The organism is Photobacterium sp. DA100 (genome assembly GCF_029223585.1).
Lineage (GTDB): Bacteria > Pseudomonadota > Gammaproteobacteria > Enterobacterales > Vibrionaceae > Photobacterium.
Window position 1 is genome coordinate 1,381,327 of sequence record NZ_CP119424.1, and the last position, 461,373, is coordinate 1,842,699.

At 48.3% G+C, this 461,373-nt stretch carries 373 protein-coding genes, 5 tRNA genes, 6 pseudogenes and 1 riboswitch (2 of these 385 cut by a window edge); of the genes and pseudogenes, 157 read left to right on the top strand and 227 right to left on the bottom strand.

What is annotated here, in order from left to right; translation table 11 throughout:
• The 5 genes from PTW35_RS24015 to PTW35_RS24035 form a co-directional block, all read right to left on the bottom strand.
• Positions 1 to 350, bottom strand: partial view of a citryl-CoA lyase gene (locus PTW35_RS24015; protein ID WP_281027779.1) — the 5' portion only. The gene continues 496 nt to the left of window position 1, outside the view; 350 of the gene's 846 nt are visible here — the first part of the coding sequence; its start codon is at positions 348 to 350; its stop codon lies beyond the left edge, outside the window.
• The gene (locus PTW35_RS24020; protein WP_281027780.1) at positions 347 to 1,549 is read right to left on the bottom strand and encodes a CaiB/BaiF CoA-transferase family protein; all 1,203 of its coding nucleotides are present in this window, start codon (positions 1,547 to 1,549) and stop codon (positions 347 to 349) included. The genes PTW35_RS24015 and PTW35_RS24020 overlap by 4 nt, the downstream gene beginning before the upstream one ends.
• 46 nt (positions 1,550 to 1,595) lie before the next feature.
• The gene (locus PTW35_RS24025; protein WP_281027781.1) at positions 1,596 to 3,143 is read right to left on the bottom strand and encodes a tripartite tricarboxylate transporter permease; all 1,548 of its coding nucleotides are present in this window, start codon (positions 3,141 to 3,143) and stop codon (positions 1,596 to 1,598) included.
• Positions 3,144 to 3,157: 14 nt separating this feature from the next.
• Positions 3,158 to 3,634, bottom strand: a complete 477-nt coding sequence (locus PTW35_RS24030; RefSeq protein ID WP_281027782.1) for a tripartite tricarboxylate transporter TctB family protein — start codon at positions 3,632 to 3,634, stop codon at positions 3,158 to 3,160.
• A 110-nt stretch (positions 3,635 to 3,744) separates the two neighbouring features.
• On the bottom strand, positions 3,745 to 4,728 hold the full coding sequence (locus tag PTW35_RS24035) for a tripartite tricarboxylate transporter substrate-binding protein (protein WP_281027783.1): 984 nt from the start codon (positions 4,726 to 4,728) through the stop codon (positions 3,745 to 3,747).
• A 201-nt stretch (positions 4,729 to 4,929) separates the two neighbouring features.
• On the opposite strand from PTW35_RS24035, the gene PTW35_RS24040 reads away from it, so the two are divergent.
• Positions 4,930 to 6,615 (top strand): sensor histidine kinase, encoded by a 1,686-nt coding sequence (locus PTW35_RS24040; RefSeq protein WP_281029135.1) that lies wholly within the window; start codon positions 4,930 to 4,932, stop codon positions 6,613 to 6,615.
• The gene (locus PTW35_RS24045; RefSeq protein WP_281027784.1) at positions 6,612 to 7,319 is read left to right on the top strand and encodes a response regulator; all 708 of its coding nucleotides are present in this window, start codon (positions 6,612 to 6,614) and stop codon (positions 7,317 to 7,319) included. The genes PTW35_RS24040 and PTW35_RS24045 overlap by 4 nt, the downstream gene beginning before the upstream one ends.
• A gap of 85 nt (positions 7,320 to 7,404) precedes the next feature.
• Here the strand turns inward: PTW35_RS24045 and PTW35_RS24050 are convergent, their stop codons facing one another.
• Together PTW35_RS24050 and PTW35_RS24055 are read right to left on the bottom strand one after the other, a co-directional pair.
• Positions 7,405 to 9,294, bottom strand: a complete 1,890-nt coding sequence (locus PTW35_RS24050) for a TRAP transporter fused permease subunit (RefSeq protein ID WP_281027785.1) — start codon at positions 9,292 to 9,294, stop codon at positions 7,405 to 7,407.
• A gap of 169 nt (positions 9,295 to 9,463) precedes the next feature.
• Positions 9,464 to 10,390 carry a TAXI family TRAP transporter solute-binding subunit gene (locus PTW35_RS24055; RefSeq protein ID WP_044620802.1) on the bottom strand — a complete coding sequence of 309 codons (927 nt, stop codon included), beginning with the start codon at positions 10,388 to 10,390 and terminating at the stop codon, positions 9,464 to 9,466.
• A gap of 328 nt (positions 10,391 to 10,718) precedes the next feature.
• Between PTW35_RS24055 and PTW35_RS24060 the strand changes: the two genes are divergently transcribed.
• Both PTW35_RS24060 and PTW35_RS24065 read left to right on the top strand, forming a co-directional pair.
• Positions 10,719 to 11,048, top strand: coding sequence for an SMR family transporter (locus PTW35_RS24060; protein ID WP_044620801.1), 330 nt, complete (start codon positions 10,719 to 10,721; stop codon positions 11,046 to 11,048).
• 83 nt (positions 11,049 to 11,131) lie between these two features.
• Positions 11,132 to 11,356, top strand: a complete 225-nt coding sequence (locus PTW35_RS24065) for a hypothetical protein (protein ID WP_044620800.1) — start codon at positions 11,132 to 11,134, stop codon at positions 11,354 to 11,356.
• 26 nt (positions 11,357 to 11,382) lie between these two features.
• Here the strand turns inward: PTW35_RS24065 and PTW35_RS24070 are convergent, their stop codons facing one another.
• Complete coding sequence (locus tag PTW35_RS24070) at positions 11,383 to 11,748, bottom strand: hypothetical protein (protein ID WP_281027786.1); 366 nt, start codon at positions 11,746 to 11,748, stop codon at positions 11,383 to 11,385.
• A gap of 570 nt (positions 11,749 to 12,318) precedes the next feature.
• Between PTW35_RS24070 and PTW35_RS24075 the strand changes: the two genes are divergently transcribed.
• On the top strand, positions 12,319 to 13,107 hold the full coding sequence (locus PTW35_RS24075) for a hypothetical protein (protein ID WP_044620798.1): 789 nt from the start codon (positions 12,319 to 12,321) through the stop codon (positions 13,105 to 13,107).
• Positions 13,108 to 13,181: 74 nt separating this feature from the next.
• Here the strand turns inward: PTW35_RS24075 and PTW35_RS24080 are convergent, their stop codons facing one another.
• On the bottom strand, positions 13,182 to 13,604 hold the full coding sequence (locus PTW35_RS24080; RefSeq protein ID WP_281027787.1) for a hypothetical protein: 423 nt from the start codon (positions 13,602 to 13,604) through the stop codon (positions 13,182 to 13,184).
• 200 nt (positions 13,605 to 13,804) lie between these two features.
• On the opposite strand from PTW35_RS24080, the gene PTW35_RS24085 reads away from it, so the two are divergent.
• The 7 genes from PTW35_RS24085 (at position 13,805) to ppsA (ending at position 22,943) form a co-directional block, all read left to right on the top strand.
• Complete coding sequence (locus tag PTW35_RS24085; protein ID WP_281027788.1) at positions 13,805 to 14,347, top strand: RNA polymerase sigma factor; 543 nt, start codon at positions 13,805 to 13,807, stop codon at positions 14,345 to 14,347.
• Complete coding sequence (locus PTW35_RS24090; RefSeq protein WP_281027789.1) at positions 14,347 to 15,084, top strand: hypothetical protein; 738 nt, start codon at positions 14,347 to 14,349, stop codon at positions 15,082 to 15,084. The genes PTW35_RS24085 and PTW35_RS24090 overlap by 1 nt, the downstream gene beginning before the upstream one ends.
• A gap of 177 nt (positions 15,085 to 15,261) precedes the next feature.
• Positions 15,262 to 17,007: an acetate--CoA ligase gene (gene acsA / locus PTW35_RS24095; RefSeq protein ID WP_281029136.1), complete on the top strand. Its 1,746-nt coding sequence runs from the start codon at positions 15,262 to 15,264 to the stop codon at positions 17,005 to 17,007.
• Entirely contained in the window at positions 17,004 to 19,034 is a 2,031-nt protein-coding gene (gene pdhA, locus PTW35_RS24100; RefSeq protein WP_281027790.1) for a pyruvate dehydrogenase (acetyl-transferring) E1 component subunit alpha, read from the top strand. Before acsA ends, pdhA begins: the two co-directional genes overlap by 4 nt.
• On the top strand, positions 19,024 to 20,280 hold the full coding sequence (locus PTW35_RS24105) for a dihydrolipoamide acetyltransferase family protein (protein ID WP_281027791.1): 1,257 nt from the start codon (positions 19,024 to 19,026) through the stop codon (positions 20,278 to 20,280). Before pdhA ends, PTW35_RS24105 begins: the two co-directional genes overlap by 11 nt.
• A complete protein-coding gene (locus tag PTW35_RS24110) occupies positions 20,277 to 20,522 on the top strand; it encodes an acyl carrier protein (protein WP_281027792.1) in 246 nt (81 codons plus the stop codon). Before PTW35_RS24105 ends, PTW35_RS24110 begins: the two co-directional genes overlap by 4 nt.
• Before the next feature lie 12 nt (positions 20,523 to 20,534).
• Positions 20,535 to 22,943, top strand: a complete 2,409-nt coding sequence (gene ppsA, locus PTW35_RS24115; RefSeq protein WP_281027793.1) for a phosphoenolpyruvate synthase — start codon at positions 20,535 to 20,537, stop codon at positions 22,941 to 22,943.
• On the opposite strand, the gene PTW35_RS24120 is transcribed toward ppsA, so the two are convergent.
• From PTW35_RS24120 to PTW35_RS24135, 4 genes are all read right to left on the bottom strand, one after another.
• Positions 22,940 to 23,773: an FAD-binding oxidoreductase gene (locus tag PTW35_RS24120; protein WP_281027794.1), complete on the bottom strand. Its 834-nt coding sequence runs from the start codon at positions 23,771 to 23,773 to the stop codon at positions 22,940 to 22,942. The two genes, ppsA and PTW35_RS24120, sit on opposite strands and share 4 nt — an antisense overlap.
• The gene (locus tag PTW35_RS24125) at positions 23,766 to 24,797 is read right to left on the bottom strand and encodes a 4Fe-4S dicluster domain-containing protein (RefSeq protein WP_281027795.1); all 1,032 of its coding nucleotides are present in this window, start codon (positions 24,795 to 24,797) and stop codon (positions 23,766 to 23,768) included. Before PTW35_RS24125 ends, PTW35_RS24120 begins: the two co-directional genes overlap by 8 nt.
• Positions 24,790 to 26,886, bottom strand: a complete 2,097-nt coding sequence (fdhF, locus tag PTW35_RS24130) for a formate dehydrogenase subunit alpha (protein ID WP_281027796.1) — start codon at positions 26,884 to 26,886, stop codon at positions 24,790 to 24,792. Before fdhF ends, PTW35_RS24125 begins: the two co-directional genes overlap by 8 nt.
• A gap of 109 nt (positions 26,887 to 26,995) precedes the next feature.
• Positions 26,996 to 27,811 (bottom strand): formate/nitrite transporter family protein, encoded by an 816-nt coding sequence (locus PTW35_RS24135; protein WP_281027797.1) that lies wholly within the window; start codon positions 27,809 to 27,811, stop codon positions 26,996 to 26,998.
• Positions 27,812 to 27,907: 96 nt separating this feature from the next.
• Here PTW35_RS24135 and PTW35_RS24140 point away from each other — a divergent pair, with 96 nt between their 5' ends.
• From PTW35_RS24140 to PTW35_RS24155, 4 genes are all read left to right on the top strand, one after another.
• Positions 27,908 to 30,616 (top strand): cation-transporting P-type ATPase, encoded by a 2,709-nt coding sequence (locus PTW35_RS24140; protein WP_281027798.1) that lies wholly within the window; start codon positions 27,908 to 27,910, stop codon positions 30,614 to 30,616.
• A 183-nt stretch (positions 30,617 to 30,799) separates the two neighbouring features.
• Entirely contained in the window at positions 30,800 to 31,198 is a 399-nt protein-coding gene (locus PTW35_RS24145; protein WP_281027799.1) for a hypothetical protein, read from the top strand.
• 48 nt (positions 31,199 to 31,246) lie between these two features.
• The gene (locus PTW35_RS24150; RefSeq protein WP_281027800.1) at positions 31,247 to 31,738 is read left to right on the top strand and encodes a copper chaperone PCu(A)C; all 492 of its coding nucleotides are present in this window, start codon (positions 31,247 to 31,249) and stop codon (positions 31,736 to 31,738) included.
• 311 nt (positions 31,739 to 32,049) lie between these two features.
• Entirely contained in the window at positions 32,050 to 33,039 is a 990-nt protein-coding gene (locus tag PTW35_RS24155) for a calcium/sodium antiporter (RefSeq protein WP_281027801.1), read from the top strand.
• A gap of 164 nt (positions 33,040 to 33,203) precedes the next feature.
• Here the strand turns inward: PTW35_RS24155 and PTW35_RS24160 are convergent, their stop codons facing one another.
• From PTW35_RS24160 to PTW35_RS24170, 3 genes are all read right to left on the bottom strand, one after another.
• Positions 33,204 to 34,970 carry a sodium:solute symporter family protein gene (locus tag PTW35_RS24160; RefSeq protein ID WP_281027802.1) on the bottom strand — a complete coding sequence of 589 codons (1,767 nt, stop codon included), beginning with the start codon at positions 34,968 to 34,970 and terminating at the stop codon, positions 33,204 to 33,206.
• 116 nt (positions 34,971 to 35,086) lie between these two features.
• The gene (locus PTW35_RS24165) at positions 35,087 to 37,315 is read right to left on the bottom strand and encodes an exopolygalacturonate lyase (protein WP_281027803.1); all 2,229 of its coding nucleotides are present in this window, start codon (positions 37,313 to 37,315) and stop codon (positions 35,087 to 35,089) included.
• A 13-nt stretch (positions 37,316 to 37,328) separates the two neighbouring features.
• Positions 37,329 to 38,024: an oligogalacturonate-specific porin KdgM family protein gene (locus PTW35_RS24170; protein WP_281027804.1), complete on the bottom strand. Its 696-nt coding sequence runs from the start codon at positions 38,022 to 38,024 to the stop codon at positions 37,329 to 37,331.
• Between the two features lie 373 nt (positions 38,025 to 38,397).
• On the opposite strand from PTW35_RS24170, the gene PTW35_RS24175 reads away from it, so the two are divergent.
• The 7 genes from PTW35_RS24175 (at position 38,398) to PTW35_RS24205 (ending at position 47,976) form a co-directional block, all read left to right on the top strand.
• A complete protein-coding gene (locus PTW35_RS24175; protein WP_281027805.1) occupies positions 38,398 to 39,300 on the top strand; it encodes a LysR family transcriptional regulator in 903 nt (300 codons plus the stop codon).
• Between the two features lie 140 nt (positions 39,301 to 39,440).
• Positions 39,441 to 40,619 carry an efflux RND transporter periplasmic adaptor subunit gene (locus tag PTW35_RS24180; protein ID WP_281027806.1) on the top strand — a complete coding sequence of 393 codons (1,179 nt, stop codon included), beginning with the start codon at positions 39,441 to 39,443 and terminating at the stop codon, positions 40,617 to 40,619.
• A 9-nt stretch (positions 40,620 to 40,628) separates the two neighbouring features.
• Positions 40,629 to 43,718, top strand: coding sequence for an efflux RND transporter permease subunit (locus PTW35_RS24185; RefSeq protein WP_281027807.1), 3,090 nt, complete (start codon positions 40,629 to 40,631; stop codon positions 43,716 to 43,718).
• Positions 43,705 to 45,159, top strand: coding sequence for an efflux transporter outer membrane subunit (locus tag PTW35_RS24190; RefSeq protein ID WP_281027808.1), 1,455 nt, complete (start codon positions 43,705 to 43,707; stop codon positions 45,157 to 45,159). Before PTW35_RS24185 ends, PTW35_RS24190 begins: the two co-directional genes overlap by 14 nt.
• 206 nt (positions 45,160 to 45,365) lie before the next feature.
• Positions 45,366 to 46,115, top strand: a complete 750-nt coding sequence (locus PTW35_RS24195; protein ID WP_281027809.1) for an MBL fold metallo-hydrolase — start codon at positions 45,366 to 45,368, stop codon at positions 46,113 to 46,115.
• A gap of 73 nt (positions 46,116 to 46,188) precedes the next feature.
• Positions 46,189 to 46,743, top strand: a complete 555-nt coding sequence (locus tag PTW35_RS24200; protein WP_281027810.1) for a sigma-70 family RNA polymerase sigma factor — start codon at positions 46,189 to 46,191, stop codon at positions 46,741 to 46,743.
• 645 nt (positions 46,744 to 47,388) lie between these two features.
• Positions 47,389 to 47,976, top strand: coding sequence for a hypothetical protein (locus PTW35_RS24205; RefSeq protein ID WP_281027811.1), 588 nt, complete (start codon positions 47,389 to 47,391; stop codon positions 47,974 to 47,976).
• Positions 47,977 to 48,055: 79 nt separating this feature from the next.
• Here PTW35_RS24205 and PTW35_RS24210 read toward each other — a convergent pair whose 3' ends face one another.
• Positions 48,056 to 48,646, bottom strand: coding sequence for an AAA family ATPase (locus tag PTW35_RS24210; RefSeq protein ID WP_044621845.1), 591 nt, complete (start codon positions 48,644 to 48,646; stop codon positions 48,056 to 48,058).
• 320 nt (positions 48,647 to 48,966) lie between these two features.
• Here PTW35_RS24210 and PTW35_RS24215 point away from each other — a divergent pair, with 320 nt between their 5' ends.
• The 4 genes from PTW35_RS24215 to PTW35_RS24230 all read left to right on the top strand — a co-directional run bounded on the left by PTW35_RS24215 (position 48,967) and on the right by PTW35_RS24230 (position 52,129).
• On the top strand, positions 48,967 to 49,974 hold the full coding sequence (locus PTW35_RS24215; protein ID WP_281027812.1) for a permease: 1,008 nt from the start codon (positions 48,967 to 48,969) through the stop codon (positions 49,972 to 49,974).
• Positions 49,975 to 50,006: 32 nt separating this feature from the next.
• A complete protein-coding gene (locus tag PTW35_RS24220; protein ID WP_082008453.1) occupies positions 50,007 to 50,243 on the top strand; it encodes a thioredoxin family protein in 237 nt (78 codons plus the stop codon).
• Positions 50,244 to 50,426: 183 nt separating this feature from the next.
• Positions 50,427 to 50,828, top strand: coding sequence for a cupin domain-containing protein (locus tag PTW35_RS24225; RefSeq protein ID WP_281027813.1), 402 nt, complete (start codon positions 50,427 to 50,429; stop codon positions 50,826 to 50,828).
• Between the two features lie 78 nt (positions 50,829 to 50,906).
• Positions 50,907 to 51,006, top strand: a riboswitch (purine riboswitch).
• 112 nt (positions 51,007 to 51,118) lie between these two features.
• The gene (locus PTW35_RS24230; protein WP_281027814.1) at positions 51,119 to 52,129 is read left to right on the top strand and encodes an adenosine deaminase; all 1,011 of its coding nucleotides are present in this window, start codon (positions 51,119 to 51,121) and stop codon (positions 52,127 to 52,129) included.
• 116 nt (positions 52,130 to 52,245) lie between these two features.
• Here the strand turns inward: PTW35_RS24230 and PTW35_RS24235 are convergent, their stop codons facing one another.
• The 3 genes from PTW35_RS24235 to norV are packed head-to-tail and all read right to left on the bottom strand — an operon-like array spanning position 52,246 to position 55,184.
• Complete coding sequence (locus PTW35_RS24235; protein WP_044621843.1) at positions 52,246 to 52,590, bottom strand: DUF1971 domain-containing protein; 345 nt, start codon at positions 52,588 to 52,590, stop codon at positions 52,246 to 52,248.
• 17 nt (positions 52,591 to 52,607) lie between these two features.
• On the bottom strand, positions 52,608 to 53,765 hold the full coding sequence (gene norW / locus PTW35_RS24240) for an NADH:flavorubredoxin reductase NorW (RefSeq protein ID WP_281029137.1): 1,158 nt from the start codon (positions 53,763 to 53,765) through the stop codon (positions 52,608 to 52,610).
• 3 nt (positions 53,766 to 53,768) lie between these two features.
• The gene (norV, locus tag PTW35_RS24245; protein ID WP_281027815.1) at positions 53,769 to 55,184 is read right to left on the bottom strand and encodes an anaerobic nitric oxide reductase flavorubredoxin; all 1,416 of its coding nucleotides are present in this window, start codon (positions 55,182 to 55,184) and stop codon (positions 53,769 to 53,771) included.
• Between the two features lie 212 nt (positions 55,185 to 55,396).
• On the opposite strand from norV, the gene norR reads away from it, so the two are divergent.
• A complete protein-coding gene (gene norR / locus PTW35_RS24250; RefSeq protein WP_281027816.1) occupies positions 55,397 to 56,977 on the top strand; it encodes a nitric oxide reductase transcriptional regulator NorR in 1,581 nt (526 codons plus the stop codon).
• A 5-nt stretch (positions 56,978 to 56,982) separates the two neighbouring features.
• Here norR and PTW35_RS24255 read toward each other — a convergent pair whose 3' ends face one another.
• The 8 genes and pseudogenes from PTW35_RS24255 to PTW35_RS24290 all read right to left on the bottom strand — a co-directional run bounded on the left by PTW35_RS24255 (position 56,983) and on the right by PTW35_RS24290 (position 64,094).
• Positions 56,983 to 58,869, bottom strand: a complete 1,887-nt coding sequence (locus PTW35_RS24255; RefSeq protein WP_281027817.1) for a methyl-accepting chemotaxis protein — start codon at positions 58,867 to 58,869, stop codon at positions 56,983 to 56,985.
• A 198-nt stretch (positions 58,870 to 59,067) separates the two neighbouring features.
• Positions 59,068 to 59,313 (bottom strand): annotated as a pseudogene (locus tag PTW35_RS24260) (transposase DNA-binding-containing protein); the annotation flags it as partial.
• A 145-nt stretch (positions 59,314 to 59,458) separates the two neighbouring features.
• A complete protein-coding gene (locus PTW35_RS24265; RefSeq protein ID WP_281027818.1) occupies positions 59,459 to 60,802 on the bottom strand; it encodes a sigma-54 dependent transcriptional regulator in 1,344 nt (447 codons plus the stop codon).
• Positions 60,803 to 61,098: 296 nt separating this feature from the next.
• Positions 61,099 to 61,608, bottom strand: coding sequence for a hypothetical protein (locus PTW35_RS24270; protein WP_281027819.1), 510 nt, complete (start codon positions 61,606 to 61,608; stop codon positions 61,099 to 61,101).
• 8 nt (positions 61,609 to 61,616) lie between these two features.
• The gene (locus PTW35_RS24275; RefSeq protein ID WP_281027820.1) at positions 61,617 to 62,291 is read right to left on the bottom strand and encodes a C39 family peptidase; all 675 of its coding nucleotides are present in this window, start codon (positions 62,289 to 62,291) and stop codon (positions 61,617 to 61,619) included.
• A gap of 81 nt (positions 62,292 to 62,372) precedes the next feature.
• Complete coding sequence (locus tag PTW35_RS24280; RefSeq protein WP_281027821.1) at positions 62,373 to 62,948, bottom strand: hypothetical protein; 576 nt, start codon at positions 62,946 to 62,948, stop codon at positions 62,373 to 62,375.
• 174 nt (positions 62,949 to 63,122) lie between these two features.
• A complete protein-coding gene (locus tag PTW35_RS24285; RefSeq protein WP_281027823.1) occupies positions 63,123 to 63,458 on the bottom strand; it encodes a carbon storage regulator in 336 nt (111 codons plus the stop codon).
• A 45-nt stretch (positions 63,459 to 63,503) separates the two neighbouring features.
• Positions 63,504 to 64,094, bottom strand: a complete 591-nt coding sequence (locus PTW35_RS24290) for a hypothetical protein (protein WP_281027824.1) — start codon at positions 64,092 to 64,094, stop codon at positions 63,504 to 63,506.
• A gap of 429 nt (positions 64,095 to 64,523) precedes the next feature.
• Between PTW35_RS24290 and PTW35_RS24295 the strand changes: the two genes are divergently transcribed.
• The 3 genes from PTW35_RS24295 to PTW35_RS24305 all read left to right on the top strand — a co-directional run bounded on the left by PTW35_RS24295 (position 64,524) and on the right by PTW35_RS24305 (position 66,500).
• Complete coding sequence (locus PTW35_RS24295) at positions 64,524 to 65,558, top strand: transporter (RefSeq protein WP_281027825.1); 1,035 nt, start codon at positions 64,524 to 64,526, stop codon at positions 65,556 to 65,558.
• Between the two features lie 124 nt (positions 65,559 to 65,682).
• Positions 65,683 to 66,081: a DUF2750 domain-containing protein gene (locus PTW35_RS24300; protein ID WP_281027826.1), complete on the top strand. Its 399-nt coding sequence runs from the start codon at positions 65,683 to 65,685 to the stop codon at positions 66,079 to 66,081.
• A gap of 59 nt (positions 66,082 to 66,140) precedes the next feature.
• Positions 66,141 to 66,500: a HopJ type III effector protein gene (locus tag PTW35_RS24305; RefSeq protein WP_281027827.1), complete on the top strand. Its 360-nt coding sequence runs from the start codon at positions 66,141 to 66,143 to the stop codon at positions 66,498 to 66,500.
• A gap of 17 nt (positions 66,501 to 66,517) precedes the next feature.
• Here PTW35_RS24305 and PTW35_RS24310 read toward each other — a convergent pair whose 3' ends face one another.
• Complete coding sequence (locus PTW35_RS24310; RefSeq protein ID WP_281027828.1) at positions 66,518 to 66,847, bottom strand: hypothetical protein; 330 nt, start codon at positions 66,845 to 66,847, stop codon at positions 66,518 to 66,520.
• Between the two features lie 306 nt (positions 66,848 to 67,153).
• On the opposite strand from PTW35_RS24310, the gene PTW35_RS24315 reads away from it, so the two are divergent.
• The 3 genes from PTW35_RS24315 (at position 67,154) to PTW35_RS24325 (ending at position 69,481) form a co-directional block, all read left to right on the top strand.
• Positions 67,154 to 67,942, top strand: a complete 789-nt coding sequence (locus tag PTW35_RS24315; RefSeq protein ID WP_281027829.1) for a phosphoribosylglycinamide formyltransferase — start codon at positions 67,154 to 67,156, stop codon at positions 67,940 to 67,942.
• Between the two features lie 258 nt (positions 67,943 to 68,200).
• Positions 68,201 to 68,986, top strand: a complete 786-nt coding sequence (locus PTW35_RS24320; protein ID WP_281027830.1) for a RelA/SpoT domain-containing protein — start codon at positions 68,201 to 68,203, stop codon at positions 68,984 to 68,986.
• Between the two features lie 213 nt (positions 68,987 to 69,199).
• The gene (locus PTW35_RS24325; RefSeq protein WP_281027831.1) at positions 69,200 to 69,481 is read left to right on the top strand and encodes a Rho-binding antiterminator; all 282 of its coding nucleotides are present in this window, start codon (positions 69,200 to 69,202) and stop codon (positions 69,479 to 69,481) included.
• 50 nt (positions 69,482 to 69,531) lie between these two features.
• Here PTW35_RS24325 and PTW35_RS24330 read toward each other — a convergent pair whose 3' ends face one another.
• The 3 genes from PTW35_RS24330 to mrcB form a co-directional block, all read right to left on the bottom strand.
• Entirely contained in the window at positions 69,532 to 70,818 is a 1,287-nt protein-coding gene (locus PTW35_RS24330) for an L-serine ammonia-lyase, iron-sulfur-dependent, subunit alpha (protein ID WP_281027832.1), read from the bottom strand.
• A 359-nt stretch (positions 70,819 to 71,177) separates the two neighbouring features.
• Complete coding sequence (locus tag PTW35_RS24335; RefSeq protein ID WP_281027833.1) at positions 71,178 to 71,756, bottom strand: NUDIX hydrolase; 579 nt, start codon at positions 71,754 to 71,756, stop codon at positions 71,178 to 71,180.
• 146 nt (positions 71,757 to 71,902) lie between these two features.
• Positions 71,903 to 74,254, bottom strand: coding sequence for a penicillin-binding protein 1B (gene mrcB / locus PTW35_RS24340; protein WP_281027834.1), 2,352 nt, complete (start codon positions 74,252 to 74,254; stop codon positions 71,903 to 71,905).
• Positions 74,255 to 74,438: 184 nt separating this feature from the next.
• Here mrcB and PTW35_RS24345 point away from each other — a divergent pair, with 184 nt between their 5' ends.
• Positions 74,439 to 74,891 carry an exoribonuclease R gene (locus tag PTW35_RS24345; RefSeq protein ID WP_281027835.1) on the top strand — a complete coding sequence of 151 codons (453 nt, stop codon included), beginning with the start codon at positions 74,439 to 74,441 and terminating at the stop codon, positions 74,889 to 74,891.
• 76 nt (positions 74,892 to 74,967) lie between these two features.
• Here PTW35_RS24345 and PTW35_RS24350 read toward each other — a convergent pair whose 3' ends face one another.
• Together PTW35_RS24350 and PTW35_RS24355 are read right to left on the bottom strand one after the other, a co-directional pair.
• On the bottom strand, positions 74,968 to 76,674 hold the full coding sequence (locus PTW35_RS24350; protein ID WP_281027836.1) for a phospho-sugar mutase: 1,707 nt from the start codon (positions 76,672 to 76,674) through the stop codon (positions 74,968 to 74,970).
• Positions 76,675 to 76,885: 211 nt separating this feature from the next.
• Positions 76,886 to 78,784 carry a DEAD/DEAH box helicase gene (locus tag PTW35_RS24355; RefSeq protein ID WP_281027837.1) on the bottom strand — a complete coding sequence of 633 codons (1,899 nt, stop codon included), beginning with the start codon at positions 78,782 to 78,784 and terminating at the stop codon, positions 76,886 to 76,888.
• Positions 78,785 to 79,248: 464 nt separating this feature from the next.
• Between PTW35_RS24355 and PTW35_RS24360 the strand changes: the two genes are divergently transcribed.
• The 3 genes from PTW35_RS24360 to PTW35_RS24370 all read left to right on the top strand — a co-directional run bounded on the left by PTW35_RS24360 (position 79,249) and on the right by PTW35_RS24370 (position 83,391).
• Positions 79,249 to 81,249, top strand: coding sequence for an exoribonuclease II (locus PTW35_RS24360; protein ID WP_281027838.1), 2,001 nt, complete (start codon positions 79,249 to 79,251; stop codon positions 81,247 to 81,249).
• A 120-nt stretch (positions 81,250 to 81,369) separates the two neighbouring features.
• A complete protein-coding gene (locus tag PTW35_RS24365) occupies positions 81,370 to 81,924 on the top strand; it encodes a DUF1415 domain-containing protein (protein WP_281027839.1) in 555 nt (184 codons plus the stop codon).
• Positions 81,925 to 82,164: 240 nt separating this feature from the next.
• Complete coding sequence (locus tag PTW35_RS24370; RefSeq protein ID WP_281027840.1) at positions 82,165 to 83,391, top strand: GGDEF domain-containing protein; 1,227 nt, start codon at positions 82,165 to 82,167, stop codon at positions 83,389 to 83,391.
• Between the two features lie 556 nt (positions 83,392 to 83,947).
• On the opposite strand, the gene PTW35_RS24375 is transcribed toward PTW35_RS24370, so the two are convergent.
• The 4 genes from PTW35_RS24375 to malE (PTW35_RS24390) form a co-directional block, all read right to left on the bottom strand.
• Positions 83,948 to 84,151, bottom strand: coding sequence for a hypothetical protein (locus PTW35_RS24375; RefSeq protein WP_044620757.1), 204 nt, complete (start codon positions 84,149 to 84,151; stop codon positions 83,948 to 83,950).
• A 239-nt stretch (positions 84,152 to 84,390) separates the two neighbouring features.
• The gene (gene malG / locus PTW35_RS24380) at positions 84,391 to 85,281 is read right to left on the bottom strand and encodes a maltose ABC transporter permease MalG (RefSeq protein ID WP_107297074.1); all 891 of its coding nucleotides are present in this window, start codon (positions 85,279 to 85,281) and stop codon (positions 84,391 to 84,393) included.
• An 11-nt stretch (positions 85,282 to 85,292) separates the two neighbouring features.
• Positions 85,293 to 86,876: a maltose ABC transporter permease MalF gene (gene malF, locus PTW35_RS24385; protein ID WP_281027841.1), complete on the bottom strand. Its 1,584-nt coding sequence runs from the start codon at positions 86,874 to 86,876 to the stop codon at positions 85,293 to 85,295.
• A gap of 66 nt (positions 86,877 to 86,942) precedes the next feature.
• Positions 86,943 to 88,124, bottom strand: a complete 1,182-nt coding sequence (gene malE, locus PTW35_RS24390; protein WP_281027842.1) for a maltose/maltodextrin ABC transporter substrate-binding protein MalE — start codon at positions 88,122 to 88,124, stop codon at positions 86,943 to 86,945.
• A gap of 606 nt (positions 88,125 to 88,730) precedes the next feature.
• Here malE (PTW35_RS24390) and malK point away from each other — a divergent pair.
• The 3 genes from malK (at position 88,731) to PTW35_RS24405 (ending at position 91,164) form a co-directional block, all read left to right on the top strand.
• Entirely contained in the window at positions 88,731 to 89,840 is a 1,110-nt protein-coding gene (gene malK / locus PTW35_RS24395) for a maltose/maltodextrin ABC transporter ATP-binding protein MalK (protein WP_281027843.1), read from the top strand.
• A gap of 116 nt (positions 89,841 to 89,956) precedes the next feature.
• On the top strand, positions 89,957 to 90,817 hold the full coding sequence (locus tag PTW35_RS24400) for an alpha/beta hydrolase-fold protein (RefSeq protein WP_281027844.1): 861 nt from the start codon (positions 89,957 to 89,959) through the stop codon (positions 90,815 to 90,817).
• A gap of 164 nt (positions 90,818 to 90,981) precedes the next feature.
• The gene (locus PTW35_RS24405; RefSeq protein ID WP_044620753.1) at positions 90,982 to 91,164 is read left to right on the top strand and encodes a hypothetical protein; all 183 of its coding nucleotides are present in this window, start codon (positions 90,982 to 90,984) and stop codon (positions 91,162 to 91,164) included.
• 103 nt (positions 91,165 to 91,267) lie between these two features.
• Here the strand turns inward: PTW35_RS24405 and PTW35_RS24410 are convergent, their stop codons facing one another.
• The 6 genes from PTW35_RS24410 to PTW35_RS24435 all read right to left on the bottom strand — a co-directional run bounded on the left by PTW35_RS24410 (position 91,268) and on the right by PTW35_RS24435 (position 101,387).
• On the bottom strand, positions 91,268 to 94,102 hold the full coding sequence (locus PTW35_RS24410; RefSeq protein WP_281027845.1) for an amylo-alpha-1,6-glucosidase: 2,835 nt from the start codon (positions 94,100 to 94,102) through the stop codon (positions 91,268 to 91,270).
• A gap of 110 nt (positions 94,103 to 94,212) precedes the next feature.
• Positions 94,213 to 95,394: a maltose/maltodextrin ABC transporter substrate-binding protein MalE gene (gene malE / locus PTW35_RS24415; RefSeq protein ID WP_044620751.1), complete on the bottom strand. Its 1,182-nt coding sequence runs from the start codon at positions 95,392 to 95,394 to the stop codon at positions 94,213 to 94,215.
• A gap of 227 nt (positions 95,395 to 95,621) precedes the next feature.
• Positions 95,622 to 96,809 carry a potassium/proton antiporter gene (locus tag PTW35_RS24420; RefSeq protein WP_281027846.1) on the bottom strand — a complete coding sequence of 396 codons (1,188 nt, stop codon included), beginning with the start codon at positions 96,807 to 96,809 and terminating at the stop codon, positions 95,622 to 95,624.
• 242 nt (positions 96,810 to 97,051) lie between these two features.
• Entirely contained in the window at positions 97,052 to 98,872 is a 1,821-nt protein-coding gene (locus PTW35_RS24425; protein WP_281027847.1) for an alpha-amylase family protein, read from the bottom strand.
• Positions 98,873 to 99,039: 167 nt separating this feature from the next.
• The gene (locus tag PTW35_RS24430) at positions 99,040 to 99,942 is read right to left on the bottom strand and encodes a MalM family protein (RefSeq protein WP_281027848.1); all 903 of its coding nucleotides are present in this window, start codon (positions 99,940 to 99,942) and stop codon (positions 99,040 to 99,042) included.
• Positions 99,943 to 100,064: 122 nt separating this feature from the next.
• Complete coding sequence (locus PTW35_RS24435; RefSeq protein ID WP_044620746.1) at positions 100,065 to 101,387, bottom strand: carbohydrate porin; 1,323 nt, start codon at positions 101,385 to 101,387, stop codon at positions 100,065 to 100,067.
• Positions 101,388 to 101,756: 369 nt separating this feature from the next.
• On the opposite strand from PTW35_RS24435, the gene glgX reads away from it, so the two are divergent.
• Entirely contained in the window at positions 101,757 to 103,706 is a 1,950-nt protein-coding gene (gene glgX, locus PTW35_RS24440; RefSeq protein ID WP_281027849.1) for a glycogen debranching protein GlgX, read from the top strand.
• A gap of 59 nt (positions 103,707 to 103,765) precedes the next feature.
• Here the strand turns inward: glgX and PTW35_RS24445 are convergent, their stop codons facing one another.
• Together PTW35_RS24445 and PTW35_RS24450 are read right to left on the bottom strand one after the other, a co-directional pair.
• The gene (locus PTW35_RS24445; protein WP_281027850.1) at positions 103,766 to 104,848 is read right to left on the bottom strand and encodes a tyrosine-protein phosphatase; all 1,083 of its coding nucleotides are present in this window, start codon (positions 104,846 to 104,848) and stop codon (positions 103,766 to 103,768) included.
• 125 nt (positions 104,849 to 104,973) lie between these two features.
• Entirely contained in the window at positions 104,974 to 106,617 is a 1,644-nt protein-coding gene (locus tag PTW35_RS24450; protein WP_281029138.1) for an alpha-glucosidase, read from the bottom strand.
• 260 nt (positions 106,618 to 106,877) lie between these two features.
• Here PTW35_RS24450 and PTW35_RS24455 point away from each other — a divergent pair, with 260 nt between their 5' ends.
• Both PTW35_RS24455 and PTW35_RS24460 read left to right on the top strand, forming a co-directional pair.
• Positions 106,878 to 107,777, top strand: a complete 900-nt coding sequence (locus tag PTW35_RS24455; RefSeq protein ID WP_281027851.1) for a LysR family transcriptional regulator — start codon at positions 106,878 to 106,880, stop codon at positions 107,775 to 107,777.
• A 170-nt stretch (positions 107,778 to 107,947) separates the two neighbouring features.
• Positions 107,948 to 109,204: a maltoporin gene (locus PTW35_RS24460; protein ID WP_281027852.1), complete on the top strand. Its 1,257-nt coding sequence runs from the start codon at positions 107,948 to 107,950 to the stop codon at positions 109,202 to 109,204.
• 111 nt (positions 109,205 to 109,315) lie between these two features.
• On the opposite strand, the gene PTW35_RS24465 is transcribed toward PTW35_RS24460, so the two are convergent.
• From PTW35_RS24465 to PTW35_RS24495, 7 genes and pseudogenes are all read right to left on the bottom strand, one after another.
• Entirely contained in the window at positions 109,316 to 110,461 is a 1,146-nt protein-coding gene (locus PTW35_RS24465) for a carbohydrate porin (protein WP_281027854.1), read from the bottom strand.
• 269 nt (positions 110,462 to 110,730) lie between these two features.
• Positions 110,731 to 111,744: a LacI family DNA-binding transcriptional regulator gene (locus tag PTW35_RS24470; RefSeq protein ID WP_281027855.1), complete on the bottom strand. Its 1,014-nt coding sequence runs from the start codon at positions 111,742 to 111,744 to the stop codon at positions 110,731 to 110,733.
• Positions 111,745 to 111,851: 107 nt separating this feature from the next.
• Entirely contained in the window at positions 111,852 to 112,382 is a 531-nt protein-coding gene (locus PTW35_RS24475; protein WP_281027856.1) for an MltR family transcriptional regulator, read from the bottom strand.
• A gap of 127 nt (positions 112,383 to 112,509) precedes the next feature.
• Positions 112,510 to 113,538: pseudogene (locus PTW35_RS24480) on the bottom strand (PTS mannitol transporter subunit IICBA); the annotation flags it as partial.
• A gap of 125 nt (positions 113,539 to 113,663) precedes the next feature.
• A complete protein-coding gene (locus tag PTW35_RS24485) occupies positions 113,664 to 114,020 on the bottom strand; it encodes a hypothetical protein (protein ID WP_281027857.1) in 357 nt (118 codons plus the stop codon).
• 61 nt (positions 114,021 to 114,081) lie between these two features.
• Entirely contained in the window at positions 114,082 to 115,227 is a 1,146-nt protein-coding gene (locus tag PTW35_RS24490) for a mannitol-1-phosphate 5-dehydrogenase (protein WP_281027858.1), read from the bottom strand.
• A gap of 95 nt (positions 115,228 to 115,322) precedes the next feature.
• Positions 115,323 to 117,266 (bottom strand): PTS mannitol transporter subunit IICBA, encoded by a 1,944-nt coding sequence (locus PTW35_RS24495; protein ID WP_281027859.1) that lies wholly within the window; start codon positions 117,264 to 117,266, stop codon positions 115,323 to 115,325.
• A gap of 602 nt (positions 117,267 to 117,868) precedes the next feature.
• Here PTW35_RS24495 and PTW35_RS24500 point away from each other — a divergent pair.
• Entirely contained in the window at positions 117,869 to 118,558 is a 690-nt protein-coding gene (locus PTW35_RS24500; RefSeq protein ID WP_281027860.1) for a GntR family transcriptional regulator, read from the top strand.
• Between the two features lie 124 nt (positions 118,559 to 118,682).
• Here PTW35_RS24500 and PTW35_RS24505 read toward each other — a convergent pair whose 3' ends face one another.
• The 5 genes from PTW35_RS24505 to PTW35_RS24525 form a co-directional block, all read right to left on the bottom strand.
• Positions 118,683 to 120,140 (bottom strand): sucrose-6-phosphate hydrolase, encoded by a 1,458-nt coding sequence (locus tag PTW35_RS24505; protein ID WP_281029139.1) that lies wholly within the window; start codon positions 120,138 to 120,140, stop codon positions 118,683 to 118,685.
• Positions 120,140 to 121,627, bottom strand: a complete 1,488-nt coding sequence (locus tag PTW35_RS24510; RefSeq protein ID WP_281027861.1) for a PTS transporter subunit EIIC — start codon at positions 121,625 to 121,627, stop codon at positions 120,140 to 120,142. Before PTW35_RS24510 ends, PTW35_RS24505 begins: the two co-directional genes overlap by 1 nt.
• A gap of 189 nt (positions 121,628 to 121,816) precedes the next feature.
• On the bottom strand, positions 121,817 to 123,787 hold the full coding sequence (locus PTW35_RS24515; protein ID WP_281027862.1) for an MtrB/PioB family decaheme-associated outer membrane protein: 1,971 nt from the start codon (positions 123,785 to 123,787) through the stop codon (positions 121,817 to 121,819).
• 10 nt (positions 123,788 to 123,797) lie between these two features.
• Entirely contained in the window at positions 123,798 to 124,754 is a 957-nt protein-coding gene (locus PTW35_RS24520) for a DmsE family decaheme c-type cytochrome (protein ID WP_281027863.1), read from the bottom strand.
• Positions 124,755 to 124,809: 55 nt separating this feature from the next.
• Positions 124,810 to 127,002 (bottom strand): OmcA/MtrC family decaheme c-type cytochrome, encoded by a 2,193-nt coding sequence (locus PTW35_RS24525; protein ID WP_281027864.1) that lies wholly within the window; start codon positions 127,000 to 127,002, stop codon positions 124,810 to 124,812.
• A gap of 735 nt (positions 127,003 to 127,737) precedes the next feature.
• Between PTW35_RS24525 and PTW35_RS24530 the strand changes: the two genes are divergently transcribed.
• Both PTW35_RS24530 and PTW35_RS24535 read left to right on the top strand, forming a co-directional pair.
• Entirely contained in the window at positions 127,738 to 128,355 is a 618-nt protein-coding gene (locus tag PTW35_RS24530; RefSeq protein WP_281027865.1) for a c-type cytochrome, read from the top strand.
• Between the two features lie 14 nt (positions 128,356 to 128,369).
• Positions 128,370 to 128,939, top strand: a complete 570-nt coding sequence (locus tag PTW35_RS24535) for a NapC/NirT family cytochrome c (protein WP_281027866.1) — start codon at positions 128,370 to 128,372, stop codon at positions 128,937 to 128,939.
• Positions 128,940 to 128,979: 40 nt separating this feature from the next.
• Here the strand turns inward: PTW35_RS24535 and hppD are convergent, their stop codons facing one another.
• Entirely contained in the window at positions 128,980 to 130,059 is a 1,080-nt protein-coding gene (hppD, locus tag PTW35_RS24540) for a 4-hydroxyphenylpyruvate dioxygenase (RefSeq protein ID WP_281027867.1), read from the bottom strand.
• Between the two features lie 265 nt (positions 130,060 to 130,324).
• Here hppD and PTW35_RS24545 point away from each other — a divergent pair, with 265 nt between their 5' ends.
• Positions 130,325 to 131,296 carry a CHAD domain-containing protein gene (locus tag PTW35_RS24545; protein WP_281027868.1) on the top strand — a complete coding sequence of 324 codons (972 nt, stop codon included), beginning with the start codon at positions 130,325 to 130,327 and terminating at the stop codon, positions 131,294 to 131,296.
• A 74-nt stretch (positions 131,297 to 131,370) separates the two neighbouring features.
• Here PTW35_RS24545 and PTW35_RS24550 read toward each other — a convergent pair whose 3' ends face one another.
• On the bottom strand, positions 131,371 to 131,853 hold the full coding sequence (locus PTW35_RS24550) for a glutathione peroxidase (RefSeq protein ID WP_281027869.1): 483 nt from the start codon (positions 131,851 to 131,853) through the stop codon (positions 131,371 to 131,373).
• A 125-nt stretch (positions 131,854 to 131,978) separates the two neighbouring features.
• Between PTW35_RS24550 and PTW35_RS24555 the strand changes: the two genes are divergently transcribed.
• Entirely contained in the window at positions 131,979 to 132,527 is a 549-nt protein-coding gene (locus PTW35_RS24555; protein WP_281027870.1) for a hypothetical protein, read from the top strand.
• 292 nt (positions 132,528 to 132,819) lie between these two features.
• On the opposite strand, the gene PTW35_RS24560 is transcribed toward PTW35_RS24555, so the two are convergent.
• The 3 genes from PTW35_RS24560 to PTW35_RS24570 form a co-directional block, all read right to left on the bottom strand.
• Positions 132,820 to 133,839, bottom strand: a complete 1,020-nt coding sequence (locus PTW35_RS24560; RefSeq protein ID WP_281027871.1) for an adenosine deaminase — start codon at positions 133,837 to 133,839, stop codon at positions 132,820 to 132,822.
• A 182-nt stretch (positions 133,840 to 134,021) separates the two neighbouring features.
• Positions 134,022 to 134,300 (bottom strand): hypothetical protein, encoded by a 279-nt coding sequence (locus tag PTW35_RS24565; protein WP_281027872.1) that lies wholly within the window; start codon positions 134,298 to 134,300, stop codon positions 134,022 to 134,024.
• 231 nt (positions 134,301 to 134,531) lie between these two features.
• Positions 134,532 to 135,305, bottom strand: coding sequence for a hypothetical protein (locus tag PTW35_RS24570; RefSeq protein WP_281027873.1), 774 nt, complete (start codon positions 135,303 to 135,305; stop codon positions 134,532 to 134,534).
• Positions 135,306 to 135,543: 238 nt separating this feature from the next.
• On the opposite strand from PTW35_RS24570, the gene PTW35_RS24575 reads away from it, so the two are divergent.
• The 10 genes from PTW35_RS24575 (at position 135,544) to PTW35_RS24620 (ending at position 145,743) form a co-directional block, all read left to right on the top strand.
• Positions 135,544 to 136,446, top strand: coding sequence for a LysR substrate-binding domain-containing protein (locus tag PTW35_RS24575; RefSeq protein WP_281027874.1), 903 nt, complete (start codon positions 135,544 to 135,546; stop codon positions 136,444 to 136,446).
• A gap of 295 nt (positions 136,447 to 136,741) precedes the next feature.
• Positions 136,742 to 137,404 carry a cysteine hydrolase gene (locus PTW35_RS24580; protein WP_281027875.1) on the top strand — a complete coding sequence of 221 codons (663 nt, stop codon included), beginning with the start codon at positions 136,742 to 136,744 and terminating at the stop codon, positions 137,402 to 137,404.
• A gap of 9 nt (positions 137,405 to 137,413) precedes the next feature.
• The gene (locus PTW35_RS24585) at positions 137,414 to 138,262 is read left to right on the top strand and encodes a DUF2877 domain-containing protein (protein ID WP_281027876.1); all 849 of its coding nucleotides are present in this window, start codon (positions 137,414 to 137,416) and stop codon (positions 138,260 to 138,262) included.
• Positions 138,263 to 138,287: 25 nt separating this feature from the next.
• Positions 138,288 to 139,841, top strand: coding sequence for an acyl-CoA synthetase FdrA (gene fdrA, locus PTW35_RS24590; RefSeq protein WP_281027877.1), 1,554 nt, complete (start codon positions 138,288 to 138,290; stop codon positions 139,839 to 139,841).
• Between the two features lie 13 nt (positions 139,842 to 139,854).
• Entirely contained in the window at positions 139,855 to 141,267 is a 1,413-nt protein-coding gene (locus PTW35_RS24595) for a DUF1116 domain-containing protein (protein WP_281027878.1), read from the top strand.
• Positions 141,268 to 141,276: 9 nt separating this feature from the next.
• A complete protein-coding gene (gene arcC, locus PTW35_RS24600; RefSeq protein ID WP_281027879.1) occupies positions 141,277 to 142,233 on the top strand; it encodes a carbamate kinase in 957 nt (318 codons plus the stop codon).
• A 49-nt stretch (positions 142,234 to 142,282) separates the two neighbouring features.
• Positions 142,283 to 142,681 (top strand): glutamyl-tRNA amidotransferase, encoded by a 399-nt coding sequence (locus PTW35_RS24605; RefSeq protein WP_281027880.1) that lies wholly within the window; start codon positions 142,283 to 142,285, stop codon positions 142,679 to 142,681.
• Between the two features lie 76 nt (positions 142,682 to 142,757).
• Complete coding sequence (locus PTW35_RS24610) at positions 142,758 to 144,014, top strand: cytosine permease (RefSeq protein ID WP_281027881.1); 1,257 nt, start codon at positions 142,758 to 142,760, stop codon at positions 144,012 to 144,014.
• A 657-nt stretch (positions 144,015 to 144,671) separates the two neighbouring features.
• Positions 144,672 to 145,106, top strand: coding sequence for a hypothetical protein (locus PTW35_RS24615; RefSeq protein WP_281027882.1), 435 nt, complete (start codon positions 144,672 to 144,674; stop codon positions 145,104 to 145,106).
• A 172-nt stretch (positions 145,107 to 145,278) separates the two neighbouring features.
• Positions 145,279 to 145,743 (top strand): hypothetical protein, encoded by a 465-nt coding sequence (locus PTW35_RS24620; RefSeq protein WP_281027883.1) that lies wholly within the window; start codon positions 145,279 to 145,281, stop codon positions 145,741 to 145,743.
• Positions 145,744 to 145,856: 113 nt separating this feature from the next.
• Here PTW35_RS24620 and mog read toward each other — a convergent pair whose 3' ends face one another.
• Positions 145,857 to 146,390: a molybdopterin adenylyltransferase gene (mog, locus tag PTW35_RS24625; RefSeq protein WP_107297108.1), complete on the bottom strand. Its 534-nt coding sequence runs from the start codon at positions 146,388 to 146,390 to the stop codon at positions 145,857 to 145,859.
• Between the two features lie 130 nt (positions 146,391 to 146,520).
• A complete protein-coding gene (locus tag PTW35_RS24630) occupies positions 146,521 to 147,927 on the bottom strand; it encodes an NAD-dependent succinate-semialdehyde dehydrogenase (protein WP_281029140.1) in 1,407 nt (468 codons plus the stop codon).
• Between the two features lie 292 nt (positions 147,928 to 148,219).
• On the opposite strand from PTW35_RS24630, the gene PTW35_RS24635 reads away from it, so the two are divergent.
• The 4 genes from PTW35_RS24635 (at position 148,220) to PTW35_RS24650 (ending at position 154,294) form a co-directional block, all read left to right on the top strand.
• Positions 148,220 to 149,143, top strand: coding sequence for a M14 family metallocarboxypeptidase (locus PTW35_RS24635; protein ID WP_281027884.1), 924 nt, complete (start codon positions 148,220 to 148,222; stop codon positions 149,141 to 149,143).
• Between the two features lie 141 nt (positions 149,144 to 149,284).
• Complete coding sequence (locus PTW35_RS24640) at positions 149,285 to 150,814, top strand: hypothetical protein (protein WP_281027885.1); 1,530 nt, start codon at positions 149,285 to 149,287, stop codon at positions 150,812 to 150,814.
• Between the two features lie 98 nt (positions 150,815 to 150,912).
• On the top strand, positions 150,913 to 152,202 hold the full coding sequence (locus PTW35_RS24645; protein ID WP_281027886.1) for an alpha/beta fold hydrolase: 1,290 nt from the start codon (positions 150,913 to 150,915) through the stop codon (positions 152,200 to 152,202).
• Positions 152,203 to 152,425: 223 nt separating this feature from the next.
• Entirely contained in the window at positions 152,426 to 154,294 is a 1,869-nt protein-coding gene (locus PTW35_RS24650) for a RimK/LysX family protein (RefSeq protein WP_281027887.1), read from the top strand.
• Between the two features lie 89 nt (positions 154,295 to 154,383).
• On the opposite strand, the gene PTW35_RS24655 is transcribed toward PTW35_RS24650, so the two are convergent.
• Positions 154,384 to 155,655 carry a CHRD domain-containing protein gene (locus PTW35_RS24655; protein WP_281027888.1) on the bottom strand — a complete coding sequence of 424 codons (1,272 nt, stop codon included), beginning with the start codon at positions 155,653 to 155,655 and terminating at the stop codon, positions 154,384 to 154,386.
• Positions 155,656 to 156,109: 454 nt separating this feature from the next.
• Complete coding sequence (locus PTW35_RS24660) at positions 156,110 to 156,697, bottom strand: sugar O-acetyltransferase (RefSeq protein ID WP_281027889.1); 588 nt, start codon at positions 156,695 to 156,697, stop codon at positions 156,110 to 156,112.
• Between the two features lie 748 nt (positions 156,698 to 157,445).
• Between PTW35_RS24660 and PTW35_RS24665 the strand changes: the two genes are divergently transcribed.
• Together PTW35_RS24665 and PTW35_RS24670 are read left to right on the top strand one after the other, a co-directional pair.
• Positions 157,446 to 158,705, top strand: a complete 1,260-nt coding sequence (locus PTW35_RS24665) for an amino acid permease (RefSeq protein WP_231580636.1) — start codon at positions 157,446 to 157,448, stop codon at positions 158,703 to 158,705.
• A gap of 490 nt (positions 158,706 to 159,195) precedes the next feature.
• Positions 159,196 to 160,629 (top strand): annotated as a pseudogene (locus PTW35_RS24670) (chitinase); the annotation flags it as partial.
• A gap of 77 nt (positions 160,630 to 160,706) precedes the next feature.
• Here the strand turns inward: PTW35_RS24670 and PTW35_RS24675 are convergent.
• The gene (locus tag PTW35_RS24675) at positions 160,707 to 161,084 is read right to left on the bottom strand and encodes a RidA family protein (protein ID WP_044620717.1); all 378 of its coding nucleotides are present in this window, start codon (positions 161,082 to 161,084) and stop codon (positions 160,707 to 160,709) included.
• A 182-nt stretch (positions 161,085 to 161,266) separates the two neighbouring features.
• Positions 161,267 to 162,163, bottom strand: coding sequence for a LysR substrate-binding domain-containing protein (locus tag PTW35_RS24680; RefSeq protein ID WP_281027890.1), 897 nt, complete (start codon positions 162,161 to 162,163; stop codon positions 161,267 to 161,269).
• Between the two features lie 180 nt (positions 162,164 to 162,343).
• Between PTW35_RS24680 and PTW35_RS24685 the strand changes: the two genes are divergently transcribed.
• Positions 162,344 to 163,258 (top strand): DMT family transporter, encoded by a 915-nt coding sequence (locus PTW35_RS24685; RefSeq protein WP_044621834.1) that lies wholly within the window; start codon positions 162,344 to 162,346, stop codon positions 163,256 to 163,258.
• A gap of 46 nt (positions 163,259 to 163,304) precedes the next feature.
• Here the strand turns inward: PTW35_RS24685 and PTW35_RS24690 are convergent, their stop codons facing one another.
• Complete coding sequence (locus PTW35_RS24690; protein ID WP_082060440.1) at positions 163,305 to 164,324, bottom strand: bile acid:sodium symporter family protein; 1,020 nt, start codon at positions 164,322 to 164,324, stop codon at positions 163,305 to 163,307.
• Between the two features lie 198 nt (positions 164,325 to 164,522).
• Here PTW35_RS24690 and PTW35_RS24695 point away from each other — a divergent pair, with 198 nt between their 5' ends.
• Positions 164,523 to 165,329, top strand: coding sequence for a helix-turn-helix transcriptional regulator (locus PTW35_RS24695; protein WP_281027891.1), 807 nt, complete (start codon positions 164,523 to 164,525; stop codon positions 165,327 to 165,329).
• A gap of 90 nt (positions 165,330 to 165,419) precedes the next feature.
• A complete protein-coding gene (locus PTW35_RS24700) occupies positions 165,420 to 165,917 on the top strand; it encodes an SRPBCC domain-containing protein (protein ID WP_281027892.1) in 498 nt (165 codons plus the stop codon).
• 67 nt (positions 165,918 to 165,984) lie between these two features.
• Here PTW35_RS24700 and PTW35_RS24705 read toward each other — a convergent pair whose 3' ends face one another.
• Complete coding sequence (locus PTW35_RS24705; protein ID WP_281027893.1) at positions 165,985 to 166,884, bottom strand: LysR family transcriptional regulator; 900 nt, start codon at positions 166,882 to 166,884, stop codon at positions 165,985 to 165,987.
• Positions 166,885 to 167,012: 128 nt separating this feature from the next.
• On the opposite strand from PTW35_RS24705, the gene PTW35_RS24710 reads away from it, so the two are divergent.
• Positions 167,013 to 167,321, top strand: coding sequence for a monooxygenase (locus PTW35_RS24710; protein ID WP_044620711.1), 309 nt, complete (start codon positions 167,013 to 167,015; stop codon positions 167,319 to 167,321).
• Positions 167,322 to 167,328: 7 nt separating this feature from the next.
• Positions 167,329 to 167,700 (top strand): hypothetical protein, encoded by a 372-nt coding sequence (locus PTW35_RS24715; protein ID WP_281027894.1) that lies wholly within the window; start codon positions 167,329 to 167,331, stop codon positions 167,698 to 167,700.
• Positions 167,701 to 167,852: 152 nt separating this feature from the next.
• Here the strand turns inward: PTW35_RS24715 and yghU are convergent, their stop codons facing one another.
• Positions 167,853 to 168,719, bottom strand: a complete 867-nt coding sequence (gene yghU, locus PTW35_RS24720) for a glutathione-dependent disulfide-bond oxidoreductase (RefSeq protein WP_281027895.1) — start codon at positions 168,717 to 168,719, stop codon at positions 167,853 to 167,855.
• A 288-nt stretch (positions 168,720 to 169,007) separates the two neighbouring features.
• On the opposite strand from yghU, the gene PTW35_RS24725 reads away from it, so the two are divergent.
• Positions 169,008 to 170,009: a substrate-binding domain-containing protein gene (locus PTW35_RS24725; protein WP_044620708.1), complete on the top strand. Its 1,002-nt coding sequence runs from the start codon at positions 169,008 to 169,010 to the stop codon at positions 170,007 to 170,009.
• 52 nt (positions 170,010 to 170,061) lie between these two features.
• On the opposite strand, the gene PTW35_RS24730 is transcribed toward PTW35_RS24725, so the two are convergent.
• The 4 genes from PTW35_RS24730 to PTW35_RS24745 form a co-directional block, all read right to left on the bottom strand.
• Positions 170,062 to 171,639, bottom strand: coding sequence for a glycoside hydrolase (locus PTW35_RS24730; protein ID WP_281027896.1), 1,578 nt, complete (start codon positions 171,637 to 171,639; stop codon positions 170,062 to 170,064).
• Between the two features lie 45 nt (positions 171,640 to 171,684).
• On the bottom strand, positions 171,685 to 172,647 hold the full coding sequence (locus PTW35_RS24735) for a hypothetical protein (protein ID WP_281027897.1): 963 nt from the start codon (positions 172,645 to 172,647) through the stop codon (positions 171,685 to 171,687).
• A 22-nt stretch (positions 172,648 to 172,669) separates the two neighbouring features.
• On the bottom strand, positions 172,670 to 174,022 hold the full coding sequence (gene melB, locus PTW35_RS24740; protein WP_044620705.1) for a melibiose:sodium transporter MelB: 1,353 nt from the start codon (positions 174,020 to 174,022) through the stop codon (positions 172,670 to 172,672).
• Between the two features lie 69 nt (positions 174,023 to 174,091).
• Positions 174,092 to 177,148 (bottom strand): beta-galactosidase, encoded by a 3,057-nt coding sequence (locus PTW35_RS24745; protein ID WP_044620704.1) that lies wholly within the window; start codon positions 177,146 to 177,148, stop codon positions 174,092 to 174,094.
• A gap of 755 nt (positions 177,149 to 177,903) precedes the next feature.
• On the opposite strand from PTW35_RS24745, the gene PTW35_RS24750 reads away from it, so the two are divergent.
• From PTW35_RS24750 to PTW35_RS24765, 4 genes are all read left to right on the top strand, one after another.
• Positions 177,904 to 179,370 (top strand): DUF1800 family protein, encoded by a 1,467-nt coding sequence (locus PTW35_RS24750; protein WP_281027898.1) that lies wholly within the window; start codon positions 177,904 to 177,906, stop codon positions 179,368 to 179,370.
• Positions 179,371 to 179,373: 3 nt separating this feature from the next.
• On the top strand, positions 179,374 to 181,131 hold the full coding sequence (locus PTW35_RS24755; protein WP_281027899.1) for a DUF1501 domain-containing protein: 1,758 nt from the start codon (positions 179,374 to 179,376) through the stop codon (positions 181,129 to 181,131).
• Positions 181,132 to 181,380: 249 nt separating this feature from the next.
• The gene (locus tag PTW35_RS24760; RefSeq protein WP_281027900.1) at positions 181,381 to 182,997 is read left to right on the top strand and encodes an NAD(P)/FAD-dependent oxidoreductase; all 1,617 of its coding nucleotides are present in this window, start codon (positions 181,381 to 181,383) and stop codon (positions 182,995 to 182,997) included.
• Positions 182,970 to 184,229 carry an FAD-dependent oxidoreductase gene (locus PTW35_RS24765; RefSeq protein ID WP_281027901.1) on the top strand — a complete coding sequence of 420 codons (1,260 nt, stop codon included), beginning with the start codon at positions 182,970 to 182,972 and terminating at the stop codon, positions 184,227 to 184,229. The genes PTW35_RS24760 and PTW35_RS24765 overlap by 28 nt, the downstream gene beginning before the upstream one ends.
• Positions 184,230 to 184,317: 88 nt before the next feature.
• Here the strand turns inward: PTW35_RS24765 and PTW35_RS24770 are convergent, their stop codons facing one another.
• The 7 genes from PTW35_RS24770 to PTW35_RS24800 all read right to left on the bottom strand — a co-directional run bounded on the left by PTW35_RS24770 (position 184,318) and on the right by PTW35_RS24800 (position 190,764).
• Positions 184,318 to 184,953: a 2-dehydro-3-deoxy-6-phosphogalactonate aldolase gene (locus PTW35_RS24770; protein ID WP_281027902.1), complete on the bottom strand. Its 636-nt coding sequence runs from the start codon at positions 184,951 to 184,953 to the stop codon at positions 184,318 to 184,320.
• Positions 184,943 to 185,866 (bottom strand): 2-dehydro-3-deoxygalactonokinase, encoded by a 924-nt coding sequence (locus PTW35_RS24775; RefSeq protein WP_044620699.1) that lies wholly within the window; start codon positions 185,864 to 185,866, stop codon positions 184,943 to 184,945. Before PTW35_RS24775 ends, PTW35_RS24770 begins: the two co-directional genes overlap by 11 nt.
• A 60-nt stretch (positions 185,867 to 185,926) precedes the next feature.
• Positions 185,927 to 187,072 (bottom strand): mandelate racemase/muconate lactonizing enzyme family protein, encoded by a 1,146-nt coding sequence (locus PTW35_RS24780; protein WP_044620698.1) that lies wholly within the window; start codon positions 187,070 to 187,072, stop codon positions 185,927 to 185,929.
• A gap of 12 nt (positions 187,073 to 187,084) precedes the next feature.
• Complete coding sequence (locus tag PTW35_RS24785; protein ID WP_044620697.1) at positions 187,085 to 188,353, bottom strand: TRAP transporter large permease; 1,269 nt, start codon at positions 188,351 to 188,353, stop codon at positions 187,085 to 187,087.
• 11 nt (positions 188,354 to 188,364) lie between these two features.
• A complete protein-coding gene (locus tag PTW35_RS24790; RefSeq protein ID WP_281027903.1) occupies positions 188,365 to 188,862 on the bottom strand; it encodes a TRAP transporter small permease in 498 nt (165 codons plus the stop codon).
• Between the two features lie 67 nt (positions 188,863 to 188,929).
• The gene (locus PTW35_RS24795; protein WP_281027904.1) at positions 188,930 to 189,985 is read right to left on the bottom strand and encodes a TRAP transporter substrate-binding protein; all 1,056 of its coding nucleotides are present in this window, start codon (positions 189,983 to 189,985) and stop codon (positions 188,930 to 188,932) included.
• Positions 189,986 to 190,038: 53 nt separating this feature from the next.
• Entirely contained in the window at positions 190,039 to 190,764 is a 726-nt protein-coding gene (locus tag PTW35_RS24800) for an IclR family transcriptional regulator (RefSeq protein WP_044620694.1), read from the bottom strand.
• A gap of 403 nt (positions 190,765 to 191,167) precedes the next feature.
• On the opposite strand from PTW35_RS24800, the gene alaE reads away from it, so the two are divergent.
• The 3 genes from alaE (at position 191,168) to PTW35_RS24815 (ending at position 195,227) form a co-directional block, all read left to right on the top strand.
• Entirely contained in the window at positions 191,168 to 191,623 is a 456-nt protein-coding gene (gene alaE / locus PTW35_RS24805) for an L-alanine exporter AlaE (RefSeq protein ID WP_052829573.1), read from the top strand.
• A gap of 320 nt (positions 191,624 to 191,943) precedes the next feature.
• Positions 191,944 to 192,819, top strand: coding sequence for a 5'-methylthioadenosine/S-adenosylhomocysteine nucleosidase (locus PTW35_RS24810; RefSeq protein ID WP_281027905.1), 876 nt, complete (start codon positions 191,944 to 191,946; stop codon positions 192,817 to 192,819).
• Between the two features lie 194 nt (positions 192,820 to 193,013).
• Positions 193,014 to 195,227 (top strand): hypothetical protein, encoded by a 2,214-nt coding sequence (locus tag PTW35_RS24815; protein ID WP_281027906.1) that lies wholly within the window; start codon positions 193,014 to 193,016, stop codon positions 195,225 to 195,227.
• Positions 195,228 to 195,363: 136 nt separating this feature from the next.
• Here PTW35_RS24815 and PTW35_RS24820 read toward each other — a convergent pair whose 3' ends face one another.
• On the bottom strand, positions 195,364 to 195,573 hold the full coding sequence (locus tag PTW35_RS24820) for a hypothetical protein (protein WP_281027907.1): 210 nt from the start codon (positions 195,571 to 195,573) through the stop codon (positions 195,364 to 195,366).
• A gap of 114 nt (positions 195,574 to 195,687) precedes the next feature.
• A complete protein-coding gene (locus tag PTW35_RS24825) occupies positions 195,688 to 195,876 on the bottom strand; it encodes a hypothetical protein (protein ID WP_281027908.1) in 189 nt (62 codons plus the stop codon).
• Positions 195,877 to 196,165: 289 nt separating this feature from the next.
• Between PTW35_RS24825 and PTW35_RS24830 the strand changes: the two genes are divergently transcribed.
• Positions 196,166 to 196,666: a type II secretion system protein gene (locus PTW35_RS24830; protein WP_039459825.1), complete on the top strand. Its 501-nt coding sequence runs from the start codon at positions 196,166 to 196,168 to the stop codon at positions 196,664 to 196,666.
• Positions 196,667 to 196,723: 57 nt separating this feature from the next.
• Here PTW35_RS24830 and manA (PTW35_RS24835) read toward each other — a convergent pair whose 3' ends face one another.
• The 3 genes from manA (PTW35_RS24835) to mngA all read right to left on the bottom strand — a co-directional run bounded on the left by manA (PTW35_RS24835) (position 196,724) and on the right by mngA (position 202,745).
• Entirely contained in the window at positions 196,724 to 197,911 is a 1,188-nt protein-coding gene (gene manA / locus PTW35_RS24835) for a mannose-6-phosphate isomerase, class I (RefSeq protein WP_281027909.1), read from the bottom strand.
• Positions 197,912 to 198,039: 128 nt separating this feature from the next.
• The gene (gene mngB / locus PTW35_RS24840; RefSeq protein ID WP_281027910.1) at positions 198,040 to 200,682 is read right to left on the bottom strand and encodes a mannosylglycerate hydrolase; all 2,643 of its coding nucleotides are present in this window, start codon (positions 200,680 to 200,682) and stop codon (positions 198,040 to 198,042) included.
• A gap of 125 nt (positions 200,683 to 200,807) precedes the next feature.
• Entirely contained in the window at positions 200,808 to 202,745 is a 1,938-nt protein-coding gene (mngA, locus tag PTW35_RS24845; RefSeq protein WP_281027911.1) for a PTS 2-O-a-mannosyl-D-glycerate transporter subunit IIABC, read from the bottom strand.
• A 290-nt stretch (positions 202,746 to 203,035) separates the two neighbouring features.
• On the opposite strand from mngA, the gene PTW35_RS24850 reads away from it, so the two are divergent.
• The 4 genes from PTW35_RS24850 to PTW35_RS24865 all read left to right on the top strand — a co-directional run bounded on the left by PTW35_RS24850 (position 203,036) and on the right by PTW35_RS24865 (position 207,335).
• Complete coding sequence (locus PTW35_RS24850; protein ID WP_281027912.1) at positions 203,036 to 203,758, top strand: GntR family transcriptional regulator; 723 nt, start codon at positions 203,036 to 203,038, stop codon at positions 203,756 to 203,758.
• Positions 203,759 to 203,777: 19 nt separating this feature from the next.
• The gene (locus PTW35_RS24855; protein WP_281027913.1) at positions 203,778 to 204,323 is read left to right on the top strand and encodes a sugar O-acetyltransferase; all 546 of its coding nucleotides are present in this window, start codon (positions 203,778 to 203,780) and stop codon (positions 204,321 to 204,323) included.
• 111 nt (positions 204,324 to 204,434) lie between these two features.
• Positions 204,435 to 205,748: a DASH family cryptochrome gene (locus tag PTW35_RS24860; RefSeq protein ID WP_281027914.1), complete on the top strand. Its 1,314-nt coding sequence runs from the start codon at positions 204,435 to 204,437 to the stop codon at positions 205,746 to 205,748.
• A 30-nt stretch (positions 205,749 to 205,778) separates the two neighbouring features.
• Positions 205,779 to 207,335, top strand: coding sequence for a cryptochrome/photolyase family protein (locus PTW35_RS24865; protein ID WP_281029141.1), 1,557 nt, complete (start codon positions 205,779 to 205,781; stop codon positions 207,333 to 207,335).
• 966 nt (positions 207,336 to 208,301) lie between these two features.
• Here the strand turns inward: PTW35_RS24865 and PTW35_RS24870 are convergent.
• The 3 genes from PTW35_RS24870 to PTW35_RS24880 form a co-directional block, all read right to left on the bottom strand.
• Positions 208,302 to 209,597 carry an MFS transporter gene (locus PTW35_RS24870; RefSeq protein ID WP_044620672.1) on the bottom strand — a complete coding sequence of 432 codons (1,296 nt, stop codon included), beginning with the start codon at positions 209,595 to 209,597 and terminating at the stop codon, positions 208,302 to 208,304.
• A gap of 39 nt (positions 209,598 to 209,636) precedes the next feature.
• Positions 209,637 to 210,374 carry a glycerophosphoryl diester phosphodiesterase gene (locus PTW35_RS24875; RefSeq protein WP_281027915.1) on the bottom strand — a complete coding sequence of 246 codons (738 nt, stop codon included), beginning with the start codon at positions 210,372 to 210,374 and terminating at the stop codon, positions 209,637 to 209,639.
• Positions 210,375 to 210,912: 538 nt separating this feature from the next.
• Positions 210,913 to 211,974 (bottom strand): helix-turn-helix domain-containing protein, encoded by a 1,062-nt coding sequence (locus PTW35_RS24880; protein WP_348637740.1) that lies wholly within the window; start codon positions 211,972 to 211,974, stop codon positions 210,913 to 210,915.
• Positions 211,975 to 212,066: 92 nt separating this feature from the next.
• Between PTW35_RS24880 and PTW35_RS24885 the strand changes: the two genes are divergently transcribed.
• The 3 genes from PTW35_RS24885 to PTW35_RS24895 all read left to right on the top strand — a co-directional run bounded on the left by PTW35_RS24885 (position 212,067) and on the right by PTW35_RS24895 (position 214,907).
• Positions 212,067 to 212,675: a LysE family translocator gene (locus tag PTW35_RS24885; protein WP_281027916.1), complete on the top strand. Its 609-nt coding sequence runs from the start codon at positions 212,067 to 212,069 to the stop codon at positions 212,673 to 212,675.
• A gap of 175 nt (positions 212,676 to 212,850) precedes the next feature.
• Entirely contained in the window at positions 212,851 to 213,699 is an 849-nt protein-coding gene (locus tag PTW35_RS24890) for a hypothetical protein (protein WP_281027917.1), read from the top strand.
• Between the two features lie 221 nt (positions 213,700 to 213,920).
• A complete protein-coding gene (locus PTW35_RS24895) occupies positions 213,921 to 214,907 on the top strand; it encodes a sensor domain-containing diguanylate cyclase (protein ID WP_281027918.1) in 987 nt (328 codons plus the stop codon).
• An 83-nt stretch (positions 214,908 to 214,990) separates the two neighbouring features.
• Here PTW35_RS24895 and PTW35_RS24900 read toward each other — a convergent pair whose 3' ends face one another.
• The 3 genes from PTW35_RS24900 to PTW35_RS24910 form a co-directional block, all read right to left on the bottom strand.
• Entirely contained in the window at positions 214,991 to 215,317 is a 327-nt protein-coding gene (locus PTW35_RS24900) for a hypothetical protein (RefSeq protein ID WP_281027920.1), read from the bottom strand.
• Positions 215,318 to 215,515: 198 nt separating this feature from the next.
• Positions 215,516 to 216,133 (bottom strand): homoserine/homoserine lactone efflux protein, encoded by a 618-nt coding sequence (gene rhtB / locus PTW35_RS24905; RefSeq protein WP_281027921.1) that lies wholly within the window; start codon positions 216,131 to 216,133, stop codon positions 215,516 to 215,518.
• 719 nt (positions 216,134 to 216,852) lie between these two features.
• Positions 216,853 to 216,943: transfer RNA gene (locus PTW35_RS24910), tRNA-Ser, on the bottom strand.
• A 359-nt stretch (positions 216,944 to 217,302) separates the two neighbouring features.
• On the opposite strand from PTW35_RS24910, the gene PTW35_RS24915 reads away from it, so the two are divergent.
• Positions 217,303 to 220,914, top strand: a complete 3,612-nt coding sequence (locus tag PTW35_RS24915; protein ID WP_281027922.1) for an ImpA family metalloprotease — start codon at positions 217,303 to 217,305, stop codon at positions 220,912 to 220,914.
• A gap of 57 nt (positions 220,915 to 220,971) precedes the next feature.
• Here the strand turns inward: PTW35_RS24915 and PTW35_RS24920 are convergent, their stop codons facing one another.
• Entirely contained in the window at positions 220,972 to 221,886 is a 915-nt protein-coding gene (locus PTW35_RS24920) for a DUF808 domain-containing protein (RefSeq protein ID WP_039465003.1), read from the bottom strand.
• Between the two features lie 288 nt (positions 221,887 to 222,174).
• Here PTW35_RS24920 and PTW35_RS24925 point away from each other — a divergent pair, with 288 nt between their 5' ends.
• From PTW35_RS24925 to PTW35_RS24945, 5 genes are read left to right on the top strand one after another with little or no spacing between them, the layout of a single operon-like run.
• On the top strand, positions 222,175 to 223,338 hold the full coding sequence (locus PTW35_RS24925; RefSeq protein ID WP_281027923.1) for a cytochrome c oxidase subunit II: 1,164 nt from the start codon (positions 222,175 to 222,177) through the stop codon (positions 223,336 to 223,338).
• Entirely contained in the window at positions 223,338 to 225,137 is a 1,800-nt protein-coding gene (ctaD, locus tag PTW35_RS24930) for a cytochrome c oxidase subunit I (protein WP_281027924.1), read from the top strand. The genes PTW35_RS24925 and ctaD overlap by 1 nt, the downstream gene beginning before the upstream one ends.
• Entirely contained in the window at positions 225,134 to 225,724 is a 591-nt protein-coding gene (locus tag PTW35_RS24935) for a cytochrome c oxidase subunit 3 (protein ID WP_281027925.1), read from the top strand. The genes ctaD and PTW35_RS24935 overlap by 4 nt, the downstream gene beginning before the upstream one ends.
• A gap of 15 nt (positions 225,725 to 225,739) precedes the next feature.
• Positions 225,740 to 226,441 carry a heme-copper oxidase subunit III family protein gene (locus PTW35_RS24940; protein ID WP_281027926.1) on the top strand — a complete coding sequence of 234 codons (702 nt, stop codon included), beginning with the start codon at positions 225,740 to 225,742 and terminating at the stop codon, positions 226,439 to 226,441.
• Positions 226,442 to 226,453: 12 nt separating this feature from the next.
• Positions 226,454 to 226,780 (top strand): cytochrome C oxidase subunit IV family protein, encoded by a 327-nt coding sequence (locus PTW35_RS24945; RefSeq protein ID WP_281027927.1) that lies wholly within the window; start codon positions 226,454 to 226,456, stop codon positions 226,778 to 226,780.
• On the opposite strand, the gene PTW35_RS24950 is transcribed toward PTW35_RS24945, so the two are convergent.
• Positions 226,777 to 227,955, bottom strand: a complete 1,179-nt coding sequence (locus PTW35_RS24950; protein ID WP_281027928.1) for a patatin-like phospholipase family protein — start codon at positions 227,953 to 227,955, stop codon at positions 226,777 to 226,779. The genes PTW35_RS24945 and PTW35_RS24950 overlap by 4 nt on opposite strands.
• Positions 227,956 to 228,360: 405 nt before the next feature.
• Here PTW35_RS24950 and PTW35_RS24955 point away from each other — a divergent pair, with 405 nt between their 5' ends.
• Positions 228,361 to 229,107, top strand: coding sequence for a copper homeostasis protein CutC (locus tag PTW35_RS24955; RefSeq protein ID WP_281027929.1), 747 nt, complete (start codon positions 228,361 to 228,363; stop codon positions 229,105 to 229,107).
• Between the two features lie 117 nt (positions 229,108 to 229,224).
• Here the strand turns inward: PTW35_RS24955 and PTW35_RS24960 are convergent, their stop codons facing one another.
• The 4 genes and pseudogenes from PTW35_RS24960 to PTW35_RS24975 all read right to left on the bottom strand — a co-directional run.
• Positions 229,225 to 231,195 carry a family 20 glycosylhydrolase gene (locus tag PTW35_RS24960; RefSeq protein ID WP_281027930.1) on the bottom strand — a complete coding sequence of 657 codons (1,971 nt, stop codon included), beginning with the start codon at positions 231,193 to 231,195 and terminating at the stop codon, positions 229,225 to 229,227.
• Between the two features lie 88 nt (positions 231,196 to 231,283).
• The gene (locus tag PTW35_RS24965) at positions 231,284 to 233,941 is read right to left on the bottom strand and encodes a glycoside hydrolase family 38 C-terminal domain-containing protein (protein ID WP_281027931.1); all 2,658 of its coding nucleotides are present in this window, start codon (positions 233,939 to 233,941) and stop codon (positions 231,284 to 231,286) included.
• Positions 233,942 to 233,963: 22 nt separating this feature from the next.
• Positions 233,964 to 234,401, bottom strand: a complete 438-nt coding sequence (locus tag PTW35_RS24970; protein ID WP_281029143.1) for a PTS sugar transporter subunit IIA — start codon at positions 234,399 to 234,401, stop codon at positions 233,964 to 233,966.
• An 87-nt stretch (positions 234,402 to 234,488) separates the two neighbouring features.
• Positions 234,489 to 235,928 (bottom strand): annotated as a pseudogene (locus PTW35_RS24975) (fructose-specific PTS transporter subunit EIIC); the annotation flags it as partial.
• A 279-nt stretch (positions 235,929 to 236,207) separates the two neighbouring features.
• Here PTW35_RS24975 and PTW35_RS24980 point away from each other — a divergent pair.
• On the top strand, positions 236,208 to 237,113 hold the full coding sequence (locus PTW35_RS24980) for an AraC family transcriptional regulator (RefSeq protein ID WP_281027932.1): 906 nt from the start codon (positions 236,208 to 236,210) through the stop codon (positions 237,111 to 237,113).
• A 99-nt stretch (positions 237,114 to 237,212) separates the two neighbouring features.
• Here the strand turns inward: PTW35_RS24980 and PTW35_RS24985 are convergent, their stop codons facing one another.
• The 3 genes from PTW35_RS24985 to PTW35_RS24995 all read right to left on the bottom strand — a co-directional run bounded on the left by PTW35_RS24985 (position 237,213) and on the right by PTW35_RS24995 (position 240,481).
• On the bottom strand, positions 237,213 to 238,106 hold the full coding sequence (locus PTW35_RS24985) for an ROK family protein (RefSeq protein ID WP_281027933.1): 894 nt from the start codon (positions 238,104 to 238,106) through the stop codon (positions 237,213 to 237,215).
• A gap of 301 nt (positions 238,107 to 238,407) precedes the next feature.
• Positions 238,408 to 239,199 carry a MurR/RpiR family transcriptional regulator gene (locus PTW35_RS24990; protein ID WP_281027934.1) on the bottom strand — a complete coding sequence of 264 codons (792 nt, stop codon included), beginning with the start codon at positions 239,197 to 239,199 and terminating at the stop codon, positions 238,408 to 238,410.
• A gap of 217 nt (positions 239,200 to 239,416) precedes the next feature.
• Positions 239,417 to 240,481, bottom strand: a complete 1,065-nt coding sequence (locus PTW35_RS24995) for a porin (protein ID WP_281027935.1) — start codon at positions 240,479 to 240,481, stop codon at positions 239,417 to 239,419.
• Positions 240,482 to 240,861: 380 nt separating this feature from the next.
• Here PTW35_RS24995 and PTW35_RS25000 point away from each other — a divergent pair, with 380 nt between their 5' ends.
• The gene (locus PTW35_RS25000; RefSeq protein WP_281027936.1) at positions 240,862 to 243,318 is read left to right on the top strand and encodes a glycoside hydrolase family 2 protein; all 2,457 of its coding nucleotides are present in this window, start codon (positions 240,862 to 240,864) and stop codon (positions 243,316 to 243,318) included.
• 115 nt (positions 243,319 to 243,433) lie between these two features.
• On the opposite strand, the gene PTW35_RS25005 is transcribed toward PTW35_RS25000, so the two are convergent.
• From PTW35_RS25005 to arcC (PTW35_RS25020), 4 genes are all read right to left on the bottom strand, one after another.
• Entirely contained in the window at positions 243,434 to 243,991 is a 558-nt protein-coding gene (locus tag PTW35_RS25005; protein ID WP_281027937.1) for an NAD/FAD-utilizing enzyme, read from the bottom strand.
• 152 nt (positions 243,992 to 244,143) lie between these two features.
• Positions 244,144 to 245,190, bottom strand: a complete 1,047-nt coding sequence (ptcA, locus tag PTW35_RS25010; RefSeq protein WP_281027938.1) for a putrescine carbamoyltransferase — start codon at positions 245,188 to 245,190, stop codon at positions 244,144 to 244,146.
• Between the two features lie 285 nt (positions 245,191 to 245,475).
• Positions 245,476 to 246,090 (bottom strand): TetR/AcrR family transcriptional regulator, encoded by a 615-nt coding sequence (locus tag PTW35_RS25015; protein ID WP_281027939.1) that lies wholly within the window; start codon positions 246,088 to 246,090, stop codon positions 245,476 to 245,478.
• An 8-nt stretch (positions 246,091 to 246,098) separates the two neighbouring features.
• Positions 246,099 to 247,013, bottom strand: coding sequence for a carbamate kinase (gene arcC, locus PTW35_RS25020; protein WP_281027941.1), 915 nt, complete (start codon positions 247,011 to 247,013; stop codon positions 246,099 to 246,101).
• 276 nt (positions 247,014 to 247,289) lie between these two features.
• On the opposite strand from arcC (PTW35_RS25020), the gene PTW35_RS25025 reads away from it, so the two are divergent.
• The 3 genes from PTW35_RS25025 to PTW35_RS25035 all read left to right on the top strand — a co-directional run bounded on the left by PTW35_RS25025 (position 247,290) and on the right by PTW35_RS25035 (position 250,191).
• Positions 247,290 to 248,714, top strand: coding sequence for an APC family permease (locus tag PTW35_RS25025; protein ID WP_281027942.1), 1,425 nt, complete (start codon positions 247,290 to 247,292; stop codon positions 248,712 to 248,714).
• 16 nt (positions 248,715 to 248,730) lie between these two features.
• On the top strand, positions 248,731 to 249,822 hold the full coding sequence (gene aguA / locus PTW35_RS25030; protein WP_281027943.1) for an agmatine deiminase: 1,092 nt from the start codon (positions 248,731 to 248,733) through the stop codon (positions 249,820 to 249,822).
• A 186-nt stretch (positions 249,823 to 250,008) separates the two neighbouring features.
• Positions 250,009 to 250,191 (top strand): hypothetical protein, encoded by a 183-nt coding sequence (locus PTW35_RS25035; protein ID WP_039464950.1) that lies wholly within the window; start codon positions 250,009 to 250,011, stop codon positions 250,189 to 250,191.
• Positions 250,192 to 250,478: 287 nt separating this feature from the next.
• Here the strand turns inward: PTW35_RS25035 and PTW35_RS25040 are convergent, their stop codons facing one another.
• Entirely contained in the window at positions 250,479 to 251,735 is a 1,257-nt protein-coding gene (locus PTW35_RS25040; RefSeq protein WP_281027944.1) for a D-amino acid dehydrogenase, read from the bottom strand.
• 158 nt (positions 251,736 to 251,893) lie between these two features.
• Between PTW35_RS25040 and PTW35_RS25045 the strand changes: the two genes are divergently transcribed.
• A complete protein-coding gene (locus PTW35_RS25045) occupies positions 251,894 to 252,790 on the top strand; it encodes a LysR family transcriptional regulator (protein WP_044620652.1) in 897 nt (298 codons plus the stop codon).
• Between the two features lie 141 nt (positions 252,791 to 252,931).
• Here the strand turns inward: PTW35_RS25045 and PTW35_RS25050 are convergent, their stop codons facing one another.
• Positions 252,932 to 254,461: a hypothetical protein gene (locus PTW35_RS25050; protein WP_044620651.1), complete on the bottom strand. Its 1,530-nt coding sequence runs from the start codon at positions 254,459 to 254,461 to the stop codon at positions 252,932 to 252,934.
• Positions 254,462 to 254,885: 424 nt separating this feature from the next.
• Positions 254,886 to 255,818 (bottom strand): LysR substrate-binding domain-containing protein, encoded by a 933-nt coding sequence (locus tag PTW35_RS25055; RefSeq protein ID WP_281027945.1) that lies wholly within the window; start codon positions 255,816 to 255,818, stop codon positions 254,886 to 254,888.
• Positions 255,819 to 256,013: 195 nt separating this feature from the next.
• On the opposite strand from PTW35_RS25055, the gene nagE reads away from it, so the two are divergent.
• Positions 256,014 to 257,468 carry an N-acetylglucosamine-specific PTS transporter subunit IIBC gene (gene nagE, locus PTW35_RS25060; protein WP_281027946.1) on the top strand — a complete coding sequence of 485 codons (1,455 nt, stop codon included), beginning with the start codon at positions 256,014 to 256,016 and terminating at the stop codon, positions 257,466 to 257,468.
• Between the two features lie 231 nt (positions 257,469 to 257,699).
• On the opposite strand, the gene PTW35_RS25065 is transcribed toward nagE, so the two are convergent.
• From PTW35_RS25065 to PTW35_RS25120, 12 genes are all read right to left on the bottom strand, one after another.
• Positions 257,700 to 259,778, bottom strand: a complete 2,079-nt coding sequence (locus PTW35_RS25065; protein WP_281027947.1) for a DUF4962 domain-containing protein — start codon at positions 259,776 to 259,778, stop codon at positions 257,700 to 257,702.
• Between the two features lie 245 nt (positions 259,779 to 260,023).
• A complete protein-coding gene (locus PTW35_RS25070) occupies positions 260,024 to 260,557 on the bottom strand; it encodes a hypothetical protein (protein WP_348637741.1) in 534 nt (177 codons plus the stop codon).
• A complete protein-coding gene (locus PTW35_RS25075) occupies positions 260,554 to 261,057 on the bottom strand; it encodes a putative 4-hydroxy-4-methyl-2-oxoglutarate aldolase (RefSeq protein ID WP_281029145.1) in 504 nt (167 codons plus the stop codon). Before PTW35_RS25075 ends, PTW35_RS25070 begins: the two co-directional genes overlap by 4 nt.
• Entirely contained in the window at positions 261,057 to 262,340 is a 1,284-nt protein-coding gene (locus PTW35_RS25080; RefSeq protein ID WP_281027948.1) for an allantoate amidohydrolase, read from the bottom strand. The genes PTW35_RS25075 and PTW35_RS25080 overlap by 1 nt, the downstream gene beginning before the upstream one ends.
• An 8-nt stretch (positions 262,341 to 262,348) precedes the next feature.
• Positions 262,349 to 263,590, bottom strand: coding sequence for an alanine--glyoxylate aminotransferase family protein (locus tag PTW35_RS25085; RefSeq protein ID WP_281027950.1), 1,242 nt, complete (start codon positions 263,588 to 263,590; stop codon positions 262,349 to 262,351).
• Positions 263,590 to 265,161 carry a gamma-glutamyltransferase gene (locus tag PTW35_RS25090; RefSeq protein WP_281027951.1) on the bottom strand — a complete coding sequence of 524 codons (1,572 nt, stop codon included), beginning with the start codon at positions 265,159 to 265,161 and terminating at the stop codon, positions 263,590 to 263,592. Before PTW35_RS25090 ends, PTW35_RS25085 begins: the two co-directional genes overlap by 1 nt.
• Complete coding sequence (locus PTW35_RS25095; RefSeq protein WP_281027952.1) at positions 265,143 to 266,387, bottom strand: amidase; 1,245 nt, start codon at positions 266,385 to 266,387, stop codon at positions 265,143 to 265,145. The genes PTW35_RS25090 and PTW35_RS25095 overlap by 19 nt, the downstream gene beginning before the upstream one ends.
• A gap of 8 nt (positions 266,388 to 266,395) precedes the next feature.
• Positions 266,396 to 267,124 (bottom strand): amino acid ABC transporter ATP-binding protein, encoded by a 729-nt coding sequence (locus PTW35_RS25100; RefSeq protein ID WP_281027953.1) that lies wholly within the window; start codon positions 267,122 to 267,124, stop codon positions 266,396 to 266,398.
• Positions 267,111 to 267,761 carry an amino acid ABC transporter permease gene (locus PTW35_RS25105; RefSeq protein WP_281027954.1) on the bottom strand — a complete coding sequence of 217 codons (651 nt, stop codon included), beginning with the start codon at positions 267,759 to 267,761 and terminating at the stop codon, positions 267,111 to 267,113. The genes PTW35_RS25100 and PTW35_RS25105 overlap by 14 nt, the downstream gene beginning before the upstream one ends.
• Positions 267,761 to 268,441, bottom strand: coding sequence for an amino acid ABC transporter permease (locus PTW35_RS25110; RefSeq protein ID WP_281027955.1), 681 nt, complete (start codon positions 268,439 to 268,441; stop codon positions 267,761 to 267,763). Before PTW35_RS25110 ends, PTW35_RS25105 begins: the two co-directional genes overlap by 1 nt.
• Positions 268,442 to 268,450: 9 nt before the next feature.
• A complete protein-coding gene (locus PTW35_RS25115) occupies positions 268,451 to 269,236 on the bottom strand; it encodes a transporter substrate-binding domain-containing protein (protein WP_281027956.1) in 786 nt (261 codons plus the stop codon).
• A gap of 93 nt (positions 269,237 to 269,329) precedes the next feature.
• The gene (locus PTW35_RS25120) at positions 269,330 to 270,787 is read right to left on the bottom strand and encodes an NCS1 family nucleobase:cation symporter-1 (RefSeq protein ID WP_281027957.1); all 1,458 of its coding nucleotides are present in this window, start codon (positions 270,785 to 270,787) and stop codon (positions 269,330 to 269,332) included.
• A 275-nt stretch (positions 270,788 to 271,062) separates the two neighbouring features.
• Between PTW35_RS25120 and PTW35_RS25125 the strand changes: the two genes are divergently transcribed.
• The 3 genes from PTW35_RS25125 to puuE are packed head-to-tail and all read left to right on the top strand — an operon-like array spanning position 271,063 to position 273,466.
• Positions 271,063 to 271,722 carry a GntR family transcriptional regulator gene (locus PTW35_RS25125; protein WP_281027958.1) on the top strand — a complete coding sequence of 220 codons (660 nt, stop codon included), beginning with the start codon at positions 271,063 to 271,065 and terminating at the stop codon, positions 271,720 to 271,722.
• A gap of 31 nt (positions 271,723 to 271,753) precedes the next feature.
• Complete coding sequence (locus tag PTW35_RS25130; RefSeq protein ID WP_281027959.1) at positions 271,754 to 272,509, top strand: aspartate/glutamate racemase family protein; 756 nt, start codon at positions 271,754 to 271,756, stop codon at positions 272,507 to 272,509.
• A 57-nt stretch (positions 272,510 to 272,566) separates the two neighbouring features.
• Positions 272,567 to 273,466 carry an allantoinase PuuE gene (gene puuE, locus PTW35_RS25135; RefSeq protein WP_281029146.1) on the top strand — a complete coding sequence of 300 codons (900 nt, stop codon included), beginning with the start codon at positions 272,567 to 272,569 and terminating at the stop codon, positions 273,464 to 273,466.
• A 13-nt stretch (positions 273,467 to 273,479) separates the two neighbouring features.
• Here puuE and PTW35_RS25140 read toward each other — a convergent pair whose 3' ends face one another.
• The 4 genes from PTW35_RS25140 to PTW35_RS25155 all read right to left on the bottom strand — a co-directional run bounded on the left by PTW35_RS25140 (position 273,480) and on the right by PTW35_RS25155 (position 277,709).
• The gene (locus PTW35_RS25140; protein ID WP_281027960.1) at positions 273,480 to 274,727 is read right to left on the bottom strand and encodes an alpha/beta hydrolase; all 1,248 of its coding nucleotides are present in this window, start codon (positions 274,725 to 274,727) and stop codon (positions 273,480 to 273,482) included.
• 145 nt (positions 274,728 to 274,872) lie between these two features.
• Positions 274,873 to 275,922, bottom strand: coding sequence for a phosphotransferase (locus tag PTW35_RS25145; protein WP_281027961.1), 1,050 nt, complete (start codon positions 275,920 to 275,922; stop codon positions 274,873 to 274,875).
• Between the two features lie 424 nt (positions 275,923 to 276,346).
• Entirely contained in the window at positions 276,347 to 276,889 is a 543-nt protein-coding gene (gene sigZ, locus PTW35_RS25150) for an RNA polymerase sigma factor SigZ (protein ID WP_281029148.1), read from the bottom strand.
• 121 nt (positions 276,890 to 277,010) lie between these two features.
• Positions 277,011 to 277,709, bottom strand: a complete 699-nt coding sequence (locus PTW35_RS25155; RefSeq protein WP_281027962.1) for a glutathione S-transferase family protein — start codon at positions 277,707 to 277,709, stop codon at positions 277,011 to 277,013.
• A 444-nt stretch (positions 277,710 to 278,153) separates the two neighbouring features.
• Between PTW35_RS25155 and PTW35_RS25160 the strand changes: the two genes are divergently transcribed.
• Positions 278,154 to 278,894 (top strand): helix-turn-helix transcriptional regulator, encoded by a 741-nt coding sequence (locus PTW35_RS25160; protein WP_281027963.1) that lies wholly within the window; start codon positions 278,154 to 278,156, stop codon positions 278,892 to 278,894.
• Between the two features lie 157 nt (positions 278,895 to 279,051).
• Here the strand turns inward: PTW35_RS25160 and PTW35_RS25165 are convergent.
• From PTW35_RS25165 to ugpC, 10 genes and pseudogenes are all read right to left on the bottom strand, one after another.
• Positions 279,052 to 279,399 (bottom strand): annotated as a pseudogene (locus PTW35_RS25165) (DUF3332 family protein); the annotation flags it as partial.
• A 291-nt stretch (positions 279,400 to 279,690) separates the two neighbouring features.
• Entirely contained in the window at positions 279,691 to 281,025 is a 1,335-nt protein-coding gene (locus PTW35_RS25170) for a hypothetical protein (protein ID WP_281027964.1), read from the bottom strand.
• 298 nt (positions 281,026 to 281,323) lie between these two features.
• Entirely contained in the window at positions 281,324 to 283,483 is a 2,160-nt protein-coding gene (locus PTW35_RS25175) for a glycoside hydrolase family 3 N-terminal domain-containing protein (RefSeq protein ID WP_281027965.1), read from the bottom strand.
• A complete protein-coding gene (locus tag PTW35_RS25180) occupies positions 283,483 to 284,016 on the bottom strand; it encodes a hypothetical protein (RefSeq protein WP_281027966.1) in 534 nt (177 codons plus the stop codon). The genes PTW35_RS25175 and PTW35_RS25180 overlap by 1 nt, the downstream gene beginning before the upstream one ends.
• Positions 284,016 to 284,837, bottom strand: a complete 822-nt coding sequence (locus PTW35_RS25185; RefSeq protein ID WP_222549399.1) for a carbohydrate ABC transporter permease — start codon at positions 284,835 to 284,837, stop codon at positions 284,016 to 284,018. Before PTW35_RS25185 ends, PTW35_RS25180 begins: the two co-directional genes overlap by 1 nt.
• On the bottom strand, positions 284,834 to 285,715 hold the full coding sequence (locus tag PTW35_RS25190; RefSeq protein WP_281027967.1) for a sugar ABC transporter permease: 882 nt from the start codon (positions 285,713 to 285,715) through the stop codon (positions 284,834 to 284,836). The genes PTW35_RS25185 and PTW35_RS25190 overlap by 4 nt, the downstream gene beginning before the upstream one ends.
• Positions 285,716 to 285,766: 51 nt before the next feature.
• A complete protein-coding gene (locus PTW35_RS25195; protein ID WP_281027968.1) occupies positions 285,767 to 287,008 on the bottom strand; it encodes an extracellular solute-binding protein in 1,242 nt (413 codons plus the stop codon).
• 12 nt (positions 287,009 to 287,020) lie between these two features.
• Positions 287,021 to 288,004, bottom strand: coding sequence for a LacI family DNA-binding transcriptional regulator (locus tag PTW35_RS25200; RefSeq protein WP_281027969.1), 984 nt, complete (start codon positions 288,002 to 288,004; stop codon positions 287,021 to 287,023).
• A 172-nt stretch (positions 288,005 to 288,176) separates the two neighbouring features.
• Positions 288,177 to 291,563: a cellobiose phosphorylase gene (locus tag PTW35_RS25205; RefSeq protein ID WP_281027970.1), complete on the bottom strand. Its 3,387-nt coding sequence runs from the start codon at positions 291,561 to 291,563 to the stop codon at positions 288,177 to 288,179.
• Between the two features lie 34 nt (positions 291,564 to 291,597).
• Entirely contained in the window at positions 291,598 to 292,716 is a 1,119-nt protein-coding gene (ugpC, locus tag PTW35_RS25210; RefSeq protein ID WP_281027971.1) for a sn-glycerol-3-phosphate ABC transporter ATP-binding protein UgpC, read from the bottom strand.
• 505 nt (positions 292,717 to 293,221) lie between these two features.
• Between ugpC and PTW35_RS25215 the strand changes: the two genes are divergently transcribed.
• A complete protein-coding gene (locus tag PTW35_RS25215; protein ID WP_281027972.1) occupies positions 293,222 to 294,196 on the top strand; it encodes a hypothetical protein in 975 nt (324 codons plus the stop codon).
• A gap of 170 nt (positions 294,197 to 294,366) precedes the next feature.
• Positions 294,367 to 296,091, top strand: a complete 1,725-nt coding sequence (locus PTW35_RS25220; protein WP_281027973.1) for a transporter — start codon at positions 294,367 to 294,369, stop codon at positions 296,089 to 296,091.
• 172 nt (positions 296,092 to 296,263) lie between these two features.
• Here PTW35_RS25220 and PTW35_RS25225 read toward each other — a convergent pair whose 3' ends face one another.
• A complete protein-coding gene (locus PTW35_RS25225) occupies positions 296,264 to 296,755 on the bottom strand; it encodes a MazG-related protein (RefSeq protein WP_281027974.1) in 492 nt (163 codons plus the stop codon).
• 253 nt (positions 296,756 to 297,008) lie between these two features.
• On the opposite strand from PTW35_RS25225, the gene PTW35_RS25230 reads away from it, so the two are divergent.
• Entirely contained in the window at positions 297,009 to 297,419 is a 411-nt protein-coding gene (locus tag PTW35_RS25230) for a VF530 family DNA-binding protein (RefSeq protein ID WP_197078573.1), read from the top strand.
• A gap of 113 nt (positions 297,420 to 297,532) precedes the next feature.
• Here the strand turns inward: PTW35_RS25230 and PTW35_RS25235 are convergent, their stop codons facing one another.
• From PTW35_RS25235 to PTW35_RS25250, 4 genes are all read right to left on the bottom strand, one after another.
• The gene (locus PTW35_RS25235; RefSeq protein WP_281027975.1) at positions 297,533 to 298,264 is read right to left on the bottom strand and encodes a glutathione peroxidase; all 732 of its coding nucleotides are present in this window, start codon (positions 298,262 to 298,264) and stop codon (positions 297,533 to 297,535) included.
• Between the two features lie 372 nt (positions 298,265 to 298,636).
• A tRNA-Ser gene (locus PTW35_RS25240) sits at positions 298,637 to 298,727 on the bottom strand.
• A 107-nt stretch (positions 298,728 to 298,834) separates the two neighbouring features.
• Positions 298,835 to 300,028, bottom strand: a complete 1,194-nt coding sequence (manA, locus tag PTW35_RS25245; RefSeq protein ID WP_281027976.1) for a mannose-6-phosphate isomerase, class I — start codon at positions 300,026 to 300,028, stop codon at positions 298,835 to 298,837.
• A gap of 275 nt (positions 300,029 to 300,303) precedes the next feature.
• Positions 300,304 to 302,205 carry a fructose-specific PTS transporter subunit EIIC gene (locus PTW35_RS25250; protein ID WP_281027977.1) on the bottom strand — a complete coding sequence of 634 codons (1,902 nt, stop codon included), beginning with the start codon at positions 302,203 to 302,205 and terminating at the stop codon, positions 300,304 to 300,306.
• Positions 302,206 to 302,616: 411 nt separating this feature from the next.
• On the opposite strand from PTW35_RS25250, the gene PTW35_RS25255 reads away from it, so the two are divergent.
• Positions 302,617 to 303,462, top strand: coding sequence for an AraC family transcriptional regulator (locus PTW35_RS25255; RefSeq protein ID WP_039457415.1), 846 nt, complete (start codon positions 302,617 to 302,619; stop codon positions 303,460 to 303,462).
• A gap of 25 nt (positions 303,463 to 303,487) precedes the next feature.
• Here the strand turns inward: PTW35_RS25255 and PTW35_RS25260 are convergent, their stop codons facing one another.
• Together PTW35_RS25260 and PTW35_RS25265 are read right to left on the bottom strand one after the other, a co-directional pair.
• Positions 303,488 to 304,282, bottom strand: a complete 795-nt coding sequence (locus PTW35_RS25260) for a PTS sugar transporter subunit IIA (protein ID WP_281027978.1) — start codon at positions 304,280 to 304,282, stop codon at positions 303,488 to 303,490.
• A 26-nt stretch (positions 304,283 to 304,308) separates the two neighbouring features.
• Positions 304,309 to 304,611: a fructose PTS transporter subunit IIB gene (locus PTW35_RS25265; RefSeq protein WP_281027979.1), complete on the bottom strand. Its 303-nt coding sequence runs from the start codon at positions 304,609 to 304,611 to the stop codon at positions 304,309 to 304,311.
• Positions 304,612 to 304,857: 246 nt separating this feature from the next.
• Here PTW35_RS25265 and PTW35_RS25270 point away from each other — a divergent pair, with 246 nt between their 5' ends.
• On the top strand, positions 304,858 to 305,580 hold the full coding sequence (locus PTW35_RS25270) for a YebC/PmpR family DNA-binding transcriptional regulator (protein WP_281027980.1): 723 nt from the start codon (positions 304,858 to 304,860) through the stop codon (positions 305,578 to 305,580).
• A 71-nt stretch (positions 305,581 to 305,651) separates the two neighbouring features.
• Here PTW35_RS25270 and PTW35_RS25275 read toward each other — a convergent pair whose 3' ends face one another.
• Both PTW35_RS25275 and PTW35_RS25280 read right to left on the bottom strand, forming a co-directional pair.
• Positions 305,652 to 306,422 carry an ABC transporter permease gene (locus PTW35_RS25275; protein WP_281027981.1) on the bottom strand — a complete coding sequence of 257 codons (771 nt, stop codon included), beginning with the start codon at positions 306,420 to 306,422 and terminating at the stop codon, positions 305,652 to 305,654.
• Positions 306,415 to 307,056, bottom strand: a complete 642-nt coding sequence (locus PTW35_RS25280; RefSeq protein ID WP_281027982.1) for an ATP-binding cassette domain-containing protein — start codon at positions 307,054 to 307,056, stop codon at positions 306,415 to 306,417. The genes PTW35_RS25275 and PTW35_RS25280 overlap by 8 nt, the downstream gene beginning before the upstream one ends.
• A gap of 274 nt (positions 307,057 to 307,330) precedes the next feature.
• Here PTW35_RS25280 and PTW35_RS25285 point away from each other — a divergent pair, with 274 nt between their 5' ends.
• Positions 307,331 to 311,296: an AsmA family protein gene (locus PTW35_RS25285; protein ID WP_281027983.1), complete on the top strand. Its 3,966-nt coding sequence runs from the start codon at positions 307,331 to 307,333 to the stop codon at positions 311,294 to 311,296.
• Between the two features lie 107 nt (positions 311,297 to 311,403).
• On the opposite strand, the gene PTW35_RS25290 is transcribed toward PTW35_RS25285, so the two are convergent.
• From PTW35_RS25290 to PTW35_RS25300, 3 genes are read right to left on the bottom strand one after another with little or no spacing between them, the layout of a single operon-like run.
• Entirely contained in the window at positions 311,404 to 314,067 is a 2,664-nt protein-coding gene (locus PTW35_RS25290; protein ID WP_281027984.1) for a M14 family zinc carboxypeptidase, read from the bottom strand.
• A complete protein-coding gene (locus PTW35_RS25295; RefSeq protein WP_281027985.1) occupies positions 314,064 to 315,512 on the bottom strand; it encodes a hypothetical protein in 1,449 nt (482 codons plus the stop codon). The genes PTW35_RS25290 and PTW35_RS25295 overlap by 4 nt, the downstream gene beginning before the upstream one ends.
• Positions 315,509 to 316,501: an ATP-grasp domain-containing protein gene (locus PTW35_RS25300; protein ID WP_281027986.1), complete on the bottom strand. Its 993-nt coding sequence runs from the start codon at positions 316,499 to 316,501 to the stop codon at positions 315,509 to 315,511. The genes PTW35_RS25295 and PTW35_RS25300 overlap by 4 nt, the downstream gene beginning before the upstream one ends.
• Positions 316,502 to 316,680: 179 nt before the next feature.
• On the opposite strand from PTW35_RS25300, the gene PTW35_RS25305 reads away from it, so the two are divergent.
• Positions 316,681 to 317,784 (top strand): M20 family metallopeptidase, encoded by a 1,104-nt coding sequence (locus tag PTW35_RS25305; protein WP_281027987.1) that lies wholly within the window; start codon positions 316,681 to 316,683, stop codon positions 317,782 to 317,784.
• Positions 317,785 to 318,327: 543 nt separating this feature from the next.
• A complete protein-coding gene (locus tag PTW35_RS25310) occupies positions 318,328 to 319,548 on the top strand; it encodes a response regulator (protein WP_281027988.1) in 1,221 nt (406 codons plus the stop codon).
• A 19-nt stretch (positions 319,549 to 319,567) separates the two neighbouring features.
• Here PTW35_RS25310 and PTW35_RS25315 read toward each other — a convergent pair whose 3' ends face one another.
• Both PTW35_RS25315 and PTW35_RS25320 read right to left on the bottom strand, forming a co-directional pair.
• Positions 319,568 to 320,431: an SMP-30/gluconolactonase/LRE family protein gene (locus PTW35_RS25315; RefSeq protein WP_281027989.1), complete on the bottom strand. Its 864-nt coding sequence runs from the start codon at positions 320,429 to 320,431 to the stop codon at positions 319,568 to 319,570.
• A 125-nt stretch (positions 320,432 to 320,556) separates the two neighbouring features.
• On the bottom strand, positions 320,557 to 320,967 hold the full coding sequence (locus tag PTW35_RS25320; protein ID WP_281027990.1) for a GNAT family N-acetyltransferase: 411 nt from the start codon (positions 320,965 to 320,967) through the stop codon (positions 320,557 to 320,559).
• A gap of 366 nt (positions 320,968 to 321,333) precedes the next feature.
• On the opposite strand from PTW35_RS25320, the gene PTW35_RS25325 reads away from it, so the two are divergent.
• The gene (locus tag PTW35_RS25325; RefSeq protein ID WP_281027991.1) at positions 321,334 to 323,181 is read left to right on the top strand and encodes an ABC transporter ATP-binding protein; all 1,848 of its coding nucleotides are present in this window, start codon (positions 321,334 to 321,336) and stop codon (positions 323,179 to 323,181) included.
• A gap of 237 nt (positions 323,182 to 323,418) precedes the next feature.
• Positions 323,419 to 325,629, top strand: coding sequence for a catalase/peroxidase HPI (katG, locus tag PTW35_RS25330; RefSeq protein WP_281027992.1), 2,211 nt, complete (start codon positions 323,419 to 323,421; stop codon positions 325,627 to 325,629).
• Between the two features lie 205 nt (positions 325,630 to 325,834).
• Here katG and PTW35_RS25335 read toward each other — a convergent pair whose 3' ends face one another.
• Positions 325,835 to 326,470, bottom strand: coding sequence for a LysE family transporter (locus PTW35_RS25335; RefSeq protein WP_281027993.1), 636 nt, complete (start codon positions 326,468 to 326,470; stop codon positions 325,835 to 325,837).
• Positions 326,471 to 326,518: 48 nt separating this feature from the next.
• On the bottom strand, positions 326,519 to 327,358 hold the full coding sequence (locus PTW35_RS25340) for an AraC family transcriptional regulator (protein ID WP_281027994.1): 840 nt from the start codon (positions 327,356 to 327,358) through the stop codon (positions 326,519 to 326,521).
• A 320-nt stretch (positions 327,359 to 327,678) separates the two neighbouring features.
• Between PTW35_RS25340 and PTW35_RS25345 the strand changes: the two genes are divergently transcribed.
• Entirely contained in the window at positions 327,679 to 328,179 is a 501-nt protein-coding gene (locus tag PTW35_RS25345) for a cytochrome P460 family protein (RefSeq protein WP_044621585.1), read from the top strand.
• Between the two features lie 107 nt (positions 328,180 to 328,286).
• Here the strand turns inward: PTW35_RS25345 and PTW35_RS25350 are convergent, their stop codons facing one another.
• The 5 genes from PTW35_RS25350 to PTW35_RS25370 form a co-directional block, all read right to left on the bottom strand.
• Complete coding sequence (locus PTW35_RS25350; protein ID WP_044621586.1) at positions 328,287 to 328,910, bottom strand: cytochrome b/b6 domain-containing protein; 624 nt, start codon at positions 328,908 to 328,910, stop codon at positions 328,287 to 328,289.
• 3 nt (positions 328,911 to 328,913) lie between these two features.
• Positions 328,914 to 330,494 (bottom strand): tetrathionate reductase family octaheme c-type cytochrome, encoded by a 1,581-nt coding sequence (locus PTW35_RS25355; RefSeq protein WP_044621587.1) that lies wholly within the window; start codon positions 330,492 to 330,494, stop codon positions 328,914 to 328,916.
• Between the two features lie 169 nt (positions 330,495 to 330,663).
• Entirely contained in the window at positions 330,664 to 331,227 is a 564-nt protein-coding gene (locus PTW35_RS25360) for a hypothetical protein (protein ID WP_044621588.1), read from the bottom strand.
• Positions 331,228 to 331,284: 57 nt separating this feature from the next.
• On the bottom strand, positions 331,285 to 332,709 hold the full coding sequence (locus tag PTW35_RS25365; protein ID WP_082060515.1) for a hypothetical protein: 1,425 nt from the start codon (positions 332,707 to 332,709) through the stop codon (positions 331,285 to 331,287).
• 203 nt (positions 332,710 to 332,912) lie between these two features.
• Complete coding sequence (locus PTW35_RS25370; RefSeq protein ID WP_281027995.1) at positions 332,913 to 333,809, bottom strand: LysR family transcriptional regulator; 897 nt, start codon at positions 333,807 to 333,809, stop codon at positions 332,913 to 332,915.
• 128 nt (positions 333,810 to 333,937) lie between these two features.
• On the opposite strand from PTW35_RS25370, the gene PTW35_RS25375 reads away from it, so the two are divergent.
• From PTW35_RS25375 to PTW35_RS25410, 8 genes are all read left to right on the top strand, one after another.
• Entirely contained in the window at positions 333,938 to 334,837 is a 900-nt protein-coding gene (locus PTW35_RS25375; protein WP_281027996.1) for an SDR family oxidoreductase, read from the top strand.
• A 166-nt stretch (positions 334,838 to 335,003) separates the two neighbouring features.
• Entirely contained in the window at positions 335,004 to 337,892 is a 2,889-nt protein-coding gene (locus PTW35_RS25380; protein ID WP_281027997.1) for an AMP-binding protein, read from the top strand.
• Between the two features lie 994 nt (positions 337,893 to 338,886).
• Positions 338,887 to 339,858, top strand: coding sequence for a LysR substrate-binding domain-containing protein (locus PTW35_RS25385; protein WP_044621592.1), 972 nt, complete (start codon positions 338,887 to 338,889; stop codon positions 339,856 to 339,858).
• Between the two features lie 349 nt (positions 339,859 to 340,207).
• Positions 340,208 to 341,473: a dicarboxylate/amino acid:cation symporter gene (locus PTW35_RS25390; RefSeq protein ID WP_281027998.1), complete on the top strand. Its 1,266-nt coding sequence runs from the start codon at positions 340,208 to 340,210 to the stop codon at positions 341,471 to 341,473.
• Positions 341,474 to 342,113: 640 nt separating this feature from the next.
• Complete coding sequence (locus PTW35_RS25395) at positions 342,114 to 342,326, top strand: cold-shock protein (RefSeq protein ID WP_082060516.1); 213 nt, start codon at positions 342,114 to 342,116, stop codon at positions 342,324 to 342,326.
• A 378-nt stretch (positions 342,327 to 342,704) separates the two neighbouring features.
• On the top strand, positions 342,705 to 342,842 hold the full coding sequence (locus PTW35_RS25400; RefSeq protein WP_162845586.1) for a hypothetical protein: 138 nt from the start codon (positions 342,705 to 342,707) through the stop codon (positions 342,840 to 342,842).
• A gap of 14 nt (positions 342,843 to 342,856) precedes the next feature.
• A complete protein-coding gene (locus PTW35_RS25405; protein ID WP_044621594.1) occupies positions 342,857 to 343,060 on the top strand; it encodes a hypothetical protein in 204 nt (67 codons plus the stop codon).
• 344 nt (positions 343,061 to 343,404) lie between these two features.
• Positions 343,405 to 343,806 carry an H-NS family nucleoid-associated regulatory protein gene (locus PTW35_RS25410; protein WP_281027999.1) on the top strand — a complete coding sequence of 134 codons (402 nt, stop codon included), beginning with the start codon at positions 343,405 to 343,407 and terminating at the stop codon, positions 343,804 to 343,806.
• A 226-nt stretch (positions 343,807 to 344,032) separates the two neighbouring features.
• On the opposite strand, the gene PTW35_RS25415 is transcribed toward PTW35_RS25410, so the two are convergent.
• Positions 344,033 to 344,278, bottom strand: coding sequence for a hypothetical protein (locus tag PTW35_RS25415; RefSeq protein WP_281028000.1), 246 nt, complete (start codon positions 344,276 to 344,278; stop codon positions 344,033 to 344,035).
• A 412-nt stretch (positions 344,279 to 344,690) separates the two neighbouring features.
• Here PTW35_RS25415 and allB point away from each other — a divergent pair, with 412 nt between their 5' ends.
• Positions 344,691 to 346,184 (top strand): allantoinase AllB, encoded by a 1,494-nt coding sequence (gene allB / locus PTW35_RS25425; RefSeq protein ID WP_348637748.1) that lies wholly within the window; start codon positions 344,691 to 344,693, stop codon positions 346,182 to 346,184.
• Positions 346,185 to 346,461: 277 nt separating this feature from the next.
• Here the strand turns inward: allB and PTW35_RS25430 are convergent, their stop codons facing one another.
• The 9 genes and pseudogenes from PTW35_RS25430 to fdrA (PTW35_RS25470) form a co-directional block, all read right to left on the bottom strand.
• Complete coding sequence (locus PTW35_RS25430) at positions 346,462 to 347,172, bottom strand: hypothetical protein (protein WP_281028001.1); 711 nt, start codon at positions 347,170 to 347,172, stop codon at positions 346,462 to 346,464.
• Positions 347,173 to 347,205: 33 nt separating this feature from the next.
• Positions 347,206 to 348,705 carry a putative allantoin permease gene (locus PTW35_RS25435; RefSeq protein ID WP_281028002.1) on the bottom strand — a complete coding sequence of 500 codons (1,500 nt, stop codon included), beginning with the start codon at positions 348,703 to 348,705 and terminating at the stop codon, positions 347,206 to 347,208.
• A gap of 213 nt (positions 348,706 to 348,918) precedes the next feature.
• Positions 348,919 to 349,809: pseudogene (locus PTW35_RS25440) on the bottom strand (cation:dicarboxylase symporter family transporter); the annotation flags it as partial.
• A 100-nt stretch (positions 349,810 to 349,909) separates the two neighbouring features.
• Complete coding sequence (locus tag PTW35_RS25445) at positions 349,910 to 351,163, bottom strand: MFS transporter (RefSeq protein WP_281028003.1); 1,254 nt, start codon at positions 351,161 to 351,163, stop codon at positions 349,910 to 349,912.
• 15 nt (positions 351,164 to 351,178) lie between these two features.
• Positions 351,179 to 352,405 (bottom strand): allantoate deiminase, encoded by a 1,227-nt coding sequence (gene allC / locus PTW35_RS25450; protein ID WP_044621599.1) that lies wholly within the window; start codon positions 352,403 to 352,405, stop codon positions 351,179 to 351,181.
• Positions 352,406 to 352,503: 98 nt separating this feature from the next.
• Positions 352,504 to 353,553: an ureidoglycolate dehydrogenase gene (gene allD, locus PTW35_RS25455; protein WP_044621600.1), complete on the bottom strand. Its 1,050-nt coding sequence runs from the start codon at positions 353,551 to 353,553 to the stop codon at positions 352,504 to 352,506.
• A 162-nt stretch (positions 353,554 to 353,715) separates the two neighbouring features.
• Positions 353,716 to 354,534: a DUF2877 domain-containing protein gene (locus tag PTW35_RS25460; protein WP_281028004.1), complete on the bottom strand. Its 819-nt coding sequence runs from the start codon at positions 354,532 to 354,534 to the stop codon at positions 353,716 to 353,718.
• Between the two features lie 50 nt (positions 354,535 to 354,584).
• A complete protein-coding gene (locus tag PTW35_RS25465) occupies positions 354,585 to 355,850 on the bottom strand; it encodes a DUF1116 domain-containing protein (protein WP_044621602.1) in 1,266 nt (421 codons plus the stop codon).
• Positions 355,851 to 355,862: 12 nt separating this feature from the next.
• The gene (gene fdrA / locus PTW35_RS25470; protein ID WP_281028005.1) at positions 355,863 to 357,524 is read right to left on the bottom strand and encodes an acyl-CoA synthetase FdrA; all 1,662 of its coding nucleotides are present in this window, start codon (positions 357,522 to 357,524) and stop codon (positions 355,863 to 355,865) included.
• Between the two features lie 363 nt (positions 357,525 to 357,887).
• On the opposite strand from fdrA (PTW35_RS25470), the gene allS reads away from it, so the two are divergent.
• Positions 357,888 to 358,814 carry an HTH-type transcriptional activator AllS gene (allS, locus tag PTW35_RS25475; protein ID WP_044621604.1) on the top strand — a complete coding sequence of 309 codons (927 nt, stop codon included), beginning with the start codon at positions 357,888 to 357,890 and terminating at the stop codon, positions 358,812 to 358,814.
• On the opposite strand, the gene PTW35_RS25480 is transcribed toward allS, so the two are convergent.
• Positions 358,803 to 359,744 carry a carbamate kinase gene (locus PTW35_RS25480; RefSeq protein ID WP_044621605.1) on the bottom strand — a complete coding sequence of 314 codons (942 nt, stop codon included), beginning with the start codon at positions 359,742 to 359,744 and terminating at the stop codon, positions 358,803 to 358,805. The genes allS and PTW35_RS25480 overlap by 12 nt on opposite strands.
• A 309-nt stretch (positions 359,745 to 360,053) precedes the next feature.
• Between PTW35_RS25480 and allE the strand changes: the two genes are divergently transcribed.
• Together allE and PTW35_RS25490 are read left to right on the top strand one after the other, a co-directional pair.
• Positions 360,054 to 360,842 (top strand): (S)-ureidoglycine aminohydrolase, encoded by a 789-nt coding sequence (gene allE / locus PTW35_RS25485; RefSeq protein ID WP_281028006.1) that lies wholly within the window; start codon positions 360,054 to 360,056, stop codon positions 360,840 to 360,842.
• 251 nt (positions 360,843 to 361,093) lie between these two features.
• Complete coding sequence (locus tag PTW35_RS25490; protein ID WP_281028007.1) at positions 361,094 to 362,323, top strand: alanine--glyoxylate aminotransferase family protein; 1,230 nt, start codon at positions 361,094 to 361,096, stop codon at positions 362,321 to 362,323.
• Between the two features lie 61 nt (positions 362,324 to 362,384).
• On the opposite strand, the gene PTW35_RS25495 is transcribed toward PTW35_RS25490, so the two are convergent.
• Both PTW35_RS25495 and PTW35_RS25500 read right to left on the bottom strand, forming a co-directional pair.
• Positions 362,385 to 362,879, bottom strand: a complete 495-nt coding sequence (locus tag PTW35_RS25495; RefSeq protein ID WP_281028008.1) for a peptidylprolyl isomerase — start codon at positions 362,877 to 362,879, stop codon at positions 362,385 to 362,387.
• 69 nt (positions 362,880 to 362,948) lie between these two features.
• Entirely contained in the window at positions 362,949 to 363,440 is a 492-nt protein-coding gene (locus PTW35_RS25500; RefSeq protein ID WP_044621609.1) for a MarR family transcriptional regulator, read from the bottom strand.
• Positions 363,441 to 363,531: 91 nt separating this feature from the next.
• Here PTW35_RS25500 and PTW35_RS25505 point away from each other — a divergent pair, with 91 nt between their 5' ends.
• Positions 363,532 to 364,737, top strand: a complete 1,206-nt coding sequence (locus PTW35_RS25505; RefSeq protein WP_281028009.1) for a multidrug effflux MFS transporter — start codon at positions 363,532 to 363,534, stop codon at positions 364,735 to 364,737.
• A gap of 88 nt (positions 364,738 to 364,825) precedes the next feature.
• Here PTW35_RS25505 and PTW35_RS25510 read toward each other — a convergent pair whose 3' ends face one another.
• The 6 genes from PTW35_RS25510 to PTW35_RS25535 form a co-directional block, all read right to left on the bottom strand.
• On the bottom strand, positions 364,826 to 365,971 hold the full coding sequence (locus PTW35_RS25510) for a glycerate kinase (RefSeq protein ID WP_281028010.1): 1,146 nt from the start codon (positions 365,969 to 365,971) through the stop codon (positions 364,826 to 364,828).
• A gap of 68 nt (positions 365,972 to 366,039) precedes the next feature.
• Positions 366,040 to 366,927, bottom strand: a complete 888-nt coding sequence (locus PTW35_RS25515) for a 2-hydroxy-3-oxopropionate reductase (RefSeq protein ID WP_044621612.1) — start codon at positions 366,925 to 366,927, stop codon at positions 366,040 to 366,042.
• A 17-nt stretch (positions 366,928 to 366,944) separates the two neighbouring features.
• Positions 366,945 to 367,727, bottom strand: coding sequence for a hydroxypyruvate isomerase (gene hyi, locus PTW35_RS25520; protein WP_281028011.1), 783 nt, complete (start codon positions 367,725 to 367,727; stop codon positions 366,945 to 366,947).
• 77 nt (positions 367,728 to 367,804) lie between these two features.
• Positions 367,805 to 369,544: a glyoxylate carboligase gene (gene gcl / locus PTW35_RS25525; RefSeq protein ID WP_044621614.1), complete on the bottom strand. Its 1,740-nt coding sequence runs from the start codon at positions 369,542 to 369,544 to the stop codon at positions 367,805 to 367,807.
• 70 nt (positions 369,545 to 369,614) lie between these two features.
• A complete protein-coding gene (locus PTW35_RS25530; protein ID WP_281028012.1) occupies positions 369,615 to 370,100 on the bottom strand; it encodes an ureidoglycolate lyase in 486 nt (161 codons plus the stop codon).
• Positions 370,101 to 370,431: 331 nt separating this feature from the next.
• The gene (locus PTW35_RS25535; protein WP_281028013.1) at positions 370,432 to 371,874 is read right to left on the bottom strand and encodes a sucrose-specific PTS transporter subunit IIBC; all 1,443 of its coding nucleotides are present in this window, start codon (positions 371,872 to 371,874) and stop codon (positions 370,432 to 370,434) included.
• 418 nt (positions 371,875 to 372,292) lie between these two features.
• Between PTW35_RS25535 and PTW35_RS25540 the strand changes: the two genes are divergently transcribed.
• Both PTW35_RS25540 and PTW35_RS25545 read left to right on the top strand, forming a co-directional pair.
• Positions 372,293 to 373,282: a LacI family DNA-binding transcriptional regulator gene (locus tag PTW35_RS25540; protein WP_281028014.1), complete on the top strand. Its 990-nt coding sequence runs from the start codon at positions 372,293 to 372,295 to the stop codon at positions 373,280 to 373,282.
• Between the two features lie 170 nt (positions 373,283 to 373,452).
• Positions 373,453 to 375,099 carry a glycoside hydrolase family 32 protein gene (locus PTW35_RS25545; protein WP_281028015.1) on the top strand — a complete coding sequence of 549 codons (1,647 nt, stop codon included), beginning with the start codon at positions 373,453 to 373,455 and terminating at the stop codon, positions 375,097 to 375,099.
• Between the two features lie 44 nt (positions 375,100 to 375,143).
• Here the strand turns inward: PTW35_RS25545 and PTW35_RS25550 are convergent, their stop codons facing one another.
• Positions 375,144 to 375,968: an enoyl-CoA hydratase/isomerase family protein gene (locus PTW35_RS25550; RefSeq protein WP_281028016.1), complete on the bottom strand. Its 825-nt coding sequence runs from the start codon at positions 375,966 to 375,968 to the stop codon at positions 375,144 to 375,146.
• A gap of 138 nt (positions 375,969 to 376,106) precedes the next feature.
• On the opposite strand from PTW35_RS25550, the gene PTW35_RS25555 reads away from it, so the two are divergent.
• Positions 376,107 to 377,057 (top strand): LysR family transcriptional regulator, encoded by a 951-nt coding sequence (locus PTW35_RS25555; RefSeq protein WP_281028017.1) that lies wholly within the window; start codon positions 376,107 to 376,109, stop codon positions 377,055 to 377,057.
• A gap of 148 nt (positions 377,058 to 377,205) precedes the next feature.
• Here PTW35_RS25555 and PTW35_RS25560 read toward each other — a convergent pair whose 3' ends face one another.
• Entirely contained in the window at positions 377,206 to 379,248 is a 2,043-nt protein-coding gene (locus tag PTW35_RS25560) for a family 10 glycosylhydrolase (RefSeq protein ID WP_281028018.1), read from the bottom strand.
• 556 nt (positions 379,249 to 379,804) lie between these two features.
• Here PTW35_RS25560 and PTW35_RS25565 point away from each other — a divergent pair.
• The 3 genes from PTW35_RS25565 to PTW35_RS25575 are packed head-to-tail and all read left to right on the top strand — an operon-like array spanning position 379,805 to position 382,202.
• Complete coding sequence (locus PTW35_RS25565; RefSeq protein WP_281028019.1) at positions 379,805 to 380,242, top strand: ATP-dependent zinc protease; 438 nt, start codon at positions 379,805 to 379,807, stop codon at positions 380,240 to 380,242.
• Between the two features lie 6 nt (positions 380,243 to 380,248).
• The gene (rimK, locus tag PTW35_RS25570) at positions 380,249 to 381,154 is read left to right on the top strand and encodes a 30S ribosomal protein S6--L-glutamate ligase (RefSeq protein ID WP_281028020.1); all 906 of its coding nucleotides are present in this window, start codon (positions 380,249 to 380,251) and stop codon (positions 381,152 to 381,154) included.
• Positions 381,141 to 382,202: a succinylglutamate desuccinylase/aspartoacylase family protein gene (locus PTW35_RS25575; RefSeq protein ID WP_281028021.1), complete on the top strand. Its 1,062-nt coding sequence runs from the start codon at positions 381,141 to 381,143 to the stop codon at positions 382,200 to 382,202. The genes rimK and PTW35_RS25575 overlap by 14 nt, the downstream gene beginning before the upstream one ends.
• Positions 382,203 to 382,376: 174 nt before the next feature.
• Here PTW35_RS25575 and PTW35_RS25580 read toward each other — a convergent pair whose 3' ends face one another.
• The 14 genes from PTW35_RS25580 to PTW35_RS25645 all read right to left on the bottom strand — a co-directional run bounded on the left by PTW35_RS25580 (position 382,377) and on the right by PTW35_RS25645 (position 399,194).
• Positions 382,377 to 383,303 carry an aminoimidazole riboside kinase gene (locus PTW35_RS25580; RefSeq protein ID WP_281028022.1) on the bottom strand — a complete coding sequence of 309 codons (927 nt, stop codon included), beginning with the start codon at positions 383,301 to 383,303 and terminating at the stop codon, positions 382,377 to 382,379.
• 134 nt (positions 383,304 to 383,437) lie between these two features.
• Entirely contained in the window at positions 383,438 to 384,133 is a 696-nt protein-coding gene (locus tag PTW35_RS25585) for a TetR/AcrR family transcriptional regulator (RefSeq protein WP_281028023.1), read from the bottom strand.
• Between the two features lie 86 nt (positions 384,134 to 384,219).
• A complete protein-coding gene (locus PTW35_RS25590) occupies positions 384,220 to 386,814 on the bottom strand; it encodes an MMPL family transporter (protein WP_281028024.1) in 2,595 nt (864 codons plus the stop codon).
• Between the two features lie 3 nt (positions 386,815 to 386,817).
• Entirely contained in the window at positions 386,818 to 387,639 is an 822-nt protein-coding gene (locus tag PTW35_RS25595; protein WP_281028025.1) for an outer membrane lipoprotein-sorting protein, read from the bottom strand.
• Between the two features lie 9 nt (positions 387,640 to 387,648).
• Positions 387,649 to 388,860 (bottom strand): hypothetical protein, encoded by a 1,212-nt coding sequence (locus PTW35_RS25600; RefSeq protein WP_281028026.1) that lies wholly within the window; start codon positions 388,858 to 388,860, stop codon positions 387,649 to 387,651.
• Positions 388,848 to 389,612: an SDR family oxidoreductase gene (locus PTW35_RS25605; RefSeq protein ID WP_281028027.1), complete on the bottom strand. Its 765-nt coding sequence runs from the start codon at positions 389,610 to 389,612 to the stop codon at positions 388,848 to 388,850. The genes PTW35_RS25600 and PTW35_RS25605 overlap by 13 nt, the downstream gene beginning before the upstream one ends.
• Positions 389,613 to 389,625: 13 nt before the next feature.
• The gene (locus PTW35_RS25610; RefSeq protein ID WP_281028028.1) at positions 389,626 to 390,384 is read right to left on the bottom strand and encodes an SDR family oxidoreductase; all 759 of its coding nucleotides are present in this window, start codon (positions 390,382 to 390,384) and stop codon (positions 389,626 to 389,628) included.
• Positions 390,384 to 393,254 (bottom strand): aminotransferase class III-fold pyridoxal phosphate-dependent enzyme, encoded by a 2,871-nt coding sequence (locus PTW35_RS25615; protein ID WP_281028029.1) that lies wholly within the window; start codon positions 393,252 to 393,254, stop codon positions 390,384 to 390,386. Before PTW35_RS25615 ends, PTW35_RS25610 begins: the two co-directional genes overlap by 1 nt.
• Positions 393,251 to 394,126 carry a hypothetical protein gene (locus tag PTW35_RS25620; RefSeq protein WP_281028030.1) on the bottom strand — a complete coding sequence of 292 codons (876 nt, stop codon included), beginning with the start codon at positions 394,124 to 394,126 and terminating at the stop codon, positions 393,251 to 393,253. The genes PTW35_RS25615 and PTW35_RS25620 overlap by 4 nt, the downstream gene beginning before the upstream one ends.
• Entirely contained in the window at positions 394,119 to 395,405 is a 1,287-nt protein-coding gene (locus tag PTW35_RS25625; RefSeq protein ID WP_281028031.1) for a beta-ketoacyl-[acyl-carrier-protein] synthase family protein, read from the bottom strand. The genes PTW35_RS25620 and PTW35_RS25625 overlap by 8 nt, the downstream gene beginning before the upstream one ends.
• Positions 395,398 to 396,597 carry a beta-ketoacyl synthase N-terminal-like domain-containing protein gene (locus PTW35_RS25630; RefSeq protein WP_281028032.1) on the bottom strand — a complete coding sequence of 400 codons (1,200 nt, stop codon included), beginning with the start codon at positions 396,595 to 396,597 and terminating at the stop codon, positions 395,398 to 395,400. The genes PTW35_RS25625 and PTW35_RS25630 overlap by 8 nt, the downstream gene beginning before the upstream one ends.
• 1 nt (position 396,598) lies before the next feature.
• A complete protein-coding gene (locus PTW35_RS25635; protein ID WP_281028033.1) occupies positions 396,599 to 397,849 on the bottom strand; it encodes a beta-ketoacyl-[acyl-carrier-protein] synthase family protein in 1,251 nt (416 codons plus the stop codon).
• A 19-nt stretch (positions 397,850 to 397,868) separates the two neighbouring features.
• The gene (locus tag PTW35_RS25640) at positions 397,869 to 398,327 is read right to left on the bottom strand and encodes an acyl carrier protein (protein WP_281028034.1); all 459 of its coding nucleotides are present in this window, start codon (positions 398,325 to 398,327) and stop codon (positions 397,869 to 397,871) included.
• A gap of 282 nt (positions 398,328 to 398,609) precedes the next feature.
• The gene (locus PTW35_RS25645; protein WP_044621631.1) at positions 398,610 to 399,194 is read right to left on the bottom strand and encodes a hypothetical protein; all 585 of its coding nucleotides are present in this window, start codon (positions 399,192 to 399,194) and stop codon (positions 398,610 to 398,612) included.
• 200 nt (positions 399,195 to 399,394) lie between these two features.
• Here PTW35_RS25645 and PTW35_RS25650 point away from each other — a divergent pair, with 200 nt between their 5' ends.
• Both PTW35_RS25650 and PTW35_RS25655 read left to right on the top strand, forming a co-directional pair.
• The gene (locus PTW35_RS25650) at positions 399,395 to 399,952 is read left to right on the top strand and encodes a hypothetical protein (protein ID WP_044621632.1); all 558 of its coding nucleotides are present in this window, start codon (positions 399,395 to 399,397) and stop codon (positions 399,950 to 399,952) included.
• 99 nt (positions 399,953 to 400,051) lie between these two features.
• Positions 400,052 to 400,501 carry a DUF3429 domain-containing protein gene (locus tag PTW35_RS25655; RefSeq protein ID WP_039467911.1) on the top strand — a complete coding sequence of 150 codons (450 nt, stop codon included), beginning with the start codon at positions 400,052 to 400,054 and terminating at the stop codon, positions 400,499 to 400,501.
• A gap of 49 nt (positions 400,502 to 400,550) precedes the next feature.
• Here PTW35_RS25655 and PTW35_RS25660 read toward each other — a convergent pair whose 3' ends face one another.
• From PTW35_RS25660 to PTW35_RS25670, 3 genes are all read right to left on the bottom strand, one after another.
• The gene (locus tag PTW35_RS25660; RefSeq protein WP_281028035.1) at positions 400,551 to 401,846 is read right to left on the bottom strand and encodes an ATP-binding protein; all 1,296 of its coding nucleotides are present in this window, start codon (positions 401,844 to 401,846) and stop codon (positions 400,551 to 400,553) included.
• Between the two features lie 9 nt (positions 401,847 to 401,855).
• Positions 401,856 to 402,578, bottom strand: a complete 723-nt coding sequence (locus tag PTW35_RS25665; RefSeq protein WP_281028036.1) for a response regulator — start codon at positions 402,576 to 402,578, stop codon at positions 401,856 to 401,858.
• Between the two features lie 153 nt (positions 402,579 to 402,731).
• Entirely contained in the window at positions 402,732 to 403,274 is a 543-nt protein-coding gene (locus PTW35_RS25670; RefSeq protein ID WP_281028037.1) for a cytochrome b/b6 domain-containing protein, read from the bottom strand.
• Positions 403,275 to 403,629: 355 nt separating this feature from the next.
• Between PTW35_RS25670 and aroQ the strand changes: the two genes are divergently transcribed.
• The gene (gene aroQ, locus PTW35_RS25675) at positions 403,630 to 404,079 is read left to right on the top strand and encodes a type II 3-dehydroquinate dehydratase (RefSeq protein ID WP_281028038.1); all 450 of its coding nucleotides are present in this window, start codon (positions 403,630 to 403,632) and stop codon (positions 404,077 to 404,079) included.
• A gap of 120 nt (positions 404,080 to 404,199) precedes the next feature.
• Here the strand turns inward: aroQ and PTW35_RS25680 are convergent, their stop codons facing one another.
• The 10 genes from PTW35_RS25680 to PTW35_RS25725 all read right to left on the bottom strand — a co-directional run bounded on the left by PTW35_RS25680 (position 404,200) and on the right by PTW35_RS25725 (position 415,708).
• Positions 404,200 to 406,050: a TIM barrel protein gene (locus tag PTW35_RS25680; RefSeq protein WP_348637742.1), complete on the bottom strand. Its 1,851-nt coding sequence runs from the start codon at positions 406,048 to 406,050 to the stop codon at positions 404,200 to 404,202.
• A 43-nt stretch (positions 406,051 to 406,093) separates the two neighbouring features.
• Positions 406,094 to 407,149: a Gfo/Idh/MocA family oxidoreductase gene (locus PTW35_RS25685; protein WP_281028039.1), complete on the bottom strand. Its 1,056-nt coding sequence runs from the start codon at positions 407,147 to 407,149 to the stop codon at positions 406,094 to 406,096.
• Positions 407,150 to 407,219: 70 nt separating this feature from the next.
• Complete coding sequence (locus PTW35_RS25690; RefSeq protein ID WP_281028040.1) at positions 407,220 to 408,161, bottom strand: AEC family transporter; 942 nt, start codon at positions 408,159 to 408,161, stop codon at positions 407,220 to 407,222.
• Positions 408,162 to 408,197: 36 nt separating this feature from the next.
• A complete protein-coding gene (locus PTW35_RS25695; protein WP_281028041.1) occupies positions 408,198 to 409,463 on the bottom strand; it encodes a TRAP transporter large permease in 1,266 nt (421 codons plus the stop codon).
• Positions 409,464 to 409,488: 25 nt separating this feature from the next.
• Positions 409,489 to 409,974 (bottom strand): TRAP transporter small permease, encoded by a 486-nt coding sequence (locus PTW35_RS25700; RefSeq protein WP_281028042.1) that lies wholly within the window; start codon positions 409,972 to 409,974, stop codon positions 409,489 to 409,491.
• 64 nt (positions 409,975 to 410,038) lie between these two features.
• Entirely contained in the window at positions 410,039 to 411,049 is a 1,011-nt protein-coding gene (locus PTW35_RS25705) for a DctP family TRAP transporter solute-binding subunit (RefSeq protein WP_281028043.1), read from the bottom strand.
• 391 nt (positions 411,050 to 411,440) lie between these two features.
• Positions 411,441 to 412,448 carry an aldo/keto reductase gene (locus tag PTW35_RS25710; protein ID WP_281028044.1) on the bottom strand — a complete coding sequence of 336 codons (1,008 nt, stop codon included), beginning with the start codon at positions 412,446 to 412,448 and terminating at the stop codon, positions 411,441 to 411,443.
• A complete protein-coding gene (locus tag PTW35_RS25715; RefSeq protein ID WP_281029150.1) occupies positions 412,436 to 413,413 on the bottom strand; it encodes a Gfo/Idh/MocA family oxidoreductase in 978 nt (325 codons plus the stop codon). The genes PTW35_RS25710 and PTW35_RS25715 overlap by 13 nt, the downstream gene beginning before the upstream one ends.
• A gap of 49 nt (positions 413,414 to 413,462) precedes the next feature.
• Positions 413,463 to 414,344, bottom strand: a complete 882-nt coding sequence (locus tag PTW35_RS25720; protein ID WP_281028045.1) for an NAD(P)-dependent oxidoreductase — start codon at positions 414,342 to 414,344, stop codon at positions 413,463 to 413,465.
• A gap of 140 nt (positions 414,345 to 414,484) precedes the next feature.
• Entirely contained in the window at positions 414,485 to 415,708 is a 1,224-nt protein-coding gene (locus PTW35_RS25725) for a LysR family transcriptional regulator (RefSeq protein ID WP_281028046.1), read from the bottom strand.
• A gap of 160 nt (positions 415,709 to 415,868) precedes the next feature.
• On the opposite strand from PTW35_RS25725, the gene PTW35_RS25730 reads away from it, so the two are divergent.
• The 6 genes from PTW35_RS25730 to PTW35_RS25755 are packed head-to-tail and all read left to right on the top strand — an operon-like array spanning position 415,869 to position 420,748.
• Entirely contained in the window at positions 415,869 to 416,888 is a 1,020-nt protein-coding gene (locus PTW35_RS25730) for an amidohydrolase family protein (protein ID WP_281028047.1), read from the top strand.
• Between the two features lie 12 nt (positions 416,889 to 416,900).
• The gene (locus PTW35_RS25735) at positions 416,901 to 417,578 is read left to right on the top strand and encodes a 4-carboxy-4-hydroxy-2-oxoadipate aldolase/oxaloacetate decarboxylase (protein ID WP_281028048.1); all 678 of its coding nucleotides are present in this window, start codon (positions 416,901 to 416,903) and stop codon (positions 417,576 to 417,578) included.
• Positions 417,571 to 418,638 carry a 4-oxalomesaconate tautomerase gene (locus PTW35_RS25740; RefSeq protein ID WP_281028049.1) on the top strand — a complete coding sequence of 356 codons (1,068 nt, stop codon included), beginning with the start codon at positions 417,571 to 417,573 and terminating at the stop codon, positions 418,636 to 418,638. The genes PTW35_RS25735 and PTW35_RS25740 overlap by 8 nt, the downstream gene beginning before the upstream one ends.
• A 22-nt stretch (positions 418,639 to 418,660) precedes the next feature.
• On the top strand, positions 418,661 to 419,536 hold the full coding sequence (locus PTW35_RS25745) for an amidohydrolase family protein (protein WP_281028050.1): 876 nt from the start codon (positions 418,661 to 418,663) through the stop codon (positions 419,534 to 419,536).
• Between the two features lie 9 nt (positions 419,537 to 419,545).
• The gene (locus tag PTW35_RS25750) at positions 419,546 to 419,899 is read left to right on the top strand and encodes a protocatechuate 4,5-dioxygenase subunit alpha (RefSeq protein WP_281028051.1); all 354 of its coding nucleotides are present in this window, start codon (positions 419,546 to 419,548) and stop codon (positions 419,897 to 419,899) included.
• A 3-nt stretch (positions 419,900 to 419,902) separates the two neighbouring features.
• The gene (locus tag PTW35_RS25755) at positions 419,903 to 420,748 is read left to right on the top strand and encodes a class III extradiol dioxygenase family protein (protein ID WP_281028052.1); all 846 of its coding nucleotides are present in this window, start codon (positions 419,903 to 419,905) and stop codon (positions 420,746 to 420,748) included.
• A gap of 81 nt (positions 420,749 to 420,829) precedes the next feature.
• Here PTW35_RS25755 and PTW35_RS25760 read toward each other — a convergent pair whose 3' ends face one another.
• From PTW35_RS25760 to PTW35_RS25770, 3 genes are read right to left on the bottom strand one after another with little or no spacing between them, the layout of a single operon-like run.
• On the bottom strand, positions 420,830 to 422,455 hold the full coding sequence (locus PTW35_RS25760) for a M48 family metallopeptidase (RefSeq protein WP_281028053.1): 1,626 nt from the start codon (positions 422,453 to 422,455) through the stop codon (positions 420,830 to 420,832).
• The gene (locus PTW35_RS25765; protein WP_281028054.1) at positions 422,455 to 422,829 is read right to left on the bottom strand and encodes a hypothetical protein; all 375 of its coding nucleotides are present in this window, start codon (positions 422,827 to 422,829) and stop codon (positions 422,455 to 422,457) included. The genes PTW35_RS25760 and PTW35_RS25765 overlap by 1 nt, the downstream gene beginning before the upstream one ends.
• Positions 422,830 to 422,839: 10 nt before the next feature.
• Complete coding sequence (locus PTW35_RS25770) at positions 422,840 to 424,273, bottom strand: CHASE2 domain-containing protein (RefSeq protein ID WP_281028055.1); 1,434 nt, start codon at positions 424,271 to 424,273, stop codon at positions 422,840 to 422,842.
• A 371-nt stretch (positions 424,274 to 424,644) separates the two neighbouring features.
• Here PTW35_RS25770 and PTW35_RS25775 point away from each other — a divergent pair, with 371 nt between their 5' ends.
• Positions 424,645 to 424,911, top strand: coding sequence for a hypothetical protein (locus tag PTW35_RS25775; protein ID WP_281028056.1), 267 nt, complete (start codon positions 424,645 to 424,647; stop codon positions 424,909 to 424,911).
• Between the two features lie 339 nt (positions 424,912 to 425,250).
• Here PTW35_RS25775 and PTW35_RS25780 read toward each other — a convergent pair.
• Positions 425,251 to 425,327, bottom strand: a tRNA-Asp gene (locus tag PTW35_RS25780).
• Between the two features lie 128 nt (positions 425,328 to 425,455).
• Positions 425,456 to 425,546: transfer RNA gene (locus PTW35_RS25785), tRNA-Ser, on the bottom strand.
• A 1,067-nt stretch (positions 425,547 to 426,613) separates the two neighbouring features.
• Here PTW35_RS25785 and PTW35_RS25790 point away from each other — a divergent pair.
• Positions 426,614 to 426,796 (top strand): hypothetical protein, encoded by a 183-nt coding sequence (locus PTW35_RS25790; RefSeq protein WP_281028057.1) that lies wholly within the window; start codon positions 426,614 to 426,616, stop codon positions 426,794 to 426,796.
• Positions 426,797 to 426,843: 47 nt separating this feature from the next.
• Here the strand turns inward: PTW35_RS25790 and PTW35_RS25795 are convergent, their stop codons facing one another.
• Positions 426,844 to 427,680 carry an enoyl-CoA hydratase/isomerase family protein gene (locus PTW35_RS25795; protein WP_281029151.1) on the bottom strand — a complete coding sequence of 279 codons (837 nt, stop codon included), beginning with the start codon at positions 427,678 to 427,680 and terminating at the stop codon, positions 426,844 to 426,846.
• Positions 427,681 to 428,082: 402 nt separating this feature from the next.
• Between PTW35_RS25795 and PTW35_RS25800 the strand changes: the two genes are divergently transcribed.
• Complete coding sequence (locus tag PTW35_RS25800) at positions 428,083 to 428,274, top strand: hypothetical protein (RefSeq protein ID WP_039459369.1); 192 nt, start codon at positions 428,083 to 428,085, stop codon at positions 428,272 to 428,274.
• Between the two features lie 95 nt (positions 428,275 to 428,369).
• Here PTW35_RS25800 and PTW35_RS25805 read toward each other — a convergent pair whose 3' ends face one another.
• A complete protein-coding gene (locus PTW35_RS25805; protein ID WP_281028058.1) occupies positions 428,370 to 429,311 on the bottom strand; it encodes a LysR family transcriptional regulator in 942 nt (313 codons plus the stop codon).
• Between the two features lie 128 nt (positions 429,312 to 429,439).
• Here PTW35_RS25805 and PTW35_RS25810 point away from each other — a divergent pair, with 128 nt between their 5' ends.
• On the top strand, positions 429,440 to 430,228 hold the full coding sequence (locus tag PTW35_RS25810) for a hypothetical protein (RefSeq protein ID WP_281028059.1): 789 nt from the start codon (positions 429,440 to 429,442) through the stop codon (positions 430,226 to 430,228).
• Between the two features lie 19 nt (positions 430,229 to 430,247).
• Positions 430,248 to 431,723: a DUF1214 domain-containing protein gene (locus PTW35_RS25815; protein WP_281028060.1), complete on the top strand. Its 1,476-nt coding sequence runs from the start codon at positions 430,248 to 430,250 to the stop codon at positions 431,721 to 431,723.
• A 92-nt stretch (positions 431,724 to 431,815) separates the two neighbouring features.
• On the opposite strand, the gene gluP is transcribed toward PTW35_RS25815, so the two are convergent.
• From gluP to PTW35_RS25840, 5 genes are all read right to left on the bottom strand, one after another.
• A complete protein-coding gene (gluP, locus tag PTW35_RS25820; RefSeq protein WP_281028061.1) occupies positions 431,816 to 433,015 on the bottom strand; it encodes a glucose/galactose MFS transporter in 1,200 nt (399 codons plus the stop codon).
• 21 nt (positions 433,016 to 433,036) lie between these two features.
• Positions 433,037 to 433,933, bottom strand: a complete 897-nt coding sequence (locus PTW35_RS25825) for an ROK family protein (RefSeq protein WP_281029152.1) — start codon at positions 433,931 to 433,933, stop codon at positions 433,037 to 433,039.
• Between the two features lie 170 nt (positions 433,934 to 434,103).
• Entirely contained in the window at positions 434,104 to 435,612 is a 1,509-nt protein-coding gene (locus tag PTW35_RS25830) for an MFS transporter (protein ID WP_281028062.1), read from the bottom strand.
• A gap of 53 nt (positions 435,613 to 435,665) precedes the next feature.
• Positions 435,666 to 436,754, bottom strand: a complete 1,089-nt coding sequence (locus PTW35_RS25835; RefSeq protein ID WP_281028063.1) for a glycoside hydrolase family 88 protein — start codon at positions 436,752 to 436,754, stop codon at positions 435,666 to 435,668.
• 14 nt (positions 436,755 to 436,768) lie between these two features.
• Positions 436,769 to 439,228 (bottom strand): hypothetical protein, encoded by a 2,460-nt coding sequence (locus PTW35_RS25840; RefSeq protein ID WP_281028064.1) that lies wholly within the window; start codon positions 439,226 to 439,228, stop codon positions 436,769 to 436,771.
• Between the two features lie 299 nt (positions 439,229 to 439,527).
• Here PTW35_RS25840 and PTW35_RS25845 point away from each other — a divergent pair, with 299 nt between their 5' ends.
• Positions 439,528 to 440,565, top strand: coding sequence for a LacI family DNA-binding transcriptional regulator (locus tag PTW35_RS25845; RefSeq protein ID WP_281028065.1), 1,038 nt, complete (start codon positions 439,528 to 439,530; stop codon positions 440,563 to 440,565).
• A gap of 781 nt (positions 440,566 to 441,346) precedes the next feature.
• Positions 441,347 to 442,228 carry a hypothetical protein gene (locus PTW35_RS25850; RefSeq protein ID WP_281028066.1) on the top strand — a complete coding sequence of 294 codons (882 nt, stop codon included), beginning with the start codon at positions 441,347 to 441,349 and terminating at the stop codon, positions 442,226 to 442,228.
• Positions 442,229 to 442,614: 386 nt separating this feature from the next.
• Here the strand turns inward: PTW35_RS25850 and PTW35_RS25855 are convergent, their stop codons facing one another.
• From PTW35_RS25855 to PTW35_RS25865, 3 genes are all read right to left on the bottom strand, one after another.
• On the bottom strand, positions 442,615 to 443,619 hold the full coding sequence (locus tag PTW35_RS25855) for a DNA-binding protein (RefSeq protein ID WP_281028067.1): 1,005 nt from the start codon (positions 443,617 to 443,619) through the stop codon (positions 442,615 to 442,617).
• A 52-nt stretch (positions 443,620 to 443,671) separates the two neighbouring features.
• Positions 443,672 to 445,177: a hypothetical protein gene (locus tag PTW35_RS25860; RefSeq protein ID WP_281028068.1), complete on the bottom strand. Its 1,506-nt coding sequence runs from the start codon at positions 445,175 to 445,177 to the stop codon at positions 443,672 to 443,674.
• A gap of 241 nt (positions 445,178 to 445,418) precedes the next feature.
• Entirely contained in the window at positions 445,419 to 446,516 is a 1,098-nt protein-coding gene (locus PTW35_RS25865) for a site-specific integrase (protein ID WP_281028069.1), read from the bottom strand.
• Positions 446,517 to 447,331: 815 nt separating this feature from the next.
• Between PTW35_RS25865 and PTW35_RS25870 the strand changes: the two genes are divergently transcribed.
• The 4 genes from PTW35_RS25870 (at position 447,332) to PTW35_RS25885 (ending at position 450,364) form a co-directional block, all read left to right on the top strand.
• The gene (locus tag PTW35_RS25870) at positions 447,332 to 447,805 is read left to right on the top strand and encodes a hypothetical protein (RefSeq protein ID WP_281028070.1); all 474 of its coding nucleotides are present in this window, start codon (positions 447,332 to 447,334) and stop codon (positions 447,803 to 447,805) included.
• Between the two features lie 399 nt (positions 447,806 to 448,204).
• A complete protein-coding gene (locus PTW35_RS25875) occupies positions 448,205 to 449,314 on the top strand; it encodes a hypothetical protein (RefSeq protein WP_281028071.1) in 1,110 nt (369 codons plus the stop codon).
• Complete coding sequence (locus tag PTW35_RS25880) at positions 449,292 to 449,690, top strand: hypothetical protein (RefSeq protein ID WP_281028072.1); 399 nt, start codon at positions 449,292 to 449,294, stop codon at positions 449,688 to 449,690. Before PTW35_RS25875 ends, PTW35_RS25880 begins: the two co-directional genes overlap by 23 nt.
• A gap of 5 nt (positions 449,691 to 449,695) precedes the next feature.
• On the top strand, positions 449,696 to 450,364 hold the full coding sequence (locus tag PTW35_RS25885) for a hypothetical protein (RefSeq protein WP_281028073.1): 669 nt from the start codon (positions 449,696 to 449,698) through the stop codon (positions 450,362 to 450,364).
• A 178-nt stretch (positions 450,365 to 450,542) separates the two neighbouring features.
• On the opposite strand, the gene PTW35_RS25890 is transcribed toward PTW35_RS25885, so the two are convergent.
• Together PTW35_RS25890 and PTW35_RS25895 are read right to left on the bottom strand one after the other, a co-directional pair.
• Complete coding sequence (locus PTW35_RS25890) at positions 450,543 to 451,817, bottom strand: site-specific integrase (protein WP_281028074.1); 1,275 nt, start codon at positions 451,815 to 451,817, stop codon at positions 450,543 to 450,545.
• A gap of 88 nt (positions 451,818 to 451,905) precedes the next feature.
• Positions 451,906 to 451,996 (bottom strand) — tRNA-Ser (locus PTW35_RS25895).
• 446 nt (positions 451,997 to 452,442) lie between these two features.
• Between PTW35_RS25895 and PTW35_RS25900 the strand changes: the two genes are divergently transcribed.
• From PTW35_RS25900 to PTW35_RS25910, 3 genes are all read left to right on the top strand, one after another.
• Positions 452,443 to 453,504 (top strand): PTS fructose transporter subunit EIIC, encoded by a 1,062-nt coding sequence (locus tag PTW35_RS25900; protein ID WP_281028075.1) that lies wholly within the window; start codon positions 452,443 to 452,445, stop codon positions 453,502 to 453,504.
• 22 nt (positions 453,505 to 453,526) lie between these two features.
• The gene (locus PTW35_RS25905) at positions 453,527 to 453,841 is read left to right on the top strand and encodes a PTS fructose-like transporter subunit IIB (RefSeq protein ID WP_044620522.1); all 315 of its coding nucleotides are present in this window, start codon (positions 453,527 to 453,529) and stop codon (positions 453,839 to 453,841) included.
• Positions 453,842 to 454,080: 239 nt separating this feature from the next.
• Positions 454,081 to 454,923: an AraC family transcriptional regulator gene (locus PTW35_RS25910; RefSeq protein WP_281028076.1), complete on the top strand. Its 843-nt coding sequence runs from the start codon at positions 454,081 to 454,083 to the stop codon at positions 454,921 to 454,923.
• Positions 454,924 to 455,036: 113 nt separating this feature from the next.
• Here PTW35_RS25910 and pdxY read toward each other — a convergent pair whose 3' ends face one another.
• From pdxY to PTW35_RS25935, 5 genes are all read right to left on the bottom strand, one after another.
• Positions 455,037 to 455,894, bottom strand: a complete 858-nt coding sequence (gene pdxY, locus PTW35_RS25915; protein ID WP_281028077.1) for a pyridoxal kinase PdxY — start codon at positions 455,892 to 455,894, stop codon at positions 455,037 to 455,039.
• A gap of 48 nt (positions 455,895 to 455,942) precedes the next feature.
• Entirely contained in the window at positions 455,943 to 457,217 is a 1,275-nt protein-coding gene (gene tyrS, locus PTW35_RS25920) for a tyrosine--tRNA ligase (protein WP_281028078.1), read from the bottom strand.
• Positions 457,218 to 457,245: 28 nt separating this feature from the next.
• Positions 457,246 to 458,466 carry an aromatic amino acid transport family protein gene (locus PTW35_RS25925; protein ID WP_281028079.1) on the bottom strand — a complete coding sequence of 407 codons (1,221 nt, stop codon included), beginning with the start codon at positions 458,464 to 458,466 and terminating at the stop codon, positions 457,246 to 457,248.
• 100 nt (positions 458,467 to 458,566) lie between these two features.
• On the bottom strand, positions 458,567 to 460,480 hold the full coding sequence (locus PTW35_RS25930; protein ID WP_281028080.1) for a pyridoxal-dependent decarboxylase: 1,914 nt from the start codon (positions 460,478 to 460,480) through the stop codon (positions 458,567 to 458,569).
• 60 nt (positions 460,481 to 460,540) lie between these two features.
• Positions 460,541 to 461,373: the 3' portion of an amino acid permease gene (locus tag PTW35_RS25935; protein WP_281028081.1), read on the bottom strand. The gene runs 601 nt beyond the window's last position; the window shows 833 of its 1,434 coding nt (coding positions 602–1,434); the start codon falls outside the window, past its right edge; its stop codon occupies positions 460,541 to 460,543.

Here is a 461,373-nt window from a genome sequence, read left to right on the forward strand (position 1 = left end):
TCCCCCGCCCCCCCATGCACATCACCCAATACATTTACCGCTGAAGCCATGGCGTTATTTAGGCCAACGCCACAAGTTGCCGCCATTCTGGCAATCGCAATACTCGGGGCTTGAGGGCCGTGATCAACAGCAGACATCAGCGCAGCATCGAGCAGTTTTGCCTGTGAAGGCGATGGCAGATCGCCTCTTACCATCAGCCAGATCATCTGGGCAAAGCTGATATTGCCGATAAGCTCCTCTATCGGGTAGCCATAATAGCGAATCTCGCCCGGCGACATATCGATGATAGACGTCTTCCACCAATCGCTAACATCACGCCCAATCCCTTGCTCAGGTCTTTCGATACTCATATGGCCCCCTGCTCCTGTAATCGCTCAATTTCTTCCTTGCTTAAGCCCAATGCAGTCAACCACTGTTCAGTGTGCTCACCCAGCAGAGGGGGCGGCAATGTGACAGCAGGGCGCTCGCCATCGAGTTTGAAGCCGGTTCTGACATAACGGACATCTTGATTCACCCCTGGCGAGTCAACAAAACATCCGGTGAAGTCCCGCTCATGCACCTGAGGCAGGGCCAGCGCCTGCGGTACACTCAACACCCTGCCAGCTGGCACACCGATACGGTTCAACGCGGTTTCCCATTCTGTTGCTGGTTTAACAGCAAAAGCCGCTTCGATATGACCGGTGAGTAATTCCCGATTTTCCAGCCTCGCCTGCCGCTCGGCAAAACGGGGATCGGTGATCAAATCATCCCGCCCGATAAGCTGGCACAAGGCTTCGAACTGCTCCTGTTTGTTGGCTGCAATATTCAACAAGCCCCCACCGGTTTTAAAGGTGCCCGAAGGACTCGCAGTGACATTGTTATTACCTAGGGGCTGCGGCGCTTTGTCGGCCACCAAGTAGTTGGAAACCGCCCATCCCATAGTGGTCAACGTCGATTCCAGCATGGATACATCAATAAATGAACCTTCGCCCGAGGCCTCCCTGCCTGCCAGCGCGGCGCAGATTGCAAACGCTGCGGTCATGCCTCCTATGGTATCGGCTATCGGATAGCCAACCCGATAAGGGGCATTTTCTGGCGCGCCGGTAATACTCATCACCCCGGACATCCCCTGGATAATCTGATCGTATGCTGGCAAATGGCGCATCGGGCCATCAGCGCCATACCCTGAAATCGCGCAGTAGATGATATTAGGATTCACTGCCTTTAACTCTTCATAGCCCAGACCTAGCCTGTCCATCACGCCGGGGCGGAAATTTTCAATCACCACATCCGCCGTTTTCACCAGTCGCTTGAACAGGGATTTACCCTCATCCGTTTTCAAATTCAATGTAACCGACTGTTTACCTACATTCTGGGCGAGAAACGAAATCCCCATACCGGCCTTGTTGAGTGTTGGAGAAGCCCCTAACTGGCGAGCTAAATCGCCACTATTCGGCACTTCGACCTTGATGACTTCAGCACCTAAATGGGCCAGCTGATGACCACAGAATGGCCCCGCCAGTACATTGGTGAGATCCAGTACTCGGTATTGATTGAGTGGTGTCAGCATCCTTCGATTCCATCTTTGTCATTGTTATTTATCTTAAAACCGTTAATCATTGCTGTTCAGGTGCGGTGGCATCCCCCGCCATCTGAACTTGTTTGGCTTTACGTTTATCCAACAAATTGCTGACCATTGGCATCATCAAAGCCAGTACGGCACACATCATAATGGACAAGGTCAGTGGGCGCTCCCACAGGAAGGCGTAGCTACCGTCAGACAGGGTCAGTGAGCGGCTCAGGTTCTTTTCAAGGATTTCTCCCAAGATGAAACCCAGCAGCATGGGAGCCATCGGGAAATTGAGCAACTTCAGAAAAGTGGCAATGATCGTGATGATCACCATCATGTGGATATCGAAGGTGTTGAAGCTCACCAAGTAAACACCAGTGATAGAGAAGAACAAGATCAATGGGATCAAGATTGGCCGCGGGATCACCAGCAGGCGCGAAATATACGGGATCAACGGTAGGTTCAGGATAAGCAGTACCAAGTTACCGAAATACATCGAGATAATCACCGACCAGAACACATCCGGGTTATCGACAAACAGACGCGGCCCCGGCTGAATACCATAGGCAATCAATGCACCCAGCATGATTGCCGTGGTACCCGAGCCCGGAATACCCAACGTCAACAGAGGCACGAATGAGCCCGTCGAGGCCGCATTATTGGCGGATTCCGGCGCGGCCAAGCCACGCAGTGCACCTTTACCAAACTTGGCTTTTTCTTCTTTGCTGGCAAGGTTTCGTTCCATCCCATAGCTCAGGAAAGATGCTATGGTTGCCCCTGCGCCCGGCAGTACCCCGACCAAGAAACCGAACACCGATGAACGGCCAACCGTCGGTGCGACATGCTTTACTTCCTCCTTGTTCAGCTTCATGCTGCCCAAAGAGTCCATGTCCATCTGCGGCTCTTTCTCTTTATGCTCGCCGCGCAATACCGTCATGATCACTTCAGTCAGGGCAAAAGTCGCCATCGCCAGCAGCAAGAAGCTAATGCCATCTATCAAGTTAACGTTATCGAAGGTAAAACGCGGGATCCCCGACATCACATCGTTACCTACGGTGGCAATCATCAGGCCGAAGACTGTCATCATCAGCGCTTTGAGTACCTGCCCTTTACCGGAAAAAGCGGCTACGGCAGTCAGGCCCAAGATCATCAAGGCAAAATAATCAGATGATTGGAAACTCAGCGACACCTTGGCCAGCGCAGGCGCGGCAAACAACAGGATAATCGCCCCTATCGTGCCGCCGGTAAATGAAGAGTAAGCCGCCAGCGCCAGCGCTTTGCCTGCCTGTTTGCGCTGCGCCATCGGGTAGCCATCAAAAGCGGTAACCACGGTACTGGCACAGCCCGGCGCATTGATCAAAATCGAAGAGGTCGAGCCGCCAAAGATAGCCCCGTAATACACACCGGCCATCAGGATAATGCCTGATGAAGGATCAAGGCCGTAAGTAATAGGGATCATCAAGGCAATGGCAGAAATCGGCCCTAGCCCCGGAAGCATGCCAATAAAGGTACCGGCAAAACAACCAACCACCACCATCAGCAAATTAAATGGCATAAATGCCGTTGTCAGTCCTGACATCATTCCATCAAACATGGTGTTTCTCCCTTTTAGATCAATGCCCAAATTCGGCCAGGCGCTAAGTAAATATCCAGCAACTGGGTCAGGACGTACCAAAACCCACTAGCAAACGGTACCGATGCCAGTAGCAGGGTTTTCGGGCGACGCTCACCCAGAAGCCAATAACCACTGGCCAAGAAGAACACGGTAGAAAGCAGAAAACCTACCCATTCCAGAGCGATGGCAAATAACACCATCAAAACCAACAGCTTGCTGATAATTTTGAAATCCAGCCCAACTAGGGACAGCATGTCTGAGGCTTTCACTTGCGTTTTTCGATGTGCTGCGACCAACTGCAGCAGCGATAATGCAATCCCCAGCATGGCCAACATGGTCGGCATCGACTTGGCGTGGAAGGGTTCGTATTCGTCACCGGGAAACAGAGGTATTTGAGTGGTGTAATAGCCGTAGGCAACGGAAAAGCATAAGAAGATCAGCCCGCCGATGTGATCTTTGGTAAGCGTCATGGGTCTATCCCCTGATTGATAGTATTTGGAATCTTTCGCTTAAAGAATGGGCAGAGCAGGCACCTCACCTGCCCTGCGTTTGGCATTGTTAGAGTGGCTTGTACAGAAATCTAATTCAAAAAGCCAAGCTCTTTCATTAGGTTACCCATCTCTTTTTCCTGCTCTTGCAAAAAGGCTTCGAACTCTTTGCGCGGCTTGTAGATTTCCGTCCAGCCGTAACGGTCTCGGACTGTCGTCCACTCGTCGGTCTGGTACATTTTCTCCAGCACGCTGGCAAACTCATCAGCCTGCTCATCGCTGATCCCCGGCGCTGCGAAGAAGCCACGCCAGTTAACAAAGCTGGCGTCATAGCCCAGCTCCTTTAATGTCGGGACATCCGGAGCAGCTTTCGAGCGAATTTCACCAGTCATCGCCAAGATGCGGACTTCTCCTGCTTCAGCGAGGCTCAGCGCCTCGCTCAAACCCGTTGATAGCACCTGGGTTTCCCCCGATAGCAGGCCAGCCATGGCTTTACCACCTGCATCATAGGCAAGGTATTTCACCCGGCGTGGTTCACCGCCCGCCGCTTTGAAAGCCAAAGCGGCTACAAGGTGATCCATCCCACCGCGCGAAGAGCCGCCTGCGACAGAGACCGAGCGCGGGTTTTTCTTATAGGCTTCTGCAAGTTCATTGAAAGACTGATAAGGTGAGTCTTTGGCCACGACAAAGGCCGCATAGTCACCAATAGTGGCTGCAACAGGGGTCAGGTCACGGAATGACTGAGGGAAAACTTTCGAAAGGGAGCGGATAACAATAGGGGTAGAATTCACCATCAAGGTATCTTGTGACTGTTCCGCCGTTTTGATCAGATAAGCAATCGCTTTACCGCCACCACCACCAGACATGTTTTCATAAGACACTTTGTCGACCAATTCGGATTTCGAGAGTGCTTCACCGGTACCACGTGCGGTGCTATCCCAGCCACCACCGGCACCACCGGGTACCAAGAAGTGGATTTCGTCGACTTTCGCCTGCACCGAGCCAATGCTCATTGCAGAAGCCATCAACGTCGCCAGTAGGGTTACACGGTTGCGGGTAATAAATTGAGTCAGCATAGCTCTTTCCTCGTTGAGTGTTGTTTTTATCCTTCAACACAAAGATAAGGCAACTACTGAGCAAACCAAAGATTGTAAAATTAATGTGAATAACGTCTTTATTTATCATTTTGTTCATATTGTTCACAGCATACCGGCACAAAAACAGGTAAAGTCGTTACATCATTAACGGTGAAAGGAATCACCCGCTTCATGTTACATATGCTGTCGTTACGCCACCTCCGGTTAAAGTGGCGTATGATATTGATTTTAGGGGTCATTGCCGTATTACAAACCGGCATGTTAGGCCATTTTGCTATCCGCTATCTCGATAATGTGTTGGATGAGCAGATCGGCCAGCAAGCCATGCGGGTGGCATTGGCGATTGCGGCATCGCCGGATGTGATCCGTGCCGTTGAAGCCGGAGACTCTGACTTTTTGCAACCTTTAAGTTACAAACTCGCCCACTCGGCCGAAGCACGGTTTGTCGTTTTTGGCGATAAAGACGGCATTCGCCTGGCCCACCCTTTTCCCCATATGATTGGCAATTCTATGGCCGATGACGATGGCGATACCAATGCGCCCGCCCTTGTGCATGGTAAACCCTATGTATCCAAAGCTCTGGGGAGTATCGGCTGGTCAATGCGGGGCAAAGCGCCGGTGTTCAATGCGGCAGGCACCAAGGTTATCGGTATTGTCTCTGTGGGTTATATGCTCGATACCGTCGACCGACTGGTGAGCAACCACCGCCTCAGCATGTTGTTCGCTATCGGCGGCGCTTTCCTTTTCAGTGTGTTTACCGCCGTCTGGTTTGCCTCCCATTTCAAAAAAGCCATTTTCAACTTGGAGCCCGAGCAAATCGGCCGCATGTTCCAAGAAAGGAATGCGACCCTTGAAACCGTGCGGGAAGGAATTGTAGCCATCAACCATGAAGGAAAAATCACCACCTTCAACCATGCGGCAATCCAAACACTGGAGCTACCAGAGAGCGACAGCTATATCGGCAAGCCCATTCAAGCAGTATTGCCTGACAGCGGCATGCTCGATGTACTGGAACAGGGCACCCCCCAATATGACCAGGAAATTTGGTTACACAACCACCTGCTAATCGCCAACCGGATCCCGCTGATCCAAGGCGATCAGATCACTGGTGTGGTCTCTAGTTTCAGGTTAAAAAACGAGGTTGATCTGGTCAGCCGTAAACTCACCCGCATCAAACAGTATGCCGAGAGCTTGCGCAGCCAATCCCATGAGTACAACAACAAGCTCCACACGATTGCCGGGCTGATCCAAATCGATGCCAAAGACGAGGCGCTGGCGGTTATCGGCCAAGAGTCATCAAGCCACCAAGCGTTCATCCAGCAACTGATGGAAGTCACCTCCGATAGCATTCTCGCAGGGTGCCTACTGGGTAAATACAACCGAGCCAAGGAGCTGGGGGTTGAGTTGGTTATCGAACAAGGAAGCCAAATGTCTGCGCTGCCTGATGCCCTACCCCGTGAACAGCTGGTCAGTATTTTGGGTAACCTGATCGACAATGCCTTGGAAGCCACCCTTTCCCATCAAGGTAAAGGCGGCACGGTAACATTGATACTGTCAGACTTCGGCAAAGAGCTCATTTTCGAGGTGGAAGACCAGGGGCCCGGGATCACCCGGGAAGATCAGGACAAAATCTTTACCCGCGGCTACACGACCAAAGCTGCGCAAGGGCACGGTATCGGGTTAGATTTAGTAAAAAGCCTGACGGATCACCTAGGGGGACTCATTACCGTGGAGTCGATTACCTCTGAAGCAGCACCCAGCGGCAGTCGATTTACCTTATATCTCCCCAAACAGATAACCCCCAATAACCAGAGCAACGCAACCAAGAACAATGATTCAACGAAGCACACGGAGGTGCAATCATGACCACCACTATTCGCATTGTCATCGCTGAAGATGACCCTCAGATTGCAGAAATCCAACGGCGCTTCATTGAACGTATCGATGGCTTCGAGGTGATAGGCATTGCCCATGGCATTGACGAAGCCCGCGACCTAATTGAAGTCCTCAAACCGGAGTTGGTACTGCTTGACAACCAATTCCCGACAGGTACCGGCCTGGCGTTGCTCAGGGAGTTACGGGCTGGGGGCTGCAACACCGACGTCATCCTGGTGACCGCTGCCACCGAAGTCGATACCCTGCGCCAGGCGATGCACAGTGGCATTTTCGACTACATCCTAAAACCTTTAGTCTTTGAGAGACTGCAGGCTTCTCTGTTAAAGTTTCGTGGTCACCTTGAGCGGTTTTCCGATATTGACTCACTGCTCCAAAGTGACGTTGATGGCTTATTGCAAGCCTCACCGGACAATAACCACTCACCGGCCAATGTTGCTAACAAAGTAGCAGGACGTCTACCCAAAGGGATTGATGGGTTAACCCTCGATAAAATCCGTGCCGTATTCTATGGCCCGGCAGTCCTGCTCAATGCGGAAGAAGTCGGACAGCAGATTGGGGCCAGCAGGACAACCGCCAGGCGCTATCTCGAATATTTGGTCAGCACGGACGAACTGAGTGCCGAAGTGTCTTACGGTAGTGTCGGCCGGCCTGAGCGCAGATACCAACTCTGCTGAAGGCTTGTGAAATGTTTAAAAAACAAGGGGAGCGGCTTGGCTCCCCTGTTTGATTGGTCGTGGTTTCTATTCTAAACCAAAGGCATCAAGCGGCTGTTGCGCTGCTTTCACTCCCGCGATAAGCATTCAACGATGTAATCACCACCACAACGGCAACAGCCGCAAGCTTGATAGTTAGGCCACTGAAAATTAGGGCAAATGGCACCGCTAAAAGCACTGCACGTGCAGCCATAGACAACGGCTTAATGAGTCGTCCTTCGATCGCGCCGGCAAAGGCAACAATCAAAGCGATGGTAGCGACAATCGCAAACATGAAGCCAATAAGGTTTTCCCCATCGTAGATAAGCGGCGAGAAAGCCATCATCAGCGGGATCAAGAAGAAACCTTGAGCCAGCTTGAACGCCTGGATCGCAGACTGCATCGGTGACGCCCCGGCAACCCCGGCGCCGGCGAAGGCCGCCAAGGCAATTGGCGGAGTTACATTCGAGGTTTGCGACAACCAGAACACGATCATGTGCGCAGCTAGAATGCTCAAGCCCAGCTCAGTCAAAGCCGGCACGGCCATGATTGACAGTACAATGTATGCGGCCGTTACCGGTAAGCCCATCCCAAGAATAACCGCAGCCACGGCAATTAGTGCCATCACCGACCACAGGTAACCGCCGGATAGCGCCATCAGGAACTGGGTAAATTGCAAACCAATACCCGTCTGACCGACGACCCCGACCACGATACCCGCTGTGGCACAGGCGACCGATATCGGCAATGCCAGCAGCGCCCCTTCTTTCATTCCTTTAAAGAACAGGCGGATACTGATACGGCTGTGCTTGCGACACATTGCAGCGACCAAAATAGCACTACAGCCCGCAATACCGACCAGCACCGGTGAGTAGCTCATCAGCAACAACGTGGTGATCAGTATTAGAGGAACAATAAAGTGCCAGCCCTGCTTCATCACCACTTGAAGCTGGGCCACTTTATCCATCCCTTTCAGGCCGAGCTTACAGGCCATCAGATGAACATAGAGCAAGGTACAGCCGAAATACAAGATAGCCGGCGCAATCGACACCAACAGAATTTCGCTATAGGCAATACCGGTGAACTGTGCCATCACGAAGGCTCCGGCCCCCATTACCGGCGGCATGATTTGCCCGCCTGTAGAGGCTGCAGCTTCAATACCCGCAGCCTGCTCTGGCTTATAGCCGAGCTTTTTCATCATTGGGATAGTCAAGGCACCGGTTGTCACCGTGTTGGCAATGGCCGAACCTGAGATAGAGCCCAGTGCCGCTGATGCCACGACACTCGCCTTGGCAGGACCTCCACGGTATTTACCCGCGACGGCAAATGCCGCATCAATAAAGAACTGACCGGCTCCGGTCACTTGCAGGAAGGCACCAAACAGCACAAAAATGAAAACGACCCCTGCTGCAATTGCGAGCGGCGCACCGAAGACGCCATTGGTAGAATAAATGTGAAAGCGGATGATTTCATCCAGCGCAAAACCTTTGCTCGCCACGCTGGCTGGCAAAATGTCGCCGAACATGGCATAGGCCATAAAAATCGCGGCAATAACCACCATGACCATGCCAACGGTCCGGCGAGTCGCTTCAAGCAATGTGACAATTAAAATCGAGCCGGCAAGCACATCGTCTGCTCCCAGGCCGTCAAGCAAAAAGCCAATATCGTCATAATCAAACCGGACAATATGCTGCGCAGCCCACAAGGTAGCAAGGGCCATGGCTAAGTCGATAAGCCTTGCAGGCAGGTAAAATCGGTTGTCCTCTTTTACCAGCGGCCTGACAAGAAAGACAAGCGCGAGGATCCAACATAAGTGGACGGGGCGAAATACAGGTGCGGAGAGGTTGGCAGTTATCCCCTGCCAAATTTGAAACACTGATAATGCAATGGCAGCAACGGTGGCCAGTTGCATTAACCGCTCAGTGACCCTGTGATTTAACGCCGAAGAATTAGTCATTGCGAACTCCTTGTATGCGGCAATGTATCTATACCCAATGTACGTCAAGCTGAAGCCTCAACGTGCAGCGCTGAATCTCAACTATAAAGTTACCTGGGTATATCGCCCCCGAATCGCTTCGGGGGGATTGGTTCACCTGCCGTTCCCGTCAGGCATCACTTCGGTGGTCCTATTTTTTCTCATCCATGAACTGCTGAGAGCCAGGGTGAAGAGGAATACCCGCCAGTTTGTTCATGTTTTCAACGGTGGTGAACTTAGTCACACCAATAGACTGACGGATTGTGTCGATGTTATCGAACGCGACCTTGGTCATCTCGTAAGCGAGATCTTTATCCAAGTCACCTTTTACCACCAAGACATTCCACACTGCTGGCGCTTGAAAAGCGGGAACATTGCGGTAGCTGTCAGCATCGACATCCAGTCCACTGTAAGACGCATTAGCTTGATTGATTTTCGCAATTTCCTCATCGCTGAAAGACAAGATGCGGATATCGCGAGTCAGGGCTAGCTCGGTGATCGCCCCCACCCCAAGGCTACCTACGATCACACCAGCATCAATCTGGCCATTTGCCAACGCTTCAGTCGTCGCCGTGTAGTTCAGGGCCTGGCCGCGCATGTCACCTTCTTCAATGCCCAGCGTTTTGAGGATGTTCAGGGCACTGACTCGGGTGCCCGAGCCCGGGGCCCCCAAGGCAACACGCTTACCTTTCAGATCCGCAACAGATTTGATGTCCGAATTGGCTGGCACCATAAACTGGACCACATTTGGGTACAGGGCAAACAACACAGAGACATCCATCTTACGTGGGAATGGTTCTGTTCCTTGGTAGGCCTGCTGAACTACGTTTCCCATTGCAATACCAGCAAGCTGCTGCTTGGTCGATACTTTGATCACGTTCTCTACCGATGCGGCCGTCACTTCTGCTCGCATATTGAAATCATCAATATTCTCACTCCAGATCTTCGCTAACAAACCACCCAAGGGATAATAAGTACCACTTTGGCTACCGGTGCCGATGGTGTAATTATTCGCTGCAACAGGCAGAGAAACAGCTAAAGCCAAAGAGATAATCCCTTTTTTGATCATTGAACGCATTGAGTACTCCTTCTCGTTGAATGCCGGATACCAAGTGTCAAACTAGACACATACGCATCAGGTTTTATTGTCATACCGATGTTGCATCAAATGAATCCGCATTTAAATGTTAAAATTGTGAAAGTTGTGAAAATGAGATATTGGTGGTAATAAGCATATCAATAACCTTATTAGCTCTTGCCCCGCATAAAATCGCCCACACCTCCCCTATTGTTACTCAAAATAAAAAGTCATTTGCTTAAATGGCGAATTATCATTCATTGAGAAATGGTTATACTGCTCGCCATCTTGATACCGAACATCAACCAACAAATTAAGAGAGGACTAAATGGGCTGGGTATTTTTACTACTGGGGGTAATGGCAGAGGCAACATCACATGTCGCCCTTCGCGCCACAAACGGATTCTCGAACTGGTTGCCCAGCACTATAGTGATTCTTGGACATCTCATTGCCTTCATCTTCCTTGGGCAAGCGATGAAGTCGTTACCTGTAGGCATCGTCCATGCTATCTGGGCTGGGCTTGCTATTGTTGCGGTAACGGCAATGTCTGGACTTATCTACAAACAACACCTTGATGCCAAAGTTTGGCTAGGGATGGTCATTGTCGCGATTGGCATTGCCATCATCAACCTGGGCGGTGCCGCACACAGCCACTAACGTCCACTATCCTGCCACGTCTTAATGCCTTAGACGGGATAACCCCCTTGTTCATTCGAAATAGCCATAATTTAGGAGTAAGCATGACTCAAGAGCGCGCGATAAACCTGTATTACTATTTGCTTCAGGAAAACACACCACAAAAAGAGCTCAACGCAATCATGAGGTTATTGAAGGAGGACTACGGCATTGATCTAAGCCGCATCGATAGGAAGCGCCGTCGTCCTCAAAACCGATTTGATATCAACAACTATGGCGCGGGCGGGTCGCGAACCATGAACCAAACCCGCCAAATTCAGTCGGTGTGAGGCGAGCAACCATCATTAAAAAGCAATCAAGTAAGCTGTTGCAACTTACGCTTGAGCATTTTATTACCCAGTGATCGCCGTAACAGGATAAGAGGGAGTATCGACATCATTATCCAGCTCACCGGTGGCTCATCAATTTCCACGACCTGCTGTGTCTGTGGTGTCTGAGATAATGCGAGTAACGGCGAGGGTAGATTATTGGTTTGGCATGCCCCCGAATAGTCACCATGACCCATATGTGCATCTACAGCGTTGATATTGACATACAAGGTTATTTCCCCAGAGCCGGTTTGGTGGCAAATCATGCTCATAGTCTGGGCTTGTACTGTCGGCGGTGCCAATAATGCCGAGAGAAGAACAACCAAAGATGACGCCATTGCCATTTTTTTCATAAACTACTCACCAAATCCCATGTGGTATTTTTTTAACCAAGATAGTTCAAGTGTAGTATATTTTTATGAAACCCTAATGATAATTTAATCAACGAAGACATCGCACATAAAATCATTATTAAACAATGTATTAAAACCTAATCAGCTATACTTATTTCAGCACCTAGACAAAAATTTAGCGTCACTAAGTATGACAATTTCCACCCAAGACTAAGCAGATAACCCTCTCGAGCAAAATAACCCGCAATTCTTGCGTTGCTCCTGTGCAATTTACATTTCCTTACATTCAGTGCGATAACACTCCAGAGATTGACCTTAGCCCCGACCGAAAGGAAGCAAAATAACACCCGTCGTTTAAAACAGCGTTTTTAAAATCAAGCACATAAGAACAAGCAATATACCGCTCACAACAAAGCATGAAAACGCAAGCAAATTTACATTTTGAAATATAAAAAACACCGTTCAATTCGTACAGGAATGATTCAGTTTCAAGTTGTTACATTAGCGGCATAACAAAACGCCATCGCAACAGTGATGCCGCCTTAAAACATTTAAACAGCAGGAATCACCATGAACACTTTCGCTAAAACGTCTATTGTTTCCATCATCGGCCTGACTCTTCTAACTGGTTGTGTCAATCCTGACAACCAAGATGATCCAAATGCCCTGACCAAACAAGGTGCCGCTGGCGGTGCTCTACTTGGCCTCACACTCGGTGCACTTACCGGTGATGCAGACCTTGCAGTGAAAGGCGCAATTGCTGGCGGTGTTTCTGGCGGTGTGGCAGGTGCTTCTGCTGATATTCAAAACAACCGTGATAACCAGCGCCATGACAGCCGAAATGATGCCCTGGCCCAGATTGGTAACGGTGGACAGGCTGCCACCAGTGCCCAACCTCAAAACTGGGACAAGCTAGATAACTTCACAGGCAACTGGAACGTAAGCATCTGGAGTGGCGCCACAGAACAAGCTGTCAATGCCACGGCAAAAGCGACAGGTTCACTGGCTAAAACCACTGAAGCAAGCGTTAACATCAACAATGTCGCTATCGATGGTCAGTCACAAGCACTCGCTTTTACGGCTAACTTTGCCTACACGCCACAAGCGGGTTATAGCCTGACAGTTACAGATAACGCAAGCAATGTTCCTGTTACCTTTGCTGGTGAGTACCAACAAGGCATGAACCGCTACAACTTCTACCCGACGAATGCACAGGCAAGCATCTACAAAAACTTCGATTCGTCGACCGTACGAGTTGAACTTGGCTTCGCCGGACAGAATGTGTGGATGGTTGACACTTACGCCCTAGTCAACGGTCAAGAGCAGAAGATCCAAACTTACCGTTTCACTAAAAGCTAAATTCCAACAATAGCAACCTTGTTTCCTGTAGCGCTGTGTCTTCATGGGCATCACTAGAAGACACAGCGCATTTTTTATAGTGAGCACCCCAGGTAGCCCACTGTCACATGGGTTCCCCTTTCCACGGAAGGGAAATCTTCCGGGAATGGCACACTGTCATCATTGGCCCCATCAATATTGGTGTCGAACTCTAAGTCTCCCTGCAGATCAAAACCGACATACCTCAGCATCATCTTTCCCACGAAAACATAGTCGACATGAACATCAAGCTCTTGACCTGAAAAGAAATACCCTGTCGGTGCCGCTTCAAAGGACACATCAAATTTCTCGCGTCCATCGCGTACCTCATACCTCGCACTCATACTGGTATCGTAAGCACCACTTTTGCCACACTCCAGCCTTGTTCTTCCTTCATCTTTGGCTAACCCGACACTGGAGAACAGAACAATACTCATCATACCCGCTGCCGCTAATACATCTTGAATTGCTCTTTTCATATCTTCACCTAATCAAGTCGATTCAATCAGACATGCCACTCCTTTTCCAAATACTACGACCAACCTCCTTGTTTCACAGGTAAGAGACAGAAGTCGAAAACTTGTTCCATGTCGAGATTAAGAAAAATGATCCCTCTCGTTCAGCCTATGCTTATCGAAAAAATATGGAACAAGAACCAAACTTGAAGCCTCTTACTAGCATGAGTAGATACTCTCAACCACAGCATGACTATGACCAGCTCGTCGATTTGTACTATGCCAAGCTCTACCGGTTTGCCTACAGCCTGACGAACTCACAAGCCGATGCCAGTGACCTTACCCAGCAGGCCTTTTGTATCTGGCTGGAAAAAGGCCACCAATTGCGCGAGCCGGGCAAAGAAAAAACATGGCTGTTTACCACGCTGTACCGAGAGTTCCTGCGCAATAAGCGTAAGATCAGCGTACTAGCGAGTGATGAAGATATTACCGAAGGGGCTACCGAAGAGTTGGACATCCAAGAGCCATTGTGTATTGCCCCCTCGAAAGCCATCGCAGCCATATCGAACTTGAATGAGTTTTATCGCACGCCATTAATCTTATTTTATATGCGTGAGCACTCGTATCAGGAGATTGCAGACATCATAGGCGTACCCATCGGTACAGTTAAATCTCGAATTTCAAGGGGAAAAGTAATGCTGTGCAAGATCATTGAATCAGATTTAACTGACTTCGACGAAAGCTTGGAGCAAGTAGGAGCTAAATAATGGACAGCAACAGCATCAAGTCGATATTAAGACTCTACCGTCCCGGGATTGATGATGAAACACAGGTCATCAAAGAAGCGCTACTCCGGGTCGAAAATGATCCCGAACTGAAAGTTTGGTACCAGACGTACTTACAGAATGAGGAGGCTCTTCACCAGAGCTTCAACGACATCGCTATCCCGCCAGGCTTGAAAACACAGCTTACCAAGCAGTACGCAAAACATAATGCCCCAGCCAAGCGCAACATGGGGCTGGTGCCAGCCGCCATTGCTGCCTCACTGATGCTGCTTGTCCTGTCGTGGCTGATGATTGGCCCTGAAGCCAAACCCCGTTTCACCCACTTCCAGCACGACATGCTCGCTTTTGTCACCCAACCTTATGAAATGGATATTGTGGAGGATAATCTAGCGTCGATAGACCAAGGGTTTGCCAATGTTAACTGGCCTACTGGTTATGTGCTGCCCGCATCCCTCAATACCCTGCATATCTTGGGCGGAGTCATGCAGCAATGGCAAGATGAGAAAGTCTCCATCGTCTGTCTAGAAAACAATGCCGGCAAGTACATTTGGCTATTTGTCACTACGCTCAGCACGTTCAGTATAGATAAGACTATCCCGATAGAAGCCGAGGTACTACAAAGGGCGCCGCTCCTTACCCATACAGCATGGCAAGATCAGCACTTCACCTACTATATGATTGCCGAAGGTGATATTGATTTTATCAAGAGCTATTTATAACCATCTCTGGACCAAACCTTACTCCATCAGGGTGGCTGAACGCTCCCTAGCAGGTGCCATTTGTCCCTTTCTCTCAACACTGCAATGGCAATTGGCCGTGAATTAACCACAATTTGTTCGAGGCTAGCTTCTGCTGAAGCGCTGTATTCATCCTAACTCATTGTCCCGGGCATCATGATGATAAAGCCAATTTTCAACAAGGTTTTGGCTGAAAACGCCAACCTCGTCAATTACGCACAAGCGAAGACCCAACCGCCTCCGCGCTGTACACAGCCCAAGGGGCTTTCATCCGGAGGGATCAATATCGGCTATGAAGCGGTCGATCGGCATCTCGGAACCCCTTTCGAAGACAAAGTTGCCCTTCGTTGGATCAGCAAGAAGGATCAAATTGTCGAACTGAGTTACCATCAGCTCAGCAAACAATCCAGTGCCTTTGGCTCACTGTTAAACCAACTTGGCCTCGCTTCAGGCAGTCGCATCTTCAGCCTTATAGGGCGACGGCCAGAACTTTATATTGCCGCATTGGGCACATTAAAAGCCGGTTGTGTTTTCACCCCTTTGTTTTCCGCATTTGGCCCCGAGCCCATCCGCTCCCGAATAGAAATCGGCGAAGCAAACGTGGTGGTTACTACCGTTAGCCTCTACCGCAAAAAGCTTAAAAGCTGGTGGCGCGAACTGCCGCACCTGAAGGCAATACTGCTGGTTGACGGCAACCCGGACAACGAGGAAGGTTGCTTTGACTTCCATTTACTGATGGGCAGCGCCGATCCCCAGTATCCAACCGCACGAACCCTGCAGGAAGACACGGCGCTGCTGCACTTTACCAGCGGCACCACCGGAAAACCCAAAGGGGTCCTTCATGTCCACCAGGCCGTTGAGCACCACCTACTATCCGCCTTTTATGCGCTTGATCTCAAGCCGACAGATACCTATTGGTGCACGGCCGATCCGGGTTGGGTAACCGGAACCACCTACGGCATTATTGCTCCGCTATGCATCGGGGTCACCATGATCGTCGATGAGGCAGAGTTTGATGCCGAGCGTTGGTACAAAATACTGCAGGACCAACATGTAACTGTTTGGTACACGGCCCCAACCGCCATCCGCATGCTGATGAAAGCCGGCGATACCCTACCGCGCCAATTCGACTTGACGGCATTACGCTTCATGGCCAGTGTCGGGGAACCCCTCAACCCAGAAGCCGTTGAGTGGAGCAATCGGGTTCTGAAAATGCCGTTTCACGATAACTGGTGGCAGACCGAAACAGGCGGCATCATGATTGCCAACTATCCAAGTGAGCCCATTAAGCCAGGCTCGATGGGTCAACCCCTGCCAGGAATAGAGGCCGCCATTATCATTGATGATGAACAGGGCCATCTGGTTGAAGCCTCTACCCCGATGACCATTGGCGAGTTGGCAGTAAGAGCTGGCTGGCCCTCCATGTTCAGGGGCTATCTCAACCAAGCCGAAAAATATGCGCAATGCTTCAGCGGCGAGTGGTATTTAAGCGGTGATCTCGCGATGATGGATGAAGACGGCTACTTCTGGTTCGTCGGCCGCAAAGACGATCTGATCAAATCATCCGGCCATCTAATCGGCCCCTTTGAAGTAGAGAGTGTCTTGATGGAACACCCAGCCGTTGCCGAGGTGGGGGTGATAGGTATACCGGATCCCGTTGCCGGCCAACTGGTTAAGGCCTTCGTCGCCCTCAAGCCCGGAATCAGTGCTGACGATGATCTGCGGCAGGCATTGCTTGGACTTGCCCGCAAAAGGCTCGGGGCCGCGGTCGCGCCCAAAGAAATCGCTTTTCGAACTAACCTCCCCAAAACCCGCAGCGGTAAGATCATGCGCCGGCTGCTCAAAGCGAGAGAATTAGGGCTCCCCGAGGGAGATACCTCAACGCTGGAGAGTGACGAACAATGACCAACAGACTTCATGTCAACCGCCAACACCTACTCGAGCAACTACGCCAGATGTTGCGGATCAGGCGCTTTGAGGAAAAATGTGCCGAATTATACGCTGCAGAAAAAATCCGTGGCTTTCTTCACCTTTACATCGGCGAAGAAGCCATCGCTGTCGGCGTGATGTCCGCACTCAGCCCCGATGACCAGATCGTTGCAACTTACCGCGAGCATGGCCATGCCCTAGCCAGAGGAATGGGTATGGGCAGCATACTGGCCGAAATGTATGGTCGTGCCAATGGCTGCAGCCGAGGCCGGGGTGGATCGATGCACTTGTTTGATAAACAAAGGCATTTTTATGGCGGTAATGCCATTGTCGGGGGTGGACTGCCACTGGCAACGGGGCTGGCGATGGCCAATAAGAAAATGCAGCGTAACGCGGTAGCCGTCTGCTTCTTCGGTGAGGGAGCCGTTGCCGAAGGCGAGTTTCATGAAAGCCTGAACTTAGCCGCGCTATGGCAGCTGCCGGTACTTTTCATCTGCGAGAACAACCGCTATGCCATGGGAACCGCCCTTAGCCTGTCTGAATCGGAAACCAATATTGCCCGCAAGGCAAAAAGCTACGGCATCAGTGCTGTTCAGGTCGATGGCATGAATGTGGTGGATACCGAAGCGGCGACTATCAAGGCGTTGGATTATATCCGCCAAGGCAACGGTCCCTACTTCCTTGAATGTCAGACCTACCGTTTCCGTGGCCACTCCAGCTTTGATGCCCAGCTCTACCGAGACAAGGCCGAAATTGCGCTGTGGGAAGAAAAAGGCCCGGTCAAACGCTTGATCGAGTGGCTGCAGAAAAACAGCCACTTTCAAGATCACGAGCTGGTGGCAATGGAAGCGGAAATTGCCCAGGAAATTGAAATGGCCATCAACGTTGCCGAAGCCGGTGCACAAGAGCTAGTCGAGAACCTCGGTCAGTTTGTCTACAGCGATGCCAGCCATTCCCTTCCTCCGATAATCAGTACCCAACAGGATTCCGAAATCACCTACCGAGAAGCACTGCGCTATGCTCTTAGCGATGCCCTTAACAGCGACCCTCGAATCTTCCTGATGGGAGAAGATGTCGGACATTACGGCGGTTGCTACGCCGTCAGCAAAGGGTTAATCGGTGAGTTCGGCCCCGATCGGATCATCGATACGCCCTTGTGCGAGTCTGGCTTTGTCGGTGTCGGTATCGGTGCGGCCCTTGGCGGAATGAGGCCAATCGTCGAAGTGATGACCGTCAATTTCAGCTTACTGGCCATGGATCAAATCATCAACAGTGCGGCGACCCTGTTGCATATGTCCGGTGGGCAATTCAATGTCCCGCTGGTTATCCGCATGGCCTGCGGGGCAGGCAAACAGCTCGCCGCCCAGCACTCGCACAGCTGGGAGAATTTCTACGCCCATGTACCGGGGTTAAAAGTGCTCAGCCCTGCCACCCATAATGATGCCCGGCATATGCTGGGGTTTGCCCTGACAGATCCCGATCCGGTCCTCATCTTCGAGCACGTCATGCTGCTGAACGACAGCGGTCCGGTCAGCGAGGAGCCCGACGGCCCCATGAATAAAGCCCTGATCAGGCGCGAAGGAACTGACATCAGCCTGATCACCTATGGCGGAAGCCTGGCCAAAGTCAATCAGGCGGCAGAGGCACTCAGCCAAGAAGGGATCAGTGCCGAGGTCATTGACCTGCGTTCGTTGCGGCCTTTGGACAGCCAAACCATAGTTGCCAGTGTCAGCAAGACACACCGCGCGGTCATTATTGACGAAGGCTGGTATACCGGCAGCCTTGCCGGTGAGATCAGCGCCATCATCATGGAACAAGCTTTCTGGCATCTGGATGCCCCTGTTGGCCGGGTCTGTAGCCAAGAAGTCCCAATCCCTTACCCCCAGCACCTCGAGCAGGCTGCCATACCCCAGCCCCAACAGATTATTGCCGCGGCCAAGGAAGCATTGGCTATGCCGCCGACTTGGGACAGCAATACGGGAAGCCGCAACCATGGAAAGTAACCAAACGTCGCCCAATCTCATCGACATTACCATGCCAGCCCTGGGTGCCGATATGCGCGACGGCACCTTAATCGAGTGGCAGGTCAAACGCGGGGATAAGGTTGCCAAGGGAGATATCATTGCCGTTATCGAGACAAGCAAAGGAGCCATAGATATGGAAGCCTACCACGACGGTACCATTACCGAACTGTTGGTAGAGCCAATCATCAAACTGCCGGTTGGCAGTGTCATGGCAAGGATGACAGCAACGGGCACCGAGCCCCAAGTCGCAACCTCCCCCGCCCTTGGAACAACCGACAGTACTACCGCCACGGGAAAACAGACTCCGGCTGATACCCGCCAGGCCGACTCGCCCCCCACGGTCAGGGTTGAACGCCATCCCTATTTGGCTCGTCATCCAAGCGCCTTGGTCCAGCCGAGCCCGTCGCGGCAACTTGTCTCGCCTGCCGCACGGCTGCTGGCCAGCCAGCAGGGCATCATGCTGTCAGGTCTAACCGGCAGTGGTCCTAACGGGGCGATTCTGCTTCGCGATGTTCCTGCTAAGCCAGAGCAGCACGCCAGGCATGACATAAAAGACAAATCGTCTTCAATGCGCCAGGCTATCAGTGACGCAATGTCAATGTCCAAGCAGCAAATTCCCCACTACTATCTCGCACTGGATATCGATCTCAGCATCGCTAAGGCATGGCTCAAGCAGCTAAACCAACATCGTGAGCCAGAACAACGCCTGCTTATCACTGCCGTCATCATTGCCGCTATCGCACATCAGTTACCACGCTACCCCGCACTGAACGGCTCCTGCCATGATGGGCAGTTCGTGCCGTCTAAGGCCATCCACATTGGCAACACAATCTCCCTGCGCGATGAAGGACTGGTAGTGCCTGCAATTCTAGATGCGGATCAACGCAACCTGGAACAGGTCATGGCATCACTAAGGGAGATAACCGAGAGGGCGCGACGCGGCCGCTTGCGGAGTTCAGAGTTGACCAGCGCCACTATCACGGTCACTAGCATTGGAGAACGGGGAGCGGACAGCCTCATCGGCGTTATCTACCCGCCGCAAGTGGCGATCATTGGTCTTGGCCGCTTGCGTAAGGCGCCTATCGTCAGCAATGACAAACTCTGTGTTGGCGACGTGATGACCGTGACCCTGTCGGCCGACCATCGCGTCAGCGATGGGCTAACGGGCTCTCGGTTTCTCACGGCGCTCGCCAAACAGCTGCAACACCCAGAGGATTTATTATGACGACTGAAAACTTTGCCGCCTGTATCGCCACTGCACTCCGAAGAATTGCCCCGGAGATCGACCTCCAGGACATCGCACAAGATGAGGATTTGCGCGAGGAATGCGAGCTAGACTCAATGGATTTCCTTAACTTGCTCGCAGACCTCAAAAAACAAACGGGCATCAGTATTCCTGAAAGCGATTACCCTCAGGTGAGAAGCTACAATCAACTGATAAGTTACCTCCAAGACCATCACCAATAGCCGGGAACTAACATGAAGAAGACAGCGCCTGCTCCGTTGATATATTGGTACGCCCACTTAAGCATCCAGGATATTGCTCTAGTAGGCGGAAAAAATGCCAGCCTTGGCGAAATGTACAACCAACTCCAGCAGGCTGGCATTCGAGTACCCAATGGTTTTGCAACCAGTGCCCAGTTATTTAAAGATTTCCTCACACAAAATCAACTTGATGCCCCTATAGATGGCTTGCTGGCATCGTTGAACAGCGGGGCCGCAAGCCTCAAAGACGTTGGCCAACAAATTCGTGGCCTCATCAGCCAGGGAGTGTTTACCGACCAACAAGAGCAGTGCATCATTGATGCCTATCTCCAGCTTGAAAAACAAACCAGCACCCCTTCCCCTGCCGTCGCTGTTCGCAGCTCAGCGACAGCCGAAGACTTACCCGAGGCGAGCTTTGCGGGCCAGCAGGAGAGTTATCTCAATATTCAAGGTGAACGACAGGTCATTGCCGCGTGTAAACAATGCTTCGCCTCGCTGTATACCGATCGGGCCATAGTCTACCGCCAGGAGCAAGGATTCCCCCACCAGCAAGTCGCCCTCTCTGTCGGTATCCAGCAAATGATTGAGTCCGAATGTGCCGGTGTCATGTTTAGCCTCGATACCGAGAACGGCTTTCCTGATGTCGTCATGATCAACGGCAGTTGGGGGCTGGGGGAAACGATTGTCAAGGGCAGCGTCACCCCTGACAAGTTTGTGGTGTACAAGCCCCTGCTTGAGCAACCCGGCAAATCCCCCATCATTGAAAAAAAGCTAGGCCTCAAAAATGAAAAGATGATTTTTGCCAGTGGCAGCCACTGCGACACCCCGACGGTTACCATCCCCACAAGTGAAGCAGAACGCCATGCCCTGGTGATCAATGATGAAGAAACCCTGCAACTCAGTCGTTGGGCCGCCATTATCGAGCGCCATTACGGTTGTGCAATGGACATGGAATGGGCCAAAGACAGTGTGACGAAACAACTGTTCATTGTGCAGGCTAGACCGGAAACGGTTGAGGCCCAAAAAAGCCGGACGGTTCTGGTCAACTACAAACTAGAAAAAAACAACGCCCCAGTGCTACTTGAAGGCGCCAGTGTCGGTGCCGCCGTTGCATGCGGTCAAACCTATACCGTGCTCTCGCCACACGATATCGACCAATTTCCCGAAGGGGCGATTCTGGTTACCGAGCGTACCGACCCGGACTGGGTGCCTATCATGAAAAAGGCAGCAGGCATCATCACCGACTCGGGCGGCCCAACCAGCCACGCTGCGATCGTCAGTCGCGAGCTGAAAGTGCCCGCGATTGTCGGTACCGAGATGGCAACCCATCGCCTTAGCAATGGCCAAACAGTCACCCTCAGCTGTGCCGGCGGCGCGGTGGGTCAGGTCTATGACGGTACCGTGGGCTTCACCACCCAGCACATTGATATGGCCTCCATCCCCTCACCGAAAACCCAGGTAATGATCAACGCCGCCATGCCGGATGGCATTTTCCATTGGTGGCAGCTTCCCACATCCGGTATCGGCTTGACCCGCATTGAGTTTATTATTTCAAGCCAGATAGGCGTTCACCCGATGGCTTTGCTCCATCCGGAAAAAATCACTGACAGCACGGTAAAAAGTGCCATTGAGCAACGCTGTCGCCATTTTACCAACCCGCCTGATTTCTTTACCGATACCTTGGCGCTGGGGATAAGTAAAATTGCCGCCAGCCAATATCCCAAGCCCGTTATCGTCAGGATGTCCGATTTTAAGTCCAACGAGTACCGCGGCCTTCTTGGCGGGGAGGATTTCGAGCTGCACGAAGAGAATCCTATGCTTGGCCTGAGGGGGGCATCCCGTTACTACCATCCACGATACCGTGAGGCATTCCAGCTCGAGTGCCAAGCCATTGCCAAAGCGCGCAATGAGAAAGGGTTCGACAATATCATTGTCATGATCCCGTTTTGCCGCACGGTTAATGAAGCAGACAAAGTATTAAATGTCATGGCGCAAGCTGGCCTTGAACGGGGCCAGGACGGGCTACAGGTCTATGTCATGTGCGAAATTCCTTCCAATGTCATCCTTGCTGAGCGATTTGCCGAGCGGTTTGATGGTTTTTCCATTGGCAGCAACGACCTAACCCAGTTGGTACTGGGGATCGACCGTGATTCGGCGGAGCTCAAGCCCATGTTTGACGCCCGAGACGATGCAGTTAAGCGCTTGATAGAACATGTGATCACAGTCGCCCACAGCAAAGGCTGCAAAGTCGGGATCTGCGGCCAGGCCCCCTCGGATCACCCTGAGTTTGCCCAATTCCTGGTCGCCTGCGGCATTGATTCCATTTCCCTCAACCCTGACTCATTTGCCAAGGGGTGCGATGTGATTGCCAAGGCCGAGCAGTCAAGAGACCAGGAGACCTAACAGGCGATATCATACTGCAGCAGTTCGGCCCACGAGAACGTCGGGCCATGGCTGCACACATACTTCTCATTAAGGTAGCAATGGCCGCAGAGCCCAACAGCGCAATGCATTCGGCGTTCTATCGATAGAAATATCGATTTAGGATCAATGCCATACGCGACAAGATATTCCGCCGCAGCGGTTTGCATTGCTTCTGGCCCGGCCAGCAGTACCGTATCAGGTTGCTCACCGAAGGTATGCAATACCTTCGGCAGGATCCCTGTTGCGGTGCCCGGGTAAAATTCCCCGTCACTCAGGCCAGCCATATCTTCAACCACATTGAAGATAGGGATCAAATGCTGCCAGCGCGCTCTCTCTGGATTGAGCATCAGTGCCGCCTGATTTCTCGCGGCATATACCACTTCCAGCTGGATAAACTGCTGGCTGTCGATCAACTGATTAATCACGCTCGCCAAGGGTGCGATACCGCAGCCGCCACCGACGATGAGAATACGCTGATTAAGCAGCCTCTCCATCGGCCAGCCTCGACCGAACGGCCCTCTGGCACCGATGATATCGCCCACACCGCACTGGAACAATGCATCGGTCACACTCCCCATCCTACGGACTAGAGCCCGAAAGTCCCCCTGCGCGTTAGGCAATGTGGTAAAGGTGAACGGCGCCTCTCCAACACCTGGCAAGCACAGCATAAAAAATTGGCCACTTTCCGCTTTCAGCCACGGCGACAAATGCTGTTCTGTCTCTTGGATAGCGAACTGGTAGTGGCGGGTATTTTCACCATCATCATAGCAATCCACTATTTTGATCGGCACCGGGGTCAAGTTAAGCATCGTCTGCAATCCTCTTCATCACTGAATGAACCCCTATCACACCGGGGCACGTCGCCTCGCAGCGGCCACAGCCAACACAACCGTAGCGGCCAAACTCAGGGACAAAGTCATCGCTAAATTTATGGTACCAAAAGCGCTTTACCCTCTGGCCAGCCTCGGAGGCCGGGTTATGGAAGCTCGCCTCACGCTGGAAGCTCTCGTACAGGCAAGAGTCCCAGAAACGAACCTGAGTTACCGATGTTTGCTGGGAGGAAGCACTCTCTATCGGGCGGGTAGCAAAACACGAACAGGTCGGACACAGCGTGGTACACCCCGAGCAACCCAGACATTGAATACCCAGCTGCTGCCAAAACTCGTCGGATATGGCATGTTGATTGAGTTTGTCGATCCCCTCTAGGATATACGGATAGCGGGGAAAAGACTGTTCGCAATGGCTAATATTCTCCCAGCGCTGGTGCAGATCCTCTGGCGATGCCTCCTCTAGAGCCAAACCGTGCAACGCTTGTTCCCCAGCCGCCGACAAAACCACCAGCATCCAGCGCTGGCCGTCCAGTGGGTGCAGGACGAGATCCGCTGTATCATCCCGGACACTTGGCCCTGCGTTAACGAGCTGGCAAAAGCCTTGCTCGCAGGGGGTGACGCAATCCACACCGACCAAGAGCCCTTGCTTGCGCCGTGCTTGGTAGTAGGGATCTTCCTCAAAAAAGATATCTTGATAATGGATGGCCATCAAATCGCAACTTTTCACGCCGAATAACACAAAAGGCATTGGCGTCGGCAACACTTCTTCAAAAGTCTCCCCATCGAACACATATAAAGGTTCCTGCTCGGCAAAAAAGAACGATTTGGGCGATTGAAGGGGCTTTTGTTCAACCAAATCTGGCCAGTTACCGCCGCCGACTTGCTGCCAATGAAAATCTGCCCGGGCACCATCAGATTGTGGAACCACTTGGTATATCTCATGCGATTGCGCCAAATGCCTTCGTAACTCATCCAGCGAGTCCAATAGGTAAGTTTTATGCATAACCCCCACCTTTTAGTTTCCAAACCGGACTAGGTTCATGATTTGCCGGCAAAGCCGCCACCGACACCGCACAGGCCTTCAACTCAGGCATTTTAGTTACTGGGTCCTGGGCGGTATTGGTCAGCTGATTCGAAGGAGCCTCTTTAAAGTGATAAGGCATACTCACCACGCCGGGCGGCACATCCTCAGTCACCATCGCCCGCGTTTCGACATATCCCCGCCGAGAGCGCACCCCTACCGCAGCGAAAGGTTTGATAGCCAGCCGACCGGCATCGCGAGGGTTGATAAACAAAATCCCTGGAGGGGTCTCCCGCTCAAGAAGCGGTGATTTCCTACTCATCGAGCCACACCCGTAATGAAAATGGAGCCGGTTTGTGGTCAGCAGCAAGGGATAGTCTTCATCTATCGGCTCATCGATTGGCACGTAATGGGCTGGTATTAGCCTTGCCTTGCCGATTGGAAACTGCTGCTGGTGAAGAATTGTCGTCCCTTGCGGGGCATCATCATTACATGGCCATTGCAAGCCATAGTCATGCTCCAACTTGGGGTAATTCATGCCCTGATAAGAAGGGGTCAATGAAGCCATCTCATCAAAAACGGCCTCGGTCTCTGGCCAATCGAGCTGATCACTACCCATCGCCTTCGCCAGGGCTTGCAACCACTGCCAGTCACCCTTTGCTTCGCCGACAGGAGGGATAACCGGGTGGATACACTGCACCCTCCGCTCACAGTTGGTAAAGGTGCCATTTTTTTCGGCAAAAGAAGCAGCCGGCAAAACAAAATCAGCCAACTTGGCGGTCTCGGTCATGGTCAGCTCAGCGACAACCAGCAAATCCAACGCTTGATAGGCTTCGCGGACATGGTTTTGGTCAGGATCGGTCACGACGGGATCTTCGCCGAATAGAATCAATGACTTGAACTTGCCAGCCAATGCTGCTTTGGTCATCCCCATGGACGTCAGCCCCGGGGTTGAAGCAACCTCCCCGCCCCAAGCCGCTGCAAATTTCGCTTGGACGTTGGGATCATCAGCCAGTTGGTAGCCCGGATAGACATTGGGCAAACAGCCCATATCACAAGCACCCTGAACATTATTCTGTCCCCGCAGCGGGTTGATCCCTGTCCCCGGTTTACCGATATGGCCACAGACCGCAGCCAAATCGGCTAGCGCGATGACATTGGTGGTCCCCGCCATGAACTGGGTGATCCCCATCCCGTACATGATCATCGAGCGCTCTGATTGGCTGTAGTATTCCGCAGCCTGCCGGATCAGCTGCGGGTCAAGACCAGTGAGCGCTTCAACCGACTCTGGCGTGACTTTCTCGACATGTTTTGCAAGGGCTTCGAATCCTTCACAGCGCTGTTCAACAAACGCTTGATCATGCCAGCGGTTAGCAATAATGACGTGAAGCATCGCATTGATAAGCGCCGTGTTGGTGCCAGGCTGAAGCTGCAAGTGAATATCGGCAAGCTTTGCCAGCCTCGTCACCCGCGGGTCTACCACAATCAGCGTTGCTCCCGCCTGTTTGGCCTGGATAATTTGCCCGCCCAACACACTGTGGTTCTCCGTTGGATCCGCGCCGATAACCATAAGGACATCGGCCTTGAACACATCCTCGGTGCTATTGGTCATGGCACCAGAGCCAAGCACTTGCTTGAGGCCCGCCACGGTCGGGCTGTGGCAAATCCGGGCGCAGTGATCCACGTTGTTGGTTTTCAGTACGGCGCGGGCAAATTTTTGCGCAGCATAGTTATCTTCGTTGGTTGCCCGCGCACTACTGATCACCCCGACGGCTTGCGGACCATATTGCTCAATGGTATCGAGTAAGGAGGCGCTGATTGAACACAACACTTCATCCCAGCTGATGGGGATAAATTTGTCACGCTCTCTTTTAAGGGGCTGGGTAATGCGATTTTCAGGAGAAACCGCATAAACGGTGCTCCACCCCTTATCGCAAAGTTTCCCCCTGCTAATGGGATGATCCAATTGAGGGGCAACACCACACACCTCGCCTTTCGCATCGCTGGATAAATACATGCCGCAGCCTACACCGCAGAAAGGGCAGACTGTTTTCACAACTTTGGAATGCATACTGATTCCCTGATTGTTGAAGCCAGCTAAATTATAGCACCCGCCCTGATATTCATTTTCCATCACCAAGGGCAAATACACTAGCGGATATGGAAGTAAAATTTTGAATCTATGGATCTTTCCTTAAATAAATAATGTGGTATACCAAACCGACCATCACACTGCCCCCGACAAGGTTGCCCAAAATAACAGGGATCAGATTACCGACAAAACCCAGTAGCGTGACAGAGTCAGCAACATCCACCGTGCCCGAGAGCTTGAGCAGCATGGCAAGCGGAATGAAATACATATTGGCGATACTATGCTCGAAACCGGCAGCAACAAACGCAGAGATTGGAAACACGATCGCCACCGCCTTATCAATCACACTGCGGCCAGCCAACGCCATCCAGACAGCCATGCACACCAGCACGTTGCACAATAAGCCGCGGAAAAAAGCGCTCCAAAACGGCAGCTCACATTTCGCCGCCGCAATCTTGGCGTACATGGCCGCAATGGCACCATCGTTCATGGTCGTATGGCCAGAAAGGAACACCAGAACGGCCAACCCTACGGCACCGACCAAATTAGCCGCGCACACAACCGCCCAGTTTATCAATAACTCCGATGTGGTGATCTTGTTGTCAGCCCAAGCCATCGCCAAAAGGTTATTGCCAGTAAACAGCTCGGCACCCGCCACGATGACCAGCAACAGCCCCAGGGAAAAGGTCACGCCGCCGAGTACTTGCTGCATGGCAAACCCCAGTTCAGCATCAGATTTCACCAAGGTGAAATATAAACCGCCTAGGCCAATAAAAGCGCCAGCCAATATGCCCAGCATCACCATGGAAAGCAGTGGCAATCTTGCCTTTACGACTCCGATGCTGTCAACCTTCTCGGCTATCTGCTTGGGAGAGAACGCATCAAATCCAAAAATATCTGCCATTCGCTTGTTTCCCTTTCCCATAATTCATACACACAACCTAGACCAGTTTGCCTAATAATCAATAAACGACGATTTTAGGCCGCTGGATATGTTGCCATGTACGAGCCCCCGACCCCTTGGCACCATTGCTCTGTACAGCAAACCTTCAAGGCTGTGGACAGTCGGCCGGAGGGCCTGAGCGCCGAAGAAGCCAAACAGCGTCTGCACCAGCAGGGCCCCAATAAGTTACCAGACCCACAAAAGCGTTCATTTATCACCCGCTTTATTAGCCAGTTCAACAACCTACTCATCTATGTCTTGCTCGTTGTCATGGTGATAACCGGGCTTCTTGGCCATTGGCTCGATACCGGCGTCATTGCCGGGGTCGTGCTGATCAATGCCATTATTGGCTTCATACAGGAAGGTCGGGCAGAGGAGGCGCTGAAGGCCATCCGCAGCATGCTATCACCCAATGCCGAGGTCATCCGAGGCGGTCGTCAACAAACCATTGCCGTCGAAAACCTGGTTATTGGCGATGTTGTACTACTTCAGCCCGGCGATCGGATCCCGGCCGATTTAAGGCTATGCCGCGCTAAAGGGTTGCAGGTATCCGAGGCCATTTTGACCGGCGAGTCTGTTGCCGTTGATAAGCAAAGTGATCCGGTCGTATGCCAAACCGAACTAGCCTGTCGCAGCTCCATGGCCTACTCCGGCACACTGGTCACCCATGGCCTGGGCACCGGTATCGTTGTGGCAACGGGCATTAATACTGAATTAGGGCAAATCAGTGAACTGGTCTCGAAAGTGGCACCGACAGATACCCCTTTGCTTAAGCAGGTAGCTAGCTTCGGCCGCTGGCTAACAGCACTGATCCTGATCTTGGCAACGGCCACTTTTTCATTTGGAGTCTTGATCCGTGACTACCCTAGCACCAACATGTTTCTTGCTGCGGTCAGTCTGGCCGTCGCGGCGATCCCCGAAGGACTGCCAGCCATCATGACCATCACACTGGCGATCGGGGTCGAGAGAATGGCCCGGCGCCAAGCCGTGATCCGCCGACTTCCAGCCGTTGAAACCCTGGGCTCGGTCACGGTGATCTGCACCGACAAAACCGGTACGCTCACCCGCAATGAAATGACCGTCCGCACCATAGTCACCGCTGACAACCAATACACTCTGAGCGGCACCGGTTATAACCCACATGGCTTTCTGATGCTCAGCGGACAGGAAATTCTCCCCGCCCCGGACTCGCCCATCACCCAAGCAATCCGTGCCGCGGTGCTATGTAATGACTCAACCCTGAGTCACAAAGGGCAGGAATGGCAGATCCATGGAGATCCTATGGAAGGAGCACTGCTTGTGGCAGGCGCTAAACTCGGTCTTGATGCTGAAAATGAAAACCGCAATTATCCCCGCACCGACTTGATCCCCTTTGAATCAGAGCATCGGTTTATGGCGACGCTGCACCACAGCCATGAAGGACAGGCCTTTATTTTCCTCAAAGGGGCACCGGAGCAAATCATAGAAATGTGCCACCAGCAAATGACCGATGCAGGACCGACCCACATTCAACCTGACTACTGGTTAGGCATGATCGAACAACAAGCCCATGACGGCCAACGACTGTTGGCCATCGCTTACAGCCCAACGCGTTATGATCAGGTTGAACTGCATTTTGATGATATCGGCAAACAATTTAGCATGCTGGGTCTATTTGGCCTTATCGACCCCCCGCGAGAAGAAGCCATCGAAGCCGTTCAGGCGTGCAAGGAGGCTGGCATTCGAGTAAAAATGATCACCGGCGATCACGCCCTGACGGCGCGGGCTATCGCATTGCAACTGGGCATTATCAACACCGACGAAGCCCTGACAGGCCAACAGATGGACAAACTCAGTGAAGAAGCACTGTTTGAGCTTGCTGATCGCATTGACATTTATGCCCGAGTTAACCCAGAGCACAAAATGCGCCTCATCAATACGTTGCAGCAGCATAACCACATCGTGGCCATGACAGGCGATGGCGTTAATGACGCCCCAGCCCTGAAGCGCTCCGATATTGGTACGGCAATGGGACAAAACGGTACCGAAGCGGCGAAAGAAGCGTCCGAGATGGTATTGGCCGATGACAACTTCGCCACCATCACGGCAGCTGTCGAAGAGGGACGCGCGGTGTATGACAACTTGCAAAAAGCCATTCTGTTTATATTGCCAACCAATGGCGGAGAAGCCCTGATCATACTTACTGCCGTCTTGCTGGGCTTCCAGCAGTTACCCCTCACCCCAGTCCAGATCCTTTGGGTGAATATGATAACGGCCGTTACACTGGCGCTATCACTTGCTTTTGAGCCCAAAGAAAAAGGGATCATGCAGCGTCCTCCCCGTCCGACGAACCATCCCCTGTTAAACAACCACCTGATTTGGCGGATAGGTTTTGTGTCGGTGATCATAATGGGCGGTACACTTGGGCTATTCCAGTGGGAACTGGGGCATAACCCCAGCATTGAACGCGCACGCACCATCGCGGTGAACACCCTCGTCATGTTCGAGATTTTCTACCTGTTTAATTCGCGCTATATCCTTGAGCCCATTTTCAGCCGCCAGGCCATTGTGGGCAATTACTATGTCTTGCTGGCCATCGCGCTTTTATGCCTTTTCCAGCTTACTTTTACCTACCTGCCAGTCATGCAGGTACTTTTCGGCACTAGTGCTATTGAGGTTATGGCATGGCCAAGGATCATCATCATCGCCTCAAGTGTCTTCGTACTTGTGGAAGCCGAAAAAGCCATCATGAGGCGGCTTCGAGGAAAGTCGACATCAAATACATAACGTACCTCCGACCGACACAAAGTTGCTAGCTTGATCTCAAAAGCACTACAAAACATTAACAAGTAAAGTTACATCCTCGCAGTTGCTTGTTACTATCCGATCATTGTCTAGCCAGTGCACATATTCATGCCGTTCACTTTCCCGCCATGTAAACCATTCATAAACAGCAGAAAGTTGATATGCTTGCTGGCAGTTACTGCACTCCTGACCTCGTCCCTGCTCTCTTCCGTAGCCGTTCTCAATCCTCGTTTGTTTGTTAAGGAAAAAGGCTGGTTAACCGGCGAAAAAGTCCTTGTTTGTACTTCTGCCGGCTTACGCTGGGTGTCTGTACAGTCTCTTGAGCAAAGCGATCATCACCACGATGATGAGCATCCACGTTTCAATACCCACTGTCCGGTCTTCAAGCTGTATGATAACAATCCCCAGCAGCTAGAAGGGGACTACAAGCTTGTCCGTCAACTCCAATTTATCGGCTACCTTGGCGATTATCTATCGCTGTATACCCCTACCTCTCAACGGCTATTCCTCCTGGCTCCCAAGCATTCTCCACCATTACCATTTGTCTCACTTTTTCATTTCTAACAATCAGCTATCTACATTTTCGTGGCATCACGCCACCCGGAGAACGTAATGAAAACAATAAAAAGCATTCTATTAGGAAGCCTCTTCGCACTTACTAGCACGGTTAATGCGCATGACTACAAGGTCGGCGAGCTACACATTGAGCACCCTTGGTCAAAACAAGTTCCACCAACTTCGCAAGTCGCCGCGGCGTTTTTCAATGTGGTCAGCCACAGTGACAAGGGCGATGAACTGCTCAGCGCGACGTCTCCCATCGCAGGCAAAACCGAGCTGCATGCCCATCTCCACGAAAACGGTATGATGAAAATGCGCGAGGTTGAGAAAATTGATATTCCCGCCCATGGTTCACAGGCTCTGAAGCCAGGTGGCTACCACATTATGTTTTTTAAGCTCAACGAAGTGCCTAAGCTTGGCGAGAAGTTTCCTTTGACCCTCACCTTCAAACACGCCGGGACGATTGACCTTGAGGTCACGGTTGAGGAAGCGACTTATGTACCTGAAGGCATGAAAGAAGAAAAAATGGACCACAGCCAGCATTAACTAGGCAGACGGGTGCAGGCTAAGCGTACGGCCTGCCCCCGCTGCAGCTGTTACTAAATCTTACATTTCTCTCCCCATACATCCCTAGCTTGAGCCCATCCGCCGCGTATAATACGCCCCAGTTTGAGGGAGTAGCTATTTTGCCCGCGGGGCAAAAGGTTATGTCAACATATTTGGCCACATGCCATGGCATATCCAGCTACCGATATATTTTTGGTAGCCCAGCGAGACTCGGACAATCACGCACCAACTGCGAGGGCCAGGTGTGGGATTGTTCGTGTTTTGATTAGCCCTCGCCCATAGAATACTCAATGAACGCTTTTCTCGTCGCTCTTGTTGCCTTGGCTCTTGGATTTGTCTTGTTGTCCCTCAGTGCCGATAGACTTATCGCCTCCTCCGCAACGCTTGCCAAGCTCAGTAATGTCTCAATAGTCTTTATCGGCATGACGGTGGTTGCCTTTGGGACCTCAGCCCCGGAACTGTTAGTCTCGGCTACCGCGGCCATCAATGGTGCTGGCGAGCTTTCAATTGGAAACGGGCTAGGCTCGAACATCATCAATATTGGCCTGGTGCTATCAATCTGCATTCTATTCAAGCCACTAACTGTCCATCCGCGCTTTATCCGCCGTGAGTTCCCTATTCTGACCATTGCGATGACGATGTCGGGTTTACTGATGGTAAACGGACAGTTAACAATACGCGACGGCCTTATTCTGATTGTTGGGCTCGTGGCTTATTGCTTCTATCTGGCCCAGTCCGTAAAGCACGGCCATTCAGAGCCCGAAGAGTTGGATTTTCTCAATATTTCGAAACCACGTGCGGCTGCTGAAACCCTCATCATGCTCGTGGTCTTGCTCGCGTCGTCCAAGCTGATGGTGTGGGGGGCGGTTGAGCTGGCCGTCATTGCTGGAATTAGCGAGCTAACAATTGGCCTGACAGTTATTGCCTTTGGCACCAGCCTGCCTGAACTGGCCGCAGCCCTGGCGGGCGTGAGAAGAGGCATGCATGACATCGCCTTTGCCACTGTCATCGGCTCCAACATCTTCAACCTGTTGGGCGTCATAGCCTTCCCTGCTCTTTTGGGTAATGGCTTGCAACTGCCGGAGCAAATACTAAGCCGTGACTTGCCAGCCATGGCACTGCTCACCGCCGTTGTCGGAATGATGTTTTTGGCGGCGCTGGCCCGCCAGCGTTATGCTGGCGCCACGGCATACAGTTACGAGGTCAGCAGGGCCGGCGGTGGCGTGCTCCTGATAATCTTCGGCAGCTACATGTGGTCTCTCGCCAGCTCGTTGGCCTAATTACCCCCACAGGGTTACCCCTGTTACCCCGCGCAAATACGTTGATAAAACAAAGCCGCCTAAAAAGGCGGCTTTTCTCTTGCGGATACCGGTAAACAGCAACAATATACCGGTAAGTTGATTGAGCTATTCGCTCTGTTGATAGCACGCTATCAGCAATAACATCACTGCGGGCTAGGTGCCGTCACTTTTTCTTCCTCTAACCGGGCGCTTTTCTTCAAACCAAAACCAACAGCAAACACCGCGGCCGCACAGGCCAAGAACAACATCCGCCCCCAAAGCGGGTTAGGGATAAGAACCATCAACGTTAAGCCGGAAGCCATATATATTACTAGCTTGCCAAGTTTTGCCCGTTGCATACGGTCTACAATGTCTTGCCCTTCTTCAGCGACACACGGGGTGTCCACATCGTTGAAGAACTCGAGCGTTGTTACTTTATGGATATCCTGCTCTTCTTTATAAAACAGGGTCGATAGGCAGAAGAAACCGGCCGTAAAGAACAGGTGCGCAGCAATAGTGATCATGGTCCGAAGCTCACCGGCCTCGCGACGGGTGATCTCTTCAATGCCAAACCAACTTGCCACATAATCCGGGGTGAAGATCTTAACAACCGACCAAGAGACCAGCATCCCGAAGACAACCGTTGCCCAAGGCGCCCACTTAGGGGTTTTACGGATAATGATGCCGAGGAATAACGGTACCAGAATTGGAGACTGCAGCAATGTCGCCACCTGCATCATTAGATCGAACAGGCTTAGGTGTTTCAGCGAGTTGAAGAACTGGGCCATCATGATGACCAAGATACCATTGACCAGGCAGGCAACCTGACCCGCCCTTAGCAGTTCTCGGTCTGACGCCTGCCCCTTACGGACAACATTCGAGTAAAAGCTGCGGACAAAAATACCTGAGTTTCTATTTAGGGCGGAGTCCATTGAGGACATGGTCGCCGCAAACAAACCCGCCATCAATAAACCGACGGTACCGAGTGGCATGGTTTCGCGAGCAAATACCAGATATACCGCATCACTTGCCTTTGCCCCCAGTTCCGAGTACTGCGTTGCCGCATCCGGATAAAGGATCGCCGATGCCCAAGGCGGGATAAACCAGATAATCGCACCAAAGATCATCATCGCCAACGCCATCACTGCGGCCTTGCTAGCATTCTTAGAATCTTTGGCATTCAAAAAGCGATATGACTCCTGCATGTTGTTAATACTTTGCAGCTGCTTCACGATGAAGAAAATGAAAGTACATACCAACAGCAGCGGGTAATTCATGTCCGGCCCCATGACGAAACCGCCAGGGAAGTTCTCAATAATCTCGCCAGGGCCACCGACCACATAAAGCGCGACGGCGGCACAAGCGATAGAGATCACGGCAACAACCAAGGTTTGGATAAAGTCGGAGGCAACTACCCCCCAGGCGCCACTGAGCAGGGAAATAGCCAGTACAGCAAGCCCCGTTACCCAAATTGTCGTGACAATATCCGCATTAAAAACTGCCGAAGCAAAAACGCCGAGGCCATTTAGCCAGACCCCTGCGTTGATCACACTGAGGGGAATAATCACCCAGGTAAAGAATTGCTCGTTGGTGTTGCCGAAACGGCGCCGGACCCCTTCCGTTGGCGTATCAACACGCATCTGGCGGAAGCGTCGGGCAAAATAGTAATAGGCAAATACATAAGCAACCATATTACCGATAAAAACAGCCAATACCGCAAAGCCGTCATTAAAGGCTTTACCTGCCGCCCCGGTAAAAGTCCAAGCCGAGAACTGGGTCATGAAGGCAGTGGCCCCCACCATCCACCACAGCATCTTGCCGCCCCCGCGGAAGTAGTCACTGGTACTGTTGCTTGCCATCTTTTTAAATAACAGGCTGATAGCAATCATTAATGCAAAATAGCCCGCGATGACGATGTAATCGTATTCCATAATTAAACCTCTAAATCCAATTTAGACAAGGTACTCATAAAAGGGAAAGCCTAACGCGTTGTTTCCTGTACGGGATAAAAATAAAAAAGCTCCGAAGAGCTTTTTTATTCAATCAATTACTGCAAAAGCTCTTTCAACTTCAGCGCTTCCTGCTTACCAGGGATCGCCTGCTGCAAGTCAATCACAGACGCCTGTTTTAGCGGTGTAACAAACTGCTTCTCTTTTTCTTTGCCCTCTTCAGACAATGTCTTGTTACCAAGAATTAAGAAGTTGCCAGAAGCATGGGCGCTATTTATGACATCATCATATTTACTTGTAACATGAAAGCGGAAAGAGGCGTTGTTGGTAAAGGTGCCTTGTTCAACATCACCTGAATATGGGCTCTGACGGAACAAGTAGTTAAAGCGCTTATTGTCGATGGCAACATTGTCGCTCAGCACCAAAGCTCCTGGGTTGAAGTTATCAGTAAACCCATCCATATTGTTGTTGAACGATAGGCTGTTTTTCACCACGTGAGGAACAGGGATGCCTTCACCACCCAGCTTGAAACCATTACCGATAGTGCCGCCTTTATTATCAACCTCTAACGTACGGCCGTTATTAAAAGCGATTGAGTCAATGATGGTCACCGCGCCGTTTGCACCGTCTTCAACCTTGTTGAAGAGATCCCAGCCATCATCAATATTGTGATGGGAAATACAGCGGATGAAAGTGTTTCCATCCCCGACCCGCATCTTCGCGGCAAAGCCGTCGGCATTGATTTGAGAAGGATCCATATTGTTATAGCTTTCGCTATCTATCACCGTATTATGGCTAGCCCATAGTGCTCGGCCGATATTTTCCGGAGAGGTAATCTGGAAGCCGGTATCAGGTGCACTGTGGGTCACCATTTTCTCGAACGTATTGTGACTTCCGTGAACAATGAACTGAGCGTGCGCCACCTCGATATTCTGATAATGCCAATAGTTGGCATCATGATGGAACTCAGAGACAAAGCGTACTTTCTCACCCATCGCGCGAAGCGTTTTCGGCTGCTCCGCAGTACCACTGGCCGTAACCGGTACGGTGATACCTTGATAGTCACCATCTTTGAGCAAGATAGTGCCGCCAGCCGGTAACACAGCCATCGCCGTTGCCAAATCGTAAGGGTGGTCAGCAGAACCACCCCCTTCAGAACTGCCATTAGGGGCAGCATATAGCTCCATGGCGTTTGCGGCTGGGGTAAACTCCACGTTATACGAAAGCGACTGAGGCTCTTGCTCTGGTCCTTCTACCGCCGTAAATACCACGTCCACGGCATTTTCCGTCTCATCAAGATCTATGAGGTGGTGGAAAAGCTCACCGGCGGCAACCAACTGCTTAGTAACAACCTTGCCGTTGTGCTTAAGTTCAAAGGCTCCGGTATAGTTCGCCCGAGCCTGCACAGGGTATGCCTTAACGAGGGAGCGCGGTGAAGAGGCCTCCTGCACGATAAGGTTTACTTGCTTGGCTTCATACAGCGGGGCATCCTGCGTATCGGCTTCTGAAACATCCAAGTTCACATTGCTAACTCGCATTTTCGCATTGCGAGAGGCAAAAAAACCAACATATTGCGAGTCAGGGTTCTGCACTTCTACAATGTTCGCATTCGCACCTTTCACTTCCTGGGTAATGACTTCATCACCATATTGGTAGCTGACCGTGAACCCTTCATCAGTTCGAGTCAATGTCATGCGATAGCTTTCTGACTCGCCATAAGTGACGCCATCAACATAATCGACACGACTCAATCGGTTTCCGGCCGTTCCCCACGGCTGATACACACCTTCCCGGTAAGAGGCGTTAACATTGGTCATACCGTCATTGGTACGGGTATGAGACCGAAGCAGGTTCATGACCATATTGGACGAAGAGGGAAACTCCTCATGGCCTTCCGGCTGAGGAACCAGACGCTCGGCACCTAAGATATCTCGTACCATCAGACCGGCACCTTCCTGACGGTTTGGTGTCGCGCCCGTTTCAGGTCCAAGCTGCTCCAGCACAACGTCAGCACTTAGTGTAAAATTCAAGTCCGTTGGCAGCTCGGTATAGTAAAACGTCAAACCCTCATGTGAGTTTGCCAACTTACCGCCGCGGCTTTCGATGGTAAACTCCGGCTGGACTTGACCTGGCTGAACCTTCTTGCCATCGGCAGTTACCTGGTTAACCCCGACTTTTTCAGGCAGGATCGTCGAACCAAAATTCATATCTGTCGACTGGCCGAAGGTAATTGCTTTCCAAGTCAGCTCATCAACATTAATATCAGCCGCATAGATAGAAGGAGCAAATAAAGTACCGAATAATAAAGATAATGTTGTCTTTTTCATTTTAAGCACCTAATTAAAAATTGTACTTCATACCAAAGCGGTAACGAATTGCGTAATCATCTTTATAGCCATCACCGTCTTTATCAAATGTTAAAGCACCGACTTCTACAAATGGAATCCATCCGCTTGATAGCAATGAATATTCTCCGAAGAAATTAATTAGGTGATCGCGGTCTTTATCTTTCCAGCCACCTTTTCCTGACTCTAAGTCTTTATATTCAAGATCTACACCGACTTTACCCCAAGACAGTTTATAATCTGTTACGAGGTTAAGCTGATGGTAGCCAGAATCATCCCCAGAGACCGGGCGGTCCCAACCGTAACGATAGCGCAGTGACGCCCCCCAATCATCGGTGATTTTAGTGATCCCGCGGATATCGAATTTATGAACAGTCTTCGTGCTCGATACGTCAGCAGCATAAGCAGGTTGAAGAGTAAAATTGTTATTAATTTTATAGGCATAACTTACACCAACTTCATGGCCGCCACTTTTCATTTTACGGACGAATTCATCGTCGTCATGACGCCACTTTGCTTCGACAGATACACCAATACCATTGTCAAACCGGTGAGAGACACTGATGCGATCTCTATGTTTATCACCGTCTCGGTCTGGCATATATTCATGTCTAAGGTTAATCGTTGTCGCAAAAGCCGACGTAGAAGATAAAACAGCAATTAGGGATAGAGATAACAGTTTCAGTTTCATTTTTTGAAATACCGTTTTGTTTTATGATGAATTCCATTTCAATATACAAAAATAAAAACAAAATAAAACAAGAAGCGATCTGAAATGTGATCTGTGAAACGGTGTTTCAATTATTATTTTTAAAACTATGACACTTGATGCAAATAAACATACAGGCTTAGATCACGCTTTTGTGAGGGCAGTTTAATGCCATGGAAGTATTTATCCGCCATTACTCAACAAGGACAACAATTATTATTTATTGAATAAATTTAATAAAGTAGGACATCATTGAATGTATCAGCTTGATATTTTTTATGATGCATATCATTTCCGTGCATGGAACTGGCATTTACACTGTAAAGACAATGATTAATGTTGATAAGCGACTTTTATGCGCCTGGATGATCTAAAACTGTTTACCACCGTTGTTGAGCTGGGCAGCTTCTCTGCGGCAGCCAATGCGCTCGACCTCCCCCGCGCCAATGTCAGCCGCCGAATTGGCGAATTAGAAAAGCACCTCAATGCACAGCTATTCTTCAGAACCACACGCAAACTTCGTCTGACACAACACGGTGAAGTGCTCTACCATGAGCTATTGCAAGTGGTTCAGGGAATCGAGAAAGCGCAAGAGGCGATGTATCAGCTAGATAGCAAACCAGCAGGAAAGGTGAAAATCGGGGCGCTGCCAGACAGTGATGAGCTACTTCAGCCTATCCTCAATCAGTTTCAGCTACAGTATCCCGATATCGAGCTAGATGTTCGCTTCAGCACCAATGGCTACCGGGATCTGTATGAACAAGGACTTGATTTAAGTTTCCATGTCGGCCCACTCCAAGATTCAAGTCTGGTTGCGAGACACATCACTTCTATCAATCGTTTCCTTCTCGCTAGCCCCGACTATATTACACAATACGGAGCACCAGAGAGCATCAATGATCTCGCTCAGCACCGCTGTATTTGCTACCGCTGGTCTGACGGTAGAATTGAAGACACTTGGCGTTTTACAGACTCAACCCTCAAAGTCAAACCTATACTCAGCAGCAATAGTACCGGCTATATCCGCCGCTCGATGATTGCCGGACAAGGGATCAGTTTCCTTCCCCTGCTGTTAGCAATCAATGCAATGGAGTCAGGCGAACTCATTAGAATCCTCCCTGACTGCCAATCCCAGTCAGAGGATGTATGGCTGATCTACCCAGACAGAATGGGCGTAAGCCAAGCAACACGAGCACTTATCAACCACCTGCTGGAGCATTTGCCTAAAATTTTTGATTGTCGCAAAACTCAAGACTAAATAGCGGTAGGTTTGGTGATTATCAACCCAAGTCTTCGTTTTATTGTCACGAAAATCGTGACAGTGTTTCGCATTGCAGCCTAATTATCCTTTCCGATTCAAAGCTTAAAATAACACTGTTTTTTTGAGTGGAATGAATTATGAAAACAATAAGCTCCTATGCTATGGCTCCAATTGCCATACTTGTGCTTAGTGGCTGCAGTGATACGACACCTGCAGTCGCTGAAAAATCTCCCCGTCCGGTGCAGGTCATCGAACTGGGTAGCCAGCATCAATTCAATACCCGCCAGTTCTCAGGCGTATTGGAAGCTATAGATACTGCCAACCTCGCTTTCAAAGTTCCGGGAACCATCACTGAGGTAATGGTTAAAACAGGGGAAAGAGTCAAACAGGGACAAGTCATCGCAAGGCTTGATCCTCACGACTACCAGGTTGCTGTTTTAGAGCTAGAGGCCCGTCTGGAAGAAGCAAAAGCCGCAAAAGCACTCGCCGCCATTGAACTCAGAAGAGTAAAGCAAGCCGCCCGCGATAATGCTATTGCCGAGGTCAATCTTGATCGCGCACAATCTGGCTACAACCGCAGCCAAGCCATGGTCAAAGTGGTAGAGCAAAACCTACAAAAAGCCCAAGATGCCCTCGCCTACACCGAGCTCACCGCTCCTTTTGATGGCGTAGTTGGCAAACGCTTCAGCGAACAATTCGAACAAGCCGCCCCCGGCTTTCCCGTCTTTACGCTTCATCAGCCAAACCACCTACAGGCTGTTATCGATGTACCGGAGAGCCTAATTAGCCGATTCAAGGACCAACCAACCGGAGCCGTCTCGTGGTACGGCAGCCATGAAGCAATCAAAGCCTCACTCAAAGAGGTTAACACGCTACCGGATCCGATCAAGCAAACCTACCAGATCACCTACCAGCTGGATCAAAGTGCACTGACAATGAAAGATGCAGCGCTTCCCGGCAAGGCTATTCAGTTAACGGTGGCGTTCGAACAAGGTGCAGGGCAGTATTGCATTCCCTACTCGGCCATTAGACAAAGCGGCGAGTTACATTCGGTTTTCACTATCGACAATGGTACAACGCGGCCTAAATCCGTCACTATCGAATCACTCCAGGCCAATCAAGCTTGTGTCAGCGGCAACCTTGCTCCCGGCGATAAAATTATCACCGCCGGCGTCCATTACCTCGAGCCGGGCCAAGCAGTCGGTAAAATTCTCACCACCGCGTTGGTTCAACCGCAGCGCGTGAGCAAAGAGGTCTTTGTTGCTTCAGCACCAACCTCAACCGCACCAGGCAAATCAACCGCCAAAACCCTATAGGTGACAACGATGAATCTTGCAGAATTTGCAATTCGACAGCGCACCTTTATCGTTTTCTTCAGTGTGTTGTGCGTCATTGCTGGTATTACTTCTTACTTCAAGCTGGGTAAGCTTGAGGATCCCACATTTACGGTCAAAAGCGCCGTTGTTGTCACCCTCTACCCAGGCGCTTCCGCGCAGGAGGTCGAGGCGCAAGTCACAGACAAGATCGAGACCCGATTACAAGAGATGGAATCGTTGTGGAAACTTCGCTCTCTGTCTCGTCCCGGCAGCTCGATGATCTTTGTCGATCTCCAGGAGTCCACCAGCTCAAAGGAACTGCCTCAGCAATGGGACCTGCTCCGCCGCAAGATCAACGACGTTAAGCTCGAGCTGCCGGCAACGGCTCAAATCAGCATTGTGCAGGATGAGTTTTCGGAAGTGTACGGCATGTTGTTTGCGATAACCGGCGAAGGCATTGAGCCCAGCGAGCTGCGTCTCTATGCCAAGGAGCTACAGCGCCGCCTAAAAGCAGTTGAAGGCATCAAGAAAATTGAGCTGCATGGGGTACGCAACCAAGTCGTTAATATCGACTTACCCGATGAACGTTTGGCTGATTATGGCCTTTCTTCGGCGCAAGTCATCAATCAGTTGGCCAGCCAGAACATGATCTATGATGCGGGTCAGTTCAAAGCTGGGATCGAACGTATTCGGGTTGATCAAGGCAGTGAATTTACCAGCCTGGATGATATTAGGAACCTGATGATCAAAGGCGGTGTGGGGGACTTGGGAACCGGCTTGATCCGCCTTGGTGATATCGCCACTGTCTCTATGGGCTACCAGACGCCAGCTCTGTCTGAAAGCCGCTTCAACGGCATTGATGCAATCACGCTGGCAGTCAGCCCGAACTCTGGCATCAATGTGGTCTCTCTGGGTGATCAGCTCAATCAGGTTATCGCCGAGTATCAGCAGACCCTGCCGCTGGGTATCGACATTAATACCGTCGCTTTCCAGCCGGAAGAAGTACAAAAGTCGATCAACAACTTCGTGTCCAACTTGATCGAGAGTGTCTTGATTGTCGTCGTGATCCTGTGGTTATTCATGGGCCTGAAAAGCGCCCTGATAGTCGGTAGCAGCCTAATGCTGACTATCTTGCTGACCCTGGTTTACATGAAGATAGAGGCCATTGATCTACAGCGCGTATCTTTGGGCACCTTTATTCTTGCGCTAGGTATGCTGGTTGATAACGCCATTGTTGTCACCGATATGATCATTTCCAAGATCAACAAAGGTATTGACCGACTAAAAGCGGCCAAAGAAACCATCCAGGAAACAGCCGTTCCGCTCCTAGCAGCCACCATTATTGCTGTCATGGGGGCGAGTCCGGTGATGTTTTCCACAACCGACGCGGCTGAATTTGCCGGTTCGGTATTCTGGGTCATGTGCGCGTCACTGCTTCTATCGTGGCTGATTGCCATGACGATTACCCCGTTAATGTGTTGGGCCTGGTTCAAGCCGAAGCAGACACCAGCCTCCCAAGGCAAAGAGCCGCAGGCAAACAAGCCGTCGCTGTACCGCAAAGCCGTCCACTACACGGTCCGCCACCCACTCAAAGGCCTCAGTGTATTGATCCCGCTTCTTGGTATTACCGCCTTTGTCGTGCCTCATATTTCGGTCAACTTCATACCAACCTCAGACCGCGCTATGGTATTTCTCGATTACTGGCTACCGAATGGTGCACAGATAGAGCAAACATCGGCCGATATGGTTCGTATTGAGGACTGGCTGCGTGAGCAACCAGAAGTCAAAGATTTCACTACTTTTGTTGGCGCAAGTGCACCAAGGTTCTCCGTTACCGTTGAACCAGAGCCATATGACCCAAGCTATGGTCAGATCCTGATCAATACCCATGACTACAGCGGCATCGAGGCGCTGGAACGTCGAGGTGACCAATGGCTAGAAGAGCAGTTTCCTCATGCCGAGCCTAGGTTCCGGGCACTGAAACTCGCGACCAAAGACAAATTCAGTATTGAGGCCAGGTTTATCGGTCCCGATCCCGAGGTACTGCACGCACTGTCAAAACAGGCCCAAGACATAATGCGAGCCCATCCGAATACCAAGTATGTCCGTGACGACTGGCGTCAGAAAAGCAAAGTCATCGTCCCGCAGCTTAACCAGGAGCAAGCGCGTCGTGCAGGCATCAACCGTACTGATATCGCCCTTGCTATTCAGCGGGCAACTAACGGCGTAACTCTGGCACGCCTTCACCAAGGTGATGAGTTAATCCCCATCAACATCCGCAGTGCCGATGCCGATATTAATTCGCTGGAGACTCTACCTGTACGATCGCTGATGGGATTGCACTCTGTTCCATTGGGTCAAGTTGTCGATAAATTCGAACTCAAGGATGAAGAAAGCATGATATGGCGGCGAAACCGCGTACCCGCTATCACCGTTCAGGCCGCGGTTGACGGTATGACAGCCTCAGATGTCCGTAAGCAACTCGCCGCGGATATTGAAGCTATCGAATTGCCTGACGGCTACCGATTTGAGTGGGGGGGCGAATATTACGACGAAGACAGGGCTATCACAGATACCTTCAACCAACTGCCTAAAGCACTGCTTATCATGGTGATCATCCTTGTAGCCCTGTTCAACGGCTTCAAGCAGCCTGTCATCATTCTAACAACCGTGCCTCTTGCCGCCACCGGAGCGAGCTGGTTCCTGTTGATTGCCGATAAACCATTCGGCTTCATGGCCTTGATCGGCGCCATCGCCCTATCGGGGATGATCATCAAAAACGGGATTGTACTGATGGACCAGATCGAACTGGAAAGAAAAAATGGAAAAGGTCTGGAGGATGCCATCGAGGAAGCCACTTTAAACCGCACCATGGCGATTTCAATGGGTGCGCTAACCACTGCTCTGGGGATGATCCCGTTGCTGTCAGACCGCTTGTTTGACCAGATGGCGGCCACCATCATCGGCGGCTTGGCGGCAGCGACCGTACTTTCTCTGTTTGTGATGCCGGCTCTATACCGTTTGTTTTACCGGGCTGACTTAAAGCACACAACCGACAACGCAGGGCATGATGAGGAGCTGACTCATGAAAAAGCTTAATTTAACTGTATTGACAGCCGCACTGATCCTGACCGGTTGTGCCTCGGCACCAAACTACGAACAACCGCGCAGTACGCTCGCTGACACCTACTTAAATCGAGCGGTTTCGGGGGTAAATAGCGGGCAAAGCCTCACAGGACAGCAGACCAACGCCCATTGGTGGTCCCAATTTAATGACCCAACATTGAATGAACTCATTCGTGATGCCCAAAACCAAAATATCCCACTGAAAGTGGCTTCGGAGCGGATCAGATCCGCCCAAGCCTTCAACCAGATCGTCGAGTCATTCAAAGTGCCGACCGTCGGCCTTGGTGCAGGCTATACCTCGTATGGCATCAGTGAAAACGACCCACTGCTCGGTGCAGCTGTATCTTCCAATAACCCATTGGGTACGGCCATCATAGACAGTGATCAAAGCGCCTTTCATGCCGGTATGACCATCGCCTGGGAGCTGGACTTATTCGGCCGAATCGACAGCCAAGCAAAAGCGGCCTCCATTCGTGCCGAGCAGGCAGAGATCATGCGCCAGGGACTGACAACTCTGATCACCAGCGATGTACTCCACAACTACCTCCAGTTTCGTGGGGCCCAGGAGCGTAAGGCAATCGCCCTTGAATTGGTCAAGGATCAACAACAAACGCTGGCATTAGTCGAAAAAATTCACCACAGTGGCTATGGCTCCCAGCTCGATGTCGCCCGGGCCAAAGCAATGCTGGCAGCAACCAGGGCGGTGATCCCACAGTTGGAAACCGCGGAAAATGCCCACCAGCAACGTTTGGCTATTTTACTCGGTGAATCTCCTCGTCATATGCAGGAAAGGCTTGCCGTCAACTCGCCATTACCTTCCTTCAATGGATTAATCCCGACAGGCCTGCCTTCAGATCTATTGCACAGAAGGCCAGATCTCCGAATCGCAGAACGGGAAATGGCCGCACAAAATGCCGAGTTAGCTGCGGCTGTTGCCAATCAATACCCGAAGTTTTACCTGACCGGGACACCGGGTGTGCTTGCGGGGGATTTTGATGATCTGTTCGACAGCGACTCAGCAACGTGGCTCGCCAGTGTCGGGGTCAGCTGGAACCTGTTCGACGGCGGCCGTACCGATGCCATGATCAAGCTTCAAGAGTCACGCTTTGAAGCCAGCGCACTCACATACCAGCATGCGGTCAACAGCGCTATCGGGGAGGTGGAGACCTTGCTCAATGGCTACGGTAACAGCCAGCAGTATCAGTCTTTGTTGCTTGAGGCCGAAGCAGAAACTGAGGAAGCCGTAGGCAAAGCGCTATCACTCTACCAGGCAGGCCTTATCGACTACCTGTCGGTACTGGATGCCCAGCGCCAGCAACATGCAATGCGCGACCGCGTAGTGGCAGCCCGGCTGCAGACTGCCAATATGGTCGTCGGGTTAAACAAAGCCCTAGGAGGTGATTGGGAAATTTAAATCCTTGCCCAACGTGACTCTCGCTGACCACTCATATATTTCACGTTGGGCCTTTTTCTTCTTCAACGATTTCACCGCGCTCGTTCCTTCATGCTTCTCATCTCAGCTTCCATGCGATTCCCTGCTTGATTGGTCTGATGAGTTGTTAAATAATGTTTTTATTGAGGAAAGATAGAACTGCCTTTCATCCATATAGGGATATCCAGATGAAACTGCACCAGATAGATGGCTACATCCAATCGATATATCTCGTTGAATACCGTTATGGCTTGCTGTTGTTAGATGGCTGCTGCCGAGCTGATATTCCAATTTTACTCGACTTCATTCGCGAACACCTCAAACGCCCAGTCAGGGATCTCAAGCTGGTTGTTGTCACCCACATGCATCCCGATCACGCCGGTGCGGCGCATCGTCTTCGCAAATTGACAGGATGCAGCATTGCCGCCGCCAATGTCCCCGGCCAGTGGTACCAGGGCATCGATGGCATACTGATGCATTGGACCGACTTGCTGCTGGCAGGTTGGGTCGCCAAGCGAATGAAAAAGCCCCGCTGTAATTTGTGGTATAACGCCAAACTAAAGCCAGATTACCTGCTTGACGACCAAGAACTGGTGCCAGGCTTCCCCGAGTGGCGGGCACTATCAACTCAAGGCCATACCGACCGGGACTTATCGCTATACCACCAAAACTCCGGCAAGGTTTATGTCGCCGATCTAATGGTAAAAGTGAAAGGACGCTATATTCCTCCCTTCCCGGTTTTCTACCCCAATCGCTACCGCCAATCAGTCAATAAGATCGTCGCATTATCACCCTGCACCCTGCTGCTCGCCCATGGCGGTGAAATCTGCCCGAGCCAGGATGATTTCCAGCACCTTCTCGACAAGGCACCAACTACACCGACAACTCACTGGCGTTCGGTTAAAACAAAATTCAAACGTGCTTTTTCTGCAACATGAGTTGCCAACAATGCCAATCCAATTACGATACACTCGTTTCGTCAATAATCACTAAGCGGAACAGAGCATTACGATGAGCCAAAACAGCCACAACGCCCGGCCTTGCTTGATGGATGCCTGGGCGCAATATGCCCGGCCCCTCGCCCTCTGGCTAACCACCCAAACGAACGATGCCGAATTGACCGATGATTTGCTACAAGAGGTATTCATTCGGGCAATGGTCAAAGACTATGCGTTTTGCAACATCAGCAACCCCCGGGCTTGGCTCTACCGTGTGGCAAACAATTTGCTCATTGACCACAGACGGAAAAAACATCCCTTGCCATTAGAACAGGATATTGAGCAAGAAAATGACCCGCAAGCGGTTGTCGATACCCTCACCCAGTGCCTAAACCGAGTCCTGTCCGAGCTCCCGCAGCCAGATAGCCACGTTTTGAAAGCTTGTGACATCAAGGGGATGACTCAACAAGCCTATGCCAACCAACAAGGTTTGACCCTACCTGCCGTAAAATCACGCCTGCTACGGGCGCGCAACAAACTGAAGCAGCAGTTGATATTATCTTGCCAAGTAAAGCTCGATGCTAACCAGCAAGTGTGCTGTTTTACGCCCCGCAGAGAAAAGTCATGATAGAAAATTTTATTATTATCCCAGATCTAATAACTGTTTTTGAGGCACATTTTTATCTCAGTTTCATTCTCTAAAAAATACAGAAGCAAATAATAAAATTAATGTAAGCAAACATTACCAAAACATGAAAAAATAATGAAACATTATAGATAACAGGTTTATGATTTCCTCTTATTGATTGCTTTAAATACAAAACAAGATAAAGCCAAAAAAGGATTACACAGAATAAAAGCAAGGTCAGTTAAAATTGATAACCGCGTTAAGAGTCACTTCAGACTTTAATAATTACCACCTCTGCGATCAGTTTATAACAATCGATGTTGTTATTTGATACCTGTCACTGTTTTCCTGCCATTTTATTGTAGTTTTTAAATTGTCAACCGCCTCAAAAAAGGATTAACCGTGGAATTGGCAAGGCCAAAAAAAAATCATTGTATTACAATAAATTAACACACAAAACACAATGATAACCAAAGACTACTAATACCGGAACACGGGGCATGGAAACACTTAAGGCGTCATTTTTCCATTAACTACACATAGTGCGAAGCCAATTATAGCTTTTTTGAAAGCAAGATTTAGTTAGATGACCGGTATATGTATGCCTTAACAATTTGGCCTAAAAAATGCAAAGTAGGTGTAAACATGAAAAAGGTTATTTCGTATTTTTTCACTATAGCAATGTTATTGATAAACTCTGAGGCTATAGCTTCAAGTGTTTTATTCGAGCTACCGTTAGGGGTTGAACTTGGGAAAACAACCAATTCGGAGTTGGAACAGAATGGAGTATGTAAAAAGCAAGTCAAAATAAAGCAAACAAATGCCTTCAACTGCGAAAAGTTTGAATTTTTAGGTGGCGCAGTCGAAATTGACTGCTCAAGCAACCAAATCGCGGAAAGTATGTGGATTGAAATGATACCAGAGAACTGGTCCAGCCTCGGACTGCGTATGTACAGAGACAAAGAGGAGGGAATCGCTCTTAATGATTTGCTCAAAATACTGGAAGCAGAGAACGTTGAAGACTTAGCGGTGAAGGAGACATACAAACATACCCACGCAGGGCAGTTAGCTATGCATAATCACCTCATTACGTTTAACATTGGTAATTATCATTACGGGGTGCTTCACGAGTATAAAACCATTGAAAAGGCGCAAGAAAATGCATCAGTGGCACCAGAAATTTTATCTATAAATGAAGGTATTGGTGCTATTTCCGTAGTAGCGGCTTATTAAGCCATTCAAATACTGTTATCAAAGGGTCGCAGGGGCGGCCCTGGTATACCGTAAGCCCCCCATAACACAGCGGTTATAACTACCCCCTCTGATACTGATTTATCACGTTTTCTATCGTCATGATCCCGAACATGATCTTCCGAATAAAGGACTCTGAGCTCCCAACAAAGTAGAAATGGGGATGCCTGGACCAGACTTTCTGAAGTTTTTTATCTAATTGCGCAGCTTGTTGAGACGACTCGTTTCGTACCGGGTTATTGCTACTGATATCATGTCCGGAGGCTCCGGCGGATTCAAAAAAGATCACAGCATCGTAGCGGGCGATTTCATCTTCAAAAGTAGAATTTACCTCGCTAAAAAATTCACTTTCGCTACCAGGCCAGTAAGCCAAACCATCAAGCGAGCCGCGATCACACACCAGCAACCTGTCCGGAAACTGTGCTTTATGGATCTCCTCGACATTCTTTTGCAGTTGAAAAATCGTTTTCTGTACCAATTTAAGCACTTGCTCATCTTCTGAGCGTGTTATGCCGCCAGAGAAAAGTACCGTCGCCGCCTCGGGTACAACAGCTATCTTATGGCCCAGCTCTCTGCGGAAAAGATCCAACGCAGTGGTTTTTCCGCCTCCGGGGCCTCCGGTTACCACAACTTGCAACTGCTTTTTTTTCATTCGCTTTGGCTCGCAGGGTTTATTTATCAGCTTAGTCAAAAAAATGCTTTTTCCGAAAGCCAAGCGGAGCGCTCATGACATCCCCCAAGCAGCCTGTCATGAATAACTGATACCCACACATGACATCTAAAACCTCGTACAGTAAGCGGCAGCTTAATTAAGTAAACACCGAAAAAAGTTGAAAAAGCCGATTTTGGGGGGTTGCCCCACCCCTTACGCTCGTCTAGGGGGCTTTTTCAACTTTTTTGCTCTTCATTAAGAATCCTTTTCATACCTCATTCGTCTTTATCTGTAGTTAGTCTATTTGATAAGGACAAAGTATGTTCCAAGTTTTCACGGATTTCGCCTCGTGGGCGGTTTACTCGGTCTTTGGGTTACCCCCCGATACCCAATTAGCGGGAGCTCTGCATTTTTTCATTGAGGATACCCTCAAGATATTTACCCTCTTGCTGTTTATGATTTACGTCATTGCTTTGGTTCGTGCATCATTGAATGTTGAAAGGGTCAGGGACTATTTGGCCGGCAAACACCGCGCGCTGGGTTACATGATGGGGGCATTGTTTGGTGCGATCACCCCATTCTGTTCATGCTCGAGCATTCCCGTATTTCTGGGCTTCACCTCGGCAGGGATCCCGCTCGGGATCACGATGGCGTTCCTCATTACTTCCCCACTGATTAATGAAGTGGCCGTACTTTTGCTCATGAGCCTACTTGGCTGGAAATTTACCTTTGTTTATATTGCGCTTGGCATGTCAGTAGGGATATTGGGCGGGATATTTCTTGACGCCATCAAAGCTGAGCGCTGGCTCCAGCCCTTTGCCGCCAATGCCATGAAACAAGGCAAAGACCACATTAAGCAAAGACACAATGCCACCGGCACTCCAACCCATTCGACGTCTTTGACCCTGGCTGAACGGCACGGCTTTGCCAAAGAGGAGGTCGCTACTATTTTTGCCAGGGTCTGGAAGTGGGTGATCATCGGTGTCGGCCTTGGAGCAGCCCTACACGGCTTTGTGCCTGAAGGCTGGATAGAGGCTTATCTTGGGGCTGGCCAATGGTGGTCTGTACCTGCTGCCGTATTACTTGGCATCCCGCTCTATTCGAACGCGACCGGGGTCATTCCTGTCATGGAGAGCCTGATCACCAACGGACTTCCCATTGGTACCACGCTCGCATTTTGTATGAGCACGGTCGCGGCCAGCTTTCCTGAATTCATTTTACTCAAGCAAGTCATGCAGTGGCGTTTGCTCGCCACGCTTTTCGCGCTCTTGTTGGTTGCATTTACCCTCATCGGATGGGTATTTAATGCCACCTTCCCCGTTCTTTAATAGCAATTGTCTCTGATATAAGGATCAAAATGATGAAAAACGTAAAAGTACTCGGCTCGGGCTGTAAGAACTGCAAAGTCACCGCCGAGCTCATTCAGGATGTGTTCCAGCAGCAAGGTATCGACTTTGAGTTGGTTAAAGTCGAAGACATGGCCCAGATCATGGCCTATGGCGTGATGTCGACACCAGCCGTGGTCATCGATGATGAAGTTGTGCATAAAGGGAGTGTGCCAAAACGAGAGCACATTGAAGCTTGGCTAACGAACTAAACCGCGGCCCTTCAATGGCAAAATAGCCAATCCGGAGTGATGCAGGGGAATAGTTCAGCCCGCTGTCGCTTTCCCCTGCACACACCGGAACTATGACATTGACCGAAAATCGGCCCAATACTGGCAATAACCTCTCCGCCATGTTCTACCCTTATGGCTACAAGTTGTTAAACGGAGCTAGCCATGAAGCCAAGGATGTTATTTCCCCTCTCTCTCGTTTTGACCAGCCTATCGCTCTTTGCCGCGTCCTCTCACGATCTGGTCAAGACCACCACCAGTTGGGATGGCCAGCCCCTGCCCTCTGTTCAGTTCAATCAACCAGAAATCACCATCAAAGAGATCACCATTGAGCCCGGAGAGAAACTCCCATGGCATCAACACCCGGTAATCAATACCGGGATCTTACTGACCGGCCAGCTCACGGTGCACACCCAGGATAAGAAAATCACCATAAGCGCTGGTGATCCCCTGGTGGAAGTGATGAATACCTCACACTATGGCGAGAATACCGGAAGCGAGCCGGCCAAAGTCATTGTGTTTTATCTTGCCGAGAAAGGCAGCAAGCTCACCGTATTGGATAACTAGACATTGCATCACAGGTGTCGCTATGCCAAGATCACGAAAACGTTTGCTTGCACTCTATTGAATTTCGTTACTACACTGGAAAACATAAGCAAACGGCTTCGTATAACCCCATTAATACGGTATGGGGGTCTCTACCAGAATCCGTAAAATTCTGATTACGAAGAGTTAAGCGCAGGTGTGCTTTTCTCTTTGTATGTCAGTATTCGACGCGACAGAAAAGCACCTTAGTAGATCACACTTATTACGCCTACTTCTGTAGTGCATGTATAGAAATATAATAAGGGCTTGATATGAAAAACTTTATTAAAGGACTACCCAAAGTAGAGCTCCATCTTCACATTGAAGGCACCCTTGAGCCTGAGTTAATGTTTGAGCTTGCCAAGCGCAACAAGATCAGCATTCCGTTTTCCTCACCCCAGGCTGTACGCGAAGCCTACCAATTCCATAACCTGCAGTCTTTTTTGGATATCTATTATCAAGGTGCCAATGTCCTTATCACCGAGCAGGACTTTTTCGACCTAACCTGGGCCTACCTACTGCGCTGCAAGCAAGACAATGTTGTCCACACCGAGATATTCTTCGACCCTCAGACCCATACTGACCGCGGTATTGCTTTCAAAACCGTTATAGACGGCATCACGCGTGCACTGAGGCAGGCCAAAGAGCAACTCGATATCTCCAGCCAGTTGATAATGTGCTTCCTTCGCCATTTGAATGAAGAGGCCGCCTTCGCAACATTACAGCAAGCACTGCCTTATAAAGATCAGATCATCGCTGTCGGCTTGGATTCCTCGGAACAGGGCCACCCGCCGGAGAAGTTCGCCCGGGTATTCGAGGCGGCACGCAATGCCGGTTTTTTAACCGTGGCCCACGCCGGCGAAGAGGGTCCCGCGCAAAATATACTCGATGCGATATATTTGCTTGGTGTCAGCCGTATCGATCACGGTGTGCGCTGTGTGGAAAGTACCGAGTTGGTCCAGCAACTGGCAGAAAGCAGGATGCCACTGACGGTCTGCCCGCTATCTAACATTAAACTCAAAGTGTTTGAGGACATGGCACAACACAATATTGTTGATCTGCTTGAGACAGGCCTGTGCGTTACCATCAATTCCGATGATCCGGCCTATTTTGGTGGTTATATGACAGATAACTTTGTAGCCGTTGCTAATGCCCATCCGCTAACACGCCAGCAGCTCGCCCAATTTAGCCTAAATGCCATTGAGGCGAGTTTTATCGAACATCCGCAAAAAGCGACCCTGTCACAAAAGGTAAAAGACTACCTTGCCGGTTTTAGCGGCTAATTGCCTCGGCAATATTGAGGCATTGAGTGATTGTCATACCCCAAGTGGATTCGTGGTGCTTGGAATAACAACAACCCGGCAATTGCCGGGTTGTTGTGATCTATTCTAGCCTATTGCTAATTTGTCTTTTTGGCATGGAACAATGGTTGGCTACCCTTGTCTGCATCCGACCAGAAATTAATGTTGAACTGAGCATCATCACTCATTTCTATACGGTGCCAATATTGCGGCGGGCTGGTGGCAAATTGTCCGGCCTTGATCACCACCTCCAGCTCAGGCTCTGTCGCGTCACTGTTGGCAAACCCATAGTAGGTGACCGTTCCTTCCATGACACACAACTGCCCAAATACCCCCTGTGCGGTATTATGGTGACTGAGCAAGGCCGCAGGTACGGTATCTTTGGTAAAGAATGGCGTGGAACGCTGTATAGTCCAATGTGCCGGGATACGTTGATGGCTCATAGTAACCTCCGTTTCAATCATTTACTGTTTAGTTCTTTCAACAGCGAGAAAGCTGATGGCAGATGCTGCTGGGTAACCACATATCCGGTTAGCTGGCCGCTCTGATCCCGTGTTTTTAAGGTACTACCCGCTTGATTAACGTCGATCTGCCAGCTCAACGCTTCACTCCTATCTTCCGGGATATTTTGCCCGGCAAACTGAATCGGAAAAGCAGGCGTTTTGACTTTCACCATCATTGCAGGCAATACCAATGACGTTGGTTGCCCCAATAGTGTCTTGGCAAGCGCATTGGCACTTAACAAAGCAGGCTGAAGATAGGCCAACACCTTACCGTTTATTTCGGCACAATCCCCGATCGCATAGACATCCGGTGCTGAGGTTTGCAGCTGGGTATCCACTACAATCCCCTTATTTACCGACATACCCGCATTTTTGGCGATCTGGATGTTGGGCTTGAGCCCTGCCGCAGAGACCACTACATCAACCTCTATTTCCCTGCCAGAGGCAAGCTCGACCGCAACCCTGGAACCAGGGAGTGTCGACAGCCGTTCAACCGTGTCAGCAAGGAAGAACCGTGTTCCCTGCGTTACCATTACCCGCTCCAATTTCATTGCGATGTAATCGGGTAACTGGTTGGCCATAAGGGTCTGGCATGGGTCAACAACCGAGACAGTTTTGCCGCTGCATGCAAAGTCCATCGCCAATTCCGTGCCGATCAGCCCAGCACCAATCACTGCAATATGACTGGCTCGCTGCAATATATCTTGCGCAGCGCGATATTCAGCCAGGCTGTTTAGCGTCACGACCTTCCCCGAGGCATCGCCGCTCACCGGAGGGATAAACGCACTGGCACCGGTTGCAAAGACCAACTTCCCGTAGTCGTAACACTGCCCTCCCGCCACAATATACTTGTGCTTCGTTTCAACCACTTCTACAGTGCTATGGGCATACAGCTCCACTTGGTGCTCGGCAGCGAAATCGGTACCGCTCATACGGATCAAATCACTGGCCGTTTGCTGGTTCGAACTGGCATGGCTCAGATCCGGTTTGTTGTAGTCATGCCCTTCGTCAGAAGTGAAGACCCTGATCGGAACATGCTTATCTTGGCGGCGGATGGCCTTTACCAATTGGTAAGCGGCAAAGCCGCTACCAATAATCGTGATCGGGTGCTCCATCATTTAAGCCCCCTTCACGGGTTCAAAGACGTCTTTGCCAAGACCGCACTCAGGGCACAAAAAGCTCTCTGGCACATCCGACCAACAGGTACCGACCTCAATGCCTTGATTGGCTTCGCCCAGGGCTGGGTCATATACCCAGTTACACACCGTGCACAGCATTTTTTGGCTAGCCGCGACTCCTTGAGGCTCGGCGGATAATGGCTTGGCGCTAGGCAATGGTGTTAAAGCCCACTGTCTGGCAATCATCCGGCCGTGCTCGCGGCATTCACGCATTGCTTTGCCGTCCGGTTTCCACTTGGCCTTCAAACCAACCGTTGTCTCGAAGCCAGCATCGGTCAAGCGCGAATGGATTCTGTCAACGGCACCGCCATTCCAACCATAACTACCGAAGGCCCCGGCCTTCTTGTGCTTGAAGCGAAGCCCTGTGATCTCTTCGAGCATGCCAGCTACTTTTGGCATCATCACGTTGTTCATTGTCGATGAACCGACTAGCACTCCTTTGGAGCGGAATACATTGGCCAAGATTTCATTTTTATCTTGGCGTGACACATTAAACACCTTTACGGCAACACCCGGATCCACATCGTGGATTCCCTGAGCAATGGCGTCGGCCATCATTCGGGTATTGTTCGACATGGTGTCGTAGAAGATGGTAATACGATCTTCCTGGTAATCATTGGCCCACTCAAGGTATTGATGGATTATCTGGGTTGGGTTATCGCGCCAGACAATACCGTGTGAAGTGGCAATCATGTCGACCGGCACATTAAAGCTCAGCACTTCATGGATCTTTGCCGTGACCAGACTACTAAACGGGGTAAGGATATTGGAGTAGTAGCGCAGGCACTGCTCCATCAATTCGCTTTGATCCACCTCATCGTTAAACAACCGCTCATCGCAGTAATGCTGGCCGAAAGCATCATTGCTAAACAGCACCGCATCGCCGGTGAAATAGGTCATCATGCTGTCAGGCCAGTGCAGCATCGGCGCTTCGACAAAAATCAGTTGCTTGCCGTTGCCAATATCCAAAGTATCGCCAGTTCTGACGACCTGGAAATTCCATTCCGGGTGATGATGGTGACCAACAATAGAATCAACGGCATTTTCCGTGCAGTAAATTGGCGTATTGGGGATACGGGCCATCAACGCCGACAGCGCGCCGGAGTGATCTTCCTCCGCATGGTTGATGACGATGTAGTCGATCTCTTGCAGATCAATTTCCATCTCTAAGTTCTGGATAAACTGCTGGCTAAAGCGGTGATCGACCGTATCAATGAGAACTGTTTTTTCTTCACGGATAAGATAACTGTTATAGCTGGTCCCCTTGGTCATCTTATATTCTGTACCGTGGAAGTCCTGTACTTCCCAGTCGCGTTGGCCTACCCAGTGAATGTTGTTTTTAACGTGAATGGTCATCTTGATACCTTATGTATTGCTATGGGCGCTACATGCCCCCCTAAATCTGAACAAGGTATTGCACTGACCATGCCAACTTTTTATCATGTTGAAATTATTGACTTTAATTATTTAACCAAGATAGACACTGTCAAATAGACAACAAAATAATACTGTCAAAACCACATTACCGTGTCATAATGACAACACCCCAACAAATAAAAGTAGCACCGATGAAAAACACGCCGAAAGAACTGACCCAGCTTGCTTTGGATCTGACCCAGGGCATATCCAGCCAAGACCGGTTCGACCGCTTACTCTCTGTCATCAAATCATTGTTCGGGTGCGATTCCTCGGCCTTACTGGCTTTTCGCGACCAACACTTCGCCCCGCTGGCCATAAACGGCCTGTTCGAAGAAGTACTGGGACGCCAGTTCCTCATCGACGAGCACCCCCGGCTTGAAGCCATTGCCCGCGCCGGTGATATCGTCCGCTTTCCGCACGATAGTGAACTGCCCGACCCCTATGACGGACTCATCCCCAGCCACCAAGGCAAACTCCATGTTCATGCATGTATCGGCTTGCCCCTCATTGCCAACGAAACACTAATCGGTGCGCTGACCATTGATGGCTTTGACCCTCACCAGTTCGACCAATTCAGCGATGAAGAGCTGCGGGTTATTAGCGCCCTCGCTGCTGCCAGTTTACATACCGCATTATTAATGGAGCAGCTAGAGCGCCAAGCCTTCAATATGCCTGAGTCTCATGGACAGGCGGCACTGCATGCCGGGAAATCCTCCCAGGCCGCACAGGTGGAGATGATCGGTAAGTCTAGGGTAATGGAAGAGCTGAGGAGTCACATTCAAGCCGTTGCCGCAACGGAATTGACCGTCCTGATCACCGGCGAAACCGGCGTCGGCAAGGAGCTCATCGCCGCTTCAATCCACCAGGCCTCGCACCGAAGCGGCCAGCCCCTGATTTACCTCAACTGCGCAGCGCTACCCGAGTCTGTCGCAGAGAGCGAGCTGTTCGGCCATGTTAAGGGGGCCTTTACAGGCGCCATTAGCGACCGCAAGGGAAAATTTGAAATGGCCGATGGCGGCACCCTGTTCCTCGATGAAGTCGGTGAGCTCCCCTTGGCGCTGCAGGCCAAACTACTACGGGTGTTGCAGTACGGCGATCTGCAGCGGGTCGGCGATGACAGGGTACTGAAGGTCAACACACGCATTGTCGCCGCTACAAACCGCCAACTGCATGAAGAAGTAAAGCAGGGTAAGTTCAGGGCTGATCTCTACCACCGCCTGAGTGTCTTCCCCATTATGGCTCCCCCTCTAAGAGAGCGAGGAAATGATATCGTTTTGCTGGCGGGGTTCTTTATTGAGCGCAGCAAAGGCAAACTGGGGATTCAGTCGATGCGCCTGAGCCGTGAGGCGGTCGATGTGCTCTCTGCCTATCCTTGGCCTGGCAATGTCCGCGAGCTCGAACATGCGATAAACCGCGCCTCAGTGGTGGCAAGGGCAGAATCATCGAACCTTGAATTCATTGAGCTCCAGCCTCATCACTTTGAATTGTTGAGCACACCACAGCAACAGGCCCACCAGCACTCAACCGCTATAAGCAGTGAAACCCGACAAAAAAACCCAATATCGGTCGAGACCAATATCGGGCTTAAAGACGCGACGAACCGCTTTCAATACCAGCTTATCGATGATTGCTACCAGCGGAACAACCGCAACTGGGCGGCCACGGCCAGAGAGCTGGAATTAGATGCCGGTAACCTCCACCGGCTGGCAAAACGGCTCGGGTTAAAATAACCCGATTACACGATGAAGGTAGAAACCTTGTCGTTCAAGTTTGCTGCCTGCTGGCTAAGGTTCTCCGCTTGCTTACGCGCTGACTGAGCATCAACGGTCAGCTGATCGCTCACATCCTTGATGGTCGTGGTATTTTGGGTGATCTCATCGGTCACATGGGTTTGCTCTTCAGCCGCTGTTGCGATTTGAGTTGCCATGTCACTGATCATGGCAACAGATGCATTGATTTGCTCCAGTGCCACTGTTGCCTCATCGGCATCTTCGACCGTACACTGGGCAAGCTTCGAGCTGGTTTGCATCAGATCAACCGCCTTGGTGGTGATCTGCTGCAATGTCGCAATCATGCTCTGAATTTCTTCCGTCGATGTATGGGTGCGCTGAGACAGCACTCGTACCTCATCAGCCACCACCGCAAAGCCTCGGCCTTGCTCACCGGCTCGGGCCGCTTCAATCGCGGCATTCAGTGCCAGTAAGTTTGTCTGCTCAGCAATTCCCTGGATTGTTGACAGAATGCTATTGATCCCCTGGGCATGTTCATTGAGCTGGCTGATCACTGTGGAGGCTTCGTTCACTTCACAGGCCAGATTAGAAATCGAATGGCGGCTCTGGATCACCAGCTCGCGCCCATTGTTGGTATGGGAAGTCGAATCTTGTGCTGCCCGCGCTGTTTGCTCTGCATGTGAGGCAATTTCCTGTGTCGCCGAGGCCATCTCTGTCACGGCTGTCGCAACCATGGTTATTTCATCCTGCTGACGCTGAAGCTCCAGCGCTTGTTTGTCGGCCAATGATTCACTTTGCATCGCATTCTCGCCCAGTTCAGCCCCCTGTTTGCGGACATGGCCTATTAGTACCTGAAGGCTGGTAACGAACCGATTGAAATTTCTGGCAAGATCACCCACTTCATCCTGGGAATCTATGTTTATGCGCTGGGTAAGATCCCCGCCCCCCTGTGCGATAACACCCAGCGCGGAAGAGACTTGCTGAAGTGGTTTAAACAAATAGATACACAGCAGGTTAAACAAAAAGGCACACACAACCACAACCAGCAATGTCATGGATACATTCTCGTACAGCGTGCTGTATAACGGCTCCAACACCGATTTAGCATCGATGACAATGACGGTTTGCAGTGGCTTACCCGCAATAGGTGCGACATAAAGGTAGCTATCGGTACCATTGATCACCACGCGCTCAGCATGACGCCCGCTGGCCAGGCGTGTCAGTAACTGACGAGTTAAATCACTGTCCTTGTAGTTTGTCGGATGGTTGAGCAACGAGGTATCGGCATGTGCAAAAATATTCCCTTGCTCATTGGCTATAAACATATACCCAGATCCAGGCAACACCACCTTATCAAGCTGGCTAATGATACTTTTCATTTCTACGTCCGCGCCAAGTACCGCTTGGGCGCCCAGGACATTGACAGCCTTCCCCATAGACACCACGCTGGCGCCCGTTGCCGCAGCAACAGTCGGGTTTTCCACCGTTACCTTGCCATTTTGGCCCATAGCGTGCTGGTACCAATGCCACTGCCGCGGATCATTATTTCCCTCCGGTAGCAACACCTGGTTCGCATTCACTTGAGTACCATCGGTAAACGCCAAAAATACATTGTCGAAACCCGCTGAGTTTTTCACTTGTCGAAGATGAGCCGGGATATCTTTGGCCTCGGCAGCCTGTGGGAACGCAGATAGCGCCATTGCTTTCGAATCCATCCAGTCAACAACATACTCATTGTAAGCTTCTGCTATCCCCCGCAACCTAGCATTGAGATCTTCGTCAAGGCGCTCAAGGGAAGAGACGAACGAGAATACAGTGACCAAAGCACCACCCAAGATAATGGCAATACTTGCTGAGACAGCCAACTTCTGCCGTAAAGATAAGCTAAACATCAGATTCCTTTTATTATTTGCATTGTCGCTTGATTTAATTCACGGCTCGAATTATTGCACTTTTATCGCACTGATAATATCCATCAATAGCAAAATTCAACCAAAGTAACTAAAAAAAAGCATACTTTTCTTTCCCTCCACAACAATATATTGACCATGCAAATAATTAGATTCCGTACCATAAAAAAGGCCCCTTTCAGCTCTTTGAGCAGTTACTTGAAACCCCGCCTCAGCGATATCTTTTGGTTCGATATGGTCATTACGAATAAACCGGTATGCCCCTTCCATATCAGCAGGTGAGAGAGATAATTTTGACACAGCAACTCCTGGCTGTTGAGCAAGTGAAGCCGCTAAAGAGACTAAACGCTGAGTTCGTCTAGGGTCGTTGAGGTTAGCTTGCCCAAATTGCATATCTGCCCATTGTTCATGAGTATTTTTATCCATCTTTATCATCCATTTAATAGCTATTAAATGATCAGATCACAACTTCGAAAGTGAGTTCAAAAAAAAATCCCCGAGCATGCTCGGGGATTTGTGCATAAGAGACAGCCTTTCGGGGCCTTTATATTCTTTGTTAAGGACTCAATCTCTAGTCTCTGACGTAGCCATTATTGTAATGACGAACATCGGGGACAATATTGTGCTTATTTAGCAACCGGTACATCGTGGCCCGTGAAACACCCAAATCTTTTGCGGCTGAAGCCACCTGCCCGCGATGGGTTTCAAGCACAGCAACCAACACGTCTTTCTCAGCTTCATCTTTGATATTGCGAAGGCTTTGCTTGAGATTCGACTTACTAGGCAGATCAAAATGCTCAGCTTTCACCTCGTTGCCTTCAGCAAGCAAGGCCGCACGCTTCACCTGATTGATCAGCTCTCGTACATTGCCAGGCCAGCTATAACGCAGCAGGAGCTGCTTGGAGTCTTCAGAGAAGGATGAGGCCATAGTGCTGTATTCACGCGCAAACTTGGTCAGGAATGTCTCTGCAAGCAAGAAAATATCAGAGCCACGCTCGCGCAGTGTTGGTACCTTGATATGGAATACATTCAGACGGTAGAACAGCTCTTTACTGAATGTCCCGTTTGCTACCGCTGCATCAAGATCCGCACTGGTCGACGCAATAATACGCACATCCCCAGAGGCTTCTCCTTCTAGGCTATCGCTGGTTGGGGCCTGAAGATAAGTTAACAGCTTCTCCTGCATCTCTTTAGAAAGCTCATCAACGTTATCTAGCATCAGGGTGCCGTTAAACGGTGTCCCATCTTCCTGGCGGTAGCTACCATCAAGCAGCGACATGTTTTCGTCATCATGATTGAGTGATGCGCAGTTAACCGCGATAAAGGGGGTATTCTTGCGCTTGGAAAGATTATGGATAGATTTAGCAATCAACTCTTTGCCTGTACCATTTTCCCCAGTGAGGAACACATTCACTTCTGTCATCGCCACCCTGCGAACCATATCTCGCAGCTGTTTGATCGACTTCGACTCCCCATACAACCCCATGTCATGCTGCGAAGTGATCTCGACCCATGAACTTGATTCAATCTCGAGCATCCCTAATTGGTGGCCGATGGTACTTAACAGGTGACTGCTTGGGATTGGAACCGTAAAGTAGTCAGTACAAAAGTTATTGATAAACTGGCAGATTGCATCGGTTTTTAATTGCTCCTTCTTGATAATAGCAATCCATTTGACTTGCTTGGTTTTGTTCGCCCTTAATGAAATGCTGTTCAAGCTAAAATCATTATTGCTTAAATCGACTACACAGATACACGGACTGTATTCTTCCAAGATTGAATCAACCGTACGTAAATCATAACAACAGTGGGTTTTCCATCCAGATTGTTCTAACAGCGCAATCCAAGGTTCGTAGTTACATCCCAGAGCTACTAAACGACCATCTATTGATTTATTTTGACTTTGAGTCACCATCGAAGTCACCTTCTATCAACTTATATTTATTGTGTTTGTATAGAAAATATAGGTGACATTTTTGTGTTGTGAGACGTTTCAAATATAAGAAAATTCACCAAACCAATTTCAAGACTAGGAACACCCCATTAAATCACATAATTATCAATAAATTACAAGGATAAAAACAATGATAAAAAAATGGAACTTTTTCTACAGGACAACACTTTTACAAGAAATAAAAAAAGCATTGTTAGAAAAACAATGCTTTAGATGACAAAAAAAACAAAATTAAACAAAATTATATTGCAACTAATTTAGTAACCGCTATGTAATAGCGCATGCTCAAGTCGATTATTGAACAGGTTTTGCCTATTGAAGCCCTGAATATCTGCATCAATATCAAGCACCGTTTCCGTTTTTATGGCTGTGTTGTCTGCAGAATTCTGCACAACAAAGCCTACAGCATCTTGCGTACCGCTAGTATTGATAATATTATTTTCACCCACACTAATAATTTTCAGCGGGTCATCATAATCATAAGTACGCATTCCATCATGGCTTGTGAGTATGCCATTACTAATGGTAAAGTCTGCGACATGTGTATTCAGAACTGTTTCACCATTCACCTGTGTTGTAACAGATAAGCCGATATTAATTATATTATCGTTAATGGATACAAACCCACCCCTTAGCGAGGACATTTCGTCATCAGTAAGAGATGCTAAACCCAAGCTATCAATATTAAGGAAACCAATAGAAGCATGCGTTACTAGAGCTGATACCCCTAATGACGATGCGATAATTAATCGTGTTAACCTTTTCATACTAGCCTCTAATAATCATTACTACCAGGCAGAGTGATACTAAATGTTGATAATGAATCTCTTACAACAGCCTCTGACACGGGAGATGGATTATATATATTATAATTATCTGCGGTGATAAAACTGTTTCGACCTTGCTCAACTCGATTTTTCACCAGCAAAACTGTTCCTTTGTAGACTTGTTTAAAATCTTCAATGGGAATAAGAAGTGTACCTCTGGATGGGTCACCCAATATCACATTTTCTTTGTTTAATCCTTTAATAACAACAAAATGCATATAACCATCAAAATTCACGATGGTAATTGCAGGTATCCTTAAGACATAGAACTTTTCTAAGGGTATGTTATAACCATTAGCATCAAGACCAACTGAGTGAAGATAGTTTTTCATATCTAGCATTGAAAAACCTTGCTTCTCTATCTGCTCTTTATCACCATGCTTAAACATATATTCGAAGATTGTACTTTCTTTAGATTCAATATCGTAATGATAAGTCAACAATGATGCCACAGCTGCCGAACCACAACTAAAGTCGTATTGCTGCCTAAAGACATCACCAAATAATTGCTCCTGATAACTTTTAACATCTACATTATACCCCCCTCTACTGGGAAAATAGTCTAATGCATAAATACTGGATGATGCCAATACGCTGATAAGCATAATAATTGACTTTTTCATACGCAAACGCCTATCAAACAATTCAAATTACGATATCGACTCCGTAATAGAAGCAAGAAAGGGCCTTTCGGCCCTTTATGTTTAGTATGAGCCACCACCACCAGGAAGGGTCGCTCCACCTGAGCCAACAAGCGCTGCATTGGTACTTGTTGTTTGTTGAACCATAGAGTTATTACCAACGTTCTGACCCGCGATATTAATACCAGAAGCAGCTTGGTAACCACTATGCATTGTGTTGGAGTGATCAACAATAACATCAGTCCCATGACCACTCTTACAACAAGCACCACCGTAAGTCACAGTATTACCCATCACTGCACCGTCAATTGCTGATTCAGCGATCAACTCCTCCCACTCGTGGTAACCCTTAGAATCAACAGACCAGTCATTTTGTGAGTTATCTTCAAGAACTTTATCGTAGCTATTACCTACATTATACATCAGTAGCTTATCGTTATCTTGATTACCGACGTAATCTTCAGTGTAGGTTTTCTCTAAAGTTGCATCAGCATTCAGTGTAATGGCTTTATTGAAGCTACCTTCAATGGTAACATCATCATATTCCTCATAACCACCGTAGTCGTAACCATAATCATTTGCCATTGCGAATGGTGTTGCGACTAGCGCTGCTAAAAGCATAATTTTAGTTTTACGCATGATTTACTCCAAAATTGTATTTGTAATATTTTTTACAAGTCCGTTTGGCCAAAATTAATCTCAAAAAATTAATTACTTATAAACCAGAAGCATTTGTTGTAACGCCCTGCGAAACCAAAAGTTGCTATTTGGTTTTTTGCTGACAGATTAATGCCAGCAAAGATAGACTAACAATTACTTCAATGTCAGGTTTATCACGGTTGCATTTTGAATCAATACATTACTACCGGTGTTTTGTACGATATTATAGACTCCAGAAGAATTACTTAACGCACCACCATCAAGTATATTATTCCCAGAAACATTGTTATACGCACTATTACCTGTAACATCGCCATACATCTCCGAACTTGCCTGAAGGCTTTCACTTTCCAGTTCATATTCCCCACCACGCGAATGGGTCATAAACGCCTCAGTCAAAATTTCAGAGCTTGCTAGAATATCCAACTCATCAGTAGCCGCTGCATTTGAAGTAATAAATATAGCCACCATCAGTGTTAAATATTTCATGACATCCTCCTGAGAGCTGCTTAGCAGCTCTCAGTTATGTATGTATTAATTACCAGCCAAAACCGCGTTAGTGCTAGCACTCTGTTGTACCAAAGAGTTGTTACCCGCATTTTGACCTGCAATGTTAATACCTGAGGCCCCAGAGAATGCACCAGTCATGTCATTATGATGGCTAACATTCAATGAAGAAGGAGATGAAGAACCGTAACCATAACCACCGTATGGATCATAGCTGTTTTCACAGCATGCGGCACCGTACTCTACATCAGAGTATGTTACATAGCCATGTAACTCAGACTTAGCGACATGGAAAGATTGCAATTCAGTAATGTCGATGTCTTGGCTATAATCATTCATGCTGTTGTCAGTCCACTCTTTGCTATAGCTGTTATTAACATCTTTCATTTTAAGAGTGTCATTATCTTGGTTGTATGAATCTGTGATTGCGTACTCTTTATCAACATCAAGAGTCATTGTTTTATCAATATCTTTGTTGTAAGAGTCAGTGATTGTTTTATCGTTACCGTCATCATATGATGGATAGTAAGGATTGTAGTAAGGGTCTTGATAATCATTCGCTAGCGCAAGTGGTGAGCTAACAACTGCTACTAAAAGTGCGATATGTGTTTTACGCATGGTCATACTCCAAATATATTGAGTAGTTATTTTCTTATAATCACTCGCCGTGTTCGCGAGATAATTTAACTATAGTGTTGGCAATAAAAGTTCCTGTATTATTTTTAATAATTTTTTGTGCTTTTTATTATGAACTTTTCCTTTTAATTCCTTGTGCTTATAACGTTAAAAAAATGAAATTCAGTCTCACTTTTTCAACAATTAGAATATTGCATCATTTCACTGACAATATTTTCACTTTCTAAAACACAAGAAATAAAGTCTCCTTTCTCAATATTAAGACCAAGAATAAGACTCCTATGTACCATATAATTCTCACCTCAACTATTATTTTCTTATCCATGGCTATCATTTTTTTATTGCATGGCTATATAAAACAGTAACCAAGTTATCACTTGTGTGTAAGCTAATGAATTAAGTGAGGAAATCGTGAGTACTTTCAATAACAAAAGCTTTATCGCGCTTCTTGCTTTGATATCAGGGACAGTCGCAGCTGACACCGACCAAGCGACAGAGCCAACACAATCCAACCAAAAGCCCAAACGCGTACAAACCTTCGGCGATCTCCTTGACCCAGAGCTGCCTGGTGTCTTGACGCCTAAAGGCTCGTTTGTACTAGATACCAGCTTATCTTTTACACAGAACTCATCAAATACCGTATCAGTGGTCGGCTATACTGTCCTACCCTCTCTTATTGTGGGTCTTATTGAGGCTAATGACACCGATCGTACAACCCTTACCTTCGGTCTGACTGGCCGCTATGGTATCACTAACCGCCTCGAGGTAGAGGCGAGAATCCCTTGGGTTTATCGTTATGACTCCATATCACGGAGAAGTGTGAATTCAGGAAGTGATTCAGCAGAGACTCGAACTTTCGAAAGCAGCGATCTCGGCGATATCGAGGCGGCGTTCAAGTATCAAATCAATATGGATACTGCGCCGTACTGGATTGCAGGGCTAAGGTTTAAGACCACAACAGGTACCTCACCCTATGATGTCCCGGTGGATACACAGTTCGGCTTCGAGGAGCTGCCTACCGGGTCAGGATTCCCCAGCATCGAACCCAGCGTCACCATGATCATGCCGATGGATCCAGCCGTTATTTATGCCAACCTCAGTTATATCTGGAACATCAAAGATGATGTCACCTCTGAAATTGATGGTGAATCAATCCGAAATGAAATCGATCTAGGCGATACGATTGGCTTTAGTGCCGGTATGGGTTTTGCCGTTAACCCCAAATTTTCCTTCAGTCTGGGGCTTAGCCACAGAACAATTTTAAAATCGAAAGTTGACGGTTCCACACCTTCCGATGCCAAGCTGTTACAACTCGACTCCATTTCCATGGGGGCAAACTATGCGATTAATCCCGAGACCACATTAAACGTCGGGGTGAGTGCCGGTTTAACGGCCGACGCACCTGATTTCCAGCTTACCGTCCGCATCCCGTACACCTTGCGTTAGCTCACTACTTACCTCCCTAGCTATTTAATAGCCTTACCCATTGCGGGTAAGGCTATTTTCATGACTAAAGTCTAATTTTCCTCTATGCTATGACGCTACTACTATGGGTAACAGGAAAATACAAATGTCCACACCGTTAGAACCAAGCCAAATTGAACAGATTCAAGGCTATGACGCTGAGCAGCGCTATAAGTATTTGGTGAAAGAAGTGGTGAGTAACCGCGAGATCTGGATTCTGACAGATGAACATGGTTGCGTCATGCTAAATACCGATGACGAGGACTGTGTGCCAGTATGGCCAAACAAAGAATTTGCCGAATCTTGGGCGACCGGCGAGTGGGAAGAGTGCAAAGCCGAAGCGATTTCACTGAACAAATGGCACAGCCGATGGACATACGGCTTGGAAGACGATGAACTGGCCATTGTTATTTTCCCGAACCAAGATGAAGATGGTCTTGTGGTATTCCCGGATGAACTGGACTTTGAACTAAAACAGCAGGCTAAAAAGTCAGGCAACCGGTAAACAGCTTGTAACGACGGGGCGATATACTCAATTTCGCCCCCAGTAAAAGGATAATTGCTATGGAAGCGCTACTCGCGAAACTAAAATCCCAGCCACATATGGTCTGTTTCACTGAGGTGATGGCCATCATTGAGCAAAAATACACTTACCGACCAACAGCATTTACCAATGGCCTCGGCAACGAAACCTTATTCAACGAGGCGGGGACCAATGAAGGGTCCTGCCGGATTTTCGCCTTTGCCAAGCTGAATCAGTTATCTGAGGCAGAAACCCTTGCCTGTTTTGGAGACTATTACCGCATTGATGTCCTGCAGCACCCCGACGCAACCGATCATCAAAACATTCGCCACTTTATGAAGTATGGCTGGCAAGGCATTCAATTTGACAGCCCTCCGCTCAGAGACAGGGCCTGCGCCTAGAAAAAGCCAAACCGTGCTTATAGCCTCTTCTGGCAATGGGAACATTTCTCTGGCGGCTTCATAAAAAACGGCGAGCGTGATGGGCTTCCACAGCTGTCACAGAATTTCGTCGAACGGATCGTCAGCCAGGTTAATGGCACCATAAACGCCAGTAGGCCTAATAACATTGACAGAGGTGGTTGGGCATAGACAATCACCGCACCAATCACAACATTGCTGGCAATGGTATATAACGGCCACAACTTGCGCTTTCGTGCGACATCCGACCCTCGCTGGAACAACATATAGTTGCCTGCTGCCATGGCGAGCCAAATCGCCGCAAAAATAATCATTAAATGTTGTTGCATCACTTATCTCTTAAGTTACCTGAGCCTTGGATTCTATCATTTTTCCCCTTCCCAACGTATATCGCTTTATACTGCAGGAAAGCGCTCGAATGTGATGGTGCGCTCAATTTAACGCCACACGCCTCTAAAAGAAGAAATTCCTATTTATGGTATAGATCACACAGCAAATATGCTGATTGGGAAGCGGGTCACAGGATGATGATTTGCTTCCGGTTTTTCGCCTAGGTTCATATTGAAATGCCGGCCTTCGCCCAGATATCTTACTTGTACCGCTTGACGTTGCGGCGGTGATATCAAGGAGATCCAATGATCGCGAAGTCTTTGTTCAGAACGTGTTTTGTTCTGTTATGTGTTTTCGGACGTGGCCCAGTTGCCAATGCAGCAGTACCACAATTTACTGATCCGGAGTTTAAGCTTCCATCCCCAACACAAGACACCAAGGATAACTTCCAACGCTCCCTTAGCGGCTTATTTTCAATTCCAAGCTATCGTCAAGAGGCACTAAGCCAACCCTACCAGAATTTTGATGAGCTTTACCAGCACGCCCAAGCCGCCCAGCAAGAACTCGAACAACTACTGGCACAAATCAGCCTTCACACGGAAGCAAAGCCTATCCTCCCAGGCATTAAATCTCGCCAGCGTGCCGAGCAGAAGATTGCCACCGAACTCAATGGCCATCCAGAAAAACTCACTGACCTTGCCCGCGGCACGCTTGTCGCCAATAACATTTCCTCGCTGGTCGACGCTTTTAACCACCTAAACCGCGAGAGCACCATCGTCGAAACCAAAAACCGATTCAAACAACCTGCCTCTTCAGGCTATCGTGATCTTAAGGTACTGGTACAGCTTCCTGAGACCGGCCTAATCGCCGAAGTACAGCTTCACTTAGACACCATTGCTGAGATCAAAAGTGGCCCCGAGCATGACATCTACGAGTCGATTCAACACATCGAACGCCAAGCAGGCCAAGAACAACGAACTCTGAATGATATCGAAGTGGCAAAAATCAAAATGTTGAGACAACAATCTCAACATATGTACCAACAGGCCTGGCACCAATACCTGCAGCCAGAACCGCTAGCTATGGCGAGTTAACCGATTTATTTATCAAGGGGAGTTTGTCGCTCCCCTTTGTATTTCAGGTGATTACAGTTCCCTTCTGTCAGCCCCTTGTTAACTCTCACCAAGGAACATTCCAAATTCATCCCGCGTTCAGATAACTTTGCTAATCTAGCACGCATAGAGTAGCTAGCAACTCAAAAATACGTCGCTTTTTCTGAGCAGGTTTACCCGCTGAGATGCACCTTTTTACGTATGAGGCCCGATCTGATCGGCCGACCAAGGAGTTGTTTGATGGATTTGAAATCTGTACTTCGAACGTGTTTTGTTCTGTTTTTCCTGACCCGCGGGTCAGCGATGGCAACACCATTGATGACAGACTACTCTGGACAAGATTACGAGGTATCACCAAAGCATTCTGAAGCCAGTAAAAAGTCGTTCCAAAAAAGCCTGAGCGGTCTTTACAGCATTGAAAGCTGGCGCGCTGCCAATATTCAGCAGCCTCACTCTAATTTTGAGGATTTATACAAAGTGGCTCCTTCGGCCCAACAGGAACTTGCTAACCTGATGAACGAAGTGGGTATGATGACTGACACCAGTATCGTGATGCCTGATGTTAAATCAAGGGCACGAGCAGAAAAGAAGATTGCGACAGAACTCAATGGCGATGCCAGTAAAATTACTGACCTTGCGCGAGCGTCTTTGGTAGCAGACGATATTCCGGGCCTAGTGCATGCCTTTGAGTTGATCAGTAAAGAGGCAACAATTGTATCAGTGAAAAACCGATTTAAATCGCCGACTGATTCTGGCTATCGTGACTTAAAACTACTAGTGAAACTACCTGACTCTGAGCTAATTGCTGAAGTACAGCTACACCTTGAAGCAATTTCTGACGTGAAAAATGGTGAAGAGCACAAAATTTATGAACAAATTCAGCATATTGAGCGAACGGCTCTTAGCCAGAACCGCCCACAAAATGAATTTGAAATGGCACAGATTAACAAGCTAAGAACAACATCGAAATCCCTGTACCATGATGCATGGCAGCAGTACCTGCAGCCTACAAGTATTGCCGTCTAACAGTTCCCCCCAGAGGTCACTCGCTAGAAATCAGAGTAGTGGCCTCTTTCTAATAAACATAAAGAAGCCAAAAGTATTTCAAGTTGTTTCAGTTTTGAGCATGATTCTCATTTTTGACTACGCTTTTATGTGGTGGCAGTGCAATCGTGATTAAACATTCACTCAACTTGGGGCCAAAACAACAACGCAGCCCCTAATATTAGAGACCGCGTTATGACCAATCGTTACCAACCCATAGACCACACGTTGCAAAACTATCTTGAGCAAGCCTGCGATGCCCATTATGAGGTTCGTCTTGAACTCACAGATAACAGCACGTTGGAAGGGCAATGTATTAACACTGAGATTCATCCAGACCGCTCTAAGTGGCTAGTCTGCAAAACTCGCTACCAGTACACCAAAATTCGACTCGATTTTATTGCCAAAATGAAATCGCTCACCCCCGGCGCAAGCTTTTCGGAAGTTGCATCAGCACACGCATTGGTAAAAGGATAAAAAAAGAGCACCTAAGTGCCCTTCTATTCTTACTCAATGGTTGTCAATGCTCACTTATGGACCATGATCTCCAAGATCTGGACATCAGTTTGTGTCATTGCGCCATTGGCCAATGCAGACATATTTCGGATTGAGGCATCGACATCATCCGCAACGATACCTTCATTCCCCGTTACGCGGATACCATCGAGTGCCATCAATGCTGCTTTTATGGCAGCGCTCGCCGACGATGACACCTTCATCGCACAACTGGTCTTGGCACCGTCACAGATGATCCCGGTGATATCGCCAATCATGCTGCAGATAGCATTACTGATATGGCGGAACTGCCCCCCGAGTAACCAAGTCATACCTGCCACGGCTCCCATCGAGGCGGTTGTAGCACCGCACAGAGCCGATAGCTTGTTCTGATAGCTTTTGATATAGATAGCCATCAAATGCGACATCATCAGGGCGCGCACCGTTGTTTCGTGATCGGCTTTAACATGCTCGGCGACCACCACCACAGGCATTGTCGCGGCAATCCCTTGGTTACCCGAGCCCGAGTTACTCATCGCCGGTTTCATCGCACCATCCATGCGGGCATCAGATGCCGCGGATGTACGACGCAGAATATCTGTCAGCAGGCCTCCGGACAGCAGGCCGCGATCGACATTGCGTTGGAACGTCGCACCAATTTGCAGACCGTACTTTCCTGTTAGCCCTTCTTTCGATAGCTCATCGTTCAATGAATAGGCTTGGGAGATAAAATCAATGTCTTCCAAAGGAGCATTCAAGGCGAACTCAAAGATATCCTGGGCTGTCGCCTGCTCGAAGATATTTTCTCTTGCCGGAACTTGGCTACTATCTGCCTGATCGGCAATAAACAGTGGCTGGCCATTTTTTTCAATCGAAACAATACGCGTATGGCTATCGGCAATAATGACGGTCACCGAATCATCACCACTGGTTACGGTCACTTTGGCAAACAAGATATTGCTGACGTCCGCAACACCAACCGACACCACACCAGTGTCGAGCATCGCTTTGGCACTAGCAACATCTTGCGAAGTGATGTTTCTCAGTACCTCCAGGCCCGCATCCGCGTCGCCTGCAAGCGCACCCACGGCTGCGGCAATCGGCAACCCCACCATTCCGGTACCCGGTACACCGACCCCCATTCCATTTTTCATTAAGTTCGGTGAGACATAAGCGTCAATTTTGGTTGGAGCAAGATTAAGCTCACGCGTTGCCACGGCAGCAGCCAACGCAACAGAGACAGGCTCGGTACACCCCAACGCAGGCACAACTTCACGCTGTACTGTCTCAACAAAACCATTCCACAGATGCTTTTTCATGTTCATCACCTTCATGACATTAGGTAGGGTTGCCGGGCTCATTAGAATGCAATAAAAGAAAACATAAGCCCTTGTCTTTATGAGGTTTAATGTACAGCTATCTTGAGAAAAAGATTTTCTTATTTCGCCTATATAAATCAGTTATTTTAGAAAAACTTTCTCCCACAAGAGAAAAGCGTGACACAAATCAACCGGAATATCCCTTTCAAGGCAAATAAAACCACTACCAAGCAAATCATCATCGTCTCACCTGATGATTCAGATAAATTACGCCCACAAAAAACGGCCTCATCTGAGACCGTTCGAAGTAAATTTCCAACCATGCTTCGCTATCTAGCGGTGATGACTCAAGCAGCCAATCAGCTTGCGGCTCTAAAGAGGATTTCCCCGTCTTCCGCCGTCCCTTTGTCCATCAATTCAGCAACAATGGTTTTCAGCAAGAACGTTTCACGTTCGATCGACATGCCTTTTTTTTCGCTGTTGGCAATCGTGTGCTCATTATGGGCAATCGCATCATAGATATTGATCCAAACTGGCTTCATACCGTTCTTCACTTCATAATCTTCCAGCTTGGTGTCGCCCAGCTGCTCATCGATGCTACAGACGTAACAGTAAGAAAGCATATGCATGATGTCATGTTCTGGCTTGTACCATGGGCGGTACTCTTCGTAGATACCAAACTCACGAATATCACGGATGTTTTGTGCGCCAGTTTCTTCCTGCAGTTCGCGGATCAACCCCTCAATGGCATCTTCCCCTTCATCAATGCCACCCCCCGGTAAGGTATAGTCGTGGTATCGCTCGGTGTACAACATTAGGATATTGTCACCATTGAGGATAATGCCCCGTGCCGCCTTCCGATGAAACGTATTGTATTGAAGCTCAGAGGTATCAAGCTCGTTTAAATCAGGGTGCACAGTTGATTTTAGTAGTCGCATATTTCTTTTCCGAACGCTTCTGCAAGCGGTGCATTCTAGCCGATAACCCCGCAATCCCCAAATCAAAGCGATTTGAGGCAGACACCAAGCCACAAAACCCCGCCACGAATGCTCGCTGAATAAGCCTGAGATTAGCCCGTTGGGTCTTAATTGAACTGGAATAAACGCTTAAAGAAATTCTCTACTTTACGCACACACCCCTGCTTCAATGTCCCTTGAGGATCCCAGGCGGGTAGGTGTGTTTGCCCGACACAGCTTTGCGATAAAACACCGTGTTGATCACGGTAATAGTCAAAGTCACTAATTTGAGCCGGGGTCTGTAAGACCAGAGGTTCCGGATCGCGGCTTTGGATATAGTCTGCATACAAACGGAGCGGGCCTGACGAGCCGGTAAGCTTAACGGCCTTGTTATCATCGCGCCCCATCCATACGGTTACCACTTCACGGCCATCGACACCGACATACCAGCTGTCTCGGCCTCTATCAGAAGTACCGGTTTTGCCGGCCAACCGTGATGATGGCAGCAAGCTGTTAAGGTAACGCCCTGTCCCTTCGCTAACAACACGCTGCAGCCCGTACATGGTCAGCCAAGCCGCTTGCAGTGAGACAGCCTGGGTGGATACCGGCAAGGATTGATAAAGGATATTCCCTTCGCTATCAACCACTGCACCCAGTGCCGAGAGTTCAGTACGATGGCCGCCACTGGCAATGGTCTGATACATCTGGGTCACTTCTACCGGGGTCAGGGTGAATGCCCCGAGCAGCATAGACGGCAGCTTCGGCACTTCATTTTTATCGATACCGAGTTTTTCCATGGTGTTGATCACTTCATCCAGGCCAACCGCCATGCCCAGATTCACCGTCGGGATGTTATAGGACTTCGCTAAGGCGCTATACAGCGGTACCTCGCCCCGGTACTGCCTGTCATAGTTTCGCGGCGACCAATTCTCCCCGTTCTGGCCCTTCAGGGTCAACGGCCTGTCTTGAAGGCTGGTTGCCAAGGAGAAGCGCTTAGGCATCTCCAGCGCGGCAAGGTATACCGCTGGTTTAACCACAGAGCCAATCTGGCGCTTGGCATCCACGGCCCGGTTGAAGCCGTCATACCCCGGGCGTGAGCCGCCGACCATGGCACGGATTTCTCCGCTGACTCTATCGGCAACCACCACGGCAGTTTCAAGCTGGTCACCGGCTTTCGACTCAAGCTGTGGGATCATTTTGCGAACGGATTGCTCGGCCAACTCCTGTGAGCGCGGATCCAATGTGGTGAATAGCCTTAGTCCCCGCCCCGCCTCATAGTTTTTCACCTTCGCGGCCAGTTCCCGCTGAAGCTGGCCGAAATATGCAGGCTGACGGTTGGAAATTGTCCCTTTGGTTTGTATATCAAGGGGCTTATCTACCGCGGCAAGATAATCCTCTTGCTCCAGCACGCCATTTTCAAACATCAGCTGCAACACGAGATCACGTCGGTGCTTGGCCCGCTCAGGATATCGCCACGGATTGTAATATGAGGGCCCTTTGACCAGACCAACAAGAAATGCTTGCTGGTCCACGCGAAGCTCAGACAGTGGCAGGCCAAAATAAAACCGCGAGCCAAGTTCGAAGCCATGCACCGCATCGCGACCGCTCTGGGCCAGGTACACCTGGTTTAGATACGCATCAAGGATCTGATCTTTGCTGTAGCGATAGTCGATAATCAAAGCCATGTATGCTTCGCGGGCTTTGCGCCACAGACTACGCTCGCTGGTCAAAAACATATTTTTGGCCAATTGCTGGGTCAAGGTACTGCCGCCCTGAACCGTTCGGCCTGCCTTGAGGTTGGCAATGAACGCCCGGGCGATAGCCGTTGGCGAGACGCCGTCATGCTGATAGAAATCTCTATCTTCTGTTGCAATCAGAGCATCGATCAAAGCGTCAGGCATTTCATCCTTCGGCCGGTAAATGCGCTGCTCTTCTGTCTGCGCTTCTAGCATACCCAACAACTTAGGCTCAACCCGGATATAGCCCAGCTCACGGTTTGACTCAACCTCAGTGATCGATCTCACCTTGGAGTAATCAAATTTGACAACGACATGGCGCGCTTCCTGCTGCCCATCGCGAAATTCAAATGGTCGGCGGATCAATTCAACGGCCAGCCGACTGGTCGAGTATTCGCCAGGGCGAGTAGGTTTGCTGACCTTGCGGTACTTCAATACTTCCAACTCGTTGATTAAGTCTTCATAACGGACCAGCACACCCGGCTGAAGCGACAGTTCGCGCGCATAAACCACAGAAGGAAGCTGCCACAGTTGCCCCTCGAACTTGGCCGTGACTTCTTCATTGATATCCATGCCCATTTTAATCAAGCCTCCCGTAGTAAGCAGGCAGACACCTACTACAGCAAACTTCAATTTCCGGTAAGAACGACGAGGCTTGACGCTTTTCTTTGGTGCCGCGGATTCAGATGATGAGATACCCAGTTCAGTTATTTGAGGCTCAATACGCTTCTGTTGCTTGGTCATAATGTCGCTTTCGTTACAAATTCGCGCCGACCATACCGCAAGGTTCACCTAACTTTGTCAGTAATCTGTCAAAGCATTATCCCCCTTTATGAGTACAACCAGCCTAAGGCCCCCCAATAGCTGGAAATTAAGCTCAAAATCACGCAAAATACGCGCCCACAACTGATAGCCAAGCAGAGAGATAATGGAACGCGATTACAAACTAGAGTGCCTGATGACGATGCCACGCCATGAGCTGGAAGAATTCAGCTTACGGGTGATTGGCCGCATGGTGCCTGAAGATATGATGCAAGAAATCTTTACCTTTGAGCAGGAAGAGATCGACAGCGAAGATCGCATGAAGTCTGCACAGTTCGATGCCATGCTACGAATGACAGCCATCGCGCTTGGTGAAGTCAGCGCCGCGTTTGCCGAATCGGACAATGCCCACCAGAACACCGTGCGCATGACCCGCCTTATTCTCTGGCATTTCTACGCGATGTCATTCAACCTGGAAGAAGCCGTCACCCTGGAGCAGCATTGCGACCAGGTAGAAAAACTGTTGGTCAACGCGCCCAAAGACGCATTTGGCTGGATTAAAGTACTGACCGACTTGCTTCACACTTACGCTGAGCTCAACGAGCAGCGTAACGGCTAAGCAGCCTATCCCGGTAACTTCCGATATTTAGGTCATTCCCCAGCCAGTACAACAATACCTCGCTGGGGAGACGACATTATTCCAGTGAAGCTTGATGCTTACGGATCAAATCATCCATTGCCTGTTGGGCATGCTGCTGAACATGGCTGAAACAATCTTCGTGGCTCATCGCTTCAACCACTTCGTAATAGCACTTGAGCTTAGGCTCTGTTCCTGATGGCCTGACCACCACCCGGGAACCATCATCGAGGTGATAAATCAACACATCACTCGGCGGTAAGTCTATCTCCTCAATCCGCCCATCGGCATGAATACGCTGCGACAGTTTCAAATCATCAATAATGGCCACCCCCCTTCCGGCAATATGGGTTGGAGGCGTTGCGCGCAAACTGTCACCTACCGGTGGCGACCCCGGTTGCAAGGCAATACTTCGCTGGGCATTGATATACAGGCCGTGTTCCCTGTAGATAGACTCAAGCTGGTCCCATACCGTTTTTCCTTTTGCCGCAAGCTCTGCTGCTAACTGGGCAAACGCTACCAGGGCAGACAATCCGTCTTTATCCCACACAGTATTACCGACGGTGTAGCCTAACGCTTCCTCATAGGCGAAAAGAAATTGACTGTCTGCGGTTTGCTTGTCCATTGCTACGTTGGTCAACCACTTGAACCCGGTCAACGTTTGGTAGAACACGGCATCCACCGACTCGGCGATTTTCTTAAGCAAGGTGGAAGAAACAATGGTGGTACCAACCAAATTTTGGGTCGGGGCAGCATGGGTCAGCAAATAATGCCCCAGCAAGACACCGACCTGATCCCCGGTCAGCATTTGGTATTCCCCTTCCTCCGTTCTCACCGCGACGGCAAAGCGGTCGGCATCGGGATCATTGGCACAGGCCAACATGGCTTGATGCTTATCGGCTTCTGCAATCACAAGATCCATTGCCCCCGGCTCTTCCGGGTTAGGGAAATTGACAGTGGGAAATGTCCCATCGGGCTCGCGCTGAGCGGCCACACTGTAAACTTTGCTGAATCCGGCATCGGCCAACAGTGATTCGGCCAGCTCCGCACCGACGCCGTGCATTGCGGTGTAGGCAAGACTCAGTGCCTCAGGCTGATGATGATTTGACAACAGCGGGCTATTATTTAGCGCCTTGCGGTATTCGGTATAGAAATCATCATTTAACCAGACCAGCAGCCCTTCCCGCTCTCCATCCTCTACCGAGTGTTGCGGTAACGGCTCTGCAGCGGCGATATCAATTTGACCGGCTATACCCGAGTCGTGGGGGGGGATAATTTGGGCGCCATTGCCCCAGTATACCTTGAACCCGTTATACGCCGGTGGGTTATGACTAGCAGTGACGACCACGCCTGCTGCTGCATTGAGGTGACGCACGCCAAAGGCGACGACGGGGGTCGGAGCCACATTATCGGTCAGGAAAACCTTGATCCCCAAAAACGTCAGCATTGCCGCTGCATCGTGAGCAAACTGACGTGAATCCGGACGGCCATCATAGCCAATGACCACACCCTTGATGGCAGACTGCGGCTCAACCTGCTGCAGGTACTTACCTAGCCCCAATGCCGTTTCTTGAATAACCAGCCGGTTCATCCGATTTGGTCCGGCTCCAACGATCCCGCGCAGCCCAGCAGTACCGAAGGCCAAACGCGAAGCAAACCGCTCAGCCAACTCCGATTGGTTATTAGCATCAACGAGTTTTTGAAGTTCTTTGCGTGTAACCGGATCAGGATCCCGTGCTAACCATGTTGAGACTTCTGGTTGCATGTCGACCTTCCCTTTTTAAGACCATTTGGGAAAGTATAGAGCGTGTGCCACAGGGAACAATCACCTCTGTCTTAAAAGGCAGACTTGGCATTACGGAGAGTAAGTCATTGGAAGGCGGTGCGTGAGCCGTGTTTTACAACTATAAAAAAATCCAGCTCCCTTAGGAGCTGGATTTGCAAGTCATCAAATTAGATTGTGTAATCTAGGTTGATTAATCTTCGAAGCGAGGCTTACGGTCGCGGCGAGGTGCGCCATGGTTACGCTCACCACGGAAGCTACCACGGTTATCACCACCACGGTTGCGATCGAAACGACGCTCGCCGTCACGACGTGGGCGGAAGCCTTCGCGGTTACCTTCACGGTTGCCATCGCGGTTACCACGGTAGCCACCACGGTTGCCATCACGGCCGCCACGGCGGTGCTCGCGAAGTACATCGTCAGCAACAACTACGGCTTTCGCTTCGTTCTGGCGAATGCGTAGTTTCTTAAGCTGTGCAGCCACTTCGCTGGTCATCTTCTTAGGAAGCTGAACATAAGTGTGCTCTGGAGCCAACTTAATCGCACCGATGAACTCTTTGCTTAGGCCCAGTTCGTTTGCGATTGCGCCAACGATATCTTTAACCTGAACGCCTTGCTCACGGCCAACCTGTAGCTGGTAAGTATCCCAGTCAGCAGTGTTGAAGCTACGACGCTCACGGCGTTCGCCACGCTCACCGCGTTCACCGCCACGGTCATCACGGCGACGCTCACGACGCTGCTTGTCACGCTCGATAGCAGCAATCATTGGGTCCGGACCTTTGTAGAACAGAGGACGGTTACCCTGCTGGCGCTTAAGCAGCATAGCGGCAAGTGTTGAAGCATCAACTTCAATTGTTTCTTGTAGCTTCTCTACCAGCTCAACGAAAGCTTCTAGGCTTGCTTCTTCTTTCTGTGCTTCTAGTTCCTGACCCAAACGGTTCAGACGTGCTTCAGCAACAGCGTCACGTAGAGGAAGCTGGATTTCTTCCATACGAGACTTAGTAACACGCTCGATTGTACGCAGCATGCGGATCTGGTTAGTACGAACCAATAGGATCGCTTTACCGTTACGACCAGCACGGCCAGTACGACCGATACGGTGGATGTATGACTCAACATCGAATGGGATGTCGTAGTTAAATACGTGCGTAATACGCGGAACATCAAGACCACGAGCAACAACGTCAGTTGCTACTAGGATATCGATAACACCTTTCTTGATGTGATCAACCGTACGCTCACGTAGAGACTGAGGAATATCACCGTGAAGAGCAGCAGCTTTGAAGCCGCGTGCAGATAGCCAGTCAGCCAGACGCTCGGTATCCTGACGAGTACGTACGAATACGATAGACGCATCAGTATCTTCAGTTTCAAGAAGACGCATCATTGCTTCGTCTTTCTCTACGCCTTTAACAACCCAGAACTGCTGCTCAACCTGAGATACAGTACGGTTTTCACCAGCAACGTCGATACGCGCAGGTTCACGCAGGAAACGGTCAACGATTTCTTTAACCATTGGCGGCATAGTTGCAGAGAACAGAACACGCTGTGCTGTTTCTGGCGCTTGCTCCATGATCCAAGTAACGTCGTCAACGAAGCCCATTTTCAGCATTTCGTCTGCTTCATCAAGTACAAACGTGTGTACTTCATCAAGGTGTAGACGATCACGCGTGATAAGGTCTTTAACACGGCCAGGAGTACCAACAACAATGTGGGCACCGCTCTTAAGGGCACGCATTTGATCAACGATAGAAGCACCACCGTAAATCTCTAGAACTTTCAGACCCTTAACGTTCTGACCTAGAGTCTTGATTTCAGCTGCTACCTGAATCGCTAGTTCACGAGTCGGAGCCATAACAATAGCCTGAGGCTTGTGCTGGCCAAGATCTAGTTTGTTTAGCAGAGGCAGTGAGAATGCCGCTGTTTTACCTGTACCAGTTTGCGCTTTACCAAGTGCATCAGTACCAGTAAGTAGAAGAGGAATAGACGCCGCCTGGATAGGAGTCGGCGCAACGAAGCCCATTGAGTCTAGTGCGGATAGTAGTGTGTCGGCCAGGTCTAACTGGCGAAATTCTGTAACAGATTCTTGCATTGGGATCCCAATAAATGATCTAACGTAAAACGGGGCCCCTTCGGCTATAAAACGGTTCTGCAACAGCAACCACAAGCTTGGGCCTCGACTATAGAGGCGCGCATTGTGCGTCATTACAAGATAAAAAGCCAGAAAAAATTGAGCACTGTCACAAATTAACCTTCAAGCACCTATTATTTATACAATAAGTGCAACAGGTCAGCCATTTCCGAGAAAAATTAGTCACTCATCGCATTTAAAACACATTTCAATTGCCCCTATTTGGCCGACTTTTGTTACAAATAGTTGCTTCAATTAACCGCTGAGCCTACTCAACTCATTCAACCCAGAGCAAATTATCGCAACCCCTGCATAATTTTCCCGTTAAACAAATATGATAATCCGATGTCAGCATAGGCTTGGCGCTTGGTTTTATGGACTGAAAACTTTATAGTGTGCGTGTTAACAACCTGAGACCGGGCATAATGTTTCAAGATAATCCTTTACTAGCACAGCTTAAAAAACAAATTCAGGAAACACTTCCTAAAAAAGAAGGCAGCATCAAAGCGACTGACCGTGGTTTTGGCTTTCTCGAAGTCGACAGCAAAGAGAGCTTCTTCATTCCACCTAACTATATGAAGAACGTCATGCACGGTGACCGTGTAATGGCTGTTATTCGTACCGAGAAGGAACGTGAAGTTGCCGAGCCGCAGGAACTGATTGAGCAGTTCATCACTCGCTTTATCGGCCGAGTGAAGCTCATTCGTGACCGCCTGCATGTCGTTCCCGATCACCCACAGCTAAAAGATGCTATTAAAGCACGCCCTGTCAAAGGTCTTAATCCTGAATTGCTGAAAGAAGGCGATTGGGTTGTTGCCAACATGACACGCCACCCGCTGGTTGGTGACAACAAGACTTTCTTCTGCGAGATCAAAGAAAAGATCACTGATAGCAACGACAAAATTGCCCCTTGGTGGGTCACACTGGCTCGTCACGACCTGCCAAATGCGGAACCTGCGCCGCAGGAAAGCTGGTCAATGCTTGAGGAAGGTTTGGAGCGTCAAGATCTGACCGAGCTGCCTTTCATCACTATCGATGGTGATTCAACCAAAGATATGGACGACGCTATCTACACCGTAGCCAAGGAAGACGGTAGCTTTGAAATCACGATCGCCATTGCCGATCCTACTTCCTACATTGAAGTTGGCGACAAGATGGATAAAGAAGCACGTGAGCGTGGCTTTACCATCTACCTGCCAGGCCGTAATATTCCAATGCTGCCACGTGAGCTCAGTGACGAGCTTTGTTCGTTGCTGGAAAACGAAAAACGCCCTGCCCTTTGCTGCCGTGTCAGCATCGACAGCAGCGGTGTTATCCAAGACGATATTCATTTCTTTGCCGCTTGGATCAAATCGCAGGGCCGTTTGGCTTACGACAATGTCTCTGATCTGCTTGAACACGGTGCTTGTGAAAACTGGGCGCCAAACGAAATCATCTTTGAGCAAATCAAGGCCCTTCACGGTTTTGCTAATGCGCGCAGCGACTGGCGTGCTGCCAACGCGGTGGTATTCCCGGACCGTCCAGACTACCGTTTCGAACTGAGTGAAGATAACGATGTTATCGCCATCCATACCGATCCTCGTCGTACAGCAAATCGTATGATCGAAGAAGCGATGATCACAGCGAATATTTGTGCTGGCCGCGTACTGCAAGAAAAGTTCGGATTCGGTGTTTACAACTATCACAACGGTTTTAATCCAGAAAAATTGGATACCGCGATGGACTTCCTGACCAATGCCGAAGCACCGTTTGAAAAAGAACAACTGCTGACGCTTGAAGGTTTCAGTGCACTGCGCCGTTGGTTGAACGCCCAGGACACGACATACCTAGACAACCGTCTACGTAAATTCCAAGCGTACAGTGAAGTAGGTAACACACCGGCAGCTCACTACGCGATGGGCCTTGATGTCTACGCGACCTGGACATCACCTATCCGTAAGTATGGTGACATGATCAACCACCGCCTACTGAAAGCAGTAATCTCAGGCCAAGAGCCTAGCCAAACGCCGGACGATAGCGTGGGCGAAGAGATCGCGATCCACCGCCGCAACCACCGTATGGCCGAGCGTGATGTTGCCGATTGGCTATATGTTCGCCTGCTAAAAGATGCCGTCAAAGACGCAACGGTGTTTACTGCAGAGATTTTCGATATCAACCGTGCCGGTATGCGTGTTCGCCTGCTAGAGAATGGCGCAGCCGCATTTATCCCTGCTCCTCTTATCCTCGACAACAAAGAGCGTATTGAGTGCAACGGCGAGCTAGGTATCGTCAACATCGACAAGATAAAAGAGTACCAGCTTGGCGACCAGCTTGAAGTAACCATTGCTGAAGTCCGTTCTGCGACACGCCAGCTCGTTGCTAAGCCAGTCAAGCAGTTCCCGGCACCGGAAGCAGAGAAAGCACCAGCAGAGTCTGCTGAAGCCTAATCTGTCGCCAAGTTCCAAATTAATAGGCCAGCGTTAGCTGGCCTTTTTTATGATATTCACTATAACAATACAGTTAACTAACTCTGCCACATTGCTCAGTGGCCCAACCAGAAGTCAGCTATGCAAAATACAAAAAACCAACGAGTACATCAGCAAGTCCAACAGTGGCTGGAACAGGTCGTCATCGGGCTAAACCTCTGCCCTTTTGCAGCCAAGCCCAATCGCAACCAGCAAATCCAGATCTTCATCTCCGAGGCGCAAAGCGAAGATATTCTGTTGGAAGAGATCTACCAGCAGTTCCAGAAACTCGATCGAACTCCAGTAGACGAACTGGAAACCACCTTAGTCGTAACACCAGGCCTCTTCGATGACTTTGCAGACTATAACCAATACCTTGACCTTATTGATGCGCTGGTCTTCCAGATGGGTTACCAAGGTATCTACCAGGTTGCGAGCTTCCATCCTGACTATTGCTTCCATGGCACTGAGCCCGAAGACGCCGAGAACTTAACAAACCGCTCCCCTTACCCCATTTTTCACCTGATCCGTGAAGAGAGCATGGAAAAAGTGTTAAAACACTACCCTGATCCTGAAGGGATCCCGGAGCGCAATATCGAGCGCGTTGAGGGACTTTCATCAGAAGAAGTAAGAATCTTATTCCCTTTCATCAAGTAGGCCATAGCTAGGCACGAGGCTTGAATATGCGTAGTGCCTTTTTTCTTTATGCCAATCTAGTGCTGATTTTTGACAGCGTTCACAACAAATATTGCTTAAACATTGCTATAACTTGTTAACGATAAGAACGCACGCACCTATGCGCTTTGTAGCAAAGTGTATATAATTAATAAGAGTAATTGCATTTCACATTATATGATCCGCCGTTTTTAACTTGAGCAAAGGTATCATCAGCAAGCAATGCAACTATTTTCACCCCCTATCTGGCGAAATGCTATTTCCCGATTTGGCTACCCCATCCTTTTGGCATTTATTGTGCTAGAAGGGTTGCATCATGCTTCACCCCTCTCTCCGCTGAATGAGGCGCTAGTCAAAACTCTACCATACATACTATTACCTGTTGCCGTCTTCCTTGGGGAGCTATTTAACCAATCGCGAACGTCATTGGCAGCAATATTATTACTATGTAGCTATCACATCATACAAACTTGGCTACAATCACCACTATCAATTCCGAGTACCAAACTAGCTTATACCTTACTTGCTGTCGCTCTTCCCTTGAATTTACTGTGGATTCATAGGTTGCCGGAACGCCGCTTGGTCACCCGCTCAAATATCTATTTTTTAGTTGCTGCTCTCTTACAGTTCATCGCCGCTACATTTCTCGTTAACTACTTAGCAAACTTTGACCTAACCCTGATATGGCAGCACTACTTAGTCAGCTTTCCACTCATATCAAAGCTGCCTGTTGCCATCATCTTACTGTTTGTGGCATCACTAACTTTGCATTCCATGCTGGTGTTAAAACGTAACCAACCCCATGATCACGCATTATTTATCGGTACGCTTTTTTCTGCGCTGACCTTCACCTTCTTTCAGTACAACATGATTTCGAGTGTTGCCTACTCGGTGTCATCTCTATTACTACTAACCAACCTTATCAGTTGCAGCCATGAGCTCGCCTACATTGATCAATTAACAGGAATTCCTGGTCGACGCTCGCTGGATACGGAACTGAAACATCTCGGGCGCACCTATTCTATTGCAATGATCGACATAGACCACTTTAAGATGTTCAATGACACTTATGGCCATAATACAGGAGACGATGTGTTACGCCTTGTCGCCAGCATCCTTGCCAAACAATCGAACAATGCCAAGGTCTATCGATACGGCGGTGAAGAGTTCACCATTATCTTCAAAGGCAGGACTCAAGAAGCCAGCTTGAGGTTTTTAGAGCAAGTACGCAAACAGGTTGAGAGCTATCCATTAAACGTTTTGGATCATCCCACAAGCGATAGTTCGGATGATAGCCAAAAATTATACACCCATATTACCGTCAGTATCGGTGTATCTGATAACCACAAAATGGATAGCCCTTACTCAGTATTGAAAGCCGCTGATCTGGCGCTGTATCGAGCCAAGTCCAATGGCAGAAACCAGGTTTGCCAGCGACTCCACATCTAGTTCGCCACGGAGTCGACGATGCATGAGATACGCGCATTCCTTTTAGACCTTAGCCTCAAAGCTGCCAAGTAAAAATCGTAGACGTTATTGAGGTATGAATACAAAAAAACCCGAACAGTTGTGTCGGGTTTTGGTTACTAAATAAACTTACTCTTTGTGCAAAGGTAAGCCCAGCTATGCAGCAACGCCAATGTCATTTGGAGCCCAGTTTACCCTAACAGATCGGCGGCCAAACCTTCGTTAGGCACTAGGCCCGGGAGTTGCTTGCCTAAGTGAAAAACAAGCATGTTGTTATTATTCATCGGGGCACTCATTTATACCCCACTAGAATGATTCTATCAGCACAAACTGGAATGTGGAACTATAAAGATGGCTTAAATAGTTAAAACCTATCATTTATTCAAAATTTTACTTTTTGAGCAAGTTGATAATAATAAACAGAAAGTCATCACAAAAAAGCAATAGGAAACATGATTATAGATTGACGGTTAATTGATATTTTATAAATAAAAAAAGTGACCATATTGATGATCACTTTTATAAGAATGAGGCAAATCTAATTGTTCGAGCCTTCCTTCATCTCTTTTTTAAGCTTAGTACATTCATAGACCGGAATGGCTGTTACACCCAATATCTTCCCTTCATACATACAGATTATTTGTGGTGCAGTCACTGTACTACCGCCACTGTGACCCGATGAAGAATTGGCGAAAGTAAATCCAGAAAAAGCAAGCATCATCAGAACAAGTATTGTTTTCATTAGAAGCCTCCACATATTTGGGTTTATTCACAACGTAAACCAACTTCTAAAGCGTAGCAGTTATTATCTGAAATAAAAGCACTATATCGCTTGGATAGGATAATATCCGCTTCCCTGCTTTACTGATAAAAATCACACTTACCACAATGACAAACACTCTGTAGCTGGAGTTTCCCATAAAAAAACCGGATGCCAAGGCATCCGGTTTGCGTTGCTACGTCAGGCAAAAAGTGGACAAATTACCCTTTCACACCACCTGCCGTTAGACCACCGACCAAGAACTTCTGGGCCAGCAGGAAGACAGTCGTAATTGGAATCGCTGATAGCACTGCGGCCGCCGCAAAGTCACCCCATAGGTAGTTCTGCGGGTACAGGTACTGCTGCATACCAACCGCTAGCGTATAGTTGCTTACATCCGTCAGTAGCAGTGAGGCTACTGGTACTTCAGTCACCACACCGATGAACGACAAGATAAATACTACCGCAAGAATCGGCACCGACAGTGGCAGAAGAACCAAGCGGAATGCCTGCCAAGGCGTTGCACCATCCAGTGCTGCCGCTTCCTCCAGTGAGCCATCAATGGTTTCGAAGTATCCTTTGATTGTCCAAACATGCAGGGCAATACCACCAAGGTAAGAGAAAATCAGACCACCGTGTGTGTTTAGCCCCAAGAATGGGATGTACTGGCCTAGACGGTCAAACAAGGCGTACAACGCAACCAGAGCTAGTACCGCAGGGAACATCTGGAAAATCATCATCCCTTTCAGGATAGTGCTCTTGCCTTTAAAGCGCATACGGGCAAACGCATAGGCACTGGTAGTCGACAGAGCGACAATGATGATAGAAGTAATACCTGCCACCTTCACGGTGTTCCACAACCACAGTAGTACTGGGAATGGCGGCGGTGTCACGCTACCGTCACTGTTAGTCACAGAGAAACCTAGAGCCAGTCGCCAGTGATCTAGGGTTGGGTTACTTGGGATCAACTCACCGCTTGCAAAGTTACCTTCACGCAGGGAGATGGCAACAATCATCAGTAGCGGGAAAATCGTTGCTGCCAGGAACAAACACAATCCAATGTGTGTTGCCCATACCCGATATTTTAATGACTTAGGTTGAACCATTGGCATGACGTCTCTCCTTAGTCCTGCTCAAGCTTAGTGTTGGTAAATTTCAGGTTAAGTAGTGCCATACCACCGACCAATAGGAAGATAACTGTTGCGATAGCACCGGCTAGACCGAAGTCCTGGCCACCGCCACCTTCAAACGCGATACGGTAGGTATAACTTACTAGCAAGTCAGTGTAACCTGCTGGCTCTGACGTACCGACCATATTCGGACCACCAGAGGTCAATAGCTGAATCATTACAAAGTTGTTGAAGTTAAACGCGAAACTTGCAATCAGTAGCGGTGTTAGCGGTTTAATCAACATTGGTAGCGTGATGTTGAAGAAGTTCTGGATTGGACCTGCACCATCAATGGCAGACGCTTCGTACAAATCTTCAGGAATCGACTTCAATAGGCCCATACATAGGATCATCATGTAAGGGAAACCAAGCCAGGTATTTACCAAGACCACCATCACTCGGGCCATGACCGGGTCTGAGAACCACGATGGCTTGATCCCGAACATGGCTTCAAGCAACATGTTTATCTCACCGAAGCTCTGGTTGAACAAACCCTTGAAAATCAGAATCGAGATAAATGACGGTACCGCATACGGAAGGATAAGCAACACACGGTATACACCACTGAATTTTAGTGGTTCCCACTGTACGATAACAGCAAGGATCATACCCAGAGCAAGAGTCAAAGCTACGGCGAGGAAGGCAAACACAACCGTCCAGATGAAGATACCAACAAATGGCTCCTTGATGCCGTCGTCAGTCAATACACGTTCGAAATTAGCGGCACCGACGCCGACGACGAATCCAGGTGAAATTGGTTTTTCGACGAACTCACCATTGGCATCAACAGGCTGGTAGAAGCCAATCTCATAGTTTGGCTTGAACAGCTGATTGGTCTCGTTGTTCAGTAGTGACTCGCCATCTTCCTGCAAAGTAAACAGCGGTGTTTCAGCCGCGAATTTACGCAGGCCACTCATACGAATGTGCTCACCGCTTGGCATCTCCAGTTCAACCTTGTTTAGGTTTGCACGGTTTTGCACGATAGTACGGATAACTTCTTTCTCGCCCTGCACCGCATCAACCTGATGCAGATTCATGAAGTCTTCAGCAGGCGGGTTGGAAATATCGAACACTTCCGAAGCCAAGAGATCACCATTGGATTTAATGATTAGCTGGTGACCGTTTTCAACCTTGTACAAATCGAAACCGTAGCTTTCCCCTGACAAGAAAGATCGTTGCTGCAGAACATTCTGCGCACGCTCTAGAGACAACTGGTTGGAGGCACTGTAGTTAGTAAATGCCAACCCGACCGTATAAATCAGTGGGAAGATAATGAAAATAATCATCCCGGCGATACCAGGATAGATATAGCGATGGGCGTAGGTTTTCTTACTACCAAAAATATAAAGAGCAAGAGCTGTGAGAACAACGGTAAGAAGCGCGAAGGGAATTTCACCCTGAGCGTACATTAAGACAGTAGCATAACCGTTAACCGTACCGATCATGCCTAGTAGTGACCACTTAAGCCACTTACGATAATTTAATTTCGAACTTTCCTGAGGCGAATCTAGAAGTTCTGCACCTTGAACTGACTGCATCTCAGCTCCTTGCTAGCAAAATGAAAAAATAAAGATGGGGAGAGTTACCCCTCCCCGTAAAACGTATTACTTAAGAATGTGACCCGCAGCGGCGTTTAGGGCATCATCAACACCCTGGCGGCCGTCAACAACGTTCTGGATTGCGTTACCCTGTGCGTACCAGAATGCGGTCATTTGTGGAACGTTTGGCATGATTTCACCGTTCATTGCATTGTCCATTGTCGCAGCAATGCGGGTATCTTTATCAAGCTTCTGCTGGAAAGACTTAAGCGCAACAGCACCTAGAGGCTTGTCAGCGTCTACTTTTGCCAGACCTTCATTTGTTAGTAGGTAGTTTTCGATAAACTCAACAGCTAGGTCTTTGTTAGGAGAAACTGCGCTGATGCCTGCAGTTAGTACACCAACAAAAGGTTTAGACGGGTTGCCGTTTAGTTTCGGAAGTAGCGTTACACCGTAGTCGATACCTGACTTCTCAATGTTGCCCCATGACCATGGACCATTGATTGTCATTGCAACGTTACCTTTGTTGAACTCAGCTTCAGAAATGCTGTAATCCATGTCTGGCGAAATAACTTTCTTATCAACCAGAGACTTGATGAAGTTCATGCCGTACTTCGCACCTGCGTTGTTCACACCTACGTCTTTCACGTCGTAGCCGTTCGCAGTGAACTTGAAGGCATAACCACCGTCAGCAGTCAGGATTGGCCATGTGAAGAACGGTTCTTTCAGGTTCCACATGATCGCTTTCTTGCCGTCTTTCTGAAGCTTCTTGTCTAGTGCTTCGATGTCTTCCCAGTTCTTAGGCGGGTTTGGAACAAGATCCTTGTTGTAAATCAGTGAAAGTGCTTCAACAGCAACAGGGTAGCCTACGTACTTGCCGTCGTATGATACTGCATCCCAAGTAAAGTCGATGATTTTATCTTTCATCGCCTGAGATGGGTTGATTTCAGCCAGTAGACCTGCTTTAGCATAACCACCGAAGCGGTCGTGGGCCCAGAATACGATATCCGGACCATCACCAGCGGCAGCAACCTGCGGGAAACGCTCTGCAAGGTTGTCAGGGAAAGCGACAGTGACTTTTACGCCTGTGTCTTCTTCGAACTGTTTACCTACTTCTGCCAAGCCGTTATAACCTTTGTCACCATTAATCCAAATGGTAAGTTGACCTTCTTCAATCGCTGCATGCGCAGATACTGAACCAAGAGCAGCAAGGGTACATAATGCGACTGTGCTGAGGACTTTCTTCATTGTTAACATCCTTCATGATTGTTATTGGTTGTATTGCAGAGGTCATTCCGCAATACAAATTTCAGTCTGTATCTTCCAACAGTATCAAGCACTCGGCATCATCCTGTGTCCTACGCCCCCACCCCCTAAGTGTGAAAAGCGTGATCTCCGTCGTTTCGCTTAGTGATGCAGATCTAATAACGACGGTTGATTGTGATACAGCGCACATACTAACGGGAATAAAAGCTCCCTTCAGCCCCTACAATGACAAAGTGTGATCTAAACACTCCTCCCCCCCTCATCCCCCTTTTTATTTATTGATAAGGAGGATGTTTTCGCGCTTTTTCTCGGCAAGAATACAACCATACCCACGGGGTAGTTGAAGACACTGTTCTTTTTATTAGGTAATGCGCTTTTGCACTAACCACTCTTTTTAAAGACGACAGCACCATTTTATTTCTTGGGGAAGTAGATAATTTGGATTTTGTCAGGGTAGACGCTGATTCCCTAGTGAATCGCGCTCTACCCGATTTTTCTTCAATTACACGGAAAAATTCTTTACCCGCAAGGCTGTACCCGAATAAGATGAGGCCTTGCTGGCAACAACAACTTAGAGGAATAGGCTCGATGGCGAGTGTTACTTTACGAAATGTATGTAAAGCATATGGAGATAACCTGATTTCGAAAAACGTTGATCTCGATATTGCTGAAGGTGAGTTCGTTGTCTTCGTAGGTCCATCAGGCTGTGGTAAGTCAACACTTCTACGTTGTATCGCTGGCCTTGAAGACATTACTTCAGGTGATTTGTACATCGGCGAAGAACGCATGAATGACGTGCCACCGTCTGAGCGCGGTGTGGGCATGGTATTCCAATCTTACGCACTTTACCCTCACCTGAACCTTTTCGACAACATGTCATTCGGCATGAAGCTAGCAAAGGCCGACAAGGAAGAAACCAAACGCCGTGTTGACCACGCCGCAGATATCCTTCAGCTAGGCCATCTGCTTGAGCGTAAGCCAAAGGCACTATCGGGCGGTCAGCGCCAGCGTGTAGCAATCGGCCGTACCTTGGTGTCACAACCTAACGTTTTCCTACTCGACGAACCGCTATCTAACCTAGATGCCGCGCTGCGTGTTCAGATGCGTATCGAAATTGCCAAGCTTCACAAGCAGCTGGGCTGCACCATGATCTACGTTACCCACGATCAGATCGAAGCGATGACCATGGCACAGAAAATCGTGGTCCTTGATGGTGGATATGTCTCCCAGGTTGGTAAGCCTCTCGAATTGTACCACTACCCGCAAAACCGCTTTGTTGCCGGCTTCATCGGCTCACCGAAGATGAACTTCATGAGCGTGTTCATCGAGCAGGTTGAAGACGAGCGCGTGATGGTTCAAATGGCGAATGGCAAAGCATTCTGGATCCCTGTAGACGGTACCACAGTGACCAAAGGCGACCGCATGTCTTTGGGTGTTCGCCCTGAGCACTTGGTACCAGAAGGTGAAGGTGATGCAACCATCGAGGGGACTGTACAGGTAGTCGAAAAACTGGGTTATGAAACCCAAGCTTACCTGCGCCTTGAGCACATGGATGCTGACTTCATCTACCGCCGTCCAGATACCATTGACGTTGATGCGGGCGATTCGTTCAAAGTCGATATCCCAGCGCACCGCTGTCACCTGTTCCACAGCGATGGCAAAGCCTGCCGCCGCCTTTACAAAGAGCCTGGTGTATAAAGAAACCTGTTTCCCCTCTTTTCACCAAGTAACTTAAAGTTTCTTGGCTAAAGCAAGCGCTGTTGATTAAACCAACAGCGCTTTTTTTATGCCTCGCCTACGGAGTAGCCATACCAATGCCTCTTGACCCAACCCAGAAAAACTATGATCCCGCAAGGATGATCGTCCATGAAAATATGCATATCCCCCAACTCGGCCGCAAACGCCATGTTCGTGTATACCTCCCGGCAAACTATGACAGAAGCTCACAACAGTTCCCTGTAATGTATATGCATGATGGCCAGAACGTATTTGAGCCAGAACTGTGTATAGCAGGCGCAAGCTGGCAAGTTGCAGAACAACTGGATGAACTTCAGGCCAAAGGAGAATCAAAAGGCTTTATCGTGGTAGCCATAGATTGTAGCCAGCTGCGAGGTCATCTAGGCCGCCGTGACGAATACTCACCTTGGACATTTGCTCCACCAGCAGTTCTGGCCAACTGGGAGCAAGCTATCGAGCCGCAGGGTGGCGATGGCGACGCGTACTGCGATTTTATCGTCCAGACCCTCAAGCCGTATATCGATAGTCACTACCGCACCCTGCCAGCGCGTGAATCAACCATCATTGCCGGCAGCTCAATGGGCGGGTTTATCAGCCTGTATGCGGCATTAAGGTATCAAGACACCTTCTCTAAGGCCGGCGTGTTCTCTCCTGCCTTCTGGTTTGCAGCTAAAGAGATGAGGTCATTCATTGAACAAGCTTGCATTGAGCGCCCCATAGAGATCTACATGGATATCGGTACCCACGAAACCAGCGATCCTGCTATCGATGGTTTCCCGGCCCTCTACCATGAGTTAGCGGTTGAATTTGCCGGCATTCTGAACCGCAAATCTCGCCAGCTAAAATGCCATTTCGACGTAGATAACGGCGGTATCCACAGTGAAAGTGCCTGGGCAAATCGATTTCTCACTATGGTAGAAAAATTCAATCTGGATTGATCCAAAACACTTTCAGGACAGTAGCAAGTGGAACAGGAGTCGAACCGCTCCTACACTAAAACTGAAACGACAAGTTGGTTGTACTGCTTCTTAGCCAAGCTAAGCCGCGAGCGGGAATAACGGCTTACTCAAGTAAGTACAACTTTCAAATGGAGGATCATCACATGAGCAGCCATGATCGGATCGAAGATATCGAACAACGCCTTCACATTGCTTACCAAGAGGGTAATTACCAAGAAGCCAGAGCCCTTGAAGCCAAGATGAAAAAGCTCAGGGGGCAACGTAACCTGTACGATGACAATGAGCCCTACTCGCTTGAAGGACGTACCTATATGGACTCAGAGTGAGTATCATGCTGCTCCTTCAGCCAGCTGACCGACGACCATACAAAAAGCGCTGCATTCGTGCAGCGCTTTCCTTTGCTCCCTGGGCGAACTTAAACCTGCTCCCTTAATCAGTCGCCTGTACAAGATCTGCATTTTCGACTTGCTGCTGCAGCACATGCTGCCCCTGTAGTACCGGGAACGCCAAAGAGAGATCCGGCTTGGCAAAGGCTAGATCACCAATAACGGCAGCATAGCTTGGTTGGATTTGCACAAGATCGCGTTGCTTACCGTTCACAACCACTGAGGCAACAGCAGGATCAAACTCGATCACTGCCGGTAATTCATCGGGCACGAGTACTAATTGGTACTTCGCCTTGTCTTGTGCCATCAAATGAAGGTCAAGCTGCACTGCCACAGCTTGGGAAAAACTAGTCTCCTTATAAGCCAGCTCAAAACGCTGCAAGCCTTGATCGGTAAACTGGTAACCAACAGATAATGCATTCGATTCACCGAAACGAAGCTCGGCATCAAACTGCTTCCAACTCGATGGCAAACAAGGAGCCAGTACTACCTTGTCTGCCAGTAACTCCGGCTTGAAGCCAATATAGTCCTGATAACCGTTGCGGGTAAACTCCGACACCGACCAAGCCTGGGCATAAGTCCCGGTTGTGGTTAACCCGCCCTCTTGATTCAAAAAGGCATCTAGGTTTTCGCTCATCGCCCCTCGATGACCAAGATACAAAATCTGCTCTGAAAGGTTCTTGGTTAGCTGATAGGCAAAATCCGCGTAACCATATTCGATCAGGCTTGAAACCGTAAAGCCGGCATTCCAGCCCCAGATTGTCCCGTTGTGGTAGGCGGCATCTTTATGGTATTCATCGCGATTGGCATGGTACGGGTGGAAAATCGGGTCATATTGCGACAGCGACGTGATGCCCCACGGGAACAACAACTCACTGACCGCATTCTTCACCACCTTGGCACCGATGTTCTTATCCAGTAACCCGTTGTCAAAAGGCACGGTTACCGTCATCAGCTGGTTGGATCGCACCTGAAGATCACGCTGATCATCAGCAAACAGGCGATCCGCCAGTTTTTGTTGTTCTTGATCCCAGAACAGCTTTTGGAAGCTTTCACTCACCCGTTCAGCCATCTGCTGATAATGCTCAGCGCTCTGCTCATCACCAGTCAGCTTCGCCAGTTCAACGGCAACCAATAGGCTGGTGAACCAAAGCGCCTGGATATCGTTAGCTCGAGTACCGCGGGCCGACCAAGGAAGCTTGCCTTCCAGCTTGGCATCCATCCAAGTGTCAGGGTCACGGTGGGTCATCAATCCGTGTTCATCCAGATAGTGCTTCTCGATACCGGCAATGTAGGTTTGAACCACAGGGTAGATAGCCTTGGCATAGCCTTTGTCACCGCTGTAACGCAAGTAATCCCACACCTCACGGACCATCCACGGCGTGCCATCCGTAGTGTTGTAGATGATGTTGGTTAGGCTGGTTACCCGGTTAGGGATACGACCAAAATTCACATTGGATTCATCGGCCAGCTGCATCGACGCAAAGTTATCAATGATGGTCTTGGCATCGGCAAAGTCACCATTAACCAGGGTGATCCCCGGCACGGCGATAAAGGAGTCACGCCCCCAGCAGTCTTTGAACCAAGGAAGGCCAGCCCAAATACCTTTGCCAAACTCGGTTGAAACAAATACCTTGCCTGCCGCCTTAGCCCACATCAAAGCACGGTTGTATTCACGATCAGAGGTCCAAACATAAGAGTGAGTCAGCATGTCATAAACCTGCTGCAAGTGAATGCTCACCCCATCCTGTTTAACCAGTGAACTCGCATGCGCAATCGCCTCTGCTTCCGTTTCTGCAAAAGCCAGATACACGGTCATCTCGGCTTGTGGGTCGGTTGACGTCAGTAACGGCTTCACATGATGGCCGCTCAAATGCACCTTGTTTTTGAGAGCTGGCGTCTCACCAAAAGTCGTTTCGCTAAAAGAGAAAGACTTGTTAGCACAAAGCGCAATAAACGACGGCGTACCCGCCTGGCGCAGCTCTTCAGACAGTGCGTACACCACACCACCATCAAATGCTTTCACCGATGAACTGTCCATCGCCAGGTTAAGCTGGGGAGCTATTGATAAAACAGCGGGCTCTGCCGACTTAACAGTAATCGCAGCGCTGCGCTGGCGACTGTCTTGCCCGGAAAACAACATGAAAGTTTCTTCTATGTCATTACCGGAACCACCTGTAAAACCGTGGGTAACACCATAAGGATAAATACGAGCTTCTTCGGCTATGGTTTTGTCATTAAGCACACCATCGACAAACGAGGCCATTGCACCAAGATACCAGCCTTGCTTGTGACGGTACTTACCCGCCGCGACATAGCCGTGGGTCACGCCATCAAAATAGCCGTCGATATTGTCACCGAACACAAACGGGGCGCTCTGCTCAACACTGATAGCAAGCTCACTAAACAATTGTTCAGGGCTTAGCACCTTGTTTCCTTTGCCAGTTACATCTCCTCTGCCAGCCTCGACCGAAAAGCCCGCGTCAAACAATGCCCGGTTCGGCTCGCTATCGAGGTTTTCGCCCCCAGCTTCAATCACCATTTCAACTTTGTCGTCCGACACCCTAACTGAAATCGTGTACAAACCGGTATCCGGTGCCATGAAGGTAAGATCGTTGCCGATCCCCTTAGCAGGGATCAATGTCTGTGGTTGTTTCAACTCACAGGCAACTGCTTTGTATTTATCCGCAGCAAAGCTAAATGCCTCAGTGCCTTGTTGATCGGATATTTTGAAGTTATGAAGATCGGCTGAAAAGCAAACTACAGCCTGGTAACAACCGTCACCAATATAGTTCATTGGTGTATCGTCACCCCAACCATTGAATGTCCCTTTAACATACAACGGCTCTGTAAAAGGCGCCTGTTCAATCGTGCTCACGTGTATTCCTTGGGTAGTCGTTAAGTACAAAAATGCGCAGACTCTACGAAGAGAGCTGCGCATGATGTGGATGTCTATCTGTTGCCAGACATATACTTGATTTAGTTGAATTAACGGATCTGAGAAGCCGCTGTATCCAATGCTTCCTGAACCGTCTGACGACCTAGAAGGGCATTCTCGATAGCCGCACCTTCAGCAAACCAGTATGCCGTCATCTCAGGGATGTTCGGCATGATTTCGCCGTTTTCCGCATTGGTCATTGTCGCGGCAATACGGCTGTCCTTAGAAAGCTCCTGCTGGAAAGACTTCAGCGTCACCGCACCCAATGGCTTGTCGTTATTGACTTTCGCCAAACCTTCGTCAGTGATCAGGTAGTTTTCCAGGAATTCAACGGCAAGGTCCGTGTTAGGGCTGGCAGAGTTGATCCCCGCACTCAATACACCAACGAATGGGTTAGACTTACCGCCATTCAGTGTCGGGAATACCGCAACGCCGTAGTTGATCTTTGATTTTTCTAGGTTACCCCAAGACCATGGGCCGTTGATGGTCATTGCCACGTTACCCTTGTTGAATTCAGACTCGGACACGGCGTAATCCATATCTGCTGACACAACACCTTTCTTAGAAAGGTCAACCAAGAAGCTCAGACCAGCAACACCGGCTTCGTTGTTGATGCCGATTTGCTTACCGTCAAAGCCTGTCTCGGTCTTCTTGAATGCATAACCGCCGTTGGCAGAGATCATTGGCCAAGTGAAGTAAGCATTCTTCACATCCCACATAATGGCTTTCTTGCCTTTGGCAGCCATTTGTTTTTCGATCTCGTACAACTCTTCCCATGTCTTAGGAGGCTCAGGAAGTAGGTCTTTGTTGTAAATCAGCGAAGGCGATTCCAATGCAATTGGGTAGCCGACTAGCTTACCTTCATAAGTTACCGCATCCCAACTGAAATCAACCAGCTTGTCTTTGAACGCTTGCGACGGTTTGATTTCGGTCAGCAGGCCAGATTTGGCATAACCACCGAAACGGTCATGTGCCCAAAAGATAATGTCAGGGCCGCCGCCTGTTGGAGCCACTTGCTGGAACTTGGCTTCCAGTGATTCAGGGTATTGAACGTTAACTTTCACCCCTGTGTCTTCTTCAAACTGGCGACCGACTTCGGCAAGGCCTTCATAACCTTTGTCGCCATTGATCCAAATAAGAATTTCACCTTCCTGCATGGCAGACGCCGCCATCGGAAATGCAAGCGCAGCGGTCAGAGAGCACAGAGCGAACGATTTCATTACACGTTTCATAGTAACTTCCAAGTTATTTTTATTCGACCCAAGCATTTTCCTCCCCCCATCTGCGATGAGCATCCTCCCCCGGCCTACGCCCCCCCTAAACTTGATTCAAGTCTGTGAATCTGAACACATTTTGTAGCTATTAAGTATCCTCCTCTTTGCTGCCCTCAATCAGCAACAAACAAAAAGGCGGTGAAGGGAACAACTCCTCCACCGCCCGGTTTACAAAATAACAAACGTTATTTATCCACCAGCCCCAATTTGTTAGACAGGGGCTCAATGGCCCACCCCTGCAGGACAACGGAGATCAGGACAATGAAGAACACCATATGCACCATTTCTTGCGAGCCCGCTACACCCGCAGATGCTGGGATCAGGGCAAATACAATTGGCGTTGCCCCTTTCAACCCGATAGCCGAGATAAAGAACTTCTTCTTAAACGATACTTTCCTAAACGGCAGGTAGCTCAGGAAAACAGCTAGTGGTCTGGCAATGAAAATCAGCGCGATCGCCGGAATAATAGCGGACCACATATCAGCGAATAGCTCTTTCGGGAAGAACTGCAAGCCAAGAATAATAAACATCAACGCTTGGGCAAGCCACGATAAGCTGTTAAAGAAGTGCTTACTCACCTCCCGCCCGCGTTTGAGTTCATTACCAATAAACACACCCGCGACATAAGACGACACCAGGATATTACCGCCTAACATGTCGCTGCCATAAGCGGCAATAAAGAAGCAGGCAAGAATAAACACAGGGATCAAACCGTATTCTTCAAGTTTGATTTTGTTAAGCAACCAAACGCAACTCCAACCAATCAGATAACCAGCACCAAGTCCAACGATGATTTGCTGGACAAGTTCGATACCTATTGAAAGCCCACTGACCTGCTGATTAGTATTCACTAACATTTCGGTCAGAATAGCGACCAGCAGCAACGCCACCGGATCATTGGTCGCTGACTCAAACTCCAAGATAGTATCGGTCGATTCTTTTAGTTTGAGCTTCTTCGATTCAAGAATAGAGAATACCGCCGCTGCGTCAGTAGACGAGACCACCGCGGCAAATAACAGGCAGGTTAAAATATTAAAATCAGTGATGTAGTAAAGTAGCCCACCGAAAATGAAGGTGGTGAACAGTACCCCGATGGTGGAAAGCACCCCACCCTCTTTATAAGCCACTTGTATGCTGGCTTTAGAGGTGTTCAGGCCCCCCACAAAAACAATGACATTCAGGGCTAACGAGCCGATGAATGACGTTAATGCCAAATCGTCATAAACAAAATTAAGCTCACCATTACCAAACAATAACCCAACGCCGATGAAAATAAGCAGCGAAGGCAGGCCCAGGGTTTTTGATGGGTGGTGAAGTAGGATCCCGATGGCAATCAACATCGCCATCCCTAACAAAATTAATTCTGTGCTCAATAGACTTCTCCCTACAACATAAATAAACAACAATCTGGTAACCCAAATTATACCATGCAGGCAATTGCTTAAAGGCTAATGTTTGCTGACAAATTGAAATTATTACTAAAATTGATGTAACCAAACGTTAACGCAATTTGTGAGCAATATTTGATTTTTTTGTTGAATGAAGAGTAACAGCTTAAAAAAAGGCCACATGACTGTGACCTTTTATTCGCTTTACAGCAGCGCAAGGCTTGCTGCTAGTTAGCTAGTGAGAAAGCAAAGCAATCGAGCGCCCGCACATCCAATTTTATACTGCCGAGGCCATTTTCCACCACCAGCAGCGCGTTAGCCGCATGATAGAGTTGCTCTTCCAGCTCATACTCGCCGTCCGCAATCTGCCACTGCCCTAGCAGCGACTCTGGCAGTGACAATGTCACCTCGCCTTTGGCATCGCCAAAATTCGCCAGCATGACTAGCCGCTCACTATCATCAAAACGGCTGAAGGCAAACAACTGGTCATCGTAACCAGCCCCATGCTGGCGGTTGTGGGTATGCAGCTCACAGTAATGTCCCATCAATGCGGGGCAGCTGAGCGAAAAATTCATCAGCCGCTGGTAGAAATCACGCAATCCGCGTTCTTCTTCTGTCAACTGACCGCCATCAAACTCACCATGGTTCATCCAGCGTTGATGATGAGGTACGCCGAAATAATCAAAAATCGAGGTACGGGACGCCAAACCAAACCCCGCATCTTCGGCGCCGGCTTCACCAACCTCCTGACCAAAATAGATCATAGTCGGTGACGTACTCAGCAAGGTGGATACCAGCATGGCTGGTTTGCCTTTGTTGGCATCACCCGCAAATTCCGGACTGGCTACCCGCTGTTCATCGTGGTTGTCCAGGAAGTGGAGCATATGATGCTCAATGTCCATCAGCTGCTCTTGAACCCCCACGATGGCATCTGTCGAGCCCTTGCCCTGCATCACCAACTTCAGGGTATCGTACAAGTCGACCTTATCGTACAGATAATCCATTTTGCCAAGGTGAATGTAGTCACGGTACAGATCTGGTTGATACACTTCCGCCATCAAAAAGGCTTCCGGGTTTTCCTGTTTAATGGCTGAGTTCATATAACTCCAGAACTCAACCGGCACCATCTCGGCCATGTCATAGCGGAAACCGTCTACCCCCATAGCCAGCCAGTAGAGCGCGACATCACGGAACTTAATCCAGGAATCCGGCACCTCTTTATCCTGCCAGAAGGCAAAATGCGCGGCGTGGCCTTGGGTGTCGAAACCGGCAGGCAGCTCGTCGAAATCCTTACTGCCGTCAGGGCGGATGCCATAGTTGACCTTGACGGTTTCATACCAGTCATCGAACTCCGGCTGGGCCAAACGCGAGCCGTTACCTGTCCACTTGGCCGGTGTTTCTTCAAAAGGCGTTGCCAGCGAAGGATGCGACTCCCCCCCTAAAGGCAAGTATCCGTCTTTTGCGACCGGAACCGTAAAGCGCTCGCCCGGAATGTAATAGAAGTTGTTATGTTTGTGATAAGCCACACTGGTGTCATCTGAGGCACCGAAATCCTCCACACCGTCAGGGTTTGTCAGACTCCGGTAACGCCTTGCCACATGGTTAGGGACAATATCAATAATCACCTTCAAGCCGTGTCTGTGCGAGCGTTCGATAAGTGCTCTGAACTCTTCAAGCCGGTTAGCCGGATCAAGAGCCAGATCTGGGTTCACATTGTAGTAATCCTTGACGGCATACGGTGATCCCGCGCGACCTTTGACCACACTGGGATGATCATTGCCGATACCGTAGGCGGTGTAATCACGCACCAAGGCATGGTGCGGCACCCCGGTATACCAAATGTGGGTCACACCCAGTGCCTTGATTTCGCTCAGTGCCTTGTCGGTGAAATCGGCAAACTTGCCCACACCGTTTTCTTCCAGCGTGCCCCAAGGCTTATTGGTGGCGTTGGTATTACCAAACAAACGAGTGAATACCTGGTAAACCACTTCTTTGTTTTTCTTACCCGTCGTCTGTTGAGTACGAGATGAATGCGTAAAATCTGTCATGAAAATAACTCAATACAAGCAAATAGAATGGTCACCAAAAATCATCAAGATTTTTGAGTATAGATAAGAGAACGGGCAGACGAATGCCTGCCCGATATACCCAATATGCTGCAAAATGAGGATTCGAATAACACCTTGCTCTGGTGGGTATGGTTAAAACTGCACCCTTACTTTTTGATCAACTCCAGGAAGGTTGCTTCAGCCGTACTTGAACCAGCACGCTTGGCCTCTTCCATCAAAGTCAGGGCTTTTTTCATGTCATTGCTTTCTACTGCGGCCTTAATTTGGCTGTTATAGAAAGCCTCGCTTTCCGGTAACATTGCTGCTGTAGATGAGGAAGCTACTGACGACACTGTGGTAGTAGCTGCCACTGGTGCTACTTTAGCTTGTGTCACAGTTGTTGTCGGTTGGGCAACAACTGGTACAGCAGGAGCTTCCGATGCACGATAGGAACGCAAGTTAATTGGTTTTAAATCTAGTTCTAGCGAACCAAATTTCTGGTGCTGGATCACCGGATCCGTTACCATCGGGCGTGCCAAGCCTAGCTCTTCAGCCCGAACCCTTTCCGGATGTGGGATCTGAATTTCACCCTCGCGGTACTCAAGCGGTGAATATACCACCATATAAGGTGCCGTCGTCTGGCTCATTTCAAAGCGCTTCTCATATCGAGACAGACGGAACATATCCGATGACTTGATCTCAAATTCATTCAGTTCAATGGATTCAACCACTTCAAATGTTGGGCTCAGCAGGAGCACTTTGGGGGCAAAGACACCTGTCGAGCGCATCCAGCTCTTTAGGTCAACCCGCATACGCTCAACGTTTTCCGGTAGCACAAAACCAGCAAAGTAACTTTTACCTTCGGCAAAGTTACCAATTTGCGAATACTGATCAACCACAAAATCAATGCTGTCGCCATTCATCGGTATCCATGAAAACTGGCTGAAACCTTCACAGCAAGCCTGCTGTGTCACAGCGACGTCTTTAATGGTTTCTGTTGAAGGGGAAGTCGCACAGCCTACTAGTGATGCCGCTAATAGTGCTGCTAATGTCGTTTTTATAATATTCATCTATATCTCCGATACCCAGATGTTGAGTGGGTATATCTATTTGCTCTTGTCAATTTACTTAAAAAAGCAAAGAGATATACCAGAAAAAGGCAGCCCGGGGGCTGCCTTGATAAAAATGTGATTTAGAACCAGATTTCAGCGTGTACGCCGAAGACGAACTGATCTTTCTCACCAGCTTCAGTGATGCCGATTGCACCAGCTGCTGCTTCATCGTTAGTACCAACCCAAGTAACGTATGGCTTGATTTGTGGACGACCGAAGTAGTCAGCGTTAACAGTGAAAACAGATGCCGCTTCAAGGGTGTAGAAATCAGTTGCCTTGTCTTTACGGCCCCACTGACCACCGTTAACTTCTTCAACAGCGTAAGAACCTGTGAATTCCCAGCGGAAGTTATCGTTCACTTTGTAAGTTGGGCGTGCAGCGAAGATGTAACGAGTTACTTCGTCAGTAGCATTGCCTGTTGCGCCCCAGTCCATGTTCTCTGGCGCCCAGTAGGTGAATTCTGTACCTAGCTGCCAGTTGTTGTTGATGTTTAGTACACCGTAAGAGGTAATGAACAGAGACTTAGAATCTTCTAGCCAATCACCGCTCCAACCACCGAAGTTCACACCACGGTTAGAGCCTAGGCCTTCACCGTATGCGATTGCAGTCTGGCTCCAACCATCGAAGCCGTAGTAGTCACGGTTATAGGTTACCGACACACCGAAACCATCGTCTGCAGAGTCTACGCGAGGTAGTTTTTCATCGGCGCGAGTCATGAACTTAGCATCAAAGTCAAAGCTACCGCCCAGGGCTTTAACACCGTAGTAGTAAAGGTCAAAAGAAGTAACGGTTGTACGCTCGCCATCATTAGGGCGATCTTCAAAGCCCGCTTCAGGGTCAGCAGCAACTACCGCAAAGCCTGTTTTGTGGCCTGAGCTCAAGTTAGTTTCAAAACCTGCACCCATACCTGATGACTGTTTCCAGAACTCACCAGAAAGGATACCAGCAGCACGGTTCAGGAAGCGACGACCAGCCCAAATCTCAGTACCATCACCCAAGTAAGGAAGGTTACCAAGTGCTACATATGCTTCTTTCACTTCTAGTTGAGCAACAGTATTGGTTTTCTCGGCACCTGAAGATGTGTAGTAGAAAGAGTCGCCGTTACCATATTCAGTACGAGTAACGAAATCACTGTAAACGCCGTTTGCAAATTCCGTGTGTTTCTTCAGAACGAACTCAATCTGGTTAGCACTTTTACCAGATGTACCAGCCGTGCGGTAATCAGGCTTGCCCAACTCTGAATCAAATGACTGTAGATCTTCGTTGAAACGGAAGTTCATAGAACCGTAACCATGTACTTCCCAGCCGTCAGTCAAGATGTCAGTGGCAGATTCAGCGGCTACATTGTGTGAAGCTAGCGCGGTAAGTAATGCCGCTGCTACAGGTACTAACTTGTGTTTCATAGGAATGTCCCTTCTTATATTTTATCGTGACTGCTATCTAGCAATCTTTTCGGGACTCATATTCAGCCTTGATACAGTTTTCTACATCCTCCCGACGCCGGGAGGAGGAGGGAGGATGAGAGGGGCGTAGGAAATGGGGTGGAGAGGCGATCCGTGATAAGCCTCACGAAGGATAGGCGTAAAACTGAAAGAAAATTACACCTCAAGCCATAAAAACAAGAAGCCAGTCACTTTTATTCAATAATATTGAAATTATCGGTAACTGAATTTTTTTTAAATTTTTAAGAAAAAAAAACTTCTCTTGACTGATTTAATTTTCCCGCTTAAATAGCACTATAGATGTGTAAAATTAGCAAAGAGATGTACAGGATGTTCGCTAAATTAGCTCAGCCATATCCACTAGGGGCTACATTATGTGATCAGGGTTGTAATTTTTCTATTCATTGCCCAGAAAACAAAGAAATCCAACTGGTTTTATTTGATAGCAACAATAAAAGAACCTTCATTGAATTAGAGAATAAACACTTAGATATACATTACACCTTCGTCAAAGGTATTAATAAGGGGCAGGTATACGGTTACCAAATAAAAGACAAAAACGAATACCGCCTAATATTAGACCCTTATGCCCAAGCCCTAAATAAAGTCCCTTATTATATTGAACCCTTTACTGCCGATAGAAGCTGGCATTTTGCCAAATCGGTAGTGGTAGACCACAGCTTCGACTGGGATGGCACGACTCTGCCACAAGTCCCCCTTGAAGAAACCGTTATTTTCGAAACGCACGTAAAAGGCTTTACCAAACAGCACCCTCAGATCGAAGAAAAGTATCAGGGTACCTACTTAGGCTTGTGCCAGCCAGACATGATCAACTACTTCAAAGAGCAAGGTGTCACCAGCTTACAGCTGCTTCCCGTGACATCCTGCATGTCTGAGCCCCATTTGCTGAAAATGGACAAAGTCAACTACTGGGGCTACAACAGCCTATGCTTTATGGCCCCAGAACCGCGCTATGCCACCGACGATCCGGTCACAGAAATGAAGACCATGGTCCGGGAGCTGCACCGCCATGGCATCGAAGTTATCATGGATATCGTCTTCAACCATACCGCGGAAGGCGGTGAGGGGGGCCCAAAATTCCACTTCAAATGCCTGGATAAGAAATACTACCTACTGGACTCTCACAAGAGTTACAAGAACCATACCGGCTGCGGAAACAGCTTTGATCTCACCTACCAGCCGAGCTTGAATATGGTTCTGGATACCCTGCGCCACTGGGTCACCCATTACCAGATTGACGGCTTCCGGTTTGATTTAGCCGCCACTCTTGGCCGCAATGGTGACCGGTTCAATACCCAGAGCGCCTTCTTTAAGGCAATAGGTCAAGACCCCGTCCTGCAACGGGTGAAGCTCATCGCCGAACCGTGGGATATTGGACCTGACGGCTATCAGCTTGGCTATTTCCCTCGCGGCTGGAATGAATGCAACGACAAGTTCCGCGACACGGTAAAAAGCTACTGGCTGTGCCGCGAAAACAATGTCAAAGAATTTGCTACCCGATTTATGGGCTCGCGTGACCTGTTCAGTGCCGGTAAATGGCCTGATAAGCTACCGGTGAACTTTGTGTCTTACCATGATGGGTTTACGTTGCAGGATCTGGTTTCTTACAACGAGAAGCACAACCACGCCAACGGTGAAAACAACCGTGACGGCCATGGCGACAACCGCTCGAACAACCAAGGCTTTGAAGGGGAAACCACTAACTATGCCGTACTGAGCCGCCGAGAGCGGCAAAAACGCAATTTAATGACTACCCTGCTATTTAGCTTCGGGATCCCTCATATTCTCGCTGTCGATGCCCTGTCCCATACCCAGGGAGGGAATAACAATGCCTATTGCCAGGACAATGAGATCAGCTGGGCGGATTGGACGCCATGCAGGGATAAATCAGAATTCAGCCAATGGCTGGCCATCATGCTTGAACGGCGCAAGACCTATATGTCGCCTTTCATTCGGGCCTTCAGCGGGCCTAACCGAGGCCACCATCGTATCCATTGGAACCGCTCTGACGGCCAGCCGATGAATGCCGAAGACTGGCATGGGCTGGACGCCTTTTCGCTATACCTTGGCTTATTTGATGCAGGAAAAGAGCTGCTGTTCTTAATCAACAGCTCAACGATCCCAACCCGCTACCGCCTGCCTGAAGGCGGCAAGTGGCAGGTGATTTGTGATACTTCCGAAGCAACACTTGGGGCCCGGCAGGTACAAACGACGTACATGCAAGGCGCACAATCGCTGACGATTTTGTACCGGGCTTAATTCCGGTTATCAATCACTCCAGCCCGACCTCACCAACAATGAGTTCGGGCTGAGACATATCAGCACAACAGATTTGCCCTCGCCTGTTCGATACATCTATCCGATATCTTCAGGCGTTTCATGTACATGGTCGTTGCCCCCCCCCCATCAGAAAAACACGCTTCTCCAAGCGCAGCGGTCAAGGCTCTTTCCAGCAGCCTGAAACTACGATACTCACCAATGCCCAGCTGATTTGTCATAAGATAATTGTCAGCGATTTCCTTTTTGGACGCACCCGCCATCAGCTGCAAGAAGGCGCACATCACCCCCGTTCGGTCTGAGCCCAGCCTGCAATGAATTAGATATGGCCCCTGACTACGGGCAAGAGTCTCAATCAGGCACCGGATACCATCTTCAAAGCCGAGCTCGTCATCATTTAATGCCTCATTGCGGTCCGACATGAAATACACGGTCTCGTAAGCAACCGGCACGCTATGGACATGCCCCTGCAACCAGCAGCGTTTGTAGTAGCTATCCCGTGCCGACGGCATGAAATGAGCAAGAGCCTGCTCGCTGTCCGATAAATTAACCACGCTTTCAATTCGGCGTTCTTCGATAAGGGACATCGCAGCGGCTTGACGGAGGGGCTCAATCACTTTTAATTCAGTATGGTTGCTTCTTGACGGCATCACTGGATGGTAGCTGCGATAGAGCCAACCTGGTTTGAGTTGGCCACCGGTTACAGCACGAAAATTGGCTAATTGGGAGCTTGAAGTGAAATGCTCTATTTGGTTTTTTATCAGGAAAGATTGCTCTGATGCCTCAGATATCTCTTGCAACTGACGCTGCGAGGGGGTGTCTAAAAACAATAATTGGTTAAAACCTCCATTACACTGATTATTGAAATAATGCCCCGCTTGAAGGGGGGCTATTTCTATTGGAGACTGAATTTCATCATCCCAAATGACATATTCAATAAAACCTGAATTGCCGATTTTATTTACCTCATCAAGGTTTTTTATCAACCGACAGCCATTTTTTCTATTTTCAAACCGGAAAGCCTCTTCAACCTGCCAATTTGTAAATGTCCCTTTCAAATATAAACTTTCTCGTTTGATGGGAAATACGAACTCAACCTGATTATCTTTGATTTTATAATGCATAAATTTGCAACCACACAAGTACACAGCCTCACCGCTGAATAACTACGCAGAGGCTATAAATAAAAAGGGCTCTATTTCAATCAAGAAATAGAGCCAAGCCTAACAATAATGACAATTAACGTCAGTTAACGACTTTCAGGTAGCAAGACAGCAAAAGACTCATACGGTTTAAGCGATATCGATGCTGGCAGTGCTTGAGGGTATTCATAGTTTGCGATCACACATTCGACCTGCTCTGCTTGCAGATGGTCGGGCAAATCCAAGGTGATCGCATCCGAGGTAAAGTTGTTGAGCACAAACAAGCGCTGTTGAGCATCCGAGCGAACATAGCCAAAGACCTTTTCATGCTCTTCAAACACAGGCTCAAACTCGCCATATACAATGACAGGCATCGACTTACGCAACTCAATCAACTTCTGGTAGTGATAGAACACGGAATTTTGGTCATCCAGTGCTGCACTGACATTCACCTCAGGGTAGTTCGGATTCACCTTGATCCAAGGCGCAACAGACGAGAAGCCACCGTTAGTGCTGTCGTTCCACTGCATCGGTGTACGACCGTTATCGCGGCTGTTCTCATGAACCGCTGCCAACATAGTTTCTGGTGCCACACCATTTTCGGTACGCTCTTTGTAGAAGTTCAGCGTCTCGATATCTCGGTATTCGTCAATACTGTCAAAGGCGACATTGGTCATGCCGATCTCTTCACCTTGGTAAATGTAAGGTGTGCCTTTCATCATATGCAGCGTTGTCGCCAACATTTTGGCCGATTCAACTCGGTACTGGCCATCACAGCCGTATTTCGATACCACGCGAGGTAAATCATGATTATTCCAGAACAAGGAGTTCCAGCCTTCGTCAGCCAGTTCTACTTGCCATTTGGTCAATACCTTCTTGAAGGTTGGGAGATCCAGCGGGATTGGCTGCCACTTATCTCCATGCTTCCAGGTCAGGCTAATGTGCTCGAATTGGAACACCATCGAAAATTCTTCGCGAGCCGGATCGCTGTACAGTTTGGCAATCTCAGGTGTCGCATCCCAAGTTTCACCCACAGTCAGAAGATCTTTATCACCGAATGTGGCGCGGTTCATCTGCTGGATAAGCGGGTGCAGGCGTGGGCCGTTGCCGGTGATTTTCTTGTCGATTTCCTTACCAATAAGGTCGATAACATCTAAACGGAAACCACCGATCCCCTTATCGATCCACCAGTTCATCATCTTATGGACTTCTTCTTGGACCTTCGGGTTTTCCCAATTCAAGTCCGGCTGACGCTTGGAGAAAATATGCAGGAAGTACTCACCGGTCTGCTCATCGAATTCCCAGCCGCTGCCGCCAAATACAGAGCCCATTTCATCCGGTACACCGCCGTCTTCGGCAGGTTGACGCCAAACGTAGTAGTCTCGATAAGGATTGTCTTTCGATTTACGGGCTTCGACAAACCAAGGATGCTCATCGGAAGTATGGTTCACCACCAAATCCATGATAATTCGGATGTCACGCTTTTTAGCTTCCGCGAGCAATTTGTCCATGTCCTCCATGGTGCCAAATTCCGGAGCGATATCCTGATAGTCAGAAATATCATAGCCATTGTCATCCATTGGCGATTTATACACCGGCGACAACCACAGGACATTCACACCCAAGGTTTTCAGGTAATCCAGCTTGCTGATAATTCCCTGAAGATCCCCCATGCCATCATTGTTACTGTCGCAGAAGCTGCGCGGGTAGATCTGGTATACGACGGCATCGTGCCACCATTTAGGCGTCATGTTCATGGCAAACCCTCAATAGACGTGCTCCAAAGGAGCACAATCATCTAAGTTGTATTCTAAGTACGAAATCAAAGTTGCCGATATCTTATGACGATCCCTTTATTATGAAAAATACACCAGCACCCAAGTGATATAGCTTTTTCCTATACCACAGAGAATATTACCGACAGAGATCACAAGTTCGATTCCTTTTTCTTTGTGATCAATTTCAAAAAGTGTGAGACTGCTTGCAAAGATAATTTCACTGGTTTTTATCGATGGACAAGCACTACCGCCAATTTCTCGCCATTGCTGAACTGGGTAACATCAGCTCGGCCGCCCAGCAGCTAAACCTAAGCCAACCTACACTGACCAATAACATGAAAAAGTTAGAGCATAACTTAGGGGTTTCCCTCTTCACGCGCCGTTCCAAGGGGGTCGATCTCACCGAATATGGCAAACTTTTCCAAGAACAGGTTCAAGATCTAAGCCGCCGTCATGACGCTATGCTAGACAAACTTGCCGATCTCAAAGCCCGAAAAACCGAAAAAATCAAAATGGGCACCGGTGATGCCTGGTGGGAAGTCTTTGTTAAAGATGCGCTGCACTCCTATTGCAACCAGCACCCCGGTATTTCAATCCAGCTTGAATTTGGCAATCACCTCAAGCTGATGGACATGCTTATCCATGGCCATATCGACCTCTTTATTGGTCATGAGATTCAAGGCCTGTCTCGCCGCTGCAATGTACAATTTTCACCGATTTTGCAAGATCAAGAAGCGCAGTTCGTCCATCGCTCACACCCCCTTCTTATCAACAGTGATATCAAAAAAGACTATGACATTTACCCTCTGCTGCAAGTCACCCCAGATCAGGACAATTATCAACACCTGATTGAAAACCCGCAGCCCAAACAACAAGAGAAGGAAAGGAAAAAACTCGGTGAGAGAATCAGCTACGAAATCAATTCGCTCAGTGCTAGCCTGGATTTCCTCGCCAACTCTAAAGCCATCATGCCCTATACCAACAATATGGCTGACTACTTTGCTCAATTCGACATTGTGCCCTTGCCAGAGACCCACTCCCCGCAAACCGGCATCGTCGGGATTTACCACCTCAATGAAGCCCTCCCATCTCATATATCTGATATTAAACATATTTTAATAACTTCCCCCTAAAATCCCCCTGTCGCTTGTGTAAAGAGAATGTGAACCGACTCACGCAGTGGGAACATTCCCATTTACGCAACCACCCTTCCCTGCCATCATCTGCCACCACAAATGGGAACATTCCCATTCAAATAAATCTAATACGTATGATCAACACATTTCCATTAAAGGGATGAAAAATGATGAAAATGAACCTTACCGCACTGGCGTTTTCTGTGTCTCTGCTTACCCCAACAGCTTTCGCCGATGACAGCTTTGTCTTCCATGGTTATGCCCGCTCAGGCATCGGTATTAGTGGTGACAATGGCCAAAATGTTGAATTCAACAAACAGCAACTGGGTCGCTTGGGTAACGAGGCGGATACCTTTGCTGAATTTGGTCTTGGCAAAGAAATCTACAACGAAAACGGTGCCCGTTTTTACTTTGATTCTATGCTGGCTGTCGGAAGTGACGGCTCCAACATTTTCGAGTCGCTCAAAGATGACGAGGAAAACGGCTTTATCGATTTCCGTCAGCTGAACGTGCAGGCAACCGGTATTTTGAACTTTGCGCCAGAAGCAACCCTTTGGGCCGGTAAACGCTACTACCAGCGTCATGATATTCATATTACTGATTTCTACTACTGGAATACCTCTGGTGCCGGTGCCGGTATTGAAAATCTGGAGCTGGGTGATGGCCGCTTCTCATTCGCGGTGATCCGCAATGACGACAATATGGTGGAGGACATCGGTAACCGCGGTGAAGGACTGAACGTCAATGTTATCGATATGCGTTATGCCGGCATCGCTCTTTGGAATAATGCCGATTTGGAACTAGGCATCAACTACGCCATTACAAACCCCTCTGATAATGCCTCCCAAGCGGCAAAAGACAGTAAAAACGGTGTGATGGCGACAGCCCAGCTAACCCAAAACCTAAACAGCGGCTTTAACAAAACGGTTATCCAGTATGGTACTGAAGGCTATGCCACAGAATTATCAACATTCGGTGCTGGCACCACCTATCATGCCAACACTGAAAGCGGCGGCAGCGCTTACCGTTTGATCAACTGGGGGGTAGTGAACTTGACCGATAACATCGAGCTAGGTCACCAACTACTGTGGTCATCAACCATCGATGATATCGAAGCCAACCAAAATGACGACCTAACTTACTTTTCTGCGGTGGTTCGTCCCGTCTACAGCTGGGACAAACACCACAAAACCATTTTCGAGGCCGGTTACTTCAACAATCAGGATACCAGCGGCAAAGATCTTTCTGGCCAAAAATTCACTATCGCCCAGGCCTGGAATGCCGGTGAAGACTTCTTTGCCCGCCCTGAAATCCGTCTATACGGGACCTACTTCTCGAACATCGACAGCATTGACGACAACAACATTGTCTCAACGGTGGACTCAGAGTTTAACGTCGGTGTGCAATTTGAGGCTTGGTGGTAATAACCGAAAAAAGCGGGAAGTGAGCCTCACTTCCCGAATCGAAGTGGCAACAGCGACAGCTGTTGCCAAAAGATCGAAATGAACAAGAAATAACGGTTAGTCAGGTATCAATTAGAAGAAGTACTTGAAGCGTACACGAGCACCTTTGTCGTCTAGCTCACTGAACATTGCACCATCATTCAAACGTGTGCCTTCTTCATTCAAGCTGGTGTGGAACGCACCGAGGTAAATGGAGAAGTCTTCCACATCCAATACATTGGCAAACTCATACGATGCGTAGAAAGTGTCAATTTTCACTTTGCCATCATAGAAACCCGATTTCGCATCGAACTCATTCACACCGTATACATAACCAATACCGAAACCCTTCCACAATACGTTAAGGCCTACCGAAGTATCTTTTTCATTAAGCGCATCAAGGTAAGCAACGTTAGCATTTACTGAAAGATCATTAAGTGTATAGTTCGCAGTTAAGCCATAACCGATACGGTCGCTAACATCATTACCTTCGCTATCAATTACCGCGTCTTTAACCAGGTTCGCTTCAATGGCACCGGCGATGCGGAAATCACCCATCTGATAAGCGACAACCGGACGTAATACAATCGCATCTTTGTTCGACTCAACTTCACGACCATGGTATGTCACTTTTTCATCAGAGGTATTTGTGCCAAACAGGTCCGCACGCTCACCGATCACACTTGCAAGCTCAATATAAAGGTTATCGAAGCTCTGGCTGTACATTAACTGACCTGCTGATGTTGCACGGCCACGGGCTTCTTTCATCTGGTAAACATAACCTGCGCCATCACGGTACAGATCATTGGCAGTGTCACCTGAATATTCCAAGAACGTATCCTGACCGACAGGGAACATATCATAGGCTTCGAAACGCCCCATGCGAAGATCCCAGCCCCCCTGTTTACCGAACGAGAAGTAGGCATCATCAAGGTTTACTTCGCCGTTTGAATCCATCAAAGGCTGGGCTTTGATGGCTAGGTAGTGACCACTTTCAGTCTTGCGCTCACCAGCAAATTCAACGAGGACACGACCGGTTTGGTTGTAGTTGGAATCCTTGCCACGGTTTAGCTGATCGGCTTTGTCGTTATCTTGGTAGTTGAAATCAAACTCGACATCACCGCCGATAGAGAAATTGCCTTGCTCATTATCAACGATGCTGATCCCTGCAGTTGCAGTAAAAGACGTTGCTACCGCTAAAGCCGCGAGGGACAGTTTAAATAGACCACTGCGTTTCATAAATATACTCCGGATAATTGTTATATATGCTAATCATTGTGTTCGTGGTGATTATTGCTAAACTGTTTTAGCAGATCGAGAAAAAGATGCTAAAACCGTTTAGCTTTGTGATCGCAATGACATTTTATGCAAAAGTGTGATCCGCCTATATGTCTTCATTTACACATGTTCAGATCGCAAAGTATTCCTATGGGGGAATTATTTAATGGGACGGGTATAGAAAAGGCTGCGAAGCAGCCCTTAATATGAATAGGTTCAAAAGTGTGTAATTAACTACGCCAGCGGATCTTCGCATCCAACGCAAAAGCCGTCGGGCTGACATTCTGGCTGGACATCAATAGCTGGATCAACTGAAAGCTTCGTTTCGCTAATTCTTCACTATTCTGGGCAATTGAATCGATGTTCAGTGGAAGGCAATCCAGAAGATCGTGGTTATCGAAGGTCACCAGTCGCATCTCTTTGTTTAACAATGCGTTTAATAGGTTATGTTCATTCAGGTAGCGAAGCACCCCCTCAAGAAGGGTGTAGGAGGCAGTAAACAGTGCCTGAGGCAGACGGCCAAGCTCTTTGTGGAGTTGCTCCATCAACATATAGCCTGACTCGGTTTGATAGTCGCGATGGCGAATCCAACTTTCATCCAGATCCAAACCCGCCCTATTCAACCCCAATTTGAAGCCTGCTATACGGTGGCGGCTGGGTGATAATTCTAATTGACCACCAAAATAGTAAAACTCTTCGACCGACTCAGCCGTTTTACAGATCAATTCGGCAGTCACTTTTGCAGCGTCGGTGATCACCATAGGCAGGGATGACTGTCCAATATGGCGATCGAGTTGCAATACAGGGATCTGTTTGGTCAGGTTTTGGTAGTACTCATCATCGGTCTTGCTCGATGCAACGATCAACCCGTCAACCTGACGCTTGACCAACCCTTCTACAACTTGCTGTTCGATATCGGGATTATCCTCGGAGCAGGCAATAAATAGCTGCAACCCCGCTTCACGGCATAACCGTTCCAGCTCTCGAGAAATTGAGGCAAAGCCAAAGTTGGTGAGATCCGGTATTACCAAGCCAATCGCATCGGAACGTTTAGCTTGCAGAGATTTAGCGTGAACATTCGGCGAGTAATTTTGCTCTTTTGCCACCGCCAAGACCCGTTCGCGAGTCTCATCTTTGATCCGAAAAGTCGATGCCCTGCCATTAAGCACCATACTTGCAGTTGTTTTGGAGACCCCTGCCAGTTTGGCAATATCGGCTATCGTTACACGTTTTCTTTTATCCACTACTAACCCGTTTTAGCTTCATCTTGGATCTCATTATCTGCACAGAGTGTAAAAATGAAAAGTAAAACAGGCTAAAAGTTAGGGTTAACGTCAGGAAAACAGAACAATTAGAAAGGGCTCTCTTTATCTAGCTCGCCGCATATACCAGATACAGCCAATGCCATAGCGGATTTGATCACTTGCTCCTGCCTGGCAAGCTGCATCTGATAGAAAGTAATGTCAGTCTCATCATCGGGCGGGGCAACATCCAGCAACACCACCCCCATTTTCTGTACCATGTGTAATTGTTTAACCGGCTCTAGTATCGCAGGCTCAGTAAAGCTGTACTCTTTACCCTCTTTATTCAAAAAGTCACGTAGTCTGATAATCGCTTCGATGTCGTGGTACACATCATCGTCGACCACGCCCAAGCCAAATAGCAACTTTAAGCGTACCGAAAGCTCGCCGAGCGGGCCCGATTGGCTCAATAACGGCTCGACAACTGACTTCACCGCAAAATCATCTTTGCGGAAAATACGCTGGATCAAACTTTCAACCGCCTCATCAAACACCTCTACAGAGGTGATAAAAAAACCACGTACGGTCGGGGCATCATTTAGACGCTCTAAAATGTCAGATTCTTGGTCACTATGTGCCATAAGTTAAGTATCTCTGTAACAAAAGGATAGCAATAGCCTCCTTAACCTGTTGTTATAAAAGTAATTGTACCATCTCGATAGACACTATTTCACTTTAAGATGCCTATTCTGGCGTTTTTTTGCTTCTCTCTTCCGCATTCGATTCTGTTTTCAACAACACCCCAGCAACAACGAAAGAAACCACCGTCGCCGAAACAATGGATAGTACGACACCTAGCAATGAGGCTTTTGGCGTTAACAATAGAATCGCAAAAATCGAGCCAGGTGAAGCTGGGGAGACCATGCCGGCTTCGAAAAATGACAATACGAACACCCCAGCCATTCCGCCAGCAATCGCCGCGATAATGAGGCGAGGCTTCATCAAAATGTACGGGAAGTAGATTTCATGGATCCCACCTAGAAAGTGGATAATAGTGGCTCCCCCGGCGGTCTGCTTCGCCATTCCCTTGCCAAACACCATATACGCAAGCAATATCCCCAGCCCCGGGCCCGGATTGGCCTCTATCAGGAAAAAAATCGACTCCCCGGCTTCGCGAACCTGCTGCACCCCAAGCGGCGAGAAGATCCCGTGGTTAATCGCGTTATTCAAAAATAGGACTTTGGCCGGCTCAACAAAAATAGACGTCAACGGTAACAAGCCAGCACTAATCATGGCATTCACACCAGCGGCCAAAGCAACTGAAATGATTTTGACCGCCGGGCCAATCATGAAAAAAGCAACAATGGCGCAAATCATGCCAACGATACCGGACGAAAAGTTATTCACCAACATTTCAAAGCCGCTTTTAACTTTACCTTCGACAGCCTGATCGAACTTCTTGATGATCCAACCGCCCATAGGTCCGAGGATCATTGCCCCCATGAACATTGGAATATCGGTACCGACAATAGCTCCCATGGTCGTCACGGCCCCTACCACGGCACCGCGCTCGCCACCCACCAATTTCCCCCCGGAGTAACCAATCAACAGCGGTAGCAAATAGATGATCATGGGTTCGACAAGCTGGGCTATCGTTTCGTTCGGCCACCAACCGGTCGGGATAAACAGGGCGGTAAGAAAGCCCCAGGCGATAAATGCACCGATATTTGGCAATACCATATTGGTAAGAAAGCGGCCGAAGCTGTGAATTTTAATTTTCGTTGTTGGTGAAAGCATAAGTCATCCCATCATTGTCTTTCTTTGACCACTATACCCAACTCGAACATTGTTTACAGCCAAGTTACTTCAAGTAAGCTTAGGTATTTCATGTGTTTTTAAACACATAAATAACCAAAATCCAGTTAGCAAAAAACGAAACCAGCATATGAAAGCGCCCTATCCCGTCTTGGTAAAGCCAGGCATTCCCGAATAAACCGCTTACCCCGCACAGATAAATACAAAGAAAGGTCTCTTTCAAGCAATTGCATGGTTTCAAAATCTAGCCCAAGCTCATTGCATGAAACCTTTAATACGCTATTTTTCTCAAGTGTTTCATCACTCCAGCGTACCGTGTAAATGTAGCCTGCATCTGGTATGAAACGACAGTTTTCGACAGTACCAACCCATCCGCAAATTTCCTGCCCGAAGTCAGGGTCAATCATCCCGAGATTGACGATAACCATATCGCCAACACTGTATTTACTCCTCGTATGTTTCATGACTTATCCCTAGTGCCAATAAGAAAAGGAGGCGCATTGCACCTCCTTTATTTTGTATTCATTACAGAGACTGAAAAAGTGCCTCAATCTGTTTGGCTTCTTCACCTTCAGCGTCAAGGCCGGTGTATTTCGCCAGTGTCGGGCGCAAACCGATATCTTTGAGCGATGCTTGCAGCTCGATTGCCTGTGGATCCGTGTCGTTGGTGTATTTGAATGCTGCAGCAATCCCTTTTAGCAAAGTGCTATTTTCAACACCGTACTCCATTGTGCCCAGCAACGGCTTGATCAGACGATCATTCGCACCCAGTTTACGGATTGGCTGGCGGCCAACACGATCGATTTCATCACGCAAATATGGGTTGGCAAAGCGGCTAAGGATCTTATCAATGTAGGCATTGTGCATATCACGATCAAACCCGTAGCGGCGGATCAGCACTTCACCGCTTTCTTGCATGGCAGCTTTTACTTGGTCATAAATTTCTTGGTCTTCAATCGCATCACGAACCGTCTCGTGACCTTTCAAGGCACCAAGGTAAGCGGTAACGATATGGCCGGTATTCAGGGTAAACAGCTTACGCTCTACAAAGGCCATCAGGTTATCAGTCGTTTCCATGCCTTCGATGGCTGGGATATCACCTTTGAATTGCTGTTTGTCGACAATCCACTCGCTAAAGCTTTCTACTGTTACTTCCAATGGGTCATCATTGGCCGCTTCTGATGGCGGAACGATGCGGTCAACCGCTGAATCGACAAAGCCCACCAGTTCATCAGCCTGACCGTGGTAAATGCTATTGAGGTGCTTGTAAACCTCTTGTTTAAGGTGAGTCGTACCGCGCACCATATTTTCACAGGCGATGATGTTTAGCGGATTATTGTTACCAGACTCGAAACGGTGCGTCAGACCGGTCGCAATGGTTTTGGCAATAATGTCCAGCACGTTAGGACCTACCGCGGTGGTTACCATGTCGGTGTGGATGATCTGGTCAATCACATCTTGGCTGGCTGAGTTAACCGCCGTGACATGGGTAACCGTATCGATTTTACACTCGCTACCCACCACTTTTACCTTGTATGACTGGTCATGGCTAAGTTGGTCAACCAACGGCTCATCAACGTCGGCAAAAGTCACGGCTACATTCGCGTCTGCCAGCAATTTACCAATAAAACCACGACCGATGTTACCTGCACCAAAATGTACTGCTTTCATAATAATTCCTACCTAAAAACTTATTCTCTAATAAAGCGCTAGAGGGTTGAGGCAGGAGGGGGAACACCGGCCTCGTTGTGACTCAATGATGGGGGTTAAGCGGCCTTCTCGCCGGCTAGGATTTCTAGCACTTCGTTGACATCACTGGTCGTGGTCAAGCGCTCAATCGCCTCTGGATCATCGAGTGCATTGGTGATGGTAGTAATTACCTGAATGTGTTCATCGTTCTTGGCTGCGATACCGATGACCAGTTTCGCCACATCGTCCTCGTCTTCAGTAAACTGCACACCGTCTTGGTATTGGCAGATAATAATGCCGGTTTTCATTACCTTGTCTTTGGCTTCCACCGTACCGTGCGGTACCGCGATAGATTCGCCAAGGTACGTCGGAACCAGTTTTTCACGCTCGAACATGGCATCAACATATTCGTCTTGTGCATAGCCCAGTTTGACTAGCTGTTCTCCGGCATAACGAATAGCGTCTTCTTTGCTGTTCGCCTTGAGGCCAAGGTGGATATTCTCAGCTTGGATCTGGAACACCTGCATTGGCTGCTCCTCATAGCTGTCGTCGTTGGCTGCCACCGGAGAGACTTTTACCATCTCACCATCGTTAGCAGCTGCTGGGCTGCTGGCAGCAACAATGCTTGTTACTAGATCGTTGTACACCTGGCTATCAAGGAAGTTTGTTAGCGAGAGGTGCTGGGCATTGGCAGCATGCTTACGGGCACGCTCAGTCAAATCTTTATGAGTAATCACGATATCCACCTCTTGCGGCAAGCTATTGATAGCACAGTTGGTTACACTGATATTAAGGCCAGCTTCCTGAACTTTTTTACGTAGTAGGCTGGCACCCATCGCACTGGAGCCCATACCGGCATCACAAGCGACGATAATATTGCGCACGTTGGCTAGATTGAATTCTGATTGGGCAAGTACGGTTGCTGGAGAGCCTTTAGACGAGGCTTTCATGCCTTTCATCTTGCTAGTTGCCTCAGCGAGATCGTCACCCTCTTCGTCTGTCACTTTCTGCGTTTTCATCAGCAGTGCAGCAACACAGAAAGACACGGATGTTGCAGCGATAACTGAAAGGATTACCCCGACAAATGACGCTTTAGGAGTCATCAGCAAGATTGCGAAGATAGAGCCCGGTGATGCTGGAGACACAATACCTGCATCGAATACTGTCAGGGTGAAGACACCCGCCATACCACCTGCGATAACCGCCAGGATAAGACGTGGGTTCATCAGGATGTATGGGAAGTAAATCTCGTGGATACCACCGAAGAAGTGGATGATTGATGCACCGCCCGCCGTTTGTTTCGCCGTACCGCGACCGAACACCATGTATGCCAAAAGAATGCCTAATCCTGGACCTGGGTTTGCTTCGATCAGGAAGAAGATTGACTGACCCATTTCATTGGCCTGCTGGATGCCCAGCGGCGAGAAGATACCGTGGTTAATGGCATTGTTGAGGAACAGGATCTTCGCTGGCTCGACAAAAATTGAGGTCAGAGGAAGCAGGCCTGCACTCACCAGCATGTTTACCCCACCAGCCAATGCTGATGACAGTACCTTCACGAATGGACCAATCATGTAGAAGGCAAGAATGGCACATAGCATACCAAGGATACCGGCAGAGAAGTTGTTCACCAACATCTCGAAACCGCTCTTCACTTTGCCGTCAACCCAGCGGTCGAAGCGCTTGATTGCCCAGCCGCCCAGTGGTCCCACCATCATCGCACCCATGAACATCGGGATATCGGTACCGACAATCACACCGATGGTTGTAATGGCACCCACTACGGCACCGCGTTCACCACCGACCAATTTACCACCGGTATAACCAATGAGTAGCGGCAGCAAGTAAGTGATCATAGGACCGACCAACTTAGCTAGTTCTTCGTTCGGAAACCAACCTGTTGGAATGAAAAGTGCTGTGATGAAGCCCCACGCAATGAATGCGCCAATGTTAGGCATCACCATGTTAGATAAGAAACGACCAAAATTTTGTATCTTGATCTTTGCATCTGGTGATATCATATCGATTCCCCGTCTGATGTTCAGTTATAGATTTTGTGTTAGGTACGGTTCGCCAAAACCGTCCAATTGCTTAGTACCCAATTAATCTAACACAGAATTTTTAAACCGATCTGATGACGGGTTTTTTGTGAGCCACATCCCCAAAGCAGCCCTCCATACAACTTTCTCCGTGATCTAAATTGCAAATCTGTAATGAAACTTTGCTACAAATCTCTAATTCCAATTTTGTCAATTACTATATAACGATCGATATCACAATTTAATGACGAACAACTATTGATCACTTAGTGATAAATGTCACACATTATGCATTTTCACACTATCAGCTAAAACCAATAAGAGATTTAGATCACACTTTATAGGCGAACAACAAGACACCTCAGCTTGCGATGCATGCCACCCTTACATTTTGTAACTCACTTTCAGTCATCAAAAAGCATAATCGATAGTTTGCTTGTCAACATAAACCCCTCTTTTGTTGCTAACCCCAAAGTAACATTTGAGTTAGCTGCCATCCCCTTATCAGTCAGGTATAATTTGACTCTTCACCAGGAGGGATGATGACGAATTACATTGCGCAGAAGCAATCACTGCCGCTCTATGTGCAAATTGCAGATTTTATTAAACAAGAAATTGAACGCGGTAACTTCAAGCCGGGTTCGATATTGCCTTCAGAAAAGCAACTGGTGGAAGATTTCAACGTCAGCCGCGTAACTGTCCGTAAAGCGATTCAGATACTGAATGATGAGGGGTTGACATACAGCGAAAAAGGTAAAGGAACTTTTATTGCCCAGCAGAAATTGAAGCACAGCTTTGTCAATGTCGTGGGCTTAACTGAAGAGAGCCAAATAGGTGGTCAAAAAGTCAGTAATAAAGTGATTGATTTCGCAGTTATTGAGGCGCCACCTGCGGTTGCTCAGAAGCTACAAATAGCCGAGAACTCACCCGTCTATTGCTGCTCACGTCAAAGACTGTTAGATAATCGCGTTGCTTCATTCGAAACCTTTTATATTCCGGTCAGCTATCTACCAGAGATGACTGAAAAAGATATGGCTGGCTCGAAGTTCGCTTACCTAGATGCCAAAGGTTATAGCATTGGCCAAATCACCCAGAAGCTAAAGCCAGCTTTACCGGAAAAACGTATTCAAGGATATTTCGACATTGACCCTTTGACACCTATCTTGATCAACGAATCGCTTTCATACCTCAAAGACGGCCAGATCTTTGAGCTTTCAACGGTTTATTTCAAAACTAGCGAGTACGACTTTGAGCTTGTTGCTTATAACGAGTAATTTCGATAACCAATAGACAGGCCAATGAATAAAGGAAAGGCGCCCCGAAAGATGGAAGGGGCGCCCAAAACGTTACCCCCAACACGGATAACGTTTTATTAGGATAGAAAGACTCGGAAAAGTCTTAGTATAGAGAAATAGCAGACATTTCAGATACTTTTACTTCAGCTGCACCGTCGAAGGCTATGTTATGGCTCCGGTTCGGGATAAAGAACCGTGATGTCATCACTTCTTCCCCACCATTGATGAAAATCTCAATCACTGAGTTATCGATGAAGATTTCTAGCTGCTGCAAACTGCTCAACGTCACTCTCCGCCCAGAACCAAAACGCTTCATATCATCGGTTTCGACTGTCTGGCTGCGGTCAAGCAACAAGCTTCCGTCTTGATAAGTCAGCATGAGTTTGTGTTCAACGCCTTCAAAAAGGGTAAAGCTAAATGTCTGGTCATCGATATCATCGACAATAATGTGAGATTGACTGAGATTACCGTCAATGTCATAGCAACCTGGCCGCTCCAATGTCACCAAAGGCTGTTTGAGTTGTTCAAACTCCGCCAATGGGCGCTGTACCAATTTGCTTCCGACCATTACCAACTCACGCGGCATGGAAAGCATGAACTTCCAACCCAGTAGCTCCGTCGGAGTGCTCAATGAGCCATTACCGCACCAAGCGAGCATAATATTTCGCTCGCTATCAGTGAAAGTCTGAGGCGCATAGAAATCGAATCCTTTATCGAGTTCAATCACCTGCTCGGCATGCATTTCACCTTTCTGGTACTGGCCAATCAACAACTGAGAACTGAAGATATTGTTGTAACGCTCTGCCTGCGGCTTCAAGCCCATTGGTGAGAGGATAAACAAATCTTTGCCGTTGGAATGGCTGATATCCGGGCACTCATGCATGTATACAGCGGCTTGCAGTGAAAGATCCGACACTCCGCCATAACTGACTTCACCCACCAGTTCAGCTTGAGTCAGCGATGTCATCTTATACAGTAGTGTCGCACCGGTTTCATCTTCACGCTGGGCGCCCACCACGAACATCAGTTCACCCTCATCATTGATAAATGGGCTTGGATCGCGGAAGTTACCGGTATACCCAGCAGGGGCTTCAGGCACAATATTCCATCTATCAAGTAGCTTCCCATCGGTTGAGTACTTGGCGACATTCTGGTTCTGTGAGAATGTCTCACCATCCTCATTCATCACATTGCCACTGTAGAAGCAGTAGATATAGCCATCGATACAAATTGCGCCGCCAGAATAGATACCATGCGTTTCAAACTCAGTTTCTGGCGCCAGTACATCCCCTTCCTCAAAATGGATAAAGTCTCTGGTGATCAGATACTTCCAGTGCTTCATGCCATGGAAGGGACCAAATGGAAACCACTGGTAAAACAGGTGGTACTTTTCGCCATCAAAGACCATGCCATTTGGGTCATTCAAGTGACCCGTTTTAGGTGCAATGTGGTAAGCAGGAAGATAATCCGTATCCTGCGCCAGCATTTGTTGGCGAAGGCTTTCTAGTTCTCCGGGTTTGGCTGTCCCTAACGCTCGAAATCGATTCGACTTATCAATCATCACGCTGTTTCCACATTACTGTCTGTTACCGGCTTCTTTGTTGAAGGCTTATGTCTAAGAGATTTGCTTTCAACATCCGCAGGGTAATCTTCCAGCATTTTCTTCGGAATTCCCCACAAGCAAACGGCAATGAAGGCAACCACAGAAGTAATGATCATCAGCGCTGCATAAGATACGAATTGGTGCATTTCATAGGTGTAGAACAAGATGCCCGGCAGCATACTGATACCGTTACCCTGTGCAGCCAATTCCAGAAGTGCCGCAGCCATACCACCGAAACCACCGACTATCGAAGCCACTACGAAAGGACGAATACCGAAGCGAAGGTTCATACCGAAAATAGCCGGTTCTGTAATACCCAAATAAACCGTGGCACCCGCAGGAATACCCGCCGCACGGAGTTTTTTGTTGCGTGAACGATAAGCTAGAGCTAGAGCCGCCGCACCTTGCGCCGCCATTGAAGGCATACCGAGCGCAATAATTGGGTTCATTCCGGTCTGGCTAACCAGCATGACTTCAAACATGGTAATGATGTGGTGCATACCCGTGACCACAATCGCTTGCAGGAACAAGCCGTAAATAAAGCCACCAATGCCAAATGGAATATCAGCAAGTCCCGTCAATACAAAACCAATGCCCTGCTCCACGACCTGAAGTGCAGGACCGAGTACACTCAATGCCAGGAACAGAGTGATAGACACTGATAAGATAGGAACAAGGATCAGTTGTAAAACATCCGGAACTACCTTGTTCAGGCGCTTCTCAATTTTCGCCCCCATCAAACCAACAACCAGCGATGGCAGCACAGAGCCTTGATATCCCTGCCACGCAATAACATCAAATAGCAAGATGGCACTAACATCTGGATTTAGAGCTACTTCCCAAGCATTCGGGAAAGCCGGAGAAATCAACATCAAGCCCAGCAGGATACCCAAAGATGGCGAACCGCCAGCAACTCGGTATGCCGACCAACAGACCAAAGCCGGTAAGAACACAAAGGCGGTTTCAGTCACTGCTGCCAAAAATGCGGTCAGAGGCTGAGGTACGCTCTCTGGCGTCAAGCCCATCATTGCCAAAATGGCAGGGTTAAGCAGCACTGACTTCAAACCAAGACCAACACCGGTAGCGATGATGGCAGGTAAAAGTGGAACAAAAACGTCGGAGAAAAAACGCATCGCACGCTTGTGTGCCGGCTCTCGCTGAATCGCTTCCTGTTTGACTTCGCTAGCCGTTTTTGCTGCAAGACCTTTGTCGGCCAACTGGTCATAGACTTTATTGACGATACCCGTGCCGAAAATGACCTGATACTGACCCGATGTGAAGAACTGCCCCTTCACCAAATCAATATCAGAAATTTTCTTGTCATCGATAAGATCTTTATTTTTAACGATGATCCGTAGTCGTGTCGCACAATGGGCAATCGACTCGATGTTGTCTTCGCCGATCACCTGAATAAGCTGATCAGCAATCTTGCTGTAGTTTGCCATAATCAATCCCAACCTGTATTAAACATGTATACAATAATACAGGTATAATACATGGTGAATTCATTTCGTATATTTAGTCTATGTAACGTGCTGCAACTCACACCTTTTTCCCTCTCCCATCCCTATCAACGTTTTTTAAGCAAAAAAAAGACCGGCCTTGGCCGGTCTTTTATCATGCTTGAACGCCTATCAGTATCGGTATTCCCAGGTCACAAAACCAAAGTAGCCGTCGTATTTCTGATTGACATCCCCCATATTGGCCGTTTCGCCATTAAACAGGTAGTCGTCCTCAGAGAAGTTCTCGTATCGCATATCAACGCGAATAGTCTGGTTCTCATTTAGACGATAGTCGCCTTTCAGCTCAACACGGTGTCCTTTAGAACTGTTGTTCGGGTAACGGTAACCAGAACCTGTGGTATCCGTTCGTCCCCGACCGTAGTGGTAACTGTAGTCCAGCGCGATATCCAACTTCTTGGAGAACAGGTTATCACGACTCAAACCAATACCGACCGTTGTAATGTCATCCTCAATCGAGGTCGAGTATCGACCCCAGTCAGGCTCATTACTATTGGCGTGCTGCTGCTCGGAACGAATAGACTGCTGGTTATAATAGGCATAGCCCGTGGTATCGTTTTCTAGATAGACATTGATACCCAAATCATACCCGTAGTCCTGCCCCTCACTCATACCAACATCCGGGGTCGGGTATTGCTCGTCGGCATACCAGGCCTCAGCTGTTAGCTGAACGTTTTCGCTAACGTCATAATTGGCATCACCGCGAAGTTCGATGCGATCGCGATCCGCCAGATAGTATTGGCGCAGATTCACATCTGTACTGCTCGAGTTGTGCCAATCAGAGCCGTCCCGTGTCTGGTAGGACAGCTTAGCACCGGCACTCCAGTCGGCGTCAGGGCGATAGCGAGCGCTCAGGTACACCGTATGGTCTTCGGTTCTCTCACGATCGGCATATTCGCGCTTATCATACCGGTAGTCGTAACCAGCACTCATGCGCAACGAGCGGCTGAAGCGATGATCAACAGCAGTGCCCAGGCGGCTTTGGGTACGGTCATACTCGGTCCGGGTCACCCCCACCAACGCATCAAGATCAGAGCGATCATCGCGATCACGATAATCTGCCGTCACTTTCAGGCTGGTTTTGCGGGTCAACCGGTTGAGGTAGTTAGCATCCACCTGCCACGTATTCACATGACCCTTGAAGTTGCTCTTCCTGTTATGAGCATCCGGGAAGGCATCCAGACCACCATCAGAGGTGGCCTGAGACCACATGATACGGCTGTTAAGGCTCTGCCTGTCCCAGCGGTAGTTGCCTGACAATGCCAGCTGATGAAACTCATTATCCGGCTCCAGCGAGAACTGGTTCACGTAGGGATCGCTACTCGGCCCGTAATACAGTGCCGTATAGTCATTCCTGAAGATCGAGGTACGGTAGGCGAAATCCACCATCCAGCGCTCTTCCAAATAGCTCAGTCCAGCACTTGCATTCAACGTCTCATGCTCAATCGGCTTTTGCATATAACCCGGCACACTACCCACACCTGGGACCGTAGAGGTATAGAAGGATTTCGTCCCTTCTTTCTTCTCAAAGGTCATATCGGCATAGGGGCGCCAAGGCGTATGCGGTGTATATTTCACACCCAAATCGAGTTTCTTGCGCGTCACTGACTTATCGAATGCTTTCAAGTCACCCGATGTCTGAACATTGCTGCTACCGCTGTAGGCACTCAGGCTTGAGTTGTTCCAGTAGTACGGCGTTTCACTGTAACTACCCCGTACCCTTAGCCCGTCGTAATGGCCGATCTCGCCCTTCAAGAGAAAGCGGTCAAAGCCCAAGTCCTCAACCTTTACCTTCTGGTAGAAGCCATCATCATCATGCCGCTCAAGATCAGCATTGAAACTGCCGACCATGCCTTCACCGGTATTTGCCGGCACCCAGTTGTTAAACCGGGTTGAACCGCCATTGTCGCTATAACCAGCGCCAAAGCCGACGGTTCCAGTCCACTCGCCATCACTACTGCAATCACTGCAACGCCAACGGCTGGTATCAGCCTCGCCGGCATTCTGCAGAGCATAGTCTCCCTGCGCCAGCGCAGGGAAAGCCAATGCTGCAGTTATTGATAACCATAATGGAGATAATTTCATGACACTCTCCTTAGTATCTCAATGCGCTTCCACGAGGGTGGTTGGAGCCGTGGACCTGGTTATGACAGTTCATACAGCTTCCGCCCCGCACTCGCAGATCATTCTCTGGGATATCAACATTGGCGTGAGGCACCTTGTGACAATCCTGACACAACTGAGGAAGGCGCTTGTCCAGCATTCCGCTGTTGATCGAACCATGCGGGTTGTGACACAAGGTACAGTCTTCCGTCACCGGCTCATGCTCCCACAAGAACGGACCACGCTTTTCGGCATGGCAGTCATAGCAGGTTTCGTTGATCGACGAGAAGTTCAGGCTGTACTCATTCACCGTCTGGTGCGGATCGTGACAGCTCGAACACTGCATATCACCGTTTAGGATCGGGTGGCTGGTGCGTTTGTGGAGATCCGATTTTGTTTTCGAGTGACACGAGGTACAGGTTTCAACCTGTAGCTTCGGCGTCATCATAGGATCATCCTTCTGGTGAACCTTATGACAGCTCGAACAAGACAGATCTTCAAACGCGTGCTCGCTGCTGTGCCAGGCCGATCGGCTTGAATCGGTATGACACGACAGACACACGCTGTTCTGCTTCTCCGGTGACACTGGTGAATTCGGGCCGAATGTGATCATCGGCTCGCGCATCTGACCCCGGCGAGGGTTTCGAGGGTGGTTGTCAGCCGGACCATGACAAGCTTCACATTGCTTGTCGCTCATCGGCCCATGCTTGTTGGCCGCCATTCCGTGAATGTTGTCAAAAATTCCAGTCGCAGGTTTTTCAGACTGATCGTCATGACAACGCATACAGCCATCAGCCCCCTGGCGGGAATATTTGCCATCACTGAACTTCTGATCCAACACCGCCTCGATCTCTTCACGAGGATCAACATCTGCGGCATGCACCGACGCAACCATGCCCACCAACGCAAGCATCACCGCTACGAGCCACCGCTGAATTGTTGTATTCATTAGAGTTTCCTATTTTCCAACAGTTATCCGGGGGCATGCCCCCGGATAAGCTCACTTAACGGTAGTCGTAGATGTTATGGACACGATCAACGCCGGCTTCCTGACCAACCGCGTGACACGATGCACACTGCTCAGTACCGGTAGCTTCTTCGGCGGTATCTGCCGCAAACACCGCGCCATTACGCAGCATGTGGCTGATAGCTTGATCACCGGCAGCAGGGCTGCTGGTGTTTACCTTGCCCAATGCAGACTCCAAGTGACAGCTACCACAAGTCACCAAGGCCGGGCTGAAGTACTTCGCTTCGCCACCAACATTGATCGCCGATGGACGGGCGTTCTGTTGATTTGGCAGGTTATACTGCTCAGCGGTGTGACACGACTCACAGTTGTTCAGGGCGCCAGGGAAGTCAGAACCGCCTTCGCGTTTCGAACCAAAGGCATGGAACGAGTGAACATGGTATTTCAGATCGCCAGGGATCCCATCGTACCAAGAGACACGCTCCGCATTGTGACAGCTTGCACATTGGTACAGCTCCGTCGCAGCATGGCTTTCCAAGTGGATGGTGAAGCCTTCGTGACAGGTCGAACACAGTTCCTTTTCAGCGCCAAAGACAAACTGGTGATTGTCGCTAAAACCACTCTGGTCAAACGATGCTGTCGTGGTATTGGCTGCAATCAGGCCGCGGTTATTGATGTTTTCAAAATCAGTAAACGAAGCACATTCTTTCAGCTCACCACTACGGCGATCGGCACACAGCGGCATCTCTGCAACCGATACGGTCAAGATAGAACCGGCTTCAGGCTGCTTGTCGTCTTCACCGAAAGTTTTGCTACAGCTAAACCACCCATTGCCTTCCGCGGTACACGCATCGCTGGCGAGGTTAATGGTATTTGCCGCAACAAAGTTCAGCGGTGACGAATAACCGATTTCTGCACCCTGACCATTATCCCAGTTGATCAGCAAGTAAGCCTTACCAGTCTTGATAAATGGAGTCAGTTCCGACATCGCTTCGATACCGCGACCATCTAGCATGACGCGAGCACGTACATGGTAGGTCGAAGCAGAGAAGCTGGCTTCTTCGATAGTAACATCGACCAAGTCGCGCGCCATCACCAGGTTGTCAAGGCGTCCCAGGTGGACACTGCGTGCACTGCGCGCGGCATCGGAACCATCGTCTTCATACGGCTTGTGACACCCGGTACAGGTAGGCCTATTCCAGTCCGTACCAAGACGACCTGGGTGGGCAGAACTACCGGCTTGGCTGCCTTCAGCAGAAGAATCACGGTACAGGTGACAGGTTTCACAAGTCTGCTGGCTCGGATGCTCGAACCAGTTGTTGGCATCCGGTGTTTTCTCCGACACGTCGTTGTGGCAGGTGGTACAGTTGCGCGCATCCTGTGGGAACGGGCTGCCAACGACAACAGGGTTGCCTTCTTCGTCTACGACCGGCTCTTTATCGCTACCAACCTGGAAGATGTTACCGTGTTTCTGGTGCACAATCGCCGACAATGGGCGACGGCTAGGCGCGGCACCCGGGTTACTGTCGTTGTGACAAGCAGCACAAACCGCGAAATTGTTATCAATCGCACGATAGCCTGACGAGTGATAAAGAGGTTCACCCATGTGGCAGCTTTCACAGTTTTCATATTCGATAATGTTTCTCGACACCGTTTCCACTGCCGCGGATGGGTCAGGTACCCACTCATGGACATGGGTAAAGCCATAGCCCTGCTCGCCGTAGGCCATCACGATGCGGTGCAGCTTGTCGGCATCCCAGGCAATAAAGCCTTCGTTATCAGCAGAGTCCGGGATATGCGGATCAACCACTTTGAGGATATCCGGAATAGCAAAGGTGTAAGAATACCCCCCATCCTTTTGTTCCAGCACCCCATCAGTAACCCGCTCCATACCGGCTTTACTGTTGGAGCTACTAGAGTGGTGGAAGCTCTTCCAGTAACTGTTGCCATCGCGCTCACCACCACTGCGCTGAGGCATCGCCTTCATTACCGCAATTCTGAAGTCTTTATTCAAATCGAACTGGTACGGCTGGCCAAACCCGTCATTGACGGTAAAGTCGACCACCAGTTTCGTCTCACCGGTTTCTAGAGTCTTCAGCTTCGGTGTGCTGACATTGACCGTGAAGTCACCTTGTATCGGTGGCGGCGTATTTTGATCTTTTTTGTCTGTATTACATGCTGCAAGCAAGCCACATAGCAATACAACCCACATTGCTTTTAGTATCTTCATCTTCTGTTCCTTGATGAGGATTTATTCTTATTGGACTAAATGGGCACTAATATCTCTATCCAAGCAGCAATGGTACCGACCTCATTACGACATCCGATGAACAATCCAACCGCAAGAACCTAAGCGAAAACATAATCAACAACGTGCATATCAATAATCAACAAAGTAAGCCTAAAAATAAAAGATTACCTATATGCAAAATGTATCAATGGCTATTCATAGATACCTTGCAGATGAAACATTCTAATATCAAGTTCGAAAATTTGATCTTTGTCTCATTCGCCACCGCTTTTATAAATATAAATCAGCGCCCCTGAATAATTTATTTTTTTAACTGTTCACTATAACGACCACCCTCCCCTAACAGCTTAAAAATAATATGTCAAGCACGGAGTTAGTGACCTTCAACCCAAAGGTACACATTTCCCGTGCAACAACCTTAAGGGTTATAAAACAGCAAGTTACATAGCAAAGGTCATAAACCAGCATCTGGTATATATGTTATTTATCAATAAGATAGAGCAGATCTTGTATTTCACAAATCTGTCATATCGTATGTTGATATATATCCAAAACATATAAAACAGATAAATTATTAGCACTTAAATGCTCGTGATAATAATCAGCCAAAATGCAAACTAACCCTTAATGATTATTTACAATTTATCATAACCACACTTTTCCTGTTAGAATATAATAAATTTGAAAATAATTGTTGCTGCGGAGTTTGCTTGTATGTCGTTTTTAACAAAAACAAAAAAAACAGCTTTATTAATTGCTCTATCTTCTAGTTTCATTGCATTTAACGCCCACGCTCTTTCAGATGAACTGATCCAGAGCTGTGAGTCTTGCCACGGCCCTGCAGGGGTCAGTACTCAAACTGATATTCCAACGATTGCCGGTATCCCTGAGTGGAACCTGAGCGATCAAATGATGCAGTATTTAGATGGCAGACCAGCCAAAACGGTTAACTATGTTCATGGCGATACCAGCAAGACAGATGACATGGCTACCATTGTTGAATCACTTAGCGAAGATCAGATTGAAGCTCTAGCCGCTCATTATGCCGAACTACCTTTTGTCCGCGCTCAGCAGCCTTTCGATGCCGATCTAGCAGCTATGGGTAAAGAGCTTCACGACAAGAGCTGTGCTCGCTGCCACGCTGACGGCGGAAGTGACCCATTTGATGAAGCCTCTATTCTTGCGGGCCAGAAAAAAGGCTACCTATTGGCTAGTATGATGGAATACAAAAATGGCCAGCGCGATGCTGACAAGAGCATGGTTGACGCTATCAAGGCCATGAGCGATGACGACATCAAAGCTGTAGTTGAATACTACGCTAGCTACCAATAATAGAGGGAAGCACCTTGAGTAACCCTCAACAAAAAAAGGGCTTATGGAGTAAGCCCAGCAAAAAATGGCTACTGGGTATTCCGCTTGGTGGCATCCTAGCTTTTATTTTGGGAGCCTTTGCTTTAGGTGGTTTCCACTACGGCATGACCTACACCAATAACAATGATTTCTGTTATGGCTGTCATGTTGGCATGGATACTATCGTTGAAGAGTATGAAGCGTCACCACACTTTACCAATACCAAAGGGGTGGTAGCTGCGACCTGTAGCGACTGTCACGTTCCTCAGGAGTTTTTCCCGAAAATGGCACTCAAAATTGGTGCTAGTGTCGACATCATTCATATGATCACCGGAAAAATTAACCTTGAGAACTTTGAATCGGAGCACCGCCCTCGCCTTGCCGAGAAGGTCACTCACGAGTTCAAGGAAAATGACTCTAAACAGTGCCGCTATTGTCATGATGTGACGCAAATGGACTTTGAAAATCAATCTCGCAACGCGTCACGACGCCACCAGACAATGGAAGCACGTGGCCTGACATGTATTGATTGTCACGCAGGTATTGCCCACAAGCTACCAGAATAAAAATAATAACGCCTCTGAGGAAACTCAGAGGTGTTTTCTTTCAACTCTCATCATCCTGCACCAATACACCACGGCGTATCTGATCTAGCTCTATGGATTCAAACAAGGCTTGGAAATTACCTTCACCAAAACCTTCGTTGCCTTTACGCTGAATGATTTCGAAGAACACTGGGCCAATTACTGTATCAGTAAAGATTTGCAATAAAGTACCCGTTTCATCGCCGTCTATCAGTATCTTCAGCTGATTGAGCTTGGCGACATCTTCATGGTGACCGGGCAAGCGCTGGTTGATCCCCTCATAATAGGTATCGGGCGTATCCATGAATATTAATCCGCCCGCCTTCAGTTTTGATACGGTTGCAAAGATATCATCGGTACTCATAGCAATATGCTGGATCCCTTCACCATTATATTGGTCCAGGTATTCTGCTATCTGGGATTTATCATCACGGGATTCATTGATCGGGATCCGGATTTTTCCGCACGGGGCGGTCATCGCTCGCGACAGCAGGCCTGTCATTTTGCCCTTTATATCAAAATGTCTAATTTCTCGAAAATTGGCAATACGCTCGTAAAAACTTGCCCATAAATCCATGTTTCCCTGTTTGACATTATGGGTAAGGTGGTCAATCACAAGCAGACCGGCATCTCGCTCTTGCATTCGAGCTTGGTAGTCAGGATAAAAATCAAAATCTATATCATAGATGTTGCTCTCGCCGTATCGGTCTACCAAATAGATCAACGATTCGCCAATTCCATAGACAGCCGGAATATTCAACTCCATCGGGCCAGCCTGCGGGGGACATGCGGTTGCGCCTTTTGCTACAGCGTAGGCCAACGCTTTGACAGAGTCGGCAACCCGAAATGCCATCGCATTGACGCTCGCACCGTGAACCCCAGCAAAGCCTGCGGCTTGCGAGTGTCGTTCCCCATTGACGATAAAATTGATATCACCTTGGCGGTATAGCCAGACAGATTTGTGCTTGTGCTTGGCCACTTCGGCAAAACCCATATCATGAAAAAGTTGTTTTAGGTTTGCGATCCCTTCGGGGGTTGGGGCGGTATATTCCACAAACTCAAAGCCATCTGTCCCTAGTGGGTTCTCAATCATCTTCATCATCCTTATCTGCTTAAAATCAATGCGGTCAATGACCTTATCTAAAGAATTAGCAGCTCTCTAAATGGATGAGAAATTCGTGCTGCAAACCATGTTGCAAAACTGTAAAATGACTTTGTAAACCCAACTTGCCAACCACATCTTTACCTAGACGCGAGCTTGCCGTCTCAGTTTTTGTTTTGTTCTGATTTGCCAGTGAGACTTTGCTTGTCTCATCACCAAAGAGGAAATTTAACACTACAGTTATTACTGAAGGAGGGTATGTGTTATGACAGTGACAAAGCGGGATCAGCTCAAGCTACCGAAACGAAAGAAACCAGCGGTACAACTCTCTCCTGAAGTAGAAATTTACCTACCTACTTACCACTTTCTCGTCAATGAGTTCGAACATGCCAGAAAGCATGAGCTGGGTATTATCCGTGATGATCACGAAGAGTTTATTCATCAATACCGCGTTGCGCTGAGAAGAAGCCGTGCGCTGATCAGCCTACTGAAGCCGCTGTTCCACCGCCAGGAGAAGGACATACTAAAAGAAAACTTGAAACAGCTGATGCAGCACACCAACTTGATGCGAGACCTGGATGTGTTCTTGTTGAACATGGAGCAGTACTTTTCGCTGCTTGATCATCAGCACCACAAAGGGTTGACTCGCTTCTTTGATGATCTCCAGTCACAACGAACAAAGTCGCTCAAATACCTAAAAGATTGGCTAAAGTCAGGAACATACGAATCATCGTGCAAGCAAGTACTGGCCCAGCTAGATAGGATGCGGGCCAATCCGACCGTTGAAGGCCAACTAGGAAGCAAAGCGACAGCACATAGCTTTCTCTGGCACCAATTCAAGCAGATCGAAAGCCAGTGCCATAACATTGATGCCAACAGCAATGATGCCATCATTCATCAACTCCGTATCGACTGTAAAAAATTCCGCTATTTACTGGAATATTTTTCCCCGCTTTTATCAACGATTAATATCGAACAACAAGTTGCCCAACTGAAAGTGCTGCAGGATCAACTCGGCAACTTTAATGACTCTTCTGTCCAACTGGCTTTTTTCAATCGCTACCTCACCGAGCAAAAACAAAAAAGTGGTCGTTACAAAGCCATTGAGGAGCTCATTGATATTTATGGCAGTTACCATACTCAGGCCAAGCAATCTACGGTCGATCAACTCATTCAGTTCAGACAACCCAAAAGCCTTGATCTCTACTACACCCTTTACCAAGAGCCATCCGTTTAGTTCTTAGATGAGTGTGCTAGCCCACATGGTGAACCTATGAGCTACCACAAATTGAATTTACATGGGCAAACTGCCTATCGTCCAAGCGCCCTGACGATGTCTTTTTCTATCGCCTCCGGCGTTTTCGTTGGCGCATAGCGCTTCACGGGCTTGCCGTCACGACCGATCAAAAACTTAGTAAAATTCCATTTTATCTTCTTGCCCATCAAGCCCGGTAAGGCACTGGTAAGGTATTTGAACACCTCGTGGCTGTCAGGCCCATTCACATCTACCTTTTCGAACATCGGAAAGCTGACCCCATAGTTGAGCTGGCATACTTGCTCTATCTCAGTATTCGCTCCTGGCTCCTGTCCACCAAACTGGTTGCACGGAAAACCAAGGATCACTAAGCCTTTTTCCTGGTATTTATCAAATAACTCCTGCAAACCCTTGTACTGTGGCGTAAAGCCACATTCGCTTGCGGTATTGACCACCAGCACCACCTTCCCGGCAAACTCACTCATATCCACACTATCGCCGTTGATTCTGTTGGCAGATAACTCATAAAAGCCTGACATAACTTTTCCCTCTAGATGAATAGGACATTGCATATATCCCGTTATCTATAGTCTAAGTGAATGATTTAGAAAGTTAGCTCTAATTTTCGTATACTGGCTATAGCGCTTTTTACCTATAACTCAGTATGAAACCATTACGACACTTATTGAACGAATTTGGCTTTGAACAACTCCCGTTTAGTCATACCGAACGCGAATTTGCTGACGGCTTCGTCGATTTCCGCTCGGACTTTTTCCTCAGTGTTTGCCAGCAAAAGCAAGAGAAAACCCAGCATGCTCTTGCGCTTGGCTTATTCACCCAGTCCATCCAGCAAGCCCAGGGGGAATTTAAGGCAACTCAAAGCAAAATTGCAGAAATGGATGCCCTATTCGAGCAGCATGTTGGTAAACAGCATGCCCAGAAGTTCCACACCATGAATGAAGTAGAAGTCACAGCCATCGCCAAAATATGGTTCCTCTGTCAGGGATGTAACGGCATAGACTTCAGCTACGCCAATGATCACGCCACCGAGATCAGCCAGCAGCTCGCTGCCAATCATGCTCAGCAAGCTGAAATCATCCGCCAGCAGTTCATGCAATGCTATTATATTGGTGTTGATCACGCTCACACTATTAAGCCGAAAACCAATTGGTTATTAACATTGCAGAAAGCCGTAAAATCACTGTTTGACTGAGTTGCCACGCCAGCAAGGCGAAGTACCATGCGATGATTTTGACACCAAGGCGGGAATTACCCCTTTAAAATCAAAGGGTCTTGGACAATATCCCTGCGCGGATAAAAAATTTGATTATGTAGTCTATGCTAACTATCTCAACAAAAAGAGAATTAACAAAACAACATACAACTTTTACATAACCGATCGTTGCACGTTTTTCACCCGGATCGTATGATTCTCGCACTTCAAATATGTTGTTCCTTAATCGATTTATTGCTACGCCTATCATGGACTTGATAGGCGTTTTTTTTTAGATAACCGGCCGGAACTGGATTTCCAGATAATGATCTAATTTCTGTTGAAGCTGCTGTTTCCTCTCGGCACTCAAAAAACTTGCCCTGATCGCATTTTCACTCATCTGTGCGACTTCCTGTTTAGTCAAATCGAACGCTTTAGCAACAGCCAAAAAGTTATCATTGAGGTAGCCACCAAAGTAAGCGGGATCATCTGAATTGATCGTGACCAGCACTCCCTGTCTAATCAGCTGGATAATATTATGAGAGCCGATATCTTCGAACACTTTGAGCTTCACATTGGATAACGGGCACACCGTCAGTGGAAGCTGATGCGAGGCTAAATATGCCACCAGCTTGGGGTCATCGCTGCACCGTACGCCATGATCGATCCGATCAACTTTAAGTGCTTCGATCGCCTCCCAGATATACTCTGCCGTGCCTTCCTCTCCGGCATGAGCGACCGTTCTAAAACCGGTGTTCCTTGCCATAGCAAATACCCGCTCAAACTTTTGCGGCGGATTGCCCAGCTCTGACGAATCCAGCCCCACAGCGATAATATCGTCTCGATAGGATATCGCTTGCTTGAGGGTCTCTATGGCGTCCTCTTCCGGCAAATCCCGTAAGAAGCACATAATCAAGCCTGATGAGACGCCCAGACAAGCTTCGCCATCTGCCAGGGCGCGGATGATCCCTTCGATCACGGTTTCAAAAGCGACACCGTTTTGACTATGGGTTTGGGGATCAAAGAAAACCTCAGTGTGGAGAATATGTTCTTTCTTGCAGCGTTCTAGGTACGCATAAGTGAGGTCGTAAAAGTCTTGTTCGGTTCGCAGTACTGCCGCACCTTGGTAGTAAAGCTTGAGAAAAGCTTGAAGATCATCAAACTGATAAGCCGCTTTGAGTGACTCAACTGAGGAAAAGGGAAGTGCCACATTGTTCCGCTCGGCCAACGCGAGCATCAACTCTGGCTCAAGAGTGCCTTCAAGGTGAAGATGCAGTTCAACTTTAGGTAGCCCACTAATAAAGCCTTTCATCACACGCCTCCATATAAAGAGCAAGTCACCTTACCCTTTATATCCAAGTCGCTTCAGAGACTTGGTTGAACCAAGCCAACTCGCCCTTTAGGAGCTCATCCGCTTGAAGACACTTGGATATACATGAAAGTAGTGTAGTTAAACTTGAGGTCTTCCCCAAGTCATGGAGCGAGCCGTTATATTCAGTATCGCTGCCACTGTCCACGCATCATTAATCCGCCGATAGCCATCATGGCGATACCACTACTGAGCAGCAATTGGTATTTATGCTTGATTTCCGTTGCCGCATAGTCGGGGCTAAAAGTATGAAAATAATCCCCTCCCCCCGCAGAAATAAAAGTGCTCATATTGGAAACAACCTGTGTCTGTCCAATCATTCCGCTGATGGTGATGAAGCCAAAAATCAAAGAAACACTACCAATAAGTAGCGAAATAAATCCCCAAGTACGTTTTGTGTCCATTTCTAGCCTGATTTTTTTATTTTGTTTATATATTAAGACGTCTGACGCCCAGTAGAACTTAACATAACGCGTAGTAATAAAATTATCAGGCTCTATTGATAATTTTGTGGACAAGCATCAAATAAAGACTATGAATGGTTACAACCCAAAGCAGTTATGTAGACAATAACGGTGCGGAAACCAACACCAGCCAGTAGATGCTCAGTACTCATCATCCGCAGGTATTGCGCGCTATTCAGTCAAGTCAGTATCCACCCAGTACTTCGATCCTGAGATATTGGCATCAAGCAACAAGCCTTTCTCGCCAATTTGGTAAATGGCCATACCGCCATTGTATTTGGCGGCCAGCTCGGCGCTTTCAGTCCCCGCCACAACGCCTGCTTCCGAAGTTGCCTCCCAGCCTTCGGTCACAAAGCCCTCAAAGGTTTGTTGGTCTTCGAAGAAAATCACTTGCTGGTAGAATTTCCCCCCCAAGCCAACGGCCAACCCGGCACCAAACATCTTCATGTAAGTGTGTTTGTCCGTTTCGCGATTAACAGCCACTCCCGCGCCCTGGTTGGTATGGAGCATAAGAGAAAATTTCCGCGAATCAAAAACGGCATAGCCATAGGCGCTATCAAACAGCAATTTGGCTGAAGGCTGCTCGTTGAATAGGCGCACTAAAGCGGTATCGGCCATGGTATCCAAGGCCAGGCGAGCCTCTTCCGGGGTTTCAGGCTCAAGCATCTCATCCAACTTGGCATCGGCCACGTCCAGCCACTCTTTGCTTTTCTCGATAGAGGCGTCCGTCCACTCGCCCGCCGTGTTATAGGCATCCTCACCCCACTCCGAGACAGAATCCCAAGTCTCCTTGGAGAAATCCGACACGGAATCCCAGGCTTCTCTAGAGCCCTTGCCCACTTCCTCGCCAAGTTTAGAGGCAGCGTCTTTGATCTCATCCCAGCCAGCATGGGCTGGGGCTGCAGTAGCTAGTACTAATGCAATAATTAGCGTTTTATATTTCATTCTTTCCTCCTAGCCCATCATTAATAGTAGCCCCTGTTCCATCTGTAACAACAAGGCTATCAGGGTGAATATGGAACATTGACTAAGAAAGCAGTGTAAAGAAGGTGTTGATATGGAGAAACTAATTCTGCTTTTATTAGGTTCAAGTTGTGATGTTTAACTTACAGGTGCACTCATGACATTGATTACCATACTCAAAAACATATAATTTTATCATCATCGCTATTCGGATATCAGCATGCCCCTGTCTAAAGACGCGCTAAAAACCATTCATGTCATCGCCAAATCAGGCAGCTTTGCTGTTGCCGCAGAGCGACTCAGTCGCGTACCTTCAGCCGTTAGCTATACAGTAAAAAAAATGGAGGAAGAACTCGGCTTTCCATTGTTTGACCGAACCGGTCGGCAGGTGAAGCTTACGCCTGCGGGGCAATACTTTATCGACCAAAGCCAATGGATGCTTGATTCTTACGAAGAGTTAGTTCGCAACACAGCCATGATCAGTACGGGGGTTGATATATCATTTTCGATAGCGATCAATAATATTATCAATCGTGAAGGCCTCATTGATTTAATTGAACAACTAAATGAGCAGTTTCCCTCGACCCAGATTTCAATCAAAACTGAAGTCTACAACGGCTGTTGGGATGCGTTATACGATCGGCGGGCTGACTTGGTCATTGGTGCACCACACTCAGCACCAAAGATGGAAGGAATTATCTACCATTCCATCGGTAACATTGAATGGGACTTCATCGTCGCGCAGAGTCATCCACTAGCAAGTCAAATAACTGTATTAACGGCAGAGCAGTTACGGTATTACCCCGCCATTGTCGTCAAAGACACCTCACAGCACATCTCACCGCAAGATACCTGGTCCCTCACGGGGCAGAAAATTATTTATGCCCCGGAGTTAACAACCGCGATTAAGATGATTGAACGTGGTGTCGGAATTGGCTATATCCCCCATCACCGTATAAAGCACTTACTAGACCAAGGAACTGTCATTAAGAAAGCCATTGTCGAGCATAAACAGCCGACACAGCTTTTTTATGCCTGGCACGCCAACCGTGAGAGCCCTGTGTTGAACTGGTGTATCGAATACTTGATGCAGCCAGAAAAAACCGGCCAGTGGTGCCGCTAAAATGGCGCGCCAACGCCGTGATCCAGTTCCGATTTTCAGCCTTTCAAGTCAATAAAAAGCTGAAATAACACATCAGTTTTTTCGATGTCAGCAAAAAAACTGTGATTTCCCGCGACTCTAGGCCATCAAACGCCATAATAATGTGATGAGTCACACATCTATGTCTGACTCATCAAAATCTTTGATTTCAGAGGTCTAATTTACTCACTTTTTTAATTAGTCACGGCTGGATAATATCAGTCCTGTGCTAACCACCAAGAGTTAGCCTGACCCAATAATTAAAGGTTATTGAACTATGACTAGAACATTTAATGCCGAACCCTTTGCCCTCGATTTTACTCCTGAAACAACTGCTTTGGTTGTCATTGACATGCAACGTGACTTTGTTGAACCCGGCGGGTTTGGTGAAGCACTCGGTAATGATGTGTCGCTGGTTCGCTCTGCCATTGAGCCTTGCGGCAAAGTACTACAAGCAGCACGCGATGCTGGAATGATGGTTATTCATACTCGTGAAGGTCACCGTGCCGACCTTAGCGACTGCCCGCCAGCAAAACTAACGCGTGGTGGCAAAACTTTCATTGGCGAAACCGGTCCAAAAGGTCGTATTCTTATTCGAGGCGAAGAAGGCCATGATATTATTCCAGAACTCTATCCTATCACTGGCGAGCCTATTATCGATAAGCCAGGTAAAGGGGCTTTCTACCAAACTGACCTTCACCTTATTCTGCAAAACCACAATATCAAAACCCTGATTGTTTGTGGTGTAACAACCGAAGTCTGTGTTAACACGACAGTGCGCGAAGCCAATGACCGCGGTTATGAGTGCATCATTCCCGAAGATTGTGTGGGTTCTTATTTCCCTGAGTTTCAAAAATATGCACTCGAAATGATCAAAGCGCAGGGTGCAATTTTCGGTTGGGTATCTAACGCGGAAAATATTATCGAGGGCCTAAAATAAGCTGCAGACATGATCCTTGCGCTTACTAAGGGATACCTTTGCCCAACTCTGTCATTCAATGGCAAAGTACACAGCGTCTTTAAGCGGTCGGTAAATATAGCCACAGATCAAAAAGAGACACCTTTGGTATCCCTACTCGACGACACATTACCTGAGACCCCAACAGCCTATCAGTGCAATTGGGGGGCACAAAAAAACTTAATGGCAATGGTAAATGTGGGTGACACCGTATTTATGCGAGGAGGTATTATACGCTTTAGCTCTCCTTCATCGCTGGCAATAAATACTCTAGCTGCCACAGACTGGTCACAGGCGCCACCTTTACCACAAATAAATAAAGAGAGAATTAAAGATAATATTCTCATCGCAGAGAAAGTTTTGGTAAAACATATTTCAAAAAACGAAATACAGCCACTATCTTCTGTTGATGAATATATTTGTCACCTAGGTTTAAACACACCTAAATGTATTGGCTCTTTCTCAGAAACACTTGTTGAAAACATCGGTTATGGTATAGGACTCACCCCTTCCGGTGATGACTTTCTGATCGGCGTTATAGCCGTGCTGGCCAGCATACAGAAATTAAACCCTACAGCTGGCGTAGCCTACCAACGTTTGCAAAAGCAAGTACCACAAGGTATTGCGAAGACGACAGATATCAGCGCTCACTATTTATCACTGGCACTATCACAGCATTTTTCAAAGCCAGTGCAATGGCTGATTTATTACTTATTTACGGCAACAGAGATACCAACAATTGAAGCAACAATAACAACCAACCTCAATATTGGTTCAAGTTCTGGTGCCGATACGGTTGCAGGCATCGTGTACTGCATAAAGAAATTATTACTGAGTTAACAAGTTAAAACTGACTGGTATTAATATGGTTATTAAATATAAAACGTTTGAAAATCTCTATCAGGACTCTGTTTCCCTGATGCAGATTTCAGCCAGCCTTAATACAACTGATGGCATCGAAGAAGCTTCAGTCGTTATGGGAACCGAAGCCAACTTATCCCGCATGGCTGATGCTGGTTTTGGTACAGACATTGCAGCCAAACCCAACGACCTCGTCATTGCAGTTAGAGGTAACGACAAAGCCTGTGATGAAGCCATCGAGCACGCACAAAAAGCCCTAACAGCCAAACCCGATACCGCCAACGATGGCCAGCAGTTCTCGCAAACTCTCACCAGTTTTGCGCTTGGTTTAGAGCATCACCCCGATGCCAACCTCGCGCTGATCTCCGTACCTGGCGAATATGCGGCGGCAGAAGCGATGAAAGCACTGAACCTTGGCCTAAATGTCATGATGTTCAGTGACAATGTCTCGCTCAATGATGAAAAACGTATCAAGCAGCTAGCGCAACAGAAAGAATTAATGGTGATGGGCCCAGACTGTGGAACCGCCATTATTAACGGTATTCCACTTGGTTTTGCCAACGTTGTCCGTCGTGGTGCCATTGGCGTAGTCGCGGCATCAGGTACTGGATTACAGGAAGCAACATGCCGTATTCATCAACTGGGTGAAGGGGTATCCCAAGCCTTGGGGACTGGCGGCCATGACCTACACCAGGAAGTCGGTGGGATTTCTATGTTACACGGCCTGCAAGCACTGGCCGACGATGAAGAAACGCAAGTTATTGTATTGATATCTAAGCCACCAGCAAAAGCGATTGCCGAGAGTATCTTGTCAACCGCATCGCAAATAGATAAACCCGTTGTCGTTCACTTCCTTGGTGCCAGCAAAACGGAATCTACACCAAGCAATGTATATTTCGCTGACTCACTGGCACACTCTGCTGATGTTGCTGTCGCTATTCTTGGCAACCAAGCAATCCCACAAGCCACTGCGCAAACACAAAGCAGTGTAAAAGCATGTGAACCACAGTTGGCAAAACGGCAAACCCAGCTTTCAGTAACCCAGCGTTACATCAGAGGTGTATTTGCTGGCGGTACCTTCTGTTATGAAGCACAGCTTATCGCAGCTAAGTATGGCATTGTCGCACACTCAAATACCCCAACTAAGCACAACAGCTTGCTTGAAGATGTCTGGCACAGCCAACAACACACCATTGTTGACCTCGGTGATGACGACTTCACCCAGGGCCGTCCGCATCCAATGATCGACCCAAGCTTGCGCAACCAGCGCATTCTTCAAGACGCTCAGGACCCCAATACTGCAGTTGTACTGTTTGATGTTGTTCTCGGTTACGGAGCCTCTGAGCAACCTTTGTCTGAACTCCTTGCCATCATTGAGCAAATCAACAGTGAACAGGCCACTCCGCCAGCCTTTATCGCCCATGTTTGTGGTACCGAACAGGATCCCCAATCACGCGAATTGATCCGTCATTCATTGGCAGATGCTGGTGTCTTGGTGGCTAACAATAATGCTGATGCTGCACATCTCGCCGCTCACCTTGTCTCTCAACTTGGCTAATTAGGTAATTCCAATGAAAGCACTTTTCACTCAAAAGCTTACGGTCCTTAATGCCGGTCTCGCGAGCTTTGCCTCTAACATTGAACGTGCCGGTGGTGAGGCTATTGCCATGAATTGGCAACCACCAGCAGGTGGCGACCGTGACGGCGGTCTCGCCCTTGCGAGTCTACTAAACCAGCCTGAGGTTGAGCAGGCAAACCAAACGGCGATGGATCGTTACCTCGCCGCCCAACCAATGCTAGTGGATGTCATGCATGCCGGTGAGGCAATACCAGCACTGGCAGAGCAGAAACTGATCTTACACGCTGGCCCTCCAATTGCTTGGCATGACATGTGCGGTCCTGTTCAGGGCGCTATATTAGGTGCCATTTTATTCGAGAAGTGGGCTGAAAACCTTGAACAAGCAGAAACACTTATCCTCAATGGGGAAATCACCTTTGAACCCTGTCACCACTATGATGCCGTTGGGCCAATGGCAGGCATAATCAGCCGCTCTATGCCGCTATGGGTCGTTGAAAATCCAGCGCATAACAACGAACGCGTATACAGCAACTTCAACGAAGGTCTTGGTAAAGTATTACGTTTTGGTGCGAATAGTGAAGCCGTTATTGAGCGCCTTGAATGGATGGGGGCTGAGCTTGCCCAAGCCATGAAAGCCATGCTGCTACAGTCTGGTCCCATTGAACTAAAGCCAATTATGGCTCAAGCGCTACACATGGGTGATGAAGTCCATAACCGCAATGCAGCAGCAACGGGTTTATTGCTAAAACAGCTGGTGCCCGCGCTACTAAGCTCCTCACTACCACAGGAACAGATACAGCGTGCCGTTGGTTTTATTACAGCCAATGACCATTTCTTCCTCAACCTCTCGATGGCAGCGTGTAAAAGTATGCTTAAGGCCGCCGAGAATGTGCCAAACAGTACCATGGTAACCGTTATGGCGCGTAACGGTGTCAATTTCGGTATCCGTCTTTCTGGTACAGGCAACACATGGTTCCAAGCCCCGGCGAACCCAGTTGATGGGCTTTTCTTCCCGGGTTACGGCGTCGACGATGCTGCCGCTGATTTGGGCGATAGTGCCATTACTGAAACAGCCGGTGTTGGCGGTTTCGCTATGGCTTCCTCGCCAGCCATCGTGAAATTTGTTGGCGGTACACCAGCTGATGCGACAAACAACAGCCGCTCAATGCAAACCATCACGCTAGGAGGCAACCCGGCCTTCACACTCCCGGCACTTAACTTTGCGCCTACGGCTGCAGGTATTGATGCTCGCAAGGTGGTCGATCATTCCGTACTGCCAATTATCAATACGGGTATTGCTCACAAACAGGCAGGTGTGGGCCAGATTGGGGCCGGTATCACCACCGCGCCGATGCAATGCTTTGTTGATGCATTACGCTCACTCGCACCCCACCACTACCGCTAGGAGTCAGATATGAATAAGAAACCCTTAGCCGTTGTGGCTTTTGGCGGTAATGCCCTAATTGACGATAACGCACATTGCTCTATTCAGGATCAATACCAAACGGTGACCAATAACGTTGGTTATCTGGTGGATTTAATCGAACGAGGCTGGGACTTAGTGCTAACCCACGGCAATGGCCCGCAAGTCGGTTTTATTCTGCGTCGCTCAGAGCTAGCTGCCCATGAAGTGGATCCGGTACCTGTCGACTATGCCGTTGGTGATACCCAAGGCGCAATCGGCTACATGTTCCAGAAAGCGCTATGCAATGAATTACAGCGCCGTGGGCTTACTCGCCCAGTTGTCACATTAGTCACCCAAACTCGGGTTGAGCCTAATGATCCTGCTTTCCTGGCACCGAATAAGCCCATCGGTTCGTTTATGGATAAGGCTACCGCTGAGAAATACGCTGATGAGCTGGATTGGTTCATTATGGAAGACGCTGGTCGAGGGTGGCGACGCTGTGTTGCTAGCCCAAGCCCACAAGAAGTGATTGAAATCGATAGTATCAAAACCTTGTTGAACTGCGGTTCACTGGTCATTGCCGCAGGAGGTGGTGGCATTCCGGTTGAACGAAATGAAAGTGGCGATCTGATTGGTGTCGAAGCCGTGATAGACAAAGACGTTGCGTCCGCCTTGCTTGCCAAAGAATTACAGGCCGACATGCTGATCATTCCTACAGGTGTCGAGAAAGTCGCCATCAACTTTGGTACACCCGAGCAGCAGTGGCTAGATCACCTCACACCTACCGACGCTAAAGTACTCAGTGAACAGGGCCAATTTGGTGAAGGCTCAATGAAACCGAAAGTCGATGCACTGCTGCAGTTCCTTGAAGGCAACCCCGATGGTGCTGGCGTAATAACCAAAGCCAGTACATTAATCCAAGCCATTGATAGTAAGACAGGTACCTGGATTCGCAACCACAACTAATTCAACTTGGCTCGGCATGACCGGGCCACTTTTTAACGGAGTACACCTTATGTCAAACACAACCCTTTTAGCCGTAAATGGCACTTTGATGCGCGGCCTTGAACTTAATCCAAACCTTACTAATGTCGGTGGGAAGTTCATCCGTGAAGACAAAACCGACAGCCACTATCGGCTATGGTCAATCAATGATGTCCACCCTGCGATGATCCGCACCAGCGAAGCAAACAACAGTGTTGATCTCGAAGTCTGGGAACTGCCGATGGAAGCCTTCGCTTCTGTACTGAGTAATGAGCCTGCGGGTCTGTCTATTGGCAAGGTGATATTGGCTGATGGAACGGAAGTACTTGGAGTACTTGGTGAACCTTGGCTGGTTAAGGGCATGCATGAAATCACCGCGACTGGAGGCTGGCGCAACTATATCCGAACCCAAGCAGTGATAGAAAAATAAAAAAACTTCAAATCAGAACGTTATTGCCCATGAACATCTTAAACCGAATTAATTCGTGAACGAAAGGCGTAATCATATGAGTAGTAGAAATAAAACGGATTTATCCAATACTGCCTCCGGCTTCCAAATTGCAATGATCCTGCTCGGAATACTTGTTACACCGGTTTTGCTGGCTTCCTCGAGCTTGGGCAGCCAGCTAACATTAGGCACAGCGGCTGCTGTGATCACCGTGGGCAGTATTATCTTAACCGTGCTCGCTGTGATCAACATATCAATCGGTGAAAAAGCACGCTTACCCACCTACGGTATCGTGAAATACTCCTTTGGCAGCAAAGGGGCAACGGCCATCAATATTATCATGGCCATCAGCCTCTTTGGCTGGATAGCAGTGACTGCCAATATGTTTGGACATAGCGTGCATGATCTTCTTGCTACCCAGCTCAACCTTGAACTACCGGTCCCTGTTATCGTTGCATTTGGCTGTGTTATCTTCGTCGCTTCTACCGCATTTGGTTTCGAAGCACTGGGTAAAGTGTCGAAGTTTGCCGTGCCAATCATCGCCCTGCTAATGTTTGTGATCTTATACTTGGCACTTAACAGTTCAGTTCCTGTGGCAGAGAAACTCAGCAGTTTAAGCTTCGGTGCCGCGGTATCCTCTGTGGTGGGTACCATTATTGTTCTGGTCGCTACTTCACCAGACTTTGGTAGCTTCGTCCACAACCGTAAACATGCCGTGCTCGCTGGTACCCTTACGTTTGGTTTGGCTTACCCGGTATTGTTCTTAGTCGGTGCAGTTCCAGGCTCTATGACCTCGGAAGGCTCACTGTTGGCAGCAATGGCTGTAATCGGCACAACCCTACCCGCTGCTATTCTGTTGGTTTTCGCCTGCATCACGGGTAATGCCGGCAACATGTTCCAAGGCACGCTTGTCGTTTCGACTCTATTCTCCCAGTACCCTAAATGGAAGATCACTGTAGTGCTAGGTATTCTTGCTACTATGGTCGGTAGTATGGATATCCTGGCATGGTTTATTCCATTCCTGTTATTCCTTGGCATTGCAACCCCACCGATTTCTGGGATCTACATTGCTGACTACTTTATCAATCGCCGTAAAGGCTACGACGAAGCAAGTCTGGAAAACGACCCTGCAATTAAGCCATCCACGTTTATTGCCTGGGGGCTGGGTTCGTTGGTTGGCTTTTGCACTGTCAACGGCTGGTTCACTTTAACAGGCATCCCTTCTTTAGATTCAATTCTTGTCGCGTCACTTGGGTACTTCCTGTTCTCTCGAGTTGGTACTTCCAAAAATAAACTGGAAGCCAAAAAGGCATAATAGACCAAATACCCCTTATCTATAACGATTAATTCAGACTCCCTTGGCAAAGCCGAGGGAGTCTTTTTCTTGTTTGAAAGCATATGATTTTATTCATATAAGTCCAATCTTAAAGTCGTTGTTTAACTCACTTTTTGGACATGAACTGTGTTAGCTCTTAATCTCAAACTGCACAGCTCCCCGACTTACAACTGACTTTGTGATACCCACAAAGACGCTTACTAACGAGAAACACTGAGCACTGCGGCCTTAGGGAAACTCAATGATGCCTATACCCAAGCTACTTCAAGATGCAGGTTCAGCGAGAATTTATAAGCTTGTATACAAGGCATTGTTTTAAAGATCTAGTGGCTCTAAATCGAAAAACAATAACGACGTATACAAGTTTAGAAAACTCGCCCTACGGGAGGGTATCAGCCCACCCACTCCTGCGTTGAAGCTTTTTGAAAGGGAATGCCATTCCTACAAACCTTCGCCTTGGATTGAATAGGCCGATGACCCTCTGAATCCAGCACCTTGAAGTAACTTGGGTATAGCACCTCCCCCCTTTATCCTTTTAAAAGCAGCCATTCAGATAAAAGTGACATCAATCATTGTCAACAAGGTATAACTAATATAGCATCAACTAAATAAGCAAAATCTAATTTAGCAAAGTAAATGGAGAAGTGGCAGATGTTCATGATAGAGCTGAATGATACAGGCTGGAGATACTGGCTGATAACGGCTGTACTGCTTAGCTACGGAGTAATCACCGATCCGATGGGATTTGTGTTTGCTATAGGCCTGACCGTCATTCATCTACTCCACTTTGTCATCAACAAACGGAGTATTACCGCATTTCCGATACAGGTTCGATTCTGGTACTTGTCGTTGCTATTGTTGGCACAGTTCGAGGGGCTGGCTTGGATATATTGGATCCCGACGATAGGCACTTGGGCCCAGGTACTATTTGGATACTGCGCCATGGCGCGTCTTGTTTCACTGTTGCCCTGGAATCGCAATGAACATTTTTCAATTGCTCTGCTCAAACGAACATTACTTGCCCGCCCAGTTAAAGGCAGCATCAAGCAAAAGGTTGCTACTGATAGTTAATCGACCGAGGGGCTGACAAAGGGATCGGAGTCTGAACCCTTTGTCCTATGATCGCTGCCAGTAGTTTTGTGTTGCTTGGCCTAATATCCCTCCACTTCGGCCCATTTCCCAACGGCCATGTGTTAGCATGCATATTACAACCTGTTATTTAGCTGGAGGGAGCTAGTTATCGATGAACAAGATACTTTTTCTAATCACAGGCCTGTTGACCTTTACATGTCCAGTTATTGCCGATGACTTTATGACTATAGATGCATCAGAAAACCCGCTGTTCCAAGCCATTATTGAGCCAGTCAGAGTCGGTCACGGTCATGAACAAAGAAGTACTTTTGTAATCAACATGGAAGATTCTGCCACCTTTAAACTGGGGGATGACGGTGCAGATAACAGCACAATATTCGTGACACGTTCGGATATACCTGACAAAGATTATACTGTCTTTCTTGACACCTCCGTAATATTTGCAAATGACGAGACAATGGGATTTAACCGCTCAGTCCAGAAACTGTCAACGCGATTACCTTTGTCTGATGGCGAGCGCATAAGGATCGGTGGAAACCGGATGATTACCGAACAAGATGGTGTCACCAGCGAAGTCGTTACTGAAGTGTGGTTTACCTTAAATAAGTCTGGGTGATTCAATAGAAGGAGTACGGAGCAAGAAACATTGTTAGCCGAATACCCAATATTACATACAAAAACGCCGACAAATCACGTCGGCGTTTTATCAATCAAGCTACTGAGTGTTCTTTACTTTTTCTTCGGACGGAAAGGCTTCATCACCTCTTCGTTACACTCGAGGTATGGCCCTTCCATCAGATCGATACAGTAAGGAATAGCTGGGAACACGGCATCCAGACATTCACGAATCGATTTTGGTTTACCCGGCAGGTTAACAATCAAGCTATCGCCACGAAGGCCAGCCGTCTGGCGCGACAGAATTGCGGTCGGTACAAACTTCAACGACTCAGCGCGCATCAGCTCACCAAAGCCCGGCATCATGCGATCACATACCGCTTCAGTAGCTTCTGGGGTCACGTCACGCTTAGCCGGACCGGTACCGCCTGTAGTTACAATCAGGCTGCAGTCTTGCTCATCGGCCATTTTGATCAGCGTCGCTTCAATCACATCCTGCTCATCAGGAATAACTTCGTATACTGGCTCCCACTCCGAGGTCAGGTAGTCATTCAATGTATCGATAATCGCCTGTCCAGAGATATCTTCATAAACACCTGCGCTGGCGCGGTCGCTAACAGTCACGATGCCGATTTTTGCTTTAGTCATTGGTTGTTCCTCAGGCTGAGCCTTGTAATCCATCTCTACTTTCATGCAAGCAGGAAAGAAATGTTTCGTCATGCATGCAAGTTTAAAAAATTCTCTTGAATTGTTAAACACCTAATCGGAGTTAACTCAGCTACAAACCGCCCATTAGGGTATATTTAGTCTCCAGAAAATCTTCCATTCCTTGCCTTGCGCCTTCACGGCCCAGGCCTGACTCTTTAACCCCACCAAAAGGCGCGGCCTCAGTGGAGATCAAGCCTTCATTGATACCAACCATCCCATACTCCAGTGCTTCGCTGAATTTAAAAGCACGGGACAGTGATTGGGTATAGGCATAGGCCGCCAGCCCCGAGCTGGTGTGGTTGGCCCGACGGATCACATCAGCGTCGTCACTGAAGCGGAACAAGGCTGCAACCGGACCAAAAGTTTCTTCCGTGGCAATCCGCATGGTGTCATCCATTTCCGTCAATACCTGCGGCGGGAAGAAATGGGTACCTTCTGGCTGGGGCTCACCATAGGCGAGCTTAGCCCCCTTGGCCTGCGCATCGTCGACATGAGCTTGAACTTTCTCGACCGCGGCAGCATTGATCAGAGGCCCAAGGTTCGCGCCGGGCTCAAAGCCATCAGCGACTTTCAGAGCTTTGACCCTGTCGACCAACTTGGCTGCGAATTCGTCATAGATACTGTTATGGACATAAATACGGTTGGCGCAAATGCAGGTTTGCCCGGCATTGCGGAATTTGGCAATCATGACGCCATCGATGGCTTTGTCGAGATCAGCATCATCGCACACAATGAACGGGGCGTTGCCACCCAGTTCTAAGGCTAACTTCTTCACCGTATCAGCCGACTGTGACATCAAGAGCTTGCCGACACCCGTTGAACCGGTAAACGAAATTTTCTTCACTGTCGGGCTTTCGGTCAGCGCACCGCCAATGGCTACCGCATCACCCGTGATCACGCTAAACAAACCGGCAGGGATCCCGGCTCTACCGGCCAACTCAGCCAGCGCCAGCGCCGTCAGCGGTGTATCCGGCGCCGGTTTGAGTACCACCGCACAACCCGCAGCAAAGGCAGGACCACATTTACGGGTGATCATCGCGGCCGGGAAATTCCATGGTGTGATAGCCCCGACCACACCAATCGGCTGCTTGGAAACCAAAATTCGCGCATCTGGTTTATGACTAGGTATTAACTCACCATAGGCGCGTTTCGCTTCTTCGGCATACCATTCGACGAAGCTCGCGGCATAAGTTATCTCCCCCTTGGCTTCCGCCAGCGGTTTCCCTTGCTCAGAGGTCAGGATGGTTGCCAAATCTTCGGTATTTTCGACAATCAGTTCATACCAGCGGCGCAATACTGTCGCCCGCTCTTTTGCCGTTCGTGCCGCCCAGTCGCCCTGAGCCTTATCGGCCGCATGAATAGCCGATGATGTTTCCTGTTTGCCCAACGCAGGCACTGTGGCTATCAACTCTCCTGTTGAAGGGTTAGTCACCGGTGAACAGGCATCATCAATCGCGGTCACCCAGTTACCTGCCACGTAGCAGGCCTGTTTCAATAATTGGGGATCATTAAGCTTCACGGAATATTCCTCTCGACGGCATCAGTTTATGTTACAGCATAATGACTTAGCGGAAATTAATGAAGTTAGCTTGATCGTGTTTTCTCACACTGGTGACAATTTATGACTGAGTACCCCGACAATTCGTCACATCTGCTCACAAAATAGTAACCAACTAATTATATCAGCACATTGAATACGATTGCGTCGGCATACACAGTCAATTACTCTGTTTGAACAAAGACAAATACACACAACAAAAGACAATCTAATGAAACGCGAACACAACTATCCGATCGGGACACCGGGCAAGCCATGGGGCGATGAAGAAAAAGCACAATGGCTGGCACAAACAACCATCAAGCGCTCATACCAGCAAGAAGTCGTCTCTAAAATCCAGGCGCTTGAAACAGACTTCGACCTCTTCCAGTACGGCGCACTAAGCTACGACATCGATAAATACCCACTCTTAGCCATCAAAACCCGCAACTGGGATAGCAGCAAACCAGTTGTGCTGGTAACCGGTGGCGTGCATGGTTACGAAACCAGTGGGGTACACGGTGCGCTGCAGTTCGCTGCAACCAAAGCTGCGCAATACAGTGACCGCTTCAATATTGTGATTGCCCCTTGCGTGAGTCCATGGGGCTATGAAGTGATCAACCGCTGGAACCCGAACACCGTCGATCCAAACCGCTCCTTCTACGCTGACAGCCCTTCCGAAGAAGCGGCCAACCTGATGAAAATGGTTGCGAGCCTTGACGGTAAAGTATTGGTGCACATCGACCTGCATGAAACCACAGATACCGATGAGCTGGAGTTCCGCCCTGCCCGCGAAGCGCGCGACGGCAACCTGTATATTGAAGACGGGGTACCCGATGGTTTCTACACCGTAGGCGATACGGAAAACCCGCAGCCGGCCTTCCAGAAGGCGATCATTGATTCGGTGCGCAAGGTGACCCATATCGCGCCACCGGACGCCGATGGCAACATCATTGGCAGCCCAGTTCAGCAAGAAGGCGTGATCAACTACCCGCTCAAGGCTCTGAGCCTATGTAATGGTATGACTGACTGTACCTATGGCACCACAACGGAAGTCTACCCAGACAGTGACCGTGCAACACCAGCGCAGTGTAATGACGCGCAAGTCGCCGCCATCACAGGAGCGCTTGACTACGTTATCGAACAGTTGGGCTAATTGTCGCTCCGCGTTAGCGACCGACGCCGAGCACATATAAAGCAGGAGCGAAGCGCTCCCGCTTTATCCCACCACCAATTCAATAAAGCATCTATAATTTAAGACTTTAACAAAACCAAACTAAGTCGAATTTAGGTGGCTATGCGCATACTCATTGTTGTCACATTGGCGGTCGTCATGGGCGCGTGCGCGACAACCGACCCTGCCATTTATTCTCATAGTCTGCAAAATTGCCTCAGCCACTTATCCGCGTTCAAAAAAGAGGTGAGGCGGCAACAAGTCTCCGACGTACAAGTTGTTAGCCATCAGGCATTTCCCTACCTCGCCTTTGACCGCTTTAGCCAATCGCAACTAGCGGGGATCGTCACCGTTAAAGACCGCAGCCAGTGGCTCGACTATACGGCACAACTTGCCGCCCGCCAGCGCCAGGCCGAGTTCAACAACCTGGTTGTTAACCACTTCGAGCTCCCCGTACTGGATCACTGCGCAAGCAAGCTCACCGAAGAGGCAAAACACAATGACCGAGTCTGGTCAGCAATTGTCCAGCAAGAGATCACCATTGCTGATAGCTACGAGCCATGGCTCCGCGTGTTTGGTCTCTACCCGATCAGTAGCCAGCTAGCTCAGTCAGCCATCGACAAAGAAAAGAAGAGGATCTTGCTCGGATTCCACGTGCCAGAACGGAGCCAGCCCACCGTTCAGTACCGGCTAGCGCAGAGGCCGACCGAAACAAACCTGCTAGCCCGCGCGACAAATACCCAAACTCCGAGGGCAAACACCACCATAAACCAAACACAAATAGAAGCATGGTTCAACCGTGCCCTTTCTGATTCCACGTTGGACTGGCCCATGCTGAGCGACAGCCAGGTTTCACAGCTGCATCTCCACTACGCCCCCTTGATTGCCGTGGAGCAAAGCTCGGATATAGCCTTTCGGCCCGAGGATAATATCCCGGGAGCCGTACGCTATTTGCCACTGGAGCAAAAGCCAGCAGTCGATACCTCACAGCCGGCCATCTACCTGCACCACAGTTATACCCGGCTGTATGGCAAGACATACCTCCAGCTAAACTACAGCCTTTGGTTTGCCAACCGCACACCGACCTCATTGCTTGATCCCTACGCCGGACAATTTGACGGGGTATTGCTAAGGCTCACTCTCGATCACCGTGGCCGGCCCCTGCTGTTAGATTCAATCCACCACTGCGGTTGCTACCACATGGTTTTCAACCTGAGCGAAAATTTCACTTTTGCCAATGCCCCCCCCGATATCGAAACACCTTTGCTGTTTGAGCGCATCGTTCCTTCATATGACGCAATGCCACCGTCATGGTCGGTGACCCTGTCACATGGCGAGCATATGATCAAGCAGGTGGATTGGCATGAGCAAGACCCAGCCACGGGAGCTCAAACCCAAGCTCTCAAGCCTATCGACTATGATCAATTACGCCAACTGCCCACCAACAAGCAGAATACGATTAGCCTCTTCGATCATCGGGGATTACTGCCTAGCAGCGAGCGCCTAGAGAGTACCTACCTATGGCCATTCGGCATTCCATCTGCGGGGGCGACACGCCAGCTGGGCCACCATGCCATTGCCTTTATCGGCATTCGCCATTTCGACCAGCCTCGATTATTTGAACAGATTGTCCGTCCGGTCAACGCTCCCTAGCTACGCCTGAGAGTCTGGCAAGATGAAAAGGTATTAGGATTGGTGTTAGGATAAGCTTTTGCTTTATCAGTCTGTTTTCGCCAGTAAAGGAGCTACCTGTGCAAACCTCTTTCATTGATGGTGATGTACTCTACCGTCAGCATATTTTCGAAGTCCCTCTGGATTACAGCCAACCGGATGCACAAACAATCTCTGTCTTTGCCCGTGAGGTTGTCGATCTTGGCCGCCAAAACGAGGAGCTTCCTTGGTTGGTTTATTTCCAGGGTGGTCCGGGGTTCCCTTCGCCTCGTCCGGACAGCCGCTCGGGTTGGCTCAAGCGGGCGCTGCAGCAATACCGCGTTTTGCTGCTAGACCAACGCGGTACCGGCAACAGCACAGTTATCAGCCATCAAACACTGGCACACCTGTCAGCTTCCGAGCAAGCCGACTACCTGAGCCTTTTCCGCGCTGACAACATTGTCCGTGATGCCGAAACCATCAGGGTGAAGCTAGGGGTACAGCAATGGGCAACGTTAGGCCAAAGCTTCGGCGGCTTTTGCTCGCTGACGTACCTCTCTTTCTTCCCGCAGAGTTTAAGCCGCGCCTATATTACCGGTGGTGTCCCCTCGCTGACCCGCCACGCCGATGAGGTTTACCAGGCGACCTATCAGCGGGTGCAAGACAAGAACGATGCCTTCTTTGCCCAGTTCCCATCCGCTCAGGCGCAATGCCAAAAGATTGCCGATCACTTGCTGGATAACGACGTTCGCTTGCCTAACGGTCAGCGCTTTACTGTCGAGCAGTTCCAGATGATAGGGATCAACCTTGGCCGCAGTAGTGCCAATGTGCCGATGTACTACCTGCTCGAAGAGGCGTTTGTCGAGGCTAACGGCAAGGAAACCCTCAGCTATAGCTTCCTCAACGCCATGCTGGCCGAACAAAGCTACCAAACCAACCCTATCTATGCGATTTTGCATGAGTCTATTTATTGCCAGCACACGGCCTCTAATTGGTCGGCGCACAGGGTACGTGATAATTTCCCACAGTTTAATTACCACACAGGCGGCAAATTCCAATTTACGGGGGAAATGGTTTATCCGTGGATGTTTGACCAATTCGAGTGCCTGGTACCACTGAAAGACGCCGCCAATTTGCTTGCCGAACGCACCGACTGGGATGATTTATATGATGTTGAAGCCCTGGCGGACAATCGCGTACCGGTCGCCTGCGCGGTCTATGCCGAAGATATGTATGTAGAGATGCAGTACTCGCTGGAAACGCTTAAAGGTATCCCCAACAGCAAAGCTTGGATCACCAACGAGTACGAGCACAATGGCCTGCGAGCCGACGGTGAGCGCATTCTCGACAAGCTGATCCAATTGGCTGACAGTGTAGCAAACCTGCCGTAATAGATGATAGCGAGTCCCTGTGTGGCACGTTTTCACACTCCACATGGGGACAGCTGTGCAGCTAACTGATTTAAAAACCTTTTTCCACCAGAGTTTTGCAAGGATTCTGTCAGTATTTCTGAATCTTCGCTGAATTGCTGCCAATAAACCACTTCGTGATCACCGTTAAACAGTAAACTTAGTCTTAGTAACTCCCCCTTCGCTAAATAGATACAGGAAACCTATGACTTCCCTACGACTGTTGACCACACTGTGCTTGGCAGCCTTTGCCGCCTCTCCCGCCATGGCGCAAAACACCCAGTATGAAAACATTGTTGAGAGCCGTGCCAAAATCGACAATAAGGTGGTTTTAGGCCGCACAGAGCTCGTTTATTTTCCTGCTATTGATTCGCTCAGTGACATTGGGGTTCCGGCCAAAATTGATACCGGTGCTGATTCAACTTCTATCCATGCCGAGAACATTGTCATTACCACTAATGAACCGGCCTTCGATGGATTAAAAGGCGACGAGCTGCTCGATGCTATTGCCGTTGAATACGATGCTCTCGGCACTACCCAGCTGCGTGACCGAGAGGACAAAACCAATATCATGGTCAGCTTTGACATCAGGCACCCTTATACCGGGGAGTTGATCCGACTTGAAAAACCGCTATTCCGCTTAGCTATGATCAAAAGCCGAGGCGATGGTCATTTGGCCCGCCCGGTAGTTGAGCTCGACCTGACCATCGCGGGGCAAACAGTCCGCACCGAAGTCAACCTGACAAACCGTGACAAGTTTTCCTACCCTATCCTGATCGGCAAAACGTTCCTGCGTGATACCGCTTGGGTCGATGCCGGGTTCAATTATCTTCAAGCGCAACCTGACGCCCACATTATCGGCCGTAAGGAAAGAGCAACCATAGGCAACGTACCGCTGGATGTCAGCACCACCTTCGAAAGCCGGTACAGTATTTTACACGCCCTGGATATTAAGGTTGATGAAAAGAAAAAGGCTGTAAGCTTCACTCTTGAAGGTCGAGATAAATCCCGCCAAGCGATGACCCTGCCGCTTAGCCGCATGCTTCGCTTTAGCAATGCACAAAGGCCAATGGTCTATTTGCCGGTCAAAGTGGGGAACGTAGAGCAATATATTCAGGTCTATCTGAAAGATCGCTCGAAGAACCAGAGCCAGTTACGCTTGGGGACTGAGGCGCTTAACCAGTATTTCGTGGTCAATTTAGGGGCTAGCTATCTCGGTAAGTCGGACCTAGCTCCTATCTCATCGGTCGCCAAAGATGATTCAATATTGATGATCAGCGGTGAGGAAACCATCAACATCGACGGGGTGAGTATCAACGCCGGTCCTTCAGGCCTTATCAAGACGCCATTGCTGAAAGTCTCGCAGATTGACGAAAGTCGCTCCGAGTATGGTCGGATGATCCAGTACACCATCAAGGACACCAATGGCAAAACTCACCAACTGGACAAGCCGCTTAAGAGAAAAGTACGGGTGGGTGATCAAGTCCGGCCGATAGTCGGGACTGAAATTTCACTGCCATCCTCACTGCTCCTTCGTGACATTGCCCTGGAAACTCAAGAGCAAGACGATAGCACGTACAGTAAGCTAGAGATCAGCCCGGATTTGATCCCAGGCGCTTTGTTAGTCAATACCCGCACCACCCAGCTTCTCGACAAGCATGCGCCTAGCCAGGCCGGTTATATCGAGCAACTGAAGATGGACAATATGCAGTTCCCGGTCAAACTGGATACTGGCGCAGATGTTAGCTCCATGCATGCCACCGACATCAAAACCTTCGAAGAAAATGGCAAGGAGATGGTCACCTTCACCTACAGTAACCACCAAGGTGACCAGAAGATCTATACGCGTGAAGTCGTGAAAACCATGCGGATTAAAGCCCGTGCCGGAGAAAAACCAAGCACGCGTTATGTTGTGAATATGACGGTGAATTTGGATGGAATGGAAAAAGAAATCAAGGTTAACCTGCGCGACCGAAGCCGGTTCGAGTACAGCATGATTTTGGGCAAGAACTTCCTCAAGCACAATATCGTGGTCAGCAGTGATGAGCAATTTATCCTGACCAAGAAAAAGTAGTCCCTCACTCACATCGTCAATAACAAAGGAGCTTTTCAGCTCCTTTGTTATTTCCCCAAAACGTTCAAGCAATGGCCTAAAGGCCTTCCCTACTGTATCTGTCCTCGCACCTCGCCACTTGGCACATCCGGTGTATGAACATTAAGGTAATGGCCTGCCGACAATAGTTTCTCTGCGGTTTCATCGTCAATCTCAACCTCACCAGGGCTTCGCCAAGTTGACGCCCCATCTTGCTCCAAACTTACAACGACCCCACCGTTAGTACCCGCCTCACCCTCGTGAACATGGGCGGCCACGGCATCATCTAAGTCAGTTGTATAAACAAGAACAGAAAGCAGGTTAGTTTGCGCATCAAACCAGACGTAACCATCACCAGAGCCATCAGTCTCCACGGGAGGCACCTCCTGATCGCCACCGAGCTCAAAGGCAAACAGCGTCACCGAGCTTGGGAAAATCTGGCCTCTCAGCTCCCCGCTTGGCACACCGGGCGTGTGAACATTAACGTAGTGACCGCCCTCTAGTAACAGGTCAATAATATCAGCCTCGAGTGAAGCCCCGTCAGGTGTTTGCCACACATTCGGATCATCGGTGTTCTGCTCAAGAACGACCACGACACCGCCATTCTGACCAACCCCTCCCTCATGAATATGGGCAGCAACCGCATCTTCTACGCCCGTAGTCAGCACTTTCAAGTTCACAGCATTAGTGGCGGTATTAACCGTCGCATAACCATTCCCGAAGGCATCAGTATCTACTGCCGGTACTTCTTGTCGACCGCTAAGTACAAAAGCCAATATTGCTGTGTCGCTATCAACGATCTGCCCTCTTACTTCACCTGATGGCGTCTGCTGGGTATGCACATTGATATACCACTCTTCATTGAGCAGCATATCGGCTTGTTCTGCGGTAATCTCAACGTCTTTAACCGACATCGTACCATCACCATTATCGACAAACTCAAAGGCCACCGGCCCATTCTCACCTATCATTCCTTGGTGAATATGGGCGGCAACCACACCCTCAACGCCACTGACGTCAATATCAGCTGACAATAGGAACCTGTCTTCATCGTTTGTCCCATCATCGCCGTCATCACCATTGTTTTTATATGGTGTGTTGATACTCTCTTGCTCGTCGACTCTGTCACCTGATGACACTTCACTTATCGTTACATTCAAAAAACCATCATCATGACTCTTTTCGATCAGTAGAGTCACCACGCCAAAGGCCATTGCTTCAGTACCAACGGGAGGCACTTCTTGAGCACCTGACAGAGTGACATCGAATGTTATTTCTTCATCATGACAACCGACCAATGAAGAAACGGCTACCAGCAACAACCAAATCAAGTGTTTACCCATACCCCCTCCAACACCAACAACTGATTCATGTTGCAAAGTGTAGTTGTCTGGTCATGCCTCAAAAGCCATACACTGAATCACAACTGAGACTGTATGCGCAGGAGTAAGAAAAGTCCTAATCCGCAGATGTTTAAAAGCCTAGGATTGGCAATTGAAATTAAAGCAAATAGCTAAGACAAAGAGAGACTTGTATATGGTGGTATGTCCACGAAAGTAAATCATTGTCAAAGTGCAGGACTTTTTGCGTCGATTAATTACAATTAATTAGTTAATGAATACTATCTTAGGGAATGAGTATGAACACTCGGAAACTGGTGTGGTCCATAGCAGGCATGCTGATTACGTTTCCAACACTGGCTGTTGGTATCTCAGAGTGGCTCCACTGTCCGCTCATTGAACTCATGTACTAATCATGGTGTTCAACACCGGACAGCGGAACGCACTCACGCCTTCATCACTCAATCAGCTCTGCTTTTTTGTCGTTGATAGCCAGGGTACGAATCGGCTTTGCCGGTGAGCCGACACATACGGTATTCGCAGGCAGATCTTTTGTTACCACACTCCCGGCACCGACAACAACGTTATCGCCAATGGTAACGCCCGGACAAACGGTCACATTGGCCCCAATCCATACATCACTACCGATAGTGATCGCCTTGGCAAACTCCTCGCCAGAAGCTCGCTCGACCGGGTCAAGCGGGTGACCAGCCGTCGCAATCACCACCCCAGGTGCCAACAAGCAGTTGTCACCAATGTGAATCGGCGCGCAGTCCAAAATGGTACACCCATGGTTGGCATAAAAGCCCTTCCCCACTTTGAGGTTGTAACCATAGTCACAGTTAAACGGCGACTCTATCCATGCATCGGTCTCCTTGCCCAACAGCTCATTAATTAACGCCTGGCGAGCGTCTTTATCTGTAGGGCATGTTTGGTTCAGCGCGAAGCAAAGCTTCTTTGCTTTTTGGCGGTCTGCGACAAGCTCTTCATCCCACGCTTGATACATCTCACCAGAGATCATCTTCTGTTTTTCTGTTAACGCCATGATTGGATCTGCACCTCATCAATCCGGCAATGCCGGCTAAAATAGAAGCCGATATTATTCCCTAGCGCTTTGGCTATTGCTCTTGTTACGCAGGTTTTCGTTGCCAAAAACTCGTGCAGATCACATTCGGCGTTAACATTTGGGAAAGTTCCCACACCAAGCAAAAACTACGTCAATACCCAACCAGAATCCATTCACTGTACAACTGACTCAAGCAGCCGGAGCAGCAAGCTACTATTCTCGCCTCAAAGAGGCCATCGATAGCCTCCCGCTTCATAGTAATCGATGACAATCCCTGGCAGCCTTATTGACAGCCTGATAAAGAATGTTGAAGAACGTGAACTCAGGCACGTTTTATGGAAAAGCAATTCCAATGAAATCACTGACTTTTTTATTCTTTTTTTGAAGTGTGCCTAGTTTTATTGACACTTTGCATGACAAAAGTCAAAGCCCGAAAATTCATTTCTGCATTCTTCAAATTAAGAAAAAAAGATGCTCGTTTTTCTTAATTTTGGCAAAAAGTGAGAATGTTTTTCTCCACAAGCTAGCACTATTATGCCTGCACAAAAGTTTCAACTAACATGGGCTGATTAAATGGTTGATGCTGCACTTCAATCTTGAGTTCCATTACATCAATCACTTAGCCCGTGCAGTAATAATAATAACCCTACATGGAGTAGCTATGAACACGCAAACAGAAACCCTTACCGGTGCCGCCGAACATCTCCCTCCGCATATAAAAGCAGGTATGACCGAATCGGAGTGGAAGCAAGCCATCAAATTCGACAGTGTGGATATCGGGTGGGTCGTCATGAGTATCGGCATGGCCATCGGGGCAGGTATCGTATTCTTGCCCGTCCAAGTCGGTATCATGGGCATTTGGGTATTTCTCCTCTCTTCTGTCATTGGCTATCCTGCCATGTACTTGTTCCAAAAACTCTTTATCAATACCCTGGCTGAATCAAAAGAATGTACCGATTACCCGGCAATCATTTCCGGCTACCTCGGAAAGAACTGGGGCATCGCCCTCGGTGTACTCTACTTCATCATGTTGGTGATTTGGGTGCTGGTCTATTCGCTGGCCGTTACTAACGACAGCTCTTCCTACCTCCACTCTTTCGGAATAACAGAAGGCTACCTGAATGAAAATGTCTTCTACGGTCTGGGCTTGATCTGCGTGCTATCGTTCATTGGCAGCAAAGGTGAGAAGCTGCTGTTTAAACTGTCCGGCTTCATGGCTGTCACCGTACTATCGCTGGTTGCCGTGATGGGATTGCTACTGGTCGCTCGTTGGGATTTCAGCAATATCCCCGCCGTTGGCGAGTTCCTGCCAATGTTCAAAGATGCCATCATTACATTGCCGTTTACCCTGACCTCAATCCTGTTTATCCAGTCACTGAGCCCAATGGTGATTTCATACCGCTCTCATGAGAAATCAATTGAAGTAGCGCGCTACAAAGCCACCCGCGCCATGAAGGTCGCCTTCAGCATTCTGTTCGTGATTGTATTCTTCTTCGCTATCTCGTTTACCTTCGCCATCAGCCAAGAGCAAGCCATGGATGCGATGAACAAGAACGTGTCTGCACTTGCTATTATCGCTCATTACTATTCAGGCAGCTGGGCGACAGTGGCTGGTATCGTGATAAACATCTTTGCTGTTGTCACATCATTCTTCGGGGTGTTTCTTGCTTTCCGCGAAGCGTGTAAAGGTTTGGCAATGAACCTCTTGCTTCGCAAGTACAAGGAAGAAGAGATCAACAAGGAATGGGTAAACAAAGGCGTCATCACCTTCATTATCCTGCTAGCATGGTCTGCGATTGCCCTGAATGCCCCCATTCTGTCTTTCACTTCCATCTGTAGCCCCGTATTCGGCTTGGTTGGATGCTTGATCCCAGCATACCTTGTGTACAAAGTACCCTCACTGCACAAGTACAAGGGGGCTGCGACATACATGATTATCGCAACGGGCATCCTACTGTGTATCTCGCCTATCCTGGCCTTCATCTGATATAACCCGTGACAACAAGCCCACAATCGCTACTCGCCTTGTGGGCTCTTTTCACACCGCCCCATCACGACACAGCTTCCAAAAATGCCAGCTCTCCTCCTCCACCCAACAAGAACAAACCGAAGTGACTCGCACAATGTAAAAATGCTTGCCTGTAACGCAGCCAGACAAACCCCTACTTCAGCAGAAATCAAAGCCCGTTATTAGTAAATAACCTCGCAAGAAATCAAATACTCGGTTTTTTAAGCTGGAAAATGAACGTAAATGAAGTTAATCAGACCATCCCAGCAGGCCTAACTCATCATCCCCAATCACTTTATAGTTAGTGGGTTTCAAATACATTGTGCTCGCAAATAGGGCTCATCATACCTATGACGCTCATGCACACCCTGAGTCATTTTGAGCGACACTGTCAACATCAGAAGTCACACAGGTCCAGCATGGAATAGCACAACACAGAGACTTAATTCTGAATTAAAGGAATAATGACATGTTGAAAAAGAACACTCTCGTTGCCCTGATAGGCTGCGCGATGACCGCCAGCAGCTTTGCTATGACTATCGAGCCGGATCCGAATACCCCAGGAGGCTATCTTGTCTTGCGCGCCGATGTACTGGCCACAGAGCAAGCTAAAACGGCTGATCCCATGTATGACATCTGGGCCAAGGCTCTGACTACCCTGCCCAATGACAAGGTGGAGGCCATCCTACCGGGCTTGGCTTCGAACCCGGCCAATGTGATCCGCGCCGAGAAAGTTTTTCCGGAAACTGAGTGGCACTACCTCACCCAGATGGCTGCCCCAGAATACACCTATACCCGATTCCTTCGAGCTATCGGTAAATTTCCAGCATTCTGTGGTGATTACACCGACGGGCGCGACGCCGACGCCATCTGCAAGAAGTCCATCATAACGGCATTCGCCCACTTTGCTCAGGAGACCGGCGGGCATATCGCCGTCGATAATACCTGGGATAACCCGCTCGGGCTGGAAGAATGGCAGCAAGCACTTGTGCATGTCCGCGAAATGGGATGGTCGGAAGGGCAACCGGGCTATACCACCGGCTGTGGCCAGAATGACTGGCAAAATAAAAAATGGCCATGCGCCGAGAACCAGGGTTACTTTGGCCGCGGTGCCAAGCAGTTGTCCTATCACTTCAACTATGGTGCCTTCTCTGAAGTCATGTTCGACGGCGATGCGACCGTACTACTCAATAACCCCGGCCTCGTCGCAGATTCCTGGCTTAACTTGGCTTCTGCCATCTGGTTCTTCATGACACCCCAGGCCCCTAAGCCTGCCATGCTCCATGTGATCGACCGGACATGGGTGCCTTCGCAGCGCGAGATCGATGCTGGCATCGGCTATGGATTTGGTACCACCATCAACATCATCAATGGCGGGATAGAGTGTGGCGAGCATAATGCTGATAAGGGGCAACCGGTAAACCGCATCCGTTACTGGGAAGGGCTATCCAACCACTATCAAATCGAAGTCCCCGCCGATGAGAAGAACACCTGCTGGCAACAAACTCCGTATGCCAGCTTGAACCTTCAAGGGGCAACCGATGTCCTTTATACCAACTGGGACGGTGACTGGACTTATCATGCCGACCGCCCTGGTGGCGTATCGTTCGAGTGTAAGCTGGTAGGCTACCAGACGGCTTACTCTGCTTTGGTTGAAGGGGATTACGAACTGTGCGTCTCCAACTTCTATGAGTCACACGCTAACTGGCCGGCAGTGAAGATTGTAGATCAACTGGACCCCGTTGATCCGCCGGAGCCACCTGTCGATGGCGACTTCCCTGCCTGGGATGTCACCAAAGTCTATCTGACCGGCGACAAAGTCAGCTACAAAGGCGCTAACTATGAAGCGAAATGGTGGTCTCAGGGCAACGAGCCGACCCAAGGCGATCCTTGGAAGCAGATTTAATTTTCAGTCTCAGCTCAAACAAACGCCCACCAACCGGTGGGCGTTTCAATGCAAGTTGGCGCTACATAAGAGGATTACCCCTTCACAGCGATCACTTCAATTTCTACTTTCGCATCAAGTGGCAGGCGAGCCACTTCCACACAGCTACGGGCTGGGCAGTTTTCACCAAAAAATGCCGCGTAAACTTCATTGACCGTTGCAAAATCGTTCAAATCCTTGACAAACACAGTCGCCTTCACGATATCCGCTTTAGTCATTCCGGCTTCGTTCACAATGGCTTCCACATTGGCCAGTGACTGTTTAGCCTGTGCTGCTACATCTTCTGGCATGGTGTTTGTTTCTGGATTCAAAGGAAGTTGGCCCGAGGTGATCAGCATATTGCCGAAGTGCTTACCTTGTACATATGGGCCAACAGCCGCTGGGGCATTCACGGTATTGATTGTTTGAGTCATCGTATTTTCCTTTTTGCGGTACTGGACTTAGTAAACATCAGTGGCGTCTTCACTAAGCCCTCATCTTGGATAGAAATATACCCAGCAACCAGGAGAATTTGTTTTCTTTGTTCTCTGCAAATTGTTTGAAAAGTGGAATATTTTTCTCCTACTAATCGTAACGCGTTAATTGCTATTCACTGTTAGGCCGCCCCAAATTGCGTTCGAAACCAGTTTCTCAAAGTAAGCACACTCTCTTCTCTGAGCTTTTCCGGCAAACAGACAAAATAGAATTCCTGATGAGGGTTCAATACCGGTTCGCCAACCTGTACCAGCATATTGTGCTTGATGTCATCCCGCACGAACTGTTTGTGGGTGATCAAGACCCCTAACCTTCTTATTGTTGCCTGTACCGCTTGCACCGAAGCGCTAAAGGTTAAGTTTTTCTGTTGGCTTGGCACCGCTAACTGATGGTGTTCACACCACACTTGCCAGTCATTTTGCCGACGTGGATTGGTCGCAAAAATAGCCGGGTATTTCGCCAATAGCTGTTGGGGCGTTGCCTGTTGGTTTCCTTCCAACAGGTGCGGGCTGCACACCATAATGAGTTCATCGTCACCCAGCTTTTCACAGTAATAGTCCTGCCACTCATCGGTCGTGCCGTGGAGCAAAGCCACATCAACCCCCTCCCTCTCCAAGTCAAAGGCATGGATGATGTTGGAAATACGGATATCAATATGCGGAGCGTATACGTTGAAGTCAGGAACGCGGGGGATCCACCAATGCAGCGCCAGGGAGTTGACCATATTCAAGGTAATACGATTACCTTGTGGCTTACGGGCAATCGCCTCACTGGCTTCGACAATCTGAGCCAAGGCTGGTGCGACTTTGCGGTAATACTTGCGCCCCACCGAGTTGAGCTCTACCCGCCGCCCGACCCGACGGAACAAACTTACATCAAGCTGAGCTTCCAAAGCCTTTATCGCTTGGCTAACGGCTGAATGACTAACACTCAATAACTCGGCAGCTTCCGTCATACTGCCGGTTTCTGCGACAGCGACAAATGCATAAATTGATTTTAGGGGAACCAGCTTTCTCATATGTAAGTTTTTCTAACAATTTCAGTCAGTATTACTCGCTTTTTTCCATCGTACAAGCAACCTAAAATCAAACCATATAAAGCCCTGGCGCAGTTCCAGTACTCAAAGGCATTCATGGCCAAAACCAGCCCTACCAGTAAAAAATACTGCCCTTTTTATTTAGAATTGGAGAACAAACACATGCCCACAGACCTCAGGCCTGTTCTTTTCATGCTGATCTCTACTTTGAGTCTGTCGCTCAATGGCCTAATGGGAAAATTACTGACTGACAGTTTCAGCATCGAAGTGCTCGGTTTCCTGAGATTCTTCCTTCCCGCTACAATCATGCTCTTGATGCTTAAAGCATCCGGCTGGGTTGTTCCTAATAAACACAATAGCCGTCCCATTATCATTCGTGCTCTGTGCGTAGTCGGTAGCCAGCTCTGTTTTCTGGCAACGTTGAACAATTTGACCTTGGTTGAAAGTGTGGTGCTATTCAGTACCGGGCCATTATTTATTCCAGTGTTAGAAAAACTGATGTATCGCACGCCTATTCAGGGTATCACTTTAATGTGTCTGACAATGACATTTTGCGGTGTACTGCTTCAGGCCGGAAATCCAGCAGGAATAGAATTACGGCCTGAGCTGCTCGTTGGCCTGGCTGCCGGTGGGTTCAATGCCCTCTCTCAAGTAACCTTGTTCAAGGGAGCTAAATCGGATTTGCCACCAGCGGCCCTTAATGGATGGTGCTTTATGCTGGCAGCATTCATCATACTCCCTGTCGCCACTATCAAGGTTTTCTCCGCTGGTAGCCTGCTGGTTGCCTCCAACCCTTTTGACAGCAATACGCTGATGGTACTACTCGCAACACTGGCAATTAGCATAGTCAGTACCCAAATGTTTCGCGCCAAAGCCTATAAGCTGGCCTTCTCTGGCTCCCAGTTGGCACCTCTGATTTTCACCAATTTGTTGTTTGCACTCATTTGGCAAGTGAGCTTTTTTGATGAAACCCTCAGCATAAATAAGGTGGCAGGAATTAGCCTCATCGCTCTGGCGACGGCCATCAATACCTTTGCCCCCAAATGGCTCCAGCAACACCGAGCAGCCGCTCACTAGAAAAATCCCCGGCAGGTACACTCCCGGGGATTGCCAGTGCGAGCCATTATCTCACTTTAGCTGGTTGAGAAGCCGCCTGCACTTCATCACTGGCCTTGGCGTAGCGATTAGCCAGAATGGCACAGTAGAAGATCTGGATTTGGTGGTAGAACATAATCGGCAGCAGCATCATACCCAGCATAGGGTTGGCACCAAAAATCACTTTCGCCATCGGCACCCCGGCTGCCAAGGTTTTCTTGGTACCACAAAACACAGCGGCAATTTCATCTTCCCGGCTAAAACCGGCCTTGCGGGCAATCCACTGCATGCTATGCACCACCACCAACAAGATTAACGTGGCTGCTAACAGCGTCATGGCCAAAGTACTAAAGGCAAAATCTGTCCAGATACCGTCCTTGACTGAATCGCTGAAGGCGTTGAAAACGATAAGCAGGATCACCCACTTGTCGATTTTGTTGATGACTGCCTTGCGCTTTTCCAAGAAGCGAAGCAGTACCGGGCGCAGCAACTGGCCGACAATCATTGGCAGCAGCAGCATGGACGAAATCGATACCACGGTATCAACAACGTCCATCTCGACCCCATCCATCCCCATAAACCACTGGATCAATAACGGCGTGATCAATACCCCCAGCACACTGGACAAAGATGCGTTGAAGATTGCCCCCGGGACATTGCCTTTCGCGGCGCTGGTCATGGCAACCGAGGAAGAAATCGTGCTCGGCAGGACAAACAGGTAGCAAAAGCCAAAGGCCAGCGCCGCCGGCATCAAGGCATGGAAGATATTGCCGAAAATCAGCCAGAGCAGAGGGTAAGCGACAAAGGTTGCGCTCTGAACGAAGATATGCAGCTTCCAGTTGGTGATACCCGCCCTGATCGCCTGCGGCGACAGGCCAATACCATGGAGGAAAAAGATAACGGCAATCCCCACGGCGGTCACTTTATCCAAATGGAGTACCCCACCCGACTGCCCGACCGAGGGCATCACTGCAGCGAGCGCCACCGCAATCAGCATTCCCGTTAGAAACCATTCTTTTCTAAAGTAATTTATTACTTGTTCAATCACTTGACTCACCTTTCATACCAAACTTCAACCTTCCCCACCTCAGCGAGATTGATGTGGCAACATGCCATCGGTTGGCAACTGTACGGTAATAGGATACGCTGGTCATGATTTCCTGCTATCGCAAATAAGATAACTTTTATCGGTAACAGGACAAAGCAACCTAAATTTTTATTCGCCAACCAAGATGGAAGGCTCGGCATGAGCAAGCAGACAAGCATCAAACTCCAGAGGCAGTACCGGCCAGTACCTTCGCTATCGGCACTTCCCCGCCCGGTCTATGCCCGTGTCGAAAACTGGCAGCAGTCGGGCAGCCAGACCCACTGGCATAGCCATGACTGGGGGCAATGGTCTTATGCCGTTGAAGGCATGCTCATCGTCCATACCCAGCAAGGCCAATATGTTGCTCCGCCACAGTTTGCGATTTGGATCCCCGAGGGAATCGAGCACAAAGTGATTTCCAACGGCGCCGCGCAAATGCGCAGCCTGTATATCGAGACCAGTTCGCTCGCCGAAATAGAGTGGCGCAGTCCTAGGGTGTGCAGTATTACACCTTTGGTCCGTGAACTGACTCTCCAGTTCTGCACTCTTCCGGCCAATTATGATTGTGGCGGTGCTGATGGCCGATTGGCACAGGTGCTGATCGACCAAATTGCCTGTCTGCCACCCGCATCGACCCAATTAACCATGCCCAGCGATAAGCGACTTACTACGCTTTCCGAGCACCTCCAGCAGCACCCAGAAGAGCCAAGGGACATCGAGCAGCTCGGCGAGCTCGTTGGTTTGTCAGGACGAAGTGTCAGCCGGCTATTCAAGCAGCAAACCGGACTGACCTTCCAGCAGTGGCGCCAGAGGGCGAGACTGTTAGAAGCATTGAACAAGCTGGAGTCGGGCCATGCCGTCACCCGCGTCGCCCTAGAATGTGGTTACGACTCCGTGTCTGCGTTTGTTTCTATATTCAAAAAACAATTTGGTGTGACCCCGGGAAAATACCTGCGCCGAGAATAACGATTCGCTCGCGGCCATTGCGGCAGCCAACTAGTGCAAACACGCTATTCGTATTAGTCTTTAAAGACCTTACAGTAAAAGGCGCTGACAATGACGACCAGCAAGGAAATCCATTGGCCTGAATATTACCACCCAAAGAATGCGCAATTGCATGTCAGAAACAAAACGCTCATTTCCGCCGAGGCCGAAACCATCTGGTCATGTCTCATCCATGCCCCATGCTGGCCGCAATGGGGACGAGCCCAAACCTCGGTTCAGATCCTCAATGGCGATGGTGTGGAGCTGCACAAGGGCACAATCTTTCGCTGGAAAGCCCGCACCCTGCACTTTGATTGTACGGTGGTAGAGTATCTCCCCCATAAGCGGATCGCCTGGAAAGGCAAATGCGGTGATGTCGACATGTACCATGCTTGGCTGCTGGAGCCCACCGACAAGGGCTGCCTTATCTTGACTGAGTCGACCCAACGCGGCGGCATGACTTGGCTGACCAAGTTTTTCACCAGCCGCAATATCCATTCCTACCACCGCAGATGGCTGGATGAACTCAAGCAGCAACCAGAGTGCAAAAAACACAAAAAACAAGACTAACAATGGCCGAGATACACAAACTCGATATTGAATAGCAGCCGTCTGAGTTTAATCCAGAGAAGGTTTGTCAGTTGAGCCTTTTTCTACCTGCATTCAGCAACATATCATAGAAACATTTTGCTGCCGGGCCTGTTTTCACGCCTTTGGGTAAAGTCAGGTGCAACGGCACTTGATAACGTTCGGCGTTTTCTATGCTGAGTACTACCATGCTGTCACCAGCACGGCTTTTTACGATGTGCTCTGGTAAACGACAGAATCCCACCCCCTGCTCAACGGCTCGAAAAGCATGGTCGAAATTATCGACCGTGATTCGCTGGCGAGATTTCAACCAGCCAATATCTTGCTTACTGTTTCTATCACGTTCACCGCCTAAATCACGGACCACAATCTGGCTGGTGGTAGAGAGATCGCCAAAGCAAAGTGACGTTTTTTGTGCCAGAGGATGATGTGTAGCGATAACTGGAACCATGGAAATCACCCCAAAAGCTTCAGCAGGGTAGTTGGTAACCGGCAGATTAATGATAGCGATGTCCGCTTGCTCGCTAGTAACCATTTCTTGGGTCTTAGACAGCGAGGTTTCCACAACCTGAATCGACGTCGTGCTGTTTTGCGACAAGTATTCCGCCATCGGGTGATATAGCCATGCCGGATCACAAAGGTGATCGATAGCAATCGTGATTTCAGACTCTATCCCTTTGGCTATCTGTTCGCTCATCACCTCCAAATCACGCGCCTGCTCAAGCATGGCATTGGCCCTGCGCAGTAACGCCTGCCCCTCCTCCGTGAGAACGGCCCTTCGCTTTTGCACTTCTACCAATGAAACCCCTAATTGTTCTTCGAGTTTTTTCACCGCATAGATAAGCGTGGTATGGCTTTTGTTCAAGTTGGTGGCCGCTGCCTGAATACTGCCAGCACGATCAATCTCCTGCAGCGTCAGCCATTGATCGAGAGTGGTCTTTAATCTCATATGTCTAAATATTCCACATTTACCCGCAATATTATGAACTTTTCTGTTGGTTTTTTATAGATCAGAATGATCCCACAATTTAAAACGAAGCCGATGAAGCTGGCTTGTTCCAATGTGGAGATATAACAATGGCGAAACTACTACAGGTTGATTTTGAGTTTAGCGGTCCGTTTGGTAAAGAACTGTCCAGTGCATTAGCTGGCCTTGCCGAGTCAATTAACAATGAACCGGGCATGATCTGGAAGATCTGGACAGAGAGTGAAAACGATCAGCTAGGTGGCGGTATCTATCTGTTTGAAGACCAAGCGAGTGCACAGACATACCTAGATATGCACACAGCTCGTTTACAGCAAATGGGGATCAATAAAGTTCGGGGGAAGATTTTTGACATCAACCAACCGCTAACCTCAATAAATGAAGGCCCGGTCAATCAGTGAGGCAACGATGAACAACAAAACCTTTTTAACTCTGCATGGCGCAATTTACCTCGTCTTTGCCCTGGCGCTGTTCTTTGTACCTGGCCTAATGTGGCCAATGTATGGTGTCGAGCTCAATGACCAATATGCGTATTTCCTCTCGCAGCATACCAGTATCTTTCTCGGCGGAATCGCCGCAGTCAGCCTGATGCTCAGAGACATTGCGCCCAGTGCAGTGGCAAGAAGACTGTTTGCCGCTTTACTGGTCAACAACGCTCTCGGTGCCATAATTACTGTTTATGCTGGCGTTAAAGGGATATTTACTGGCTTCGGCTGGAGCGATCCCGCTTTCTTTACCCTGCTTTCAGTACTGAGCTACCTACAACTGAAAAAACAGTAGGCTATCACCCTCGTTGCCGAGCACATATGCTCACAGCATAAACGCTTTGACCATCGAACCCACTACCTTTTCGGTAGTGGGCAGCCCCAAGGAGACAGCGGTTCGCAAGCAAGAGTAACACCTTCACCATCATCGGTACTTGCAAGCATTATTTAAGATGAAGAAGGCTTCAGCGCCAGCACCTCATCAATATCACTTGCGCTGTGGCGTTCTGCCACCTGCTCCCACTCTTCCCCCCAGGTGCGGTTGACCATTCGGCCCCGCTGGACAGCTGGACGAACCTCGATTTCTTTCGCCCAACGTACGACATGGGTGTACTGCTCGACTTGGAGAAATTCCGCCGCATCATACAGCTTGCCAAGCACCAGATTGCCATACCACGGCCAGATTGCCATATCGGCGATAGAATACTCATCACCGGCCACAAAGGCGTTGTCTGCAAGCTGCTTGTCGAGTACATCAAGCTGGCGCTTGGCTTCCATGGCAAAGCGATCAATTGGATATTCAAGTTTCATTGGCGCATAGGCATAGAAATGGCCAAAACCGCCACCGAGATATGGTGCAGAGCCCTGTAGCCAGAACAGCCAATTCATCACCTTTGTTTTGGCGTCGAGCTGTTGGGGAAGGAAATGGCCAAACTTCTCAGCCAGATAAAGCAAGATTGCCCCAGACTCAAACACATTAATCGGCTTTTCTACCGAGTAGTCGACCAGCGCGGGAATTTTAGAATTGGGGTTGACCTCGACAAACCCAGATGAAAACTGCTCACCATCGCCGATGCGCACCAAATGCGCATCATACTCGGCTTCTGATACCCCAGCAGCCAGCAACTCCTCCAGCATGATGGTGACCTTCTGGCCATTCGGCGTACCCATCGAGTAAAGCTGCAAGGGGTGAGAGCCGATAGGCAAATCCTGCTCATACCTGGCCCCTGCATCAGGCCGGTTGATACTCGCCCACTCTCCCCCATTTTCATTGTCGTACGTCCATACTTCAGGCGGGTTATATTCAGCCCCCATACGCTCATCCTCGCTTGCTTAATAGCACAACACCCAACTCAGCAATATCACCGCAACCGCCGCACCATTTGCCGTCGCTTAACACAACCGTTGGCCAAGTGTTTAGCATAACGCAAAACTCTTGATTTGCTATCCGCAGTCAAAGCGATTGAGAGACTCGGCTTTAACAAACAAACACCAGCCGACAACATGTGAAATGAGATTTGATTCTGAGGAAGATAAGTATAGTTGCATCCCTTTTATGATATACTTTCAGCCCTTTAGCAAATCGAATAAGCAAGTTTCACCATGGCAAATATCAGAGATGTCGCAAAAGAAGCCAATGTTTCCGTCGCTACTGTTTCTAGGGTAATCAACAGGCTGCCACACACTAGCAAGACAGCGATTAAAGCGGTTAATGAGGCGATGAAAAAGCTTGGCTATAACCCGACAGAAAAAAGCAAGTCTTCCAATGCCCACTCTGCGCATTCCATTGGTGTCTTAGTTGCCGATGTATCGAATTCATTTTATGGTTTGATGGTAAAAGCGGTCGATAAAGTGGCAAGGGAGCAAAAGCGCCAGATCCTCATCAGCCATGGTTACCATAATGCAGACTATGAGCGTGAAGCGATAGAACTGCTGGTTAAAAATCGCTGTGAATCTCTCGTTGTGCATGCCAAGGGCTTAAGTGATGAAGAACTCATCAAGTTTGCCGATCAAATCCCTGGCTTGGTGATCATCAACCGTCATATACCCGCCATAGCCGACCGTTGTATTTCACTCGATAATGTCAAAGGCAGCTATCAAGCAGTGAGCTACCTTATTCAGCAAGGCCATAAGAATATTGGCTATCTTGCATCAAGCCATAACATTGATGATTCCATTGACAGAAAAGCAGGCTTTAGACAAGCGCTGGTAGATAATAACCTCAAGTACTCCGATGCCTTAGTTGTGTCAGGCGAGCCCGATGAAGCCGGAGGAGCGGAGGCGATGAGTAACCTGCTCGCTAAGAACCTGCCAATTACTGCAGTAGCAACCTACAACGATTTTATGGCCGCCGGCGCTATTTCAGTCCTGAGAGCCAATAATATTCGTGTGCCGGAAGACATCTCAATTATCGGTTATGACGATGCCGGAATTGCGACCTACCTTCAGCCACAACTGACAACAGTCCGCTATCCAATTCAAATCATGGCTGAGCAAGCAGCGATGCTGGCAATCGAGTTGGCATCAATGCAAACGCCCGATGATGCGGCAAACAATGTCTATATTCCGACCTTAGTTCCAAGAGACTCTGTCGCCAAACAATAAAAAAAGTCCGCTATTTGATAGCGGACTTTTTATTAACTGGCAGTACTAGTGGTTATAGCGTTGCCACGAAAGTGACTGTCGAACGCGGAGGTACGACATACTCGGCGTCTTTCTTCGCCAGGGCGACTTCTTCGAGATCGTATTCCTTGTTCGTTACGTAAGTTGTCAGTTGGCTGATTTTGGCCTCGTTGCCAATATCAAGATCCACACCTTCCGCTGTATCTCCCATATTGACCATCACAACGACCAACTCTTTGCCTTGTGGTGAAAGATAGGCTGACGCCATAAGCCCTTTCAAATCATCATAGCCACCAAGCTCCACTCGTTGATAGCCTGGACGGATGAATCGGCTGTAGTTACCCACAGTCCACATCATTTTGGAATCTTGAACCGTATTAGCATCAAGCGAAGGCGCAATTTTCACCATACCATCTTTATAATCGTAAGGGGTCAGACCCAGCCACCAATGCCAAGCCGATGCATTCAACCTGGTTAGGTCGCGGTGAATGATCCTGCCGACATGCAATGCGTAGTCCATGTCATTGACATCAAAACCATGACCGTCAAAATCACGGACGCCGCCCGCGCCGCCAAGAATACTCATTTCACTCATCCAGATTTGGGCATCTGGCGATACTGCCTTGACGTTGTCGTAGGTCATATCACGCAGTTTACCGAGGCGATCTGACCAACCATCAGAGAAATAGCCATGCAACGAGATCTGGTTGCCGATAATATCGCGGATTTCCTCATCACCAAGTAATTCATCAATATAGTTGCGGTATAAACCGACCCCACGAGAATTCATTCCATTGGTCTGCGATGAGCCATTAAAGTTGCGTTTATAGGAGTCGCGCAATGCCGCGGTGTATTCCACAACCTCACCACCATCGATATGGATATCGGCACGCAGCCCTGCATCGGTTAGCTTCTTATCCAAGCTTCGATAAACCGCTTTCACTTCCTTCATGTTATAGCGGTTCCCCTCTTGGGTTTGCCCCTCCCATTCCCATGTTGGCTCGTTAATCGGACTGATATAGTTCACCGGCACGCCCACTTCATCACTGCGAAGGTAAGTCAGCACATCAACAAGGAAGTCTGAAAAATCATCAACATGCTCTGGTTTTAGGTTTGTTGAACCCACACCATCTGCCGCTGTCGGGTGCGCCAGGCCATTTTTGGTCAAGTAATACGGTGGGCTATTTGAAAACGCGATAAAGTTATTCACGCCCCGCTGGTGAGCCTCTTGCATGAAGCGGATTTGACCTCGCTGCTTAGTTGGGTCGATCTCACCACCTTGCTCAGGAACGAGTAGCTCGGCCCGACGTAATGGGTCACGGATGAAGCTCTCCGCGCCCTGCTCTGCACTACCTGCACCGATATTAAAACGCCATGCTGATAAGCCAATACCTTTATCAGTGGAAAACAACATATCAGCTAGGTTAGCAATCGCCTGTTCATTGCCTTCAGACTGCCATTTGTTAATCGCAGGGTTGATAGACCAGGCATCCGACGCTCCGAAACTGTGGATGGTCTGCTTAGTGTCATTAATATCAATATCGAGCGTTGAAGCAAAGCCAGGTGCAGACAGTACTGAAGCAACTGCCATGGACAATAATAATTTTTTCATTTTTTATCTCGGGTACTATTTATTTTCAATGAAGAGCATCATGTATTAAAAGCTACGACGATAGGCCAACTTTACGAAAAAGTAGTCATCCGTCCACTGCTGCTGATTCCAATCATTCTCGAAGTTCTCTTTATCTTCCGTTTGATAATAGGTTTCAAATAATAGTTTTGATTTATCGTCGAGCTTATAATCTCCCCATAAACCAGCACGTATTCTCAGCTCATCCTTATTCCCGTAGCCCACACTTTCGGCTTCACGATGGAACGTGTAGCGCACAAAAGGGGTTAATGTCAGATCATTGAATCTTTGGGTATAATTTACGCGTAGCTGCCATTCAACTCGCTTATTTTCTTCCCAGTACCGATTATCATCACCATAATCATTCTGCTTGCTTACTTCACTGTATAGCGTTGTTTGTAACGTTTTATCCCAAGACAGATGGGTGCGCAGGCCAAAATCTAGCTCATGGTAGTAGTCCCAGTAGTCCTCTCTGCGATCGTTATTGGCAGGATCTTGGCAACCGTTCTCACCGACACAATCCTCTCCTCGAGGGCGATTGTGGGTGCCGACAGGAGCAATAAACCCGTCAAGGATCAGTTCGTAGTCCTCGGCTAGGCGATACGCCATGTTATTGTAGAATCTATATTCGGTACGACGCGTATCATTGGCATACATCTCGTTACGTATTTGAAATTTCGGTCCCCACCAAAGACCAATATCTTCGTACCATTCAGACAAGCCAATTGCTAGATCCTGACGGGCACGGTTATTCCAAGTTCGCTCATCACTCTGGTCCATATGACGATAACTAAAGTTAGCGTATAAAAACAACGATGAATCATCGACTGGATTAAATTCGAAGGCAACGTATGGCACATGGTTCGTACGCTGAGGCTGGTCCCCCCAATCTTCATATTCACTACCGATTTCAACATAAGCCGAATATGCAGATGTCGATGCAAGTAACGAAGCACAAGCTAAAAGTGTAGGGCTACTAAGGTGTTTCATAATTTTCCCTTTATATTGTTATTTATACTGCTGTAATTTTTTCAACGACCATACGCTGGTATTCGCCGTTTAACTTATATGTTTTGACGTAGATAAATGCACTCATTGCGACCAACAATGTCGGAATACCAATCATCAAGATGCGCAAGCCAAGAATTGTTTCAGCTGCCTGCTCAACATTCGGAACGTAGCCAATCATGGTAAGTCCGATACCCACGAAAAAGCCTGACAGGGCCCCGGCGAATTTCACCAACATAGTCTGAACCGAGAAGATAATACTTTCGCTGCGGTGGCCAGTTTTATACTCACCATAATCCACAACATCTGCCAGCATAACCGTTGAAAGACCATTGGATAGACCGCCACCGAATTTCAATGCCGCACCGGCGACACCAACCAAAATGCCATTTTCTGGCGCGAACAGGCCAGTAAAAATAAGTACTACGCTACAGAGCATTGGGAAGCCACATGCCACCAACCACATATGCTTTCGATTAATGATGTTACACAAGCGAGGGAATAAAAATACACCGGCAATTTCAGCCACACCCGAAAGTAGTGCAAACATCGGGAATAAGTCTTCTCGACCAATAGCATAAGTAAAGTAGTAAATAGCAAATCCACCAACCAGCTGGATGGCAATATTAAAACTTAAGACAACGCCGATGAGAGATTTAAGCTGGTCGTTTTCACTAATAATCTTCTTCACATCATGAAGACTAAATTTTTCGGTGGTAACTTTTTTATCTTTTATGACTTCTTTGACATTAAAGAAAGTAATGAGCGCACTGGCAATAAACGCAACGACAATTGCAAGACTCAAGTATAAAAAGCCACTGCCTTTGTCTTCACCACCAAAGAAACCAACCACATAGAGGCCATAAGTACCCATTAACATCCAAGCAAAGCTGGCAAACAGGCGCGGCCATACCACCAGCCTTTCACGCTCTGCCCGTTCTTTCGACATGGATGGAATCATCGACCAGTATGGAATATCCATGATGGTATAGGTAATACCCCAGAGTATATAGGTAACCGTGGCGTAGACATATAAAGCCATCCCCTCAAAGTAATGGGTGCTAAACACCATCACCAGAAATACCGAGTTGACTAAGGTGCCAATGACAATCCAAGGCCTAAATTTACCAAATCGTGAACGGGTATTATCTACCACCATTCCCATAATAGGGTCTGTTACGGCATCAACAAACCTGGCGACTAAAAATAGCGTACCGACAAATGCCGCAGGAATACCAGCAACATCGGTATAATAAAACATCAGGAATATATAAATAATCGAACAAGCAAAGTCTTTACCTAAAGCCCCTAAGCCATAAGACACTTTAGTTTTTAACGATATTACGCCTTCAGACATAATGTAACCTTTGTTATATGGATTGAAAATACGCCTGCCTATTTCTAGGCAGGCAGTTTTGTTTATTTATTATTTCAAAGTGATAGCCCACTGATATTCAGGCTGTTCTAGTCGATATTTCGGTAGTACACTCGGCGTCCAAGAATCATCACCGCCAAGCCCCATATGGAAACCATCAATATACACATACAAGCCATCATGCGGCTGAAGCTCGAAGGTATGTTTGGCTTCGGCTAATTGCTGTTGTCCATATTTCGAGACACTGAAATGGAATTGCCCACCAACTTCGACCGTACCAAGCTGCAGGCTGGTACAATCGCAGCGCAACCCATTATCGCTAGGGAAAATATATGGCGTATGCATCTGTGTTAATGGCTGTAGCCAACGGCCAATGTCAGCACTTGCCTTGCGATCCGGGTAATTCTCGTGAGGACCCCGCCCTTGCCACATGACTTGCTCAGGTGCGGTATTCAAGCGCATCACGGCGCCTATACGCGGCATCGGAGGCAAAGCCGGATCCAATTTGACATCAATATTTACTCTCACCTCACCATTCCCGACAAAATGCCATGTCCAGCAGGTAGTGATTAACAAGTTGCCCTTGCTCGAGTAGCCATGATGGGCAATCACTTCACCTCGCTCTGGCAAAACCTCCAGTGACAGACAACGATGGCTCAAGTCAAACAGTCCAGCCTGCTGCCAACGAACCACCCAGGCATTTGGGTCTTGGTAGTCCACTTCACTGATACCGATATCATTATCTATTGGAGCGCGGAAGAAATTGTCAACCAAAGGTGAAAAGAGCTGCGGTACCTGATCCTTCTCCCACTGCGTGAGCAAACCTGTCGATTTACAAATCTCCCAACTCTGCCCTGCCGACATCACTTGCCAGCTTGTCTCTGTTTCGGTAAAAGCAGCATTGCTTGAGCTCTTAGACACGGCAAGTTCACTCGGCAACTTCTTAGGCAGAGCACATTGATGCTGGGCAACCGTATGGTTCGCTGGCGACCAACGGGTTTCACCGCGTTGCACCACCGAAATATCAAGGTAGGCTTGCTGAGACATATCAACAGACTGCTCGGCCAGCACATATTCACCACAGCTATTTGGTGCCAGATGCAAGTCCTGCTCACCCGCTGTAATTACTTCACCTTCGCTATGGATTTTCCATGAAAGGTAATGGTCAGCTGTTGCCACAAATAAGTGCTCGCTGTGCACCTTGACAGTAAGTGGCTGGAAACTAACAACCTCAAACTGGAAAGGCTGGTGTACTCGCTTGGCCTCAAGTAGTGAAGGGTGAGGAGTGCGGTCGGGGAATACCAGGCCATTAATGCAGAACTGGCGGTCATTGATTTCATCACCGAAATCCCCCCCATAAGCCCAGTACTGCAGGCCATCATCACTGGTTTTTTCCAAGCCCTGATCGACCCAGTCCCAAATAAAGCCGCCCTGAAGACGCTTGTGTTTCCTAAAGCAGTCCCAGTATTCCTTATAGCCCCCTAAGCTATTACCCATCGCATGGGAGTACTCACAAAGAATAATTGGCCGGTTTTCATTTGGTAACCCCACCCACTTTTCTAGAGACCACTTGGGATCATCGCTATGACCTTGCTCTTGATCGCGGTCGGTTCTCGCATACATTGGGCAAATAATATCGGTCGCGGCGGTATCGGAGCCTCCTCCCTCATATTGGATCGGGCGGGATGGGTCACGACGTTTAGTCCACTGGTACATCGCATCATGAGCAGCACCATAGCCAGACTCATTGCCTAGCGACCAGATAATAATGCAGGGGTGATTGTAATCCCGCTGTACCATGCGGATCATACGTTCAAGAAACGCATTCGCCCAGAGAGGATCATCGGCCAGATACCTCATTGGAGAAACACCATGGGTTTCAATATTCGCTTCATCAATTACATACAACCCCAGTCGATCGCAAAGGGAGTATAGGCCTGGCTGATGAGGATAATGAGAACAACGTACTGCATTAAAGTTATTCTGCTTCATCAACTTAAGATCGTGCTCAACCATTGCTAACGGCTCAGCATGGCCTTTGGTCGGATGATGTTCATGCTTATTGACGCCGCGGATCACCAATGGCTTACCGTTCAGGCACAGTTGCCCATCCAGCACTTCAACCTTTCGGAAACCCACGTCATAAGCTTCACTTTCGACATCACCGCCAACTGGATCAACCAAGGTTACAACCACACGATACAGGTTAGGCTGTTCCGCGCTCCACTTTTGAGGATTGCTAACGTCTAATTTGAGCATGCATCGGTCTTTGTATGCTCCCCTTTCATCGATTGGCTTCGTTCCCATCACCATGCTTTGGGTCACAACGACACAGTCATCGCTATCGTAAAGCGTGGCGCGAACCGAGTGATTATCAGCACAGTTAGCCTGTACCTCGACTTTCAAGCTGCCATCAAGGTAATTGGCATCTAAGTCGGGGGTAACATTGACGTCTGATATATGGGATAACGGTTTATTGAGCAGTTTTACTGAGCGGAAAATACCGCTCAACCACCACATGTCCTGCCCTTCCATATAGCTACCATCACACCAACGCATAACCATTACAGCAAGGGTGTTAGTTCCTTCAATCAAGTAAGACGACAGGTCAAATTCAGCTGGCAAACGACTGTCTTGAGAATAGCCAACCCAGCGCCCATTACACCAAAGTGAGAACGCACTATTTACCCCATCAAACACGATGCGTGTTTGTGTTTTCTCCTGCCAGCCTGATGGCACGTTAAAGGTTCGATAGTAACAACCTGTTGGATTGTCTTCCGGCACAAGAGGAGGGTTACACGGAAAAGGGTATTTTACATTGGTATAAATCGGGCGGTCGTATCCTTGCAGCTGCCAGTTACCTGGAACAGTAATTTTACTGCTCTCTGCGAGACCTTGCTTATGCCATTGTTCCGGAACACTTTCTGGCGATTCGAACAGCGCAAAATCCCATTCACCATCGAGCGGCATTACGGATGAGCTGGATGAATCTTTCAATGCTGCTTGCTCGGAGCGCCAGCTAAATAAAGGGGCATGCCCTTTCAAGCGGTTGATCCCCGTCACTTCTGGCGACTGCCAAATTTTATGTCCTGTCGTATTTAACATCATACTGCCTAATTAATACCGAATGAAACTTGCAAGAATACTAACCACATACCGGAACAAAAGAAGTGATCAACCGCACATAACTGTAACTGTTACAGTAAAATATTCATTGAGCAGCAAATAAAGCACAGTCACGTAATCAAGAAAAAAACACACAAACGAATACAAAACAATCAATTACCACATCAAAAAGCCATAAAAAGCACAAATAATCGACAAACATGCTGTTCTTTCCATTCCAGACATCATGGCACTTGGGATATTGAAGCCAAGCCACAAACTGATACCACAGGAGGTGTTACAGTTTTTGTTACAGTGATTGTTGCAGGATAAGTGTTACATCACATCGAGGTAATACCCTAGGCTTCTAAATCAGATCTCGATGGGGCAAGAGGCAGTAGTACCAGCAATTGCTACCCAGAACAGCCCCTAAACAACAATGAAAAGAATGGAGTGGCATGTCATCGTCACTATCAACCGTAGATAACGATTAATTACCACAAACAATGGCTCTGCTATTCCTGGTTATTTTAGTTTTCATGAAGTCGTTACCTCCAATAACTTGCTTACTCAAGAATGTTAGTGATAGGTAAATTCATTAATGTACAAGTAATTCTGGAAATAATTTCTCACTTATATATCGACGTTCTTTCTATCACTTTCGCAATTGATATATTTACATACATAAAAGCAATAATAGCTAGCAAATACAGCTTGTTCACTAATCAATATATTAAATATATACGCTAGGAAAAGTAATGGCAGAACATTATAGTCAAGCTTATCGGACACTAGTACAAAGTACTTTTGGTCCAACCGAAAGTGATATAAATAACTTTATCTCATGCTCAAGTGTTTCAGAATGGGTTGAAAGCCAAAAAAAACTAACTCCGACTTCATGGCAAAGTCTTTTCGAGTACCAGCAAGAAAACCATTCTAAGCCCGGTTGGACTGACGTCCACCTGAATTGTAGTTGGATGTACATGACCGTTGAAAAGAAAGATATTTTACGTCAGCGTATCGCCTATATCTTCACGCAGTTATTCGTTGTCAGCAAAAGAGTACCGACCTTAAGCAGCCATGATAAGAAAGTTGCTTTTGCTCATTACTATGACCAATTAGCCAATAATTGCCTCGGCACGTTCAGAACCACGCTTGGTGCTATGGCTCAGCACGCGGTCATGGGTGAGTTTTTAACTTACCGAGATAACAACTATGTCGAAGGAAAAAGCCCTGATGAGAACTTTGCCCGTGAGATTTTACAGCTCTTCACCATAGGGCCATATTTACTCAACCTGGATGGAACACCTGTAATGGACAACCTTGGTCGAGAAGCCCCAAGTTATAGCCAGCAAGACATTGAAAACTTAGCCCGCGTATTTACCGGCTGGAAGCTTGATGACAGTGACTGGCTCAAGCCGATGATCGATAGCGGGACGCACGATCCTGACAGTAAAAGTGTATTTGGATTGGAAATCCCTGCCGGATTGAGTGCCAAAGATGAAATGCATCTGGTGCTGGATATGCTCAGCAGCCACCCAAACACCGCACCATTTATTGCCAAATTTTTCATCAAAAAAATGGTCACTGCAAATCCGAGTCCGGACTACGTCAAACGGGTTGCGACAGAATTTAACCGTACCAACGGCGACATGTCGGCCACTATCACCGCGATTCTAGATGATCAAGAAGCGCAGCTCGTGGGCGGAAAATATGGTGGAAAACTGCGTGAACCAGAAATTGTATTTATCCACGCACACCGTGCTTTGGGCATGCAGCGAAAAACGGGGCAATTAATTTGGGATAATTTGTATTCATGGCGTGGGCAGCGTTTCTGGCCAATGGCTGCACCATCGGTATTTTACTATTACCAACCAGATGACTCGCCGACTGACGGTAATTTCGATAATCATGCTAGTCCTGAATTTGCCGTTTATAACTGGATAGATTGCCACTACTACCATGACCAAATTCGTCGGGCTTGTCATCAACACGGAATAGAGTATGACTTTTCTGAGCTCAAATCCTTATTCGAAAACTTCGAGGATGATGCACTGATTGATAAACTCGATCAGCAGCTATTTGGCTATACCATGCCAGAAAAAGTTCGGTCAGCTGTACGCAAGTACCTCATAGCAACACCCAGCAACCGAAATAGCAATACCAGACTGTGGCAGCTATTTATCCAATTAATCTTTTCACCTACATTTCACACCCAGGGTTAAGCTATGAAACTATCTCGACGAAATTTTATTAAATCAAGTATCAGTGGTATTGGCATCTCTACCCTGGGAATGAGTAGCCCCCTAGCCCAAGCTTTCGGTACTTGTGAACCCAAACAATACCGAGCTCTCATCGCAATTAATTTGTCGGGCGGGAATGACGGCTTTAATATGTTTATCCCACGAGAGACAGCTAGCTATCACGAATATTCCATAGCCAGAGCAAAGTTGGCGATCTCGATTGACGACATCATTCCGCTGTACCTAAACGATGACCCCAACCAACTTGGCCTGCATCCGGCTCTGGCCCCGCTGCAACCTTTTTTCGATCTGGGGCTTGCCGCTCCTGTCGTAAACACAGGTCCACTGTTACAACCAGTGACAAAGACACAGATTCAAAATGATCCATCATTGCTGCCCGACAAGCTCTATGCACATAACTATCAATCGCAAATAGTTCAAACCAATACAGGGGCAACTCTCAAACAAGACGGCTGGGGCGGCGAAGGGCTTGACTTAGTGCTAAGTAGCCTTAGTGACACTTCGTCGATGTACTCGATGTCATCATCGTCAAATATATGGGCGTATTCAAGGAACATCACGCCCAACCTGTTGGGTAACTCCCTGCCACCAAACTTCAACTTTGATGGCCACCAACAGGCGGAAGATCTATTCAATGACCTCCGTAAAACAGACTCAGTAGACAGCAATATTCACCGCCAGTTTTTCAGCACTGAAAGCCTCAGGGCTCGCGAACAATATGCGCTTTTCAGTGGCATTATCTCTGATGATAATGACCTTGGTTTTCCTAGCTCCGACTTTGGCAAGCAATGTCGCCGTGTCTACCAAATGATCAAAGAGCAAGCTCAGTTATCACAAGCCGTTCAATGCTTCTCCCTCAATCTAGGAGGGTTTGATACCCACTCAAATCAACTAAAGTATCAGCACAACCTATTAGACACCCTCGCAACCAGCCTGGCCACCTTATTTAGCAAGCTTAAGGATGACGGACTGGCCGACAATGTCACGGCCTTTACATTTTCTGAGTTCGGCCGAACCTTAGAACCAAATGACTCTGGCACAGACCATGGCTGGGGGAGTAATCACCTGGTTATGAGTGGGGACTTGAACGGCGGCCAAGTATTTGGCCAATGGCCATCACTCGTGGTTGATGGCGAGCAATCACTCAGTCGCGGTCGAATGATCCCAACCCTCGCCAGTGATCAGCTTCATGCCACGCTTCTCAACTGGTTGGGGGTGTCGAGTGATGGCCTAGACTACCTATTCCCTGCTCTGGAAAAATTTAACCCGCAGTTACTCCCGCTATTTACAAGCTGCGGCGGCGGGGTCGATGATTATCAAGTGATCCCGCAATCCATTGAAGCCGAACAACAAAAAGATGATGAGCCGCCTATCCATGCGGTTGATGGGCAATTAGCAACCAAGTGGTCGGCCAAAGGACTCGGGATTCCCTTTACCTTACATTTCGACAAACCACACCAGCTTCACACCTTGAAAGTGGCGCAAAACAAAGGAGACCAACGTCAGTACTTCTTTACCGTCGAATATAGCGAGGACGGAACGGTATTTAACAGGCTCACCGAAATCATTACGCCGGGAAATAGTGATCTGCTCGTTGAACTACCTTTAGGGAGTGTTTCGGCCCAAAGTATCCGCTTAGTCTGTAACGGCAACAACGACCCAGACGACAAGCGCCTAAGGGAATGGAACAATTTCAGAATCATTGAGGTATGGGCCCGCTAGGATAAACAACAACACCGGCTAACCCGCACCTAGAGGGCGGGTTAGCTCACTACACCTGTAAGCGACAACCGCTACCTTAACGCTCGCACTACAACTGCTGTCTCACCGCCCGCAAAATTTACACTAGCGTATTAGTTGGCCTGCTACTATTAGAGTGAGATTTTACCTAGCGGGTTGTATGGATTGATGGACTTGTCAAACTTGCTGGCACTTTGATGGTAATGCAACCTTAACTAAAAGGTGCACGATATGATTGGCAGAGGGTACAAGGATTACATTAAATCGGCTCAAGCTACAGACACACGGACCTTTGATACCATCATAATCGGCTCTGGGACCGGCGGAATGAGTGCCGCTTCCTTTTTAGCCCAAGCCGGCAAGCGCGTGCTTCTGCTAGAGCAACATACCGTACTCGGCGGATATTCCCATACGTTTAGCCGCAAGGGATATGCCTGGGACGTTGGCTTACATTATGTGGGGCAAGTTCATATCAAGGGCACTGCACTAAACAAGGTGTTTCGCTATATTTCGCAAGACAAGCTCCAATGGGCCCCCCTCGATGACATCTATGACCGGGCAATCTTTGGTGACGACGAATACGATTTCCCCAGAGGACGGGAAAACCTTAAGGCGAAACTAAAACAATACTTCCCCGCCGAGCAGGACAAGGCCTCGATCGACAAGTACTTCGCTTTACTCGATCAAGCCCAACAACTTGGTAGCGGCTATTATGTCGAAAAAACCCTCCCCCCGTTTCTGGCTAAACTCTTCGGCGACTTTCTCCGCCGCAGCACACTCAAGCTATCCGACAGAACCACATTGGAAGTATTAAGGGAAATCACTGACAATCCCAAGCTGATTGGTGTATTAACCTGCCAATATGGTGATTACGGTTTAGAGCCATCGAAGAGCAGCTTCTATATGCATGCTCTGCTTGCCAATCACTATATGGAAGGGGCCGGTTATCCTGTAGGCGGGGCTTCGAAACTCGCCGAGTGTGTTGTTCCAATTATTGAGCACTCGGACGGGGTGGCCCTAACCCAAGCCGATGTGCGCGAGATTATTGTCGAAAACAATAAAGCAATAGGCGTCCGCATGAGTGACGGTGAAGCCTTTTACGCCAGTACGGTTGTCAGCGCCACCGGCATTGTCAGTACCTACTCATGCCTGCTGCCTAATGAAGTACGCCAGCAGCACCAGCTCGACACCCTCATAGACAAGTTCGAGCCTGCCACGGCACATGCCGGATTATATATCGGCATCAAAGAGCCGCCATCGGCACTGAACTTGCCCAAATGCAATTACTGGATTTTTCCCCAGCAGTACGATCATGACCGAGGGCGCGCTGAGTACAAGGATTTCTCCTGCCCGCTTCCGGTCGCGTTTGTCTCGTTCCCCTGGGCAAAAGATCCTGCCGCACAGCAGGCACACCCCGGCAGAAGCACCGCCGAAGTGGTGATTCTGGTGCCCTATGGCTGGTTTGCCCAATGGGAAAATACAACATGGCAGAAGCGGGGCGAAGAGTATAATGCGCTCAAAGAGCATCTCGCACAGCAAATGTTAGAGCAGCTGTACCGTGTGGCTCCGCAGCTGAAAGGAAAAGTCGATTATTACGAAGTCTCGACCCCGCTCAGTACAAGCCACTTTTCCCACCACCAGCAAGGTGAGATCTACGGTCTCGCCCACTCACCGCAACGCTTCCGGCAAAAATGTCTGCGCATACATACCCCGGTAACCAATCTATTTCTCTCGGGGCAGGATGTGATGACGGCAAGCATCGCCGGCGGCACCATGGCAGGGCTACTTTGCGCGTCGACAATTTTAAAGAAAAATTTACTATGGACCGTCAACAAAACAATGAGATAGATCTGAATCAGCGCATTGCCATCCTAGGGGCTGGCGCGGCAGGGCTCACTGCTGCTGAAGCTCTGAAACAAAAAGGCTATCAGCATATCACTGTCTTTGAGCGCACCGATCATGCCGGCGGAAAATGCCTCAGTGTCGATATCGCCGCAAAAACCTATGAACTTGGGGCGGGAATTTTGACCGAGAATAACACCGTGCCTCTTCGGTTGGCGAAAAAGTATGCGATCCCCTTTGAACGGGCACATTTTGGCCAGAGTATCTTCGTTGACCAGAACGGCCAGCCCATCCCTTCGCAGTCATTGGCGCTCAAACTCAAAGTGCTTTGGCAACTGTTCTTTCGCTATCGGCGTATACTCAAACGGTACAACGAGCTGGCGTCCCCCGGGTTTCGCAATCTTTCCCCGGCAATTACCTTGCCCTTTGATCAATTTTCAAAAAAATACAAAATTAGTGATTTAGCCAATGTCTTCAGTTTATTTCTCTCCGGCTTTGGCTACTGTTATTCCGATCATGTGCCAACCGCCTATGTCCTTAAGTACGTCAACTGGAAAACGATTGTTGCCTACTTAAAAAATCAAGTGTACACCTTTCCCAACGGCATACAGGGGCTATGGACTCGTGTCGCCAGACAGCATGATGTTCGATTCAAGGCAGAAATAAGCCAAATCAGCCGGGCTGAAACCATAACAATTGACACAGAGTCCGGGAGAGAAGAGTTCGACAAACTAATTGTGACAACGCCTTTGGACGAAACCGCGTTGTTTATGGACTTGAGCCTGCAAGAGCAGACACTGTTTAAAAAAATCCAGTACCTGGACTACCAAACCATTCTTTGCACGGTTAACAATTTTGTTGAAAAAACCGGCTACGTGCCAGAGAACTTTTGTCGAGAGCGAGAAGGCCACCCCGTATTTTGGTACTACCGTCATGCCGGGCAGCCCGTCTACTCTTTTTATGTTCTAACCGATAAAAACATCAGCGAAAAAGAAGTCACCGACAACCTGCGAACGTTTGTCCATCAAATGGGTGGCGAAATAGAGTCTGTCCATCAATTCATTCACTGGAAATACTTTCCCCACGTCGAAACCGATGAGCTTAACAAGGGGTTTTACGACAAGCTCAATCAGCTACAGGGAAACCAGCACACCTTCTACGCCGGCGAGATCCTCAATTTCAGCTGCGTGGGCTTCACCAGTGAATATGCCGAATACATCGTAAACCAGCATTTTTAATAAGGGCTGAAAAGACTGTCGTCCTATCAGCCACACTTACTACTTTATTAATGCGGCTTGCACCGGCACTTAAATCCCCCTTACCGGGTTAATAGCAAGCCTTAAACGCTTCAATATACGCTTTAGCGTTGCCCCGGATCTGCTCTAATGTCATACCCGGCTTGTAAAGCGCCGCACCAAGGCCAAAACCTTGCGCGCCAATCTCCATGTACGGCTTCATACTATCTACACTTGGGCTGATGCCACCGACAGGCAAACAAATGGTGTCTGGCGGCAATACGGACTTCAGCGCCTTGAACCCTGATGTCCCCAGCACAGTGACCGGGAACAACTTGAGGCCGGTCGCTCCGGCTGCCAAGGCCGCGAACGCCTCAGTTGGTGTCACAACACCCGGGAAGGTCACGCACCCAGCCTCGACAGACATTTCAACTACCTCTTGATGATAGTTGGGCGTAACGACCAAGTTAGCCCCCGTATCGATCACTTGCTGGGCAAGTTCTGGCGTTGTCACTGTACCGGCACCGATGTAGAAATCGCTACCGAAATGGTCTACCAGCTTTTTGATGCTCACTAGCGCGTCAGGGCTATTGAGCGGGACCTCAATCATGGTGAAGCCCTCTTCAATAAGCACTTGTGCCACATCAACCACATCAGACGGTGTGACACCACGGATGATTGCCACCAACGGCAGGTTATCAGCTAAGTTAAATGCTTTAGTGGTCATGTTTCATTACCTCCTGGATAGCAGCCATTCCGGCAATGAAACAGTCATCGCCATTAATGTAAGTTGATTCAATATCTAGTGCCTGGCAGGCAAGTTGGTAGCGAGCACATAGCTTGCTGCCACCGACTAAATACACCTGTTTTTGTTGCACAGTTAGGGCTTTAAGCTCATTGCCAATCAGCACACCCGAGAGATAATCAGAAACTTCGTCTTCGGCAATGTTGTTGAATAAACGGTGAGTACGAGCCATGAACAAGGTATTGGTAAGCTGTTCAGCCTGTCCGTCTGCCACCCCTTTCAAAAAGGCTGTATGGTTAAGCGGCAAAGTATTTTCAGGTAAACCTCGTGCCAAAATGGTGTGCTTTGAAACCACTGAAAATAGCTCGCCCGTCATGTAGGACGAAAAAGACGTTAGTTCGCCATTGCTTAGTACTGCATGCTTACTGTGAGTACCCGGCATAACTGCAGTTAAATCCAGTCTGCCCGTTAGTCTGGCAAGACCAAACAGTTGAACCTCTTCACCACGCATGACATCAAACATGCCCGTACCGGACTGATGGCTGACACCAGGAACTATAGTTGCCAATGCCCCCCAAGGTAGCTCGAAACGATAGGCTTTATCGGCAAGCTGTGATGCATTTACTGACGTCGATGCATAATCAACATTGACCCACCCCTGCTGTGAACCCACCATACCTGCCATAAAAATTGGCAGATGCTTATACTCGGCTAGCCAGCCTGACAACACATCTTCCAGCTCAGAGGCAAACTCACCTTCCTTTACTTGAAGCAAGCCCAGTGACAGCTCAACCTTATCAAGTACGTCGCCTTTTGCGTCCATCGCAAAAGCGCGAAAGTTTGTTGTTCCCCAATCAATGACGAGCCAATGTGCCGGTATTTGTTTTTTAATCATTCAATAAGATCCCTACCATTGCCCCGCTATCACGGGGCAAAATATAAAAAAATTAGAGCGTTAGTTGATCTTATAGCGTTCGATGATCTCACGATTAACATCTACGCCAATACCCGGTTTGGTCGAAATTTGCACCTTGCCATCAACCATATTGATGCCGTCGCAAATCAGATCCTTGCGGAATGGATGTGATGATTGGTCATATTCCAACATTGGCTCGATAGGATTAAGTGACAATGGTGCCGCTGGCAATGAAGCAATGAACTGCAATGATGCAGCAATGCCAATGCCCGACCCCCAGACATGCGGGATCATGCGGGTATTGTTCGCCTGTGCCATCGCCGCGATTTTCTTACACTCCGTAATACCGCCTGACGAGCAAAGATCCGGTTGAATAATGTCCAGAGCATTGCCTTCCAACCACGGGCGGTAACCCGTTTTGCCAAAAACCTGCTCGCCGGCTGCAATGTAGGTTTTCGACAGGTTCTTGATCTGCTGGTAGCCTTCCAGATCTTCAGGAGCCAGGAGCTCTTCAAGGAAATACGGGTTGTACTCTTCAGTTTCCTTGATGATGCGACGTGCCGCCCCGACACTGTAGGCCCCGTTGGCATCAGCCATGATCTTCACCTCCTCACCCACCGCTTCGCGGATAGCGCGGATCAACGCGATATCTTCCTCGATACCGAAGCCAATCTTCAGCTTGAACGCACCGAATCCCGATTCAACATGGCGGTGGGCTTCATCAATAGAATCGGCAGGATACGTTGCCCCATCGACACGGTAGAAACCGGTCGCGTAAGGTGTCACCTCTTTACGGAACGCCCCACCAATCAATTTGTGGATAGGCTGGTTGAGTGCTTTACCCATGATGTCCCACAATGCGATATCAACACCGCTGATAGCATTAACCGCCGAGCCTCCTTGGCCGTATGGACGAGTCAGGTTGTACATCTCTTCCCACAGCACTTCGACATCAAATGGGTCGCGGTTTAGCAGTAGTGGCTTGAACGCATGCTCAATGAAAGCAGCGGCAATGTGAGGAGGCTGCAGGCCATGGCAAAGAGCTTCACCAAAGCCGCTAATCCCCTCGTCAGTCACAATCTCCACAATCAGCGAGCTACGGTTATGTACCCAGCCCTGCGAGAAATAAAACGGCTGCTCCAGCGGTACAGAAATCGCGTGCGGAATAACGTCAATAATTTTCATAGTGTTACCTTTTTAAATCAGAGCCAGAGACAGTTGCGGAATGAAGATGACAAATAGCAGGGCAATTAGCATAGCGACGAAGAATGGCACAATGGCTTTCGACAGACGCTCAACGGAGATCCCAGACACACTCGAGCCGACAAACAGGTTCAAGCCAAGCGGTGGGGTAATAAAGCCAATCGCCAATGTCACCACCATGATGATACCGATGTGCACGGGGTTAAATCCGAACAGCATGGCAACCGGTACCAGGATTGGTGTCAGGATGATGATCGCGGCAACCGTTTCCATGAAACAGCCGACAACCAGCAGAAGCGCAACCATCAGCAGAATAAAGACAATCTTGCTGTCAGAAAACGCCAACATGGCATTGGCAATTTGAGTCGGGATTTGCTCAAGGGCCAAGTACTTGCCGAAGGCTGTCGCCGTACCGACAATCAACAATACAATCACAGAAGTCAGCACTGACTTGGTGAATATTTGCGGCAGATCCTTGAACGTGATTTCCTTGTAGACAAACAAGCTAACAACCAGGCCGTAAACCACTGCAACCACACTGGCTTCGGTCGGGGTGAAGATACCGCCATAGATCCCCCCCAGAATAATCACCGGGATCAGCAGGGCAAGCTGGGCATGCTTAAGCTGCTCGAACACTTCTTTAAGCGAGAACGGTTCACCGGAGCCTTTGTAGCCTTTCTTCTTAGAATAAATGTACGCCCACACAATCAAACAGAACGTTACAAGCAGGCCAGGAACCACACCGGCAATAAACAAGTCACCAATCGATGTGCTGGCAGACACGCCGTACATCACCATTGGGATGCTCGGTGGGATCATCACCCCAATCGCACCGGCAGCCGTGACGACGGCGGTAGCGAAGCCTCGGTCATAGCCATATTTGATCATTGCCGGGATCATGATGCCACCCACGGCCGCTACCGTTGCCGGACCTGAACCCGAAATCGCCGCGAAGAACATACAGGTAATGATTGAGGCTATCGCAAAGCCACCAGTGATGTTTTTCACCAGCGAGTTGGCAAAGTTCACCAAGCGCTGTGAGATACCGCCGCTTCCCATGATGTCACCGGCCAAGATGAAGAACGGCACTGCCATGATTGGGAACGAGTCCACCGATGTGATCAATGTGCTGACAAGAAAGTCGACACTCAAATTGCCCGTAGACAAAATCGTTACCAAGGTTGCAATACCCAATGCAATCGCAATCGGCACGGTGTAGATCACCAAGAAGGCAAAGGTTGAAAAAAGAATAAATATAGACATGCTTCCCTTCCTTATTCGCTGGCTTTTGCATGTTGCAGCTTGAGTGCTTCAAGCTCATCAAAAGTGATGACCATCTGCTGGATCAAACGGAATGACGTAAGTGCAAAGCCAACGGGCCCTGCCAGATACACAATCCACATTGGCAACCCCAGAGCTGGCGATGTTTGACCAAGGTGATAGAGCTCCAGCACCATTTGAGTCGAATGGAACAGGATGAAGGACGAGAAGGCAAAGAATACCAAGTCAGCCAATAGCGACAGGTATTTCTTTTCTTTTTCATCCAACACCATTGCAATTGCATCAATCTTAATATGGCACTTACGCGAAGCGGCAAAACTTACACCGATATATACCAGCCAAATAAAACAATAGCGGGCAAGCTCTTCTGTCCATGACAGTGAAATATCTAATGTCCGGGTCACGACCTGAGTAAATATCGCGACAACCATGACAGCAAGTAAAATACAGGCCAGTGTATTTTCCAAGTATTTGTCTAACCATTTAATCATAAGGTTTTCCTTATTCCGCCCGGCATCACTTGCCAAGCGGAAATACCGATAGAGTGGTTTATTTTAATTACTGAACTGCTGATTCTTTTTCTGCTTTGGCGATTTCTTTAGTGAATGAATCAATAATGTCACCACCGATCACATCACGGTATTTATCAACCACAGATTCAGTCGCCTTGCGGAATTCACTGCGCGCTTCCGGTGTAAGTTCTGTCACCTGCATATTGGCTTTAATAGTTGCCAAGCTATCATTATTGACACGACGGTTGACTTCACGCTGGTAGTCTCCGGCTTCAATCGCCGCCTGGCGCACTGCCGCCTGATCATGAGCACTTAGCTTGTTCCAACTTGCCTCGCTGAAAATAAGTACCAACGGAGTATACACGTGGCCAGTATCTGTCATCTGCTTCTGTACTTCGTACAGGTTGTTGAGGGCAATATTCGGGTATGGGTTTTCCTGGCCATCAACCGTTCCCTGCTGAAGAGCGGTAAACAATTCGTTGAATGCCATTGGCGTTGGCGTTGCGCCAAGAGCCTTCCACGCATCAAGGTGAAGCGGACTTTCCATGGTACGTACCTTCAGGCCTTTCACATCATCAACACTGGTCACCGTACGGCGCGAGTTGGTGAGATGACGGAAACCATTTTCCCAGAAGTCCAGGCCAATCAAACGACGGGACTGAAGCATTTCCAGCATATCGCCGGCAAAATCGCTACGCAGTACTTTATCAGCAACGGCTTCATTCGGAATCATAAAAGGAAGATCAAAAACATTATATTCCGGATAAAAGTTTGCCAATGGCGCCGTCGATGGAATCGACACATCTAGGGTGCCCAATTGCAACATTTCAATGGCTGCCCGGTCATCGCCTAATTGTGCTGACGGATAAATATCAACGGTTAAATCAGTTGTTTTTTCTACTAATTCTTTAAATTTACTTGCACCATCATAAATAGGATGCTGGGTATTAGAACTCATACTAAAGCGCAGCGTTTTTATTTGTGACTCACAGGCTAAATTTGCGGTATTTGTTGTGTTATTGCCATTCGTTACAATAGCGGCACCAATAATGGAGGCGATAAAAAGCCCACCAATGGCTAGAATTTTACCTGATCTAGACATAGTATCTTCCTAATAGGTCTTTATATATAACGATAGTTCGTTATGGGTAGAGTTTAATTAAGTTGTTCAGATATCTTCTGACTATATGATTTCATTAAGGGAATAAGTGCCTGCATTCTTTCATCAGGCATATACTCTTTAATACTGGTAACGGAAATAGCAGCAATAATATTGTTGTATTTGTTGCGAATAGGTACTGCTACACATCGTACGAGATCTTCATTATCTTCAAGATCAAAGCTGTAATCGTTCTTGGAGTATTCTTCCATTCGTGAAAGCATGGCTTCCAGATCAACGCCCTGTTGTTTTTTGATTAGGCGTTGCCACTCCATTTTCGGCATATCAATCATCAACGCCTTCCCCACGCCGGTTGCCGCCATCGGCAGCCGGTCACCCACTTGGGAACGCAGTTGTATCGCCCTTTCGCCCGGGATCTTATCGAGATAGAAGATCTCGTCTTCGTCTTTGATCCCGAGGTGCACAGTGTCCTTCGTCTCTTCTGCCAATGCACGCAAAAAAGGCTTGGCAATTTCTTTCAGCGGCATATCTTGCTGGGCGCGGATCCCCAGCTGGATCATCTTAGTGCCCAAGACAAGACCGATACCCTTCACTTCTCGAATGTAACGGGCTTCAATCAGCCCCTGCAAAATACGGTGAACAGTAGACTTTGGTAAATCCAGCAGATCGCAAATATCTTTTAATTGGCGGTGGCCATCGGCAATCGCGTCGATAACCGCGATGGCTTTGTTTAATGCCTGATTGCCTTGTTTTGAACCCATACTGACCCCCCAATCTCTGATGGTGTAAATATAGCGTGCTGCAATTCGATAAAATGTGATGATGGTCAACGTTCCATTTTGCGGAATACTGTTCCCACATAGTGGAACTCCCACATAATAGTCGCTCGCTCACACTCACTGCCGGTATTTCAATGACGTCAAAGCGATCAAATTCGCCCGGTTATAATTTATAAAGCACTGCTTATTTTACAAAATATAACCATTCATCCTGCCTGTTAAATACTGTTCAGCAGATATGTAACTAAAATCAACTTCCCCTTAAGGGCAATATTGACGCATAGCAACCAGTGGAATAACATCGCTAAACTCATGATTTGCAAAGGTATTATCATACCCGCTTAGCATAGTCGTGTAATATCCTGAAAAGCAATACGGAAAAAGTATGGAAGCAGTACTCTCCTCAAGAAAAAAACAACGGTTGGTAAACTTCGCGGCCGATGTGTTTGCGCTCAATACCTTTTGTTATTTTATCTCTATCCCTATCGAGTTGGGCTTTGCACAAATGAGTTTGGCCACCCATCTCAGCGCCCGATTTATAGGGCTCTTCATCATCACCGCAACTGCACGGCCTTTTGGAATATGGCGTGATTGGATTTTTAAGAAATGCCGACTCACTAACAACAATAAAGGTGTTATCCCTTACTTAGTGGATACCTTTGCCTACCTTTCATTTGAAATGCCGCTATATCTCATCAACCTTTCGATAAGCGGTGCGACCCCCGAGCAAATGCTAAAAAGTGTTCTCATCTTCTGTTTAATCGCCGGTGTTGTCGGTCGGCCATATGGCATTTACCGGATATATATCAGAGAAAAGATCTTCAAGATCAAAGCAATCTAAAACAAGACAAAATAGGTAGAAAATAAATGGATGTTAAAGACTATTCAATCTCCAGTGTCAACGAAGCCTGAACCGTTCATATAATGCAGTGAGGATGAATGGCTGTTGTAAACCCTAATTGAGAGCAAAAATCACTAATATGCAACTTGCCTTACTTTATTTCACCAATTCAAGATTATTAACTTTTATCCTTACTTATTAGCTATTTATTCCACTTTGACACACTTAGTTACAATCACCGGTAGTGACGCAAACGATTGCGCCATGTATATTCCGAGCCGCACACATTAAGCGCTTAAGCTATATACAAGGATCACCCCATGCTATCGCAAACCAAAAAAGTGTTTTTCGTCATAGGAGCACTTCTTCTCTCTACTGTTGCCACAGCTTCAACCGTGAAGAGCGTAACCGTTCCTGCAAACACTGCCCCTAAGCAACCAATCCTAATTCAGGGCCCGATGCCTATCGAAGCGGAGTACTTTGCTGACTTGCTAAAAGATGTTCGCATCGAACACAGCGGCAACTTCACTTTCTACATTGGTACGTTGAACGACTACCCGATTGTCGTCACCAAAACCAGCAAGGGTGTTGAAAACACAGCTGCGGCGACTGCAATTGCTATCGAGCGCTATAAGCCACGTGCCATCATCAACCAAGGTACATCTGGCGGCCACGATAAATCGCTGAATGTCGGTGATATCGTCCTTGGCAAGCGTTCTTTCAACGCAGGTAATTTCAAAACCCCTGTACTGAGTGAAGGCGAAGGCTCAAACCCAATGAACTGGATCCCGATGGATGTGATGGCCTCTGAAGGCAGCGCGGGTGAAGGCGACGGTGCGGTGGATGCAGAAAAAGTCCGTTACTACGAAGGTAACCCAGAGTTACTGGCTTCGGCACATGCGGTAAAAGAGACGCATAAGCGCGGTAAGGTTGTTGAAGGGACTATCGGCTCTGCCAACTTCTGGAACAATGAAATCGACCGCATGAACTGGTTGAACAAGCACTTCGGTTCTAGTGTAGAAGAAATGGAAACTGCGTCTGCAGCAATGATGGCTGAAGCTTACGGTATTCCATTCCTGGGTATCCGTATCCTATCGAACAACCTGACCAACGGCGGCAAGTACGACCCATCAACGGCGACTGACAACCAGAAGTTTGTTAAGAATGTAGTACTGCACTACATCTCTACCCTGTAATAAACCTCTTTTCCAGTTAAACAAAGAGCCTCACTTGAGGCTCTTTTTGTTTTTAGGGCTCTTCCGTTAACCCGCTCACACGATCTTAGAAAACAGGATATCAGTGTGATTATTCGTGACGATTTCAGTCAGATCACCATGCCAAGATACCTGCCAACCAAAACAAAACGACAACAACGAGACATGAGGTCAATATGAAACCTACATCTTTGGCAGTAGTACTCTCAGGTATCCTTTTGGGCGGCTTGGCTAACGCCGGCGAACACAATGTCATCCATAATCCGGGCTTTGAAGATAAAGGGCTGGGATGGAGCTATTGGTTTGCTAACATTCGCAGTGATGGGGCGTATGAGGGAACATACCGCGGGCGTATCGCTATCGGAGCCGAACACCACATCAGCCAAGTGATCACCGTACCTGAAACTGGCTATTACGACTTGTCAGCATTCATCCAGAACGACAAGCAAGGCGGCCAGTTTGGCTTGAAGAACCTGGCCGGAGAGGTGCTGCTATCAAAACAGGTTGGAGCCAATAAGCAATACTCCCTGAACAAGATCAAAAATATCGCGCTTGAAGAAGGCGAAATCCTTTCCGTGTTCTTCTCCGGATCGGACAAAACAGCCGTCAGTATTGATAATGTCAGCCTGATCAAATCGAAAAAAGGCAAGTTGCCGAACTTCAACCAGATCATCCAGTTTAATGTCGCCGAGCAGTCGGGAACGACCACCATCAACCGCAATGAACAACGCATTGCGTTTTCGGTTCCCTACTCTACCGATATCAGCCAGTTGACAATTAGCACATTGCTGGCTTCTCCTCATAGCCAAACCAGTTTACGTCAAGGCGATGTTGTTGATTTTTCATCGCCAGTAAGCGTTGAAGTGGTCAATGAGAAAGGGATCAGCGAAACGTGGACCATTACTGCAGATGTCAGTGATAAAGAAGTTACTGTCTCTTCGTCAAATGCCGAACTGGAAGAGGCATTTAACTGGGCCATTGATAAGACCAAACAATTTGTCATGACAGGCCAAAGCGGCTTGGTTAACCGTGATGAACGCAACAATGATGGCTCCGGACGTGCAGACTACATTCCATCCTACTGGGCAGGGTATTTCGACCGTACCGCGTTCTATTCCCGAGACTTCCTGCATCAGGCCAGTGGTGGCTGGCTAGCCGGCCTCGGCGCTGAGAACCTCTCTATGTTCCAGACCTTTGCCCGTCACTCTACCGAACCGCGCAAGTGGTACACCCTGTGGGCGATTAACTTCGATGGCACGCCGCATACCATTGACTACCACCACGATGAATATTTTGTTCGTGAAGTGCCCGCACAGTTCGAATTTGTCGAAAAAGCCTTTGAGCAATACCGCTGGACGGGCGATGAGCGCTACATTAATGATCCAGACCTATGGCAGTTCTACACCAAGGTACTGACCGACTACATCGCCCTACATGATGATCAAGAACCTAACGGCATTGCCGAAGGCTACGGCGGCATCTTCGAGGGATCTGCCACCTACAATGAGCGCGGCGAATTCCCGATTGAAGCCGGCGATGGCATCGGCTCGCAGTACCAGGCAACAGTTGCTTACGCAGCCATGCTTGAAGCCCGAGGCGAAACGGACTTGGCTGCTGAATGGCAAGAAAAAGCCGTTGAGCTCAAACGCTTCTTCAACGAAGAATGGAGCATTAAAGACCCTGCCAACCCACTGGATAATTACGTCAACATTATTCAAAAAGATGGCCTGCGCCTGAACGATTTCGGCAAGGAAAACAGCTGGTTCATGCCGATGAAGCTCATCACAGAACCAGGAGAGCGTAACGATAACTACCTCGACTTTATTTCCTATAACCTCGGCGAGGGGATCGGCTCGACGCCTGAAGCGCCATACAACATCGAGGCCTACACCTATATCCCAGAAACCTACTTCCCGTATAATCGCAATGAGGAAGCCTGGAAATGGATGAACTACATCATCAACCAGAAAGATCTGCCTCACGAGCGCCCAACCCAGGGCACCAATGGCGACTATCCGGAAATTTCCTTCACCTTCATTTCCAACACCATTGAAGGACTGATGGGTATTGAGCCGAATGCGCCACAAAACCGTGTCGTGACGGCCTCTCACTTGCCGCAAGATGTCGAATGGCTGGAAGTTGAATACCTACCAATGGGTGAGCACGAACTGGCAATCCGACATGAAGGGTTAATAGAAACCAGCTTGACCAACACGTCAGAGCAACCTCTTGAGTGGGAAGCGCGCTTCTACGGGGAGCATGACCGTATCAATGTCAATGGTTCGCAAATCTCGGCAATGCACAAACTGGTCAACGGTGTGACGGTAAGCTACGTGCTTGTTGAAGTGCCTGCTAACGGCAAAGCGATTGCAAACGTGTCAGAACAATAACATCACCTATTAAGCATTGATAAGATGAGAGTGCGATAAATATCAAACCAGCAAGCCTTAGCTTGCTGGTTTTTTATATGCCACATTCACTAACCGGCCCCAGAAAACGTTGCTGCGTGAATATCTCCAAGGGCAGCTAAGACTTATGTAACAATGAACGGATAGACTCAAATGACAGCGCAAGTACCAGCATCCCAATCACCAACGAGAAACCAACACCAGCCAAGTAATCAAGCTGGTCGGGGGTAATCCCCAAAAACGGCTCTTTGGCCTCCGTTTTGACCTTGGCGTGAAACTCTCGGCGCACTTGGGTAACTTGTTCGGGAGTTAAGATTATCTCTTTCATTATTTATTGGCTTCCCCATGCAGGCATTTGCCCCTCACTGAAATTGGAGAAGCTCTGTTGGCAACAATTATAGATGTGCGGTTACAACACATATTCAACCACATTGAATAAACACTATTTTTTAATCATTTCCTGCTGTATATCCGCTATTTCATGGCGCAACTGATCTAGGCTATATTGCTGCATTTCTGTGTACATTTGCAGTTGCTTAAGCTCGTCATTCACTTCGTTGAAGCCAAAGAGGACAAAACCGCACAGGCAGCCACACACAAAAGTGAGCAGGTATTTCATGATATCTATCATAAAGCTTCTTGTTCTTTCTTAGCTGCGCTATTCACACTTATTCAGCAATTAAATTGTTGATGCGATACTATGCTACACACCAATATAAAACAACGTTTTTTATCATGGCGAAGATGTCCGGTCAATCATCAGTCAAAAACACGTCGCTCACAACCCAGAAAACAAACAATCTGCTTAAGCAGCCAGCAACTCCATAGCCTTCTCATCGAAAAAATAAAAAACACTGTTTACAACAAGCTCCCAGCTTGTATAGTTCACGCCAATAAATTGACACTTGAAACATAAAAAAATGAATAATAAAGGCTTTACGCTGATTGAAATGGTTGTCGTCATTGTCCTGCTCGGTATCCTCGCAGTCACTGCTGCCCCACGCTTTTTAGGCATATCAAGAGATGCGCGAATTGCCACCCTTGACGCATTTGCGGGCGCTTTCTGGTCTGCTAATGATGTCGTCATGGGTAAAGCCAAGATGCATGGTCTTGAACACTCTATGGAAATAATAACTATTCCAGGCACTGACATAGATATTCGTGATGGGTATGTTGCTCTTTATCCAGACAACATTAAACGTATTATGCAGACAGACGGTTACGGTATCTTTCAATTCACGAGCGGCAAACGCTTCTACAGTCAAGTATGGGTTAAGCTCGGCGAAAAATATGATGACAAGGCCTTTGACATTGATGTTAAGAACTGCGCCTTGTTGATTGAACGAAAAAGAAATTTTACTGACTTGAACGATGGTAATCTCGGTGAGTTAAAAGTCTTAAAGTTTTATGATGGTTGCTAGCCTACTAAAACGCCACCCAATTGGGATGGCGTTTATTCTTTACACAACAACAAAAATTTAGTTAAAGGTCCTAACCGCTTTCCCCGTACCCTTGTAGCTATATTGGCGCCTACTGTATGGGATAAACGCAGACTCACCGGCAATCAGGTTAATCTCTTGGCCTTCGCTTTCCAGCGTCAACTTACCCTGCAGGCACATGATGATTTCAGCGCTGCGGACATACTCGATCTGTGGTTTGTCGGTCAGGGTGATGACTTCGACCTTGAAATCATCAACTGGCACATTGTAGCTAACCTTGTTGTCTTTCACCTGCCCTTTCAGTTTTAAGTGCTGCGCAGGGATGGGCTCGAATCGGGTATTTTTCAACAGCTCTTCAACATCCATAAACTTTGGCGTCAAGCCTGCACGCAAAACGTTGTCCGAGCTTGCCATTACCTCAATCCCTGTGCCTTCAAGGTAGGCATGCGGTGTTTCGGCATCCAGGTACATCGCCTCGCCCGCTTCTAGCTCAATAACATTGAGCATCAATGGCGCAAACAAACCGACATCACTTGGGTACTCTGTAGCAAAGCCAGCAATTAATTCGAAGATGGCTTTAGCATCTGTCGACAAGCCTTTCGAGCCGATGTTTTCCATCAGCTCTGCAATCGCAGACTGCTTCTTCTCGCCCGTTAGGGAAATCACCTCACGGAAAAACGCCGCCAACTGAATCGGCGTTGGATTGGCTTTCAGCGCCTGCACATCTTCTGAGAGTGTCGGGCAATTGGCTTGCTCGAACAGCTCGACCATCTCGTTAATCACGCGGAAGCCGTTCATTGCCTTGTAGTTGGTCAGGGCGTAAACCATCTCTGGTTTATGGTTAGGATCTTTATAGTTACGCTCTGCGGCATTAAGCGGGATCCCGGCAAGGTTCTCTCGATGGAAGCCTTCTTCAGCGGCAGATTTCTTCGGGTGCACCTGAATAGACAGTGGCTTAGCGGCTGACAGGACTTTTACCAAGTAGGGCAGCTCGCCAAATTTATCATGGGTGTAACGGCCCAACACGGTTTCAGGTGACTGCTCAATCACATCAGAAAGCAGCCGGCTTTCACCATCACAAACAATACGGGAGCAGCCATTTGGGTGAGCCCCCATCCACAGTTCGGCTTGTGGCTGGTCATCTGGGTTGCTGATGCCAAACAAGGCCGTCATCGCGGTTTTACTGCCCCACGCATAGTTTTGAATCACATTACCTAGCTTATACATATCATCGTTATCCGGATAAAAAGCTGCCGGGCAAGCCCGGCAGAAAATTGGAAATATTCCACGTAGAAAAACAACTAACTCTCAGCACTGACAGGGGTCATCACGCCCTGCCAGTGCATTACATGAGATTAGAAACGGACTCGGAACGTCTTAGCCTGGCAAGGACGAAGTTCACCGAATTGACCGGCTTCATAGCCTTGCTCTTCAAGCACCACTTCGTCCATACGAGTCTCTACCCACTCAGTGATAGGGCGGCTGAAGCGGATACCATCGGTAATGGTTTCAGTTTCCGACGGGTTGTAAACACGTACGATGAGCGCATTTTCATCTTCCGCTTTCTTCAACACGCTCAGCACTGCACCTTGCGTGCCTTTATCTAGTAGCGAGAAAGTCAGCGGCTGGTTTTGCTCACCCACATTCAGTTTCATCGCATTGTATGGGATCTTGTTGTAGCACTGGATAGACGTCACATTGTCACGCGCCATTGCCATCACATTGGCTTCAATGTGGTTACCCGCAAAGCCACTCAAGGTAAAGTTACAAACGATCTTACCGCGCACCTGTGAATCAGGAGTTGGGATCTTGATACCCGAAGGACGACCAGGGCGAAGCAGAAGCTCTTCTTTACCCAGTACACCTACACCGCGAAGCAGCGTTAACGCGAAGGTATCTTTTTCTTCATTGCCTTTAGAAGAAATAACTTCGAACTCACGCAGGCCGTTGCTCATGATAGCCATACCTGCTTGACCACTCTCCAGCGCAGCAAAGTTCATCAGTTGGTAAACAGGGACAGGCGCTTCTTTCCAACCGTCTTTTTCCCAGTTCGCCATTTCTGGGTCATTTACCGGACGGGTGATCAAACCAAATTGGTTATCGGCAACCACAGTCTCAGAAACAAACGGCGTTGGTACCAGCACACGCACACGGTGATCGTCAGCTTGGTTGTCCAGCTCCATGCGTACTTCAATGCGGCGAGTGCCCGCTTTTAGTACCACTTGGCAATCAACATCCACGTAACCGTCTTGGTTCGTACGCTCTTCACGGGCTTGCAGGTTGTCAGGCACATCCATACGTAGCTTGATGCTGGCCACTGACTGGAAACCTTCATGCTTGATGTTGGTTTCAACTTTGAATTCGTCAGAGTACAGCAGCCACTCTTTACGAGATGGAGAGTAGTCGTACTCGTCACCGTCATCAGAGCCGTCTTCGAGGCGAAGTACCTGGTCGAAAGTCTGCTGTGTTTCCTTATCGAAGATAGTCAGCGTACCGTTGTCATTGACATTGATACGGTAGAACTCATTCTCCATCAGGTATTCTTTCTGCTCGGCAACTTTCACCTTGCCTTTGGCATTGCCTTCGATGTGAAGCGTGGTGAAGCCCATTGCCGGTACGATGTGCTTGATTTGGATATCGTATTCTACGAACGGGTCGTAGTTTCCGTAGTGCACGATCTGGCGGTCAATCTTACCTGGGTCAATCACACGCTGATCTTGGATGTAGTACTCGACTTCATGGCCGTGCTCATCGAAGATCTTGAACTCTTGCGCACGGATCGTGATGGTAGTGTTGATCACTTCTTCACGGTCATATGGCGACAGGTTGAACATCGCTAGCTTGTCGCATCCTTCACGGGCTGGCATGTGGTCCACAATCTTACGCTTGTAGAAGTTGATCAGGTTTGTCGCCATGTCATCGGCAAGGATGTAGCGGTTTAGGATCTCGGCATGGACTTTATCCGAGCAGCAGCAACCAATTGAGTCGTGGGCATGGTTCTTCATGCTCTCTTTCCACATTTTCTCAATCAGGCCGTGGTGGTAATCAAAGCCCAGCGTCCAGGCAATCGATGCCAACGGCTCCAAAATATTTACAATCTTGTTTTCTACTTCCGCGTGGATCAATTTGATGTCCATACGGGTAGAAGAAATCGTACGGTGAACACGCATGTATTTACCGTCGTTGAACTCGCCTTTCACCGTATCAAGCTGATCACGCACTTCTTCGATACGCTCGAACACTTCCTCAAAGCGGCTCATCTTAAATTCGCGGTTAGGATAGATTTCACGTAGCTTGTCCATTACCTCGAAGATATCTTTTTGGATCGGCATCTGATCGTGGCCGTTCGGCAGCAGGATATCTTTGGTTACCGATGGTTTTTCCAATACTGGGAAGTATTTATCTAGACGGGCACGTAGGCCTTCTTCGTCTTGTGGCAGGTATTTACCGATTGCGTAACCCAGCGGAAGCACCTGTGCTGTCACTTCACTGCCGTCATTACTCTGCCACACAAATTCCGTTTTGTTGGTACCGTGACGCTCTGAACAACCACGCCAGAACATTGCGCGGTCAATACCAAAGCCGTTGTAGATCATTGGCAGCTGTGAGCTCATGGAGAAAGAGTCTGGCAGGTAACCAATTTTCATGGCTTCGCCAAAGTTCATGCAATCACGGATGCCGTACATCATGTTACGAACGATAGATTCACCCGCAACCTGCATGGTGTCAGTTTGCGAGTACCATGGTCCGATAATTAGTTTGCCCGCTTGTACTTGTTTACGTACGCGCTCTTCGTTTTCAGGCATGATAGCGAAGTAATCTTCCAGAACTGCTGTCTGGCCATCAAGTACATAGAATGTGTATTCAGGATCTGACTCAAGGCGAGTCAGGATTTCTTCCATGTTGTTTACTAGCAGAATTCGCGATTCTTCTGTAGTGAAATACCATTCACGATCCCAGTGCATGTGAGGAGTAATATGAACGCGAGAAGTAGCCATAATAATGTACCTGATAATCTTTCTTTAATGTCGGGCGCAGGACTCCCTGCACCCGATGATTTAGGGTGTTGTCGTTTCCGACATAAATAATGTGACGTGATTCGTTTTAGTCTTGAAAAGCAGGGTTAAGCATCAGCGGTCACTTTAAATGTGCCCTTTTTTGTCGCATGTGCCCTCCAGCTCACTAGCATCACGGTAGAGATAGCAGCACCAATTAGCGCGGCGCCCAACCAGATACCAGCCGCCATAAAGCTACCGATACCCGCATCATGAAGTAGGAACATTGAGAAGATACCTGCCCCCGGCGTCGACAGACCGATACCCGCCGCACCGACGATAGCACCTGTTACCATTGAGCCCGCGAGGAAAGAACCGATAACACGGATTGGATCTTCAATCGCCATTGGGATCGCACCTTCAGTGATACCCGCTAGGCCAAGTAGCCAAGTTGATTTACCTGTTTCGATTTCGAAGTCTTTGAATAGGCGTGGTGCCATCATGGTAGACGCCGTTACAGTAAAGGCAGATACCATCTTCACCGAGCCGAAGATTGCGTATGGGCCGTATACGCCGTTAGCCATCGCGCCCAGGCAGAATGCATATGCCGCTTTGTTTACCGGGCCACCCAAGTCGAATGAAACAAAGATACCGATGATTGCGCCAAGCAGCAGTGCGTTCGAACCATTTAGGCCGTTTAGCCAATCAGTCAAACCTTGGTTCAACATGGCTACCGGCTTGCCAATAACAAACAGCATCAAACTACCAACAACCAGCGTACCAATCACAGGGTAGAGGTAGAAGGTCAGGAAGCCGTTAAACGCAGGGCTAAGACGAACGTTTTCTTTCACCCAGCGCATCACGTAACCGGCAATCAAACCACCGACAACACCACCAAGGAAACCAGAGCCAATCATGTTTGCAGCAAGACCTGCTGCGAAACCTGGGCCCAATGCCGGCTTATCAGCGAGGGAGTATGCGGTGTAGGCTGCAAGAACAGGTACCATCAGGGTGCCAAGCAGGCCGCCACCCAGTTTCCGGTACATATTTAGCCATGAACCGTCTGTTGCATATAGATCTTGCAGATCAAATATCTGCGCAATCAAAACCGCAACCGCGAGAACCGTACCACCTGCAACAATAAGAGGAACGGCAAAAGAAATACCGCTTAGCAATGCTTGCTTAAGCTCAGTCTTGAATGGGACTTTCTTCGGTTTGTCTTCGGTGGCTGCAACGCGCTCTTCGCCTGTACCCTTCTTTGCCGCTTCCATCGCATCATTCAAGATACGCTCAGCATGGCGAATCGGCTCGGCAACGGGCGTTTCAACACGCGGGATACCATTGAAGCGCTCGATTTCTTTAATGGCCACTTCAGCTGCAAAGACAACAGCATCGGCTTTGTTTAGCTGCTCTGCTGTCAAACGGCCTTCAATACCGTTGGCACCCTGTTTCTCGACATGGACATTGATGCCCATTTTCTTACCGGCTTTCTCAAGGTATTCCGCCGCCATATAAGTGTGGGCAATACCTGCAGGACAAGCAGTAACACAAACAATCGTTGGGTTGCCTTCATTTGTATTAAGGTTGTCTTGTTCCTCCTGCTCGCCAGCACCATCGAGCAGAGCCATCAGCTCTTCCGCACTTTGTGCGTTGAGTACTGCTTCACGAACATCATCATCAACCAGCGTCGTGGTTAGCTCGGTCAACAAATGCATGTGGGTTGAGCCGGCTTCAGCATTTGGAATGGCAATCAGAAAGACCAGATTTACATCTTCATCTTCGTCTTCATCAATGCCTTTCCATTTAAGATCTTGTTTTAGCGTCGCGACCGCAAAACCGGCCTCTTTTACCGCGTCAGTTTTGCCGTGCGGGACTGCTAAGCCTTCGCCTAGCGCTGTAGGGCCTTGCTCTTCACGGGCAAAAACTGCATCAAGGTAAGCCTGCTTATCATGCAATTTACCTTGCTGATCCAGCTTGTCTGCCAGAGCATGAATCGCTGCCTCACGACTGTCAAATGTCGTTTGGATTGAAATCAGCGACTTATTGGTAAGGGTAGTCAGTTTCATCGTCGTCCTCTGTACCGTCATCCAGGTGGGCGTGGTTCGCCCTTAGTTGTATTAATACAAATATGATACGTATTATGACATCTCGTTCTGTGATCGTATTCACACAAACCCAAAATAGGTATCATTGTTGTATTAAGAAGAGAGCCAGCTTGTATATGACAACTTTGAATGATGCTGTAAATACAGGTAAAATACAGGTATCGCCAGCTATAAAACTATAGATGTAATACACCCAAGTGACCTCAGATAGCTTTGGTATATTAGAAACTTGCCTTCCAGAGGAGAACGATGTGGCACGCCTTCCTATGTATCGTCAGATCGCTGACGCAATAAAGGAGAAGATCCAATCCGGTGAATACAAACCGGGTGAGGCTTTGCCGACTGAAGCACAACTACGAGAAGCCTTCTCCGTGAGCCGGGTGACGGTTCGACAAGCCTTAAAACTACTCGTAGAGCAAAATGTGCTGGAAAGCATCCAAGGAAGTGGGACCTATGTGAAAGAGAACAAGGTCAACTACGACATGTACGAATACTCAAGCTTCTATGAAAAGCTGAGTCACCTTGATGTCAAAACCCACAGTGAAATTCTTGCATTTGAAATCACCACGCCAGCTCCGGCCATTGCCGAGGCACTGGAGATCAATGAAGAAGACAGGATCTTTTACGTTAAGCGCGTCCGCTTTATCGATGAGAACCCAGTGACCCTTGAAGAGACCTGGATGCCGCTTTCGCTATTCCCGGATCTCACCTATGAAGTGATGCAGGGCTCGAAGTACGAGTTCATCGAAGGGACCAAGAAAATGGTTATCGACCGCAGCGAGCAGGAAATCATCCCGGTGCTGCCGCCGCAAGAAGTGGTGAATCAACTGGGTATTCCGGCTGACCAGCCAATCATTGAAAAAGTCACCAAAGGCTACTTGGTCGATGGTACGGTGTTTGAGTATAGTCGTAACTACTTCAAATCATCTGACTACAAGTTCACCTTGGTCGCCAAACGTAATCATCATTACTAATTATTATGCAGTACCCACAATGACTGAATTAGAAAAAATGGTAAATGGCATGGATTTCGACGGCGAAGACCCGGAGATCCTTGCCATCAGAGACAACGCCTACAGACTCAAAGTGGCCATTAACCAGCATCCCGGAGATGCCCCTCGCCAGTTGCTCGAGCAACTGCTGGGATCATTTGGCGAAGATAGCCATATCCTCCCCCCTTTTCTGTGCGAATTTGGCAAAACCATTCATATTGGCTCCCACACCTTCATCAATATGGGCGCCACCATGCTGGACAATGCCGAGATCCATATTGGCAACAACGTTCTAATTGGTCCCAACGTCCAGCTTTATACTCCAAGCCACTCACTCGATCACCATAGTCGCCGTCGCTGGGAAACCTTTGCCAAGCCCATTGTGATTGAAGATGATGTATGGATTGGTGGCCATGTTGTGGTGTGCCAAGGTGTCACAATCGGTGCCCGCTCGGTGGTTGCCGCTAACTCTACGGTCACCGGAGATGTCCCACCCGACACCTTGGTGGGTGGCTCTCCAGCTAAAATCATCCGCTCCCTTAAATAGGTAAGCCGTTACTATTGATACGATCCCTTATAACTTAGGCTCATAAAACCCCAAATAATTATGATATTACGCCTATAGTTAAGCTATGAGATTGGCTTAGAGGGATCTTCAATGGCAACAGGTTTATTTCTTTTCCAAAATGATCTTAGACTACACGACAACCCTGCACTCGCCCTAGCCACTCAAGAGGCCGATCACCTCATCTGCGTCTACTGTTTGCCCGTCGATCACCTCAATCGTTACCCTTACCATATTGGTAAGCCTGGAACCTACCGTCACCAGTTTCTCTTACAATCACTCCACAACCTGGCCGAGCAACTCAGCGAATGCGGTCAGAGTTTGCACGTGATGCTAGATCACCCACTCAACGTGTTGCCGGAATTAATCGGTCAGTACAATGTCTCTATGATTTATACCAGCGAGCATGCTGGTGTGTATGAACAACGTAACTGGTACACCCTAAAAGGAAGGTATCCCTACATCACTTTCCGAAACATTGCTACACATACCCTGTTTGATAAAACTGATCTGCCTTTTGAAATAACAGAGACACTTCCCGATACCTTCAGCCAGTTTCGCAAGCAGGTTGAACACCTTGAAATTCGTCCCCCCTTAACCAGCATTGCTAAAATGCCGACTCCACCAGGTAGATTAAAGGCCTTTGACATTACCAGTGCCATGATCAACCCAAAGCTTCTGGGCCATTTTGATGGTGGCGAAACCGCAGCCCTTCGACACCTTGAAAACTACTTTTCTTCCCGAGCTGCAAGCCGCTACAAATTGACCAGAAATGAACTGGATGGCTGGGAAAACTCCACCAAATTTTCGCCTTGGTTGGCCTTAGGCTGTCTTTCTGCCAACAAGCTGATCCAACGCCTGCAGAGCTATGAACATAACGTCGAGTGCAATGAATCCACCCAATGGATTAAGTTTGAGCTGTTGTGGCGGGAATACTTCCAGTGGTATGCCCACCACCACGGACCAAAACTCTTTACTTTTGGCGGTATCAAATCGACCCCACCCCATACCGCATTTTATCCAGAGCGCTTCCGCCGCTGGAGTGAAGGAAATACCCCTTATCCCCTGGTCAATGCCTTAATGAACCAGCTAAGGCGAACCGGTTATATGTCTAACCGTGGCAGGCAAATTGCTGCTAGCTGCATGGTTAATGAGCTCAGCCTAGATTGGCGGTACGGTGCCGCGTTTTTTGAAGAACATCTTATTGACTACGATACCGCATCAAACTGGGGAAATTGGCAATACATCGCTGGCGTCGGAGCTGACCCGCAGCACGGCCGCCACTTCAATTTGAACAAACAAACTGAACTCTATGATCCAAATGGCGAATTTATCCGTAGGTGGGAAGGGAACAACTATGACGGTAATATCGACTCTGTCGATGCTGCTGATTGGCCTATTCGATAACAACGCAGAGACAGGTGCCAGATGTCAGCAGTGCGCTTTAAAACACTCAGATTAATCCTCGGCGACCAATTAAACGCAGAGCACTCTTGGTATAGCCGCGCCGATGAATCTACCCTATATCTAATCGCCGAACTTCATCAAGAAACAGGCTATGTCACTCACCATATACAGAAAGTATCTGCTTTTTTTGCTGCCATGGAGCATTTTGCTAACCACCTCACGCTGAAGGGTCATCAAGTCACTTATCTTAGCCTCGACCAATCCGCACAGTTTGCGGATCTACCCAATCTCATTGTCAGTCTACTGAAGCAGCATCAATGTACACATTTCGAATTCCAGCGCCCCGACGAGTACAGATTGTATGAACAATTACATTCACTTGCCGGCACCCTTAGCCAAACTGGCTTTTATTGCAGGGAATGGGACACCGAACATTTCCTCTTGCCTTTCAGTGAGATTGAAGCTGATTTCCCAGCAGGAAAGCACATATTAATGGAGCATTTTTACCGTCGTATGAGAAAAAGATTTAACCTCCTGATGGATGATGACCAGCCGCTCGGGGGAAAGTGGAATTTTGATCAAAGCAACCGTAACAAACTCAAAGCCAATGAGCTAAAAGACATCCCTGCTCCGCTCTGTTTTGCCAATGACGTTAGCGCCATCTTAAGCAGGATTGAATCGCACCATATCGCCACTATCGGCAAAGCCCAACAGCAATTACTCTGGCCAGTCACCGCCAGCCAAGCCAAAGCACTGTTGGATTTCTTTTGTCGCCACTGCTTAGCGCGATTTGGCCGCTTCCAAGATGCCATGACGGAGAATAGCCCGCACAGTTGGAGCTTGTACCACTCACGACTTTCATTTGCTTTGAACTGCAAGCTTATTTCGCCCAAAGACGTTATCGAACAGGCAATCAATGCCTTCGAGCAGAATAGTGCGATAGACATTGCCCAGATAGAAGGCTTCGTCAGGCAGATTCTGGGATGGCGAGAGTATATCCGTGCCATCTATTGGGCCAATATGCCCAACTACAGCCAAACAAATGCCTTAAAGGCCACCCGCCGCCTACCGGATTTTTTCTGGACAGGGAAAACCAAAATGGCCTGTATGAAAGCAGCAATTACACAATCTTTGGACTATGCCTATGCCCACCACATTCAGCGCTTAATGGTAACGGGTAATTTTTGTTTATTGGCTGGCATCGCCCCTGATGAAGTAGAGCAATGGTACCTGGGGATATACATCGATGCGATTGAATGGGTTGAAATGCCCAATACACGCGGTATGGCACTCTTTGCCGACAACGGCATTATTGCCACTAAACCTTATGCGGCCAGTGGCAACTATATCAATAAAATGAGCGACCATTGCAAACATTGCTTTTATGATGTCAAAACAAAAACAGAAGCAAATTCATGCCCATTAAATAGTTTATACTGGAATTTTCTTCATCAGAATGATACCTGGCTAGCAAAGAACCCCAGAACCAGGATGATTTACCGAAGTTGGGATAATATGTCTAAAGAAGGACGAAAGTCTATTTTAGATAAAGCCAACAACATACTAGCCAATATAAACATGCTTTAACTAAACATGCTATTCACTACAATATTTTGCTCATCTAAAAGCAATTAGCCGCCTAATTTATTAATACCTTGATACAGTAAGAAAAACAACATTACCATTTATCTTACAAATACATAAATCTGGAATTATTTATAAAAACCATATCAGCCACGAACACATTTTGTGAGCAATGTCACACCTTACACCCAATAACATGTATACCATGTCGAGAAAATCAATCATCAAAAGGATATTTGTATGAAGTGCTGTGATAATCCAGCGGCTATCCAAATGAAAAGAAGCCTCATCCAAAAGTTTTTCTATAATGCCGTTTACAAATGCAGAAGCTGTGGCAGAAAAATTAAGCTATAACCAGTAACAAATATTTACTTCCAACTTCAATTGCTTAAAAAAATGACAACCACTACTCTTTAATTAATGCTATTAGCAATATGTTGAACCAAAGCAAGCTTCACCATATTTAATAAGCTATTGGTATTTTCTTAGATGTAGTATTCCGCTTTATTTTAATCAATATTGCACTGGATAATTCAAGTATGTTTTTTGAAAACCTAACAAAAACACCTCATCTTAAAGAAACAGGTTTACTCAATGACTTGAGCCAAGCGGGTATCGGTATACCGAGATCACCGAAATCTTTAGGTTGCCCCAATTACCGTATTGTTCTCGCCTGCAGCCGAAGCCAGCTTAAGATAAAGAAACCGATTGAATTGATTGTATTATAGCTACAACTGAATTAAGCCGTCTCACTGCACGCTGATAGATTGATAACGCAGTACGTCTCTTTAACGTTACTCTATTGGATATCAGGCAACAAAACTCATTTCATCTCAATTTAGGTGCCTCTAAACATGCCTACAGACTAGTCCCTGATTTGTGCTTGGAATTTAACATGAAAAAGGATGAGCGGTTTGCACCGCTCATCCTAGTTTATATAATCACGAAAGTGATAGGATGCCTCATAAGTTATGAAGCGACGGGTTCCGGACTCACTTCTTGGTTTTGCTGTCGACGCTTCACTATCAGTAACACACCAGCACATAGCATGCCTACCGATGACACTGTTAGGCCGATACCGAAGATCATCTGATAGGCCTCGATCTTATCGAAGGTATCAATGATCCAGCCGTTCAGCGCATATGCCCAGAAAACAGACGCGTAAGCTGCAAACGAACCAACACTCATTGCCGCACCGCTACACTGAGCAGGTACACCCGCTTCAGCAACCGGCGCCAAGATGATACCTTTTGCTAAGAAGATAGAGAACGAGAAGCACATCAGCAGGATGATATTCATCATCAGCATACCTTCACCTTTCGGCATCAGAATAGTAGCCAATAGGCATAGTGCTGTTAAACCAAGGGCAAACATCATCATCTTAGTCGATGACTTGAATAGAAAATCAGACAATGTACCAGCGACAAGTCCCGCGATAACCCCCATAGCACCGGTATTGATGATCCCGAACATTGCCGCCTGAGACGTAGTCAGGCCAAATACTGCCTGCAGGTAAGGGACGGTGTAAATTAGGGTAATGTATGTCCAGTATACCGTCATCGACGTTAATGCCGCCAACCATACTGTTGGCATTTTCAGAACGTGAATAAGCCCCTGCAGTGCCGCTTTATTCTTGGATTCGCCCTCTTTAACCTCCAATTGGTTATTAGGTACATACTTCCAGACAAGGAAGATCATCGGGATAATTAGCAAGGTATAGAACAGAATCGCGCCTTTGAATACCAGAATAGAGCCACCGATCAATGCCATGATACCAACAATAGCGGCGTTCATGCTCATTTCCATCGCACGGCGGATAGACTCGAGTAAACCAAAGGCCATCCCTTTATTCTTGTCTCCCGACATTAGGTTGACACCGTTAACTACCGCAGGCCAGAAGATAGCATCAGTAATACCCCAGATACCGGCAATGATAGCCAGTACGGTGAATTCCGGCTGGAATAGGATGATAAACATCATACTGACAAAGCGAACGGCTAGGCTGCTCATCAAAATAGAACGAACAGAAAATCGGTTATTAACCCAACCCGCAGGAATGTAGAAGAACATTGCTGAGCCGATCAAGGTAAACAAGATACCCATTTGGGTATTGTCGATTTGAAGCACATCCAATAATAAGTTGTAGAACGTGCCTTTAAACGCTTCAAAAGCTGAGTAGATGATCTGGCCTGACATGACTACCGACAAGAAGCCGTAAAACCGCTTGTTAGAGTCAAAACCTATTTTTTCAATCATTCGTTTCATAACTTAGTTTCTTCTATTTGTTGTTATTGGACGTAGTTGTTACTTTTTATACTTTGACGGAAATTGATTGGCGATATCAGTGAAAACACCATCGACTCCCCAATTAAATAGCTGGTTGGCACGAGCAAGATCATTCACTGTATACACATTAATTTTGTAACCAGCGGCCTTGAACTTTTGTACTTTCTCTTTGGTTAGATTGACATCTTCAGGGTGGATATACTCTGCCTGGCAAGCCTCTAGGATCGAACACCAGTCATCCCATAGATTTGCATCTTCAAATAAGCAAGCCACTGCAGTTTCAGGTCGACGGCGCTTGAACTCGACAAGCGCTAAATGATTAAAGCTCGACACAATCAGCTCACGTTCTGGATTTAACTTTTCTAAATCACGGATGACATTCGTAAGTAGCTTATCGGTCATCTCCCAGCCGGCAGTACAAGACTTGATCTCAACATTTAGGTTAAGCTCATGTTCATTAGCTAGTGTAACGAGTTGTTCAAAGGTGGGGATTCTTTCGCCGATAAAATCATCATGGAACCAGCTACCTGCATCAATATCAGATAAATCGCTTAAGGTAAGGTCATATAAACTTCCACAGCGGTCAGTACAACGATCCAGCGTATCGTCGTGAGATAAAACGACCGTTCCATCGGCCAGGATGTCGACATCACATTCAATCCATTGAATTCCATATTGCTTGCACATGGAAAATGCTGCCAGCGTATTTTCAGGAGCAAGTGCAGACATACCACGGTGAGCAAATACTTTTTTCATTTCGTTACCTATATTATTTTCGAACGAGCATTGTCGTGGTCGGAAATATACAGAAGGCCGGGGATGGAAAATGTGATGTATATGCAATAAGAGCAAGCGCTAATGTGACCTGCTCAGCAGAAAGTAAATAAAATCAAAAGAAAATTCTGGAATAAACTCAATAGACGCCAAATTCAACATTTAGCCTCCCCCAAAAGAAACAAAGCAATATAATACTTCATCACTTTCCAAATGGAACACGAATTATCGCAAACCCACTTCCTGCGCATGAAGCCATACAAGAATATGAGCCACCTTATTAATAAATATTAATTATAGATGGCAATGCAAAATAACGCATTGCTATGAAACACAGTAATTGCCTTCAAGGCTTATTCAATAGAATAGATTCTGATATGTTGTGGAATGCCTGTTACTCAATAATACAAATCCGTCTTAAAAAACCGATGACAAAGTACAAAAAAACAGCAATAACAACAACACAATTAATACGCACTCACTAGTACGCTGTTTTTCTGGAGATATAACAACCCGGTTACTAATGTACCTTGCCATCTTTCTTCAATTGGGCTGGGCTATATCCAAAGTGTTTCTTGAACACTTTGCAAAAATAACTTACATCAGAGAAGCTGACTTCATTGGCAATATCAGAAAGACTGAAGAAGGAATTTTGCAAGCGCCAATGCGCATGATCCATCCGCATTTCAGCCCAGTATTCGCGAGGACTAATTGCCAATTCTGTTTTAAATACCCTGTCGAGTTGCCTGCGACTTAACCCCAACTGCACGGCCAATGCCTCAATACTCAGTGATACCGATAGATTCTGGCGCATGAGTGAGATCGCTCGTGAAATATGGCGATTATGTCGATGCGCTTGGTTGCTCTCGTGTCCCAGTGATTTCAAATAATGTTGTCTATTTCGGGTTTCATCCACCAGCATATCCGCCAACCCTTTCAACGCCCTCTCACGGCCACACTTTTGAGCTAACAGCTCGATGGCCAACTCGATAACGGCAGAACCTCCAACACAGCTGATCCGCTTACCATCGAAACAATAAAGTTGGTCAGAGCTCACCTTCAACGTCGGAAAAGCGGTCTCAAACTCCTGCTGGTGACGCCAGTGTACAGCTACTTCACAACCGGCAAACAATCCCAATTCAGCTAGTAAAAAGCTGGCATTGTCCACCGCCACCAAAGTATTGCCTCTGGCAACGGCTTGCTTGAAAAAGGACTGGTAAAGAGCAGCCATAGCTTTCATCTCGCCGGCGCGGCGGCCACCAAACACTACGACATAATCATATTGAGCCAAATCAACATGTTTGAATGACAGCGGAATCGAGAGCTGCACACCACTGCTTGATAACACTTCGCCTTCAGACAATCCTGCCACATCCCAAGCACAGTATTTCTGCCGGCTGTAATCCTCATCATCGGCAGAAAAACGTAATTTATCGAGAAAGCTGCCAAACGGCAGCATATTAAAAGTGGGCAATGGGACCAGCAAGAAACGTACATCCGGCTCATTAATTGGCGGTACCGGGGCTGAAGATGAAGGCAGATGAGTAGACATGGGGATCCGTGAAAAGCTGATAATGTCCAAATATTACCTCAGTTAGTCCAGATACAACCATAACTTTTGTACCGCTCACTCGTATACTGCCAACCAGCCCCTTCTCCTCTATAAGGTATATTATGGAACTGCAAACTTGGTTGCTCTATTTGGTAGCCGTCATTGGATTAGCTTTTGCTCCAGGCCCAAATGGCTTGCTGGCATTAAGCCACGGCGCCCTTTATGGCCGCCGAAAAACACTCCCAACGATTTTGGGAGGAGTAACTGGCTTTATTGGCGTAATTGCCATTTCGATGTTTGGGATCGGCTCGCTCATGATGGCCTCGGCACATGTGCTTTCTTTGCTGAAATGGCTCGGCGGTGCCTACCTCGTCTACCTCGGGATCCAATTGTGGCGAGCACCAGCCATCACATTGGAAAACAAGACAGTTGTTGACAATGGGCAATTGGCCCGCTTTCGCCAGGGGCTTCTGGCGGCAGTTTCAAACCCAAAGGTTATTTTATTTTTTGGCGCGTTCTTGCCACAATTTATGACGCCCAATGCACCACTGCTCAACCAGTTTTTCATCCTGGCGGTGACCTTCGCGGTAGTGGAGTTCTGCGTTGAGTTTTTTGTGGCCTGCATTGCCCATCAGTTGCGCCCTTGGCTGCAAAAAAGCGGCCAACGCTTCAACCGGGGGTGCGGCACAGTATTTGCCCTACTCGGAGCCAGCCTACCACTGAGCCAGTAAGCCAGCACTATTCTTGGCACCCATCAATACCGATGAGGTGCCTAGCCTCCAGACATCGCAAGCAGTTCGATACAAATCCGATATACTTATACCCAAGCTTGTTTTGTGACAAGAGTAACTTTTTTGATTAGGTTACTGAGCCTGTCATGTCGTAGGCGTAGGAGGTAGGTGCGCAATGTTTTCATTGACTCAAAAGATCGTCCCATTCTCCGTATTCATCTCGCTGTTGCTCAGTGGCTGCAGCTCCGGGCCTGACGGGGTAAGGCGCAGTGGAGAATACAGTTTTTATGATTCGACCCAGAGTTTCATCGCACTGACGGATACCCGGCGAAGCGGCGCCGTTGTCGATAAAGGTGTGTTCTACCCCAAAAACACGTTTGCCTATACCTATCGCTATTGCTCAGACAATCCCCGGCAGGCCGCAAAGGATATTGCAGAATATCAAGCTCTCGCCAAACGGGTTTGTGATACCAACAGTGGGCAGCTAATTAGCCAGGCCAGTGGAACCTGGTGCGTACTTGCTGCCAATACCCCCAACGAACAACCACTGTTCTCTGCAAAAATCACCAGTACCGCATTATGGGCCGATTTATGTTTGGACGGGCCTTTTGTCACCTTGCGGCTAAATGAAAATACCCAAGCAAGTCAAAGCCAATGGTATGAAAGCGCACAAGTTCTGGGTTATGAGCCCTATTCCCCGCTCCGCGAACTAGCCCCCGGTACTGCGATCACGCAGGCAATCAACCAACCTGCATCGCCAGCTACAGCACCTTGGGGCGATGAAAGTCAATATATTTACTCGCATATCGGCACCACGGTATGCCTCTATGATCATCCGCATCAAACCAACCTCGGTCACACCTATCGAGGACAGGTATTCAGTGTCAACGATGGTCTGGTCAAAGTTTCGGTAAAAGAAAAGTTCAAGGGCGATATCAGAACAGCACCGATGCGAGAAAAGGTTAACTGGCACCGTACTTCATATATCACAGCCCCGGCCAACTCATGGTTTGTTTGCTCATAACACAAACATTATGTAGGGGGAGGAGTGCTCTCCCTAGCGTTTTCCCCGCCTCGACACCACTGCCTATCTATCAAGGCATTAATGGTTTCGTCTAGCAAATTTTCTGAGACTTCTGCAGCTGATTATCAAAATATTCACAGCAATATCACAAAGTGCAACTATTCCCCCATTGCTCCCCACCGGCCTACATATACTCCTAATTGCAAAGCTGGAGATTAGAAATGTTTGGTCGCACAAAATGCTTAGCTTCAAATAGTCACCCAGAATTGGACTTGGAAAAGTGGCAAAAAACAGTCGATTTGATTGCCCAATTGTTCAACTGTGCTTGCGGGGCCATCGTACAGTTACGCGATAAGGAGTTCTACACCGTTCGCTCTAGCCAGAACAGGGATAATTTTCTCAAGACCGGTGATGCCTGGCCCTATGAAATGAACAGCTTTTGTCGCCATGTTATCGAAAAAGGAAGCGCGCTGTATGTTGCAGATCCTGCCAACGATCCACAATGGAGCCAAATTCCATTTGTAAAGGAAGGCCCGATCCGATCTTATTTTGGTGTGCCCATATACTGGCCTGATAACTCCGTGTTCGGCACTATCTGTGCGATAGACACCAAGCCGACTGAATACAATGACACCTTGTATCAACTGCTTGAACAACTTAGAGAGTTAATTACCGCCGACCTGAAACTTATCGATGCTTACGAGAATGTCAAAAACCTTGCCCTGACCGATGAGCTAACCGGTTTATATAACCGGCGTGGTCTTTCGGCCATGGTTCAGAAAACAATACAGAATCACAACAGTGCCATTAACTCAATTGCCATTGCTTATTTTGACTCTGATAACCTCAAGGAGATAAACAATCAATTAGGCCATGACTGTGGTGATATTGCTATTCAAGCCCTGGCCGTTGAAATAAAAAAGTTAACTCGCTCAAGCGATATCTTAGCACGCGTAGGAGGCGATGAGTTTGTAGTAGTATTGAACAACATCGAAGAGCCGGTGCTGCGGAAAAAATGCCAGTTGATAGAATCAAATTACCGCGCGAATCTCTCCAAGCGAAAAGAGTTTAAAACGTACACCAATGACTTTAGCGTGAGTTATGGTTGCTTATGCGTAGATACCAATGACGGTATTGAGCTTTCAGATCTATGCATCCAAGCGGACAAACTAATGTATGCCAACAAGATGAGCAAAAGAAACTGCTAACAGACGATAACGCTGAGTTCTTGAAATTAATGCTCATCTTATATTTTGGGTAACCGATTAACACTTACCCTTACTTTGACTATTTAGTTATATTTTATGTATAACATTTTACGCAGGCTATCACATCGGCCTTTATCTAGACGATCACCTAAATAATCACCATCCTCTGCTGCTTTTTTCACTACTAGCGCTTTTGCTCGTGCACCATCTGGTAACTTTTTATATTCATCGTAAGTATTAAGCTTAAGCAGCTTATATTTTGAGTGCTGACTTGGGCTCGCGACATGCTCATAACAATAAATCATGGCACCGGCATTTGCACCAATTTTGGCAGCATCAGAAACGGCATAGGCATGGCCGGTAGCCAACATCAAACTGCCAGCAACGATAGCCATCTTTACTTTGTTCATTTGTCCTCCAATAGCACTTCATTCATATTAAAGCCCTTATGCAAAACACCAGTACAAGGTGTTAAGTATGCGACGAGCCAACAACAAAGTAACAAACCCCATGCGGCTTTAATTACCATATGGCGACAGGCGAGGAGAAAGTAGTGATTCAGCACATACGAAAAAGCCCCTTCAGTGAAAAGAGGCTTTAACAGAAAGTTATGCTTTGGTGCTAGCTAACAGCGCTCCGCAACCTATGAACATTGTTCCAAAAATACGATTAAGTCTTTTTAAGACCATTGGAGACTTGATGTAATAAGCAAGCTTCGCTGCCAATATGACATAAATTACCATTACACAAGTATCTACTATGATTGTGGTTGCCCCCATCTGAATGATTTGTAGATAGTGTGAAGAAGTTGCATCAAGAAACTGTGGCAATAGAGCAGCAAAGAAGATTACTGTTTTAGGATTAGTCAGGTTGACAAAAACAGCTTTTCTAAACAGTTTCCATTCGGAGGTTTCAACTAATATATCTGTAGCATTGATCGTAGTGGTTTCTTGAAATTTTTGTATTCCAAGCCAGATTAAGTAAGCCACTCCCACCCACTTGATTACTATAAATGCCATCAACGACTGCGAAACAAGAACACCTAACCCCATACCAATCAAGATAATGTAGAATGCAAGACCAAGTTGCAAGCCTATGATAGATATCAGCGATTTCCTAAAACCATATACCATTCCATTATTAATGGTATTAATTGTACCAGAGCCAGGAATTACGCTGTATATAAAAGTTGCACTAAGATACGTAACCCAAATTTCAATATTCACAAACAACCCCAAACATAACCACAACAAAAGCATGGGAAATAAAAAACGCATTATCCTATGTAACCTAGTTTGAATACAGATATTTTTTATACTCGAAAAAGCTGTTTACTCATCCAATGTTTGTGAGTCGATACAAAGCTTAACCTTGCGTTTTATCAGTGCCGTGCTAGGCAAAGGTGTAGTGGTTTGTGGTTGATGCTTGTATACCTACGACACCCATTAATGGCATTGGATATGCTTTGCTTTAAACATCATAAGGCTTAATGATGTGGTAATAGCTTAATCAAACAACGCGTGAAACAATTGAACTTGATCAATGTTCGCAGGTAAGCGGTCACGGGCCATTAGGAAGAATGTAAATTCGTTGGGATAGCCAATTTGACGCTTTGAAAATGAGGTAGCGATCCGAGTGAAGTACACGCTATTTGGGAGTCTCAATAAGCACATCGGTGCTTCTTTTCTGCGCAAGAAGATTATTGACAGCGTAGATACGAAAAAGGCCTTGTCTTGTGTCGGGGACGCCTAGTCAAGGCCTTTGAATGTGGCGGAGACATAGGGATTTACTTCGCCCTTCGGGCCGTTGCTTTAAAACGCCTTCGGCTAGCAACGTTGTCTCGCTTCGCTCGGCTGAACCCTGTCTAGCGTTCTTCACCCTATCACTTTCATTGCCAAGTGACAGAAGTAAAAAAGCCAGCAGTTAAGCTGGCTTTTTTTGAATGTGGCGGAGAGATAGGGATTTGAACCCTAGATACGCTATTAACGTATGCCGGTTTTCAAGACCGGTGCTTTCAACCACTCAGCCATCTCTCCGTAAGTGCGGCGTATAATAAAGTAGGACTTTCTTGTTGTAAAGCCCCAATGAGTTCAACTGCTCAGTGTCTGAACAATTTATCTCACCTGACCCGAATCTGCTTAATTTGCCACTTCAGCTAAAACAAACCCAGCCAAATAAAACCTTGTCCAAATATCCATACAATTAATCAGTCTATGAAGCAAGCTCACAGAATAGCACTGGTTTGCTCGCACTATTCCATTAACATTATAAATAGAAGCAACATACACCTTTACTTGAAACCTTGGAGGTATTTTCCCCGCTGTAAGCCACTGAATAAAAAACCATAAGTAAATGGCTATTATCAATCCTCTTGAAATCGATAAGGGAATTATCCATGAAAAAATCACTCTGCCAGCTTACGCTTGGGGTTTGGGCGATAGGCTGCTCGTCAACCCTCGCCGCCCCTCTCACCATTGAACTTGAACAACTTGCTGTACAGGCAAATCAAGCGCTGAGCGAGGTCTATATGGCTTCTCAAAGTGCTGGTATCACCGAATTAGGCGATTGCTCCTACAGCTGCGGAGGGCACCCAAACTGGGACCCAATCGCTGGGTACTATTTTGTCAACGTAAACGACACCAAGGTATATGTTCGTTATGGCGCCCCTGTACGCTTTTCTACCCCCATTTATCGCAATGAAGGCGGCCAAACTAACTTCTTCAGCCAACTGGCTGGCATCGATATCGACAATTACCATACCGGTGTTGTTCAGCTGGACAAATGGCCTGACTTCTTCGTTGATAAAAGCTTGCCGTCAGACTTCACCCAACAGGCACAAAAATCGCATAGTGGATGCTTCCTGGCCTACCAACCTGTCAATAGCTACGCCCCTCAAGCAAGCTTCTATGCCGTGACATCAGGCTGCCCTGATCCCGTGGACGCCGCCGTTGAATCTGGAAATGCCCTTCTCATTCCAGATAGGGAATCGGTGCTGCAAGCGATCCTCAATGTCATTGAAGCTAACAGCACGCAATATCAAGAGGCAAAAAATGCCATTTTCAACCTCACGCCTGATGGGCATGCCAAAGAAGACGGCAGCAGCTTAACCAACCTATCATGGGACCCAACCCACGATGCCAGCACGTTTATTCCTACCTATGGAGTCAACGAAGCCATTTTGTACACCAACGATGTCTATGTGTCGGGTAAGACGGTGTATGAAAAAGCCATCGGTATTGTTGGTGAAACAGACAACAGCCGCTATTTAGTGCTCGGCTCCAACCCCATGCGAACTTGGCAGCGTGGTTTTGAAACCAATGAACAAACAGAGGCTTTTGTTGAAAACAGTATTCAGTGGCTAACCGGTAAAACACCCAGTGATATTCTTTCTGGTGGGCTGAACATTGTTATTGCACAGATGGAGAATGGCTATTACTTCCCCGATGAAAGTGCGACGCGTAACTGGCTAGATCACCGCTTTCCCGATAGCGTCACTTACAATCCGGCCAGAAGTTGCAATGGCACGGCACTTACCGGCTGTATCACCCCAGAAACTGATTTATTGATCGTCTCCCAGTATCTTCGCAGCGGGGAAGACGCCGAGAGCATTGCTGAGCAAGTACAAGCTGCGCAGGCACAAGGGATCCCCGTCATGTATCTCCATCATGACGGCAACCAGACCGCACTGGGCAAACAGCTATTCCAGCTCTTCAATGTCAGTTACGAATGGGATAATTACTGGAAAAAGCTAGGGCTGAAAGGTTTTGATATTACAGCTAGACAAGGACTACTGCCTGACGATGTCGAAAAAGTCAAAACCATGGTCACGCATTTCCTCGATCAAAGCTTTACCAGCGATTTAAGCCAATGTGATTCAAGTTGTTCAAACGTCGACAGCTTCAAAACTGAATTCCAAGACGCAGCGACCCTGGTCAGGAACATGGCCAACGGCCTAGACAGCAACAAGACCGACTTATTCTCACTAGAAGGATATAAGTACCAGAAACTGCTGATCTTGCTCGCCGATTATTTCCGCCAGTCCGTTTCATTTCCAATGGACATGGCCTCGAGCGATACCACCCGCTTCCTGGAAGCCTATTATGCCGACCACGTTCAATACAATTACCGTGACCTCAGCCCTGCTCAGCCGGATCTTGGCAACTTTAGCCGCGGTGACTTCAGCCATATCACACCAAGCGACCGGACTGTAACACTGACAAGCAAGGCTCATTTCCAGTCTGCCGGTGTTTACGCCCTGCCGGGACAAACATTTGAAGTAACGCGCCTTGATGATAATGCCGCAGCCAATACCACAGTGTTTGTCAATTCGTTGCGATCATCAGCTTCGAAGCCATTCTCCTCCGGGGGCTACAAACGGCCGAAGTACCTCCAGTCAGTGAAAATTAGCTTACTGCCGGGTGAAACCCTCAAGCTAACGTCGCCTTACGGCGGGCCGGTGCAAGTCGGATTTAGTGGTGAGGCAGGATTACCCGTTGAGCTAGCGTTCAAGCAAATTGGCCGCCACCCTCATTGGCGAAGCAGCGAAGACAACATCAGCTTTGCCCAGGCTATGGAGCAAGAGCAATTTGATTGGGCTGAGGTGGCCACTCCCTACTTTGAAGTGCACTCGACCATGTCGAAGATGAAGTCCACTTTGTCAGATGCCAACTGGACAACCGCGGAAAACTTAGCCAGCGCAATTGATGCATACATTCATGACTACCCACACGTACTGGCAGGTTTCCAGGGAGACGGTATCACCCAGATCCCAGAAATTCATGATTTTGCGGCCCAGAAGGGTTGGACAATCGACAGCCATGCCATCGTCAAGCATATGAATGCGGATCAGCCGACTTGCGGCTATGGCTGCTCGGGCAACCCATATGATGCGGGCTGGGCCTTTAGCCCAACCGGCCATGGTGATATCCACGAACTCGGCCACGGCTTAGAAAAAGGACGTTTCCGCTTCAGTGGCTGGGAAGGCCATGCCAGTACCAACCCTTATTCGTACTATTCAAAAACCCAATTCTTCAAGCAAACAGGAGAAGCACCAAGCTGCCAGAAACTTCCTTTTAAATCCATGTATGAAACGCTGCAGACAGCACAGAATCAGCCAGATCCTTTTGCATATATGCAGCAAGCCAACTTAACAAAATGGAATCATGGTGTTGCCATCTATATCCAGATGATGATGGCCGCCCAAGCCCAAGGCGTGCTTCAAGACGGCTGGCACCTACTGGCACGACTTCATATCTTGGAACGTGAATTTAACCGGGCCAAAAAGAATGAGTCCGAATGGTTGCTCCGCAGAGATAACTTGGGATTCAGCCAGTATTCTTATGATGAAATAAAATCCATCAGCAATAACGACTGGCTCGCAATTGGCATTTCCTATGTTACCCGCCTCGACTATGGTGACTATTTGAACATGTGGGGGATCTCAGTCTCCGAGAAGGCGCGGTTGCAATTGGCCGAACATGACTTTGCCCAAGCCATGCTTCAATACTACCAAGCTGACGGCAATGATTACTGCTACGGCCTAGATAAACCTGTGCTGCCTGTCAATGGCACCATGAGATGGTCTGGTATCGATCCTGGCGAAGGGACAGATGTGGCTTTTGGTAAACCGGTGACGATATCCAGTTATTACGATGAAAGCCGCTTCCCTGCAAGCCATGCCGTCGACGGCAAGTCATCCACTTTCGTCCACTCACAGCGTGGCAGTTCAGAATGGCTTGAAGTGGATCTCGAAGCAAGCTTGCCAATTAGCGCAATCATCCTGACCAACCGCTCGGATTGTTGTCAGTCCCGCACAGAAAATATCACGCTGCAATTGCTCGACGGCTCGAGAAATTCAGTTTGGAACTCAGGTCCGCTGGGAATTCAAGATGAGTGGATATTCGATGATCGCCATGGCCTGCCAACAACTCAGATCCGCTATATACGGCTAGAGTCTAACAATCAATATATTAATATCAGTGGCATTATGGCCTATAGCCAGCCATAGCCACGGCAACAAAAAACCGCCGCACTCAAAATGAGTGCGGCGGTTTCTTTATGATCTTCAAGCCACCGCGTCTCTGATCCTGCGGTAAATAGTTACCACAAATAACACCACTGCCCCGCTGAACAGGCCAATCGCCGCATTGACAAACGCAGGAAGCATCAAGGCACCACCAGGGACTTCTGAAGCTTGATGAGTCAGATGCTCTATCAAGACATGGGAGTGCGGCATGCTGTGTACTACGATACCTCCCCCCACCAAGAACATCGCAATAGTGCCGACAACCGCCAGACTCTTCATCAGATAAGGAGCCGCCTTGATCAGCGATTCACCGATTCCGCGCTTGAAGGAACCCGCCTCACTCGTTCGGGCAAGGTACAAGCCAAGATCATCAAGCTTGACGATACCGGCCACCAAGCCGTAGACCCCTATGGTCATAAACAGAGCAATCACACTGACCACCAGCACCTGGGTCAGCATAGCCGACTCTTGAACCGTACCTAGGGCGATAACAATAATCTCCGCCGAGAGAATGAAATCGGTCCTTATTGCCCCTTGTATTTTCTTTTTCTCAAACTCGACCAGATCCTCTGCCGCATCCATCTGCTCGAACTCGTCGCTGTCTTCTGGCCGATGCGGATGGAACAGCTTCTCCATCACTTTTTCGAACCCTTCAAAACAGAGGAACAGGCCGCCGACCAGTAGCATCGGAGTGATCAGCCAGGGCGCAAAGGCACTGATCAACAATGCCGCAGGCACCAGAATCAACTTATTGCGAAACGACCCCTTGGCGACCGCCCACACCACAGGAATCTCACGTTCGGCTCGCACGCCAGACACCTGTTGGGCATTCAATGCCAAATCGTCCCCCAGCACCCCAGCGGTTTTGCGAGCAGCCACTTTGCTCATGACCGCCACATCATCAAGCACAGTCGCGATATCATCCAACAGGGTCAGTAAACTTGCTCCGGCCACTTAGCACCTCTTTCTTTTTATTGTACTAATTAACTGTAGTGAAGAATTAATGATTCTAGCCACCGCGAGGAAGCAATCAGGGAGCTAGATCTTTTCGATAAATTCATTGAAGATCTCGCGGCATTGAGGATCCCCCGCTAAAATGTAACAAGATATTACCACTAATCAGCCCCTTGGCGAGATAGATATTATTCAGCGGTTACCTACTTCGCCGCTGCTTTGGGAACTCTTTCAGTCACATTTCATTATCACGGAAGCTAGCTTACCTATTTGCGAGGTGACAGGCTTATGGCGATTGCCATTGTCTTGATAGTGATAGTTGTGGCATCCATTGCCTTTCATTTTCTCAGCCCGTGGTGGCTAACCCCTGCCGCATCCAACTGGGGCGAGATAGACGGTGCCCTCAACCTGACTCTGGTGATCACCGGTGCGTTTTTTATCGTGATCAACTTGATGATCGCTTGGTTTGTGATCAAGTATCGCCACCGCCAAGGCCATAAATCCACTTACCAGCCAGACAACAAACGTCTCGAGGCCTGGTTAATTGGCTTAACATCCGTTGCGATTATCGGTTTGCTGGCCCCGGGACTGGTGGTATACGGCAAGTTCGTTGCCGTGCCCGATGATGCCAAAGAGGTAGAGGTCGTAGGCGAACAGTGGAAATGGAGCTTTCGCTTTCCCGGCGATGACAACCAACTGGGCAAATCAGATATTCGCTTTATCAGCAGCACCAACCCATTGGGGCTCGATCCTGACGACCCCGCCTCCGGTGATGACAAAATCATACTGGGTCCCGAATTGCACCTACCGCTCTACTCGCCCTATAAGATCTTGCTGAGATCCAAAGATGTCCTGCACGATTTCAATGTCCCGCAATTTCGCGCCAAGATGGACCTGGTCCCCGGCACAGTCAGCTATTTTTGGCTGACGCCCACCCAGCGCGGCACTTTCGATATCTTGTGTGCCGAGCTGTGTGGTGTTGGGCACTTCAATATGCGCGGTAGGGTCGTGGTTGAGGATGATGCCCAGTTTGGCCGCTGGCTTGCCAAACAACCGACGTTTGCCCAAACCCAGCAGCCAGCATCAGAGAGGGAGCAACCCGTTACTGATCCTGTCGAACATGGCAAAACCCTGTCCGAGGTGAATGGCTGTATCGGATGCCACAGCATAGACGGCAAACCCGGTGTCGGCCCAACATGGCTCGGCCTCTATGGCAAAACCGAAATCCTGTCCGACGATACAGAAGTGCTGGTTGACGATGAATATCTCAAAGTCGCGATTCTCAACGCCAACGCTGAAATCGTAAAAGGCTACCCAGCCATCATGCCGGTCTACCAATTTAACGATCAGGAAGTGGATGCCATTATTGCCTACATCAAGGCGGTGTCATCACCGCAGGCAGATCCTGGTGGAGGTGATAACGACAGTAAAGCCAATGAGGGAGCACAATAATGTTCGAAACCAGTCCCTATGCCGTCAAAAAACGCCCGCAGTCCTTCTGGACCAAATATGTCTGGAGCCAGGATCACAAGGTCATTGCCATCCAGTACACCCTCACAGCTATCGCGATGGGGCTGATTGCACTGGTGCTTTCTTGGCTGATGCGGCTGCAACTGGGGTTCCCCGGCAAGTTCGACTTTATTGATGTCAACCTCTACTACCAGTCAATGACCCTGCACGGCATGATCATGGTGGTATACCTGCTCACCGCCTTGTTTCTGGGCGGCTTCGGTAATTACCTGATCCCCCTGATGGTCGGGGCGCGGGACATGGTCTTTCCCTTCCTCAACATGCTCAGCTACTGGTTCTACTTACTGGCATCGTTAATTCTGGTCGCGAGCTTTTTTGTGACCGGCGGGCCGACTGGCGCGGGCTGGACCCTCTACCCCCCTCAAGCCATTATGCCCGGTACACCGGGGACAGACTGGGGGATCGTGCTGATGCTGCTTTCACTGGCGGTGTTTATTGTTGCCGCCACCATGGGTGGGCTAAATTATGTCACCACCGTACTGCAAGCCCGTACCGAAGGAATGACATTGCTGCGTATGCCATTGACAGTGTGGGGGATCTTCACCGCTTCGGTCATGGCGTTGCTGGCCTTCCCGGCATTGCTGGTCAGTGCCATTATGATGCTGTTCGATAAACTGCTCGGCTCGAGCTTCTTTATGCCGGCTATTTATTCCATGGGCCAACAGACCGGCTACGACGGCGGAAGCCCGATCCTGTTCCAGCACCTGTTTTGGTTTTTCGGCCACCCCGAAGTGTATATCGTGGCCTTGCCCGCTTTCGGTATCGTCTCCGATCTCATCAGTATCCATGCCCGCAAAAATATCTTCGGCTACAAAATGATGGTCTGGGCCATTTTGGGTATCGCGGCTCTGAGCTTTATTGTCTGGGCCCACCACATGTACGTCAGTGGCATGAATCCATACTTTGGCTTCTTCTTTGCCACCACTACGTTAGTGATTGCGGTACCGACTGCAATCAAGGTCTACAACTGGCTGTTCACCCTCTGGCGTGGCGATATTCACCTCAGCCTGCCGATGCTTTTCGCTATCGCCTTCATGAGCAGCTTTATCATCGGCGGGCTAACCGGCTTGTTCCTCGGCAATGTGATTGTCGATATCCCACTGTCCGATACTTACTTTGTCGTCGCCCACTTCCACATGGTCATGGGCGTGTCGCCTATCTTGGTCATTTTCGGGGGCATCTACCATTGGTACCCTAAAATTACCGGCAGGATGATGAATCCGGTGATGGGGCATATCCACTTCTGGATCACTTTCCTCGGCACCTACGCCATTTACTTCCCCATGCACTATCTCGGTATCCTCGGTATGCCAAGACGTTACTACAACTGGGATGATTACAGCTTTATTCCCGAGTCCGCGCAGTCGATGAATGCCTTTATCACCATTGCTGCTCTGGTCGTCGGCGCCGCCCAGATCATTTTCCTGTTCAACCTGTTCTGGAGTTGGAAATTTGGCAAAGTGGCCGATAGCAATCCCTGGAAAGCCACGTCACTGGAATGGTTCACGCCAGACACGCCTCCCAAACACGGCAACTGGGGCGAAGAGCTCCCTGTGGTCTATCGCTGGGCCTATGACTTTAGTGTTCCCGGTCACGACAAAGACTACATCCCGCAGACACAAGCCCCTGAATCAGCCCAGGCCGCCTCTTCCTCTTCTCCCGGAACATCAGGAGGCAGTGGGAGCGAATCAACGGCAAAGGCCAATAAGGAGCGTTCATGAACAAAAACATGCCCACCCTGACCCAAGATCCCGACGCTCGCTATCTCGCCCAGCGCCAGGCGCCGGCATCAACAGCCGTGTGGTTTCTGCTTGCCGTTATCACCATGTTCTTTTTCCTCTTTGCTGTTGCCTACCGGATCAGGATGACATTACCAGACTGGCAGGCGCTCAATGAGCCGTGGCAGCTCGCTGTCAGCACCGTGATGTTGGTCATGAGCTGTGTCGCCATGCACCTGTGCTATCGCAAGGCCGCCTTGCTGCCGTCTCTGCGTGCCAATCATGCCCTGTTGGTATGGACTGTTATCTTTACCCTCGGTTTTGTATTTAGCCAGCTTTGGGCATGGCAAGCATTGCTGTCAGCCAACCTAGGGATCGGCAGCACACCTGCTGCGAGCTTTTTCTATTTGCTGACAGGGCTCCACGGACTGCATGTACTGGGCGGGCTAGTCGCCCTGAGCTGGGTGGTACTCCATGCCGGAAGCGGTCATCGCAACCAGCTCTATCCGGCCCTTCGACTCTGTACCCGATACTGGCATTTCTTGTTATTTGTCTGGCTGTTTTTACTCGGCCTACTTCGCTTGACGTAATGGGAGGTGATCCCCATGCCACGCTCTATCTATACCGATGACCATCCCACCCACCACGCATGGGCATCGATAATCAATGACTACTCTGCCGACAAGGCAGTGTTCAATGTATCAAGCAACAAAACCATGATGTGGATATTTCTGCTTAGCGATATCTTCGTCTTCAGCTGCTTCCTCATCGGCTACATGGCGGTCAGGATGACCACTACCGAACCCTGGCCTGTACCCAGTGAAGTCTTTGCCCTAACCATCGCCGGGCAATCCATTCCGCTGGTACTGATCGCTATCATGACCTTCATCCTCATTACCAGCAGCGGCACCATGGCGATGGCCGTAAACTGCGGTTACCAGAAAAAACGTGGCGCTACTGCGTTGCTAATGCTCATCACCGCCTTGTTCGGCCTCAGTTTTGTCGGGATGCAGGCGTTTGAATGGAGCAAGCTGATAGAGGATGGCTTCCGGCCTTGGGGTAATGAGGTAGGAGCCGCCCAGTTCGGCGCCTGCTTTTTCATGATCACCGGATTCCACGGCTTGCATGTCACCGTCGGTGTCATCTACCTGTTGATTGTGGCGTGGAAAGTATGGCGTGGCGATTACGAGAAGCGAGGTCGCAGCCAACCGCAAAGTAATTATGAAATCGTCGAGATTGCCGGCTTGTACTGGCACTTCGTCGACCTTGTCTGGGTCTTCATCTTTGCATTTTTCTATCTCTGGTAGGAGGGCTCGTATATGGCTAGCTCAACGAAAACCCATACCCAGCAACAGCACCCCATCAGCCTGTACCTCGGTATCTGGTTGCTACTGTTCGTCCTCAGCGCGCTGTCTTATATGGTTGATTACTACCATTTAGAAGGCATACTTCGCTGGAGCTTGATTTTGCTCTTTATGACCCTAAAAGCTGGCCTGATCGCCAGTATCTTCATGCACATGCTATGGGAGCGCGTAGCCTTGGTGTGCACTATTTTCCTCCCGCCGCTGATACTATTGGTGTTTATTGCCTTGATGGCCAGTGAAGCCGATTATATCTTTGCCCTACGGGAAAGGTTCTTCAGTTAGTCGCCGTTTGACAAAGCACTGGCTTCAGCACGGTAGAACTCAGGCAATGAAGGGGGAATCGCCTGCCAGGCCTGCCCCTGCTGCATTTTTTGGTAGCTGTATTCAAACAGCTCGGTCATGAACTCTCCGCTGTAAGCCGATGCCTCTTCCGGAGCCTGGAAGTCCTCATCAATGTACGCCAAGTTAAACTTGATGCCCTGTTGACGGGCGTTGTGGTAGATATGTTCGACATCGCCGATCCCCTGATTGAGCATTAGGGTACTGATTGCCCTTTCGCTAATACGGCTCAACCGATAGGAGACAGGTTGAAACTCAGATTTAAGACTACCGTTTCGAATTACGTAAAGGTTTTGTTCAACGTTCACATCACGCAGATCCACCCATGAAGGGGCAAAGAAAACTTGGCGTACCACCCCGCCATCGACATGCAGCTCATCGAACTGTTGTCCCCCCTGCTCAAACTCGATTTTCCGTGCCGGAAAGGCTCCCGGTATGGAGCTGCTGGCAATAATCAACTCTTGGATCAGTGCCGTCGCTTGCGGGGTGCCATGTTCGGCTATCCGACCAATATTCCAAAGGGCCAGACGTTGGTTATCGATATTGGCGGTGCCGATAATCAAGCTCCGACCAGCCCTATTCTGACTAGCAATTTCTGCCACCAAGTCATCAGTCACTATCTGACGGACTTTTTTCTCAAACGGGGAGGTATCGAGAACGGACTGGTGCCTAACAAGGGAAAAAATATTTCTGTAGCGAAACAGATCATCAAAGTCCGTTTCCGTGTAAAGCTCAGTCAACACATCATCATAATCACTGCCGAGAAAGGCAAACACCGAAACAATGGCCCCTGTCGAGATACCGGTTACCACGTCAAACTGCGGCCTGTCACCTTGTTCGGTCCAAGCCGTCAAAATACCCGCGGAAAATGCACCATTGAAACCACCACCAGAGAGTGCCAAGTAGTTAAGGCTTTGCCTATCCTGATGCTCCTCTATCCAAGTATCAGTGTTGGCTTGGATCATGGCATTCAACCCTTCGGGATTAAACTCATCCCACATCCGGATCCCTTCAATGGACAAGGGCATCATGGTATAGGTGACAGGATCAGCACTGCGCTCTGTGCTACTGCAGGCAGAGAGTAAGACAACCAACAACAAGTATTTCCAGCGCCGCACTTTTCGCTCCACTCTTTATCGTTACTCGATCCAAGTAACGTCAAAAGGCTTTATGCTGCAATGATTACTTGGTGGCTCGCCAGTATTGTATTTGCTCAGGCTGTCTGATGGCTGAATCAAAATTTAAATACAGACATCAATATTTACCGCGATAGCTTTTTTATCTCATGCTCTCACCCACTTCACTGTGTCACAGCAACGCCTATACACAACTCACTAACGTTTCATATAGCATACGTAATAAATTACTGAAACATCTCTTACTATTATTAACAATAACTATAATGTGTCTATTGAATACATATAAATTCACATGGATAATTGCTTAGCTAAAACTTAAAAACTAACACCATAGATTATAAGTCCCTATTGCTTTCCATTATTTAAATTTAATCCGAGACAAAAATGTCAAAAGTTATCCTAGAAGTATGTGTCGATACACCAGAGTCAGTCAACAATGCCATTAATGGTGGAGCAGATAGGCTAGAACTGTGCAGCTCTCTAATACTAGGAGGGCTCACCCCATCACCCGGGCTAGCAAAATATGCGCTATCGCAAACCAATATTCCTTGCTATGCCTTAATCCGGCCAAGAAACGGTAATTTTGTCTACTCAACAGCAGAAGTTGATATTATGGTTGACGATATTTACCTGTTGAAAAAGCTAGGAGTAACCGGGTTTGTCATTGGCGCACTGACGCCAAAAGGACAGATAGATATTGATTCAATACAGAGACTTAAAGAGTCAGCTCAAGGCTGTGATATCACCTTCCATCGTGCATTCGACCACATCCCAACCCCTTACGAGGCGATGGATAAACTGATAGATATGGGGATTCAGCGCATTTTGACCAGCGGACAGCAAACCAGTGCCGAGCAGGGCATCGAGCTGATAAAATCATTACAGGCTCACGCAGGTAATAGACTCTCGCTAATGGCAGGAGCCGGTGTCGATGAATATAATGCAGCTAAAATTATTAGCGCAACGGGCATCAAGGAAATTCATGCCAGCTGTAAAGTCAAAAGAAACTGCCACTATGAAAGCCTATCAAACCTTTCAATGGGAAGTGAGTCAAGCTTTGACCATTCAATATTCGTCACAAGTGAAAATATAGTTTCTCGTATAAAGTCAAAAATAACTGACTTAGTCTAAAATAGCTTTAAATGCATATTTCCAAATCAACCAAAAACACTTAAATAAAACTAGTGCCATATATGGCACTAGTTTTATCTTCAAGCCAACCTGACAAATCAATTAGCCACAATATAATTAGCTTGCCAGTCTATATTTTCCATCATCGATATCACTACGACAATAAACAATATCCAAGATATCTAACTCGGCCAAATGGTTTTTAAGCTTTGACCTGAAGTGATACCACTGACGAGATTCAGACCATGCCACTTCGGCAGCAGCAAATAATCGAGGATAAAGCATGTAATCAAGAGTCTGTTCGTCCGTCACGGTCTCACACCACAATGCTGCCTGTATACCCAACACTCTGTTTTGCTTGTCTAGTGGTACATTAGCTAGCGGATCGTAATGGTAGACCTTCTCAAGTGGAAGGATTCCCGCCCAGTTCAGACCTGGCTCTTCAACACAATTACTTTGCACCATATCGAGATAAAGAGCCCGACCCGGCTGCAGGACTACGTCGTGGCCTTTCTCGAGACATTCCAGCGCCGCTTTTTCACTTTGCCAAGAAAAGACCACAGTCTCCGAGCTGACCTTGTCACCATGGACAACCTCCTCCCAGCCAAGCATCCTGCGCCCCTTATGGGCCAAGTATTGCTCGACAAAGCGCAACAGGTGGCCCTGGAGCTCCTTGGGGTCGGAATAACCCAGCTTCGACATCAGCCGCTGGCAACAAGGACTCTTGCTCCATACTCCCTCAGGCACTTCATCCGCTCCAATATGGACAAAGGGGGCCGGGAACAGCTCGCAGACTTCATCAAGCACAGTACGCAGAAAAGTGTAGGTACCGTCCAGTCCCGGTGACAACACATTATCATTGAAGTGCTGAACACTGGTGTATTGGGACTGATCCTGATCATCGAACAGCAGTTCAGGTAGGGCTTTTATTGCCGCTCGAGAATGGCCTGGAATGTCAATTTCAGGGATAACCGTGATACCACGGGCTGCAGCGTAGGCAACCATTTCGCGGATATCCTGCTGCGAATAGTATCCTCCATAGCGTTCAGTCAAGCGGCCAAACTGAGCAGGTAATTGTGTATTGGGCCCCCGCCAGGCACCGACGTCCGTCAATGCCGGAAACGCCTTTATTTCAATCCGCCAACCTTCGTCATCGGTGAGGTGCCAGTGGAATACATTAAATTTGAGCCGCGCCAATTGGTTAATAATTTGCTTAACCTTGCTAACTGGGTGGAAGTGGCGCACACAGTCAAGCATCATGCCACGATACCCGAATCGTGGTGTGTCTTGAATTGCAACAGCAGGCAACAAAAATGACTCTCTGCCTTCGGCTTGCAGCGGGATCAACTGAAGCAAACTGGCAACAGCAGAAAAGAAGCCACGCTCTTCACCGGCTTGTATCTGAATACGGCCAGCTCTGACATCGAGCTGATAGCTTCCCTCGCAGCACTTATTGTCCAACTGAAAACGAATTACGCCACTGCGTATGGGGCCACAGCTCTGGGCAAGGACAAGACGATGGCGCTGCCGCAACTCTTCTTCAAGCCATTGTGAGGCTGTTTGGGCAAGCGCAGTCCCCCGCTCTATCTGACAGCGGCTATCAAGGGTGAAAGTTCCCGGCTGCAACATTAATTGCGCTGGCTGAGGAATAATAGCAATCGCCGCTGTTTGACCAACATTAGTTTCGACGTCCAAATCCGATTCAACGCCCTGTTTGCGGAACGGCATACCACCGCTAAACTGCAGTGGTGTCATATTCACCCTGTGCATGAGCTGTTGAGCCACCACGGCCGCTTCCGTTATACCATGGCCTTGCAGTGTGATATGAGGGAGGGGAACTTCGAACTCGGCATAAAACTGTTGTCCGGGCATCAGCACCCGTGAGTGCTCAGGGGGAGTAAGTCGATACAGAGTACCCACCTGTTCAAGACTCCCGCATGTTAGGGAGTTAGAGGTAATACCACGAATACAACTAAATTCGAGATGCCAATCTTCCAGGGGGCTGTCACTTTGGTTACTAAGGGTGACAGACAAACGACTGCCAGCATCATCATTGGCAATCAAATGGTGTTTTAAATCTAGATGCATTCCAATGTCTCTTTCAGGAATAATCAAAGTTATAAGCAGAGGGGCAGGCAAACGCCTGCCCCTCTTGGGAGAGCCTTACTTCACTGTGTTACTTCAAGACAAAGCTACGGATCTGCTTTGGCTTGAATAGGCCAAGCTCAAATTGCCCATTGAACGATTGTGCGTTCGCGACAGGCTGCTCCAGAAGGTTAACTTCGGTCACAGTGGTCTGTGCCGCAGAGGTTTGGATATACCCGTCCCCAGTCACCACCTCGCTACTCGGGTTGTAAAGGCGAACGAGCGTACCGCTGCCGTCTTCGGTCGGCTTTATCGCACTGACAACAAGTTTCGAGCCAATAAGCTCAATCCCCCTACAGTGTTCTTCCACCTGTAACGGCAACGGATGCATGACAAAGTACTTCAGTGTATTGGTAAACTGGTTCAGCGACTGATTCTGGTAGACCAATGGCTCAATCGCATATTCCTGCCATCCTTTTTGTAGACGCGCAGGCTCGAAGTTTTCTTCAATCACTAACGCACATTCACAATGCAGTTCACCCAGCAACTGGCTATCCGGTGTCGGGATATACTTGAACTGCTGGCCTGAAGCGATACCCGGCCGGCGGGTGAGATCAGGTTTACCTAGCCACCCTACGCAGCGGAACAAGGTCAAGGCAATTTGATTATTTGCTCTGACTTCATATTCCTTAATGCCCTTGGTAAATACGGTCAGGCCGCAGGTTTGGTCATGCATGTTGGCGAGGTGTAGCATCGGATAAATCGGGCTAGGCTCCTCTTTCCAGCCCTGCTCGCGCCAGTCCTGAAGCTGATTCGGCACATTCTCACGCTCAACCACGCCAAATGGAGTATCAGACCAGTTGGTGCTAGCTTCAAACGGTGTGGTCAGGAGCAGTTGCACACGGTGATCTTTTACCTGATTGTCAAAAGTCGCCTCTATCGTCAGTGGGCGCACCGACTCACAGTCAGAGACGGCACGCTGCAGACGAAGGCAAATGGCATACCTCAGTAATGCAGAGCATTGCTGCTTCGCACGCTCAGCTAGATCAGCAGGCAATGACCACACGCCGTCGATAACGATTGACTCAGAGAGACCTCGCTTAACCGCCTTCATGGTCGCTTCGCGCCAATCCAGTTGGATCAACCAATCATTCACCGGTGGCGAGTAATCATACGTATCGCCGTCATCGCCCATATCAATCAGGTTAATACAGTTCTCCCAGACGCGATTTTGCACTTTGTCCAACAGTACAAACTGTCCCTGCTCAAAGCTCAGGCGATAACCATCATTTTCAATCATGACTTGATTCGACGCGATAGCCTCGGCTGCGGCTTCACCCTCTTGCTCAACCAGCTGCACGCTGGTATGTCCCGACGCCGGCAACGGATAATAGAATTCCACCTCACTCTGGTAGTAATAGAGTGAAGGATCATTCATCGATTCATCACGCTGAATGCTTCCGCGGTAAACGCGTTTTGTTGACAACACATCAACCTCGATCTGCCGCCCTTCCAAGTCCAGCAGAGTAAAGCTTGATGCCGATGTGGAAACCGTCGTCTTGATCAGTGCATTTCGTGCATATGGCAAGGTGTTAAACAGCGTTACACGCCCATCGATGCCGCCTTGTTCTGCTGTCGGCTGTGACTCGGCCAGCTTTCTGACTAGGTAGTCAACCGCAGAGCCTGACATCTGATCCGCCTCCTCAAAGCGCGACAGGATGATTTTATTAGTTTTATCTGTATTACAACCACCTGCACTATCGTGGGCATGATTGCGCATGATTGTTTTCCAGATATTGTTCAACAATGCCGGTTTAGCCTCGATCCCCTGACCACCAGCCATCACCATCAATGGCTCTAGCTGGTATGAAAGACGTCGCTCCACTTTATCGTTGAGATATTTGTGGTCGTAGCGGGATGAGTATATAGAGCGGTGGATCTTCGACACCTGGCCGTCAATCAACTCACCGCTAATCGTCGGCAGCTCAAGGTTTTCTGCTTGGAGATCAGCAAAGAGCTTGTCGTAGCTACTTTCTATCAAACGATAATCAGCATTGAACCCATTACTTATATCCAATCTTGATTTCAGGGCCTTGTCGACAAAGCGCTGATCGCCCCCCAATGGAATCGCGATATTTGCAGCCAATGAGCCCTCTTCAGCCTGATGGCACAGCGGTGTCGGATCATCCGAGTACATCACATGAGAACCAACAAAATAGCCGTTTTTGATGTTGTATCCCAGTACCTGGCTGCCGTCTTCACACTGCCAGTTAAACTCCCGACTCTTACAGACCTCGGTGGAAAGGCCACGCCAGAATACTGTTTTATCAATACCGACACCCTGGTAGATCTTGGGCATATCAATACTCTGCCCAAAAGCATCCGGTACATACCCGATCGCCATTACAGGGCCTAGCTTTTCAGCCAGACGAATACCTGTTTGCAAGTTACGTACGATAGACTCACCACTGATAATCAGCTGATCCGTTTGGGTATACCAAGGTCCAATTATCAGCTTGCCCTGCTGGACTAAGGCTCTCAAGCGCTCCAGCTGCTCAGGGCACTGCTCGAGGTAATCTTCTACAATGCTCAGCTGTCCATCAAGTAAATAAGTGTCATTAGCGCCTGTCTCAAGCGCTGACATAACCTCTTCCATGTGGTACACCAGCTGGATCAACGATTCATGTGCTGAAAAATACCACTCATAGTCCCAATGGGTATGCGGAATAACGTGAAATACTTTTTGCATAACTCAGTTCGATCCCACCCTATTAAGCAATTGCTGCAGCAATTGTTAAATCAACTTCTTTGCTGTCTTTGTGACTTAGGGTTTCTCTGAACTGATCATTCATCATGCTGCGAGTCAGCTTAGTCAGAATTTCAACACTCTTTTCATCACCCTCAGCTGGGATGCTCAATGCGACAGCCGTTTTGACCGGTTGGTCATCCATGGTTTCCCAATCGATAGGGTGGCTGAAGCGAACTACAAACAAACCGGCATTTTTGGCTGCTTTCGTTTTGCAGTGCGGGATAGCCATGCCGTCTTTAAAGCCTGTGCTTGACTGTTTCTCACGAGCTCTCAAGCCTTTGGCATATTCTTTTTCCGATGAAACGTAACCCAGCTTGTGTGCTTCTTTGGCAATAAAGGCAATCGCCTCATCTTTTGATTTAGAGGTTGTATCGTGCAATACGTGTTCCGGCTTGAACACATCTCTCTCAACGGCAGCCCCCAGGCTAGCAATCGTCGAGCCTTCACTGGCATTGGCGTCGATGGACGTTACAGGCTTACGCCAGAGGCCAATGATCAAAGCCGTCAGCGTAATACCGGACATCGTACATAAAATCCAGGTAACAAATGGAATTGGCTGTTCAATATAACCGACAAACGTACCCAGTGGTGAACCAATACCACCATAGAACTTAACATCAAAGAATCCAACCAAACCGCCAGCCAATGCCGAGCCCGCCACACTGGCAGTGATCATTTGTACTGGATGTGCTGCTGCGAAAGGTATGGCACCCTCGGTTACACCAACAATGCCCATACCGAACGCGGAGTCAGCAGAGACTTTCTCTGTCGCAGTAAACTTGTTTTTAAATAGCTTAGAAGCAAGGAAAATACCTAGAGGTGCAACAGAGATAGCCGCCTGTGCTGCAGTACCAGGCACAAAGTTTGCTCCTTCAATACCATACTTAGCAACCGTATCAGTCCATACCGCGGTACCAAAAATCAGGGCTGTTTTGTTGACTGGACCGCCGAAGTCAAAACCTATCATTGCACCAATGATTGCACCGATAATGAAGGTTGACGAAGCATAGGTCGTTGTCATCCAAGTCAACCACTCATAGAGCGAACTCATCCCAAGGGCTATTGGTGTGCCGATCATATATTTCACAATAACCGTGATCAGGAAAGTGGCAATCAGGGGAATAATCATGATCGGCAGCAATGGCTTGCAAATCTTTGGCCAAGGAACCATTTTCAGATAACGCACCATATAGCCGACTAGAAACGCAACCAAGATGGCGGACAGGAAGCCGCCCCCTGTATCCGTTCCTAGAAAACCAGCGTCGTTGGCAATATACGCACCGATCATTGCAGGGGCAATCGCTGGTTTAGAGGCAATCGAGTTAGCAACAAAGCCGGCAAAAAGAGGAATCATCAACAGGAAGCCGACTTGGCCAACTTTAAACAAGTGGAACATCAAGTCGCCTAAAAATGTGCTTTGGTCAAAACCCCATGCCACTAGGCGACCTAAGTCATCGCGCTGGAAAGCGAATACATTGGCAATCGCTAGCAGCAGACCCGCCGAGATAACCATGGGCACCATGTAGGAAATACCGCTCATGACATGCTGGATAAAGCCATTCTCAGAGGTCTTGCCTAACGTTATGTTACCGACCTCAGTACCCTTTCCGCCAAACACTGTACCTTCTTTCATCGCCAAATCCACTAGGGCTTTAGCATCTTTCATCGCTACTTTTGGTCGAGTGACATATATTTTCTTACCCGCAAAACGGGCTTTATCTACCTCGATATCAGAAGCAAGCACCACGACATCGGCCTTGGCAATATCATCTTCTGTCAGAACGTTCTCAGCACCGATAGAGCCATTAGTTTCAACCTTAATGTTAAAACCATGCTCTTTACCCGCATCTTCCAACGCTCGGGCGGCCATATAAGTGTGAGCGATTCCAGCTGCACACCCAGTTACCGCGACTACATTAATTGTCATTAAATGAAGCTCCATAAACCTTACTAAGTCAATTCGGTCGCCATTATGTAAATATTTTCAGATAAATTATGAGATCAAACCCGCATTTTCCGAATAACGGTAAATTTTTTCATTAAAATACTGGCATTATGCTTGAAAGACGACGCCAACACGGCAGATATGCGATAACAACATGCAATGCCAGCCATAAAACATAAAAACACTGAAAAAATTTTCACAACCTGACTGAAAATTTTTTCACCCAGTTGGTCCATTGAAACAACAAAGAAGACACGAATAATGAGCTTGAATCTGCTTTCACCAAAATTTGCCGAACAGCATCAGGACATTGGCCAAAACTGTCACCCTGATCCGATCTCTCATCACTTGTCCCAACTCGTTGAACAACATCACGCTATAAACTCTGTTAATCTGGCAGAGGCAAGCCACACCCCACCGGCCAACGCATGGCAACTTGACATGCCACGTATCGATATCGTTTTAGCGGGCAGCATCAACATTCATTACTCAACCGGCGAGCATCACAGCCGACACCATCAATTTAATACCGGTGACGTCTTGTACATCCCCAATATGGGATGGAGTCAACCCCTATGGGGAGAAGCAGCAACGCTACTGCGCCTAGATATCGCCCCCCATAAGGTCGAATTTAGCCTGCATAGCTGGAGTGGTAATGACTTTTCAGAAGTCCATAAGCGCCCCTCTGTTCGACGCCATCAGATAATTGGAAATGGGCTAATTCAAGTTTTACAAGAACTGGTAAATACCAATGCTGACTCCCATACAATCAGTCTGGTAATCCGCTCTCTATTGAGCCACCTTATGATAATGGAAAATGCGCCGGATAAGCTTCCTAGTCGTCAGGAAGAATTGTTTCACAAAATAACGAAGTACATTGATGAAAATTATGATCAGACATTGAGTCGAGAAGAGGTCGCAAGAATATTCCATATCTCGCCAAACTACCTGTCGCATATCTTTCAGCACCAGGGAAAAACAAGCTTTAAGGATTACCTCTGCCACAAGCGGATGGAAAATGCCCAACGTTTGCTCGAACTAAACCACCATAGAGTCAAACAAATTTCCAAACTATGCGGTTTTTCCGACAGTAACTATTTCTGCCGACTCTTCAAGCAGAAGACAGGCGTAACACCGTCACAGTTCAGGGCAGGCCTTGCAGCCTAGGGAGGGGCCGATGAATTGCATCAACCTAGCGCCAAAAAAACTTGGCAGCCGTTCCTCCCTCTTGTTACAGAGGGAGTCATCTGGACATGGATTGGCGGGCTACTTGGTTAACCAGGCAGCGCCGCGTACCCCGCTACTATCGCCATAAAGGGCACTTCTAAGCGTCACTTTAGGATCATCAGAGAAAATATAGCGACGGATAGCAGCGGGCAGATCATGATAAAGACGTTCAATGTTGGACATACCGCCCCCCAGTACAATGACGTCCGGATCCAGTATATTGCAGACAGAAGCTAAGCTTCTCGCCATTTGGTCTATGAGCAGCTGATAGGCAGCCACCGCCTGTTCGTCACCGGCTTCAACCAGTGCCATAATTTGCTTGGCATTGAGATCGGCCCGATACTTGTGATTATACTGCGCAGCGAACCCAGTCCCTGAGATATACTGTTCAATACAATTGCGCCTGCCACAATAACAGTGGCCAATATCCCCATCCACATCAGGACAATATCCCGGTAACGGATTATGCCCCCACTCACCGGATATGGCATTGGCACCGGTAACAATGCTCTGGTTAACTACAATGCCACCGCCACAACCGGTACCCACGATCGCTCCAAACACCACGCTACCACCAGCCCCGGCACCATCGACAGCTTCGGACAAGGCAAAACAGTTAGCATCATTGGCAATCTTGACAGCTTTGCCAGTGGCAGCAGACAAATCAGCAACCACATCTCGACCATTAAGAAACGTACAGTTGGCATTTTTCATCTTCCCGGTGATCGGGCAGACGGCGCCAGGTAACCCAATACCAATCGCGTTGAAATGCCCCAGCTCACTTTCGACACCCATTACCATTTCATGGATTTTGTTGATAAAAGATTCATAATTATCTGGCGTCGGCTGACGTGATTTATATAACACCTCACCATTATCGGATAGCACCTGTACTTCTATTTTTGTTCCACCTATATCAAAACCCATTAACATAGCTTAATCTCATAAATTGTTTTCAGTGAAAGACAGATCGCCCATGTCATTTCATATCACATAGGTAATAAAAAAGAGGCCAACAAAGATGCCTGGCCTTTAAATTAATTAGCACAGATAATTGTTAGCAAAAGACAAGCAACAATAAGTAAAGCAACGATGAATTAACACACGCCTTATTTATTGTGCCTTTCAATATTGAAGTACTTAACTTTTTTATTCAATATATCTCTTCTACCAATTAAATTGGAAATTGAAGAGACAATTGAACCGAAGGGAAACTAATACTCCACTTCAATCATTACTCTTCGAAGCTTTGCTCAGTTCTCACCCATTTTTGAATCGAATCACGATAAAGAGATACATAACGAAAATAAATGTGATCAAAGGCAATAAGCATTGGTAACTGTCCCGATATCATCCCAGTGGATTCCTCACCTTTAAGCGATACTGTTAGCAATGTGTTATCCGCATAATCGAGTAATCGAGAGCTCTCATTGGCAGTGATACATAACAACTTCACCCCTTTCTCTTTCATTCGCTTCGCAGACTGGACCATTCTGTTATTATTGCCTTTCAGTGAAAGCAACAGCACCAATTCGCCTTCGCCGATGATCGAGCTGATCATCTCAATCGAATCATTGTCATGCACAATCTCGACACATTTTCCCAAGCGCGTTAATCTAAATTTAAGATCATGAGCAGCAAAAGCGCTGTAGCCCAAGCCAAAAACATAGATAACCCTGTGCTTATGGATTAGCTCGCAAAAGACATCAATATCATCCTGAATCAGGCACTGATCAAACTGCTGCAGCATTTCAAAATACTCATTTTGCAATGTGCGTGTTTCAGTAAACTCTGGGTTTTCGGAGTCCAACTGATTTTGATATAAATAAAGAAATTCTTTAAAATTATTCAGTCCTAGTTTCTTACAGAAACGCGTAATAGACGCTGTAGACACCCCGATTTCTGCAGCGAGTTCTTCGATGTTCTTAGTCGGGTTGAGAGCAAGAAAGTAGTCCGCAATTTTTTGATCAGTATTCGTAAATTTGAGACGGGCATACTCAAATAACAGCCTGAAATCTTTAATCATATCTATCCGCTTTAGGTCTTTCACAGCCAATCACTGAAAACAAAAGACAATCTACAATGAAAATAATTTCATTTCAATGCGGTACACCGTTTCGCCAGACTATCAACGGTTGCCAACACCGGCAACCGTTAGCTTTGTTAACAACTCAACCCCATCAACCAAAAGGGCTGTTTTCACCTTCTCTTGGTAATACTGAGAACAGGTAAATCAGCACCAGTTAGAAGTAATACTCGACGCCTAGACGAACTTCTGTAATATCTGACTCGTTAATTTCCATCGTTTTCACTCGGAAGTATAACAATGCAGGATCATCGAGGAAGTAAATTGCCTGGCCTGAAAGCACATTGTCCGCGGTTCCGCTAACCTTGCGGTTATCAATTTCTAAATCACTGTTCGCAGAGTAACCAACCTTGAACTGCCAATGGCCAATATCATACAAAGCACCTATGGAGTATGAGGTCTGATCTTGCTTCTTACCTATGAGCCCTTCAATCGAACCCACTTCAGCTGTGCCGTTATTATAATCTGCGTATTCCGCTGACATCACTTTATACGCACCAAATAAGCCAATACCATTATCGAAATAGAGCTCAAATCCCGCAATATATGTTTCGTAGTCAGAGTTGGCCGTCATGAGTGAGCCGGTTGCCTCATCTTCCAGCTCAACTAAGCGATCGGTCCCATATTCGTAGCCCGCATGAAGCTGCAAAGGACCCGTTCGGTAATGTGCCGACGCTCCATAGAAATTGCTACTTGAGTTTTCCAGGTTGTTACCGCGGCCAGTTGCCAAGGTCATTGTAAAGCCATTCCAGCTAGGGCTATCCCAGCTAATTTGATCAGACTGGCGATCATAATAGGCCCCACCTGCAATATCATCGCCCCAGTCAAACACATTCCCTAGCCCCGGATTTGAGTACGGCCAATCAATAATCGCATATGCCGGTGTAAGGAAGCGACCAAACCGGACACGTCCCCAACTCTCATCCTCGAAGCCACCGTACGTATCACGTAACCCCAGTTGACCGTCACCACTATTTTCCCCGGAACCGACATTATTTCCTTCGATTTGCCATATCAGGGTCGGTGCACGCGCCAACTCTTTAGCCCCACGAAAACCGATTCGAGATTCATTATCCAAACGATTTACTGTATCTTTACCTTCTTCGGCATAACTATACATAGAAATTGCAATTTGGCCGTACAATTCAATATCGTCATTTGCTGTAGCTACAGAGGACAGTAAGGCTGCAACACACATTGCAGTACAATACTTGAGTTTCATAACAGATCCTATTCGAACAAATAAATAAGCGAGCTAAGCAAGGCTGGCAAACAGTTACCGGCTTAAAGATGTTAATTTAAAGTTAATAATCATACTTAGCAGACAGCTGAATAATATCGACAGGTGGGTTTACTGAATATTGGATATTTATATGTTTCATAGCACAAAGAACCAATGCACTTGAAAATATGATCTTCTTCATATTTCTGAACGAAAACTTAATAAGAAAATTTAATTAATCAAATTTATCATATATTAGAAAATTAAGATTATACGTTTATCCAGTATATTGAACTTTTCTCTACTTTAAGCTGCGTCAGACATTTAATATGATATTCACCATTTAAAAAACAAATTAAATACTCACCTAAGGAGTTCTCGTGCCCACCTTGTTACTTAATGGCAATTGGACGCTGACATCACCACAGCACCCTGATATCGATATTTCCTGTAAACTACCGGGTGACATACACTCAGCGCTCATAGCCGCTGATCACCTTGAGAACCCCTATCTCGGCTGTAATGAGCGAAACGTTCAGTGGGTTGGTGAAAGCGAGTGGCACCTCGAAAGGGATTTTCACCTTGACGCTGATTTCCTCAACGCCCAATCCATAGACTTAAAACTAGAATTTGTGGATACCCTTGCTGACTTCATAATTAACGGCCACCACGTGCTGAGCTGTAGCAATATGTTCAGGCGTTACCGTGTCAATATTCTTCCTTACCTCCAACTTGGCATAAACCAAATTCAAATTGTGCTAAAGCGCGCTGACATCGAAGCGGCTGAACGCGCCAAACGACTGCCATTTCCTGTCCCATGGGCTGTAGGCAATAACCAAATTCCCCATATGAATACACTTCGAAAAACCCAGTGCCATGCTGGCTGGGACTGGGGGATTTGTCTTCTGGTCAGTGGCGTATATCAACCTATCGAACTGATACCTGTTCATCAAACCCGTCTGAAGCGGGTACACACAATACAGAACTGGCAAGAAGACGGCAGCTGTGATCTTGACATCAACATCGATTATGACGTCACAGCATGTAGCCACGCCCCAAGTACGCTCAAGGTTGAATTTGACAACCACATTCACCAACTCTCGGTGGATATGAATCAGTTGGGTGCACAAAGCACACGCTTGACTATAAAGGTCACTAACCCTGAGCGCTGGTGGCCTGCAGGCTATGGTGAGGCCTATCTATACCCCCTCAATGTGACACTGAACCAACATCAAATCTGCAAAAAAATTGGCTTACGTAAACTAGAGCTAGATACTTCTGCAGACAACATTGGTAGCGCGATGACTTTTGTCGTCAACGATAAGGCCATCATGGCCAAAGGGGCCAACTGGATCCCACTCGATGCCCTGCCTTCTTCGCATACTCCTGAAAACTATCGCCGCCTGCTAGAAGACGCCAAAGCCGCAAACATGAACATGATCCGGGTGTGGGGTGGCGGCATGTACGAGCACGATATCTTTTATGAACTCTGTGATGAGCTGGGGCTAATGGTCTGGCAGGATCTCATGTTTGCCTGCGCGCTTTATCCGTCAACCAAAGAGTTTATGAACGACGTCGAGCAAGAAGTGATCGATCAAGTACGCCGCTTATCCGACCATCCCAGCCTTGCACTGTGGTGCGGTGACAATGAAGTCATTGGGGCCATCAATTGGTATCCAGAGTCAAAAACAAACCGTGAAAAGTATGTCGTCAACTATGACCGACTAAATTACATGCTTGCCCAAGTCGTTGAAAAGGAGGATCCAACCCGGCGTTTTTGGGCCAGTTCACCGTGCAACGGCGAGCTCGACTTTGGTGATGCCTGGCACGATGACGATAGTGGCGACATGCACTTCTGGGATGTATGGCATTCGGGGAAATCTCTCGATGCCTACTACAGTGTAAAACCGAGATTTTGCTCTGAATTCGGTTACCAGTCCTGGCCATCTCTGCCAACGGTGAAAACCTATGCCGAGGAAAATGACTGGAATGTCACATCACCAACATTTGAGCAGCACCAGAAAAATGGTCGCGGTAACAGTATCATCACCGAAATGTTTACCCGTTATTTTCGGTTCCCCAACAGCTTCGAAAATATGCTTTACCTCAGTCAGGTTCAGCAAGCACTGGCAATCAAAACAGCCAGTGAGTTCTGGAGAGCCTATAAGGATCATTGCCGAGGTATTTTGTACTGGCAACTAAATGATTGCTGGCCTGTCAGCTCCTGGTCGAGCATTGAGTACACCGGTCGCTGGAAGCAGCTGCACTACCATGCCAAACGCTTTTTTGCCCCGCAGCTAGCAACTTTCATCGCAGAAGATGGTGTCGCCACACTGCATCTCATCAACGACCAGCACCATTCAGTTTCGCTGGCCGGGGAAGTAAAAAAAATAGGTTGGGATGGGACCGTTGTTCAGTCCTGGCCGATTGAAACGGTACTGGCTGCAGACGGCGTCGCTCAACCTTGGTCGATCTCGTTGGAGAAAACTGACGATCAAGCTGACTACTTCCTGCATGTCGAGCTAAGTAACCAAGAGCTAGTGCTTGAAAACACATTCTATCCGGCACTGTTCAAACACTCAGCCATAGAGAAAAGTCACATTCAGTGGCAAGTTCTTAACGAAGGCGGTGCGCTCTACATTGAGCTCGATTGTGATAAACCGGCTCATTTTGTCCACATTGAGTTTGATGGTGAAGGCCGTTTTGATGACTCGAGCTTCACGCTTCTCCCGGCCTCAATTTGCGGCTCAAAACGTAAAGTGAAATACCTGGGTGATGCCTCCGCTGATGCCTTACTAGCGGGGATCACAATCTACGATCTGCGCGGCACTTACTAGTAACCGATGACATAGCCCTGCTCGCTTCATGGTGACGGCAATTGCAGGACTACAGGGATAAAGCCAAAGCCGGCACATGTGACGGCTTTGGTCATCATCACGAGCAAACTACATTTTACGGCAGGCTATGCATCATCCGGTCCCAACGGTTGTGGAAGGCAACCAACCAACGGGGCGGCGCTTTGCCTGTTCCCGCCGGTTTGAGCTTATCGTGAGCCAGGGTCACATTCGCCACCATGATCTCTTGCTCCGGCTCAATATCCACCATCAACACATGGCGACCCGATTTAAGCACCTGCTTGAAGCGCCGGAATTGATAATGCAGCTCCTGGAAGCCAAACAGCCCCCCTTCCCAAGTAATAAACCCCATCATGACGATCGCCAGCATGATAAAGGGCAACCAGCCTACGCTTTCGGCCACTCCGGTTACATAGGCAAAGAACAGCACCAACGCCGCAACTACGACACCGATAACGGCTCCAATCTCGGTAGAATGTATGACATCATTGCGCATAAAGGATTTCACGGGATGAAGATGATGATGGCTGGCAACCTCGGCATCATTGTCGGTGAGCACGTGGATCTGTGACGGGCCGAGGCCGCTCAGCTCTAACTCATATTCCACCAGCTCTAGGTCGTCTAAGTCATCGCTAATGTAAAAGACCCTTACCATGGTGGCCTCCTGACATTTCGATTCGACGGGTTTGTCATTAAATTTTAAACCATCTTTCACATTCGTGAGGGTTTTAACGGTTGCTGCCTGATGGATAAAAACAAAACAGCCCGATAAGATACCGGGCTGCTTTTCTTTTTTGGGCAGGGGAATTATAGGGTAGAGAGGAAATGATCAATTTTCTCTTTGTGGGCCGCTTCCGTCTCAGGGGTTGGAATGGTCATGTCCTTATGGGTGAAGTAGACCAACAGCGCCATCTGTGCGGTTAGACGGTTTTCGGCTTCATCGAAAATCAGCGAATTATCCGCTTCCATAACACCGCGGGTACACTCGCGCTGGTCATTGGCCGGTAGGCAGTGCATGAACATGGCATTTGGTCCGGCCTTCGCCATCATGTCTTCTGTCACCACGTATTCCGGGATGAAAGTGGACAAACGGATTTCTTTCTCATCTTCCTGACCGAACCAGTAGAAGCTATCCGCGACGATAATGTCGCAACCCGCCACTTCATCGGTATTGTCAGTGATCACCAACTTACCACCTGACATCTCACAGTTACCCAGTGCAATATCAACCCACTTCTGCGGCGCTTTAAAGCGCTCAGGGCAGATATGCTTGAAGGTCATACCAAACTTGGTGCAGGCAAACATCAGCGAAGACGCCACATTGGTCGCATCGCCCACGAAAGCGACTGTCAAATCACTCAGCGCTTTGCCTTCTGGTAAGTGCTCTTTCATGGTGAACAGATCAGCCATGATTTGGGTTGGGTGCAACCAATCACACAGGCCATTGATAACTGGTACGCTGGCGTTTTTCGCAAGCCCGGCCACCGTATCATGCTCATCAACGCGGGCCATGATCACATCCACCATGCGTGACAGAACCCGGCCGGTATCTTCCAGAGACTCTTTCGCCCCCAGGTGGATATCCTTAGGCGATAGGAACAGCGCATGGCCCCCCAAAATTGTCGCTGCGGTTTCGAAAGACACCCGGGTACGGGTAGAAGGCTGCTCGAAAATCATCGCCACGGATTTCCCCTTAAACAGCTGAGGAACGGCGTTGTCTCGGCGCGCCTGCTTCAGCATCGCCATCAGCTCTAAAATATCTTCAAGTTCTTGCTTGGTAAAATCCTGAGTTTTCAGAAAATGGCGCAGGTTTGGTTTGTTTAGTTCGGTTGCACTAGAAGATGGAAGTCTCATTTTCGTATCCTTTTTACCAGAGTTAATATATTCATCCAGCAATCACGATGTGGTGTCTTGCTTGGTTGAAATCAGTATCTAGAAAAAGAACAATGGATTCTAAAATTAGAATCACTAATCGGGATAGTTATTTTTAGTTGAATATCTACATTGACACAAGTCACATCAATTATATTTTTACCAGTTCAATTTTCGATATTCTTTTTTAATCTTTATTCCAGACAATAAAAACCCACTGCAATATTGACTGCAGTGGTTTTTCAATTCAGTGAATAAAAATTTATCTTAATTAAGCGTTATCGCCCTTGGCAATTGCTTGGGCAAATACGTTCCCAAATAGGCTTCGGTGATCACAATCGCCTCTCGCGCCATTTCCGGAGCAATATCGCCATTTTCCCGGTAATTCATCGAGTAGACCTTATCAGCAACCTGCAAGGCTATGGCAAATATATTGACGTCTGTTGGCAATTCAGGAAGCGTAAAATACCGCCGGTAAATCTGTTCGACTTTCTTTCCCAGTACCAAGTCATTTTGGGCATCCGCGTGCCTGACCGATGAATAGGTATGCTGCCCCAGTAAAGTGTGCTGGGCCAGTGGTGCCAAACGATAATAATCGACAAAGCTCTGCTCTATCATTCTATTGATATCTGACCAATGATGGACATTCTCAGCCACAACCGCGTTATCCAGCACTCTTTCAAAGTCATCAAATACCGAGTTCATCAACTCGCAGATCAATGCTTCTATATTCGGGTAATGATGGTAAACCGTTGATGCTGCGATCGCCGCTTCCTTGGCCACATCATAAATAGAAATGGCGTTCACCTCCCGTTGTGATGCCAAACGAATTGCTGCTGAATGGATCCTCTCAAGTCTTTTCTCTGTCGACTCTTTTCGCATTAAATAACCTATCCGTGTATATGTGTACCAGAACGACTTGCCATAATTTCTGAAGCTTTGTGTAATGAACCGATATGCCCAATTCCTGATGTATGGCTGGCAAAGTCACAACAGGCTGCAACCTTAGGGGCCATTGAACCGGCGGCAAAGGTATATTGCTGTATTTGATCGACGGATACGTCATAGAGGGGCTGCTCAGTGGGTTTCCCCCAGTCCACGCATACATACTCGCCATCAGTTAGAATAAGAAAGTGCTCTGCACTCAGTTGCTTGGCCAGGGTTGCGGCAGAAAAGTCCTTGTCTATCACGGCTTCCACCCCATTGATCTCACCTTCATTGTCAATCACCGGGCAACCGCCACCTCCGCAACATATTACGGTATGACCGGCATTGAGTAATGTGCGTATACTATCAATTTCAACAATTCCCTTGGGGAATGGCGAAGCAACCACCCGCCGCCAGTACTCGCCGTCCGGTTTGATTTGCCAGCCGTATTGCGTCGATTTCGCCAGCGCGGTTTCTTTATCATAAACCGGCCCAATAAATTTATTGGGATCCCTAAAAGCAGGATCATTTTTATCGACCGCTATTTGGGTCACGATGGTACTCACCTTTCTGCTGGGCATATATTTCCTCAAACCCTGCATCATCATATAACCAATCATCCCTTGTGTTTCTGCGCCTAACACATCAAGCGGATAAGGAGGGGCATCGGTATAAGCTAAATTCTGTAATGCTAGTAATCCAACTTGTGGACCGTTACCGTGTACGATAACAACTTTATAGTCTTCACTTAATTTGGCTAACGCTGCAGAGGCAATATCAATATTGTTGGCTTGATTCTCATAGCTCATTTGCTCGCCTCGTTGTAGCAATGCATTTCCACCGACAGCGACCACGATAATGGGTTTGTCATTTTTCATACCGCATTCCACCTTATCTATTATCAAGAAGCTGTTAATTAATCTAGCGCTAATGATAATCAGCATTATTTGATTAGAATCAATTTTCTCACCCTCGCTCTATTACCATATTTTTATTATGGTCGGAGTCACGCCTTTGGCTTCCATATATTAATGTTCTCCGATAAGTGATTCTAATAACGAATATCGACGTACCTTCGGCATAAGATTTATTCCGTGAAATAAAGGATTAGACATCAAGCATAAATAACGTGTAACAATCACGGAGATATAATTATGGAAACACAAACCTCAGGCGGAAAGATGGGAGTAGGCAGTCTCGCCCTCTTTAGCCTATGTGCTGTTATCGTCGTCGATACCTTAACCGCATCGGCCTCCATTGGTGTAAGTGCTATCGGATGGTGGCTGGTCACCCTCATTGTTTTCGTCATTCCCTACGGGTTAATCACCTCTGAGCTCGGCACTACCTACCCGGGCGATGGCGGTATTTACGACTGGGTGAAAAAGGCCTTCGGCTATAAATGGGCGGTTAGAACCACCTGGTTTTACTGGATCAACGTTGGCCTGTGGATGCCTGCTGTCTACATCATGTTTGCCGGCATGTTCGCCGAACTCTTTTTTCCGGGGCTCTCCCTGATGTGGCAGATTGCTATCTGCATTGCCTTGACCTGGCTAACCATCTGGATCTGCAATGTATCCGTTGATGTCGGGGTATGGGTCACCAACGTCGGGGCCATACTCAAGGTCACGGTTATCGCCGTACTGGGCTTCGGAGGATTCTTCTATGCCGCCGAGCATGGTGTCGCAAACGAATTCACCTTGTCTGCCATGATGCCAAGCCTCGATACCGGGGTAGCGTTCCTACCCGCACTGGTTTTCAACCTGATGGGCTTTGAGCTCGTCGCTACCATGACCAAGGAAATGAAGAATGTGCGCGACATGCCGAAGTCTATCTTCCTTGCCGCTGCCATCACCGCCTTCCTGTATGTATTCGGCACCGTGGGGATCCTGATGGCGCTGCCGGTTCAGGATATCGGCCTGGTTGCCGGCATCGTCGATACCCTGCGCAAGCTATTTGGCACCGGCGCATTTGGCACCATGATGGTGTACCTCATTGGCACCATGGCACTACTTACCTTTATCGGCAATATGGTGACCTGGACCATGGGGGCCAGCCGTGCCGCTGCAGAAGCTGCCGGTGAAGGCGAATTGCCAGAAGCAGTTGCCAAGGTATCAGAGAAATACGACACCCCAGTCGGGGCCAACAACATTACCGGTATGCTATCGACCGTGGTCATTCTGGCCTATGCCGTCTTTGCCCAAACCAGTGATGATCTATTCTGGTCAGTATTTGCTTTCTCTAGCTGTATTTTCCTTCTGCCTTACCTGTTTATGTTTCCTTCGTACCTCAAGCTACGTGTTAGTGACCCTGATACCGAACGTCCTTTCCGCGTACCGGGCGGTCTCGGTGTCCAGTGGGTACTGAGTATTATCTGTTTCGCTGTCATTGCCCAGGCGGTGATCCTCTTCATCTTCCCTGAGCTGATCGATATGACCGTTAACTGGTCATACAGTGCACCGGTACTTGTGGGGGTCATCCTGACCGTTGGTATCGGCGAATATTTGCTAAAACTTGCGGTCGCCAAAAAGAACGCCCAATCAAAAGAAAGACCAAACCAACTCCCTTCTCATAGCCACTAAAATAGGATGTTTAGCCATGAGCAAACGAATTGATTCTACCCCTCGGCAAGATGGTTTCAGAATGCCCGGCGAACACGAGCCACAAGCTGCGGTTTGGATGGCTTGGCCAGAGCGCACCGATAACTGGCGCTTTGGTGGTAAACCGGCCCAATCAACCTTTGTCAAAGTCGCACAAGCCATTTCCCAATCAACCCCGGTGAATATGGTGGTCAGTGCCCAGCAGTTTGAGAATGCCCGTCAAATGCTGCCGGATCATATCCGCCTGGTCGAGATGAGCACAGATGATTCATGGATGCGGGATATCGGCCCATCTTATGTGGTCGATAACCAAGGCCACAGGCGCGGTGTCGACTGGCATTTCAATGCCTGGGGCGGGTTGGTCGACGGCCTTTACTTCCCCTGGGACAAAGACGATGCGGTTGCGCAGAAAGTGTGTGAGTTCCATGGCGATGCCAGCTACCGTGCCCCCATTGTTCTCGAAGGCGGTTCCATTCACGTAGATGGGGAAGGCACCCTCTACACCACAGAAGAGTGCCTGCTTCACCCTAGCCGTAACCCAGATCTCTCCAAAGAGGAAATTGAGCAAGTGCTTTATGATTACCTCGCGGTAGAAAAAGTTGTCTGGATCCCAAACGGCCTGTACAACGACGAGACCAATGGCCATGTCGATAACCTGATCCATGTTGTCCGCCCCGGTGAAGTGGTTTTGACCTGGTGTGAAGACAAGAATGATCCGCAGTATGACATCTCGCGCCGGGCGCTGGACGTGCTCGAGACCCAAACCGATGCCAAAGGCCGCCGAATAAAGGTGCATAAGTTGCCCATGCCGGGGCCACTGTTTATCTCCGAAAACGAAGCCAGCGGTGTTGATGTGTCTGAGGGGATGGAGCGCACACCGGGCGAGCGTCTTGCGGGTTCCTATGCCAACTATCTGGTGACCAATGACCAAATTGTCTACCCGCTGCTGGATGAGAAGCTAGATTCGGAAGTTGAAGATCTGCTCAACGATCTGTATCCGGGTTACAAAATTACAGGGGTTGATGCCCGGGAGATCTTGTTGGGGGGCGGCAACATCCACTGCATTACCCAGCAGGTTCCCTGTGCCTGATCTCCACGCCTCAATTTGAAGTCCCTGCCGCCCAAACTTCATGAATAGATACTGAAGCGGGCCTGTGAGTACAGGCTCGCTTTTCATTTATGGTTCAAACTAACTTGCCGCTGACATTCCCCTGACACAACAACTGCCCGAAAAATATACAGTGCGCACCCTAGTTTTACTTAAGCTCTTTTGACGATGAAAAAAATCACTTTGCTGCTAGCGCTATTTGCCTCTGTGACCCTTACAGGCTGCCAACTCACCCATGTTGAGGGCGAGCTTGACGGTGTAACCATCAAGGCGTCAACCAAAGATGAACACCATAGCCACGGCAACGGTAACTTCTGCCCACCAGGCCAAGCCAAAAAAGGCAATTGCTGAGCTAGCAAAATACAACGTGCAGCCGTTTTCATAGAGCGGCTTCACAGTTCAAGTACCCACTCCCTCCCCACATAGCGCTATCCGACAAGCTGCTAGGTTATAATAATTCTATTACCTAACAGGCTCATGAGGAGCTTATGGATTTCAATACTCAAATATTAATCATCCTATTGCTCGCAGCGGCTATCTGCTTCATTGCGATACACTACATCGAAAAATTCATGAACCGCAACAAAGACAAAAACAGAGATAAATAGCAATAATCCTTTCAAAATCAGCGTTCCGGCTTAGTTGATATAGCGGTACACATCCAGGCCTGTCTTATCGATATCCGTTTCTGAGCCACTAATAATGTCGGCCAGCAACTTGCCCGAGCCGCACGCCATGGTCCAGCCCAGCGTCCCGTGACCGGAATTGGTAAACAGGTTCTTTATCGGGGTTTTACCTATCACCGGCGTGCCGTCAGGCGTCATCGGCCTTAGCCCTGTCCAGTACTCGGCTTTTTCTATCTCGCCGCCTTGCGGGAACAAGTCCTGAATCACCATGGCAATAGTGGCTTTGCGTTTCTCGGCCAAGCCCAAATCAAATCCTGCGAGCTCTGCGGTACCGGCAACTCGGATCCTATCGTCAAATCGAGTCATCGCTACCTTGTAGGTCTCATCCATCACCGTCGAGATAGGTGCAGCGTCACTGTTTTTAACCGGCATGGTTAGCGAGTAGCCCTTCACCGGGTATACCGGCACCACAATACCAGCCTGGGACAAAACCTGCGGAGAATAACTTCCCATCGCCACCACAAAAGCATCGGCTCTGAGCTCTCCAACACTGGTGTGTACCGAGCTGATCCGATTATCTTCCACCACCAAACGAGATATTTCGGTATCGAACCTGAAAATCACCCCCGCTTGCCTGGCCAGCTCTGTTAATTGCTGACAGAAAAGATAGCAATCTCCGGTTTCATCATCCGGCAGGCGCAATCCGCCCACCAGCTTGTCTTTTACCGATGCCAAAGCAGGCTCGGCCGCAATACAGCCAGCAACATCGAGCTCCTGATAACGGGTACCGCTTTCGGCCAGTAATTCAATATCTTTGGCTACCGCTTCCAATTGCTTGTGAGTACGGAACACTTGCAGTGTGCCCTGCTGGCGCCCTTCATAATGCAAATCAAAGTCACTGCGCAATTGCTTTAAGCACTCCCGGCTGTAGTTGGCGATACGCAGCATACGAGATTTATTGACCTGATAGCGAGACGTATTGCAGTTTGCCAGCATTTTGCTGGCCCAGAGATATAACTCGGGCGAAACCGAGGGCTTGATTTTCAGTGGCGCGTGCTCCTGCAGCAGCCACTTCATGGCTTTGACCGGAATGCCAGGCGCTGCCCAAGGCGATGAGTAGCCATAAGAGATCTGCCCTGCATTGGCAAAACTGGTTTCCTCTGCGCTGCGTGGCTGGCGGTCGATTACCGTGACATCGTGGCCAGCCTGGCGCAGATACCATGCCGACGTCAACCCCACCACCCCACTACCCAATACAATGACTTCCATCAGAATCCTCGTAAATCATTCCAGCCAATCTGGATTTATGACCGCATTATTGTGCGAGCAAGAATCCTTTATTTACATTCTGCTAACAATCGATATTATTTAAGGGCTGTGTTTAGAAATTCTAAACACTCCGACTATCAACAAGTTCGAGGTGCAATGTGAGAGCAAGTACATTTGCCGGCCTGGCAACCTTTGCCGTGGTCGCCAAGCATCAAAGCCTGACCAAAGCAGCGCAGGAGCTGCACCTCACGACAGGGGCATTAAGTCAGCAAATCAAACAACTTGAGCAGCGGCTGGATATCACTTTATTCCATCGTCATTCACGAGGACTGACCCTAACCGACAGTGGCAAGCAGCTGTTCAACGTGGTTGATCTGAGTATTGGGCAAATCAAACAAGTATTAACAGAGCTAAAAGCACCGGAAACCAGCTCGGAGATCCGACTCAAACTCACGCCCTCGTTTGCCTTCAAGTGGTTGGTGCCCAAACTCCATGACTTCAACCGCCAATACCCTGAACTAAAAGTACAAACCTTTGCCGATGGTGCACTGGTTGATCACAAATGTGATGATGTGGACTTGGTGATTGATTACTGCCAGTTCGGTGCTGATACAAACAACGGTGAACTGTTGCTTGAAGAACACCTTATCCCAGTCATGAGCCCGATGTATTTCAATAACTTCAATTGGCAATCAGAAAACATATGGCAAGAAGTCACTTTGCTGCACGATGCGATGCCGTGGCAGGGTGCGCAGAAAGATCAGGAATGGCAGGTCTGGTTCGATTCGATCGGGCTAAAGCTCTCCCATTTGCCGCAGGGGCATTATTTCAACCGCACCGATATGGCGATGGCAGCCGCCGAGGCCGGACTTGGCGTCGCCCTTGCTAGGCAGGCGCTACTAGGGAATGAAATAGAGCAAAATCGCCTAGTTGCCCCCTATTCCGCCATTAAGGCCAATGCCGGCTATTTCCTCTACCGGCAGCACAATACATTCGCTGTTGAGTGCTTTTGCCAGTGGTTAAGTCAAACCATCACAATCCAGACCAATCGTTGAAAAGGCAGCAAAATCAAAATAGAAGACCCAAAAATAGATTAAAAAAAGTCACCGCCATAAGCTCGACTCGGGAGCGGTAGGCGGTGACTTAGTTCCGTTATAAGGCTGCTAAGTTACAAGGCGAGCAAGTAACGGATGTGTTTATACTGAAATAGCAGAATAAAGCACACCCAGGGTACCGATGATAAAGACAGCCATTACTGCTTTGCTAACCATCTCACCACCGTTCTCTGCAGCTTTACCAAACAGACCAAAGACCAGCGGGTGAACCAGGAATGGCGTCGCAAAGATAAATGTGATCATGCTAGCCGCTTCGGCACCGAACATGCCGCCCTGAGTAGCTGCAAACAAACCAAAGTGAGATAGGCCAGATGCCGCTGCCATTGAGGCATTCTCGATTGGCATACCCGCAAAGTGCAGGATGGTAAAGCTACCGAATACAGCGGTGATCTGCCAGCCGAATGAGAACTGCATCAAGCCTTTGATTTCCATCTCATCGTTGCCATCAGCCTTACGCAGATTCTTGGTTGCAAGATATACACAGCCCAGACCAACAAGAACGAGAGGTATCACCCATTGCACCAGAAGAACGCCGCTTTCAGCGCTCGCGGCCAGGATAGTAAATACAAAGATATGGCCAAGGAAAGGCACGTTAATCATGATCGGAGCTCGACCTGCCGCGGTGGCACCAAGGTCGCCCGCTGTACATGCGCCGGTCAAACCTGAGTGCGATAGGCCCCCGGCCATACCTGGTGCCAGGTTACGAACGTGATTTGCTTTCGCTAGGAAAATAAGGATAGCCAGACCACCGAACATCCAGAACATCTGACCAGCAAAACCGTATACAATCACGCTTTGTAGGCCAGGGATATTAAACGCTTCCATCATGTGCGAGCCGCCCACGAGGAAGCTACCGGTTAGCACCACTGGAATACCGGCAAAGAGTAGCGCGTTCATGGTTGGGCCCAACTTCCACTTGGGCATTGCCATACCTAGCCCTGAAGAAAGTACCATCGCAAAGAAAATCTGTGGCAGGCCGATAAAGCCCGAAACCAACTGCGAAATACGTAGCGAAACAATCAATACCGCAATAATGGCAATAACTTCAACCACACCGCGCGTTAGGTAACTGCGCCTGTTGGCAATTTTCGCTTTGCTATCAATCAGGATCAGAGAGATCGTCATGCCGACATATGCAAGCGCCATGTAAGACTCACCGAGAGGGTGCGAGCCACTGCGACCAGAGATCAGCGCAGAAACCATTTCGATACTCATCAGCAGCACGAAAGCACGGATCACATAAACCAACTGTGTACTCGTCGTACCAACAAAGACTTCATGTTTGCCCGGTTCAACTAAGCTTTCAACAGAGCCCAGTTGCTTCATCAACAAGCGGCGGATTTCCTGTCCCCCCACAAAGAAGGACGCAATAAGCGCAATCACTGTGGTCTGCCCCAGCAGCACAATAACAGGAAAATCACTCAAACCAGGTTGAGCAAGCCCACTTTCCACAAATAGCGTACCCATCAGCAGGCCGAAAACTACGATCATCAATACTGCTGAGTACTTAGTGCCCGCAACGACGGTACGTGCAAGTAAAACCATGATAACTACAGCAACCATGGAGAAAAACAAGTGATTGAAAGCCACTAGATAGGATAAGTTTTCCATCAAAACTCCAAATAAAGCCGCTCATAAATAAGCGGTAATTAGACTTATTTACCTGTAAGCATCCTTGCTTGCTCATTGAACCTTGCGCTCAAAAAAAAGGCACCAAACAACGTTTGGAGCCCCGGCATATTGTGGAATAACTAAAACGGCTATCACTACATCAAAAGTGTTACAGTGCAATTCAATCGTTACTGTTTAAGTAAAAACGGTTAGGTTTTATTTATATGAAACTACACCCTGTTAGATATTGTCCTTAGGTTGAGAAAAAGCCCTTTATTTTTAGTAAGTAAATAAATTTGACCACCCACCAAAGACTTCTAGTGCATAATTTCACAAGTAAGTGTACCCCTTTCACAAACGGAAACAATCTGTGATGCGCTAATCAATTTAACATTTGGACATATTTATATATTCAAATTGCAGCTTATCTGGGTATGTCCGCGCTATCGAGATCAAAGTGATTTTCTTGCTCGACTTCCTCACCAAGCCAACGGGAAAAAGCCTGGAATTTAGGTCGCCTCTGCATACCTTCCGGGCACACCAAGTCATAGCCTAAACCGTTATTTATCGACTCAAATGGCGCAACAAGCTCACCCGATTTCAAATAGGGCAAGACAAAGCGAAGACGCCCCATTGCGACACCGAGTGACTGCCTCGCCGCCATAATGTCGTGCTCATAGAGATTAAAGGTGCATGTCTTACGGTAACAATTAATATCCTTCCCCATCTTTTCAAACCAACGGGACCAAATTTGCGAGCGTTCGCCATGGATAAAGGTCACCTCCTCCAACTGGGATATATCACCGTTATTCAGTTCAAACTGCCGCGCATAGTGAGGCGAGCATACGGGGATACGTCGTTCATCAAACAACCGAGAACTGTAACAGTCTGGATAATGTCCACTGCTGTAAAAAATAGCGGCATCGAGCGGTTCATACTTAAAATCAGGTCGGTAGCCTTTTACCTTCAGCCGCAAATTGAGCTGCGGATACTGCTCGCGGAACTTGCCAATTCGCGGCATTAACCAGCTAGTGGCAAACGCAGGAGATGTACCGATATAGAGCTCACCACTCAAATCATTACTGATGATGTCTTCAAGTTCGCTGAAAATACTCTCAAACGACTGATTCAAGGTCAGAAGCAACCTTTCCCCTTCCGGCGTCAATTCCATTCGGCGGGTCAACCTTACAAACAACGGAAAGCCCAACTGCTTTTCTAGGTTTTTAATCCGATGACTTACCGCCCCTTGGGTTAAGTTCAGCTCCTGGGCCGCTTTGGTAAAACTCAGGTATTTAGCCACCACGCTAAATGAATGCATGTTGGCCAGTAACTGTTGTTTTCGTTCTACTTTTTCCACCCGTTCACCATTCCTGCCACATCTATCTATTAAATATTTTAATGCATTGTACTGCACTTTTCGTTTGTCCGCTGCCCAGAATTTTCCGACTATTACACCCCATAAATTCACGGTTCATCTCTGGCAAGTGGACTGCAGGATGCGATTGTGCTGCCTGAAAAAGTTTCTTTATCTCACAAAATAACAAGGTAAGTCATGAATATACTTGGATATCTACAAAAGGTCGGTAAGGCCCTGATGGTACCAGTAGCAACCCTACCTGCTGCTGCTATCCTGATGGGAATTGGTTATTGGATGGACCCTGTCGGCTGGGGTTCTGAAAGCGTCGCGGCAGCATTACTTATTAAATCAGGTGCAGCCATAATAGATAACATGGCAGTGCTCTTTGCTATTGGTGTTGCCTTTGGCCTTAGTCGAGATAAAAGCGGTGCCGCTGCATTGTCCGGTTATGTCTGCTTTATGGTGCTTACAACCCTACTTTCCCCGGCAGTCGTTGCCCAGCTTCAAGGGATCCCTGCCGATACCGTACCTGCGGCTTTCGATAAGGTTGCCAATCAGTTTGTAGGTATCCTTGTCGGTATCGTCTCGGCTGAAATCTATAATCGATTCCATGAAGTCGAACTGCCAAAAGCACTGGCTTTCTTCAGCGGCAAACGCCTGGTTCCGATCCTCACCTCTATTGCCGGTATCATACTTGCCAGCGTGTTGCTATTCGTTTGGCCGGTTATTTATGATGCGCTAATTGCGTTTGGTACCCAACTTCAATCCATGGGTGCGCTGGGCGCAGGCTTGTTCGGCTTCTTCAACCGCCTGATGCTGACTATTGGCATGCACCATGCCTTGTATCCTGTGTTCTGGTTTGATGTTGTCGGTATCAATGACATCCCGAACTTCCTTGGCGGTGCACAATCTATTGCCAATGGTACAGCCGTCGTCGGTCAAACCGGTATGTACCAAGCTGGCTTCTTCCCTATTATGATGTTTGGTCTACCGGGTGCTGCATTGGCTATCTATCACTGTGCCGACAAGCAAAATAAGGACAAAGTCTTCTCTATTATGCTGGCTGCGGCGATGGCCTCCTTCTTTACTGGTATCACAGAGCCACTTGAATTCAGCTTCATGTTCGTTGCCCCTGTGCTCTACCTGATCCATGCAGTTCTAACCGGTATCTCGATGTACATCGCAGCAAGCATGGAATGGATGGCAGGTTTCGGCTTCTCAGCAGGCCTTGTCGACCTAGTTCTATCGAGCCAGAACCCGCTAGCAACCAAGTGGTATATGCTGATTGTTCAAGGTCTTGTGTTCTTTGGTCTTTACTACAGCGTATTCCGCGTGACTATCACCAAATTCAACCTGATGACACCGGGACGTGGCGAAGTTGAGCAAACAGGTATCAACAAGGATGATATGGGCGAACTGGCCAATGCCTACATCGCGGCTATCGGCGGTAAGGAGAATATCCTAGAGGTAGATAACTGCATTACCCGCCTACGCTTGACGGTAAAAGACTCTTCCATCGCGGACAAAGAAGCCATAAAAGCACTAGGCGCTGCCGGTGTGGTGACCATCGGCTCTGGCGGCCTACAAGTTATCGTTGGTATGGGTAAGGTCGATAAAGTAGCCCAGGAAATGAAAAACCTGTTGAACTAATTCCTTGGTGAACACATAACTTGGTGAGCTAATAGCTTAAGGACCAACTGTCCAAACGGTTCCCCCGAGAGCGAGATGTTAAGCACATCCATTCCCCCTGATGCACAAAATGTTTCGCTCTCACCCTATCTGCTGGTCTTTAGTGACATGTGACAGCAACAAAAAGGTCCTAGGTTTATCAACCTAGGACCTTTTCACTGTCTCTCAGACAGACGTTAAACAGTTTGGCTGTTACAGCTCGATAGTGACCGTTTCGCCGTCAACAGATAGCATCAGCGTATTGCCTTCAAGCTTGTGAGACACCTTAACCTGCTCACCGCTGTTCTTGTTAGGCACTAGCAGCGTTAGGATGTTGTGCTCTTTGGCCGTGCCGAACTCGACTTCGACGTGACGGTGGATTTCTAGATCCTTGTACTCGTATGGGTCAACGTCGCCGAAGCCTTCAACATTCTTCACACAAAGGATGTTGTCTGCAGACTCGTTGATGAAGTTCACGTCCAGGTGCGCCTTCTCACCGCGGATAGTGAATGACTTGTCAGCCACTTCGTTAGCGAATGTCGTGTGCATCAGCCAAGTCATGTCTTTCTCTTCAGAAAGTGTTGCCTTGTCCTGCATGACGAAAACTTTACCCTGTACGAACCAGATCTTACGCTTATAAGACTCGATTTCAGGGACGAAGTACTGGTATGAAGCCGTCGCATCACCTTCAACCATTTTCACATCAGATTCTGTATCGTAGTTTGTGATCTGGCCACCGGCTTCGATACAGAAGCGGTCTTGGTGGTTTTCGTAGCCTGTGTTTTTGTTCTCGCCGTACTGGCCCTTGCCGCCAAATAGGGGCAGGTTCTTAGAGAACGTTTGACGACGCCACTTGGTGTGCATGTCTACACCGAAGCCACCGTAGTAACCAGTGATAGCTGCTAGTGTTTCGCCAAATGCGTGCAGGGTGAATGCGTTCTGGTCACCGTGTGAGTGAGAGATAGAGCCAAATGGTGAACACTTGAATACCATGTGGATGTGGTTATCACGCTCGGTCATCTTGTTGTGAAACGCCGCCCAACCCGTAATTGGGAACACTTTCAACAGTGGGTCGTTAGACGGTGCTTTCTCTTCTGGTGCATCCCACAGGATGTTGAAGCGAAGATCGTCGTAACCGAAATCCCACCAACCGTAGTTGTAGAACTTGGTATGTGCTTCGGTATCACGGCCTTTGAGCTGGTTGTAGTACCACACGTACTCTGGCTTCTGGTTAACACCTGCGTAGTGTTTGATGTTGTAAGCCAGTTTCAGACCTGGGAAATCACCGATTGATGACTGGTCACAGAAGCTCGCGCGCTTAGAGTGGACAGGCATACAGTAAAGCGGGAAATCACCGGTGTTTTCGTAGAATGTCTTGTTGAACATATCTACGCCACAGTAGGCTCTCAGCAGATCGAACGCTTCGCCTAGGAATGCCGTCTGGGTGTTCCAGTAGTCAGGGCCTTCCGCCCAGCCACCGTCTTCACCGCCCCATGGCGGGTAATGAACTGCGTAGTACTCTAGCGCGTATGCGATGTACTCACCCGCTTTCGGGTGGTCATGGTATAGCGCGATACAGGTTGGGATGATCGCAGAAGAGATAGAACGAACACCGTGGCTGTTCAGGGGGTTGTTCAGCAGATCGACCGTTACTTTCAGGTGATGCATGATCTCGTCTAGACGCTCAATCAGTGCATCTTGAACCTGCTGGCGCTCTTGGTCTGTGAAGTGAGCGTGTAGCCAGTCGTAACCCCAAGCCATTGCTGCGATGACACGGAATGCTGCTTCATCGTTGTAACCACGAGAAGTCACGCCTTCTGGATCGTAAGTAGAAAGCTTCAGCGTCCAAGCTTTAGCTTTTGCAATCAGCTCTTCGTCTTCTTTCACGATACCGGCAATGGCCAGGTTACGTGTAGCATTTAGAGCCATCTGGCAGTCAACGTACATTTGACGCCAGTAAGGACGCCATAGCGACGCTTTACCTACTGTTTCTTCTGGGTAAGGCTTAGGCTCTGCGTATGGTTCGGTGTCAAGGAACTTAACTGTCGAGTTGTTCCAGAAATCGTCGAACATGCAGTATGACTCGTCAGCCTGCACCTTCGCTTTAAAATCTGCCAGATCTTTCGCTTGAACCAGAAGACGAGGACGCTCTTCGCTCAAGTTGTCTAGGAAAGAAAGGTCGAAGTCACGTTTCTGTACTTCGATAGGGAGTAGGTCTACAAGGTTACCCGCTGAAGTATCGTTCTCCAGCTTCATCTTCCTGATCGCATCAAGAGACTTTTGGTTGCTCATGCTAACTCTCTTATTCAATAAAAGTGTATGGGGGAGTCGAAAATAAATTAATGCTATTGTAATACAATAAGGGAAATAATCACCACCCTGACACATTTTTTTATCTATTTCGTGATATGACAACAGATCTCAAAGCACCATAACGCCATCAAAGTGGCCTCTTATTACCATGGTTAACATGCTAGATTTCGACGAGATCTAAGGAAACTCCCCCCATACAGGGGGGATAATGCCTGAACTGAGAGTCAGGAAGGCAAGGTTGAAAAACGTTGACGTGTTACAGCCCCCCAGTATGAATCTTGGTAAATATCTTCAACGAACTGATCACCGGTAAAGGCACTAATTGCCCGCCGCCAAAAAGCAATCGCGTGTACAGCACCTTCAATTTGCTTGCTTTCCCAGTCACCGGGCATCATGGTGAACAGTTGATGGGCAAATTGCTGCCCCATCTTATTCTGGCGGAAAACAGGCACCACATAGAAATCACAGACTTCATAGTGGCCTTGTGAGGTTTCCGCAATAGCTGCCAATCCTGCCGGCGCATTATCGATATAGAGTAAAAAGCCTCTGACATTGCCGCCAATCAGGGTGTCCCTAAAGAACAGACCATTCTCATCTGGCACCTTCTTGGTATAAACAGAAAACTCAGCTTCATAAGGCTGCGATAAATTGAGGTATACCTGCATATTGCCTTGGTCGACGTTCACTATGTTCACAATACGGCTCTCTTTGCTGACAATAGTTACTAGCTTTAATAGTAGGCTATAGGTATCGCTCACACTGGAGTGCTTTCCATCAGCTGGTATATACTCACCAATACCCCATTAAGATCGGCATAGATGTACTGGCCCGGCTCCACTTCCGTCCCAGCCAGCAACAAGGGAACATTCAACTCACCTTTACCAAGTTTGTCTGCTCGAAAAGGGCAAGGTGCCAGTGCCTTAATACCGATAGGCATTTGGGATAGCTGGGCAACATCACGAACCGCACCGTTAATCACAATACCTTCCCAGCCATTATCAATGGCCAGTTGGGCAAATTGATCACCAATCAAAGCTCTTGCCAACGAGCCACCGCCGTCAACCACCAACACTTTCCCCTTGCCGTCCTGCTGCAAAGTATCAATCAGCAGCTGGTTATCATGGAAGCAGCGCAGGGTAACGGCTTGGCCAAAAAAGATCGGCTTGGCGCCATAGTGCAGGAAAGGAATGGGGACCAGCGTGACATCGTCACCATATGCATCACAGAGTTCAGGTAGTAGATCCATTAGCTCACTCATCATTCCTTGCCTCCCTGCGTACTCTCTTTATCTAAAGCCAGTGAAAGTACCGATTCACATAGCACTTCCAGGCCAACCGCAACATCATCAAGCTGAACCGCTTCGGCTGGATGATGACTGATCCCTTTGTCACAACGTACAAATACCATGCCTACCGGGCAGCAACGTGCCATTGCCATTGCGTCGTGGCCAGCGCCGCTTGGCAAGCTCAATGGACTTTTTCTGGTGACCATCTCACAGGCTGCGGCAATAATCCCAGTAAGCTCGGGAGCGCACTCAACGCTAGCTGCTCGGTGAATTTCCTGATAGCTCGCAACCAAGCCACGCCGTGCAGCAATAGCATCGATCTGTTGGAAGATCGCACGTTCAGCCTTGGCAAGTTCAGCTTCATCTAGGCTGCGGATATCAAGGCTAAAAGCCGCCTTGCCCGCAATCACATTCACCGCCCCGGGCGCAGCACAAACCTGCCCCACCGTGGCAACGACATCCTTGACGTTGTTGGCAACCGTTTCTATTGCCAGCACCATTTCAGCCGTACCCGCCAGCGCATCTTGCCGCTTCGTCATTGGTACAGTGCCAGCGTGACCTGCCATTCCTGTCACTTCAAACTGATACCTTTTGGCTCCGGCAATACCGGTCACGGCACCAACCGGCAGGTCTTCAGCTTCTAATACTGGCCCCTGTTCGATATGAAGCTCCAAATAAGCAGTCACAGGTTCTTTGGCACAACTGGCTATTGCTGCTTCACGAGGCGCTAAACCAAACTCAACCATCGCCTCACTTAAGCTGACTCCATTATCATCAACCAATTCTAGCCAATTGGGATTCCACTCACCGGCAACTGCCGATGAGCCAATCAATGTTTGTCCAAAGCGCGTCCCTTCCTCGTCACCGAAAGCCACCACATCAAGATGAAACGGTAAGGCTCTCGAGTTGAGTTTTTCTGCAACCGCGATTCCTGCTAATACCCCCAACATGCCATCATATTTGCCTGCATTTCGGACTGTATCAATATGGGAGCCGATAATAACTCTAGGGATCAATGAAGTGTCTCTAACTTGACTCTCTGAAGCTGGCAACCGTCCCCAGGCATTGCCCACCGCATCTGTCCATGTTTGCATCCCCGCGTCCTGCATCCACTGATGGAGCGCCTGAATGGCTTGCTGGTGCTGTTCGGTCAGGTAGCAGCGGGTTAATTCAGTTGCTGATTCGCTCAGCATGGCAAGGTGCTCAGCTTGGGCTAACACGGTTTCAGCCAACTGGCGGAAGCTTGTATCTGTCATCCGCCCCCCTACTTTTCAAGTGCTGCGTAGCATGCCATTGCCGTCTGGACACCCACACCGGTATTGATTGCGGCTTTGTGTTTGACCAAAACCGCCTCCAACGCTGCCAGTGTCGACAACACCGCGTCTTGCCGGGCGTTATAACCCATGGTTCCGATACGCCAGATTTTGCCATGCAATGGGCCAAATGAAGTACCGATCTCGATACCAAACAGGTTCAGTAACTCACCACGAACCGCTTCACCATCAAGGTGTTGAGGGATGTAAACGCCAACCACATTGCTCATTTTATATGTCTGGTTACCGAACAATTTCAGTCCCATCGCTTGCAAACCAAGCGCCATCGCCTGACCTGCCACTTCATGGCGAGCAAGCACTGCCTCTTCACCTTCTTCCAAAAACAGGCGGGCACACTCTCGGGCAGCATAGAGCATAGTGGTCGCTTCGGTATGGTGGTTCAGTCGCTCTTCGCCCCAATAGTCAAGGATCATAGGCAGATCAAAATAGTTTGAGCGGATCATCGGTTCGCTACCCGCACTGTGCTGCTCGGTTCGCAAACCCAGCTCGATATGGCAGCGTTTGCTGATCTCGCTGACAAAGCCATCGCTCAGCGTGATTGGGGCGCTACCTGACGGTCCGCCCAGGCATTTTTGCAAGCCGACAGAGACCGCATCCAACTGCCATTCATCGACCTTCAACGCATTACCACCCACTGACGCGGTCGCATCGCAATAGAACAGCACACCATGGCGGCGGCATATCTCACCGATTTCAGCTAACGGCTGATTCATCGTGGTAGAAGTATCACCTTGTACTGTTGCCAAAAGCTTAGGCTGGAACAACTTTATTTCTTTTTCGACCAATTCCGGATCGCACACCTCACCCCATTCCACATCGATAGTCCGAATCTCTGCACCAACCCGGTGGGCAATTTCACACAGCAAGTGACCAAATCGACCGATGACAGGAATAAGCACCTTGTCACCCGGCTTCAAAGCAGAAACCAATACCGCTTCGATCCCGGCACGCGCAGTACCGTCGATCAATAACGTGGCTTCATTCGTGGTATTAAAGACCCCACGATAAAGCTGCTGGACTTGCTGCATGTAACCGGTCATCACAGGATCGTATTGACCAATCAATTGATTGGACATAGCCTGCAGAACTCGCGGATACGCATTGATTGGACCAGGCCCCATCAACAAACGCTGTGGTGGGTTCAAGGTCTCGAAAATTGGGTTTGTCATCATTACTTCCTTATAAAAAACTGTCCGTCACTGCGTGGGTCGGTGGCTGCTTCAATCTGGCCATCAGGCTGGCACACAATAGCGCCGGCATGGCCCATCAGCTCTGAGAGATCATCGACACAAGCAAGTTGGTGGCCTCTTCCGATTAACTCGTCTGAGGCTTGTTGATAAAGTGATTGTTCTAAGCGCAGGTGGTGATTGTCGTCGCCCCAAGTTCGGCCCAACAACCAACGGGGCTTGGCAATAGACTGCGCTAAGCTATCGTCTTGGTAGTGGTACCGGCTAAACAGGCAGGCTTGGGTTTGAGGCTGCCCTTCACCGCCCATGGTGCCGTAAACCATCCTGCTGCCATCATTAAGCTCTGCGTAAGCTGGATTTAAGGTATGGAAAGGCTTCTTGGCCGCTGCCAGTGCGTTATGATGAGCCGGATCGGTACTGAAGGATACACCGCGGTTATTCCAGACAATACCGGTTTGCGGCAACATTACGCCCGAACCAAATTCCCAGTACACACTCTGGATAAAGCTCACCATGGTGCCATATTGATCAACCGCTCCCATCCATACGGTATCACCGGGAACTGCTTGCTCAGGCCATGGGGCAGCAGTGTCTAGAGAAACATCAGCAGCTAAATTGGCAATCTGCTCACCCTGGAGATAATCAGTCAGCGGCTTTGACAAGCTTTGAGGATCCGTCACCACTCGATTACGGATCTGAAACGCTTTTTTGGTCGCTTCCACCAACAAATGCATGTGGTCAATGTCAGAGGTCGCCGTTTCAGCCAGCAAATCGTAAATGGCCAAAATCAACAAGGAAGCGACACCTTGGGTCGGCGCACCCATATTATAAAGGCGCCCTTTTGAGATATTCACAGACAGAGGCGCAACATACTCCGCCTTGTGCTGGTGAAAGTCGGCCAGAGACAACACACTGCCTGCAGCAGCCAAGTCCTCCGCCATCAGCTCTGCCAATTGGCCGTGGTAAAAGTCACCCAATCCCGCATCAGCAAGTCGGCGGAAGGTATTAGCCAACGCTGGATTAGTCACCCTCTCACCCGCCTCAAGAGGTCGGCCGTGAGGCAAGAAAGTAGCAGCAAAAGATGAATTACCTTTATGGGATTCAAATGTTTTACGGCTCGCAGCAGCCAGGCTTTGTGTTACCTCAATGCCAGACTCTGCGCCTTCAATTGCTGCTTGGAACAAATCAAGCAGTGACGTCCCCGAGTTGTCTATTGCCAACGCTTTTTGCCAACCTGAAACCGTTCCAGCCATAGTCAGCGCCGCCCACACACCTGAGTTAGGCAAACCAGACTGTTCGGCCTGCTGACAATAAGTGGCATCAATTCCTACCGCGCTACGGCCACACGCATCTATCGTGATTGGTTCTTGTCCCGCTTTTGCAACCAACCAAAAACTATCTCCACCCAGGCCATTCATGTGCGGGTAGTAAACCGCTACAGCTGCAGCTGCTGCTACCATCGCCTCACAGGCAGTCCCGCCTGCTTCTAGCACCGCCTGACCCGCTTGCGCCGCTTTAAAATGTGGCGCGGTAAAGCTCACTCCTTGCTGACCCATACACCCTCCTTAGTGTTTCTCTCACTGCCGAAGCAAGCTATCATTCGTTTCCCTTGATTAATCAGTGCCAGATCAGAACCCGGCAAACCCAGCAATGACACCCCGTATGGCTTGCTATCCAACATCCCCAATGGCAAGTGCAATTGAGGCAAGCCACATAATCCTGCTATCGCGGTAAAACCCAATAAGGTTTGGCGGTAAGTCACCAAGCTTTCCGGGCTCGCATTACGCAGCGGAGGTAGGCCAGGTGTCGTCGGGATCAACAACCAACCACCTACCCGCTTTAGCTCCTCCAAAAAGCGCTGCTTGAACACTAAGGCTTGCTCTAGCGCTTCACTGTATTGCTGGTCGGTAATGGCAAACGCCATCTCAACCCGTTCGGCAATGCTGTCACCCAGTGTGTTTTTATGAGACATCAACCAGTCGTTGTGCTCATCGATGAGGCTGCGGCCTTGGATCAGTCGAAACCACTCAGCCAGCTGACCGGTTGTCACGTAGCATTTCTCTAGCATGCTGGCGTAACATTGATCGCGGTCCCCGTCTTCGAGCTTGTCTAATATCGACTGGATCTCGTCTGCCACAGGCTGATCAACAAGATCAAACAAGCCGCGGTCTATCGCTATGCTAAATACTGTTTTTTCATCAATGGCATCCGGACTTTCCAGATCCGGAAGCAAGGTGTGGGCGACTTTATCCAGCACAGAAATGTCACGAGCGAGTATCCCTGCGGTGTCAAAACAGGTCGCTAGAGCAAAGGCATGATCCAATGACAACGCGCCGTGGGTCGGGCGCAACCCGAATAATCCGCAGTAACTTGCTGGTACCCTGATAGAGCCACCGGTGTCAGTCCCCAGGGCAAAATGGGCATCACCTCGGGCAACAGCAACCGCCGAGCCGCTGGATGAGCCTCCCGGCAAACACTGTGGGGCTACTGGATTAACAGGGGTGCCATAATGGGTATTTTGGCCATTGAGGCTGTAGGCCAGTTCATCGGTCTGTACCCTTCCGACACATTTCGCCCCGCTAGCCAACAAGCTCAAAATCAGCGGCGATGTTTGCTTGGAAGGTTGATGGGTTGCCAGCCAAGCTGGGTTTCCCGCCCCGGTGATATACCCTTCAACATCAAACAAGTCTTTGAAAACAAACTCGCAGCCCTGCAACACCCCATGGGAAGCAAGCGGTGGTAAAACACTTGGTCCTTGGCTGCAATAAACGCTTTGATCCATCACGCCTCCTACAACACTGACGATAAGAACTGCTGCAGTTCAGGCGTTTGAGGGTTGGCAAATACTGCTTCACTCTCGCCGGTTTCCCATACCTTGCCCTGGTGCATAAACACCACCCTGTCACCGACATCTCGGGCGAAATTCATCTCGTGGGTCACAAGAACCAAGGTCATGCCATCCTTGGCCAGATCTTCGAGTACCTTGAGCACTTCACCGACTAACTCAGGGTCGAGCGCAGAGGTAATTTCATCGCAAAGCAATACACTCGGTGCCATGGCCAGCGAGCGGGCAATCGCCACCCGCTGCTGCTGGCCACCAGACATACTGGTCGGGTACTGGTCAAACTTCTCAGCCATGCCGACCTTCTCCAGCATCGCCATGGCTAACTCACGGCACTCTTCAGGGCTTTTACCTAATACCAACTTGGGTGCCAGCATCACGTTCTCGCCTGCCGTCATGTGCGGAAACAGGTTGAACCCCTGGAAGATCATGCCAACTTTGCGGCTTAGCTGACGTAGTTGGTATTCGTCGTCAGTCACTGCCTGGTTGGCAACAACAATCGCCCCTTCCTGATAATTCTCAAGACCATTGATACAGCGCAGCAGCGTGCTCTTGCCTGAGCCCGATTTACCGATGATGGATACCACTTCACCGGCCTTTACCTTGAGATCTACGCCTTTAAGGACATGGTTCTCACCATAGAATTTATGTACTTGATCGATACTAACCAGCGACATTGAGCTTCCTTTCTAAATATTTGCTGTAACGGGTAAGTGGGTAACAAATCGCGAAGTAGAACAGAGCCACTAGGGCAAACACTTTAAATGGCTCGAAAGTCGCGTTGTTAAGCATGGTTCCTGCTTTGGTGAGCTCGACAAACCCGATAATCGAAGCCAACGCTGTGTTTTTAACAACCTGAACCGAAAAGCCGACTGTCGGTGCGGTCGCAACACGAATAGATTGCGGCACAATCACATAGCGCATGGTTTGGAAGTAATTCAACCCCAATGTACGGCTTGCCTCCCATTGCCCCTTAGGCAGGGAATCGATGCAGCCGCGCCAGATTTCACAAAGATAGGCACTGGTAAATAAGGTCAACGCCAAACTGGCAGCAGTCCATGCCCCCAAATCAATGCCCAACAATGAAAGGCCAAAGAAAGCCAAGAACAGCTGCATTAGAAGAGGGGTACCTTGGAACACCTCGGTATACACCCGAACCAAGCCCACCAGCAGGACATTCTTGGTCATGCGTAACATCAGCATGATCCCTGCGACCATACCGCCGCCGATAAAAGCAATAATTGAGAGCAGCACTGTCCATCTTGCTGCAAGCGCCAGGTTGCGGAAGATATCCCAGTCAGTAAATTCAACCATCAAGCTACCCTCCCCATCACATGGGTCTTAAATAACTTGTTGCTGATTTGCACCAGCGTCCAACGCATGACCAATGCCAGCCCAAGATAAATTGCCGCCGTCACCAAATAAGATTCAAAGCTCAAAAAGTTACGTGACTGAATAAAGTTAGCGGTAAAGGTAAGCTCTTCGACTGAAATCTGTGACAGCACGGATGAGCCCAGCATCACGATGATGCACTGGCTGATCAGCGCCGGTGAAATCCGGTGGAAGGCTTGCGGCAAGATCACCCGAACAAATACCTGCACAGGTTTTAGCCCAAGGGTTTTAGCCGCTTCCCACTGCCCTTTTGGAATTGCCTCAATACCGGCCCGCAGGATCTCGGTGCTGTAGGCGCCAAGGTTAACCACCATGGCAATCATCCCGGCTTCCCAAGCGGATAATTTCATCCCGATAGCCGGTAGACCGAAAAAGATAAAAAAGAGCTGAACAATAAAGGGGGTGTTGCGCACCACTTCGACGTAAGCGCCGACAACACGCTTAAGCATCCCTGCGGGGCGGATACGAACCGCCGCCCCGAGGATACCCACACCGACACCCAGCACCGTGGTGACAATGGCTAACTGCACGGTCAGCCAGATCCCCTGAATCAAATCACCGTAATACGGCGAAAGCCCTGAAAAATCGAGTTGGTAATCCATTGCCACCTCTTATGATGCTAGATCAGTTGGCAATGGCGCTTTAAGCCAGTTCACAGACATATCATTGAGCTTGCCTTCTGTATGGGCTTGCTTGATAAGACCATTAACTTCGCTCAGCAACGCTTCTTGGCCTTTACGAACGCCGATAAAACATGGCGAGTTCTTGATAGAAAACTTGGTTTCCGGATGGCGCTTAGGGAACTTGGTGGCAATTTCACTGGCAATCACATTGCCGGTTGCAATCAAATCAACCTGACCCGAGACATAAGCCGAAATGGTGGTGTTGTTATCTTCAAATCGGCGGATAGTGACATCTTTTCCAGCCAAATTGCTCAACTCAATATCTTCTACCGAGCCACGGGTCACCCCGACCACCAGGCCTGACAAACCTTCTACCGAACTAACTTCAACCCCTTCCTTACCGAACACGCCAAGGAAGAACGGCGCATAAGCTTCACTGAAATCAATTGCCCGCTGGCGTTCGGCATTTTTACCAAGGCTAGAGATGATCAAATCCACTTTGCGGGTTTGCAGGTAAGGCACACGGTTGGCACTGGTCACCGGCACCAACTCCAATCGCACCCCCATCGACTTGGCAATATACTCGGCCATATCAATATCGTAGCCTTGCAAGCTCATATCACGGCTAACAAAACCAAAAGGAGGGAAGTCCTGCGGTACGGCGACTTTCAGCACGCCGCTTTTCTTTATATCTTCGAGTTGTGTTGCACTGGCAATAATAGAAGTAAAACACAATAACAGGCTGACAACGCCGACTAACGCTTTCTTGAACATAGCTATTTCCTTTTTACGTTCATTGATACTTAACTTTCCATTCCAGCCAACAGGTTATTTCTGGAGTAATTTGTAGATATTATTTTCTTATTATCACGCTTCATTCATGCTTACATAATTGCGCTTTTTTACATTCAACTGCCACTCGTAGCTCATCAAGAACCAATAGCTAACAGCACCTAAAATACCGCCAATAAAGAGTGAGAAATTCGCCAATTCAACCACAATAAACGAGGAGAACAGTGCCGCTACCGTTGAAGGAACCAACGCATACACCGCGTGTTTGTTTACTCCACCCTGATACCAATAACGGCTTGTTTTGTCTTCGGTATATAAAGCAGAAATATCAATTTCTTGTTTTCTGATTTTGAAGTAATCAATAATAATAATGCCGTATAGTGGGCCAATAACTGCAGCCAGAACATCAACCGTATAGTGAATAACTTCTGGGTTGTTGAACAAATTCCAAGGCGTAATTAATACCGAGCCAACCGCAGCAATAAAACCACCTGTTTTAAAGCTTATTTTCTGTGGTGAAACATTAGAGAAGTCAAAGGCCGGGGCAACAAAGTTTGCCACGATATTGATACCTATCGTTGCCAGAATAAAGGTAAAGGCACCGAGAATAATCACCAAGCCATTATCTAGGCGGTGAACGGTTTCGATTGGGTCAGTAATGATTTCACCAAATACCGGCATAGACGCGGCGACAATAATGACACTGAATAGCGAGAACAGAACAAAGTTAATCGGCAGACCAAGGAAGTTACCAAACTTCAACGCTTTATAAGAGGTGCAGTAACGAGAGAAGTCACTGAAATTCAAGGTAGGGCCTGCAAAGTAACCCGCAACCAGTGCTGTTGCGACAGCCATTTGAGTGAATGCGTCCCAACCCGTAAGTGATGACTCACTTAGGTTGAAATCAATGTTCTGCCAGCCCGCTTTGTAGACCATCCAAACGGTCAGCAACGTCATAGCCAAATAAATAGCTGGGCCCGACCAATCAATCAATTTACGGATTGCACCCATGCCGAACATGAAGACCATCGCCTGAGTGATCCACATAAAGACAAAACCAAACCAACCCAATGGCGATAAGCCTAAAAATGAGCCTTCGGTATAACGTCCATATTCCGGTGCAAAATAAAGGATAAGAACAATAAAGGCACTGGAAGCTAAGAAGGTTTGAATACCATACCAAACCACAGCAATTAACCCGCGAATTACCGCTGGAATATTCGCCCCCAGCACGCCAAATGACATTCGGCAAACAACCGGAAATGGAACACCTGCTTTTTGTCCCGGTTTACCCATTAAATTGGCAAAATATTGGACTATCGAAATACCTAAAATCAAACAAACAAAAACTTGCCAACTGGCTAGACCCAATGCAAATAAACTGGCTGCAAATACATAGCCACCAACGGAATGAACATCTGACATCCAAAAAGCAAAAATACTGTACCAACCCCATTTCTGCTCTTTTTCCGGTGCCAGATCATCATTAATCAATCTGGGACTGACTGTAACCCCTTTAATTTCCTTATCCATAATAATCTCCCTATCACAATCGTATACAATCAATGTATACAATCATCATGCCAACATTGGAAATCGTTTAAAACAAAGGAACAAAGGGTCATCATAAGTAAAACCAAGGTATTAGCTGCATCAACATGATGCAAGCTTGCCCCTTATTAGCGCGCTAAAACATTCGTATCGCATTTTCTATTTGTTTATTTGCTTTTATTGTGAAAATTAAATTAAGCTAATTGTATACACTTCAACGTTATATTGTATTTACTGGGTTTTATGGACTGATAACCATGATTCAATACGATGCTATTTATCTCAAAATACGTGATGCGATAGTTGCCCAGCAATTAGAGCCAGGCGTTCGCTTGCCGGAAGATAAACTGGCCGAACGATTCAAGGTCAGCCGAACAGCGATCCGCAAGGTTCTGCAACAGCTGGCAATAGAAAATTTCATTACCATCCAGCCGAATAAAGGGGCAGAAGTCAGGACGCCCTCAGCGACTGAGGCGCAAGAGGTCTTTGAAAGCCGCATTTTGGTCGAGACGGGGTTGATCCCGACAATTGCCAGACATTGGCAGCCACACCATGCAGAGGCCTTACGCAAGGTTATTGAGCAAGAGGACAAAGCCAAAGAAAACAATGATTTTGCCGCCGCTATCAAATATACCGCCTTGTTCCACATTGAATTGGCCAAGGTCGCAAATAACGACACTCTAACCCAGTTTGTCGAACAGCTAGCTTTTCGATCCTCATTGATCATTGCCGTATTCGGCACAAGACACAGTGTCGGTTGTGATTGCGGCAGCCATATAGAATTAATTGCACTGCTAGACAAGGGCGAAGTGCAGGCCGCCACGATATGGATGAAGCACCACCTAGAAGTGATACAAGATAGCCTTCAATTCGACAATGACAATAAGCCTGTCGATTTCGAAACCCTTTTTCATTAGACCCAAATTTTTATTTATTAGGAGCCCACGGATGCGGATCCAGCTTATCAACCCCAATACTTGCCAGGGAATGACAGATAAAATCGCCCTATGTGCCGAGCATATTGCCCTGCCAACCACCCAAATTACCGCCTGCTCACCACAGCATGGCCCCGAGACCATCGAATGTGCCCGAGATGAAGTATTGGCTTCAGCCGGGTTACTGGACGTGATCAAAGAGTGTGAGCAAGAGCCAAACAAGCCAGATGCCTATATTGTCGCTTGCTTTGGCGATCCTGCCCTAGATGCAGCCAAAGAGCTCACCGAGTCACCGGTGCTTGGTATTGCGCAGGCTGCCTTTCATACAGCCAGCCTAGTCGCCCACCAATTTTCTGTTGTCACAACCCTTGCGCGAACTATTCCAACGGCTGAGCATTTATTGCAACGCTATGGCCTAGCGGAACGTTGTTGTGCTATCCGAGCTATCGAGTTGCCTGTTATGGCCTTGGAGCAAACTGACAATGCGACCTTCCAGCAACTGTTAGCTGCTTGCCGGGAAACCCTTCACTATGATGGCGCAGAAGCCATCGTACTCGGCTGCGCGGGTATGTCAGACCTTGTATCAGACTTGCAGAGTGAACTAGGTGTGCCGGTTATCGATGGTGTCACTGCAGCCGTCAGCCTAGCAGAATCCCTCCATCGGCTATCCTTATCAACATCAAAGGTTGCAACCTATGCCCCGCCACCTGCCAAACCTTTCACGGGTCGCTACCAGCATTGGTCGGCAGTTGCAGGCAAGGAGGACTAACCCATGAACAACGATGATGCACTTTTATCGCAAAATGCTACCCTCAAACCCCGTGATATGGCCGGATATGCAGGTAAGCCGCCACACGCGAACTGGCCCAATAATGCTAAACTTGCTGTGCAATTTGTGCTGAATTTCGAGGAAGGTGGGGAGAACTGTATTCTTCATGGGGACACCCACTCTGAGACATTCTTGTCTGAAATCGCCGGGGCGGAAGCCTACCCTGACCGCCATATGAGCATAGAGTCCCTGTACGAATATGGCTCTCGCAGCGGGGTGTGGCGCATATTCAACGAGTTCGAAAAGCGCCAGCTCCCACTGACGATTTTCGCCATCACCACCGCGCTTGAACGCAACCCGGCGGTAACCCAGGCTATTATCGACAATGGCTATGACGTGGTATGCCATGGCCTGAAGTGGATCCACCACCAAAATATGCCGGTTGACGAAGAGCGGGAGCACATGGCACAGGCACTAACCCGTTTGGAAGATATACTGGGCAAGCCCGTTGTCGGTTGGTATACCGGCCGGGACTCAAAGCATACCCGCCAATTACTCGCAGAGCACCCATCTATCCTGTTCGACTCTGACTACTATGGGGATGACTTGCCATTCTGGACAACCCTTGATACCCCAACGGGCCAAAAGCCACACCTGGTGGTGCCCTATACCCTAGATGTCAACGACATGCGCTTTTCCTCACCTTACGGCTTTAGCCATGGCGAAGAGTTCTACCAGTATTTGAAAGACACATTTGATTGCTTGTACGAAGAAGGGGAAACCGCACCGAAGATGATGTCGATTGGCATGCATTGCCGGATTTTGGGTAAACCTGGGCGGATTCAGGCGCTCAAAAAGTTCCTCGATTACATCAACGGGTTTGACGATATCTGGGTGACCACCCGTAGCGATATCGCCAAACATTGGATAGCCCATCACCCTGCTGATGGAAAGTAAAGCCAGCTATCTCTTAGCGCAACCATTTTTCAAGTTGCTGGGTGACCTGCGGGTCGCTCAATAACTGGTTATGGTTCATTTCATAAAACACTTTTTGGGATGACTCGGCAAACATAAGGTGACGCTCGTCAACCGAGTGATAGCCCAAAGCACTATTAAGTGGCACTAGACCATCACCAATCAATCGCTCCGCCAGCACGCTTCTTTTTGATGCTGCAGTGGCGGCAACAGCAAAGCAATTAATGCCCTTTGGTAACGATACGCCAACACGCTCATCGGGTTTATTATGAAAACGATCGACACCTTGCCAATCTTCATCGATCACATTGCCGTAGCGTAGATCGGTGATTCCTGAGCTACGCAAATTGCTGAGTAGATTGAAAGGGGCGGTGTATGGCGTTTTACTCAGGATAACGCCTAACTTGTTACCTATCCGCTCTAAAGGCGCACCATGATGAGGCGTCCCCAAAAATACGAGGTTTTTCAGCGTGTCGGGCCACGCCATTGCCTGTTCCTGGCCATAATATACAGCACTTCTTGCCACTAACCCGCCCATACTATGGGCAACAATAGACAGCTCTTCTATCGGTGTTGGCCAGTTTTTGACAAACTGCTCAAGCAGATCAGATAGCTGCCTGCCGTTTTGTGAGGTATGTAGACCGGTATTATAACGAAGATAAACAGGGGTATAGCCCAGCGAGGAAGACAAATGCTGGCCATGATCGACGTCGACCCCGTCATGCTCCCCTCGCCAGAGACGATCATTCATGCATAGCCCATGGATCATCAGCAGTACTTTCGTTGACGCTTTGGGCATATCGGCAGAATGTAATTGATCTAAATTCAGTGGCTCTTGCTGGTGATAAAACGCCATTGGGATCGCAAATTGATTCTTTTGCTCCACTAACCGATCCCCCATTACCCCATTAAGGGCTGACAGCACTGAAATTCGCTCCAGTGTTTCCGGTTTACCTTCATCGAAAGACTCAAGCCAGGGTTGTTGTTTTTCAAGAAGTTTATCAATACCACTCCCCACAAACTCGGTCACTGTATAAATATTCCGGTATACAAACCCTGTCAGCCCCCGCGTTCTGTCCGGGGTTGATCCACCCGGCACGCCCATCGTACGCCAGACTGACTGGTGTACCCCTTCGGCGATCCGAGTGGTACTTATTGTCGCTAGGGTTACGAGCTGCCCGATCCCTCTAAGATCCGATGCGTGAAAATGCTTGAACCGCTTTGTCGATGCTTGGGTATCCACTAAGAACTCCATTTCGCGTAATTATAGGAGAGAAACGCGTGGGGTCAGCTCATGTGCACAAACATAAGCCACCGAGCTTATAGTGAGGAAATAATCTAGAAATATGAACCTAGATAATGAAAACAGGGCAACTTCCTGCAAAAAGTTATTGTTTTGCCGATTTTGCCAACCATTTCAGCGCGGCTTCAGTAAGTTGTTCGGTATAAGGATTGATCTTCCAATGATCCGGGCACCAGCCTTTCATAAACCTTTGGAAATCAGCCCACGCGACGCAGTACATTGGTCGCCATTGCTGCTCAACATCGTTGCCGTCTATCTCTGGCTGGTATTCATGCAATGCCTGCTTCAGCGCAGCAAAGTACTGATCTAAATAGCCTTGCACGTTAGCTTCGTTATTGGCCACACTATCGTTAAAATCAAGCACACTGCTCAGGAACAGGCAGACATCTTTCATGCCACAGCCGCCACCAACATACTGGAAATCGACGGCAGCCACTTCACAGCCCTCTGGCGTAAAACAGAAATTAGCCAACTTGGCATCACCATGCACCAGTGTCTGGTAACGACTCTGCGCTAGTGTGTTATCTAAACGCTCAGCAGCGACTTTAAGGGCTTGGTCTTCAAGCGCAGCCAACTCGTCCGGACGGGTGGCCAAATGCCAGTAAGTACCTGTCTGCCAAAGCCCTTGAGTATGGGTACTGGATGCCTTACCTTGAGTCATGAACTGGGCATGAACCATGTACTGGGCATGGAACTGGGCCAGCCAGCGTAAACAGGCTAGAACAGAAGGCTGCTCGATATGTTTATGTACTTGGCTATATCCCGCTACAGCCAAATCTTCCAGCACCAGCAATGTTTCATTGCCATGCTGCTCCACCAGCAAACACTGGGGCACCGGGGCCTGACAACGATTGGCATAGTGTCGGTACCAATTCACTTCGACTTGGTAAGAGTCCAATTTGCGCTGGTGAGAGCGCGAAGTGTTCCATCCTCTGGGATGATCAGGTGACTGCGCTTCGGAGCTTGGCAGCAGGATATATTTCACAATCACCGAAGGCACATTTCCCCCAGCCAAATGCAGCCTTACCAGTTCGCCATAGCCACTCCAAAGGCTTTGGATATGCTCAACGCTAATGACACCTTCGGCACCAAGTGATTGGGCGACTTTATCAATGATATTTATAGGGATATTCATAATTAACAGCAGGTTTTTAGATCCTGGATACTAGTTCCTAGCCTTAGGTTCTGGGTTCTGGGTTCTGGGTTCTGGGTTCTGGGTTCTGGGTTCTGGGTTTTGGGTTCTGGGTTCTGGGTTCTGGGTTCTGGGTTCTGGGTTCTGGGTTCTGGGTTCTGGGTTCTGGGTTCTGGGTTCTGGGTTCTGGGTTCTGGGTTCTGCAAGCAGTAATCGTTATACACATATTAACTAGCAAGCTCTAGCTTATGCTCTTCCTAGGGACTAAGACCTTCTTTTCCTAGGATCCGCTTTCCTAGGTTCTAGGTTCTGCATGCAGATCCTAGAATACGTACAGCTTTTATAAGCTCTTTAGCTCTTATTCTTTTCCCAGGACCTAGGATCCAGGATCCGCTCTTCCCAGGTTCTAGGCACTAGGATCTAGGATCTAGCATTCATTCCTACACTTCTTCCTTTCTTCGAAGTCGATAATATTACCATGACTATCGACCTTCACCTCGCAGCATTCATTAAACAAACAGTTGAGCTTTTCACGGCTTTTCTGCACCCGAGACTTCAACGTCGAGTATTTCATTCCATGCTGTTCGGCGTAGTCTTTTTGCGAGGTGCCATTGAGTTCAATCGCATTAAGCAATTGCGCATCTTCTTCAGGCAGAGCTTGGATAAACGGCAAGATACAGTGCGAGAGCTGACGGTGAATACTCTCGCCGCCTTCGGTATACCAAAGCTCGTCTTCGGTAACATCTTTGCTTCGTGCCCGTTTACGGTAGAAGTCGATAATGGTGTTATTGGCCAATTGAAACAGCCAAGATTTCAGCTTGTTCTTGTCTTTAACCGTACCGATCTGCTGGTAAGTTTTGATCAGAATGTCCTGCAGCAGATCATCCACATCATCCGGGCACGATACGTTCGATTGCAAAAATCGTTTCAGGCTTGTCTGGTATTGCTGCCACACATCCTCAATACGAATTGTACTTTCCGGCAACACACTCTCAGGCATTTCTTTCTCCAGCACAGCTGATCTCCAACGCAAAAAGGTTATGGGCATCCCCATAACCTTTCTAAATAGTAAATTAAGATAAGACTAAACGTTAGCCGCAACAACTACTTATGGCACATGTTGCGCTATTCTGCAGCTCATTACCTATTTTCAGGTGATTATCTGACAGATAAAAGTTGGTGAAGTGCTGCTCGAAATCCTCAGCGACAGTTTGCTCGACCAACCCAGATGCCATAACCGCCTGCTGCCATGCCTTCGTTTTCGGTAAGCCACACAAGAAATCATAGCCTGTATGCTGTTTGATGATGTGGGCTCGATGCAGCAATGGCAGCCAAGCAATATCAACATTGCTGATGCTATCCGATTTAAAGAAGCGCGATTGACCCGACAACTGTTTCTCCACCTTGGTAAAGGCGGTAACAAATTTTTCGTTACGCTGCTCAAAGGTTGCCTCGTTTTTGCTGCTCATGGTGCCACACTGGGTCATGTAATTCTTAGCACCCAGGTAACCCCAGGCTCTGTCCAGCGCGCGTTGTTCGTGGGTCACCCCTGTCTCTAGCGGGCCATACTGATCCTCAATGTATTCAATGATCGCATCAGATTCGAACAGAGCCGTACCTGAATCGGTGATAAGCAAAGGGGCTTGGCCATTCGGGGAGATATCCAAAAACCACTGGGGCTTGTCCTTGAGGCTAATGAATTCAATCTCGTAAGGAATATTGCGGGCCGCCAAGGCTGCAGTCACACGCTGGACAAACGGACAGATTTTGAAGCTAACAACTTTAAGCATGTCGAACACTCTTTGATAGTTTGTATACCCGTAAGACGGGCACCACCAGGAAAAGACGACGAAAAGACAAAAATGAACTGAAAAAAATGTTGCCCATTGCCACCCACGCTCGCAAGTGACCCTTTCAATACCTGCCGCTGTGAATAAGCATGCACCATTCAGTTATCTTCAAGGTGATTTGGCATACTGTTAATTCATCATTTATCACCCCAATGGCTCATGAGATCATTACCCGTTTGCCGCGCAGCCCTTAGCACCCCATTTCTCAGGATCCTCGATGAGCATGGTCATGATCCCTCAAAGTTTCTAAACCATTTCAGCATTGATAAAAAGACTTTGGTAAACCCGTCCCTTTACCTCCCATCACACCTTTTCGGCATACTCATAGATTCTGTAGCTCGGTCAACCAACCACAATGATATTGGTTTCTACGCAGCCCAGTACATGGATGAGGAAATACTTCACCCAAACTTGCAGAACCAGTTACTCCAAGCCGATGATCTGAGCAGCTTTCTTAATATATTGATATCTCAAAGGCACCTGCAGGGCTCACATTTACAACTATGGTTGGAATATGAGAGTAATGAACTGCGTATCTGCCATTCCAGTTCATTGGCGGAAACCAACCGCAGTTATGGGCATGCCAATGAATTCACGACCTTTTTCATCATCAACCAACTAAAGAAACGACTAGGAAGTCAATGGCAACCCAATTACTTGGCTTTTCATCACCAATGTCTCCCCAAAGCCAAAATTGTCGGGCAGACTAAAGACCAAAAAGTCATCTATGGTGCAAGAAAGAATTACGTGCCTTTGCGACTTGATATCGAACAACTCGCGCTCCCGATAAGCACCTTAAATAAAAAAAGAGAAGATGCCATGACAAGACTTACCGGGATGATTGATAACTTCTGGGAATACGAGTCTTTCAGTATCGAATTTATAGCCCATCTCTTTGGTGTTTCTGAAAGGACGCTACAGCGTGTGTTGTTACAAAATGGCACTACATTTCGAGACTATGTCAATAAAAAGAAAATCCACAAATCGATTCAGCTGCTAAACCAAGGTTATAGTATTCAGAGTGTTGCAGAAAAAATGCGCTACTCCGACCCCTCCAATTTTTCGCGAGCCATGAAAAAGCACCTCAACCTGACCCCAAAACAATATTTGCAGCAGAGGTTATAAAAAATGCCTCTGCGTTATACGCAGAGGCAAGCCTAAGAGTACCGTTTTGCTTTATTATTATGAGTTTTAAAACTGTGAAAATATATTATTCCCGATTTTAAAACATGAGTACTAACCATCAGTACTATCTTTAATTTAAATAATTAGCCTATATCTATTCTGATGAACTGATTTTAACAGGCGCAGTATGCAGTGACTCATCAATGCTGTTATTGATGTCCAACCACGTATCAGTCTCAGTATCGAAGATATGAGCCTGACCGCTTACAGGATTCTCACCCGTCCAAAACTCGAGCGAGTTAAGTACTAGGTAATCAGCCCCAACAGTGACCGCATACAAAGGTGACATTGCGATATTTAAACCACCTCGAGCATAGCGATTATCAACGGCTTTTACGTTATATTCCATCAACTTATTGGTCGCTACGTTACTACCAACACATCCGCTCAACAATACGGAAGCGACACCTGCAATTACACATCGTTTAAAAATTTTATTAGTCATCATAGTAAAAATAAATAGTATAAAAAGGAGGGGGTTTTCGACGGAGGGAATGATATCCTCCCGGATAAGTTCGTCTACCCCATAAGGCAATTATTGGTATAAGGTTAACAACTTTATAAAAATGATTTTGGTTGTCGTAAAATGACCTGTACAAGTATCAACATTCAAGAATGTTAAGGAAAATCAACTAGTGACACATCCCCACGAAGCAGCATTATCATTATAAATTTAAAACACTCAAATATAAGCATAAAAAAGCCTTGCATTAGCAAGGCTTTTCATTTCAATCAATTACTCTTCATTTGGAGTAAACGATTCATACATTTTAACGACGTGCTCATAGTAACCTTTATGCTTAAGGTAATTATCAACCTTCTCGTTGATGCTTGGAGACAAGAAAGAGCCAATCATCATGCCTTGATCCAAAGAAAGTATCTTGGTTGAGATCTTACCGTCAGTATCCACAGAGTCGTACCAGCCGTACGGCGATTCAATATTTGGGTGCTGCTCTTTTATTGTCTTAAGCAAGTTCACTGCATCCCATGGATTTACCATATAAGATAGTGCCGTGGCGTGCGGTGTACCCGTTTTTTCACCAGGGCTTTCATGGCCAAAGCGAACATAAGCTTCCGAGATATCATTGATGCCAAAAGCAGCATAACCATCGTCGGTTGTCGCAGCCGAAGAAACAAATGGAATATTGTGCTTCTCAGAATGCATCTTCTGCATTTTTGTCATATCTTCAATAATAGAATAATCTGGAATCAAATTTCGCTCATTCAATAAAACTGAAGGTAGCATCCCTTGGAAATATGCCCCATCCCAAGTCAGCATTGGATAATAATTTCGCTCATCAATCGTGTAGTTTCCGGTATAGAGTTCCATATCAGTAAATGCTGTTTTAGGAACTTCCTTTTCAGATCCCTTTGTTACCAGATGGGCCCAAACAGGTGCTAAGCGGCTTTCGTTGGCCTTACGGTCAATATAATAACCAAGTGGCGCATTATCTTTTGCTGACCAGCCAGCATATAACAACCCTCTTTCCTGATCGTAGATTTTGTACCACCCTTCCACCTGACGAGCGATAATTTCTTCAACCTTTTTAACAACTTCTTTTTCACGATTGTTCTTTGGCTCGAGATAAGCGCCAGCAACTCCCGCAAGGGAAAAAGCAAGGTTGGCATTATCAACAGCAGGAACTATACCTTCTTCAGTTGGTTGCAACTTACCGCCTACAATATCATATGGCCAGTAATACAAACCATTCCAGGTTGGTGTCTCCAGCAGTACATCCAGCGTTTCAATAATACGATTCAACGCATGATTGTTACCATCTTTATGAGCCTCTACCAGAATATTCAAATAGAAGCCAATTTCTGTCGTGTTGACATAATATTGAGGATCGACAACGCCATCCCGGACAAAAATAGTATCGTAAGGCACTTTGGCTTTTTGATCGACACCGACACCATCAAGGAAAAAGTCTAAGTTATTTTGAAATTCCTGTTCAAAACCATACGGTATAAGCTGTTGGTTTACAGATAGTTCTTTTATTGTTACATCTGAAGAAAATGCATAAAAGCTTGACGACAGCAATGCTGCAGATAAGAGGGTTTTCCTAAACATAGGGGACCTTTATTTAAATTAACAAAGTGGATAACAATTAAGTATGTATGATTTTTTAACCTACATAATTATGCCTTAATATATATACATTTCATATATCAAATTTGAACTTTAAATATATAATGAGATCTTGGTTTGATATTTAGCGCAATGCAAACAAAAAAAATAATCTCTTTGTAAATTATATTTAACTATATGTACTTTATTACTTTTAACCAGGAGAAATATAAGATTTATATTTAAAATAAAAAAGCCACCGGGATGGCTTTTTATCATTGCACAGATTTAAATCTTGATATTACATAACTTCAAATGAAGTCGACAATATTGTTTCTGAATTACTACCAATATATATATCTATAACACCCTTTTCATTTTCAAATTGGTTTCTCGCCCCGTAAAATGCTAATTGCTCCGGGGTCAACGTAAATTCAATTTTTTTGCTCTCTCCTGGCTCTAGGAATACTTTACTGAACCCTTTAAGCTCTTTGAGCGGGCGAGTTGTACTCCCTACTCGGCGATGGATATAGCACTGGACTGTTTCTGCAGCTGCAACATCACCTGTATTGGTAATAACAACGCTGACCTTTTGTTCACTCTCTGCTGACACGGCAGCTTGCTCAACAGCAGGTTGCCCATATTCAAACTGGCTGTAGCTCAAGCCAAAACCAAACGGGTAGAGCGGAGATTCACTCAAGTCTTTGTATGGCATGTAATCAAGGAAATCACGCTTCTTGCCAATTTGCTTACGGCCGTAATACATCGGGATCTGGCCGGTTGAGCGTGGCACTGTCATTGGCAGCTTCCCGCTTGGTGAAACCTCACCAAATAAGATCCGTGCAACCGCAGTGCCTGTCTCTGTGCCCGACTGCCATGCATACAACAAAGCATCAGCGTATTGCTCTACGGCTGCAGATGGTACCGGGCGACCAGTACATTGAACAACGACCAAGGGCTTGCCAGTGTTGCCAATCGCTTGGATAAGCTCTTCCTGACCGGCAGGCAGTGTCAACTCAGCAATATTGCGCGCTTCACCGGTACGGCGGTGACTTTCGCCAATACACAATACCACCACATCGGCACGGTGAGCACACTCTACCATCTCGTCACTGAATGCCGCAGATTCTGTCAGCACTTCTGCCTCAGGGGCTACCTGGCGGATCCCTTCAACAATGCTGGTGACATCTTCAGCATCGCCATCAAGGCACCAAGAACCAAGGTGTTGGCGTTTTGAGTCTGCGTGAGGGCCAATAACCGCCACTTTGAGCTTGTCAGACGCCAGCAGCGGCAAAACACCCTCTTTATTTTTGAGCAAGACCATACTCTGCTCAGCCAACGCCAATGCCTTATTGACATGCTCTGGATGGCGCAGGATCTGGCTATGAATACATGGGTCGACATAAGGGTGCTCGAATAAACCAGCACGAAATTTAGCGGTCAAAACGCGAGAAACCGCTTCGTCTAGCTGCTCAGTGCACTCCGGATAATCGGCAATAACCTTGGCAAGATGATCCTCATATGCCTCGTGGGTCATTGCCATATCGATGCCTGTTTCCAGCGCTTTCTTCGCCGCACCTTGGCCATCGGCCACGACACCGAAGTAAGCCAAATCAGCAATCGATCCCCAGTCACTGACCACCATGCCATCAAAAGCTTGCTCCTGCTTCAGCCAACCCTTAATAAGCGCCTGGGCAGATGTCGTTGGTGTTCCGCCCAAATCATTAAAGCCCGACATCAAGGTTGCCACACCGGCCTTAACCGCGGCAGCAAAAGGAGGCAGATATACATTGTGAAGTGTATTGTCGGAGATCTCGGTCGTGTCGTAATCACGCCCGCCCTCGGCGGCTCCATAGCCGATAAAATGCTTTGCACATGCCAAAAGTCGCCCAGGCTTGCTTGGATCGTCTCCCTGGAAGCCCTTAACAACAGCTTGGGCAAAACAAGAAGATAAATATGGGTCTTCGCCACTACTCTCAATAATCCGCCCCCAGCGAGGATCACGGACAATGTCGAGCATAGGGGCAAAAGTCCAGTTAATACCTAGCGAAGCTGCTTCGCTCGATACCGCCTGATAGGCACTTTCTACCAATTCTGGGTTCCAAGAGGCCGCCTGGGCCAAAGGGATAGGCAACACCGTCGCCTGCCCATAAATAACATCCCTGGCAAAAATGACCGGGATCCCCAGCCGGCTCTGCTCAACAGCCGCGCGCTGGATTTCATTGATTTGTTCTGGGTTTACCGATTCACCCGGCGCATTGCCAGCCCAAGCCGTATCAGCAAGGATCCGCGAGCCCCAAAGACCATGGCGAACCTTATCAAGGTAACGCTCACGGTTGTCATCGTAATCAAGCATCGGTGACTGGCATAGCTGGCCGATTTTCTCGGCCAAGGTCATACGCGGCAAGAGATCCGCTACACGCTCCTGAACAGTAAGAGAAGCATTCTGATATGGGTGCATTAAGGTGTTTCCTTGTTTGCAGAACGTGTAACTACTTCAACCGATTGGCTATTGAGTGCATCTTTGTAAAAACGCGGGAAGGCTTCTTCCAGGAACTCCTGCATCTCGAGCGCCAGCTCCATCTCACCTTGCTGCTCTGCACGGCTCAGAAGCTCTAGGGCCGCTTCTGGGACATAACGCATATCCAGCTCGACGTAGATTTCAATAAACAGCAGCAGCTCTTCGTTGGTTAGCTCTGGCAGCATTTGGGGTGCCAGTTGTTTGGCCTCAAAGTAAAACGCTGGTTTTGGCCCCAACAAGGCATTCTCCCACGTTTCAATCACCTGCTGATAACCACCCAGATAGGCTTCATCACGGCGCAACTCGAGTTTATTCATCCCTTTGAGGGCAATCATATAATTGCCTTCGGCTTTCTGTTGCTCGGCGAAATCAAAATAGTCGGACGACATGTTATAGGTCTTAACCCAAGCAACGGAAAAAGCCGTTAAAATCAAAACTGACAATATAGATAGCTTTAAAAGTGTCTTTTTCATTATTTCACTCCCACCCCAGTGAAGGCTTTAATGAAGTTCTTCTGCAGGCAGAAGAAGACAATCACAACAGGAATTGCAATCATGGTGGTCATTGCCCACAGCTGTTCCAAGTTAGTTGACGGTATTTCAGCCTTGAAGTTGTAGAGCGCCAGCTGCAGTGTCATCAGCGAATCATCCCGAACATAAAGCAGTGGTCCCATAAAGTCGTTCCACGCTCCCATGAAGGTTAGGATCCCCACTGTAGCCAATGCCGGACGCATCATAGGCAAGACGATTCGGGTGAAAATGCGGAACTCACCGGCGCCGTCAATACGCGCCGCTTCCAGGTACGCATTATCAATTTGCTTCATGAACTGAACCAGAAGGAAAATGTTATACGCACTGATGGCACCTGGAATGATCAATACACGGTAAGTGTTAATCCAGTTCCACTCATACATCATGATGTAGGTCGGAATGGTAAACAGTATTGCCGGAATCATCATTGAACCCAGAATCAGCTTTAACCAGAACTCACGGCCAGGCAGATTTGTTTTCACAATGGCATAGGCAACCATTGATGAGAACAGCGTATTGAGAAACGTCACTGACACCGAAATAAAGATAGTATTGAAGAATACCCGCCCTAAATTTACCGTCTCGAAGACTTTCAAATAACCGCTGAATGATAGGCTCGTTGGCAGAGAGTTAGGCGAGTGCAAAATCTCCGGCCCAGTCTTGAACGAGTTCATAATCATATAAAAGAACGGATAAATCACTAGCAGGCTTGCGATGATAAGTGCTCCGTAAATCAACGCATCCTTTTTCATTTTACTGCTCATTCATCTGCTCCTTTGCTGGTAATTTTCAATTGCATAATCGTTAGCAGGTAAATAACGAGTGCCAGCATCAGGCCAATCGTTGAAGCCTCACCCATCTTCATTTGCTCAAAACCGGTCTGGTAGAGGTAAAGCACTGGTGTCAATGCTGACTGGTAAGGACCGCCGCTTAGATCGAAGTTCATGAAGACCTCGATAAACATCTGCAAACCATTGATGATATTGATCGTCATAACAAAGATGATCTGAGGTTTAAGCATCGGCAGGGTGATTTTGCGTACCTTCCGCCACCATGAAGCGCCATCAATGTCAGCCGCTTCAAATAGGGATTTATCAATACTGGCAATACCGCCCAGGAAGATGATCATCTGCACACCAAACCATTTCCATGCGCTAAAGACGGCGATGACAGGCATAGGCAGCCACTGCTCAAACTTCCAAAACACCGGCTCAGCCAACATGTTGGCATTGACCATGACATTCTGAACCGGGCCTGTTGGGCTTGAGACAAACTCAAAGATGATCATGGCAACAGTAATTGAGGTGATCACCGGAATAAACATGATGGTACGGAACAGGCTTGAGCACCATTTAATTTCATTCAATAGTAGTGCCAGACCCAACCCCATGATGAAACTCAATAAAACGAAAATCACCTGGTTAAATACCACATTGAATAATGACTTCCAGAATAAGTGGTCCGATACCACACTTACCCAGTTATAGAAGCCAACAAAACGGGTATTTTCCGGAGTTAGGATATTCACATCCAAAAAACTACTTTCAAAAGAAAGGTAAAATGGGTAAAGCAAAAAGACAAGGAAGTACACTATCCAAGGTGCGAGAAATATATATCCCACACCGACATTTTTCAGCTTCATAATAGAACCTTATTTCAGATAATAATTAAAGAAAGAATGAATTATGGTTATTTATTTTCTCAACACCTTTCTTGCTTTTTCCCCTGCTTCAATAACAGCATCTTCAGGCGATATGGATTTTCTCAGTACAACTTGTGAATATTGATCCAGAATAATATTGGCTACATCAGAAACTTGGGCAAACGGCTCACTGCTCAAACTATATTGCAGCTGTTCAACAAATGGTTTGACATCATCTTGCTGGTAATATTCACGGTCACTCAGTGATTTCAACACCGGTAATTGCGCAAGGGCCACGTTTGCTTTGTGGTTCAACTCATCTTCCATCAGCAGTTGTACAAATTCCCAACCTAATAGCTCTTTCTCTTCTGTACTCTTGAACAACATCAAGGCACGGCCATCAAGTGTTGAGTAGGAAGTATCACCAAGGTTCCGAGTCGGAATAGGTGCAACACCGATATCCTTGCCAATCATCATTGGCCTGTCCGCTGCCTCAGGGAAGTTAGCCTTCCAGCCAAAGCCAAATTGCGGCCACATTCCGATAGTCCGAGAGAAGAAGCTTTTCTCCATGGTCATAGGAGCAAACTGCTGGGCTTTCTTCATCGTTGCCAAGAACTCTGCCATGTTCGCTTCAGGTCGGTCAAACACCGGGTTAGTACCAAAACGGTTCAGCAGCTGGTACTCACCGCCATTGAAGTTGTAGTACATCTGCGCCAGCATATTCCAGTACCAACTACCGGTGGACAGTACCTCATTCCAGGCAACAGTGCCGTAAACAGGGCTTCCATCAGCTCTTGCTGGCAACTGGCTGATTTTCTCTGCTGCGAACAAGAACTCATCCCAAGTGCGTGGCGGCTGATCAGGGTCAAGGCCAGCTTCACGGAACAGCTCTTTGTTGTAAATCATTAATTGTGTGGTGGCGTTCCACGGGATGTAATAGGTTCGGCCATAGTTTTTGCGCAAAAACAAAGGGTCGATGCGCTCAATCAACTCATCATAGCCTTCAAACTGGTCAAAGTAGACCAAACGCCCCATCTTGGCATATCGGGCTGGCTGGTAACCAAATACCCCTGCATAAACATCTGGCAAGTCACCCGCGGCAATCCGGGTATCGAGGTTTTCATCGTTGGTAAGCACGACACGCACCCCGGGATGCCGTTTCTGGAATTCAGGGATGACTTCTTGTCGCATGAAATCCATGTAATTTCCCACTGGAGTCATGATTTCCAATTGGGTAGCGGCAACAGCTTGGCTGCCAAGTAGCATCAATAATCCACACAACCACTTTTTCATATAAACAACCTTTTACAAGGTATCCCTTGTGATCATTTTAGTTGGCAGCATTCTTAAATCTTCTGGCTCTTTACCGTTCATCGCTTCAAACAGAGTTTCTGCCGCGATTTGACCCATTTCGTGCTTTTGATGGGAGACGGTTGTTAGCCCAGGCATAATCAACTCCGCCAAGCGGATATTATCAAAGCCAACGACTTTCATCTCTTCCGGAATATTAATTCCGTATTCATTAGCCGCTCGGATAATACCAATAGCCATCTCATCATTGGCAGAAAATATTGCTGAAGGTGTTTTCCCCGATGCCAACATATCTTTCATTTGTTGATATGCTGTCTTTTCAGTAAAGTCCGATGAAATTAATAAATTGCTGTCAAAACCAATTTTATAATAACCTAATGCAGCGATATAACCTTCAAGCCTTTTTTGATTGTCATAGGCATCTTCCGGGCCACCAAAAAAGTGTACGTCTTTACAGCCGGCTGCAATTAGTGCCTTCGTTGCAGAAAAAGCGCCACCAAAGTTATCGATCAAAATATTGTATATATGCGGTGCAGATATTTCCCGGTCTAACACCACCAGCGGCAAATCTTTGCTGGCTGTCGCCTTGAGGAACTCATCATCAAGGGAGTTAGTCAGGACAATCGCACCATCGACCATGTTGTCACGCAGGTATTTATATGCCGTTGAGTTCTCATCTCCGTAAGAACTACAGGCCACCAAGTCATACCCTTGCTGGTGCACAATTTGCTCAATACCCCGGACCAGTTCACTATATACCGGACCAAACCACGAGTTGAAAAACAGACCTATGGCTTTGGTTTTCTTTTGTTTTAATAACTTGGCGTTGCTATTTGCAACGTAATTCATTTCGTTTGCTACCTTGAGCACGCGATCTCGGGTTTCTTCACTGATCCGTTCACTGCCGTTAATGGCATAAGAGACAGTCGATATAGAGACATTGGCTTTTTTAGCCACATCTTTAATCGTTATTTTCACTCTCTCATCTCCTTTCAATCATTTCCCATCCAAACAGTGGATAGCGCTGTTGAAACGATTCTATCAATTTACGGCAAGAAGCTAAATAAGAACCCCGAAGATCGGCCTAGTTTTTGACATCGCGCAGCTTATTTCGTCGAAATCAACCACTAGGCCGAGGCCTAAATCGCTGTTACAAAGTGACAATCAAGGTGTTGTTTGTTTCTAGAAGCTTATCTTTCAATAGCTTACTAGAGATAACTGCACCACCAGTACGGTAACGGTTTGATGCCAGTTCAAATGGCAGCGTTTCACCATTCAGTTCGATAGATTTCGGTGTGTACTCGCCCTGGTAAGGTTGAATGACAATATTCACCGGACGGCCATACAAACGGAACTCAAGCGATACTTCACCTTGGTCACGGTCGATAACCGGGTCAAGGATCAAATCTTGCTGGTCATAACGAATACCCAATACGCTAGCGATAACCTGGTTGATGTAGATACCAGGGCCGCTAGAGTAAATACGCCACCCACCTTTCACCTCGACTTCGCCGTTCATCACTTTATCCATGGCACCATATGCCTGGTAACGATCATTGAAACGGGCATCCGAGCTAGAGAAGTAAGCGTTAGACTGACGCAGTGCCGCATTCGGTACTGAAGACTCAATACCCATAGGTACGATCTTGAACAGGTTTTCGAACACAGACTTGGCACGGCCCATCTTACAAAGCGCTTCGATAAAGCGAATGTGTGCGTGGCAGTACTGCAGGCCCACTTCACGACCTAGGTTAGCGGCAAGCTCGGCACGCTTGAAGTAAGTCTGCTGGCCAGCTTTGTACTCGGCCATCTTGTCCATCAGACGTACACCATCTGGGTATACCAGCTTCTCTTCGATCATGGCTAGGTGCGACTCAGCCATTTCTGGCGAGAAGGTTTCAGAAATGATAGATCGGCTTGCCGGCAGCAGGCGGTGCTTGATACCTGTTTTCTTGTCGGCTGGATGCAGCAAGTACTCGATCTCTTCGACGTCGCCCTGCTCGTCGCGGGCAAAGTGGATAAAGCCTGCGATGGTTTCGTCTTTGATCAGGTAAGCATGGTAGTCACGCTCCATGTTCTCTGTCAGCTCAATCAATTGGCCGACGAACTCAGCGTACTGGGTATTGCCAGACAACGCCGTTGTCATTGTCTTCATTGCTTGCAAAGTCAATGGGGTGGTCCAGCCACTCACCATATTTTCGCGCAAAGACTGATTGGCCGGCTGAAGGGTGTCATCCCAGTCACCATCGCCATAGCAGGACAGGAAAGTACCAGGAACAAGGTTGTCGACAATGTGTTTCACCTGGCGCTGAACATGCTGGAACAGAGTGAAGGTTTCATCGGTAAAGCCAAATTGCTTATCAATACTGGTAAACGGCAGTTGGGTTTCAAGAATTTCAACATTGCCCGTTGCAGTAATGTAGTCCGCCAGTGCTTTCAGAGGCCATACCACGATATCGCCGTGGGCTTCTTCCTGCTGGATAGTGGCATAGTTGTCGAACATGAACCACTGAGGCCAAGTACCTGTTTCTTGGTACTGGTGGCTGTAGATAGTCTTCAGCAGATCTTCAACCTTGGTGTACTCATGCATAGCCATGAAGAACTCGAATGGTCCTTGTGAGACATCGCGAGTACCCCATGCGGCACCCGAGTACTGCTCCAGGCCATGTGGTGTGCTGTAGTGAACCAGCGCATTGTGCGAGAACCACTGCATCACATCATTCAGTTTCTGGCCGCTCTCTTCGTTGTGGCTAAACTTGATCGCAAAATCATTGACCAAGGCGTTTTGGTTGTCTTGGTAATTGGCTGTTTCAGCTGCAAAGTCCAGTACATCACCTTGGGTGTCAGCACCGTTGAATACACCACCAAAGCTAATTTGTGCAGATTGTTCAACCTTACCTTTTAGCAATAGGTATTGAACAGAGCCGGTTTCTTCATCGGTGATCAGTTCCGCTTCTGCCAGTTCGGCACTAGGAGTAATGGTAAACTGCAGCTCAGGGCTTTTCGCGGCAATCAGCTCATCATCACCTTTGACCACAAAGCCTTTTTCACTATGGGCAACATTCACTTTGCCAGTATTTTCGTTATTACCAAACACCAACTGATGAGAAACGATCACTTCTAGAGGTTGTGCCAAGTTTTCTGTGGTGATGTTCAATTGGATTGCTGGGGATGCTGCGCTGCTAAATGAAGTCACAACAATATAGCCAGCCTGGTATTTATAGATCCAGCGTGAGAAGTTCAAGCCGACTTCATAGGCAGATGGCATTGCCAGCACGTTGAAGCGATCGTCCTCTTTAACCCAGATACGCTGGCCACTGTGCTTGAACTGGTTCAACGAATTACGGTTAACACCCAACAGCTTGTTGAATGAGGTATTACCAAGAGTTAGCTGAGAGTTGAACACACCAAAAATATGGTGCGTTGAGCTCATGATTGGCTGGTTGCAATCGTGGTTGTTGCCCGATGCCACAACATGGCCCGTGGCACGCTCAAGGTACTTCTCTTTCTCTTGCAGAGTAACGTAATGGTTTTCACCGTAGAAGAAAGAAAGCAATTCACCATCTTTCTCATCATTGAAGCGACGCGCATTTGGGGCACAGAAAAAGTGCTCTAGCTCTGCTGTTGATAGCGGCTCACCAGTGATCACACCAGAGTTGAATTGCTCTACATTATCCAGGGCAACAAGTTCGGCACCTGCGAAATCAGTTACCACGTAAGCTTGCTTAACTGTGTCTAGCGCCAAAGGCTGCTTGACGTTGGCATTTGGGCAATTGCCTTGGTAAACACCGTAAAATACCGTACTTTCGCTTTGTCCTTTCGCAAGGGTAACTTCCGCAGTCTGCAGGGCAATGTAGCCCATTTCATACTGGTATTTCTCATTGGCCAGCTGTGGCTTCTGCAGTACGGACAGTTGTTCATTGACTTTGTACTCAGCACCGAAGAACTGGTAACCATCTGTGCTGTAAGCAACAACAGGGCTGAATGAGCCAATTTGAATCAATGGATTGCCTGTACTTTGCGGCAGGTTTTGGCGGCTACACATCACATAGCCAGCATCATCGGTATTGAATACTTCATGATCCAGGTACTGACAGCAGTAGGCTTCGTTGGTTTTGACCGCACCTTCGTCAGCCAACGCTACATCCTGACCATAGACCAAATCGTAAGTCAGTGACGCTTCACCTTTAGCTTCAACATTTACCGTATAGAAATATTGCGGGCTGGTTGGTGAAACAGAAGCAATAACCGTTGCTACCCACTCGCCGGTTGTTGTTTTCCAGCCGATACGGCCATCTTCAAACTTGAATGTTTCAATATCATTGTTGAAAAACAAAATAGGTGTAACGCTATATCCGTCATCACCTTTGACCCGCAGAAAGATATTTGAAATCGCCTTTTCAGTGGCCGGCGTTTCAAACTGTGTCACCATCACGCTACCGGCACGAATAGTATGAAGGGTATTGTTGGCATTGAATTCAAGAGCCAGATGACTGTTTTCAATTCGGTGTCTCTGGTTTGATACGCTATACAACATTGCGGTTAACTCTCCCAAATAGCTTAATCAACAATTACTTGTTGTAAAAAATATTAAATTCTGTGGACTCATCAAACAGATGGCATTTGTCCATATTCAGACGCAACAAGCAGGTGTCGCCAGCCTTTAGCTGCTTTTCATTGTTCATGAGTTTGCAAATCACATCATGGCCATAAACGTGGGTATGAATAAATTTCTCGGAGCCCAGTTCTTCAACCGCGGTAATGGTTGCCGCCAATGTGTTGGTTTCGCCGTCTTCGGCGAGTTCAAGGTGCTCAGGGCGAATCCCCAAGAAGACATGGCGGTCTTCCCACAATGCAGCCTGGGTCTGCTTGTCACCTGGAAGGACAAAGTCGCTGCTGCCGATATGGAAAACCAAACTGTCATCGCGCTTTTGAAGCTGGCCAAACAGCATGTTCATGGATGGAGAACCAATAAATTCAGCGACGAATTTGTTTTTCGGGTTGTTGTACACTTCCATTGGTGTATCAACCTGCATCAGGTGGCCTTTGTTCATGATGCAAACCCTGTCCCCCATGGTCATTGCCTCAACCTGATCATGAGTAACATAAATCATGGTTGCTGGGTTACCAGCCGACTTGAGCTGTTGGTGCAGCTTGCTAATTCGCATACGCATAGAAACACGTAGCTTTGCATCCAAGTTTGATAACGGCTCATCAAACAGAAAGACATCTGGCTTACGAACCATGGCACGACCCAGAGCTACACGCTGACGCTGCCCACCCGACATCTGCTTTGGCTTACGAGAGAGCAACTCAGTGATTTCTAGCAACTCAGCCGCTTCTTGAACCCTTTTTTCAATTTCTTCTTTCGGTTTTTTCGCCGTTTCAAGGCCAAATGCCATGTTTTCATAAGCTGTCATGTGTGGGTATAGTGCGTAGTTTTGGAATACCATCGCAATACCACGGTCCTTAGGCGCAAGATCGTTACAAACGGTATTGCCAATAGACAGCTCACCATCGGAAACACTTTCCAATCCGGCGACCATACGCAACATGGTTGATTTAGCACAACCGGAAGGACCAACCAGCACCATGAACTCACCGTCATCAATATCAAGATTGATATCGTGTAGTGCATGGAAGCCGTTTTCGTAAACTTTATTGATTTCTTGCAGTTTGACTCTCGCCATTATCTGCTCCACCCCTGTAGAAACGTTTCAACTAAGATATCGTTTATTTCGACTGGGTCAATGCGTAACAAACTGAAAATTACAGTTTCGTGACTAAGATCTCGTCGATAGAGCACCACTACCATTCAGCCCACCAATAATACTTTCTTGTTTCTTACCAATGACTTAAATGTAATTTTAGCGTATTTCAACCAATTCACCTTATCCACTAAGTCACTGTTTAAATGGATCTTTTGTATTTCGACTGCAGGTAACCTACTGAACGAAAACGAGAAAAAATCTGCTTTGTCGCAACATGTATTTTTTGCTTAACCCTTACTGAATACAAAATAAACACATTAAAATCAGTAATTTAAAACCAAAACACCAGCCAAGTTCAAAAAATAAACTAAGAGCCAGTTCACATTTCCCCAAAGTGCCATTTGAAATATTGATGAAATATATCAATCATTCCTACCGAAACGTTTCAACAGTCAATTCTAAATATACAAGAAGCGGTTAGCACATGAACAGAATGAACAAATCTTTGATATACCCAATGGCACTCTTCTCGGCAGTGGCTTTTGCCGACGGTACCCAACAGACAGAGCCTGAGCTTTATGAGCCGTTGCTGATTGCAGCAGTCGACGAACAAGAAAGCCAAGAAAGTCGTTATTTATCAGAAAGTTTTACTGATGACGCTCAAATCGAGCGCGTCGAAAACCGTCATTTTCCTAAACGCACCCGTGCCCTTACCGGTATTGAATATGAAAATATCGACTTCAAGGGTGGCGGTGATATGGAATACCTGCACTTCATCTATGCTGATGGTTTCACTAAGGTGACGGACTATTTCAGCATGGGTTATGTGCTGAAAGAGATCCATTTCTACAATGATGGAAAATCAACAGGCCAAGCGAACTACTCTGAGATTATTCCGGCGTTCTTCTTCCCAATTACCGATACTATCCGTGGTAACGTCTTTATGTCGTACGAAAAAGTAATTGGTAATGGCAGTGGCTGGAATTACGACAAGTACATGATCAAGCCAGGCCTAGATTTTGACCTTGGCCAGCACTTCCTCCATGTGAACTTGGAAATGGGTTACGAAGATAGCCATGGGGATAATGGCTCATTTATCGAATCTGAACCGCTGTACCTCTATAAGATGAACGACAAGGTTAACCTTGGTGCCAAGGTGCTCTATGTCGATGTAAACAATGATTGGGCATACCGTGAATTTGCGGTTAAACCGCTGGTGCAATTCAATTTTGATAACGGCAACTACCTTGAGCTTCGTTATGAAAATGGCTGGGTAGAAGGCAATGGCGGCAACCAGCGCCACGACTATGACATCTACGCGCTATATACTGAACTGCCTATTAATGACACCTTCTCGGTGTTGGCTGATATTCAGTACAAGATGCTAGAAACCAGCAAAGGCAATGCGGCTGATCAGGATATCTTCTTCTCCAAAGTCGGCCTAGTCTGGAAGTTTTAATTACTTTCTTTCCTTGTAATTAGCAATCCTTAAGCCCTACACACCTGAGTAGGGCTTTTGCTATTTGGCACCTTGCCAGCAAAAGCATGAAACAATAATTGAATTGGCCAACCAGTAAAAATGAAATACAATTTCAATCTATAACCTTCATTCTGCTGGCAGGTATTGGCGTGACATATCTAGACTGGGCCATGATCGCCCTATACTTTGTTTTTATCATCAAAGTGACACAAGCTTTTCGGCATCAGGCCACTAGCGCGGAAGGATTCATCAAGGGTGGCAGTGCCATGACTTGGTGGATGGCTGGCGCAACAGCTTTCATGACCCAGTTTTCTGCCTGGACCTTTACCGGTGCTGCCGCGAAAGCCTATGCCGATGGGCTGAGTATCATGTTTGTGTTCTGGGGGAATGCCCTAGGTTTTTTCATCTCGGCGCTATACTTTGCCAAACGCTATCGCCGTTTGCGAGTTGCCACCGCCATGGATGTGATCAAATTGAGGTTCGATAAATCTTCCGAGCAAACCTTTACCTGGCTGAGCTTTCCTATCACCCTTATCGGAGCCGGCATTTGGCTTAACGGGCTTGGGGCCTTTTTATCGGCGACCTTTGGCATCAGCATTGACGTTACTATCGTTGGGATCAGTTTACTGGTCACCTTCATTGCTGTCTCCGGTGGTGTTTGGACCGTTTCTGCCACCAATGTGATTCAGTTGGTTCTACTCATCGCCATCACACTGGTTGTCGGTTTCACCGCCGCAAAAGAAGTCTTGGTACTCCCTGTCGACTCTCTATCCCATACCATCATGGGCGAAGATATTGCCATCTGGCAGATTTTTGTTCTGTGGATAGGTGCTGTGCTCTTTAGCCAAACCCTCAATACCAACAATGCGCTGAGCAGCTATCGGTTCTTGATCACCCGCAACGAAAAAGAAGCCACTCGAGCAGCAACCTTGGCCGGAGTACTTTTCTTGTTTGCGCCTCTACTATGGTTTTCACCACCGTGGTTTGTCGCTTCATTGGATATCAATCTGGTCGACAGTTACCCGAACCTGGGTGCCAGCGCGGATAATGCCGCCTATCTGTATTACATCGACCACTATATGCCAAACGGCCTGCTAGGTCTGGTGATGGTGGCTATGCTGGCTGCTACCGTTTCCCCAATGACCACGGCACTCAACCGCAATGCTGGTATCGTGGTAAACAATATTTACCTCTCACTGGTTAATCCCCAAGGAACAGACAGGCAACAAATGCTGATTGGCAAAATGGCCACCCTGCTGACGGGCGTCATGGCCTGTGCCGTTGCCCTTTTCTTTGCTCGGCTGGAAGGCTACAGCCTGTTCGACATCATGATGCTATTCACCGCCATGATTCAGATGCCACTGTCGATCCCATCCTTCTTGGCCCTGCTTAACCTGCGCACCCCGGGCTGGTCGGGATGGGCAACGATTTTGGTCGGTTTGGCAGTTTCCCTGTTCATGCATTTCGGCTTCAAGGTCGAGTGGGTAGCCGCCTTGTTCGACTATACATTGACTGCGCGAGAGCATGTCGATTTTAAGATTGCCGCCACTTTCATCGCACATCTCATTTTCACTGGTGGTTTCTTCATGCTGACACCTTGGCTGTCCCGAGCCGAACGTAATACGCAAGATATTCGCCAGCTGCTCGCCATGCCAATGAGCCAAGAGGAGCAGAGCCCGATTGATCATACCAACGGGATCTTCATGGGGCGTGCCTTGGCGCTACTGGGGATACTGGTTAGCTTGATTGCTATTTCAGCCGATACATGGCGTGATGCCGCAATATTCCTCGGAATTGGTGGATTCATTCTACTGTGCGGCTCTGGACTGGCGTATAAATCCAGTCGGTTACATAGGCAGGCAATGGCTCTCTAACCGAGCAGCAACTAAGACTCATTGACCACTGCACACAAAGCCAACGAGCCATCCCCAAAGGCGAGGCTGATGGGATGGCTCGTACTTGTTGGCAATAAATGCTTAACTTTGTGTGGAAAACAATAATCTGATTCCAAACACGTCGAAAAGGCCTGCGGCGAATAGCCGCAACCTACGTGGATGTTGACGCAAAACCACCGGTCAGCTCATTGATATCAATGAGATCGACCTCTCTACCCAACACCCGCTTGTATCGTATCAACTCGACAACAGGGATCGTGGGCACTTCAACGCCCAAATAACTCCCAACAACAGATTGAGAGAAATCCGTTTTGAGCTCAATCCAATTACCACTGCCTGCTGCTTTTATTTTGGTGCCGGGAGACAAACCGATTTCAATTTTCTGCCCCTGATAGCTCAATTGAAAATATTGCAAATCCCATCCACCTTCAACATAGTGGGCTAGAGGCTTAGAAATATAGGCACGTACCAATGGTAGGATTTTGTCGGCATCAGCCCTTCGAGTGTATAGATCAATATCCGCCACCTCCCTGCTACCACCATGAATGGTTGCAGCAAGGCCGCCAACGACCTGGAACTGCACCTGCTGCGAATCGAGCATCTCCTTTACCCACAGCAGTGCATTTTTTACTTTTTCGCTCATCCTAAACTTTCCTGTTGATTACTCCATGTACTTGGATTCAGTATCTATAGCGATGACAGCCAAGGCAAGGGGGTGCTTGAAGGAGAGTAGCAAAAGCCTGCCCCCCCTTTAGTGCCCCGCCTCCTCACATAGGATATCTTACGTGTCTCAGCAATAAACTTAGGGAAGCAGTGACAACTCTGCTAGAATCCCGAGCCCATACCACATAGCCCAACCAATCTTGGTTAAGTTAGATACTTAGGAACTCGTTATGATGACCGATGAAGAAAGAATTGAACTACAACAGAACAACCCACTGCACGGTCTTAAGTTAGAAACCTTACTGCAAGAGTTGGTGGACTACTACGGTTGGGAGATCCTCGATACCGCAATGCGTATCAACTGTTTTCATACTAACCCATCGATTGCGAGCAGTGTGAAGTATCTAAAGAAGACGGCTTGGGCAAGAGAGAAGCTCGAGAACTTCTACCTTTACCGTTTCAAGCGCATGCCACGTGCTTCCGCAGAAGAATACGATCTACCCCCACGTGCCCGCACTTTCCCGCACGGCCTTAAACCCAAAGAGCCGATGGAGCTGACCGTGGAATCGATTTTGAAATCCCAGGCCAAAGCGGCCTCGGCGCACAAAGAGCGCTCATCGCGTGGTCGCCGTCCACGCCGCTAACCCATTCGCTGCATTTGCACCAATATCAAAAAAGCCAAGTAGGGGTAACCCTACTTGGCTTTTTACTATGCGGATAGAGCGGCGGAAAGTTCGCGGCTTTTTCAGCTCAGCAATTACTTGGCCAGGAAAGCCTCTAGCTCTTCGCTGCCACCGATGTGCTTACCACCGATGAATACCTGAGGTACCGTGCTGCGACCAGAGATAGCGCGAAGGCTGACGGTTGTGGCGTCTTTGCCCAGAACCACCTCTTCGTAGTTCAGACCGTTGTCGATCAGGTTCTGTTTCGCTTTGGCGCAGAATGGACAACCCGGCTTGGTAAACACCGTAATAGATTCTTGAAGTTTGTGCTCTGGTGCAACATAAGCCAGCATTGTGTCGGCATCAGACACCTTGAACGGGTCGCCCGGCTCGTCGTTTTCGATAAACATTTTCACCACGACACCATCTTTAACCAGCATGCTATAACGCCATGAGCGGTCACCGAAACCAAGGTCGTTTTTAGCAACGAGCATGCCCATGCCTTTCGAGAACTCACCGTTACCATCCGGGATGAAAGTGATATTTTCAGCTTCTTGGTCAGCTTTCCATGCATTCATCACGAACGTATCGTTGACGGAAACACACAGGATGTCATCAACACCGTGCTCGGCAAACACCGACGCCAACTCGTTGTAGCGAGGTAGGTGGCTAGAAGAACATGTCGGTGTAAAAGCACCTGGTAGAGAGAAAACAATAACGGTTTTGTTGGCAAATAGTTCTTCCGTGGTCAGATCTACCCACTGATCGCCTTGGCGAGTATGGAAAGTGACCTGAGGTACTGCTTGGCCTTCTTTTGATTCGAACATAATTGATTCCCTTAAATTTGGATAAGTAGTTGTTGCAACTGGAGCCTTTTCTTCATTGCTCCCTGTTGATGAGTTCATTATGCCACTATAAGGAAATAGGTCACGCGGATTACACTTATCGATTCAATAGGTAAAATCTATCATAGAAAGTCGATGCGGCGGAGTGTTCAGGTTATGGTGGAGCCAGAGCAAGGTATAGGGGAATTTTCAAATCCCTATCAGGCGCATACCTAGAACGAAAAAAGCCTCGTCGTTTGACGAGGCTTTCGAATGTGGCGGAGCGCTCTGGGTATGGCGGATTTGATTCAAATCCCTTACTCAGAACTCAATGCGTACGAAAAAGGCCTTGTCTTACGACAAGGCCTTTGAATGTGGCGGAGAGATAGGGATTTGAACCCTAGATACGCTATTAACGTATGCCGGTTTTCAAGACCGGTGCTTTCAACCACTCAGCCATCTCTCCGTAAGTGCGGCGTATGATACGAGCTCATCCGATTGATGTAAAGGGCTTTTCGAGCCGCACCTCACCAACCGAGCAACAAGCCCGCAATTCGCTCAAATGTGCTACGACTAGTTGTAGGCGCGGGCAAATTTACCTTCAGATCTCGCCAGGTAAGCACCTGTATTGGCCGGAATAAAGACTGATTCACCTTTGCCAATAGTCACTGATTCACCGTCGATGTGAGCGACGGTCAATGGCGCATCTACCGCCAGCAGGATTTCTGCACTGCTTGTCTCTAGCTCTACATTGTCCGCCTGCTGGTAAACGCTGAACTTGAAGTCAGGCACAGGGATTGGGTAGTGCAATGCGCCATTTTCAGTCTGCGGGGCCAGCAGCAAGGTTTCAAACGGCATTGGCTGACAGCGGGTGCACGAAACCAGCTCAGGCACGTCCATATATTTTGGCGTCAGGCCTGCGCGAAGTACATTGTCGGAGTTTGCCATGATCTCCAATCCCGTGCCCTTAATGTACGCATGTGGTGTACACGCATCCAGGAACATGGCTTCGCCCGGCTGCAGTGTCAGGGTATTCAGCATCAGCGGGGCAAACAGGCCGATATCACCAGGGTATTGCTCTGCCAAGTCCAAGATCAGGGCAAACAATTCTTCATCCTTGTGCGCGTCGGCATAGGCCAGTAGCTTGGCCACGCTGCTCTCTTTCGCTTCACCGTCCAACGACAGCATAGCTTCGAAGAAACCTTCAAGACCTTGCTCGTTCTGATTTGCTTCCAGCGCTGCAACCAACGCATGAATTTCTTCAATTTCCAAGGCACGGAAATAAGAGACAATTTGCCCAAACTCGCGGAAACCGTTCATGGCCTGGTAAGGTGTCAGAGCATAAACCAGCTCAGGCTTATGGTTGGGATCCTTGTAGTTGCGGTTACCCGCCGTACGAGGTACACCCTGCTCTTCTTCTTTAGCGAAACCCGCCTCAGCCTGGGCTTTGCTCGGGTGAACCTGAATTGACAGGGCTTTTTCTGCAGCCAGCACTTTGAAAAGGTATGGCAACTCACCAAATGTCTCGGCTGTATCAGCACCGATCAGGTTCGCTTTGTCAGCCTCAATAAAGTCAGATAGCAGTGTCGGTTTGCCATCGACTTCAATTTGCGAACAGCCATTTTGGTGCGCGCCCATCCAGATCTCCGCTTGCGGCTTGCCTTCAGGGTTCTCGATACCAAACAACTGGCCAATCGATGTGGTGCTGCCCCATGCATAATCCTGAATTACGTTATGCATACGATAAAAACGAGAGGAAGTAGTCATAGCTTTCCTTATTTCTAATGCAGATTTCATTAAGACCCCAAACCGACTATTGAGGAGCTAATGAAATCCGATTAACACTCTGGGTTAATCGCATACCAGCAGCGCATACTACCAAAAACCACCTGCAATGAGAGGTTTTTCATTACTTTTCATCGATTCTTCTTGGTTAATCAACGAACCACCCCCTCCCTCTAAGCCAAAAAGCTCCCTCAGATAAGGGAGCTTCAAGGACACAGTAACTCAGGCCTTACTGTGTAACACTATTGCTTGGGGGATTAAGCAACAGCAGTTTGCTGTGATTTAGCCTGACGCATCTTCTTCAGTGAAACAGCTACCAGTGCTGTGACTACCGCACCTGCCGCCATACACGCCAGTGCTAGAACCGGTTTGTTCATCGCGCCAAGTAGAGCCACAACCGGGCCACCGTGAGCAACACTGTTGGTGATACCGAATGAGAAGGCCATGACAGCTGCAACCATAGAGCCTAGTACGTTGGCAGGGATAACCGACATTGGGTCTTGCGCCGCGAATGGAATCGCACCTTCCGAGATACCGACCAAGCCCATTGCACCAGACGCTTTACCGGCTTCAATTTCGGACTCTTCAAAGATATTGAACTTGCGACCAATCACTGTCGCTAGCGCCATACCCAGTGGAGCGACAGGGATAGCACATGCCATCGCACCCATAAATTGTGTCTGGCCGCTGGCAATCATGCCGACCGAGAACAGGAAGGCAACCTTGTTAAATGGACCACCCATATCAAAACCAGCCATACCACCCAGAACGATACCCAGCAGAACAACGTTACCTGTACTCATGCTGGTTAGCATCGCGTTCAAGCCATCCATCAGGCTCGCAATCGGCGCACCGATGACGAAGATGAACAAGCTCGAGATAAACAAGCTACCGGTAATAGGCGCAATCATAATTGGCACCAGCGGCTGGATGAACTTGTGGTAGTTGCGGGTAACAATAAATTTAACGAAGTAGCCCACCAACAGACCCGCAACGATAGCACCGATGAAGCCTGTACCGGCTTCCGCACCGTAGAACGAACCGTTGTTGGCGATCCAACCGCCGATCAGACCCGGGGCAAGCGCCGGACGGTCAGCAATGGCGTAAGCGATGTAACCAGCCAAAATTGGGATCATCAGTGTGAATGCAACGACACCCACATCCAGTACCTTATTCCACATGCTGCCATCAGGAATGGCCATACCCGCTTCTGTTGGCTGACCACCAATTGCCAGAGCAAGGGCGATCAACAGACCACCAGTTACTACGAACGGGATCATGTGCGATACACCGTTCATCAGGTAGCGGTATAGATCAGAGCGCGCCTGAGTCACTTTGCTTCCTTTCTCGGCTGGCGCATCCTCGCCAGAGGCTTGGTACTCTGGAGCCGCCAAGGCTTGGCCAATCAGGCCTTTGGCATCTTTGATCGGTGCTTTAACACCGGTTTTAATCAAGCGCTTGCCAGCAAAACGAGCCATGTCCACCTGCTTGTCACAGCTGACAATGATCGCTTCGGCACGGGCAATTTCTTCGGCTGTCGGGCTGTTCTTCACCCCGATAGAACCATTGGTTTCGACTTTGATTTCGTAGCCTAGTTCTTTCGCTCCCTTCTCAAGCGCTTCCGCTGCAAGGTAAGTGTGCGCAACACCGGCAGGACAACCTGTCACACCAATAAGGAAACCATTTTCAGCCGCTGGTGCCTCTGCGGTTTCTGTTTTTTCCAGCAACAGAGCCAGCGCGTCTTTTTCCGATTTAGCCGCGAGGAAAGTATCGATAAAGCCGTCTTCAATCAGCTTGGAAGACAACTCGGCCAGCACTTCGATATGGTGGTTTGCACCGCCGTCTGGCGAGGCAATCATGAAAAATAGTTTGGAAGGCAGACCATCTTCGGCACCGTATTCAATACCGCTACGGCTAATACCAATGGCGACTGCCGGCTCGCTGACTGCGGCACTTTTGGCGTGCGGCAATGCTACGCCGTCTTCAAAGCCTGTGTTGCCCAGCTCTTCGCGGGCATGGATATCGGCCAAAAACTGCTGCTTGTCGCTGACTCGACCCTGCTTGTGCAGGATGTCGATCATCTCAACAAACACCTCTTCTTTTGTCGTTGCCTTAAGGTCTAGGCAAATCAACTGCTCATTAATCAGGTTCGTGATCATGAGTGTTCCCCCTTTGATTATTTATATCGGCATACTGTTTACCGTTGGGGATATTTTCGGCTTTTTAGTACGCCTCTTATAGTGTACCAGAGGGGCATTTACTGGATATTTGTAACACCTGTATTGTTGTGTGATCGGACTCTCATAATAAACCCACCTATACCAGCCACCCACAAAGTCAATATATATACTATAAATCAACAATTTAAAACAATGTAGTAGTTCATAAATAGTGCATACATTAAATCAAAAAAGAACAGCAGCTAGACTTAAGTAACACGATTTTTCAGCCTGAGACGAGAAATTTAGGTGATCAGCTTCACGGTATCAGGCCGAGAACAAGGACAATAGAGACAAGAGCAAAAGATAATAGCAGCCACTAGCACATCTGAGCCAAGACCAATTAGTACCATGAGCCAAGTATTCCACCAGCTTATCGAAACCCTGCTTGCCGAGCGTGAGCACTTCAACCGGATCTGGTTTGCCGGTGATCATGTCACTCCGCCACCATTCAGTTACCAGGTCAACTTCCCCCGGCTGGAAATGGTCATCAGCGGTGAGTACCTCAACCAGCTGGAAGATCCGGATCATGGCATTACCGAAGTGAAGATCATGGCCGGTGACGCCCTGTATATTCCACCCAACAGCTGGAACAAACCCAACTGGGATACCGACTGCTCGGTACTCAGCCTGTTATTTGGCAAGCGCCAACTCGGATTCAGCCTAGTCAGCAAGTCCAAAGGGCAGACCAACTTCTACGATGTGCAAAAGCACAGTATCCAAACCCGGACCGGCTTTGCCATCGACCATATCCTTGCCGCGCTCAATGCCCTTTCCAAAGAGCCACTGCAAAAGCCGATGGACGAGCACCTGCTGCAAGCCTTAATGAGCTATTGTCAGCAGATGCTCGCAGCCCCCAGCAACACCCATAAAAAGCGCAGTGAAGATCTCTACCAGGGGATCTGTATCTATATTCAGGAGAACTTCCACCGCCCCATTACCCGCGATTCCATTGCCAAGCGCTTCAACATTACGCCTAACCACCTGTCGCGCCTGTTTCGCCAACAGGGGCATATGCGCATGGCCGACTACATCACTTGGGTACGCATTGAGCGGGCAAAGTTCATGCTGAAAAAGTACACCTTCCGCCTGAACGAAGTGGCCACCCGATGCGGCTTTCAGGATGTGAACTACTTCTACCGGGTGTTCAAGAACAAAACCGGGATGACCCCCTCGGATTATCGGGGAAGAGATTAGCGCGGTTTCGTTTGATGGGAGAGGGTCACCGGAACGGCAGCGACAAGCTGTCGAGTACCACCGCCTTCAGAACCTCAGGCCGTGAGTGTTCCGTTAACAGCTGACAAAAATCAGGCTCCAGCAGCCGCTTGGAAAAAGAAGAAAACGCCAGCAAATGCTCTCGCTGGGGAGGAGCTGGCAATACCAAGCCGACCACACAGCTAACCGGCCCGCGCTTGGACCCCCATTCGACAGGCTGCGCCAACGGTGCCAGCACGACAACCGGAACCTCGACATCAGGCGTCAGGATATGCGGCAGCGCAACACCATTACCCATCGCCGTTGACGACACAGCCTCCCTCGCCTGCATTTGCTCCAGCAAACGGGCGGCCTTATCGGACTGGCCGGGGGCGCACTGGCGGCTGATTTGCGTCAGTACACCGTCTTTATCGAGCGAACTCGCACCTAACTGGGGCAGCAGCGGTAACTGGCTCAGCTCATAGGCAAAAGGCAAGGCAATCTCTGCCTTAGCCTCTCGCTGGCTGAGGTGGCGGTGGCCAGTACAGACTAAATGGCAGTGCTCGGAAACAAAATCAGTCAGCACCATGCAGGCCAGCTCGGCATCCGAGCCTTCGATCATCAACTGACACAGATCGCCCGGCATGGAGCCCAGGCTCATCATTCGCATTGCCTGTTCGGCATTGGCCATCCTGAGCTGGGAGATATTGTGGATCACCACCACCGAGCGGAAATAGCCCGCCAAGGTTTTCAGCCGGTTGAGCTTCCAAGCTGGCAGGCCCTCGTCATCAAGGGTAAAGGTGATACGGCGTTCAATTATCATGCTGGTTTAGCCATAGCGTGACGCAATCAAAGTTCTTTGCAACGATTAATCACGCCAACAGGGTCGGTGAGCACCTCTTCGATCGTCACGCAGTGGATCTTGCTGCCGGTAAATCGTGCACGGTGCTCAATTTCGATATCAGAGGCAATCAGAACCACATCGGCACGGCCGATATCCTGAATACCCAACTGGTTTTCAATTCCCATCGCCCCTTGGGTTTCCACCATCATCTGTACCCCGAGCTGCTGGGCAGCCTTGGTCAGCTCGGACGCGGCCATATATGTATGGGCAATCCCTGTCGGGCAAGCGGTGACAGCAACAATTTTCATGGGTCTTTGGTCTCTTTATATTTTCTATTATGTCTACCCAAGTGACTTGGGTATATGTTTTGTACTGTTTTCAGCACCAATAATCTAGCGAGTTAGAGAATATTGGTTCAAATTTCAAAACAGAAATTGATCTACCCCCAGCAATCAGCGGGTGTTTCGCGTTATAAAGCCTAGCCAGAATGCCTTGGTTGCTGATAAAATCCGCCTCCAACAGAAATCCCAAATATCTAAAAGAGAGTGATTCCTATGGGACGCAGTTTCGAAGTCCGTAAAGCCTCGATGGCGAAAACTCAGGGCGCTAAAATCAAAGTTTATTCAAAGTACGGTAAAGAAATTTACGTTATTGCGAAAAACGGTGGTATCGACCCTGACACTAACCTTTCCCTAAAACGCATGATCGAGAAAGCCAAAAAAGATCAGGTGCCTAGCCATGTTATCGAAAAAGCGATCGACAAGGCTAAAGGTGGCGGCGGTGAAGATTTCGCAACTGCACGCTATGAAGGTTTCGGTCCTGGTAACACCATGGTGATCGTTGACTGTCTAACCGACAACAACAACCGTACGTTCATGGACGTTCGTCAGGCATTCGTTAAGAACGGTGCAAAGATCGGCTCTCCAGGCACGACGGCTCACATGTTCGAACACCAAGCGGTATTCCAGTTCAAAGGTGATGACGAAGAAGCAGTACTTGAGAACCTAATGATGGAAGATGCTGACGTATCTGACATCGAGTGTGAAGACGGCGTGATCACTGTATTTGCCCCGCACACTGAGTTCTTCAAGGTGAAAAATGCCCTGACGGCAACCATGCCAGAAGTAACACTAGACGTTGAAGAAATTTCTTTCGTACCTCAAACCATGACTGAAATCTCTGGTGAAGACGTAGCGAAGTTCGAGAAATTCCTTGATGCGCTAAACGATTGTGACGACGTGCAAAACGTTTACCACAACGCAGAAATCGCAGAATAATTGCTTGTTCTCGAAAAAAACAGCCGGCATTGCCGGCTGTTTTTTTATCTACGCTCTATAGCCTGCACGCACTAATATCTCAACTGACCATAGCAGTCAAAGGCCGTGCGACTGGCCACCGTCAGTGTTGTCGTGACCGATAGCGTAGCCGAAATAAAAATGGCCACCATGATCACCAGTTGGTATTTCACCGCCAGCAAGGGCTCGGTACCGCCGAGGATCTGGCCGGTCATCATCCCCGGCAAGCTGACAATTCCCAACGTCGTCATCGACGCCAGCTGCGGCGCTAATGCCGCTTTAACCGCCGTGCGGATGAAAGGCTGCTCCGGCTTCGGGGCCCCCAGCGCCAAATAGAACTGATACTCGTCCTGCTTGTCTTTCAGGCTGCTGTACCAGCGCTCCAACGCCAGCACGTTCGCCGCCAAGCAATTACCCAGCAGCATCCCGGCAACAGGAATAAGGTATTGTGCCTGCCACCAAGGTTCAGCCTGGATCACCCCCGCCAATAACAAAGGCAAAACGACCAGCAGCGCAACGACATGGCCACTCAATACAGCCGGTAACACCGACTTTGGCGGTACGCCTGCCCGGCGGCAGATACTGAACCCGGCCACGATGACCATCACCGATAGCCACAAGGTATTGAGCCACGGGTTCTGGAAGGCGAACAGCGTCTGTAAATAGATACCAACTATCGACAACTGCAGCGTCATTCGCAAAACCGCCGAGATCAGCGTCTTGCTCAGCCCAAACTCCCAACGCTGGAAAAGGCCAAGAGGAATAAGAAACAGCAGGTAAAACCCCGCCAGAGCCCAATTACTGATCGCCAAGGTCTCACTCATTGCCGCCTCCCATGTGATGATGAAGCTGCGCCGAGTTCACCCAGACCGGATCGTGGGATACGGAGATCACCGTCAGCGACTGCTGCGCAAGCAGTGCTATCACTCTATCACGGCTTGCAGGATCCAACGCCGAGGTCGGCTCGTCCATCAACCACAAAGCGCGCTCCATCAGCAACGCACGGGCAATGGCCAAGCGCTGCTTCTCCCCGCCTGATAGCTTGCTGGTCGGCTGCTCGAGGGAATGGCTAATACCCAGCGATGCCAACACCTTCAGGCATCGTTCATGGGAGGGTTCAGGAATAGCCTGGGCCTTGAGGTGCCAAGGCAGCATCAAAGCCTGCAAAATCGTATCCCCGCCCATCACCGCTTGCTGGGGCAGGTAGCAAAACTGCTGCCGCCACCAAGACAGGTTCTGCTCTATTATCGTGGTTTGTTGCCAGTGGATCTCACCGCAAGAAGGCGGACGCAAACCGGCGATAACCTGTAAGAGGCTGGATTTTCCACAGCCAGATGGCCCGCTAATCACCAAATGCTGGCCGGGCTGAAGCGTCACCGTCAGGTGCGACGTCGGTTCGGCTTCAAACCCCGACCCCAGCTGCCTGGCCGCGAATAATTCTGTACGTTGTTCTGTCATACATTACTCCAATCGTACAGAGATTTTACTTCTCCCTTCCGCATGGCTCAAACCGTTCGCAATCATCGTTTATATTAATGAAAGTAATGGATATTTACAGTATGTAAATAACCGGACACAACCGTCAGTGCTATGTAAATTCCACGGTAGCTAATGCCTGCGAAACCTATTTCATGGTAAGGTTACAACCACTAATAAAACAATATCCAAAATTGCGGTAGCGGCAATAGCTTGCCGATACCTTTCGTTTGTCCTTCGCCTTCCAGCAATCATTATGCGCCCAGAAAATAACAACCATGCTGCCAATAAGCAGCCGGCACCACCAACAAACCCAGCGGCACCGACAAAAGCGGTAAAATCCCCCCTGAAGAAAATCAGTAAGTGGGTTGGCCTTGGCCTGCTCACGCCCACAGCCATTCTTACCGCCGCCCTCGTGGTAGGTGTGAAGCTTGACCTGACACCCTACCGAGACGATATAAACCAGTGGCTGACCGCCAACCTCGAGCGGGAAACCCGCATTGACGGGGAGATGGGGCTGGTCCTGTCATTCCGTCCCGAGGTTCACCTCGAAGGGGTTCATATCGACAACATCGAGGCCTTCGAATGGCGACCAATGCTAAGCTCAGGCAAAATCAACGCTAAAATTGCGGTGCTGCCGCTGCTTAGGGGCACACTGGCAGTCGACTACCTTGAGCTCGACAGCATCAACCTGCACTTGGCCAAAACCCATGACGGAAAAGCCAACTGGTTGCTGGGATCGGCTCAGAGCCCGCAGCCAGAGCCCGCTAGCCAGGAAGCGAACAGCGGAAAAAGCGGAGCCCTGCAGCTCGCCATCACCGACCGTATCATTGCCAGCAACTTATCGGTCATGTTCGAAGACCAAAGCCAGGGGCAGTTCTTCGACTGGTACCTCGATTCCCTCAGCCTCAGCCAACCCGGTAACGAGTGGGAGTTTACGGCCAAGGGGGCGATGATAGGCCAGCCTTATGATATCCAGCTCACCGGCGATCTGGAGCAACTGATCAACCAGCAGACCGGCAAGGTCAAAGCGAGAGGCTCCTTTGCCGGTGCCGAACTGAATATCGATGCCGACGCCGCTGATATCCTGAGTGCCGATATCAGCCTGCAGTGGCAGGATACCGGCCCTATCGAAGCCCTGTTCGGGTTGGATGTGAAGCACGTTGCGCCGCTGACGATATCAACTCACCTCAACGCCTCTGCCAGTAACATCAAGATCAGCGATCTGGTTATCGACAGCCCGATCACCCACGGGGCCGGGTACCTGAATATCGAACTCGGCGCTCACAATGTCATTGATGGCGAGCTGAACATTCCGCTGATCGACCTGCGTCCCTGGCTGCAGCCCGAGCCCCAGCCTATGATGCGGGCTTTTTCCGCAGCCCCGCAGCAATCGCCGCTGCAACGTGCCCTCGAGCAATGGCTGGAGAAAACCACCACCCGGGTCGATCTTTCAATTGATGAGATCAAAGGGCTGGGAACACCGGTTGAGAACCTGTCGCTGTCGATAAACGGCAAAGCCGGGATACTGGCAGCCCCGATGACCGCCGATATTGCCGAAGTCCCATTCCGCGGCCAAGCGTCACTGGATGCCACTGGTTGGGTGTCCAACCTGGATATCCGGTTGGGGGCCGAACAATCCCCCTTGGGTGAAATGGCGCGCTGGATCACCGGAATTCCCTACTCCCGAGGCCATCTGGATCGTGCCGAGCTCGCGGTGACCACCAACGGTACCAAGCTCAGTGAATGGCTGGAGCGCGCCGAGCTTTCCCTTGCCATCGACAAGGCATTGGTTAAGTGGGGCAGCGAAGCGAGCTTCAGCATTGACCAAGCCAGGCTCAATGCCGGCATCAGCCGCCCGTTCCAGTCCGACATTCAGGGCCAGTTGATGGGCATCCCGGCCCACATCCAGGCCCAGGCCGGTACCCTGCAAGATATTATGATGGGCCGCGATTGGCCGACAACCCTGACTTTCGACTCTCCGGCCATCACCGTCACCGCCGAGGGACTCCTGAAACATACCCGCTGGGAAGAAGGCAGCTGGTTCGATCTCAAGGTCAACAGCGACGATGCCAGCCTGCTCAATCCATGGCTGGGAACCCAGACCAATATCTCCGGCACCGTCCATATCGATGGCAAGCTCAGCTACCAGAACGGCTGGGTTGATCTGGCCATGCCGGATCTGGCGCTGCTGGAGAGCTACGGCGATGTCACGCTGCGTTGGCAACCGGACCAACAGCGCCCGTTCCTGGTGATGGATGCCCAGTTCTCGCAACTGGACTTCACCCAGTTCGGCCAGTTCATCAACGATGACGAACTGCCGCAGGTTGAGCAAACCGTACCAACCCAGGGGGTGAACTTGGACGTGCCGCTACTGGGCAGCGATCTGGTCATTGCCGACGCCGATCTGAACTTCCGTGCCGGCAAACTGAAATGGGCTGATCAGCAGCTAGACAAGTTGTCATTCAGCGGCAAAGTCCGTGACGGCAAAATGACCCAAGCGCCGATCAGTGCAAGTTTTGCAGGCAGCGCCTACCAAGGTGACCTGAGCCTGGGTGTCAACGCCGCCAATATCGAAGCCGATCTCAACCTTGCGGTAAACCAGCCGGATATCGGGGCTATCCTGAGTCGATTCGATGTCACCGATGATTTTGATATGCGTCTGGACCGAGCCAAGCTAGCGGTCTCCCTGTCAGGCCGTACTATCCTGGAGCTGATGGAGCACACAGAAGTCGATGCAACTCTGATCGGCGGCCATGCCAATATTGCCGACAGCTACACCGGCAAAGCGCTGGCAGTCCAGTTGGACCAAGGGCGGTTTGTAACCGGGCCTGACACCGCAACCCGCCTGACTATCAACGGTATGGCGGCAGGCAAAGCGGCATCCTTCAAGCTGTCATCGCTTTCCCTCAAGGAAGCCAATGACGGCCGAAATACGTTGCCGGTTACACTGGCAGCCAGTTTGGGCGACATGCGCTTTGATGCCAGCTCCCATCTGAGCCTGCCGATCGATCCGCAGGCGCTCAACCTCACCTTCGAGGCCTTTATCCCTAATCTCGACCGGCTCGAAGCCTTCAGCGATATCGATTTGCCGCCTTACGGACCCGTCAAGCTGGCCGCCAGCCTGTCGATGGACGCCAGGGGCTATCACCTCAATGATATGACGGTACAGGTCAACAACAGCCAGCTAACGGGGAAAGGGGCTTGGCTGCCGCCACTCAAGGCGGAGCTTCGCCCGCGCCTCGAACTGGCTTTGCGTGCACCTTTCATCCAGCTTGACGACTTCAAGGTCGGTGACTGGCAGGCCTGGGAAAATGAAAGTACCGAGGGCGCTAACGCCGATGGTTCGACACCGAACACTGACGTAAAACAAAATACAGCCCTGATCAGTACCGACGGCCTGGAGATGCTCAACGCCAACTTCTCGTTGGATGTCGATGAGGTTCGCTCTGGCGAAGATTGGTTAGGTGCCGGTCAATTGTACTGGACACTGCAAGACGGAGTCTTCACCCTCAAGCCGATGACCGTCCAACTGCCAGGCGGGAATATCGAAATGGCCAGCGAGATCAAGGCCAAGGACGAGATGTTCGATATCCAGCTCAGTGGCCATGTCGAGAACTTCGACTACGGGGTCTTGGCCCGCCGCCTAGCACCTGACAGCGGCATGCACGGCAATATCTCCACCCAGTTCAACCTGACCAGCCTGGCCAATTCGCCAGATAGCCTGATGAACAACGCCAACGGGTTTATCGGCTTTGCCGCCTGGCCGCAGGAGTTTGAGTCGGACCTGATCGACCTGTGGGCGGTCAGCCTGACCGATGCGATCATTCCGAACTTCACCAACAATGATCCTTCTGTGCTCAACTGCGTGGCTGCCGGATTAGATATCCAGCAAGGCACCATGCGCCAGCGCGACTTGCTGCTCGATACCACCCGCATCCAGGTCAATGGTCAGTTCGATGCCAGCTATGCCAACCGCGACTTTGCCCTCTATCTGCGGCCACAGTCGAAACGTGCCCAGATCTTCAGCCTGCAGACACCGGTGGAAGTCTTCGGCAAGTTTGAGGACTTCGATTTCTCGGTACCGCTATCGGCCATCCTGGAAACCTCGGTGCGTTTCACCACCAGCCCGGTCGTTTCACCGCTGCGCTGGTTGGTCGAAAAGCCGATCGCCAAAGACGGCAGCCAACAGTGTGAACTGATTTGGCAGGGACAGAGTTAAAAAGACCTATTGGCTATTTAGCCTGAACATATAGCCCTAAAAACAAGCCGCCAGCGTGATGAATCACGCTGGCGGCTTTTTCATATCAGCCATTGCTGGCCCATCAATCAGTCTCCCTGGCGGTAGCGCTGTTCGATCTCGTCCTGGGCTTCGAACTCATCGAACTCAATCGGGGTCACTTCATCCGAGCTGAACTTGAGTACCGCAGGTGCCGAGTAGTTCGGCACGTTATCGTAGTTGAACACCGAGTAGTATTTGGCCAGGTTAGCATTGCCGAACTTATCGAAGGTATAACCGTCCTTGCCGGCATACAGCTTAACGCCATCAAACGGTGAGCGCGGAGGATGGAAACTATTGCGTACCACGTAGGCTCCTACCCAATCGCTGTCTGAAGGGGGCTCCCACGTCAGTTTGACCATGCCTCCTTCCAGGCTGGCCTGGAAATTTTCCGGCGCATCGAGTGGCTGCTTACGACGCTCGATATACTCCACCACCAACTGGGTCGACATGGTGCCGTCGTTCGACGCGGTCTTCCACTCCACCACAGCATCCTGCTGCCTGGACGCCGAAGTGGCCTTGATCACCAGCTTCACCGCCCGACTCTGATCATAGCAATCCTCAAGGTATTGACGGGCAGAACTATCGAACATGAATGTCTGGCGGGCTGTTTTGGCCAGCCCTTCGCTGCTGACTTCGTAGCCGATAAACTCTATCGGCTCACCAGTAGCCAATTGCTCAAAATCAGGCGCATCGAGATCAACCATTTCCACCAAGAAGCGCATCGGCTGGTTAATCCCCGTCAGCGACGCGCTTTCCAGCACAAAGTAGGCGTCGGTAAAAACCACATCACTCTGCTCGGACATTCTCGGCAAGGTGAAATCCACCACCCCGTAGATACGCTCTCCGTTGGCATCGTAGCCACTTTGCAGCTTACCGAACGCCACCGCCTCAGATGTCACGGTATGGTAGGCACTGGCACCAACCGCCAGCTGAAATGGCTTGCGCTGATAGATCAGATCCAGGCTAGGCCGGTAATGGATCCCGCCGCCGAAACGGCCATAACCGATATCGAACTGCATCATCTGAGAATCATTGCCCACAGGCAAACTGACCGGCCCCTGAAGCCGCAACAACAAACGCCCCTTTTCAAGCTGTTGCTCTATCAGCTCTTTCTCCAGCGCACTGAAATGCCAGCTCTTCCAAATCCCCTGGGTCAGCTGATCCGAATCAATGGCATCCCCCAAGGTCTGGATAGGCGTCGCATTGTGGATCTGGTCAAAGTCGGTAATATCACTGATCTCATCCGGGTTCAGGATCGAGACTGACCATTCGCCGTAGTTTTCGATTTTCGCCCCGACCCGGTTCATCGGATAGAGCGAGAACAGCGCATCCTTGATCTTGGCATCGGCTGGCAACCGGCTCATGTCATAGTCGATCACACCGTAGCAGATCCCCTTGGTCTTGTTCACCCCGATAAACAGTGAGTTATGACCAAAGTGCTCGGCATTGCTGGTGCGGGTCAGCTCACCGACATAACCGATTTTTTCCGGGCCCGGGAACAGGGTGAACGAAAACTCATCGCGTTCAAGCAAGGTTTTGATTTTCAGCTCCGGGGCAAACGGTGACTTGATCCGGGTCACCCGGTTCACTTTGCGCAGGTTGTAGAAATAGCGACGGCCTGATTTGAGTTGCTTGTCGGTATAGCGCAGCTGCGAAGTTATCGCGATCAGGTTATCCCGGGTACAGGGCGCCTTGGGGGTTTCACTGCGGTAGATCTGGTAATAGCAACCTTCATCTTCGGCACCCGGCTCCCAGACCAATTCCACCGTATTGGCAGTGATCTCCTTAATTGAAAAGCTCTCCGGCCGGCTCGGTGCCAGCTTTGAGTAATCGATCGTCGTTCTGAGGGCATAGAGCAGAGCAGGGATATTTTCATCGACGCTTTGCGACATGTTGATCAAATAATCCGGAATGTTCCGGCTCCCCACTTCGACCACGGTCGAGAGGATCCCCCTGTCGTAGTAATACTCCCGCCCGCTGCCGTGGATCAGGTTCGCCGGCGGCTTACCACGATGGATACCGTACTGGCGGTTGGTGACCTTGTAGATCTCCCGCGCCATATTGGCGCAGAGGATATTCAGATCCGTCCCTTCAATTTCCGCTTCGTGGTTGAACTTATGGGCCGGGAAAAACACATTACCCTGCGAATGGTAGTCAAGTGCCACGCAGATATTGTCACGGCTTTCGACAAACTGCTTGATCGCCTGCGTTTCTGGCTCGGAAAACGGCCCCGGCCCGCCGTAGATATTGGAGTTGGTCTGGGTCGACTGGCGGAAATTGATACCAAAATTACGATTGAGATCGACCCCGAACGTCCCGTCACCATTATCACGGCGGTTCTTGCGCCAAAACGAGAAATGCTTGCGGGAGTACTCAAAGCCATCGGGGTTGAGACAGGGCACCATGTAAAGGGTATTGCGGGTCAGTGCCTCCACCACATCCGGGTTGGACGGATAATTATCCAACAGATACTGGACAAAACTGACCGCCAGCTCGATACCGATCCACTCCCGGGCGTGAATAGTACCGGTATAGAGCAAAGCCGGTTTCAGATCCGCATAGGCCACATCTTGCGACATGGTGACCATCATGATAGGCCGGCCTTCATGGGTATCACCAATACTCTGCAAGCGGATCAAATCCGGATATTTCGCCATCGCACCTGCCAGGAAATCCATCATGTCCTGGTAAGAGATATACTGTTTCTTCATTCGACCGCCTCGTCAAAGCGATACGGCTCATGAGCGCCATGCTCACGCCATGCATCCATGATTATGGCTAACTTCTTGTGCTTGAGGTTCCTGAACTGCAGCAAAATTTCTGGTTGGTGATCGAGTACCCGTACCGTCTCCTCGGCCCCTAACGTTGTCACGATATCAGTGGCCAAGGTTTTGCCGACACTTTTTACCCGGAGGAAAAACGCCAGCAACTCTTCTTCGCTAGGCGTTTTTTTCTCAGCCACGGCATGATGCAACGGGGCATTAGCCACTTCTTCCCGCTGCTCGATGCCGGTGTCTGCTTCCTGCTCCATAATCTGGCTCACATTCACAACCGGCTCGCAAGTTGCAGCTATCACTTTGTAAGCAGTATTACCCTGAAAATTCCATGCCTCACTCGGCCACTCTTCCTCACGCTGGTAGCTCGTTTCCAGCAGGCGATAGCGCTCATCAGCAGGGGCGTACTCCCCGGTATCAGTTGAATAGTCTGCTTGGCCAAAGGTGATATAACGCATGGTACGAAGCAGCGACGAGTCAATCTTGCCGAGCTCTTCCCAGTTACGGTGGGCAAAATACGGCTTGCGGAAATCTTGCTGTGCCAGCAGCCACATCAGGTACTGGCCAATCCAGTCACGGATATACGGGAAGGCAGCAAAAGCGGTCGCACACTCCAAGATGGTGTAGTCATCTTCCATGCTTACCGCAATATCACAGGCCCAGTATTCCGCATTGGCCGCCTTGGAGGCTTTCACCGCCAATTCAAGCACGCCATCCGGTACCGCCTGATAATCCATACTGCCGCCCTGACTGGTGTTGGTCAGCCACTCACCTTCCGGCGGGCGACGCCAGAATGCACAAACCGGCTGGTGGCCAACCAGCATCACCCGGATATCCGCCTTCATTGGTACGAAATCTTGAATATAAGCAGGGTAGTAACGTTTTTCCGAGAACAAACGCAATGCTTCATCGGCGCTATCCACCTTATGGACAAAATAACCGCCGTAGTTAGAGGGGCCATAAGAGCGCTTGACGATTTTCGGGTAATCGGTATTTGCCAGAAACGCCAACGCCTCATCGACAGCATAAAAAATACGGGTTCGCGGGATGGGCAAATCGTATTTCTCACAAAAATGGGTCACGTTTTCCTTGGATTTGTTGCTGAACTGGCTATCGAGCGACGGCAGGAAGCGTACATCTGGCAGTTCACGGGCAATTTCACGGAAAGTCTCGTAGGCGGTAGCGGGAATATTGCCGATCAACACATCGATTTTCTTGCGTTTCACCTCAGCAACAAAACGGTCTTTATCATTACCCCAGTGGTAAGTGACCTGTTCGATTTTGTCCGGCCACCCCCTGAAGTTAGAGCGGTTGAAGAAGCGCAGTACATGATCTAGGTACAACAGGCCAATTCTGGGACGAGCTTGGGTCAGGGTGTTCATACTGCAGCTTCCTCGGTAAGCAAATTAGGTTTGATCAGTGCTTCAGACAGTGAGGGAATAAAGCCTTTGGCTGGCGCTTTGCTGTCTTTGGTGACGGTGCGGTCAATGAGGTCGACCAAGAAATCTATCTTGGTGTCATTGAAATCCAGCCCGAACGCTTCTTGGTCTGGCGTGGCAAACGCAGGAATACCATTGACCTCAATCACCACATAGCGCTGGTGTTCGACATCATAGATAATGTCGACTCCGGCCACTTCCAGGCCGGTTACTTTTGCCGCCTTCAAAGCCAGCTCGACCACTTCGGGCACTGGCTCTCGCTTAATCACACTGCCACCGCTGGTGACGTTGGTCTTCCAGCTGCCGGGAGCTGCTTTGCGTCCGTAACAGGCAACAAATTTGTTATCGACAATGTCGATACGGTAATCAGAGAAATCATTCTCGATAACCCGCTCGATATAGAACTGCGGTGCCTGTTGGTGATGGATAAACGGCATCAGCAAATCCAGATCACGCTCGCTTTCTAGCTTGATAATGCCATTGCCGCCCCAGCCGTCGACTGGCTTACAAATCGCCTTGCCACCCCAGAACTGCATATGTGCTCTTACCTGCTCCAAGTTATGTTTATTGCAAATCACATAGTCAGTCGTTGTAATGCCGTTCGTTTTCAGCACATGGGCGGTGCGGAATTTATCTTCGGTTAGCGCAAATGATTGATAGTTGTTGATCATTGGCATCATCGAGTTAAGCACCTGATAGAGGTACACCTGATATGGCGTCTGCTGCCCTGCGTTATACGAAAAAAACAGGTCGAGTTCGTTGAGTTGCTGCCCGTTGCATACAATATTGCCGTCAAAGGCGGTCGCTTGAGCCAAATTCAGCCCAGTTAGGGCATCAATTTCACGCTCTCGCAGCTTATTGACGATCTTTTGCTCTATTTCCTTACCTCCACAATTTTCATACATCCATAAACCGACCCGGTGCCTAGCCATGTGTCACTCCTTTTGTGAGCAGTTCTAAAATATGCCGCTATGGCATTGTGAGTAAAACCAACAGGATAGTAATATAGTTTGACATCATAATGTTGCATATGTGTGGTAACAGTGAGCCATGTGGAACTTTTATTCAAACCGCACAGAAAAAACACTCATCTTGTGCAAGGAATCAAATTATGGAAACTATCGATTTCACTGACTTAAAAACAATTGTCGAAATAAACTCCTGGACAGGAAATAAAGATGGCGTAGATCTAAGTGGTATGACCATGCAAAAGTGGTTAAAGCCACTTGGCTTCAATGTTGAGGTTTTTCATCGGAAAAAGGTGGGAAATCACCTATTGTTCACCACGCCACAGCAAAACAACGCTTCTAGAGTGTTATTACTTGGCCACCTGGACACCGTATTCCCTCCGGGGATTTTTGAACACTTCCGAGAAGATGAAGAGTGGGTGTACGGTCCTGGTACGTGCGACATGAAAGGGGGCAATTTTGTCGCCTTGAGTGCCCTGCGAAATCTTTACCAAACCCATGGTCAAATCCGCAATATCGATGTCCTGCTGGTCAGCGATGAGGAGACCGGCAGTGATGACAGCAAGTTTGTCACCCGTCAACTCGCCCACCATTACGATGCCTGTATCGACTTCGAAGCCGCCGGTCCAGAGCACGAAGTTGTGACTGGCCGAAAAGGTGTAGCGACTTATCGTATCGAACTCACTGGGATAGCGGCCCATGCTGGTAACAACTACCATCTCGGCAAGAATGCCAACCTCGCCGCTGCCAAGCTGCTGATTGCGTTAGATGCATTAACACGCGTCGAACAAGGAACAACGGTCAATGTGGGCAAAATCAAAGGCGGGATCAGTACCAATACGATATCTCCCGGAGCTGAATTAATGGTTGAAGCACGATTTACCCACCTCAAGGAGCAAGAGCGCGTGCTAACTACGATCCCCGAACTGATCCACCAGCACGGTGTAGAAGGCGTGACTGCAACGATAGAAGGCGGCTTACAGCGTGATGTCATGACCCCTTCACCAGAACAGCAAGCCCTACTTGATAACTTTGCAACCATCCTGGGCTATCCTCTAAAAACAGAGCAGCGCGGAGGAGTCAGCGACGCCAATATTATGGCGGGTGCCGGCGTCCCAACATTGGATGGATTCGGCCCTTTCGGTGATGGCGATCATACCGAATTGGAACGAGCCTCTAAGGCCAGCTTCTGCCGCCGGATCAAAGAAGTCACGGCTATTCTCGAGCATTACAGCCAAGCTGAATAATTAAATTTCCCATGGGCAATTACACCACGTGTAATTGTCCATCAAAGACTCTCCTACCACTTGAGGTAATTAACCATTCAAAGGTATCATCGCTGTAATGAAAAATAAGTTATCAATTTATTACTTGAAAAAAGATAACAGAACTAAATAATGACTGGTAGCCCAATTAATTTATTTTTTGCTGTTAGCACGCGTTGCTGTCACTGCCAGCTAAATAACCATACTAACCAATCCTTCAACATTGAACTTACAAATTCACCGTCAGAACAACCACATTCATGGTACAAGCACACTGACAAAAACCTAATTTAACATCAGTGAGATAACATCAAGAAAGAACATCATGAATCAACCTTGAGAATAATGCCCTTCAACACTTTCAATTTTGTATGATATTCAGAAAGCCCAAACCAGCCCTCTAACAGACAAACAAATGTTCTTCTCAGCTCAAGAGAATGTGTTAATTGTATCTCAATATAAAATAGCCCATAATACGGCGCCTTATAGACAACGATAATAATAGACAGCTACAGGTTTAGAGTGATGGAACAGAAAATATTGGTCGTCGAAGATAGCCGTCCATTTCGACGAGTCATTGAAAGTGAGCTGCGACAAGCAGGTTATACCCCGGTACTTGCCAACTCCATCGCAGAAGCCGAAGCTGTTTTAGACAATAGTACTGACTTTCTCTGTGCCATTCTAGACTACTGCCTGCCAGACGGCCAAGACGGAGAAATAATAGATGTTTGTCTATCCGTAGGGATAAAAGTCATTGTTTTGACGGCCTTAATGGATGAGATGACCCGCGAAAAAGTACTGGCGAAGACGGTCATTGACTATATTCCCAAAGATAGCCCGACCTGTATTGCCAGTATGATCCCAATCCTCCAACGTCTGGAGCGCAACCACGACCATACCGCCTTGGTGGTTGATGACTCAGTAACTGCCCGCAAGTACATCCGCAGCCTGCTGGAAAGACAGTACCTGACCGTTCTGGAAGCCCGTAACGGTGAGGAAGCGCTGGAAATGATCAACAGTAACCAGTCGATCTCTCTGGTCATCACCGATTACTCGATGCCGGAACGGGACGGCGTCAGCTTGATCAAAGAGCTCCGAAAACGCTTCCGCCCCGGACAGCTTGCTGTTATTGGCCTCTCAGCCAGCGAAGAGCCCGCGCTAACCGCAAAGTTTCTCAAGGCCGGAGCCAATGATTTTCTGAAAAAGCCGTTCAACCAGGAAGAGTTCTATTGCCGCTTACACAGTACGCTCAATATTCTTGACTCCGAGCGTAATCTCTACCTTTTGGCCAACCGTGATTATCTGACTCAGGCGTGGAACCGTCGCTATTTTTTCAACCATCAGCTGGTGAAGAAGAATGCAGGGCCACGTTGTCTCGCACTGCTGGATATCGACAATTTCAAGCAGCTCAACGACACCTATGGTCACCATATCGGAGACATGGTGCTTATCGAGCTGGCAAACACCCTGCAGCTCTACTTCCCTGATGCCTTGGTTGCCCGTTTCGGCGGCGAGGAGTTCTGCATTCTTTACGGCAATGCACCGGACATTTTCATCCAGAGGCTAAACCGCTTGATCGAGGAGATCGCCCAATCCGAACTGACGATCCTCGGTAACACCATCAAGTACACCATTAGCCTCGGAATCACCCATGCCGAGAGTGATATCCACTCGCTGATCCAGCGCGCCGACAACTGCCTGTATAAGGCCAAAGAAAAGGGGCGTAACTGCCTCATTGCGGAATAAGTGCGCCCCTGACAAAAAGTTAAAGCACTGTGACGAGTGGCTCTTCGATACCCTGCCACTCCACTTGCGCGGTTAACACACGTCCCGGGCCATTGCTACTTTCGGCACTGGTGACAACGAGCTGGTTACCTTTCTCACCACCAAGGGCAACCATGGTTGGGTTATCCGCCGGGACCGGGATCACATGGGTGACCATGCCGTCGGCGCCTATCCGCACCACGGATTGACCGCTGTACATCGCCACCCAGTATGCTCCCTCGCTGTCGACACAGGCACCGTCTGGGCGGCCTGCGAAACCGGTCAGATCACAGAAGACGCGGTTTTCTCCATACTCGCCCGTTGCCGGGTTGTAATCGGCGCGATAAACCAAACTGGAGCCGGTATCAGCCCAATACAGAATGTTACCGCACGGCGAAAATGCCAAACCATTGCAGGTCCAGGCGAACATCGGCATCTTCTCCAGCTGGCCGCCCGCCATCAATTGATAAAACTGGCCCTGATCGCCCTCTTTGGCACCGTTGCGGGTACCGGCCATAAAACGGCCCCCCGGTGCGGCCCGGCCATCGTTGAACCGCATTCTCGGGTGCGTTTTTTCCAGAGGCACGATTTGCTGGCGCTCAGCCTCCCAGCTTTCCAGCAGATACACCCCTGACTTGGTACCCAGAACGAACCCGCTCTCCCCCCACATGGCGGCACAGCCTAACATGTCATCCCAGCCGCGGACTTCTGCCATGCCGCCTTTCAGGCGCCATAACTCCCCCTCAGGTATATTGACCCAGCACCAAGCCTGCTGGCGCCAATCCCAGCGGGGACATTCGGCAAGCGCAAACCCCTGCTCTACCAGTGGAGTAAATTCGAGATTCAATTGCTGACTTTCTTTCATTGCTCTTCCTACAATTGTCTTTATGTTCCTTGCGACCCAACTACCCCAACCTTAGCCTAGCTAAGCATACTGTTGAGATTATGAGTGCGGGATGTTGAGTTACCGGTAACATATATACAAGATCGTTATTGTGTCAATGCCATTGCCATTTTGAAGTAGGGAACATCGCCTTTGTAAAACCGCTCACCTTCCGACTCCATCCCGAGACGTCGGTAAAAACCACCTGCCGACTCCCGGGCGTCACACCAAAAAAAACGCACCCCTTTTGCCTTGAGATCAGCCAGTACAAACTCGATAACCGCACTTCCTATCCCTCTGCCTTGGCATTGTGGTAACGTAGCAAATTTACGTAGCCTGGCCTGCTCACCCGAGACAAAAACCGAGGCCACACACACCAGACGATCGTCTTCATACACCCCGTAGTGCAGCCCATCATCATCACCCGGCACACGGCAGAAATCGACACTCTCATTGGGCCACAGTACCTGATGCCGAACAGGCAAAGTCTGCTCAGCCGATATTTGATTGATTTTCACTGTTTTCCTACCTCTACCTTTCATTCAGCAGCTTAATGTATAACAACTAAGCGTCGTTCTGCCCTGTCGCGAGATATCAAGAAGACATAAAGCAGAATTAGGCAAGATTGATAGAAAATTAAGTCTTAACCTCTTAGTTGCATAAATGTACAATCGATAACCATAATGTGTATACCCAAGTAACGACTTGTGGCTTGGGCATAATTCCCTGCACATTCCTTTTTCCTGTTGGGATATCGCTCCGGTTTCACTTCTCACGATGCCTTTCATGCCATCGCGCCAAGTCAGAGCATCCCTGAGCCTGAGCTTTAGCCTTCGATAGAGCTATTTTGCCAAACACATCAGCCAGACTGGAATCATCATTTTATGTACAAACGTTTCGAAAAGCTCACGCAGGCCTTTCCGCCGAATGAGCCAGAACAGCCCCCAAAAGGACTGTTTGCCTTTTGCCGCTACTACACCCGTGGCTTTGAACTGCCACTGCTGGCGATGTCGGTACTCAGTGCGCTAATTGCCATCGTAGAAGTCTCACTGTTCGGTTTCATGGGCCAGCTGGTTGACTGGCTGGCTGAACACAATCCGGATACATTCTGGGCCGAAGAGGGCGGCAAGCTATTAGGCATGGGGCTGTTGGTGGTGATCGTCGTTCCTATCCTGATCACCCTGCACTCCTTGATTGTCCACCAAACGTTGCTGGGCAATTACCCCATGTCGATCCGCTGGCTGGCTCACCGCTACCTGCTTCGCCAGAGTGTGTCCTTCTACCAGGATGAATTCGCCGGCCGAATTGCTACCAAAGTGATGCAAACCGCGCTTTCGGTGCGAGAAACCGTGATGAAGCTGCTCGACGTGCTGGTATATATCACCGTCTACTTCACTTCAATGGTGGTGATGATCGGTCAATCCGATGCCAGATTAATGCTGCCGATGCTGCTTTGGCTGACGGCATATATCGGCATCCAGCTGTATTTCGTCCCCAAGCTCAAAGCCGTGGCCACCGAGCAGGCCGATGCCCGCTCGATGATGACCGGGCGTATTGTCGACAGCTATACCAACATTTCAACCGTCAAGTTGTTCTCGCACACCAACCGTGAAACCGAATATGCCGAGCAAGGTATGTCCGGCTTCATGGATACCGTCTACCGCCAGATGCGCTATGTCACCGGCTTCAACCTGTCTGTCGAAGCCATCAACTACCTGCTGGTGTTTATCATCGCCGGTATGTCTATCTGGTTATGGTCAAGCGCGGCAATTACCATCGGCAGTATCGCTATCGCAGTCAGCCTCGCGCTGCGTATCAACGGTATGTCCAAGTGGATCATGTGGGAAGTCGGCGGCCTGTTTGAAAATATCGGTACCGTGGTTGACGGTATGAAAACCCTGTCAAAACCTGTTGCTATCGAAGACAAGCCAGACGCGCCAGACCTTGATGTTGACCAAGGCGGGATCGAGTTCAGCGATGTCAGCTTCCACTACGGGGAAGAGAAAGGGGTTATCGACAAGCTGAACCTCAATATCAAACCGGGCGAGAAAATCGGTTTGATTGGCCGATCCGGTGCGGGCAAGTCGACCTTGGTTAACCTGCTGATGCGCTTCCACGACGTCGAGTCGGGCGCCATCAAAATTGACGGCCAGACCATTTCCGAGGTAACCCAGGACTCGCTGCGCGGCCAAATCGGCATGGTGACGCAAGATACGTCGCTGCTGCACCGCTCGATCCGCGAGAATATCCTTTACGGCCGTCCGGATGCGACAGAAGAAGAGCTGCTCAGAGCCACCAAGCAGGCCCATGCCCATGAATTTATCGAAACCCTCAGCGATCCCCATGGCAACGTCGGCTATGATGCCCAGGTCGGTGAGCGCGGTGTCAAACTCTCTGGTGGCCAGCGCCAGCGTATTGCCATCTCCCGCGTGTTGCTGAAAGACGCACCGATCCTGATCCTCGATGAGGCGACCTCGGCGCTCGACTCCGAAGTGGAAGCAGCGATCCAAGAAAGTCTCTACCAGTTGATGGAAGGCAAAACCGTTATCGCCATTGCCCACCGCCTGTCGACTATCGCCGCCATGGATCGCCTGATCGTGCTCGACCAAGGCCAGATTGTCGAACAAGGTACCCATCAGGAGCTACTGGATCACAACGGTATCTATGCCCAACTTTGGGAGCACCAGACCGGTGGATTCATCGCCGAAGAGGTTGAGTTGAAGCAAGCCTAACTTACCCTCCATATTGATCACTACAAACCCTGCTACTGCTATGTGCATGGCAGGGTTTCTTCTCCCTGAAACACTGAATCTAAGCCTTATTAAGTACCTGCAAAGAACATAGGAAAAGCCTATCAAAACTATCGGTACTACCATCTGTGACCAAATGAATAACCCGCTATATTCATACTGAATTTACCAAACACATCAAGACTGCCGCGCTATTTGTTGGCAGACAAGGAGTTCACTATGAGTAATGGTCAAAAAAGCACCGCGGGCAAATGCCCATTCATGCACGGCAGCCAAACCCACCAAGGGGGAAATGGCACCAAGAACCGTGACTGGTGGCCGAACCAACTAAACCTGCGCATCCTTCACCAGAACGACAAAAAAACCAACCCGATGGGTGAAGACTTCAGCTACAAGGATGCCTTCAACCAGCTTGATCTCAGTGCCGTTAAAAACGATATCGAAGACATTCTGACCACCTCGCAAGACTGGTGGCCTGCCGACTACGGCCACTACGGCCCACTGATGATCCGTATGGCCTGGCATGCCGCCGGCACCTACCGCACTGGCGACGGCCGCGGTGGCGCCTCGACCGGTAACCAACGCTTTGCCCCGCTCAACAGTTGGCCAGATAACGGTAACCTCGATAAAGCACGCCGCTTGCTGTGGCCGATCAAGCAAAAATACGGCAACAACCTCTCTTGGGCCGATCTCTACATCCTTGCCGGTAACGTTGCCCTTGAATCCATGGGACTGAAAACCTTTGGTTTCGGCGGTGGCCGCGAAGATATCTGGGAGCCAGAGGAAGATATCTACTGGGGGGCCGAGAAAGAGTGGCTTGATAATAAGCGCTACAGTGGCGAGCGAGACCTGGAGAATCCATTGGCCGCGGTGCAGATGGGCCTGATTTACGTCAACCCTGAAGGGCCAGACGGTAACCCGGATCCGCTGGCTTCGGGAAGAGATGTACGCGAAACCTTTGCTCGCATGGCGATGGATGACTACGAAACCGTGGCACTGACTGCCGGTGGCCACACCTTCGGCAAATGCCATGGCGCCGGTGATGCCGCCCATGTTGGCCCCGAGCCAGAAGCGGCCGCGATCGAGGAAATGGGCCTTGGCTGGATCAGCAGCTACCAGAGCGGCAAGGGGAGCGACAGCATTACCAGTGGCCTTGAAGGCTCATGGACGCCAACCCCAACCCAGTGGGACAACAGCTACTTCGACATGCTGCTTGGCTACGAGTGGGAGCTGGTGAAAAGCCCTGCCGGCGCGTGGCAGTGGGCCGCAAAGAATTTGGCACCGCAAAACCATGCGCCGGACGCGGAAGATCCGACCAAAAAAGTGGGCATCATGATGACCACCGCGGACATGTCACTGCGCGAAGACCCTGAATACCGCAAAATTTCCGAACGTTTCAATAACAACCCTGATGAGTTTGCCGATGCCTTCGCCCGCGCTTGGTTCAAACTGACCCACCGCGATATGGGGCCGAAATCCCGCTATCTTGGCCCTGAAGTCCCTGCCGAGGATTTGATCTGGCAAGATCCTGTGCCAGCCGTTGACCATCAGCTCATCGATACCAGCGATATTGCCGAACTAAAAGCAGCGATCCTCGACTCTGGGCTAGATATTTCGGAACTGGTTTACACCGCTTGGTCATCGGCCTCGACGTTCCGCGGCTCCGACAACCGCGGCGGCGCCAACGGCGCACGGATCCGCTTGGTGCCACAAAACAGCTGGCAGGTTAACCAGCCTCAGCAACTGCACAAAGTGCTAAGTGTGTTTGAAGGTATCCAAAACGACTTCAATAGCCGCCAAACCAGCAACAAGGCGGTTTCCCTTGCCGATTTAATTGTATTGGCCGGTAGCGCGGCCATCGAGCAAGCCGCCAAGAATGCAGGCGTCAACATTACCGTGCCGTTCAACCCAGGTCGTACAGATGCCACCGATGAACAGACCGATGCCGACTCGTTCAGCGTACTGGAGCCGGTCGCCGATGGCTTCCGCAACTACCTCAAGCAAAGCTACTCGGTATCGGCCGAAGAAATGCTGGTAGATAAAGCGCAACTTCTGACCCTGACCGCTCCGGAAATGACGGTACTGGTCGGTGGGATGCGCGCCCTGAATGCCAACTTTGGCAACAGCCAGCATGGTGTGTTCACCGACAAGCCGGGAACACTAAGCAACGACTTTTTCGTCAACCTGCTTGATATGAGCACCCAATGGGTACCGACCTCGTCCGAGGCTGAGACCTTCGAGGGCCGCGACCGCCAGACAGGCAAAGTGAAATGGACCGCCACCCGGGTAGACCTGATCTTCGGTTCGAATTCACAGCTTCGTGCCATTGCCGAGGTCTATGGCCAGGATGACGCCAAGGAAAAGTTCGTCACCGACTTCGTCAAGGCTTGGGTAAAAGTGATGGAAGCCGACCGCTTCGATCTGAAATAGCAGGCTGTAAATACCAAGCGTTAAGTTGCTAAAGTAACACAACCCTCGGGCCCAGTTTCGTTCCCCGCCAGCACCCGCTAGGCCGAAGCTGGGCCTGTTTTGTTGTAGCATCTGCCCCCCTTCAATTCTCGAGAAACAAAGTGGGAGGTAGGCTGGTTTAAGCGAGACTGGTTTTAGTGAGGCGATAAAACGTAATTGGACAACTCTAACGTAAATAGCCAAAAAACAAGGTAACGCCAAAGAACATCAAAACTATTCCAGCCGCTTTTTCCACAACATGAATATAACTACTGAGGCGCTCCTGTACACGAGGCAGGCCTATTACTGATGCAATAAATAAATCCCAGAGCAGGACAGCGAGAAACATCCATACCCCACATGATACCTGTTGAGTTAATGTGACATCATTACCGAGAATAACGGTCATCAGGCTCATATAGAACAAGGCATTCTTGGGATTGAGCAGTGCAGAATTAAAACCCAACATCAGTTGCTTTATAGCAGATGGTATTTTCTGATGATCGGCATGTAATTGTGCATCACGTCTTGTACTCCTCAGTAAGGCTGTTCCCAGCCACAAGAGATAAAGTGCTCCCAGTATCTCTACTGACGAAAAAACCACTTTGTTATCTCTTATACTTGTCCAACCGAAGATGGCCACGCCGATATAGATTGCATTGCCTAATGCGACTCCAAGACAAATAAAACGGCTGCCTTTTAATTTGTGTCGAATGGAGTGAGCAACAATCAAGAAAAAGTCTTGTCCTGGACTCAACAGTGCAACAAAATGTGCTAAAGCCAAGGCAGGAAAGGCTACGGGGAAAAGTGTTGAGAGCGACATATTAGGATCTCCATAGTAAACGCATCTGCCGACTATGAATTTTCCCCTTTAAGAAATATTGTCGAAAATTGACTTTATCTTTTGGTACTGCCTTGGTGTAGAGGCAGTGTAGTTAACGAAAGCCCGATGTAGCTGACTTTGATCTGAGAAACCAACTTCAATCGCAACATCAACAATCGGCATCCCCCCTCGCAATAAAATCTTAGCTTTCTCAACGCGGTGGTTATTTAGAAATGACTTTGGTGTGATACCAAAGTGGCTTTTGAACTGCCGAATTACTGTTTCTTTAGTATGTCCTAGTTCGAGAGCAAGAGTTTCAAGCGGTGGCGAACAGGCAATATCTCGTAAAAGGAGATTTTTAACCCTAACAGCCAATTTATCCCCTTCCACCAGTTCATTTCTCGGAGAGCAACATAGACTTAATATGTCGAACAGAGCATATTCTACTTTTGAAATAAGCTCGGACGATTCTTCCACCAACAATGCCGAAATAATTTCCCCTAGGCCGGTAGTACTTAATGTGTCTTGCAATGAGCTTTGGTCAATTGTGAACATTGTGACCTCATGGCCGAAGAGCATTGATAGCACCTCACAACACCAATCGTTATCTATATACAGCATGTGATAACTGCGGGGCTTACCATTAACGGGATTGCAAGAGTGAACCATGTTCGGCTCAATAAGGACGATATCACCTTTGTTGAGGGCAATATGTTTCTCTGGCAAAGACAAGCATGTTACCCCTGATTCCATTATTCCAATGGACAACTCGGAGTGATAGTGACTTTTATAACTTTGTGTACTGTCACGTGTCGAACGAATCGTTAAGTATGGCGTGTGCTTACTCGTCCAATAACTCTGACGAATGTGCCGTGCGGTACGTGTCATTGCAATAAACTCCATGTCGTAAGCTCTGAGCCTAAAAAGGCTTCCAGATTACCAAAAGTAAGTCAAACTTTAGTTCTTAGGAGCAGGCTTTTATTCGAGCGAGATACGCATAGCGGCAAAAGTGCACCGAAATATGGCCGACATTGCAAAATGGTTTACACCAAGGATCAGCTTAGATTAGGGGCCTTAGGTATAGAGCCACCCAATCGGCACGTTGTATTTTGCCCAGCAGGCTATATTTTTGAAAAAGCCGCCAATATATGCGGGAACCGCTCCCGTGACACTGGCTATCGCTCAAACAAGCATAAAGAGAGAAAAGTATGACGCTCAGAGATTCATTTCTTGCCTCACTCGCGATGATTGTTCTGCCCGCTGTTGCCCATGCGGATACACCAGAGCCGTCAAACAGTATTGCATATCCTGTCGGATGGCAGGAGTGGGCAACAATAGCGGTTTCCCATCGTACCGATAACAATACAGTCCGAGCAATCCTCGGCAATCCTATTGCGGTCGCCGCAGCGCGAGAGGGAAAGACCAATCCCTGGCCGGACGGGGCGATATTAGGAAAAGTGGTTTGGAAAAGTACGACGCTGGAGCACTGGCCAGCGGCTACGGCTCCGGGGGAGTTTGTCCATGCCGAATTTATGTTCAGAGACTCGAAGAAATATGCGGAGACATACGGTTGGGGTTGGGGGCGTTGGCTTGGTCAGTCACAAACTCCCTTTAATGAAGGGCCGCAAGCCTGTATCGCCTGTCATACCCCGGTCAAAGATCGCAACTGGGTATTTACAGAACCGGCATTCTTCCCGGAGATCAAATAACCAAGGCATGGGCGTCTCTGAGTTAGCTGGCACGCGTTGGGGGAAAACGTGCCAGCCGTGGTGGATTCATAAATTATGGGCACTGAAAACCTAGGCTTATCAAACGATTAAACCGTCTTTTTCGCTGGTTGGGCTATCTCCTCCCCTGCTTGGTCTTGCTGCTCTTCGTAACCGGTGATCATGGTTTTCATGTGGCTCAACGGCGTAGCGCCTGTGGTGGTCATGTACACATGCACGATAAAAAAGATCAGGATAAGAAAAGCCGACAGCAGGTGCAGGGCCGACAGCGTTGGCAGAGAGAGCACCTGCAGGCCGAATGGATAGGCCAGCAACATTAAGCCGGTTAGCCAAATTACAGGGGCCAACAGCAGTTTGAACCCCAGGTAGGAAAATCGCTGTAAGGGGTTGTGCTTGCGATCCGGTGTCGCTTTATAGGGGTGAGGCTTGCCAAAGAAGATATCCTTACTGTAGTAACGGATCACCGCCACTAGCTGCTCGGTGGTCGGAATATATTGCTTCCACTCCCCCGTGGTGAAATGCCAGAAAATGGCAAACACCCAAAGAATGATCAAGGCCACGGCCCCAACCTCATGCCACTGCAAGGCCTGTTCGAACCCAAGCCAGCTAAAAGTGCCGTGGATTTCGAAACCCGTGATCAGCATAGCGAGCATCAACAAGCTTTGTGACCAATGCCAGAAGCGCTCAAAACGTTTATAAATCATCTGACGCATAACTCACTCCTTGTCTTGTCTGTTGGGAACGATCACTCGCAAAATAGCGTGAATACACACGGCTCCGAGCGTCAACGCCACCAGCCACCAGAGGTAATGGCTGCCCTTGAACGGATCGGACTGACCGGGAAGATAGAAGCCCGCCAGTTTGAACAGCCGGCCATCCTGGCTATGGCATGCCTGGCACTCCAGCGCTTTTTCAGCAGGGGCAACCATATGGGTAATCGGGAAGTGGTATTCAGTATTGATAAACTCAAGCTTGCCACTGAACACTTCTCCACTGGCCTTCATACCTGCTTGTGCTGATGCGTCCCAGTCATAGCTCTTCCAGTATGCGGCTTTGTCTTTACCAAAGAGATATGGCGTAACCATAATTTGGTTTTCGCTATCGTAGGGTTGTTTACCTCTCATTACCTTGAACGGCCAGATCCGCGAATCGTCATCGCCACAGCGCCCCTGCGGGGTGGTTAATGCAATAATGCCTTGCTCATTGGCCGTGATTTTTTCACCGACAACGGTATAGTCCATCTCGCCGTTGAAGCATACATACTCGGGCACCACATTCATTTCCCACACAAAGTCGCCTTTTTTCGGGGTGTAGGTCACGTTGCCCCATTGGTCCTTGGTGACAGGTCGGCTTTTGTCACCCGCGCTGGACCAGTCCCAAACCGTTTTGGTGGCTTTCTCACGGGCAAACTCGGGGATATGGCAGGTTTGACAAGCGATGTTATCGACATGCTGGTTGAGGCGAATGGCATTGCGAGAGCCTTTATGCGGCTCCATGCCATGACAAGACTCGCAGCTTGCCCGGCTGAAATCGCTGTGGCCGGGAATATCGATACCGGAGGTATCTTTCGCCTGCATGGCGTAGCGCGAGCCCATGGTTTGGTGATTGCTGGTGGTATGGCAGTCCTGGCATTTCAGGTTAGCGCCCTGTTCGGATAAGTGAACATCCAGCTCTGGTGAGGCGCTAAAAAGGGTTGAGTCCATATCGCCATGTTTGACCGAGTCACCGCCCCCGCCGAAAAAGTGGCAAGCGCCGCAGTTTTCGATTTCCGGGGTAGCGACACTTTGGGCGGCCATCGCTAAGTCAACCGCAGGCAACATCTTGCCTGAGCCTTTGGGCCACTCCTTCGCTACGTAGTTAGGATGACCGGCATCGGTGGGAAATTTGCGATACTGCCCAGACTGCTCATGACAGACAAGACAGTCGATGCTCTCCTGCTTGGTGAAGTCAAAGCTATCATCCTTCCAGCCATAGCCGGCATGGCAACTGGTGCACCTCGGTTCGTTGGAGGCTGTCGATATACAGAAGTTATTGATCACTTCTGTCTTACCATAAACAGTGCCGGTACTCTCCTGACCATGTTGCCACGTCCAGTGTGTAGATTGCTGTAACTGTTCGCCGGCTTCAGTATGGCAATCGAGGCAGGCTTTGGTGACTTGCTCAGCACGTTCGAAGGGCCCGTAAAGTTGTTCGAACGCGCTGTGGTCGGCAGTCGAGGCAGCTACCCAGAGAGGCAGAAGCAAAATAGCCGAGCCAATAACAGCCCGACACCGTATCGAGAATGGTTTCCTAGCCATTTTAGCGCCTCCTTACATTAGCGGTTACTTAATTAAGTGATCGCTAATGCGAGAATGCCAAATGAATCCCAAGCTGATTTGTTCTATGTCAAAAAAAACGGTCGAAAAACATACAGCTTATGGGTTAGATCACATTCTTTGTTTGGCCACTGCCACTGCGTGACTTAATCTATTGGGCTACGTCATGCTCCCAACTGATTACGCCGTCATAGCTCTGACAATCCATTGCCGAATCAGACGCATCGGTAATATAGACCTGCTGCTTCTCAGAAACTGGATAGCTCAAATATTCCGAACACCTGGCGCTCTGGCCATTACCAACCACAACCTTTGTTCCGGGCTTCAACGTGCATTCTGCCAGCTTGTCGAGCGGCGACCATTGATAGCAAATTTCATAGTCTTTCCTATATTCCGATACCTGACCAGAAGGACGGGTAAATGACCACCATTGACCAAACTGGCTATGGGGGTTGGTACTATTCCAGGCCCGATAAATCGTCACTTCCTGAGTACTTTGATAAACCGCTCCCTGACATAACTTACCCGCAAGTGCTTCACCGAGAGCCTGGGATAGCAATGCCGGATCTTGTACCAGTTCGAATTTGTCACTCAGATCAGCACCGATCACGGTACTCCCGACACACAATTGCGCTGCCTCTTGGGTCGTTGTTACCGGATCGCTGGCACAGCCCTGAACAATAACAAACAGCGCAACATTCAAAATCCTTTTCATACTTAAAGCCTATTTGTCTTAAGTCTGTTTTAGTTGATAAAACCTAGCGACACCGGTTCACTTAACCGGCTTATTCATCGGTTTCTGCCCTTTGAAGTCATGCCGTGTTTCCGTTTTGAAAAGCTTACCTTCCTTGTGCATTTGCGGCGCACTCGCCTCGTCAAAAAGGAAAACCGCTTGGTCAACACGACGGTGAAGCACCACCTCAAGATATACCGTCTCATTTGGCTTTAAGAACGCATCTATATCAGCAGTTTCAACACGGTACTCGACAGCGTGATAATAAGTGAAACCTTGGTTTGGCCTGGCAATAACCCTAAAGCCCGTAAGCTGGCTCTTGCTTATCACGTCGTAGTCTATGTAGTAGACCAGATGGTTGGGGCTGGCCGCATTTTTCTGGCGGTCGACGAAAAAGCCTTTGGACAGTTTGTTCGGATCGCGGTCTTGGCCGCCCAACAAAACCAGATCGTAATCAGTCACAGGCTCACCTTGGTCATCATTAACGATAAAAACCAAATTCATATACCGATGACTGCGCTGTTGTGTTTGTTGAGTCAGTGTCGCTAGCGCCTGCTGGCATATCTGATAGTCGGCCTCAGAATCCACTTGCAGACACTTCAGGATTTCAGCGAGTTGTGGTTTTGTCGACGTTGCGCTTACGACACTGCGCATGATCCCCTTTTGCTTACCCGAGTGGCTGGCATTTGGGATCACCCCCAGCGGGACGGTTTCTGGACGCATCACCCCCTCAACCAGTTTCAGTAAACTAACATTGAGTTCATCTGACATATGGGCGACCGTATCTGCAGCTCCGGATTCAACAAACCTCACCATACTGAAGTTCATATTGGCCCCAGCAACCCTTACCACCCCGTCGGAGCCTGACTCAGCCAGATAACTATTCACAAAGTCGTAGAACTTCTTATCAATGGACTGCCCTGTCAAAACAAAAGGGTAAAAGCCACTCTCTACAGGCTTGTAGTGAAGATAGGCGCGGGACAAATCGATTTGCTGCTGGCTACCCAAAGATAACCAGTCGAGTATCAACTGCCCCGGCTCGATACCATCAAACCAGGCTTTTATTCTACCCACTCTCTGCTTGCCGAGTGCTGCCAGTGGTGAGCCATGGTTAGCCGGTGCCAACATGATCAGATGGCGCAGCGGGCTCTGGTCCAGATTGTCACTGCCATAGTAGCGATCGAGCCATTCGCGCACGACAGGCCCGCCTGTCGAATGAGTAATACAGGAAAACGCAGCAATGTCGTCACCAGCCGGGATCAAGTCATGTAGGGCCTGATCGAATGCACGTATGATATCGGTCATATTCACCGTATCATCAAAACTGATGTACCGTCCCAGCCAAACATGTTTTATATCAACATCAAGCCCATAGTTGCTCGCTTGCTTCGCAATAGCTTCTGGTAAGAGGCCATAGGTATTGGTATCCGTAACGCTCCATCCATGCACAAATATAACAATCATGTGTTTGTCCCTCTGAGTATGTTATCGAGACCCTTCTAATGCGAGATGTCAATGAGGCGGCGAGGACAATACTTACCTCGCGCCTGACTTATAAAGTAGACAACGATTGCTTAAAAACTAGACCACAGCAAGGCGCATAGACTTGAGGACAATCACAAAACAGCCAATTTCGATAAGCAAGTCCGATGGCGAACTAGGTCACTTTATAACGGCGACGATAAGGGGTGTAGTTTGAAAAAATCGATAAGCGCCCTGACTTTGCGCGGCATTAACGTTTTGTGTTGATAGACCGCATAAAGCGACACTGTAACACCATGCAACTCGGGTAGTATTCTGATGATTTGCCCTGATTTCAGCTCATTTTCAATCACAAAGCTTGGCATCACCGCGAACCCTTCCCCGGTCAGCACAAAATCCCTGAGCATCGAAGTAGTGCGTACCGACAGCGCGGGTTCTTTATTGAGCACGGTCGTCTGCCCTTGGCCGTTGCGCAAGACCAAATGCTTGCGGCCATGGACAATGGCATGGCTTAACCACTTCATGCCGGCAAGATCGCCAATGCCTGTCACGGGCGCAAAGCGCTCGAGGTAGCGCTTCGACGCGCACAGCATGTCGGTAAACTCGCCTATCTTGACCGCATACAAGCTAGAGTCCGCCAAGGCAGAAGAGGCCCGGATAGCGATATCGCAGCGCTCTTCCGTGAGATCCTGATAGCCATCGCTTTCAATAATATCCAAGCTGATCTTCGGGTATTGCTGCAAAAACTCGCTCAGTAACCGAACCAGCTCATGACTGCCGACTGGAGTCGAAATCCGTATCAAACCGCTTGGCTCGGAGTTGTCGAGCTGGACCTCGGCATTGGCCCAATAGGCTATCTCCTGTATTTCTCTGCATTTTTGATAATACAGCGTGCCCGCTTCGGTCAGCGACAGGGACCGGGTTGTCCGATGGAGCAACCGTGTATTCAGGTTTGACTCCAGTCTGGACACCACCTGAGAGACCCGCGCCTTGCCAAGGCCGAGAATGTCTGCGGCTTTGGTAAATGATTGCTGCTCGACAACCGCCGCAAACACCATCATATCGTCTAGCGAGATATTCATTACGCCCCACTGTTTAATATAGATAAACAGTAAGTTTACCTTTGCCCTGATTATCAATCAAAGAGTAAACGATATAGTGACAACCAACGGCAATACACGCCCAAGAAGATACTATCAGGAGAAACACCATGTCAGACCGCAAACTACTTATCACAGGCGCATCAGGCAAACTCGGCAAACAAGTGATTGAATACCTTTTGAATGATTTCAATATTCCGGCTAGCCAGCTAATTGCGACATCGCGCGAGGTAGCCAGCCTCGCCGGACTGGCAGAAATGGGGGTCGATGTGCGCAAGGCTGACTTCGCAGATCCAGCATCGTTGGAAGCCGCCTTTACCGGCGCAGACAACATGCTACTGATCAGCATTGATGCAATCGGCCAACGTAGCGAACTTCACCGCAATGCCGTGGTTGCGGCAGAACGTGTCGGCATCAAGCACCTGAGCTACACCTCAATGCCAGCGGCTGACACCTCCCCGGTCGTCTTCGCCTTTGAGCATGAAGCAACAGAAAAAGCGATTGCTGATAGCCAAATCAGCAACTGGACGATACTGCGCAACAACTGGTATTTCGAAAACCTGGCCGAGTTCTTCGCCAGTACCTTGCAAACCCAAGCCTGGCTGACCGCAGCCAAAGAAGGCAAGTCCGCACAACTCAGCCGCCTTGATCTTGCCTACGCCGCTGCCGCTTCGGTTGTGAAGGCACTGGAGGGCAAACAAACGTTCACCCTCAACGGCCCTGAGTCTCTGACCACCGACGAAATGGCGGCAAAGATCAATCACGCTCTGGGGCTCGATATTCAGGTGATCCACCAGTCTGATGAAGAGCTGGAAGCACAGCTGGCATCGTTTGGCTTGCCAGAAGGTATTGTCGCCATGGTCACAACAATGGACCAGCATGCCCGCGGCGCATTTTCCGATGGTACCAGCCAAGAGTTCGAGATGCTGACAGGCCGCCAGCCACAGAGCTTTTCTCATTGGCTCGAAGCCAACAGGAACATGCTGAGCCAAATTGCGAAGAACGCATAATTCATTGAGTATTCGCCCAGCCCACCGAGACAGAACCGGTGGGCTTTGCCGTTAAGCAGGGGCATCGAGACCTAATGTGCACATACCCACACTTTTCATACATTTAACAGCAATAATGCTGATTTTGGCTACACTTTATCCATCATAACAACAAAAGGGGTAGCCCATGGAAAACCCAACCAAACCACCCTATTCCGATCCCAAACAGGCTGCCCATTCATTACTCAAGCTGGTTACCGAGCTGGCAGAGGAAGTCAATCCCGGCAATGTCGATAGCAGTACCATCACCCTTGATAGCCTGCTCGACCAAGATCTCGGCCTCGACAGCCTCGCCCGTGCTGAGCTGATCCAACGCACCGAGCAGCAATTTACCATCACGCTACCGACACAGACACTGGCCGAAATCGAAACACCGCGCGACTTACTCAATGCCATCTTCAATGCCGAGCAACACCCAGCGGCTATCAAGGCCTCGGCGGATAAAATTGAGTTGCCTTCTGCCTCTATCTATCCCGATCACGTTGAAACATTGCAAGAATTGTTGCACTGGCACGTCGAGCAGCATGGCGATCGCCCCCACCTGTATGTGTATCAAGATGCCGACAATGTCGAGTCCATTAGTTACCGGACCCTCTACCAGCAAGCAATAGTCATCGCCGACCGGTTGCAAAGTCTCGGCATCGGTCCCGGAGATACGGTGGCCATCATGCTGCCTACCTGCAATGCCTATTTCTATTGTTTCTACGGCATTTTATTATCGCGGGCTATCCCGGTGCCGATTTACCCACCAGCAAGACCATCGCAAATTGAAGACCACTTGGTCAGACACAGCAAGATACTGCAAAATGCCGAGACCAAATTGCTTATCACCGTTGAACAAGCCAAAGGACTATCGACCCTGCTCAAACTTCATGTGCCGGCATTGGAGCATATTGTCACGACAGAAGAGATCGAATCCCTCAGCGTAGAGCCCCGCTCTTCCGAGCACCAGCCGATAGGCCATGCCCAGCCCGACGAGATAGCCTTCCTGCAATATACATCTGGCAGTACCGGCGTGCCCAAAGGGGTAAAACTTACCCATGCCAACTTGCTTGCCAATGTCCGGGCCATGGGCAAAGCCGTCGGCGCCACTTCCGACGATGTCTTTGTCAGTTGGTTGCCGGTCTACCACGATATGGGGCTGATTGGAGCCTGGTTTGGTAGCCTTTACCATGCTATCCCTTTGGTTATTATGTCGCCGCTTAACTTCCTGACCCAGCCCAAACGCTGGCTGTGGGCGCTTCACCACCACCGGGGCACCTTAACCGCCGCCCCCAACTTTGCCTATGAGTTATGTGTCAACAAAATCACCGATGCCGATCTAGAAGGGCTCGATCTCTCTTCGGTAAGGCATTGCTGGAACGGTGCCGAGCCCATCAGTCCGACAACAATCGATGCTTTCAGCAGCCGCTTTCAACAATATGGTTTCGCCCCGGAAGCCATGAACCCCGTGTATGGGCTGGCAGAATCCTCTGTTGGATTGACCTTCCCCCTAAGTACCCGCCAACCCCGGGTGGAATGGGTCGACCGGCAAACCATGATGAACTCCGGAAAAGCCGTCAATATCGAAACAGATCCCATTGAGTCTGGGCAACAAGACAATATCAACGCGCGGCTCGAACACAGCATTCCCCTGATCGGGCTGGGCCACCCCTTACCCGGCCACCAGATCCGCATCGTCGATAGCCAGGGAAGGGAATTGCCCGAGCGCCAGGAAGGCGAATTGGAATTTAAAGGCCCCTCATCAACATCGGGCTATTATCACTCCCCAGACAAAACCACCGAGCTCTACCACGACGACTGGCTGAGAACCGGTGATCGCGGCCTGACCATGGAAGGCGAACTGTTCCTCACCGGGCGGGTCAAGGACATCATCATCAAGGCGGGCCGTAACATTTATCCACAGGAGCTTGAATCGGCCGTTAGCCAGCTGAACGGCATTCGCAAAGGCTGCGTCGCCGTCTTTGCCAGCGCTAACCCGCAAACAGGCACTGAACAGTTGGTTGTGCTGGCCGAAACCAAACTCGAGGATGAGCAGGAAAAGCATAAATTACGCGATGAGATACAGAGTCTGTCTTTCAACCTGCTCGGGATCCCCACCGATGTCGTTGCACTCTGCCCCCCGCATACCGTACCCAAAACATCCAGCGGGAAAATCCGCCGTTCGGCATGCAAAACGCTGTTTGAGGAAAACAAACTCGATGCTCCCCAGCGCGCCGTATGGTGGCAAGCGACCCGCTTATTCTTGTCCAGCGCCAAGCCGGCATTGATACGATTCAGGCGCCTGGCAACAGACTGGGGGTTCGCCTGCTATATGTGGCTGGTCATGGCCCTGTTGGCCCCCCCCGTTTGGATTCTGGTTGCTATTTTGCCTTCAACCTCAGCCTGTTGGTCGGTTGCCCGCTGGGGCTCACGGGCGTTGATCAAGCTTACCGGCACCAAGCTCACCATCAACGGCCTTGAGCATCTCCCCGACGATGACAGGCCGTATCTGGTTATCGCCAACCATGCCAGTTACTTAGATGGCCTAGTACTACTGGCTGCAACCGGCAAAGAACACCAGTTTGTCGCCAAGTCCGAGCTCAAAGACAACTTTTTTGCCCATACTTTCCTCGGCAAATTAGGTACCCATTTTGTTGAACGTTTCGATACCCAACAAAGCATTTCCGACAGCCAGCAACTGACCAGCTTTGCCGATAGCCCCAGGCCGCTGACGCTTTTTCCCGAGGGCACCTTATATCGCATGGCCGGCCTGCATGATTTCCATCTCGGCGCATTTCAAATCGCTATCGATCAGCAGTTCCCCGTACTGCCCATTACCCTCAAAGGCACCCGCTCCATTTTGCGGGATCGCTCGCTCTTTCCCCGCAAGGGGGAAATAGAGGTGATTATCAGCCCCCTGATCCAACCTGAAGGGGACGATTGGCAAGCCACGTTGGCGCTGCGCAATTCGGCCAGGAAAGTCATATTGGAAAACAGTGGGGAGCCTGATTTGGCCAGGGAAACAACGAAATGACCTGAAAGGAGAAGAGCGCCCAGCCTCGGGCGCTCTCTTGCGACCGCACCAATCAGCCCCAACGATGAAGAATGCCACTAAGACTCGTAGTGGTGGCAACATATTTCACCGTTGCCTCAGAGGAAAGCAAAATAATTCAAAGCTTTGACACTAGAGTGGCAGAGAAAAGACAGTATGGTGACAGATATATCGCATCTCAATTACAAACTTGAAAAATAGTTCGCAAAATTATTCACTGTTTTTGCCTATTCATGATTCCGATCAACAAACCACCAACAATTAAGCCGACAAGCTGGTCACACCACCACAACGGTGTTATTACAGTGCATGTCTTTTATTTCCGCCACGTTGGGACAAATTTTGTGCCACAGCTTTGGGGATAAATAAAAGCGTATAACAGCAACGCTGACATGAAGTCAGCGAAAGATATAAGGAGTGTTATTCATGTTGTGCCCAGATTGTAAACAACCAATGGTTAAGACTAAAGACAACCAGAATCATTGTGTTGATATTAATTGCCCGCCAACCCGAACCCATTGTCCTGAATGCGACTCAGAAAACACCCAGATCATTAACAAAAGTATCAGCGATGCCGAAGTCTGTTGTAATGACTGCCAGGCAACTTGGGTGATCTCGCGTAGTTAGTCTCTATCTAGTAGAGATGGCAGTGCAAGGCAGATATTTCCATGCTCACTGACGGTGAGCTCAAGATGAAGGTGGCAGCGAACTCCTTCTATGCCGCCCGCTCTGCTTTACCCGGCAAGCTATAAACTCGCCTTTCACTTTGCCACCAAACGGGATTTCCAAGTGCCAGCCAAGCTTGAAGGCACTGGAAATCCCGCGTAAACACATTAACGGACAAAGTCATACCCATAAACACCCACACTATGACTCAAAGGTATTGGAATATATTATTACCACTTGTTATATGAAAAGCAGGTTTCTTGAGGCACAATCAAGGGTATGAAAATATTGTGAAAATAATGAGTGTGCAATGAAACTACAGCAACTGCGTTACCTTAAGGCGGTGATAGACAACAACCTGAATATCTCGGTTGCTGCCAATTCCCTGTTCACTACCCAGCCGGGGGTCAGCAAGCAAATCAGACTGCTAGAGTCTGAGTTGGGGGTTAAAATCTTTGAGCGCAAGGGCAAGTCCATCAGCGCAGTCACCCCCATCGGCAAGCAGATCATCGATGAAGCCATCGACATGCTGGAAAAAGAAAGCCGTATCAAGACGATTGTCCGTGATCACATCAAGCCCGAAGAAGGCTTTTTGAACATCTACACCACCAATACCATTGCACGCTACCTGATCCCTGAAGCGGTAGAGCGCTTCGTCAAACGCTATCCGAAAATCAAATTCCATATCGGTACATCGCAGCTCGACAAATATGGCCATATCCTAAAGCGTGGCCAATCAGACTTCTCGATCCTCGCGCAAAATGTCGAAAGGGAAAAAGACATCATCGTGCTACCGGCCTACAAGTGGAACCTGAGCCTGATCGTGCCCAAAGATCACCCCTTGGCCAAAGACCGTGATATCTCCATCGAGAAGATTGGCGCCTACCCTCTGATTAGCTACGAGCCAGGTTCAACCGGGCGTTCGGCACAGGACAAAGCCTTCAGTGCAAAAGGCATCACCCCGTATTACTTCATGACGGTAATGGATGTCGAGGTTATCAAAAAATACGTCAACCTCGGCTACGGTATCGGTATCATTGCCCAAGTGGCCGCCCAAGACGTGGTGGACGAGAATCTGGTCAGCATCCCGCTCAATGATATTATCCCGGCGTGTGATGCCTGGCTGTGCTACAGTCGTAACCTGTTCTTGCAAAAATACATGTTGGATTTCATCGAGCTGTTCTGCCCACACCTCACCCGCGAGGTGATGGAAGATATCGCCCATTGCTCTGATAATGAGATTCTCAAGATTTCCGAACAATTTGAGTTACCGGAATATTAATATTGCCATTAAGACTATTAATAAATTCATCTTTCGATATACCTAACTATTGAAAGGTGAATTTTTAATATTTATCACTAAACAGTTCCAATAGAGTATTTAAACTTTTCTAATTATCTGTTGCTATTTCACAAAACAATTTAACATCTGTTCTTTATTTAACCACCTTCAATATTTTTTTCCTTATTTCCACCTATTCTATATCTCGTTCAGAAACACAATAAATATGAAATTATGAATCGATATAGAAGAGGTCAATGCAGAGTTGTAATGTTTATCACTCGCTTTGTGAACTAAAACATTTTGCTGACCTTAATATCAGGAATATGACTGAAATGAGGGAACGAATATGTCGCTTAGTATGGCTGAACCCAAACAAAAATTATCAATATCATTAACTAATCAAATACTTATTGCAACTGCAGCCGGTATTGCTTTCGGGGCTCTAGTCGGCCCGTGGGCCGAGAACATTAAATTTATCGGTGATATCTTTATCCGCTTAATTCAGATGTCGGTTGTCCTGCTGGTGATGACCGCAGTATCGGCTGCAATCGGCAACGTTGACGGCAAAGGTGCAGGGAAGATGAGCCTGCACACATTCAAGTGGATCATTTCGATGACCATCGTCTCTGCCTTTGTCGGGTTATTTCTTGCCCTCACGATAAAACCCGGCGAGGGGATTATCATCGAAGGCGCAGCAGCAGCCGTTGCCACGCCAGATGCTTCCATCAAAGAGACCATATTGGGGTTCTTCTCGACCAATATCGTTGATTCGATGGCGAGCGGTGCGATGATACCCTGCATTGTGTTTGCCGTCATATTTGGACTGGCGATGGGGTCATATTCCCGAACCACCGGCAATAAGGTGATCACTGAGTTTATCGTCAGCTTTAATGCAGTGATCATGAACATCATCAAAATGGTCATGAAACTGGCACCCATTGGTATTTTCTGCCTGCTGGCTAACGTATCTGGGGCCATCGGCTTTAAAGTCATTATCCCGATGCTGAAATTCCTCGGCGCACTGGCAATCGGAGATATCATCCTGCTGCTAATGTATGGTCCTCTCACCGCCATGCTGACCAAAGTGAACCCATTTAAAATGCCACAAAAGTTTGCAAAATTGTCGATTATGTCGATGACCACGACCTCTTCTGCAATTTGCCTGCCGACCAAAATGGAAGATTCAGTGACCAAGTTTGGCGTCAGCCGAAAAGTGGCCGACTTCACCGGCCCTATCACGATGTCAATGAATGCCAACGGTGCGGTGATGTGCTACGTCTTGGCGATTTTCTTCATGAGCCAAGCAACCGGTATTGTGCTTGAGCCCTTCCAGATGGGGATGGCTATCCTGCTGTCTGTGCTGATGTGCATGGGAACCATTGTCGTGCCCGGCGGGATGATTATCGTCTATACCTTCCTTGCCAGCTCAATGGGCCTACCGCTAGAAAGCGTGGCGATCCTTATCGGTATCGACTGGTTCTCAGGGATGTTCAGAACCCTGCTCAACAATGTGGTGGATGTGATGATAGCCATGCTTGTGTCCGACAAACTGGGTGAGTTTGACCGGGAAGTCTACAACGATAAGAAGACAGCCGAGTACGTCCAAGCTTAATGCTTGCTTGCCATTAAAGGCATTTGACACAAAAGCCAGCAGATACATACCTGCTGGCTTCTTTTATTTTTTGCAATTCTGAATACTATCAACTGGTCCGTATCTATCTTTCAACAAGCTCTCAAGGGAGCCCTCATCATCCCTTCTATCCAATAGCATTTCAGAGTGGTCTTTTCGCTAGCCTTTGCTTCAAGCAACATAACCAACACAGTTTACTGTATGAGAATTGAACTACTTTTCTAATCAATAGGAGATCAGGCCTCAACTGTCAGAAGTCGCTTCTGCTTTTGGGGTTCTCGGTCCTAAAAATATAATTGACAGCTTAATGGACGAGTTTTGATTAGCCTGGAGGAGAAAAAATGATGCATTGGTTGAGCCACGCGATTTAGATAACTTAACAGCGAATAGGCTAAGCTGTTGTTTTCAATTAAAATTAAAAATAAAAAAGAAATAACTATCTATTATGTATACAACGTGTATAGTAGCTGGAGCTCAATTGGCTTGGGCTATTAATGAAATATTTAGTTCAAGATTTTCTCAGTTTACTTTCGATTCAGTTCGTCATATTTATCCTGTGATACCTTTTTCTTCATTCTCGATTTAATAGCTATTTAAATTAATTCAATATATCGAGGTATATATGTCAAATAAGACAACAGGTTCAGTAAAGTGGTTTGACGAAACGAAAGGTTTTGGTTTTATCACTCCAGATAATGGTAGTGCTGATGTTTTTGTTCACTTCAGAGCTATCGCTACAGATGGTTTCAAAACGTTGGCTGAAGGCCAAAAAGTAGCTTTTAATGTAGAGCAGGGTGGCAAAGGCCCACAAGCTGCGAACGTTACTTTAGCTTAATCGATATTCAGGGAGGTTTCGTTTATTGCCTAGTTATAACGAGATCTCTCTACCCAACGTTTAGTAGGTATTAATTTGAAGCGAAGAACCAATAGAAAAATATATTGGTACTATACAGTACGCGAACATAACAATATCAAACGGGAAAAGATCTTTCCCATAATAAATAGTCACCTTTCTTATGGTGAAGCCACTTAGCCTGCCACCATACACTTGATAAATAGATATGTATAAACGCAATATCTTATTCAGTGTAAAGACAAATAGCTTTGATTTAAGCTTTTCATTTGGTGAGTCGATCAACGCAGGTGAAATTAAAGATTCACAAGAGTTGAGTTTCGGAACATTTCATATTCACTCAAAAAGGGAAGTAAAACCTTGAAAAAGAAAGTACCTAGTGAAAAGTCGCATAAAGATAATAATAAAAATGACAAGCCAAATAACATTCATCAAGTAAGAAGAAAAATTGAAGACATTCTGTTAGAGCGTGAACAGAAAAAATTATTAGACCTTTAATGGAATATAAAATTATGCGTAAACCAGTAAAAAAAGCCAGCAAAAAGATGCGAAAAAGTGATTTCGAAGAAAAGTTCACAAAAATGGTTGAGGAATACCAGAGAGCAAAAGAAGTTCTTGATTCCTTGGAAGTAGGCACTACCGAGTATGCGAAAAAGAAAAAACAGTGTGATATCCTCTTCGCGAGTGCCGAACGTTTCATCAATGCACAGAAGTAGCTGTAATTGATTTTTGCTAAGCCTAACGCCCCTAAAGTGAGCAACTTCGTTCTAAAATTCTAATGTCTTTATATCGATGATATTCAAATTAGGTTGAAATGATAGTAGGCATTTACATAGTATATCTATATGAATAGCATGTTTCAGAGACGGTTTGACCATAATTGTAAGAGCATTCTCACTAAAGTACGAAGTCATAGTTCATGTAAGAGTAAATATACAGTATTATGCTTTCTTCACAGCAACGTCTAAAACGGTGCAAGATTAATTTTTATTAATTGTGAGTAGTCTAAACCCTTAATTTAGAGTAAAGTGACACTTTATCTTCTAATAAAGTTATAATTATGAGCGACGTTTTTAAGACATTATTAAACTTACGTTCTTTGCGCGCGGTTGCACGTGAAGAGTTTACGCTAGAACAACTTCAAGAAGCCCTTGAGAAGCTGCAAACTGTGGTCGCTGAGCGTAAAGAAGCTGAAGCAGAATCTCGACAAGCAGAGAAAGAAAAAGAAGAAAAACTGAAGGCATACCGCCAAATGCTAATTGCAGATGGTATCGACCCAGAAGAGTTACTGGCAACCCTAGCTGACACGCCAAAAAAATCTAAGCGTACACCTCGCCCAGCTAAGTATAAGTTCACCGTTGATGGTGAAGATCGCACCTGGACAGGCCAAGGTCGCATGCCTGCTCCCCTTAGGGAAGCAATCGAAAATGAAGGAAAATCACTCGATGATTTTCTGATTTAATTGGTGCAAAGCCTCAATTATTGGGGCTTTCACTTACGCAAACACGATAACGACAGCAGTTCGTTATCGTTTATTGGCTGACCTCTAACTCATCGCCCTAATCACTCAACAGTTTCAAAGTAGAATCTGTATTCACGTACAGCGTCTATCTAAACACCTTTTTCTCTCAACTCACGGTACTGCTGAGTCTTAACCGTTCGGAAATCCATAGCCTGCAGGGCAAGGATTATCTGTAGTTCATCCATTGAACATGACCTAGCAGCAGAACTGCAAGTACCGCAGACAACATGGGCTTTAACCTTAAAACCAGTTTATCAAGCCAATTGTTCTCTTTCTTTTCTTTACGCTTACCACATAAGTAGCAATGGTTGCCTTGCTTCAATGCAGCCTGTTCCCTTGCAGCTTTAGGGCTAAGTGATTTGTTAGGTGGGGTACCGTTGGTCTTCTTAATACCACTGAACATGATGGTCATGTGCCTGTGTATCCTATTTCTGGTGCATTTAACTAGTCAAATTACGGCTGTACTCATTGCACAGATTACGTGGCTAAGCCAATGTGACCAGCTCGAGCAATACTTACACTCATCCAAAATATAAATAATAAATTTTAATAAACTTGTTGGATTTTTTTTAAGAAATAACTTTTCACTATAAAAAAGAATTGAACAATGCTCTGTTAATAAGCAAAAAAACAAAAACATTACCTTTTGTGTGTCTTTCTTATGATACATACAGAATACGTCACTGTATAGTTTTTGAACATGAAGATTTGATATAAATAACAGAGGGAAATGCGATGAATGAAATAACCAAGGAGATTATCGACGAATATCGCTCTAGGGGATATAACGATGATTTATGACCCAAGCCGGCAAATAAAAGAACCTGGCGAGCACTGAATTACTTACCCTTTGGCAGGGGTCGGTACACAACGTGCCGAATTACGTTGCGGTTGGTGGTTTCTTTATGCTCGGTTTGAGCACGTCAGGGATCATGGCTGCTATTTTGCTAAGCGGCATCGTTATCGCACTGGCGATGATCCTAAACGGTGCCCCGGGGTCTAAATATGGTGTTCCCTTTTCCATGCTACTTCGTGCCCCATACGGTGTTAAAGGTGCCCTTTTTCCTGGTATTTTGCGTGGTGGTATTGCTGCTACTGGGTTGATTGTTTCGCCTGGTATGGTCGACGGCCATGTCCATATTACCGACCCAGGAGGTCCGCGTAGCGAGTGGGAGGGGTATGAAACCGCAACCAAAGCGGCGGCGAAAGGAGGCGTTACCACCTGTGTCGAAATGCCGCTGAACCAAGTGCCGGCGACGATTGACCGTGAAACACTGCATATCAAATACGAAGCCGGAAAGGGTAAACTGACGATTGATGTTGCCTCGCTGGGGGGCTTGGTACCTCATAATATTGATCGCTTGCATGAGCTGGCAGAGGAAGGCGTGGTTGGCTATAAATGTTTTGTGTCAACATGCGGCAATCCCGATCCGGAGTCCGGGGATTTTTGTAACGTAAACAACTACGAGCTTTATGAAGGCATGACCGAGCTAGCACGCTTGGGCAAGATTTTGCTGATGCATGCTGAAAATGCCGAGATTTGCGATGGTTTGGGCAAAAAAGCAGTGGCAGAAAGGCGCCTTACCGCCAAGGATTACATCGCCTCCCGTCCGGTCTTCACGGAGGTCGAGGCTGTGCGCCGTGCACTTTACCTGGCAAAGGAAACCGGCTGTAAGCTACACCTTTGCCACTTGAGCAGCCCAGAAGCGATTGAGGAAGTGACCAAAGCCCGTAACAACGGTCAGGACGTGACCTGCGAGTCTTGCGGTCACTACTTCGCCATTGACGACAACCAGTTTGAAGAAATTGGTACCAAGGCCAAGTGTTCACCGCCGATCCGTGATAAGGATAACCAAGATCGCATGTGGGCTAAGCTGCTGAACGGCGAGATTGACTTTATTACCTCTGACCATTCGCCCTGCACGCCTGATCTCAAAGAAGGCGGGATTTTTGATGCTTGGGGCGGTATTTCTTCGTTACAGAACAGCGTCGATATCATGTTCGATGAAGCGGTACAAAAGCGCGGTATGGCACTGACGCAATTCGCCAAGCTGATGGCGACTAACCCAGCCGATCTCTTCGGTTTGGAGCAGAAAGGACGCATTGCTGTCGGTAAAGATGCTGACATTGTCATGATTAAACCGGATTCATCCTATGTATTGACTGCAGACGATCTGGAGTATCACAATAAATTCAGTGCCTATGAGGGCAGGACTATTGGTGCCCAGGTGGCGAAGACGCTGCTGAGAGGCCAGGTTGTCTACGATCTTGAGACTGGGGTAATCAATCCGTTCCAGGGAGAGTTCGTCACGGTTTGATGAGGCGTGACAAATATGCAAGGAGGGAGCGGTTAGCTGCCTTTTTTATGTTTAGCATCGAGTGCGGTTGGAGGTTGTTATCTAGTTTGGCGTTCGATAGATGGCTTGGCGGGGGCGGATGTAGTTGTAAAAGCATTGCTGATACCGGGGGGATTATTGCGGTCTGGGAGTTTTTTATTGGATGACTTTATAGCGGTAATAAGTGGTATCTTTAATTATAAGGTAGAGCAACGTTTGTATTATGAAGAAAGCCCCATTCGGGGCTTCTTCGATTATGTTACTTGTTGATTGCCCAATATATCATTCCTGTTACCTTAGGAATTTGGATATGGCTAAAATCGAAATAGTCACTGTAGAAAGTTGCATCAATACTGGTGAAGAGATTGGTTTGTCCATCAATGAATATCAGTTTTCCATTTACCTTTTCAGAATATAGGTAGTGGCTGTTATCTCGGATAAGGTCTTCCATCAATCCTACGCCGACGATAAAGCGTGTACCATCCTCATATTCACTCATTTGTTGATAAGCCTGACAGAGAGTGATATTCGTTTGGTCAAGTTCATACCATTGGCTTCCCTTTGGATTACTTAGGCACAAATTATCTTGTTCTGCTTTTAATGTTAGGTATAAAGAAATATACGCAACTTGATCTACAACAGGCTGGACATATTTACTCCAAAAAAAAGTATCACGATTACGTAATAAGGTCATGGCCTCTGCTTGTACTAAATGTGTTGGTTGCCGAGTCGCGAGGCCTATTGCATTGAGTGAGCAATTATTTAGCTTATTTGCGCTGTTTTCGGTTACGATTGCAGTATTAATGATTCCGCCGATGAGTTCTTGAATCGTTAGGCCATAGCTATATTCATTGGGGTGCTGCTGCTTGAAAGTCTGATTATGCTTTGTGACAGCGGTCGTTAGCGCATCTAATGTGGTGCTTTCGATTTGAGCCTTATCCTCAAACCAACAAAGTTGCTGTTTATTCATTGCTTTTCCTATTTTTATCCAGTCTGTTAGAGGTTATTTTGCAGTGATAGGTTCAGGACTTTCATCGTCAGTATCGTCAATCTGCATATAGCTTGGATCGCGAGCTATTTTTCGTTTTGTGAGGTAGGCATATAGGCAGAACGCAAGGAGTACGCCAGTAAACCAAGATACTTGTGACAGAGGTTTCAGTACAGTTATGAACTCACCAATAATAGCGGCAACCGCCGCAACAATGGTGACACCAAAAGCCAGTGTGTTGTAACCATTTTTGAAATAGTTGTATTGGCCCGGTTTGGTATAGAGTGTTTCGAGATTAACATTGCCTTTTAAAATCACAAAGTAATGCGCCAACATTACACCCAGCACAGGGCCTAGCATTGCCCCTATCAAATTTAAGAACATAAATAAGCTATCCTGGCTTTCCATCAGTTTCCATGGGCAGATGATAACACTCACTACCCCGGCAATCATGACACCTTTTCGGTAAGTCAGCTTGGGGAACAGTGCGACAACCTGATAGCCTGCTGGGATAATGTTCGCAGTGGCGTTAGTTGAGATTGTTGTCATAAGGATCACAATACTGGCAAAGGTAGGGACAAACCAGCCATCGAAATTGTTGACGATATCTAACACATTCCAAGTATCAACACCGTAATGGATACTGGCACCGGCTAAAATCATCACACTGGTCATCGCAAACAAAGTGTAAGCGACGACAAACCCCAGAGTTTGACCTTTTGCTTGCGCCTTATTACTTTTGGCATATTGGGTGAAGTCACAATTACCCACAGCAGGGCAAGCCCATACCGCTACCAGAGAATTCATTACAATGAAAAACTTAAAGAATGATCCCCCGTCTGTTTGCACTTGCTCTGGCGCGTAAGTCAAAATATTGCTAATGCCTGCTTGGTAAACAGCCCAAATAGCCAGTCCACCAAAAACAAGCCAGATAAGAGGGTTTAAAATAGCTGTAAATTTATTCAGGACATCACCTCCATAAAAGGCTATTACCATATTAACAGCCCAAAAGATCAAAAAAGCGATCATAGCAGGGATGCCAAGGCCTAGAATGGTGTCACCGCCACCGATATTTAAAAACGACGGCCAAAATTTGCTAATTAAGATCAGCATGGCACCCGTACCGGCTGTATTCATGATGCCAAACCACATAATTGAAGCTATACCACCTCGCAGTGTGCCGGGAAGCAGAGCACCCTTCACACCGTACGAACCACGCAAAAGCATGGCAAAGGGAATACCATATTTAGAGCCAGCAAATCCATTTAATACCATCGCCGCAGCAATAACTAAGCTACTTAGAATAATGGCAGTAATAAGGCCAAAAGAACTTAACCCCAAGGTAAGAAAACCACCAACAGCAATGTAGCTAGGAATGTTGTGAACGGAACCTTGCCATAAAGTAAAGTAGTTAAATGTATTCCATGTGCGTTTTTCTGAAGGTTTGGGAAGCATGTCATCTTTATATCCCCTTGAACGATACTCTTCAATCAATGCCTTGTTTTGTTTGCTCATATAATTTCCCATTTAGATTTCACGTTTTTATTTATCTTATCTGTAAGGGGATTTGATATTAATGAGCGCTCACACGTAAATAAGAAATTATATTATTTTTATTTATTGTTCGACTGATTTTTCAAATCGTTTTTAAAATAAAAAATGAGCAAGTAACTAATATTACCTGCTCACTTAAAGTCAATATTTCTTTTGTAAAAAGTTAGTAATAATTTATACGGTTACATATTCTGCTGTCTTCTTATCGTTGTAGACTTCCCGGTCAAACTCACCCAGTTTGTCGGGCACAAGCATGGCTATCATCACATCCACCACATTGTTGAGCAGGGTTCTGAACATCCCTGAGAACCAGTCGATACCGATAAGGATCGCCACGCTTTCTAGCGGTAGGCCCATTGAGCTGGCAAGGAAGGTATAGACGATAATCATCCCGCCGGGCACGACAATGGTTCCCATGCACATCAGCACAAACAGCACAAACAGCACAAACAGCACAAACAGCACAAACAGCACAAACAGCACAAACAGCACAAACAGCAGGATAGCCATCCCCATCTGGAAGGGCTCAAGCACAATACCGGTTGCTTGGCTCATGAAGAAAATCGCCAAGACGTAGCACATCACCGCACCGTTGGCATTCATTGACATCGTGATAGGGCCGGTGAAGTCGGCCACTTTTCGGCTGACGCCAAACTTGGTCACTGAATCTTCCATTTTGGTCGGCAGGCAAATTGCAGAAGAGGTCGTGGTCATCGACATAATCGACAATTTTGCAAACTTTTGTGGCATTTTAAATGGGTTCACTTTGGTCAGCATGGCGGTGAGAGGACCATACATTAGCAGCAGGATGATATCTCCGATTGCCAGTGCGCCGAGGAATTTCAGCATCGGGATAATGACTTTAAAGCCGATGGCCCCAGATACGTTAGCCAGCAGGCAGAAAATACCAATGGGTGCCAGTTTCATGACCATTTTGATGATGTTCATGATCACTGCATTAAAGCTGACGATAAACTCAGTGATCACCTTATTGCCGGTGGTTCGGGAATATGACCCCATCGCCAGTCCTAATATGACGGCAAACACAATGCAGGGTATCATCGCACCGGGGCGAAAAAGATTGTGGTATCTAAATAAAATACAAAGCCAACGAGTTAATTGACTCGTTGGCTTTTTAGTCTTTACTCAAGTAGGCGAAATAACATTACGCTGTTTGCACTTCTGGTTTTTTACTCGCCCTGAGGTTAATCAGCACAAAGAATACCGCTCCTGCCACCAGCAAACCTGCTGATAAATAGAACCCAATCGCTTTAGAGCCTGTCAGATCGGATATTAGCCCTGTCAGTGGCGGTGCAATGATTGATGACGACATGCCGGCGAGGTTGAAGACCGCAAGAGCCCTGGCCATTCTCACTTTCGGAGCACGCTCAGTGACGTACGAGATCAAAATTGGATCCAGTGCCATCTTGCCTAGGAAGCCATAGACCAGAAGGCTGATCATCAACGCCGTGGTATTGGGAGACAGCACCGTGAAGGCCAGCATAAGGGCACCCGCGATCTCTAGTGTCACTACCATCTTCACCGCTTTGGCCTTGAACTTGTCGGCCAAGGAGCTGAAGAACAGTGCGCCGGGTACGGCAATCATTGCCACCAGGGCCGATGCCCCACCAATTGCGGCTCCTTCGAATCCACGCTCCGTCTGCAAGTAGCTCGGAAGCCAGGTCACAATCATGTAGTAGCCATAGCAGGTACAGAAGTACAGGAAATAGACCGCAACCAGTTCCGGCTTGAGCAGTGACGTACCTTGTGGCTCTGCAGCTGCTGTCGCGGTATTTGTATCCGCTTTAGCTTCGGTAGCATGCTTGGCTGCCTGGTTGGGTTTAATCACCAAGGCAAACACAATGACCATGGCAAAAATGATCGCGGCTGAAATGTACAGCACGTTATTCCACGCCATGTCCATGTTCTTTACCAGTACACTGGAGCCAACAAGCCCGATCCCCATACCCACGGCCGACCCACTGTTAACGATTGCAGAGGCAAAAGCCCGGCGCTCCTGGGGCACATGCTCGCCCGACAGTGAGTAGGCGGAGCAGAAGAACGTCGCACAACCCAGCCCAGACAGCAATGAACCTGCATACACCATGTTAATTGACGCAGCATTGGCGATCACAAGGGTACCTATGGTGAATAGGCTGAAACCGCAGAGCAGTGTCAGTTTCTGCCCCATTTTTTCGACCACTATCGAGGCGGGGATCTGCCCACCGCAGTATGCAGCAAAATAAAAGGTCGCAATAAGGCCTATCTGGGTATCGCTAATATCACCAAGAGCCGATTGAATCTCTGGATAAATGGGCGTAAGGACAGTTCGATAAATCCAAATAGCAACCCAGCCCAAACAGAGAATAACGACAAGCTTTTTCCAGTACTCAACACCGGAGTGATTTTTAATTTCCATTTTCATTCCCGTGTATTAGTTGTAGGCCAGCTCATAAAGCACGTTGATAAGTGCTTCAACACCCACGGTAAGATCATCGATATCGGTTTGCTCTGCAGGGTTGTGGCTGATACCCGCAATACTTGGGATAAAGATCATTCCGGTTGGTACGCGAGGTGCAAAAATCTGGGCATCATGTCCCGCGCCACTGTGCATACGCTTGTAGTTGGCCCCTTTGGCTTCTAGGGTAGAATCAATCAGATCAACCAGGGCAGGATCCATTGGGATCGGCTCTTCGTCCATCCAAAGGTCTACGTCGATTTCAATCTCCATCTCCGCGCAGATCTGCTTCATGTCTTCAATGATCTGATCGCTAAAGCCGATGAGCTTTTCCTTGTCGGTATGGCGGCAATCCATGGTGAACAAAATATCGCCAGGAACAACATTGACCGTATTCGGCTTCGGAACCACCTTGCCAAAGGTCAGGACCAGTGGATCCCCTTCTGCTTTGGCTTTATCTATGGACTGGCAGCAGATCTTGCTGAAGGCGTAAACGGTATCTTTACGGTAGCCCATCGGCGTGGTACCGGCATGGTTCGCTTCACCTTTGAGGGTAATGTTGTAGCGACGCTGGCCGGCAATACTGGTCACAACCCCCAGCTGCTTGCCTTCCGTTTCCAGCACCTTGCCCTGCTCGATATGCAGCTCTACAAAGGCCTTGATATCCTTCCTGACCGTCCGCTCAGTGGCAAAGTCGAAGCCGCATTGTTTCATGGCATCGACGAAGTTGACGCCCTTGTTATCGGTCAAGCCTTTAACGGCGTCATTATCCGCAATACCGACGATGTTCTTGCTGCCCCAGAACACATAAGGAAAGCGGCTGCCCTCTTCTTCGGCCAGCGAGACCACTTCCAGGGTACGCTTGGGCGAGCCATGTTTGTCTTTAAGGTATTGCATCGCAATGAACGCGGCCTCGATACCGAACTGGCCGTCGAGATTACCGCCGTTGACCACGGTATCCACATGCGAGCCCGACATAATGACCTGATCGGGATACTCCGTACCCTCAAGGCGACCATAGATATTACCGACGTCATCGGAATAGGCCTGGAAGCCACTTTTTTCAAATAGCTCCAAGAAGGTGTTTTGGGCTGACAGCCACTCTTTGGTGTAAAGCAGGCGCGTCATACCCGCCCCTTCTTCATAGCCAAACTGGGTAATTTTCTTCGAGGTTTCTTCTACCTTACTTTTTAATAGCTCCATCTTTTCATTCCTTATTTTGTTTCAAAATATGTATTAACGACAGGCTGCTGGCAAACAGGCCCTTAATAATTCGCTTTAATAATATTTATTATTTCTGCTTATCCATTAAACGCAGATTTATGATCGTAGGAGTTGATGAATGTGTGCTCTGATATTAAATACTCATAGACATCATCCACAATCTCTATTCCATTTTCTTTTGACTTAGCTTCAATTAAATCGCTATTTTGACCTGGATAAAGCACTTTATTAAAACCCGGTGCTGGTCGAATCTCGCCTAACTCTTTCATGGTTTGGGCAATAGATTCAATAAAGTAATCTCTTGTCGTGAAGAACTCCGGATTAAGCACAATGTGCAATTGACCAAGATTACGCCCTTCGCTTAAGTCCTCATACATCGAGCTGACACTGCGGCCAAACGGCAGTCCCAGCATGACACCGGATAAAATGTCCACCATCATCATCAAGCCATAGCCTTTGGGGCCGGCGATCGGCAACAGAGCCCTAACGGCATGTGGGTCGGAAGTCGGGTTCCCGGCTTCATCAACGGCCCAAGTATCAGGTATAGTCTGATTTCGGGATCGGGCATCAAGGATCTTGCCCCATGCCTGTACGGTCGTCGCCATATCGAAATTGATGGTCTTGCCCTCTGGGCCCGGCGCAGAAAATGCGATGGGGTTGGTCCCGTAATACACTTCGCTGCCACCAAACGGGACGACCATCGGGTCTGATTGACACATGGAGATCGCCACCAGGCCACGCTCTGCCGCCAGTTTGGTAAAGTAACCCAGCGCGCCGCTATGGCTCATACGCTTAACCCCAACCACGGCCACCCCTTTGGCCTGTGCCATCTCAATGGCTTTTTCCATGGACTGCTTTGCCACAACATGGCCAGCCCCATTGTCACCATCAAACACAGCACTGCATGGGCCCGTTTCTTCATAGCTAAATTGGGGGGCCGAGTTAATACCTCCTTTCGAGATACGCTCCGAATAGTACTCAACCCTAACTGCACCATGCGAATGAACGCCGCGCTCATCGGCAAACACCAGGACATCAGCAACAGTATCAGCATGTTCATCAGATAAACCGGCTTGCATAATTTTTGCTTTAATTAACTGATGAAGCTGAACACTTGAAAGATTCATAATTTACTCCATGATAAATTCACTATTTCGCGGGCTAATAGGTTTATGTCATTTATCTATAAATCTATACTAGCTAAAGAAATATTTTGTTTTGTGATCTATAAACACCTCAATTAACTTCATGATATTTTCTTCTTATATTCAAACTATCATTAAAAGGATTTATATAGTGTTTATAATTTTATTTTTAACATTTAAGAACAGCCACATACCTAATAATGTATCGGCACCGGAATAGTGGCCATGACATAACAGCCGCGAAGCGTAAAAGTTAAAATCTTCTGGGCTTGAATGTATTAGGTCTAACAGGGAAATCGAAAAATAACCATTTCTGGCTTGCTCTAAATATCCAGCACTAACTGACGTTGTCCAATAATCTAAATCTAATGTCGAAGGCAACAGGCTATGGGCCTTTTCCCTGAGGTTGGGGGAACTATAAGCGCAGGCGAGCATGCCAACCAGCATATCATCGTGACTGGGTGTTAAACCCGGCCCGGCACCAATAACTCCCTCCCAGCATGGTGGTTGCCCATCGAACCACCGGTAAACTTGACTCAGTATCGACTCAAAAGGCTTCTTGTCCCCAGCCTTTGCAATTGTCGACAATGAGCCATATAAACCGGTTTCCTTTGTTTGCTTACTCAGATAATCGGTAAGTTGTTCCAGGGAAATTGATGATACATCCCGCGCTTTGAGCCACACGCCATTTTCCCCTTTGCGCAGGTGAAAATGGTTAACAATCATGCCATTGCTTACCAAGCGGATCGTACGTGCGTCCGGTACAAGCTGGCTCAGATGACTGAACATCTGCGGTGAAACGGCCCACCCCGAGGGGCTCATTCCTGCATCGCTGCGATGGAGTGTCAGCACCTTATGATCTTCGGTCAGGAAATTAATCGCCTTGCTGCCACCGCCGGCAAAACGCAACGAGCCTGGCCTCGACGGTGCCGACAGACTGTAGGCTAGCGCTTCATGTACCATCCAATTCTCCCTCTGAAAAATCGAGGCAGCCCATGGGCCGCCCCATGACATTACTCAGCCTGCAGACCCATGTCTTGGGCAAGGGCCTCCAGGGCTTTTTCGAAACAGGCCAGTGGGGCCCGTACCGTTCCGGCGCCAATTTGACCGATGCCCGCTTCCTTGTGGGCAATACCAGTGTTAATGATCGGCGTGATACCGGTTTCGACAACATGGCGGACATCCAGGCCGAGGCATGCGCCTTGGAAATTCCATGACGGGATCTGCAGCAGTGAGTTTTGCTCCACGAAAATCTCGGCCATCTCTTCAGAGAAATCCAGCGCCGCATCCACACCGCCAACACCGACAAATCGTGTTACGCCAGGCGCGGCGACCATCGCAGCCCCGCCGACACCATACGTTTCGGTAATGGCACTGTCGCCAACATCCGTATTCGCCTGCTCTTGGGAATAGCCGGTAAAATACAATCCTTCAGGGGTATTCACTGGCGCAGTAAACCACTGGTCCCCCATGCCGCTGACACGAATACCAAAGTCCTTACCGTTTCGGGTCATCGCAGTCACAATGGTGCCCGCTTTGATAGTGGCCCCGGCGTCCATCGCACACTTACAAAATGCCATCGCCAAGTTGAGGAAAAACTGATCGGTAATGCTCAGGAAATCAAACACTCTTTTCAACACATCCTTGCTGGCATCCACTGCCGCTATGCTCGGCGCTAGCGTACGGAGTAACAATGAAGAGGTCGCAATGTTACGCTGGTGGAATTCATCCCCCATGGTGATCCCCTGTGCCATAATGGCTCCTAGATCAACACCGCCCTCGGTATTTGCCAGCGCATCCTTGAGCACAGGCATCAGCTCTTCACGCATCCAGTGCAGACGCTGCTGGACTTCGTCACCGTAAGCGCCAAAGCGCATTACTTTGCCGATCCCTTCATTCAGGTTGCAGTAGGCAAAGTTACCATCGGCTTTGTTTTCAACCACAATGACCGGCATGTTGGCCGAGGTGATCCCGCCCATTGGCCCTACGGCGTTATGGTGATGACACGGACTGAATTGCACCTCCCCCCCGGCAAGCATCGCCATTGCATCGGTGTCGGATGTCGCCCATCCCTCGTATAGGCAAGCACTGACACAGGCCCCCTGCATCGGCCCGGTCATCTCTTCCCATTTGATCTGCGGGCCGGCATGGAGCAGGTGCTTACCTTCTGCCAACCATGGGATAACTTCGCCGGCAGAGGTAACATCCACCCAAAATGGACGCGCAGATTTTACTTTTTCCAAAACGGCTGCGTTGGCTTCACTAATTGATGAATACATATCTTTAATTCCCTATTGCATTTGCTTTAATAGACTGGCCAATTTTGCGTTCCCGCCTGCGATGGGGGCCCACTGGTAATGCACGACTGGCGTCGCGGCAGACTGCAAATCGTCGGCAAAACTGCGCAGTCCTACATTCACTACCCTGATCCCATCGAGCAAAGCGGGTCGCTCTTCAACCGCCTTTGTTCCTTGTTGTTCAATCAGAGCCTCTGACAGCAGCACCGCTTCTTCCAAGGTATTCACCACAGCCACACCGGCCTCAACCAAGGTTTCGATTTGCTGCGAGCGCTGCTGCGGATCCGCCTCTGTTCCTGTTACCGTCGCGATGGCGTGCAGCGGGCTTTGGCGCTTCGATTTTGCGCTTTCAACTGCCTCCACCAGCGCTGCCGCCGGATCCGCTGTTGCGCCATAGCCGATAACGACATCGAGCAATAGCACCCCAACCTGCTCATCGACTGCGCGTTTTTCAATTTCGAGGGTACGTGTGGTTGGATCAATCATCGGGTGAGGGCGACCGACGGTATAGTGATCATCACCGAGGTCGATAATGAGGTGGCCGCCATCATTGAGCATAACGCCCTGGTCATGGGCATCATCGACAGCCAAGCCAAGTTGCTCCGCGGTAAGCATCGCGGCCTCGGCAGCCAGAGTCCCGCCCGTGTATAGGCCGAGGATTTTCTTCCCAGCCGTTTTATTACAACCTGGCACATACTGGCGGACATTGGCCAGCATCGCGGCAAGCCTGCCGGCTTCGGCAAGGCTGTTGGCAAAAAAGACATTGCCATCACGCGCCTTTTCACGGCGGGTACCGAGGAACAGCGCCACCACCGGCTTGCTCATCGCTTTCATGGCTTGGATGACCGCTTGTTCAACTTCTGGAGCTGGCGGTTTGGAGACAAAAGCGACAACCTCGGTTTCCTGATCGTTATCCATCATCGCAAGCGCACTCAAGGCACTGGCACCACCGACGTCTGCCGATAAATCACGGCCCCCCAAGCCGAGCGCATGGGTAATACCTTGGCCTGCCAGGCAAACCTGGGACGCCAGTTCCTGAATCCCGGTACCGGAAGCCCCGACAATACTGATCGGCCCTTTCGGCAACACGTTGGCAAAAGCCAGCGGCGCCCCCGCAACCATAGCGGTACCGCAGTCAGGCCCCATCACCAACAACCCCTTTGCAGCAGCTTTTCTCTTTAGCGCGACCTCTGACTCAAGCGGGACATTGTCTGAAAACATCATCACATTCAGATCATTGTCCAGAGCCTCATCAGCCAAGTCGGCGGCATAATCACCCGCCACAGAAATTAATGCCAAATTGGCCTCGGGCTGCTTTGCCAATGCCGTTTGCCAGCGGCGGACGACATCCAACCTCTGCCCGCCGGCGGATGCCTGTGCGATGGATGCCAGTGCGCTATCGAGCTGAGCCGCAATCTCATCGGACACATCGCCGCTTTCAGCATTGGGGCGAATCGCCACACAAATATCATTGGGTGTGGCTTCGTCGAACAGTGGATGCCATAGGCCTGTGGACTCCAGCAGAGATTTGTTTGCCGGAGTGCCCATCATGACAGACACCTCCTCAACATTATCACCATTACTCAATTGCCTTGATATCAGCATCAGGCTCACCGAGTCCTGAAAACAACCTTTTTTTAAAAATGCCTGGATCATGTATGGCCACCTTTCTCATCCCAAAATAAATAACGTTGAAAATTTTATTTTTCTTCAGCGTGATTCCCTGTATTTAGCTAGAGGTTAAGGCAGTCATGGAATTAAAATATTGAGCAATATCACACACAATATATTGTTATAATATTTTCAAAAATAGACTGACTATCGTTCAATCATTATTTATGACACTGGATATAAGAACCTCGACTATTAAAATCTTTTATCAAATCAAGCAATCATTTTAAAAAATCTTTTTTTACATTTATATTTGTAACGCATATTAAAATATCGACGTAGATCATTTTTTTTAAGTAATATTCTTTTATAAGATGTTGTGAGTCTCATTCATTTTCAAGGACGCACATGCTAGACAGGGAAACAATCCGATCTTTTATGAAAGTAGCTGAATATGCTAATTTCTCCAAAGCGGCAGAAGTACTGCATAAGACACCTGCCGCTATCAGCTATCGAATAAAGGTGTTAGAAGATGCTGTAGATACCCAGCTTTTTATCCGTACCACACGCAGCGTGCACCTTACCGAAGCGGGTGAGCACCTACTTAGCCAATGTCAGAAGTGGCTCGACTGGATGGAAAGCATGCCGGATGAGCTACGCCAGATAGCCGACGGTATTGAGCGAAATATTAATATAGTCATCAATAATTTACTATTCGACCAACATGCCGTCTCCCAGCTCATTCTGGCATTGCATGAGGCCTTTCCGTTTACCCAAATCAATATCTCCAGCGCGGTATACATGGGGGTATGGGATGACTTATTAAACAACGATTACCACTTGGCTATTGGCGTACCAGGGCTCGATACTATCGATAACACGGTAAAGTTAAGCCCTTTGGGTAAAATGAGCTGGACCTTTACACTGACCCCCAAGCACCCGCTTGCAACCCTCAACGCTCCGCTCAAAGAGTCCCAGCTCAGGCACCACCCTGCGATTAACATTGAAGATACCTCCCAACACATCAACAAACGCACGGCCTGGCTGTTGCGGGATCAAAAAGAGATTAAAGTGCCTGACCTGTCGACCAAAGTCGCCTGCCATATCAATGGAGCGGGTATAGGTTTCCTACCCAAAAACCTAGCTAATCCACTGATTAATGAGGGGTTACTGATTGAAAAAGAAGTGCAGTGGAGCCGTGCTCCGTCTCCACTTTCTATTGGCTGGCGCCAGGACTCTACCGGGGAAGTGACCCAGTGGATTATAGAATTATTCAAAAAAAACGATCCTATAATCCAAGGTTTTTTAAAGAATATCGACCAGTTACACCACTAAAGACGCATCGGGGACAACGGTACAAGCCGGTCTTACACAGGTCCCCTTTTCACCTACCAGAATTTGTTCCACATCCTGAAGGGCACCAATGAATGCAATCTGGCCCGTCCGCTCTACGAACTGAATCACCGCCTCAGCCTTTGGCCCCATAGCACCGTCAGGAGCGGCAAAAGGACGCATCTGACTAACCGTCACATCCCGGAGTGCCCGTTGGTTAGGCGTTCCCCAGTCTTGATAAACCGCATCGGCATCCGTCAGGATCATCAGGTAATCCGCACCGATTTGTTCTGCCAGCATTGCGGCCACCGAATCTTTATCAATCACGGCTTCCACACCTTTATAACCCACTTGCTGCTGAACCACTGGCATCCCACCACCGCCGCAGCACACCACGGTTTTTCCTTGGTCCAATAAACTGACAATAGTACTTGCTTCAAGCACTTGTACGGGTTTTGGTGACGCAACGACGCGGCGGATATATTGGCCGTCTGGTTTCATCTGCCAACCATATTGCGCTTCGAGCTCAGCCTTGTCCTGCGGCGAATAGACCGGGCCAATGTACTTTGTCGGCAGGGCGAAAGCGGGATCGGAAGCCGACACTTCAACCCGAGTCAGCAAGCAAGACACCTCGTTCATCCCCTGCTCTGTCAGGGCCTGCACCAGCATATAGCCCAGCATCCCCTGGGTCTGCGCCACTAAGTTATCAAGCGGATAGGCCGGCACTTCACTGTAGGCCGAGTTTTGCAACGCCAGCAACCCCACCTGCGGACCGTTGCCGTGCACTATGGTCACGTCATAATCTTGATCCAACTGCTTGATCAGCTCTGCCGCCTTGTTGATATTCCGTTGCTGATTGGCAGCAGATAAGACTTCACCCCGTTTGAGCATAGCGTTGCCACCCAGGGCAATAACAATTCTCTTCTTGTTCATCACACACCTTTTTTATATTTGATCTTTGTTATGCAAAATAAAAAAATTTATTATTTTGCGTATTTTTAAAATATTAACGACTCGTTTTTATGTCTAGATCAGCAACGGGATTTATCTGTTTATCAAACATTTTTATTTAATGTTGCTGCCAACATAAAATTAAACCTTTAAGTAAAAATTGAGATACTCAGATCACACTTTTATTATTTCAATTAGATAATATTTATTCACCAACACAGCTTCTGGTAATAGGGCCCATAAAACTTCCTTCCGGGCCCGTTTTTTTAGGTGACATATTCGAGGTATAAGATGGGATACTTAAACAACAATACAGGATACATTAATGATCTGCTGGCAACCCGGGCCGTAATTAAAAAAAACAACTTTGCCATTCTTCCACCAGATGGTCTGGTAAAAAATGTCCTGCCGGGGTTTGAAAATTGCGACCTGACTATCCTGTCATCTCCACAACTAGGCGCCAGCTTTGTCGATTATCTGGTTACCCTTCATGACGGCGGTAACAACCGCTGTGGGTTTGGCGGCGAGGAAGTCGAAACTTTCTTCTATGTCATCTCGGGTCAAGTTTGTGTCGAGGCCGATGGCCAACGCCATACCCTCACAACGGGGGGGTATATCTATTGCCCGCCAGGCACACTGCTGTTTATGGAAAATGCCAACCAGGGCGAGGATAGCCAGGCATTCCTCTACAAGCGCAAGTATCAAGCTATCACCGGCTACCAGCCCCATTTGCTGGTCAACCACCGCGATAACCTAGAGAAGGTCCACTACGAGGGGATGGAGGATGTCATTGTTGAAGATCTGCTGCCGAAAGATCTCGGCTTCGACATGAACTTCCATGTTCTGACCTTTGCACCCGGTGCCTGTCATGGCTATATCGAAACCCATGTCCAGGAGCACGGCGCGTATATCCTGAGCGGTGAAGGTGTCTACAACCTAGACAACAACTGGATCCCGGTTAAGAAGGGGGATTACCTGTTCATGGCAGCATACGTTCCCCAAGCCTGCTACGCTACAGGCCGCGGAGAACCTCTCAGCTACATTTATTCCAAAGACTGCAACCGAGATATTCCATTGTAATTTTCACTAATGCCAATTTAGTCATATCGCCTTTGGAAGCGTCAGTTTAATCTTTCGCTTCCTTTTTTTAATCGGAATTTGATTTTCAAAAGTTTTTATAAAAAAACCAGACTTCCACCTATATCAATGAAATCCTAGCCCCAATCCCGATATCCTCATGCTAAGTGCCGCCATTCCGTGCCCAGGAAATCAAAACATTCAATAGGTCACAGCAGAAAGCCGACAAAATAAGATCAAGGAGCCCACAATCAATGACGATTAACAATGCACTGTTTGAAACCCTCAATCCCCCCCAGCGCCTGCTGATGGGGCCAGGCCCGATCAATGCGTACCCTCGCGTCCATCAGGCTTTGTCAAACCAGCTCATAGGTCAGTATGACCCGGTGATGACCGAGTATATGCGCCAAACCCAGGTACTTTACCGCCAGGTATTTCATACCCAAAACCCGGAAACCCTGCTAATTGACGGTACCGCAAGAGCGGGAATAGAAGCCGTCTTGGTGTCGATTCTTCAGCCTGGCGACAAGGTATTAATCCCTGTCATTGGCCGCTTTGGCCACCTGTTGTGTGAAATTGCCCAGCGCACCGGTGCCGAGATCACCACCATTGATGTGGAATGGGGCAAGGTCTGTGATCCGCAGCAGATCGAGGACGCCATCAAACAGGTCAAGCCGAAGTTGCTGGCGACGGTTCAGGGAGACACATCAACCACAATGAACCAGCCACTGGCCGAAATCGGGGAAATCTGCCAGCGTCACGATGTCCTTTTCTACTGCGACGCCACCGCCTCTGTGGCCGGTAACGAACTGCTGGTCGACGATTGGCACCTTGACGCCGTGTCGGTGGGTCTTCAAAAGTGCTTGGGAGGCCCTTCCGGCAGTGCACCTCTGACGCTCAGTCCAAAATTTGTCGAGCAGATCAATCGTCGCAAGCACATCGAGAAGGGCATCCGCGACCCGCACCATACCGATGGTATCGAAGCGATGATCCAATCGAACTACTTCGACTTGCCAATGATCCTCGACTACTGGGGAGAGGAAAGACTCAACCACCATACCGAAGCAACATCGATGCTGTACGCCGCCCGCGAATGTGCGCGACTGTTTCTTGAGGAAGGGCCGGCAAAAGTCATTGCCCGCCACAAGCAAGCGGGCGATGCCATGGCGGCCGGCCTGCAGGCTATGGGCCTGAGGCTGTTTGGCGACCAAGACTACAAGATGAATAATGTGGTGGGCGTATACATCCCAGATTTGGTCGATGGCGAAAAAGTACGCCAAGAATTGCTGACCCGGTTTGGGATTGAAATCGGGACATCGTTTGGCCCGCTCAAAGGCAGGATATGGCGTATCGGGGCAATGGGCTATAACGCCCGCCAAGAGACTGTCCTCCATACCCTGGCCGCGCTAGAAGCAGTATTGTTTAAACACCGGGCCCAAATACAGCTCGGCACAGCTGTCGCGGCAGCGATGGAGTATTACTGATTATTGGCGGTACACCGGGGCGCTGATCACAAGGTGCCACCCGAGGGTGGCACGCATTGTTTTACTCTTTGATCGTCACTTTCTCGATGATAATGTCATCGAGCGGCACATCTTCATGGCCGAAACGGGTCATGGTCAGCGCTTTACCAATGTTGTTCACCACCATCATGCCGCCTGTGACTTTACCGAACACCGCATAACCCCAGCCTTGGTTGGTGGTAGCAGTGAAATCAAGAAAGTCGTTGTCTTCCAGGTTGATGAAAAACTGCGATGTCGCCGAATGTGGCGCATCGGTACGAGCCATTGCAATCGTGCCCGCTTTGTTTTTCAGGCCGCGGTTGGCTTCGTTGACAATTGGGTCACGGGTCGGCTTTTCCTTCATTCCCGGCTCGTGGCCACCGCCTTGGATCATAAAACCGTCAATCACACGGTGGAAAATCGTTCCTTCGTAAAAGCCGTCTTTGCAGTATTGCAGAAAGTTCTTCGAGCTGACCGGAGCCTTGTCGAAATCCAGTTCGATTTCGATATCACCGAAGTTCGTCGTGAAAATAATCATAAAAATAACTTTGCTAAGTATGAGTGGCTGGCAGTATACAAAGCTTAGCGGATACCGCAAACACCATACCTATTCCCAGGCAGTCAGCATTTTCGCCAGTAACGCATCAAGCTGTTGCTGCTCCTCCTTTGACAACGCTGTAAGCTTGCGTTGATTGTTTCGGTGCAGCTCCTGAATAATTTCATCTATCAACACCCGGCCTGCCACTGTCAGCTGCACCAGTTTGCTACGTTTGTCTTCGGGATTATCCACCCGCTCAACCCACCCCGCCTTGGTTACCCGTGTCAGTACCTTGGTCAGTCCGCCAGAGCTCAGCAGCATCGAACTGTAGAGCTCGGTGGGCGACAGACAGAAAGGCTCGCCCCCTCTGCGAAGGGTTGCCAACACCCCGAAATCGGCACTTTGCAATGCGTATTGCTCAATCACCTGCGCCAAATCTTGCTGCAAATAGTCATGAAGACGGTGGATGCGCAAAATCGGCGGGGAATGTTGCTCAAACGATTCGGGCCAATTTTGTTCGATATTTTTCAGAATATTAGCAACAGTTTCTTGCTTTGCCATCGTTCTACTCCTTCCTAACCCTCCAAATATATCTTGCTGGAAAGATAAATACCATATAGTATCTTTCTGGAAAGATAAATAAGAGAGCTATATGAACAAACACATTCCTACATCTTTATTGTTATTACTCGCAGCCGTATTTGCCCTTTCCCCTTTCGCGATTGATAGCTACCTGCCTGCGATCCCCACCATTGCGGGGGATCTCGGCGTCAATACGTCGCTGGTCGCCGTGACTGTGAGTATTTATGTCCTCGGTATGGCCGTCGGCCAGTTAATTGGAGGTCCGTTGTCTGACAGGCTTGGCCGCAAACCCACCATGGTGGCTGGCCTGCTGCTGTTTGCTGCCGGAAGTTTCATGATGGCCGGTGTCGAATCACTGGAAATGCTATGGGCATGGCGTATCGTCCAGGCCCTCGGCGGGGGGATCGCCGTGGTCGGTGTACCGGCAACCATCCGCGACAATGCGGTCGGCAAAGAAGCGGCCCGATTGTTTTCGCTCATTGCCCTGATCATGATGCTGGCTCCTTCCATTGCCCCAACGGTGGGGACACTGATTCTACGCACCCAGAGCTGGCACTGGATTTTCTACCTACTTTGCTTCCTGTCGACCCTGATTGCGCTGAACGCGTTAGTGGTTATGCCCAAGGCAAAACCGGCCAAGAAAGGCAAGGCTTCCGGCGGATACCTGTCCGTCATCAAGGAGCGCCGCGCGTTGGGCTACCTACTGGCACAGGCTTTTGGCTATGCGGTATTAATGACGTTTATTACCAATGCCCCCTTGGCGTATATCGATCACTTCGGGGTTTCAGCCGAGCTATTTTCCGGGCTCTTTATCGCCAATGTGATCGGTATTGTGATCATCAACCGTACCAACACCTTTCTGTTGCGTACCTTTGAGCCATCTACCTTGCTGAAAGTATTTCTGAGCCTGCAGCTGATCGGCGGTATCGTCCTTATCACCAGTCACGTGGCGGCACCGGAAAAATTGTGGTACATCGTTCCGGGCTTCGTGATCTCCATCGCCGCCAACGGCGGGATCATGGCCAACTCCAGCGCTTGTTTCATGCGTTATTACGGCCCAAACGCAGGAGTTGCCTCTGCCCTACTGGGCGCGGTGCAATATGGTGTTGGTGCCGGTGTGAGTGCAATGGCGGCGATGCTGGGCGGGACGTCACTGTGGCCGATGATCATCGCGATGGTCGGCTCTACCGTGATTGCCTTAGCCGGGGCAACTGTCGGTGCTCGGCTGGACACGGGAAAGAACGATGAAGATGCCGCCTCGGCGGTGGCCTCTTGACGCTACAAACGACAAAAAAGCCAGAGGGATACCTCTGGCAAAACACGAGCTCGACAACATAGCAATAAAAAAGCAGGCAACTGTAACCCTATTCACGGTGTGGAAGGTTAACCATCATCCCCGCCACCTGAAAAGCTGTTGCCGTCAGGTTTTCTGCCCCGCTAGCCAGCGCCTGGGCCAACGAGCACGGCTTGGACAGCACCGAAAAGCATGCGACGATGCCCACTTGCCGCAATGCATCACAGCCATCGCCAAGCGAGCCGGCCAATGCGACGGTGGGGATCCCCATTGACTGGGCTAATTTGGCGACACCGGCCGGGGTCTTGCCACCAAGGGTTTGACCGTCCACTCTTCCTTCACCGGTTATCACCCAGTCGGCCCCCTGAAGCTGTTCTGGCAGTGAGACCGTTTCGGACACTATGGTTATCCCTGGCTTCAACTCCGCCTGCATGAAAGCAAGCAGGGCCGCCCCCATGCCGCCAGCCGCACCGGAGCCCGGCACATTGACAACCTGACACCCCAGTTTTTCGGCGATACAGCTGGCATAGCAGGTCAGGGCACTGTCTAGCTGCTCGACAATCTCGGGGGTGGCTCCTTTCTGCGGACCAAAAATGGCGGAGGCTCCCCGTACGCCGACCAATGGATTATCAACGTCACATGCCGCGACGACGTCCACTTTGGCCAGCCTTGGATCCAATCCCGCCATGTCAATATCTGCGATTCGGGATAACTGGGCACCACCATGACCAATGGGATAGCGGTACTTATCAAGGAACCTGACACCCAGTGCTTGCATCATCCCTACCCCGCCGTCATTGGTTGCGCTGCCCCCAATCGCGACAATCAACCGTTTGGCGCCGGCATCCAGCGCGGCAGAAATCAACTGCCCAGTCCCGAAACTGGTTGTCAGGCGAGGATCCCGCTGCTCGTTGCTTAGCAGCTCTATTCCCGATGCCCGTGCCATTTCAATCACTGCGGTTTCACCATCACCCAGCATGCCAAACTCGGCGTCGACCTGCATATCCGGCAACGGCCCCATCACCGATACCGTTTGGCGATGACCTTGGGTGGCATCTACCAGCGCGTCCAGGGTGCCCTCCCCGCCATCCGCCATCGGCACGCAGACTACCTCACAGGCAGGCAGGCGCTGCAGGATGCCTTTTTTTATCGACCGACACACCTCGGCAGCACTTAAGCTCTCTTTGAATGAATCCGGGGCAATGACTATTTTCATCCACCATCTCCTTTGCAAAACACATTAGCCAAAAACCACAGCGGGCACTACCGTGCCCGCCGTGTTGGTTAGCCCCGAATAGAGTGGTTACTCATATGCTCAAGCGCTTTGATCATCGCAGAGTGATCCCAGCCACTGCCGTCAAGTGCCGCACAAGTGTTGAACAACTCTTGTGCCGTTGCGGTATTGGGCAAGTTCAACTGCAATTCACGGGCGCCACTGAGGGCAAGATTGAGATCTTTTTGGTGCAGCTGGATACGGAAGCCCGGCTCAAAGGTGCCTTTCACCATGCGTTCGCCATGCACTTCAAGAATTTTCGAAGAGGCAAAACCACCCATCAATGCTTCACGGATTTTGGCCGGATTGGCACCTGCCTTTGAGGCAAACAATAGCGCTTCACCAACCGCTTCAATATTGAGTGCCACAATGATCTGGTTAGCGACCTTGCAGGTTTGGCCGTCACCATTGCCGCCCACGAGCGTAATGTTCTGCCCCATCACCTCAAACAGCGGCTTAACCTGCTCAAAAATGTCTTCACGGCCACCGGCCATGATCGATAGCGTTCCGGCCTTGGCACCCACCTCGCCCCCGGAAACAGGAGCATCGACATACCAGGCTCCCAGCGCTTCCACTTTCTCGGCAAAACCCTTGGTGGCCATCGGTGAGATAGAGCTCATATCAACCACGACTTTACCCGGGGCCAACCCTTTGGCCACACCAATATCAGAGAACAGGACCTCTTCAACCTGAGGGGTGTCCGGCACCATGGTAATGATCACTTCGGCCGCTTCCGCAACGGCGGCCGGGGTGGGGCAGGCAAACCCTTTTTCGCCCAGCAATTCCGCTGGCGCAGGCTCGAAGTGTTCGGAGAAATACAAGGTATAACCTGCATCCTGCAGATTCTTCGCCATTGGCTTACCCATGATCCCCGTTCCGATAAATCCGATATTTTTCATCCTACTTTCTCCCTTCCTTAAACTAAATTAAATGCTTTAAGCCAACCCAGACCGGCCTGAGTGCCATTTGCCGGTACGTATTCACAACCAACCCAGCCGCTGTAACCAATATTGTCTAGGTGAGCCAGTAAAAATGGGTAGTTAAGCTCACCGGAACCCGGCTCATGGCGCCCCGGATTATCAGCTAACTGGACATGGCCAATCTGCGCCAGGTGAGTTTCCAGTGTCCGCGCAATATCGCCTTCCATAATCTGCATGTGGTAAATGTCATACTGGTAACGGATGTTGTCAGAGCCAACATCTTCCAGCAGCCCGAGCGCCATACGGGTGTTGGAGACAAAGAAACCGGGGATATCGCGGGTATTAATTGCCTCGACGACAAAAGCGATGCCAGCCGCCTCCAACAACCCGTTGGCAAAGCGCAAGTTGTCGACCAGTACCCGGTAGGCCTCGTCATCGGAAACATGGTCTGGTTTGATCCCGACCAGACAGTTAACCTGGCGGCAGCCCAATACCTGGGCGTACTCGATTGCTTTAGTCACCCCCTGACGAAACTCCTCAACCCGATCAGGATGACAGGCAATGCCCCGCTCCCCGGCGGCCCAGTTGCCTGCGGGTAAATTGAATAGCACCTGCTGTAGGCCGTGGGCTTCTAGCTGGGCGGCAATATCGGCCGCCGGAAAGTCGTACGGGAACAAGTATTCCACGCCACGGAATCCGGCCTCTGAAGCCGCCTTGAAGCGCTCCATAAAGTCGAGTTCGGTAAATAGCATTGAGAGGTTTGCTGCTAGTTTTGGCATATTCGATGCTCCTTCGTGCTGCGGCTGCCTCAGCCGCAGCAAAGTTGAAATAAATGATCTGTCACTCAACGGCGGGGTTATAGGTCTATGGTTTCTTCAAATTCCATCACCTTATCGATATCCGGCCCCATCGCGATATTGGTCACACGCTCGGTCAGCACCTCGACAACAACAGGCACCTTGTACTTCTGAACCCACTCTTTCGCCTGCTCCAGCGCCGGGCCGATATCTTGCGGCTCATCAACACGGATGGCTTTACAGCCCAGCCCCTCAACCACGCGCTTGTGATCCACGCCGTACTCTTTCACTTCCGGCGCATTCTGGTTTTCAAACGAAAGCTGAACGCAGTAATCAATATCGAAGGCGCGCTGGGCCTGGCGGATCAGCCCCAAATAGGCGTTGTTGATCAGCACATGGATATACGGCAGATTGAACTGCGCCCCCACCGCCAGCTCCTCGATCAAAAACTGGAAATCGTAATCTCCCGAGATGGCAACAACCGGCTTGGTCGGATCGGCTTTCACAACCCCAAGAGCAGCAGGCATCGTCCAACCAAGCGGACCGGCCTGGCAGGCATTGATCCAGTGTCTCGGCTGGTGAATATGCAAGAACTGGTTCGCTGCGATCTGCGCCAGGCCAATAGTCGACACATAGCGTGTCTCTGGACCAAACGCCTTATTCATTTCGTGGTAAATGCGCTGGGGCTTGACCGGCGTACAGTCAAAGTCTTCACGGCGGAGCATGGTGCGCTTGCGTTCGGCACAACTCGCCACCCACTCAGTACGGTCTTTCAGATCGCCCTTTGCCTTCATCTCCTGCGCAGCTTCGATAAATGCCGAAAGCGCGTCATGGGCATCGGAGGCGATACCCAGATCCGGCGAGAAAACACGCCCAATCTGGGTCGGTTCGATATCGACATGAATGAACTTACGCCCTTCGGTGTAGGTTTTCAGATCGCCCGTATGGCGATTGGCCCAACGGTTGCCGATACCAAACACAAAATCCGACTCAAGGTAGGTGGCGTTGCCGTAGCGATGGTTGGCCTGACACCCCATTCGCCCTGCCATTAGCGGGTGTTCGTCCGACAGTGATCCCCAGCCACGCAGTGTCTGGATCACCGGAACGTTGACCAACTCTGCGAATTCGCGCAGCAAGGCTGAAGCATCAGCATTGATGATCCCGCCACCGGCGACCAAAACAGGTTTTTCCGCCTCGTTCAGCATGGCCAGCGCAGCCTGGGCCTGCGCTTTGGTCGCCGATGTCTTGGCTGGCGCCATTGGTTGATAGAGATCAATATCAAACTCAATTTCGGTCATCTGCACATCAATCGGCAAATCCAGCAGGACAGGGCCAGGACGGCCCGAGCGCATTTCATAGAAGGCCTTCTGGAACGTCCCTGGTACCTGGCCAGCTTCGCGGATCGTCACCGCCATCTTGGTAACCGGCTTGGCTATCGCTTCGATATCAACGGCCTGGAAGTCCTCTTTGTGAAGCTTGGCAACCGGTGCTTGGCCTGTGATACAAAGGATCGGGATCGAGTCTGCAGAGGCCGAGTACAGGCCGGTGATCATATCGGTGCCCGCAGGGCCCGATGTGCCGATACACAGACCGATATTCCCCGGAGCGGTTCGGGTATAACCCTCTGCCATATGTGATGCCCCTTCGACATGCCTTGCCAGCACATGCTCAATACCGCCAATTTTTTTCAGTGCGGCATACATCGGGTTGATGGCAGCCCCGGGAACACCAAATGCCGTATCGACGCCTTCTTTCTTTAAAATTAATACCGCCGCCTCTATTGCTCGCATTTTTGCCATAATATGTATTCTCCTAATCCAGGATGAAATTTTTCCTATTCAAACAGGATGAATTGATTTTTAAATGTTATTAAAAACTAATGGTATAATTAGTCGATAAATGCTTAACAATACAATTATCTTCACCGGCACGGTCAATGGTTAAAAAGTCTGTTTCTTGGTTCTTAGCAAACAGCAAATAATGCCAAACATTGCGGTGATAATTAATTCCTTGATTTCCATTAGTAACAAAGGCGCGTAAAGTCGACTCATCAATATTCTCATCCCCCTTTGCCACTATGACAATAAAGCGCTCACCCTTTAGTGGGAAGAATGCCTGACTGCCTTTAGGGTGTTTTTCCAATAAATCAAATGAGATACCATTCTCAAACCCAGCGGCTCGCACAATACTGATCAATGGTGACGATTCATCTGATACATCAATGGCTCCAAGCCCATGAAAGCGCTGCCCAGAGCGATTATTGATATAGAAGAAATCGGAGTTATCCGTCTCCAACACATCACCAAAAGGGGCAAATGCCTCTTTGGTGAGAGGCTCTACTATTAGTTCTCGCATAATTAAAGTTACCTGATTTAATTGCCAAATTCATTTAAAGGGTTAACCGTTATTAAACGACTAACAATCATCCCCGGCATATTCCCTTTTCTGACAATTATAAAAACAGACATTCACCTTAAAATACTTGAGCTAGAGCACACTTTTTTTTCTCGCTATTTTTTTCAAACAATACGAAATCATTTAATAAAAATAATTTATTATTCTCATGGTTAAGGCAATTATCAAAATTAAATTAAAATTAATTAGGCTATTAAATAAAAAAGGTGAGCTTTTCAGCTCACCTTTTCTCACAATTATGGCATCTGCGCCATCACATTATCTAAACAGGTTAAACCGTTAGCGCTTTACTCCCCGCAGCTTGCTTTTTTTTATAGCCAAGAGCAATCGTCAAGCTAAACGCAACGGCAAAGGCAATCACCATACCCAACACATAGGATACGACCGAGGTCGGCGCAATGGAGATGATGCCCGGCAGACCTGCCGCCCCCAGCGCTGTGGCTTTTACCTTGAACAAGGTAATGAACGCACTCGCAGTTGCCGCACCGATAATAGCGGCAATGAACGGGTAGCGGTATTTCAGGTTAACACCGAACATCGCCGGCTCAGTAATCCCCAGCAAGGCCGTGACACCCGATGGCATCGCGATCCCCTTGGCTTTTTTATCTTTGGTCGTCAGGCCATAAGCCAGGCAAGCCGCGCCTTGCGCAACGTTGGACATCGCTGCAATTGGGAAGATAAACGTACCGCCAGTCACCGCAATATCTGCCAGAAGCTGGGTCTCAAATGCAATGAAGCTGTGGTGCATACCGGTGATCACAAACGGCGCGTAAACCAGCCCAAATAAAGCACCGCCGATAAAGCCTGCGGACTCGTAAAGCCAGTTAAGGCCATCACCCAACAAGAAACCGGCATCACGGGTGATCGGGCCGACAAGCGTTAAGGTGAGAAAACCGGTGATGAAAATGGCCAGCATCGGAGTCAACAGGTTATCCAATACCGATGGGATAAATTTGCGCAGACCATTCTCAACCTTAGCAAGAATGAAAGCCGACACCAATACCGGCAGTACTGAGCCTTGGTAGCCAACTTTTTCGATCTCAAAACCGAAGATGTTCCATACCGGGATATTGCCGCTAACACTGGCACCACCGAAGCCCCAGCCGTTCAACAGGTCTGGGTGAACCATCAACATACCCAGCGCAGCGCCAAGGAAGGGGTTACCGCCAAATTTCTTCGATGCCGAGAATGCTAGTAAAACAGGGAGATAAACAAATGGGGCGTTGGCAAACGTATTGATCATCGATGCCAGATCGGCCATTCCCGGATAGGCTTCAATTAGTGACTGTCCATCAATAAACAGGCCCTGTGCGGTCAGCAGGTTAAAGATCCCCATCAACAGACCACCCGCGACAATGGCCGGGATGATCGGCACGAAAATATCGGACAGGCCCTTCACTGCACGCTGAACAACGTTCTGCTTTTGTGCGCTAGCAGAAGCAACCTCTTTTGTCGACATCTCTGTCTGACCTGTCTCTGCTGTCATCGCCGCATACACCTGGTTGACGATCCCTGAGCCAAAGATCACCTGGATTTGCCCGGCCACCTGGAATTGGCCTTTTACCCCTTCGATGTCATCGATTGCTTGCAAGTCCGCCTTGCTCTCGTCATGCAAAGCCAAACGCAAGCGCGTCGCACAGTGTGCCGCAGCTGCAATGTTTTCTTTTCCACCAAGCTTTTCAATAAGTTGCTTGGCAATCATCGGAAAGTCCATCTTTCTACCCCCGTCGCGAATGCTCTTCACGCTCAGACATTTAAATTCCACCCTCAGCATGCCTGCTGGTATGGGTACATGTTATTAAAATCATTTCGGCTCCCGGAAAGTAACAAGGTGTGCCATTCGGCTTAGCAGGTGTTGGGACTGCTCACATTGCCAACTCCAATCGAACCAAGTCCAGTTACCTTGAACCTAAGTAGTTCTAGTTTATTTCGGGAACGTTACCGAAATAGTTTTTACGATAGAGTCAGGTGCCGTCAAGCTATGGTTTAATCAGTGTGAGGGGGATCGATGATTATGGCTATCTCGCACAATCAAATGTGACCTGGATCACCTTAACAGGCTAATCCGTAGCCCAATGATTGCAATGCATCCCTAGTTTGCAGGATCATCGAGGGTAACCAAGGAGTTATGTATGGCAAGCCTACACGATGTAGCCCGACTTGCCGGGGTATCGAAATCAACGGTCTCCCGGGTGATCAACGACGAATATGGCGTTAAAGAAGCCACAAAAATCAAAGTAAAACGTGCGATTGAAGAGTGCGGCTACGTAGTCAACCAAGTAGCAAAAGATTTAAAGTCCAATAAAACCAACCTGATAGGAATCATTGTTCCCCGCGTCGCCTCCAATGCTACCTCACAGGGCGTTGACGGATTAAGCGAAGTGTTTGAACGGGCAGGCAAGCAGGTATTGCTGGCTAACAGCCGTCTGGAGGCAGGCAAGGAGTTGCAATACATTGAACTGTTCAACCAGAAACGGGTTGAGGGTATCGTGATGTTTGCTACCCACATCGATGAGCCGCTGGTCACAGCCATCAAGCGCTCCAAGGCGCCAGTGGTGCTGATCGGTCAGGACGGTTCAAACTTCAACATCCCAAGTGTCATCCACGATGACTATCGGGTGGGATATTGTGCTGGTGAGGTCTTGAACCAAGCAGGCTGCAAGCATGTCGGCTTTCTCGGGGTACAAAGCGATGATATCGCTGTCGACCAGCAACGCTTCGACGGTTTTAGCCGCGCCTTGAGCCATATGGCAGCCGAGCCACCTAAGTTCCATTGCCAAGGGCAATTCTCAATAGCCTCAGGGCGCCAGGAAATGGCAAATATTTTGTCTAAAAATCATAAGGTTGACGGAGTATTTTGCGCAACCGACCGTATCGCAATCGGTGCGATGCAAGCCATTGCCGCAGCCGGACTAGTGCCCGGTGAAGACATCAAAGTGATCGGTGTCGGTAACGATGAAATGGCCTCTGTCGTAACACCAGGCCTGTCTACTTTTGCCTATGGCTTCGAGCCTGCAGGCAACAATGCCGCCAAAATGCTGCTGGAAATCATTGAGCAAGGCCGCAGCCAGGTGTCCAAACTGGTACTGGGCTTTGACTGGGTCCCGCGCGAAAGCGCTTGATAACCAGCCTTCATTCCCTACCCACCGCCAGCACCAAAAAGGGATCCAACGCACAGTTTTCGTCATAAAGGGGAGCAAATACAGCGCTCCCCTTGCACTGATAGCTGCATTTTTTGTATTTTTGGAACGTTCCCGAAATTATCAAACAAACTGGTTAAGGCCTCAACCCCATGACACTGACAGATATCCTTGCTGCCTGCGGCGGCCCCAACAATCTCTTGCGTGCGCTGCGCGTCGAGCAACAGGTGATTCTGGAACTTAAGGATCCTGAGCTTCGCTCCGATCTTGCACGTGTGTTGCCATTCCACAGCAGCCTCAATCAGGTAGCATGGACGCCGGAAATGCCTTTATGTCAGGCTAACTGGGAGCAGCTCGGACGTATTATCGAGCAAAACCAGCGCACTCAACTTGCGGCAGTGTGCGAGATCACTCAATCACCGCACCGGCCGCTATGGCATATTGCCCCACCGCAGGGCCTGCTCAACGATCCTAACGGCTTCACCTACCACAATGGCGAATACCATCTTTTCTACCAGCTCTACCCTTTTGGTTGTGTGCACAAAGACAAGTACTGGGCCCATGTCACCAGTTCCGATCTGGTTAATTGGCAAAGCCAGCCGATGGCGCTATACCCATCGGATTGGTTCGACAGCCATGGGGTGTTCTCTGGCCATGCTGTCAGTACCGACGATGAACTGATGCTGTTCTACACCGGCAATGTCCGGATTGGCGAGCAGCGCCAGCGCATTACCACCCAGTGCCTGGCCACCTCGAGTGATGGTGTAAATTTCACCAAACACGGACCGGTGATTGACAGCCTACCGCCTTCAGTTACTCCCCATTGCCGCGATCCGAAACTGGTAAAAAACGGCGATCACTGGCTGATGCTATTGGGTGCCCAGCAAGAAACTGATGAAGGCCAACTGCTTGGCCGCCTGGCAATTTACCGCTCTTTTGATTTACGCCAGTGGGAGTTTGTCTCACTGACTGGTAGCGAGCTCAATGACTTCGGCTATATGTGGGAGTGCCCGGACCTATTTGAAATCGGCGGGCAGCTGGTTGCCATTATCTGCCCTCAAGGCATTGAGGCGGATAGTAAGCACCACAACGTCCCGCACCATAACGGCTACCTGCAAGCCAGCTTGGATGAGAACGATCGGCTTGAATTATCAGAGTTCCGCACGCTGGATCACGGCTTCGACTTCTATGCCCCGCAGTCGACACAGGCACCAGACGGCCGCCGCCTGATGATAGGCTGGATGGGATTGCCGGATGAAATCAACCAGCCAAGTGTTAAAGACAAATGGCTCCACCAGCTCACCTGCCTGCGAGAGCTATCTTGGCAAAACGGTAAGCTGTATCAGCAGCCTGCCCGTGAGTTGCAGCAACTTCGGGGCGAAACGCAGAGCTTTAACCTCGAGGCTAACAATGAAAAATCTTCGTTGGATCTAGGGAGCAAGAGCTTCGAATTGCAAACGACCTTACCTTGGCCGGCATCGGGGCAAACCACCCTGCGGGTGATGGACAACGGCAGCGAGTACTGCGACATCATCCTTGATGCCGACCAACAGCGGATCCGCCTGGATCGCACCCATGCCCAGCCAACCGACGGGGAAACCATCCGTGAATTGCCTTGGCCACACCGGCAAGACGTTGAACTGCAGCTTCTGGCTGACAACTCATCGCTGGAGCTCTTTATCAATCAAGGCGAGTTTGCCATGACAGCCCGTGTATTTACCGCTCAAGATGCCACAGCTGTTCGGCTGATTGGCGGCACTCCCGTTAGCATTGACATTGAAGCTTGGCTGTTGGGCTAAAAATCAAAAGGCAGTCTGGCTCCCCACTTTGGCTGCCTTCGTTATTAACCTAGTTCAATTTTTACCAACTCAGCTGCGGTATCGACGAAAATACCTTGGATATCTTTGGCTTCGCGCTCGGTCTGGCCGCCATATTTTAGAAAGGCAGCAATAATCGCTTGGGTCTTCTCTTCTTTGGCCCGCTCAAGGAAATAGCGTAGCTCCAGTTCCGTCCCTGCATTTTCATCTTCAATCGATGTTGTGATGATTTCCTTGTACATCACTATGTCACGGATCTCTAGTTGACTGATGGCACCGAGTACCAGAGCGAGATAGCCTTCCATCTGCGTCGTTGGCACATACTGGGTAATAATATTCAATCCCTCTGCTTGCTGGGCAGTAAAATCATTGCCAACTAGCAATGCTTGCAGCGCCTTGTTTTTACCCATTTTTCTGGCAAAGTGCACTGCCCCCATACCGCCAGTTGGGATATTGACGTGAATTTCTGGCTGGGCAAATACAGCGCTTTCCGTGCCATAGGCTAAATCACATGCCATAACAAATTCATTCCCCCCGCCTCGCGCGACACCATCAACCACAGCGACCGAGACTTGCTTCATTGCTTTGATATTGGCAATCATGTGATTGAATTCAATAGATGCAGCTTGGCCTCCCTGCGTGCCGTTGATGACATTCAAATCCAAATGAGCCAGAAAGAACTGCTCGTGCAGTGACTTAAACACCACCACCTTGGTCTCGCGGCTATCCTTGAGAGACAACACAAACTCATTGACTTCGTTAATCAAATCAATCGTCAACACGTTTACAGGAGGATTATTGATAATGACTGTCGCAATGCCGTTTTCATGGCTAACCGATAACTTGTTCATGGAATTTTCCTCACTCTACGTAATGGGCCCTATTCGTTGATGCCCTCTCGATGGGTAATAACTATAGGTTTGTCATAGGCGAAGAAAAATGCTCCAATTGGCATCTAATTGGTGTACAAAAAGAAACAAAGAGGATGTATGGATCTTCCAACCCGATTACTGCTACTTCTAGAAGTCGTGGAACTTGGCTCATTTACCAAGGTTGCCGAACAGAGAAATGTTGATAGATCGGTGATCTCAAAACATATCAGCCGGTTGGAAGATGAACTTGGCGTTCGCTTGCTAAATCGCACCACACGTTCGCTCTCTTTGACTGCCGCAGGCAATGAAATGGTCAACCAAGCAAAATCACTGCGGGACCTACTGAGCAACACTCACCGCTTAGCACAGAATTACCATGCCGAACCCAGAGGCGTATTGCGCATCACCAGTACCACCTTGTTTGGCCGCCAGTATGTACAACAAGCCGTATTAGCATTTCAGCATCAATACCCGGGAGTAGATATAGAACTGCGCCTGGAAGACCGCGTGGTAGATATGGTCAAAGAAGGATTCGATATCGGTTTTCGTATAGGTAAACCCAAAGACTCAAGCCTGATCATCAGAAAGGTCGCACGTAGCAGGCTGCTCATTGTTGCCTCGCCTAAATTCATCGACAGGTACGGTGAAATCAATACAGTTGAACAATTGGAGTCTTTGCCTGCCACTGTGTATTCGGCACCGGGGTTAGTCATCGATAAATTCGGTTATCTCAATGAAAACAACGAGAGTCGGTCTTTTCAGCTAAAGGTGGCTTACAGAGTCAATGACGTAGAGATGATCACCCAAAGTGCCGTGGCCGGAAATACGTTGGCCGTTGTCACTGCGCAGATGATCGAAAATGAAATACTGGAGGGCAAGCTAATACCGATTTTGACACAGCTAAACCTCAATGATTTTGGGACTTTCTACGCGGTATACCCTCACCGTGATGCTCCAATCAAAACCAAACTTTTTATCGATACACTTAAAGATATTATCGGTGATGATGTACCTGTCTGGGAAAAACAGATCCCCAATTTTGGCAGTATGTATGGCAGGAATGAATGAGAGTGGATAAGAACCGATAGCAATCTATCATGGCTGGAAACCATTTTATTTTAGTAACAAGTAAAACAGGAAAACCAGCAGAGGGGATCTGCTGGCTTTCATGGGTTATCAAGCTACAAAAGGGCATAGTACTAAAAGAGCACTCTTGTTAGTCTCTTGAAACAATTACTCGCTGCTGATTCCTGCGCGCATGGTTGTTCCAATACGCTGCATTCAACAATCGATTCTCCAAGCGGTGTGCCAGACCAGAATCGAGCTCTTGGTTCTCCGCCAATATGGCTATTGCCGAAATCAACTGCTCAAATTCCGAGTTCAACACAAATTGTCCGCTCTCAATCAACATCGCAAGATGCTGCACTTCAGCGACAATAGCATTACCTGCCGACTCACTAATGGCACCGCGAGGGATATAAATTGTGGTAAATTTATCTTCCACGTCATTGAGCAGCAACGCTACTCCATCCATTAGGTGTTCTCCCGGATTAAAGGCCGGCTCTCGCCACGGCCCCTGGCTCAGGGCCTCGCGAGCTCCAGGCAATTGCTTTCCTTGCCCGTAAGCAAACATGTTGACTCCAGAAGTTTGATAACGGCCAGCTAGCACGTCCTGTACAGTCCCCATTGCATCAAGCATATGATAGAAAGAATAGATACCGGTATAGTAGATAGTCCCCTCAGGCATTAGCTTCTTGCTGGCGTTAACATGGTTATGAATACTGTCAAAATCATGCCCATATGCCTGAGGGATCACACCGTCTATGTCATCCTGCCAGTCGGCGATCAACACTTCTTCAGGACCTGGCTCCGGTGTTGCCGTAAACATGAAATCAGGATTCACACCTTTAGCCTGATCAGCCAGTTTCTTAATAAAAATGTTCTCCCTGTCACGGATCCATTCTTGGTACTCGGCAAATGCCTCGGCATCCGTTCGAAGAATTTCAGTGTCCTCAATACCAGATTCTTCCTGATACTGTGCTAGCGCACGGGAATTGAACGAAAACGAATCAGCATGCTCATAATGCGGATAGCGCATGTAGTCAATATTGAGCCCGGTAATCGCATATTTTTCCTGCATCTCATGGAAAATTTCGAGCATGTAATCTTGGACGTCATCTTGGACAATATCTAACCAAAAGTATCCATACCTGTTATCAGGAATAATCTCTTCGTCGACATTGCTATTCTGAATCGCTAACCAATGGGGATTTACAGCTATTTGAGGTGGAATAGGTTCAACCAAATTAGGAGAACCAATCATAAAACCATTCGTCCAGCCCTGCACGGTCATACCCAACTTTGCGGCTTCCCCGATATAAGCGGCAAGAATATCATTGCCATAGGGACCGTAGTTCTTATCGCTAAAATGCGGATGTTGTATTGTCATGCCGTAATCGGCCATTACCTGGCTCGGATAAATGGTATACCCCCAGAAAGTGACTTCCAGATAGATACTGTTGAATCCGGTCTTGTGCATTCCTTGCACGGTCTCTATCACCTCACCAAGGTTTTTCTCCTCAGGACGATGCCAAATACCACGCTGCTCAACCACTTCGGATTCGATCGTGTGGTAATAGGCGCTATCGGCATTTCGAGAGGCGCTCAGGTATAATTCGTAGGCAGATGATGCACTGTGAATACGTGCTTCATCACCAGCGGCTAAATCATCCTTGGCCTGCCCCAAATACCGTTCAGCAAGCTCCTTAGGGAAATCATAGTAACCTTGGTACGCACTGGCTATGCTATCTGCGGCATCACTGATAGCCATTTCAGCTTGGAATCGGTAACTATTCAAATCCGTATGTAGGATTACCTGCATGCTATCTTCATCCAGCTCCACATGCGTCCCAACAATGGAATACTCCGTTAGGAAAGAAGAAGCCGTACCGTGACCACTCAACACGAACCCGTTATCGGGGATCGCTGAATCAGCCCCACCAAGGCGAGTGATAATCCCATCCTCAACAGTGACTTCATAACCAAATTGATTCGTTTCTGTCGTCTCACCAAAGTCAGGATCATAGACAATCAGCTCATTGGTATCTCGCTCTTGGTTCAGGAAATAGGCATGCTTACCTGTAGTGGTAATTTCATCTTCACGTCCCCCCTCCTCGTTACTACTATTACACCCCACAATAGCCACGGCCCCCATTATTATTAAAGCTCTGGCTTTTGGCATCCACCGTTTTAGTAGCATGTTTTACCCCTCATAAGTGATTTGGTTTAATAACAGCGGAGCTTAAAATTAAGACCTAATCCATTGTTGAGGACCGTAAAGTCGGCCACAGGAATGAACAAAGGCTCATTTCTCTTTGATGCATGCTCACGCGATTGCACCACATGATAAATAGAAGTTTCAGAGGGAAGCTCATTGGTAATTTTAATATTCACACTTTGAAGTAATATCACTGATTAATAATATTTTGTGATCATTGCCCTGCTGGTATATCACATCAACGTTCAGTATGTTGATTGCAGATTACTCGCACTTCCAGTACGTAGACAATGACACTTAGCAGCCACTCTGCAATTCATAAATGCTGAGGATAATAAAACGCCCGGATGCCTGAATGACTTTAGGGCATTAAATAAATTAGTTCTTCTCAGGTTGGCCAGCAGCAAATACGAAAGACGATATCAAAGCTGGCTTTCGACCGAGGCTATGAGATAGAAAAACAACGACTCTGCATCAACTATACTGTTGTCAGTTCCCTTACTGCTAAAGACTCCACCAGCCTCTGCGGGGAGACGTTTTGAAAACAGACAACAAAGTCATCGTTGGATGGCGAGAGTGGGTTAGCTTGCCCCAACTTGGTATCGAGCGAATCAAGGCAAAAGTGGATACCGGGGCGAGAACATCCTGTCTACATACCTTTGCCATCGAGGAATTTCGCCACAACGACCAGCAATGGTTGCGGTTTTGGGTGCACCCAATTCAAGCAAACAACAAGGTTGTTGTTCGGTGCGAGTCTCGCGTGATCGACCAGCGAGTCGTCCGGGATTCCGGCGGGCATGAAACGCAGCGCTATATTATCCAAACGGAATTGGTTGCCGGTGACTCCTCTTTTCCCATAGAGATGACGCTTACTCCCAGGGATAACATGAGATTTCGGATGTTGCTCGGCCGAACCGCCCTTCATTCACGCATGATCGTCGATCCTGGCAAGTCTTTCTTATTATCAAAGGAGTAACTTATTGTGAAAATAGGTATTTTATCCCGCAATAAAGAGCTTTACTCAACACGTCGGCTTATCGAATCGTGCCAAGCGCGCGGGCATGAATACAAAATAATCGATGTACTGCGCTGCTATATGAACATCAACTCCACTTTGCCTTCCATTCACCTCAAGGGTGATGAACTTGCAGGTTTTGATGCCATTATCCCTCGTATTGGCGCATCGGTGACCTTTTATGGTTGTGCGGTTTTACGGCAGTTCGAAATGATGGGGGTGTTTCCGGTCAATGAATCCGTCGCCATCACCCGATCTCGGGATAAATTACGTTCGCTACAATTACTTTCCCGTAAAAATATCGGCATGCCGATCACGGGCTTTGCCAGCAAACCCGGCGATATCAAAGACTTAATTCACATGGTTGGTGGCGCTCCGGTCGTCATAAAGCTGTTGGAGGGGACTCAGGGCATTGGCGTTGTTCTTGCCGAAACCCAGAAGGCCGCAGAGAGTGTGCTTGAAGCCTTTATGGGGCTGAGAGCCAACATCATGGTTCAGGAATACATCAAAGAGGCAGGAGGGGCCGATATCCGCTGCTTTGTCATTGGCGATAAAGTCATTGCCGCCATGAAGCGCCAGGCGCAGCCAGGGGAATTTCGCTCCAACCTGCACCGCGGGGGGGAAGCCTCCCTGGTACGCATTACCCCCACGGAACGCAAAACGGCGGTCGATGCCGCCAAAGTCATGGGGCTGAATGTTGCTGGTGTGGATTTGTTGCGCTCCGAGCGCGGGCCGTTGGTCATGGAGGTGAATTCGTCCCCCGGGCTTGAGGGGATAGAATTGGCAACCGGCAAAGATGTTGCCGGCATGATCATTGACTACATCGAAAAAAATGCCAAACCCCAGAGGACCCGCACCCGTGGCAAAGGCTAGCCGGAATAAAGCTTTTCAATGCGGGGATACACTGGTGCCTCCGGGCAAGAGAATGAGTGTCGAGCTGGAGGTTGCCAGGCTATATACCCATGCCAACCTATCTGTCACATTAGAAGTCGTAAACGGCCGCCTCGCCGGGCCGGTACTTTTGGTCGATGCCGCTATTCATGGTGATGAATTAAATGGCGTCGAGATTGTGCGTCAGTTGCTGACAAAAATCGATCCCATGAAACTGAGAGGGACCTTAATCGCTGTCCCCGTGGTCAACGTGTTTGGTTTCATCCATAAATCAAGATACCTGCCGGACCGGCGGGATCTAAACCGCTGCTTTCCCGGATCGGCCCGAGGGTCTATCGCCGGGCGTATCGCCCATTATTTTTTCAACAATATCGTGATGCTGTGCACCCATGTGATTGACCTCCATACGGCAGCGATCCACCGGACAAACCTGCCACAAATACGTGCCAACCTCAGCCATCCTGTTTCTGCCAATATGGCGATGGCCTTTGGTACACCGGTAGTGATTGACGCCTCACTGCGTGATGGTTCGCTGCGCTCGGAAGCCGAAAAGGCAGGCATCGCTGTTATCACCTATGAAGCCGGGGAGGCACTGCGCTTCGAGCCATTTGCCATCACGGCCGGAATTAGAGGCATACAAAGGGTAATGCGCCATCTTGGTATGACCGCACAGGGCAAACTGACAAGGGCCAAACCACCCGTTGTCGCCAGAGCCACCCGCTGGATACGGGCTGACTTTGACGGTATCCTCCGCTCGCACGTCACTTTGGGCCAGAGAGTAGAGAAAGATCAAACCTTAGCCATTATTAGCGATCCACTAGGTAGTGACGAAGTGGCAATAAAAGCCCTGCAGGGGGGAATCATTATCGGCCAGCAAACTCTGCCCTTAGTCAACGAAGGTGATGCCATTTACCATCTGGCTTATTTTGAAGAGCCTGACAGTTTCGTCGAGGAAAAAGTTGAGTCGTATCTGGATGATGTCTTGGATGATATGGATAACGAGATCAAATCAGGTATTGGCAAAGCATAGCTTGCCGTTTCGATATTTTTCCAAACCACCGAGCTAGCCTTGCCGCACGCTCCAGCCACAAGCCGTTTGTTTCAATTAGCATTGGTTATTACCACCAAGCAAGGATCTTGCCTTAGCGAGATCCTTGCAGCTGTTCAGCCGTCCTTTGCTTTGCCGCCCCGGCCCAAACAGGGTTTACTCAGCCAAATAGTCAACCAGCTGCTTGGCCGTCGGCAACGCCGTCATAGCCCCTTTAGCTGTGGTCGCAAGCGCACCGCAGGCATTAGCCTGCTTGATAATACCCAGCAAGGTGGATTCATCTTGCCAATTATCAACGGTCACCAAGCCAGCCAGCAAACCACCGACGAAGGCATCACCGGCACCGGTGGTATCAACGGGGTTGACCGGCTTACCGGTGACCAGCACCTGTCGCTCACCCTGCACCACCAATGCCCCTTTCTTACCTTGCGTCACAATAACCAACGGCAGTTGGTAGTGCTGCTCAAGGTAAGCCAGCGCAGCTTGCAAATCCGTTTGTGCTGTCAGGAACAATAGCTCATCATCAGAAAACTTCACCACATCCGAAAGCGCGACCGCTTGCATCACTACGGGCTTGAGCTCAGAGGGTTCGGCCCACACTTCTTCGCGCAAGTTAGGATCAAAGGACACAAAGCCGCCAGCGGCTTTAATCGCTTTCATCGCCTCCAAAGTGGTACCGCGTGAGGGTTCGTTGGCCAAGGCAATCGAACAGGCGTGGAGCCACTCGCCCCGAGCAAAAGCCGGTACATCGTCCTTTGATGTGAATTGGTCGGCACTTGGCTTAACCATAAAAGTAAAGCTGCGCTCGCCCTCATCGTCCAGGTCAACAATGACGGTCGAGGTCCGGTGCTCCGGATCCAGCTTGATCAAATCGGTGCCAACGCCTTCGTCAAAAAGCACCTGCTTCATAAAACGGCCCAGCGGATCTTGGCCGACACGACCAAAAAATGCCGTCTCTCCCCCAAGTCGGGCAATACCCACGGCAACATTTGCCGGCGCGCCGCCAGGACATTTGAGGTATGTCCCTTCGCCTTCGGGGATAAGATCAACCACTGCATCACCTGTGACCCATACTTTTGCCATTCGCTAGTCTCCACAACATTTAACTGGGATAATTATTGCTAAACCGATTTAGCTAAACAATAAAAATAATCCTCAGTTCGAAAAAATGTGATCAAACTAAAATTTCTTACCCGTCAGGTTATCGTCGATAGCACTCAAAGTGAGTGAATATCTGGGATCGTCACAGCAAGAAGGGTTTGGCGTGTTTGCTGCCAAAAATGCTGATAGTCAGCATCTCGAGTTAGCGGCTGCCAACCCAATCCATCCAACAACGTGCTCAAGTGGCACCGGGTGGCGCTTTCCAGCGAATCATGGCCAATAAGAGACATGCCGAAGACCATTGCTCGCACCGCATAAGCGATAGAGTCTGCTGTTTTATCAGTGGGTAGGTCACCGCACTGCTGGGCGGTACAGATCGTTTCGACGAGCAGATCATTAACTTGCTCCTCCACTTCTGCATATAACTCCTGCATAGTGTTGGAGAGTTTAGTGCTGACCTGAGGGTCATTCAGCGACAGGACGCAGTAATGCAGCCTCGGGTATTTTTCCTGGATAAGCACATACACCAAGGCACAGCTCAGTATTCTTTCTCGAGTTGAACACTCGCCTTCCAGAACCTTTTGCATCATCGCCTTTTGCAGCTTCAGCGTTTTGACACTCAATGCAGAGATAATGTCCTCTTTGCAACTGAAATGGCCATACACGGTCCCTTTCGAGTATTCTGAAATGTTTGCCACCTTTTCCATTGTCAGCGCCTGAATGCCTTCCTTGAGCAAGATGTCATAGGCAATATCCAGAAATAATGATTCGCGCTGCCGCCTCTCCCTTTCCTTCCTCGTTAATTTACTCATTCCCTTCCATAACTCTGCGTAAAACAATTGCCAAGATAAATAGAGCCAAGCTGCACCTTCCTCCTTCAAAGATGCAGCTTTTCTCATCATACGGTTAGTGGATCTTTTACCGTAACGACGTTATCTGATGGAATCAACCAAGGCGCCAGCAGAGTGATTACGTAGATCGACATGATGCCACTGATAAACAAAGATAAGCCAACCAAAGTTCCCAAATCAACGATAGGTTTAAATTCTGAGAACAGCAGGGCAATAAAGCCGATACTGAACACAAAAACATTGGCAATTATCGAACGGCCCGACTGTGATAGCGCCTGTAATAACGCATCATCAATGGATAGCCCCTGTTCAACACCATGCTTAGTTCTAAGCAGATAATGAACGGAGTAATCAACAATACCTAGAATTAGGAAAGAAATAATCGCCGTACCAATATTCAACTCGATACCAAAGAAAGCCATGGTTGCGTAATAGATCACCACTGTTGCCGCCAGAGGCAGGGTACCGACTAATCCCATCTTCCAGGACTTCAACCACAGACTCATGGTGAGTACGACGGTTAAGAAAGCCAAGCCAATACTGAGTACCTGACCGGAGATCAGCTCATCAAGTACTGCTGTCCAAATAATCGGAGCGCCCGCCAGCTTATAGCTGATACCAGCCGGCGTATTTTCTTCCAGCCAAGGGATCAATACATCGAGAAAAGCTTGGAACTCACTGGCAACCGTGGTGTTCATGGTATAGAGCATCACTGTTTTGGAGAAATCCCCATTGAGAACATTAGTCAGGTCGCTGCCGCCCCCGTTCTCGTACATCAAGATTGACTGGCGAATAATATCCTGGCCAGAGATGGCTACTTCCTCAACCAAGCCGGTTTCTTCATCGATATCGGTAAATGTCTCCTCACGATATGGCAGGCGGTCGTACTCGGGGGCCATGTCGTTGAGCACCAGGTTCATCCGCCTCACGTACCTGGCAGCAGAGTAACTGAACGTAATATTTGCCTGCTGGTGGATGAACTTCTCCAGTTTGTCGACAAACATAATGGTGTCATAGTCAAGGGCGGCACCGGGCTCACCCGCATCGATTTCTATCCAGCCCGGGCTGGTTCCCGCCACATTGCTATTGATAAAGTCATCCGCAATACGAAATTCATTGTCCGGGGCAAAATAGCCACTCCCCATATCATCCACACTGACCTGCAGTGCCATTACCACTAACCCCGCCAGTACCGCTGAAGTCAGCACCATAAAGCGCGCACGGTAGGCAATAACCGGTTTAAAAAGGATTATCAGACAACGGCTGATGAGGTATGACTCACCGGGTTTGTTATCCTGTTTTTTAGCTTTACTCTTCGGCTTCAGCAAAGAGAGCCATGCAGGGATCAGCAGCAACGAAATAACCATCGCAACAAACATTCCAAATGACATACTCAGGCCGAAATTTTGCAGGTTACTGATGCTGGTGGTGGTTGAGATAATGAACGTCAGGCACGTTGTGATTGTCGTCAGAACAACCGGCGCTGTCATCAACCGCATGGTGACAACAACCGCCTGCTTGTTTGATTGCTCCTGGCGGCGCTGATGGTAATACTCAGCCATGACATGAATTGCGTCGGAGGAACAAATCGTAATTAAAAATACCGGTAGCACACTGGTTATCAAGTCAACGGGAATACCGACCATCGCCATCGCACCCATGGTCCATATTGTGCACATCACAACATTCACCATTGGGATGGCAACGCCAAGCCCCGACCGAAAAAAAGCAATCAGGATCAGCGCTATGAGCACCATCACTGCAGGTAACAGCGTCCCAAGGTCGCGATCCATAATTTTCTTTTGCTCGGCAAAGAAAACAGGAACACCACCAATGTAGACTTCATCTTTCAGTTGAGGGTTCGCGGCTTGGTATTCATCAACCAGAAGGCGGATGGCATCGTATGCCCTCAGCTGTCCCTCGGCATCATCCTGGAGCACGCTAACTTCAATAACCACCAGCCCAACGTGACCCAGTTTATCCACCACTCCCATTTCCATCAGCTCATTTTTCATGATCGCTTTTTGAATATCAGCCGAATTGCTGTCATTGTGGTTTAGCGTGATACTCGCGCGGAGTGTTCCATCAGGCTCAAGGAATACATTCTCAGTAGCTGCCATTCCAGCCATTTCTCGGACAGGATCAAGACGTTCAGCCAACACCCGGAGGTATTTCGCATCAGCCGCTGACAATGACTGGCCATGGCCGTCGGCGACGAACTGCCTGACGGGCGCGGCATCATCCTGGCCAAGTTCTCCGGCCAGAACACCCGCCACTAATGCTGCTAGCTCTGCATGTTGTGGATATTGTTTTTTCAGCAACGCTAACCTATCAATATCCGATTGATCAGCCAACATTATCTTTCGAGCCGATTGGGTAAGGCTAAAGATGGCATTCAAGCTTTCCTGGTTGAAAATAGTGTCATGGTTATAAAGCGCAATTAAAATAGAGTCATAGGTTCCCGTAAACTCTTCCCGCATTTCAAGCAAACTGCTTCTCGCCGGATGGCTCTCTGGCAATAAGTAAGGGTTACTGTCTTCCGTCAGATAGCTAATCTGATAGGTAAAAAAACCAGTAATCAAAACTAACAACAAGATTATTGATTTTGCATACTTGGACACAAAATTGATATATGAATTCATGACTTAACCTTCATCTCCCTGAATAAGCTCTTTAATCGAAGATATTTTCAGTCCATTTTTCAAAGCCCGCTTACTGAACTTGTTATTATCCAAACCGACGTTATATTCTAAATTATTAAAAATCATCTCTGATGATGTATCATTGACTAAGTTTATTGTTCTCGCGTTAGTAATTGTCCAGATCCCCTGAATAGCCTCGACTTCAATGGCCTCTTGCCGTTTGAATAGCACTTCCTTGGCATCGAAATAATCACTACGTACAAAAATCTCCCTCTCTTTGTCGACCCACCGCTTCACCTTGTGATAGCCGGTTTTGTTAATCACCTCCTGTGAGGAGGGAATTTGCTCGATAACCCAAGTCTCTCTGCCATCGATAATTTCTTCCCCAACAACAGTCGATTGATAGTCACCGATCCGAATTTTATCCAGATCATAGTATGAGAAGGTACTGCCCATAAATGACCCTCGCTTATCGTTAGAGCCTATCCGACGGATCTTGCGAAAAGCTGGTAAATACAGCCATTGGTCATCCGCACTGCCCGTCTGCTCTGGATAGGTATACATCAGAAAGCTGACCCCGCGGACATCGACTGAGTCATAGAAGTAAATATATGTCATTTCCTTATCGTCACTATCTTTCTGCAACATATACATATTTCTAGCTCTGACATTACCATCTAAATTAATTAAATTCAGTTCAACATCTGATATATATGAATAACCATCATCACGGTCACGAACAGAAGTTAATATACTGTCAGCATCAGGGGCTGCATGAGACAGGAATGAACTAAACAATAGCGCTGCAATAATTCCCTTTTTCATTTTTCCACCTTACAAATAATACGTTGTCGACACCCAGATCCTGTCGTTGTTTTTATATTGGCCAAAGAAGTTATTTTCATTGCCATTCAACAGGTCAACATTCAATTGCAACTTCCAAGTACTAGTGGGTATATAGGCCAGTTTCACTTGGTACAATCCACCGCCACCGTTGGCATCGGCATAACTTGCGGCAACTCTCGCCGTTAATTTGCTGGCCATCAAGCTGCCCTCCGCAGAAAGTGTATATATCTCATCAGACTCTGGGGCTGCCAGTTCATCTGACCAGCCACTGATATACCGGTCTGATACTTGGCCGGTGATCAGCCAGTCGCGGTAAAGGTAATCAATACCGAGCAATCCTTGCGTCGTATTATGCTTCTCCCTGGCAAAAGACGCCGTGCCATAACTTTGCTGGTAAAACCACGCTAACTCTGTACGCATAACAAAGTCGCCTAGCGAAAATGACAGGCTATTGCCCAGCATTCGTTGGTCATAGTACTTACCTACCACCTGTTGCCGCTCGGCAATAAAAACCGGATCGTCCTGATATCCCGCAAAAGCATAAAAGCTCGTATCGGCATCAAACAGGATAGTAGAGAGACGAAAGCCAAACTCACTGCCGTGAGGCTCGTCAAGCGGCCCCCCCTCCAAAGCCGGCATGGCAAACTCGCTACCACTGGCGGCGAACTGGTTCGGTTCGAAATCAAATAACCAGAGCAACTCCACGTCCCAGTCGCCAAGGGTGGACTCGGTCCGCAACATAGGCTGGGCAATCCGGTAATCATCAATATCAAACAATACAAAGTCTTTGAGATCTAACGGATTGACAACATCCGTGACCCTGAGATCATCGGCTTCTCCCCAAACAACTTTTTGGAACCCCAAATATATGAACCAATCTGCCCAACCCCACGACAAAAAAGCTTCATCGAGCCACAGTCGGGTTGCATATTCGTCCCTCGCCTTGCGGCTATACTGATTAGTCCAATCAAATACCGCGTCGTATTGCATCTCGCCATCAAAGTTAAATGTCAGAGCTTCTCCGAAATATTCGAACTTCAACCCCGCGGCATTGACTTGGGAAGTCAGCGTTTCACTGCCATGCAAACGTGAAGATGCTGCAACGGATAACCTTGGTTCAAGGTACCAGTCACTGGCTTGCACTTGGGGCACCGTTATTGCCCCAATGAGCAGGCCGGACAAAGCCGCTATACGCCACATCCGAAACCTCCATCAATTACAATCCCTTGCGCGGTAATCATTGCGGCAGACGATGATGTCAAAAACGCAACGGTATCGGCCACATCGCTATCTTTGACTAACTGTTTGAGGGGGATCCTTTTCTTTATTTGACGGATCATACGATCGACCGAGATCCCTAACGCATCCGCTTGGGGGGCCAGTTCACGGCGCAACATCGGCGTGTCCACCCAACAGGGCATCACGGCATTAACCGTGATTTTTCTCGGAGCCCAATCCAGTGCCAGGCTCTTAACCAGCCCCAATAAGCCATGTTTAGAGACGCAATAGGCAGAGTTGGAGACTTTTCCCGCCTTGCCAAGCACCGAAGATAAAATCACGACCCGGCCGTAAATATTAATATGGGGCTCTAAAGCTGCCAGAAAGCGCTGGGTCGAATGGAGATTTACATCCAGCACCCGATCCCACACCGACTGTTGGTCAATCTGATTTTCATTACTCAAGGCATGGCTAATGACGATCTTATCGACGCCATCTCCTCCACAACAGAAACCGGATACCGCAGCCCGCATTGCATGAATATCAGTGAGATCAATGCAGCAGAAAGTAATGCGTTTTATCTCATCAACGGTAAGCGATTGTTTTATAAGATCCAATCTGGCTTCATCAATATCAATCGCCACAATATGGCGCTTGGCCTGCATCAGCTCCGATTGGAGCACGGCAGCTCCGATCCCACTGGCCGCCCCTGTAATGACAACTATCCCTTTCATGTTTTTTCCCTACCTAGCCCAAGACAAGACCACCATCAACAGTCAGCACCTGCCCTGTGATGTAATGGTTAGCGGGGTGGGCCAAAAACAGAACGGCCTCAGCAATATCACTCGGTTCACCAAATTTTCTAGCCAACAGGCGTTGCTTCAATTGCTTTTCAAAGTTATCCAACAGCTCTCCCGTCATTTCTGTTTTGATAACCCCAGGCGCGACTGCATTGACCCGAATTCCCTTTTTCCCTACTTCTACTGCCAATGCCCGTGTAAGGGCTTCGACAGCCCCTTTCGAAGCGGCATAGTTTGTCTGCCCCTTATTAGCCCTAGCCGCAGAAACTGACGATAAATTTACGATGCTCCCGCTTCTTACGGGCAGCATCAGTTTCACCGCCTCGCGGCAAAACAGCATAGTGCCCACGACATTCGTCGCTAAAACCACTTCCATGTCGTTCTTTTCCATGGTGACCAAAAGGCCGTCGCGGGTTTGGCCTGCGTTGTTGACCAACACGTCAAGCCTTCCATACTGTTGCTCTATCCTTGCAAACAGTTCGGTCACAGCCGCCTCATCACTGACATCCAACTGGAGGGAAAGAGCCCGGGCACCGCATCTCTCAATATCTGTCATCAGCGAAACCGCCTCTGCTTGGTTGCTGCGATAGCAAAAAGCAAGGTCATAGCCTTTTTGGGCAAATGCCAATGCAATACTGCGTCCAATTCCCCGCGTTGCCCCAGTAACCAAGGCTACCGGTCTTGAAGTACTTTCGTTCCGTTCCATTACATCGACTCCGATACCTTAACTTTGCCTAACTTCATGCCGTGCTCACGCGCTCGCAGTGCTATCCACTTCACCTGTTCTTTGGTTAGATTGCCGTATGAGTAATGAGTAGGATATTGCTCCATGCCAAGCACTATGGTTTCAGCCATACAGGCATAAACCTGCCCCTCACTGAGATAGGCCCTTACCCTGGGATCTAGGCTCTCATTGTGTGGGGTTTGCACAATCCCTCCCCGGATACACCGGATATCTGGCCGAGCACCCAATACGCTGTCCGAAAGGTTATGGGGAACCGCAATATCACAAACAATGGCGCTTTGCTGGATCATGCCGATATCAATAAAAGCATCAGACGCATTCGAAGCACAGATAACAGTATCAGCCTGGTCAATTGCACCGACATCCGTTGAGATCAACACCGGAGCAACGGATAAATGCTGCTGGCACCAATCAAAAATCGCCTCTCCTGCCGTCTTATCCGGCATTTGGTTAAGCCAATTGGCTATGATTTCTTGATGTGGCTGCAAGGCCGAGGCGATACCTGCGGCAGGCTGACTTGGATTTTGCAAACTTTCCCATTCCGCTTGGTAGATCTGATATGCGACCTTCTGTAGTCGTTTCACTGAACCCTGTCGGCCACTTCCCACCAGCGTGAGTTGCTGGCAGTGCTCTGCAACGAGCAAACTGTATACCGACCCAATGTTGCCAGCCGCGCCAATGACGGCAGCAGAAACGATAGGGTGCCCCCTGTCTTGCGCGGCATTCAGCAGCGCTTCGTGGGCCATCGCTATGGTCAGTGCATTTCCGGTGGTCAGAGAAATACCAGCAGTCTGTGCTGCTTTTCCGTTATTCATCACAATCGAGGTAAACATCCCGAGTCCGGCGTGCCTACAGCCATCGGCTTTCGCTGCGGCCAACCTTTCATCAATTGCGGCGCGAAGTGGCTCCAATTGATTATTTTCAAGCTGCTCGCTAATTTGTTGGGAGGTTGAATTAATGGGATATAGGATAAAATCTACCGTCTGGCCTTGGCTGGACTTCATCCTGACGGGAGCAAACGGGGCAACCCGCTTATCAAAGGCAAAGCGCCTGACTAATTCATCACATTGGCCATCTGTCCAATGTTGCAAAGAGGCATCCACTTGGCGGAGCCAGTCACTGGAGATCAAATGGTTAACAAAGGCCACCTTACTATCTGCCGGCTGTGAATACTGCTGTTCGATCCCCAAAGAGCCGTACCATGGCCGGAAGTCTTTTGGCTCTTTAGTCGGATGGGGCTCATCATGAACCAGAAAATGCATCAAGTACCCTGTATCTTGGTACCTCAGGGCCAGGCACATCCGCTCGAGGGCATTGATGAGTTCGTCAATTTGTTGCTGGGTCAACAAAATAGTCGGCTCTATCCGGATCACATTGCCTGCGCTGGCTGGCGGAGCAACCCTGATCCCGTGTTCATTGAGCAAATACCCGGTTAACAAGTAGCCTAAGGCCCCTTGGTAGGCGGATGTCCGGATCAAGTGTGCTGGCGCATTATCCTGGGACTGGAATTCAATACCCAATAACAGCCCCTTGCCACGAATATCCTTAATCACATCAGGATAGCTCTGGTGCAGCCCCTTCAATGCCTCAAACAGAACTTCCCCCAGATCACGGACCGTGGATAGTGCCCGCCCATCATCTTCCATTAAACGGTCGAGGTATGCAGCAGCCAACTGGCAGGACATTTCGTCTTCGGCAAAAGTCGAACTTTGTAAAATATCAAAACCATCCGCATATTGGCCCGAGCGAATAGCCACCACCCCTAGTTTGGATAAGCCTGCGCCCAGAGCTTTAGACAGCACGACATAGTCAGGTTTTAAACCAATTAGGCTACCGGCAAGAAATGAGCCACAACGACCACTACCGGACTGCACTTCATCAGCAATGAGCGGGCAGCCGAGTGTATCCCTCACCCGGTGTAATACTTTTGCATCAGCTTCGGTTAGGGCATGCACGCCCCCTTCACCCTGGACGGGCTCAACCAATACCGCGGCAACAGTTGGAATAGCAACGTCTTCGAGTACTAGACCCTTTTTTGTTTTCTTGGGCAGCAACAATGATGGTTGATCTAACCAGGACGTATCTCCGTGAGTTAATGTGTCAAGCTGGGCAATAGACACAAACTCAGTCCGTAGACCCAACCGGCGAAATGGCTGGCGGTACATAAGACCGTGCGTAAGCTGGATAGATGTGGTGAGCTTGCCGTGGAAGGCATGCTCCAGCGCTATAAACACAGGAGGCTGCTGTAATACCGAGGCATTGTGCTTCCTAACATAGGCCAACACTTTATCGCAGGAAGCAGTAGCAAGCTCAGGGTACAACATTGCCTGGGCCTCAGTAAGCGACAGGGACAGCATGGCATTTTCTTCAAAGGCCAGCCCTAATTGCTCCAAGGCGCGATCGGACTGATTCGATAAAAGTTCTAGCTTTTGCCCCCGACTCATTTCACTGTGTTTGATAGCTATCTCAACACTTTCCGCTCCGGTCGAAGTAAAAGCACAACGGAATGGTTCCGACCAGCCTGTTTCTTTTCTCAACAAAGGCTGTAATTTTTCAGCCAAGGCCCCGGCACCACTGCGAATGGAAAACTGATGGTGAAAAGGGGTATTGGCTTGTAACAAACCTACAGCCTGCTGTCTGAATTCAGGGTCGTTATGACCAAACAACACAGCGCCATATCCGCCTAAAAGGTCGAGTACCTGCTGTTCAACACCTTGGCTATTTGAATAATATAAATATTGTCCTTCGGCACGATGATAAACTTTATCTAGCCCGATACTGGTAAGGGCTGCCGATAAAGAGGGTTTACAGTATTGCAGATAGTGATTCATTCGGTATCCCTTCTCAGTATTGCTCGCGCTGTGCGTTTGTTGCCATAATCCGCTTCGACAGACCAATGCCCCTGATACTGTTCAGAGTGCACATGCTGCAAGCTTTGTGTAATAGCCATGACAATACCGCCCCATTCCAATCCTTCCCGTTCACGAAACATTGCACCGTCAAGCCAAGGTGTGTTTTCCTGCGAATTTGAGCTAAAGCTATTTATCCATGCCTGTACATTGGCACCACGCCGTTTAGCATGGGCTTCGGACTCAAGAATCAAGACCGCCGCCCCCGTATGTTCCGTATTGATGGGCAAGGGTCTTTGCTCGGCGACCGCGGTATAGCAATCTTCGTCACAGCCCGACATGACAACCATCGCCACTTCCGCATAACCAGAGCTCAGCTGAAAGTAAGCCTCATCCAAAGCCGCTGCAGAGCCGGCTTGATCACGAATAAAGGCCACACCATCATTTTTCAGCCGCCATATTTGACTGATGATGCCAATCAGGTTGTTGCTCAGGGCTTTGGTAATTAGAAATGGATTGACTTGACGGGACTGCCATAACGTCGCAAGCAAAGACGGTTCAACGTGGCGATCCCATCCTTTCAATGCATCGGCGAAATCGTCAAAATCAGGGTGCTGGTATCCACTTTGTGCGGTATATAAGGCCACTTTTTCGCATAACGTTTTTTCATCCAATCCGCAGCTTTCAACGGCCTGATGGCAAGCCGCGACGGCGGTAGGTATTGAGCGGGTCGAGAACCGCCTTAATTTTCTAGGGATCAGTTCCGGAACGGTTTGGTTTTGCGCATCATGGTTTGAAGACGACTTAGGTAAAACCAGACCAAAGCCGGTAATTGCTATTGCTGATTTATTCATTGTACTTACCAAATACCAAGCTGGAATTTATGCCACCAAAACCAAATGAATTAGACAGGCAGTGAGTCAGGCTGTATGGCCTTGCTACATCCGGAACATAGTCAAGATCGCAAAGGGGATCTGAGTTCTGTAGGTTGATAGTCGGAGGAACAAGACCATGGTATATCGCCAGGACTGTTGCGATAGCCTCTGGCGCGGCCGCAGCTGATATCCAGTGACCAATCATAGACTTAGTTGATGAAACCATTGGCAATTGAGAGCTGTCTCCCCCCTCAGGGCTTACACCGCCATCGCCAAAAATCGTTTTAATTGCGGCCGTTTCGATCTTGTCATTTAACGGAGTCGATGTGCCATGGGCGTTAATGTAGTCAATCGCATCAGGCTTGATTCCCGCATCAGCCAAGGCGTTCACCATCGCTGCTTGTGCCCCTTTCCCATCGGGCCGAGGTGCAGTGACTTTAAAGGCATCCATTGAGCTTCCATAGCCTTGTACCTCGGCGTATATCCTTGCACCACGGGTCCTGGCGGAAGATTCACTTTCCAGCACCAAATAAGCGCCTCCTTCTCCAGCCACGAGCCCGCCACGCTCTGCATCAAAAGGACAACAGAGTTTATTTTTTCGGTGGTTGGCTGTTGCCGTTGCCCCTAGCAAAAACAATCCAGACATCGTCCTTGCATTCAACACCGAGTCAGCCCCACCGGCGAGCGCCTGTTGCAACTCCCCGCGCCTAATTGCTTGGAACGCAGCCCCTATTGCCTGCGCGGCACCAGCACAGGCACCGTTAATATTCACTACGGGCCCTGTCGCACCACTTTGGTGGGCGATTTGAACACTGATATTGTCATTGCCACTTTGCAGCGCGGAAAACTGATTGGCACCTGCCGCCATCGTCTGTTTCGAAAAAGCATGAATGCCATCTCGGTTAACTTGGCTGAGCTCGACATCATTAATTTCGGGCACACCGCTACAGCTGAAAACACCGATACCTTCGCCGCACCGAATATCAGCATCAGAAAGAGCTTGCTGCGCAGCCAAAGCCCCGAACAACACACGCCTTTCTAGAGGCTTTGTTTCGCCCGGCCAAATCGGGAAGGCCTGCAGTAAATCACAAGTATCAATGACTGATGCATATTGAACGGGAAATTCCGTACCCTCTACCTCTGGCCACTGCTCGATCCCATTCTTGCCGTGAGAAATAGCCTGCCAGAAGTCGGCTAGCTGGTAGCCATAGCTGCTGATCACGCCCATCCCCGTAATCACTACCTTTTGATTAACCATGCAGGGCTCCTTTTCCTTCACCAACCAGCGCGTTATCAGTTGATGTATCCCCAATCAATAGAAACACCTGTTGCCCCTGCAAGCCGTAACAAGCTACCAGCACATGCTGGCAGTTAAGCGGCACACAGTCTGGCGCTTTGAGTACTGACTCATCCACCTTTGCGGGCTTCGGGTTTGACAACGCTTGGTTACTGCTCAACATCTCTTGCCGCTTGAGGATTTCTAACGCCAAATTAACTCCAATCGCAGCTCCGGCAGGACCTGTGGTTCCTATCACGGTATCGAGTAACAACTGGTGTGCTCCGGGAAAGAAGCGGCTCATCGGCGCAACCATCTTTTGTGCTGGCTCTGGCAGTCCCACATGGATAATCTGCAACGGATTTTCAAATGATGTACCGGCATGGCTTTGCGCTAATTGCAGCGCAATCTGATCAAGCAAATATTGGCTGGCTTGGAAGTTGGCACTGAATCCACGGTGAACACTTAACAGAGCCCCTTCAGCTGATTGTGGGGATTGGCTAAGCAGTACCGAGGCCACAGCTTCGGCAGGACACCAGGATTGAGCACTGACGCCAGACAAAACCGACTGGTAGGCCAAGAAATACCAGGGGGTAATTTTTTGGCTTCCGCCGGAAACCAAGGCAACATCACACTGGTTTTCCGTCAGGTTAAAGTACGCCTCGGCAAACGCATTACCCCCGGCATCGGCGTGGGGTGAGTAGACACCATTCACACCTGTTATTTGCAGCCGCTCGGCAATATGGCTCGCCGTCGTCGAATTTAGCAGGGTCAAGCCAGACAAAGGTTTTATTTGGCAAAGCCCCTCACGGGCCAGCTGATTGTAATCGCCATGGAATGAAATTTGCTCCCCGTCATCATCACAATCAACAGTGCCCAAACCAAGAAATAACCCTGCTCTTCCCCCTCCTGCTTGGTCTCCAAAATACTGCCGCCAACTGTTAACGCTGTTCTCTATCACCCAGCGAGACTGTTTTTCCGATGTCTTACGAACGATGCGCGACACTTCTATTTGTTTTAAATCGGTATCTCTCAAATAGGCAGCCTGATCCGCAAGGCCTAGGCTGGTATTGTTATCGAGGGCAGTAACTGGGAAAGAGGCTTGCGAAAAAAACACCTCCCACCCCATACCTTCAGGTAACTGTTGTTGCCCTTGTTTTAAATATGCAGGCATCTTACGGGTACTCCTTGGAAAAAATTAAGCAACAATTTTCCCCGCCAAACCCAAAGGAATTACTGAGAACGTGATTGATAGCCTGAGAAGCTCCTCGCTTAACAATATTAAGCCGTGGCTCCTCCGGCTTTGGCTCAGTAAAATTAAGCGTTGGTAGCACCTGCTGCTTTTCAATGGACATTACCGACAACACCGCCTCAATTGCACCACTGGCGGCCAGCGAATGCCCTAACGCAGATTTTGTCGAAGTCACTGTAGTTGAGTTAGAAAACAAACTAGCTAGCGCACGAGACTCGGCTTGGTCATTGCTCACTGTTGATGTGCCATGTGCATTTACATGGCTGATGGCATCAGGTGACAATTGCGCATCTTCCAGAGCCTTTTCAATGCATTCACGATATAAGCTGCCATCCGGGTTGGTTGCCGTTAGTTTGTAGGATTCAATTTGCCTCGAAGCGCCACTAATATAAGCCAATACTTTTTTCCCTTGGCGTTTAGCAAGATCCGCATTTTCCAACACCAAAAATGCCGCCGCATCAGCAAGTACGCAACCAGAACGATCCTTATCAAATGGCCGCGATGTTTGTTCAGGCGTTGGAAATGTTTGACTACAGGTCGCACCCAGCTTAGTAAATAACAATTGCATAATCGGTTGTGTACCAAACTCAGAGGCACCACAAATAGCAACGTCGAGTTGTCCTTGTTGAATACGACGGAAACCAGACATGATTGCAGCAGCTCCAGCCGCGCAAGCATCACCGAAGACTAAACTTGGACCACTAATAGACAAACGAGATGAAATATATTCTGATATCAGATCTGGCTTTAAATGTTTTAATCGCTGCAACACCTTCGATCTATCATCATCTGCTATATTAACCCCTTTGTAGTAATCCCATAGGAAATTCAAATCTTTATTGTCTGGGAAAATTTTATTTACACCTAAAAAAAGACCTGCATTCTTTAGCATTTCTTTTTTAAGACCAGCAAAATGTACAGCCTGCACGACCGCATCAAAAGCCACATAGGTTCCTTCATAGTTATTATCATCACATCGTATGTGTTTATTTTTTAGTTTAGAAATAACAGATGAAGAAATAGGCGAGCTCACGATATTATCAATACCTAAATCAAGGAGTCTTACATCTTTCTTTATGGTCGACTCCCCATTGAAAAGTGCTGAGAATTGACCTTCAGCACTAAGGTGATCGCCAGTTATAAGCCCTATCCCTGTTACAGCAACAGTTTCCATGACACCCCTTCAGGCCTGGTTAGGCAACAGCTCTCAATTGTTCACAGAAAGTCGAAACATAGTGATGGATAACATCTTCACCAGACAACCCGCTTTCTTTAATAGCCAAACAGACATTTGCCCAATTAGAGACTGATGTTGAAAGATAGACTTCTGTTAGGCTTATCCCTTCAGATACTTTGTCTGCAGAGTATTTAAAAGGACTCAATTGCAACAGTTCAGCGCCTTTTGCAGTCAGGCGCTCATTTACCACGAAAACACTGTCTTCATCCGCAACTTCCAATGCATGAGCTATAACGCTTTTCTGTGGCATTTGAATTTTGAAAGTTTTCCCTAAGGAAAAAGAAAGGTCAACGATATCTAGGGAATCTGCACCTAAATCATCAACAAGCGCATCATCCAAACCAACTTCATCATTCTCTAACTCTAATACTTCAGCAATAATCTCAATGACTTTATCTTTAAATAACTTATCCATAAAATTCCCACTTTTAAATATCAGTTACTTTTTGACGAAGCGTCAAAACGAGTGAAAAACTACAACACAAGATAATTAAAAACAATCAAAACAACAGTGGAAAATATCATTTAGTTATTTTGTTCGGCGCTATTACCACAACGAACTCACTTACAATCATCTCAAATACTTTATTGTGTGACATGTGCTGGAGAAAACAGATATTTATAAAAAAAGTCTCGCTATTTTCATAGCGAGACTTTTTATTTATAACTTAGCTATAAAGGAATAATAAAATAAAAACTATTCTATTTGCTCATAGGTACTTTGCATTTCCTCTGGCGCGATGCCGTAGCCACCGTCGGTTAAATAACCATCCCTATACACTTTCATGCCCGCATCGTTCCAATCGACAGCGATAACCGCTGTTTCACCATCAAGACTACCTAACAGGCTCAAAACCTCTTCCGTGATGGGGATGGCCTTAATACTCTTTGCACGTTTAAACGGCATGAAAGTATCGAACAGGGGTAATTCGCCATAGGTGTCCAACCATGTTGCTTTCGGTACTAACCACTCGTTGTAAACGGCACCAACCACAGGGGAAGGGTTACGGGCAATAACCACCTCTTGCGTTACCGTGTTTTCAGTCTCGAGAACAGGCTTGCCATCAACAGCCACATAGGTAGGAAATGCCTTACCCAACTCCAGCTTGTGAGGAAGTCGCCCCAAGGTAACCGCTTTCTTGCGATACTCCGTCGCCTCTTCGAACTTCACCATAATTTCTGGTACCGCCTGGAAAGAAACAGGCATAGGTGGCGTCGACGAAAAAGCAGGCCAGGAGGACAATAATGCAAACGCGCAGGCAACAAGAGAAAGCTTTCTCATTTTTAATCTCAACAATAATCTGAACAGGGCTATATTAATGCTTCAATGGCCTTATTGTCATGCCTTAACAACATAATCTTCACAACCGCCCTTAAACCATGACTTCCATCAAACAAGAATATACACACCATTGCATTGGTCACCCATTCATTAGATGATAAGCAAACCTACCCATATCCTTAAGGAATACGAAGGTAGCTATGGACAATCATGCCTCTTGGCTTAAGTGGCTCATGCATACCATGACACTGGCACCTCTGGCCCATCTCGCCATCGGCTTGCCAGTCTACTTTATCTTGTTCTCCGGTTCGGTGGTGTACACCGTCGGCCTGTGCTTATTCACTGCGGCCAGCATTCTGCCGTTTGATTTCATCCACTCGCTTGCCCTGACTTACGCCGTATCAGGAAAATTACTGGTTGGTTTTACCCTCTACCATGGCTGGCCGGTGCCGCTGGTTAGCTTGATCCCAGCCTTATACCTAATTGCATTGCTCATTTTGCGCTATAAACTCAGGGACACCAATTTCAGGCAATGGGCAGCCTACCTGCTAGAAAACGTCTGGCGTTCCATTCTGCTTTCGTTACTCATGATGCTTATTGGTATTGCCGTCGGACTCAGCATCCATCTTTGCGCATCCTTATCCGGGCTTTTGGCAGCAGCGTATCTGTTTTACCGAGTTTGCCATTTTTATGTCCCGCTTTGGAGCAAGCTGTTAAGAAGCCGCCTAAATCAAGCCCCCCACCATCATGACTCATAGGGCACCTAAACCAGAGCAATCAGGATAAGCAAACCAATCAGACTTAGCCGCGCTTTCTTAAGCTATGCTTTTTAAAAGCAAATAATTAGGGAGCGCGCAATGACTTCAACCCCCAATCAAATAATGACCCGCCTTGCCTATCTGGGGTTAGTCCCATTTGCACTTAGCCTAATCTGTATCTGGGCGGACAAGACCCTATTCGGACTCAGTGCTCATAAAGTATTTATCGCCTACAGCGCAATTATCCTCAGCTTTCTGTCAGGTATTCTGTGGGGAAATGCAATCGACCACATGAAAACCAGCCTAAGCCGCAACGCCCTACTGCTCAGTAACCTCTTCGCCCTGATTGCCTGGGGGGTGTTGCTGCATTCACCGGACAGTTATACCTGGTCGGTACTGGTGCTGCTATTTGGCTTCGTTGCCATCTGGTTTGCCGAGAAAAAAATCCGCGAAGTCGAAAAAGAAAACAGCCCTGCCGATTACCAGCCCATGCGCAACAAACTCACCGGCATTGTCGCCTTCTTTCATCTTGTCGCTTTGGCAAGCTAAGCCGTTCAGTCGATAAAAAAGAGGAAGCCAAGGCTTCCTCTTACACAAGTCAATCGATCTGGCACCGTGCCTCGGGCAAATAAATAGTAAACCTTGCCCCGCCGCTATCACTTTCTCCAATCAGCAATTCCCCTTTATGCAAAGAGACAACCTGGGCAACAATCGCCAACCCCAAGCCATGACCGCCGGACTGCCGGTCTCGGGAAGTACCAACCCGGTAAAAGGGCTTGAGCACATTCTCCCTCTCTTTGGGCGGAATGCCGCAGCCGTCGTCGTCGACCTGGATCGTCAAAGCTCCCTGCTGGCAGAATGCGCTAACAACAATGCATTGCTCGGCATAGCGAAAAGCATTACGGATAATGTTAGAGACTGCCCGCTCTAAATGATGAGCATCAACATCAAAGTAACAGTGCTCCGGGCAGTCTAAAACCAGTTGCTTCGAGGTGTCCTTCTGGCAATGAACGATGGTGCGCTGCAATACTTCAGCGACATCCTGCTGTTGCAACTGCAATGTGACGCCCGAGCGCTCCATTTTGGCAAAGTACAACAACTCTTCGATTAGCGCCTCCAACTCATCGACATCCTCATAAATACCGCCCAGGTGCTTTTTCTGCTCGGCGTCTAGCGCCGACTCTTCGAGTAAGTCAAGTTGGCACTGCATCCGGAAAAGCGGCGTCCTGAGTTCATGGGCAATGGCGTTGGTCAGGTGTTTATGGCTCTGGATCAACTCAGAGATCTTGTCTGCCATCTGGTTAAACCGGGCATTGAGCCGGCCAACCCGATCGCCGGCTTTTTCCGACGCTCGCACCGTAAACTCTCCATTGGAAAAGGCCATTGTGGCATTTTCCAGTTTACGGAACCGGTTAGATAACAATTTCAGCATTATTGCGCTGTAGAGGGCGAACGTGGCGAAAAAAGAGACCCAAAGTAATTTGAACTCTAAATCAAGCATCTGCCAAAGGTCTTGCTCGGGATCTGGCTGGAGGAAATAGACCCACTTCTGGTCACCGTACACCACCCAGTATTGGTTTTCGCCCTCGAACAAGGCACCGCGCCGGCTCAGTTTATCGTGCTGGGCTTGGCTCAGCCCAATTTCATCCCAGCTAAACCGCTGATAGGTCAAATGGCTGCGCTCGGCATAGCCTGCCAGCAAAGTATCCGCTTTCTCTTGGCCCCGCTGCGCGGCCACATCATCCAATATCTGCATCACGCTGGAAACGTAGCTGATCTCCAGCTCTGCCTCGTAATCGGTTGTCAGCTCCTGGGTCACAAAAGAGAAAGCAAAAATGCACAAGAAGAAAAGCCCGGACAAGCCAACAAAAAACTCTAAGTAGAGACGCTTCATGGCAACGCCTTACCAGCGGTCTGGTACAAACAAATAGCCTTTTCCGCGCACCGTAATAATCTTCCTTGGCAGAGAAGGGTTGTCCCCCAACTTCTTGCGCAGGGTAACAATCTTGTTGTCGATGGTGCGATCCAATCCATCATATTTGATGCCGCGGGTCTCCATCACCAAGAATTCCCGTGTGAGTACCTCGTCCGGATGACAAGCCAGCAACCACAATAAGTTGAACTCACTGTCCGTCAGGCTTACGGCCTCACCATCCATTTCACAACTGCGGCTGCGGTGGTTGATAGTCAATGTACCGTATCGATATTCCAGCCCATCAGACGGCGCAGCGGCACTTTCATCCTCACTCTCCGGATTGGCGCTATTGAGCTCACGGCGCAGCAGCATTCTGATCCTTGCTAGCAAAACACGGGGCTTGATCGGTTTATTGACGAAATCATCCCCACCCACTTCCAAACCAGCCACATGATCAATGTCATCATCGCTGGCGGTCAGGATCATGATCTTACTCTTAACTTTGCCACGGATCTTGCGGCAAATACTCAGCCCATCCATGCCCGGCAGCATCAAGTCCAGTACCACTAAATCTGGTTGATGACTAATGATCACGTCTGGTGCTTCTAGCCCATCATGTACGGTGATCACTTCAAACTGCTGTTGCCGAAGGTAATTTGCCAATAGCTCACACAGCTTCTCATCATCTTCGACCAACACAATCTTTAACATGTAACCAACCTACACCAAATAAAACAACGTTCAAAAACGGAGGATACACAATTTTCAAACCTATTTCGATAGGAGATAGGATCAAAACCTAACATGCATGTAAGCTAAGATTGCCATAGCGCATACAGCGTTAGGGCAGAGTCGGAATAAGGTTCATATCCGCTGTTTAGCCCGCCCCATCATCCGCAACAAAACTTGATTCTTGGCAACAAAGTGATGCTTCAACGCCGCACAAGCATGGAGTGCGATAACGACAGCCAGCGACGCGCAAGCATAGCGGTGCACCATAAAGAAAAAACTATTTATTTCTCTGGAATTGATTAGATTTGGGATTTCCACCAGCCAAAATAATGGATAACTTGTCTCTAACATCAAAAAACCACTGATAAAAACGACAAACATCAGCTGATAGATAATCCCATGGATCATATGGGCCGCACTGAGTTGCCAGTGAGGGAGCTTATCATTTGAAAACGCTCTGGTGGGTCGAAAGTATTTCCAAGCCCAACGTACCACAAATACCCCACTTCCCACGGTTGCTAACGACATGTTCATGACAGAAAGAAAGTTAAACACCGGCGGATGGGAATCGATAACCAGATGCATCACATATCCTGCGGCGGTAGCATAAATAATAATCACTGCCATTATCCAATGCAGATAACGGGTTACCTTGTCATAATTTATTATTTCCATATGAAGACTAAACCTTACTTTTGATACTTAATGAATGCTATGAAAATTATCAATGCAGATGTTTGCTGTCATGGTTCAAGACGTGATCCCCATTCAAATTAACAAGAATAAACATACAATTAATAAATTAATCATAATAAAAACAAGAAGCCTATAGGCAATATTAATAAGTCACACAACAATAATCATTAATACCAATGTAGTTGATGCCTTTCAGACTCTCTCATTTACTTATATGCCTTCTCAAAAAGCAATATTCATTGCAACTGTTTTTGTGACTAACAAGGACGATTTTACTCAAAGCGTTTTTCATAATAATCATCTTACAAATTGCATCAGAACAATAGAGGGATATATGTCTGCTATCTTGGTATTAAATGGACCTAACTTAAATTTATTGGGTACGCGAGAGCCAACACAATACGGCTGCGAAACGCTCAGTGACTTGAAAGAGCGCTGTATTTCCGCTGCCAGCAAATTTGACCATAGCGTTGACTTTCGCCAATCCAACCATGAAGGCGTTTTGATTGATACGATCCATGAAGCAGGAGAGCGCTACAAGCAAGGGGAGATCCTGGGGATTGCCTTTAACCCCGGTGCTTACACCCACACCTCCATTGCCCTGCATGATGCCATCAAGGGGGTCGATGTCCCGGTGATCGAGGTTCACATTTCCAACGTGCATGCCCGGGAATCATTCCGCCATCATTCTTATATTTCCCCTGTAGCCAAAGGCACGATTATCGGTATGGGGTTGAAAGGATATGAACTGGCTATCCAGGCCCTCGCCGAAGCTTGCGACTAGATAGCGGTATGGCTGAATAAGACCATCGCTCCGAGCGATGGTTTTTTATTTATCGGCTCAAAACAAAAGGCCACCATGATATTCATGGTGGCCTCATTATTAATAGTTAAATTTGATTACTTAATCTGTTTCCCGCGTTGCCGCCTGAGCAGACAGGCGAATGAAAGCATTATCTTCGCCGTATTTCTTATATTCGCCAATACGTTGTAGTACCTCGAAGAAAATACCATTGACTTCCTTGGTATAAAAATGGAAAAACTCCCCATCCTCGCTGCGGTCATACATAATGTTGTCTTGCTTCATTCTTTGGATTAACAACTCATCCAAGCCATACTTGGCTTCAATATCACGGTAGTAGTTATCCGGGATCGGTAATTGGAACTCCGCCTCCAGCGACTCTGCCGCTTTGAAAATGTCCCGACACTCAAGGGCAATTTGATTCACTGCCGCACCATTTGATTGGTTTAGGAACTGCTGTGTGGCCGTTTCTGAGGCTTTGGTCGTATTGAGTACAATCTTCACATTGTTGTTGCTGCTGGTGACAGTCTTGCTGGTGATCAAGCCATTGATATCAGGCAGGTCAAAACTTTGTTCCGGCTTGAAACCAAAGATAGAGCGGTAGAAGAAGGCCATCGACAGCATATCGGTATTGGGCACCGTCTGACCAATGTGATCAATTCGCAGCAGGTTACCATCATCCTCGGTTGCCTGGGTGAGTACCGGCTCGAAGTCATGGTCATAGAAATTACGCTGGGCTTTTTCATCCAAGAAATACACCAGGCTATCACCGGCCCCCACCACCGCAGGAATGCTCAGCTCGTCATTGAGCCTTTGATTGTGGATGATATCGCAATGATAGCGGCTGGCTAACGCCAAACTACGCTGGCTATCTTCTGAAATCAGGCCAATCGCACAAACCGACTCACCATGGCGCTTGAGGTATTCGTGAGCACTGCTGTTCTTCTCGCCATTGAGCACGATATTGATCTCGCCTTTATTCATCAGCACCACATTCTTTGATTTATGCACGTGCGTTTTCCTGAACCCGAGCGATGTCAGCAGGTTGTAGAAAGAATTGTCAGACTCATCGGCAATAGAAAACTCAATAAAGCCAATACCTTGGATGTCCGGCGCAGGGGTGGCAGGTGCTTGTTGGGTGCCAACCTGATCCTCCAGCCACTTCAATGAGCGGATACCATCGATGGATTTCTCTAGCGGCGAAGAGGCTCGGAACTCATCATTGAAAATTTCATGCGACAAGTAGTCGTCAAAACCCTTATCCTTGAGCACTTGCAGGAACTCGATAACCGGCAGATCACCTTGGCCCGGGAAGCAACGGAAGTGACGGCTATATTGCAGGATATCCATATGGATCTTCGGCGCATCAGCCACCTGAACCATGGCGATTTTATCGGTAGTGATCTCGTTCTTGAGCACCTCCAAGGTATTGCCACGCGCGAACATGTGGAAGGTATCGAGAATAATCCCCATGTTGGGGTGATCCGCACGTTTTACCAGATCCCAAGCATCATGGTAGTCCGCAATGTGCCGTCCCCACGCCAAGGCTTCATAGCCTAGCTTGATGTCTTCACGCTGGGCAAGCTCTGCCAAGGTATGCAGATCACTGGCACATTGGCTTCGATCTGCCGATGCATAAGGCTGTACATTACTGCACATCAAGATCCGACTCGTACCCAGTTCATGGGCAACCTCGAACTTCTTCTGCAGCATGTTGATTTTCTGTTGGCGCAGAAGCTCGGGCATCCCTTCCATATCACGCATTGGCTGGAGGGCAACAATGCTTAACCCGAAATCATCAGCCATACGCTTGACCTGTGCAGGGCTGTAGCGGCACTGCGTCAGGTCATTTTCGAAGATTTCAACACCATCAAAGCCCGCATTGGCGGCAGCTTCAAACTTCTGCGGCAAGGTTCCAGAGAGACTCACCGTTGCGATAGAATATTTCATCATGACTTCCTTTCAATGAATACGTGATAATCTGCCCGATGCTGTGTTAGCCGACCTGGCGCACCTCAACATAGCTTTTGCTCTCGCTGGCTTCGACAATAGCGTCGATCACCAACAGGTTCTGCAAGCCGTCCTTAATACTGACTCTTGGCTCAGTTTCGCCCCGGATCAATGCGCAGAAATGCGTGAGTTGTAGCGCAAGAGGGTCTTGGCGCTCTAGCTCAACCGTATCGACCGCCAACGGCTTCCACCATGATTTTTCTTCACTGCCAGTATGGAATTTCATACGCATGGTAGGAATGGATAGCGATCCGTTGGTACCCGCAATGTGGTAGCAGTCTTCGTCGCCATAGCTAGCGTAGGATTTATTCTCCAGCGAAGTCTGCTCCCAACTTCGGCCGCTACAGGCTGTATCCGAAAGAACAAAGGTACCCAGCGCTCCACTAGCGAAATGTAGGGTCATGACCGCCGTGTCTTCCACCTCAAACTGACGGTTCACATTCGAACTCATCGCCTGGACACCGACGATCTCACCCAACAAATACCGCAAGTTGCCAATCTCGTGGATCATATTGATCAAGATTGGCCCGCCGCCTTTTTGCGTGCGCCAAGGACCTTCGTCAAAATAAAAGTCAGGTTTGTAGAAAATCGCACTGCCAATCACCGCTACCGAGCTGCCAAACCGCTCGCTTTCAATCACCTGCTTGGCAGTTTCCAGAATCGGGCTATACGCGCGGTGATGGCCGACCAAGATCTTGCTGTTGTACTTTTCGGCTTCTTTGAAAAGCGCAAAGCCCTCTTCAATAGTTTGTGTCACCGGTTTTTCAACAATGGCCGCTACCCCTTCATTGACACACTGCATCGCCTGCTCGGCATGAAGTTTATTAGGTGTAGCCAAGATGATGCCATCAGGTTTGGCGTCATCGAAGAGCGCATTCAAGCTTGGAAATAACGGGACATTATATTGCTCAGCTAATTCTTTTGCTTGCGGAGAGGGATCTACGATAGCCGAGAGTTCACATTCATCACTCGCATTAATTAACTTTAGGTGCGTTTTACCAATTAGCCCCGCCCCAGCCACTGCAATTTTTATTTTTTCCATTTCTTGCCTCTTATTTCACATTTATTATGGTAATACAAAGCCACCAAACACCCAGTGGCTTATCCATTTTCTAGATATTTATTGATAGTTGATTTACATAGAGAATGACGGAAAGTGTCACTCCAGATAATAGCGTTGTAATTAAAAGTGTACTTGAGCAAAAAACGCTATCACCATATTGCCCGCCTATTACCGGGTATATACTCAGCATTGGCATAGCCGAAAATAAAATAACCGCTAGTTGTAACTCTCCATCAAGTGGAAAAATAAACGTCAACAATAAAGCAATAACGGGACAGATTATTAGTTTTGTACTGCATACCAATAATGACCGACTAATATTAGCTTTTATGGTTGCTCCTACTAACGACCCACCAATGACAAATAAAGCGAGCCCGGTAGAAACCTTGGCAGCCATTTCCAAAACACCACCGACGACACTCGGCAGAGAAACATCAAAGATGTTAATCGCAAAGCCAATGGTTACAGCGATGATCATTGGGTTTCTGGTTAATTTCGTCAATGAGGCCAGGTAGATGGCTTTCTTACTTTTTCCTGATTGGTTATGTGTGATTTCTAAGATCATGAATGCCAATGGGATAAGAATGATATTCTCAATTAGAAAGCACATCACAAACGCTTGTGCTGTCGTGTCTTCGAAAACTTGTATAACAATCGGTATACCGACAAACGCACTGTTTGATAGTGCGCAGCCCAAACTATTCATTGCTGATGATTTGCTATTATTCTTCAGCAGAGCTCGGCTCGCGATAAAACCGATGGTCATTGCGGCAAGCCCTGTCACTCCGTAAACCAATAAATAGTTAAAGCTGATCGCTTCTGATAACTCGATAGTACTGACATTCAAGATAATCAATGCCGGCAACGCAATGTACATGACGAACTTGCCACATTCAGCCACAAAGCTTTTTGAAAACGCACCTATTGATACCGCGAAGTAGCCAACCGATATCATCACAACGATAGGAGCAAGTATTTCAGCCACCGACATTGTTATTATCCTCAATCAACCTAATAGCCGAACAAATTAATACCCAAAGAGCCTTGGCAACATCGTCACTGAGCTTGGTACGAACGTAATAAACATCAGGACAATCACTTCGATGATGAACAGCGGCATAACCTGACGTGAAATAGCGGCAATCCCTACTTTCGAGATGGAGTTCGCCACGAACAAACACATCCCCATTGGCGGCGTGATCAAGCCAATCATCAAGTTGAAGATCACGATGACACCAAAGTGGATTGGGTCGATACCGAAACTCATCGCAATCGGGTGCAAGATCGGGATAAGGATCAGCATGGCTGCAATGCCTTCAAGGAACAGGCCGATACATAGCAAGATCAAGTTAACCAACAGCAGGAATACAATAGGATTGGTGATGTTATCCAGTACCTGCTGGCTGATCATTTGCGGCACTTGCGAGAATGTCAGCAGCCAGTTAGCCACCGACACCACCGCAATCAAGATCAATACAATTGATGAGTCGCGCATGGAGGTAATGAAGATCTCAGGCAAGTCTTTAATCTTCAGCGTCTTGAAGACGAACATACCAATCGTCAGGGCGTAGAAAGCTGCGAAGGCTGCCGCTTCAGTCGGTGTCACAATCCCCATCAAGATAGAACCCAGGATCAACACCGGCATAGTCAGCGGTATGATCGCATTGATAAAGGCTTTAAAGCGCCCCGTCACAACTGCAGTATTTTTGATATTGTGCTTCGTCGCGTAGTAATACACATAGGCCGACAAGCAAATTGCTGAGAGAATGCCAGGAACAATACCTGCCAGAAACAGACCCGGTACCGATACACCACTGGCAATAAGGGCATAGATAATCACCGGAATACTCGGTGGGATCATCGGCCCAATCACCGAAGAAGCCGCTGTCAACGCCGATGAGAATGACTTGGAATAGCCTTCCTTCTCCATTTCAGGAATAAATACTCGACCCAGTGCAGAAGTATCTGCTACTGCCGAGCCAGATAGCCCTGCAAACATAACCGAAGACCAAATATTGACCTGAGCCAGACCGCCTTTGAACGTACCAACCAGTGCATTAGCAAAAGTAATAATTCGCTTGGTGATGCCACTTTTATTCATTAGCTCGCCAGCTAAAACGAAAAGTGGGATCGCAAGGATTGAAAATGAGTCCAACCCGCCAAAAATACGTTGCCCAATCAGGCTTAAAGAAATAGGGGTATCAGAAATAAATAACGTTATTGACAGAATAATACCGAACACGAGCGGTATACCCAGTATTAGCATACTGGATAGAAATGCTAAAGATAACATGTTACTTCCTTATATTTTTTATCTTTTATTTGCTGGTAAGCGTACTTAACTCATAGCGGCGCAGTTGAATATAGCTAGCTAATTTCATGATTGCGGCGATGGTTAATCCTGCTCCACCAATAACAATGGCTGATTGGAAGAAATACATACTCAAGCCTGTGCCTGGAGAGGTAATTGAACCGCGACGCATTACAAATAAATAACCCGACCAAGTAATTAATACACCACTTGCCAATACGGCTATGTCCGTCAGGATATTTAATCTAGCCAGATTTTTTTTCGATAAAAAGCTGTCAAGAACCGAAAACTTAATATGAAGGCCCTCTAAATAGCAGAGGATCATGCCAAACATAACACCGTATATCATGGAGTATTTGGCCACTTCCTCACTCCATAAAATTGGGCTATCCAAAAAGTAACGGCTAATACTGGCAGCCAGCATGACACTAAAAAGAACAAATAACGACAAGGCCGCTAGCACTGACAGTAGTTTTTTATAGAAGACCATCATACACATCCTTGATATTGCTTAAGGCGGAAAAGCCGGCATGGTTTCCCATACCGGCTAAAACCACTTACTGAACCTGACTCGCTGCGTTTACAGAGTCCTGCACTTTCACTACCCACTTAGGATCAACCTGTTTCTTCAGCCACTCAACAATCTGTGGCTGCGCGGCTGAGCGAAATTTTTCCAGCTCTTCCTGTGATAGGGAGGTGATTTCCATACCGTTCTTAGCCAGAATTTCCAGACCTTGCGCCGAGTTGACCTGCTGGATAGCACGACCGACGGTTCCGGCCACTTTACCCGCACGGTCAATGATTTCCTTGTCCGCAGCGCTCAACGACGAGTAGAAGTCTTCATTGATCAGCAGGAAGTCCGTACTGTACACATGGCCATCTAGGGTGATGTATTTCTGAAATTCGTAGAATTTACTCAGGGTAATAACGCTAACTGGGTTTTCCTGACCATCAATCACACCAGTTGTCAGTGCAGTAGGCACCTCAGGGAAGGCGATAGGCGTCGCTTCAGCACCCAAGGATTTCATCATCTCGATGTACAGAGGCAGCGTCATGACACGAATTTTCAGCCCTTTCAAATCATCCGGAGAATGGATTGGACGTTTAGAGTTGGTGAAATGGCGGAAGCCTGTCTCGCCGTAAGAAAGGGTACGTAGACCTGTTTGCTGTAGGCAGTGCTCACTCAAGCTCTGACCAAACTCGCCATCCAGTACTTTCCACGCTACTGGTGATGAAGGGAATAGATATGGGATTTCTAGTACCGATGCTTCCTTACACACTTTGGCAAAAGCCCCCGATACCAAGCTCATTGTGACCATACCTTCCTGGGTAGACTGCACCAACTCGGTTTCCGAGCCCAGCTGACCCGCAGGATAGATGTTGACCTTCATCCTGCCGCCGGATTCCGCCTCAACCAAGTTTTTGAACACCTGAGTGGCCGCCCCCTTTTTGGATGTTGTCCACTCTTGGGCATCGACGTGACCAATGGTGATGTTGATTGTTTTTGCACTCACTGTGCCTGCAGTTGCTAGCGAAAGCGCTATGACTAATGACTTTATAATATTCACAACCGTTTACCTCCTGTTAACATACATTTGATACTAACAGTGGAAATTTATCGCCAGAAATTGATATAGCGCATAGGGCATTCAAATTAGGTATAAGCCGTTTAAAACAAGCCAGTTTAACCTTTATTTTTCATCGTGTTACACAAATAAATGTAAAAATTAACTTTGAATCACTATTGGTATTTTATTGATAAATTGATGCTGGCTCACATTTAATTTTGCATCCTAACAATAGCGATTATTCAATACTTACAACCGGTAAAATGTAGAATAATTTCCACACATTTATGCAACAAACAAAAAAACCCGAGGCATAGCCTCGGGCAAGGACAGAACATGACTTATCGCCTATTACAAATCAGTTCACGTCTAGCAACACACCTTGATGTAACTAAAACTCTTCAGTATCAATTTCTAGCTGAACCACACTGTTGTATCGAGGGCCCTTTACCGTTTGCTGATTGATGATCCTATCCAGCTGGGCTACCACCTCTGCGGACAACTCGTAATCCGCAGCTTGCCAATTCTCAACCAGATGATCGCTATTTGTGGTGCCCGGCAAAACAATACTGTCTTGTTGCTTGGCCAGTACCCAAGCTAAGGACAGCTGAGCCAACGAGATTTGTCGTGATGATTCTCCCGGAAAATTTACCTGTTGTGCAATCTCAAACAGCTGGTCAATCAACTTCAGATTACTCGGGTAATATTCCGAAGAAAAACGCGGCATTGCCCGGCGGATGTCATTACCTTCAAAATTATCCGGGTCACGGATGCACCCGGTCAACGCCCCCCGCCCCAGCGGACTGAATGCCACAAAGGTAACGCCAATGTCTTGACAGGCATCAAGCAGCGCGATTTCAGGGTTGCGGCTCCACAGCGAGTACTCAGACTGCACTGCCGCAATAGGATAGACCTCATCGGCTTTTCGCAACGTATCTGCCGAGACTTCCGACAAACCGATCTCACGAATTTTCCCTTCTTCGACCAGACGCGACAGCTCGCCGACACTGTCTTCAATTGGCACAGTTTTATCCCAACGGTGCAAATAATAAAGATCGAGCACATCGGTTTTTAGTCGGGACAAACTCTGCTCACAATGCTTACGCAGTGAGGCTGGTCGGCCATCAATCTGCTTCTTGCCATTGTCACCGATGAACATGCCGCCTTTAGAGGCCAAAAGAAACTCCGAACGGCGATGACCCACGGCTTTGGCCAGCAGCTCTTCATTGGCTCCAGCACCGTACAACATGGCCGTATCGAGCATGTTGTAGCCCAGATCCAACGCTTGGTTGAGCAGCCTTATCCCCTGCTGCTTTGTCGGCGGTTGGCCGTATGCATGGGACAGGTTCATACACCCAAGGGCGACCGGCGCGGTATCTAGCTGGCCTATCCTGCGCATGCATGCCCCCGAGACCAGTCACTTTCCAATTCCTGCTCAATACGATCCAACGTTTCCATTGCGCTCAGGCACTGGCGAACACTGGAGTTAGGCTCACGGTTTTCGCGAATGGCAGCAAAGAACTCACGGTCAATCAGCTCAATACCATTGTTCGATACCGCCACATCACTCAAATCAATTGGGTTTTCTCGGCCATCAAACAAGTCATCGTAGCGCGCAATGAAAGTGCCTTCGTCGCAGATGTATCGGAAGAATGTACCGAACGGGCCGTCATTGTTGAATGACAGTGACAAGGTACAGATAGCACCAGACGGGACTTTCATGCCAATGCTCATGTCCATCGCAATACCAAGTTCAGGATGGATTGGTCCTTGCAACGCAGTAACTTTCGATGCGACTTCGCCAGTCTGGTACTGGAACAAATCAACAGTATGACAAGCGTGGTGCCAAAGCAGATGATCCGTCCAGCTACGAGGTTCTCCCTTGGCATTGGTATTGGTACGACGGAAGAAGTAAGTTTGGACATCCATCTGCTGGATATTCAACTCACCAGCTTGGATTTTATTGTGGATCCACTGATGGCTTGGATTAAAGCGACGAGTATGACCAGCCATTGCCACCAAACCGGTTGTCTGCTGTACATCAACCAAGCGGCGGGAATCTTCCAGGTTATCTGCCATCGGAATCTCTACCAGCACATGCTTGCCGGCCTCCAGACACTGAATGGCCTGACTAGCATGCATCTGGGTTGGCGTTGCTAAAATCACTGCATCCAGATCCTCAAGTGCCAGCGCCTGCTCTAGCTCTTCGGTAACCAGCGGCTGATTATACTCAGCCGCTACTAACTGGAGTTTATCCAGATCGCGGCCAACAAGCGCCGTCACTTCAACATCTTCGATATTCTTGATTGCTTCAAGATGCTTAGTACCAAATGCACCGTTTGCACCCACTACACATACTTTCATCATTACATCCCTTTTATGTTTAAGTCAGTCTGTAACGCTTTAGCTCCTGTTAAGAGGACAAGCGTTTAAGCACCGTGTTTGCTAATTCAGTAAAATCTTCGCTATCGGCTTTCAGTGCCAATGCACCAATTTTCTCTTGCCATTGCACCGTTGCCTGCGCCATGGCGTTATCCAGTTCGAGTTGCTCCACCGTCAAAGCAACTTCGCGCATTTCAGCAGCCCGGCGCTGGCCATGCACCATCATTCGCTCAAGGTTGTAAGCCGCAGCCTGACGCCAGTTGATACCAGGATGGCTTGCTTCCAGCGAGCTGAGCACATAGTCTTCGACATTGGCTTTTTTGGCGCTGAGGAATGATTCCGCCATCAGAGCTTCCATCCCCTTCACCATAATGCTTCTGATCATCTTGACCGAAGAGGCGGCACCAACATCGCCTTCAATCACATCTAGCTTCATGTCCAGCTGCTCCATGAGCTTTTTAGCCTCCGTCACATGAGGTCCACTGATCAATACAGGTGTCTGGTGCCGCTTTGGATAAATCGGCGACATGATGGCGACATCGACATATTTGCCGCCGGCTTGCTCTATCAATCTGCCATTGATGCGCTTAGAGTCTGGCGAGCAAGAATTACAATCGAAATAAAACTGTCCCGGCTGAATATGCAGCGCAGCATGTTCGGCAGCAACTCGCGCCTGATCAGCGGTAACCAGAGAAAAAATAGCAGTTGCACCACTCAGTGCAGCTTCAAGGTTGAAGCATCCCTGTACCCCTGACTCGATATAGTCAGTCAGCTTCGCCTTCCGTAGGGAAGGGTTATCCGTTTTGATGTCATAAGCGGTTGCAACCGGAGCCTGAATGTCACTCCAGCCAGACATGATCGCCTTGCCCGCTTCACCAAAACCTAGAAAGGCAACTTGTGATAACTTGGCCATTGCCACTCCTTTCAATCGATTAACATTTACCATGCGCAATTGTTAATGCGCCGTTAACCAAAAGCTATCACCGGCTGAATTTTAAAGGTAATTAATTAAAAGCGAGAGATATTCATTTTTTGAATAGACAGCAATAATTTCTAGCTTAAAACCGATAGCGCCAGCCCCTTATCACGCAATAAACTTATAAAGCTTTTCTGTAAGTCTGTTGCATGCCAGTTCTGCCTAAAGGTTAAACCTATCGGCCGCGAGTGGCTGAATGAAGGAAAGTCTAAAATGGTAAACTTACCCTCATTAAGTTCCCGCTGAACCTGATGTTTTGAAAGAATCGCTAACTTATTACTGCCTAATAATATTTCCCTCACCAATATTTGTGAGCTGGTTTCAATTAATTTCTGGGGATACTTGTCGGTATTAGAAAAAAATGCATTAAACATCTTGCGAGCAGGGGTATGCTCGCCTGGTACCACCCAGCTTTGCTCCGCGAGAATATCCATTGTTAAATCATCCACTTTCGTTAATGGGTGATCAGTTCTGGCAATAATATTATTGCTTGAATCAAACAGGGTTTCTTGCCTGATATCGACGGCGGGGGGCGGGAAGCGCAGCGCGCCGATCAACACATCGATTTCACCATTGCGAAGGTGGTAAAGCAGGTCAGAATAGTCCCCTTCCACAACCTTGATATTAAAGTCATCATTGATATAAGAAAAGTCATTGATCGTCTCCGGCAGCAGGCAGGTTCTGGCAAGCGGCATACTGCCAACCACGATTCTCCCTGCCCCTGCCGACTGCTCGGAGCTGATTTCCTCCAGGCCCTGCTGGATCTCCTTGAACGCCAGCTTGGTTGCTTTCAGCAAGCCGAGCCCCACTTTACTGATACTGATCCCCAACGATGTTTTCTCAAATAAAACAACATCTAAGCTTGCTTCGAGCTCTTTCGATGCCCGATAAAGCGAAGACTGCGACACGCCAATACTGCGCCCAGCAGCCGAATAACTTTTATTTTCGGCAACCGCCAATAAAGCCCTTAACTGAGTGATAGTCACGGTATTGATATAATTGGAAGATTTTGCTTTTTTTGAGCTGCCAGTTTTTATATTAAGAATTTTGGTAAGTTCATCGTCCAAGATATTAATTGCTCGACATACTCGCTTATTAAGCATCATTCCTAGTGATGTCAAATGCATGCCGTCAGAGCGCCTTTCAAATAGCGTTGCCTTAACAACAGATTCTAGCTTTGCTATGGCTTGGGTTAATGCGGGCTGGGATAAAAAAACCAATTCCGATGCCTTACTGATACTGCCTGAATCAGCAATGTAAATAAATGCTCGCAAATGCCTTAAATTAGGAATATCTACCATCTTCACGTCTAATAATAATTGAAATAATAAGGGCACTATACCAAAAACGAATACCTTTACATTATTTCTAAATGGTAAAAAAAGTGTTAAGACCAGATACTGTGATCACTGTAATCTTCTAGCAGCCAATCGGATACATTTTTACAAGGATGAGAAGGCTATGATCATCGATTGTCACGGACACTACACAACAACGCCACCTCAAGTGGGCGATTACCGAGAGTCTCAAAAAGCAGCGGTTGCCAAGGATCCGCTATACAAAGGCCAGAAGGGCACCATCAACATCAGTGATGATGAAATCCGCGAAAGCATTGATAACAACCAGCTGCGCCTGCAGCAAGAACGCGGCACCGACCTGACGATTTTCTCACCGCGCGCCAGCTGGATGGGGCACCATATAGGTAATGAACACACCAGCCGTTACTGGACAGAACACCAGAACGAACTTATTCGCCGTGTTTGTGATCTCTACCCGAACAACTTTGCCCCGGTAGCCCAACTGCCCCAATCTCCAGGTGTCACACCGGCAAAATCCATCCCTGAATTGGTACGCTGTGTCGAGGAAATGGGCTTCATTGGCTGCAACCTGAACCCAGATACCACAGGTGGCTTCTGGAAAGATGCGTCTCTGGCTGACCGCAGCTTCTACCCACTCTATGAAAAGCTGGTTGAGCTGGATGTCCCGGCAATGATCCATGTCAGTGCCGCCTGCAACAGCTGTTTCCACACCACCAGCTCGCACTACTTGGGAGCAGACACCACGGCTTTCCAACAATTGATGATGTCAGATGTCTTCAAAGACTTCCCGACCCTGAAAATCATCATCCCGCACGGTGGCGGCGCGGTGCCTTACCACTGGGGACGCTTCCGTGGCATCGCACAGGATATGGGCCTAGCGCCACTTGAAGAGTTAGTACTCAATAACATCTTCTTCGATACCTGTGTCTACCACCAGAAAGGCATTGATTTGCTGCTAGATATTCTGCCAGCTGAAAACATCTTGTTTGCTTCTGAAATGATTGGTGCCGTTCGCGGTATCGATCCGGAGACCGGCCATTACTTCGATGATACCAAGCGTTACATCGACGCCAGTACCAAGGTTTCCGATGAAGAGAAATCCTTGATTTTCGAAGGCAATGCCCGCCGCGTATTCAGCCGCCTAAAGCTCAACAATGTATAAGGGAAGTGAACAATGAACAACAACGTCGTAGTGCAAAACATCGAACGCGTTAACCCAGAAATCATCCAGGGACTGGCTGAATGCGGAGTAGCCACTGTCCATGAAGCTCAAGGTCGTAGAGGACTCTTGGCGGACTACATGCGTCCCATATACTCTGATGCCGCCGTTGCCGGTTCAGCCCTGACCATCTCAGGCGCAGCCGGCGACAACTGGATGATGCACGTGGCCATCGAACAAGCCCGTGAAGGCGATATCCTTGTTTTTGCCCCGACCTCCCCGTCAAACTTCGGCTTCTTCGGCGATCTACTGGCCACCTCGGCGCAAGCCCGTGGCGTCGTTGGCTTGGTGATCGAAGGCGGTGTCCGTGATGTGCGCGACCTGAAAAAGATGAACTTCCCGGTCTGGTCGAAACATGTCTTTAGCCAGGGAACCATCAAGGAAACCCTCGGCTCGGTCAATGTCCCTATGGTGTGTGCCGATGAGCTGATCAATCCGGGCGATGTCATTGTTGCCGACGATGACGGCGTCTGTGTGGTCCGCCGCGATGAAGCCGAACAAGTGCTTACCCTAGCCCGCGAAAGGATGGCGAGAGAGGAAGAAAAACGGGTTCGTTTGGCAAACGGTGAGCTCGGCCTGGATATCTACAACATGCGCGGCCGGTTGGCAGAGAAGGGCCTGAAGTATGTCTGACCTAACTGCTGTCCGCTGTATGTGGATGCGGGGTGGCACCTCGAAAGGTGCCTACTTCCTCGCCAGCGATTTACCAAGCGACCCACAGCTGCGCGATAACGTTTTACTTGGCGTAATGGGCTCTCCAGATCCCCGCCAGATTGATGGCATGGGCGGGGCTGATCCTCTCACCTCTAAGGTGGCCATCATCACGCCATCGCAGCGCGAAGGCGTGGATGTCGACTACCTTTTTCTCCAAGTCTTCGTCGACAAGCCTGTTGTAAGCGACGGGCAAAACTGCGGCAATATCCTTGCCGGCGTGGCGCCCTTTGCTATTGAGCGTGGCTTGGTAGAGGCCAGAGACGGCGAAACGTCCGTCACTGTCTACATGGAAAATACCGGTCAAATCGCTGAATGCCTGGTGCCGACTCCGAACAAGATTGTGAGCTATCAGGGTAACGCGGCTATCGACGGCGTACCTGGCACTGCCGCCCCAATCGCAGTGACTTTCCGCGATACGGCGGGCTCAAGTTGCGGGGCCCTGCTGCCGACCGGGCGTCAATTCGACAACATCGACGGGGTTGCCACCACCCTTATCGACAATGGTATGCCGGTTGTTGTCATTCGCGCCGAAGATGTGGGAATCGAAGGTAATGAAAGCCGGGATGAACTCGATAATAACGAAGCGCTCAAAGCCCGCCTGGAATCTATCCGATTACAAGCAGGCCCGATGATGAACCTTGGCGATGTCACTGACAAATCCGTCCCGAAAATGTCACTGGTAAGCCCGGCACAACATGGTGGGGCTATCTCGACCCGCACATTTATCCCTCACCGCTGTCATGCCTCTATAGGAGTGTTAGGTGCCGTGAGTGTGGCATCCGCCTGCTTGTTACCAAAATCGCCGGCCTTTGAGCTAGCCAGTGTTGAAGTTGGTGACACGATGACATTGGACATCGAACACCCAACCGGCGCACTGACCGTCATTGTTAACCGAAGTGATGATGACGAGAGCGCTGCAATATTGAGAACAGCAAAAAAGCTGTTCGATGGCAATGTATTCGTCGCAAACCAATTTTAAAAATAACGAAAAAGGAATAAACATGGACGCTGATTACCTCCCTTTCCATCCAAATCCTCGTACTCCGGCATTTAAGGTTCCGGCAGACGCAGTGGACGCCCATTGCCATGTCTTTGGCCCTGCAGCCCAATTCCCGTATTCTCCGAAGCGCAAATACACCCCGTGCGATGCCAGCAAGGATCAGTTGTTTGCTCTTCGCGATCACCTAGGTTTTAGCCGCAACGTGATCGTCCAAGCCTCTTGCCATGGCACTGACAATGCCGCTCTGATCGATGCTCTGCACACTGCCGGAGAGCTTGCCCGTGGTGTTGCCGTCGTGGATGAGTCCATCACTGAAGAAGAGCTTCTTACCATGCACCAGGCTGGCGTGCGGGGTGTGCGTTTCAATTTCGTCAAACGTTTAGTTGATACCACACCGAAATCGGTATTCAAAAACATCGCGGCGAAAATCCGTCCATTTGGCTGGCATATCGTGGTGTATTTCGAAGCCCAAGATCTTGAAGAGATCGCACCTTTCCTCGAAGAGCTAGATACCACCATTGTGATTGACCACATGGGGCGACCTGATGTCAGCAAACCTGTTGACGGCCCTGAATTTCAAGCCTTCGTCAACCTGATGGAGCGAAACCCGCACTTCTGGACCAAAGTCAGTTGCCCAGAAAGACTGACCCAAACCCCACCGGATTACAGCGATGTGGTGCCGTTTGCCAAGTACTTGGTAGAACGCTTCCCAGAGCGAGTGCTATGGGGCACCGACTGGCCACACCCAAATATGAAATCCCATACCCCGGATGACGGCCAACTGGTTGATGTGATCCCGCTGATCGCACCAACCCCAGCCCTACAACAAGCGCTATTAGTCACCAACCCCGATAAACTTTACTGGCAACAAGCCTAGGGAGAGCAGATGTCTTATCTCGATAATCCAAACGCCATTGAAGGCACCACCATGTTCGACGGCACCATGGCCCGAAAAGGCTATGATCTGAACAAAATGTGTTACTCCCTCAACAACGCCGAGGCCAGAGCCGCCTTTTCCGCTGATGAGATGACCTACTGCGACAAGTTCAACCTGACCGACGCACAAAAACAGGCCATCGCCAACCGCGATGTACTGGGGCTCATCGCTGAAGGCGGCAGCATTTATTACCTCGCCAAGTTTGTTGGTTTGCTGGGCCTTAACATGCAAGACATCGGGGCTATCCAAACAGGCGTCACACTAGAAGAATTCAACCAAAAACTGCGCAATCCAGGGAGCTAAGCCATGGCCAAGATCATCGGTGGTATCACCACATCACATATTCCGCTCATCGGCAAAGCAATCGCTGAAGGCTCGCAGCAGACCCCATACTGGAAGCCTTTCTTTGATGCTTACCCGCCTATCCATAACTGGCTGGAAGAAGAGCAGCCTGACGTTGCAATTGTGTTCTACAACGATCATGGCCTGGAGTTTTTCCTCGATAAAAAACCAACCTTTGCCATTGGCGCTGCCGAGGAATACCACAATGCCGACGAAGGCTGGGGGATCAACACTATCCCGCCCATCAAGGGCGCACCAGAGTTATCATGGCACATCTGCAATCAGCTGGTTGAAAACGAGTTTGATATTACCATCTGCCAGGAAATGAAGGTCGACCACGGCCTTACTGTTCCGATGCAGTTGATGTGGCCAAACAACAGCTATGGCCATATGAAGGTGATCCCGGTTTGTATTAACGTTGAACAACACCCGATGCCATCACCCAAGCGATGCTTTGATATGGGCAAGGCATTAGGTGATGCGATCCGCTCGTTCGATAAAGATCTAAAGGTGGTGATTCTGGGTACCGGCGGTTTGTCCCACCAGCTTGATGGCGAGCGTGCTGGTTTTATTAATACCGAGTTCGACCGCTACTGCATGGACAAGATCATCAGCGAGCCAGAAGCCCTGACCAAACTGAGTATCCGCGATCTTGTTGTCGAAGCCGGATCGCAAGGCCCTGAGCTGATCCTCTGGCTGGGTATGCGCGGCGCACTATCCGACAACCTCAAGGTGCTACACAGCAATTACCACTATCCTATCTCAAACACAGGTGCGGGCACCATGCTGATTAAAGAGCAGCAGCCGTAATTGCAGCTTTTGATACTGAACGGACCAAATAGCAAAAGGGTATTCGCTTTGAATACCCTCTTCCTTTGATTTAACAAGAAGTTAAATTTCAACAAAGCTCGTAATCGAATCAAAGAGCCCTTTGCTGGCTTTCTTGGTGTCTTCTGGTATGGCGACACCAGCCGCTTGTTGGCATTGCACCACTATATTCTGCTCTTTAACGTTATGACATCGCTTAAGGTGCTCATCCAACTTTGCTTGCTCACCCATACTACGATACAAAGCAACGTATTCCGGTAAGAAAGGCTTATCCGAACCTATGGTAGCCTTCGCTTTGTTTAACACCTGTTCAGCTTTTTGATGCTGCTTCTGTGAACGGAAAGCTTGCGAGGCCAATGCAAATGTTTGAATAGAGGCATAATCCCAGTTTTTAATTAGTGCTAAATTCTGAGCAGCTTTATCAGGCTTATTCTGTAGCTTTCTGACGGTATAGTAAGCCAGCCTTGGATAGGCATGTGAGCTTGTCGGCCCCGATACTGCTTGGCGAGCAAGTTTTTCGGCTTTATCCAAATCACCAAACTCAACAGCGCGCATGGCCTCAGAGGCAGCCCAATAGTTTTTCTGGATCTGTTTAGCCTTACCTGAATGAAGAGCTTTATTCATCTTCTCAGTGGAAAAGTCTCGCCTGCGCTCTATACGGTACTCACGCTTTACATAATGATTTAAATCCTGCTTCCTTTCACTGGGTGAGTTATGCCGATCGGCAAAATCTTGCAACAGACGCGTTGCAGCTTCATTGGCAGCCAAATAACCTAACGTCTCTAAGTTTGAGCCATTTACGTGTTTTTCTGCCTTACTGGCCATTGAGACAAAACTTTGAAAATCCTGTTTTTTGGCCGCCAGTTGAGCCTTATTGAACACCTGACTACTTTCAAGCCTATCCATCACATCATAATAAGCTCTGGCGCTATAACCCGCTTTTACGATCAAATCCACGCCAAGCAGATCAGCTTCATCTTCGTCTTGCCGACTCATTGAGGAGCTCAACACATCACGACTTAAGCGATTAATTGTCACTCCGATACGATATGAATCGGTCAACGCTTTATTGGCACTTGCTGAATTCTTGGAAGATAACTTAATGCCATTGGCCGTTTTTTGCGTCTCTAGATCACTAACAACAGCAGAGACCATAGCGATATTTGCAGCCTTGCTCACCAAGGCACTTTGCTTAGCAAAGTACTCATTCGTATCATTATGATCTAGCAGTATATGGGATAACTCATGAGCAATGATAAATGCTAACTCATCTTCAGAATCAGCATCCCCCAAGACCCCCTGAGTAACCACAATCGTGTCCATAGTTGCCAGAGCCGAATAGTTTCTATCCGCAGAGATAACAACTTTAATATCCCTATCAACCGGTTGCCCCCATGTATCCAGTAATTTAGCGAGTATCCCATTCAGATATTTTTCAGCATAAGGGTTTGCTATCAGATTTTTATCTGCTGCCGCACGATAAAACACCCTATCTTCTTCCGCCACCTCTGATTTCTCACTTGTCACGGTTTGCTTGGCATGGGTTTGATTGGTTTCTGGCGTCAGAGAATGAATATATTTCCCATCCACCCCCTCATAAGTGCTTCCTGTCAGGGTTTTAAGGCTATCCATCGCACAGCCAGACAACATTCCGGACATAACCAATAGAGCAATATATTGACGCATCATTAACACCCTTCTCCAAGTCCGTGGGTAGAGAAAACTTGCTTATCTGATTTTTTCGAAATCGTCTGTTGGGTGCAGACAATAGAAGCAACAGCTTTGTGATTTAACTCAACCTCGGTGATATGGACCCATTTCTCATGACCAAGGTGTTCAAACATCAACATGCCTTCTTTTTTGTCATAACTTGCGACGATGACGGTTTCTTCTTTAGGGTCCGGCAAGCTTGATTTATCAACATCCGTACAGTCCAACTTCCCATCGCAAATTTCGACAGAGTCCATAAGGAAATCCAATATCAATACTTTATCTTGCGCTGCCGCTGGATATGCCATTAACGCGAAAACAAAACCTAACCACTTAATGTTTTGGAAAAACATAGCTACTCCTTTATCTATTGTTCAGTGTTTTAATTGAGTGGATATAACAAATAACTTTCTCTCGGATATGGCTTGCTTTATTGATAGCAAACTTCTTAACCGCCTCAAGAAAGTAGAATAGAAAAATAGGAAGATCCAAGAAAAGGATCATCAACAATCCATACCAGTTTGGTGCACCGACTTTTAAAATAAAATGACACACCAAAACTGAAGCCATGATAAGCACAATAATACATAGCGTCGGCTTAATACCTGAATATATTTGACTACGTGAATTGAGAGTCTCACCATCGGTCAACTCATTTTCTAGATGCGTATAGCGATACCAAATAACGAGAAACAACACTCCAACTTGAACGATGATTTCGATGAGATCTGCAAGGCTTAAACTGAAAAAACCAATTTTTTCTGGCACATGCCAATAGTCAGTATCAATATTTATTAAATTGTCCAAAGCCATGGCATGGTAGTAAACCCCTGGCAAACTGCCATGAACCGGAGAGCGTACAATATCTGTACCTCCGGGGAGATAATATCCAACCAGAACTAATCGGTTTTGTATTGCTTTACTTAGTGCCTCTGACTTGAGTGATCCTGACTCAAATAGCTTAGCGGCTGAAATAGAAAGGAAGGGAGGGCATCTTTGCCTTAGCCCCTCATCGAGCGCTTCGTCAGTCTGCACACCTTGGGTAAGGCTAAGGTTAAGAAGGTCCCAAAACTGAGAAAACTGACTACTAGATACTTGTCCGCATTCATGGCTCAATGGGAAGTAGCTATTTTGCTGACTATCAAACTTATTCGTCCACTGAACCATCATAGGTTCAATAAAACTTTTTATTGGGTCTTGTAATGAATCACTGCAACGCCCTTTTTCTGCAGTGCACCAAGCTTGATAAAGCGACATCGCTGCGGTTTCAGATTTACTTCCATTCCAATCGACATACAACGGGTAATAATGCTGGTAACCGCTCCAAGAAACTGCTGTTAATTGGCTTACTTGAGAAATCTTGTATCGAAGTGAAGTTTCATCATTCAATATAGACTCAGTATCATAGTCAGTATCGCTACTCATAAAAACTGGAAAATTCTGAGAATCCAACGTTTTTAACCAACGATCTAAACGAGGAGAGTGTTCATAATGTTGAAGAATATCAAAAAAAACAGCCTTCGGTTTATGAGCACTAATAACTTTCAAAATATTAGAAAGATTACGGTACGTCACAGGGTACTTTTCTGTTTGGCGTAGAAATGTATCGTCTATCAATATGACAGCTATTTCCTGAGAAACCTCCTCACTATAGAATGGAGACCACAATCGTAGAATATGATCTTCATAATGTTTCTCTGCCGCATTTCTGACGCCAAGAGGGTCGACAACAAAAGCAAAAAGAATCATTGCCGTCGTAATTAGCGCACGAGCTAACACTGTCTGATTAAAAGCCATATAAACGTTGTTTATTCTTCTCTGAACAAGAGCCTTATTAAAATTTCAAATAGCAAAAATTTTTAAGTAAGCAAACCCATACACAATTGTAAGTAAATGTTAGCAGCCCAATTTAAAACCATATGCCACACGTATCACAAATTCGTGATGTTAATTCAAAAACACCATTCAATATTTATTAATTTATTGATAAATAATAAAAAATGTCTGTTTTATAAAACAAAAGACCAATATACTAGACACACCAAAGCGTCAAAATATTGACACGTAAGCTTCAATCTAATTTTTTAAAGTCAATCTATTACACATATTGGCTAATAAAGCCTTAAGGGTCGGGCCCTATTTTTCAATCTTTATCAAACGATAGAGCAATGATGTCCAAGCTAGTTGTTGGCAGCCCTGCCATCGTCGGAGGGCTGACGCCTATGTTCAACGCATACAAAAAAGCCCCGCCTTTCGATGAGGGCTTCAGTGTAGTGGCGGAGCGGCCGGGCTTGCGTCCAAGCGGGACTCATCAGTCCGCAGGACTGACGCCTATGTTCAACGCATACAAAAAAGGCCCAGTCTTTCGACTGAGCCTCAGTGTAGTGGCGGAGCGGACGGACTTGATGGTCCGGCACCACGGTGGGGACGCCTAGTTCCGCAGACAAAAGTGCGCAGCACTTTCGGGAGCGTTAGATACAAAAAAGCCCTCGTCTTTCGTCGGGGACGCCTAGTTAAGGGCTTCAGTGTAGTGGCGGAGCGGCCGGGCTTGCGTCCAAGCGGGACTCATCAGTCCGCAGGACTGACGCCTATGTTCAACGCATACAAAAAAGGCCCAGTCTTGCGACTGAGCCTCAGTGTAGTGGCGGAGCGGCCGGGCTTGATGGTCCGGCACCACGGTGGGGACGCCTAGTTCCGCAGACAAAAGTGCGCAGCACTTTCGGGAGCGTTAGATACAAAAAAGCCCTCGTCTTTCGACAAGGGCTTCAGTGTAGTGGCGGAGCGGACGGGACTCGAACCCGCGACCCCCGGCGTGACAGGCCGGTATTCTAACCAACTGAACTACCGCTCCAATTCTGTGTGAAACTCGGCTTAAAACCTAGTTTCTAGAATGTGGTGGAGACGCTCTGAGTATGGAGGATTTGAACCCTGCTTACCCAGAAGGTCAAATAACCAGTATTGCTACTGACTATTAGAATGTGGCGGAGAGATAGGGATTTGAACCCTAGATACGCTATTAACGTATGCCGGTTTTCAAGACCGGTGCTTTCAACCACTCAGCCATCTCTCCGTAAGTGCGGCGTATGATAAGTTGCTTAAGGCCAACTGTAAACCCCAAAAACAGCCAACTGGTCACAATACAATCAAAAAACAACATTTTTATGAAGACATCACGAAAGAGCAGGTTTCGTCAGCAGGATGACTTAACAACACCAACTACGTACCTTAATGAGCCTGTTTATTTATCATCATAATACAAATTATGACTTTCTTCTTATCACTTAAAAACCACTTCAAATATAATAACATGTCTCACAAACAAGAAACATATGTAGATTTTAAAGAGACAATTTGTTAGATAAACACATAGTAAGTGTTTACGCCAAACCTGTTCTATTCACTGCTCGGGAATTAATATTTGTTTTGCTCGGCAAGATGGCTCTTTATTTTCTAATTCGCCGAATAAAAAAGTATATTTTACATCTTACAGGGATGTGAAGAAAAACAACCATCAAGTGCAATAATCCACACCCGCCATGATTTAGCACAAAATAAAGACTGTAAATATTTTTTAGCACCAATATATGTCTATTTATTTAATAACCAATATAAAACAGCAGGTTACAAAACAAAAAATGCCTAATAAAAAAGACACCCCAGAGTGCAACAGAATTAATATCAAAAACTGGAACCGAGATCACAGAAAGAGGCGGTGCACTTATGCATTATTGTGACACCGGTTCCATAGAAACACAGGACAATGCACACGAATGCTAAGCGAAATTTGTGACTGCCAGCTTATAACATGCCCTAAGTGTGGGCAGCGTGATAATTTTTTAATTAACACTGAAACCAATACTCTCATCTGTATTTGTGGGTATCACACTCCTCTTAAGAAATGTTGCTGCAAAAAATAACATCAAGGATGTGATATATGTATTTTAATTGCCCATCATGTGAAGAAAATGTATTTTTTCACCGTGTACACAGAACAACATTAGAGAAATTAACCAAGAAGAAGTACGCAAAATATTATTGTAGCCACTGCTCAGCTCTCATTTTATCTCATATGTCGATGGACAAGATTATTCTACTCAAGGGCGGAGACTACATGTGTGCACAAAAGATATAAGAGCAATGGATATTAAAGATGATAATAGTATTGATCTTAAAATAAAACAGCAATACTACATTGAACACCTTGTTAATCTTCACTGGCGATATTTCAACGCAATCTCTGATGATGACAAACAAGAATTAAACTATCTTGAAGAAACCATAGCCAAGACCAGAGAAAACCTCGCCAGATTAACCCAATAAGTCGTGGAGGCAGGCACCACTAGCCTGCCTCCAGTGAACATCCACCACTACAAGGCAAGCTTCCACACCGGCCTTAGTCCCCACAGCAGCCAGAACATTACCGACGGCATAAACTTTTTCTTGCGCCACAAGAACTGTGCTTGATGCTTGAGGAAAGCCGCTTTCAAAAAGGCATCGGCCAGTTGCCCAGACTCTCCGGCATTTACCGCTCGGAGTTCCTCTAATTCACTGCCGGCCAAAAATTGTCGCGACTGTCCTTCCTCAATCCATTGCTGCACAACCTGTTCAGCCTTGTTCATTAACTCAGACTGCGGAACAACAGCTTGAACCAAGCCGATAGCCAGTGCTTGCTGTGCATCAGGTTTCCAGCCTTCAGTACCTAACATACGCTGAGCATTGCCTTCTCCTATCAAGCGAGGCAAATGCACACTCGAGCAGCCCTCTGGAGTCACACCCAAAACGGCAAAAGGCGTTGAGAATGTCGCATTATCAGCAGCAATAATTCCATTGGCTAATGTCGCAGAGGTCACGCTGGCACCGATTGCAGGACCATTCACCGCAACAAGCAATGGCTTGGAGCAACCAAGAAATATCTCAAACAAGGCTTGGTTGTTTTCGGCAATGAGCTCACGTAACTTTCGTGGGGCCATGAGCTTCAAGGTACCACTCAGATTCACCCCCGCAGAATAATAGCTCCCAGCCCCGGTCAGAATGATCCCTTTGACATCATCATCGAGGTTTGCCTTGTCAAAGGCCTCCTTGAGGGCATTCATCATGTCCATTGTCCAGCCGTTTAATTTATCAGGGCGATTCATCGTAACGGTCAAAATCCCCTCATTGACCCGGGTCAATATCTGCCCAGCTGACACTGGCATTAACTTCATGTCGTTCACAATAGTCGCCTCCCTTCTTTGGCGCTCGTTCCGTTATATCCATCACAACTAAAATGATTAATTTGCTAGTCCAATCAACCTTTCTCTGTAATCCCCTACAACGACGATCACGGGGACGAAACCTAGATCTAATCTCCACCCAAAGCTGTTTAAAAAAGCAACAAGTGTGGATTCGATCACTCTAATCAAAGGCTGCACCTATTAGGGTATAAGTAAAAGTTAGAGCAAAGAAACTAAGATCTGTCGCTGCTACACAATGTTTGATTAGGGGGCCTTCATTGAGCCCTTATCAAGCCTTAATTGCAAAGCTTGCTGACATCATTGCGAGGCCGACTTGGCCAGACTGATACGACTGCAGCTGACTTTGCAATTTAGTATTGCGGAGTCAGGCAGATGGAAAAACTTAAATTAGCGAAGGAATTATTTACCAGACCACTAACCTTAGACGAACTCTACCAACTCGATCAGCTTGAGCGGCAAGCCAAAGGCAAAGAGAGGCTCTATATCGCTTCCCTGTGGGATGCGGCCTACGCCTTGGTGGAACCGGCTGTACTCCACCAAGCCCGCGAGGCCGGGCTGCTCTAGCCATACTTCTCTTGGTCTTTAGTTTACAGGTCTGCCTGACGGCAGGCCTGCATGATCACGCCTAGGGCTCTTTGCCTGTGACGTACATTGCAAAACTATGTGGCAGCATCCTTAATTGCGGCCTTTGAATTCGCCATGACAGTATCAATAAGATCCAACAGCCACATGAATTTGGCAGCATGTTGATTCTTTTTGTTCAAGAAAGCATACACCTCAACTAGCGCAGGCTGCTCTAGGTCGTCCACGAAGACCGCCCGTATATCGTTTTTATATCGCTCCACGACTGGCTGCATACAGGGGGCAATAATATCGGTCTGTTTAATCGTCTCGATCAATCCGCTCAATGACGTCGTTCTCAAACTGATCGCCATAGACTTACCCTGTTTTGTGACTTCTTCTTCCAGTCGTGAATGCTTGTTAGGATCCAGATACGCCATATCAACGTGCGCGAATGGGTATTCGAGCAGTTCATCAATATTGGCATTCGTCCCTTTATATGGATGGTTTTTCCTAACCGCTAAGACAAATGTGAGGGTAGCAATCGGCACTGCAATAATGTCTGACGGTAAATTTTCCACTTCAAAATGAACCACAACATCCACCAGCCCTTGTTGAAGTCTCTCAATCGAGTGCTTGGATATAGTATGAGTGACCAAGGTAGAGCCTGGGCTTTGTTGCGATAGCAGCAGGTATAACTCGGGGGTTAGCCATGGGAGTACATGCGGATTGCACTCGACATGGAATTCTTCGTTTATCTGGCAGGGATCAAACTGCTTTCCCTCCTCAATGGCCATTGCCAAGCCCTCGAGCAAAGGGAACACTTTCTGGTACAAACTATCGGAATACGGTGTCGGCAAGAATTGTTTATTTGACAGAACAAACAACTCCTCTCCGAGCGACTCTTTGAGCTTCTTAATACTTTGACTGACGGCTGGCGTTGTCACAAACAGTTTCTCGCTTGCTTTGCGCAGACTCCGCTCTTGATACACCGTCACAAAGATCTTCAAAAGATTCAAATCCACTTTGTTTAATTTCATGCGCCCACCATAAACCACAGCTTAACGATCTCTTTAGTTTATATTAATTTCCTTAACCAAAGCTGCCTTATATAGTAACCAAAAATCGACAAGTTACAGGGAAGTAATGAAAAACCATACGAGGCAATATGCTAATACAACGCTCACTACTTTCTCTCCTCACGATTACATTTACCTGTGCATCAGCGGCCAACGAAGCAGATATTCAAGATATGTCAGACCCATTAGCGGTATATACGCAGGTGGGGTTGGGCTATACCGACAAGGGCCTGAACCTAAAATTAGGTCAGACCTATGACACAGGTAATGACACAACCATGGGTATGAATGTCATTGAAATAAAAGGGGTTGCAGGTCAATCCATTGGCTGGAGTAGCCGGGACAACGATGACAGCATTGACTCCATTCGCTTCAGAAATTTCGGCGTAGACCTGACGAACGGCAGAGGCGCTCAAATTGATGTTTCCTGGGATTTTGACAGTAACCAAGGAGCTGCATCTTACAGCTTAATTCAAGCTCTGCCTCAAATGGGCAGGTTTAACTTCTACCCACTAGCTGGGGTCGGGCTGGCAGCAGGTGAAGAATTGCCCGGGACCACAGGCGGCAACCCCGATGCCGACCAAGTAAGGGACCGCTACAACCTGCACGGCACATTCTATGTCGCAGGGATGTACAGCAAGATGCAAATTACCGATAACGTCTGGCTTAACTACAACCCCATGTACCTGGGCACTATCTCAGGATCGTCAACATTCAAAGATACAGGCTTTGAGGGCGACAGCTCCGTGCTGGCACACGAATTTGCTGCAAGTTATCAACTAACACCACAAGCCAATATTCGCTACTTCGCCAATTGGACGCAAAACACCGATTTCAATGACGGCGACCACCGCATTGAGTTCAACTACCAGCTTTAATTATTAGCGAGGAAACATCATGAAAACTCTCACGAACACCATTGCTTCAATACTGGCCGTTACCTCACTTTCTGGTATTGCCTTTGCGCAAAATAGTGAGCCAACGCAAACCATCACAACACGCTCTGGTGAATTTACATTCGAGAACAGCTTTTTACATGGTATTCCAACTCAGGAAAGCTCCGAGCGCCTATTTGAACTGATCGATTATCAACGCGCCTCACAGGCCTACATTTGGTCTGTCCCTCTCGTCTCAAACTACGCCTGGAAAAAAGCCTACGAGAAAATGGGGGCCGAGGATGGCCAAATCACTTATGTCGCCACCCATCAAGCAAAATTGGGTGGTTTAACCTATAACACCTCCACGCCGTATGCGCTAACTTGGTTCAATGTAGAACAACAGCCGGTCGTCATTAGCATCCCAACCGATGAGCTCCGCGGGGCAGTGCACACGATGTGGCAGATAGGCATTGCCCAGATGACCGAGCCGGGCACCTACGTCATAAAAGCCAAGGGCAGCCCAACCCCAGCCAATATTCCCAAAGATGCGAAAGTTCTGGAGTCTGACACCAATTATGTGTTCTTCGGCGTGCGCTTGATGGCGAAATCCGAAGAGCAGCGAATGAAAGATCTCGCAGCACTCAAGATCACAGATACAAGCGGTAAGCCGCTGAGCGCTAAAGGCGTCAACTACCCGGAGCGCGGTGAAGATGCCAAACACCCTCGCGGCATGGCATTTTGGCAGATTTTGGACGAGGCTATCCAAGCAGAAACCGTGGCCGAGCGAGACCGTATCATGCACGATATGCTTCGCCCGTTAGGTATTGAGAAGGGCAGACCTTTCGAGCCGACCTCTCAACAGCGCAAAATTCTTGAGCAGGCCGTCGTTATGGGTGAAGCGATGGTAAAAAACATCGACTTCAATAAAACCGAACGCCTTCCCCATGCCGCTTATGGACCTACCGGAAATACATGGGAAATCGCCACCGCCTCCACGCCAAATCAAGACCGCGCTTACGGTGTCGATCTAGATGGGCGTGCCGCTTGGTTCTATGAAGCGGTAACCAATGACATCGCGATGCACGGATTCGAAAATGGCGGCTGGGGACAAATCTACCTCGATAACTACCGAGATGACAACGGCGACGGCCTTAATGGCAGCAATCACTACACCCTAACCCTAGATGGAAAGGTAAACTACGCAGATCTATTTTGGACTATCACGGTTTACAACGTCGAAAACCGAGCGATTATCGATAACGACCTCGAACGCGCAGACGTAGGTTCAAACATTGCCGGTACGGTAAAGAATGCGCAAGGCGACTATACATTCCATTTTTCGCCAACCAAGCCGGCGGGTGTGAACGAAGCAAACTGGGTTCAAACCCGCGAAGGAGAAAATTGGTTCGTTTACTTTAGAGCGTATTCACCAAGCGAAGAGTTTGTACAGCAGAAACACGAAACCATACTGCCAAACTTCAAACGTATCAATTAACTACATGGGAGGGAAGCCAGCATATTTGCTGGCTTGTCTGATTCACCCCCGGATACCACAAGGACTGGAGATTGGCGTCATAGGGATTAAGATCAGTGATTTTTTACTTGCGTGGCAAACAGCAAAATCACCAGATACCCCAGCGCAGGAACGAAGAAGGATTGAGTCAAGCCGAAGCTGTCCGCCAGCAGAGCCTGAGCCAGTGGCAGCAAAGCTCCTCCGACCCCGCACATGATCAAAATTGCCGATGCTCGACCAGCCAGCGCCCCCAAGTTTTTCACTGCGGTCGAAAAAATAACGGGATACATAATCGAGTTACACAAACCAACCAAGGTCAGGCACCAAGCTCCCACCAGCCCAGGAGTGGCCACCGCCACCACGACCAACAAAATCGCGACAATGGCATTCACAATCAACACTTTCCTCGGCTCAACTTTCTTAAGAGCAAAACTGCCCAATAGCCGGCCGAGTAAAGCCCCTCCCCAGTACAGAGAGACAAATACCCCAGCCTTGGAGGGCGACAATGACAAGATCTCACCATCGGTCAGATAGCTGATTAAAAAGGTCCCAACAGCAACCTCCACCCCGACATAACAGAAGATCGCCACCGCCCCGAAAACAAACGCACGATAGGAGAGCAAGTCTTGCCAGCGGCTGGCGGCAATGGCGCTCTTTCCGACGGCTTGCTTCGGCAGCATGCGCAGTAACACTGCCAATAGCAAGGCACCACTTCCCATGATCATATAGGGTAGCTGAACCGCCCCCACCGCCTGTTCCGCTCCCTGTACCAACGCGGCCATCAGCACGCCCATCCCAAGCGCTGAAGCCAATGTCGTCCCGACCGAGTTCACCGATGAGCAAAACGTTAATCTCGACGCAGCAGTATCAACCGGGCCAAGCGAGACAGCAAAGGGGTTCGCTGCCACTTGCAGCGCCGCGATCCCTGATGCCAGCACAAAAATGGCCAGTAGGAAAAGTGGATATGAGAATAACGACGAAGCTGGAATAAACAGAAAACACCCAAGAGTCAATAACCCCAGACTCAACTGGATAACCCTGACATAGCCCATTTTACCCATAGCAAAAGCCGTTGGCAGGCATACCAAAAATGGAGCGATGTAAAAAGCCAACTGTATATACATTGATTCAACGTAACTTAATACAAAGGCTTCTTTCAAAAAAGGAACCAACATACTATTCAAGGAGGTTAACAGCCCCCAAATAAAAAACACCAGGCTCAGCAAAGTAATAGGCAGAATACTTTGCCGAGGTAATTTAGACGTTAATTCCATAGCTAGCTTTTCATTATATTATCAAGAAAGAGGTAGCCATGCGGCACCACGAACACCGCTGCTATCACCATACTGTGCCGGCAAAATTTTGGTTCGGCACTCATTGCTCATCACAAAGCGTGTCAGCTGTTTGGGAATATCATCAAACAGTGAAGCAACGTTGGATAAGCCGCCACCAATAACGATGACATCAGGGTCAACCATATTGATGATCGTCGCGAAACTACGAGCAATTTGATCCACTAACTGATAGTAGGCCAACCGGCAACTCATCTCGCCAGTCTGCATCCCCGCAATAATATCAGCTGCCTTCAGCGCCTCACCAAAACGTTGTAGATACTGCATTTCCAGTCCGCTGCCTGAGATATAGCGTTCGATACAGTTTCGTTTACCACAATAACATTGCTGCTCTTGCCCATCGGCAGACTCTCTATAACCTGGCAGAGGATTATGCCCCCACTCTCCGGCAATGCCATTTGGGCCAGCCAAAACCTGCTTGTTCACCACCAAACCGCCACCGCATCCTGTGCCGAGGATGACACCGAAGACAACCTGACCATCTTTCCCTGCCCCGTCAACGGCTTCAGAGAGCGCAAAGCAATTGGCGTCATTTGCGATAAACACATCGCGCTCCAATCTTCGCTGTAAATCATTCTTTAGATTGTGGCCATTGATAAAAGTACAGTTGGCATTTTTTACCAACCCCGTCTGAGTACAAATCGTACCGGGAATGCCAATACCGACGCTGCCTTGGCAATGTAACGTATCTTCCGCCCCATTGACCAAGCCGCAAACGGCCGTCACAAACGCTGGATAATTATCTGGTGTGCTTATTCTCTTGCTATAAACACGCTCACCTTCTGGATCAAAGGCAACTATTTCTATTTTGGTTCCACCAATATCTAGACCAAACCTAATCATGGTTAACGCCTTACCCTGTATTCTTTACATTACTTCGACTGCACTCTGCTGCGCAGCCATAACAAGGCTAAAAGCAACAGGCATTGCTTTTAGCATGAGATGATTAATGATACGAAGACAGGGCAGGTAACCCTGCCCTGTCATTGTCGCGATTATGCGTGGGCTATTTACTCAGCGGCCTGCAACATACTGCGGTTTGCCTTCTTTTTTGCCGCCTTATTGCCCCAGGTATATTCGTACTCCCAGCCAGTCAGCATTTCGACAACCTGCTTCGCCTCCGCGGGTACCTCTTCCTTCGAACCACCTGCTTTCAGGCGATTCACCTCGGCAACCAGCACGGCATGGTTTTCCTTGTTAAGTTTGAATCGAACAGCTCCATAAAGTGCCAGCAGAGCCAAAGCAGTCGGTGCCAGTAGGAATAGCCAGTAGATCCCATTGATGGTGTCCAGCGTTTGTACCTCTGCGCCCGATTCGAAGCCAAGGTATTGCAAACCAATACTCGCAATCAGCATGGCCGTGGCTTGGCAAATCTTACGACCCAGTGTCATCACCCCCGAGAAGATGCCTGCCCGGCGTTTGCCCGAAAGCGCTTCGTCCACATCCGGGATAGAGTTAAACACCACCCATGGGATCAGATAGATACCACCACGGGCCAGGCCCATAATCACTGCCCCCACCAGCACCAGCAATGCCATCTCACCACCGAGTCCCGGTAACAGGCCAAAGTACGCAAGGCTCGTTAGCATGAAGACAACAGCCACCTTGAATGCGTTCGAGTTCCCAGCTTTCAACGCCACCCAAGTAAACAGGGTGACACCGACGAACTGCATGGCAGTCATAACACTCAGCGCGGTACCACCTTGGGTTGGCGTAATGCCAATGACCATGGTCATGTAGTGCATGAACAGCGAGCCGAAGATATCTAGCGCCACCGAACCACCGATATACATCATCAGGTGGAAACGGAACGCTTTCAGCTGGAACGTCGTTGCCATCTCTTTGTAAAGGTGAATAAGCGTATCTTTAAAGCCGCCGATATCTTCTTTGGGCGGTAGCGAAGCCGGATCGCACTCCCATGTATAGCGGTAAATAAAGAACCACGGCAGGGTAAACAGCACGGCAAATAGCGCCCCGATGTACATAAAGGCTTCAGCCTGATCGGTCACTCGTGCCATGATGAGCCCCGGAATGAACGTCACCAGAAAAGCCGTGATCTGGCCAAACGTCATGCGGCAGCTACTCATCTTCGTACGGGTCTGGTAATCATCCGTCATTTCATTTGGCAGCGTACTATACGGCGTCATTACGATCGTATTCATTGTATTGAACAATAAGTACGTCGCCAGGTAATAGCCAAAGCCGAAGCCAGAAATAAACATTAAGCCGAAGACAAGTAGGAACGGTGCACCAAACAAAATAAACACACGGCGGCGACCAAATCGTGTTCTTATATTATCGGTAATATAAGCCACAATCGGATCAGTAAAACCATCCCATACTTTTGCGATTGCAAAAATCAAACCGGCCTCAATCGGTGAAAGACCTGCTACTTGGGTATAGAAGTAAAGCATCCACAAACCGATAATGGTTCCCGCACCACTACCGAATATATCACCGGACCCCCATGCTATTATATTTTTCCATCCTACTTGTCGTTTCTGTGTCGTAGTTGTCATCACGTTGCCTTTTCAAATTATTATTTAATAAGTTGTTGTAGGGTAAGCTGCTATTAACTAATCCACTCTCCTTGAATTGATTCAGTAATACACATCATGGCCAGAGCCTGCCCATAGGGAACCGGAGTATTGGGGATATCAAAGTAATATTGAATGTCATGTCCCATTGCAGTGCCATCCGATGCTTCTAGCAATATGCCTTTTTCATCAATCCTCGAGATCACCGCATCGAGCGCCGCCAACCCCGATTGGGTAACATGCTGCCTCTTTGCGTCCTCAATTAGCCCTGTGCGACACCCGCGCAACATACCGTAGGCAAAGCCAGCAACCGCCGAAGACTCCTGCGGTGAACTATCGTCATCCAATACGGTATGCCACATGCCGTTACTGCTTTGATAACCGACCAGAGCATCAACCTGTCGCCTAAACAACGCTGTAAGATGCTGTTTCACAGCGGGGTTGAGTTGCTCGCCAACTAATGCAACAAGCTCAGGGATCGCTACCGTGATCCACGCATTGCCTCGCGCCCAGAAGACTCCGGCAAAGTTATGGCTCCCTTCGGCCGTCCAACCGTGAAACCACAACCCGGACTTGTTATCGGCCAAGTATTGGCTGTGGACCAAAAACTGCAATTCAGCTTCATGGATCAGTGCTTGGCGGTTTAGCAAACGTCCGGCCTGGGCAAGGAATAGCCCCGTCATAAATAACGTGTCATCCCACAATTGCCCTTGGTTCATTCGCTCTTTAACTACATGCTGAAATCCACCATCATAAACACGCGGCAGGGAATTTATTAAATAATCCGCCCAGTCATTTATTAATTGATACCAATCCTGGCGTTTGTTTTTCTCAGCCAATAAAGCGAGAGTGATCATTGGTGCAGTGGTATTTATTTGAGCCTCGGGCAAACCTTTTTCGATTTGCGCCTCAAACCATTTTTCCAATGCGTTAAAAAGATTTTTATTATTGGTATAATCCGCATATTGGTACAACCCATATATGCCAACACCGATTTCCCACTCCCACTCTTCAAATTCAATTTTTATTTCACTGTCAGAGCATGGGTTAAAATCACCAATGCCTTTTAACCCACAAAGACCAGAACTTAACTGCTTAAGAAGTTCAACATGGTTGTTATTCATTTTACTGCTTACCATTACTTTATAATCGGATTTACACCGGCGAATTCAGGGAATACCCAAGGCTGCTCATTGATATAACATTCCCCCTGCCAGGAGAGGCTAAAAGTTTGATCATCCGGATCGGTAACTGTTGCTGTTAACTCCGTCCCCTTGCCCCTCAACACAATATTTTTTTGTTTCCAATGTCTGATGATTGTTCCGAAATCGTCATCCAATGTTCCTACCGACACATACCAAGCAGTTTTCGCTCCGTAGCAACGGACTTCCCTGCCCCGGGTAATTCCGGTTTCGACCATCTCGATTGGGCTGGATGCACCAATCACGGCATAGGCCAGCCCCGAACGGACAAAACACCAGTGTGAATCAATCACCACTTCGTCAAGACTCTCGGTCGGCAAATACAGGTGGGTAAAGCCGCGACGTGGTGCACTCCCCAGGTCATACACCATCATGGCACTTTGCTTGTGCTGCATCACCCTTGGCAAAATACCATTACCCGCCCAGTATGAAGGCCGGCCATCGCCACCGGGAACATCCTCGCCAGGATGGTTAATCCACAATCTGGCTTTCGGGTTATGGGCAAATTGGACATCCAACACATGCTGCTGATGGCCCGCCTGACCGGTTTGGTGATCGACGACACAAGAGAGCGTCACCCCCGGCTGCTTCCAGGCCGTCACTTTGGCGCAGCGATCCATTCCCTGGGTGTAATAGGCCTCGACGGTTTCTCTTCCTGACAAGGTGGCGACTTGATGGGACAATGCCGATGGCTGATACTGGCTCAGGCAAAACATCGGCAGTGAGGCACACATACGGGTATGCCACCCCTGCCCCCAGGCTACGTGGCCGAATCCCGCCAACTCGGTCATCTCGTTGGCCATCAGCTCTTTCTCATACACCCTACCCATCGTGCCACCAGCAACCCCTTCCTGATAGTGAAGGGCCCCCATCAGCATCAGCCGATCAATCACCGTCTTCGCTTTCTCGCGGATCGACGGACACTCGGCCAATTCATAGAGTGCAAAGAGTCCAATGTAGTCAATCGGGTAATAGCAAGATGAATTCCACTCGGTCAGCCCGTGCTCAAGAATATGATCAAACCAGCAGTGCAAGCGTTCCGTTGCGATGTCCTGTTGTTGTCGGCCCGTTCGGCCCGAGCAAAGAAATTGCTCTCGAGGAAAACATTGCCCGGCAAGTAGCTGCGATACATGGAAGCAAAGCACATGATTCTCACTCCAGAACCACATCGAATCATTGCCAGGCTCATCGAGCCAATAGCGATAACCGAGAATAGACGAGCGGGCTCGATCCCATAGCTTATCCGGCAACTGGGTATAGCTGTGCCTATGCCAGGCCCAAAGCACAGATACCATCCAAAAGTCAGAGCAGTCTTCACGCACACTGATCTTTTGCAATGTCCGGTTCAAAATCGAGGAAGCTTTATCGGGATGCAGATTTAGCTCAAGCAGCGCCAATAGCTTACCGGTTATGTCCATCCCTTCATTGGCAGTGTAGCAAAGCGCATCCCTCTTACGCTTGATCAGCTCGGAGCTAGATAGAGCTTTCGCACCCGGCATGATGTTAATACCGAAATGGCGTGTTATTTCAATACCTTGCCAATCGAACCTCAGAGCCACCGAGTAATGTGCTGGCTTCAGTGAAGCGGGCAAATCAACCCTGAAGAGAGCATTGCCCTCATCGATGGTCTGCGGTGATACCAAGGCATGCGTTTCTTCCTCGTTCGACATCCCGGTTACAGTACCGGATACCTCGAACCTCCCCTGCAGCTGGCTCGCGCTGTCAAAGCGCAGCGTGTGATCGGCCACATTCATCTCGAATACCAACTGCGATACGAATGACTCCAGGGTGGCTAATTGTTCGCTATCTATATTGGCAAGGGTTGCGGTAATAGGGCGCGGGTCTAACGAAGTCAGCTCGAACAAAAACTGGGTATCTCGCTCGTACAGCTCTTCAGCATGGATAACGACTTGGTTGGCGCCAGCCTGCAAAGGCAACACCACGTCAGTTTCTTGCTCTGTGTTTCTTTGAAAGGGTGTAAACGAGCAGGTCAATTGATCATTTACCCAGATCCTTACCCCGCCGCAGGTCGCTAAGCGAAAGCGATATTGTCCGGCTTCGGCCACGGTAAGAATGGTTTCAGCCCAGCGTTGGACGTGGGTCGGAATATGGATAAAGCCCGAGAAGTCAACTTTAGGGCAGCCATTGGCAAAATACACCTGCTCAGTCGGCACCCTTTCATCAAGGCTGACGGTACGGTTAGCCATCGACTGCCAAAAGACTTTGCGGCAAGGTAAATCACCAACATCCACAAAACCGTTTTTGAACTTATATTGCACGCGGTCAACCATAGTCTCATGCTCTTCAAACTGACCGAAGCGGCGTTGTATTGGCGGTGAAACCAAGAATCGAGTCAAGGCATCCCCTTGATTTATCTTCCAGCTTGCGTTTTGCATCGTCACTACTCAATTTCAAAATATGGTTTCATTTTACAGGCAGGAGCAAGCAGTGCAATATTTGCACTTGTTGCACAATTTGAATTCGAGAGTACTGTCTCACACAGACAATATAACGCGGCAAATCACGTGACGCAGATCACGCAGATGCTTCATTCCTGATAATAAAACTATGGATCACATCATAGAATTAGCTCTCGCAATGCAAAATTTGCATCAAGATAAGCAATCAATGCAAAAGGTGGCTGAGTAATGGTAAACTGTCAAAAACAGCATCGAATAATGAGAGCAAACTCAGCGTGACGTTAAAAGACATAGCACAGCAGGCCGGTGTCTCTATCAGTACTGTTTCACGAGTACTGAATGGCACGGCAACCATTAGCCAGCCAGTGAAAGACCAGATAATGGCTATTGCCCAAGCAACAGGCTATCTAGATAAAATAAGAAAAAACAAAACGATTGAAGCCCCTTCCCTGGCCGGTAAGAAACTCCTTTTGGTCACGCCCCGAGATGCCGTGTTGAATCGTAGCGGGAACATGATTTCCTATACACTGGTCGAATCCATCAAAAAGGCATGCAACGAGCAGAAGATCGCGTTAACGTCATTCCTGACTGAAGCAAACCGCTTATCCGTGCAAAAGTTGCACCAGCTGCTGAACAAGCAGCAATACGACGGTATCGTTGTGGTCTGGGCTGATCAATCTGAGCTGCTTGCGGTTGTCAGTGAACATCATATCCCCACGGTCTTGATCAATGGGGAAGACAGGGCCATGAATGTTGACTCTGTTGGGGTAAGTAATCGTTACGGTGCGATGGCCGCTGTTAATCATCTGCTGGACAAAGGCCACCAAGACATCGGCTTGCTCAGCTATTCTGGCCGCCAGACCATTTACCTACGGGAAAATGGCTACCGTGACAGCTTGAACTGTGCCAACAAGCCGATAAAACCTGAACACCATATCACTGCTGACGATTACAGCGATGTTGCTGCTGAAGCGGCGGTTGAAACCTGGCTTTCCCGCTACGAGACCTTGCCCGTTACCGCCCTGTTTTGTGTCACCGACGGACTCGCGCTGGGTGCCATGTCTGCCTTGCAAAGGCACGGTTATCGCATTCCCGAGGATATCTCCATCGTGGGTATGGACGGAATTCTGCCGCTTGATTTGATCGAGCCGCAACTAACCACGGTCAAACTGCCTTTTGAATCCCTTCCGGCCGAGGCACTGCGAATACTGGAGCGGAAAATCTGCTTTGGCGAAAAGCGCGATTACCATATTCACCTTGAGCTGAGTTGTGAGCTTGTTGAAAGAGACAGTGTGATTCCACACCAACAGTAAAAGCAGCAACGAAGAAGGGCCCGCACATGCGGGCCCTTCAAATGTGGTGGAGCCTGATCCAGGCATGGAGGAATTTACTTCACCCTATCACTTTCATTGCCAAGTGACAGTTGTAAAAAAGCCAGCAGTTTGAAGTGACCCCGTTAAGCTGGCTTTTTTGAATGTGGCGGAGCGCTTTAGGTATGGTGGATTTGATTCAAATCCCTTACTCAGAACTCAATGCGTACGAAAAAGGCCTTGTCTTGCGACAAGGCCTTTGAATGTGGCGGAGAGATAGGGATTTGAACCCTAGCACCCGTTCAAAATAAAAAATAAAACCGTTTATTTACAACCACTTACAACAAGATACCAAAGCATAGATAAACAATTGTATTGTACAATTGACTATATCTAACAATCAAAAAAAGTCAATTAGATTAACCATTGTGTTAATTAAAAATCAGGCTCACTAGCGATCCGATGAAAGCAACATTGTACTCTTTTCTGCCTTCAGGTGGTGCGACGAAAAGAGCTTCATGACTACCTCTATGTAGATATAAATGAATATCTGTTTAACTGCCCCAAGTGTTACTTATATGAGATTTTTATAAATCATCCACCCTCAAAATTGGAACAATTACACAACATTGGTTATTGATAGATTCATCAAAAAGATCTTGATCAATAACTTTTCCTCTGTAAAATCCCCCCACCGTTCGACCCGACGGCAAAACCATCGATCAGCCCGACGGCAAATCCACCTATAAGCAATGAACGCTTCAAATTTATAGCACAGAAAAATATGTCTCTAGAAAACAGTAAGCTAAAACAAATAAAATCAGCAAAAGTATTAATTGGTGGCCAAGAATTACCAGTTTTCCTCGTAAATGACGAAATTCGATGGAGTATGCGACAAGCTTCGCGAGCTTGTGGATTTAATGAATCGTGGCTAAGCGACAACATGCGTAAAAACACGCGAACATTAGAACTCTTAACGCAGCTAGGCTTTCAGGGCGATATCATCCCAATTAGTAACGGAAAGTTCCAAGAAGCACATACTATTTCTACTGATGATTTTATGCATGCTGTAGTTTATGCTGCGCAAACTTCACTTAAACCTCAAGCTATAGCTTTATTGGCTGCGTCAGTCATGGAAGCATTCGAGAGACGTGCATATCGTAGTTTAGGTATCCCAATCAATGAAGAAGAGTTTATTGAACGATTTGAGCTTCGACATGCTTCCGTATTGATGAATATTGAATTGCGCCTAGCTATCCAAAGCTGGATTGAGACGGCAAAGGGGTTCGAGAATGGTCTAAGTAACTACATAATTAAACATAAAGCTTTTTTTAAAAGTCACGGCGTTCCTCACAATGAGCGTGGCATTTATGGTGGCACAATCCGCTTGATTTATTTGCGCTCATTTCGAATGGGTAAAGAAGAAATTAACCGACTACTGGGCACTAAACATTACGAGTCGGTACGTGACAACATTGACACCAGTCAATTAAAACTCATTTCTACTATTGAGCAAATGGTAGCAAATCGAATAATGAATAAAGGCTCAGCTCCATTTGAAGCCGTCGAGGAAGTAATTGACTTCATGGGCCTTCAGCCCGAGCTGCCAAGATCTGGTGATCGCATTACTGCTAAAGATGTACGTAAGATCATTGCACTAAAGTAGTAAAAGCATTCTTGATAAAGTAACTGGTGAATTACCATCACTTAGTTATAACTGTTACCACTAGTGTCCAGTTAGGGCACTTTTTCTATGATTAGGTGTTGCATTTTATAAAATTACACTTTTTGGTACAAAAAAAAGTAACTCACTACATTTTTTCGTACCAAAAAGTGTTACCCCTTACATAGTTGGTTTTCTGGACATCACCTTTATTAAAGTTACTCATAACACTCCACGTAACCTCTTGCCTTTTGAACAACTACTAACAACATCATCAGAATAAAAAGCTACATATTTTTCTCCCTAAATGTTAGCAACGCTTCAAAGGTACTAAACCAGATCCAGTCTTAAATATAAACCACAACGATGGAATGCTGCTAACATATCTATCACTGAGGTAAACCCTCCTTAATCGGATTTTTTGTATTCTCACCCTCGAAGAAATCGGTTTCAAGATGTTGCTTTTGTTCATGTAACAAAGCTATCTCACTTTCAGCGTCTTCTAGATTTTTCTCTAGTAAACGGTTTGTTGCTGTCAGTTCTGTATTCTCTTTACGCTGTGCACTGATTTGATTATTTGATTGGTTCAGTGACTCTTGGGTTGACTTCAATAAGGTAGATTTTTCATTTAACTGCACTTTGACCACTTCATAGTGGGCAAGCAAATCTGTTAGCTGTAATTTACTCTTCTTAGCCTCATCAACGGCATGTTCCAACTTCACCTCCATTGCTGCATGCGCTTTATCCTTATCTGAGATAGTTTGTCTCAGTCCATCTAGCAACGCATATTGTTGGTCTGCCTTTTCAGTTAACTTACTTAATGAGTCAGTCATTTGATTAATCGTCTGTACAAGATCGGATTTTTCAGTTTTCGAGTTCGTTAACCTGTTCTCAAGGTTCTCTATTTGATCTTCGAACACCTCATTATTCTCGACCTGTTTCTGTAACCGAATTTCCATATCGCGCTTGTCTAACTCTGCTGTCGCTTTAGCCTGTGCCAATACGTCGGATTGTGCATCTAGCTCTCTAATTCGGGCTGCAATTAGAGTTTCATAGTGAGCGTGTGCTTTATCATTTATGCCGATGGTCATCTCACGAAGTATTTTCCCTAGTTCAAGCTCTTTCAGTGACAGCATATCTTGAAGCTCAACAGGTAGCTCATAACTTGTTTCTACTATCCTCAGTTCGGAGTTAGAACCTCCACTCGGTTCCATTTGTATTTCAGGAAGTTTGCCCTCAGCAATAAGGCGATCTAGATCTGCTTGAATGGAAGCTATTTTACCTCGCCCAAGAGCTTCTTTAATGAGCCACCCTGTGGGCTTCCTGCCATCAGAACACAATTGAGTTACGATGCGTATAACATCTTCATCCGTGTAGGATTTGGGTCTAGCCATATTGTTTATACCTTTATTTTTATTATTATGGTTAGTTAGTAAGCTGACTAACTTACTTACCATCGTGCCCTATGTCTGTATCACAAGCGTCCAGTGCCACAGTTTCAGGCGCTTGTAGCGAAGCCACTTCACTTGCGATTTTATTTGCTAGTTCTGATGGCAGATCTAACGTTGAGTACAAAACAGAGTTCAGGTACTCGCTTTGCTTTTTTACCAAACCTCTGTCTTTTGCGTTGATCGAAAGTAGCACTTTCTTAAATATCTCAACGATTTTAGGTACTAAATTTTGCGTTAATGTCTGGGTGAGAATTGTTAGCCTTGAGGATTCGACCTTGAGATCTGACACCTCAAGCTGCATCGTACCTCGCTCGACCTGCAATTGATTGAGCTGTACCTCTACAAACTCAATATCATCTATAAACTGCGACAATTGTTGCACGGCTTTTTCATTCTCATCCAATAAAGCAGCATGTTTCTTTTCTGCTAGCTCGATTTTTCCTTGGAGCAACTCTAGCTGATGAGTGTGATAACTGTGGCTACGCTCCGACTTAGCTAGTGAAGCTTCCCTATTCATTTCTTTTCTCTTTGCAGACCTACGTTCAGAAGCAGGAGCAAGCTTTGCTACCAAGCCCTTACCAAAAAAGAGGTGTTGATTAGCATATTCAAAGAGCATTTTTTGAAAGTAACGCCCAAATTTTTGGCTCAGCTTCCTCGTCAGTTTTCCATCAGCAGGTAACAATTTAGTGTTAGGTTCCGTTCGCTTGATATACTCATTGACGACAGCTACCTGCTGCTTCCTTAGGTCAAACTCGCCAGTGACACGATTCTTCCCTGACAAAAAATAATGTGTATGCGCTCCCGTATTTGCCTCGGCACTTCGCTCGTCATCATGACCAACTATTGCTTTGATCTCGTAATCGGGGAAATGCACCTCTAAAAACTGGCAAGTGAACGCAATATACTCAGATAAGCTAATTACATCAGTCCCTACACCCCACTGCTGGGGCACTTTAAAAATACCCTCCTGAACATATATATTGTTCGCAGGCGGCTTCTGGCATAACTGATTATGAGCATTCAAATAAGTTTCTAACATCTTAATGCGCTGTTTTTTACGCTGCATTGTCAGCTTTGCAAACACTTCGATACGCGAGTAAGGAACGTGTCTATCCATATCTAATACCGACCGCAAAAAATCAGCAGTAGCCTGATTACCCTTATTTTGCTCGCTTTCAACAGCAGTCTTCATCTTCTTACGGTACTGCCGAAGCTGAGTTTGTAACTTTGTTTGATTCTTCTTTTTGGGGTATGGCGCTATTTCATAAAGCAACTCAAGTCGTTTCTCTTCAGGCCAATCATGAAGAGACGACTGTTGCCCGTTTACCCAGATCAAGTTTTTCTCAAGCAGCTCATGATTCCACTCTAATTTCTTCGTATTCTTTACTGCTGTTGGTGGTCGAATACGCAATGAGTGGGCTAATGAATGCTCACATTTCACGCGGTCTGCTGGCTTAGAGCTAAAGTTAAACCGACGATGAAATAATCGTATTTTTTTCATACGCACCTCTTCAGAGGTGCGTATGGTAGAGAGTCAAGAGGTGCTTCTCTTGCCCGCAGCTCGCGTGCATCTTTTGCGAAGCAAAAGTGTGACGAGAGCGCAGCGGGTTGCCTTGTCGTATCACTTTTAAAGTGAACGACTTTGACACTGTTAGTGCCATTAATGGCAGTACAACTGCCATTGGTGACAACGAAAGTGGCAGCGGTGACATCGATAATGCCATTGGCGGCAGTGCTTATTATCATTTCGCACCACCAAGTGTAGCCTTAAGAATAGCTAGCAGCTCAGGGTTGGACTCTAATTTAGCTACGAGGTCAGCGGTTTCAACCGATATCGAAGCAGAAGAAAGAGCCATTACAGGTGCTTGCCCAAATGCTTCAGCCAAGTTATCAGCGGCTAAACGGGCACAATCTGGAGCATCAGAAGCTATCCATCGACCGTAATGCTTATCAACCATATGAGTGCCAGAATGCCCCATCTGAGCAGCAATCCACTCTTTCGATATACCCGCAGTTAAATTCTGTGATGCAAAGGTATGCCTTAACTGACCAACTCCACGGTGGTTAACCTCTGCTTGCAGCAGAAAAGCATCGAAAAAATCTTTGGCAAACTGTGCTGCATGTAAAAATGGCTTACTGGTCTTACTGTTATAAAAAACGAACTGCACAAACTCTTTTTTTAGCGTTTTGTTATCTTCTTGCCTAACCGATATTTTCCTTAGCTTCTTCTTGCCAGTAAGTTGCAACTGCTGCTTCAAGAGGCCAATAGCAAGTTGGTTAAGCTCAACGGTTCGCACTGACCCCTCAGTTTTGGGCACTTTGTATTCTTGGAGAACCTTAGCTCTTCGGACGTACATCTCCTTACGTTGCCAATTGATATCATCCCAACTGAGCGCAAGTAACTCACTGATCCTCAAACCTGTGAGAGCATTAAATAAGCACGCATTTTTCCCACTTTGACACGATACATCAGTATCATGGAGCTTTTTCAGCTCTGCTTTTGTAAACGGTACAGGTTCGAATGTTGTAACTTTCAGGTTTTGAATACCCGTCATAGGGTTTCGTTCAAGCGCACCGTCTAGCTCAGCAAAACGGAAAACCGCCCTCAGGATAGTCAGGAATTCGTTGATCGTTTTGTTTTTATAACGCTTATGAAGCCTATCTATTAGCGCTAATATGTCACTGTGAGTAACATCTGCAATGGCACGACTGCCAATTCGATTTTCCAGCTTCTTAGCTTTACTCTTCTCAGCGCGGAGAGTTGACGGGCTGACTTTATAAGTGCGACTTGTGATGTATTGCTCAATGTAGTTTTTTACTTTCTTCTCTTGTTGTTTCACGTCTCAATTCTTAGGCAACTTCAGTGCTGCTCTTCTGTCTTAAGGGCAAATTACAAGAGTTCCTCATCACTATCAAATATGAAAAACCTAATAATATTAGATATTTATTATAAAAAATCACGATTGCGATGAATATCAATAGGTTAGAAATTTGAATTTTTTTGAGAAATTTCCATATGAGACTCACACACTAAGCTTTCCCCCTCTAAAACATCTTACGTTGGCATAGTGATTCGAACAGCAGACATAATCTCATCATCAATTGACTTGAATAAGCCTAATAATCACATCACAAATTGATTTGAATAGGTCTGATATTCACTTCACATGATGCACCTCATTGGCACAGCTCGTGCGGCTGTAACTATCTAGTGATAATTAAGGCTTGTGTCTCATGTTTTTGTATGTGGGTAGAACGCAAGAAAACTGGCTGGGGTCATCACTATTGTTCACCATTGTCCATCGTTGTCCACGCGTGGACAATGACGGACAACGCCTTTAAATTCCCGATGATTAGTCATCATTTAGTTTATCTTCTGTCGATGGCAAGAGTGCTTTGTTCCCCCAAGTCTAACAATAAAGTTGTTCTGTCATGATCAATTATCGCACTGATCAGTATCATACTATCCAGTGCGATAATTGAGATTGAGAAACAAGCTGTTTCGTGAATTACTCCTGTCCATCTTCGAGTCAGTCAGATTTGGCTGACTCTCCTTTGCCCCAAACTTTGTTATCGAGTGGTTTACTGCGTTTTGCTAGTAACTCATAATGCTATACGTGAGCTGAAAAGACAGGGTTATACATAGTGAGGATGAATGAAGAATACAACCCCACAATCTATCGTACCTAATTTGGATAAGTGGTCTGTTGGCTCGCATGAGCGCCTAATAAATGGGTATTGGGAGTTGGGTATGATGAGATTTCATACTTTCGCCAATGAGTTTGGAGAAGACCTCCAGAATACATACAATCGCATCAACAATGGATTAGGGGTTCAAACGGTCTACATCGACCTTCTCTCACTAGCAGGTGAAGATTACAGAAACAAGTCGCAAATCATGGATATCATCCGAAGTGACAAGCCAACGTGGATCTGGTTTATCAATTGCGAGGCGCTTCTAAATGGTTCTCTGGCTAGCTGGCTACGATCAATCCTCACCACATACAACGCAGATCATATTCGAGTTACTTTTGTGCTCGATAATCAAGAGCAGTTCAGCTGTATCTTCCAGCATTATTCCGCGCCACTATATCAATCGACTATGGCTCTCGATCTTCAGAAGAGCTAGCTCAGAATTGTCCAGAACTTCCACAGTTGGCACTTCGTAGCTCAGAAGTGCCCCATTAAACCGTTTAGAGTAAGAGATCATTCATATACTGTTAATAGGAATTTGCCCTACTAAGCCTAATGCGACAGTACTTATTGTGACATGAGTAAGAGCACACACTTAGATAAAACCAGTTCCATACATGCGTAAACTCTACATTATACAAACTCATTAGATACCATGGATTCCGTACTTGTCCTGACCTTGCTTATAGGTAAGTTCTCCCTTTTCTGCTTGGAAAATGTCAACCTTATTAAGGTCGAGCCAAGGACTCTTTTATTGATTTTTAGAGATCGCAGATGGATTGCCTTAGTTTCATATGCCACAATGATTGCAATAAGTTGGTTATGGAACAATTAGATGAACACGATTTCAAAAGCTAAGAGTCTATCACGCTCTCTGTTATACCGAGTCGCATGGGAAACCCAGTGCAAGCCTTTACTGCACCTTAACTCAATCAAAACAGGCCTCGGTACTGAACGCACTCTAGACAAGCTATTTGGAAGCTTCGATAACGAAGAATATGCTCAAAAGTTCATTGAGCTATACGACGGTTACTACATGCAGTCACTACTAGCTGGTAACCGAACAATCAAGGTATTTCAACTGTCGGAAGAGAAGTTTGAAGCCATCCAAAATGCTTATGCTGGCGCGACACCAACGGAAGGTGTCGATACAGAATTCTTCCCTTACTACATTGATGAAGAGCGTGCGGATGAGCTTGGTAGAGACACAAAGCTAACCAAAGTTATGCAGGTGTACGAAAAGACGTACTTCTTCTTCTCAACAAACCGCTCAATTACAGAAAAGAATGACCTGAACGCAAATGTCTATGGTGACAACCCAGAAATAGTTGAATTTCTGAAAAAGTTTTCTAAGGTTACGGCATTCACGGAGCAATCAAGACAATATATCGACATTGTATGCTTGAATGCGAAAGACAAGACTATCGAGCTTCGTCTGGATACGTCATCGGCCGTAGCTGCGAAAGACATCAGTTTGTTATTCAGAAGCGTACAAGAAGCGTTCATCGACCTGGTGCCAGAGAGACTAGACTTTGCCGTATTCGTTGATTCGATGAACTTCTTTCCATTAGTGAAAGGTATCTGCGCCTCTGAGGCGTGTAGAGTTGTTGAGTTAAGCTTTACGACTGATGATGGTTATATCCATCATGAGCGTGACCGAAACGGCTCTAAAGGTGGAGACGTTCGCACGGGAGAGTTTCATAAAGGCGGCGTTGAAAAATGTGAAATCAATCCATACAGAATTTCAGCTCGATGGAAAGGAAGCTTTACCGCTGAGCTAAAATATGAATACGAAATGTCGTTGAATGCGAGTGTTAGAGAACTCAGTGACACAGGTGGTGGACACCTTAGCCATGCAATCGTGTCTATGTGTCCATGTGAAAAAGATTTAGATGCACTACTAGATATCTTGAAGACGCCAAATGAGCTATCAGAAACTGCTTGAAACAGTCAGGACTGACTTGGAGAGCATGCCGAACTTAGTTTCGGCATGCGAAATGATTATCGAAAAGATTAGCCAAAAGGATGCTAAGGCCTGGCAGCACCTGACGTTTGCATCAATCAACAACCTCTCTGACTCTATGCTTAAGCCAAATGACGTAGTTCGAATTACTCAATATCTAGCTGGCGAGCGAGTAGGGCTTTTCAAAACTGGTTTCGAGTACATAGGCGAAGAAGGCCAGTTCATTCTAGATAATGAAAACAGCTATTATGCGTATCATGAAAACGCTATAGCGCACCCTGAAACAGGTAAATTAATTAAAGACGTTAAAAACGATGTTTTTATGTTCTTCACTGTTGATGAGGGGGCTCTAAAGTGAAGCCGATGGAATTTGAAGATATGTCAATCGGTCAGCTCGCTGCACTAGAGCCAATGATACCTGAAGTCGGCGGGTTCCCGAGTAGGGTAATTGCTCTTCGTTCTGGTTATAACAATTGGTTAGCGCGACTCTATCAGGACCTCGATTACATTATCAAAGAAGTAATATTTCCTTCTGCAAGCTATCGACAGAATGACGGTGAGGACCGATTTAACCTTGAAATTGGCAACTCTCTGAAGCTCATGGGTTATCAGGCATCGCACGACAGATGGAATAACGGTCACCCAGATATTTTTGTCGAAAGCCCAGGTTATGGTTATAAGTGGACTGGTGAGTCAAAGATTCATAGCACCTACGATTATTTGCTCGAAGGTTACAAACAACTCTGTGAGCGCTACTCATCTGGTTTTGAACACCAAGACCAAGGTGCAGTTTTGGTTATTACGACGAATGTTGACATCAAGTCCTTGATGGAGAACTGGCGCAAGAAGCTAGCTGATGACGTTGACTATCAAGCTGCTGGGGTGTCCGTTTATGATTGCAAGTTCGACAAAACGTGCTTTATGTCCTCTCATAAACACAGTGTATCGGGCGAGGGTTTTGAGGTAAGACATATACCGATAAGTATAAGGTTCCAGCCGACCGATAAGAGTGCAATGAACCGAAAAAAATAAATCAAAAGGTTCTGGGTTAGTGCATTCTTCTTCACTACTTGGTAATCCATCAGGTTTGCCATACCTAAAATAATTTACGCTTTGCTAAATTAGCAAAGTAGCTGAAACATTAATGTCAAAATATGAGCTAGCTAAATAGCTAGCTCGGCTTTTCTTAACATTGAAATAGCACAGGGCACTACAGCTTAAAAGTAACTTTGTTTAATGCTTTCGCAAGCTCCTTCAAATTCAACTGTTTGCCGTAGCGATCATACGTTATCCCTTGCTGTTTGTGCCCCACGATCTCAGCTGTAATCATCTCAGAAACGCCTTTTTGCTTGAGTTCATCAATAAATGTATGCCTAAAACTGTAGCTCGTAGGGCGACTGCCAGCCTTCATGCCGATGGAATTCTGATATTTAGTCATTTTATTAAGGTAGGCCTTAGACCAATCGCCAAAGATGTTTTTTGGCTCATAGCTGAATAGATTATTGGCACCACTGGACTTCCTAGTTGCAAGGTAATCCAACAATCCAAGCTTAATCAGTTGACCATGTAAAGGGACTTTACGGATGCTGTTGCTATTTTTGACGTACTTACCTTCGTCATCAACATTGACTGCGAAATAATAGCTCCCATCAGCCTCTTTTATGTCATTAACTCTTAGTTGACACACCTCTGAGGGTCGCATTCCTGTGTAAAGTAAGATCCAAGAAACCCACTGAAATTCAATATCTTGTTTAGCAAATTTGGCAGAATTAAAAAATAGCTTAAGATCCTTAAGTGACCAGCGTTCACGCTCTTCACTTGTAGGCTTGAGTGGCTTGTTATCAACCTTAATGCCATCAAAGGGGTTCAGTGCGATATAACCCATCGTCTTGGCGTATTTGAAAAATTGAGATGCAGCGGCAAGATACTCTTTATTAGTTTTATAACTACGACCTTCGCGAAGAAGTTGATCGCGGTACTTGAAGGCATAAGCAGGGGTGACATCGCAAATTGAACCGACAGGTAAAGATTCGATGCAATACTTAATTCTAGACTCTAACTGGTGAACTGTCAGTGGCCTTACGTTTTGCAGCTTTTTGCTCTCGACGAAAGCGTCTAGCGCCGCTTTTAATTGAACGATGGGAGTTTTTCGACTTGCAACTGGGTTTGGTTCACTAAGCTCTACTTTACGAGTTGGAACGGCAGAGACCTCTGCATGATGTTGATTGCACTCAAATCCACATCGAACCTCGTTAATTATCGCATCAGAACTAGCCTTAAAGGCTTGTACGCAGCTTTGAGCATGAGCCTTCGCTATCAGGTCTTTTAAGCGAGCTGCGACTGTAAGATTGCGCTCAGAAGCAAGCTGACGGTTCTTAGTTAGTAGGGATACTTTTAGATCGAACGGGAAGCCGTTATCACGGAGTTTTTTGGGCAAACAAATGCGAGTGTAGTAGGTGCAATTTGGGGCGCGAAAAAGGTACATTGTCTCAGTCAATCCTTGTGGTTTGACTTGGTACCTTGCAGGCATGAAAAAAGCCGTTGCAATACAACGGCTTATCTCATTTTTAATGTGGCGGAGAGATAGGGATTTGAACCCTAGATACGCTATTAACGTATGCCGGTTTTCAAGACCGGTGCTTTCAACCACTCAGCCATCTCTCCGTAAGTGCGGCGTATGATAATCACTACCTCTTTCCATGTAAACCCTTAAGTAGCTCAACTGCTTACATAACCAGCAACCCGACACGAAATCATTGAAAATACAGTCGCCCGCAATAAAAACCGGCTTGCTATTACACTCCTCCTCGCCTTGCTCCCGGTATCTGCTGGATTTTTCCCCGCCAACTGGACTTTTAATACCTCAGCAAACGCTAAAACAGCAATTTAGTGATCCCGTTCACCATAGGGCTGAGAGCTAAATCACATCTCATTTCGCAGGATACAAAAGTCCAGCTAATGGCCTATTTATCCAATAGTTTCGTATTGTCACCCGCCCCATAATTACAGCCAACCAGACAGCACCCTGTCTTAGAACATCGCTCAACCCTATTGCGTTGGCAGCCGCGCCAACTGAAAAAATAAACCATAAAAACATGGAGTAATTCGAAATGAAAAGCCAACTGTCAGTGTTAAAAAGACACTTATTGACGGGTACCAGCCACATGCTCCCCTTTGTTGTCGCCGGCGGGGTATTACTTGCCTTGTCTGTCATGCTCGGCGGTAAAGGTGCGGTACCGGAAGGCGTATTCCTGGAAGGGCTATGGGACATGGGGATCGCAGGTTTCACCCTGTTCGTTCCCGTGCTTGGCGGCTATATCGCCTACTCAATTGCCGACCGACCGGCACTCGCCCCGGGGATGATAGGTGCCTACCTGGCTAACCAAGTCCAGGCCGGGTTCCTGGGTGCCATCGTGGTCGGCTTCATCGCGGGCTACGTCGTCCTCCAGCTCAAGCGCATTCCGCTCTCCAACAAACTCAAAGCCATCTCGACCTACTTTATCCTGCCTATCGGCGGCACCTTTATTGTCTCGGGCTTGGTGATCTGGGTGATCGGTACACCGATAGCCATGGCAATGGAAAGCATGAACCTATGGCTAGAGGGCATGGCCGGCGCGTCTAAAGCGTTCTTGGGCATGGTGCTTGGCGGCATGACTGCTTTCGACATGGGCGGCCCAATCAACAAAGTCGCCACCTTGTTCGCCCAAACCCAAGTGGGCACCCAGCCTTGGCTGATGGGCGGTGTCGGTATCGCTATCTGTGTACCTCCACTTGGTATGTTCCTGGCAACTTTGCTGTCACCAAAACGTTACACCGACGAAGAGCGTGAAGCGGGGAAAGCGGCTGGCATCATGGGCTGTATCGGTATCACTGAAGGAGCGATTCCTTTTGCTGCCGCCGACCCGATGCGCGTACTTCCATCTATCGTGGTAGGCGGCATGGTCGGTAACGTTGTCGGCTTCATGTTCAACGTCCTCAACCATGCGCCTTGGGGCGGCCTGATTGTGCTGCCAGTGGTGGACGGACGCTTGTTCTACATCGTCGGTATCGCAGCTGGTGCTCTAACGACTGCACTGATGGTCAATGCATTGAAAAAACCTATCGAACAACGTCAAGACGCCAAAGTTGAAACTGACTCGGCGGAAGACACCCTTGAATTAGATTTCGACTAACAATTTTTCGGGAGAAAACAACATGAAACTACTCGGCGTAACTTCTTGCCCATCCGGCGTTGCCCATACCTATATGGCAGCAGAAGCATTGGAAACCGCGGCCAAAGCCAAAGGCTGGGAAGTCAAAATCGAAACTCAGGGCTCTATCGGGATTGAAAATGAAATCCTGTCAGCCGAAGTAGAAAATGCCGATATTGTCATCCTGACCAAGGATATCGCCATCAAAAACGAAGAGCGCTTCAAGGGCAAGAAAATCGTTCGTGTCGGGGTGGCAGATGCAGTGAAAAAAGCCCCGCAAATCATGGATAAAATCGAAGCGCACCTCGCTTCGGCTTAAAGCCTCACCCCAATGCCTTGGCCTTAAACGGTCAAGGCATTGGCACATTATTACTCTGGAAAATGATACCTACTCAACAGTTTGCAGAATATCATTTCGAAGTGGCGGATATTAGAGTGGTATCATATAAACGGTTAGTCTTCAGTATGTTATACGTCTTCAGGTAATGCATATTCAGAGCTAGCCTTTCTTTTTGATAACACTGCGCCTGTGGCGAGTGGTTGAGTAGATGTAATGACATGAAGCAAACCTTCACTGATCTTCTTGATAATGTGATTTCTGACAGCACCGCCTTCAATACCATCTGGTTTGCCGGTGATGATGTCCCGCCTCCCGAAGCCAGTTACCAGGTCAACTTTCCGCGCCTTGAACTGGTATTCAACGGCCAGTACGAGAATTTGCTCGAAAACCCACAACACCAGATTGAAAATATCCTCCTCGGTCCCGGCGATGCCCTGTTTATTCCGCCCAATGCCTGGAACAAGCCAAGTTGGGACAAAGAGTGCTCGGTGCTCAGCTTGCTGTTTGGCAAGAGCCAATTAGGGTTCAGCTTGGTCAGCAAACATGAAAACGAAAAAGGCTTTTACGATGTGGTCAAGTACAGCGTCCCGCAGCGCACCGGCCGGGCCATCGATCATATTCTGACAGCACTATCAACCCTCGCCTACGAAAAGCAGAAGCAACCCGCCGACAAGTTCCTGCTGCTTGCCCTGCTGAGTTACTGCAAAGACATGCTGTCGCAACCAACCGAGGATACCAGTCGCCGCAGTGAGGACATGTTCAAGGGGATCTGTATTTACGTGCAGGAAAATTTCCACCGCAACATCAACCGCAATACGGTCGCAGCACGATTTAATATCTCACCGAACCACTTATCGCGGCTGTTTCGCCAAGAAGGGCACATGCGCTTTGCCGACTATATCTCCTGGGTGCGGCTTGAGCGCGCCAAGTTCATGCTTAAGCGCTACAACTTCCGCCTAGAGGAAGTGGCTCAACGCTGCGGCTATCACGACCCCAATTATTTCTGTCGGGTATTCAAGCGAAAGACAGGGAAAACCCCGACCGAATACCGCAGCCGTTGAGACAGTGCCATACATCCAATCGCCGTAAAGCCCTCAACCAATCCGACAATAAGCTAACCGGTACTGTTTCAAGTGAGATACCACCGGCCAGCTATATTAATAAATATATCGAATCAGACAGCCACAGCGTCATAATGCACCGAAGGTGTGACAATACGGTCTTGTGCTGCGACAACCTGCAGTTCATATTGGTCAAGTTGCTTGGTGACTCTCATCACCTCATCCACAGCTGCCGTCACATGCTCCAACGCTTCCTTATAGCTCTTGCCTTGCTGCAGATTCACCAGCATCAGTCCACTGGTCAAATCTCCGACACCAATAGGTGGTCGGTCAAATTGATGCAGCGGCCTGGAGATATGCCAAGCTTCATCAGCCGTCACCAGAAGTGTCTCATAAGACGCAAGATCTTTGCTTGCGCGGTCAAGGTGTTTGACAAGGAGCATTTTAGGCCCCATTTGTAATGCAAGCCTAGCTGCACTTAATGCCTCGTCAAAATTATTTATCTCTCGGCCAGTCAGTTTTTCGAGCTCATACAAGTTCGGAGCAATCATATCGGCAGCAGGGATTGCATTAGCACATAGAAACTCAGCCACACCTTTTGCGAGAACACATCCTTTCGTCGGACTTCCCATAACAGGATCACAAAAATAAATTGCGTTCGGGTTTTTCGCCTTGATTGCTTCAACTATTTCAAGGATTTTTTCACCTTGCTCTGCTGATCCTATATATCCAGATAGAATAGCATCACATTTTATTAATTGGCCGATATCAGATATTCCTTCACAAATATCAGTTATCATATCCGGACCAAAAACTTCTCCTTTCCACTTTCCATATTGCGTATGATTTGAAAACTGGACTGTATTCAAGGGCCATACATCCGCCCCCATTCGTCTCATTGGGAACACTGCGGCACTATTTCCAGCGTGTCCAAAAACCACATGAGATTGAATAGATATAATATTAACCATTTTTTCCTCATTAAAGGGAGAGAAGCCCTTTATATGACTGTAAACTGACTACTTCCAAACAATTAAGCTGTAATTCTTTTTCCCCCTTCGAATAAGACTATAACGTTCAAATAGCTTATCCTCCGAAGTAAAAGCAAACTGTGGGTTGTTCTTCCTCTGACCATTCACAGAAATTGCATTCGACTCAATCAACTTTCTTGCCTGACTACGTGAAGTTGCTAACTCACTTTGCACTAAAACCTGCTGTAAATCATACCCTTGTTCTGCATTTGCCGTCGGCATACCATCATAGGCCAGTTGGCTAAAATCATCTTCAGTTAATCGCTCAAAGTCCTCATCGAACAGACAACGGGTAATACGCTGTGCTGCTCGTAACTTTTCGTTACCATGAACCAAAGCTGTGGCATGATCAGCGAGTATCCGCTGCGCTTTAGGTGCCGAGAGGCTATTCCTGTCTACCTCCTCGATTTGTTGAATCTCGGATTCTGTCAAGAAGGTAAAAAACCGCAAAAAGTGATAAACATCAGCATCCGCTGTATTTAACCAAAATTGATAAAACTTAAATGGACTTGTTTTATTAGGATCGAGCCAAATCGCCCCACCCTCAGTTTTACCAAACTTGGTTCCATCCGATTTGGTAATCAACGGTACGGTCATGCCAAATACCTGTCGCTGGTTCATTCGGCGTGTTAAATCAATACCAGCGGTAATATTTCCCCACTGATCAGACCCACCAATTTGAAGCTCCATTCCATAGTCTTTATTCAGCCGAGCAAAATCATACGACTGCAGGAGACTATATGAAAATTCGGTAAATGAGATGCCAACTTCATCTCGGTTTATCCTCTGCCTCACAGACTCTTTATTAATCATTGCATTAACAGAAAAATGCTTCCCAATATCACGTAAAAATGTCAGTACATCCAAGCCGGCGAACCAGTCATGGTTGTTGACCATACGCGCAGGGTTTATTTCATTATCAAAGTCCAGAAACGGTGAAACTTGCTGCTGGATTTTATCCACCCATCCAGATACGGTTTCTGTTGTATTAAGCTGCCTCTCCGTCGCTTTAAAGCTTGGATCACCAATCATGCCTGTCGCGCCACCAACTAGTGCAACAGGTCTATGCCCAGCCTGTTGGAATCGTTTTAGGCACAAAAGGGGAACTAAGTGTCCGAGATGAAGGCTATCTGCTGTTGGATCAAAACCACAGTACAGAGTAATAGGCCCCTCATCTAACCGCTCAACTAAGGCGGTTTCATCTGTAATTTGTGCTACCAATCCACGATTTTTCAAATCCTGAATTAACGTTATATTATCCATACAATCTCCAAATTGAAATTCATTTAAATTAAAACACGGGTAAAGCATCATTTAATGTCAATATTTGACTTACGATAACCTCAACCCCAACACATCCGACAAGAAACAGAGCTAACTTATTAGTCATTACATTATATTGCCTCTGATAATTTGCCCCTCTAATCTTATTGAGAGCTAATACAGGAAACAATACGGCTAAAATCGTGAGGAATATTGCAGCCGCACCAAGCGCCTTAACAAAGCCATCAGGATATATGATGGTAAAAGCCAAAGGTGGTAAATAAGTGATCAATGCTGTTATGAATCGTCTCTTATGACTATTACCTTTTTTCAAATTGCTTGCAACTGAATCAAATAGTCCCAGTGATACACATAAATACGAGGTAAACATAGCAATCGATGAAAATGCACTAATCAAATAAAGAATATAGTCATTATGAATATATACTCTCATTTCTTCCAACATTACCGCGACACTTGAACCATGAGAAGAAATGTATTCAAAACTATGAGGGCCAAATCGAGGAAGAGAACCTAAAGTACTTACCTCCCAAACGATATAAACAGCAAGCGGGATAAGTCCACCAGCAATAAAAATATTTCTTAATGTGGTCGGATTATCCTTACCAATATACTTAATCATACTTGGAATGCTGCCATGGAAGCCGAATGCTGTAATAAACACTGGGATAGCAGCAAAACTATAAACAACGGAATCACGCTGATTGGTAATAAATTCTTTATTGACGTAAGGGTTTATCGTACACACCAACAAGAGAAAGATTATAATGTTGATTGAAAACAAAACCCTATTGACGATATCAACCGCTTTAGTGCTAATGTAGACTATTGTACCGATTAATGCGGTAAAAATGCATGCCACAATCTCACTGGGTATGGATATATGAAGATAATTTGTAATATTGGACTGATATATCGATGAACCGCCAGATATATAGGCACATGAAAGGGAATACAGAAGCAAAAGCAAGGTTACGTTAATAAACACCTTACCTCTCTTACCAAAGAGATCTTCCGCAATAGCTTCAAGGCCTGTGCCTTCTTGATAATTTAAGCATACCTCGAGTAGCATTAAGCCAGAGTATGTCATGCAAAACCAAACTGTACTTAAAAACAGAATTGAATATTTTACTCCCATCCCCGCAGATATAAGTGGTAATGCTAGCATGCCAGCACCAAGCATGGTGCCTGATATTAAAAGAGTTGCACCAACAGCTTTTATATTCATGATTATTTCTCTTAACCATCAATGACAAATAGTCGATATTTGATTTTCATCATATTTATAAAAAAGCTGCCAGTATATTACTGGCAGCGTCCCTCATTGATTATGCAGCGCTATGAACTTTTGACTGTTTGTTTTCTTCATCAACAATTTCAGTCAAAATATCTGTAAATACTTCCTGTAGATTATTCCAGTAATTGTTAAACCGAATTTCATCACGAAGGAAATGAGTCATTACTGCGGAGCGAAGAATGTATACGGAGCCTTCTGCCTCCCACTCTTGGTCACTGAAACCACGTGATTTTGCATAAGTGCTTGGGATCTGGCCGTATTCATCAACAGACAATGATGTTGAAGAGGTCAAAAAATCTTTCGTATATGTTCTGCCTGAAGCATAAGAGCATAGCTCGTAGATACGTTGGTTCAGACGGTTATGGTCTGCCAAGCTATCGTTGCCAATTTCTTTGAAGGTAAAGTTAACCATGTGGAAATCAGGGTGCATCAGCGGACGAACCTCGAAGCGTCGACCCTGCACAACCAAAGGCTCAGCCGTTGCCAACTTATTGGCAAACCAGTCGGCGGTAACAATGCCACGACCGATAACATGGCCGTATCCACTAATATTCAGAGGAACTAAGCGATGAGCGGCCCATACGGCTGCGGCTGTCGCACCAGCCTTGGAACCTTCCATGATTGAAGAGCCCAATACCACGTTTTGCTCGCCATTTTGGTCGTCATCACTTTCTTCAAAAACATATGCCGCATGGTAGGAAATCAAATCCACAATTCGCTTATCCTTCATCGCCACAGCACCTGCAGCATATTGAATGTAGCCAACTTTATGTGGATCGACCGTGATGGAATCGGCTTCAGCCATCGCTTCAAATGCATCGTAAACATCACGTTTAGGCCAGGTCACGCCTTCAGGGATGATGTTTTCTTCACGATAGCGGGCAACCAGAGCGTCGTAATCCATGAAGTTGTTATCTTCATCGAGGAACATAGCTCGCACATAGCCACCATAGGCCGCATCGATATGCACATAGAATGAGGCACCATACTTCTCTTCGCACTCTTTGCGCAGTTTCATAACCTCATGCACGGCATCAACAGAGCCTTCTTCTGTGGTGCCCACAACAGAGACCATCCCTAGGATCGGCGTGCCTTCCTCCATAAGCTTAAAGGTAATTTCACGCATTTTTTCTACGTCGGTGCGGTAATTAGCGTCTACATCAAGAGGAATAATATGCTCCTGGCCAATACCGAGAACATCCATTGCCTTCATCCATGAGTAGTGCTTTGAGCGTGGAACCAAGAACTTACCCAGCGTACCAGGTTTAACGCCTACCCCGCGTGCCGACAGGGCGCGCACTTCTTCAAAAATGCCGCGTTTTTTAAGCTCGTCGGTTAAATCGAGCACCTTAGTGGTATTCATATTCAGCAACTGGTGCTCTGTCATACCGGCGACCAAGTCTTTCGCACCTTCATGCTCGGCAATTGCGAGAGGCATCGTTTTGACATTACGGGCAACCCAGACACCTTCATAGTTAGCTACAGTGCCGCCCGAAGTAATGTGCCCCCAGGCTTTATTTACGTCATAGCCAAACATCTTACAAAGGTCTTGACCTGCCTCTATTTCCAGTTCGGTCGTAACCGGGGAGGCTTCATGTGCACAATTATTCGGGTTGTACATCATGGTCATAACATAAGCTAGGTTTGAAACCATCAACGTATCGGCATTCATATGGCCCAGATATCGTGGAGAGAACCAAGGAACAGATTTCGTTTTCAAGCGAGCAGACAGGCTATTCAAGATACCTTCTGTTCGATATAGCGTGTCACGAAAATCTGGCTGATGCTGGGCTACCGGAGACACCAGCGGTGCATCTTCTGGGTGAAAATCTGATCGCCAATGCATGTGCTCATCAATTGCGTACGCCATCATCTCTTTAAAGAACACTTGGTTTTCTGACTTAGGGCCTAGGAATAAGGCGTCTACATTCATTTTCTCACTCATAATAAAACCTTTACTTACTACTTTATGAATTCATACAAATTGGATTGTTTATCCGATTTATTAATGTGTTTCTTGCATCGCTAATTTTTGTTTCGCTGCCGATGACTTCTTACCCCATGCATAAACAAGCAGCGGAATAACAGCCATGACAACGAGTCCGATAAATTGGAAATTAAAGTATTCCGAAGCCGTACCTGCATATGTGGAAGGTGGAAGGAAGCCGTAATATCCAGCAAGTAGACAGGTTGCAATACCCAGCCCAGAACAGATCCACATACCCAGTTTTCCGCCAGGAACATTAAAGCTACGAGGTACTTCAGGACGCTTGTAACGCAGATAAATAGCAGCCGAGAACATCAATAGGTAAGCAACGATGTAAACCAAAGACGTTAAGCCGAGTAGCATGAAATAAAAGTCATCTACATTAGGCATGACAGTAATCAAAATACCTACGATAGAAATCAGAATCGCTTGAAGGTAAACCAGGCTGACAGGTACACCTTCCTTGTTGGTTTTCTGAAGAATTTTTGGCAGCGCACCAGCATTGGCTGTTGCTTGAATACCGCGAACCGGACCGAGCACCCAAGAGTTGACCTGTCCAGCAAGGCCTATCGCCATACAAACGGCCATGACAGGTGTTAGCCAACCTAGCCCCCACATATCAAAATATGTTTGAAATGCTTGGATCAGGCCTGCAGTCATTGAGATGTGTTCTGCAGGAATACCAATAAAGATGGCAAATGAACCAATAACAGACACAAGGAAAACAAATAGTGCGACTAAGAATACCGCGACCGGATAATTACGTTCTGCATTTTTTACAGATGAAACATTGGAAGCTGACACTTCCATACCCATAACTACGAAAACAAAGCCGATAAATAGTGCCCAGT

Bases quoted from the DNA above. Each gene is read 5' to 3' on its own strand.
- PTW35_RS25495 (WP_281028008.1), bottom strand. From the start codon at position 362,879: ATGATTATTTTCACGACGAACTTCGGTGATATCGAAATCGAACTGGAT.
- PTW35_RS24455 (WP_281027851.1), top strand. From the start codon at position 106,878: ATGGACAAGCACTACCGCCAATTTCTCGCCATTGCTGAACTGGGTAAC.
- PTW35_RS25085 (WP_281027950.1), bottom strand. From the start codon at position 263,590: ATGATGACAAACCCAATTTTCGAGACCTTGAACCCACCACAGCGTTTG.
- PTW35_RS25145 (WP_281027961.1), bottom strand. From the start codon at position 275,922: ATGAATATCCCTATAAATATCATTGATAAAGTCGCCCAATCACTTGGT.
- PTW35_RS25850 (WP_281028066.1), top strand. From the start codon at position 441,347: ATGTCTCTAGAAAACAGTAAGCTAAAACAAATAAAATCAGCAAAAGTA.
- PTW35_RS25130 (WP_281027959.1), top strand. From the start codon at position 271,754: ATGCGGATCCAGCTTATCAACCCCAATACTTGCCAGGGAATGACAGAT.
- malE (WP_281027842.1), bottom strand. From the start codon at position 88,124: ATGAAGAAAGTCCTCAGCACAGTCGCATTATGTACCCTTGCTGCTCTT.
- PTW35_RS25855 (WP_281028067.1), bottom strand. From the start codon at position 443,619: ATGGCTAGACCCAAATCCTACACGGATGAAGATGTTATACGCATCGTA.
- PTW35_RS25230 (WP_197078573.1), top strand. From the start codon at position 297,009: ATGACCGATGAAGAAAGAATTGAACTACAACAGAACAACCCACTGCAC.
- PTW35_RS24695 (WP_281027891.1), top strand. From the start codon at position 164,523: ATGAGCAAGCAGACAAGCATCAAACTCCAGAGGCAGTACCGGCCAGTA.
- PTW35_RS25585 (WP_281028023.1), bottom strand. From the start codon at position 384,133: ATGAGTAAATTAACGAGGAAGGAAAGGGAGAGGCGGCAGCGCGAATCA.
- PTW35_RS24565 (WP_281027872.1), bottom strand. From the start codon at position 134,300: ATGGACACAAAACGTACTTGGGGATTTATTTCGCTACTTATTGGTAGT.
- PTW35_RS24325 (WP_281027831.1), top strand. From the start codon at position 69,200: ATGACCAATCGTTACCAACCCATAGACCACACGTTGCAAAACTATCTT.
- PTW35_RS24185 (WP_281027807.1), top strand. From the start codon at position 40,629: ATGAATCTTGCAGAATTTGCAATTCGACAGCGCACCTTTATCGTTTTC.
- PTW35_RS25505 (WP_281028009.1), top strand. From the start codon at position 363,532: ATGAACAAACACATTCCTACATCTTTATTGTTATTACTCGCAGCCGTA.
- PTW35_RS24760 (WP_281027900.1), top strand. From the start codon at position 181,381: ATGATTGGCAGAGGGTACAAGGATTACATTAAATCGGCTCAAGCTACA.
- PTW35_RS25900 (WP_281028075.1), top strand. From the start codon at position 452,443: ATGAAAAGCCAACTGTCAGTGTTAAAAAGACACTTATTGACGGGTACC.
- PTW35_RS24580 (WP_281027875.1), top strand. From the start codon at position 136,742: ATGACTAGAACATTTAATGCCGAACCCTTTGCCCTCGATTTTACTCCT.
- PTW35_RS25335 (WP_281027993.1), bottom strand. From the start codon at position 326,470: ATGTCGCTCTCAACACTTTTCCCCGTAGCCTTTCCTGCCTTGGCTTTA.
- PTW35_RS24045 (WP_281027784.1), top strand. From the start codon at position 6,612: ATGACCACCACTATTCGCATTGTCATCGCTGAAGATGACCCTCAGATT.
- gcl (WP_044621614.1), bottom strand. From the start codon at position 369,544: ATGGCAAAAATGCGAGCAATAGAGGCGGCGGTATTAATTTTAAAGAAA.
- hyi (WP_281028011.1), bottom strand. From the start codon at position 367,727: ATGCCAAAACTAGCAGCAAACCTCTCAATGCTATTTACCGAACTCGAC.
- PTW35_RS24705 (WP_281027893.1), bottom strand. From the start codon at position 166,884: ATGAGATTAAAGACCACTCTCGATCAATGGCTGACGCTGCAGGAGATT.
- PTW35_RS24105 (WP_281027791.1), top strand. From the start codon at position 19,024: ATGGAAAGTAACCAAACGTCGCCCAATCTCATCGACATTACCATGCCA.
- ugpC (WP_281027971.1), bottom strand. From the start codon at position 292,716: ATGGCGAGAGTCAAACTGCAAGAAATCAATAAAGTTTACGAAAACGGC.
- PTW35_RS24120 (WP_281027794.1), bottom strand. From the start codon at position 23,773: ATGCTTAACTTGACCCCGGTGCCGATCAAAATAGTGGATTGCTATGAT.
- PTW35_RS24615 (WP_281027882.1), top strand. From the start codon at position 144,672: ATGGAGAAGTGGCAGATGTTCATGATAGAGCTGAATGATACAGGCTGG.
- PTW35_RS24935 (WP_281027925.1), top strand. From the start codon at position 225,134: ATGAACAAAAACATGCCCACCCTGACCCAAGATCCCGACGCTCGCTAT.
- PTW35_RS25355 (WP_044621587.1), bottom strand. From the start codon at position 330,494: ATGGCTAGGAAACCATTCTCGATACGGTGTCGGGCTGTTATTGGCTCG.
- allC (WP_044621599.1), bottom strand. From the start codon at position 352,405: ATGGAGCTATTAAAAAGTAAGGTAGAAGAAACCTCGAAGAAAATTACC.
- pdxY (WP_281028077.1), bottom strand. From the start codon at position 455,894: ATGGTTAATATTATATCTATTCAATCTCATGTGGTTTTTGGACACGCT.
- PTW35_RS25290 (WP_281027984.1), bottom strand. From the start codon at position 314,067: ATGAAGAAACAGTATATCTCTTACCAGGACATGATGGATTTCCTGGCA.
- PTW35_RS25540 (WP_281028014.1), top strand. From the start codon at position 372,293: ATGGCAAGCCTACACGATGTAGCCCGACTTGCCGGGGTATCGAAATCA.
- PTW35_RS24795 (WP_281027904.1), bottom strand. From the start codon at position 189,985: ATGTCTAGATCAGGTAAAATTCTAGCCATTGGTGGGCTTTTTATCGCC.
- PTW35_RS25295 (WP_281027985.1), bottom strand. From the start codon at position 315,512: ATGAACACCCTGACCCAAGCTCGTCCCAGAATTGGCCTGTTGTACCTA.
- PTW35_RS25025 (WP_281027942.1), top strand. From the start codon at position 247,290: ATGGAAACACAAACCTCAGGCGGAAAGATGGGAGTAGGCAGTCTCGCC.
- PTW35_RS24320 (WP_281027830.1), top strand. From the start codon at position 68,201: ATGGATTTGAAATCTGTACTTCGAACGTGTTTTGTTCTGTTTTTCCTG.
- PTW35_RS24685 (WP_044621834.1), top strand. From the start codon at position 162,344: ATGCCCACAGACCTCAGGCCTGTTCTTTTCATGCTGATCTCTACTTTG.
- PTW35_RS25625 (WP_281028031.1), bottom strand. From the start codon at position 395,405: ATGGTTAATCAAAAGGTAGTGATTACGGGGATGGGCGTGATCAGCAGC.
- PTW35_RS24460 (WP_281027852.1), top strand. From the start codon at position 107,948: ATGATGAAAATGAACCTTACCGCACTGGCGTTTTCTGTGTCTCTGCTT.
- PTW35_RS24830 (WP_039459825.1), top strand. From the start codon at position 196,166: ATGAATAATAAAGGCTTTACGCTGATTGAAATGGTTGTCGTCATTGTC.
- PTW35_RS24660 (WP_281027889.1), bottom strand. From the start codon at position 156,697: ATGGCGTTAACAGAAAAACAGAAGATGATCTCTGGTGAGATGTATCAA.
- PTW35_RS24075 (WP_044620798.1), top strand. From the start codon at position 12,319: ATGAACACTTTCGCTAAAACGTCTATTGTTTCCATCATCGGCCTGACT.
- PTW35_RS24110 (WP_281027792.1), top strand. From the start codon at position 20,277: ATGACGACTGAAAACTTTGCCGCCTGTATCGCCACTGCACTCCGAAGA.
- PTW35_RS24210 (WP_044621845.1), bottom strand. From the start codon at position 48,646: ATGAAAAAAAAGCAGTTGCAAGTTGTGGTAACCGGAGGCCCCGGAGGC.
- PTW35_RS24825 (WP_281027908.1), bottom strand. From the start codon at position 195,876: ATGATAGATATCATGAAATACCTGCTCACTTTTGTGTGTGGCTGCCTG.
- PTW35_RS25815 (WP_281028060.1), top strand. From the start codon at position 430,248: ATGAAAACTCTCACGAACACCATTGCTTCAATACTGGCCGTTACCTCA.
- PTW35_RS24810 (WP_281027905.1), top strand. From the start codon at position 191,944: ATGCTATCGCAAACCAAAAAAGTGTTTTTCGTCATAGGAGCACTTCTT.
- puuE (WP_281029146.1), top strand. From the start codon at position 272,567: ATGGCCGGATATGCAGGTAAGCCGCCACACGCGAACTGGCCCAATAAT.
- PTW35_RS24125 (WP_281027795.1), bottom strand. From the start codon at position 24,797: ATGCATAAAACTTACCTATTGGACTCGCTGGATGAGTTACGAAGGCAT.
- PTW35_RS25360 (WP_044621588.1), bottom strand. From the start codon at position 331,227: ATGAAAAGGATTTTGAATGTTGCGCTGTTTGTTATTGTTCAGGGCTGT.
- PTW35_RS25350 (WP_044621586.1), bottom strand. From the start codon at position 328,910: ATGCGTCAGATGATTTATAAACGTTTTGAGCGCTTCTGGCATTGGTCA.
- PTW35_RS25650 (WP_044621632.1), top strand. From the start codon at position 399,395: ATGGACAATCATGCCTCTTGGCTTAAGTGGCTCATGCATACCATGACA.
- PTW35_RS25720 (WP_281028045.1), bottom strand. From the start codon at position 414,344: ATGGCCAAGTTATCACAAGTTGCCTTTCTAGGTTTTGGTGAAGCGGGC.
- PTW35_RS25715 (WP_281029150.1), bottom strand. From the start codon at position 413,413: ATGAAAGTATGTGTAGTGGGTGCAAACGGTGCATTTGGTACTAAGCAT.
- PTW35_RS25090 (WP_281027951.1), bottom strand. From the start codon at position 265,161: ATGGGTCAGCAAGGAGTGAGCTTTACCGCGCCACATTTTAAAGCGGCG.
- yghU (WP_281027895.1), bottom strand. From the start codon at position 168,719: ATGGGGGCTGAATATAACCCGCCTGAAGTATGGACGTACGACAATGAA.
- PTW35_RS24900 (WP_281027920.1), bottom strand. From the start codon at position 215,317: ATGAACAAAGTAAAGATGGCTATCGTTGCTGGCAGTTTGATGTTGGCT.
- PTW35_RS24475 (WP_281027856.1), bottom strand. From the start codon at position 112,382: ATGGCACATAGTGACCAAGAATCTGACATTTTAGAGCGTCTAAATGAT.
- PTW35_RS24710 (WP_044620711.1), top strand. From the start codon at position 167,013: ATGGCGAAACTACTACAGGTTGATTTTGAGTTTAGCGGTCCGTTTGGT.
- PTW35_RS25275 (WP_281027981.1), bottom strand. From the start codon at position 306,422: ATGAGTGAGACCTTGGCGATCAGTAATTGGGCTCTGGCGGGGTTTTAC.
- malE (WP_044620751.1), bottom strand. From the start codon at position 95,394: ATGAAACGTGTAATGAAATCGTTCGCTCTGTGCTCTCTGACCGCTGCG.
- mog (WP_107297108.1), bottom strand. From the start codon at position 146,390: ATGACTAAAGCAAAAATCGGCATCGTGACTGTTAGCGACCGCGCCAGC.
- malF (WP_281027841.1), bottom strand. From the start codon at position 86,876: ATGCAGTCAGTTCAAGGTGCAGAACTTCTAGATTCGCCTCAGGAAAGT.
- PTW35_RS24715 (WP_281027894.1), top strand. From the start codon at position 167,329: ATGAACAACAAAACCTTTTTAACTCTGCATGGCGCAATTTACCTCGTC.
- PTW35_RS25910 (WP_281028076.1), top strand. From the start codon at position 454,081: ATGAAGCAAACCTTCACTGATCTTCTTGATAATGTGATTTCTGACAGC.
- PTW35_RS24515 (WP_281027862.1), bottom strand. From the start codon at position 123,787: ATGAAATTATCTCCATTATGGTTATCAATAACTGCAGCATTGGCTTTC.
- hppD (WP_281027867.1), bottom strand. From the start codon at position 130,059: ATGATGAAGATGATTGAGAACCCACTAGGGACAGATGGCTTTGAGTTT.
- PTW35_RS25560 (WP_281028018.1), bottom strand. From the start codon at position 379,248: ATGCTACTAAAACGGTGGATGCCAAAAGCCAGAGCTTTAATAATAATG.
- PTW35_RS24230 (WP_281027814.1), top strand. From the start codon at position 51,119: ATGAAAAACTTTATTAAAGGACTACCCAAAGTAGAGCTCCATCTTCAC.
- PTW35_RS25700 (WP_281028042.1), bottom strand. From the start codon at position 409,974: ATGATGGTCTTCTATAAAAAACTACTGTCAGTGCTAGCGGCCTTGTCG.
- PTW35_RS24700 (WP_281027892.1), top strand. From the start codon at position 165,420: ATGACGACCAGCAAGGAAATCCATTGGCCTGAATATTACCACCCAAAG.
- PTW35_RS24525 (WP_281027864.1), bottom strand. From the start codon at position 127,002: ATGAAGATACTAAAAGCAATGTGGGTTGTATTGCTATGTGGCTTGCTT.
- mrcB (WP_281027834.1), bottom strand. From the start codon at position 74,254: ATGACCAAGCAACAGAAGCGTATTGAGCCTCAAATAACTGAACTGGGT.
- PTW35_RS24055 (WP_044620802.1), bottom strand. From the start codon at position 10,390: ATGCGTTCAATGATCAAAAAAGGGATTATCTCTTTGGCTTTAGCTGTT.
- PTW35_RS25660 (WP_281028035.1), bottom strand. From the start codon at position 401,846: ATGAAGCGTCTCTACTTAGAGTTTTTTGTTGGCTTGTCCGGGCTTTTC.
- PTW35_RS24065 (WP_044620800.1), top strand. From the start codon at position 11,132: ATGACTCAAGAGCGCGCGATAAACCTGTATTACTATTTGCTTCAGGAA.
- tyrS (WP_281028078.1), bottom strand. From the start codon at position 457,217: ATGGATAATATAACGTTAATTCAGGATTTGAAAAATCGTGGATTGGTA.
- PTW35_RS24875 (WP_281027915.1), bottom strand. From the start codon at position 210,374: ATGAAAAAAGTATTTGCTCACCGTGGTATGTCTGCACTTGCTCCTGAA.
- PTW35_RS25215 (WP_281027972.1), top strand. From the start codon at position 293,222: ATGAACAGAATGAACAAATCTTTGATATACCCAATGGCACTCTTCTCG.
- PTW35_RS24890 (WP_281027917.1), top strand. From the start codon at position 212,851: ATGTTTTCATTGACTCAAAAGATCGTCCCATTCTCCGTATTCATCTCG.
- ppsA (WP_281027793.1), top strand. From the start codon at position 20,535: ATGAAGAAGACAGCGCCTGCTCCGTTGATATATTGGTACGCCCACTTA.
- PTW35_RS25205 (WP_281027970.1), bottom strand. From the start codon at position 291,563: ATGTTGTATAGCGTATCAAACCAGAGACACCGAATTGAAAACAGTCAT.
- PTW35_RS24635 (WP_281027884.1), top strand. From the start codon at position 148,220: ATGAAACGCGAACACAACTATCCGATCGGGACACCGGGCAAGCCATGG.
- PTW35_RS25610 (WP_281028028.1), bottom strand. From the start codon at position 390,384: ATGGAACGGAACGAAAGTACTTCAAGACCGGTAGCCTTGGTTACTGGG.
- norR (WP_281027816.1), top strand. From the start codon at position 55,397: ATGAAAAACACGCCGAAAGAACTGACCCAGCTTGCTTTGGATCTGACC.
- PTW35_RS25235 (WP_281027975.1), bottom strand. From the start codon at position 298,264: ATGTTCGAATCAAAAGAAGGCCAAGCAGTACCTCAGGTCACTTTCCAT.
- PTW35_RS25515 (WP_044621612.1), bottom strand. From the start codon at position 366,927: ATGAAAAATATCGGATTTATCGGAACGGGGATCATGGGTAAGCCAATG.
- PTW35_RS24200 (WP_281027810.1), top strand. From the start codon at position 46,189: ATGAGCCAAAACAGCCACAACGCCCGGCCTTGCTTGATGGATGCCTGG.
- PTW35_RS25745 (WP_281028050.1), top strand. From the start codon at position 418,661: ATGGACGCTGATTACCTCCCTTTCCATCCAAATCCTCGTACTCCGGCA.
- PTW35_RS25105 (WP_281027954.1), bottom strand. From the start codon at position 267,761: ATGGTTGAATTTACTGACTGGGATATCTTCCGCAACCTGGCGCTTGCA.
- PTW35_RS25445 (WP_281028003.1), bottom strand. From the start codon at position 351,163: ATGGAAATTAAAAATCACTCCGGTGTTGAGTACTGGAAAAAGCTTGTC.
- PTW35_RS25410 (WP_281027999.1), top strand. From the start codon at position 343,405: ATGAGCGACGTTTTTAAGACATTATTAAACTTACGTTCTTTGCGCGCG.
- PTW35_RS24280 (WP_281027821.1), bottom strand. From the start codon at position 62,948: ATGCGTAAAACTAAAATTATGCTTTTAGCAGCGCTAGTCGCAACACCA.
- PTW35_RS25005 (WP_281027937.1), bottom strand. From the start codon at position 243,991: ATGGTAAGGGTCTTTTACATTAGCGATGACTTAGACGACCTAGAGCTG.
- PTW35_RS25885 (WP_281028073.1), top strand. From the start codon at position 449,696: ATGGAATTTGAAGATATGTCAATCGGTCAGCTCGCTGCACTAGAGCCA.
- PTW35_RS25340 (WP_281027994.1), bottom strand. From the start codon at position 327,358: ATGACACGTACCGCACGGCACATTCGTCAGAGTTATTGGACGAGTAAG.
- PTW35_RS24270 (WP_281027819.1), bottom strand. From the start codon at position 61,608: ATGAAAAGGTTAACACGATTAATTATCGCATCGTCATTAGGGGTATCA.
- PTW35_RS24870 (WP_044620672.1), bottom strand. From the start codon at position 209,597: ATGAAACGAATGATTGAAAAAATAGGTTTTGACTCTAACAAGCGGTTT.
- PTW35_RS25310 (WP_281027988.1), top strand. From the start codon at position 318,328: ATGGAACAGAAAATATTGGTCGTCGAAGATAGCCGTCCATTTCGACGA.
- PTW35_RS24235 (WP_044621843.1), bottom strand. From the start codon at position 52,590: ATGAGCCATCAACGTATCCCGGCACATTGGACTATACAGCGTTCCACG.
- PTW35_RS25080 (WP_281027948.1), bottom strand. From the start codon at position 262,340: ATGACAGATACAAGCTTCCGCCAGTTGGCTGAAACCGTGTTAGCCCAA.
- PTW35_RS25620 (WP_281028030.1), bottom strand. From the start codon at position 394,126: ATGAATAAATCAGCAATAGCAATTACCGGCTTTGGTCTGGTTTTACCT.
- PTW35_RS24995 (WP_281027935.1), bottom strand. From the start codon at position 240,481: ATGAAACTCAAGTATTGTACTGCAATGTGTGTTGCAGCCTTACTGTCC.
- PTW35_RS24665 (WP_231580636.1), top strand. From the start codon at position 157,446: ATGACCGAATCGGAGTGGAAGCAAGCCATCAAATTCGACAGTGTGGAT.
- PTW35_RS24205 (WP_281027811.1), top strand. From the start codon at position 47,389: ATGAAAAAGGTTATTTCGTATTTTTTCACTATAGCAATGTTATTGATA.
- PTW35_RS25555 (WP_281028017.1), top strand. From the start codon at position 376,107: ATGGATCTTCCAACCCGATTACTGCTACTTCTAGAAGTCGTGGAACTT.
- PTW35_RS24955 (WP_281027929.1), top strand. From the start codon at position 228,361: ATGTCAAAAGTTATCCTAGAAGTATGTGTCGATACACCAGAGTCAGTC.
- PTW35_RS24305 (WP_281027827.1), top strand. From the start codon at position 66,141: ATGGAAGCGCTACTCGCGAAACTAAAATCCCAGCCACATATGGTCTGT.
- PTW35_RS25810 (WP_281028059.1), top strand. From the start codon at position 429,440: ATGCTAATACAACGCTCACTACTTTCTCTCCTCACGATTACATTTACC.
- PTW35_RS24405 (WP_044620753.1), top strand. From the start codon at position 90,982: ATGAGCAGCCATGATCGGATCGAAGATATCGAACAACGCCTTCACATT.
- PTW35_RS25580 (WP_281028022.1), bottom strand. From the start codon at position 383,303: ATGGCAAAAGTATGGGTCACAGGTGATGCAGTGGTTGATCTTATCCCC.
- PTW35_RS25840 (WP_281028064.1), bottom strand. From the start codon at position 439,228: ATGCAAAACGCAAGCTGGAAGATAAATCAAGGGGATGCCTTGACTCGA.
- aroQ (WP_281028038.1), top strand. From the start codon at position 403,630: ATGTCTGCTATCTTGGTATTAAATGGACCTAACTTAAATTTATTGGGT.
- acsA (WP_281029136.1), top strand. From the start codon at position 15,262: ATGATAAAGCCAATTTTCAACAAGGTTTTGGCTGAAAACGCCAACCTC.
- PTW35_RS24435 (WP_044620746.1), bottom strand. From the start codon at position 101,387: ATGAAACACAAGTTAGTACCTGTAGCAGCGGCATTACTTACCGCGCTA.
- PTW35_RS25460 (WP_281028004.1), bottom strand. From the start codon at position 354,534: ATGGTACATGAAGCGCTAGCCTACAGTCTGTCGGCACCGTCGAGGCCA.
- PTW35_RS24895 (WP_281027918.1), top strand. From the start codon at position 213,921: ATGTTTGGTCGCACAAAATGCTTAGCTTCAAATAGTCACCCAGAATTG.
- PTW35_RS25835 (WP_281028063.1), bottom strand. From the start codon at position 436,754: ATGAATAACAACCATGTTGAACTTCTTAAGCAGTTAAGTTCTGGTCTT.
- PTW35_RS24550 (WP_281027869.1), bottom strand. From the start codon at position 131,853: ATGTCAGGCTTTTATGAGTTATCTGCCAACAGAATCAACGGCGATAGT.
- PTW35_RS25250 (WP_281027977.1), bottom strand. From the start codon at position 302,205: ATGATCACGAACCTGATTAATGAGCAGTTGATTTGCCTAGACCTTAAG.
- PTW35_RS25075 (WP_281029145.1), bottom strand. From the start codon at position 261,057: ATGAGTGAGCTAATGGATCTACTACCTGAACTCTGTGATGCATATGGT.
- norV (WP_281027815.1), bottom strand. From the start codon at position 55,184: ATGACCATTCACGTTAAAAACAACATTCACTGGGTAGGCCAACGCGAC.
- PTW35_RS24355 (WP_281027837.1), bottom strand. From the start codon at position 78,784: ATGCAAGAATCTGTTACAGAATTTCGCCAGTTAGACCTGGCCGACACA.
- ptcA (WP_281027938.1), bottom strand. From the start codon at position 245,190: ATGAGACTTCCATCTTCTAGTGCAACCGAACTAAACAAACCAAACCTG.
- PTW35_RS24160 (WP_281027802.1), bottom strand. From the start codon at position 34,970: ATGGAATACGATTACATCGTCATCGCGGGCTATTTTGCATTAATGATT.
- PTW35_RS25180 (WP_281027966.1), bottom strand. From the start codon at position 284,016: ATGAAAAAGACACTTTTAAAGCTATCTATATTGTCAGTTTTGATTTTA.
- PTW35_RS24985 (WP_281027933.1), bottom strand. From the start codon at position 238,106: ATGTTAATGGGTTTTGATATAGGTGGAACAAAAATAGAAGTACAGGTG.
- PTW35_RS24025 (WP_281027781.1), bottom strand. From the start codon at position 3,143: ATGTTTGATGGAATGATGTCAGGACTGACAACGGCATTTATGCCATTT.
- PTW35_RS24375 (WP_044620757.1), bottom strand. From the start codon at position 84,151: ATGAAAACAATACTTGTTCTGATGATGCTTGCTTTTTCTGGATTTACT.
- PTW35_RS24330 (WP_281027832.1), bottom strand. From the start codon at position 70,818: ATGAAAAAGCATCTGTGGAATGGTTTTGTTGAGACAGTACAGCGTGAA.
- PTW35_RS24030 (WP_281027782.1), bottom strand. From the start codon at position 3,634: ATGACGCTTACCAAAGATCACATCGGCGGGCTGATCTTCTTATGCTTT.
- PTW35_RS24170 (WP_281027804.1), bottom strand. From the start codon at position 38,024: ATGAAACTGAAACTGTTATCTCTATCCCTAATTGCTGTTTTATCTTCT.
- PTW35_RS24610 (WP_281027881.1), top strand. From the start codon at position 142,758: ATGAGTAGTAGAAATAAAACGGATTTATCCAATACTGCCTCCGGCTTC.
- PTW35_RS25645 (WP_044621631.1), bottom strand. From the start codon at position 399,194: ATGAGAAAGCTTTCTCTTGTTGCCTGCGCGTTTGCATTATTGTCCTCC.
- PTW35_RS25545 (WP_281028015.1), top strand. From the start codon at position 373,453: ATGACACTGACAGATATCCTTGCTGCCTGCGGCGGCCCCAACAATCTC.
- PTW35_RS25690 (WP_281028040.1), bottom strand. From the start codon at position 408,161: ATGTCGGTGGCTGAAATACTTGCTCCTATCGTTGTGATGATATCGGTT.
- PTW35_RS25120 (WP_281027957.1), bottom strand. From the start codon at position 270,787: ATGGATAAGGAAATTAAAGGGGTTACAGTCAGTCCCAGATTGATTAAT.
- PTW35_RS25095 (WP_281027952.1), bottom strand. From the start codon at position 266,387: ATGGATCAAAGCGTTTATTGCAGCCAAGGACCAAGTGTTTTACCACCG.
- PTW35_RS25740 (WP_281028049.1), top strand. From the start codon at position 417,571: ATGTCTGACCTAACTGCTGTCCGCTGTATGTGGATGCGGGGTGGCACC.
- PTW35_RS24785 (WP_044620697.1), bottom strand. From the start codon at position 188,353: ATGTCTATATTTATTCTTTTTTCAACCTTTGCCTTCTTGGTGATCTAC.
- PTW35_RS25430 (WP_281028001.1), bottom strand. From the start codon at position 347,172: ATGAATAAACAGCAACTTTGTTGGTTTGAGGATAAGGCTCAAATCGAA.
- PTW35_RS24800 (WP_044620694.1), bottom strand. From the start codon at position 190,764: ATGGGTTCAAAACAAGGCAATCAGGCATTAAACAAAGCCATCGCGGTT.
- PTW35_RS24310 (WP_281027828.1), bottom strand. From the start codon at position 66,847: ATGCAACAACATTTAATGATTATTTTTGCGGCGATTTGGCTCGCCATG.
- allD (WP_044621600.1), bottom strand. From the start codon at position 353,553: ATGAATCTTTCAAGTGTTCAGCTTCATCAGTTAATTAAAGCAAAAATT.
- PTW35_RS25860 (WP_281028068.1), bottom strand. From the start codon at position 445,177: ATGAAAAAAATACGATTATTTCATCGTCGGTTTAACTTTAGCTCTAAG.
- PTW35_RS25805 (WP_281028058.1), bottom strand. From the start codon at position 429,311: ATGAAATTAAACAAAGTGGATTTGAATCTTTTGAAGATCTTTGTGACG.
- PTW35_RS25880 (WP_281028072.1), top strand. From the start codon at position 449,292: ATGAGCTATCAGAAACTGCTTGAAACAGTCAGGACTGACTTGGAGAGC.
- arcC (WP_281027879.1), top strand. From the start codon at position 141,277: ATGAATAAGAAACCCTTAGCCGTTGTGGCTTTTGGCGGTAATGCCCTA.
- PTW35_RS25255 (WP_039457415.1), top strand. From the start codon at position 302,617: ATGAGCCAAGTATTCCACCAGCTTATCGAAACCCTGCTTGCCGAGCGT.
- PTW35_RS24050 (WP_281027785.1), bottom strand. From the start codon at position 9,294: ATGACTAATTCTTCGGCGTTAAATCACAGGGTCACTGAGCGGTTAATG.
- PTW35_RS25110 (WP_281027955.1), bottom strand. From the start codon at position 268,441: ATGGATTACCAACTCGATTTTTCAGGGCTTTCGCCGTATTACGGTGAT.
- PTW35_RS24730 (WP_281027896.1), bottom strand. From the start codon at position 171,639: ATGAAAAAATTATTATTGTCCATGGCAGTTGCTTCAGTACTGTCTGCA.
- PTW35_RS24990 (WP_281027934.1), bottom strand. From the start codon at position 239,199: ATGATTAAAGATTTCAGGCTGTTATTTGAGTATGCCCGTCTCAAATTT.
- PTW35_RS24175 (WP_281027805.1), top strand. From the start codon at position 38,398: ATGCGCCTGGATGATCTAAAACTGTTTACCACCGTTGTTGAGCTGGGC.
- PTW35_RS24040 (WP_281029135.1), top strand. From the start codon at position 4,930: ATGCTGTCGTTACGCCACCTCCGGTTAAAGTGGCGTATGATATTGATT.
- melB (WP_044620705.1), bottom strand. From the start codon at position 174,022: ATGTCTGAAGGCGTAATATCGTTAAAAACTAAAGTGTCTTATGGCTTA.
- PTW35_RS24790 (WP_281027903.1), bottom strand. From the start codon at position 188,862: ATGATTAAATGGTTAGACAAATACTTGGAAAATACACTGGCCTGTATT.
- PTW35_RS24350 (WP_281027836.1), bottom strand. From the start codon at position 76,674: ATGCAACCAGAAGTCTCAACATGGTTAGCACGGGATCCTGATCCGGTT.
- PTW35_RS24575 (WP_281027874.1), top strand. From the start codon at position 135,544: ATGCCCCTGTCTAAAGACGCGCTAAAAACCATTCATGTCATCGCCAAA.
- PTW35_RS24080 (WP_281027787.1), bottom strand. From the start codon at position 13,604: ATGAAAAGAGCAATTCAAGATGTATTAGCGGCAGCGGGTATGATGAGT.
- PTW35_RS25170 (WP_281027964.1), bottom strand. From the start codon at position 281,025: ATGTTTAGGAAAACCCTCTTATCTGCAGCATTGCTGTCGTCAAGCTTT.
- PTW35_RS25115 (WP_281027956.1), bottom strand. From the start codon at position 269,236: ATGTTCAAGAAAGCGTTAGTCGGCGTTGTCAGCCTGTTATTGTGTTTT.
- PTW35_RS24765 (WP_281027901.1), top strand. From the start codon at position 182,970: ATGGACCGTCAACAAAACAATGAGATAGATCTGAATCAGCGCATTGCC.
- PTW35_RS24220 (WP_082008453.1), top strand. From the start codon at position 50,007: ATGAAAAACGTAAAAGTACTCGGCTCGGGCTGTAAGAACTGCAAAGTC.
- gluP (WP_281028061.1), bottom strand. From the start codon at position 433,015: ATGGAATTAACGTCTAAATTACCTCGGCAAAGTATTCTGCCTATTACT.
- PTW35_RS24060 (WP_044620801.1), top strand. From the start codon at position 10,719: ATGGGCTGGGTATTTTTACTACTGGGGGTAATGGCAGAGGCAACATCA.
- PTW35_RS25830 (WP_281028062.1), bottom strand. From the start codon at position 435,612: ATGACAACTACGACACAGAAACGACAAGTAGGATGGAAAAATATAATA.
- PTW35_RS24585 (WP_281027876.1), top strand. From the start codon at position 137,414: ATGATCCTTGCGCTTACTAAGGGATACCTTTGCCCAACTCTGTCATTC.
- PTW35_RS25905 (WP_044620522.1), top strand. From the start codon at position 453,527: ATGAAACTACTCGGCGTAACTTCTTGCCCATCCGGCGTTGCCCATACC.
- PTW35_RS24400 (WP_281027844.1), top strand. From the start codon at position 89,957: ATGCCTCTTGACCCAACCCAGAAAAACTATGATCCCGCAAGGATGATC.
- PTW35_RS24505 (WP_281029139.1), bottom strand. From the start codon at position 120,140: ATGATTGATAAGTCGAATCGATTTCGAGCGTTAGGGACAGCCAAACCC.
- glgX (WP_281027849.1), top strand. From the start codon at position 101,757: ATGTTCGCTAAATTAGCTCAGCCATATCCACTAGGGGCTACATTATGT.
- PTW35_RS25760 (WP_281028053.1), bottom strand. From the start codon at position 422,455: ATGATGCGTCAATATATTGCTCTATTGGTTATGTCCGGAATGTTGTCT.
- nagE (WP_281027946.1), top strand. From the start codon at position 256,014: ATGAATATACTTGGATATCTACAAAAGGTCGGTAAGGCCCTGATGGTA.
- PTW35_RS24940 (WP_281027926.1), top strand. From the start codon at position 225,740: ATGCCACGCTCTATCTATACCGATGACCATCCCACCCACCACGCATGG.
- PTW35_RS25890 (WP_281028074.1), bottom strand. From the start codon at position 451,817: ATGTACCTTTTTCGCGCCCCAAATTGCACCTACTACACTCGCATTTGT.
- PTW35_RS25530 (WP_281028012.1), bottom strand. From the start codon at position 370,100: ATGCGAGAACTAATAGTAGAGCCTCTCACCAAAGAGGCATTTGCCCCT.
- PTW35_RS24545 (WP_281027868.1), top strand. From the start codon at position 130,325: ATGACAGTGACAAAGCGGGATCAGCTCAAGCTACCGAAACGAAAGAAA.
- PTW35_RS25640 (WP_281028034.1), bottom strand. From the start codon at position 398,327: ATGGATAAGTTATTTAAAGATAAAGTCATTGAGATTATTGCTGAAGTA.
- PTW35_RS25065 (WP_281027947.1), bottom strand. From the start codon at position 259,778: ATGAGCAACCAAAAGTCTCTTGATGCGATCAGGAAGATGAAGCTGGAG.
- PTW35_RS24290 (WP_281027824.1), bottom strand. From the start codon at position 64,094: ATGCGTAAAACACATATCGCACTTTTAGTAGCAGTTGTTAGCTCACCA.
- PTW35_RS24425 (WP_281027847.1), bottom strand. From the start codon at position 98,872: ATGACAGATTTTACGCATTCATCTCGTACTCAACAGACGACGGGTAAG.
- PTW35_RS25345 (WP_044621585.1), top strand. From the start codon at position 327,679: ATGACGCTCAGAGATTCATTTCTTGCCTCACTCGCGATGATTGTTCTG.
- PTW35_RS24885 (WP_281027916.1), top strand. From the start codon at position 212,067: ATGGAACTGCAAACTTGGTTGCTCTATTTGGTAGCCGTCATTGGATTA.
- PTW35_RS24560 (WP_281027871.1), bottom strand. From the start codon at position 133,839: ATGAAAGGCTTTATTAGTGGGCTACCTAAAGTTGAACTGCATCTTCAC.
- PTW35_RS24345 (WP_281027835.1), top strand. From the start codon at position 74,439: ATGGAACGCGATTACAAACTAGAGTGCCTGATGACGATGCCACGCCAT.
- PTW35_RS25405 (WP_044621594.1), top strand. From the start codon at position 342,857: ATGCGTAAACCAGTAAAAAAAGCCAGCAAAAAGATGCGAAAAAGTGAT.
- PTW35_RS24335 (WP_281027833.1), bottom strand. From the start codon at position 71,756: ATGCGACTACTAAAATCAACTGTGCACCCTGATTTAAACGAGCTTGAT.
- manA (WP_281027976.1), bottom strand. From the start codon at position 300,028: ATGACTACTTCCTCTCGTTTTTATCGTATGCATAACGTAATTCAGGAT.
- PTW35_RS25395 (WP_082060516.1), top strand. From the start codon at position 342,114: ATGTCAAATAAGACAACAGGTTCAGTAAAGTGGTTTGACGAAACGAAA.
- PTW35_RS25930 (WP_281028080.1), bottom strand. From the start codon at position 460,480: ATGAGTGAGAAAATGAATGTAGACGCCTTATTCCTAGGCCCTAAGTCA.
- PTW35_RS25015 (WP_281027939.1), bottom strand. From the start codon at position 246,090: ATGCGAAAAGAGTCGACAGAGAAAAGACTTGAGAGGATCCATTCAGCA.
- PTW35_RS25550 (WP_281028016.1), bottom strand. From the start codon at position 375,968: ATGAACAAGTTATCGGTTAGCCATGAAAACGGCATTGCGACAGTCATT.
- PTW35_RS25300 (WP_281027986.1), bottom strand. From the start codon at position 316,501: ATGGCTAGGCACCGGGTCGGTTTATGGATGTATGAAAATTGTGGAGGT.
- fdrA (WP_281028005.1), bottom strand. From the start codon at position 357,524: ATGATCCAGGCATTTTTAAAAAAAGGTTGTTTTCAGGACTCGGTGAGC.
- PTW35_RS25765 (WP_281028054.1), bottom strand. From the start codon at position 422,829: ATGTTTTTCCAAAACATTAAGTGGTTAGGTTTTGTTTTCGCGTTAATG.
- PTW35_RS24165 (WP_281027803.1), bottom strand. From the start codon at position 37,315: ATGAAAAAGACAACATTATCTTTATTATTCGGTACTTTATTTGCTCCT.
- PTW35_RS25870 (WP_281028070.1), top strand. From the start codon at position 447,332: ATGAAGAATACAACCCCACAATCTATCGTACCTAATTTGGATAAGTGG.
- ctaD (WP_281027924.1), top strand. From the start codon at position 223,338: ATGTTCGAAACCAGTCCCTATGCCGTCAAAAAACGCCCGCAGTCCTTC.
- PTW35_RS25730 (WP_281028047.1), top strand. From the start codon at position 415,869: ATGATCATCGATTGTCACGGACACTACACAACAACGCCACCTCAAGTG.
- PTW35_RS24775 (WP_044620699.1), bottom strand. From the start codon at position 185,866: ATGATTAAAAAACAAATACCGGCACATTGGCTCGTCATTGATTGGGGA.
- PTW35_RS24465 (WP_281027854.1), bottom strand. From the start codon at position 110,461: ATGAAACGCAGTGGTCTATTTAAACTGTCCCTCGCGGCTTTAGCGGTA.
- PTW35_RS25535 (WP_281028013.1), bottom strand. From the start codon at position 371,874: ATGGACTTTCCGATGATTGCCAAGCAACTTATTGAAAAGCTTGGTGGA.
- PTW35_RS24085 (WP_281027788.1), top strand. From the start codon at position 13,805: ATGAGTAGATACTCTCAACCACAGCATGACTATGACCAGCTCGTCGAT.
- PTW35_RS24925 (WP_281027923.1), top strand. From the start codon at position 222,175: ATGGCGATTGCCATTGTCTTGATAGTGATAGTTGTGGCATCCATTGCC.
- norW (WP_281029137.1), bottom strand. From the start codon at position 53,765: ATGGAGCACCCGATCACGATTATTGGTAGCGGCTTTGCCGCTTACCAA.
- PTW35_RS25270 (WP_281027980.1), top strand. From the start codon at position 304,858: ATGGGACGCAGTTTCGAAGTCCGTAAAGCCTCGATGGCGAAAACTCAG.
- PTW35_RS25605 (WP_281028027.1), bottom strand. From the start codon at position 389,612: ATGAAAGGGATAGTTGTCATTACAGGGGCGGCCAGTGGGATCGGAGCT.
- PTW35_RS24485 (WP_281027857.1), bottom strand. From the start codon at position 114,020: ATGAAACATACGAGGAGTAAATACAGTGTTGGCGATATGGTTATCGTC.
- PTW35_RS24780 (WP_044620698.1), bottom strand. From the start codon at position 187,072: ATGAAAATTATTGACGTTATTCCGCACGCGATTTCTGTACCGCTGGAG.
- PTW35_RS25260 (WP_281027978.1), bottom strand. From the start codon at position 304,282: ATGATAATTGAACGCCGTATCACCTTTACCCTTGATGACGAGGGCCTG.
- PTW35_RS24960 (WP_281027930.1), bottom strand. From the start codon at position 231,195: ATGCATCTAGATTTAAAACACCATTTGATTGCCAATGATGATGCTGGC.
- PTW35_RS24675 (WP_044620717.1), bottom strand. From the start codon at position 161,084: ATGACTCAAACAATCAATACCGTGAATGCCCCAGCGGCTGTTGGCCCA.
- PTW35_RS25190 (WP_281027967.1), bottom strand. From the start codon at position 285,715: ATGAAGCTGAAAAATGTCGGTGTGGGATATATATTTCTCGCACCTTGG.
- PTW35_RS24735 (WP_281027897.1), bottom strand. From the start codon at position 172,647: ATGAAACACCTTAGTAGCCCTACACTTTTAGCTTGTGCTTCGTTACTT.
- PTW35_RS25265 (WP_281027979.1), bottom strand. From the start codon at position 304,611: ATGAAAATTGTTGCTGTCACCGCTTGCCCGACAGGGATTGCCCATACA.
- PTW35_RS25160 (WP_281027963.1), top strand. From the start codon at position 278,154: ATGGATGAGGAAATACTTCACCCAAACTTGCAGAACCAGTTACTCCAA.
- PTW35_RS25040 (WP_281027944.1), bottom strand. From the start codon at position 251,735: ATGGAAGTCATTGTATTGGGTAGTGGGGTGGTGGGGTTGACGTCGGCA.
- allS (WP_044621604.1), top strand. From the start codon at position 357,888: ATGCTAGACAGGGAAACAATCCGATCTTTTATGAAAGTAGCTGAATAT.
- PTW35_RS25500 (WP_044621609.1), bottom strand. From the start codon at position 363,440: ATGGCAAAGCAAGAAACTGTTGCTAATATTCTGAAAAATATCGAACAA.
- PTW35_RS24300 (WP_281027826.1), top strand. From the start codon at position 65,683: ATGTCCACACCGTTAGAACCAAGCCAAATTGAACAGATTCAAGGCTAT.
- PTW35_RS24530 (WP_281027865.1), top strand. From the start codon at position 127,738: ATGTCGTTTTTAACAAAAACAAAAAAAACAGCTTTATTAATTGCTCTA.
- PTW35_RS24915 (WP_281027922.1), top strand. From the start codon at position 217,303: ATGAAAAAATCACTCTGCCAGCTTACGCTTGGGGTTTGGGCGATAGGC.
- PTW35_RS24140 (WP_281027798.1), top strand. From the start codon at position 27,908: ATGTACGAGCCCCCGACCCCTTGGCACCATTGCTCTGTACAGCAAACC.
- PTW35_RS24315 (WP_281027829.1), top strand. From the start codon at position 67,154: ATGATCGCGAAGTCTTTGTTCAGAACGTGTTTTGTTCTGTTATGTGTT.
- PTW35_RS25685 (WP_281028039.1), bottom strand. From the start codon at position 407,149: ATGGAAAAAATAAAAATTGCAGTGGCTGGGGCGGGGCTAATTGGTAAA.
- PTW35_RS24180 (WP_281027806.1), top strand. From the start codon at position 39,441: ATGAAAACAATAAGCTCCTATGCTATGGCTCCAATTGCCATACTTGTG.
- PTW35_RS25480 (WP_044621605.1), bottom strand. From the start codon at position 359,744: ATGAACAAGAAGAGAATTGTTATTGCCCTGGGTGGCAACGCTATGCTC.
- PTW35_RS25325 (WP_281027991.1), top strand. From the start codon at position 321,334: ATGTACAAACGTTTCGAAAAGCTCACGCAGGCCTTTCCGCCGAATGAG.
- PTW35_RS24135 (WP_281027797.1), bottom strand. From the start codon at position 27,811: ATGGCAGATATTTTTGGATTTGATGCGTTCTCTCCCAAGCAGATAGCC.
- PTW35_RS24365 (WP_281027839.1), top strand. From the start codon at position 81,370: ATGCAAAATACAAAAAACCAACGAGTACATCAGCAAGTCCAACAGTGG.
- PTW35_RS25465 (WP_044621602.1), bottom strand. From the start codon at position 355,850: ATGTATTCATCAATTAGTGAAGCCAACGCAGCCGTTTTGGAAAAAGTA.
- PTW35_RS25435 (WP_281028002.1), bottom strand. From the start codon at position 348,705: ATGAGCAAACAAAACAAGGCATTGATTGAAGAGTATCGTTCAAGGGGA.
- PTW35_RS25655 (WP_039467911.1), top strand. From the start codon at position 400,052: ATGACTTCAACCCCCAATCAAATAATGACCCGCCTTGCCTATCTGGGG.
- PTW35_RS25600 (WP_281028026.1), bottom strand. From the start codon at position 388,860: ATGTGGCGTATAGCGGCTTTGTCCGGCCTGCTCATTGGGGCAATAACG.
- PTW35_RS24945 (WP_281027927.1), top strand. From the start codon at position 226,454: ATGGCTAGCTCAACGAAAACCCATACCCAGCAACAGCACCCCATCAGC.
- PTW35_RS24020 (WP_281027780.1), bottom strand. From the start codon at position 1,549: ATGCTGACACCACTCAATCAATACCGAGTACTGGATCTCACCAATGTA.
- PTW35_RS24640 (WP_281027885.1), top strand. From the start codon at position 149,285: ATGCGCATACTCATTGTTGTCACATTGGCGGTCGTCATGGGCGCGTGC.
- PTW35_RS24860 (WP_281027914.1), top strand. From the start codon at position 204,435: ATGGCAACAGGTTTATTTCTTTTCCAAAATGATCTTAGACTACACGAC.
- PTW35_RS25590 (WP_281028024.1), bottom strand. From the start codon at position 386,814: ATGAATTCATATATCAATTTTGTGTCCAAGTATGCAAAATCAATAATC.
- PTW35_RS25415 (WP_281028000.1), bottom strand. From the start codon at position 344,278: ATGACCATCATGTTCAGTGGTATTAAGAAGACCAACGGTACCCCACCT.
- PTW35_RS24745 (WP_044620704.1), bottom strand. From the start codon at position 177,148: ATGATGTTAAATACGACAGGACATAAAATTTGGCAGTCGCCAGAAGTG.
- PTW35_RS25630 (WP_281028032.1), bottom strand. From the start codon at position 396,597: ATGCCTGCATATTTAAAACAAGGGCAACAACAGTTACCTGAAGGTATG.
- PTW35_RS24510 (WP_281027861.1), bottom strand. From the start codon at position 121,627: ATGGCAAACTACAGCAAGATTGCTGATCAGCTTATTCAGGTGATCGGC.
- PTW35_RS24490 (WP_281027858.1), bottom strand. From the start codon at position 115,227: ATGAAAGCAGTACATTTTGGTGCAGGTAACATCGGTCGTGGTTTTATT.
- PTW35_RS24275 (WP_281027820.1), bottom strand. From the start codon at position 62,291: ATGAAAAAGTCAATTATTATGCTTATCAGCGTATTGGCATCATCCAGT.
- PTW35_RS25050 (WP_044620651.1), bottom strand. From the start codon at position 254,461: ATGGAAAACTTATCCTATCTAGTGGCTTTCAATCACTTGTTTTTCTCC.
- PTW35_RS24090 (WP_281027789.1), top strand. From the start codon at position 14,347: ATGGACAGCAACAGCATCAAGTCGATATTAAGACTCTACCGTCCCGGG.
- PTW35_RS24815 (WP_281027906.1), top strand. From the start codon at position 193,014: ATGAAACCTACATCTTTGGCAGTAGTACTCTCAGGTATCCTTTTGGGC.
- PTW35_RS24965 (WP_281027931.1), bottom strand. From the start codon at position 233,941: ATGCAAAAAGTATTTCACGTTATTCCGCATACCCATTGGGACTATGAG.
- PTW35_RS25305 (WP_281027987.1), top strand. From the start codon at position 316,681: ATGGAAACTATCGATTTCACTGACTTAAAAACAATTGTCGAAATAAAC.
- PTW35_RS25490 (WP_281028007.1), top strand. From the start codon at position 361,094: ATGACGATTAACAATGCACTGTTTGAAACCCTCAATCCCCCCCAGCGC.
- PTW35_RS25670 (WP_281028037.1), bottom strand. From the start codon at position 403,274: ATGGAAATAATAAATTATGACAAGGTAACCCGTTATCTGCATTGGATA.
- PTW35_RS24650 (WP_281027887.1), top strand. From the start codon at position 152,426: ATGACTTCCCTACGACTGTTGACCACACTGTGCTTGGCAGCCTTTGCC.
- allE (WP_281028006.1), top strand. From the start codon at position 360,054: ATGGGATACTTAAACAACAATACAGGATACATTAATGATCTGCTGGCA.
- PTW35_RS24980 (WP_281027932.1), top strand. From the start codon at position 236,208: ATGAGCTTGAATCTGCTTTCACCAAAATTTGCCGAACAGCATCAGGAC.
- PTW35_RS25510 (WP_281028010.1), bottom strand. From the start codon at position 365,971: ATGAAAATAGTCATTGCCCCGGATTCATTCAAAGAGAGCTTAAGTGCT.
- PTW35_RS25755 (WP_281028052.1), top strand. From the start codon at position 419,903: ATGGCCAAGATCATCGGTGGTATCACCACATCACATATTCCGCTCATC.
- PTW35_RS25735 (WP_281028048.1), top strand. From the start codon at position 416,901: ATGAACAACAACGTCGTAGTGCAAAACATCGAACGCGTTAACCCAGAA.
- PTW35_RS25380 (WP_281027997.1), top strand. From the start codon at position 335,004: ATGGAAAACCCAACCAAACCACCCTATTCCGATCCCAAACAGGCTGCC.
- malG (WP_107297074.1), bottom strand. From the start codon at position 85,281: ATGCCAATGGTTCAACCTAAGTCATTAAAATATCGGGTATGGGCAACA.
- PTW35_RS24255 (WP_281027817.1), bottom strand. From the start codon at position 58,869: ATGTTTAGCTTATCTTTACGGCAGAAGTTGGCTGTCTCAGCAAGTATT.
- PTW35_RS25770 (WP_281028055.1), bottom strand. From the start codon at position 424,273: ATGGCTTTTAATCAGACAGTGTTAGCTCGTGCGCTAATTACGACGGCA.
- PTW35_RS24570 (WP_281027873.1), bottom strand. From the start codon at position 135,305: ATGAAATATAAAACGCTAATTATTGCATTAGTACTAGCTACTGCAGCC.
- mngA (WP_281027911.1), bottom strand. From the start codon at position 202,745: ATGAAACTGACTACCCTTACCAATAAGTCGCTGATTTCAATCCAAACG.
- PTW35_RS25315 (WP_281027989.1), bottom strand. From the start codon at position 320,431: ATGAAAGAAAGTCAGCAATTGAATCTCGAATTTACTCCACTGGTAGAG.
- PTW35_RS24725 (WP_044620708.1), top strand. From the start codon at position 169,008: ATGGCAAATATCAGAGATGTCGCAAAAGAAGCCAATGTTTCCGTCGCT.
- PTW35_RS24680 (WP_281027890.1), bottom strand. From the start codon at position 162,163: ATGAGAAAGCTGGTTCCCCTAAAATCAATTTATGCATTTGTCGCTGTC.
- PTW35_RS24605 (WP_281027880.1), top strand. From the start codon at position 142,283: ATGTCAAACACAACCCTTTTAGCCGTAAATGGCACTTTGATGCGCGGC.
- PTW35_RS25175 (WP_281027965.1), bottom strand. From the start codon at position 283,483: ATGCACCCATATCAGAATGCTTCTCTTACTGTTCAGGAGCGTGTAGCG.
- PTW35_RS24070 (WP_281027786.1), bottom strand. From the start codon at position 11,748: ATGAAAAAAATGGCAATGGCGTCATCTTTGGTTGTTCTTCTCTCGGCA.
- PTW35_RS24285 (WP_281027823.1), bottom strand. From the start codon at position 63,458: ATGAAATATTTAACACTGATGGTGGCTATATTTATTACTTCAAATGCA.
- PTW35_RS25725 (WP_281028046.1), bottom strand. From the start codon at position 415,708: ATGGTAGATATTCCTAATTTAAGGCATTTGCGAGCATTTATTTACATT.
- PTW35_RS25370 (WP_281027995.1), bottom strand. From the start codon at position 333,809: ATGAATATCTCGCTAGACGATATGATGGTGTTTGCGGCGGTTGTCGAG.
- PTW35_RS24195 (WP_281027809.1), top strand. From the start codon at position 45,366: ATGAAACTGCACCAGATAGATGGCTACATCCAATCGATATATCTCGTT.
- PTW35_RS24755 (WP_281027899.1), top strand. From the start codon at position 179,374: ATGAAACTATCTCGACGAAATTTTATTAAATCAAGTATCAGTGGTATT.
- fdrA (WP_281027877.1), top strand. From the start codon at position 138,288: ATGGTTATTAAATATAAAACGTTTGAAAATCTCTATCAGGACTCTGTT.
- PTW35_RS24360 (WP_281027838.1), top strand. From the start codon at position 79,249: ATGTTTCAAGATAATCCTTTACTAGCACAGCTTAAAAAACAAATTCAG.
- PTW35_RS24370 (WP_281027840.1), top strand. From the start codon at position 82,165: ATGCAACTATTTTCACCCCCTATCTGGCGAAATGCTATTTCCCGATTT.
- katG (WP_281027992.1), top strand. From the start codon at position 323,419: ATGAGTAATGGTCAAAAAAGCACCGCGGGCAAATGCCCATTCATGCAC.
- PTW35_RS25375 (WP_281027996.1), top strand. From the start codon at position 333,938: ATGTCAGACCGCAAACTACTTATCACAGGCGCATCAGGCAAACTCGGC.
- PTW35_RS24595 (WP_281027878.1), top strand. From the start codon at position 139,855: ATGAAAGCACTTTTCACTCAAAAGCTTACGGTCCTTAATGCCGGTCTC.
- PTW35_RS24215 (WP_281027812.1), top strand. From the start codon at position 48,967: ATGTTCCAAGTTTTCACGGATTTCGCCTCGTGGGCGGTTTACTCGGTC.
- PTW35_RS24150 (WP_281027800.1), top strand. From the start codon at position 31,247: ATGAAAACAATAAAAAGCATTCTATTAGGAAGCCTCTTCGCACTTACT.
- PTW35_RS24655 (WP_281027888.1), bottom strand. From the start codon at position 155,655: ATGGGTAAACACTTGATTTGGTTGTTGCTGGTAGCCGTTTCTTCATTG.
- PTW35_RS25665 (WP_281028036.1), bottom strand. From the start codon at position 402,578: ATGTTAAAGATTGTGTTGGTCGAAGATGATGAGAAGCTGTGTGAGCTA.
- PTW35_RS25695 (WP_281028041.1), bottom strand. From the start codon at position 409,463: ATGTTATCTTTAGCATTTCTATCCAGTATGCTAATACTGGGTATACCG.
- fdhF (WP_281027796.1), bottom strand. From the start codon at position 26,886: ATGCATTCCAAAGTTGTGAAAACAGTCTGCCCTTTCTGCGGTGTAGGC.
- PTW35_RS25390 (WP_281027998.1), top strand. From the start codon at position 340,208: ATGTCGCTTAGTATGGCTGAACCCAAACAAAAATTATCAATATCATTA.
- PTW35_RS25680 (WP_348637742.1), bottom strand. From the start codon at position 406,050: ATGATGAAATATTCTATCGCAACGGTGAGTCTCTCTGGAACCTTGCCG.
- PTW35_RS24770 (WP_281027902.1), bottom strand. From the start codon at position 184,953: ATGACCACTAAAGCATTTAACTTAGCTGATAACCTGCCGTTGGTGGCA.
- PTW35_RS24750 (WP_281027898.1), top strand. From the start codon at position 177,904: ATGGCAGAACATTATAGTCAAGCTTATCGGACACTAGTACAAAGTACT.
- mngB (WP_281027910.1), bottom strand. From the start codon at position 200,682: ATGGCTACTTCTCGCGTTCATATTACTCCTCACATGCACTGGGATCGT.
- PTW35_RS25875 (WP_281028071.1), top strand. From the start codon at position 448,205: ATGAACACGATTTCAAAAGCTAAGAGTCTATCACGCTCTCTGTTATAC.
- malK (WP_281027843.1), top strand. From the start codon at position 88,731: ATGGCGAGTGTTACTTTACGAAATGTATGTAAAGCATATGGAGATAAC.
- PTW35_RS24855 (WP_281027913.1), top strand. From the start codon at position 203,778: ATGACTGAATTAGAAAAAATGGTAAATGGCATGGATTTCGACGGCGAA.
- PTW35_RS24430 (WP_281027848.1), bottom strand. From the start codon at position 99,942: ATGAATATTATAAAAACGACATTAGCAGCACTATTAGCGGCATCACTA.
- PTW35_RS24520 (WP_281027863.1), bottom strand. From the start codon at position 124,754: ATGAATACAACAATTCAGCGGTGGCTCGTAGCGGTGATGCTTGCGTTG.
- alaE (WP_052829573.1), top strand. From the start codon at position 191,168: ATGGAAGCAGTACTCTCCTCAAGAAAAAAACAACGGTTGGTAAACTTC.
- PTW35_RS25100 (WP_281027953.1), bottom strand. From the start codon at position 267,124: ATGTCGCTGGTTAGTATCGATCAAGTACATAAATTCTATGGTGAGAAC.
- arcC (WP_281027941.1), bottom strand. From the start codon at position 247,013: ATGAAAAATGACAAACCCATTATCGTGGTCGCTGTCGGTGGAAATGCA.
- PTW35_RS24555 (WP_281027870.1), top strand. From the start codon at position 131,979: ATGAAACCATTACGACACTTATTGAACGAATTTGGCTTTGAACAACTC.
- PTW35_RS25615 (WP_281028029.1), bottom strand. From the start codon at position 393,254: ATGAATCACTATCTGCAATACTGTAAACCCTCTTTATCGGCAGCCCTT.
- PTW35_RS25035 (WP_039464950.1), top strand. From the start codon at position 250,009: ATGAAAAAAATCACTTTGCTGCTAGCGCTATTTGCCTCTGTGACCCTT.
- PTW35_RS25795 (WP_281029151.1), bottom strand. From the start codon at position 427,680: ATGAAGTTAATGCCAGTGTCAGCTGGGCAGATATTGACCCGGGTCAAT.
- PTW35_RS24620 (WP_281027883.1), top strand. From the start codon at position 145,279: ATGAACAAGATACTTTTTCTAATCACAGGCCTGTTGACCTTTACATGT.
- PTW35_RS25285 (WP_281027983.1), top strand. From the start codon at position 307,331: ATGCGCCCAGAAAATAACAACCATGCTGCCAATAAGCAGCCGGCACCA.
- PTW35_RS25595 (WP_281028025.1), bottom strand. From the start codon at position 387,639: ATGAAAAAGGGAATTATTGCAGCGCTATTGTTTAGTTCATTCCTGTCT.
- PTW35_RS24445 (WP_281027850.1), bottom strand. From the start codon at position 104,848: ATGCATTATAAAATCAAAGATAATCAGGTTGAGTTCGTATTTCCCATC.
- PTW35_RS24155 (WP_281027801.1), top strand. From the start codon at position 32,050: ATGAACGCTTTTCTCGTCGCTCTTGTTGCCTTGGCTCTTGGATTTGTC.
- PTW35_RS25800 (WP_039459369.1), top strand. From the start codon at position 428,083: ATGGAAAAACTTAAATTAGCGAAGGAATTATTTACCAGACCACTAACC.
- PTW35_RS25775 (WP_281028056.1), top strand. From the start codon at position 424,645: ATGATGTCCAAGCTAGTTGTTGGCAGCCCTGCCATCGTCGGAGGGCTG.
- PTW35_RS25925 (WP_281028079.1), bottom strand. From the start codon at position 458,466: ATGAATATAAAAGCTGTTGGTGCAACTCTTTTAATATCAGGCACCATG.
- PTW35_RS24265 (WP_281027818.1), bottom strand. From the start codon at position 60,802: ATGGTGACTCAAAGTCAAAATAAATCAATAGATGGTCGTTTAGTAGCT.
- pdhA (WP_281027790.1), top strand. From the start codon at position 17,004: ATGACCAACAGACTTCATGTCAACCGCCAACACCTACTCGAGCAACTA.
- PTW35_RS25750 (WP_281028051.1), top strand. From the start codon at position 419,546: ATGTCTTATCTCGATAATCCAAACGCCATTGAAGGCACCACCATGTTC.
- PTW35_RS24225 (WP_281027813.1), top strand. From the start codon at position 50,427: ATGAAGCCAAGGATGTTATTTCCCCTCTCTCTCGTTTTGACCAGCCTA.
- PTW35_RS25635 (WP_281028033.1), bottom strand. From the start codon at position 397,849: ATGGAAACTGTTGCTGTAACAGGGATAGGGCTTATAACTGGCGATCAC.
- PTW35_RS24190 (WP_281027808.1), top strand. From the start codon at position 43,705: ATGAAAAAGCTTAATTTAACTGTATTGACAGCCGCACTGATCCTGACC.
- PTW35_RS25225 (WP_281027974.1), bottom strand. From the start codon at position 296,755: ATGAGCGAAAAAGTAAAAAATGCACTGCTGTGGGTAAAGGAGATGCTC.
- PTW35_RS25155 (WP_281027962.1), bottom strand. From the start codon at position 277,709: ATGCTTAAAGTTGTTAGCTTCAAAATCTGTCCGTTTGTCCAGCGTGTG.
- PTW35_RS24820 (WP_281027907.1), bottom strand. From the start codon at position 195,573: ATGAAAGAGATAATCTTAACTCCCGAACAAGTTACCCAAGTGCGCCGA.
- PTW35_RS25185 (WP_222549399.1), bottom strand. From the start codon at position 284,837: ATGAGCAGTAAAATGAAAAAGGATGCGTTGATTTACGGAGCACTTATC.
- PTW35_RS25790 (WP_281028057.1), top strand. From the start codon at position 426,614: ATGGATATTAAAGATGATAATAGTATTGATCTTAAAATAAAACAGCAA.
- manA (WP_281027909.1), bottom strand. From the start codon at position 197,911: ATGTATAAGCTAGGTAATGTGATTCAAAACTATGCGTGGGGCAGTAAA.
- PTW35_RS25125 (WP_281027958.1), top strand. From the start codon at position 271,063: ATGATTCAATACGATGCTATTTATCTCAAAATACGTGATGCGATAGTT.
- PTW35_RS24035 (WP_281027783.1), bottom strand. From the start codon at position 4,728: ATGCTGACTCAATTTATTACCCGCAACCGTGTAACCCTACTGGCGACG.
- PTW35_RS24450 (WP_281029138.1), bottom strand. From the start codon at position 106,617: ATGACGCCTAAATGGTGGCACGATGCCGTCGTATACCAGATCTACCCG.
- PTW35_RS25710 (WP_281028044.1), bottom strand. From the start codon at position 412,448: ATGCGCAGGATAGGCCAGCTAGATACCGCGCCGGTCGCCCTTGGGTGT.
- PTW35_RS25365 (WP_082060515.1), bottom strand. From the start codon at position 332,709: ATGATTGTTATATTTGTGCATGGATGGAGCGTTACGGATACCAATACC.
- PTW35_RS25385 (WP_044621592.1), top strand. From the start codon at position 338,887: ATGAAACTACAGCAACTGCGTTACCTTAAGGCGGTGATAGACAACAAC.
- PTW35_RS25195 (WP_281027968.1), bottom strand. From the start codon at position 287,008: ATGAAAAAGTGGTTGTGTGGATTATTGATGCTACTTGGCAGCCAAGCT.
- aguA (WP_281027943.1), top strand. From the start codon at position 248,731: ATGAGCAAACGAATTGATTCTACCCCTCGGCAAGATGGTTTCAGAATG.
- PTW35_RS25280 (WP_281027982.1), bottom strand. From the start codon at position 307,056: ATGACAGAACAACGTACAGAATTATTCGCGGCCAGGCAGCTGGGGTCG.
- PTW35_RS24495 (WP_281027859.1), bottom strand. From the start codon at position 117,266: ATGATATCACCAGATGCAAAGATCAAGATACAAAATTTTGGTCGTTTC.